We start from the raw sequence: 461,373 nt of genomic DNA, 5'->3' as shown, positions 1-461,373 counted from the left end.
GGTAAATCAAAATTTTTCAATGCCTTCTTATGGCTTTTTTATGATACTGTACTTAATTCAGATGATAAGCGAACATATCCTGTAAAAGACTTTGCTGTTAAGATTATATCTGATAGGGCTAAAAATGAAACCTTGATAGGTGATTCTGTGGAAACAGGTATTAAAATAGAATACTCTACAGGTAGATATAAGTTTCAAATAGTCAAGTCTTTTGTAGCTACCAGGATTGGTGAAAAATTATCTGACTTTGACAGTTGGCAAATAACCCTAAATGACGTTGAAGTTGATAAAACAGACCACGTATTACCAAAGTATAAGCCTATCTATGATGCTGAAGAAAAACATAGAGTAATAAATCAACTAATATTACCCACTTTGAGACAGTATTCCTTCTTTCAGGGTGAAGAGGTTGATAAGATGATAGACTTTACAAAAAAGTCTAGTATTGAAGATGCTGTAAGAACACTTACCAACATTAGTAAGTATGAAGATATTGCAAAAATTGTACAGGATATTTCAAATAAAGCCTACAATGACCTAAATAAGCAAACCAAATCTACTAGTGACCATAATGAAAGATTAGAGAGAGCAATAGAATTGAAAAAAACTCTTGAAACACAGTTAGCACAAGAAAAAGAAAAGCTGAATATTCAGAAGGAACTTTATGAAACAGCAGAACAAGAGAAAAATGACCTAGAACAAAATTTTGCTAATGCTGAAAAGAGAAAAGAACTAGATGATAAAATCTCTCAAAAAAGTAGAGTCTTACGTGGTGTAAAAGAAGATTATGATAATTTCTTAGAAGGCATTAATAGTAGATTTTTTGATGGTGGTTTCTCTTGGATTTCATTAGGTTTTGAGCAAGCTGTGGTTGATTTTAAAGATAAAATAAAAGATTTCAGGCAAAAAAGATATGAGAAAAGAGCATTATTAAATGCTACTGAAAATCCAAATGATTACTTTACTATTCTTCCATCAGATTCACCAGATGCAGTGACACTGCAACAAATGATAGAAAGTGAACATTGCCATGTGTGCAATAGACCTGCTGAAAAAGGTTCTGATGCTCATAATTATCTTTTAAAATTAAAGAATAGACCTAATGAAGCTGAATCAAATAAGGATTTTGTTAAGAATGATTTAGAAGACTTTTTTGGAAACCTACAAATTAATGCATCACCATTTCTAAATAAGTTTGAAGCTATACCTCAAAGTGTTTTAAGAACACGAGAAAAAGAACTAGAATTAAAAAAGAGATTAGATAAACTCAATTCAGAATTAAAAGCTTTAAAGGCTAGAAGAAAGGATATTCTAATTGCAGGAACAGAATCTGAAGGTGCTGATAATGCTTCAGATATTATCAACCAATACAAAGGTTCAATAAGAAGAATAGAACAAGCTTCAGGCAGGATTGAAAGATTACAAAGTAACATCAGTGAGCTTAAAACAAAAATCACCAATACAGATAAAGAGATTACTAGTTTAAGACCAAAAGATATTCCTGAAGGTTATACCATAAGCTATGAAATTAGCCAAGATTTAGTTGAAGCAACTAATAAAGCTCAAGATAGAGTATTTGACAAAATGGTAAGTCTATTAGAAAGTCATGCTAATGAACACTTTGAAAGTCTTATCAAGTATAATGATATTAAAGGTGGTGTTTTAAGCTTTGAAAAGACACCTTCTGGTGGTATTTCATTAGATTATATAGATGAGTTAGGAAATGATGTTTCTGGAGCTTCTGAAGGCTTCCAGAGAATGAAAAAGTTTGCAGTAGTTATGGCTATTATTTCTGCCAATACTTCTCAATATAATTATCCTCTATTAGCTGATGCACCATTATCTGCATTTGGAAAAGCCTTCAATAAAGGATTTTTTGAGGCTATACCAGATGTATTCCCACAGAGTATAATTCTTGTAAAAGATTTATATGACAAAGACCTAGATGGGAAACTAACAGATTTAGGGCAAAAACTACTAGAAAGTAGTACCATTAAAACCTTATATCTGAATGAAGTAGATGAGGAATTGCCACAAATAGAAAGAACCACTAAAATTGAAAGAAGAAAATAATGAATAGTCAAGAATTTAGAAATAATTTACTTCTTAAAAGACCTAGATACGCAGTAAGTAGAATCCCTGTTTTAGATGCCTTTTCTGAAAAAGGAAGCAAAAGTGCAGATTATAGCAGATTTGGACCTTACTATGAAATTTACATATATGCTATGATGCTAGGTATAAAGAAAAAACAAAGATTACCATTACCTCCTAGAGACCTCACTAAAGACTTTATTGAAATGGGTAAATGGAAAAGAGACTCTTCTCTTATAGACTTTCTTCTAATGGTAATTTTCACTCAAACTGATGACTTACAAATTGACTGGAATGAGCTTGAAGATATGGAGCAAGAAGACTTAAGCAAGGTAATCTCAAGTGTAGTAAATTTAATAGAAGAATATGCTAATGGAGGTTTGGCATACCTTGAGGAATTATGGGAGAATGGAAAACTTGATAATTCTCATTATATGTTTATAGACTTATATAATATCTAATTATGGAAAATAAAAAAATAAAACTTTCAAAAATATATTTTGACCCTGACAACTTGAGGTATGATTTTGATTTCAACTTTACAAAAGTTGATAATAATAGGATTAAAAACAAATCCCATCAACTACAAGCTCAAAAAAAACTATCTAAAGACATAAAAGGTCTAATAAAAAGTATTGTTCACAATGATTTTCTTTACAACGAAAGGATAATAACAAAAAAAATAGATGAAGATGCTTATGTAGTAATTGAAGGAAATAGAAGAATTGCTTCATTAAAGTATATAGAAGATAATTATGATGTTGCTGATTTACTACCAACAACAGCTTCAATAATAACTAAGGGTATTGATGTTTTAGTTGTAAATGAAGATGGTTTTGATGAAGATATTCTTATGGGGATGAGACATGTTACTGGTATAAAACCATGGGGAGGATTTTCTAAAGCAAAGCTCATAGTAAAGCTAAAAGATAAAAAAGCTATGGATTTTGAAGAAATATCCAATAGATTAGGAGAGAGTACTGTGCCTGATGTTAAAAAAAGATATAATGCGTATAAGCTTCTAGAAAATATGTTAGATGAAGGTTACGTAGGTGAAGACGTGACAAATTACTTTACTTTATTTTTTGAAGCTATTGGAAAACCAGCTTATAGACAGTTTCTGGGTTATAATAGTGATACTATTTCCTTCGAAAATACAGAAAACTTAGATAGATTTTACAATTGGATAATTCCACAAGAAGGAGAAGATGGTTTAATTAAGCCAGCAATAATAACTAATCCACATGATTTGCGTCAAGTAGCATTGATTTTAAAAGATGATGACGCTTTAACTATATTAGAGGACTCAGGAGATGTATTATCAGCTATAAGGAGTTCTGAATTGGTTAAGAATAAAGAAATTAAAAAGCATATTCGAAAAATAAAAAGAGCTGTAGAGGAAATAACTATTGGAGATTTAGGATATATTGATGATGAGGATTTAGAAAATCTTGAAAGTTCCAATAAACTATTAGAAAAACTACTCAAATACAAGTCTTCATAATAATTATGAAATCTTCTGAATTTGCAATTCTTTTAAGAAATGCTCAGCATAAATTACTTGAAAATGGTAAAAAGGTTTATTTTGATGATGGTAATTATTCTGAAGAACAATTCATTAATTTTTTAGAAGAAGACCTCAAGTATAGAGGTGACTATAAGTTAGAATCTATATATTCTTTTGATGAAAAAGAATTTTCGATATCATTAAATTCGAAAGTAAATGCTGACTATTTTGTTAAAAATAAAATTGAAAAAACTATTAAAAACTCTAATTATGCCTTATTTGAGGAACTTAGTATTTTATTTATGTATAAAATGTTAAGTTCTTTAATTGTTCCTGAATTTAAGGCTTCTAGAGATGAGGGTATTGATTTTTATGGTAAGTTTTTATCAAAAGATGACTCTGATTCAGGACTTTTTGATATTTCTTCTTGGTATATAGGGCAAACAAAGCATTATAAATTTGGAAGTAATATTAAAACTAATGCTATTCGTGAATTAATAGGAACACTTGAGTTAGCAAGAATGGGTAAGTGGTCAATTGAAGGAAACTATAGAAATATAAAAATTGACTACTCAGATAATGTAATCCCTGTATTTCTTACTTCATCAGCTTATTCAAAAGACTCTAAAAGATTAGCTGAGCATTATGGAGTTAAATTATTAGATTCGATAGATATGAGTTTTTGGTTAACTGTAGTTTTTAAAGGGAACAATAAAAAGATGTTAAAAGAGTTGAAAGATTTAAAAGCTAATAGCAAGCAAAAACTTTCTTCTATAGTGACAAATAACTAAATCAAACTAATAAAATACTGTTCTCTATCTTTTCTACTAAAAAATCAAACCCATCTATATTACTGTTGGAATTAATCTCTTCATTCAAAAGCTGTAAACCATCATCAATATGGAGCTTTACATATTTTCCTAAATCTTTATCAGAAATATGGATGTCATAATGTAAAGCTACCATACCTAGATAGTAGTCTAAATAATCCCCAAATAGCACTGACCTACTATATTCCTTACCACTTGAGTTTTGAATATCTTTTATCTTCAATTTTTTATCTTGTGATAAAGAATAGGTTAATGCTATTCTGGAAATTATATTTTCTGTACCCAAATTAAGCTTACGTGTTAGTTGAGCAACTACATCTCTATTCTCTTTACTTGTTCTAATATGTGTGAACATCTTTTTCTTTTTTAAACTCTTTAAACAAACTATTTACAGGTAAAGCTTTTAATGTAGAAACTCCTAACTTATTCTGAATTAAAAAAGTCTTGCTCAAGTTTGGCTTAAGCAGTTCATATTCTATTTCAGACAGCTCTTTTTCTAATAATGGGAAAAGCACCACTTGTTCAGAAATAGATGGGTAAAACTCTTGTATGATATTTTTAGAGTGAAACTTATCAAACTTCTGCAATGGACTATCAATAAATACTGGAAACCTAATACCTGATTCATCAACCAATGCTTTAAGTAGCGCAGTAGCATAAAGCTGTTGCTCTCCTTTAGACAGGGAATCCTTATCAATGACATTATTATCCTTGTCCAGTAAATCTATATCCATTACATCATCTACAATATTTACTCTTACATTAGTAATAAAGTCCTTTTTATGCATCAATTTGCTTAACCCGAGTGATACAGATTTTTGAAGTGAGTATTTCTTTTCCTCTTTAATCTTAACTATAAGATTATTTATTTTGTCTAGTAAAACTTTAGTGACCTCATACTTCTTTTTATCTGTTTCAACCAGATTGAAGTTTTTCTCATATTCAACTCTTACTTTTTTATGAGATGAGAGCTTCAGTTTTAAAGCACCTAGCTCTTCATTCAGCTTATCTCTCTCTGCAAGAAACTTGTTTATTGAAGTATCTGTTTCAATCTTTTCATCTCTAAACTGTCTAGCAAGATGGTTGTCTTTACGAGCTTCAGCCTGCTTTATTTTGTTAATGGTTCTGCTCAATAAAGCTCTATTGGTGCGCTCCTCTTTAACTATGGCATTAAATTGACTTAAGAAAGTACTTTTGATGTTATTCAAAATAGCCTCAAACTCTCTGTATCTTTCTTCTGAAAATTCTAATAACACCTTACCTGATACATCACTCTTACTAAAATTCAACTTCTCTTCAAGAGAGTTTTTAATAGTCTTTTTTACTTTAGAATCAATAGATTTTTCTAAATCTAAAGCTTGTAAACTTTTTAATATACCATTGGAAAATGCTTCTAACTCTTTTGATAAAAGCTTATCATTTAAAGCACCATATAAAACATTGCTCTCTGAGTCCAACTGCTCTTTAAGTTTGTTCAAGTGTTTACCAGCAATAACTAAAGGTGTTAAATCTAAAAGTTTCTTCAAGCTATTTTTAATTTGAATAGACTCTTGTTTTAAATCATCTCTACGAGATTTTAACTCCTTTAATTCATCTAAAGTAATTGAGTTTCCTTCTCTAATTAATTTTTCTTGAAGGCTATCACTTTTTGATTTAAGTATGGTAACTTGTTTATCAATATCAAGCTGTTTGTCTTGATTATGGCTTATAGTCTTTTCTAATTCACTTTCTTCATCTAGTAGTTGAGTTAGCTTCTCTTGCTGTAACTCTGACACTCCTCTTCTCTTAAGCTTAACAAGTAAGGACTCTAGGTTTTTCTTTAATTCTTCATACTTCTTAATCCCTAGCACTTCTGAATAAGCTTTACTCAAACTACGTAACTCACTTTTAGATTTAGCCTCTGCAAGTGATACTATTTTTTCTGCATCAAAGAAGAAAAATTTAGCTATTTCTCTAGGTAAAATAAAGTCATTTATGAATACCTCGTAACCTACAGACTTTGTAAGCTCATTTTCATCTCTATCAATTAGAATAATTACTGTTTCTTTTAAACTAGAAAAATCATATGTGCGTTTTATAGTAACTGTTTTACAGGGTATGGATGGTATAAGTAAATCTTCAAGTTCAATTTCAACAGACATCTTTTTGTTGTCCACTCCATCTCCTAAAACATCTCTATTCAAAAGTGAATTAACATATGCTTCATAACCACCAGAATTTCGAATATCTTGTTTATACTTGTCTTCTACTTGAGACATCAACTTTCCATAGAAACACCATATTAAAGAAGTTAAAAATGTAGTTTTTCCAAAACCATTTTTACCAGCAATAAGACTAATATTTTTTTCTTTCTTAGGACTTAAATCTATTTCATTGAGTCCTTTATATATTCTAAAGTTTTCTAATCTTATTTTATCAATTCTCATTGTTCAATTTCTTTCACAAAGCTTTCTATTCTATTTTCTACATCATTGTGTAAACCATATTTAGATAGCATTAGTGTTTTGGTTTCTTGTAATGCAATTAAATTATCTATTAGATGATAATAAGACATATCCTCAATACATATTTCTTTCAATATTCTTTTCTCTGTATCATCAAGAGACTTAATATTATTTGTGCTAATTTCTTTATTATAAACATCTCTGTAGGCATTCCCTACATTAAAGTCAAATATCATATCCCTATTCCAAACCACTTGAATAGCTATAAGCTCTTGGTTGGTAATAAGCACAACGTGAGGTCTTTCTTTCTGTATATTTTTTTGAATTTGAAGGAGCTCTTTTAGTAGCCTATATCTATATTCTGGAGTATAATTACCTTGATTGTGTCCATCTTCTGTTACAGCTTTTTGTCCATTTCTTCTAGTTGTCATTCTGTTTTCACTAACATTTCTTCCTGCAACCATACCATCTCTAAAACCTAGTAAAGGCTTCATCCAATGTTGTCCATTGTCTATTAACGCAGACATTGACTTATCTTTCTTTACAACAGTACAAGTCCAACAACCAAATCTACTTTGCCCACAAGAAGAATGTTCTTTATTAGTTACTACAGTAGGACATTCGTAATCATCTGCACTTGCATCTGCATAAATTTGAAAAAGTATAGAGTTATCAAATCCCCAAGGAGAAGGAATAGCATTAATTATATACCATATCTCTTCAAGCATTAACTCCTTGATAGGAGCATAAACATATGTATTAACAGTAGTATTATGTTTTGATAATCTATTACCTTTTATTTCATGCTTACGCATAGACCTTTCTCTTGTAGCACTTTCTTCATATCTAGTGCCTAATAGTACAATTGCCTCTCCTTTTTCATCTATTTGCTCTAAAAGAAAATTAGAGGTTGGTCTAATTTTTAATCTATCTGTACACCATCTGAATGTATTATTTGGAACTGGGTAACCTTTTCCTAATACATTAATCCAGAATGACTCTTCTAATTTTGGAACTGTTTTCTTGACAATAATTGGTAATCCTTGGTCTCTAGCAGCAGTTTCAATTTTTGATAAAACATCTTCTACATAACTACTAATTATAGGATTTTCAACCATTGTGTCATTACAGACTACATACACAGGTCTTCTTAACTGGTATGGATAAGGCATTTCTTCCTTTATCCTGGTTAAAGCCTCCCAAACTAACGTTAGTAGTACTGTTGAATCTTTTCCACCACTAAATCCAATTATCCATGGTCTTTCTGATTTATCAGCATAAGCATACTGGTCAATAAGCTCATCGATAATTAATTTGACTTTTCTACTTTTCATAGATATGATGATGATTATTTTAATTAATAAAACCAATAACTTATAGTTTTATTAAATTGAAAACGAGATAAGTTTTAAGTTTAAATAGATGAATTTCAGATATATCCTCAAATCCGTTTGACTGGATAAAAATAACCTTAAAAATAGAAAAACGGTACCTTGTTTAATTAATTCCATTAACAACCCTAAAATCTCTACATCATTAGGTGGTATAAAAAAATCCCGACCATTACTGATCGGGATTTAGGCTCCTCTTCTTGGGCTCGAACCAAGGACCCTCTGATTAACAGTCAGATGCTCTAACCAACTGAGCTAAAGAGGAATGTGATATACACAAACTTAAGTTTTCTTAAGCGATGGCAAATATAAAACCTTTTTTAATTGTTGCCAAAATAATTTCTAAAAAATCAAGTAAATTTTAAGCTCTATTTAATGCAATAACATGAAATTATATGAATATCAAATGATTGCATCACTAAAAAATTTACTACCATTTTAAGTCTAGGTATTATCCCGTTATCGCACGCACCACATCGTTACCATTAGCATATAATAACAAACCTAGCAGTAACAATATCCCGATAATTTGAGCGCGTTCTAGGAATTTATCTCCAGGCTTTCTTCCTGTTACAATTTCATAAAGTAAAAAGGCAACGTGACCACCATCTAATGCAGGAATAGGAAGTATATTCATGATTGCTAATATAAATGATATCAATGCCGTTGTTCCCCAAAATTGAGTCCAATTAAAGGTGTCTGGATACATCTTTGCAATTGTACCAAATCCACCCAGTTGACTTGCTCCTTTACTAGTGAATATGTATTTGAATTGAGAAACATAATCTCTCATTGTCCACCAGCCCTTGCTTATTCCTTCACTAACTGCCTCGCCAAATGAAAGTTCCTGAACTCTTGAATCAAAAATATCAGTATCTGGAAATCCTTTACGAATTCCAAGAACTTTAGGTGCTGGCACCTCAGACTCTACACCCCAAAAATTAGTTTCGGTTACTGTACCAAAACTAGTTGTACCCGATTTGGTTTCACCATCAATCTCCCAAACCACCTCGAACTCTTCATTCACCTTTGTTTTATTCAAAAGCGCATATTCATAATCTGAATCGTAATTAATTGGGTATCCCGCTATGCTTTTTATCACAGCACCTGATTTCATACCCATTTTTGCAGCAGGAGTATTATCAGCAACGGTATCTACTACAAAAGTTCTTCTAGGTAGTAAGATGGGTCTTACACCAGCTTGAAACATCTTGCTTCCCGTATCCTCTGGAATTGAAATCACCTGTTCCTTACCATCACGCAAAACTGTAACGGTTTCAACATCCCTAAACATAATATTGTGATACAAGCTAGGCGCTCTTTCTAATTCTTGATTGTCTACTAGTATAGGTAAATCACCTTGTTGAAATCCAACTTCTTCTAAGACCTTAGGATACCCAAAACCATAAGTAGCACCAGACGCAGGTTCTAATATTTTACCATTAGCGTACATCAAGCATATATAAATCACAAACCCAACGATCACATTTACAATCACACCACCTAGCATTATTATTAATCGTTGCCAGGCTGGTTTTGATCTAAATTCCCATGGTTGTGGCGGTTTTGCCATTTGTTCTTTATCCATGCTCTCATCAATCATACCAGCGATTTTTACATAACCACCTAATGGCAACCAGCCTATCCCATAAACTGTTTCTCCTATTTTTTTCTTGAATAATGAAAATTTTATATCAAAAAAAAGGTAAAACTTTTCGACACGAGTTTTGAATAATCTTGCTGGAATAAAGTGCCCTAATTCATGTAAAACGATGAGAATAGATAAACTCATCAAAAAATTGATCACAGTAACTAAAATCGGATGCATATTTTGAATTTGTTAAGGCGCAAAAATAGGACATATCAACCACAGTAGCTGTCATACAATGTGATAATTAGGATGATTTTAGAATTGAGATTTAGCACGCTTTCGCGAAAGCGTAATTACCAACCACAAATAGCACTTAAATAGTAATGTATTAGTATTCCTATGGACTAAATGTGAGGATTGGTAAGTAACTTTGCAAAAACAACTATTATGAAAGATTTTCTCGTTAAAAACAAATGGCGCATTGTCTTTTTATTTGTGTTGTGCTCACTAATTCTTGCTGCTTTTCAATATGCTCTCACTCCAGTAAAAACTCTACCGGTACTACAACCCGACGATTTTGACCCAACACTGGTGGATGACAGCAAGCTTTTCGTTAAAAAATATCATACTATCGCACCTTTTGAGCTAGTTAATCAAAACGGTGATACTATTACAGAAAAGGATTACGAAGGAAAAATCTATGTAGCAGACTTCTTTTTTACCACTTGCCCTACCATTTGTCCAGTGATGACCAAAAACATGAAGTTGGTACAAGATGAATTTAAAAACAATAAAGATGTGATGATCTTATCCCATTCTGTAACACCAGAACGAGATAGCATTCCTGTATTAAAAGAATATGCTCTCAAAAAAGGAGTGATTGATGAAAAATGGAATTTAGTTACAGGAGATCGCAAACAGATTTATGACCTAGCAAGAAAATCCTATATGGCAGTTAAACAACCTAAATATGGTGATGAATATGCCATGGTGCACACAGAGAACTTTTTACTTATTGACAAACAAGGTAGATTGCGAGGTCGCTCTTATGACGGAACAAGTATTGAGGATGTAAAACTGCTGATCGAAGACATTCATATACTTTTAAACGAATATGAACGAAAAAATGAAGTAGACTAAGTATTTTTTTCTCTCACTAGCAGATAAATGTACCTTTGCCGCATAAAAATTAAGTTTAATGAAGAAAATTTTACTTTTACTTGCGGTTCTAGGAACCTCATTTACAGCAATCGCACAAGATGACGACGCACCTAAAGAAGGATGGTCTAAAGGTGGTAACTTCCAAGCTTTATTCAACCAGAGTGCCTTTAATGCAGAATGGACTGGTGGTGGTACCTCAAACATTTCTTTAAACCTAGGTGTAAATTATGACCTTAATTATTTGAAAGGACGTACAACCTGGGATAATAAAATTATTGCAGAATACGGTATAACAAAACTGGATAATCAGGAATTTACAAGAAAAACCAACGACCGTATTGAATTAAACTCTGTTTACGGTTATAAAATTAAAGAGGAAAGCAACTGGTCTTATTCTGCTTTTTTAAACTTTTTATCTCAATGGACAACTGGATACCGATTTGGTGAGGACGTTGATGGAAATGAAACTCGTACTGAATTTACTAAATTTCTATCACCAGGTTATTTATCATTTGGTCCTGGTATCTTATACAGAAAAAGCGATGACTTACAAGTAAACATCGCTCCTGCTACAGCTAGATTTATTTTTGTTGACGATGCATTTACAAGTGTTCCTGGTTATGTAGATGGTGATTATTTTGGTGTAGATGCTGGCGATTCCTCTAGATTTGAGTTTGGCGCTTCTCTTAATGGTATCTATAACTTTACTATAGCAGAAAACATAACTATGTCTAACGTTCTTGCCCTATATTCTAATTACCTAGAAAATCCTGGTAATATTGATATCAATTACAGTGCAAACGTTAACATGAAGGTAAACGAGTGGTTAAGTGCAAACTTAATTTTCCAAGCGATCTACGATGATAATGCAGTAGGAGCTTTTCAAGTACGTGAAGTATTTGGTTTAGGATTAAACTACAAGCTATAATAATAACAACTACTATTAAAAACCTCCTTTTAGAAAGATGTTCTAAAAGGAGGTTTTTTTATTTAGCCTTGGTAGTATCAACTGGCTTTTTCTTATTACGACCAAATAGATCTTTAATTAAATTACCTGCAGTCTCTTTAACCTTGTCTTTAGTATTTTGTTTTAAGGAATCGGTAGTTGTAGAAACAGGACTTGTAGTCTGTGTGCTGTCTTTAACTTGACCTTTATCTCCTTTGATAACATCCTTAATGTTATCCAGTGGATTATTGCCTTGTAAGATATCGTTGATTGCATTATTGGCAGCTTCCTCGCCTTTATCCTTCAACTTTTGCTTTTGAATCTCAATAATTTGGTTTGTTAAATTTTTGACCGCTAGATCAAGATTTAAATCTACTGAAGGCGAGCTTATACTACCACCTAATTTTACTGGAACAGGCACGGTGATTTTATCTATTTCTTTACTTTCTAACTTTGATAATAAACTAGCTCCTTCTTTACCAAAATATTTTGCAGGAACCTCCAAGTTCAAGGTATAATCCATTGAATTGGACAAGCTGTGCTTACCACTAGCAACTACTTTAATATCTTTAATATTAAAATCAAAAGGTGCTATTTCTACCGCACCGTTATTTAGTTTAAGTTTAGTAGTTATGTCTTTTAGGTTTAAATCGTTTACATCAATAAAACCTAATTTATTATCCAGTAGATTAAGTAATTTATTTTGACTAGTATCAACGTCATCAGTTAAAAGTTGTGCAAATGCATCACCAGCTATTGTAGTCAAAACAGGAGTAAGATCATTAGACAAATCTCCTTGTATTTCAAGATCGGTGTTTAGTTTCCCCTTAAATGCATTAATTAACGGTACCAATTTTTGAAACATTTCAAATCCCTGAAACGATTGTGCGATATCGAGTTCATTCATATTTAAGGCCATCTTAAATTTAGGAGTAGTGCCTTTTGTGGAAACGGTTCCGTCTAGACCTATGGTACCATTAAAAACTTTTGTTTTTAGATCGTTTAAAAACAAAGTTTCATCTCTTACCATAGCGATTCCAGACACATCATTCAACCTTATATTATCATAAATCACGCGATTAGCATTAAAATCCAACTGAGCGTCTAGAAAATCTGGTATTTTGATTGCCTCATTATTGGTAGTAGCGACACTTTTATTTTCTGTTGTAATAGTTTCTTCTTTGGAACTAGTGGTAGCACTCATGAAATCAGAAGTATCAAATTGATCAGACGATACTTTGAAGTTTCCTTTAAGCTTTTGATCTTCAAATAAAAACCCAATTAAATTATTAATTGTTCCCGATGCGTTAAGATCTGTATTACCTGTTCTAGCATTAAAACTTTCTAATTTTACACGACTATTATTCATATTAATTACAGCAGTGCTTACATCAAAGGATTGATTAAACGCATCACCTTGATAGGTGAAATCTCTAAGTTTTGCCAGTCCTTTGGTTTGGATATTCGCATAGCGTTCATTCTCTACACTTTCCATATCAAACACCGTTGCAATGTCTAAATCTAAAATTCCATTCAATGAGGTGTTCTCAGGAAATGGTATGGCTTGTTGTAATTTTAGAAGGTCAATAATACCACGAGCCTCTAGGTCCACTTTCATATTTTCCGTAAGTCTTGTAACCAGTGCTTTGGCACTTACTGTTTCACCAGCAAGATTAAAAGTTGCGCTAGGCACACTTAAATAAGTATCCTCAACCTTACCAGTAGTATTAAGTAAGGCTGCGTTAAAATTAATATTACGAACTGTTTGTGGTAAATCTGGATATTTGAATGATGCATTTTGCGACGATACTTTTATATCCATTTTAGGAATTAATTCGTCGGTAACCTCACCGTTTATAGTCCCGTTGACAATAAAGTCTCCTGTTGTTGTTATGCCTTCTAAATTGCTACGGTACTCTTGTGGAATAAGAGCAAAAAAGTTTTTAAAATCAGAACTTGGAGTTTTAAATCTAAGATCAACGAGCGTGCTATTATCTTCTAAATCAACAAAACCATCTAATTCCAGTGGTAAGTCATTCACCTTTGCTTCATTTTCTTTAAAAGTATAACGTTGATCATCTAGGTTCATGAGAACATCGGCTACTAGTGAGACATCTTGATCATTAACATACTTTATACCATCCAACTCGTAAGTAACCTTGGCATTTGTGATGGTTTGTAAGGTAGATTCATTTAAACTAAAATCACCCGTACCTTCATGATTTAAGTCATTAAGGAGCAACACATTCTTACTCTCCTCATCGATATAAGAAAAACTTGAATTATTAATTTCATAATGGTTCAGGTCAAATACAAATCCTGTATTTTCTTGAGGTGTTTGTGTCGTTTCCGCTTTCGCGAAAGCGGAATCCCTAACAGCAATGTCCCAGTTTGCGGCACCTGTTGCATTAACCTTCAATCTAGCTATAGCATCTTCAATTGTTAATTCATGTACTTCAATAGGCTCACCTGCTTCATTGAATAAATCCATAACAGGTAACGACAATTTAATAGCGTCACTGTAAAACAATGTATCGCCTACAAAAGGTTCTTTATTGATTACCTGAAGTTTTTTTAAGTTAAGTGAGGCATCCGGAAATGCACTGAATAAGCTTAAATCAACCTCTGCAAAGTCCACCTGAGCATTAAGGCTGTTGTTGAGTTTATCCTTGATCACTTGTGCAATTTGATCTTTCAATAGAAATGGAGCTGCTATTAACAACACCACAACCGCGAGCACAAATACTCCTACTATTTTCAATATTTTTTTCATCAATCGACTTTAATTTCTTCTCCCATTTTAAGTTTGAACATACGCTGAAAAATGCCTACGCCTAAATACAACAACGGTGTGTCAAATAAGGCTACTAACATTTTAAATAATACTCCTGAGATTAAAAAGGGTATAAAATTGTCCCAGGAAATTATCTCTGTTGAACATAGCAATAATAAAACTGCCAGTGTGTCAACAAATTGTGAAAAAACCGTACTTAAATTGTTACGCAGCCATAACATGCGCCCTTTAGTAAGCCGTTTCCAAAAATGATATAATTGAATATCTACAAATTGAGCACACAAATAAGCAGTCATACTAGCAATAACTGCGATTGTAGTAGCTCCAAAAACTTTTGTAAAGACAACATCTTGAATAGGGCTGTCTTTTACGGCAGGAGCAGCATCGGCAAAGAAGATGATAATAAGACTAAAAATACTTGCAAAAATTCCTGCTAGCACCAATTCGTTAGCCTTGCGTTTACCATAAATTTCACTTACTAAATCAGTAACCAAAAAAGTAACAGGATACGGCAATAACCCAACAGATAGCTCAAAATTGAACCATCCAAATGGATTCCAATAAAAAAACTTCTGAAAAATTAAATTTGAAACGACTAGGGAGCAAATAAATAAAGCTGCTAGAACCAGATAGATACGATTTGCTCGACGTAAATCCCTACCAGTAAGTGTTTTCATATAGGTGTAAAAGTAGTTTATGGTCGAGTAAATATTCCTTAATTTGGCGATAAAATTATAGGCATCTCAAAAATAGGCAATCATAAGGTAATCATAGCGTTAGGCACAAACCTAGGTGATAAAAAAAACCAAATAGAACGCGCTACACGACTTATTGAAACCAAAATTGGTTTAATCATTAAGGCTGGAAAAGTGTATGCAAGCCAAAGTTTTGGATTTGATGGACCTGATTTTTATAACACGGTTCTTCTAATTCACACTATTTACACACCGCAAGATGTACTTGATAAGCTTAAAAATATTGAAAGTGAAATGGGTCGATCGGTTAAGTTCACGGATCATTATGAGAGTCGCCCTATCGATCTGGATATCATTTTTTATGATAACATCCAATTCCAGTCAGAAAGGCTTGATATTCCCCATAAACATTGGCAAGAACGGAATTTTGTTGTATTACCCTTATTGGATTTCTGCAAAGAATGGGAAATAGAAAACGAAACCATTCACATAGGTAATATTGCATCTAAAATGGAGCCATTAGAACCTGTGGATGATGTTGAAATTACGCTTTCGCGAAAGCGATATCCCATTCAACGCCATAATTTCATTGCCATTGAAGGAAATATTGGGTCAGGAAAAACAAGTTTAACACATAAAATAGGTGAAGATTTTACGGGAAAGGAAGTTCTTGAACGATTTGCCGATAATCCTTTTTTGCCCTTGTTTTATAAAGAGCAAGAACGTTATGCTTTTTCACTAGAAATGTCATTCCTAGCCGATCGTTATCAGCAATTACATGATGAAATAGGTCAGCAGGATCTTTTTAAAGAATTCACGGTAGCCGATTACTACGTGGTAAAGTCACTTATCTTTAGTAAAATAACATTATCAGAAGAGGAATACACTTTATACAAACGACTGTTTTACATGATGTATAAGGAGCTCGTCAAACCAGAATTGTACATCTATTTGTACCAAACTGAGGAGCGTTTACTGGATAACATTAAGAAAAGAGGTCGGGAATATGAACAAGATATTCAAACTGATTATCTAATGGAAATCCAGAAAGGATATGCAGATTTTATCAAAACGCAAGACAGTTTAAAAATCAAAGTTATTGATGTAACTGAACTTGATTTTGTCAATAAGCATGAGGATTACATCACAATACTGGATCAAATCAACTCCTAAGTGAACTTACTTTATTGAAAAGGTCATAAATCACAATTCCTGCACAAACTGAAATGTTTAGACTGTGTTTTGTCCCGAATTGCTGTAACTCAATAATCGTATCGCAATAGTCTACAACTTGCTGCTGTACTCCTTTAACCTCGTTCCCAAATACAACGGCTAGTTTTTGTCCTTTCTCAGGTTTAAAATGATACAAGCTGGTACTGTTTTCGGCTTGTTCTATAGCACACAAGTGGTATTGATTATTTTTTAGATTTTCTAGGGATTTTAAGGTATCCTCTACATATTGCCATTCAATAGATTCTGTTGCGCCTAGAGCGGTCTTTCTAATATCCCTATGCGGTGGTTGGGCTGTTATACCACATAATATTATTCTCTCGACACGATAACAATCGGCTGTTCTAAAAACGCTTCCTATATTATTAAGACTACGTATGTTATCTAAAACAATCGTAATGGGTGTTTTGTCGCTGTTTTTATAGGCATCAACATCTAACCTATCTAGCTCTTCATTAAGTAATTTTCTCATCTTGATTTAATTAAAAAAGGCAGCTTTGCAGCTGCCTTAATAATAAAATAAAGTTGGTTTATAGGTTTACAGCAGGACAGTTACAACTCCATCTGTCTTTACGACATAAGAAATCAATTCCTAAAGTAATTTGGTGAAAACCACCACTATCAAATCTAATATCCCCAAATTGGTAGCTGTAGGTATAAGCAATAGTGAAGTTATCTATTTTTGCCCCTAATATTGGAGAAAGTAAACTCAAGTTTTGTTCTTGTACACTATTACCGTCTAAATATTCTGCACCATCAAAACTTTGACGGTAAGATAAACCTAGATATAAGACACTAGTATCATTTAAATCATAATATGCCTTTGCGTTGAAATCCATGAACTGCTCAGCTGTTCTATCAGTTCTTTGATATAATACAGATGGTTCCCATTGCCACTTACTATTTCTAGGTGCAAATAAATAACCCAATGTAGCTATGTAACGTCTTTGATTTGTACTTTCAAATTCACGACTAAAAAGATCACGATTTTGGAAAAGAGCATTCTTTACTGTAAAGTGAGCATAAAATTCTTTGAAAAAATAGGAAGCTCCTATATCGATATTCCAGTAACTGTCACTGCGCAAAACGCCTGTTATAATAGGATCAAAATCAGTTAAATCAAATTCAGATTCATCTAGACGACTTTGAACCATACCAGCGTTTATACCAAAAGATAATCTATTTAAATCTTCATATCCACCACCTACTTGTAAGTGGTATGCATAAGATAAGTAAGCTCCAGTTTGTGAATGGTAACCATTACGGTCATTAAATAAAATCGCTCCTACACCACTGTTTTCTCCTACTCCAGTGTTAAATGAAAGGGTTTGTAAGTTAGGTGCGTCTGATTGATCAAACCATTGCTGTCTAACGGTACCACGTACCTTTCCACAAGCCGCTGCACCAGCCATTGATGGGTGTAATAAATAATAATTATCGGTTAAATAATCTAAGTAAACAGGTACACCTTCTTGAGCTGTCACACATTGTATTCCTAGAACAACTGCTAGTGTTAAAAGTATCTTTTTCATGCGGTAGATAATAGTCTATTTTCCTAAACGTTTGAAAATTAGATTTGTTTTAAAACAAAACTTGTTGGTTTTTTTCAAACAGGCGTAAATATATAATAAATTCTCTAGAGATAGGTTTTATTCAACAGCTAGTTCGAGTATTTCATCGAGTATCAAATTCCTATAGTCTTCTATAAAATGTTCTGATTGTTTGAACTGCTTTAAACTAAGAAACCAACTATCTTTGTTCAAAAATTTCACAATGCATAAAATTGAAATCGTACCTACTGCAAATGAGGCTATTGTAAAGTTTGAAAGCAGTCAGTTTTTAGTAAAAAACAACAGCTACGAATTTAAAAATATAGACGAGGCAAAACCATCGCCACTTGCACAACAATTGTTCTACTTACCTTTTGTAAAAACAGTATATATAGCACAAAATTTCATAGCCATTGAACGATATGATATAGTACAATGGACTGATGTACAGCAAGAGGTTGCTACTCAAATTGAAACCTACCTCAATAGCGACAAACCTTTACTAACTGAGGAATCAAAAACAAAGAAGATTCCAGTAACAGTGTACGCAGAATCAACACCTAATCCTAATGCCATGAAATTTGTGGCAAATAAAAAGCTTGTAGTAAAACCTATTGAATTTAAATCAATAGGCGATACTCAAACCGGAAGCCTAGCTAGAAAATTATTCGAGTTTTCCTTTGTAAAGGAATTATATGTTTCTGAAAATTACATTTCCATTCTTAAACACGATATTATAGATTGGAATGAAGTAAGTAATGAGTTGCGTTCCATGATAAAAGAATCCATGGAAAATGGTCTAGAAATAGGTACTAGCAATCATGAATCAAAAGCCATTGAGAAAAGTAAAGAGCCCGAAGAAAATCAAAAAGTTTTTGAAAATTTAGATGACATCTCTCAAAAAATTGTGGAGATACTAGACGAGTACATTAAACCTGCTGTTGCTGGTGATGGTGGTAATATTGCTTTTGAAAATTATAATGAAAACACCAAAGAGGTAAGTGTTATTTTACAAGGTGCTTGTAGTGGTTGTCCGTCATCTACTATTACCTTAAAAAATGGAATTGAAACGATGCTTAAAGAGATGATTCCTGGTAAAATTGATCGTGTAGTTGCTCTTAATGGATAATTTTATTATAACTTTATAGAAATCAATTCAATAAAGTTATGGCAATTTTAAAAGTTATAGAAGTTTTAGCAAACAGCGATAAGAGCTGGGAAGACGCAACTAATAATGCAGTGGAACAAGCTGCAAAAAGCGTCAACAACATTAGATCGGTTTACATCAACGAGCAAAGTGCTCAAGTTAAAGATGGAAAAGTAACCGAGTATAGAGTTAATGTAAAAATTACATTTGAAGTAATTTAACCACCTATCTTAAATTCTTTGAGATAATTTGGCTCAAAATAAGCGACATCAACGGTGTCGCTTTTTTTATACCCATCAATGGCGAGACCACACAGTGCTGCTGCTGTTGGATTTACTTCGGTGATATATTGCTGTTCGATATTTAGAAGTTCTCTCGTTTTTTCTATACCAGTTCCTATGTAGGATATTGTTCCGCTTTCGCGAAAGCGAATAAAAGAATCATCTTCAACAACTACTGGTTGTGATTCAAGTACTCGTTTACCTGATCGGTCAAATATTGAAGCATATACTTCCATGCGACGTGCATCAAGAAAAGCGGCTGTAAATTCGGAATCAATTTTATTAATTGTAGATAATGCTTGTAGTGTATCAATAGCAATTAAAGGTACGTCTAGGGCAAAACTCAAACCTTTAGCTGCACTCACACCAATTCTTAACCCAGTATATGATCCTGGTCCAGAGCTTACAGCAATAGCATCATAATCACCCATTACATATCCATTCCTAGTGGTGATTTCACCTATGAAAACATGAAGCTTTTCACCATGATTGTATGAATCACTATTGTCTTCAAGTATATCCAGCACCATAGCAGCACCATATGTATTACTAGCAGTAGCGCTGTCGCTAGCTATTGCAACTGAACAATTAGTACTACTTGTTTCAATACAAAGAATCAAAGGCATAGCTAAAATTTAATCTTCTTCAGATTCCGATTCTGAAGCATCATTAGAGCGATCCTTTTTAACACGAACTAGTTTTCCCGTTTTTAATTTATCAGTAACTGCTCGATAAGGACCGGTAATGATTGTTTCTCCTATATCCAGACCATCTGTGACAACGATATTACTGTTGTCTTGGATTCCTGTCTCTACTACTCTAAGCTTGGCTTTGTTACCATTTAATACATAGACACACTCAAACTTTTTGGCATCCAAAGAAATTTCTGACCTTTTCTTTTTTTCTGTAGTATCAGTTTTAACTACTATCGAACTTATTGGCACTGCAACAATATCTTTACTTTCTCTTGTAATAATATCTACTGTTGCGGTCATACCTGGTTTAAACGGACTGTAATTTTCACTTTTACCTTCTAACAAGTCAGTGTAACTTTCTGGTAAAATCCTAACCTTAACTTTAAAATTTGTTACTTGATCTGCAGTTAATTGACCGCTTGCCGTATTTGCGATTTCAGTAACAACACCTTCAAATTCCTTCTTTAAATAAGCGTCAACCTCGACGATTGCTTTATCTCCTACTTCAATCTTAACGATATCATTTTCATTTACATCTACTTCTACCTCCATGGAAGACAAGTCGGCTACTCTTAATAATTCTGTTCCTGCCATTTGTTGTGTACCAACTACACGTTCACCTAATTCAACTGCAAGAAGTGAAATTGTACCAGACATAGGAGCATAAATGCTAGTACGCTGTAAGTTGTCAGATGCTTCATTAAGAGTAGCACCTGCACTTTGAACATTGTAAAACGCACTACGTTCTGATGCTTTGGCTCTTTCATAGGCAGCTGTACTAGTATCAAAATCTGCCTGAGAAATTACGCCTTTATTAAAAAGTTGCTTACTTCTGTTATAATTTGCAGTTGCCTCGGCAAGGGTTGCTTTTGCTTGTTCATATCCGGCTCTTGCATTTGCCACACCAGCTCTTGTACGACTAACACTTGATTCTAATAAATCTGGATTAATGCGCACAAGTAAGTCGCCTTTTTTAACAGCCTGACCTTCTTTAATAGGTAACTCAATGATTTCACCAGGAACTTCTGGAGAGATACTAACTTCAACCTCTGGTCTGATTTTTCCAGTAGCACTTACAGTTTCTGTGACATTCATTTTTGTCACTTCTTTGGTCTCTACCAGTAAACCTTTATCACCGCCGCCTATGGCTCCAGTCGATTTAAGACCGATTAAACCTAAAACCGCTACAACGATAATAATACCTATGATGATTAAAGTTTTTTTCATTTATCTTATAATTTTAATTCTAGAGGTTCTATCCCAAAAAACAATTCAAGCACCTTAAGTCTAAAGATATAGTCGTATTTAGCTTGATTTAATGTAATGATAGCATTGTCGTATCTCAACTTACTTTGACCAAAATCAAATGCATTTGTAAGTCCCACATCATATCTTTCTTTTGCATACTCATAAGCTAATTCTTGAGATTCTAATGCGGTTTTTGCAGCGTCAAAAGCCTGACGTGATCCTTGTACATCAACGTAAGCTTGGTACACACTACTTTCTAGATCCAACTTTGCTTGTTCTAATTGGTATTTAGAACGTTCAATATTAATTTGACTGCGCTCTACATTACTACGAACACTAAAACCATTGAAAATTGGAACATTAAGTTGGAAACCATAAGCTATACCATCGTTTTGATACAATTGATCTATAAAAGGCTCTGCTCCTACTAGTACGGTTTCTAATACTGGCACTTCAGTTACCACATTTTGTCCTGTACCTTCAACAGTTCCTATGATTTGTGTTTCGGTAGGATTATTAGGGTCGGCTATACGTTGGTCAAACGAGGCATTGTTAGTATATCTAGTATCATAGCTAAAAAACGCACTTACTGTAGGTAGGTAAGCCCCTTTGGCTATTTGTAAATCTTTTTTGGCTAATTCTAAATTCTGTTCTGCGATTCGAACCTCTGAACGATTTTCTTCAGCAGAACTGATGATTTCTGTAACTGGTTTTTCAGAAACATCTTCATCAATTACCTCAAAATCCTCATCGGCAATATCAAAGTTCTCATAGTCCTCAATTAACAGCAATTGAGCAAGACTTACTCTACTTATAATTACAGCATTTTGTGCGTTGATAATTTGTTGTTGCTCTGTAGCATCTTGAGCTTTGATTTCTAATAAATCACCTCGTGGTAGTTGACCAGCATCTACCAATTCTTGAGTTTGCTTAATTTGATCCTTTGTAATCTCGTTTTGAGCTTTGAAGGTTTTCAAATTTGCTTTATTTGTAAGTATTTGAAGATAGTTATTTGCAACTGCAAGTGCTATGTCATCTTTCATTTTATCTAGACGATATTCACTAGCAATTTTTGAAATTTTTGCTCTTTGTAATTGTCTAAAGTTTCTAAACCCATCAAATACGTTATAACCTACATTAACTCTTCCCGTTGCAGAAAGGAATGTTGTTGTTTGTGCGTTATTGGTAACTGGGTTAAAACTTAATCCGGTATTTTCTGAAACTCCTGCACCTGCATTTAACGACGGTAAAAGATTACCTAGTGCGCTCAATTTATCGGCATCTGCTGCTTTTAAATCTAACTCACTTTGTTTGATTGAAATGTTGTTATCCAGCGCGTATTGTACACACTCTTGTAAAGTCCATTTCTTATCGGTGGATGTTGTTGATTGTGCTTGAATCGCTTTCGCGAAAGCGAAACACATAATAATTAAGAGTACTTTTTTCATAATTGGATATCTATATGTAGATCTCGAAGATGATTTGTTACAAGAATTTTATCCATTATATCCTCCACGGCCTTGTGGAGCTTTTAATGGATTCCAAACTTTTATTGCATCGTCCTTGCTGATACCTGATTTGATTTCAACAAAAATCCCATCACTAAGTCCTAGTTCAACTTCCTTGCGCTGGAATTGTTGATCTCCTGTTTGGATTTCAACAAAAGGTTTTTTTGTCTCGTTATCGTATTGTACAAGGGCTTCCTTGATTGCAAGTACATCGGTACGTTGATCAAGGATAATACTTGCGTTTGCACTGAGTCCTGCTCGTATAAATGAATTTGTTTTGTTTTCCTCTGGAGCTTTAAGAGTTCCTTTAATCGCAAATTGAATAGCACCATTTTCTTCTACACCTTTAGGAGCTATATAGTCTAGTACTGCATTGTATTTTTGGTTATCATAGGCACCTACAGTAATCTTAAGTGGTAATCCTTCCTTGATTTTACCCACTTCACTTTCATCTACCTTACCTTCAAATATCATCTTATTAATATCTGCAATAACCGCAATGCTAGTTCCCTCGTTAAAATTATTCGCCTCAATTACTTGATTTCCTTCTTTAACTGGAACGTCAAGTACCATTCCATCAACGGTAGATCGTATTGCTGTTTGTGCATATTTACCCAAAGATCCTGAGGTCGTTCCTGTGCGCAGGATGTCATAATTTTGTTGTGCTCCTCTTAAATTGACTTGTTCTTGTTTATAACGTTGTAACGCATTGTTGTATGCGTTTTGTGCTAGATCAAAGTCATTTGCGGCTACAACTCCTTTATCAAAAAGCTGTTTTTGCCTTTTATAAATCGATTCCTGATTATCTAGTGCAAGTTTTGCGGTTTGTACCGCGTTACGAGCTTGATCAATACTATTCTTTGCATTTGTAAGTGAGCTCACGTTGGGAACCACTTTGATTTCTGCAATAAGATCACCTGCTTTAACAAACTCACCTGCTTCAACATGAATTTTATCAATAACACCTGAAATATTAGGCTTAATATTAACTTCTTCTTTAGGTACAATGCTACCTGTTGCGACAGTTTCTTTAACGATCGTTTTTGTTTCTGGTTGTTCTGCGGCATACTCAATCGGATCTTCTTGATCCTTTTGCCATATCCAATAAATTCCGATTAATGAGGAAATTACGATTACTAATAAAACAATTATAGTCCCTGTTCTTTTCATCTAGGTTAGTGTTTATTCTGTTCTTAAAGCGTCTACTGGTTTCATAGTGGTTGCACGACTAGCCGGAATTAGTCCTGCAAAAAGTCCTGCAACTGTAAGAAATATCAAAGCGATTATTATTACTGTTATGTTTACTGTTGGATTTTTAAAATTATCTACCGGTCCATTCATATCCAGTGCATAATTCATTAACCACATAACTAATGCAGAAAATGCAATACCTGCTAATCCAGAAATTAAGGTAAGGACAAGTGATTCTTGAAGAATTTGTTTTTTAATCATCCAAGGAGTAGCTCCCAATGCACGGCGTACTCCTATTTCATTAGTTCGTTCTTTTACTACAATGAGCATGATATTACTGATACCGATTCCTCCTGAGAAAAGGACAAGTATTCCTACGAAATAACCAACAATTTTTAGAATATTAAAAAGGCCTGAGAATTGTGCAAACCTTTCTGCTAAATCAAAATTACCGACAGCTCGCATATCATCTGGATGGACTTTGTGCTGGGACCTCATTAATGCAAGTATATCTGGCTTTAATTCGGTAATACTGATATCATCATGAGCTGTTAATGTAAACCACCCAACATTGTCTGCTGTGTTGAAAGCCTTGGCAAAGGATGTAAAAGGAATAAAAATGGTATTTGCCTGTTCCTCACTATCTCCTTTTGTGTTTGGGTTATTAAACACTCCTATCACTTTAAAATTAACACCATTAATTTTTATGTACGAGCCGATAGGCTCTTCTCCCAAGTCAAATAAAGTTTTTTCTACATCTACACCGATTACCGCACTTTTCATTTTATTATCAATATCTGAGTAACTGATCCAGCGACCCTTGATAATATCCATGTATTGTTGATTAATAAATTCTGGGTAATCTCCATTTACCTGAAAGGCTCCTGTTTTTTCTTTACGAGTAACATTATTTGCTCCACGATAACCACCTAGTTGTAATCTAGGTGAGACATACTTTAATCCAGGAATGTTATTTTTTAAAGCGTCGATATCATCTGTTTTGAACTGAACACGACGACCTTTATTCATTCCTTTGTAGGCCATTGACGTACTTTGACCCCACATGAACATGGTGTTTGTAGCTTGATTTGCAAAATCAACGGCTACACCTGTACGCAAACCGTTAGTTAAAGCTAATAACAACACTAGTATTGTTATTCCCCAAAAAACCCCAAATGCGGTTAGAAAGGTTCTAAATCTATTTGCGTTAAGCGCTTCTAATATTTCGTTCCAACGATCTCTATTAAACATACTATTCGTCTCTTAATGCCTCAATTGGTTTAATATTAGCTGCTCTTCTAGCAGGTATAAAGCCGGCTAGTGCTCCTGCCACAACAAGAATGAAAACCGTAGTCATAACAGTAGTAAAGTCTACCGTTGGATTGTGTATGAAATCCATTTCTACATAAGGAGCAAAAATTTGTAGTAATCCTACACCTGCAAACAAACCTAATAGTCCTGCAATTAATGTTATAAAAATAGCCTCTTGGAGTACCATAAATATAATTTCTGAAGGTAGAGCTCCTAAAGCTTTACGTATTCCTATTTCTTTGGTACGTTCACGCACGATAATGATCATAATATTCCCTACACCTACTACACCTGCTATTATTGTACCTATACCAATAAACCAGAAAACAAATCTTATTGTATCGATCAATCCGAATATTTTCTTTGCTTCTTCTAATGTGTCGTCAACTCTAACCGCTATACGATCATCTGGAGCTACAATAAATTTAGTTCTTAAATCATTGTCTATTGCTTGAGCTAGCATTGCACTGCGTTCCACAGTTTCATCAAAAGTTGCAGCTGGCTCAACCGTTATTGCAATTCGATTTACATTATCTCCTGCGTTAAATACTTGTTGTGCACTAGATATAGGAATAAATGCTCTAGATTCTTCACGAGTTCCTCCAGGATCCGTATAAACTCCTATAACTTTATAGTTAATGTTGTTATTAAGGAGGATTGTTTTACCAATAGGATCTTCCTGCTTAAATAGATCTTCTTTAATTTGATAACCGATAACAGCTACCTTTCGGTTTTCATCAACATCTTGCTGACTGATGAATCGACCTGAAACTAATGTTTGATTTTCTATGTATTGTTGGTCTGCCTCGGCTCCTTCAATACGGTAATTACCTTGCTGCTGCTTGTAGTTTATTTGTCCGCCCCAATTTGAGTATAAAGGCGTTTTATACTCAATATAATCTTCATATTTTTCAGTAAGGTTATTGTAATCACCATTGCGCAGTTGTAATCGCCTTCCAGGATTTAATCCTTTATATCCTTTTGAAGTTATCCTTGTGGAAACCTGAATCCGATTAGTAGCGTCTTGTTCAAATTGTTTGCGAACTCCATTTTGTATTCCAGAGGAAAATCCAAGAAGAATTACCAATATGAAGATTCCTGATGCGACCGACATACTGGTTAAAATAGTACGTAATTTATTTTTGCTTATTGCTTCAAATATTTCCTGCCATCTTTCTACATTAAACATGTTGGATAGCTTTTACTTGTTCTACTTTACGATCGTCAATGATTAAACCATCTTTTAAATTCACCACACGCTTTGTCATTTCGGCAATGTCGGGTTCGTGTGTTACAATAAGAATGGTACGACCTTCATCATTAATTCCTTGAATAAGATCCATCACTTCGTATGAAGTCTTGGTGTCTAGAGCTCCTGTTGGCTCATCGGCAAGTAGTACCTTTGGGTCACTGGCTAGCGCTCTAGCGATTGCGACACGCTGCTTTTGACCTCCAGAAAGCTGATTAGGTAAGTGTGTTGCCCAATTTGCCAGACCTACTTTATCTAGGTAATGAAGTGCTTTTTCTTCACGTTCTTTTCTATTTACTCCTTGGTAATAAAGTGGCAAGGCTACGTTATCAATTGCTGTTTTGTAATTGATCAGGTTAAAAGACTGAAAAATGAACCCCAAAAACTTATTTCGATACTGGGCAGCAATTTTTTCATTGAGATTTTTAATAGGAACACCATCAAGAACGTAGCTACCTTCATCTGCCTCGTCTAACATTCCTAGAATGTTAAGCAATGTACTTTTACCAGAACCTGAGGAACCCATGATTGAAACTAGTTCTCCTTCTTTAACACTGAAGTCTATACCCTTAAGTACATGAAGAGAATTGTTACCTGTACGGTAACTTTTGTGTAGGCCTTTAATTTCAATCATTATAATGGTTGTTACTCTGTTTCTTTAAAGAAACATATTAACTAGACCTCAAATTTCCGCAGATGTTACAGTGACAGAACCTAAAAAAACGTTAAATCAAGTTTTTTTGGTAGTGCTGCGATAGATCATATATATAATACCGCCAATTAAAATGTATGGAAATGCCATTAAGTAGGTAATTCCATCGTTTAAACCTTCTGCCTCTGCTTTGTTGCCAGAACTTTCAATTACGGCACGGCACATTGCACATTGCGCTTTCGCGAAAGCGGAATAAAGAAAAACAGTGAGTAATACTAAAAACCTTTTCATTCTAGTCGATTAGTAGTAAGGAGCCATGAAAACATACACCAAAACACCTGTTATTGCAACGTATAACCAAATAGGGAAAGTCCATCTTGCTATACGACGGTGTTTCTCGTATTTTTTATTCCAAGCAAAATACATAGTGTATAGTACTAACGGCAGTATAATACCAGATAAAACTATGTGCGATATCAAAATGAATAAATAAATAGCTCTAAAAGGAGCATCCTCGGGATATGGAGTTGGATCGTTGCTAATTTTTGATATTACATAGCTCACAAGAAAAATGGCGCTCAATACAAAAGCGGTAGTCATAACCTTGCGGTGCTTTTGTCGATCACCATTTTTTATTAAGAGTAAACCCGTTACTAACAATAAAGCAGTCATACCATTTATACATGCATGAAGTAAAGGAAACATGCCTGCTTCAACTCCTAAAAAGTTGAAACGCTCTGGTAAGAACATAAGAACTACCACTACCAATGGAACTAATATTGAAATGGCTATAATAATGGCTGGACCTCTTTTTTCTAACATAATTAATCGTTTAAAAGTGTAACTGCATCCTCAACTATTTCATCTATTTGTGGCGGCGCATCAAATTCCTCAACACCGCGATATACCATAATCCAATTACCGTATTCATCCTTGCGAGACCTTAAGAAACCTTCTTTATCTACTAAAGCAAAGTTTCCACTGTGTTCAAATCGAATTGCTGGATCATCACTTTTTTTAATGTATGAACTAAAACCTTTTTCGGCTAGTTCAAAAACATCGTCAATCTCTCCATGTAAGAACCACCAGTTACGCGTATCATCGGTATACCTTGCGGCATACTCCTTCATCACTTCTGGAGTATCTGTAATTGGGTCAATGGTTATAGAGATTGCTTTGAAATTTTTGTATTCCTTTAATTCATCATGAACGGTTGCCATATTCTTACTCATGGGTGGACAAATAAGACCACAACTTGTAAAGAAAAAATCAACGATATATACCTGACCCAATAAGGTTTCATTAGTTATCGTATCACCACGTTGATTGACAAATTTAAAGTCTGGAATCTTTCCATGCTTATACAGAAATTTATCGGCCACGGGAGCGCGATCTTCTGTACGATTGCTATCTACGACTTTATCCTTATTGATATAATGCACGACATTCTTAACCGCAAAATAGCCGAAAATGACAATTATTATTGCCAAGCCAATGTAATAGGGCGTGTCCTTTTTCTTACTCATCTTTCTTTATCTTTTCTGAGCGATTCTTCTTAAAAGCCATACGATATTCGGCCATAAATACACGAATATCATCAACCATTGTTTTATTTATGGCTGCAAGTGAGCTAGTATCATAACCAATAACTTCATCCTCTTCATCATTGCCAGGTCTGCCACGTAAGCGTGCCTTTTTATCAACCATAAAAGCGTAGTCAGACGATAGATCAGAGTTTAATTCCAAATCTGTTCCTAAAGAATTAAAAAAATCTTTGATGCTTTGGTCATTACCAGTTAAAAAATGCCAATCGGTTAAATCGGTATTCGTTTTTAATTGATAGTAAACATCTTTCATATCACCTGTTCCACTAGTATCAATGATACTTATCATTTGAAAATTTTCAAATTCATGAAATTTGCGGTACACCTTTTCATTGATGTTTGAAATATAACCAATACGTTGATAAGGATTTTTACCAAGAAATGTAATTATTGTAAGACTATCCTTTAATTGTAATGTGGCATTGTCCTCCAATCTTTTGAAATTTTCAATAGATCCGATAGATTCCTTAACCACTGGCAAAGTTTTAAACTTGTGCTCTCCATTCAAAAAAAACAAATATGCAATTAAAGGCAATGCAAAAAGTACTATGAGTACAAAATTACTTTTTGCCTTATTTGTTTGATTAATTCCTTTTGCCGGTGGTAACTTTTCCATAATCAGGTATAAAAAAGGACGGTAAATACCGTCCTAGTTCGTTTGTTATTAGTAAGCATTAGAAGTCAAAACTTACGGCTGCATTCTTATAAACCTCATATATGTAATCACCTTCTACAAGAAGTATAGCTATTAAGTAGATTATTAAGAAAACTCCTGTCCAAACTACTGCTCTTCTCAAACCACTTACCTCGTCACGCATGTGCATGAAATCCCAAGTAATATAATAAGCTTTTACAAGAGTAAGTATGATAAATATCCAGTTAAGCCATTTAAGGGCAAGGAATTTACCGTTTAAAATATCTGGCTTTATATAACCTAGAGCAACTTCAATAATAGTTACGATAGATAAGAAGATAAGTACACCCCAAATCTTTTGAGTGTTTGATTTAAACTTAACTAAACCTCTAAATATCTCTAATTTATGTGCGTGTTCTGCCATTTTAAAAATCTTTATCTATTATTAAACTAAGTAGAAGAATGTAAATACGAAAACCCAAACAAGGTCTACAAAGTGCCAGTAAAGACCAACTTTTTCAACCATTTCATAACTTTTTCTTCTTTCATATGTTCCTAAAAGAACATTGAAGAAAATCACTAGATTGATCATCACACCACTAAATACGTGAAAACCGTGGAATCCAGTGATAAAGAAAAAGAAGTCTGCAAATAGAGGAGCTCCGTACTCGTTTACCGTAAGGTTTGCACCTTCAACTACAGCTTTACCATCCTTTTCTAGTTTAATTAATGCTTCTTCTCTAGAAAGAACTAACTTCTCTGAAGCACCAGTTTCTGGGTTTTCAATAAGTTGTTGTGTTCTTATTGTAATATCTGGATTAGCTTTAAAAGCATTTTTCACTTCTTCAATAGTATAAGTCCCTTGATATCCAGATGACTCATACCATATTCCTTCACTATTACCTAAAAACTCTGCATCTCTAGGTCCAACAGTAACAAATTCATCAAGACCTACACGTTTTTTATGATCATCAACCTTAACAAATTGTAAAATTTTACCACCGTTTGTTTGAACAGCTCCGTACTCTCCATTGATGAAGTTTGCCCATTCCCAAGCTTGTGAACCAACGAAAATGAAACCTCCAATTATAGTAAGCAACATGTAAAGAGAAACCTTCTTTTTGTCCATGTGGTGACCAGCATCAACGGCTAGTACCATTGTAACAGAAGAACCAATAAGGATAAAGGTCATCAACGCCACATAAAACATAGGTGCATCAACACCATGTAAAAATGGGAAGTGGTTAAACACTTCATCGGCGATAGGCCATTCTTCAATAAATTTAAATCTTGAAAAACCGTATGCGGCAAGAAATCCTGAGAAGGTTAATGCATCGGACAAGATGAAAAACCACATCATCATCTTACCATAGCTAGCGTTTAACGGTTTTGCATCACCGCCGCCCCATTTTTGTCCTTCAGTTCCAGTAGTAGCTACTGCTGTTTCCATAGTTAGTTATTAGATATTCAATAAGTCGCAAAAATAAGTCTAAAAATTCTTTTATGCTAGTAAGAAAAACACAAGTAATAACACCCACAAAATATCTACAAAGTGCCAGAATATAGCACCTAGCTCAAATCCTAAATAATTTTGAGAGTTATACTTACCTTTAATTGCATTAAATGTTATCACCATTAAGCTTATTAATCCCGCGACAATATGGACCAAGTGCGCAAAAACAATGATATAAATAAAGCTAGCTGATACACTACTACCACGACCGGTAAAGTAATGTTTTAGGTTATATAAAGTTTCAAAACCTGCGAATTGCATGTAGACAAAAACAGATCCCAAGACAAAAGTAGTAACCGTTAAAATAACAGCACCCTTATTATTTCCAGCTTTAATACTGCGCTTTGCAAGCCACAATGCTATCGAACTTAAAATTATAATTCCTGTACTGTAGTAAAATTCTTGTGGCAATTCTATTTCAACCCAATCTTTTCTGGGCCTACTTACTAGATAACCTGAGGTAAGACCTGCAAACATCATCACCATACTGGCAATCGCAAAATACATCATTTGCTTTTTGCTTCTTGCTAACTTCACCTCGTGAGGTACTTCTGTATAATCAGTCATTAACGTAAAAATTTATCGGCAACATAAATTATCTGGATAAGGGTAATGTAACTCACACTAACCAACATTAATTTACGTGCTACTGTTTTACTTTGTTCTTTAAATAATTTGATGGCATAATATAAAAACCACAATCCTAATATTCCTACCAATATTGCACTGTACCAAGTGATGTACAATTCTCCCGTGATGTTAAACACTGGAATAATAGAAATCAAAACTGTCCATATGGTGTATAATACAACTTGTAATGCCGTTCCTTTATCGGCAGCACCTGTAGGTAACATTTTAAAACCACCAGCTTTATAGTCGTCTTCTAACATCCAACCTATCGCCCAAAAATGAGGAAATTGCCAGAAAAACTGCAGCATAAAAAGAGTACCTGGCTCTATACCAAAATCACCACTAGCAGCTACCCAACCCAGCATATAAGGAATAGCTCCTGGAAATGCTCCTACAAAAACACACAAGGGTGTAATGGTTTTTAAAGGAGTATAAATAGCCGCGTATAATACGATACTTAGAGCACCAAAAAATGCCGTCGGTATATTAATAAGATAAAGTAAAAACACACCTGTAAGGGCGATGGCTATTCCATAAGTCCAGGCAACAGGCACGCTTATTCTACCCGTAGGAAGCGGTCTGTTTTGAGTACGCTTCATGAGAGCATCACGATCGCGCTCAATAATCTGATTAAAAACATTTGAACTACCTACAAGAAAATATCCGCCTGCACATAAATAAAATAGCTCTAGAAAATCTGCGTTTTCAACAGCAAGAAAATAACCTGCAATAGAAGAAAAAACAACAACCACAGATAGCCTAGGCTTTGTTATTTCAACAAAGTTTTGAATAGCGCTTGGAGATTTTATAACCGTTTCTGTTTGACTCAAATCCTCAATTTAAAAGGTTTGCAAAGATACTTATGAAGTCGTCCTTGAGCAAAGGAATTAACAGATTGTCGCACAATATTTTCCAAGAATAATGCGATAAAAATATTCTTCTAAAGTGAGTGTGAATACGCTTTCGCGAAAGCGTACTTAATTATCAACTTTTACTGCTGCCTAGGTGGTGCGCTGGGATAAAAGAGCGGCTCTTTGACAGGAACATTGTTTACAATAATCCATAGATCACCAATTAGAACAGCCATATCACCGTCATCTACTTTACGCACGGCGTTTTCAGGGAAAGGTATTTCATTTACAACCTCTTTTGAAGAATCTGAATGCATTACCACGTCTCCTTTTTGATTATTGAGTCTCACCCTATACCAGTTAGGTTTATCTGGATGGATGGATACCTTATCGGTCCAAGAACCCTTGAAATATACTTTACTAGGTTTTGCATCAAAGAATGCTTTTTCAAAATCAATTAAATATCCTGATCCAGAACCTGGCGCGCCACCGCTCCATTGCTGTACAGATATTGTATTTTCATTGTTTTTTGCATTCATAGTTTCTACTCCTTCTTTTGATTTACAATTAACAAGTGTTAATGCAATCATTAAAACCATCCATTTCATTTTTAATCTTTTTACAAACGACTACATAAATCTAGCCAAATTTTACTAAAGTGCTTTTAAGATATTTGCTGCTTGAATAAGCTCATCATCCTTTTTAGCAAAACAAAATCTAAGTTTCTTCGTATTATCATTACTCATAAATACCGAAATAGGAATTGAGGCAATTTTATTTTCAATCGTTAATCTTTTTGCAAAACTAACGTCATACTCATTAGTTAATGATGAATAATCCAATAACTGAAAATACGATCCTTGAGCAGGCGTGAATTTAAATACACTATCTTTAAGTAAACTTAAAAATAAATCTCTTTTACGTTGATAAAAAGCCCCTAACTCTAAATAATGGTTTGGTGTTTTCAAATACTCAGCAAGGGCAACTTGAATGGGATGATTTACACAAAACACTAGGTATTGATGAACCTTTAAAAATTCTTTCATTAGAACTTTACTCGCGACACAATAACCGGTTTTCCAACCTGTTATGTGATAGGTTTTTCCAAAACTACCAATTATAAAACTACGCTCTTTTAGACCTTTAAAACTTGCGGCACTCATATGTTTATTATCGTCAAAAACTATATGCTCGTAAACCTCATCACTTATACAAATTAATCCATGGTCTACCACCAGTTTTTGCAAGCAAAGCATATCTTCCCTATTCATAACGGTTCCACTAGGATTATGTGGTGTATTTATTATAATAGCCACCGTTTTATTCGAGATTTTTTGCTTCACAAGATCCCAATCTATCGTAAAGTTTTGCACATCCATGCTTATAGGTACAGGTATACCACCAGCTAATTGAATGGCTGGTTCATAGCAATCATAGGCTGGTGTAAAGAAGATAACTTCATCTCCAGGATGAACTATCGCTTGTATCGCTGTAAATATAGCTTGGGTAGCTCCTGCAGTAATACAAATTTCATCATCTGGTCGATAGATAGCTCCATAGCAATTGTGAATCAAATTACTTAAGGAAACTCTAATTGACAACAAACCCTGCATGGGTGCATATTGATTGTGGTCATTAGTAATCGCATTTTTGATTAATGATTTTAAGTGATCATCTGTTGAAAAGCTAGGAAAACCTTGTGATAGATTAATTGCGCCATGCTCTCGTGCCAGATCACTCATCACGGTAAATATGGTCGTAGAAACATGTGGTAATTTGGAATTGATCATAAATAAGTAAATAAAAAAACCTCTCTTGTTAAAAATAAGCAAGAGAGGTTTAAGTTCTATTTAAATTGTGTGTTATCCTATAGTTTCAGCCTTAAGATACTCACGATTCATACGTGCGATATTTTCTAATTTAATACCCTTTGGACATTCTACCATACATGCACCTGTATTGGTACAGTTACCAAATCCTTCAAGATCCATTTGACGTACCATATTTTCAACACGGGTAGTAGCTTCTACCTGACCTTGTGGTAATAATGCATATTGAGAAATCTTAGCACTTGTAAATAACATCGCACTTGCATTTTTACAAGCTGCTACACAAGCTCCACAACCTATACAAGTTGCACTATAGAACGCCTCATCGGCATTTTCTTTCTCAACTGGAATAGCGTTTGCATCTTGCGTGTTACCAGATGTGTTAACCGATATGTATCCACCAGCTTGCTGTATTCTATCAAAAGCTGAACGATCTACCATTAAATCCTTAATTACCGGAAAGGCTGCTGCTCTCCAAGGCTCAATAGTAATGGTATCACCATCATTGAACTTTCTCATGTGTAATTGACACGTTGTTGTCAATTTTTGAGGACCGTGCGGTTGACCGTTTATCACCATTGAACATGCACCACAAATACCTTCGCGGCAGTCATGATCAAATTCTACTGGCTCTTCACCTTTGTTATTAAGATCCTCGTTAAGGATATCCATCATTTCGAGAAACGACATATCACCATCTACACCATCTAACTGGTAGGTAACCATTTTACCCTTGGCATTTGCGTTTTCTTGTCTCCAGATTTTTAAAGTAAGTTTCATACTTTCTATATTTTATAGATTACGCTTTCGCGAAAGCGCAACATTTAAAATTCAATTATTTATAAGATCTCGTTTTCAATTCTACATTTTCAAAAACAAGATTCTCCTTGTGAAGTTTTGCCTCACGTGGGTTTTCATTGTATTCCCAAGCACTTACATAAGTGTAGTTTTCATCGTCACGCAATGCCTCACCTTCTTCTGTTTGATACTCCTCACGGAAGTGACCACCACAACTTTCATTACGGTCTAGAGCATCTTTGGCAAACAGCTCTCCTAACTCTAGGAAATCAGCTACACGACCAGCTTTTTCAAGCTCCTGGTTTTTAGTGTCGGCACTACCAGGAACACGTACGTTTTGCCAGAAATCCGCTCTTAACTCAGCGATTTCATCCATCGCTTCCTTAAGCTCTTTCTCATTTCTAGACATACCACATTTATTCCACATAATAAGACCTAGCTTCTTGTGGTAATAATCTACTGAATGTTTACCGGAACCATTCATAAGTTTAGAAATACGATTGCGCACATCCTTTTCTGCCTCGTCAAATTCTGGCGTATCCGTAGAAATTTCACCTGTACGAATTTCATTTGACAGGTAATCTCCTATTGTGTATGGTAACACAAAGTAACCATCGGCCAGTCCTTGCATCAAGGCACTTGCTCCTAATCTATTTGCACCATGGTCAGAGAAATTTGCCTCACCTGCTGCAAAACAACCTGGCACTGTTGTTTGTAAATTATAATCTACCCATAATCCACCCATTGTATAGTGTACAGCTGGGAATATTTTCATAGGAACCTCATAAGGATTGTCATCGGTAATATTACGATACATGTCAAATAAGTTACCGTACTTTTTCTCGATTACTTTTTTACCTAAAGCAATCATTTCCTCTTCGGTTGCGTTTTTCTTACCACTAGTTAAGGCTTCTATCTTACCATATCGTAAGAATGAAGCTGCAAAATCTAGATAAACAGCATTACCTGTTTTATTTACACCATATCCTGCATCGCATCGCTCTTTTGCAGCACGAGACGCAACATCACGCGGTACAAGGTTACCGAATGCTGGATATCTTCTTTCTAGGTAGTAATCTCTTTTCTCCTCTGGTAAATCAACACCTCTTAACCTACCTTCTCTAATAGCTTTTGCATCTTCTAGATCCTTAGGAACCCAAATACGCCCATCATTACGCAGCGATTCGGACATTAGAGTTAATTTAGACTGGTGTTCACCACTCACTGGTATACAAGTAGGGTGAATTTGTGTAAAACATGGATTTGCAAAGAAAGCTCCACGACGGTGCGTTCTCCAAGCAGCCATAACATTACTACCCATCGCATTTGTAGAAAGGAAGAATACATTACCATATCCTCCAGAAGCAATTACCACTGCATGAGCTCCATGTCTTTCAATCTCACCTGTAACTAAGTTACGAGCAATAATTCCTCTTGCTTTTCCATCTACTACCACAAGATCTAACATCTCGTGACGGTTGAATGGTTGTACTTTACCTCTATTGATTTGTCTGTTAAGAGCAGAGTAAGCTCCTAACAGCAATTGTTGTCCTGTTTGTCCTGCAGCATAGAATGTTCTAGAAACTAAAACACCACCAAAAGATCTATTGTCCAACAATCCTCCATATTCACGAGCAAAAGGAACACCTTGAGCAACGCACTGGTCAATAATATTTCCAGAAACTTCTGCTAATCGGTGAACATTTGCCTCACGAGATCTGTAATCTCCACCTTTAATGGTATCGTAGAATAGTCGGAAATTTGAATCTCCATCTCCTTGATAGTTCTTGGCAGCATTGATACCACCTTGTGCAGCAATAGAGTGCGCACGACGTGGCGAGTCGTTATAACAAAATGTCTTTACATTATAACCTAGCTCTGCAAGAGTAGCCGCTGCGCTACCACCTGCTAGACCTGTCCCTACAACAATTACGTCAATTAAACGCTTGTTTGCTGGGTTTACTAGATTGATAGTATTCTTGTGTTTCGTCCACTTATCTGCAAGTGGTCCTGATGGTACTTTTGAATCTAATACAGACATAATTAGTTTGTATGATTTAGATGGTGAAACAATGCTATAAAGATAAATCCTGCTGGTATTAGAATACTCCAAACCTTAGTAAATTTCTTTAAGCCTTCTCCTTTATTTACACTCTTTGCTCCCATAGATTGGAAAGAGCTATTGAAACCGTGCCATAAATGCATTGCTAGGAGTACAAAAGCAATAACATATAGAACTACTCTCCAGATAGGAGCAAATTTTTCTACAGTTTCTTCATAATATCTTGTTGGGTCTTCAGGATTCACCTCAACATATTTATAAGCCATTTCATGAACCCAAAAGTCATACATATGTAATCCCATAAATGCTAGAACAACAAGTCCTGTGATGATCATATTACGAGAAACCCAGCTTGCATTAGCATTTCCTGGGCTGCTTTTATATTTTATTGGTCTTGCCTTATTATTTTGAATTTCTAACACAATACCCATAACAAAGTGAATGATAATACCAGCAATTAAAACTGGCTGCAAAACATATTGCACTAATGGATTATAACCCATAAAATGTGACCATTCGTTAAAAGTATCTGGTGCAATTACCGACGTGATATTAATAACAAAATGCTGCGTTAAAAACACTACTAAAAATAGCCCTGATAATGCCATCACCCATTTTCTTGCTAGTGATGATTTTACTAATGCGCTCATGTATAAATTTTTAATTTCACGCAAAGATAACCTCTCAATTGATAGAATTCAATCGTTATAATTGCAAGCCGAGTTAAAAACTCTTATTTGGATTGAATCTTAATTAAGTAAATTAGACTTTACGTTGCATTAAGTAGAAATACTGGCCTTTTCCTTGCAAAAAGTTCGTTAAGATTTTGTTTTTGAAATGGATATAGATAAACGAGAAAAACAATTAGATACCTAAACAATTTATCCTGTTAAATAAAAAATTAATAAGGTTACTGTATTAGTCTATTACCCCAGTTTCTAGCATATAATTCACAATTGCTTCCTTCATAAGTAGAGATTGCTCACCAGCCTTTAATGGTGGCAATTTTTCTTTAAGAAGATAATGCGGCCATTTATCCTCATCAAAATGAGAGAATTCATAATACCCATATGGTTCAAGCAATCTACATATAGCTATATGCATGAGCTGTAATTTTTCATCTTTTTTAAATTTTCTATGTAATTGACCTAACTCTTGAACGCCGATAACAAATAGAATAGCATCTAGATCTAGCTCTTCTCCATCACCGAAACGCTCCTGAAAAAAACTCTCAGTCGTTTTCCATCTCTTTATTAGTAGCTCATCTTTTGTCATGATGCAAAGATAGAAGAAGCTCATCGTATTTATTAGTATGAGAAGTATATAACTATCTTTGAATTTCTTAAGTAACACATTATGAAATTGTATCTTGTACCTACACCTATAGGGAACCTAGAAGACATCACATTTAGAGCTATTAATGTGCTAAATGAAGTTGACTTGATTCTAGCAGAGGATACTCGTACTAGCGGAAAATTACTACAGCACTACAGCATAAATACTCCTATGCAGTCTTATCACATGCATAATGAACATAAAATAAGTGATTCTATAATAGAACGAATTGCTGCAGGGACTAGTATGGCCTTAATAACCGATGCTGGTTCTCCAGGAATAAGCGACCCAGGATACCTGCTTACTCGCAAGGCTATTGAATCAAATATAGAAGTTCAAGCATTACCAGGAGCAACAGCTTTTGTGCCAGCCCTAACCGTATCTGGATTACCTAGTGACAAATTTGTATTTGAAGGTTTTCTTCCCGTTAAAAAAGGGCGACAAAAAAGGTTGTTGTTTTTAAAAGAAGAAACGCGCAGCATTATATTCTATGAATCACCACACAAGCTAGGGAAAACATTAAATGACTTTATGGAACACATGGGAGCTGATCGTAAAATAAGTGTTTCAAGAGAAATTTCTAAAATGTTTGAGGAGCATTTTAGAGGAACAGTACAGGAAGCAATTTCACACTTTCAATCTAAAAAAAACAAAGGAGAGTTCGTTTTAATTTTGGAAGGAATGATATAGGCTAACTTAAACTTTCCAAAAAGCTTGCAATTTTTCTATCATTAGACAATCGCGGTAATTTGTTTTGCCCACCTAATTTACCAATAGTTTTCATGTAGGATTTAAATCCATCCTTAGGAACGGTTGTTATTTTTAACGGTTGTAAAACCTTACCTACTATGAGATCGTCGTAATAACTATTTTGATTACGTAGCGCTTGATCTAAATCTGCACTAAATTTTTTCTTGTCAAAAGACATGTTTTGATCGAATTCTATGAACCATTCGTGGTATGGTAATTCACCATCATTTGGGTTTAACTGAGGTGCAACAGTAAATTCGTTGATTATAACCTCTTGAACATCACAAGCTTCTTTCATTGCCTGTTCAACCTCTTTTCCTATTACGTGCTCACCGCTGGCACTTATATAATGTTTTATTCTACCTGTAACAACTACTCTGTAAGGTTGAACTGAAGTAAACGCAATTGTATCACCAATGTTATAAGCCCATAATCCAGCAGTAGTAGAAATAATCATCACATAATTCACACCTACTTCCACATCTGCAATGGTAAGTCTAGGAGGATTTTTATCATAAAACTGATCTGCAGGAATAAACTCATAAAAGATACCAGCATCTAGCAGCAATAGCATACCTTTTTCATTTCTAGTATCTTGATATGCAAAAAAGCCTTCACTTGCAGGAAAAAGCTCAATACTATCCACCTGCCTGCCTATAAGTTGTTCAAATCTAGCCTTATAAGGTTCAAAATTTACACCACCGTAAATAAACAAATTGAAGTTAGGAAATACTTCACCTACAGGCTTTCCCGTGCGCTGTACGATTCGTTCAAAATACATTTGTACCCAACTGGGAATTCCTGAAATCACACTCATGTCTTCAGGTAAAGTTTCATCGATAATAGCCTCGACTTTGGTTTCCCAATCCTCGATACAATTCGTTTCCCAAGAAGGCATTCTATTGCGCTGAAGATATCCAGGTACATAATGCGCTACAATACCGCTCAATCGACCAAGTTGAACACCATTTTTATCCTCCATTTCTGGACTTCCTTGTAGGAATATCATTTTTCCATCCACAAAATGACTATTACCAGTCTCATTTATGTAGCTCAAAATAGCATTGCGTGCTGCTTTTATATGTTCAGGCATGCTCTCTTTGGTAATAGGAATATATTTGGCTCCGCTCGTTGTTCCAGATGTTTTGGCATAATAAAGAGGTTTACCTGGCCATAAAACATCGCTTTCTCCATCAACCACTCTATCCACATAAGGCCTTAAATCCTCGTAATCACGTACAGGCACTTGTTTTGTAAATTCTTGATGTGTTTTTATGGATTTGAAATTATGATCGTTTCCAAAATCAGTCGAAGAAGCAGTTTCCAATAGATGCTTGAAAACTTTGTTTTGAGTTTCAATTGGATTTTCACTCCACTTGCGAGTTTTACGATCGATAAACTTAGCAAATATGCATGCTGCAAAGGACTTTAACGACATTATTTAAAGCTAATAAAGTTACTTGGATCTAATGGGTAACCATCGCTCCATATTTCAAAGTGTAAATGAGGTCCAGTAGTAAGTTCACCAGTGTTACCTATGCTAGCGATAACTTCACCTGATTCTACTCGATCATTTTGTTGTTTGAGAAGTTCACCAGCATGTTTATATACCGTTATTAAACCAAATGCGTGTTCTATAATCACCGTATAACCAGTTTCCACTGTCCACCCAGAAAAAATTACAGTTCCATCTGCTGCAGCTTTTATAGGAGTTCCTACAGACGCTGCGATATCGACAGCATAGTGATCTTCTTCTGGATTGAATGATCCTGTTAATGATCCTGATACAGGTGTAAACAGAACAAATTCAGTACGCACACTCGCATCGTTTAATATATTGTATCGGTCAACTTTTGCAACCTCATCGCGCAATTCATTTTCTTGCTCACTAGGTGACAAATCTGGTACGGCTTGTATTGTTGTGGTAGAATCTTCTGCAGTGGTACTTTCATATTCTTCAAAAGTTAAGTCACCTAGAAGAATTTTTTTTATTCGGTTATACTGCTCGTCTTTCGTCGCCAGCACTTGTCTTAATGAATCGGTTTCCTTTGTCAATTGAACTGCCGTACTTTTAGTTTTGGCATTAGAATAACCTGGAATATACTCTCTTAAAGGCGTAAAAGCGATGAGTAAAGTGGTCAAAACAATAAGCAATAATGCACTTATGGCAGTGATAAAGAAAACGTTTAACCTATTCAGCTTTAAAGAAAAACGTTCTTCAAAGGTGTCATCATTGAGCACTACCATACGATAGTGACTGGTCCATCTACTCTTTTTTCTAGAGAATTCGTTCCCTTTTTTCTTTTTTCTTTTTGCCATTTTGTTCTTCTAGTACAAATATAGGATAATCAAAAAAGCTCCCTATACTAGCACCTCATTAAATAACGTTTAATAACTATATTTACCCAAAGCTATTGCCTCATGAACTTAAAAAACTTCTTACTCTTATTCCTCTTTTTTATTGGTTTAACTTCCTGCTCCACTGACTTTAAACGTGTAGAAGTTAAAACTCCAAGTTTAGAAGGATATATTGAAGGAGGAAATGGACTAGGTTTATATGGTAAAGCCTCTTTAAAACTGACCGGCGATTCGTTAGTGATGAAGGACTGGCCTATGTCTAGATTAGTAGATAACCTTAATGTTATTATAGACAGCTCCCTTACTGATCAAACAAGCTTTAACGAGGTATATACGATTAAAATTGCTAACAAATCACAGCTCGAACAACGCGAGTTTATTGATTCCATGCTTGTTCAATTGAATCGACTTCAATTAGTGAAGTAATTCAAAGTAAAAACCTATGTTCAGGACCCTTTTATTCCTTTGCGAAATACATAAGATTATAAATACCATTCCTGAAATAGACTTCCAGTCTAAACCCAAATACTTTATCTTTAGTATTTTAGAAACGCATTCACGTAATTAATTCACAATCAATCTTTGCGTTACACTGCCGTGTTCACTGTTAACTTGAATCATGTACATTCCTGATGCTAGAGAACTCACATCGATCTGATCTTGGTAATCAGATTGATACATTGTATATGAGCTAATTAACACACCACGTAAATCATAAATGCTGTAGGAATCAAATTGCACGTTACTAGTCATGGTAACCGAGTCATGAGCAGGATTAGGATACAAACTCATTGTCATTGTGGTAACGTCGCTATTGCTCAATGGCATTGCGACTGTAGTGGTTTCTAGGTTGGTAATAATCGGAAAATTGAAGTCAAAATAAATACCAGCTTGGTTTGAAAAGGTATCTCCCAAAACTAAGCTGCTCACAGTTTTAATCTTAAACAATACATAACCCTGACTGGCTGGTGCTGTATTAGGCAAGTTGATGTTATCAAAAATAAACTCCACCTTGTTACCTTCGGTGATTTGGGCCACATAATCGTGACTACCACTTAAAGGCGTAAACGTACTAATATCAAATACAGAAGTATCAATATAATCTACGATACGCACGTTAATAGCACTTGCCGTACCTTCATTTTCAAAACGTATACGATAATGCACGTACTCACCTACCATACCAGGTTCAATAGTATCACCTTGTAAGCAAGTTTTGTCATTGGGATCGTATGAGTTGACTACTGTTTGATCTAAATCAAAGACATTATCCATAGGCGTGGCATCATTTACACTAGGCGTTATGGATGCGGTGAAGTTTAAAATGTCATTACTGTTCAATGGAAAGCTGGGATCCGTTGGCGTATTCATATTGATTGTAAAATCAATCTCTCTAGTTTCAAATGGATCAAGATTTGAAAAACTCCAGTTGAGATTACCAACACTACTTGTAGCTACCGCAGGATTTGCATTGACAAAATCCATAAAATCATCATCATAAGTAAATGCGATATTACCTGATAATTGGGTGTTTCCCTTGTTTTTATACACCAACTTATAATTCGTATCAAAACCAGGACGTCCTTCTTCTAGCGGTAGGATAGTAATTTCTAAATCATTTGTAGGTGTGGTTGCAGTGAGACAAAAATCTTGTGTGGTTGTGTTTTGATTAGCTGCTGTGAATGTTGCGTTTGCTGGTGTTGCGGTGTATAGATTTGTATCGATTATTGGAGTTACAGTGTAGGTGTCATCTGGTAATGTAATTGAATAATTACCAGTAGCATCAGTATATAAATAGAGAATAGCATTTCCATTAGAAATACTTAAACCTGTATTTGATGCAATTAGATCATTTGGATCACAGCCATTGTTGTCAAAATCGAAAGTAATTTTTCCAAATAAAACATTATCCGCGCAATTACTAGATAAGGTATCATTTGTGATGGTAAAACCTCGTTGCAAAAGTATGTTTCGGGAAAAACTATCACAATATTCAAGTCCTTGTGCACCTAAATTTGTGTTCATTAAATTTAAGTTCACGAGTCTACTAAGAAGGCGATCATAATTTTCAACACTTAAACCAGAATTATTGAAAGCTGCGCCTAAGTAAAAGAAGCCCGAACCAGTAAAATTCCAAAAAGATAAATCTTGATTAAAACTAGATGCTCCAGAAAACATTGCTAACATTTCATTAACATTGGAAATATCCCAACTGCCTAGTGGTTGATTAAAACTAATCGCATTTAAAAACATACTATTCATATCAGTGACATTAGAAACATCCCAATTGTTTAAAGGTTGATTAAAGCTGCTTGCGTTTTCAAACATACTATTCATATCTGTCACATTGGAAACATTCCATGATGAAATATCGGAATTGAATCTAATAGAATCTGAAAACATTGCGTTCATATCGATAACGTTTGAAACATCCCAACCAGATAAATCTTGATTAAAAAAATCAGTATCGAAGAACATCCCTGACATATCTACCACATTTGAAACATTCCAATTCGAAATATTTGAATTAAAATTTGATGCCTGAGAAAACATTGCAACCATATTTGTTACATTAGAGACATTCCAATTGGAAAGATCAGCATTAAAAATACTTGCCCTGCTAAACATAGATGACATATCATTTACGCTTGAAACATCCCAATTTGATATATCAGAATTAAACAATTCTGCACCTTGAAACATCCCAGACATGTCTACCACATTAGAAACATTCCAATTGGAAAGGTCGGCATTAAAAATACTTGCCCTGCTAAACATAGATGACATATCATTTACGCTTGAAACATCCCAATTAGAGAGGCTAGAATTAAAAGATACAGCACTTCTGAACATATTGGACATGTTGGTAACATTCGATACGTTCCAATTTGATATGTCTGAATTGAAATTTGATATGGGATTTACAGACGCACCCGCGTTGAACATTTCAGACATATCTGTAACATTTGACACATCCCAATTTGATATGTCAGAGTTAAATAACCCTGCCATATTAAACATATTTGACATGGTAGTAACATTTCCTACATTCCACATAGATATATTAGAATTGAAACTAGATGCTCCATCGAACATAAAGGACATATCTGTAACATTAGAAACATTCCAATTAGATAAATCAGAATTAAAGTTAAAGGCATTCATAAACATAGAATTCATGTTAGTAACATTTGAAACATCCCAACCAGAAATGTCAGAATTAAAATTACTTGTACCAGAAAACATATTTGTCATGTCATTCACTTGCGATAAATTAGGTAAGTCTGTAGCTGATATAATCAAATTTTCGCAATCTTGGAATGCACTGTTCATAGTTTGCCATTGTGAAGTTCCCCATTGAGTTATTTCTAAGGGGATATCATTATTGAATTTGAAAGATTCTATAGAGTTGCTTACAATAATCGTGTAAATCGTTGAGGAGGAATAAACATGAGCTATGTTCAAATTCGAAGGGTCAGTATAGGTGTCACTAGTACCATCTCCCCAATCAACATTTACAGAACCAGTTCCAGTAATATTTAAGGAATATAAAAAATTAGAGTTCATATCAACAGTAAACACAAAATCATCAGGAGTCTGGGCAGTTGATAAGAATCCTATAAAAAGACAAGAGAAGAGTAGAATAAGTTTTTTCATGGTTGGTGGTTAATGACACGAAAATAAGGCTTTTACTCATCTTATTTGTATGGTAGTAGTTAATATTTGAGGTTAGGATAATTTGTGGATTCATCACATTTAATTCCCCTAAAAGGTTGTTATAGTTTATGCTTTCGCGAAAGCGTAAATTTTACTAACTTCACTACGCTATAATAAAAAGCTACCACCATGAGTATTTTTGATAAAATAAAAGAGAAATTAAGCCACGAATTTATTGACATTGTTGAGTGGCTAGATTATACCGACGATACTATTGCACACCGTTTTGAACGCTATCAAAACGAAATAAAAAACGGCGCCAAACTAATCGTACGTGAAGGACAAGCTGCGGTTTTTGTAAATGAAGGACAGCTTGCAGATGTATTTACACCAGGAACGTACGACCTGACTACTCAAAACCTACCTATCCTTTCAACTTTAAAAGGATGGAAATACGGTTTTAATTCGCCCTTTAAAGCAGAGGTTTACTTTGTAAACACGCACTTATTCACTGATGAAAAATGGGGAACTAAAAACCCAATTACCTTAAGCGACGATAGATTTGGATTAGTTGAAATAAGAGCCTTTGGTACTTATGCATTTAAAATTAATGATCCAGGTAAGTTTATCATTGACATTGTAGGGACTGATAACAACTTTACCAACTTTGAGATTAATGAACACTTAAAAAGTCTGATCGCCACACGTTTTACTGACACTGTAGGAGAAGCTAATTTACCTATTGAACTATACGCTGCAAATACATCAGAACTTTCTGAAACCTGCAAGGAAGTAATGCAGCCTGAATTTTTGGGCGTAGGTATTTCACTAGAGCGTTTTTACATTGAAAATGTATCGATGCCAGAAGATCTTAAAAAAGAGATTTTTGAGTACAGTCGTATTGATAAGTTAGACCTAGACAAGCTTACAAAATTCAAAACGGCCAAGGCAATCGAAGCGGCAGCAGCAAATGAAGGAGGAACTGCTGGTGCCGGAATGGGAATGGGAATGGGATTTGTTCTAGCCCAACAAATGGGCGGCATGATGAATCCAACAGCTGGAACAGCAGCCGCACCTCAAACTCAATCAGCGCCTATGGCGCCACCACCATTACCGCAGGCTGTTCAATATTTTTATGCACTCAACGGCGCACAAGCTGGACCTGTGCCTTTTGAACAATTAAGAGCTTTATTTGCAGGAAGAACCGTAAACAAAGAAACCTTAATATGGCGTGCTGGATTAGACGGTTGGAAAGCTCTTAAGGACATTGATGAATTAAAAGTCTTTTTAGGAGGAACTACACCACCGCCATTACCTAATTCTTAATAAATAGCTCGTGAGCGAGTCGATAAAAAGCGTTTCAAAACGTAAAAAGTCCTGTGTCAATTGTGGCGCAGAACTTACTTATGAACCAGGTACAGACCTAATAACTTGTGATTATTGTGGTCATAAAGAACAAATTGAACATAAGGAGCAACCTTTTCAAGAAATAGAATTACTTCCTTATCTAGAACAGTTAGGATCACAATCGCATTCCACAGAATTGAGTTTATTGGATTGTAAAAGTTGTGGTGCTACCCAGCATGTTGAAGAATCCTACAAAACTTTGCAATGTGTTTACTGTGCATCGCCGTTGCAAATTGATGAGCTATATCGTGAGGAATGGATACAACCAGGCGCTCTTATTCCGTTTCAAATTAATCAAGGTAAAGCTCATTTAATATTTAAAAATTGGGTTAATAAACTTTGGTGGGCTCCTAATAACTTAAAAAAGGCTTCATTAAGTCCTGAAAACACCAAAGGTCTTTACTTACCTTATTGGACATTTGATGCGCAATTACAAGCAGGTTATACTGGAATGCGAGGTGATTACTATTATGTAACAAAAACAGTAGGTAGTGGTGAAAACAAAAGACAGGTTAGAGAAAGAAGAACAGACTGGAGTCCTGCTGCTGGTAACGTCTCTGGATTTATCGATGACACTTTAGTTAAGGCTACTAAAAAACAGCAGTCTCAAATTCCCGAGCAAGTTGCTAGGTGGGATTTAAAACAGCTTACTAATTTTGACTCGCGCTTTCTAGCTGGTTACGTGACAGAGAAATACACCATTTCATTAAAGGAAGGACATATTGTATCTAACAAGCGTGCTGAGGAGATTTGTAGAAATTGGATACGTCGTGATATAGGTGGAGATACTCAAAAAATAAGTAGTGTTAACATGTCTTTAGATGATGAAACCTTTAAGCACATATTACTACCTGTATACATAAGTAGTTATTATTACAACAGTAAACAATATCACTTCTATGTAAATGGGCAAACTGGTAAAATACACGGCTCCAGACCCTACTCTTTTTGGAAAATATTTTTTGCGGTAGTTTGTGCACTTATCGTTCTTACAGTAATTATTGTTGTGTCGAGCCAGGTTCAATAACCTTATTTATTTAAAATCTTAACCTGTTTTTCAGGTTCCTCGAGTAAAAGTGCATTGTAATCTAAGGTCCAACCGATAGTTTGTGCAAGGGTTTCCATCATTTGAATCGCTTGTAAGGCTTCTTGTTGAGCTTGCTCTAAAAGGCCACTTTCTGGTATTTTGTCAATGATATGTTGCTTTGCGTTTCTTGAAATTTCAGTAAGATCAGAACTAGAAAAATAGTTTGCCCAACCTTCTTTTTTGTCGTAGTAATTAAGATCTGTTTCGATACTCATTACTTGTGGCTGTGGAAAATTAGTAAGAGTAATCGTTTTACGTTTAGGATCACTATGCATTTTGATTTTAGTTAAATCATAGCCTATATGTGCTTTGGCATTTACAAGTACAATAGCCTTCTTTTTACCTAGTAATAGGGTCATGAGTTTTTCCTTTACATTTTCGTAGTGATATATCTCGGCAAAATCTCCTTCAACAGTAATAAATTTACATACCGTACGTATTTTTTCCATGAGCACCACGCTTTGTTCCTTAGTATTATTTTTTGAATGGTTGCCCTTAACTAAGAATTTGAAAATAAAAAAAGATATTACTGCTCCTGCTGCCAGCCCTATAAATAAGTACTCCATACCACAAACTTAAGATTTTATCTTATACAAAATAGGTCTAGAAGGAGCTGCGTCATTCTCTATAGGTGCTATTTGCAAATCCAATAAATAATTTCCATCACTCACCTCATCGGGTACATAAATAAATTCTGTAATCGTAGCATCCATTCGGTAGTCGCCTTGATAATTAAAGAAAGCCTTGTGGGCTAGTAATGCTCCTTCGTCCTTTTCTTTATCTACGCTAGGCAAATCAATAAGCAGGTGTTTTATTCCGCTTTCGCGAAAGCGTACTGCTACTTCTTCCAGTAAATAAGGTGGATTAGTATGAGAATAGTTCCTAGTCTTTTTATCACCTGAATTAGGAAGAGTTCTTATCACAATTGCCTCTACATCGTCAGCAATATGGGTAAACTTTTCTAAGGAAATTACCAAATCATCCTCAAACTCTTCTGGTTGAACACTAATAACCTGTGCTTTAAAAAAGGTTCTATTTAATGCTTGATTCACGCTGTAAACTTGCTTTGTAATATGTCCTACACATTCAGTATGAGTTACATGAGAGTGAGGATTAAACGAAACATCATTAAAATTTGTACTGCCGCCCAATTCTACTTTTCCTACGTAACCATCAACCTCAACATGCTTAATAGTAGGTTGATCGATATACCAGGCACCTACACCAGATTGATGTTGTACAGGAATACTTATATCAATGGGTTTTTCTAGGTCTATCTTATAATTTTTGGATTCTATATGAATGGTAGCGGTCATAGTTGTATTGTTTTGATTGCATGCAATCAATGATAAAATTAAAAGTAATAACAGAGCTATTCTCATTTTTGAGGCACATTGAATTCTATTTCAAAGAAATTAAGATATTCCTTTAAAGGCATTAAATTCATGACTGCACGGCGTTGGTCCACAGTTTCAGGGTCTCTTAAATCGTAAAGCACGTATTCACCACTTTCATCAACGGTAACTTGGGATCCATAAAGTTGTGGTTTGCCAGCATCCATAAGCATGCGGTCCTGCATAAGAGCGATGTCTTGCCTATCTAAATCACCTTTTTTTGAAGCTTCTAACAACATGGGAAAGTATTTTTTGCGCTTATCGGCGCTGGCGTGTTGTATTACTAACCAAACAGCGCTAGGCCCCATTTCTCCCGAATTTTCTATGGTAGGCATACCGCATTTATCTATCACCGCTTCTATGGCTACAAGATTGAGCGAATCAACTTTTGGTAAAATCGCTTGCGAACTTCTATTTTCTTGATCTCGTCGATAAATACGTTCTAAAAACATATCCAATTTGTTACAATCAATCTGAGAATTATCTTTAATAACTGGTCGGTCACTCAACCACTTAAGAGCATTTTCTCTGGATTGTAACTGTACCATGACCAGCTCATTTTGTTCATTGACTAGCCATTTTGCATACATTAAATCTTCATTGCGACTTTCCTTTTCTTCATTAGAAAGTACATTGTTATTTTCATCTATGTAAACAACATCATCCCTAACGATAAGAGTATTACTACTTGCTTGTTGTAACATTTCTTCATATGAAATTTCATCGAGTGTAGAGATATCTGCAATTGATGGTGACTTTTTACAACTTACGATCAATAAGATTACTATTAACAATCTGACCTTCATAGTTATTCTTTATAATCTCCTAAATTAAGCATAAACAATTCGCTAGCAATTCCATCGCTTAAAAACTTTCCTTTGCGAGTTACCAGCAAGGTATCACCATCTAAATAGAGTAAATGGTCCTTGAGGTATTCTTGAGCTTGTTTAAGAAGGTATGTCTTAAACTCGATACCATATTCAGTTTCGATTTTCTCTAAAGACACACCATAAATGGTTCGCAAACCTGTCATTATGTACTCATTGTATCTGTCTACTTTGGTAAGCTTTTCAATTTCCATTGGTGAATTACCGTTTTCAATAGCCTTCATAAATTTTAGGTTATTGTTGATATTCCATCCACGTTTTTCTCCATCAAAACTATGAGCACTAGGACCTATTCCCAGATAAGGTTTACCTGTCCAATAAGCAGTATTATTTCTTGAAAAAAAGCCTGGCTTTCCAAAATTAGAAAACTCGTAATTTTTATAACCATGTAGCTGCATGGCATCAATCAGGATATTAAAATGCTCATGGGCCTTTTCATCATCGACTTGCGGGATTAAGCCTTTCTCGATAAATGATTTTAGGGCTGTATTGTCCTCTACCGTTAGTGCATAACTGGAAACATGAGGTATTTTGAGTTCGATCGCTTTATAGATATTATCGCGCCATTCTTCATTAGTTAAACCTGGAATACCATATATTAAATCGATGGATAAATTTTCAAAATTTTGCTGCGCTTTTAAAATACACTCTTCTGCCTGTTGTGCATTGTGTGCCCGATTCATGAGCTTGAGATCTTTTTCATGAAAACTTTGAACACCTATACTTAACCTATTTACAAGTGATTTCTCTAATTGTTTAATGGTCAAATCATCAAGATCATCAGGATTTGCCTCGAGTGTGATTTCAGGATTAGAACTCACATTAAAATTTTGATAGACGGTATCAATAATTTTGTTTATTTCTTCAGTTTGTAAAACACTAGGTGTGCCACCTCCAAAATAAATAGTTTCTACAACGGCATCATCATCAAGATAAACTGAGGAATTATTAATATCAGTATTTAAAATATTAGATTCGATATTAGGCCGCTTAACGCGAAAACGTAATTCATCACATAATGCCTGAATCATTCTAGTCTTGTATTTAGTACTAGTTACAAAATGAAAATCACAGTAGTGACAGGCTTGTTTACAAAACGGTATGTGTATATATATCCCACTCACAGAGGTAAAGGTAAGTCCAAAAGGTAAAGGGAATTCCTCAAAAAGCTGTAAAATTGCACCCTAATCTTGTGTTTTATGTTAAAGTCTAAATTTTAACATGTTAAACACAATAAAACCAGTAGTTTAGGCATTGTTATTGTTCCCTATATTAACATGAATATTTATATGATAAAACCACTTTTCTTTTTACTGTTTTTACTAGGCTCACTTACCGCACATGCAAAGCCACCATTAGTAAATGTAGAAGATATTCACCAAGATGTTGAATTCTACCAAAACGCAGAATTACAGTTAAAGTTACAAGAACAATTAAACGCTAATCCCAATTGGAAAAACTTAATTGATAAAAAATTGCTCACCATAAGTCTTGTTGATTTAAGCGACGATGAAATAAGATACGCTGGAATTAATGACGACCACATGATGTATGCTGCGAGCATGCCTAAAATTGCCGTACTGTATGCGGCAATGGATGCTATCGAGAATGGTGAATTAGCTTATACAGAACTTGTAAAGCAAGACATGTGGCTTATGATTTCTAAATCCAACAATGCTGCTTCTACTAGAATGATTGATCGTGTTGGTTTTCAAAAAATCGAAGATGTAATGTGTAACCCTGAAAATCCATTTTATGACAAATTTCATGATGGTGGTTTGTGGGTAGGTAAGCGATACGCTGCTCAAGGTAAACGTAATCCAGATCCAATTAAGGGTTTAAGTCATGCTGCCACCACTTCTTCAGTGGCCAAAATGTATTTCCAATTAGCTACTGGGCAATTGATAAATACAGATCGTAGTAATCAAATGCTTGGATTTTTAAAAGATCCTAGCTTACATCACAAATTTGTAAATACACTTGATCAGATTGCTCCAACTGCCGATGTTTATCGTAAAAGCGGATCATGGCGCAACTGGCACTGCGACAGCGCATTAGTTTGGGACGAAACCAGAGGTAAATATTATATTATGGTAGCCATGGTTCAATCTCCTAATGGAGAAAAGATTATAAGAAATTTAGTACAACCTTTAGAGAATGCTCTAGAAAAATCACCTAATTTGCCTATAAACCCAAGCAAAGGTGCTACCATTGAGCCAGCTCTTAACCAGAGCATTTGATATTAAAAAAAACGAGTTATCCATAGCGATATGGATGCAGCTCTATTTGTTTTTACTTATATGTGCATTACTAGTAGTTAAACCTACTGTTAATGCACTTTTTTTATCCGTTGCAGGTAGAGATAATTTGTCAATAGCCTTTGTTATTACAGCGCTTGTAGCAGTAATTGTTTCTTACACGTACAATAGACTTCTTGTCACGTTACCCTTACATGAAATCACTAAGAATTCTTTATGGTTCTTTGGGGCTGTTTTTGTCTTAATTGGCGGAGTAGTAGTTTTTGACTTTGAAAACATCTTTTTATCCTATATTTTCTACATATTTATAGGCATTTATGCTATTCTAGCTACTTCTCAATTTTGGGTAACCGCCAATATTGTGTTCAATGTTTCCCAAGCAAAACGTCTATTCGGTTTTGTAGGAGCTGGTGGAATTGCAGGTGGAATTGCAGGTGGTTATCTTACTTCAATTACCGCACCCTATATTAACAATGGTTTTTTAATTGCTACAGCTGGATTAATGATACTAGCCTGTGTCTTCATTTATAAAAAAGTTAGATCGCTGCGCATTGTAAACTTGAAAAACATAAAGCTTCAAAAACAAGAACGAGTTTCAAAAAAGAAATCGCTTTCGTTAATCATAAAAAACTCTCATCTAAGTTATTTGGCTGGAGTAATTGGACTAGGAGTTGTGGTAGCAAAATTAGTAGACTATCAATTTAGTTACTTATCTAGTGTTAGTATACCAAAGCCTGATGATCTTGCTTCATTTTTTGGATTTTGGTTCAGTACATTCAATATAATTTCATTGCTTATACAACTTTTCTTAACCAAAAAATTTCTTGAAAACCTCAATATAAGTTCCAATCTATTGGTACTACCTACCATGATTGTCATTTGTACCAGTTTACTTTTCATTTTCCCAGAATTATGGGTAGTAGTTTTGCTCAAAGGATTTGATGGCAGCCTGAAGCAATCGTTATACAAGAGTAGTGTTGAGTTGCTTGCACTTCCCGTACCCAGTGAAATTAAAAACAAAACGAAAACATTTATCGATGTTGTTGTAGATAGTACCGCAACAGGTATAGCTGGATTATTAATTATTCTGATAATTAAAGGACTTGAACTACCTACTTATACCATTAATTTTATAATTGTTATCGCTACCCTATTCTGGATGTATATGATACTTAAGGTTCGCAGTACCTATCTAAGCACATTCAAATCAAGCATTTCGATTAAAACCGGACTATTCGATAAACGAAGTAATCTAAAGGTGATTCGAGAAAACATTAAGGTAATTATCGACAACGGAAATAAGTTGGATATTATTGAGATATTAAAAAAAGTGCCTCAAGTTGCACATCATTCTCTTAAAGATCCTTTATTAAAACTACTAGATCACGAAAACGATCAAGTGAAAATAGCTGCCATTTCACAGCTTAATCATGTTTTTAAAGAGCCTGTTTACCGTGTTCATAATTTTATTTACTCTAAAAATAGCGAACTCGTCTTTGCCGCTTTACAATACTTAATTACACAAGATCATATAGCTCCTCAATTTTTTGAAAATTATCTGGATGATGATGATGATCACATAGCAAGTACAGCACTACTAGCACTTGCCCAATACGCAAGTCGAGATTCACACCTTGGTGAAAAATACAATTTGCATTTGAGGATTAAATTGTTTCTTGATGAAATAGACGAAAACATTAAAGAAGTTGACCTAAAAGAAAAAAGCAGATTGATTGAAGCCATAGGATATGCAAAATATACTAACTATCAAACCATTATCAAGACCAACTTGAACAACAGAAACGAAGTGATAAAAACGTCCTGTATAAAGTCTGCAGGTCATACTAAGGATAGGTACTTTTTACAAGATTTGTTTTCTTTACTGGAACAACCTAGATACCGAAAAGTTGCTTCGGAAGCATTAGTTGAATACGGGAATTCATTACTTCATTTTCTAAAAGTAAAACACAGCCGAGGTACATTGACCAAATCTTTACTTAAAGAATTACCCATGTTATTAGGAGCTATTAATACCAAGAAATCATACAAGTTTTTAATTCAAATAGCATCAGACTATACTATTTCATCTAATTATAAGTGTTATGATAAGCTTTTTAATTTAAGACAAAATAAAAAGTTCCCGGGTTTAACAGGAAGAACAGCTCAAAACTTAATAAAGAAGGAGAGTAAACGCTATTATAAATTAATACGTATGTTTTATTCTTTAAAAGTAATGTCAAACTCTGATAATGATATTACTCATCTACCCGTAGTAAATCAAATTAAAGAATTGACGATTGAAATCGAACAACTAATTGATCTGCAATTAAAAGTATTATTTAATATACTCGCACTACGATATTCTCCCGACAATATTTGGATAGCTTACAACGGACTATTAAGCAAACAAACCAATTCACAAATAGAGGCTAAAGAATATTTAAATGAGGTTTTACATAGAAAGTTGAGCACACAAGTATTTAATGCCACAAACTCTTATTTAAAATTACAAGAGAAGCATTTTGACTATACTAATGAAATACAACTCTATCCTGAAAAAACGCTAATTAAAAAATCAATATTGCTAGATGAGGAACTACTTGAAAACAAACTAGTTAAATTACTCCACGTAATGCCTTTATCTCAACGAAAGAGAATCGTACTTTACTTAGAAAACAGCGAAAAAGAAGGAGTAATAACTTTTTTAAATAGATTAAATATGGATCCTAAGGAAAAGACAGCTTAACCTTCTCCTACATCAGGATTTTCTTCTTGTATGGTGGTCGCGTTATTTTGAGTATTCCTTTTATGTATAGCTTGATCAATTTTACTTGCCAAATACATATGTGCACCTGCACTATTCTTACTAAGTACATTACTCATTAAACAGACAATATAATTGGTACCATCAGGATGTTCAACAATTATTACACTATTCATGTAATTGTACCTATTCCCTCTATATTTACCACAAGGTGTGTCCTTAGATTTATCGCAGCTGTATAAACTTCCTGATTTAAAATAGACCGCAGCATTATTTAAGCGTGGACTGTAAGCATATCGTATTCTTCTATCTGTCATATATAACAACCGTTTGATTTCTAAACTAGACTCTTCGTCTATCACACAACCTTGTTCCAATTGCAACAAATACTTCATCAAACCTTTAGGTGTTCCTATGCTTCCTCCTTTACTACTTACGTATCTGTCTGGACCATTAGTAAAAAAACTACCCAATCTCCATTCGTCATGACCGATACCTAAATCTCTTAAAGGTTGATTTACTAATTGAATGGCTCTATCTGTTAACGATCTACGATCTGCCGTCTCAAAATATTCATCTGCCTGCTCTTGGGTTAAATTGAAATACTCGTCGCCAAAAATGTTCATAAGCAAGGCCTCTCGCCAAACAATGCTAGCTGCACCGTTATTACTAACACTTAACATATGGTCTAGCCATTCATATAAGGAAAATTCATCCTCATATACTACTGTTCTTTTAACATATTTATCCTTTTCTAGATCAACGACTGGAATAGTGTGATGATCATACAAACCCCAATTACCAGACTTTACTATTTTATTTCTTAATAATCGTTGTCTTACATGCCAATCTTCAGGACACAATTGTCTTAATTCATTGAAAAAAGCAGTTGCTACAGCTATTTTACCAACACTTCCAGGTTGAAAACCTCGATTTTCATTCATCTCTGCATATCGAGTTTTTTCTGGATTAGTAATATCCATTACTGTAATCCCGTAACCTTGTTTACTAGGGAACAAACTCATCATTTCTTTTTGAAACTCCTTATCAACAACCATCAAACTATCGGTTGATACTGTTTCCTCACAGAGCCACAAATTGACCTCATCATGCTTTTTAAAACTACCTTTCTTTAAATAATACTCAGTAATGGTACTATCTAAAGTTTTTTCTAATCGTTTAAGTCTTTTGATTCCAGTAATATTATACCCATCAATTGGATAAAAAGCAATACAAAATAGAGCTATTAATAGTATTGAAAGTGTTTTGATAATTTTCATTACGCATGAATCTCTTTAGAAGTTAACAACTCGATTTCCGTATTAATCATTTCATCCATTTTCTGTAGATATGGATGAGAAAGCGCATTTTGATTTTCAACAAATGGTCTTATTTGAAATAAGAACAGTTTACCTTCTTTGAAGCCAAGCTCTATATCCCAAGCTCCTTTATAAGTGCCATTTTTAGATTCTGGCATGGTAGCATGTGCATCTTGTACAAATTGTAGGATTTTCTTTAAATCCATTTCATTCAATATGGAATTATCAAAATCAACATGTTCCATATAAGATCCTCCGGTAACAGGCAATCGACGGCGCTTATTTTCTCTTGCTGGCGCAATCAATTCGGTAGTTCCGTTTTGATGGATCAAATAGGTTTCTGCACTTTGTCCATCTACTGCGCCGCCTGCTCCACGACTCATTGCTACCGTAACCTTTTCGGCATGATTGTTTAAAAAGTCTTTGGTAATTAGTACACCACTATAATCCACATCTACAGTAGGAATAATTAATATGGACGGATACACACTTTCTGGATTGGATAAATAGGTTTGTCTCCATTTAAACGAACGCTCTGTATACGGACTTGCCCAAACATCTCGTATTCCTTGTAGAATCTTTTCTCTTTCCACTACATTAAATACTGTAAGATTTAAGCCAGCTCCTGTAAACTCCTCGAGATCTTCCATGTTAGTATCACTGCGTAAAAACACGGGAACATTTCCTAATTTACTTCCTAAAGTACTTTTAAACTGCTTTTCTAGCTCCTCAATTAAACTTGGTTTTAAAGGCATTGTTTTAATGGATGACCGCAGGATCTCTAGTTGCTCCAGTTGGTACTGTTCCACCTCGGTAGGTGTTGAACCATTTTGTTTTAGTTGTTTCGCTTTCGCGAAAGCGTTATTTAAAAAATCCCAATAAGTACCCTCATAATCTGGCATGGACTGTAGCATGTGATCTTTAAAAACACCAAAAGGAAGAACTATTCCATTAACCACTTTTTCTGGAAACAATTGTTTGAGTTGACCAAGGTTTGCCGCTTTGGGTCCGCACAATATACCACTATCCTTACTAGTTACTGTAGCCATATCAACTGGTGAAGTAATTTCTAGTTTCAAACGATTTTCATCAATTCGAATTTCTTTTTTATCCTTGGATTTTGAGGCTGTAAATAAATCATTCTCATCATTACTTAATTGATCTTTGTCAAACAAATGAACTATTCCGTTAGGACTTACAGCATAGAAAACCGATTTACCATCTAGTTTTTTTAAGTCACTTAGATTTTCAGTGCTTATGACAGCATTAGGAATACCCAAATTACGGGCAAGCAATTGTACATGTGATACTAGATTACCTTCTGATACGGTGGCTATTCCTGCTACCGGTTTTAAATCACTAGGCGGTGTTTCAAAAACATATATATCTGATGGGTTTACGGATAATCCATGTGCATCACCACTTACCACATGCAAAGTTCCCATGGCATAACCTGGGTTCAATCCTTTTATGGTACTTGTATTATCAACAACTGGAACATTGTTTTCCATTCCTATTTGTCTAGACACTAATCCTGAGAAATCTCCAATTGCATCTCCCAAGGGCAAGAGTAAGCTGCTCCTTATCTTATCATCGTAAAATCCAAGGGCTAACGGTTCAAAACTCGCATATTGCTCTACGGTATCACCGTAAATACTTTTAACCATTCCACTACCCCATGCTAGTTGTTGTCTAGCTTTTTGAATAAATTGAAGTAGAATTTTTGCTTTAACAGTGGCATCAGTATGAATGTGCAAATCATTTTCTACTAAGTCCCATTCCCATTGTTCAATGTAACCTGCTGATGCTAGTGCCTCACTTAATGCATAAATTTTATCAATGTGCTCTCTTATTGTGTTAGGATTCCATTGTGAGGCTTGTTGAAATATTAATTCTTCTAACCTTAAACTTAATTCCAATGCACTAGTTCTACGAGTACCGCGTCTATCTTCTTTAAGATTTACACGAATATCACACATTAATCCTGAGGCGGCTGGTATTATAATAGACGGATCGGTCTCGTTTTTATACGTACTACTAAACCATGACACCTGGTTATATATAAAAGAGTTTTTATCCCAATCCGAAACCATTTTTTCTAGTTCACTAATGCTTACCGGCTTAAAGAATTCATGCATCTTATCAATTAATAACTCAAATTTTTCAAGGTCTTCTTTCTTGATTTTTTTTTCGTGCTCCTTTAACCAATTTTCTACTGCTTGGGTATCTTCTTTTTCTGGATTACCGTGGATTTTTATTCGTAATTCCATGAACGCAGGATTACCATCGGCAAGTATCTTGCTTAAACTACGTATTTCTTGTGACAAATTGGTGTCACCATCATGAGGTAAGTCTCTTAAACTTTCTCTGACTAGAAAAAAGTCTCGATCTACAATTTCATTGCTTGACAGGACTGTATAATAGAATTTTCTTCCCCATTCTTCCTCATCCTCAATTTGTTTTGCACCACGGTAAAATTGTGATTTCTCTTGTATCCAACCATTATCTGAATTTTCCAGAAACTTTTGAAGTTGATACTGTTTTAATCTACTGTGGTTATTGTTGCCATCCCAAAATTTCCAGATCTCATTAGATGCCAGAATTTCTCCAAAATAGATATGATTACGTTGTGCTAGCTCAATTACCTGTGGTTTGTAGCTAGCGTGTTGAATTCCCTCTAGATCTCCAGGACAAGGATCTTTGGAGTCTCTAATGGTGCCATCTTCACAAAACCAATTTATTGATTTATAAGGACCTCGATCAAGGCCTTTATAAGTTTCAATCATTTCTTTTATTTGAGAATCGGTGAATTTTTGGGCGGTTCCAAAAATAGGAACGAGAAGTGTTATAAAGAGTAGCTTTCTAAGCATAAGTTGGTATTTACTACGAAAATAGCCAGCTTAAGAGTTAAAAAAATTTAAAGTTAGAAAGGTTTAACAAGACACCTGTAATTCTACTTTAACTATAAACAATAACGAATTCATAAAGGATATCCTCAATTTATTAAATCCAAAAACCTCAAAGATTAATCTCTTTGAGGTTTTTGTGATGAGTTAATTTGGTAATGATAAATCAAAAATACATGTAACTCATTTCTATTTAATTGACTTAAACCAAAAATGGTTATATATCAAATCTCATTCTAAAGTATACGTATCTAGGTAAAACGAAAGTTGCGTTGGTACTTGTTGCAATTTGACCAAATGAATTACGAATATTAGCATCGGTATCTAATAAGTTCGTTGCGATCAACTCGTACCTCCATCTGGAGTCTGGTTTTTGATAACGGATACTAGCATCAAAAAATTCAAAGTTATTTTCTACATCACCAGTTGCAGTGAAAATGTTGTAATCATATCCTGCCTTGAACAACCAGCTCTTACCTAGTTGATAATCTAAATCTAAGTTTATACTGTTTGTTGTTGCATCATTTTCAAAGTTACCATTCTCACTATTGTTAAGATTAAGGGCGTATTGTAAACTGAAATTAATTCCCTTTTGGAAATTTGATCGAGCTCTGAAACTATAGTTTTGATTGAAGTTTGTAGCTGTTTGAGTAATATTATTGATAATATTGTTATTCTCTGACCAACTTACATTTGCTGTCACAGTAGCTTGAATCTTCTTTATTTCTCGACCAAAAGAACCAGTTGCACTTAAAGATTCATTAGGCAATAATGCATTTATAGGACGAGAAACTTGATTGATACCATCTAAAGCCACTTCATTTTGAATAGCATCAGTTAATCGGGTGTAGGTAACATTACCAAATATGGTAGTGTAATTAAACATGTTGAAGTTACGGTAGCTTAATCTTACTCGATCATTCAAAGCTCCTTCTATCTGATTGTTACCGCTTTGTAGGGAACTATAACCTCTAAATAAAATACCATTGGCATAACTATTTACATCATTAAAAGTTACATTTTGATCGTAGTTAAGTGTCAAAGTTTCTGAACTTCTAAAATCGTAACGTACTTCTACGTCCGGTACAACACGTTCTGTTTCGATAGTATTAGTAACTCCATTCTGTCTGTCCTTTGTTTGAAATGAATGCGCGGTTAATCCTGGTGTTATAGTGAACTTACCTAAAATAGCTTTATAATGAACAGCTCCATAAACGTCTAAGAAATCAAAGTTCACATCATCATTGCGTAAATCTGAATCTTGTAATTCGTTACGAGTTCCATCTGCTTGAATCTCAAATATATCTGAATCAAAGTTTTGAGACACATAACTTGTTCCTGCGGTAAAGTTTAAATTACTTTTTTTGTTTAATACGTAGTAATAATCCAGCTTTGCATCCAACTTATTTGTGTTAACAAATTGTTCTTGATTGATATTATAAATATCCTGCTCACCTATACCTAGTCTACCGTTAAAAGGTTCCGTATTTGTGGTTGGGTCAAAAGGATCTATATCTAAAACTGCATTGTAAAAAGGATCCTCGTACTGATTCAAAAACTGACTTTCAAACGCAAAAATGTTTTTCTCGTTTGCGGTATAGTACATATTTAAAGACTGGTTAAACGTAATAGGCTGTTGTTCATCACGAGTATCTATACTACGATCTGCTTCACGATCAATAGAACTTAAATCACTTACACCTTGCTGGTCTGCATAATTGAATCTTCCATCATAACTTAGAGTAAACGCATCAGTAGGGTTATACTCTGCTCCCAATTTAAATAAAGCGGCAACTGTTTCATCTACACCTCTATTATCCGTTTCCTCAGTATTAGAATTATCCACAAAGGTTCTTCTGCTCGTACTGCGAGTATCGATTGTGTTTTTAGAAACTATGGCAAATGAACTTATATCCAACTTATTATTAACCGACCATGATGTGTTAAGTGCACCAAACTGGCTCTCTATATTAAGGGCTCGATTACCCTGAAATACGTTTAAAGGGTTTTGAGCTTGAACGTTTATACTAGAATTGTTCTGTCTTGTATCGCGACGACTAAAACCTATGAATCTAAAGTAATCTCGACCAGTGAAAGCAGGTGTTCCTAGATCATTAAAGTCAGTTAAAATATTCATTGAGAAATCTTCACTGTAATAAAAGGCTTTAGGCTGGATGATATACCTAGCTTTGTCACCACCATAACCAGCTCCTACAGTAGCTTCTCCAAACCAAAATTTCTTTTTCCCTTCTTTCAACTTCAAATTAATCACTACTCTATCTTGATCGTTCCCTAGACCCTTTAATTGGCTGCGATTATTATAATTTCTAAGAACCTGTACTTTATCAATTGCATCTGCTGGGATGTTTTTTGTAGCTAAACGACTATCACCTTCAAAGAAATCTTTACCTTCTACCATGACTTTCTCAACTTGTTTACCTTCTACAAGAATGTCTCCATCCTCATTTACTTCAACACCTGGTAATTTGTTAAGGGTATCTTCTAGTTTATCCTCAGTTCCATTGGTAAAACTATCGGCATTGTAAACGATGGTATCACCTTTTATGGAAACCGGCATCTCATAGACAATGTTAATTGCGTCAAGTTCATCGGCGCCATTTAACATAATATAATTTTTAACTAGATCTGTCTGAATATTTTTGACAGTATCCTCAATAGTTTTCAATCCTAAAAAAGACACTTTGAGTATGTATGTACTGTCTTTTTTAAGATTCAAAAGTTGGTATTTACCTTGATCATTTGTGATACCAAAGGCACCTAAATTTTTATCTTGTTGATAGGCGATTACGTTTGCCATACCTAACGTATTTCCTAAACTATCTGCCACCACTCCTGTGATTTTAACAGATTGCGCTTTCGCGAAAGCGAAAACAAATAAGCACAAAATGGCTATAAGAATATTCTTTTTCATAAGTAAAGTTGTAAAAAATTACCCGAACAGGTAGGTTAAAATGTTCGGGTTTTTAAGATGTTATCCACGACGACCACGTCCTCTAAAACGCTGGCGCATCTCTTGCATTTTTTTTGTAAACAATTCGTTGTAGTCTTCCTCGTTAATGACCTCACCTTTTTTAGGTTTTTTAATTTCCTCAGGCTCTGCCGGATTCATAACGACTTTACTACATAATAACGTAGTTTCTCCTGCATTTAATTCAAGAATCAAACCAGGTAATCCACCATATTCTGCAGGACCGTGTTGTACTGGAATAGCTGGTGTAAACCAAGCAACGACTTTAATTTCATCGGCTTGCTCGTATACGTCTTCAAAACGACCTTCTTTCATGGCAATGCTATCCTTTTTCTTTTCTTCGGCATTTCTAGGTTGACGACGTCGGAAACTACTCCAATCCAAACTATTGTTCTTTTTAGTTCCTATAGCTTTGATGGCTGGGTATTGGCCTATTTGACGCTGTTCTCCCGTGATCTCCCATTCAATAGTGTGCAGGCTATCAGTTACTAAAAATTGTTTTCCGAACATGTCTCGTTCTTCTAACCATACTTTTTCTTCTAAGTTTTTGTATTTATCGCCTGACATACTGGTACCCATCCAATTTCCCCAGCCGCGACCACCACGACCTGGAGTTTGCAGCTCTTTTTCTTCCTTGTACATGGACTCGTTACGATTAAAAGTGAGTGTAAAAGTTTTTTCACTCATCTTTTTCATGTTTTGTTCAATACGCTTGCGTTGTTCTGGAGTAAGATTACGGTTCTCATCCATCCAGCTGGTGTCCATTTTTGTTTTAGAAAGGTAGGTAGCCTCTCCAGAAATCTCTTGTGCAGTCGCAACCGTTGCCGCCAGTGCAATAAGAGCAAAAAATATCTTTTTCATAATCGGGTTTTAGATTAATATGGTTTTACCACAATGGGTTGGACTACATAAGCCCATTAAAGTTTCAAGCGTTAAGAAACTTTTAACCTTTATCCACCAATCATGATTACTTGAGTGTCACCAGAACGTCTTCCTTTAAAACGTTCCATCATTTCTTTTTGTTTTTTCTCACGTAATTCCTCAAAATCACTTAATGATATTTTTTTACCATTTTTTGGTTTTTTAAGCTTGAATTTCTCTGGATTAAGTTCCACTTTGGTGCATAGTAAAATGGTAGACCCGTCACTTACTTCCAAAATTAAACCTGGTAAACCGTGATAGGAACCTGGACCATTTTGAACTGGCAATTCAGGTGTAAACCAGGCAGTAACTACCGTATCTTCTTGTGGAATGCTGTCTAATATACTTACTCCTTCTTTTTGCTCTTTTTCTTCTTTTTCTTTCTTTTCCTCTTCAGTGAGTTCTGGCTTTGGAATTACATAAGTAGCTTTTATAGCAGTGTAATTCCCGATTTTCTTTTGTTCCCCAGTAATTTTCCAATCCCATTTTTCAAGATCATCACTGATTAAAAATTCTTTTCCTTGGATCTTATCTTCCCTTAAATAAGTTCCCTTCTCTAGGTCTTTATAGGTAGTTCCATAAGCGCTACCATCTCCACTAATCGTTATAGATAACCCTTCCATTTTAGGTTGAGGTTTTTCCAGTTGCTTTACCTCTTCATATAGGGATTCAGTACGAGTGAATTGTAAAGTGAATTCAGCTTCTCCTGCAGTTTGGAGAGCGTTTTGAATGGCTTTGGCCATTTCTGCGCCCATTTCCTTAACAGCTGTACTGTCCATTTCTGTATCCATTATCATTTTACTTTGATAAGTTGCGATACCTTTAAATTCTTGAGCTTGTAATAGACTTGTTTTTGCAAAAATCAAGGCCAATACCAGTAATACATAGCGAGTAATAGTAATCATAGTTTAGGTTTTTGATATACAAATATGGGTAAATCAAAGAAATACAATTCTTAAGCAAGGTTAATATGTGTTAATCGTATTGGTTTATAAGTTTGGTTTGATGCACCTTTACCACATGAAAGATAGAAAGTACCGTTTCCTTCTCATATTTATTTCTGTTGTAATTCTATTTACCCTAGCCATACAAGTCTATTGGAATTTCAAGAATTACAAAGAAGCTGAACGTAAACTTATTGCAGATGTACAGACCAGCCTGGATCAAAGTATAGACGATTATTACACCGATCTAGCACAACGCAATAACTTTGGAGTACTCATGAAAGGTAGTGTTGGGGAAATTGGTCTTGATAAATTCTTTAAAAGGGTCGACAGTATACGTAATATAACTACCGCTCTGGAATTTAGTGTTGATGATGTAAAAATTGATGATCTTAAAGGAATAACCGTAGTATCTGGAGACAATCTAGATTCTCTTGAAATCTTTGAAGAACGATTGCGTAAAAATAGATTTTCTTTTGATCCTAATACGATTACTAGGGAATCTCAATCTGTTACATTTAGTTCTGGTGAAACTGGTGATGATGGTTTTGAAGAGCAAGTAACCGCTCTTACCAGCAAGATCATATTGAGTTTTAAGGAAGATGAACTTAATGTACCTCAACTAGCACAAAATTTTCAGGAAAACTTACGAAAGCGCAAGATTAATCTAGATTTCAACTTGATGAATACTAGTGACCCTAGTACCGTTGTAAAACCTGATTTTCAATACAGCACACAACCAGAAACAGAACTTATGCCAGCTAGTCACAATGTTACTTTGTACTATGGAAATTATCGTGGTGAACTGCTTAAACAAAATCTTACAGGAATTCTACTGAGTGCCCTTTTAATTGTAGGCGTCATATCATGTTTGTTCTATCTAGTCGTGGTAATACGCAACCAAAAAGCGCTTCACGAAATGAAGAATGATCTTATCTCAAATATTACACATGAATTTAAAACACCTATAGCGACTGCTGGTGTAGCACTAGAAGCAATTCAGAATTTTGCAGGATCTGGTGATCCACAAAAAACAGACAAATACTTGTCTATGGGACGTGACCAATTAGCAAAACTTAATGTTATGGTTGAGAAAATTCTTGAAACAGCTACTTTAGACAGTAAAGAATTAGTGCTCGAGAAAAATGCTACCAATCTAGCAGAGGTTATAGAAAATGTAATTAACAAGTATCAAAATCGAAATGATAAGTCCTTATCGATCAACATTACAAATGACGAAATTTACAGCCGTGTAGATGCTTTTCATATAGAGAATGCAATCAATAACCTTGTAGACAATGCCTTTAAATATGGTGGCGATGAAGTCCAAGTAACCTTGAGTGAAACTGTTGATAACGCTGTAATTGAAGTGAGCGATAGTGGAACTGGTCTAAGCTATAAAGACTCTAAAAACATATTCGATAAATTTTACAGGGTAAGTCAAGGGAATAGACACGATGTAAAAGGCTTTGGTATCGGATTATTTTACACAAAAACAATTATTGAAAAGCACGGTGGCACCATTTCTGTTGCCATAAAACCAAATACTAAGTTTAAAATAGAAATACCTCATGGAACAAATAACTACTAAAGTTTTATTAGCTGAAGACGAACCAGCACTAGGAATGATTGTAAGTGAAAGTTTAGATTCCAGAGGATTTGACGTGGATCACTTTGAAAATGGTAAACTAGCACTAGAAGCATTTGAAAAAAACGATTATGACATTTTAGTATTGGACGTTATGATGCCCGAAATGGATGGGTTTACAGTAGCAAAAAATGTACGCCAACTTAATGACGAAGTACCTATTATTTTTCTTACTGCAAAATCACAAACCGATGATGTTCTAGAAGGATTTCATGTAGGCGGTAACGATTATTTAAAAAAACCGTTTTCCATGGAAGAGCTCATCGTGCGAATAAAGAACCTACTTACCAGACAAAATATTCAAAAAACAGCAAGCCATTATAAGATTGGTAATTACGATTTTAATTTCCCAAAACAAGAGCTTAAAATCGATGATGAAATAATTAAACTCACACATAGAGAATCTCACCTACTCTATCATCTTGTTCTTAAAATGAACAAAGTACTAGACCGTACTTACATCCTTAAAAAACTTTGGGGTGATGATGATTTCTTTTCTGGGCGCAGTATGGATGTGTTCATTACGAAATTGCGTAAAAAACTAGCCAAAGATGAAAAGATCGAAATTGTTAATGTTAGAGGTTTTGGATATAAACTAATAGTTGGAGAATAAGGTAAAGAGTACTGCGTTTAAAAGAAGTACCTTTATACTGTGAAATACTTACTTCTTCTTTTTTGTTTGTACGGTATGTGCCAGGAAATTAAAACACCTGTGGACATGCAGGAGTTTTATGGCATTGATGACTTTGGTGCTTTGTATTATGGAAAAGATCAAGCTCTAGTCAAAAAAACCACTACACAATCTACAAACTACTTTGACATACAATTAGGGCCTATTACCAGTGTAGATTTACTTAATCCACTTAAAATCGTCGTTTTTTATGAGGATACTCAAACCGTTGTAATTCTTGACAACAGACTCAATGAAATACAGCGAGTAACCTTAAGTACACTTAATCCACTAAGATTCATTAGTAAAGTCCAGCTTGCAGGTGATAGACGTTTATGGATGCTCAATGCCGATACTAATCAAATAGAATTATACGATTATATCAATAATAGAATCATCTCTTCAACACCAGTTATTAAAGGCAACATACGACATTTATATACCGATTATAACTTCTGCCATGTTCACGTAGACGACTCTTTAATTTCATTCAATACTTATGGTAGTAAGGCATCAACTTTGAGTTTGAATGGCGCAATGCTAGCCTATCATCTAGAACAATTGGTAATAATTCAAGGCAATGATGTTACATCCTATAATTTTGGTAAAGATTTTCGCTTTCGCGAAAGCGAAACAACCAAAATCCCAAAGGAAATTTTGATTACTGAAAACAACAAAAGCTTTCATCTAAAGACGGGAAACCTTTATATTTGGAGCTCAGGCAAGATTCACAGCCTAGAGTTGAATTTCAAGAAATAGATCATGCATATAGCTGTTGCGGGAAATATAGGCGCTGGTAAAACAACCCTTACTAAATTACTAGCAAAACATTACAAATGGACTCCACAATTTGAAGATGTCCTTGAAAATCCATATTTGGAAGATTTCTATACCGATATGGAACGATGGTCCTTTAACCTGCAAGTTTACTTTTTAAACAGCCGTTTCCGTCAAGTGCTGGAAATTAGAGAAAGTGGTAAAAAAATTATTCAGGATAGAACCATTTATGAAGATGCCAATATTTTTGCCCCTAACTTGCATGCGATGGGCTTGTTATCTCAACGTGATTTTGATAACTATGCATCGCTATTTGATTTAATGGAAAAGCTAGTTGCTGCACCAGATCTTTTAATTTATCTGCGCAGTAGCATCCCTAATCTTGTTGGGCAAATTCAAAAGCGTGGGCGCGATTATGAAAACTCAATATCTATTGATTATTTAAGTCGACTTAACGAGCGCTATGAAGCATGGATCCACGGCTACAACAAGGGAAATCTCCTAATCATAGACGTGGATCACATAGATTTTGTAAATAACCCTGAAGATCTAGGTGATATCATCAATAAAATTGATGCAGAACTTACAGGTCTGTTTGCTTAATATCCTACTTTTTTACGCACGCGTTTTAAAGTCTCATTTGCAATAGCACCAGCCTTTAGCGCGCCTTGTTCAAGAGCAGCATCTATCTCGTGCTTGTTTTCCATGAAATAGTTATAGCGTTCACGCGCTGTTGCAAATCGTTCACAAATAAGTTCGTACAACGCTTGTTTAGCGTGACCGTAACCGTAATTACCGGCTAGGTACTTAGCTTTGAGAGCAGCAACCTCATCTTCACTACCTATAATCTTATATAAAGCAAATACATTACAGGTATCAGGATTTTTAGGATCTTCTAGAGGCGTACTATCAGTTTCAATTGACATGATTTGCTTGCGCAATTTTTTATCAGTTTGAAAAATATTTATGTAATTTCCTCTAGACTTACTCATTTTCTCCCCATCAGTACCTGGAACGTACATGGTAGACTCTTGAAGCTTTGCTTGTGGTTCAATCAAGGTTTCACCCATTGCATTGTTAAATCTTCCCGCTACATCTCTGGTCATTTCTATATGTTGTAACTGATCCTTACCAACTGGTACGACTTGCGCGTCGTACAATAGTATATCTGCAGCCATAAGCATTGGGTAAGTGAAAAGACCTGCGTTAACATCTCCTAGACGATCTGCTTTGTCTTTAAAACTATGAGCTAGTGTAAGTCTTTGGTATGGATAAAAACAATTTAAGTACCAATTAAGTTCTGTTACTTGAGGCACATCGCTCTGGCGATAAAATGTAGTTTTAGAAGTATCTAAACCACAAGCAAGCCAGGCAGCGGCAGTTGAATACGTATTAGCCCTAAGCTGTTCACCATCTTTAATTTGAGTAAGCGAATGTAAATCGGCGATGAAAAGAAAAGATTCATTTTCAGACTGTTCACTCATCTCAATTGCTGGTAAAATAGCTCCTAATAGGTTACCTAAATGAGGTGTTCCAGTAGACTGGACACCTGTAAGAACTCTTGCCATAATTTTTGTTTTTAAAGATTGCAAAGGTAACTTCTAGTAAGGACTTTATTAGGTCCGAATTGCAATAGATTATTAGTTTGTTCCTTTGTATAAAGCGATCTTACTCCTACTTTTGAAATAAATTATATCCTATGAAAATTATCTCCTACAATGTAAACGGAATACGAGCAGCCATGAAAAAAGATTTTATCACGTGGTTAAAAGCTGCAAATCCAGATGTACTTTGTTTACAGGAGATAAAGGCTACCGAAGATCAAGTTGATAAGGATGCTTTTTCAGAAGCTGGATACGAATACCAGTACTATTTTTCAGCTCAAAAAAAAGGATATAGCGGTGTTGCTATTTTATGTAAAACGCAGCCAGACCATGTAGAATATGGTACTGGAATTGAGTACATGGACAATGAAGGTCGTAACTTAAGAGTAGATTATGGAGATCTCTCTATTATGAGTATGTACCTGCCTAGTGGAACTAATGATGCTAGACTGAGCTTCAAATTCCAATACATGGATGACTTTCTAGCCTACACAGAAGAACTGCGACGTGAAAGACCGCAGCTATTAATTTGTGGTGATTATAATATTTGTCACAAAGCTATTGACATCCATGATCCCGTAAGACTTAAAAACACAAGTGGTTTTTTACCAGAAGAAAGAGCTTGGATGGATCAATTTGTTGAAAGTGGATTTATAGACACTTTTAGAATGTTTAATGATCAACCCGATGAATATTCTTGGTGGAGCTACCGCGGTGGTAGTCGAGCAAGAAATAAAGGATGGAGATTGGACTATCACATGGTTACAACACCGCTAGAATCAAGTGTAAAAAGGTCTGTAATTTTACAAGAAGCTGTGCACAGTGACCACTGTCCAGTACTTGTAGAGCTAGAATAAAAAAAGCCGAATACTAAAGAAGTATTCGGCTTTTTACTTTAAGTATTACAGGATTACTCTAGATCTTTTTTAACCACTCACTCATAGCAACTTTAGGCTCTAAATATGATTTAAGATCTGCAATCGCAACTCTTTCTTGAGTCATAGTATCTCTATTACGAACTGTGACAGCTTTATCTTCCTTGGTGTCGTGATCGATAGTTATACAGAATGGTGTTCCATTAGCATCAGCACGTCTATAACGACGACCTATAGCATCTTTCTCATCATATTGAACGTTCATAGTCCATTTAAGATCATCTATAATTTCTTGTGCGATTTCTGGTAAACCATCCTTTTTAAGCAGTGGTAAAACAGCTGCTTTTACAGGTGCAAGTACTGCTGGTATTTTAAGGACTGTACGCTCACTACCATCTTCCAAAACTTCATCTTGTAAAGCATTAGAAAAAACAGCCAAAAACATTCTATCTAAACCTATTGAGGTCTCGATTACATAAGGTACATAACTTTTATTTTCTTCATGATCAAAAAATTGAAGCTTCTTACCACTGTGTTCCTCATGAGCCTTAAGGTCAAAATCTGTTCTTGAGTGTATCCCTTCTAACTCTTTAAAACCAAACGGGAAATCAAATTCGATATCGGTTGCGGCATTTGCATAGTGTGCTAGTTTTTCATGATCATGAAATCTATAATTAGACTGATCAATTCCTAGAGATTGATGCCACGCCATGCGTCTTTCTTTCCAAATTTCAAACCACTCGAGTTCAGTTCCAGGTTTAACGAAGTATTGCATCTCCATTTGTTCAAACTCACGCTGGCGGAATATAAATTGTCTAGCAACAATCTCATTCCTAAATGCCTTACCTGTTTGAGCAATTCCAAATGGAATTTTCATACGACCGGTTTTTTGCACGTTTAGAAAGTTTACAAAAATTCCTTGAGCGGTCTCGGGTCTTAAATATAAATCTGTTGCTGTATCTGCACTGGCTCCTAATTTAGTCCCAAACATCAAATTGAACTGTCTTACATCGGTCCAATTCATTGATCCAGAAACAGGACATTTAATTTCCAATTCCTCGATAAGTGCTTTTACTCCTGCTAGATCCTCATTTTCCAGTAAAGATGCTAATCTTGAGGTTGGCTCGGTCGCTTTTTCTAGGTATCCTAGAACACGTGGATTTGTCTTGCGATACATATCCTCGTCAAAACTTTCTCCAAAACGTTTACGAGCTTTTTCAACCTCTTTGTTTGCTTTTTGCAAGTATTTCTCGCAATAGTCCTCAATAAGCACATCAGCGCGATAGCGCTTTTTTGAATCTTTATTGTCTATCAATGGGTCATTGAAAGCATCAACGTGACCACTGGCTTTCCATGTAGTCGGGTGCATGAAAATGGCAGCGTCTATACCCACAATTTCTTGATGCAATTGGGTCATTGCTTGCCACCAATATTCCCTTATATTCTTTTTAAGCTCTGCTCCATTTTGTCCATAATCATAAACGGCTTGTAAGCCATCATAAATTTCACTGGATTGGAAGACATAACCGTACTCTTTAGCATGTGAGAGTACTTTTTTAAACTGATCCTGATCGTTGTTTTTTGCCATAGCTGCAAAGGTAAAAAAAGTGTTGTCTTGTGCGACGTGTTTGTCTTTTTTTCGCTTTCGCGAAAGCGTAAAAAAAGAAAAACCGCTCTATTTCTAGAACGGTTATCAATTTTACGACTCAATTTTTTATCTAAGTGTAATCTCGCTACTACTTATTCTCACTGGACCGTTGTATAAATTAATACGATAACGACCTGAAGTTATCTCATCCTCGCCAGCATTAATCAACTCGCAAATATCTAGTTCCTTATTCTGATAATTGAACTTAACTAGTTTAGAGTAAGTAAGTGACTGGCCGTCAAACTGCTGCTGCGCCTTACTACCAATTACATTATTTTCTGGATTTATTACTTGAAGGTAAAATTCAGTAACGCCATCTTGCGCCAGCGGATTTTGTGGCAAGGTAAAGCATACTTTTAAGTCATCAACTCGTCTTGCTTTGTCATTTTCAATTTGTTTACCGCTACGACGTATGATAACGCCTTGAGTAGTGAAGTTTGTAGGAACAAGAGTTGCTGCTCTAGACATATTCTCATTTAATTTTGATAACATGTCGCTTTGCTCCTGACTTTTAATCATTTCTTCATTGAGCGCAGCAAGTGTACTATCATTAACTCTTGACAAGTCTTTATTTAAGGTTTCTAGTACTGTTATACGTTCTTTTAAAGCTGTGCGCTCTTGTTTAATTTTTGCTAGTTCTTTTCTTAATCTAGAAATTACTTTTACATCGGCTTCTAGCCTACTTACACTATCAACGAGTCTAGTAATTCGATCATTTGCACTAGTTAATTCTGCATTTAGGACGTTCCCTTTATCAATTTCGGCAGTATACTCTGCACTTATGTTTTCTAGTTCTTTTTGAATTTGAACTTGCTCGTCTCTTAAATCGGCTTTAATAGATTCGTTCTCGTTGTAATTTTTATAGGCCCAAACGCTTACTACTATCAATCCTAACAGCAATAATCCTAGGAGCACCTTATAAATACGATTGTCTTTTTCCTTAGTCATTTTTACAGGTTGTTTATCTTTATAACGCAGCAAGCTAGAAAATAATTTGTGAAAAACTTGTTTTTAGATTTATTTAACCTCTTTTATCCACCATCATGCATGGCTTGTACTACCGTGCTTACTCCTGGAGAAGAGAAGCTATGTACTACATGCATTGCACACCTACCACTAGCGCTACATCATAAAAATAAGGATACACAAATTAAAGATTTATTTTTTGCGAGAGTACCTGTAGAAAATGCTACAAGTTTATTTTACTATGAAAAAATAGGTACTGTTCAACAGCTCATTCACCAGCTCAAGTATAAAAAACAAGAAGGAATAAGTGAGTATTTAGGCAAATGGATGGCTAGAGAAATAAAAAATAAAAAAGAGTTTGAGCAGATAGACGTGGTTTTACCAGTACCTATTCATCCTAAACGAAAAAAGGTGAGAGGCTATAACCAGGTGACGGGTTTTGGGAAAGAAATTGCACAAGCTATTCAGGCAGACTATCGTGAGGATATTCTTATTAAGACTAAAAATACACGGAAGCAAGCTCAATTAAATCAAGTAGAGCGCCATGCTATCAAACAAGCTGTTTTTGAACTTAATGATGTTACCTTACAAGGCAAGCATTTATTAATAGTTGATGATGTGATAACTACAGGAGCTACATTAAGTAGTTGTGCGCATGAACTTCTAAAAATTCCTGATATAAAAATCTCAATAGCCACTATGGCGGTAGCCGTTTAAGTTTATCTAAAACTACTGTTTTTACCCTTTTAAAAGCCAGTAGGCAGGATTGAGCGTGTTTGTATCTTCCATTAAGATAAATCGCAGTTCAGAGACTCCTGCTCGATTGGTAAAAACCTCTCCAATTGTATCGTATACCTTGACTTTATCACCTTTAGACACAGCAACAGATTTCAAATTATTATAAACAGAAGTGTAGTTTCCATGACGAATATACACTATTAAAATACCATTTGGTTTCTTAACAATAGCATCTACTTCACCAGAGAAAACAGCCCGTGCACTTGCCCCTTTAGGAGTTTGAAAACGCCAGCCATTTGAATAAATACGGACATTTCTATCTATTGGAGACGGCATTTCTCCGTATTTACGTGAAACAAAGCCTTCATTAACAGGCCATGGTAGTTTACCTCTGTTTGATTTAAAGTCTGCTGCTAGTGCTTTGGCTTCTGGAGTAAGAAAAAATTTGTTTTTATCTACTTTTTTACCTGATCCTTTATAGGATTCTTTAATTCTAGCTGCAATTAGTTTTTTGATTTCACGGTCTAGACGATCTCGTTCTTTTGCGGCTTCTTTGAATTGCGAACTGTACTTCTTTTTATTGGCGTTTACCACAGCCAGCATATTCTCCTGCTCCGTTTTGTCCTTATTCAATTCTTTTTTTTGTTTTCGATTTTGAGCGACTACAATTTCTTTTTGCTTTTTATCGATCTCTAACTTCTCAGTCTTCTGCTTGAGCTGGGCACTTTTGTCACTAATTTCATTTGCTTGTTTCTTGCGGTAGTCGGCAATGGACTTCAAGTACTGTACTCTTTTGTACGCTTGCAAAAAATCTTCTGAAGACAGTAGAAACATCAATCTACTTTGATCATTCTTGCTTTTGTATGCTTTTACAATCATACTAGCATATTCCTTTTTAAGAGACTCTACTTCTTCATCTAGTTTCTTAATCTCGGTTCTATTGTTCTTAATAGCCCGAGTAAGAGCATTTGCTTCACGATTTGTGATGGTAATAATTTCCTGAGTACTTGCTATTTTTTTATCGAGAGTCTCTAGAAGTAATGTCATTGTATTTTCCTCTTGACGTACTTCTTTTAACAATCTATCATATTGATTGATTTTATCTTGGATAGCGGCTTTCTTGCGTTCCAGTTCTTTTTGAGTTTGTGCCGTTCCATGTACACCACAAAAAACTACTAATAAAACAACCACTAACTTTTTAATCATAACTCGATTTTGCGATAATTATCTGGTAATTCAAACGGAAAGGATAGCTTTTTATTGAATTCTACCCTTTTAAAGGTAAGTTCTACTTGAGAAAAACGTTTACCTCGTTTTGCATCGATTTTTACCGTACGAGGCAATAAACGATTATCTACCTCTTGATATTCAGGGTAATTTATAGTTAGGTAATTATTTTCAGCTTTAAGAACAGATTGCTCTACCAATTTAAAATCAGATGGTCGTAAACGAAACAGCTTGGTGATAACATCTTCAGTTTTGAATTGATACTCGTTATTTTGAATGGTAAACTCATGATTACTCAAATTTTCAACCGCTTGACCTAGCAAAACATCTTCTAGTTGTTCAAAAGTCAAATCCTCACCTAGAAAATCACTTATTAATCTAAAATCACCGTCAAAACTGCGTTTATTATTTTTTTCATAAAACTGTACACGATCAGGTGTGATATAAACTTTGGCTAGAGTAAGTCCTAGAATACTCGCACTCATCCATATTTTCTCACCTTTTTCCATGCGCAGGTTCATAGTAATATTTAGAGATTGCTTGTCATCTTCATAATCCACACCTAGTCTAGCCTTGAGTGTATTAAACTCAAGTTCTGAATTATCATGACTGCGCACCACCTTAGCCTTCTTTGCAGTAGCTAGAGCAGTTGTTGATGATTTTTGAGTACCACATGCAACTATGATTAATAGAGCTGGTACTAGTAAGTATCTCAATTTCATTATAATTTTTTAGATAATTCTTGAGCTTTAGAACGCATTTTTACTGCTTGTGTTGCATTACCTTTTTTATCATAGCTTATTGCAAGCTGTTGATAGATATCTCGTTCCAATTGAATCTCGTCTAATAAGTAGGTCATTCCAGATTCCAAGCGTTCAATAGCATCATCAGGTTTGTCAAGATAATTTAAGGCAACACCATCTAACAAATAGAACAAAGGTTGGGCAGGAAAGTAGGATAATGCTTTTTCTAATATATCATGAGCCTTGCTGTAATCCTTAACGTCTATAGATAATAAAGCTGCCTTTTTTATAAGATCAAAGTCTTGATCATTAATTTCCAATCCTTTTTCATAAAAAGCAAGTGCCGCACTGGGATCATTCTTTTTTTCCAAATAATAGGATCCTAGAGCCGTAAAGGCTTCTGGGTTTTCTACATAATCTGAAAAAACATCGATGGCATCCTTTACATCATCCATGAGTTCATCATCATGCGTACTAGTGGTAATAAAATCATTGAGTACGCGCACTTTGGTTTCATCATCAAACTGCGTTGATTTAAAAACCTTTTTCATGCTACGTATTCCTTTTCTTAACCTACCTGCATCCAGATAAATTTTATACAAAGCAAGATGGGCTTTATCACTATCAGGGACATTTTTATCTAATAATTCAGCATACTTTAGAGTATTCTCTTGATCTTTCTTTTTACTGTAATAATAAATAAGCTCAATATATGCCTGTTCATCTTTATCATCATTTTGGATTCTAGCTAAAGCTCCCGTAATGTCCTCGTTTAAATCCTCAACGATTCCTAGCTGCTTTTTTGCTTGTGATTGTAAAAAGGTACGTCGCTTGTCAGTGCCCAATCGCTTATCCAACTTATCGATTATATCAACACATTTTTGATATTGCTGCGTTCTATAGTATTGATAGGGCAACAACTCTTCATAAATCGGATTAATTTGCGTGAGTTCTTCTAGAATTTCAAGTCCTTCATCAAACTTTTGTTGCTTATCATAAACATCATATAACTTGTCTAGAACCCATTCTCTTTTCCCATCTATTTCAATGGCTCTTAGTAAGGATTGTTCCGCTTTCGCGAAAGCGGAAATTGCCTCATAATTTTTTGCCAGTTCAAATTGAATTATCGCAGCATTAGGCTCTAGTTCTTCACACTCTAATAGAATATTTATGGCTTTGTTGTGGTTTTCCTTTGCTTTTTCAGTAAGTGCGTTAAAAAACTTCTCTTTAAATTCACTTGAAACATCCTGTAGCAAATCCACATTAACCTCATCTTGCTCACCTTGTTCTTGAGCACCAACATGAACTTGTAACCCTAAGGTTAAAAGTGAAAAAAATATGATTTTTCTAGTCATGCTGTTCATGAGTCAACAATTATTCCATTATCGTGTAATCTCCTATACTGATTTTTGTAAAATCACCGTCATACTTCACGTGATTACCTATCATTGCTTCATCTAAGGTAGCGTTTTTAATACTGCTGCTTTTCTGAATTAATGAATTTTTAATAGTGCAGTTTTCAATAATAGTATGAGCTCCTATGGACACGTTAGGTCCAATCGTACTATCCTTGATCACAACGCTAGGATCAATAACACATGGCTCTACAATTGTTGCATTACTCAATTTAGGTTCTTGCTTAATTTCATCACTACCGTCGGTAATCATGAATTGCATGATCTTGTTATTGGTGTCTATAGCAACATTTTTATTACCGCAATCCATCCACTCGTCTACCGTTCCTGTCTTAAAAACATTTCCTGCGGCCATTAAACGCTTGATTCCATCATTGATTTGGTACTCGCCACCGTTTATAATTTCATTATCAATCACAAATTGAAGCTCTTTCTTAAGATCGCCAATTTCTTTGAAATAATAAATACCGATAACGGCCTGATCACTTACAAATTCCTGTGGTTTTTCTACCAACTCAACAATTTCATCTTTTTCATTAAGTTTCACAACACCATAGGCTTCTGGTCGTTCAACTTGTTTTGTCCAGATAACAGCATCGGCTGCTGGATCTAGGTCAAAATCGGCTCTAATAAGTGTATCGGCATAGGCAACTACAGCTGGACCAGACAAACTAGGTTCAGCACACATAATGGCGTGACCAGTTCCCAACGGATTTAACTGACGGTAGATACTTGCCTTGGCACCTAAACTTTCTGCAAGTTCTTCAAGGTTGTTCACCACGTCATCACCAAAGAATGCTGGATCACCTAGAATAAAAGCAATTTCCTCGATGGGTTCTTTTAAAATTCTAGCAATATCAGTAACCAATCGGTTGACTATAGGTTTGTTTGCAATTGGTATTAATGGTTTAGGCGTAGTTAGTGAATGAGGACGTAGTCTTGAACCACGACCTGCCATAGGTACTATTATTTTCATATGTAAAGCCCTGATGGGCGCATTTTTAGATTAATGTGCTAAGGTAAAAATTATTAAGTAGAATAAACAGAGTTGGGTTGAGGTATCGCTTTCGCGAAAGCATACAGCAACAATCCTTACTTTACACCAGTGCTACCAAAACCGCCAGCACCACGATCAGTATCAGAAAGTACTTCTACCTCGTTCCAGGTAACGCGCTCGTGCTTTGCAATTACTAATTGTGCCACTCGTTCACCGTTCTCAATTACAAATTCTTCATTGGACAAATTAACTAGAATAACACCAATTTCTCCACGATAATCAGCGTCAACTGTTCCAGGCGAGTTTAAGACAGTGATTCCTTTTTTGGCAGCTAGACCACTACGTGGACGTACTTGAGCTTCATACCCAACCGGCAATTCTATAAACAATCCTGTTTTAACAATGGTACGCTGTAGTGGCTTTAAAGAGATTGACTCTGTAAGATTTGCTCTTAAATCCATTCCTGCACTTCCTAATGTCTCGTAGTGAGGCAGGTCATGATTTGATTTATTGATGATTTTAACTGTCATTTTTCTTAAGTAATTGAAGTATAAAATTCTTTTCTCTAACTAATATAAAAGCGCTCACTAGCAAACTAATGCTTAAACCGTACACGTATTGTTGCCAGCTACCAGCGCCGTATGAATCTCTTATAAAATAGAAGATTACAACCGTAGCTCCTATTGATAGCAGCAAGTACAATAAAATACTCTTGATATCATAAGGAATAGGAAAATGTTTGCGACTCCATAGATAGGAAACAATCATCATTACTCCATAGGCTACACAGGTTGTAATTGCACTAGCTAGATAACCAATTTTAGGAATTAGTAAGACATTGGCCGCTATTGTGATAATAGCTCCAAACACCGATATTATTGCACCGTATTTTGTTTTGTCGGTTACCTTATACCATACAGACAAGGATTGATAAATCCCAAAAAAGAAATACGCAACCAACACATAAGGAACAATAAAAATAGCCTCGTAATAATCACTATCGATTACTGCTAGTTTAACAACATCGATCAATGTGATATAAAACACCAATGCGATTGCTCCTAGAATCACAAACATCTTGGTAATAGAAGCATATAACTGCGGAGCATTTTTATCCTTTGATTCACTAAAAAAGAAAGGCTCTACACCTAGCTTAAAAGCAGTGGCAAATAAGGTCATTCCCACCGCTAGTCTGTAACAGGCAGTGTACAACCCAGCTTGGGCAGTACTATTACCTGGACTTAACCATTCAATTAGTTGCTTATCAAAAGTTTCATTAATTGCAAATGCTAGTCCAGCCACCAGAATAGGAGTACCGTACTTCATCATTTGTTTCCAAATGGTAACATCAAAACCTTCTATATGGAAATAAGGTTTGATGAGTAGTAGCAACAAAAATATTTTGGGAGTAAACAAGGCAATGAAAAATAACTCCACTTTATCAGTTGGAAACCACTGTTGTATTACTGGAAAATCTGATAAAAAAACTAAGAAAAAAGTGGTTAGAACAAATGAAATAACCACGTCAATCATTTTAATGATAGCGTACTTTCTAGCCATACCTTGTGCTCTTAAATACGCAAATGGTATGACCATCAAAGTATCTAAGGCTAGTACGCCAATCACCCAACGCCAGTATTCACTGTTTTTACCCGACCACAACTCAATATTGTCAAGGTTGAGAAAGGCAATAACTGTAAACAATGTTGTAGTAGCTAATAACCCAAGTAGCGAAGTGCTAAGCACCTTTTTTTTACTCTTTGAATGAGAATAAAACCTAAAAAATGAGGTTTCCATTCCATAGGTAAGTATAACATTAAAAATGATGATCCATGAAAAGATGATGGACAGATTACCAAAATCTTGTTTAGTATCTATAAAGGTTGTCAACAGTAAATTAAGTAATACCGTAAGCACTCTAGGCAATACGGTAGCAACTCCATACACGGCAGTTTGCTGAAATAATTTACGTGTTGTGCTCAAAAAGGTTGTTTTATGAGTTATAAAAGTACATTTAAAATTCTCAGCAGCCCAGCTGATGTACTTTTAACCCTATTTACGGTTCATGTATGTAATTATCCTATTACAAAGTTGACGATCTTGCCAGGTACAACAATCGTTTTACGAATTGTCTTCCCTTCTAACTGCTGCTTAACCTTGTCATTTTCCAGCACTAGTTTTTCTAGCTCATCTTTACTGGCATCAACCGGTAATTCTAAAGTAAATTTCATTTTACCATTGAACGAGATAGGATACTTCTTGCTGCTCTCTACTAAGTATTTTTCTTCAAAAACAGGGAAATCAGCATAGGCTATACTTTCCTCATGACCTAGTAGTGACCATAACTCTTCTGCGATGTGAGGCGCATAAGGTGAAACCAATATCGCAAGCGGTTCTAAAACTTCGCGACTGTTGCATTTTTGAGCAGTTAACTCATTAACGGCAATCATAAAGCTACTTACACTCGTATTAAACGAGAAGTTCTCGATATCCTCGCGAACTTTCTTAATGGTTTTATGCAAGGTCTTCATACTATCTGGTGATGCCTTCTCATCACTCACATGGAATCCATTCTCGTTATGATAGAGTTTCCATAGCTTTTTGATGAAACCATATACTCCGGTAATTCCAGCCGTATTCCATGGCTTAGCTTGCTCTAGTGGCCCGAGGAACATTTCATACAAACGTAGCGTGTCTGCACCGTACTGCTCACAAATGTCATCTGGATTCCAAACATTCAGCTTAGATTTGGACATTTTTTCAACTGGCCTAGTAGCTACTAGATCATCCTCAATTATTTTTGAATTATGATAATCTTTAAACTGATTATCAGACTTAACTTTCTTGACGTCTACGATGTGATTGACATCTACGTGTTTTACATGTAATCTTATAGGTCTAAATGAATAAACTATAGTATCTGGTAAGTCTTTAGAGTTTTGTGGTAAAATATTTTTCTCTAAATTCAAGTCATGTTTCAAATAATTCCAAAGAATATTCCTTTTTAAAGGATCATGAACATCCGATCTAACATTAAAGACATCACCTTTTAAAGGTTCATTTATACTATCAAACAATAAATTTTTACTTAATAGAATATCTACATCATAGACTTTTGCAGGAGCGGATATTGTATAAGAAACTTTGTCTTTATCGACTTCATAAACCCCTGTAGTTTTATATAAGGCAACTCTATTAATATGAAAAACAACAGCACTCTCACCCAGTATCATACCTTGATTAATCAACTTTTTAAAAGGTTCGTTGACTGTTACTTTTCCAAGATCATGAAGTACTTTTACCCAAAACCTGCTGTATAATAAATGACCGGTAGCGTGCTCGCTACCACCTATATACAAGTCAACGTTTTCCCAGTATTCCTGTGCTTCCTTTGAGAACATTTCATTCTCATTGCTCGCATCCATGTATCTAAACATGTACCAAGAGCTACCAGCCCAACCAGGCATGGTGTTCAATTCTAGTGGGTAAGCTCCATCTAATTCATGAACTTCATCACGATCTCCTAAAACGTTAGTTTCTTCTTCATCGACTAAAACAAATGGTCGTTCTACCACCATACCAGCAGTTTCATCCCAAAACCATTTTTTAGCGCGTCCTAATGGCGGCGCACCATCTTCAGTAGGTAAGTATTCATCAACCTCTGGTAATTCTAGTGGTAAATGCTTACGGTCTATCATTTGTGGCAAACCGTTCTTATAATACACTGGGAATGGTTCACCCCAATAACGCTGTCTAGAGAAAACCGCATCGCGCAAGCGATAATTTGTTTTTCCTTTTCCAGCACCTATTTCTTCTAATTTTTCAATGGCTGCAGCCATCGCTTGCTTGTAGCTCATTCCGTTTAGGAAATCGCTATTACAGATAGGTGTATTGTCTTTGGCCGTATAGGCTTCTTCACTTATGTCTACACCTTCAAAGATATTTTTGATGGCTGGCATACCTTCTTGACCGGCAAAATAATTAGCAAAAGCATGATCACGCTCATCACCACATGGTACAGCCATAACAGCACCAGTACCATAGCCAGCAAGTACATAATCACCTATCCACACAGGTATTTTCTCACCGCTTAATGGATGCGTAGCATAAGCACCAGTAAATACACCACTTATGGTTTTCACATCTGCCATGCGTTCACGTTCTGATCGTGCTGCGGTCGCTTTTTTATAAGCTTCAACGGCATCTCGTTGCGCATCGGTTGTAATGCTATCCACTAGCTCATGTTCTGGCGCCAGCGTCATAAAGGTTACACCATAGATAGTATCAGGTCGCGTTGTGAAAACATCAATTTTATGGTCGTCCAGTTTAAAACTAACCATCGCACCAACGGATTTACCAATCCAGTTGCGTTGTATTTCTTTAATGCTGTCGCTCCAGTCTAATCCATCTAGGTCGTTTAATAAACGCTCTGCATAGGCACTAATACGCATCATCCACTGGCGCATTTTCTTGCGCACTACTGGATGTCCACCACGTTCGCTTACTCCGTTTACTATCTCATCATTTGCCAGTACAGTTCCTAGCGCCGGACACCAGTTCACCTCAGTATCTGCCAGGTAAGTAAGGCGATAATCTAGCAAGACTTTCTCTTGTTCTTCTTTGGTATAGCTGTTCCACTCATCTGCTGTGAATTCTGGTAAATCTTCATCGGTAGCAGCGTTGATAGTGGTTGTTCCGCTTTCGCGAAAGCGAGATTCTAATTCACTTATAGGTCTTGCCTTATCTGCATCTTTATCATACCAGCTATCAAAAAGTAAAATGAATATCTCTTGTGTCCATTTGTAATAATCAGGATCACTAGTTTTTACCTCACGACCCCAATCAAAGCTAAACCCGATACGGTCCATTTGCTCACGGTATCTAGCAATATTATCACGAGTCGTGATTGCTGGATGCTGCCCAGTCTGTATCGCATACTGCTCGGCAGGAAGACCAAAGCTATCGTAACCCATAGGATGTAGTACATTGAAACCCGTATGACGTTTGTATCGTGAAACGATATCACTAGCGATGTAACCTAATGGGTGACCTACGTGCAGCCCAGCACCACTAGGATACGGAAACATATCTAGTGCATAGAATTTAGGTTTTTCACTGTGATTTACGGCTTTAAACGTTTTGTTTTGAGCCCAGTATTCTTGCCACTTTTTCTCAATCTCAATGTGCTTGTAATGTACCATGCTATGGAGTGAATTTTATGCCGCAAAAATAGGGATTATACCACACTGGCTAGGAATAGATTAGTATTTATTGCATAAAAAAACCGCCCGTAAGCAAGGATTGCTAAACAGGCGGCTTCCAACCAACCAATAATCTTTATAATGACTTCTTCTTTTTTACATCTAGTAATCTAGATTTTCCAGAAGAATTTTTAATCTGAATGTATCCTTTTCCTGTAAAACGGTATGTCGTTCCTGAGGAAATATGATAGAGCTGTATCGTTCTATCATTGATAACGTAAAGATCGAACATTTCATTGCCTATATTTTCATAATGGAGCGTTAAATATTTATTAATCAGATCATTATTCTGATTTTCAACTAGGTACGATCCTTCATAATCCCATAATAAATTTTGTATAGATGTACCACGAGCGTCTTTTGAACTTAAAAAAGTATCGCCATCGTAACTAGGAAAAAAACTCAAGAAATTTTCTCTATCAAATTCATTTATAACACCTGCATTGCTAGTAAATATTTTTTCCCACGCTCTATACTCTTGTAAGAAATAATGAATATTGTCATAAAACAGAGCGTCATAATCAAAATTTCCTATTTGATACCCTTGTAATCGTATAAGGGAACCACTAGCTGGATCGATAAGATGAATTCTGTCAAAATCTTTTACTCTAACATCAAATTCATAAGTACCATCTATATCATGATGTATAATCAAGGTGTTTTCAAATGTTTCATAATATCCTACAGAAATCCCCATACCTGCGCCAGCACTTCCCACTCCAACTAGGTTATTATTGGCCATAAGGGTTCCATAATCAAAACTTAGGGTAAAAGCCTGTGTAATAAATGGTATATCAATATCATCGTATACATAATTTAAATCGACGTACCACAGTTGTTTACCTTCTACAACTTGTTCTAGAGTAGGTGCTACTACTCCATCTCCTAATTGAATGTCTGCATCACAACTAGTTGTTAAAACAAATAACAACATAGCTCCTAAAAAAGTAGTAATTGTTCTCATAATCGTTGTATTAAAGTTATTACTACAACGTTTTCGAAAACTGTGCCAAAAATGCAATCTGTTGTTATTAAGTGTTTTAGATTATCGGGACAATGAATCTTGATCGACAGGTCTAGGAGACTCTATTCTATCGCCTCGTAAATTGCGATCTACACGGTCTGCTTCTTCTAGAATCTTAGGAAGTAAATAAGGTGCCATAGGTTCAATAGGTTCATAGACTATCGATTCTTCTTTTACCTCGTTACTAATAATGTCAAACTCACCACTGGCAGAATTGATAAACATTAATACAACGCTTATCAAAAAGGCCATTTTGAGTAATCCAAATGCGGCCCCAGCGAGTTTATTTATGAAGGAGAGTTGTGCTGTTTTCACAATTTTGGTAAACAATTTACCTATATAGGTAATCACAAAAATGATGACCACAAAAGTGATGATAAAACTGGCTATGGTAATGTATGCCTCGTCCCAGTTTACTTGTTCTCTCAACCAGTCACCGGCAAAATTTGAGAAATAAATTGCACCATAAATTGCAGCTATAAGAGCTACTAGGCTGGCTACTTCAATAAAAAGTCCGTTCATGTAGCCTTTCCACAGACCGACTAATAATACAATACAAATGAAAATGTCTAACCAATTCATGGGCTAAAGGTAGAAAATGTTATGCTGCAAAAGCAGTATCTTAGTCTCAAAACTTTAATATATGAGAATTATTGCTCTTTTCATTTGTGTAATCTGCCTATTTTCTTCCTGTAAACCAAAGGAAGAAAACTCACCTAATCAAGATCTTACAATTAGCACAGATAATAACAATCAACAAGTAAGCGAATACGCTATAGTTATTCACGGTGGTGCAGGAACAATCAAAAAAGAAAACATGACTCCTGAACTCGAAAAGGCTTACAACGACAAGCTTACCGAGTCTATCAAAGCTGGACACGACGTTTTAGCCAAAGGTGGTAGCGCTATGGATGCTGTTGAAGCTAGTATAAGAATCATGGAAGATTCTCCTTTATTTAACGCAGGAAAAGGAGCTGTTTTTACTCATGAAGGAGTTAACTCTTTAGACGCTAGCTTCATGGATGGTAAAACCTTAAATGCTGGAGCTATTGCTGGAGTGAGTACAGTGAAAAACCCGATCTCACTAGCCCGATTGGTCATGACCGATAGTGAACATGTATTATTGAGTGGCAGCGGTAGTGACGCTTTCGCGAAAGCGCAACAAAATCCAAACATAGAGATTGTAGACAATAAATATTTTTACACAGAAAGACGTTATCAATCCCTACAACGTATACTTGAAAAAGAGGCAAAAGAAGGAGATAATGGAACTGCTATGAATTTTCAAGATCCTTTTATACAAGATTCTAAATATGGAACGGTAGGTTGTGTTGCATTAGATAAAAATGGAAATATCGCAGCCGGAACAAGCACAGGTGGTATGACTAATAAGAAGTACGGTCGTATAGGTGATTCTCCTATTATAGGTAGTGGTACGTATGCAAATAATAACACTTGTGGTGTTTCTAGCACTGGTCACGGTGAATACTTTATACGTGGTCAAGTTGCTTATGACATAAGTGCACTTATGGAGTACAAAGGACTTACACTAGAAGAAGCTACGGAAGAGGTTATACAGAAAAAGCTTACTGCATTAGGTGGCACTGGTGGAATCGTATCTCTTGATAAATATGGTAATGTTTCTATGGAGTTTAATACAGCTGGTATGTATCGTGCTAGTATGAACGATAAAGGAGATCTAGTTATTGGAATGTATAAGGAATAATGCTTTAAAAATTGCATAAAAAAATCCCGCTACTCAACTGAATAGCGGGATTATATTTATAAGACTTTTCCATCTTTGTCTTTAAACTTATACTCTAAATAAGTATAAGCATCTCTAGGTAAAATTTTTACCCATTTTTTGTGTTTTACGAACCACTTTGAACGTATTGACGGCACTCCTTTAGTTAAAAAGGCAGCAATAAATGGATGAGCATTTAAGGTGATATTTTTATTCCCTTCTTTAAACAAGCGCTCTAGTTTTTCAGTAATTTGTTGTACAATTACTATAGGAGCTTGAATCTCATTACCATTTCCGTTAGGATTCTCTTCACGAGTTTTAATCTTAACTTCTTGTCTTACACGCTGTCTTGTGATTTGAATAAGACCAAATTTACTAGGTGGTAATATCTTATGTTTTGCTCTGTCATCCGACATTTCTTCACGCAGGTGCTCATACAGCTTTTTCCTGTTTTCTGAAGCGCGCATATCAATAAAATCAACTACTATGATACCACCCATATCGCGCAATCTTAATTGTCTAGCGATTTCTGTAGCGGCTATTAGGTTTGTTTCAAGCGCGGTGTCTTCCTGACTATCAGCTTTATTAGATCTATTACCAGAATTAACGTCTATAACGTGCATGGCTTCAGTGTGCTCTATGACTAAATAGGCACCTTTACTCATGGAAACCGTTTTTCCAAACGACGTTTTAATTTGTCTCTCGATACCGTATTTTTCAAAAATCGGTAGTCGTGGATTGTGATATTTTACAATAGACTGTTTGTGTGGAGCTATTGTACTTAAATATTCTTTGATCTCTTCACACACTTCTTTATCATCAACAATGATTGAAGTATAGGTATCATTAAACACATCTCTCATTAGAGAGTGAGTACGACTTTGTTCAGTCAATACTTTAGTAGGAAAGGAAGCCTTGTGCAATTTACTACACATGCGGTCCCATTTTTCCATTAAATTTTGTAGATCCTGATCCAGGTCTGCTACTAATTTTCCTGTGGCTACTGTGCGTACTATAACGCCAAAACCTTCAGGTTTAATGCTTTTAACAAGTCTTTTAAGACGGCTTTTTTCTTCTCTATCTTCTATTTTTTGGGAAATAGATATACGATCAGAGAATGGAACGAGTACAACATACCTACCTGGCAGTGAGATTTCTGCACTCAATCGCGGGCCCTTTGTAGAGATAGGTTCTTTAACTACCTGTACAAGTATAGGCTGGCCAGATTCAACAACATCGTCAATAGAACCACTTTTATCTAGTTCCTTTTCTAACTTGATGTCCTTGAGTTTAAAATTTTTTCTTCGTCCGCTTAAAATTTGCTTAGTAAACTTTAACTGTGTACGGTATTTAGGTCCTAGATCATGATAGTGTAAAAACCCATCTTTTTCATAACCTACATTAACAAATGAGGCATTAAGACCAGACAGTACTTTACGTGCTTTTGCTATAAAAACATCGCTTACTGCAAACTTGTTTTCATCTTCATCTTTGTGGAGTTCAATAAGCCTACCATTTTTGGTCAAGGCATAATCCACTTTTGTAGCACCGGAACGGATAATAATTTCTTTATCCATGTTTCCTGTTATTTAATAGTTGTAAAACCATAGATATGTTTTACAACAGGATGATATGAAAGAATACATTACAAGAACTTTTCTTGTAAAGTCAAACGAGTTGTCAACTGCAACCCTATTTCAATGAACGTAAAAAAGAAAAAGTAGTGCTACACTACTTTTTCTTCTTGTGACGGTTAGCGCGACGACGCTTTTTACGTTTGTGCGTAGCTACCTTATGTCTTTTTCTTTTCTTACCGCTTGGCATATCTCTTATATTATTGGTTTATTTTACTTTAACTTTTGTTTTTACACCTTCTACAAATACTTTAGCTGGTTTAAAAGCTGGTATATTGTGAGCTGGTATTTTTATAGTAGTATTTTTAGAAATATTACGACCAGTTTTTTCAGCTCTCGTTTTTACGATAAAGCTACCAAAACCGCGTAAATATACGTTTTCTCCAGTTTCCAGAGATCCTTTCACCTCTTCCATAAAAGACTCAACAGTTGCCTGAACATCAGTCTTCTCCATTCCCAACTTATCTGAAATCTTAGATACGATATCTGCTTTAGTCATTTTTAAGTTCTATTTTAATTATTTAGGGTTACATTAAACAGGGCGCAAATATACTCTAATTAAACTAATTAAAATCTCTAATTAATTAAATTTTAAATAGATATATCTTTCCACTCAATAATTATAAAGAAAATATGAACTTTTCGAGCCAACTCATTGATTGGTATTTAGTTAACAAAAGAGATCTACCTTGGCGTCATACTACTAATCCTTATTACATATGGTTAAGTGAGGTGATTCTCCAACAAACTCGTGTAGCACAAGGCCTTCCTTACTACAACAAGTTTGTTGAAACCTACCCCAAAGTTGAAATGCTTGCTGCTGCACCGCTGGACGACGTTCTTAAATTATGGCAAGGATTAGGATATTATTCTAGAGCACGTAATTTACATAAAGCCGCACAGCAAGTAGTAGAACTAGGTAAATTCCCTACCCAATACAAAGATTTACTTAAACTTAAAGGTGTAGGCACTTATACGGCTGCTGCCATAGCTAGCTTTTCTAACAAGGAAGCTGTTCCCGTGGTAGATGGTAATGTGTATCGAGTGCTTTCAAGAATTTTTCATATCAATACGCCTATAAATACGCCAGCAGCCGTAAAAGAGTTTACTCATCTTGCTGCACAACTTATGGATAAAGAGCAGCCGGACATCTTTAATCAAGCTATGATGGAGTTTGGAGCCCTACAATGCATTCCAAAAAATCCAAATTGCGCTTTGTGTGTATTTAAAAATGATTGCGTTGCCCACGAAAAGGGTTTAATTGATGAGTTACCGGTTAAGCCTAGAAAAACCAAGGTCAAAAATTTGTTCCATAATTACCTTGTAATTATTTCTCCAGACCAAAAAACTTTGTTGCAACAACGTGATGAATCAGGAATTTGGAAAGGTCTTTATGAATTTCCTCTTGTTGAGACTCCAGGAGCGGCGATGGTGTCTGAAATTAAAGATTCTATAGAGTTTAAAGATCTCATAGGCGAGTTACGCTTTCGCGAAAGCGTATACAATCAACAACCTATTATTCACAAATTATCACATCGTAAAATACATGCGACTTTTTGGATTATAGAACTAGAAGATTATATGGAAGGACTGTCACCTATTAAAGACGCTTTTAAAAAGCCAGTTCATGTATTAATGGAACGTTTCATGAATGAATATTGGCGAGATTACAAACATTAAGAATTACCTTTGTATTCTATTTATTATAAAGGATTTTATATCTTTAAAAGATAATTCAAACACAAACTATGGCAGGTACGGTAAACAAAGTAATACTTATAGGTCACACAGGTGATGATGTGAAAATGAAGCATTTTGAAGGTGGTGGCTGTATAGGAAGGTTTCCTCTAGCAACAAATGAAGAATATGTAAATCGCACCACTGGTGAGCGTGTTTCTAATACTGAATGGCACAATTGTGTGGTTCGTAATAAAGCAGCTGAGGTTTGTGAAAAATACTTGCGTAAAGGCGATAAAGTATACATTGAAGGACGCATTAAAAATAGACAATGGACTGGTGAAGACGGTCAACAGCGGTACACGACCGAAATCCAGGTACAAGAGTTTACATTTTTAACTCCTAAAAATGAGAATTCAAATACGGGACCACAACAGCAAGCAACCCAACAACAGTCTAATACACAGCGTTATCAAGCTCCAGTAGTACCACCAGAAGGTAGTGATGAAGAGGTTGATGACCTACCATTCTAACTAAATCTATTGATTAGTGGATCCTGATCCTGAACATTTACCCTTATTATTAGTAACGCAAGGTGAGCAAGCGCTTTACCTAGTAATCTATTTATTACTTTTAATTTGTAGTGCTTTAATTAGTGGTGCCGAGGTAGCTTTTTTCTCCCTTACTTCTAGCGAACTAGAAGAACCAAATGAAGCATTTACCAAACAAAATGTCGTAAGTAAGCTACTTGAAAGACCAAAAAAGTTACTAGCAACCATACTTATTGCTAATAATGCAATCAATATTACATCGGTTTTAATTTTTAGCTTATTAGGAGAGCAGTGGTTTGCAGATATAGAAACCGGCTGGATAAGGTTTGCCCTAGAGGTATTGTTTGCTACCTTTTTAATATTGCTCTTTGGCGAAATATTTCCAAAAGTATATGCAAATCGTAACCCAATAGGGTTTTCAAATTTTATGGCGGTTCCATTAAAAGTTCTGGATGTATTATTCAGTTTTTTGAGCTTACCCATGAGATTCATAACCTTGAAAATACAAGACAACTTAGGTAGTAAAAAAAGTAATTTAACTGTATCACAGTTATCTCAGGCTTTAGAACTCACCGATGAAAACGACACTACCGATGAGGAACAACAATTACTACAAGGAATTGTAAACTTTGGTAATACCGACACGAAAAACGTAATGCGTAATCGCACAGATGTTTTTGCTCTAGATGAGTCACTACCGTTTAGAGAAGTTATTACTCTTGTCGTAGATAACGGCTATTCAAGAATCCCTGTTTACAAAGAAAGCATTGATCAAATCACAGGCGTATTGTATGTAAAAGATCTATTACCTTATGTAGATCGCAAAAACTACGATTGGACAAAGTTATTGAGAGAAGCCTATTTTGTTCCTGAAAACAAAAAACTTGATGACTTACTTCAAGAATTTCAGGTTCAAAAAAAGCATCTAGCTATAGTGGTGGATGAATATGGTGGTACTAGTGGCCTAATCTCACTTGAGGATATAATAGAAGAGATTGTAGGTGATATAAGTGATGAATTTGACGAAGAAGATCTGGTCTATTCACAACTAGATGAGAAAAACTATGTATTTGAAGGTAAAACTTCTCTGAAAGACTTTTACCGAGTACTAGACCTTGATGAAGAAGTAATAGAACAATATGAAAGCGCACGTGGAGAATCGGAGACTTTAGCAGGTTTTTTATTGGAACAAACAGGTAATTTCCCTCGTAAATTAGATAAAATAAAGTTCAAAGGATTCACGTTTTTAGTAGAAGCGATGGACAATAAACGAATCAAACAAATCAAATGCACACTACCATAAAACTGATTTTAATTTCTTGCTTCTTGATTTTAACCAGCTGTGGTGATGAAGATGTATTACCCAAACCTAGCGCAAGTCTAGCGCTACAGTATCCCGATGCGACATACGGTACCACTACCACTGATTACTGTCCTTTTGTTTTTGAACTCAACGAGTATGCTAGAGTATTGAGCAAGAACGATTGCTCAATGAAAATCGAATATCCCTACATGGACGCCACTGTTTACCTAACCTACAATAAGGTAGATGATAATTTAACTCAACTGCTAATTGACGGCCAAAAACTATCTTATAAGCATAATATAAAAGCCGATGTAATAAAGGATTATCCATTTATGAATGAGAAATCTAAAGTCTATGGAATGATGTATGAAGTAGAAGGTAACGCTGCTAGTAATGCACAATTTTACGTCACTGATAGTACCAACCATTTCTTGACCGCTAGTCTGTATTTTGACACAAGACCCAACTACGATAGTATTCTTCCTGCAGTTGATTATGTCAAAAAAGATATGATCAATCTACTGGAAACCTTGCAATGGAAGTAGTCTAACAATTCGTAATATGTTTATCTTTAAACAGTTAGTTTAATCAAAACCTTCTTCAAATCATTGGTTTTAAATTATTAGTTCAATCAAATTAATAGAACCACCTTTGCATTTTATAAAATCGCATAGATGGAAAAGAGCCAATTAAAGTACGTTTATCTTGTCATTCTAAGTCTTATTTGGGGCTCTTCATTTATTCTTATAAAAAAAGCTTTGGGTCAAGAGAATGGTAACCTCACCCTTACACCTTTACAGCTAGGAGCCTTGCGTGTAATTTTATCAGGTGTGATATTAACTGTGATTGGACTATCTAGCTTTAAAAAAGCAAGCAAGAGTGATTATTTATGGTTGTTTATTTCTGGTTTACTGGGAACTTTTTTTCCAGTATTTCTTTTTGCTTATGCCCAAACAGAAATCGATAGCGCAGTAAGCGGTATATTAAACTCTACAGTGCCTTTAATCACGCTTATTCTAGGAGCGATAGTTTTTGGTATATCATTCAGTCGAGTACAGCTTTTAGGCGTAATAATTGGATTAGGTGGTGCCATAGGTTTAATATTTGCCGGGATGGAAGGCAATCCAGATCAAAATTATCTTTTTGCCGGGTTTGTACTTATTGCATGCTGTTGTTACGCCAGCAATGTCAATATTATTAAAAGGTATTTACAAAACGTAAAACCACTAGCTATCGCGGCAGGTAACTTCATATTTATTACTCCACTTGCGGTAATCGTACTATTTCTTTCTGATGGTCACAGTCTGGATTACACCAACCCACAAATTCAAAAAAGCTTAGGCTATATTGTCGTTTTATGCATCTTTGGTACCGTAGCAGCAAAGATCATGTTTAATAAACTTGTTCAAATTACATCTCCTGTATTTGCAAGTAGTGTCACATACTTAATGCCTGTAGTTGGACTTACTTGGGGAATTTTGGATGGTGAATCATTTAATTTATGGCAAGGCATCTCTACCGCGGTAATAATTTTTGCAGTGGTATTGGTAACAAGAGCAAAAAAAGAAAAACCGGCCACTGACTAGTAACCGGTTTTACGTTTCATTATTTCGCTTTCGCGAAAGCGAGATCTTACTAGAAATCAGAGTCTTTTAAACCTGTATTTACTTTAAGATCTTTAGTCTCAAATTTAAGTTCCTGTCCCATCATAGGCTGAACCATTACGGTAGGAAATTTCACTCCATTATACTCTTCGTAATCACTATACTTAAGGATAGTAGTGATTTCACCTTGAGGACCCATAGACACCACTTCTTCTCCAACTAAAAGACCGCTTTCAGTATCATAGAATGATTTTTTTGTATCACTCCATTTAATAATGTATACGTTATTATCTCCTAAACGTTGTGCTCCTGCAAGAGTAGCTTTATCTGCATGATACAATTCAGGGAAAAATAAAGCTTGATCTTTTACCAATTCTAACATTTTACCAGATAATTCCTGTGATTGTCCCATGGCACCTACAGTGGCTTTCCCGTCCAAGTAAACTTGTTTATTTACTTCACGTCCACCCATTTTAATAGATTGTGACCATTTATCACCTTGTGCTCTCTTTACTCCTAGTATAAGTTCTCCCATAGGAGATGTATAGGCAGAGAATGTATTCACATCTTTAATTTCTTGAACAGCTTCCTTACCACCGATAGCTGCTATATAGTTGTCAAGAACGTTTTGCGCAGTTAATCCTTCTGGAACTTCTACTGTTGATGGACGCTCTGTAGGGTTTGCCTCTTTATCAAAGAATTTGATATCTACTGGCAATCCATCAATTTTCATTTTTTCTAGGTTCTCTAATACATCACTTGCTTTTCCTACAAGAACTATACGAGCCTGTTCAGGCTTTAAGTATTTATTTGCAACGCGCTTAACATCTGCAACTGTAACTGCGTTGATGTTTTTGATAAAGTTTTTGTAGAAATCTTCTGGAAGATTGTTTGTTCTTATTGTTACTGCTCTATCTGCAACAACTTCTTTATCTTCTGATTGCATGATAAAACTTCCTAAGAATTTTGCTTTGGCATTTTCTAGAACTACAGGATCTACATCCTCAGTCTTAAGACGGTTGATTTCTTTGAATATTTCAACAACAGCACTATCTGTAACTTCATTACGCACTTTTGTCGTAGCTCTGAATGTAGATTTGTAATTTCTTCCGCTACCTAGAGATGTACGTGCACCATAAGTCCATCCATGTTCTTCTCTAAGGTTCATATTAACGTATGAATTAAATCCACCACCTAAAATGTAATTAGCAAGTACAGCTGCATGATAATCAGGATCATTCATTTTAAGATCAGATACATGCATAACTGCAAGCTCTGTTTGTACTGCATTAGGAACGTCAACAAAGTTAATTTGTCTTTCTGCAAGGTCTTGCACTGCTGGCAATTGTGCTTTAGGAGCAAGGCCTTCTTCCCACTGCTTATCAAAGTATTTTTTAGCAAGCTTTTTAGCTTCCTTTTTGGTAATATCACCAGAAATTACCAGAAACCCACGAGATGGCTTGAAGTAAGTGTTGTAGAAGTTTTTAACATCATCTAGCGTAACACTTTCTACCGATTCTACTGTTGCAAATTCTCCTGCTGCATGATCTTTACCATACACTAACGCACCACGAACTTTTCCAGCAATTGAAGCAGCACTATTTTCACCGGATTTAAGTCCTTGGATTAAATTATCACGTTCTAGTTTTAATTCTTCTTCGGTAAAATTCGGATATAAAGCCGCCTCAGTAAACATTGAGAAAATATCTTCTTTGTATTTAGATAAACCAGAGGCAAAACCACCGTTTGCATTTACAAATACTCTAAGACCTAAGTAATCAACTTTTTCGTTAAAGTCATTCTTAGGTGTTTTTGAAGTTCCTTTACCCATTATAGAAGAGGTCAAGGATTGTACACCAGCTTTATCGCCTTCAATAATTGGTGGATTATCAAGACTTAAACTCATGTTGATTACAGGAAGTTTAGAATCTTCAACTACCAAAACCTGAAGCCCATTTTTAAGCTCAAATGTATATGGTTTACCCATGTTTATTTCTGGTGTTGGACCAGATTCAGGCATCTTTGATCGATCAATCTGTGCAGTAGCGGTTAACCCGATAAAAAGTACTGCCAGAGTATATAAAAGTTGCTTTTTCATTTTAATTCTTTATTTTTTTATGATCGTAAATTCAGTTCTTCTATTCTGCTCGTGCTGTTCCTCTGTACATTCTTGAGAAGAACAATCTACTACTGGATTACTTTCTCCTTTACCTACTGCTTTAATGCGATTTTCTGCAATTCCCTTTATTACTAGATAACTTTTAACAGCTTCGGCGCGTTTTTGAGATAATTCCTGATTATAATCATCACCGCCTTTACTATCAGTATAAGTTTCGGCTAGTATTTCCAATTTAGGGTATTTGAACATCATATCGATAATTTTGTCCAATTCAGTGATGGCACTTTTTGTCAACTTAGAACTATCACTTTCAAAATAAATCTTGTTAACTTGAAGTTTATTTTCTACAACTTTAATATCGCCTTCTCCTTCTCCAACTTCAGGAGCATCTGGTGCTTCACCAGCAAAGTAATCTAGTTCTAATCGTTGATTAGGGTTTAAATAAGTATTTGCAACTCGTTTGATATCTTCTCTAGTAATACTTTTATAAATATCTAGTTCTTTATTGATTTTATCAGCACCACCTTTTAACATATAATAAGTAGCAAGAGATGAAGCAATACCTTCAACTCTTGAATTAGATTGAACATAACGAGCTTCAAATTGGTTTTTAAGCTTTTCTAATTCCTTTTCTGAAATAAGTTCAGTTTGAAGTTTTTTAATTTCTTCATCCATCACTTTTGCTAGTTGATCTAGTGTTACATCACCTTTAGGAAGAGCTCCCATAGTATAAGTTCCGTAGTCTTGATTTGCTTGATTGAAAGCAAGAACTTGAAAAGCGATTTGCTCCTCTTCAACCATTCTTTTCTGCATTCTAGAACTTGCACCACCTGTAAGAATACTAGATATATAATCCAATACATAAGCATCTTTTTCTACCGATTTTGGCGTGATGTAAGAGAAGATTTTTACAGGAATACTAATGTTCGGATCGTATTCTGTTGCAAAACGAGTTTCCGTAATTGGGTCTTCAACTATTTCCTTTCTCACGTTCGTTGGAGCATTATTAGGAATAGGTCCAAAATAATCCTCAATCATCTTTTTAGTTTCGTCGATTTGGATATCTCCTGCAACTACTAGCACTGCATTATTTGGATTGTAGTACTTATCATTGAAACCAATAAACTCATCCAATTTTGCAGCGTCAAGATCTTCCATAGATCCAATAACTGACTGCCCGTATGGGTGTTTTTTAAACAAGTGCTTATCGATACCTGTTCTGTAAAGAATAGCTCCATAAGGTGCATTATCGATACGCTGCCTTTTCTCTTCTTTTACTACTTCATTTTGTGTGTCTACACCTATTTGTTCAATTTTAGGATGTAACATACGCTCACTTTCCATCCAAAGACCTAATTCTAGCTTGTTAGAAGGAAACGTCTCATAATAGTAAGTCCTATCCTGAGTGGTATTTGCGTTGTTACTACCACCATTAGCTCCTACTATTTCAAACCACTTTCCTCTTTCAATATTCTCTGTTCCTTCAAACAACAAGTGTTCAAAAAAGTGAGCAAACCCAGTTCTTCCAGGCTCTTCATCCTTTGCACCTACTTGGTACATCACTCCTACTGTGATAACAGGAGCAGCATTTTCTTGGTGAAGAATAACGTGCAGTCCATTAGGTAAATCATATTCTATAAAATCCACCTCTTGGGAAAATCCAGTTAATGCTGTAAAACCAGCTACCAGACTCAAAACAATTTTTTTCATGTTTTTTGATACTTTAGTTCAACTGTTTGTGTTAGTGTAAGATTTGATCGAAATGTTACAAACAATACAAATCTTTGTAAAAATACTGGTAATTCTTTCGTTTTCAAGTTAAACTTATTTGAAATCAACCATGACTACGATACAAAAGTTCGATATTTAAAAGAAAACTGAACTAAAAATATTACATCATGAATTTTTCAAAAACTACTAAATACGGATTATTAATAGCTCTAGCATTAATTATCTATTTCGTTATAATTGACTTTATCGGATTCGGGAACGAGTCCTGGTTAAGTTTTTTCAATGCCGCTATTGTCGGTTTTGGGCTATGGCAACTGATTAAAAAAGTTTACGAGGAGAAAAGAGGACAATTTAAATATATGGAAGGGTTTACGGCTTCTCTAACAGCAGGATTTATTGCCACCACCATATTTACAGTCTTTATGGCAATTTATTTATTTGAAATTCATCCCGAATTAGCCAATGAACTCAAACAACAAATTACAATAGCAGGTGAAGGATTAGAAGTAGCCTTGTTGCTTTTTGTATTTTTATCTGGAGTAGCAACTACGATTGTAGCATCATTAGTAATTTTACCTATTTACAAACAATCCTGGAACACCAAAGAAATTAGGTCCAAACAAAAACCTCTTAATCAGCAAGCATAAAATTCTTGAAGAAATGTTGATAACTATTGCTAATTTGTAGAATAGCAGTATATTTGCAGCCCTAAATTAACAACATTAATTCGTAATTATGTACGCAATCGTAGAGATAGCAGGGCAACAATTCAAGATCGAGAAGGATCAGAAGTTGTTTGTACATCGCTTACAAGAAGATGAAGGTGCTACTATTAACATCGACAAAGTTCTTCTAGTAGGTGACGGTGACAACATCACACTCGGCGCCCCAGTTATAGAAGGTGCATTTGCTGAAGCAAAAGTACTTTCCCACCTTAAAGGTGACAAGGTAATCGTTTTCAAGAAAAAACGTAGAAAAGGTTACAAAAAGAAAAACGGACACAGACAATACTTATCTGAAATCCAAATCTCAAGTATTTCAACTACTGGCGGTAAAAAAACTGCTGCTAAGAAAGAAGAGAAAAAAGCTGAACCTAAAAAAGCTGCACCAAAAGCAAGCTCAAAAGGTGATGATTTAAAGAAAATCGAAGGTATTGGTCCAAAGATTGCTACAACTCTTAATGAATCAGGAATTGTTACTTTCTCAGATCTTGCAAACGCAAAACCAGAGGACATTTCTGAAATGATTAAGGATGTTCGTGGAAATCACGTAACGACTACTTGGCCACAACAAGCTCAACTTGCAGCTGATGGTAAGTGGGATGAATTAAAAGAACTTCAAGACCGTCTAGACGGAGGAGTTGAAAAATAAGTTTAACCTATTTCGCTTTCGCGAAAGCTTAAAATAAAACATCATGGCTCATAAAAAAGGAGTTGGTAGTTCTAAGAACGGTAGAGAATCAGAATCGAAACGATTAGGTGTTAAAATTTTTGGTGGACAAGCAGCAGTAGCTGGTAACATTATTGTTCGTCAAAGAGGTATGGAGCACCACCCAGGTGAAAACGTATATGCAGGTAAAGATTTTACTTTACATGCTAAAGTTGATGGAACAGTAAAGTTCGTTAAGAAAGGTAATAATAGATCATTTGTTTCTATTGTTCCTGAAGCACAAGCTTAATTCCATTAGATAATAGAATTAAAAACCCAAATCAATATGATTTGGGTTTTTTGTTTTCGATAAAATTAAATCTTTTGTGTTTTAATACAACCTTCTGTATTTCAGTAAACAGACTTGTTCAAGGATGAAATCAAGTTTAAGTAGAGGTTAAATATTTACCTGCTTTTTAAAAAGTTAGCAACCAATTGTTATATTTGTTACTCTTGATGTAATTCAAGTATTAAAATTCAATTTTTTTGACAATGAAAAATTCACAGAAGTTAGTATTATTCGCTTTTATTTTAATTGGAAGTATTGCAAGTGCTCAACCAGGTTTTGATGACACGGTTGAAGATGTTGCTCCTATTCCAGGATTACTAATTGCCGCAGCCGCAGCTATTGGAATCGGTGTTAGATCTGTTTATAAAAAGTCAAAGTAATAAAGTTATAACGCATACTTAAAGCCTCCTGTAAAATGGAGGCTTTTTTTATTTTCTACAACCGCAATTCTAATTTCACATTGATTAACATAAAATATTTTTAAACCTAGAGTAGTCCTTATTCTGTTTGTTATTTTAGCGTACAAAGACAACTTACAATAGTTAAACCATTTTTTAATTAGCTATTCGAATTAATCATCCAGACATGGAACAAAATAATAGTACGATAGACATAGCAAGCATAAATGAAAAAGTGCAACAAGAAAGTCAGTTCATTGATCTTCTTGTAAGCGAGATGAATAAAGTGATAGTCGGTCAACAATATATGATTGATCGTTTGCTCATAGGTTTATTAGGACGCGGTCACATTTTACTAGAAGGTGTACCTGGTCTAGCCAAAACTCTAGCCATTAACACCTTGTCAAAAGCCGTAAGTGCTAGCTTTTCTCGAATACAGTTTACTCCAGATTTATTACCAGCCGATGTTGTAGGAACTTTAATCTATAACATGAAAGACGCTGATTTTAGCATTAAAAAAGGTCCTGTATTTGCAAATTTTGTCCTTGCAGATGAGATCAATCGTGCTCCTGCCAAGGTTCAAAGTGCTCTATTAGAAGCCATGCAAGAGAAACAAGTAACCATTGGAGAAACTACCTTCAGTCTAGAAAAACCTTTCTTAGTTATGGCTACTCAAAATCCAGTTGATCAAGAAGGTACTTATCCACTACCTGAAGCTCAAATGGACCGTTTCATGTTAAAAACAGTTATTGATTATCCCACGTTAAATGATGAACAACACATCATGCGTGCAAATCTTAAAAAGGATTTTCCAGTTCCTAATGCAGTCATCACAACCGAGCAAATCTTAAAAGCGCAAGATGCTGTAGAATTGGTATACATGGACGAAAAAATAGAAAAGTATATCCTGGATATCATTTTTGCTACTAGATATCCAGAGAAATATAAACTAGAGGAGTTAAAATCTCTTATTAGTTTTGGTGCTTCGCCTCGAGGATCTATCAATCTAGCCAAAGCGGCAAAATGTTACGCGTTTATAAAACGTCGTGGTTACGTAATTCCTGAAGACGTGAGAGCGGTTGTTCTTGATGTTTTAAGACATAGAATTGGTATCACTTATGAAGCAGAGGCAGAAAACTTTTCAAGTGTTGATATCATAAATAAAATTGTAAATACCATAGAGGTACCGTAGCATCTAAATAATCCTTTTAATAAATCTATAATTAGTAACAAATCCCTGTGTTCCACAGGCAACGTAACTTCATGAATACTCAGGAGCTTTTAAAAAAAGTACGAAAAATTGAAATCAAAACACGTCGATTGAGCGACGCTGTATTTGGTGGTGAGTATCATAGTGCTTTTAAAGGAAGAGGAATGACTTTTAGCGAGGTGCGTCAATATCAATTTGGTGATGATGTTCGTAATATAGATTGGAACGTTACCGCTAGATATAACGAGCCTTATATTAAGGTTTTCGAAGAAGAACGTGAACTCACGTTAATGCTAGTGGTAGATGTAAGTTCTTCAACTTTGTTTGGAACTCAAAATCAAATTAAAAAGGAGATTATAACAGAACTGTGTGCAACATTAGCCTTCAGTGCTTTACAAAACAATGACAAAGTAGGGTTATTACTTTTTTCGGATCAAGTAGAATTATTTGTACCACCAAAAAAAGGAAAGTCACACATTCTTAGGATTATAAGAGAATTATTGGAATTTAAACCAGAACACAAAAAGACTGATGTTTCTGGGGCTTTAAAATATATGGCTGGTGTTCTTAAAAAGAAAGCCATTGTTTTTGTTTTGTCTGATTTTATGAGTGATGATTATATGAAAACCTTACAAATAATTGGACGCAAGCATGATGTTACCGGAGTAAGAATTTACGATAAGCATGAACAAGAGCTGCCTAAAATAGGTCTGGTCCAATTTAAAGATCTAGAAACAGGAAAAAATTTGTTCATTAATACAAACTCTAGCAAAACTCGCCGTGAGTATGCCGCTCATCATATAGAAAAAGCTGCTTATTTTAAAAATGCTTTCACTAGGTCTGATGCCGGAGCTATTGATCTAGAAACTAGAGAAGATTATTCAAAAAAATTATTAGGTTACTTTAAAGCAAGATAATGAAATACGTACTGTACCTCTTTTTTATTGTTTCTGCTTGGGCGACAGCTCAACAACCAGAAGTATCTACAAAAGTAGATCGTGACCTTATTAAAATTGGAGAAGAAGTAGTTCTAGAAATTGGCATTACGGCTCAAAAAAGTGATTTAGTAATCTTTCCAGAGCAACCTGCCTATGGAGCTTTAGAGGTTTTAGAATCATATCCAGTAGATAGTGTTATTGCTGATGATAAATTTCAGCTTTTTAAGAAGTACGGAGTAACACAATGGGACAGCGGTGACTACTGGATACCACAATTAAAAGTCCTTATAAACGATGATAAGCAAGTCCTAACTGATTCACTTCTTGTAAGTGTAAGAGAAGTTGAAGTAGATACTACTAAACAAAAAATGTTCCCTATTAAGGACACACTTAATATTGAAACTGTTACAAGAACAGATTGGTCCTGGTTGTGGTGGCTATTTCTTTTATTACCTATTGGAGCTATTATTTATTTGCTTTCGCGAAAGCGTGAAAAGAAAAGCTATGAGGATACACTAGCTCCATATGAATGGGCGATATACCGTCTTAAACAACTAGAAAACAATAATTGGCTAGAAAACAGAGATTGGAAAAGCTACTATTCTGAAATCACATATATCATAAGAAGATATATAGATTCGAAGGTTTATGGGCGTACGATGGAAAGCACCACACAACAACTGCTTACCGAGCTCAAGGTTGTGATGAATGAAAAGGGCATGCACATCACCCAGAATTCGGAAAATCGACTAGAATCATTGCTTCAAAAAGCTGATTTAATCAAGTTTGCTGGCGCCTCAAGTGACTCTATAAGTGCCAAAGAAGATCGTGGTTATGCACACGATATCATATACAACATTCATCAAGTGTTGCCACCACCTAGTGAAGAAGAGCTCATGCTAAGCGCAGAATATCAAAGAAAACAAGCTAGAAAAAAAGCCCTTAAAAAAGGATTGCTAGTTTCTGCAATTAGTCTACTAGTCATTTGTAGCGGTATTGGGATATGGACTTACCTTTCAGGTTGGGACAATGTAAAGGATAGTGTCTTTGGAAATAAACTGCGCAGTTATAATGAGCAAGAATGGTATACGGCAGAGTATGGTTTACCAAGCATTCAACTTGATACACCAGAAATACTAGTTAGACAATCAACCTTAAACAGTGAGGAAGAAAGTACTGCTACAGAAATCAATGAGCAAGTCTTTGAATGGAAAGACGATAAAGATCTTGCAGGAGTTTATGTAAAAACATACCAAATACCAGCAAGTGCTACGCAAGATAAACAAGAAATTAATCCACAAGAGTTTATAGATATTTTCCTTAAACAATTAGAAGAAACAGGAGCATCAAACATCCTAAACTTTGACAGTGAAATCACTACCAACACCATAAAAGGTATAAGTATCACAGGAAGTTTTGAACGTGAGGGAAATAAATACGATTACGAAACCAGATTTTATGCTACAGGACCTGGTGTAGTTGAGTGTATGGTTTATAATATCATGGACGATGAAGAATTAGAAGAAAGACAATATGGACAACAGCTTAAAGAAAGGGTTATAGAAAGTTTGACCATACCTTCATCCATTCAACAATCTAATAATAAAGACAAGTAAAAGATGTGGAACTTTGAAAACATAAAGTTTTTAAATCCAGAGTTTTTCTGGTTGTTATTGTTATTAGTTCCGCTAGCGGTATTCTATTTTTTTACACATAGAAAACAACAAGCAGAGGTTTATATTTCTAGTACAGCTGGTTTTAAGTTTAAAGAATCTCTTTTAGGTAAATTAAAGCCTATACTTTATTTACTTAGATTATTAGCTATCGCTTTATTAATTATAGCCCTAGCAAGACCTCAAACAACCGATGTTACAACTAGAACAAAAAAAACCAGTGGTATAGATATAGTTCTTGCCATTGATGTGAGTGCTAGTATGCTGGCAAGAGATTTTAAACCAGATCGGTTACAAGCAACTAAGGAGGTTGCTACAAACTTTATACAAGGCAGGCCAAATGACCGTATAGGTATTGTAGTATACGCAGGAGAAAGTTATACTAAAACACCTATTACTACCGATCAAAAGGTCTCGCTCAATGCGGTAAAAGGTATCGAATTTGACGAAGTTCTAGAAAACGGTACTGCAATCGGAATGGGATTAGGAACAGCAGTTAATAGACTTAAAGAAAGTGAGGCAGAAAGTAAAGTAATCATACTCATGACTGATGGTGTGAATAACAGCGGAGTAATTGATCCCAAAATAGCTGGAGAACTTGCCGTCGAATTTGGAATTAAGGTATACACCATTGGAATAGGTACAAATGGAAATGCTCTTTCACCATACAGCAGGTATCCTAATGGGGAATTTCAATTTAGAATGTTACCTGTAGAAATCGATGAAGAGCTTTTAAAAAATATAGCCGCGTCCACCGGTGGACGCTATTTTAGAGCAACTGATGATGAAAAGTTAAAAGAAATTTATAATGAAATCGATCAACTTGAAAAAACTGAAATAGAGCAATTTGAATTTTATAGTGTGCAAGAAAAATTTAGAGCATTTGCATTAATCGCCTTTTGTTTGCTTGCGATAGAACAATTATTAAAACACACGCTATTTAAATCTGTAGCCTAGTAAATATGTACGTACTTGAAGAGAAAATTTATTTTTGGTTATTAGTAGCAATTCCATTGTTATTGGTGTTTTATATGGCCGTAAGCTTGTGGCGATTGAGAGCACAAAAAAAGTACGCCCAAAAACATCAATTACCACACCTTATGCCCAACAAGTCGTGGTTTAAACCGCTACTCAAGGCAATAACCATAAGTTTTGGGCTTGGCTTTATAGCCTTTTCCTTAGTTAATTTAAAAGCAGGAACAAGACTAGAAACTGTTAACCGAGAAGGAGTAGATATCGTATTTGCGGTAGATATTTCAAAATCCATGCTAGCAGAAGATATTGCGCCTAATCGATTGGAAAAATCTCAACAACTTGTCACACAAATTATTAATAATCTTGCAAGTGACCGTATAGGATTGATTGCCTATGCAGGTAGTGCCGTGCCTCAGTTACCCATAACTACTGACTATGGTAGTGCCAAACTATTTTTACAAGGATTAAGTACTGATCTAGTATCCAGTCAAGGAACAGCAATTAATGAAGCAATAGAGCTGGCACTAGGATACTATGGGGACGATAGTGAAGCTGCAAAAGTATTAGTTATCATAAGTGATGGTGAGGATCATGAAGGTGATTCTGTCGACCTAGCAGAGGCCGCTTCAGAAAAAGGCTTACACATAATAACAATAGGTGTAGGAACTCAAAAAGGTAGTAACATTCCTATACGAGAAAATGGTATTGTAAAATCCTTTAAAAAAGATCAAAACGGTAAAACTGTTATCACCAAATTAAATGCGACAACGCTTCAAGAAATAGCAGAGGCTGGTAATGGTGTTTATATCGATGGCACCTTGACTAATGAAGTGATTGAAAAACTAAAGGCAGAGTTAGACACCTTGGACAAAGTAGCTTTTGAATCACAACAATATGCCGATTTTGAATCACAATTCCAATGGTTTCTAGCCTTTGGCCTATTCTTTGTCGTACTGGATGTATTCTATTTAGAAAGAAAAACAGAATGGATTAAAAAACTTAATTTATTTAATGAATAATAATAGTATACATATCACCTATGTTTTGATATTCATGCTAATATCATTCTACACTGCGGCTCAAAACGAACAAGAACCAGCCATAAATTACGCAGAACAGCAAGCCGTAAAAGATGCTCAAGACGCTGCTAGTGATGGTGATTTCGCTTTCGCGGAAGCGGAATACAAAAAAGCCCTATCATTAAACCCAGATAATGCGCAAGCAGCTTATAATTTGGGTAATCTGTATTACAACAACGAGAAAAAAATTGAAGCAAACTCCTATTTTAGAAAGGCTGCAGATGCTGCTACTTCTAAAGAAATGAAGCATAAAATTTTTCACAATATAGGTAACACTTTATTAGAGAACAAAGATTACGATAAAGCTATTGAAGCCTATAAGAACGCATTACGTAACGACCCTACCGACGATGAAACTCGTTATAACCTAGCTCTTGCAAAGCAAGAAAAAGAGAAACAAGGTGGCGGCGGTGGCGGCGGTAATGACGAGAATGATCAAAACCAACAGCAAGAAAAGGAGCAAGAACAAGATAAGAATAAGGAAGGTGATCAAGACGAAAAGTCTGATGGTGATAATAAAGGAGATCAAAACGAAAAAGAAGGAGATCAAGATAAAAATGATGGTGATCAAAAGAATGATGACCAAGGAAAAAATAGCGAAGGTGAAAACGGTAATGATTCACCAGAAGAACAAAAAGGACAAGCACCTCAACGCCAGCAAGGAAAAATGACAAGGCAACAAATTAAACAGTTGCTCGAGGCGATGAATAATGAGGAAAAGAAAATTCAAAAGAAAGTAAACGGTAAAAAGGCCAAAGGAACCGTTAAGAAATCAGAAAAAGACTGGTAAGTAATGAAAAGCACGTGGTTTTACATATTAGTTTTTATAGCAGCATGGGCACACGCACAAGTAGAGTTTACTACGAGCGTAAGTCGTGAACGTATCGCACTCAATGAGCGCATGCGTGTTGAATTTAAAATGAATGTAAATGGTAATGATTTTACACCGCCAAACTTTGTAGGATTTCAAGTAGTAGGTGGACCTAGTCAATCTTTTTCACAACAATGGATTAATGGAAAAGGATCCATGACAAAATCGTTTACCTATATATTAAAACCTAATAAAACAGGAAAACAGTATATTAAACCAGCTACCATGAATTACGAGGGTAAAACATACTCTACTCAAACAGTAGAGATAAATGTAACTGGTGCTGTAAATAAACCTAAAAACATTAATGACACCTCGCCACGAGCAGATGAGACCGTACATCTAGTTGCCGAGATTTCAAACGCAAACCCTTATCTTAATGAAGCTATTAGGGTCGTATACAAACTTTATGTTTCAAACACATCCGGAGTAAATGACTGGCGCGAGGTTAATTCACCTAAATACGCAGACTTTTGGAGTGATAATATCGACAATCGTAATAGTCTAGTTAAAGAAGGAACTTATAAAGGAAAGCCTTATCGATACAAAGTATTAAGAGAAGCCATCCTCTATCCTCAAAAAACAGGTAAATTAATTATAGAACCACTTACTTTAGAAGTAGATGTGGTAGTTCCTACCGGACAACGTAGTTTTACAGGTAGACCATATATGACCACCGAACAAATCACAGTCAGTGCTGGTAAACGTACTATTGATGTTAAAGATCTTCCACTAGATGGTAGACCAGCAAACTTCAATGGAGCGGTAGGTCAATTTGAATTTCAAGTAGAAACTGATCAAGTACAAATTGAAGCAGGTGAAAGCATGACTGCTAGTGTTCAAGTAGGTGGAGTAGGAAATCTTAAATTAATGGATTTACCAGAACTTAAAGCACCTAAGAGTCTTGAAGTTTACGAACCAGAACGCATTAATAACGTACGTACCTCAATTACCGGAATGCGAGGAAATATTAAGGACAAATACACCATAGTTCCTCAATACAGCGGTAAATATGTTATTCCACCTGTTGAATTTAGTTATTTTGATCCCAAAAAGGAGTCCTACGTAAGTTTAAATAGTGGTGAAATTTTATTACAAGTAGAAGGTGATGTTGCTGCTCCTATAGCTACCACAGAAAACAAAAATGTCATTACTCAAAACAACCAGTTTGTTTTCATTAAAACGGATACCGAATTAACATCACAAAACGAGGAACAGTTTTTTGGCTCAACAAAATACTGGATAACCTTAGGTGGTATTTTCCTTCTTTTACCTTTATTCTTAATAGTGAAAAAACGTAAAGAATCTAGAGCTGCCGATGTAGTAGGTAATCGATTGAGAAACGCCAATAAATTGAGTAAAAAATACTTGAGCACTGCTCGTAAAAATTTAGGCAATCACGAAGAATTCTATGTCGCTCTAGAAAAATCCCTACACAATTATCTCAAATCTAAACTTAGTATTTCAACAAGTGAAATGACTAAAAACAATGTAGGACAACTCTTATTAGACCGCGGTGCTACCGTTCAAACAAAACAAGAGTTTATTAAACTACTAGAAAGCTGTGAATTTGCACGATACACGCCGTCAACTCCTGCTAGCATGAGAGAAGATTATGAAAAAGCTAGTCAGGTCCTTAATTTGATAGACAAACAATTAAAAAGCTAGTTTTATGAGAACAACCTTAATTTTTCTAGCTACAGTCCTATTAACTTGGCCTATTTTCAGTCAAGAAGAGGCTGCTTATTCCGCTTTCGCGAAAGCGAATCAAGCATATACTAACGAAAATTATGAAATAGCAATTGCAGGTTATGAGCAAGTATTAAGTACAGGTCTACACAGTGCCGATGTTTATTTTAATCTAGCTAATGCTCATTACAAATTAAATCAGGTAGGTCCGGCTATTTATAATTACGAGAAAGCCCTAGAACTAGACCCTGAAAACGAAGATATTAAGAGCAATCTAGCATTTGCCAATCGTATGAAAATAGACGCTATAGAATCCTTACCACAAGACAATTTATCTGGAAGTTTACAGGATACTATAAAATCGTTATCTGTCGATGAATGGGCCTATTTTAGTGTCATTGCTGCCTTATTTACCATACTATTCATAGTACTTTATATTTACGCAGGAACTACAAGTAAAAAAAGATTGTTTTTTATTCTTTTCATTCTTACTGGTATTTTGTTTTTATCTACTGCTGCTGCTGCCTTTTACAGTAGTGAATATTTAGATAAAAAGCAATTTGCTATTGTTTACATAGAAGAATTCACTACTCGCAGTGAACCTAAAAATAGCGCTGGCACCAGCTTTGTTATTCATGAAGGAACTAAGGTTGAGGTCCTTGAAGAATTCAATGATTGGGCGCACATACAACTCGCAAATGGTAGTAAGGCCTGGATGCCATTAGAGGATTTGAAAAAGCTTTAAGAAATCTTTCTTCAATCTGATCTAGAACATAAAGTTTTATCATGCATGCATAACAACTAAAATACTTGTGTAAGTATGTCTGTTGTTGAGTTGCTTATATTTGCATATACCCCAAAAAAGTAGAATGACATTATCAAAAAATATTGCAGTAATAGGTGGTGGAAGTTGGGCAACGGCTATTGTGAAAATGCTGTCGGAGAACCTAGAAACTATCCATTGGTACATGCGCAGTGAATATGCCATTGAACATATTAAACGTAATGACCACAATCCTAATTACTTAAGCTCAGTTGAGTTTAAAAACAATCAATTGCACTTGTCTAGCGATATAAATGAAATCGTGAGCGCTGCAGATATTTGCATATTTGCGATTCCTAGTGCTTTTGTGTACAGCGAGTTGGAATCTCTAGAGGTTTCATTAGAAAACAAAATAATTTTTAGTGCTATTAAAGGAATAGTACCTGAAACAGGGCTTATTGTTGGAGAACATTTTCATGATCATTACAACATTCCTTTTGAAAACATTGGTGTTATTACCGGACCTTGCCATGCCGAAGAAGTTGCCCTAGAACGGTTGTCCTACCTTACAATCGCGTGTGCAGATGAAGAAAAAGCGCAACATCTAGCTACTTGCCTTAATAGTGATTACATCAACTGTAAAATAAGTGATGATATCATAGGGACTGAATATGCCGCCATGCTTAAAAATATTTATGCTATTGCTGCTGGAATAGCTCATGGTCTGGGATATGGTGATAATTTTCAAAGTGTACTTATGAGTAATGCTATACGTGAAATGAAACGATTCATTAAAAAAGTACACAAAATGAAACGTAACATCAACGATAGCGCTTACTTAGGAGACTTACTAGTAACAGGTTATTCAGTTTTTTCACGAAATCGATTGTTTGGTAACATGCTAGGAAAAGGATATACAGTGCGCAGCGCGCAATTAGAAATGAGCATGATTGCCGAAGGTTACTACGCAACGAAAAGCGCGTACAAAATAAACGAAGATAAAGGAGCCCGTACTCCTATTTTAAATGCTGTTTACAGCATTTTATACGACAATAAAAACCCAAAGAAAGTATTTAAAAAACTAGCTGATAAGCTAGACTAAAATCAAAAAACATGTCTGAAATAGCCAAAGAATTTGGTATCAACACCGCTCTAGAAGCTCTAGGTCTCAATAAGAAAAATGAAGGGACTTCTACAGGTTCAAAATCAATCAAAGGTAGTGAGTATATCACATCCTATTCACCAGTTGATGGTGCCGTTATAGGTGAGGTTTCTGTCACTACAAAAGATGCTTATGAAGAAGTAATGAGTGCTGCCCAAATAGCGTATAAAGAGTGGAGAGTAATCCCTGCACCACAAAGAGGTGAAATAGTACGTCAATTCGGTGAAGAACTTAGACGTCTTAAAGAACCTTTAGGTAAACTGGTTTCCTATGAAATGGGAAAATCTTACCAAGAAGGATTGGGTGAAGTTCAGGAAATGATTGATATCTGTGATTTTGCCGTTGGTCTTTCTAGACAATTACATGGATTAACCATGCACAGTGAACGTCCAGGACACCGCATGTATGAGCAATACCATCCTTTAGGAATTGTAGGAATTATAAGTGCCTTCAATTTCCCTGTTGCCGTATGGGCATGGAATACAGCCCTTGCATGGATCTGTGGTGATGTATGTGTGTGGAAACCTAGTGAGAAAACTCCTTTATGTGGGGTAGCTTGTCAAAATATCATTGCCAAAGTTTTAAAAGACAACAACCTACCTGAAGGAATCTCATGTTTAATTAACGGTGATTACAAAGTAGGTGAGTTTATGACAACAGATAAACGAGTGCCATTAATAAGTGCCACTGGTTCTACTCGTATGGGAAGAATAGTAGCTGCAACGGTAGGTGAACGTTTAGGTAAATCATTATTAGAATTAGGTGGTAACAATGCCATAATCGTTACACCAGATGCAGACGTTAAAATGACTGTGATAGGCGCTGTTTTTGGTGCTGTAGGAACCGCTGGTCAACGTTGTACTTCTACAAGAAGATTAATCGTTCATGAGTCTATGTATGACACTGTTAAAAACGCCATAGTAGATGCGTATCAACAACTTAAAATAGGTAACCCATTGGATGAGAATAACCATGTAGGCCCATTAATTGATACGGATGCTGTTGCTAATTATAACAAGGCCCTTGAAGATGTAGTTGCACAAGGTGGAAATATTCTGGTAGAAGGTGGAGTACTTTCAGGTGCTGGATATGAAAGCGGCTGTTATGTGAAACCTGCGATTGCAGAGGCATCTAATAACATGGAAATTGTACAACATGAGACTTTTGCCCCAGTACTTTACTTACTTAAATATTCTGGTGAAGTAGAAAACGCGATTGAGCTACAAAATGATGTTGCACAAGGTCTTTCTAGTGCCATCATGACTAATAATTTAAGAGAGGCAGAACGCTTCCTTTCGCACGCAGGATCTGATTGTGGTATAGCAAATGTAAACATCGGTACAAGCGGTGCAGAAATAGGCGGTGCTTTCGGTGGTGAAAAAGACACCGGTGGCGGACGTGAATCTGGATCAGATGCATGGAAAGTCTACATGCGTCGTCAAACTAATACTATCAATTATACTACTGAGTTGCCTCTTGCGCAAGGGATAAAATTTGATCTATAAGTAAAAGTATTAGATACTTAAAAGCAGCTCTTTTAAAGGAGCTGCTTTTGTATTTTTAGACAAATTTAAATCATGAACGTAGAACAACTTAGAGATTATTGCTTGTCGAAAAAGGGTACCACAGAAGAATTTCCATTTGATCAGGTAACCTTAGTCTTTAAGGTTATGGGAAAAATGTATTGTCTAACAGGATTAGAACATTGGGAAAACGGTAAGCCAGCTGTTAATCTCAAATGCGATCCTGAAAAAGCTATACAATTACGTGAAAAGTACGAGGGAACTGTCATCGGTGGCTATCATAGTAACAAGAAACATTGGAATACAGTCTATTTAAATGAAGACATGGGCGATGACGAACTGTTAACGTGGATCGATCATAGTTATGAGCTTGTAGTAAATAAGCTCACTAAAAAACAAAAGCAAGAATTACAGCTACTCTAAACATGACATTAGACCTATTAAACACCTATAAAGAAAGGATAGAAATCAACCGAGGCAAGGTAGAAGCTATAAAGAAAAAACTATCATTGAGCAGTGCTTTAAGATTAGTTTTATTCCTATCCTTAGCTGTAAGCGTATATTATTTCTGGAGTAAAATAGATGTCCTAACATTAATCTTAGGTACTGGTGGCGCCCTATTTCTATGGTTAGTAAAGAACCACCAAAATTTAAAAAATCAAAAAGATTTTCATCAATTATTAATCAAAATTAATGAAAAGGAGATCTTAGCCGTCCAAGGTGAATTTGATTCCTTTGTTGATGGTGATGCTTATAAAAATCCCACTCATGACTACTCACACGATATAGATTTATTTGGTAAGGGTTCATTATTTCAACAAATAAATAGGTGTGCTACAAAAGGTGGTGAAGTTACGCTTTCGCGAAAGCTAACTCACAATCAACCTAGTGGTGTAATTGAAAAGCAAATAGCGATTAAAGAGCTATCTGGCAAACTTAATTTTAGGCAAAACTACATGGCTACTGCACGATTGATTTCCATAGATCGTGCTACAAACTTTGCTCATTGGTTTACCAATTACAAACCATTTGTACCTAAATATTATTCATGGGTATGGTCTATAATTCTCACTGTTAACATAGTGCTTATTGCTTTGTATAGTTTTACTAGTTTTAACGGTTATTTAGCCTCAATAGGTGTTGTTATTGCTCTATTAGTGACAAGACGCTATCTTAAAAAAGTGAATCAAGTAGCTCAAGTAATTACACCGCTTGAAGATTTTTTTGCTCAATATGGAAAACTAATTGCGCTTATTGAGAAACAAGAGTTTCAATCATCTTTACTGTTAGAAATCCAAAACAATCTTAAAACACAGGATAAAAAAGCATCTAGCGTTATGCATGATTTTTCACAAGCGCTAGGTAGGTTAGATCAAAGGCATAACATGTTGTTTGGATTTATTGCAAATGCATTAGGTTTATGGGATCTTAAGCAAATGAGTTACATTGAACGTTGGATAAGTGAGTATAAAGAAAAAGTAGGAACGTGGATAAGTATGATTGAAGAGGTAGATGCCATTAACAGTATGGCTAATTATGCCTATAATAACCAAACCTTTACCTATCCTAGTATCAAATCTGGTCCGTTTACCTTACAAGCTAGCAAAGCCTCACATCCTTTATTAAATCCAGAAAAAGCGATTGGAAATCCAATATTTATAAGTCAAGGCGAGTTTTTCATCATTACCGGAGCCAACATGGCTGGAAAAAGCACCTTTCTTAGAACCGTGTCATCACTAATCGTTATGGCAAATTGCGGACTTCCAGTTTGTGCTCATGATGTTGTATATTCTCCTATTAGACTAATCACCAGTATGCGTACTACAGACTCAATACAAGATGACACCTCATACTTCTTCGGTGAATTAAAGAGATTACAATACATTATGAATAGCATTGAAGAGTTTCCTTATTTCATTGTTTTAGATGAAATTTTAAAAGGAACAAACAGTGAGGACAAAGCTATTGGATCACAAAAATTAGTACAAAAACTTAATTCACTGGGCGCAACAGGAATTATTGCCACACATGATTTAAGCCTAACACAGGTAGCAAACGATTATCCTGGCATTAAAAATTACTATTTTGATGCAGAAGTTGTAAATAATGAATTACATTTTGATTATAAATGTAAAACTGGAGTAGCTCATAATATGAACGCCAGCTTCCTGCTGCGTAAAATGGGAATTGTTGAATAAGCCTTACTTATTCTTCAAATAAGGCTTTAAGTTCAGTCGCATCAGCAGCTTTCATTTTACCAGCAAGAACTAGACTTAATTGCTTGCGCCTTAAAGCCGCATCATAACGCATTTTTTCCTCTTCAGTTTCTGGTGTAATGGCTGGAATTTGAACCGGTCTACCTGTATCGTCAACTGCTACAAACGAATAAATCGCCTCGTTTGCTTTAGTTCTCTCACCGCTCTCACGATCTTCTACCCAAACATCCATAAAAACCTCCATAGATGTTTTAAAAGCTCTAGTTACTTGTGCTTCAATAGTTACAACACTACCTAAAGGAACCATTCTATTAAATGCTACATTATTTACCGATGCTGTTACCACAATACGTCTAGAATGACGTCTTGCCGCAATACTTGCCGCACGATCCATACGAGCCAGCAATTCACCACCAAATAAATTATTAAGTGGATTAGTTTCACTAGGTAATACCATATCAGTTACCGTTGTAAAAGATTGCGATGGCGTTTTAGCTTGCATAATTTGAAATTTTTTGCAAAAGTAGCGTATAAGCTTAACTACCTACCAGCTTTTAGATGAATTTAAGGTTAAAATGTGGAGATCATTATCTCGTTCAACATTATAATTCTTATTATTTTTGAAAAAGTTTGAAAATAGTACGTTACATATTAATGCCGGTCTATCGAGTGTGGTTCTACGTACTAGTAGGGCTTCCTATTGTAGTATTAATGCCATTGTTAATTCTTACTACTATTTCTGAAAAAACTTACAATTGGTTCTTTAAACTTGCAAGATTGTGGGCTGCCATCGTTTTATACGGTATGGGATTCTTCCCAAAGATTAAAAGATTAGCCAAAATGGATCCTCATCAAAGCTATATGCTAGTGGCAAACCACACTAGCATGACTGATATTATGATGATGTTGTTGATATCAAAAAATCCATTTGTTTTTGTAGGTAAAAAAGAGCTCGCAAAGATCCCTTTATTTGGTTTTTTCTATAAACGTACTTGTATTCTTGTAGATAGGAGCAACCCAAAAAGCCGCAAAGCTGTATTTGATCGAGCCAGACAACGTATGGAAGACGGCGTAGGAATTTGTATTTTTCCTGAAGGTGGAGTTCCCGACGACACAAGTATTCTGTTGGATACTTTTAAGGATGGCGCTTTTAGACTTGCCATAGAACATCAAATACCTGTTTTACCCGTCACTTTATTTGATAATAAAAAGCGTTTTCCATTTGAATTTTTTAAAGGAAGTCCTGGAAAAATGAGAGCAATAGTACATCCTAGTATACCTAGTACTGGTATGACATTGCAGGATGATAAAGTACGCTTTCGCGAAAGCGTAAGACAAATAATTCTTCAATCACTAGAACGAGCATCTTAAAAAAGAAAAACCGTCTCCATGGCACAGGAAACGGTCATTCATCATCATTGCATAATTAATCGAGTTTCAACTTAACTAAAGCTCAATTATACTTTTAAAATCTATATCTAACTCCCGAATAAATTCCAACCGCAAACGGCCTAAAATTTTCAGAATTGGTACGTAACGTATTAAGTTGATATTTCAACATTGGTTCTAGACTCACACCTATTTTATTATTAAAATTATAGTCAAGACCCAATCCAAAATTGGCACTTTGATTAAAGGTGTTAAAATTAGAATCCTCACCTAAGGTTGTTATTCCTTTTTCATTTTCAATGACCACAACATTATCGGTTAGGAATAATGCACTGAAACCAGCCAATACATTAAACTTAAACTGACTATCTATCAAGGTATATTGAACCTCGAGCGGCACTTCAACATAACCCAAATCTTGTCTAAGCTCACCTTCAATACCATTAAATGTCGTCGTTGCACCAAACTCTTGATTAAAGCTAGAGGCTAGTAAATCAACATTATTAGGAGCTTGATTTGAAGTGGACACAGCATTAGGGTCATAGCCTGTTGAACTAGTAGATCCTCTTGCAAGAAAATCAAATCCTGTGTTATACACCACATCCTGTGTTCCATAATTTAATCTCATGCGGTGCACACCTGTTCTCACGCTCCACCGTGGCGCAAAATTATAAGCAACATTGAATCCTACACTTAAGTTTACACTACCATTAGTTTCATTTTCAGTTACCTGATCGTTTATGGCTGTTCCCGATAAAACATCTGAATAAACTGGTGCTATCAAACTAGATCCTTGCCATGATGGTGAGAATACGGTAGCGGTTGAATCGTTTTTCTCTTCCATTAATTTTTGAGCAGCTAGCATGGCATCCAACTCTTGAGATCGTTTTTTATTCAAACTATCAGTAAATTTCTTATTGTGAGCCATCAACGACTGGTCATTTCCTAGATTGCTTTTAGTTGCCTTAATGCCGTTATTTTCAACTTCACTTTGATTAGATAGTGTTTCTTGAGAATTATTGGCCATTGATTGACCTAATGGATTATTAGTTTTATCTCCAATTCCATTTTTAATTTTGTCATTATTATTGAGATTATTTTGAGCAAAGTTTTGATTTGCTACATCAGTTGAGAGTAAATCTCTTTTTTGTGCAACTTTTGAATTCTTTTTAATTCTAGACTTGGATGAGTTATTAACCAATACACCTGCCCGATCACCCTTCTTTAAAACTGAATTATTTTTAGATTGTTGATTACTAATTATGGATTGATTGTTATCGTTATCGATCCTTATAGATGTATTGTCACTCTGACTACTAGTATTTGAATCTGTAGCTTCGGTATTATCCTGAGTGGACGAAACAGAAGAGCTATTATCTTCATAAGAAATTGCTCTATCCTCTGTTTCATCTACGTCAGGATCTAGGTCTGGAGTGGTTACTATCTCATTATGAACCCCAACATTATCAGTAAACTGATTTGAGAAGTAAACGGTTGTTACAATTATCGCAATAGCTGCTGCTATTCCAGACCAATATATCCAGATGGGCGTACCTTTCTTTTCTGGTTTTTGAGACGGTATTTTTTGTTCTATATTCTCCCAAAGTCCAGGTGGTGGCGTTACTTCAAAATCCTTGAAACGCTCCTGAAAAATTCTATCTATGTTCTTTTTATCTGCCATTTTCTAGCTGGCGTTATGATTATTATTCTCACGCCATTTTTCTATCATATCCTTAAGATGAAATCTAGCCCTAGCTAGGTTAGATTTTGATGTTCCTACCGTTATCTCCATCATTTGGGCTATATCCTTGTGGCTGTAACCATCTAGAGAATATAATGTAAACACCATACGATAACGATCTGGTAGTTTTTGGATCATTCCTAGAAGTTCATCCATTGTCAAGCTTTCATCATCTTCAACTTCTAATTCTACATCTTTAATTTGTTCTTCGTCTTCTAGTTTATAAATTTTTGTTCCTCTGTATCTTTTAAGAGCTTCATTAATTGCTATTCTCTTACACCAGCCTTCAAAAGATCCCTTATGACTAAACTGACCTATTTTTTTAAATATTGTTATAAAAGAGTCTTGCAAGATATCTTGCGCATCTTCCTGATTTGGGGCGTATTTGAGTGTACTAGCGTATAACTTACTAGCTAGACGTTCATACACTTCTCTTTGCGCCTTGCGATCTCCTTGTGCACATGATATGATAAGCTCTTTTTGAACCACATTATAAATTTATTCCCTTACAGGAACGGTCATTTCAATATAAGTAGGCAACCCATCGGCATCCAATCCGTTAAAAAATTTAAACACATAGCTACCGTTACTGGCAGCTATAAAGTTTAGATTAACCTCTTCCTCAATAACGTTGTTAGGGTTATTTTCTGCAAAACAATCATTTGCGTTATAAACCAATACAGGTGTTACCGTTCTTTCATTTAAAGTAGGTATCACCTCAAATCCTGAAAAAACAAAGCATTCTGCAGGTTTTTCTATTTTTAAAGTAACTATATGCGTCGTTCCAAAATCAAGGGTATCTGGCATATTAACTTCAACCACTTTTGCCGCAGAATAAGCTATCTGTGGACCGTCATCTTCAATAGAACACGATACTATTGATAACACAACAAAAAGGGATAACAGTAAAGATTTCAACTTCATATTCAAATTACATTTCTATACTATAGATGCATATCTATATAAAAGGTTGCGTGAAAAAATAAAAAAATAAAAAACCAGCTGTAATCTACAGCTGGTCACAAAGTTACTATTATTTAAATGTTGTTATGAAAGACTATCTTTAATAGCATTCATGATTTTCTCTTCAAGCTCGTCGACTAGATCTGGGTTGTCTTTTAAAATAGTTTTAACCGCATCACGACCTTGACCTAATTTTGTATCTTCATAGGAGAACCAAGAACCTGCTTTTTTCACGATTTCATATTGAACACCTAGATCAATAATTTCTCCTAATTTCGAAACACCTTCACCGTACATGATATCAAACTCGGCAGTTTGGAAAGGTGGTGCCACCTTATTCTTAACAACTTTTACCCTAGTTTTATTACCTAATACAGAACCTGAACTGTCCTTGATTTGAGTAGATCTTCTTATATCTAATCGCACTGATGCATAAAACTTCAATGCGTTACCACCGGTTGTTGTTTCAGGATTTCCAAACATCACACCGATTTTTTCACGTAATTGATTAATGAAAATTACTGTACAGTTAGTTTTTGAGATAGTACCTGTCAATTTTCTTAAAGCTTGTGACATTAAACGAGCATGTAATCCCATTTTACTGTCTCCCATCTCACCTTCTATTTCGCTTTTTGGAGTAAGCGCCGCAACCGAGTCAACTACAATGATATCGATAGCACCTGATCTTATCAGGTTGTCGGCAATTTCCAAAGCCTGCTCTCCGTGGTCAGGTTGAGAAATAATTAGATTATCAAGATCTACACCTAGTTTTTCTGCATAAAATCTATCAAAAGCATGCTCTGCATCAATGAATGCTGCAATTCCACCTGCTTTTTGCGCCTCGGCAATAGCATGTAGGGTAAGTGTTGTTTTACCAGAAGATTCTGGCCCATAAATCTCAATTACCCTACCACGAGGATAACCACCTACACCCAAGGCAGAATTAAGAGCTAGTGAACCAGTAGGTATAGCATCTACTTCTTCAACCACTACATCTCCCATTTTCATCACCGCACCTTTACCATATGCTTTATCTAGCTTATCAAGAGTAAGCTTCAGCGCCTTTAATTTTGCTGCTTTTTCTTTATCGTCTGCCATTTGAAATATTTTACGTAAAAATAAAGGGAGATTCAAGCATTTGCAACTGGAATTCAATAAGATTATTAACTACTATAATTGAGTGCTTAAATGAAATAAATTATGTTATTACGCTTTCGCGAAAGCGTAATGGAAACAGAGAAAGTGAACGATTAAAAAACTATTTTTTATCTAAGAACTTCATTACAAAAATGAGTTTTGTTTCACTCAAAGAATAACAATACCTTTGCAAGCTCAACACTATTAACTGTTTATAGCATGCAACTGTACAACAAATTAAGTGCTGAAGAAAGAAGAACTATGATACGTGAGGCTGGTAAAGAGCGCCTTACGATTTCTTTCTATCAGTATGCCCGGTTAGGAAATCCAGAATTATTTAGAAATCATCTTTTTGTCGCATTTGACAATTTAGAAGTATTAGGCCGTATTTATGTAGCCCATGAAGGTATAAATGCGCAGCTCTCTATTCCTGCTGATCGTTTTATAGAATTCAAGAACTTTCTAGACGATATCTACTTCCTAAAAGATATCAGACTAAATATCGCTCGTGAACAAGATAACGAAAGCTTTTTAAAGCTAAAGGTCAAAGTGCGTAACAAAATTGTTGCCGATGGCTTAAACGACGAGACTTTTGATGTGACCAATAAAGGTCAACATGTCAATGCCGAGCAGTTTAATGCCCTTATTGAAGATCCAAATACGATTCTTGTGGATATGAGAAATCATTATGAAACTGAAATCGGCCATTTTAAAAATGCTTGGACTCCAGATGTAGATACTTTTAGAGAAAGCTTGCCAATTATAGAAAACGAGATCAAGCAACATAAAGAAGATAAAAAACTGGTAATGTATTGTACTGGTGGAATAAGATGTGAAAAAGCCAGTGCTTATTACAAGCACAAAGGATTTAAGGATGTATACCAATTAGAAGGTGGTATTATCGAGTACCACAGACAGGTAACAGAAAAGGGATTAGAAAATAAATTTAGAGGAAAAAACTTCGTTTTTGACCAAAGGTTGTCTGAAAAGATTGGTAATGAGGTTATTGCTAACTGCCACCAATGTGGCGAACCATGTGACACTCATACAAACTGTGCTAATGATGCTTGTCACTTGTTATTTATTCAATGTGATTCCTGTAAAGAAAAGTATGAAAACTGTTGTAGCCAGGAGTGTAATGACATTATCCAACTTCCTTTGGAAGAGCAAAAAAAACTACGTGCTGGACACTATAATAGCAACAATATTTTTAAGAAAGGTAAAAGCGAAAAGCTTAAGTTTAAAAAACATGTTTAATTAGTAAAAAAAGGGCTTTCAAAATTGAAAGCCCTTTTTTAATGATTTAATTATACATTTATTTTTTCTTCATAATTTTTCTTATTCCTATTCCTAATGCTGCAGCAATAGCCAGTGCTATTCCAGGAATAAAAGCGACGTCTTCAACCGTGTCATCAAAACCTGGTTGAGCCATTACAATTGAGTTGCTTACTATTAGTAGTATAAGCGTGATATATAACTTTGCTTTCATGTTTTGATTTTATTTTATGACGATTTTTCTTGTTGTTGAATCTGTTCCGTTACTCACTGTTACGAAGTAAACTCCTGCTGTTAAATTGCTCAAATCACTTATTGTAATTCCATTAGTCGTTACATGAGTATTAATAGATCTGATTTTTTGTCCTAAACTATTAAATAGTAAGGCTGATAATTCATTACTACCTGAATTACTTACCTCGATATGCAATTGATTTCCATTTACAGGATTAGGATACAACCTTAGATCTTGAGCAAATGTTGATTCTTCAGTAGATAAAGTAACCGTTTGAAAAACTAGTTCAAATCTGTTAGGATTGATAGTATTTACATCATTGAAGTCTACACTAAAGAATACATTTGTTGTAGCGTTATTAGATACAGGTGTTAATTGTCCCGTAAACGTATCTTTAACAAAGACATCCACATTTGAAAGCTCGTTAATTGAAACTTGCATAGCATAATCATTAACCTGATAATTAGATATGTTTAAAGCTACAGTTTCAGAAGCTGTAGGAAGTGAGCGTCGTTCAACTGCAAGTTTATTGATGCCTTTTTGTACGGCGATATTTGCGTTTAATCCATCTAATTTAACGGCATCATTATAGTCTACATTATCACTGTGCTGGCTATCAAAATGAATGTACATCCCATCACTTTCCGAAAGATTATTATTTAATCTTGAAGTTTGAAATAATTTGATTCCTACAAAACCGTTTAATGGATTTGATCTAAAAACATTCTGATTTGACGTACCGGTCACCTTGTCCGACTCACTTACTGTTAAACTAGTAGCTCCAGTCGCTGCTGCAAAAAACACAGCTTGACCTGGGTCTAAAATGTTACTAGCTGTACCTGCAGTACCAGTACCAGTACTTATATTAATCGCAGTGTAATTACCTTTAACTCCTAATGTAGGATCCCAATAATACATATCAACTCCGGTATTAGCCGGTGAAACTGAAGCCATATCAATTTTGGCCTGGTAAGGGTTTGCCATGGCAAAGAATTCTCCATCTGCTATAGTAGGTGTCATGTTCATATCTCCAGTATACAGCGTTCCTGTAGCTCTCAATGTTGTGGCTGTTTGAGCTGCGTTATTATTACTTAAATCAGTCGTTCTATCACCTCTTACATATAATCTATAGTAGGTTCCAGTATTCAATATTTCTGAATTAGTATTTGTAACGGCATCCCATGACTGAGTACCATCATTCCACTTAAACATACTTGGATTACCTGTTGGTGTTTCATCATGACCAGAGGTAGCGTTTACACTACCTATTGTACCTGTCGTTCCGGTCACATGAACCCCAAAACCGGTACTATTGTTACCAGATTCTTGCCAGCTATCAAAAACTGTTTCCCCAGAAACGGATGAACCAACAAAACGGAAGGCTCTATTTGAAGCAGGTATATAACGCTCTACATTTACGTTACCACTTATTGAAGCTCCTGCCCCTAGTGGAGCCAAAACTGCTGTGCCCGAGGCATCACTTTTAAAGGTTAAACCTCCATTTGTTGTAAAATTACCATTTGCGACAGTAAGTGTTCCTAATAGATCTTGAGTACCACTTAAATTAACGTTGTTTGTATTATCAATTGTGAGATTATCGATGATACCTGTACCAGAAATATCTTGTGCACTAGAACCATTTAAGACTATTGCATTTGTACCTAGTAAACTACCATCATTAACTAGGCTACCATTTATTATTAAATCGCCTGCACTCGCATCTAACGATGCTCCAGACTCAACAGTCACATTACCAGCTGTTATTCCTGATGATAAAGCAGCAGTAGATCCAGACTGAATTATTAAGTTATCATTACCTGTAATATTTCCTTCTGGGTTATTACCGCCCATCCATGATGAGCCATTCCATGTATAATCTGTACTAGCTACCTGTACTCCAAAATCATCAACGAATAAATCAAAGTCTGACGAACTAGCGCTACTTGCCTTCGCTATTATACCGAACCTAACTAAACCTGAATAGGAAGATAAATCAATGGTAATAGAATCACCGTTGTTTGAAGGTTCAGTTCCTTGTGACCAATTTTGCAACACATTAGAAGATGACCAGGTCACACCGTTATCTGTTGAGATCAAAAGACTAACTGAGTCAGTGGCTTCGAAGCTTGCTGAACCTGTACCATTCCATACAGTCGCACCGATATCAAAAATTAATTCATAATTATTACCGGTGCCTAAATCGTACGAAGGGCTTATTAACCATTGTCCAGTTGTATTTGTATACATATTATATTTGGCCGAATTTGATGAAGTCCCATTCAAGTAATCATCATCTGTCCATGCAGAAGATCCAAATGACAATGAAGTGTCTATCTCACCAGTAGCTTCTTCCCAACAATTCGGTAAGTAAACTGAGAAATCTTCTATGGTATTTGGTGTTAATGGCGCACATGTGGTTGCAAAGCTTACTACACTAGACCAATCACTAGTTTCTGTAGGAGAGCAAACTGCACGTATATAAATATCGTAATCAGTTTCAGGAGTTAAGCCAGAAAGAGTATAAGGATTTGAATTTGCACTTACTACAGCACCTGTTCCTTGAGTAAATCCGCTAGCTCCGTATTCTAATTCCCATTCAGTTTCACCATTTATTGCACTCCATGTGATTTGTGCAGAACTTGAAAAAGGAGCTACAGATAAATCCGCTGGCATGATACAATTAGGTGCCATCGTAAATGAAATATCATCTAGATAATAACTATCGTAAGAACCTGTTTGTCCATGTTTTATTGCCATATAAGAATCTGTTCCTGCTGGAATTACCACGGTTACATTTTCAAATGATGATGATGTTAGCGTTACTACCTCAACAGAAGTAAAGGTAGCAGGGTCATTAGCATCTGTAATTGTTCCTATTTCTAATTCTTGACCCGTTGATCCTTTTACACCAAATGATACTTGAATTCCATCAGTTGTTAGTTCAGCGATTTGTGGAGAAATCAACATATAGGTCCCTGTAGTATTAAAACCATTATAAAGACGGAATGATTTATTACCTGATTGGACATTGACTGTAGAATTGTCATAAACATAAGCAGCACCAGAGCCTGAATCTATCATATTCCAGCAGTCTGGCGCATTTGATGAAGATGTGCTTCCCGTTGCTGTTGACTCAAACCCTTCGGTAAAAGGTATATTGAAAATCAAACATGATGTTGTAAAACTATAAACTCCTGACCACGAACTCGTATCCGTTAATGAACATTTAGCCCTTACATAAACGTCGTAATTCGTGTTTGCTGTTAAACCTGATAGAGTATAAGGATTGGTGTTAGCTACTACAACAGTACCAGTGCCTTGCGTAAAGCCACTAGCTCCATATTCTAATTCCCATTCAGTTTCACCGCTTCCACCGCTTGTCCATGATAAATCTATACTATTGGAATCTATATTACTTCCATCTAAAGAATAAGGTTCTGAACATGCAGGTGTTTCTCTTACTCTAAGCTGGCTAAAATGGAAGTAAACATCCTCTGTGTCATCAACACTACCGTCGGTTCCATAAAATGCAAATTGAACTGGTCCTGATAGAGATGAAATGTCATAAGAAAGGTATTCTCCCGTATCAGATGGTTCATTCCCTTGAGTCCAAGACTGTAACGTAACCCACGTATTACCACCATCAACCGAATACACAAAAGCTACTAAATCATCTGATCCTAAACTTGCTCCAGAACCACTGTTACCATTTTCGGTCAATGCTACTGTAATATTAACTTCAGTTGCATTGGATGTCGTTACATCAATTAATGGAGATAATACCCAATCTGACCTATTGTCTGTATATAAATTAATAGCATTACTAGGAGTACCACCGTAGTTAGATGAATACCATAATCCTGATCCTAAATTACTTGGGCCAGTTGCTAATGTTCCATCGCCTGCTTCGTTCCAACAATTGTCTGAGAGATTTGCAGGTATTGCTGCGTCAAATTCTAAACTAAAAGCGCTACAAAGAGTTGTGAAACTTTCACTTGAAGACCATTCACTTGAATCAGTTGGTGAACACACTGCCCTTACATAAACATCATAATCAGTATTTGCCGTAAGTCCTGATAAAGTGTATGGGTTGCTATTAGTTGACACTATGGTACCTGTTCCTTGAGTAAATCCACTAGCTCCGTATTCTAATTCCCATTCAGTTTCACCGCTGCCTCCAGAAGTCCAATCTAAGTCTACAGAGGTTGGTGTTATAGCGCTTGCACTTAATAAGCTAGGGCTTAAACAAGAAGGTGGCACAGGAACAATGATTTGAAATGAAGCTTCCAATTCTAATTCTGGTGACCCTGGTTCCCAATTAGAACTTAAATCATTCGTTGATGTATCGCTGGGCGAATTTCCACCGTTATCACCTATTACCGATCCGTATGCAGTCACAGAAATAGTCGTTCCATCCCAACCGTCAGAGTATTGATCATAACAATTTACATAATAAGTTCCTGGAGCAATAGAAATGTCTTGATTTATTAATCCTGCGCCATTACTATACGATCCATCACCTTGACCCCAAACTTGAGTTCCACCACCATCCACAGCTGTGGTTATACTAACCCATTTCTCGTTAGGAAAACTTCCTCCAGAGGTTGTTATATTAATAGTCGATTGCGACAACGCGTAAAAAGAAATAAAAGAAAATAATACAAGTAGTTGTGCTTTCATATTCAATAGTTTTTGAAAGAGAACTTTAAAGAAACAACTATTACCATTAATTGTTAATTTTATATTAATAAAATAGATGAAAACACCTTTTAGTAAGATTAAAAACACAATACTTCAAACCATTTATATACTTTCTTGTTTATATTTAACTAATACATTAATTAATTTCCACAAAACCGCCGTTTTTATTAGAGAAAACTATTTCACTACTTACGTAGTCAAAAGCTATAAGAATTGTTAATAATTACCTAAAACCAGAAAGCAATGGTAAACGAGATGAAAAAAAGTGAATTTCGTTTTATCTTGAACCACATTAAATAAAACACTATGCGCTGCACATTAACAGTCCTCATTTTTTTCCTTTCTTCCACTTTGCTTTTTGCGCAAAATCTTACCAACCTAGAATTTAAAAACATTGGTCCTACTGTTATGTCTGGACGTGTAGTGGATATTGATGTGAATCCACAAGACCCAACCGAGTTTCTTGTAGCCTATGCAAGCGGTGGTTTATGGCATACTACAAATAATGGTACTAGTTTCTCTCCTATAATGGACAATGCCATTACCATAAACTTAGGCGATATCGCTGTCGACTGGAAAAATAAAACCATATGGGCCGGCACCGGAGAAAACAACGCTAGTAGAAGCAGCTATGCTGGTGTAGGAATTATTAAATCATCCGATTGGGGAAAAACATGGAGTACACCCATGCTCAAAAATAGTCAACACATAGGTCGCATTATAATTAACCCTGATAATCCAAGCAATGTTGTGGTTGCTGTTACAGGTCCATTATATTCATTAAGTGAAGAAAGAGGAATGTACAGTTCCATGGATGGCGGTAAAACCTGGAATAAAACGCTATACATTGATGATAAGACTGGTTTTATTGATCTAGCTCATGATCCAAATAACTTTAATACCCAATACGCTACTAGTTGGGAAAAGGATCGTAAAGCATGGAATTTTGATGGCGCTGGTAATGGAAGCGCAATTTACAAAAGTGAGGACGCTGGCCTTACCTGGACTAAAATATCGACAATAAACAGTGGATTCCCTACTGGAATAGGTGTAGGACGTATAGGCCTTTCTGTATTTGATGATAACACATTATACGCTATTCACGATTCACAATTTAGAAGAGATAAGAAAGATGGAGATAACGCTTCAGCGAAAGCGAACTCAAAAAAAATCAATAAAGAGGACTTTAAGTCAATGTCAACCGATGATTTCTTAAAACTTGATAATAAAGTACTCAATGCTTTTTTGAAGGAGAATGGATTTCAAGAGAAGTATAGAGCAGAAAGCGTTAAAAACCTGATACAAAAAGGTGAAGCAACGCCGGCTGACGTTGCACTATATCTAGAAGATGCAAATAGCCAACTTTTTGACACACCTGTTAAAGGTGCCGAGCTGTATCGTAGCGATGATGCAGGAAAAACATGGTACAAAACACATGAAGGACAAATTGATGATGTTTTCTATAGCTACGGTTATTACTTTGCCCAAGTAAGAGTAAATCCTAGAGACATCAATGAAGTTTATATAATGGGTGTTCCCATAATTACCTCAAACGATGGTGGGAAAACCTTTAAAAACATATCACGTGAAAATGTTCATGCAGATCACCATGCTCTATGGGTAAACCCTAACAAGCAAGGCCACCTTATAAATGGTAATGATGGTGGTGTAAACATTTCTTACGACAACGGTGAAACCTGGATCAAAAACAATACACCTAGTGTAGGTCAATTTTATGCTATTAATTATGACCTAGAAGAGCCTTATCATGTTTACGGTGGTTTACAGGATAACGGTGTATGGGTAGGATCACACACTGCTCGTGAAAATAGAGCTTGGCATCAATCAGGTCAGTATCCTTGGGAAAGTATAATGGGCGGTGATGGTATGCAAATTCAAATTGACAATAGAAATAGTAATATCGTATACACAGGTTTCCAATTTGGGAATTACTTTAGACTTAATAGAGAAAACGGTGATCGCACTTACATCCAGCCTAAACATAAGTTAGGAGAAAGTCCTTATAGATTTAATTGGCAAACTCCTATTCTTTTATCCTCTCATAATCAAGATATTTTATATTTAGGAGGCAACAAATTAATGCGCAGTCTAGATCAAGGAGACACGTGGACAGCTATTTCGCCAGATCTTACTAAAGGTGGTAAGCCAGGTAATGTAGCATACGGCACAATAACAACTATAAGTGAATCAAAGTTTGAATTTGGACTTATTTACGCAGGTACAGATGATGGACTTGTACAACTTACGAAAAATGGAGGTAGCAATTGGGAGCAATTAGACGGTCCATGGCCTAATGACCTATGGGTAAGTCGTGTAACAGCAAGTTCACATAAAAAATCAAGAGTATACGTTACTCTTAATGGATATCGTTGGGACGATTTTCAATCTTATGTATATAAAAGTGAGGATTATGGTAAAACATGGGAACGATTAGCCACTTCGATACCTGGGTCGCCAGTTAATGTTATAACAGAGCATCCTATGAAGGAAAACTACTTGTTCATAGGAACTGATAATGCAACTTATGCAAGTTTAGACCAAGGTAATACTTGGACATTGTTATCAGGTGGTATGCCACCAGTTGCAGTTCATGATATAAAAATACAACCACAAACAAATGATTTACTTATAGGAACTCATGGTAGATCTATTTACTTAGCAAACTTAAATGCTCTAGACCTTGTAGGTACAGAGTTTAAAATGGCATCTATTGAGGATCTAAGATTCTCTAGAAGGTACGGCAGTCGTGGATTCTTGTGGAGCAATGGCCCAACTCCAAAAATCCAAATTTCATACTTCAACCCTACTGCTGGAAAAGTTAATCTAGAAATAAAAAACGAAGCTGGTAAAACTATCTATGAGACCGCTTTTACTAGTGATCAAGGATTGAATTTTTATACCTACGACGGTAGTATAAGTAAAGCTGGGCTTAAGGCATTTAAAAAAGAAGATCGCCCTGATCCTGCTCAAAATGGTGTGACCTACTTACCTAAAGGCACTTACACAGTTCACCTGTCAGGTAATAGTGGTAGTAGTAAAGAAACTCTTGTCGTTAAGTAATCTATAACTATACCGCTGCTATAAAGGAATTTACTAATTTTGCATTATGCAAGAAACGAACAGACAGAAGAAGATAGCTGGTATTCTACAAGAGGACCTTACACAGGTCATACAGAATATCATGAGAAAGAATGCGGTTAAGAACCTCATCGTTTCAGTAACAAAAGTACAAGTAACTCCCGATTTAGGATATGCTAAAGTGTTTTTATCTGTGTTCCCAGCAGACAAGGCAGAAACTGTGGTAAAAGAAATAAAAGAATTAGGAAGTAGCATAAGGCATGAAGTTGCATCAAAGGTTAGACATCAAATGCGACGTATGCCCGAACTACAATTTTTTAATGATGATTCCCTAGAGTACATGGAGCAATTAGAGAGAGAACTCAAAGGCGAGAACAATCCTATTGAACAACCTGACACTCTTCCTAGACGTAAAAAACTATAGTGTCTCTATCCTCCTTTATTGCAAGACGGTATTTGATATCAAAAAATGGTAAAAACGCCATTAATATTATCAATATTCTTAGTTTTATAATTACTGTAGTTGGATCTGCATCACTATTTATTGTATTGTCAGGGTTTTCAGGTTTAAAGGATTTTAGCACCCAGTTTTCAAGTTATTTTGATCCGGACTTGTCTATTTTCCCCAGTCATGGTAAGGTTGTTGAAATTCCGCTTTCGCGAAAGCGAGCTCTAGAAAATCATCCCTCGATCCAATTAGTTTGTCCCGTAATAGAGGAAAAGGCTTTTTTAAATTATCAAGATAAAAACGATATCGCCTATATCAAAGGTGTTCCCGATGAATACATTGATATGGTGAAAATAGATTCTATTCTATATTACGGCTCTTGGTTAGGAAAAAGTAACGCTCAAATTGTGGCCGGACAAGCTATAGCATCAGACCTATCCTTAAGTGTCAATGACTACAGTGAATTTTTACAAATCATGGTGCCTAAACCTGGTAAAGGAGCCATTACCGCTTTAAATATTCAGAGTTCATTCAACACACTAGATGCTATTGCTACAGGTACCTTTAGCATCAATGAAAATCTAGATAATAAATACGTGTTTATGCGATATGAAGCGGCACAGAAGTTATTAAACATGCCCGATTCTATGGCTAGTGCCGTTGAAATTAAACTAAGTTCTTACGAAAGTGAAAATGAAGCTCGTGAATTGATTAAGTATATGTACGGAGACAGCGTAGTAGTAAAGAATAAGTTCCAGTTGAATGATGCTTTGTACAAGATGTTGAATTCTGAAAATCTTGCGGTCTACCTTATTTTTACTTTAGTACTAATTATCGCCTTGTTCAATGTGATAGGTGCTATTATCATGATGATATTGGACAAAAAGCAAAACCTAAAAACTTTACTCGATTTAGGTGCGACCGTGCACGAATTACGAAGGATATTCTTTATTCAAGGTAGCTTGATGACAATTACTGGTGGTGTCTTAGGATTATTAATTGGTGTTGCTGTTGTTTATTCGCAGCTGGAATACAAATTAATTTACATAGCTCCACAGTTACCTTATCCAGTAGCTATGCGATGGGAAAATATTGTAGTAGCATTTGGAACTATAGCCGTTTTAGGGATAATTGCCAGCTACGTAGGGTCCAGACGTATTAATGATCGCCTACTTTCTCAAGCAAAACTGTAATCACCAAATTTATCTAACACCTCGTCTAGCGCATCATATACTCCTTGAGCATCGTCGCTGGTTACCATCTTCATGCGATATTCTTTGAAGTTAGGAATACCTTTAAAGTAATTGGTATAGTGCCTTCTAGTTTCAAAAACTCCCAAGTGCTCACCTTTCCAGGCAATGGACATTTCTAGGTGACGTCTAGCAACTTTAACACGTTCTTCCATGGTAGGTTTTGCCATGTGAGTTCCATGTTCAAAATAGTGCTTTACTTCTCTAAAAAACCAAGGATAGCCTATACTTGCTCGACCAATCATCGCTCCGTCAAGACCATATTGATCACGCATTTCCATAGCGCGTTCTGGAGTATTTACATCACCGTTTCCAAAGACCGGAATATGCATTCTAGGATTATTTTTAACTTGAGCGATAGGTTCCCAGTCTGCATTACCCTTATACATTTGCGCTCTGGTACGTCCATGAATGGAGATTGCCTTAATACCTACATCTTGTAAACGCTCAGCAACTTCAACAATTTTAATGGAATCATGATCCCAACCTAATCTTGTTTTTACCGTTATAGGAAGCTTGGTGTGTTTTACCATAGCCTCGGTTAGTGATACCATTAAATCGATATCTTTTAATATACCAGCACCAGCTCCTTTAGAAACTACTTTTTTAACAGGACAGCCGAAGTTGATATCGATAATATCCGGTTTAGTTTGTTCAACTATTTCAACACTCTTGAGCATTGAATCTAGATTAGCTCCAAAGATTTGAATTCCCACAGGACGTTCAGCCTCGTAAATATCAAGTTTCATTGTACTTTTTGCGGCATCTCGTATCAATCCTTCACTAGAAATAAATTCTGTGTAAACGACATCGGCGCCATTTTCTTTGCACAAGGCTCTAAAAGGCGGATCACTCACGTCTTCCATAGGGGCAAGAAGAAGAGGAAAATCTGGTAATTGTATATCTCCAATTTTAGGCATACTGCAAAGGTACTATGTATTTTAAAACTACCATTAATTAGGTTTAAGTATCAGTAATACTTGTATTTTTTTATCTGTTATAAATTTGTGATATGTTTTATAGTTATTCTAACATATAGCTTCAACAGATGAGATTAATTTTCGCTCATGAAACAAATTTTATCAATCGTGGCCATTCTTCTTGTAGCTATAAGCTGTAAAAACGAAGCGCCCAAAGTGGAAACTCAGGAAAAAGTTTCTACAGTAGAAAATCAAATGCCCAAAGTAGACTATTCTGCCTATCCAGAAGAACTCATTAAGGTTTTTAAAGCACATGGTGGATTAGAAACTTGGAAAAGCATGCGTAGCATGACGTATCAATTAAATGAGCAGTCTACTGTAACAGACCTACAAAGTCGAAACATACTACTGGAAACAGACAACTATATGATAGGCGGTAATGATGGTAAAGTATGGATCGCACAAGATAGTACTTATTTTGATCCAGGTAGGGCTAGATTCTATCATAACCTTATGTTTTATTTCTATGCCATGCCATTTGTATTATCTGACGATGGTATTAATTATTCGCCAGCAGATTCTCTAACTTATAAGAATGAAACGTTCCCAGGTATCAAAATAAGTTATAATGAAGGAATAGGTGATGCACCTGACGACAATTATATTCTCTATTACGATCCTTCTAGCTATGAAATGAAGTGGTTAGCTTATACTGTGACCTATGGTAAAAATGAAGAGTCCAACAATTATAGCTTTATTAAATATGAAGACTGGAATGAAGTAAACGGGTTACTACTACCTGTAAAATTACAATGGTACACCGTAAAAGATGGGAAACCAGATACTCCTAGAGGTGATGCCCGTGTTTTTGAAAAAATTGACGTAGACAATGCTCCAATGGATAATGGTATGTTCAAAAAACCAGAAAATGGCATTTATGTTGACTAAAAAAAATGACGTACCTTTCATAGAGTAAACTAACTCAATACATTATGGAAGGAATTAGATATTTTATTTTAGGAATATGTATTCTTATTATCGTTCTTTTAGTAGTTACATACATGAAGAATAAAAAGAAAAGAAGACTTAGAAAATAAAGAAAGCTGGCTAGTAGCCAGCTTTCTTTTTCTTTAGACTAATGATATCTTTGCTTGACTTGCTTATGCAGTAAAAAATCAAACTGGACTATGAAATACAACCCAATTAATCCACAATTATTCATTAAAAACCGCAAAAACTTTATGGGGATGATGAAACCATCAAGCCTAGCTGTTTTTAATTCAAACGATATTTTCAAAACAGGTGCAGACAGCACCATGCCTTTCAAACAACATAGAGACATCTTTTACCTTTCTGGGGCTGATCAAGAAGACACTATTTTGGTACTTTTTCCTGATTGTCCAGACCCTAATTTAAGGGAAGTACTTTTTGTGACCGAGACCAATGAGCACATAGCTATTTGGGAAGGAGAAAAATTAACTAAAGAAAAAGCTACTGAAATAACCGGTATTACAAGTGTTTTTTGGCTTAAAGACTTTGATAAAAAGTTTTTTGAAATGATGACTATGTGTGATACGGTTTATTTTAATACAAACGAACACTATCGTCAAGCAGTGGAAATGGAAACACGTGAAGATAGATTTATCAAAAAATGTAAATCTCAATTCCCTGCTCACAATTATGCTAAAAGTAATCCTATTTTACAGAGATTGAGAGCTATAAAAGATCCTATTGAAATTGATCTATTAAAACACGCTTGCGACATTACAAATGCTGGTTTCCGTCGTGTATTAGATTTTGTAAAACCAGGAGTTTGGGAATATGAAATAGAGGCAGAATACCTTCATGAGTTTATAAAATCACGCAGTGACGGATTTGCCTACACACCTATTATCGCTAGTGGCAATAATGCAAATGTTCTTCATTATATTGAAAATAATAATCAATGTAAGGATGGTGAGTTAATACTTATGGATGTAGGAGCTAGTTATGCAAATTACTCTAGTGACATGTCTAGAACCATTCCTGTAAATGGAACGTTTACTAAACGTCAAAAACAAGTATATAATGCTGTTTTAAAGGTTAAAAATGAAGCGACAAAAATGCTCTTACCTGGAACAATGTGGAAAGAATATCACGTTGAGGTGGGAAAATTGATGACCAGTGAATTAATTGATCTAGGATTATTAGATAAGGCCGATGTACAGAACGAAAACCCTGAATGGCCTGCCTACAAAAAGTATTTCATGCATGGTACATCGCACCACATAGGGTTAGATACTCATGATTACGGTATACTATGGGAACCTATGCAAGCAGGAAATGTATTTACCGTAGAACCTGGAATATATTTACCAGAAGAAGGATTTGGAATAAGATTAGAAGACGACGTCGTTATCCAAGAAAACGGAGAACCGATTAATTTAATGGAAAACATACCTATTGAAGTTGAAGAAATTGAAGAACTAATGAATTAATATAATTAAAAAACCGAAAGTCTAATATTTAAACTTTCGGTTTTGTTTTTTTTCACTGTTCAATTTCTTTGCTCTCAGTCTTTTTAACTTAGCAATTTTAGGAATAGCTGTCTTCTTACGCTTCTTTTTTCTTTGACTTGCGCCAGCGAGCAAATTGATTAATTTTTTAAGGACAAGCTCTTTATTTTTAGCTTGACTTCTAGATTCTTGACAGCTTATTTTGATGCTGCCTTGTTGAGTAAGCTGACTTTTTAGGTTTTCTAAGATAGTTTGTTTTTCCGCTTCCGCGAAAGCGTAACTATTAATAACATCAAACTCTAATTGAACCTTTGTTGCCACCTTATTAGCGTGTTGACCACCAGGGCCACTACTTGCAACAGCTTTAAATGTTACCTCGTTTTTAATTTGTTCAACATTCATTACCTAAGGTGCGCTGGTTTGAGTAAATCATTAACAGTTTTAACTGGATTAAAAGTAGAAACAGGAACCTCTACAAAAATGGTATTCCAATAAGCCATTGAGCCATTCCATAATCCAGGAAGCTCTTGTGCTTTAAGCTTAAAACCAAACCTAGATTTTAGGGTAATAAAACCCATTTCTGGGTCACAATATTTTTGTAGATCAAATTTATCTCCTTTATAATCACGTACACAGCAAACTATATCAACTGGATTAAAATGAGTACATTCTTTAGCAATGTTTTTTTGTTTCTCATTTTCTTTATTCACCTGTGCACTTTCCACAATTTGTAAATTAATTCCGTAACTAGATTTTACCCAAAACGGACCACCACCTGGTTCTCCTTCATTTTTAACCATACCGCACACTCTTAATGGTCTGTTTAAACAATCTATCAGGGTTTCTATCTGATTTTGGAAGGAATACTTTGAAAAATCCTTAGGTAAAGCCGTTCCTATTGAGCTTTCTAGAAAATCTACAATATGTGAAATATCAGTAATAGTTCCATTTAATAATTGATTTAAATAGGAATCTATTTGTTTCTTGTATGTGACTGCTATACCTGCAAGGTATTTTTTAAAATATGCAGATTCTTGATGCATTGCTGTTGTAGTGACATTATCAATGTTTTTAATAAAAATAAGATCGGCATCAATTGCATTCAGATTTTTTAATAATGCTCCATGCCCAGCTGGTCTAAAGAACAAACCACCTTTATCATCAAGTAAGGGCTGGTTATTTAAATTTACCGCAACTGTATCGGTAGCTGTATCTTGAAACGAAAAATCTACTACAAGCTTCTTTTGAACTCTTCTTTCAATGTGGTCCTTAATAGCTTCTAATTCATCTAAAAAGTCCTTGTGGTGATTAGGTGATACCGTAAAATGGAGTTTAACCTGATCATTAACACTTGCGTAACCAGCTGTCTCGCTTAAGTGTTCTTCAAAAGCTGTACGTACATAGCTACCATAATCATGAAATGGGATTAATCCTTTGGGTTTACTTGCATAATTTGCACCATTCTCAGACAAAAGAAATTTTATGAATTCCAATTGTTGTTGATACTTTTTCAACCCTTCATAAATTGGGTTTTGAGCCTTTAGTTGCTGTTCAATATCTCGGTAAAAAGGGAATTTTTCAATGGCAACAAGAAAGGTGAATAATTGGTCGCTCTTAGTTGTATTAATATAAGCATTTAAGCTAATTTCATCAGGATTGTAAGAGTGTAAAAATTCATGGAGAAATTTAAACATTCTAGTTGCAGCACCACTGGCAGGAATAAAATTTACCTTTTCAAGGTTCTCGCCTAGCTGTTCATATTTATATATATACTCTGCTTGCTCCTGATCATTATGTTTATTAATCCCATCATTTAAAGTGGCAGGCCTATCTAAATCTAAATTAGGAAATCCTTTTTTAAATCGATCAATTTGTTCATTAACCTGATCTATGGAAATGCCTTTTTCCTTTAGCTGTTGTATTTGGTAGTCAGTATAATTCATTATTAAATAGATAAAGAATCTATGGCAGCGATAGCATTTTTTAATCTTTCAGATCCCTTTCCCGAAACAAGCTTATAGGGCTTATTAAATGTTTGTAAAGCGGCTTCAAATTTATGAAACATTTCTTCTCGCTCTTCTGGTTTGTCCCTTAAATCATCCTTAACCCAACTAATATCCACATCCATCAATAAATATAAATCATAATGAGATTCATGAATAGCCTTTTCAATCGACAATGGAACTTGATTAAAATAAGCTAAACTATAAACATAGGTTTCTAAGATGTCTGTATCACAAAAAACATAATCAGATCCCTTTAATGTTGCCTGATTCTCAAGATTTCTTTGACCTACTGCAATAGGTTTAAGATCCTGTAATGTGCAAACGTGTTTTGACTCATCCCACTTTCTTTGCAAATATTCTCTTGCAAATTCTGGGATGGAAATTGAATTGTAATGAAGCGCTAGTTCTTGTGCGATAGTACTTTTTCCTGTACTCTCTGGACCATAAAGTACTATACGCTTGCCTTGATAATTGAGTTGTTTAGGTATTTCTTCCATGCATAAAATCCAGCCACAGCCATTATCAATAAAAATAGGTATAAAAATGCACTAAAAGTGTAACCCTTATAAAAATATAAAGGTATTGAGATAAAATTACCTATGCCTAGAACTAACCAATGCTCTAACTTCCTTTTTGCCATCAACCACATTCCTGCAAAAAACAATCCTGTCGTTACCATGTCAATGTAGGATACTACATTTTCCATACGATTTGTAGATACATATAGAATATAGATACACAATGCCGCGAATATTGAGATTGTAATAGCTCTAATCCATTGCTGTTTTGATGTCAAAGAGATTTGAAGTTCTTTGTTATTCTTCCCTCCTTTAATCCAAAGATACCAACCGTATATACTCATAATTAAATAGTACAAGTTTATAACCGCATCTCCCAATAAATTCCAGTTTACTAACAAGTAGGTAAATATGGCAGTGCTTACAATCCCAAAAGGAAACACTAAAAAGCTGTTACGATAAGAATAAAGCACACTTACAACGCTAGCCACAACAGCTATCAACTCAAGTACTATGTGAGTGCTTGAATACTCAGAATACTGGGAAAATAAGAAATCAATAACTTCCATTAAAAGAAAGGTTGGTAGTCACTACGATCAGATTTTACCAGTTTCATGTAAACAAGAACCGCTTCTTGATTATCAAAACTAGTCTCTATAGCATCAGTCAAAAATTCCATTAATGGTCTATAATCCCCATAAATTTGAGTAGAAAGTGGGTTTTCTAGAACCTTAAAGGATGAATTACGCAAGGTTTTGATAAACTCGATTATGAGTGGCTCATATCCATCTTGTAAAGGGGACATGGTTAATTCTATAGAAACTTTCATAGTTGATTTTATTGCAAACTTAGTCCATCCATTCCACATTTTCCTCAATCGCAGTTCCTACTACGCACAAACTAGCACCGGCAGTAAACGCTCGTTCAATTTGACTTACATCACGCAATCCTCCACCTACTATTATAGGCAGTGAACAACTACTCTTTACTTTTTCAATAATACCAGCTGCAACAGGTATGACAGCACCGCTACCAGCTTCTAGATAAACTAGTTTGTGCCCCAAAAGTTCTCCAGCAACCGTTGTCGCTGTGATTAATTCTATATCTGTTTGCTTGTAGGGTTGTGAGTTGGTAACACGTTGTACAGCTGTAGACTTTCCTCCATCAATCAGTAAATAAGATGTAGGGATGGTAACTATCTTATGTTGTTTTATGAAAAGTGCACTTTTAATTTGTTCTTCAATGAGGTACTGCGCATTGCGACTGCTCATGAATTGTAAATACAGCAAGGCGTCACAATGAATAGAGACTTGCTCGTAAGATCCAGGAAAAATAATTACAGGTAGCGTAACTAGACCTTTAAATTTCTTTAACCATTCATCTAGATCAACTTCCATAGTGCTACCTCCTATAAAGAAAAACACCTCATTTAGGTTCAATTTCTTTTTTAAAGAAAGTGCTTTTTTAGATATCGCTTTCGCGAAAGCGAAATCAACAGCAGTCTTTTCTGGATCAATTAAAATGGCTAACGATCTACCTGACTTAATGCGAGATACCCAATCCATAAATTAAACAGGAATAACGTAAACCATCATAAAGTTCTCAAAACCCAAATAAAACAAGTCGTAATAACTTGATTCACCATTAAAATGAATGCTACAGCGTGACTTAGGATGAGAAAAATCGATAGGTTCTACCTGACAATGAGCTTTAAATCCCAATCCCTTTGACCCATACAATTTGTACATCGACTCCTTTGCACCCCAAATGATGGTCAGTAATTTGACTTGTTGTGAACTATTATAAACACAGGTGTTTTCGTATTTGATAAACTTTTTAGCAATGCGTTTAATTTTCTCTCTTTTTTTCTCAATATCGATCCCTACAGGAGCATCGCTCACTATTATTGCCGTAAACTCATAACTGTGCGTTATTGAGATGAATTTTCCATCATTAAGATGCGGTTTACCTTTATCATCATAGAACAAATCAAGGTCTGTATAACCAGCTACATGTAATAAATGACGTATACTCAAGAAACCTCTTCTATGTAACTCTGAGCTCATGGTCAACAACCGTTGTTTACTGTTTTCACTTAGGGTAATTCCCGAGCGTAACTGGGCTTCAGTTTCTGTGATTTTCCAAATATGAACAACCGTGTTGTGTCTGTTGTTAAGGGTTTTGTAAAGAGGCATTAATATGGCAGTTTTTTAGTAGCTTTGCTGCCGCAATTTAATAAATAATAAAGGCTTGTAAATTACTGATTATAAACAGTGTTTTTATCAAACAAGCTTAAATATTTTACAATTATGAGTGATACAAAAGTACCTTATGTTCCTTACAAAGTAAAGGACATGTCACTAGCCGAATACGGTCGTCTAGAAATTGAACTAGCTGAGGCAGAAATGCCTGGTTTAATGGCGTTAAGGGAAGAATATAAAGATGAGCAACCTTTGAAAGGAGCTCGCATCGCAGGATGTCTACACATGACAATTCAAACTGCAGTTCTTATAGAAACTTTAGTTGCCTTAGGAGCTGATGTAACTTGGTCTTCTTGTAACATTTTCTCTACACAGGATCATGCTGCTGCTGCAATCGCTGCTGCTGGAATTCCTGTATACGCATGGAAAGGTATGACTGAAGAAGAGTTTAACTGGTGTATAGAACAAACTTTATTCTTTGGTGAAGATCGTGAACCGCTTAACATGATATTAGATGATGGTGGTGATTTAACTAACATGGTTTTTGATGAGTATCCAGAGTTAGCCAAAGGAATCAAAGGTCTTTCAGAAGAAACTACAACTGGAGTACATCGTTTATACGAACGTATGAAAAACGGAACTCTTGTAATGCCTGCTATTAACGTAAATGACTCTGTTACCAAATCAAAATTTGATAACAAATACGGATGTAGAGAAAGTGCTGTTGACGCCGTACGTAGAGCTACTGACACGATGCTAGCTGGAAAGCGTGTTGTGGTTTGTGGATATGGTGATGTAGGTAAGGGTACTGCTGCTTCATTCCGCGGTGCTGGTTCAATAGTTACAGTGACCGAAATAGATCCTATTTGTGCTTTACAAGCGGCGATGGATGGTTTTGAGGTGAAAAAGTTAGAGTCGGTTGTTGGTAATGCTGATGTTGTAATAACTACTACTGGAAACAAAGACATCGTAAGAGGTGAGCATTTTAAAGCAATGCGTGATAAAGTGATCGTTTGTAATATTGGACACTTTGACAACGAGATTGATGTTGCCTTTTTGAATGACAATTACGGAGATACTAAGGTAGAAATCAAACCACAGGTAGACAAGTATACTATCGATGGTAAGGATATTATTTTACTTGCAGAAGGTCGTTTAGTAAACCTAGGTTGTGCTACTGGTCACCCTAGTTTTGTAATGAGTAATTCCTTCACTAACCAAACTTTAGCTCAAATCGAGTTATGGAACAACAGTGAAAATTATAAAAATGAGGTTTACATGTTACCGAAACATCTCGATGAAAAGGTAGCTGAATTACACTTGCAAAGAATAGGTGCAGAATTAACTGAACTACGTCAAGACCAAGCAAAATATATAGGTGTAGAAGTTAAGGGTCCATTCAAACCTGAATATTACAGATATTAAATTATCTTAATTAAGAAAATTTTAGCTGAAAAATTAAAATTAAATACGTTACATTGCGATATTATGTATAAATTAATGTGTTTAAGTTTTGATTTTCAATTCACTAAATGCACTAAAAAGATTGAAGCAGTATGACAATAATTGAAGAAGCTCGTGAATGGTTAGACAGCTCGATGAGCAACATGTCAACAAGTGACCGCGTACACGCATCGAGAGAAGCTAAAAGGCTTGTACTAGGAGTTAATGATTTATTTAAGGAATCTAAGGATCCTGAATTAATGGAATTAATGAAAGAACTTACAGCTAAAAAGCAGAAGATCGAGAAGCGACTTAATCCTAAAATACAAGTGTAATCTAAGAATATTAAAGCCCAGTTTAAAAAACTGGGCTTTTTATTTATTCGTTTTTAAATTATTTACCATCCCACATATCTTGGTGGTTTTATTCCCTTCATATTAATATAAACAATCAATTGTCCTCTATGATGAGTAACGTGATCTTGAAGCAGATTCAAGATTTGTAATTTAGATTTTTTACCCGCAAAGAAATCTACCTCGACCGATAATTCAGACTCTGAAGTCGATTCAATTCTTTGGTAAACCTCATCAAAAGTTGCTTCTAACAACTCTAGGACCTGCTGCTTACTTAAGTTAGGATCATAGGTTTCCCTTTCAAATTTTTCATTTGAAAAGTAACTTGTACTCAACCATTTCATATTACCAATTACATGAAGTAATTGTCCTTTAAAAGTCATCTCTCGTTCGGTAGGTCTATAATTGTATAACTCCTCTGGCATTGATTGAGCTATTTCTACTAAATATTCTTTTGAATTATTCCATTTTTCAAGAAAAGCACCTTTTACTGTAGATTGTTGTGCCATAATTAGGTTAGTAGTTACTATTAGTAGTACTGTAAGGAAAAGTCTCATAATTATATAAAGTGAGCGATTATAGCAATAAGCCCTACTGCAAAGCAGTAATATGAGAAGTAATGAAGTTTTGCTTTTTTAACTAACTTAATCATCCATTTACATGCTATCCATCCTGTTACAAACGCAGCTATAAAACCAGCAATTAAAGATAAATTTTGATCTGCTTGAAATTCTATTTTACCACCTAAGAGATCTTTGGCAATTTTCCCAAATATTAAAGGAACAACCATTAGAAATGAAAATCTTGCAGCTTTAGTCCTGTCGTTTCCTAATAGGACACTAGTACTAATAGTAGCACCGCTACGGGAAATACCAGGTAACATTGCAACTGCCTGAGAAACTCCAATTATCACAGCATCTTTCCAAGAAACATTTTTATTTGTATCCCTTGCTTTACCGGCCAGGAACAGCAGTAAACCTGTAATAATAAGCATAAAGCCTACTAATAATACATTACCTGAAAAAAGGGACTCTAGTTGCTCTTCAAAAAATAAACCTACTATCACCGCAGGAATCATTGACAATACAATTTTAAGAGCAAATTGAAACTCTTCATTCCATTTAAATTGAAATATGCCTTTAAATAATTCAAAAATGTCTTTTCTAAAAACAATAATAGTGCTCAATGCTGTTGCAAAATGTACAAGAACTGTAAATAGTAAATTTTCATCTGGATCTTGTACTTGCGTGTCTAAAATTGCTTTTCCCAACTCTATATGGCCACTGGAAGACACTGGGAGAAACTCAGTAAGACCTTGTATTACTCCTAGAATAATCGCATCAACTAATTCCATTACTTATCTGGGTTTAATAAAATAGCATAAACCTCAATACCAAAGCCTAGAATAACAATTGCCGGAGCTAACCTGATTCTTCTCCATGAGAATATTTCTTCATTAAAAACATTAGGATCATTAGAAGCGCCTCCAGACATTAAGATGAAACCTGTAGCAATTACTACTAGACCTATAATCATCCATAAGTAGTTTTTCTTTTTAAACAGGAACTCTACTTTAGGCTTCAAGTTTTGCTCGTCGCTTTTTATATCTTTCTGATCGTTATTCATATGTGAAATAGTTGATTAATAATAGAGTTGATCTGTTCTTAAATTTAAATATCTGGTCGTGGCAAAAAAGGTGCTTATCAAACTGATCAATAGTCCAAAACCAATAACACCAGCAATCAATAATCCAAGCATCTCATAATTTTCAAGAATACTTAATTCAGGCACTAATCGGTCTGCATAATAAACTACAACCGACAAGGCAGAAAGAGCTAAAACAGCACCGATTAAACCCAGCTTTAAGCTAGTCCAAATAAATGGCCTTCTAATAAAACCTTTTGTTGCGCCAACCATTTGCATAGTTTTGATGGTAAAACGTTTAGCGTATACAGATAATCTAATCGATGAATTAATCAATAAGAACGCGATTAAAACAAAAACACCACTCAAGATAAGCATGTAAAATGAAATCTTTTTTACATTCTGATTAAGTAAAGACACCAGTGGTTTGTCATATCTAATCTCTTGAATATAAGGTTTTGAAGACAATTCTTCTACAATAGTATCTATATCAGTCTGTGTAACATATTGAGCATTTAATCGTATATCAATACTATTCGGTATCGGATTAAAACCACCTAATTGTTCCACAAAATTTTCCCCTAAACTCTCTTGAGTTTTCTTTGCACCTTCTTCACTACTTACAAAAACAGCACTTTTTGTATAATCAGCCATTTGTAACGTAGTTTCTAGTTGTTTCATTTCCAAATCCTTTGCAGTATCTTTAAAATAAATACTCATTGGAATTTGTTCCCTAAAATAGTTAGCTAGTTGCTGACTGTTTAAAAGTAAAAAGCCTTGTAATCCTAATAAAAACAGTACCAAAAACAAACTTACCACCACCCAAAAATAGGAACTAAATAATCTGCGTTTTTGATAACTTGACGGGTGTGACATATTGATTAAAAATCTTATTAAAACAAAAATAACAAAGTAATATTTCCCTATACTTATTTTATTTAGTTAATGCTAAAGATTTTAACGTCAACCATTGAGTCAATATTGAGTTATTTTCTATAAAAATGCATCTCATCAACGTAATTAAATACATCATGATGCATGTAGTATCTTAAATCTTTTCCTTCTTTAATTCCATTTCTTATCATGGTAGAAGAGATTTCCATAATTGGAGCGTCAATCCTGGTAATTTTTTGGTGGTTTTTAAAACGATCAGGAATCTGTCCATCACCTATTCTAGGATACACTATAATGGAATAATCTTCTAATATTACCTCGTAATTTTTCCATTTGTGTAAACTTTTCAAGTTATCCTCACCCATAATGAGTACAAACTCTTTATCAGGATACTTTTCAGTAAGATGTGCAAGTGTATGAACGGTATAATTAGGTTGTGGTAGACCAAATTCAACATTGCTTGCTGTAATTTTTTCATATTCCTCAGTTGCTAGATGAACCATATGTAATCTTTGATAATCATCTAACAAGTTTTGTTTCTTTTTATGAGGATTATGTGGTGTAACTATCATCCATACTTGGTCAATATCACCAAATTCTACCAGATAATTTGCAATAGCAAGATGTCCTATGTGAACAGGATTGAACGTACCAAAATAAAGTCCTATTCTATTCTTCTTCATCTTTAATGGACTGTGAAATAAACTCTTTGACTAAATTGTAACTTTTGAGCTTTGCTTTTTCAAGGTCATTATTTTCAACGACCACGTCAAATTGAGGCGCTGTTGCCATTTCAGTACTGGCTTTAGCCACTCGCATAGCTATTTTCTCAGGGCTTTCTGTTTTACGACCTTTTAACCTCTTTTGCAACTCGTTGATTGACGGCGGCTTTACAAAAACAGCCAGACAACGTTCTGGATACTTACTTTTCAATCGCAATCCACCAACCACGTCAATATCAAAAATTACATTTTTACCTAAGGCCCATAAACGTTCTACCTCTTTCTTTAAAGTTCCATAAAACTGATCCTTATAAACCTCTTCAAATTCAAGAAATTCTTTGTTTCTAATACGGTTTTTAAACTCTTCAATGCCTAGAAAGTAATAATCTTTACCATGTTGCTCTTCACCTCTTGCTTCTCTAGATGCAGCACTAATTGAAAAGGCCAAATTAAGCTCAGGTTGTTGTAATAAGTACTTCACAAGTGTTGTTTTTCCAGCTCCAGAAGGCGCGCTAAACACTATTAATTTGGGTTGTGTAGTCATTATAATACGTTGAGAAGTTGTTCTTTAATCTTTTCTAGCTCGTCTTTCATTTGTACTACTAGCTTTTGCATAGGTGCATGATTTGCCTTGCTACCAATAGTGTTAATCTCACGACCTATTTCTTGAGAAATAAAACCTAACTTTTTACCTTGAGAAACTGGTTGTTTCATTGTTTCTACAAAATAATTAAGATGATTCTTAAGCCTTACTTTCTCCTCGGTGATATCGTATTTTTCTAAATAATAAATTAGTTCCTGCTCAAACCTATTGAAGTCGACCTCTTCTTTAACTTCTTTTACAGCCTTTTCTAATCTTACTCTTACATCTTTCAATCGCTCTTCATCGATTGTAATGACCTCGTTAAGTAAGTTTGTAAGTGTAGATATACGCGAGTTAAAATCAAATTCTAACTGGTTTCCTTCGGATTTTCTAAACTCCATTACGGCCTCGATTGCTTCTTGAGCAGTTGAGAAAATAGTTTCTTTAACCTCGTCAGAAAGATCATCGTCTTGAGGTTTGAAAATATCAGGAAATTGAGAGATTACTTTAAGTAAGTCAATTTTATGATTTGTAGAAGTTGCTTTAACTAGTTCAATTTGCTCTAATTGCTTTAAGTAAGTATCTATAACTTCAATATTCAAAGCAGGAATTGAAGCAGCACCAGAATCTTCGACATGTAAAGAAAAATCTACCTTACCTCGTTTTAGAATTTTGGCAGCATTTTTACGTAAATCTAGCTCGGTTTCACGATAAGCATTGCTCATCCGTAGGTTTAAGTCAAGATTTTTGCTGTTAAGAGTCCTTATCTCTACTGTGATTTTTTTATCAGAAAGCTGTGTAACAGCTTTTCCATAACCGGTCATGGAAATAATCATAGAACAATTTTGGACAAAGATACTAAACAGAATGCTGCTCAGTCATCTTATCTTGCTCTAGCTTATTGCGTAATCTACTTAATGATTGCTGGCGAATTCCTAAAAATGATGCGATTTCCTTCAATGGTAGTCTGTGAACTATAGGTTCATATCGTTCTACAAACTTCAAATATCTAGTAGTGGCATCATGACTAATCATTCTAGATTTTTCATCTAGCATGGATTGATAACGCTTAAGCATTATTTTGTGAAAGGCAGGCTCTAGACCGGGATACAGTTTACTCATGTACTCAAAGTCTTCATATTGAAAACATAAAACCTCACCGCTTTCTACACATTCAATTTGTAGATCGCTGGGTTTTTGATCAATAAAACTATACATCGCGGTCATCACATCACCATCGGCAACAAATCTTACAGTATGAAGGTCACCTTTTTCGTCAATAATGCTACTTTTAAGTACGCCTTTTTTAACTACATAAATATGACTGGACACTTCACCTAAATGCAGTAAAATGTCTCTTTTCTTAACTTTTTTTACCTCTAATAATCCGAAGATTTCATTTGCGTACTCTAATGACGGTCTTCCTTCATCACCTGTCAAATCATGTAAAAAAGAGGGCAATTCCATATGATAATAATTAGGAGTTTATTAACTTTTTATTAGGCATACATTTGCAATATACCTATTTTGAAAGACAAAAAAATGTCTTATATACTCATCTAGAAAACATATGTTAAACCTTTTTTATATAGTAGACAAAAGAGTATAGATTATCGACGAAATACACAATAAAGAAATAATTTTTTCAGACAAGAGCACCTCAACATTGCAAAATTTGTCGATTTCAAGTGGTCTAAGCCTACATTTGACTTATTTTGCATACAATGAAATCAAGAATTCTATCTCTAAAAAGCCTTTCTAATGAACACAAAAATCAGCTCCTTGATATATTTGACAACGTCGTTGATTTAGATCCTTTAAAAAAGGTACTGCTTTCACCTAGAGTTTCTTTAAGAAATAATCATATTATCATTACCTCACAAAATGCCATTCCTTTTCTTAAAAAGAATTATGATTCACAGTTAGTTTCTTGTTACTGTGTAGGAATAAACACGTCATCCTTACTTCAAGAAAATGGTTATAATGTTATTGTCACTCATCATAATGCAAAAGAGCTTGCTCACCACATTTGCGCACACTACCACAATACTAAGTTTGATTATTTAACATCACCTCATCGACGGAATGAGCTTCCCGATACCTTAACCGACAATAAAATATCGTATAACGAGATTTATGTCTACGATACAATTATGGTGAAAAAAAGCTTCAGTTGTACTTTTGACGTCGTTTTGTGTTACAGTCCTCGTGGTGTTTACGCTTTCGCGAAAGCGAACTCAACAAATACCTCTACTGCAATTTGTATAGGAGAAACGACAGCAACAGCTGCTAGAAATTTCTTTAAAACGGTAATAGTAGCTGAAGAACCTAGTGTAGCACACGTAATTAAAACAGTATTAAAGACATACAAAAATGATTAAAAACGATTTATTTCTTAAGGCTCTTAAAGGTGAAACCGTAGAACGTCCGCCAGTATGGATGATGAGACAAGCAGGAAGATACCTGCCAGACTTTATGAAGCTTAAAGAAAAATATGATTTTTTCACACGATGTCAAACTCCGGAATTGGCTACCGAAATTACTGTTATGCCTATTGATCAAATAGGTACCGATGCCGCTATACTGTTTTCTGATATCCTGGTTATACCACAAGCGATGAATATCGATGTAGAAATGAGAGCTGGTGTAGGACCATGGCTGCCAGACCCTATAAGAACTGTTAAGGATCTAGACAGAGTAGTTGTGCCAGATGTGAGTGATGCACTTGGTTATGTGATGGAAGCCATCGACATGACTAAAAAAGTTCTGGATGACAGAGTGCCATTAATTGGATTTGCTGGATCACCTTGGACGATTTTATGCTATTGTGTTCAAGGACAAGGAAGTAAAAACTTTGACAAGGCCAAAGAGTTTTGTTTTACACAACCAGAAGCTGCCCATGATTTACTGCAACGTATAACTGATACTACCATTGCTTACCTTAAAGAAAAAGTAAAACATGGTGTCAATGCTGTTCAAGTTTTTGATTCATGGGGTGGAATGCTTTCGCCGGTTGATTATCAAGAATTTTCGTTTCAATATATCCAACAAATAATTGATGCATTAAAACCACTTACCGAGGTGATCGTTTTTGGTAAAGGATGCTGGTTTGCCTTACAAGAAATGTCGCGTAGTGGTGCTAGTGCACTAGGAGTAGATTGGACCTGTAGTGCAAGAAATGCTAGGTACTTGACAGGTGGCGATATAACATTACAAGGAAACTTTGATCCATCGAGACTATTATCTCCACCAGCAACTATTAAAAAAATGGTGAAGGAGATGATTGATGAATTTGGTAAAGACAAATATGTAGTAAATTTAGGTCATGGAATTTTACCTAATATACCCGTTGAAAATGCACAAGCATTTGTAGACGCGGTTAAAGAATACGCATAGTAATGTTTAAAAATGTTTGGAAGGGTATTAAGGCCTATTCTGATGGGTTTGCTTTGATTAGTAAGCTTAATCTTTGGCAATTCTTTTTGGTACCCATGCTTATAAGCTTTTTCTTCTTTGTAGGAATTGGATTTGCTGCCTATGGATTGAGCGATAACCTAGCCAACATTATGGATAAATTATGGATATGGGAAACGGGCTCACAAACCTTTCACACCATTGCCGAATGGATAAGCGGAGCTATCATAATTATTATTGGTTTCATCCTTTACAAGCATGTGGTTATGATATTAAGCGCTCCTTTTATGTCTCCGGTTTCAGAACGTATTGAAAAGCACCTTTACCCTAATTACACTCATACGTATCCTCATAGAAATACTAATAATCTAGAACAGCTTTGGCGTGGTTTACGCATTAATGTGCGTAACCTAGGTTATGAATTGTTACTAACAATACCCTTGTTATTACTGAGTTTTATTCCTGTAGTTGGTATTGTATTTACCATCATTGCGTTTATCGTTCAAGCCTATTATGCTGGGTTTGGAAATATGGACTATACGCTAGAACGTCATTTTAAATATGCCGATTCTGTCAAATTTGTAAAACAACGTAGAGGCCTTGCTATAGGTAATGGTTTAGTATTTATGGGAATGGTATTAATACCAATAATAGGTGTTATTCTAGTATTACCTTTTTCAGTAACTGCAGCTTCAAGATTAACTCTTAACGAAATGAAAGATCGAGAGTTGTTCATTCCCATCGAGCCTACAAGTGAATCTATTAATGAAATAACTTCATGAAAGAAAAATTCTATTCATTTATTTTAGAATTACAAGATACGATATCTGGAACCCTTGAAAAACTTGATGGAGTAGCCTCTTTTAAGCAGGATTTATGGGAACGAGAAGAAGGTGGTGGCGGTAGATCACGTGTCATTGAAAACGGCGCTGTCTTTGAAAAAGGTGGTGTCAATATAAGTGCTGTTCACGGCCCGTTGCCAGTGTCCATGCAAAATTATTTTAAAGTCAATGATGTTGATTTTTATGCTACAGGTTTAAGTTTGGTTTTACATCCTAAAAATCCTTTTGTCCCTACTGTGCATTGTAATTTTAGATATTTTGAAATGTATGATGAAACAGGTAGGATAGTCGACAGTTGGTTTGGTGGTGGATTAGATCTTACACCCTATTACTTATTTGAAGAGGATGCAACGCATTTCCACAAAATATGTAAAATGGTGTGTGATAGACATGAAGTTGCAGACTACACCCTTTTTAAGAAAAAATGCGACGAATATTTTCACAATAGTCATCGTAACGAGGCGCGAGGAATAGGAGGATTGTTCTATGATTACTGTAAAGTAAATGAAGGTTTTACAATGGAAGATTGGTATGCTTTTCAAATAGATATGGCCAGTCACTTCTTAGAAGCCTATGTGCCAATAGTGGAGAAACGTAAAGATTTGGAATATGATCAAAATCATAGAGACTGGCAAGAAATAAGGCGAGGTCGCTATGTAGAATTCAATTTAGTTCATGATAAAGGAACCTTGTTTGGACTTAAAACTAATGGAAGAATAGAAAGTATTTTAATGAGTTTGCCACCGCATGTTCAATGGAAATACGACCACCATCCTGAACCAGAAAGCCCTGAACATGAATTACTAAAGGTTCTCCAAAACCCTAAAAACTGGGTATAGATATATAACTTATACTTTTGTACTACCTAAAGCGTTTCCTTATCATGAAATCATTGTTAGCCAGATTATGCGGTGTCCTTTTAGTCATTACTGTATTGTCATGTGCCAAACGTGGTCGTCCTACTGGCGGACCAGTAGATGAAGAAGCTCCTGTTATTTTAAGGGCCTATCCTGATAACTATTCTACTAGATTTAATAATCAGGTGATAGAAATAGAATTTGATGAGTTCATCAAATTAAAAGATTTACAAAAGCAACTAGTGGTATCTCCACCATTAGAATACCAACCTGTGATAACTCCTCAAGGTGGAGTTTCAAAAAAGTTAACCATTGAAATTAAAGATACGCTTCAGGACAATACCACTTATGTGTTGGATTTTGGACAAAGTATTGTGGATAACAATGAAGGTAATCCATTTCCTTTTTTCAGGTATGTATTTAGTACCGGAGATGTAATTGATTCATTAACCGTAAAAGGAAAAATCACTGACGCCCTAAAATTCAAACCTGAAAAATTTGTGAACGTTTTACTATATGAAGTAAATGGAGAATTTATAGATACGGTAGTCACAAAGGGTAAACCTAATTACGTTCTTAACACACTGGATAGTCTGTCAACATTTACCATGCAAAATATCAAAGCTGGTACTTATAAAATGGTTGCTTTAAAGGAGGATAATCGTAATTTAAAATTTGATCCCAGCAGTGATAAAATTGGTTTTGTATCAGACTTAATAACTGTTCCTAGCGATCAAACGTACGAACTTAAACTATTCAAGCAGGCGCAGGAACCTAGTATTACAAAGCCCATATTTAAAAATCCTCAACGATGGGATTTAGGTTATACAGGTTCGTTAGACAGTCTTAACCTGAAATCTCTACCAAAGTATCCTATAAGTGATTTACGCATTACAAAACTTACAAAAAAGGATACTCTTGAAATATGGCAAAAACCTGCTGTAATAAAGGATTCTGTTTTATTTAATGCTTATTATAAACAATTTACAGATACGGTAAAGGTATTCTACAAAGAAGAGAAAAAAGACAGTCTGGTAGTAAGCAAGTCTGGAAAGTTTGGAATAGGTAAAAACATTTTAATTACAGCTACTACTCCTATTGAAGACTACAACACAAACCTTTTTAAATTAATTGATAAGGATAGTGCCGTGGTTCAAACTAACTTTAAGTTAGACCGGTTTAAAAATCAATTGGAATTAGCTATCGACTCACAAGAAAACCAGAAGTATAAATTACAAATGTTTCCCGAGGCAATCACTGATTATTTTGGAGCAAAAAATATCGACACGCTTAATTTTACATACAATACAAACAAATCCTCTTCACTAGGTAACATCTGGGTGACATTGACCGGTGGAAAAGAGTTTCCTATACTAGTGGAAATTGTTGATGAAAAATTAGAGGTTGTAGAACAGCAAACTGCAAGAGAAAATACAACCCTTGAGTTTAATTATTTAAATCCAGGTAACTACTACATTAGATTAATCTATGATTCCAATGATAATGGTAGGTATGATTCTGGAGATTTTTTCAAAAACAAACAGCCAGAAAAGGTCGAGTATTTTCCAGAATTACAAAAACTTCAGGCAAACTGGGACTTACGTCAAACAGTTATAATAAATTAAACCTATCTCTATCTTGTAGAAACTTCAGTTTATCTCTGTAATGTGAGATATGATTTTTATCTAAAAGAACCGTTTTTATTCCGTTTTGCTCCCAAGGATGTTCATCAATTAACTCCTTACCTAAGACATCATACACCTGTGAATGTCCGTTATAATCCATTCCTGTACCATCTTTTCCTGTGCGATTAACACCTATTGTATAACACATATTTTCAATCGCTCTAGCCTTTAAAAGTGCATCCCAAGCGTTTACCCTAGGCACAGGCCAGTTAGCCACATAAATACATATGTCATAGTCGCTGGTATTTCTAGAATAAACAGGAAAACGCAAATCATAACATATTTGAAGATTGATTTTCCAATTTTTAAATAAAACAACCACAGGCTCTTCTCCTTTATCATAAACATTGTGTTCACCTGCAAGAGTAAACGTGTGGCGTTTATCATAAAATGTATGCTCGCCATCGGGATTCATAAAAATTCCTCTATTTACATATCCAGTATCAGTAGCGTACATTACACTGCCATAAATAGCAAAGTTCCCTTTAGAGGCGTGCACTTTTAAATAGTTTAAAATTTCGTAATTACTTGCAATACCTTGTGGATTCATAGAGAAACCAGTAGTAAACATCTCGGGTAACACTACCAGATCCGTTTGTTGATAGAGTTCAATCAGTTTGGTGTCAAAAGCCTTTTTATTCTCAACAGGATTTTCCCAGACTAGTTCGCTTTGGATTAATGATACTTTCATGCGTTAAAAATAAGTGCCTATAAAATTGATGTCATTAAAATTACGTTATTGTTTTGTACGATACCTTGCCATTCATGGCTATTAAAAACTAGCATGACAGAAAACTTTTCAATTGAAAAACAAAGCCTTATCTATTTCTTAATACTTTATGATTTTTAAAAAGAATATCTTTGTCGAGAAAATAGTTTATGGCATCATTCCAAATTCAACCACGTACTAAGGCTCAAGAAAGTACTAATGCGATTGAACGCATGTACATCACAATGAGACATTTATTCAATCGTGGATTTTACAAACCTATGGGTGTGAGTGGTGAATCGTTAAGAGAATCACTCCTTACACTAAAACCTGAAATCTATGGATCCATCGCCGATGAAAAGGTAGAACTAGATGGACTACTGTACGTTATGGATCGTTTACCTGTAGGGATTGAAGAGTGTACTTACATCAATCTCACCAGTAATGAAGGTTATGAGCAAAGTCATTTTAAACCTATAATTCCTCTTAAACGTAGACGTAATTGCTATCGTATCGACGATCATCAAATGAATATTGAGGTTACTCGTGGTAGATCAGAGATTTATGACATACTTACTCACCTTACTTTTCTCATGATAGAATCTCATAAAATCATGAAGCAAGTAATGGTAGGTGAGAACAAACAAACTACAAGAGACTGGCAATGTCTAGAAAATGCAGTTACAAAGAAGAAACTTTCTCAAGAGGAGAAAGATATTGCAATGACGCACGTCGCTACCATTCTAGGTAGAACCTTTAAAGAGGTGAAAAGTACCTACCCTAAATTTGCAACAGTTGATAATCCTAATCGCTTCCTCAGTATAATTTATCACATGGGAGCACTTGCCAGAAAAGAAATTCTGGATGAACAAAAACGATTAATTACCTTTTCTCCTGTTCTTAGAGAACGATTGGGTCATCACATCCATGGAGATATTTGGGCATCTCGTATCAAGCAATTTTTAGTCGATAACAATTTATTCGATAGACCTATTCATATAATAAGTGCCAACTTGCACAGTGTCATGAATTCCTTGTACGGTCCAAAAGCCCTACAAAAACAGCTTAAAGACACTGACCGCATGTCTCTTTTTGCAAAACTCAGTGACGAGGCAAATAAAAACCTGCGTGACCGTATAAAAAAACATGCCGTTACAAATGGAATGTATGAACTTAAAGATACCAGTGGTACTAATATCGATGTACAGATATTTGATACCAGTGAATGTGCTTATATGGACGTTGATTTTTGTTCAGTACGCTTTCGCGAAAGCGATAACAGCACAAAACCAGTACTTGTCGTAATGGACTATGCCTTTGGTGAGCAAGCATTTGAGACGATGGATGAATTGCTTAAACCGTATACCGATGAAAACGGAACTAAGCACAAGATGAATGTCAAATCTGTTAATGTAATGGGTAAAGCAGGTATTCTTACCGGTGATAAAGGCGACATCATGATACCTGATGCTCATGTTTTTGAAGGAACAGCAGATAATTATCCTTTTGAAAATCAACTTAAAGAAGAAGATTTACAAGAAGATGGCATTAATATAGTAAGTGGTAGTATGGTTACCGTTCTAGGAACTTCACTACAAAACAAAGATTTACTTGAGTTTTTTCACACTAGTAGTTGGAGAGTGATAGGTCTAGAAATGGAAGGTGCTCATTACCAAAAAGCAGTACAGTCTGCATCACAGGTACGTAGAAGTATAGATCGTGATGTAAAAGTAAGATATGCCTACTATGCAAGTGATAATCCTTTAAAAACAGGTCATACTCTTGCAAGTGGTGGATTAGGTTTACTAGGAGTAAAACCGGTATATGTGATTACCGAAAAAATCCTAGAACAAATCATGGAGGAAAGTCTGTAATTAATTCTTCGATTATACTTAGTACTGCCAGGTTGCGTTCTAAATTGTGAACAAAACTTATATTTGACACAATAAAAACTTACATATGAGCGACCAGCCCAATAATCAGGAGGAAAAAGAGGTAGATCTAGTACCTGTTTTTACATGGATAGGTAATGGTTTTAAAAATCTCTTTAAAGCCATAGGAGATGTGTTTAAAGGAATAGGTAACTTCCTAGTTCTTACCTTACTATTCATGAAAAAACACCTAGTTTTACTAGCTGTTCTGTTTTTAATAGGAGCTGGATTAGGTTATTACCTGGATTTACAAAACAAAAAATCCTTTAATGCCATACTTAGAGTACAACCCAATTTCAATAGTGCTGCTCAACTTATTTCAAATATTAACTTGTACCAGTCGCTTATTGAACAAGAGGATTTTGCAAGTCTAGCCAATAAGTTAGAGATTAACGAGGAACAGGCACAAACCTTAGGGTCTTTTGAGATCGAGGCTAGCTATACAGATAATGAGTTACTAGCAGAATACGATGCACTGGCGAGAAAAAGCGATACCATGGCACTCATGAATTTTACCTTTGAAGGGTTTAAAGCAGCAAAACGAGATATCGATTATGAATTCTATAAGGTAGTTATTGCTGGAACCGATCGCGAGGTGGTTAATAAAGTAAGTGAACCGGCAGTAACGGTTCAAGATAATTCAGGGATTAAAGCTTTACGTCAATCGGCAAAGGAGAACAATGCATTTGATTTAAAAGTGCTCGAATATCAATTACAAGAAACCGATTCACTTATCGCTAGTTACCAAAAAGCGATTGCAGGAAATTCAACAAGCGGCGCATCGTCTGGAACAAACCTATATTTAGGAGATCAAAAGCCGTCTGATGCTCTTAAAGATCTCTTTGGTCAGAAATCAACGCTACTGTATAAAATTTCAGAGGCTAGAGAAGATAAGTACAAGTTTGCCAAAACCGTAAATGTATTATCACAATACGTTACTAAAGGATCTGTAGAGAAGAAACATTACAAGATCAAATTGGCCTTTATCTTTCTAGGTTGCGGTATGCTACTAGCCTTAATTCCTTTATTGTGGAGCTATCTTAACAGGTTAGAGTCGCAACGAAAATGATAGTAAAAAAAACAACATTAAAGGATTGTAAAGTTATCGAGCCAGCTGTGTATGGTGACCAGCGTGGTAAATTTGTTGTTGCTTTTGATAGTCTCGCTTTCGCGAAAGCGTTACCTCAATCCAACCCGTTTATTGTAATTAATGAGAGTACCTCAACCTATGGCGTTATTCGAGGTTTACACTTACAAAAAGGAGATGCTGCACAGGCAAAACTAGTACGTTGTGTGCAAGGTGAGATATTAGACGTTGCTGTAGATTTTAGGGTAGATTCTCCAACCTATTTGAAACATTTTGCAATCAAATTGAGTGCAGAAAACAACAAGCAATTATATGTCCCTAGAGGCTTTTTACATGGTTTCTCGGTACTTTCATCAACTGCGATTGTGAACTATCAAATTGACAATACTTATCAACCCGAAACCGAACTTGCAGTAAGATACGATGATCCACAGCTTGCTATTGATTGGCAAATACCAGAAAAGGATGTCGTCCTTTCTGAAAAAGATAGTGCTGCTCCATATCTATCTCAATTATGATAAAAGTTCTAATCACTGGTGCAAATGGGATGCTGGGAACAGCCATAAGTAAGCGGTTGACCAGTGTTGAATTGTTCACTTTCACAAGTAAAGAACTAGATATAACTTGTGCACTTAAAGTACAAGAAAAGGTTGCATCCCTAAGACCTGACTATATTATTAACTGTGCTGCCTACACAGCTGTAGATCTAGCTGAAGAACAACGGGAAAAAGCCTTCAAAATAAACACAACTGCAGTAGAAAAATTAGCCCAAATCGCAGCCCAGTATGATGCTACATTAATTCATTTTTCTACTGATTATGTTTTTGATGGGACCTCTAATATTCCTTATCAACCAAATGATATCACAAACCCGATCAATGAATATGGTGCTAGTAAGCTCGCTGGTGAAAAAGCCATTGAAATGCAAGCTTCTAAGTATTATATATTTAGAATTTCATGGTTGTATGCTCCTTTTGGTAAAAACTTTTTTACATGGCTTACGACTACCGATCAACAACAATTAAATATCGTAACTAGTCAAGTAGGATCTCCTACAAGTGCCTTGAGTGTTGCCAATTTTATACATCATGTTATCAAACAAGATCCTTTACAGTATGGCTTGTATCATTATGTGGATCATGGAAAGGTGAGTTGGTATGAGTTTGCTTTAAAAATAAATGAACTGGCAGAACTTAAAAAAGGTATTCATTCCGTAGACCACTACCCTACTGCTGCGCGACGACCTGCGTATAGCGTGATGGACACCTCAAAGACAGAAGAGGTATTCAAATACCTACTATCTCCTTATCAAATCGAATTAGAAAAGGTGATTGAACGCCTATAACGCAGTTATAGCAGTTAGATACTTATTGCCTATTCGTTCTAATGAAAAGTCCTGTGCTCTTTTAATAATTAAGTCTGAATCATAATTCTGTGGCGAGTTTACGACCTTAATTATTGAATCGGCCATTGATCGTGGATTTTTTATACCACAAAGTTCTCCAAGAGAATCGTTATTTATAATAAATTCTGGGCCAGCACACCTAGTGCTGATTACAGGCTTCCCATAGGACATTGCTTCTATAATTACATTCCCAAAAGCTTCATTATGCGAACTCAAAACTAACGCAATACAATTTGCGTAGTAATTATCTAGATCCTCAAGAAAACCTAAAAATTCGACGCTATCGCTAATTTTTAATTCATTTGTTAATTGAATAAGTTCATCCTTTAACATGCCATCGCCTGCAATTTTAAGCTTCACATTCAAATCGTCTTTAATAAGCGCAAATGACTTGAGTAAAGTGGGATAATCTTTTTGAGACTCTAGTCGTCCTACGGCTAGTAAGTAACGTTCACCTGCAGAATTGTTAGTTTTTACTGTTTTTGACTCATAAATCGGGTTTCCAATGACTTCAATTTTTGAACTTATAGTTTTATGAAAATTAATCATTGAAGTTTTAGTGCCGTCTGAGTTTGCAATGAGCAAGTGACTTCTATTAAAAGCCCATTTGAGCAGAATACTTAATTTTCCAGGATGCGTCTCATTAGCAAGTTCTCCTGCTTGACATATAGCTATTTTACTTTTTGAACAACTCACAAAATGAGCAAAATTGCCAAAAATAATAGCTTCCAAAACACTAGTCATAAAAAACTTAGGTTTAAATTTTATCAATTGAAGCCCAACAAAGAAGGGCACTAAAAACAATCTTAGAATGAGGTTCACTAGTTTAATTTTTGATGGTTTTTTATTAAAAACTCTTATAATAGTTAAACCTTTATGTTGTATGTTTTGGTATGCATTGCCATAAGCTGTTACTAGACGAACTTCATTGTTTGAGTCGATTAGATAGGATGCTAATTTTATAAAGACTTTTTCGGCACCGCCGCCTTCTAGTGTAGGTATATAAAGCAAAAATTTATTCTTCATTTAATTTTGAAAGGTTAAGGAGAATTCAAATATAACTTCATAGAACATAGATTAAGGACTGAAGTACTGCTATTTTTGTTTACAGAAATTCTACAGAAAATGAAACAAGTTATAACTCGGTTTTTTGTATCTAAACCAATTACTTTAATTGCTTTGAGATTAGCAGGTGTAAGCCTTTTGTTTCTAGCAACATTGACAATGACTAACTATTATCCCATAGATTTAGTCGGTGAATTTGAATTGACTAGAACTATATTGCTGTTATTGGGAGCAATTGTTGTTGCGGGAACAGATCGATCTATAATCCAGTTTGCTGGTAGGTTGGAAAGTGATGGTAGGTTTGATACTTTTCTGGGTGTTTATTTAAATAGCCTTAAATTAATAGGTCTACTCTGTTTTATTATTTTACTTGTTTATGTCTTAATTCCAGTTGAATTCTATCAAAATTTCTTTTCAGATTCTATCATCTTTAAAATTATCATAAGCCTGTTTTTCTATGCTGGAGCCACCTTAAATACTGAAGTGTTTAGAGTTTTTGAGTTAAACATGTGGGCAGAATTGTATCGTGGTATCTTTAAATACATACTATTATTTTGTGCCGCTATATACTTGATGAATAGTTCAAATCAAGCATTTATTATAGATGTCTTTTTGTTTTCGTTTGTGATTTTATTTGTTGTTTCTACCTTTCAAATCGTTCCTAAAATTAAAAATCAAAATTGGAAATCATCTTTTAAAACTTTTGCTATATACAAGGTTTCAATGCCCATGGCGCTTACAGGATTAGGCTTTTTTCTTCTGCTATCGATTGATGTTATACTTTTAAAGTATATTGAAGGTAATGAAGCTGTTGCTGTTTATGCACAACCTGTTAAGATTATTAGCCTGATAGCTATGGTCCAAACCACTTTGCAAGCTTCTATTTCAAAACAACTAGCCACATGTTTTTTTAAAAAAGACTATAGAGCTTTAGGCCAATTAATTAAAAAAACAACTAGAACTATTGCTATTATAAGTTTGCCATTAGTGGTAATTCTACTATTTATGCCTAAGTTTCTTCTCTCTTTATTCGGGTCAAATTACGTTGAAGGCTCTATGGTTTTAAAAGTTTTATTAATCGGTTGTGTCGTAAATGCAATATGTGGTTGTACCAGTATTTATATGGATATGACTAATAAACAGGCTCAATTTAGAAATATTATATTTATTACCATTTTTATTAATATTATCCTTAATCTCATACTTATACCAATTTATGGTATTATTGGTGCCGCAATTGCAAGCTCTTTCTGTTTGGTTTTTTGGAATTTAGCTATTGTATTTCATGTTTACAAAAAAGACAATTTAAATCTTGTAGTTCATTAATCAACTGATTTGAAAAAAAGTAAGCTTTTTTATTTAACAATTGCTTTCGTTACTATCGTTATTGGTATGTTAGCTAGCTTTATCCTACCTGATAGGTTCATGTTTGATGCCTATACCATAAGCTTGGACAGGTATAATGAAAAAGGATGGTTGGGTAGTTATCCTTTTTCTATGATGATTTATCATATATCAGGTATAGGTAAACTACCATTTCCCGCGGTTGCTTTGATTCAATTACCTATCATTTTTTCAATGTTTAAACATTTAAAAATACCTAGAGGCTTTCATCAATTCAATTTAAAAAACGCGATTATTTGGCTGGGTTTACTCATGTTCGGTATATATGTAGGTTTCCCTTCTAAAGAATTTATTACTGCTATCTACATCTATTTATTGAGTCTCGTTCTTATCTCAAAACTCAACCTGTTTTTAAAAATTGCTTTAACGTTTTTACTTCTTGCTTTTTTTGGTTGGTTTTACAGACAATACTTTTTACTCATACCGTTTCTAGCATTAGTCATTTTCGGCCTGAGCTATATAAAAATTAAAAATCGAGTTCTTACCGTACTTGTAGTAGGTATTTTAACTACCTGTTTTATGTCCTTAAGTTATGGACTCGTTAAGGGTGAGTTCATGTCACAAGGCTCTAGAGAAGCTCTTAATAAACGTAGAGTTGCGACAGGAGATTCAAATGCAGATACAATAATTGTTTCACCTGTAGAAACAGATACCTTTCATGGTGAAGCATTTGGAATAGTCTATGGTTTTTTCACAGTAAACCTTCCTGTCACTGGGCTTAGATTCATTTTAAAACCTCATGTAATTGCATTTGTAATATGGCAATTAGGCTTATTTATTTACTTATTATATCTGTACAGTATTGTCTTAAAAAACAAGGAGAAATACCTTCACGAGCAATGGGTATTTCACTTGCTATTCGCTTATTTTGTTATACAAGGTGTATTTGAACCAGATTTAGGAAGTGCTGTAAAACATAAACTTGGCGTTTTTCCATGGATATGGCTAGCGTTTTATTATAACAAAGGACTTATAAAACGACCTACAAAAATTAAACGATATGTTTTCAAATTGGCTAAAAACAACTAGGTCTTGGTATCTTAATAATTATGAGTTATTAATAGGAATTCTAGCTAGTATACTAGTGTTTAGGAAACCTGGGACTATTGCTATCATTCTTTTTATAGTAAGTCACCTGTTAATCGCAAGATCTTTTAAATTTTCTAAAAATTCATTTTGGAAAATTGGTTTGATCGCCTTACCATTTCTACTGGATGTACTATTCCTGTGGAACAATGTTGAACTATCAGAAGGATTTAAACACATGGAAAAACGAATGAGTATGTTGTTATTTCCTGTTGTTCTTATAGGGTCACCTATTAAAATCAATTTTAAAAAAGTACTTACCTACTACTCCATATTATTCACATGTTTATTAGTCGTTCTATTAATAAGATTCCTAGTTATTGAGCCCGAACTCGTTTTAAAATATTTGAACGGTATTCACCTGTGGGAAATGGGTTATTCTTTTGCCAATAGCACCGGTGTTCATGCGCCAGCTCTCAACATGCATGTGGCTTTTCTAGTAGTTGTAAACACCTATCTCGTTATAAGATACTTGATCGAATCTAGCTGGAAAATCCTTAATTATAGGACTCTATTATTTTTAATTTCTGTATTTCTGCTTCTTATTATCAATACTAGGCTTGCCGTCGCAAATGCATTTATCGGTATATTTTTAGTTTTGTTTTTAGAATTGTTTAAAAAGGTATCTCGCAAGAAACTGGTAACTGTCACGGCCAGTACACTGGCAGTATTGATTTTAATGGTGTTCGCTTTCGCGAAAGCGTTTCCTTACATCACAAAAAAGTATACCACTGTCACCTTTGCTCACATGGATAAAGTAGGTAAGCTTGATGATTTTGAAAATCCAGAAGGTGAGGTATTCAATAGTTTTGTGACTCGTGTAAGTATTTGGAAAACAGCGTGGGAAAGAGCTCAACAAGATATTTGGATAGGTGTAGGCGCTGCAGATGGCAAGGACGAGCTCAATCAGGCCTACCTGGATACTGACCAGCAGTTTCTAGCCAAGTATAAATTTCCTACTCACAACCAGTACTTAGATTTCTTACTCAAATTTGGTTTATTAGGATTGCTTGCGGTGCTTCTTTATGTACTTAATATTTTGTGGCTAGGCTGGAGATTACAGCACAGCGTTGTTCTGTTTTTCTTTGTATTGTTCTTTACCTCAAATCTTACCGATGATTTTTTAATCCGTTATGATGGTATCACCTTCAGCGCCTTGTGGATAAGTATTTTTAGTGCGCTATTTATTAAGAACGACTGTAGTACAAGTCAATTAATTGAGAAAAGTTCTTAGTTGAATTGAAAACCTCATCAACGCGTTTACTACCATTTTTCCCCATTTGCAACCTCAAATCTTTGTCAAATAGCTGTGTAATAGCTTGGACGGCTTGTGTAGCGTCATCGATTAAAAACCCTGTTTGAGATGGTAGTACTATGTCTCTATTTCCTATCACATTGGTAGCTACCACGGGCTTTTCAAAAACCATAGCCTCAAGTACGGCAATAGGTAATCCTTCCCAAAGTGAGGTTTGTAAATAAACATCCAATCTATTAAGATGCTCTAGACCTTCTTTCCTATTCATGAACCAACCTGTTACTGTGATATTGGGAGCTGTAATTTGATCCTTGAGAATACCATCTCCTATCCAGACGAATTGTACATCGGGTAATTGAAGAGCAATTTCATTAAACAACTTAGGATTGCGAGCATGTGTAATCCTACCTAAAATACCTACAGTAAACTTTGAAGTTGGTTGGGTATTCAAAAAGGTTTTTATCTTGTTGTACGGGACACCATTTCTAATAACCTCTACCCTATCATGCAGTTTTTTTGCCTCATCAAATTCTGTATCACCACAAGCTATGGTTGTAAAGCCATAAAAGGAAGCCATTCTTTTTTCAATTGCCTTAAAAACCGCTGCTTTACTGCTTGAAATGTCCTTGCGTAAAAAACTATAACCATGTGGCGTGTAAAAAAGTTGAGCTTGAGAACTCGCGATTTTTGCTGCAACCTTACCTAAAACACCAGCTTTTGAGCTATGAAGATGAATAACATCTGGTTGTTCCTTTTTAAAAATTCTAGAAAGCGCCTTTATACTTTTATAGTCGTTAAATGGCGAGATATTTTCATTCATGGGAACTTTAAGTAGCCTGACATTGGAATGAAAATCTTTTTGGACATTTTCAGGGATTATTTCTGCACGTTGATCATTATAAATAATAGTAGTTTGTACTCGATCACTAGGACCAAAAACCTGAGTCAAATCACAGAAATAGCTATAAACTCCACCACCTAAGGCTTCAATCACGTGAAAAACTTTAAGTTTCCTATTGTTCATAGGTTACAAAGGTAAGAGGTAATCTTGCTTGTAGTATCTTTTTTGTTCATATTCGCAGTAAAGTAAACACATTGAAAACCTATCCCAATAAAAGAATTTTACACCGTATACATTTACTTTTTACCTATACTTTATTTGCTCTTCCTATTTTACCAAAAATCGTGAGTAATATAACCATAGGGATATTTGTAGGTTTATCATTATTAATAAGCTTAACTAACAAGCAAAAGGTTTTTCGAGTTAATTACTTTATAGCAACTGCTGCTATATATTTTGTTTTGTTGGCTAGTCTATTTTATAGCTCAAACAGCGAGTATGCCCTTAAAAAATTAGGGACACTTGCGCCTTTATTATTACTTCCTTTAAGCTTTGCTGTTGTCCCTTCTGTGGTGATTGAATACTTACGCAATCACCTGAAAGACTTTTTGAAAGTTTATGTAGCTTCCATAATCGTACTAGTTCTTATAAGCTTGTTCATGATGCTCTCCAATTATGATCTTGATATAATTTTACAGGGAAAAAGATCCTTTCTACATCAACTAGGGTTGTGGAATAATATTGATAGTTTGTACTTATCCTATCACCTATCCATAGCAACGCTTGTCACAGGTTATTTGTTTTTTATATCTAAAAAAAGCTGGAAAGCACTAGGTGGTTCACTGGTATTTATATTCTTATTCAGCGTTTTGCTTTACTTTTCCTTTAAAGCTAGTATCATGGCGTTTTTACTAGGTATTGCCATGTTAACGATTCTTATAAATCAACGCAAGTTGTGGATTCTTTTTAGCGGATTATTCGTCTGTATTTTAGGACTCATCGTTTTTGTACCTTCTATAAATAGCAGATTCTCTGAACTGCTCATAGTAAAAAACCCTGAACATAAAACCCTAGAATCTGTTACTATTAGAAATACGATTAATGAATGTAGTTTTGAAATAATGCCGCATGCTAGTTTATTTGGTTATGGAATTGGTGATAGCAAGCAGGAATTATTGGATTGTTTTGCCAGTAAGGAAAGTGCCTTGTTTGATCTCTCTTATAACACACATAATCAATATTTAAGCTTAATATTGGCAGTAGGTTTCATAGGTCTATTGGTCTTCTTTTTATCCTATGGCTATTTAGGGATTCAATCGTTGAATAAAAAGAATTATCTAGCTGTTGCTCTACTATTCTTATTTGCCGTGTGGATGCTGGCAGAAAATATTCTAGAACGACAAGAAGGAGTTTTTTACTTTTCTTTATTCCTTAATTTTTTATTTGTCTTAAATTTCAATGCGTCAACATCGGCAGGCTCCTTAGTATTGTCACATGAAAAAGTGATTGATACTTTTGAGAAGGATAATAGATAAGTTCGCTTTCGCGAAAGCGTAATCACTAACAAACCATGCAAGAACAAGAATTACTAGCCTTACTAGCCCTTAAAAAAGCTCCACTTGTAGGAGATATAATGGCTAAAAAACTGTTGAGGGAATTTGGTAGTGCTCAGGATATATTTGCACAAAAAGTTAAGGATATTGCTGCCATTGATGGTCTAGGAGATAAAAAGGCCAGTTTTATAAAACATAAAGAGACTTTATTTGATAAAGCAAAAAAGGAATTAGAATTTATCCATGCCAATCAAATCAAATGCAAGGTTTATAATCAGGATGATTATCCAGAACGTTTGAAATACTGTATTGATAGCCCGATTGTTTTTTTTGAAAAAGGTGCTATTGATTATTCAAATCCCTATTTTCTAAGCATTGTAGGTACTAGACAAATTACTACAACAGGTGCTGCTTTTTTGGAAAAATTCATGAATGAAATTGCGCCACTCGATCCTGTAATAGTAAGTGGTTATGCCTATGGAGTTGACATTCTAGCACATAAAATGGCTATAGAATTAGGTTTACAAACCATCGCAGTTATGGCTCATGGTCTCAATCAAACCTACCCTAGAAATCACAGTGCGCACAATGAGGACCTCATGAAAAATGGCGGATTTATTACCGATTTTTGGCATACTGATACTTTTGATCGTAAAAACTTTTTAGGACGTAATAGAATTATCGCCGGTATGAGCGAGGCCACAGTTGTTATTGAAAGTGCCTCAAAAGGTGGTTCACTAGTAACAGCAGATCTTGCAAATGGTTACAACCGCGAGGTTTTTGCAGTACCTGGTAGAGTCAACGACAAATACAGTATAGGTTGCAATGAACTTATCAAACAAGCTAAAGCACACATGCTTACTAAAACTGCCGACATTCCTTACATTTTAGGATGGAAGGAACGTGACATAGCGGTACAAAAGCAATTGTTTGTAGAGCTTAACGAGATTGAAAAAAGAGTCTTTCAATTTCTTAAAAAACGAGATAAGGAATTACTAGATATCATTGCGCTAGAAATGGAACTACCCGTTCACCAATTAGCCTCAGTTCTTATGTCTATGGAACTTAAAGGTGTGGTGCAACCATTACCTGGTAAACTGTTTACCCTAGCCTAAGGAAAAATATACCTATCTAGGTGATAAAAGTCACATAGTTCAAGGTGCGTACTAGATTACTTTTGTAATATGAATTTAGCAGAAATTATTAAGCAAGCCGCGTCTAACGCCATTTCCTACTTAGAGTATCGCAAACTGGTCGAAGACCACGTAATTAATCAAACTAATACAGGAGATCAAATAACTGAAGCTCTTGCGGAGTATACCAAATTGAATCATCAAAGAATGCGACGACTGGATAAAACTTTGAAACTGTTACCAGAAAGTCAAGAATTTCTTGAAAATTTTGATAAAGACGTGTACTTCCTTGTTATTACAGAAAGCTGGTGTGGTGATGCTGCTCATGCCATGCCCATGATAAATAAAGTTGCAGTAGCTGCACAAATCAATTACAAGGTTGTTTTAAGAGATAAAAATCCAAAATTGATGGATGAGTTCCTTACTAATGGGAATCGAGCAATTGCCAAGCTTATTTTAATTGACACTAAAACAAATTTGCCAGTAGCAACTTGGGGTCCACGACCTACAAAAGCCACAGCACTGGTTGCTGCAGAAAAAGCTGCAAAAGGTTCATTATCACCAGAATTTAAGCAAGAACTACAAACCTGGTACAACAAAGACAAAGGAAAAGATATCGAGAATGATCTCGTGGAGATGTTGCGAATGGATTGAATTACTTATTCAAACCATTCCTCAGTACCTCTTTAATTCCTTCTAAGTTATCGGTGAATTCCATCATTTGAGATAGGATTTGAGCCATGGATTGGTCATTACCTAATCCCTTAAGTTTGTTGTTCTTTAAAAAGGTTTCCTTAATGCTATTCCATCGATCCTGCTCCTCACTAGAAAGGGTACTTGTAAGTTCTTTATACTTCAACAAATTGGCCTCGGCGGCAGTAGTGAGTGTTTGGGATTCACTTTCATAATGTGACAGCAACAATGTGGTAAGTTCTTTATCATCCATGATAGGAACAATTTTGGCCACTAGTTTATTCATGTCTCTATAAGAACCTTGTAGTTTAAAACTAGGTTCTATGCGGTAAGCATCGTCCATAGCAGCACTAGAAATATAGGTTTCATTTACCTTGAGAACCGTATCTCTTATACGAACCACCTTTTCCAAAACAGCTTCATAATCGGCTAATTCTTGACTGCTGTGATTGCCTTTAAGTTCATTATCTGCCGCACCATTCTCTACTCTATCTAATAAAGCATAAACGTCATCAAAATGTTTGTTGCTTAATTGCTGTAGGACTGGATTACTAGTAAGCGCATTCTCAATCAATGATAATTCAAACAAATGAGCCGTATCGCCTATGATATCACCTAGGTTATAGATATCTGCACGATTTGCGAGCATGTCTGGTATTTGGAATTTGTCACCACTCTCCGTATATGGGTTACCAGCCATAATCACACAAAACTTTTTACTACTTAAGTCATAGGTTTTGGGTTTACCGTTAAACACACCTTCTATTTTTCTTGTACCGTCAGCCAGGCTTATGAATTTTTGCAGGAATTCTGGATTACAATGCTGGATATCATCTAGGTATAACATCACATTATCGCCCATTTCAAAAGCTAGGTTAAGCTTTTTAAGTTCTTCTCTGGTTGCCGCATTGGTTGCCGCTTCTGGATCCACATTTGTTACTTCATGACCTATGGCTGGTCCATTAATTTTCATGAAAATTAATCCCAATCGGTTTGCCACATATTCCATAAGTGTAGTTTTACCGTATCCTGGCGGCGATATAAGTAGCAGCATTCCCATGCGATCAGTACGTTTTGAATCACCTACTGTCCCTAATTGTTTGGATAAATTGTCTCCTATTAATGGAAAATAAACCTGATTGATCAATTTATTACGCACAAAACTGCTAAGTACTCTTGGTTTAAATTCTTCTAGTCTTAGTTGGCTTTTTAGGTCCTCGGTTACTTGATGCTTTGTTTTTTTAAACATCTCATAAGCTGGTACTTTATACTTTACATAATCATCTAATAACGCTACAAATCTGTGGTAATTAAACTCAAATTCTCCATCGGTAATAGTACTATGCGTGCCTTTGAGATCAGTTATGATTTGGGTAGCATTTATGCTGTTTACCACCTCAGCGCTTGACCCATAGAGCATGTGTGCCACACATTCTTCAATGTGGTATTGTAAGGATTGTGGTTGTTCCGCTTTCGCGAAAGCGGAAACCCAATGACGCACCGTGTCAACTTTATCCTTTTGAGTATCACACTCATCTAGCGCTCTATTGAATTGCGTGTAGGCATTTTGAGATTGCAGTGCTTTTTCAAATGAATTTTGTAGATCTATAGCATTTTGACTCACCACAAAATGATCATTGTCCTTGAGTTCATAAAATAAATAGGTAGCCATTTGCTTTATGTGCTCGTTAAAATCACTTTGCTTCTCGATAATTTTTATAGCCGTTTGATTGCTATTTGTAATTTCAATTATGAGTTGATCTATAACAAAAATGTGGTTGTCACTATTAGGAAATACTTGCAATACGTGACCAGCACGTTTAATAATCTGGTTGTATTTATTTTTAATTTCCTGATCTAGCTGCTGCCAGAAAAGTTGAGCATGAGCTCTTACATTGGGCGTAAATCTTAACAACTCAAGATCATGATGCTTTTGAACCAAGACATTTAAAATGGCTGCGGCATCATGGTCGTGTACTCCTTTTACATAACCACCTGCATAATTTTGACTCGCAATTTGTTGAACTTGTTGTAACAAATCGGCTTCACTAGACTGCGCAAGTTGCTCTGTATCTTGTGATTGAAATATGGTATAAGCTAGGTAGCTGGATCTATAAACATCGTGGTTTTCTGAAACTAGTTTTTGATCCCATAGTGAACGAGATTGCTCTAGAATTTCATTATTTAATTTTTGGTAAAAATCTGTTCCTGTAAGGTGGTAATACAGTGAATCATTTTTATAAACTATGGTAAGGTCTAACTGTTGTTTGTTTACGCCAAATTTATGTTGACCTAGTTTAATGATGTTCTCACCATCTTCATAAAGCTCCTGCTTGTCCTTGAGTTTTCTCAAGGCATCTTCTCTTGACGATTTTAATGCAGTTTCTAGTGATTCTGCTTTACCAGCATCATCTAGTTCTTGTAACTGTTTAATGATGTCACGAACTTTATTGATCATTAAATCACTAGCAAAGTATCCATTAATTTCAACCGTACTGGCTAGTGATTGTGCTCGTTTTTGAGCTCCTTTAATGATTCGATTTGCGGCATTTTGTAATGAAATTGCTTTTTTATTACGAGCTTCAACCAGACTGTTTTTACGTGAGTCAAAAGCCGCATAAACTTCTTCACGTTTTTCAATGATAGTGGTGATGTACTCATCAAAGTCGGCAAATTTCCCTTCTAATTCCTCAAGAGTGATCGAAATTTTGGTTAGAAATTCATCACATTTCTCTGGAGTATCGGCAATATCAAGGTAGTTGATAATACTTTGATCTACTAACTTAAGTTGAGCAGCAAAGTCTGCCTGAGCTTCCTTCTTACCTACTGCTTTTATTTTGTTTTTAAGAGCAGCCTTAAGTTGGTTTATAGTAGCGAATATCAATGAAATATTTTCAATGATTTTAGTAGAATGTGAAGTGTCTTCTATTTTTAAATTAGAAACAATGTCAATGAGCAGTTCTAGATCTTCGGCAATTTGATTTACCTCTTTTTCCAGCTGTTTAATATCAATAACCTTGTCTACTTTTTCTAGCTGCTCCTGTTTTTCTTCAACCGCTTGGTGGTAGGGTGACAATGCTGTATCCTGCAGTAAAAAAGTAACCGCTCTACGTGAGATTAGTTCATTTTGTTCTACAATTTGCTGTTCCTTTTCTTCTATAAAAGCATCGTCGGTATACCTTATTTCATTGAGGCTTATGACTTCACCTCGTAAGGTTCTAAGTTGTGTAAGCAGCTGTACAAAGTCCTGAATACTTTTAAAAGAAGTACTTTTAATTTTATTAAAAAGCTCTTCAGATTTTTTACTGATTGAATGGGTTTCCTTGGCAGCTTGCTTGCGCAATTGTTTAACCTTTTCAAATTCGTCAACAGCAGCATTGGCTGCTTTGTTAATTTCTTTAAGGGGTATTGAAAGCTGCTGGGTTTCCTCCTCATTTAACCAATAATAGGCGTCAATAACATCTTTTGATGCCCGTGCGATATCGTCATAAAGACCTTCATAGCTATCCTCTTTATTGAGAAGAGTGATGAGCTCATTCGACTCGGCCATGGCCTTTACAATGTCTTTGTTGCCTATTTTAAAGAGTAAGGTGTCTTGATGTTCAGATGGCAGCACGTCACCTTTTAAAAAGGGTGTTTGCCATATTTGCATCATGTGATGTTTTGTTTGCTCATCCTCGGTTCTAAAATAAGCAAGCTCACCACCTTCTAACAGTGTAAACCCATTACAAATAATAGGAGTTTGTACTTGTTGCTCTATGACATTATAGGCCATTAAAACATATATACCTTTCTCTTGATTATAGAAAATATATAAGTGGTCTTCACCATTAGGTGACGCCACTCGTTGCTGAAATTTAAGGCTTCCTACATCGCCTGGGAATACATTATACTCACCTGTTTGTAAGTAATAACCACTAGGGAAAATAATCCCTTGATCATCGGGTAGTAACACCGCAGCTTGTGAAATACTATCAATTTTCTCTACTGATTGTATTTTATGATTGTAAACAAAATATCTAGGCTGTTCTTGAAAGGGTTTTATTTCAAGAATAATGAGGTTTCCTAGGTCGGCAAATCTGTATTGTCCATCATCTAGTGTTTGATCACGATGTTCTACGGGCTCATTATAAATCCCTAAACCATCGCTAGTGTTATCTTCTACTTTAATGGTTAAATCACCACCTATAGTTTCAACAAAAACCTTGTCTTTTATAGATACATGAGCATGCTCGCCATAACGTTGATCATCGCGACCTGCTTGTACCCATTGAAAACCGTATTGTGATGGAAATTTGTATTCATGCTCGCTACGGTTATCCACATATTCTAAATGTTCACCATTAATGAGCCATTTAAAGGTTTTAATATCTGTTACCGAATCACTAAGCTGAAAAACCATGTGCAAGTAGTTCCCCATAATGGCAAACTTTGTAAACACGGTATTTCTATAATACTTGTATAGATTTTCAAAATCAGTCTTAAAAACAGCATCATCTAAAAGCTGCAGACCTTTCTCGCTTGCGCGAAAACTCACCTCTCCATCTACCTTTTCAAAAGTGTAAATACTAAATACATCACTCAACTGAATTTGAGTACGCAACCCAAAATGTACATTATATCCAAAAATACAAGTGTTACCTAATGCAATGATGTCCTGCGCAATACAGTTGTTTTCTGTATTAATGCGGTCGTTTGCTATAAGTCTGGTTTCTAGTGATCCAAAAACTTTTTTACGAGCTTCATTAAGTCGAGACAAACGTTGCTGCAAATCGGTTTTTTGTTTTTGCAGCCTACTTTGAATAATCTCGTAGGTTCCTGAGTCTAGTTGTGTGGTATCTTTTGGTGTAGTCGCCATGAATGTTAAGTCTGTAGAATGGTAAAAATGAATATAGAGTGAAAAACTGCGCTAAGGATAGTAACGACATCCTTTTGACAACTCATAGTTATTATAACCTATGAGTTTTTCAAAAGATATAGTGGATAGCCTGCCGCTGCTCTTGCGAGCAGCGGAGCGCCCTATCACAACTTTTAAATATTCCCTAACTTCTTATTAGACAATCCCATCCCTTTTGCCAGGTTCATAAGGTTACCTAGCATGGTTTTTTCGTCGCCATCGTTTGACTTGCCTTGTAAGTTGCTCAACAAGTTTGCGATGGTGAGGTTCTTAATATCCTCTGAACTGATGTTGTATTTATCTGTAAACTCTTTAACCTTATCTAGTAGATTTCCTTTTACATCATCACTACCTAGGATTGCATCCTTAACTTCAGTTACTGTTTCGGAATGACTTACTAAACGGTCGTAACCTTTAGCCTTTGTAATCTGTCCAATGATTTGGTCAAAGAACATGGTTTCACCACCTACTATATCAATATTTGCAGCCTTGAGGGCATCACCTATTACTTTAGCTTGAGCATCGGCAATATCTTTTTGAATATTGATTTGCGCTAGGTCTACTTGAAGTTCTTTATCTAGTCGTAGTTTGAACTCTTCGTGTTCTTTACCTACACCATCTAATTTCTTCATAGCTTCTGCTTTTTCTTCTATTCCAGCAGCATCAGCAAGGGCTTTTTCTTTAATCACTTCAGCTTCGGCAAGACCGTCTTTACGTTTTGCTTCAGCCTTGGCCTGGATTCCAGCGGCTTCAGCAAGAGCTTTTTTCTCGATTACCACTGCATCAACAATACCTTGTCGCTCACTGGCATCAGCTTTGGCATGCATTACTTGTGCTTCAGAAAGACCTACTGTTGCTTCTTCTTTAGCTTGTGCTTCGGCAAGTATTTTACGTGCTTGTGCTTCTTTCTCACTAGCTTCTTTATGAGCTTGTGCCTCGATATTGATTTCTTCGGCTTTTTGCTTAGCTGCTTCTTTTTGAGCTTCGGCAGCTTTTATGGTTTTAATGAGATCTTCTTGAGCGGCAGCCTCGGCATTAGTGATAGTTACTTGTTTGATACGATCTGCAGTTTTGAAAGCTTCAATGTCTTTCATGTTTTCCTGCTCTTCAACCACTCCTTTTTCAAGCATAACGCGGTCGCGTATTACATCCTGAATGTTCTTTTTCTCTACCTCAACTACTTTTTCTTTTTCGATTTGGGCTAGCGTCACAACTCTTTCACGCTCTGTAGCCTCAAGTAAGCGATCTTTTTCTACACGTTCTGCCTCTACAGCATCGGTACGTTGCTTGTTCTTCTCTGCAACGATGATCTGGCGTTGCATGTTTTCTTCGGCAACTTTTACTTTCTCTTCTGTAGCAATGCGAGCTGTTTCTGATTTCAGACGTTCTTCTTCTGCTACTTTTAATGTTTCTGCTTCTTCACGAGATTTGATATTTGCTATCTCACGTTTTTGTTGCTCTTCTTTTTCAGCTAATTGCTTATCCAACTCAAGAATTGCTTCACGAGCTTCTACATCTTGCTTACGGATGGTTTTTTCTTCATCACGTTTGATGAGGTTAGCCTTGATGTTTTGCGCAGCCGTTAAGTCGGTAATTTTCTTAATCCCTTCTGCGTCTAAAATATTGTCTGGCTTTAAATGGCTAACAGCGGTTTGTTCTAGGTAATCAATAGCACAATCTTCTAGTGTATACCCATTTAAATCTGTACCGATTATGTCTACAATTTCATCGCGAAATTCTCTACGAGCTTCATATAGCTGGATAAAATCAAACTTTTTACCTACTGTTTTAAGCGCTTCAGAAAATTTTGCTTCAAAAAGATCTTCTAAGGTTTCAATGCGTGATGCACGTTGAACACCTATGGTTTGAGCTACTTTTTTAATGTAGTCCACTTCATTGTTTACACGTACAAAGAAAGCTACCTTAATATCAGCACGTAGGTTGTCTTTACAGATAAGTCCTTCTACATTCATACGCTCGATCTGGATTTTCTTTACCGAAATATCCATGACCTCTACACGGTGAAATACTGGGACAACAAAAAGACCTTTGTCTGTTGCTACTTTGGTACCACCGAAACCGGTGCGCACTAGCGCCTCACCTTGATGTACCTTTTTGTAAAAAAGGGCTATGATTAAAAAATAAATTACAATAATGGCTACTATACCTACCACTACTGCAATTGCTATGGCTCCTGTATTCATGCGTTTTTAAATTTTTAGTTAGTTAAATTAATTGTTATTGAAGGTTTATTAAAGAGTACCTAAGTGTAACTGTCACTTTTGATACGTTTGTTATTCTTTACTCACGTAATAGTAATTTTTATCCTGGGATTGCTTGATTATGAGTACGCTTTCGCGAAAGCTTAATAGCGAACCATCTAAAGATTTCACATAGATACTCATTGGGTTTCCATCTACGACCACCTCTGCATTACCTAATTTTTCACCTGAAATACTGCTAAGTAAAGTTGCAGTACGTCCCAAAAAATCTACTGGTACGTCACCATTTTTATTAAGTTTTGCAAAGAAACTTTTAAATGGTGTAGTAAATAGTTTATTAAGGAACAAGCTAGGAATAAGTAAGGCTAGCATAAACAAGAAACCTATCGTATTATTTTCAGTACCTGTAATATCTGTTGCTAGTAGGGTACATATCCACCATACAAATATCCATGAGGTGAAAGTGAACATAAATGGCAATCCTACAAAATTGAAATAAATCAAAACAATTTGCCACCATTTAAGACGTCTGGTTCCTTTGTTAACGACGTGTTCCTTTTGCACCTCGGAACTTGCAACATCACCAAACTCGATATTTCCTGGATCTACAGTATCAATATCCAGATCCATATCAGCATCCACATCTATGTCAATATCTACGTCTAAATCAAAGTCTACACCGCTTATTGCAGTAAGAATCCAATAGATAGCCAGTAGTATAATTAAAACCGTAAGGATGCTGTTTACATCGGAAAATATGAGATCTAGGAAATTATTCAAGTTATTGGTTTTTGTTGGTTACAATTTTTAATTAGTTAGAAAATCAAAGATGTTACTTAATGCTCCTGTACTGGCTTTATAAAACTCAGTATACTTGCAGCGTTTACACGCTACATAACTGAATTTTTTATTTTGAACGTCAAAGATTTTGGACAAGGTACCACCTGTAGCGCGCATTTCACCTGTTTCATATTGATGATGACCGCACTTTGCACAGCTATAATTCAAATTTTTCATAATGGAATTCTGATTGAAGTGACTAAGGATATAGCCACTCATTCATTTTAAGAATTAAGTTGCTTTTTAAGACGCTCTAATTCATCATCTATTTGCGCATCGGTAGAGCTAGCTGCCTCATCAAGTTCTTGATCGATACTTTTACCTTGATCTGCCATTTCACCATAAGCTTCAGCTAGTGCCTCTTCTTGAGCGACTTTTTCTTTCATGCGTTCTAGCATACTTACTGTACCAGCGCTATCAAGCTCGGCCATTTGCTTGTTCACATTTTTTGTGGCGTCACTTACTTTTACTCTTGCTTTAAGAGTTTTGAGTTCATTTTCCCATTTTGTAATGTTACCTTTAATCGTGTCGATAGAAGATTTAAGCTTTTCAACATTTTTCTCGTACTTTTCAGTTTCCTCTTGAGTTTGATTGATTTTTGCTTGAGTCTCTTCCTTTTTAAGTAGGGCTTCTTTGGCCAATCGATCCGCTTCATCTGTAGAGATGTCTCCTTTTTGAGCTTTTTTAAGGATTAAAACCGCTTTTTGCTCATAGTCTTTAGCCTTTTCTTGATAAGCATTTAAATCATTTTTTGATCTTATTGCCAATGCCTTAGCTTGTGCCATAGCTTCGACACTTTTATTAAGATCTTCTTTCATATCCCTGATACCTTGTTCGGTCATGGTAATAGGATCCTCAAGATTATCAACAGCTTTATTTGCGTGTGCTTCTCCTATTTTAAATAGTCTTCTAAAAATATTCATAACAATGTTTTTTAATACTTTGAAAAAGTAATTATCTGGTCGCTGTATTCACTTAACAGTAAGCTGAGTGAGTTAAGCGATCCTTCTAACTCATTCAGGTCTAAATTTTCAATTTGTAAGGTGTCTCTAAAAATCACCTTGGTACCAGTCTCGTCTAGCACAAAAGCACCATGAATAATATCGCGATTTTTTTGTAGTAAACTTTTAAAAACCTCATCTCTATGGTTATTTATTTTAAAAATGTATTGCTCCATTATAAGAATAGGTGGCGCAATACCCATGATAAGATTTTTGATACCTACATCTTCTTTTTCAATTACAAGAATTCCAGAAGATGGATTCTCTCGAGTAATATCAAAATCTAGTTGTTGAAGGTATTCTTTGATTTTTTGGTAATGGTCGTTCATTTTTCTTTTGGTCTATTTTAATTTAAAGTAATTCTTCTTTCAATTACCGCATAAAAAAACACTGTTTTGAATTACGATAATATTACAAAAAAAGACCTTGTCATGCTAGAAAAATTCTAGCGGCCAGTTCGATTACAAATACTACTAAGTTAATCATGGTTATAGTTTTTGGTTAAACAATTTTTTAAAGAAAGGAATTGGGCTGGTTAGACCCTTAATAATTCCTTTCATAGCAATTTTTACTCAAAATATTAGCTTAATTGGTTGGTAATTGCTAATTTTGATAGCGTAAAGATACAATAAAAATTTAATCTTGCAAATAAAATTAGCAATTTATGTCATTTTTCGGTAAAAACATCAAAAAAATTAGAGGTGTCAAGAGCTTAAGTCAACAGGCATTTGCAGACCTATTTGACTTAAAAAGAGGTACTTTAGGTGCCTATGAAGAAGGTAGAAGCGAACCGAAAATTGAAACAATAATAAAGGTTGCTAATTATTTTAGCATTTCTATAGATGATTTACTTACCTCAGAATTAACAGTGAATCAATTATTAAGATTCAATGACAATATTACTCTAGACCCAGAAGATCTAGAAAAGGAACAATTTGCCACAGTACCTTGTATTACCGCAAAAAACTATCAAGATTACATAGCTCATTTTGATAATGAGTTTTTTGTAAAAGATATGCCTAGTTTATCTCTTCCAATAAATACTGAAAAAACATTTAGAGGCTTTACTGTAAACAATCTAGAAATGACCAGTCATGATAAAGGGTTTTATCCAAAGGATATTGTAGTTGGTGAATTAGTGCCCAACAAGGTGATCCAGAAACTAAATAACGGTACTGTTGCTTTTGCCTTGATCAATGATCACATTATCTTACGTAGGCTATACACAACTGAAAACGGAATAGTTTTAAGAGCAGATCATAAAAATATTGATGATATTAAAGTCACCTTGAAAGAAATTAAACAATTGTGGCGAGTGCGTTATGTGTTTTTTAGACGTGTGCCTGAATTAACCGATAGTTTTGAGGATAAACTTGCCTTAATTGAAGCTCAATTAAAAGCCATTAAAAATCATGATTCTCTTTAAATGAGAAGGGTTTAACACTTAATCTTTAAACTATAACAGTATAAAAGTGTCTATAACCACGTAGAATTGTATCTTTGTATTTTAAAATTAAAAGCAATGTTAGCTAGTATTTTCTTAGGAATGTTTGGACCATGGCAGTTCGTTTTAATTGCGCTGGTTGTTTTATTAATTTTTGGTGGTAAAAAAATACCTGAATTAATGAGAGGTCTAGGTGGTGGAATTAAGGAGTTTAAAGACGCTACAAAAGATGATGAAAAAAAAGAAGATAACAATAACAGCCTTAACAGCTAGTTCTATCCTTCTTATAAAATAAAAAAACCGCTTAGAAAGTTTCTAAGCGGTTTTTTTATTCTTTACCATTAGTGCCTATTCGCTAGGGAGCGGCTACAAAACTAGCACTCCTTAAAATAGCTTCTATCTCAAAAAGGTAATTGCGCTTATCTGCATTTGGTGCGCTCACATAACCTTCTAAAATAAGCCAGTTGTCACGTTCTTTATTATACACTGCGTAGTTTATGAACGGTCCTGCCATAAACATATTTTTCACTTCCCAAGTACCTCTAGTTTCAAAGGCAAAAGCACCAGCCACCTCACTTTCAAATAACGACGGAGTGAATATAGGTTCCGTTTGAAAAACACCACCTTCATCCACTGGAATTTTTAAACCGCCTATACTGTCACGAACCTTTATAATTTGTGACACAGTATTTGAATCGCGAGTGATTAATGATCGGTCAACCTCGTAAATCATAAGGTCCATTGTGCCTTCGGGAATATTACGACGCAACCATACAAAATCAGGGTCATTTACCGCTGCATATCTATAAGCTCTAGGCACAGTAAGATCAATACCAAAACGCTTTTTAATTCGGTCTACATTAAGCGCCACCTTATCCATTAAACCTTTTTTGTAGCTAACCTCACTTTTAGTAAATAGTTTAATGATATCATTTTGATTGTCGTAAACAGCTTGTGCCACAGCATCAGGATTTGGACCACTTACAATAATTCCCAATTGAGGATTTGCATACGGGTTTTCCTTAACACTCACTTTTACACTATCGGATTTCTTGATCTGTAAAAAATTACGAGATTTTTGAATAGCGCCTTTAAAACTCCTAGGTTTTACGTGATTCAAAGTAAATAGAGGTTCATCTCTTACAATACCTACGACAGATTGTGCCAGCACATTGCGTATTGTATCACCTACTTGTCCATCCCAATCTTCATTTTCAATAACAACCATTATTTTATTGAGTTGGCCCATACTATCTTGAACAGTAACAGGTTGATCGTCACAAGACAGTAGTAATAATGCGGTACATATAGTGAATATAAATTTTTTCATCGGGAGTAGGTTTTTGATTATTTCAACTTAAGGACCATACCTGGTTTTAAGTTCTCGGTTTTATCTGGATTAAGCTTCTTCAAATTGCGTACCGAAGTACCATATTTTCTAGCAATTGTCCACAAACTATCTCCACTTTTCACTTTATGAGTAGTCGAGGTATTGTTCTGAGAGACCGGTATAGTAGCAACTGGTCGTCTAGGATGGATATATAATTTTTGTCCTATCCGTAATTTAGAAGATCTTAAATTATTCCATCTTTTCAATTTACTCACACTCACACCATACTTATTGGCAATTTTACCTAGGTAATCGCCACTTTTGACTCGATAAACCACACGACTTTCTGCCTTTAGTAATTCAGGTAATGGTTTTTCTCTTTTATCAAATTCCGCTTTCGCGAAAGCGTAAACACTATCCTCATTACTCACAAATTTAGACATCGCTTTAAGTGGTAATCTTAAATAATACTTACGTCCTTCAACCACGGGAATGAGATCCAATTTATAGCTAGGATTGTGAAATTGAACTACTTCAATATCTTGATCTGTGAACTGTGCCACGTGTTCTAGAGCAATCATCTTTTTAACCTGAACAGAATCTGTAACTATAGATCTGTGTTCATTTTGTAATGGTTTAAAACCGTGCTCGCTGGCATAGGTAAACAGATATAACATCGCTTGAAATGCTGGAACATATCCAGCTGTTTCACGTGGAAGATAGGGACGTAAATTCCAGTAATTTCTATATCCGCCGCTACGTCTTATTGCCTTGTTAACATTACCTGGTCCAGAATTATAGGCAGCCAAAGCTAAGTCCCAGTCACCATAGATATTATACAAGCTACGTAAAAATTTACAAGCTGCAACGGTAGCTTTTTCTGGATCCATGCGCTCATCAACGTAACTATTTACCTCGAGTCCATAATTGCGCCCTGTAGCAAACATAAATTGCCACATTCCAGTAGCTCCTACTCTACTTTTTGCCTTGGCATCTAGTGCACTTTCTACCACTGCAAGGTACTTCATCTCCAATGGTATGTCATATTGATCCAGCTGCTCCTCAAACATAGGAAAGTAATAGTCGCTTAAAGTCATTAATCGCTCCAGATAAACTCGTCTATAACTAAGCTTTTTATTGATAAGCTTTTCCAGTATAGGATTATATTCTATGTTAAAAGGTGTTGTAGCATTAATGCGTTTTAATCTTGCTTTTAGAGTGTCGGTAGGTACTACTTGTTTAACGATAGCTGCATCATCCAGATTTACAAAATCATCATACATATAATCGTACAAATCGTTGTTGTACAATTCTTCTAATAATTTCTCATCAAACTCATCTACCTCAGGATATTCCTTTAATCCAGATCCATCTTCTACCTCAAGAATAGGAATAACAGTATTGGTTACTGTGGTTGTTTCTGCTTTAAGAGAGTCTGTTTTAAGGGAATCTTTTACGCTTTGTTTTTGTTTGTATTCTTCATAGGTAAACACCTTGCTTTTCACAGCAACCGAATCTGGTTGCTGTGCATGTAAAATAACCATCCCTATGATGGATAAACAAGTTCCTAATATTCTAGATCGCATATAGATTTTGATTCAAGATTCTTGCCATAGTCACTAGTCTACTATAGCAGCGATACCAGGTAAGGTTTTACCTTCTAGTAATTCTAACATAGCGCCACCACCTGTTGATACATAACTCACCTTATCGGCATAGCCAAATTGTTTAACTGCAGCAACAGAATCACCACCACCAACAAGAGAAAATGCACCGTTTTTAGTAGCTACTGCAATAGCATCACCTAGTGCTTTGGTTCCTTGAGCAAAGACTTGCATTTCAAATACTCCAGCAGGACCGTTCCACAATATAGTTTGTGCTTGCTGTATTAAATCATGGAATTGCTGTTGTGTTTTTTCACCTATGTCTAATCCCATCCAACCATCGGGTATTCGATCAATGGCAGCCTCTTTTCTATTAGCTGTTTCACTAAAATCGTCGGCCATTAAAACATCTACTGGTAAATGAATTTGTGTATTGTGTTCTTGTGCTTTTTTAAGAATTTCAAGAGCTAGTTCTTGCTTATCGTCCTCAACCAATGAATTTCCAATTTTTCCTCCTTGGGCTTTTATAAAGGTATAAGCCATTCCACCAGCGATTATCAAATCATCTACTTTTTGTAAAATATTTTCTATCACTGTAATTTTTGAAGAGACCTTGGCACCGCCTAATATTGCTAGCAATGGTCTTTCTGGGGTTTCTAATACTTTATTTAGGTTTTCAATTTCACGATTCATTAAAAAACCAAAGCATTTCTCCTCAAAAAACTGTGCAATTATAGCGGTACTGGCATGTGCTCTATGAGCTGTTCCAAATGCATCGTTAATGTACACATCGCCTAATTGAGATAGCGCTTTCGCAAAAGCGGAATCACCAGCTTTCTCCTCGTCATGATATCTCAAATTTTCTAATAAAAGAACCTCGCCACTTTGAAGGTCTTGAGCAGCTTGGATAGCACTTTGTCCTACACAATCCTCGGCAAATTTGACCTGGACTCCCAAAATGTCGCTAGCCTTTTCTACAACATGTTTTAAGGAAAATTCATTCTCTTTATTTTTAGGACGTCCTAGGTGTGACATTAAAATCACAGCACCATCATTTTCTAGCACATGAATGATAGTGTCTTTTGCTGCCTCAATACGAGTGGTATCGGTTACATTAAGATTGTCGTCTAACGGAACATTGAAATCTACTCTAACTAGAGCCTTTTTGTCTTTGAAATTGATATCGTTAATTGTCATATTCGATGGTAAGTATGTTGTAAAAAAACAAATATAAAGGGATAATCTGAGAGATAAATTTATAGATGCCGTTAAACTTTATATTTGCATTATGAGGAAGGAATCTATCCTAGGACTAGAGCACATTAAAAAGCATTTATTAAGTACTGTTGAAAACGGGCGTATTGCTCATGCACAGTTATTTGTAGGGCCATCAGGAAGTGGTACCCTACCACTAGCTATCTTTTATGCTAGAGCCATATTATGTCAAAAAAATCCTGATAGTTGCCATATTCAAATGGATCAACTAGCTCATCCAGATTTACATTTTTCATTTCCTAGCGCAAGTACCAAAGAAACTGGTAGTAAGGCAACTAGTGATGATTATTTAAAATCATTTAGATCATTTGTAAAAGAACATCCTTATGGCAATATAAGTGCATGGGCAAAATACGTTGATCTTGAGAAGAAAAATATTGAGATTAAGGTAGGTGAAGGCGAACTTATAATGAAAAAGTTAAGTCTTAAATCCTATGAAGGTGGTTATAAGGTGTTAATCATGTGGCAAGCAGACAGAATGAATTCTGAAGCTGCAAATAAATTATTGAAGCTAATAGAGGAACCTCCTAAAAATACAGTAATCCTGCTGGTTGCAGAAAATACTGATCGCATGCTTAATACTATTATAAGCAGGTGTCAGGTAATTGAAGTTCCAAAATTGCCAGTATCTGTAATCACTGCTGGCTTACAACTACAGAATTCTTTAAACGAAAATGAATCTACAGCTATTGCTAGACAAGCAAATGGTGATTTCTTTAAAGCACTTGAATTAGCATCTAATATTTCAGAGGACAATGAATTTGAAGAGCTTTTGATTAAATGGGTAAGAACCGCTTACCAAGCAAAGACCAAACCTAGCGCTATCACAGAACTGATAAATTGGGCTACTGCAATTTCCTCCTTAAATAGAGAAAAGCAACAACGCTTTTTAAATTATGCTATTGAATTTTTTAGACAAGCGATGCTTTTAAATTACAAGGCAGATCGTATCGTGTATTTGAATCCAAAAACTGGATTTGACCTTAAGAAATTTGCTCCTTTTATTACTGGAAACAGAATGATTGCGGTCCAAGAACAAATTGAAACTTCACTTTATCATATTCAAAGAAATGGAAATGGAAAGGTTATTCTTACGGATCTTGCTATAGGTATGACGCGTATTTTACACGGCCCTTCTTAATATTTTGTTAAGGACATAGTTTAAGTCTTTTGTTTTCAAAAGATTAAAATTACTTATACTTGCAAATAGAATATTATTTGATTGGACAACACAGGAATAGTTTTACTACTGATTTTTATACTCGTAACTTTTTGTATTTCTGCATATGAAAAAGTCTACAGATGGGAAGAAACTTTGCTTGACTTTCTCAATTTGTACTCTAAATATTTTGGAGAACTATTAGTTAAGATAATTACTATCTTTATACTACTGGCCGAGGTCTTAATTGCTACTTTAGCCCTATTTGCTCTTTATAAAATTTACTCTTCTGGTACTCTAGATTTCGCAAGATATACTTTCATAGGATCATCATTAGTACTTATTATCCTACTGATAGGATTAAGAATCATTAGGGATTACGAAGGTGCTTCTAGGATAGCCATTTACTTTGGGGTAACGAGTTTAGGCCTATTATGGGTTTCATTAACATAAACTATTCTAAAATTAAAAATCATAACTAGACTTTATTGAAAGTGGCTTTAAATTAAGCGGTTTAAGAAACTTTACTTCCTCTCCATACCTTGGGTAAGGCAACTTAAAAAAGGCTCTGTAAAATGTGCTTATTTAAGTTTTTTAAGTATGAATTGATGTGAAGAGGCTTGCTTTGTAATTAAAAAGGACAAATTAGAGATAAATCCTACCAGTGTACCTGAAATAAAAGGTATAGGCCATTTTTTATATCTAGCAGATAATATTGAAACGTAAAAACTATCCCACCACATAGGAGTTGTATTTACTAATCGGAATTTACTTTTAAATAATATTTCTACAGAATGTTTGGAAAAATGGAAAGTGTGACGAGGAACATCGTAAGCTGCCCAATGTTCCTTAAAAACCCTAGCATCTAAACATTGATAATTAGGTAAAGCCAAAATTAAAATTCCATCCGGTTTTAATAATCTTACTAATTCTAATATCTGTTGTGACAAATTGGGAACATGTTCTAGAACATGATACATGGTAATTACATCAAAATAATTTTCTTCATAAATTGAAGTATCAGGTTGAAATGCCAAACTTAAATTTTGTTTCGCAAAATCTCTAGCCTTTTTAGAAGGTTCAACTCCACAAGCAGAGATGTTATTATCAATTAATGATTGAACCAATTCACCAGAACCTGCACCTACATCACAAACTTTAACGTTTGTAAAAGAGCCAAAATGTTCATTAATAACGTTGGTTATTAATCGAGTTTTTGTTTGAATATTTCTTCTCTTAACGACATTATAAATCTTGGAAAAAGAGGATTCTATATTATTACCATGAGAATAATAATCTTCAGATTCATAATATTTCGACAACTCTTTAGGTTGAGGTACCGTTTTTAAAATACCAGTGGTATCATCTTTAAAAAGTTCAAATTTTTCTTTAGAAAAGAAATAATCCTTAGTTCTTAAAACTGATTTATTGAAGTTAAAATCTATCATGTTTCACGTGAAACTATCTTCCCATATGTACTAACAGCACAGAAATATCACTAGGTGATACACCCGAAATACGAGAAGCCTGGGATACAGTAACAGGTTTAATTTTAGTCAATTTCTCTTTAGCCTCGTAACTCAAAGATTTAATTTGAGAGTAGTCATAGTTTTCAGGAATTCTAATATTTTCCAATCTATGAAGCTTATCTGCATTGTTTTTTTCCTTCTCTATGTAACCAGCATATTTAACGTGAACTTCCACTTGTTCAAGAACATCCTTATTAATATCGTTTTTTTCAATAAAGCTGGCAACCTCATTAACACGCAACATATCACTTAAATCAATTTGAGGTCTAGAAAAAACTTTATACAACTTTCCATTTTGTTTCACTGGCGCAGAACCTTTCTCCACCAGAATTTCGTTCATTTCTTTAAAATTATAACTAGTGTTTTCAAGAAAATCAATCATTTGTTTAGACTTCTCTTGCTTCTCTTCTACCCTACGCATTGCATCCTCCTTAACTATTCCAAGTTTATAAGCACGAGGAGTTAAACGTAAATCTGCGTTATCCTGGCGTAAAAGTGTTCTATATTCAGCTCTTGAAGTAAACATCCTATAAGGCTCTTCAGTACCTTTTGTGATCAGATCATCTACTAAAACACCTATATACGCCTCGTCACGATTAAGCACAAACGCCTCTTCCTCACGAATCTTTAAAACCGCATTAATACCAGCCATTAATCCTTGGCTTGCAGCTTCTTCATAACCGGTGGTTCCATTAATTTGACCAGCAAAGTATAGATTATTTACGATTTTGGTTTCCAAGGTATGTTTTAATTGAGTAGGTGGAAAGTAATCATACTCGATTGCATATCCTGGTCTAAAGAACTTAACATTTTCAAAACCTGCAACCGAACGCAGCGCTTTAAACTGAACATCTTCAGGTAAACTAGTACTGAAACCATTTACATAGACCTCAACCGTATCCCAACCTTCCGGCTCAACAAAAATTTGATGTCTGTCCTTATCGGCAAAACGATCAATTTTATCTTCAATAGATGGACAATAACGAGGACCTATACTTTGAATTCTACCATTGAACATAGGACTACGATCAAAACCTTCACGTAACAAATTATGAACCTCTGGACTTGTATAAGTCATATAACAATCCCTTTGTTTAGTCAAAGGTGTAGTCTTATCAGAATAACTAAAAGTACCTGTAATGTCATCACCTGGATGAACTATCATTTTTGAGTAATCCAAACTACGCCCATCAACACGAGGTGGAGTTCCAGTTTTCATCCTACCTGCTTCAAAACCTAGATCAACCAAATCCTGTGTTATTCCAGTAGCAGCTCGTTCACCTGCACGACCACCTCCAAATTGTTTTTCACCTATATGAATTAAACCATTTAAAAAGGTTCCATTAGTTAATACCACACTTTTTGATCGCAACTCGAGACCTAAAGAGGTTCTAACACCGACCACTTTATCTCCTTCTATAATAAGACCCGATACCATTTCTTGGTAAAAGTCTAGATTAGGAATAGCTTCCAATTGTAATCTCCATTCTTCTGCAAAACGCATTCTATCGTTCTGAGTTCTCGGCGACCACATTGCAGGTCCTTTAGATTGATTAAGCATTTTAAACTGTATAGCACTTTTATCGCTAACGATACCACTTAAACCACCTAAAGCATCAATTTCTCTAACAATTTGACCTTTTGCAATACCACCCATAGCAGGGTTACAAGACATCTGCCCGATTGTTTGAAGATTCATAGTTACAAGTAAAGTACTTGCTCCCATATTTGCGGCGGCAGCTGCGGCCTCGCTTCCAGCGTGTCCAGCACCTACAACTATTACATCATATTCTTGTCCTAACATAGCATTAATGTTTCACGTGAAACATATTCATTTTTTCTTCTTCTTTTGAACGCATTAAATCAATTTCCTGAAGTGACTTATCCTTGTAACCACATAAATGCAGAATTCCATGAACCAAAACGCGGTGCAATTCTTGCTCAAAGTTCACATTAAAAACTTGAGCATTATCAGCAACTCGATCAGTGCTTATGTATATTTCACCTGATAATCTATTTTCCTCACAATAATCGAAAGTTATTATATCGGTAAAAGTATCATGATCCAGGTATTGCTTGTTCATTTCATGCAGGTAATCATCGCTACAAAAAACAAAATCAATTTTATCTAACGCTTTGTTTTCAGAAGCGATAACGGCTGAGAGCCATTTATTATACACTACGTTATTCAAAGGTTCAAAATCATTCTGATAGTGAAAACTAATCATTCTTAAAATACTCTTTAACTCGGTTCTTAAAAAGCGGCTGCAAAGGTAATACTTGTCTGTTTAATATCTCCTTATTATTGAAATAGTTGCTGGCATCTGGAAGCTTATTATTAGTCTCATTATTAAAACTATTACGATTTGTAGTACTCTTACGTTCTTCTTGTTTTCCTTGTAATAATCCAGCATCCTTTAATTTTAATAAGTCGTGCTGAATTCGTAGCATAAGATCCTCGACCTCTCTATCAAAACCCTGATCCAACAGCTTACGCTCGACCGCTTTCATATTATCGGTAATAGATTCTACCTTGGATTTAATACCACTATTTTCAATCATGTTATCTAATTGATCCCTAAGCTCCTTTTGCTTTTTATATATGTCATAAATGCGTTCTGCTTCAGACTCAGACTCCCGATAACCAGATTCGCCCGTATTTGAATCTTTACCTGATTGACCGGAAGCACCACCAGATCCATTACCTGACGAACCACCTGTTACGCCAGATTCACCACTTTGTCCGTCCTCACCACCTTTACCAGACTGACCGTTTTCACCTTGCTCACCACCACTACCAGATTGACCGCTTTGACCGCTTTGACCATTTTCACCAGCATTGCCCGATTGACCTTGCTGACCTTGCTGACCTTGTTGTCCTTGTTGACCTTGATTTCCTGATTTATCTCCTTTACCTTTTTTACTTAAGCTTTCTTGTTGCTGTATAATGTCCTGAAGTTGAAAACCAGCACCGCCTTCACCAGGACTTGGTTGTCCAGGACCACTTGATCCAGAAGCATTCATATTATCAATGGCATCACTTAACATAGCGCTTAATTTATTGGCACCTGAAAACGCCTCTTGTTGCGCAATTAAACTGCGCTCTATTTTGAACTCTGCCAATTGCTCCATACTTGTATCTATACCATAATGAATATCGGTGATAACAGAATTTATTTCTTCACCAACCTTCGGATTACGGCTACTTAAAGCAAACAAAGAATCATCTACATGCTCAAAGGTGTATTCCAACTTTTTTTGCATTATTAGTTTTTTTCCAAAGCTTGGGCTATTTCTATTTATCAAAGAAACTTGGTCCATTAAAGCTTCCTGCTCCAGACTATAACCTATCAAATTATCTAGAATTTGTCTTAAGGTTTCCGCATCCTCCATCATTTGATCCTTTTCCATGCTGCGCATTTGATTGCCCATTTGTTGAGATAATCGTTTCATCTTATCTGCAGCACTACGTTGTTTGGATGATGCCTTTTGAGATTCTTTAGATTCAATATTTTCTTTAGCATCGTTTTGATCCTGCTCGATATCATCAGCTTGTGGTGGATCAAACTCTAACTTATGTGGACGTTTAAGATTAGTATTTTCCTTCTCAAGTTCCTCTAGTTCCTTTCTCCATTCTTGGAATTCTTTATTTAAACTATCTTGTTGTTGTTCTGAAGATTCAACATCTGCAGCCTTCTTCTGCTTTAAGGCTATTTGAGATAAATCTTTGGCTAATTGCTTGAATTTCTCCTTGACATAAAATCGTTTGGTTAACTCTAGTAATTGTTCAAGACTACGTTGCTGTTGTTTTGAGTTGCGTTGTGCTTTATCTAATTGTTCCTTTAGCTCAGCAGGCGGCATCTTGTCCTTGTACTCTTGGATCTTTTTTAAGAGTTCTTCATTCTTCTTGATTTGATCGGCACTTTGTTCCATTCGTTCTTTTAGTGCCTCCTTTTCTTCTGATTCTTCTCTTATGGATTTTTCCAAATTGTTTTTTAATCGATCCAACTGTCTATTCATTAACTGTTCCTGCTTCTGCTGCTTATCTAAGACCTGTTCTAGTTTTTTGCGGTCATTGAAATCTAGATCTTTCTTTTCAACCGCTTCACGACTTAATTCCTTGAGTTTTTCCTGCTGTTTTTCCTGATTCATTAAGGATTTCTCTATACTTTCTAACGATTCCTTTTGCTCTTGTAATTCACGTTGTTCCTGTTCATTATTGGTTATTTTTCGATAACCATAGACCTGAGACTTAACGCTTTTAAAGTTATTTACCACGTCATTATCAAAAGCTTCAAAATAATATTCATAACGTTTACCTTCTAATAGTTCAAGACCTTGAGGAAAGGTATATAAAAACGTTTCATAGGATCCTCTATCTTTACTTATCACTAATTTCTTAACGGTTGCAGGATCATCTTGAATATAGTAGTTCAATACTATCTTTTTAATGCCGTAGTCGTCCACAACCTGACCTTTATAATATCTTATTTGGTCGTTTAAAGAATCGACCTTTTCTTCCACCTTCAATTCAGGATATTCATCCTTTACAACATCGATTTTAAAATTGAGTGTCTCGTAATTTTTGGTATTAGAATTAGAGGTGGAAATAGCATATGAAGTAGGTTGTGATATCGCTTTCGCGAAAGCGAACTGATTATCCTGCTTTTTAAAACTATAAATATCATCACCGTTAATGAAATCTACTACCTGAGTATTGCTGGTATTCAAGATCCATTGCACGCGAGTACCTTCTGGTAAAAGAGCGTTACCTGTACCTTTAATAGTTTCAGAGGTACGACCTATATGTGAGGGAAATCTACACACCATATTGAATTGATCTATAGATGGTACAGCACCTACCTTGAGTTGATAACTTGGGCTTGCAACCTCATTTGCATTAAAGAAAAAGTCGATGTCACTACTAGGTCTTTTAAAAACGTAACTGTAATTACCGTTTTTATCTTGATTCATAAAATAATTTTGACCCTTATAGCTTATAGAAACAGATTCAGGTAATTTCTTACCTACAACTTGAACATTAATTTTATAATCTTGATTTTGTAATGTACTTAAATCATCATTAAGTAATTTAAATGAATAAGGAGCAGGTGGAATATATTCGTTATTAAAATCGGCTACACGTGATGCGCTTTTTGTAATCACCTCATCATTACCAGTAAAGAAAAGTCCTACAATTATAACAAGCGGAATAGCTAAATATTTTAAATACTTGGAGTTCTTTTTATAATCAATGGCAAGTGAAAAAGGTATAGGTTTAAGTTCTTCACTTTTTTGATTAATACTTGCCCACGTCAATTCATCGTCACCTCCATTTTTATGTAATTGTAAAACATTTACAAGTTTATCAGATACCTCAGGGAAATGAGTTCCTATAATGGTACTTGCATCCCTAAAATCAATTCCTTTAAAAAGCTTGAATAAACGAGCTAAAGGAATACCTACAAACTTGAACAATAAAAAAGATTGTACAATTACAAATAGAATAAACAATATGGTGCGTCCTACAGTACTAAGCCATAAAAAATGCTCGATTACCACAGTAAATAGAAAATACAACAAACTAAGAGCAGCAAAAAGAATGACTCCTCTTATCAATTCATTACGATAGTACTTACTAATAAATTGAGTTAATTTCTTTTGTATTATTTGAAAGTTAGTCATAGCACCTTTTCATCATCTAGACTTGTAAAGATAGGAATAAGCCTTAAATTGTTCATATTCATTTAATAAGTGGACTTACTAGCGTATTTCATACATAAATAGTGCCCAAATATTGACCTATTGTAAAAATTAAAGTTTGTTATAACTTTAGGCAAACTCAACCCTACTAGAATGAAAGACTTAAAATACCTAGCTGCCTATCTAATTCCTGTTTTCTGTGTGCTAGGAATATTTCTAAAAGGATATTGGTTATTTATAACACCGATTGTTGTTTTTGGAATAGTGCCTTTGCTGGAATTATGGATGCCATCATTAAAAAAGAATTTATCAAACAGTGAAAAAGAATCTAAAACTGCTAATAAGTTTTTTGATTTGTTATTATGGCTTAATGTTCCTATCGTATTTGGTACGCTAGTGTATGCTTTTTATACCTTCAATAATTCTTTTTTAACTACTTATGAGGTAGTTGGATTAATTTTATCTTGTGGTATTGTAGCAGGAAGTAACGGGATTAATGTTGCTCATGAATTAGGTCATAGACAAGAAAGTTGGGAACGCTTTCTAGGTAAGATATTGCTGTTACCTAGTCTTTATATGCATTTTTATATAGAGCACAATCATCACCATCATTTGCAAGCTGCTACACCCGAAGATCCTGCAACAGCTAGATATAATGAAAATTTATACAAATTTTGGTTGAGATCGGTAACTCAACAATATATAAGTGCATGGCGCATACAACGTAAACTAAGGCAGGTAAATAATTACTCCATTTTTTCAGTAAAAAATGATATGCTATGGTATACCTTAATTCAAATGAGTTATTTGGTAACTGTAGGTATTGTATTTTCCTGGTCCACTACCCTACTTGCAATTGCAATTGCAATAGTAGGTTTTTCATTATTGGAAATAATAAATTATCTAGAACATTATGGATTAAGAAGAGTAAGAAAAAAATCAGGAAGGTATGAGGTTGTTAGAGAGATACATAGTTGGAATAGCAATCACGCATTAGGTAGAATATTACTATACGAATTAACAAGACATAGTGATCATCATTATAGAGCGAGTAAAAAGTATCAAGTATTAGATTATCACGATATAAGTCCACAATTACCTTATGGATATCCTACTATGATGGTAATAGCAACAATTCCACCGTTATGGTTTTCTATAGTTAATAAACATGTTCCACATGAAATGGTTAAACTGGCCACACAGTAATTTACCTAAAACCTAACTATTTACTCTCTTTAGACTAACTATCTTTGCAGCCTATAAAACTGCATACAAAATGAGTCAAGAAGTTAGAGTAAGATTTGCCCCTAGCCCGACTGGACCACTTCACATAGGTGGAGTGAGAACCGCATTATTCAATTACTTATTTGCAAAAAAACATAAAGGAGCATTTATCCTAAGGATTGAGGATACCGATCAAAACAGATATGTTCCAGGAGCAGAACAGTACATCATAGATGCTTTAAACTGGTGTGGAATTCCATTTGATGAAGGAATAGGAAAAGAAGGTAACTTTGGTCCATATAGACAAAGTGAAAGAAAAGAATCCTATAAGCAATACGCTCTAGAACTTATTGAAAAAGGAGCTGCTTATTATGCATTTGACACAGCGCAAGAATTGAATGAAGCACGCGCTACCGCAGAGTCTCAAAAGAAGAACTTCATCTACAATCACACAACTCGAGATCAATTTACCAACTCACTTACACTTACACCAGAAGAAGTACAACAACGACTAGATAACGGTGAGGACTATGTAATAAGGTTTAAACCACAAATAAAAAACCTTGGTTTATTTGATGAGATACGTAAAGGAATCCAAATAGATACCAGTCTATTAGACGATAAAATTTTATTTAAAAGTGATGGTATGCCTACTTATCACCTAGCCAATGTTGTGGATGATCACAACATGCAAATCACACATGTGATACGCGGTGAAGAATGGTTACCTAGTATGGCATTACACGTATTGCTGTATGAAAGCTTTGGATGGCAAATTCCATCTTTTGCTCATTTACCTCTCATACTTAAACCAACTGGTAAAGGGAAGTTAAGTAAACGAGATGGAGCAAAATTCGGTTTTCCTGTATTTCCATTAGAATGGCATGATGATAAGGAAAATGAAACTTTCAATGGATACCGAGAAGATGGTTACCTGCCTAGCGCGGTTATAAATATGCTAGCCTTTTTGGGTTGGAATCCTGGAACCGAACAAGAATTATTTAAACTAGATGAACTTATAGAACAATTTGATCTTTCTCAAGTAAATAGTTCAGGCGCCAAGTTTGATCCAGATAAGGCAAAATGGTTCCAGCAACAATATTTTGTTGAACAAGATGATGCTGTTATAGGTGCCGCTTTCGCGAAAGCGTTACAATCAAAAAATATTAACTATGGATCACAGGATTACGTTAATCTAGTAGTTGGTCTAGTGAAAGAAAGAGCAGTGTTTTTAGATGATCTATTTGAACTTGCAGGGTTCTTTTTTGAAGCGCCGAAAGAATTTGATGAGAAAAATGCTAAAAAAGCTTGGAAAGAATCTACTAGCGATTTAATGAATCAGTTAATTGAGGTCATTGAAGAAACTGATGATGATACCGCATCTGGATTGAGTGATTCAATTAAAGAATGGATGAAAAGCAACGAACTAGGATTTGGTAAAATAATGATGCCTATGCGACTTTCTTTAGTAGGTAGTCTAATGGGTCCAGATGTTTTTGAAATAGCCTCTATGATAGGTAAAAATGAGACGATTTCTAGGTTAAAAACTGCTATATCTATATTAGGATAAAAAAAGATAAATAATACTTATTATTGATTGAAACGATACTTATTTGAATAAGTATCGTTTTTTCTTATAAATAACTTTAAAAGTAAAATCGCAGTCCAAAAGTGTAAAAACGGGCCTTACCTTCTAAATCATTACCAAGATTATCTTGTCCTGATAAATTGTTGAGAAAACCATAATGATAATGTGCCATTAATCTAAAATGGGTAACTCCAGTAGAAAATCCAATTACTCCATTAACGTTAAATGGATTATTTTTTTGAAATTCAGACACGGTGATGGTATTAGATAAAGATCCTATCTGGGAATTTTCAAAAGCAGATTCATCTTTCAATTTATAATCGCCATTAAATAGTAACGATGGACCTAATTCAATAGAAAAATGATTACTCTGTGCTATTTTCCAAGCAAAAAGAAAATTAAGCTCTGCTCCTAATTGAGAAAATTCAATTTCTTGATTTGTCAAAAGTTCTCTAGTTGAAAAGTTATGATTGTAAACACCTAATGAATAAATAAAATCAAAATCATCTCTTATTTGACCACGTGTTTCAAGAACAAATTTATATCCTAAATTACTATCTACCGATAGATCATCAATATCTAAACGGTAAGAAGTAGCCTCTACTCCTATCCCTAGATAATTTATAGGTGTGTATCGTTGTGCTTGAATGTAATATCCAGATATAAAAACCAAAAAAAGGAGAATGTATTTCATAATTGTAACAAAGGACATAAACATACTACCTATAATATAGATATGTTACTATTTGAGTAATTTTTATAAGGCAATTGCCCTTTAAAATTCTCAAGATAAGCACTTACCTTTACATAACCATTTACTTTATACAATATGATTACACTACCATTAATTCCCATTGTTCCTATCGTTATAGGAGTTATCGCTCTTATTATTTTATTGAGCGCTTTTTTTACAGTTAAACAACAAACAGCAGCCGTAATTGAACGTTTTGGTAAATTTACTAGCATGCGTCATTCTGGATTACAATTAAAAATTCCAGTGATCGATCGTGTAGCTGGAAGGATTAATTTACGTATTCAACAACTAGATGTAGTTGTCGAAACCAAAACCAAAGATGATGTTTTTGTTAGACTAAAAGTATCAGTTCAATTTCAAGTAATTAGAGATAAGGTTTATGATGCGTTTTATAGACTTCAAAATCCTCATGATCAAATTACATCATACGTTTTTGACGTGGTACGTGCCGAAGTTCCAAAAATGAAATTAGACTACGTTTTTGAAAAGAAAGATGATATAGCAATTGCGGTAAAAAGAGAACTTAATGAGGCTATGCTGGATTATGGATACGACATTATTAAAACACTTGTAACTGATATCGATCCAGATATTCAAGTTAAAGCCGCTATGAACCGTATTAATGCCTCGGAACGTGAAAAGGTAGCTGCCGAATACGAAGCGGAAGCAGAGCGTATTAAAATCGTTGCTAAAGCACGTGCGGAAGCTGAATCAAAAAGACTACAAGGTCAAGGTATCGCAGATCAACGAAGAGAAATCGCTAGAGGACTTGAAGAATCTGTTGATGTATTGAATAACGTAGGAATTAATTCACAAGAAGCCAGTGCGTTAATAGTCGTAACTCAACATTATGATACGTTACAATCTATAGGTGAAGAGACAAATTCTAATCTTATTTTGTTACCTAATTCACCACAGGCAGGAAGCGACATGCTTAACAACATGATTGCTAGCTTTACTGCAAGTGCCCAAATTGGTGAGCAAATGAAAAAACAAAGCTCTAATAAAAATAAAGGCTCTAAAGAAACAGACTCTTTAGAATAGAGTTATTGGATTGAAAAATAAAAGCGAGACTACTTAGTCTCGCTTTTTTCTTTTCTTGTTATTTCTCTTATCCATAAAAAAAGACAAAAGAAAAATAGTATGACATTAAAAATTCCACTTACTAGATATATATTTTCTGATTCATGATGTCTCACGTAGATCAGATAAAAATAGTAAGAGGAACTTATAAGTGTTATTAGTGTAAGAATGAAGTAAATGATACTTCCTATTTTCATTTAACGACTTAAAAATTTATTTACAATTTTTAAAACTACCGCTTTTTTTGCAATTGACGATATCATATTAGTAACAATTGAAACTGCACTCAATTCTTCCTTAACTTCATTTATTTTTAACTTCATAGTTTCTTCATGAATTTGTTTTCGTAACGATAGAACGTTAAGCTCCTTATTTATCTCGTCAAAATTATTGTAAACCTTCATGAATATTTAATTAAAAAATTTCTTACTTGTACGTTGTATAACATTAGTTTCAATTTTCTTCTTAGTTAACAATAGAACTAATAAAAAGATGATGAAGTAGAAGATTCCTACAGCAAAAAAGCCCATTGCGTAACTTTCCCATATTTCACCTAGTAAAAAGGCTACTGCTGTGCTTAAAAAGATCGCTGATAATGTTATAAATAGAATACTTAAAAGCTTGTGAACACTGCTACTTAAAAACAACGTAAGACCTTTGAATAATCGTAAACGATGAAATTCAATTGTAGTTTCAATATAGCTTTTACTGGCCTCTTGAAATTCCTGTATTTGGTCTGTAATAGAACTCAAAATCTAGTTTTTATACAGTCGCTTTAGCTTTTTTTACCGCTCCGCTTACCGATTTAGGTTTTTGTAATTTGGCGTTTTGTGTACGTAGTTGTTCTAGTTTTTCTTCTAGTGCGACAATAGCATCATCTGCTTTATAACTAGCTGTAGATAGTGCTTCTTCTATCCTTTCACCTACTGTTCCACGAACTTCTGAAGTTTTTGCTGCTACTTGTTCATAGGTTCTTTGAGCACTTTCTGTAAAGGTATCTTTTGCCTTAATAGCTTCTTTTTTTAATTTTTTACGTGTTTTTTTACCGCTTTCTGGTGCGTATAAAATTCCTGCGATTGCTCCTAGAGCAGCTCCTGCTGCAAGTGCTATAATCGTATTTCCTGTCTTTGCCATAGTAATATTTTTTTTGATTTGTTTGTTATTACAAATGTACCTTACTCCTACAGCTTACAGCGTTAATAGATATATAAGCATTTTGATTAATTCAATGAAAAAGCATAAAATCTATATAATATTTATCAATTTTTGTTAAAATCATACAATTTATAACCAAAAAAGCCATCCATTACTGAATGACTTTTTAGCGATTATGCTTTTATGAGGTATGTTTTCGCGACTGCAGACATGAATCATGAAGTTCATGTCAAAGGAAGCAAATTATAAGAAAAACTATTGATCAATTTTTGCCCATGTATCTCTTAGAGTTACTGTTCTATTGAAAATTCGATTCGCTGAAGTACTATCCCTATCAACTGAGAAATAACCCATACGCTGGAATTGTACCGTTTTCCCTACTTCTAAGTCTTTTAAAGCTGGTTCACCAAACGCTGTGATAGTTTTTAATGATTCTTTATTTACGAATTGCATGAAATCCACATCCTTATCTGCGTCTGGCTGTGGAACATTAAATAACCTATCGTATAATCTTACCTCAACTGGTACAGCATGGGCTGCACTTACCCAGTGTAAGGTTCCTTTAACGCGACGCATACTAGCCTCAGTGCCACTACCACTTTTTGATTCTGGATCGTAGGTTGCATGTATTTCAGTGATGACACCATTTTCATCTTTTACACAACCTTCACCCTTAATAATATAGGCATTTTTAAGTCTTACTTCTTTTCCATTCTTTAATCTAAAGAATTTCTTATTTGCTTCTTCCCTATAATCTTCACGTTCTATATAAAGTACTTTTGAGAAAGGTACTTCTCTATATCCTCTAGATGCATCTTCCTGACTATTTTCGGCTTGTAAGATTTCTTCTTTACCTTCAGGATAATTAGTAATTACTAATTTAACTGGATCCAGAACTGCCATCACTCGGTCAGCTTCTTTATTTAGATAATCTCTTACGAAATACTCTAAATGGTTCATGTCAACTAGATTATCACGTTTTGCAATACCTATAGAATCTGCAAAATTGCGGATTGCTTGAGCTGGATAACCTCTTCTTCTCATTCCAGAAATAGTGGTCATTCTAGGATCATCCCAACCTGAAACAATTCCATCATCAACGAGTTTTTGAAGTTTGCGTTTTGAAGTTACTGTATGAGAGACGTTACGACGGGCAAATTCACGTTGTTTAGGGCGTATCTTATCCTTATCTACTATTTGGTCAAGAAACCAATTATAAAGCTCTCTATGAGGTAAAAATTCAAGAGTACAGAATGAGTGAGTTATTTGTTCTAAATAATCACTTTCTCCATGCGTCCAATCATACATGGGATAAATTTTCCAATCATTACCTGTTCTATGATGTGGTTTGTTCACAACGCGATACATGATAGGATCTCTCATAAGCATGTTTGAAGATGCCATATCAATCTTAGCTCTTAGTACATGCTCAGACTCGCCAAATTCACCATTTTTCATAGATTCAAATAATTTTAAATTATCATCTATACTACGGTTTCTATAAGGACTATTAGTTCCAGGTTGTGTAGGTGTACCTTTTTGTTCAGCAATTTGTTCACTTGATTGAGAATCAACATAAGCTTTACCTTCCTTAATAAGCTGTATAGCCCAATCATATAGTTGTTGGAAGTAGTCAGATGCGTAACATAGGTTATCCCATTTATAACCTAACCATTCAATATCCTTTTGAATAGCTTCAACAAACTTAGATTCTTCTTTAGCAGGATTTGTATCATCAAATCTTAAGTTTACTGGTTTGTTATACTTCTCTCCTAACCCAAAATTTAAGCAAATTGCACTAGCATGTCCTATGTGCAAGAATCCATTAGGCTCTGGTGGAAATCTAAATCTTAAATGATCTGGATTTAATCCGTTTTCAAGATCTGCTTCAATTATCTCTTCTATAAAGTTAGCTGGCTTTTTATCGCTCATCCCTATGTTATTTTATAAGCAAAGTTAAGATTTATAGATAAGTAATGGTATGTATCTTTGCCCTATGCATAAAATTAAATTGAATAACGTTAGAGTTTTTACTAACCATGGCTGTCTAGACGAGGAAGAACGTATAGGTAGCGATTATAGAGTGGATCTAGAAATAAGTGCCGATTTAACTAAAAGTGCGCAAACCGATCACCTTAAAGATACAGTAGATTATGTTTCCCTTAATAGAATTATTAAGGAGGAAATGGCAATAAGATCTAAATTACTGGAGCAAGTTGCAAAACGTATACTAGATAGAATTTTTAAAGAAGAACCACTAGTTCAACAAGCTACTGTACAAGTAGCTAAAATAAATCCTCCTATAGGTGGAGACGTTGAAAGTGTAATCATTGAAATGTCAGAAAGTAGATAAAGAATAACAGCTTTTTAGATTTTATCGATTGATATCCTAAAAACTGTTCTTTTTTACTATTTTTGCCGTCCACAAGGTGCCATGGCCGAGTGGCTAGGCTTGGGTCTGCAAAACCTACTACAGCGGTTCGAATCCGCTTGGCACCTCAAAAATCCTCAGTAATTACTGGGGATTTTTTTATTGAATACGTTTTGCGATAAAGTGACCTAATGCCAGCCCGATTACTATCGTTAATACAATATTTAAAACATTTGGAGTTGGATGAACACCTTCATAACAATATTTAATTAAAAAGGGTCTTTCGTCCGATTGTGTGTGGTACGCACAAGAGTCAGGAACAAAAATTATAAATAAAATAAATTGTAAAAAACCAATTGCAAGAACTCCTAATACGTAAGCAATCCATCTCATTTTAATGTGGTAATTCTGGTAATTGATTTTCTATTATAACTGTGGTTTGAGGAAATACACCTTTAATAATCAATACTGCTCCACATATTAACATGACAATAGCGATTAGTCTTTTTAACCAAAATATTCTAAGTGGAGTTAAGTATCTATTTAAACTTTTTGCTAATACTATCTTACATAAATCTACAATGAAATAAGTAAGTAAAACAGTACTGAAAAATACCAGTATACGATTTTCATCATTCTCTAGTTGAGGACTAAATACTACAATCAATCCCAACCAGAAACCTAAAACGCCAATATTGATAAAATTGAGTAAAAATCCTTTGATAAACAGGGAATAATAATTGTTCTTCTGTACGATTAAAACTCCTTTATCTACTTCTTTAAGGTATGTTTTCTTGGTTTTTATAAAGGAAATTACTCCATAAATGCATAAAATACTACCACCAAAAATGTATAATGCAGGATCATCCTTTAATTTTTCTAAAATACTAGAGGTCATAAAATAAGCAACTAGAAGAAAAATGATATCAGCTAGTATGACTCCTATATCAAGAGCTAGAGCAGCTCTAAAACCCTTTATGGCGCTTGTTTCTAATAAGGCAAAAAACACTGGCCCTATTAAAAAAGCCATACCAAAACCTAATGGGATAGCACTATATATATCTTCTAGCATATAACAAATCAGTTATAGCTCAAAAATAATAGATAACCCAAGGCTTATCAAATGATAGTTAAGAAAACTAAAGTTTAATGAACGATATAACGTCGTTATTCCACAATTTCAATACGACCTCCAAATACAGTTTTCTTATTAATATTATTTGGATTACCGTATACCATTACATCGCCACCGGCATTAATTCTAATTTTCACGTAATTACTCGCATACACTTCAACCTCTCCACCAGCTTGTATTTTAACTCGAGAATCATCAGTTTTTAAACCTGCGTTTTCAACTATTCCACCTGTGTTAACAACAATATTTTGGTTTTTTGCTGCTCCTGTTAAAGAAACAATACCACCAGTTACTGCCCTTATATCCAAATGCTCAATCGCAACACCAGCTTCTACCCTAGCTCCTTCTTGCACTTTGATTTCAAGATTGTTTTGAGTCATTAATTCATTAACTACGATGACTGATCCTTCATTACCATCAATAGTTTGTAAATCTTTATAATATACGTGTATAAAGGTATTTTGACCATCAAAAATTCGTTCTGTTTTCATTCTGATTTTAAGAGTTTTATTTTTTAAAACAAACTCTACGTCCTGAGCATCCTCACCTGTTATGACTAGTTTATTAACATCAGATTTCACTAAATTGACTTTGACTAAGTCAAATGTTTTTATTGTATTAAAATTTCCCATGTCTTCCTCAATAGGATTTTGGGCTACTATTATTACCGAGAAGAATACTATTACACTGCTTACTATAAATTTCATGATTGTTATTTTATGTACAGACAATCAAAAAATAAATATGTTACAGTTTGTATAAATAGAAACAGCAGCCTAAAAGACTGCTGTTTCATTAACCAACCAAAAAACTTATGAAAATTACTCTTAATAACCTTCAACTAAATCTTTCCAAAACCCGTGCCAAACTATTATGCATGCATAACTAATTTTAAAAGAAAATCCCGCATCCTAAAGAGGATAACGGGATTTTACTAACCAACCAAAAAACTTTCTTAATTGAAAATATTCTATTTCATAAAACCATGAAAATGTTGTAACTAAGTAACCACTCTCAATTACAATACAAATATCTACCAGTTCTAGATTACTTTTAAAATTGAATTATACTGACTAGTAATATTAGATTAAATACAATTAATATCGATTAACTACATAATTAAATGCATTTTTATTAATGACGGTTGCCTTTCCAGGTGCCTCCATAACGGTAATTAATATCAGATTGATGATGTTGTGTACAAGATTTACAACAAAAAACCCATTGTTTACTTCCTGAAAATTGAATACGATACATCACATTGTCATCTTTTTGACAAGTATGACAAATTTTCGTTTTCATTAGGATTCTACCTGTTCTTTACTGCCAACCATCCAAAAATCTAATTGTTTCTTGACTAAATCGGCGTTTTTAACTTTGACATAAACCTCGTCACCTAGTGTATAGGTATTTTTAGTACGTCTACCTACAACAGCAAAATCTTCCTCAACAAATTCATAACTATCGTCGTCTAGATCACCTAACCTAATCATACCTTCACACTTGTTTTCAATAATCTCCACATATATACCCCAATCGGTCACACCAGAAATAACTCCTAAAAACTCTTCATCTTCATGGTTTTTCATGTATTTGACCTGCATGTATTTGATACTATCTCTTTCTGCTTTTGAAGCAAGCATTTCCATGTTAGAAGAATGATCACATTTTACTTCATACACTTCTTCATCGGCACTTTTTCCACCATCTAGATAATGTTGTAAAAGTCTGTGAACCATCACATCTGGATAACGTCTTATAGGACTCGTAAAATGAGAATAATAATCAAAGGCTAGTCCATAGTGACCAATATTATCAGTAGAGTAAACAGCTTTTGACATAGACCGTATAGCTAGGGTATCAACCATGTTTTGCTCCTTAGCACCTTTAACATCATGTAATAGTTTATTAAGTGATGAGGTTACTCTATTACGATCTCTTAAGTCTAATTGATGACCAAATTTCTTTACTACGCCTGCAAGGGCATTAAGCTTTTCATCATTGGGTTCATCATGTATTCTATAAACAAAGGTCTTTTTATCGCCGTTTTTTGCGGTACGCTTTCCTACAAATTCTGCTACCTTTTTATTGGCTAATAACATAAATTCTTCAATTAATTTATTAGCGTCTTTAGAGGTTTTAAAAAACACACCTACTGGCTCATCGTTTTCATTGAGATCAAATTTAACCTCAGTCTTATCAAAACTCAATGCTCCAGATTGCATGCGCTTTGCTCGCATGATTTTAGCAAGTTCATCAAGTTTAAGAGTGGCTTGAACAATAAGAGTAGGTATTTTTGTACGCTTTCGCGAAAGCGAGATATCTTCAGGTATTTCATCCTGTTGCGTTTCAATGATATGTTGCGCTTCTTCATAAGCAAATCGCTGATCGCTGTGAATAACTGTTCTACCGAACCATTGATTGTGGATAACTGCTTTATCGTCTAATTCAAATACTGCAGAAAAACATAGTTTGTCCTCATGAGGATTTAAGGAACACACACCATTTGATAATACTTCAGGTAACATGGGTACTACTCTATCTACTAGATATACTGATGTGGCACGTTCATAGGCTTCATCATCGAGAACAGTTCCTGGTTTAACGTAGTGAGAAACATCGGCAATATGGATTCCTATTTCATAATTACCGTTTTCTAAGACTTTAAATGATAAGGCATCGTCAAAATCCTTTGCATCTTTAGGGTCTATCGTAAAGGTGAGATCCTCGCGCATGTCACGACGCTTGTTAATTTCTTGCTTACTTATGGTTTTATCCAACTGTTCAGTGAACTTTTCAACCTCGATAGGAAACTCATAAGGAAGACCGTATTGCGCTAGAATGGCATGAATCTCAGTATCATGCTCACCTGGATCACCTAGAATATCCTTTACTTTACCATTAGGTGAATCTTGTTTATCGTTCCATTCTAAGAACTCGACTAGTACAACTTGACCATCCTTGGCACCATTAATATTGCTTTTAGAAATAAAGAAGTCTGTAGTTATTTTTGGGTTTGCAATATTTACAAATGCAAATTTTTCATGAACTTCAATAGTTCCCACAAATTCTGTTTTATTGCGCTGTAGTACCTTAGTAACCTCACCTTCTGGTTGTTGTCCTCGTCTACGGTGATAGACATAGACTTCAACTTGATCACCATCAAGTGCCTGACCGATGGATCTTTTAGGAATCATTATGTCTTCTTGTAATTCTTCGGTTATAACATAACCGGTGCCGCGAGAGCTTACATCGAGAATTCCCGTGTAATAATCAATTGCTTTAATGATCTTGAATTTACCACGATCAACTTCTTCAATCTTGTCTTTAGCTTTTAATTGATGTAGTTTTTTAATTACCTGATTGCGGCCACTAGAATCTTTTATTCCTAGTTTGGCGCATATCTGTTTGTAATTAAATAGTTTATTGGGTTCGTTTTTTAAAATATTGAGAACACTCTGACTTAAGTTTTGAAACTTGGTCTTTGATTTTCGTGATTTCTTTTTCTTCATATATAAACAAAGTTACTCTTTATACAACTCAATCATAATTGCTTTACAAATAATTAATATTGAACAAATTATAAATAAATCTTAAAAATTCCTTAATAAAAGTGTAACTTTAAATGAATTTAGACGTTATATAAACATAGTTTAAACCAAACAATGTCTCTCAAACATAAGAAGTTTACGATCTATTTTTTTCTAGGAATATTACTAGTAGCTGCTATAGTATGTGCTATTCTCATTTTTATTGCTCTTGATGCTAGTAATGCCACTACGGCATTTTAAGAGATACCTTTCTTTTTTTCTGCTTTCTTAAATTTTTAAAGTTTTACTTCTTCTAGTTGTTATTAACATATATTATATCATAGATTTTTCTTTTTAAAATTTTTAAATAAAAAATAGTGATTAATATAGCTTGTGAATAGCGGTAAAATTTAGGTAATCGTTTTTTGTTATTTCAAAAAAGAAGAAACTTTCAGCAGTTATAAACAAGTTATAAGAGAATTAAATTTCTATTTTTAAACCAATTAAACTGTTTTACTCACAGTTGTTCACAACCATTATTCACAATGAATTGTATATTATTTACATTAAATTAATCTGTTAATAACGTCAATTTTACATTTAACAACTAAATTGAAAAAACTAATAAGAAAATGATGTTGTTTCAGTATCCTGTATATATGCACAAGCATTTGACAAATCCTAAATAATTTCATTAAAAACTATTAACAGGTTATTATTGATTTATAAAAGTCAAAAATTACTAGGTGTTAATAACCTCATTTAACTTACTGCTTTTTTACCTTTGTTACTTAATATTTAGTCACATGAACATCTCTATAGGAAACGATCACGCAGGACCTGCATATAAAAATGCCATAGTAGGTTACTTAAAAGAAAATGGTTATGAAATCACTAATCATGGTACTGATAGTTTTGATAGTGTTGATTATCCAGATTTTGCCCATAAAGTAGCGCAAGATATCGTATCTGGTAAAGCCTCAAAAGGAATAGTTATTTGTGGTAGTGCACAAGGTGTATCAATGACTGTTAATAAGTATAAAGAAGTACGTGGCGCTGTGTGCTGGAGTAAAGAAATTGCTCAATTATCACGAGAGCACAACGATGCAAATATCATCTGTATTCCAGCTCGTTTCACTTCAATACCACAAGCAATAGCCTTAGTAAAGACGTTTCTTGAAACTGATTTTGAAGGTGGACGTCACAAACGTAGGGTTGATAAAATAGCTTGTTCATAACCTATTTTATCATCGGCTATATTTAAATTATCTACTACGAGAAGGAAGGTTGATTGGTATGAGTAGAACAAATAGTAAACTTTATTTTGAATTAGGTGAACAGTTACCTAAACAATATCCAGAACTTAATTTTGATAACCATTGTTACTGGCGTATTGCATTAGACAATGTTTTACAAGGAAAATGGCGTGATAAAATACCAGCACCTGCTTATAAACATCTTACTGACGATCAATTGGATTACGTAATTCATTTATTGAAAAGTTATAGTAGGGATCAACGACTACTTTTACAACATAACGAAAACTCGTTACGTTACAGAGGTAAAATCAAATAATGATTAAGAATTAAATTTCTCTTGTATACAATACTAGGGATACTATGGAAATATGAAAAAAGAAGCTAGTATTATAATTCACCAACTGCGCACGGCAGTACATCCAGAGAAAAAACTCATGGAAATATGGAGAGAGCTAGACAGTTATGAAGATAAGGAGAAAGAACAAGTATTAAATGATCTGGATAGTCATCGACAAGAAATAATGGCAAATGGTGATGAATCATTTGGTGAAATGCTAGAGAAAATAATTACCGATATCAGGATAGGTGTAAAACCACCTAAACCTAAAATTGTACCTAAACAATTTTAAAAAACATGCAAGTACGTATAAAAACCTTTGATGAATTAAATACGATAGAACTGTACCATATTTTACGGTTACGTTCTCAGGTTTTTGTTGTAGAACAGGATTGTGTTTATCAAGATATCGACAATAAGGATCAACTTGCAATTCACGTTATAGGTTATCATGATGAATCAATTGTAGCTTATACTAGAATTTTTAAACCAGGTGATTATTTTAAACAATCAAGCATTGGTAGAGTAGTTGTTAATCCAGAATTTAGAGGTAAATCTTATGGGAAATTAATAATGAAAGCAAGTATGGATTATATTTATAAAAAATCCTGGTCTACCATTATAATAAGCGCTCAATGCTATCTAGATAAATTTTATAAAGAATTAGGTTTTGAATCCACCGGTGAAGAATATTTAGAGGATGGAATTCCACATCAAAAAATGAAAATAATCTTGTAGAAGTAAATAAAAAAAGCCCTTTTTAAAAAAGGGCTTTTTATGTTAGTGATCATCATGATCATCGTGGTGTTCCATAGTTCCAAAAGGTTTTAAAATAACACCTATACTAAAAATAAAACCATCAGTAGGAGCATAGATTTCATTAAAGCTAGGGATACCGTTTGAATTCACATTTAAAGTAGGAGTAAAACGAGATTGTCTACGATCCGTAAAGTTTTCAAAATTGGTAAATAAATGACCCCATTTGAAGTTTTTCATAACCAGAAGTCCCATTGTAACATAATCAGTAGTTTCAAACCCATTAGAAAGTAATTGATTTCCTGTGTAATAAGCTTCATAACCTACACGCCATTCTTCATTTTCATACATTAAAACTGTACCAGCATTATGTCTTGCAGTAAGTGGTTTTTGAGGATTGCCATCAAGAAAATTAAGCTGTGTATCTATGAATGCATAATTTAAAAACCATTTAAAATCTTTATAAGTAAACTTCATATTTGTTTCTGCTCCACGACTTAACGTTATATCATCTGCATTTTGATAAGAATAAGTATCCATACCTGTTGAGGTTAATAACAATCCGTTGTCAATAGCAGTAGCATAAAACAATTGATTTATAGAAAAATTAATCTGTTCAGTAATAGGAGTGGTATAATTAAAATCCAGATTAATTCCGTAAGATGTTTCTGCATCTAATTCATCTTTGTTAATACCTGAGATACCGCTAAAATTAAGCATCTCACCTTCTTCTGTAAATAAATCTGGAATTTTATAACCCAATCCACCACCTAAACGACTGGTAAAAGTTCCTGGGCCTTTATATAGAAGGGAAACTCTAGGTAAAGCAAATAAACCCCAATCCATTGCATAGTCTGTTCTTAATCCTGTTTCTAATATCCATCTATCACTTAAGTCTGTTACATTGTTGATAAATGCACCTACTGTAGTATCCTTTTGATCTCTATCATTTATACTGGTTTCATCAAAATTGGTGGTATATAAATTTGCTCCTAGAACCCAATCTGACTTTAAGCCTGAACGCTTGTAATTAACTTCTGTAAATGAGTTTACTTGTTCACCGGTAAATAGAATATTAGGAGTTTGAAGTTCCCTATTAAAATATGAAATGCTGTTTTTAAATTGTAAGCTACTATTTTCATTTAATTGCTGATCATAGCTTATTTGAGAACTTATCCTGCTCGATGTATTTACTTGGGTGTACCTATTACTTTTTTTATCGATAGCGTCCAGAAATCCACCTGTACGATAGTCAAACGTGGTATTGATTCCTACCCATAAGGTACTGCTCTCACTTGGATAGTAAAAAAGTCTAGGGTTTAAGGTTATGGACTTAGTTTCTGGTAGGTTTGAGAATTCATCTCCATCTGGATCATATGCTTCTTGCAAATTAGCCGAGGCATACAAGGTAGTTCCCCATTTTTCATTACGATCACTATAAAAAACATTGGCAGTTGCACCAAGAGCTTGGGTACCTTGAATCATGATGTCCATATCCTTTTCCTCACCTGGAGTTTTTGATTGAATATTGACTAGACCTGCAATAGCTCCTGCACCGTATAAAGTAGACGAACTACCTTTAATAATCTCAAATTGTTTGATATCAACTGGCGGTATTTGCATAATACTTAAACCACCAGCAAATCCATTGTATAGGGGAAAACCATCCTTTAAAAGCTGCGTGTACCTACCATCTAGACCTTGAATTCTTATAGATTGATTTGCACTACTTTGAGAGGTTTGTTGCATTTGGATACCTGTACTTTCTCTTAATACCATTGAAATATTAGTACTGTTCATTGCATTTTTTTCTACTAATTCCTCACCACCTATAAATTCGATTCTAGTAGGAGTACGTTTAAAGGTTCGGGTACTACGTGTAGACTGAATAACAACCTCGTTTAATTGAGCTTTACTTTCTTCTAGAACTACACGATATTCTAATTGAGATGGTAAATTAATTGTGATAATTTGCGTTTTATGCCCTACGTAACTTATGCTTAATTCATAGGTTCCATCTTCTAAATTTTCCAGGGTTGCAACACCATTTATATCTGTCATAGAACCTTCCTTAAGACTTTTGATTAAAACATTGGCACCTAATAAAGGTTCTTGATCCAATTGGGATACAACGGTTACGGTAATTGTGTTTTGAGAATTTTGTGTTTGCGCTTTCGCGAAAGCGTAAACACCTAATAGCAGTATAATACTGCACAAATATTTATTCATGTTTATGAGTGTATTTAAGTTAAAATAAAGGCGATTTATAGCCTGAAGTTGGATTTAACTTAATACTCTAGGAGGATCAATTTCTGAATCTGGATAAATTATAGAATAAGGTGATTTGTAGTGATTATCACCTAAAATAGTTTTATCTGAAAATAGAAACTGGGTTATATAAGGTAATTCAAATACTAATTGAACAGAACAACAATTACAAATACAAAAAGGGGAACACAAATCTTCATGGTTATCCTCGCAGCCATCATCGTCAATAGCAATTTCAATGTGGTCCTCATGTTCTACACCATCACCACAAGGCATTATATTTAATCCTAGGAAGTACATGGAAAATAGAATAAAAAACCACTTCATTTGTCAAAGGTAAGCATTACTTTGTTGCTCTAGTCAATCTATCGTTTAGAGATTTCCCTATTCCTGAATCAGGGAATTTTTGGGCAACAATGATATCTAGATTTAATGCATCTAATTCATGAAGGCTGGCATACAATAAACTAGCAGCTTCTTTAATATCGCTGGTTGAGGTAAGGTATTTAACGGTATGGGCAAGTTGCTCATCATCGATTTTCTCGTGTAATAAAATACCTATTTTTAAATTCCTATTTGCTTGAAGGTAGTCTGATACATTTTCTACTAGCACTGTTTTGGTTCTAGGAGCGTAATGTTTTTCTACCATACCGGGAGCAATAGGTGCATTTTTTTCCTGATTATTAATGTTCACCTTGCCTATAACCTCTTCTATTTCTTCTTGAGAAATAGAACCTAATCTATAGATGACTGGTTCCTCATTTTCAAAACCTACTATAGTCGATTCTATACCATTTTTACAAGGTCCACCATCTAGTACTAGCTCTAATTTATCATTAAAATAATCCTTCACATGTTGTGCAGTGGTAGGACTTATTCTACTAAAAGGATTTGCACTAGGCGCTGCAAGTGGAAATTCTAATTGTGCTAGCAATTCTAGAGTCACTGAATGATCTGGCATCCTAATTCCTACACTGTTTTTATTTGCGGTTATTAGATTAGGGACTTTCTCATTTTTTGGTAAAATGAGAGTAAGTGATCCAGGCCAGAATTTTTGAGCAAGTTTTTGAGCTTTTTCTGGAAAATCAGTAGTAAGTTCTCTTACTTGTCTAACATCGTAAATATGCACAATTAAGGGATTGAATAAAGGTCGTTGCTTCATTTCAAAAATTCCCTTTATGGCTTTTTCACTATATATATTACCTGCCAGACCATAAACAGTTTCAGTTGGTATGGCGACTAGTTTATCTTGATTAAGTAGGTCTACTGCCCTTGATATATTTGAAGACACTTCGGTCATTGGATTCTTTTACAAGTTTCAGGCAAATATCGGAGTAAAAACCTCAAGTAAAAATTAATATTTAAGCCTAACAGCATTCCGTATCTAACGTACTAGAATTCAAGAAAGGTTCAATATATTCCGTGATTTCTAGCCACTTTGTTTTGTCAATACAATAACAAACGCTTGTCCCAGTAACGGTTCCCTGGATAATCCCTACATTTTTTAACAATACAAGATGTTGTGAGATAGTAGCTTGGGCCAGACCTATTTCATCAACTATATCACCGCACACACAAGATTCTACTTTAAATAAATATTCTAAAATACTTACTCTAGCAGGATGTCCCAGTGCTTTAAACACCTCAGCAAGATTAACTTGTTTATCTGTATATAATTCAGTTTTGGTAATACCCATGTTTACTTGTTAATTTTTGTAATATAGAGCTCGACACGACGATCGTTTTTATCGGGTCCACCTAGAGGTTTGGTTCTACCGAATCCTTTAAATTTCATCCTTCTAGGATCAATTCCTCGTTCTCTTAATTTTTTAAAAATGGTCTTTGCTCTATCAACAGATAAATTGGTTTTTTTAGTATCTCTATTGTAAGCATCTTTATACGCGGGATTTATACAACATACGTGACCGTGAATTTCAAACTCGATATCTTCTCTGGCGAGTAATATCTCGGCGATACGTTCTAGAATAGGCTGTGATTCTTCTATAAGTTTTGAACGCCCTTTATAAAACAGTACGTTTTCTAATCTAATTATTTCGCCTTTTTTAATATTCTTACGTAGTAAACTTTTGAAAGGCTCTTTAGTATTATCAATAGGTGGATCAAGTTTTGTAGGAATATCTAGATATTCATCTTGCTCTTCTGGTGTATTTGCAGCAGTGGTTGCTGCTTTAGTATTCTTATTAACCTTTACTGCTGTTATTTCATCTTCCTTGTCTATAGAATTGTTAAGAGGCAATACGGGAATAGATTCTTTACTATCTGGTTCATTAATAATTTTATCGACTACTTTTTCTTCATATTCATCGATGAATTCTTTTTGTTTTTGAGTGAGTTTGCTGCGTTCTAACTGCTTAATTTCAATACGATCAACATATTCCTTGCGCAAGGTAAAGGTGAGGTCTACACGCCTATTTTGTGCCCGTTCATTTTCCAGTGATTCTTGTGAATTCTTTTCTAGTGCAACTTCACCACGGCCTTCTATAATTTTAGAAATATGATCCGTTTGAATATCATGATTTTTCAGCCAGTTTGCTACAGTTTCTACCCTTCTATTGGATAAATCCATATTGTACTCATAACTACCACGATCGTCACAGTAACCAAGAATTTTTACATCTAGAATAGGTTTGTACAGTAAATTGTCAAAAAAAGCATTGAGTTGTCTTCCTTCACTAAAACTGAATTCATCTTTATCTACATCAAAATAAACGCTGTGTTGTTCTTGAATTTGTGAAAAAGAAAACAGACTTGTCAATAGGAATAATAGGGTGCAATAACGGTTTATCATTTTAATATATTGTTGTAGCGATTCTCGTCTTCAAGCACTTCTATAGCAGTTTTTATTTCTGGGCTGTATTTTATTTGATACTGGTATAATCCTTCTTTGTAAAAATATCTCTTTACAATTTCATCAGTTAGCAAACTCATGATTTCAGGTTTTTTATCTAATATATCTTTCTTTTTTGCTTGTTTGATAGCTTGTTTCATTGCTTTGTAAGTGGTTGCAATGTCGTCGTCCAGTTCTTCTTTGACTGCTGTTTTATATGCTTTCGCGAAAGCGGATTCAGTATCAGTATCAAAATCAAATCCTCTTTTTTCTAACCAAGCAACAAAATCATTAAAATCCTTATCAGTTAGTTTGATCTCATTCATATCAGAGAACTGATGTTGGTAATAGTAGTCCGTGGCATAATCAAAAATCGCATTTTCTTTAAGAAGGGTAGTGGTAACGGGTGAATAGGCCGAGCTAGCAAGCTTTATATCTGGATCAACGCCACCACCATCATACACTGTACGACCACTGTTTACAGTCTTAAAGGCATTGTAATCTTCTTTTTTGGTACGTACGGCGTTTCCATCTTCATCTCGATTCCAATAATCTAGTGCTTGTATACATCTACCACTAGGTGTATAATATCTAGAAATGGTAATTTTAATTTGTGTTCCATAACTCAGCTTTTTTGGGCGTTGCACAAGACCTTTACCAAAACTACGTGCACCTACTATTACTCCACGATCATAATCTTGTATACTACCACTTACAATTTCACTTGCACTCGCGCTGCGACCATTAATAAGCACAGCAATTGGCATACCTTCAAATGTCTCATTACGTTTGGTCAGGTACGTTTTGTTGTATTCTGGAACAACAGATTTAGTACTGGTAATTAATTTATCTTTTGGAATGAAAAGGTTGGACACATTTACAGCCTCACTTAATAAACCACCTGGATTACCTCGTAGGTCTAGGATTATTTTTTGAGCACCTTTTTCTTGAAGTTCTTTAATAGCAGCTTTTGTCTCTCTGCTAGCTTTTTCATTGAATTTAGAGAGTACAACGTAACCTATTTCAGGAGTAGCCATATCATAAAAAGGGACAGCATGTATATCTACCGCAGCTCTTTTAAGTGTCGCATTCAGTAAATTGCCTTGTCTTCTGTAAACTACTTTTAGCTCACTTCCAGGAGATCCTTTTAATAAATCACCGGCGTTGTCCTTATAATCAGAAATTTGAACCGCATCTATACTTATAATTTCATCTCCTGCTTTTAGACCAGCCTTGTCTGCTGGATAATCTTTCCACGGTTCTACTATTATGATTTTATCATCTTTAGTTAATACACTAGCACCTATACCGGTATAAGCTCCACGTCTATTAATTTTTGATTTTTCAACTTCTTGTTCTGTCCAGTACTTTGTATAGGGATCTAGCTCATCCATCATGCCTTCAATAGCATTATCCATAAGATCGCCTGGATTAGTCTCGTCAACATAGTTCATGTTGATCTGTTTATACATTTCGTTGAAAATTTCTATTTGCTTAGCAATTTCAAAAAAGTCATTTTGAAAACTAACTAGTGAGAAAACTCCTATAACAGCAATTATAGGAATGATTATTTTACGTTTTAATAATTTCATTACTTGTTAATTCTTATCCTTACTCAATAGGGTAACGCATAAAGATAGGTTAATTACAATTAACCACGATAAATCAAATAGCATTCCACAGTTTGTAATTAGAAGTCCTTCTTATTTTTATTTAGAATTTGTATTTAAAAGATGGTACTTCTTGATTAGTTTTTTCATTTGATTTTCTAAAAAGGTGTATTCTGGCATACGATTAGAATGGTAGATGAACATACCTGCGATAGGCTGTTTATCAAATGGAAAATCATGTTGTGATAGTCTATACGCCTCACGCAATAATCGTTTTAATCTATTGCGGTCAACAGCCCTTTTAAAGTATCTTTTTGAGACACTTACACCTATTTGAGTTTCTTTCTCTACGGGAAGATAAACCAGACGTAATGGACCTGATTTAATTGATTTACCATCTTTAAAAAGTTGCTCAATAAGTTTGCGACTTTTTAATTTTTGATTTTTTGAAAAGGTAAATCTAATCATCAGATAATTATTCTTGGGAGCAAATTTAGCTATATCTAGGTTCTATAAATAAAAAAACGCCATTTCATGAAACTATGAAATGGCGTTTTTATAAATAATTTAAGCTCGATTACATCTCTAGACTCCAGCTATTGTTTTCTTTATCGATATCAGCCATTTGGTTTAATGGATCTATAGTTACAGATTTTACATCGTTCATATTGATCCCATCCAATATTAGATTATAAGTAGGATTTGCCCACGACCAATCAGCCAGTTTTGTCCAATTAGAAGGAATTTCCTTTTCACCTCTCATTTCTTGTAATGGTATGTAAAACATTTTCTTCGTTCCATCTGTCATTGTCACTTCTATATCCAACGGCATGCCCATTTGACCCTTACGTTCTAGCTCGATTACATTAACACCATCTAAGCTATTCATATCGTTAACTGCATAGTCAATTGTCTTAGTCGTCATGGTCCAATCGCGCAAGTACCATTCAAGATCAAAACCGCTTACACGCTCTGCTACTCTTTTAAAGTCATTAGGGTCTGGGTGTTTGAATTTCCAAGTGTTGTAATATTCTTTAATGATTTGATCACGTACATCGTTACCTACTATGTATCCTAATTGAGCTAGGAAAGTAGCTCCTTTATTATAAGCGCTTACACCATAGGCTAGGTTAGTATGATAATGATCGGCATGAGTAGTTTGTGGTTCTTCCTTACCAGACGTTGCCAGGTAAATATAACCGCGGTAAGAGCTTTGATTTGCTTTTGACATGTCACCACCGCTCACATACGCTTCTGCTAGATTTGATATGTAGGTAGTAAATCCTTCATCCATCCATTCGTGTTTAGATTCGTCTGTAGCTAGTATGTGATTAAACCATGAGTGTGCAAACTCATGAGCAGTAACTCCTGCAAGACTGTTGAATTTTCTCTCACCTGTAATTAGGGTACACATTGCGTACTCCATTCCTCCGTCACCACCTTGGATTACAGAGTATTGCTTGTATGGATATTCACCGATATTTTTATTGAAAAATTTCAAAAATTCATTTGTTACTGGTTGTAACTTCTTCCAATTATCCTTGATAGATGCTTTATTCTTATAGAAGAAATGAAGATCTACACCATTTGCTCCTTTGTAAATATCATGAACAAAATCAGGATCTGCACCCCATGCAAAATCATGAACCTGTGGAGCCACAAAATGCCACGTTAATTTGCCGTCCTTTCCTTTTCCGGGTCCAGAATTTGCTTTGTCATATCCATGGCCTATCTCCTTAGGGTTTTGTAAATAACCTGTTCCACCAACTGTATAAGTACGATCCATTGTTAATTTAACGTCAAAATCTCCCCATACACCATGAAATTCACGACCTATGTATGGACTAGTGTTCCAACCGGTTTTGTCAAATTCGGCCATTTTAGGATACCACTGTGTCATTGAAAGCGCCACACCTTCAGCATTATTGCGACCACTACGACGTATTTGAACAGGAACTTGCCCATCAAAATCTAATTTAAGAGTTGTAGAAGCTCCTGGAGCAAGAGGTTTGGCTAGTGGTACTACCAGTATTGTTCCTTCACGTTGTGGATTTAACGCAGTCCCATCCTGCGTCATATTATCCACGTACAGATAACCTATCTCATTTTGATCCAGTCCAGCAATACGAGATCCAACTCTTCTATCAGGATCTTCGATACTGCGTGACCTTACATCCATATCACTACCTGGTTGAAAAGCATTAAAAAATAAATGATAATAAACACGGTCTAGCGTTTCTGGCGAATTGTTGGTGTACACCAAAGTTTGTTTTCCTGTATACTGATATCGGTCCACGTCCATATCAACATCCATGGTATAATCAACATGTTGTTGCCAGTAAGTAGTTTCATCACTTGATGATGCCACCGAACTAGTTGATGAGGTTGATCCACAGCTCACTATAAATGCTGCGAGTAATAATAATGCAATTTTTTTCATGTGTAATTATGGTTAATTCCTAGTGATTACAAGTTCAAATCAATCGATTTTTTCTTATAACCTCTGTTTTTATGATGCTAAGATAAGAATTATGACCTACTGCGACTATTTGAATGCAATTGGTAATTAAGCAAGCGACAGTTCTTATTTTTACATTTTTAAAATTACAAGATGGTTTTTCATAAACTCACTATAAAACAAGTAACTAGAGTAACTCCACAAGCTGTGGAGATTGTATTTCAGATTCCAGATAATTTAAAATCGGAATTTGAATATGAATCTGGACAATATCTTACGTTAAAATCTAAGATAAACGATCAGGATGTACGTAGAGCTTACTCCTTATCTAGCGCTCCATTTGAGGACTCAATAAGTGTTGTGGTTAAAGCTGTTCCTAATGGTTTGTTTTCTAACTATGCATTAAGCTTAAAAGCAGGTGATACTCTTGAAGTAGCTGCGCCACAAGGTCTTTTTGTTCATAACATTGACAACGGTAACACCTACCTTGCCATTGCTGCCGGTAGTGGAATTACACCTATAATTTCAATGATTAAAACCGTTCTTTCACAAGAATTAGATAGCAAGTTTGCCTTGTTATACGGTAATCAATCTCTATCTCAAACTATTTACTTTGAGCAACTTAATGATTTGAAAGATCAATACGGCGATAGATTCATTTTGAAGTATTCTTTCTCACGTGAAGAACGAGATGAAGCTCTATTTGGTCGTATTTCAAAAGGAAATTTGAATTACTTTTTGAAAAATGATTGTAAAGATCTCGCTTTCGCGAAAGCGTACTTATGCGGACCAGAGGATATGATTAAAATGGCCAGCGACAATCTAAATGAAAAAGGGTATTTAGACAAAGAAAACATTTTGTTTGAACTGTTTACAACTCAAGAGAACGATATTGAAATAACTGAAGATTCACATTTAACAGAAGTAAAAGTTATTCTAGATGATGAAGAGCATTCCTTTACCATGACTAGAGATCAAAAATTACTAGATGTAATTCTCAAAAACGATATAGATGCACCATATTCTTGCCAAGGTGGAATATGCAGTTCTTGTATTTGTTTAATTGAAGAAGGAACTGCCCAAATGGCTAAGAATGCTATACTTACTGATCAAGAAGTAAGCGATGGATTATACTTATCCTGTCAAGCTTATCCAACTAGTTCAAAAGTAGTTGTAAATTTTGATGAGGTATAGCCCTACCAGCTTTCATTGTCTTATAATTATTGTATTTTCATACCGATAATAAAAACACATTATGATCAATAGAACAGTTGCTAATGTAGAGAAAGCTCTCGAAGGAGTTAAAAGTGGTATGACGCTGATGGTAGGTGGTTTTGGCCTGTCTGGAATTCCAGAAAACAGTATCGCTCAATTAGTAAAGCTAGAAGTAAAGGACCTTACTTGTATCTCTAATAACGCTGGTGTAGATGATTTTGGTTTAGGATTACTTTTACAAGGTAAGCAGGTAAAAAAAATGATCTCTTCCTATGTAGGTGAAAATGACGAGTTTGAAAGACAAATGTTAAGTGGCGAATTAGAGGTTGATTTAATTCCTCAAGGAACACTTGCTGAGCGTTGTAGGGCTGCACAAGCAGGAATTCCAGCGTTTTATACTCCAGCTGGATATGGTACTGAAGTTGCAGAAGGAAAGGAAGTAAGAGAATTTAATGGGAAACCACATATCCTAGAGCATGCCTTTAAGGCAGACTTTGCATTTGTAAAAGCTTGGAAAGGAGATGAAGCTGGTAATCTAATTTTTAAAGGAACTGCTCGTAATTTTAATCCTTGTATGTGTGGTGCTGCAACTATTACTGTTGCTGAGGTGGAAGAACTTGTGCCTGCAGGACAATTGGATCCCAATGAAATTCATATACCAGGCATTTTTGTTAAACGTATTTTCCAAGGAGAGAAATATGAGAAACGTATAGAGCAGCGTACTACTAGACCTAGAGAGTAAAAACTTGATAGTATAAAGAATATAAAGAAGGAGCATTTTACAAAGTGCTCCTTCTTTATTTATTGACTATTAATTGAATGACTTTTTTGATAGGGATGGTGTTGATAGCATTTTCATAACCGTTAGGCCATTTATTACCATAAACGGAAGTAGGAATCAAAGGAAAACGATCTCTATTAACCGTCACTTGGTTTTTTATAGGTTGTCCAAATGGTGCAAACCCTGCGTAGGGATGCGTGCATCCCCAAACAGTGATCGTATCAACACCATACATTGCTGCAAGGTGTCCATTACCACTGTCCATGGCTATCATGTGATCCAATTTTGAAATGATCGCTAGTTCTTCCTTAAAAGAGAATTTACCGGCAAGATTGATGACGTTGTTATAGGAGTCTGCTAGCTTATCTAAAACTATTACTTCCTTTTTACCACCACCAAATAAAAAAACATTAACATTTTCCAGACCACTTAACTCTTTTAAATATTCGTCCATTCTTTCTACACTTAACCCTTTAGAAGGATGTGCTGCAAATGGGGCAAATCCTATCCATTTATAAGTGTTAGTAGGTAAAAAATCTTGTAGGCGTGTTGATAGAGGTAAGGATGTAAGAAATTCATCACCATGCAAGTTAATTTCAAAACCTAAATTTCTTAAAACTTGCGTGTAGCGCTCGTGAGTAGTGATTAATGGCTTAAAAAAGTTAGGGTCATTAATTAAACGTTTTTTCTCTAGTCTACCCTTGTCTATCACAGCTTTTTTTCCTGTGAGAAATAATCTTAATGCTTTAGTACGTAATACGTTATGAAAGTCGGCAATAGCATCAAACGAATAGTGTTGCAATTCTTGTGACAACTTATAAATTCCTAGAGCGCCACTATGTTTCTCTTGAACTTGTGCCTCAATAAATTGAACGTCTGGGACTTGTTCTATAATATCCTTGAATCGCTTGCGCGATAATACGGTTACCTTTACTTCTGGATATTTCTTTTTAAATCCAATAAGTACTGGAACCATCATAGCAACATCGCCCATCGCACTTAGGCGCGTTACTAAGATGTTTTTAGGAGAATTAGGCATTTTTATTTATTTGCCGCGCGCAATACAGGATTAAGCTCGTCGTCATTGTACATCTTCATTTGCTTGTACACTTTCATATACTTATCACCAGAAGCAATATCAGACAAAAGTTGATCAAGAGCAGTTGACAAATCAATACGTTGTTCAAGAAGAACATCTAATTTTTTTTGGCAAGCATTACGATGATCTTGTGAAGCTTCTTCTCTAGTAGCCTCTTCATGCATATGAAATATTTTAAGAGCCAAAATAGAAAGTCTATCTATAGCCCATGCAGGACTTTCTGTGTTAATAGTCGCATTATTGTGTGGTACAACCTCCTTGTATTTTTCAAGGAAATAACTGTCAATATATTCAACCATATCGGTACGATCCTGGTTACTGGCATCAATTTGTCTTTTAAGAGTTAGAGCAGCAACTGGTTCAATATTAGGGTCGCGTATGATATCTTCATAATGCCATTGGACAGTATCTATCCAGCATTTGCGATATAGTAAATGTTCAATAAGGTGTGAATTACGATCATATGGGTTTTCAAAAGATTGATCCACAGTATTTATCACGTGATACTTCTCTATAACTTCTTGAAATAACTTATTTGCCTTATCTGAAAACATGTACTTAATTTTAATGCAAATATAATTCATAACAAGCTGCTTTTATAAGCTACAAGAGTAATGAGTAGCCATCAATATCCAGATTACCGGGATTAGACCATATCTTTATACTGTAACAATTTTTTATCAAGGTCTACATATACATCAACCACAATATATAATCTTATGCTTAAGTACTTTTTGAGTTTAGAATGGAAGAGTTTTCTAAGAAGCGCCGCCTTTAAACAAAATCTAGCAATCAAGATAATATTAGGATTCTTTGCCTTTATCATTTTACTTGAATTTATAGGTTTAGGAGCTGGTAGTTACTTTATCCTAGAAGAATTCATTGTGGATGGTAAAATCAATGCCGGAAGTCCTTTTGAAGTAATAAACAAGTTTTTGATTTTTTGGTTCGTAGTAGATTTAGTTTTTAGATATGCTATGCAAAAGATGCCAGTGGCTAATATTAAACCTTTACTTTATTTACCATTTACAAAGGGAAAGATTGTAAAATATGCCTTAGGTAAAACTGTTTTTTCGTTCTTTACTTTACTACCGGCCATGTTTTTTATTCCATTTAGTATCGTATTACTTGTTAAGGGTTATGACGTAGCTGGAGTAATTAGTTGGCATTTAGCGATGTTAGGAATAACACTTTCGCTCAATTTCTTAAACATTTTCATCAATAATAAAGACGTTGTTTTTTATCCAGTTGCAGCCATAATGGGAGTTTTTGCCATTACTCAATACTACGGCATATTTGACATCACTATCTATACTCAACCTGTTTTTGAGTTCTTTTACAACAATGCCTGGTCATTTGTATTACCAATAGGAGCAGCAGTATTTTTTGGCTGGTACGCCTATAAATATTTTAAAGGACAACTTTATTTAGATGCTGGACTAAAATCAAAGGTTAAAGAAGCCAAGACAGAAGATCTAAGCTTTCTCGATAGATTCGGTAAAATATCAACCTATTTAAAAAACGACATTAAACTTATAAAACGTAACAAGCGTGCAAGAACAACCTTTATCATGGGCTTTCTGTTTGTGTTCTATGGATTCTTCTTTATGAATGATATCTATGAGCAAATAAACGGTATGAAAATTTTTGCAGGATTATTTTGTACCGGTGGATTCCTATTCAGCTTTGGTGGATTAGTACCTTCATGGGATAGTAGCTATTATAAATTAATGATGTCTCAAAATATTCCATACAGAGAGTTTCTATTAAGCAAATGGTGGCTTATGGTAATATGTACCGCTGTAAGTTTCTTAATATGTACGTTCTATTTATACTTTGGACTGGACTGGTGGTTAGCCATGGTTTGTGGAGCTATCTATAATATTGGTTTTAATTCTTCTGTAGTTTTATGGGGTGGTGCCTATGTTAAAACACCTATTGATTTAACCTCAAACAAAAAAGCATTTGGAGATAGCAAGGCTTTTAATGCAAAGACTTTACTCATGCTTATCCCAAAACTTATTCTACCTATAGTAATTTATTATGCATTTGGACTTACGATAAGTGAATCTGCTGGATTTATCGCTATTGCAGTGACAGGTATACTAGGATTGCTATTTAGAAATAAAATTTTTGAGATAATTGAAGGTCTATATAAGGAAGAAAAGTACGACACTATTGCTGCCTATGCGCAAAAAAACTAGCCTCAATAATAATACAATTAAAAAAAGAGTAGGAGTGAGATTTAAATAGTCCGCTTTCGCGAAAGCGAAACCCTAAAAAACCAATAATATTTACACATCATGATAAGTATTCAAAATCTTTCAAAACAATATAATGGAGTTTCAGTTCTGGATATAGAACACTTAGAAATTCCACAAGGTCAAGCAATAGGACTAGTTGGAAACAATGGCGCAGGAAAAACGACATTATTTTCATTATTACTAGACTTGATCCAGGCAAATAGCGGACACATTGAATCAAATGGCGTACGCGTGGATAAGAGTGAAGAGTGGAAACCTTTTACAAGCGCTTTTGTTGATGAGAGTTTTCTTATAGGATATCTTACTCCCGAAGAGTATTTTTATTTTATAGGTGAGCTACGAGGATTAAATAAAGCCGATGTAGATACTGTGATGGCCAAATACATGGACTTTTTTAATGGCGAAGCTATCGGCCAGAAAAAATATTTAAGAGATCTTTCTAAAGGAAACCAGAAAAAAGTAGGGATTGTTGCATCTCTTATAGGCAACCCTAAAGTTATCATTCTAGATGAACCGTTTGCAAATCTTGATCCAAGTACTCAAATACGTTTAAAGAACATCATCAAGGATCTAGCCAACGATCCTGAGGTCACTGTGCTAGTGTCTAGTCATGATTTAATACACGTTACTGAGGTAGCACAACGTGTCGTTTTACTTGAAAAAGGTAAGGTGGTAAAGGACATTGTAAAAACGGCTGGTACATTCCACGAATTAGAGTCATATTTTAAAGGAATATCTGAAAATTATCAAGAAGAAGAATAATTATGAGCCCTAAGATTAAAACGTATTTAGTGTATTCAATTAGTTTTCTTGTTTTATTTATGGGAACTTTTTTTATAACCAAGGCAATTACTAATAAGACATCTGTTTTTACTACGATGTTACCCATAATTGTAGCAGTAGTGGTGGCACCAAAACCACACGTAGCGCAATACCAAAGTGGAAAGCGCTACGGTTTAAAATGGATTTTTAAAAAAGATGTGTGGTGGTTTTAATACCTACCACCTATTCTAGGTACACGACCACGTGTAAGGTGCTTTAATTTTTTAGTAACCTTTTTAATAATATCCTCTTCATCTCGAGTAGGTGTTATAGAAATACCATTACTTGAGGATTCATCATAGGTTTCTGTTTTATACTCACGATCATTTTCAGGCAAGTAGGCTGCATACATGACATACTCCTTGTCTTTGTAGGTGTTCTCTTTTATCAACTTGAAAAAGTATACACTTACTTCCTCATCAAGATCAGTTTTAATAATTTCCTTTTTAAGGAAGAACATGGAATCCTTTTTCTTTTCAATGTTAATTCGACCTAATAAAGTAGCTCTTGCTATTTCTTGATCATTTAGGTTGTTATAAGGTTTTACTCCATATCGTGCTCCTTTTCTTATGATTACTGCTTCAAAGTCGGCATCGGTATTTTTGTATTCATCCAGTTCAGCTGGTATTGATTCATTGTTTTTGAGCAGCTCTAGGTAATAATAAGACAAAACCTTATCGTTTTTACTTTTTATTAATTTTTCAAAGAAAATCTTAGCATTGCGCTCCTCTCTAAATGGAAATATAAGTTTTGCATAGGGAAGAAGATTACTGGTAGAACCATAGGAACTACTAGCACTTAAATTACGTTTAATATCAATCTTCCCGTCGGTGATTATTTGATCTCTATATCGCTTATATTGCTTTACTTTCATAAGGCCGCTATCTTTCAGTTTAGCTAGCAATTCATAAACAGGCTCCTTATATTCTGAGATAGATGCGTATTTAAACAGTTCAGGGAATAGTTCTTTTCTTAGAACAAGGTTGCGATCATTTCTTCTTAAAAAGTTGTCCTGATAACTGGTACTCAATGGTAGATCTTTTTCTAAAAGGCCCAATAATATTTTTTGACCTTTGCGAGTATCAGTTCGCATGAGTTCGTTCAGGATAAGGCTTTGTACATCAGGTTGGTCGTAAGAAAGTTCATACAAATATTCAATAAATGGTAACACTCTATCATCTTCTTCTTGTAACGCCATTAATTGTTTTATAGCATCATTACGTTCACTTTTGAAATTCTTCTCATCGGCTTTTACGGTTGGTATCCATTCAATGAGTTGGTCAATATGTTTCTTATTAAATCGTAGTAATTCGTTTGAAACAAAAGCTAGTGTATCTCTATTTTTAACTGCATTAAAGAAAATATCAACCTTATCCACAAACACATCTTTGCCTAGTAAAGTATCTTTTGGAGTGAAAGTTTCAAAGAAATTTGATATGAATTCAGAAGGTTCTTGGATAGTATCATACACTGTCTTTATTTCATAAATACGCCCTTTGTAATATATATTCTTGTACTTTAAAATCTTGGCACTTGAACTATCTGTATAAGTCCTAGAATAGGTGTATAAGTCATTATTTTGTGAAGTTATACTATCTTTAAGAGTAGCACCTAACTCCTCAAAACTATAATTATCAGCTAGGTCATTGTTATAATCTTCCCACATTTCTTGTGCATCCTTATACATTTGAAGATCATGAAATTTTTCCATTTTTACTCTGATAAACTCGTTTGCAGGAGTGTAGTAAGTGGTAGATTTTTCTAGACTTTCATGTGCTTTTGGTCTGTCATAAGAATTGCTTTTTCTATAAGGTGCGTCCACTGGACTTTTTACAGTGAAATACAATGCTGTGTCAACAACGGTTTCAAACTTTTCATACTTAGGAGTATTGAATTCAAGCGAATTAAAATACGCATCAGCAGTTTTTTTATCAGTTGTAGTTGCTCCTAGAAGATAGTACTTATTATTACGCATAACACTATGCAAGTACATAGCGGTGTTATTAATTGTGTCTTGTGCTAGGGCAGTGTATGATTGGTAAGGGTTTTTTGATAAATAACCGTCTTTTAATTGAAGTTTCTGATTTTGTGCAAATTCCTCGACAATGAACTGAGCTTCAAATTTATCGTCTTCAATATAGTTAGTACTATTAACAACAGTTTCCTGTAGAAAATAAGTAATACCATCACTCTTACCTTGCAGTAATTTTTTACCAGCTAAGGAAACGTTTGTAGCAGTACGGTACTTAGGAAACATTACTTTAAATCCTTTATTAGGAGAATTAAACTCTTCCATTCCAGTAGTTACCTGTTTAATTTCTAACGTATTAAAAATCGAATCGCCATATTGTTTAACATAGCCTTGTTTACCACCTAATTTTATAATCAGTAGTTCCAATGGTGTTTCATAAATACGGTATCGTTGATAATCACCTTTTTTGGTTTTATTCAAGATATCAAAACCAGGATAGGGACGGGTTATTTTTTCCTTACTTACAATTTCACCTGGAATATCCTCGTACAGAAAATTCTCTATATACTCCAGATTAATTTCTTCTGTTTCCTCTGGAGTAATTGGTAAATAGGGAAAAGTGTTTATACGATACATCATTAAATAAGCACCATTTGTCATTTCTGGTACCATTATAAAAGTTTGATTACTAGCAGAAAAACCTCTTAATTCATCAAAACTTTCAATGGAAATAAAGTCGTCATCGGTACGCTTTCGCGAAAGCGTAGGAGCCACAAACGTATCGTCCAGTAATTCTTTTTGTGCACTTGCGTATTCAGTTTGTTCACTCGTATAGGGTACGACCGTATAACCTTCCTTTTCAAGTAAGTGAATCATACCTTTTTCCCCAGGTAGATGTGCTGCTCCTACACCTGCAAAAATGCTTTTATCACCCATGGATTTTATAAGCTCATCAACCATATTTTGATTACGCTTGTAAAGCATATATTCTCTATAGTATTCGGTATCGGTTGCTTGCCCTATGCTGTCTAGTAATGAGATGTTTCTATCGCGATAAACATCTTCCATTAAGGTATATCGATTTTTATTTTCTAAACGTTCTTGTAACCATTTATCGACCTCTTTCTTTGGCTCGCTATTTCCTGCTACGGTAGTTAAATATTGAGATTCTTTAAAATCCTCAAGACTTATAATGGGCTTATTATTCTTTTTACCAGCTTGATAAATAAATAAATCGAGGTAGGTTTCCTCTTCAAAATTATCGCCGCCATTTGATTTCCTATAAAGAAAACCGTTTAAAGCCTCGTCACCTAATCTTAAACTGTATCTTACTAGTTGAGGTTCAGGATGACCTAGTTTAAACATGCCTTCATAAAAATCATCATCATATCCACCACGAGTAAGATTCTTAGGATCATTTTTTTCTTCTTCATAATACTCACCCATCCAGAAGGTTGGATCTGATTCTAAAGCAATAGCATCACTTTCATTTAGGGCTTTATAAAAAACATCGTCCAGTCTAAAAGCCACCTTTTTACTCACGTGCATGGTTCCATATAAGTAGGATGGTTTTTCTAGACCATTACCGGTAATTTTCCATAACAAGCTGTTCTCTTCTTGTTGAGCAGTCATTAGTAGGCACCACAAACAAGCACCTATCCATAAATAGTTTTTCATGCAATCATTTAATTATCGTTTAAAAATAGGTACAAAAGGATGAAATAAAAAAGGTATTTAGTTAATGACCAATATGATTGAGTGAGTTGGACAAACTAGGACTTATAGTATTATAACCGTAAAGAATACTTACAGGTTGATTCTTTAGATTAGGATAGACGTCTACAGTTTTCTTATTTTTACCGACTTATTACAATAACTATAAGGCTTTGTAGTTATGTAAGGTAGACTTAAAAAGAGCTCTTTTGAATAAATATTTATCACAGTTTTTATTAATACTTGTAGTCGTTTCAGGACTTGTAGGATGTAGTCGTAAGAAAAACTCCTTTATAAGTCGCAACCTACATGCCGTAGGAACAGAATACAATGTATTGTATAACGGCGATCTTGCTTTACAAGCAGGACTGGATCAACTAGAGCAAAATTATAAAGACAACTACTGGGAAGTTCTACCAGTTGAAAGAATGTCCGTTAAGGACGAGGTTTTTTTACCAGGACAGCGAGCGCTAGATCCCAATTTTGAACGAGCTGAAGAAAAAGCGGTTAAAGCTGTACAAAAACACAGCATGCTTATCAATGAGGTAGAATATAATCCTCAAATCGATGAGGCATACATGCTTTTAGGAAAAGCTCGCTATTACGACCAGCGATTTGTTCCTGCCCTTGAAGCATTTAATTACATTTTACAGTTCATGCCAGAAAGTGATGAGCTCAATAGAGCAAAAATCTGGCGAGAAAAAACAAATATGCGATTAGATAATAATGAAATCGCAATTAAGAACTTGAGAAAATTACTTTCTCAGGACGAGGAAAAATTTGAACAAGAGGATCTAGCACTAGCAAATGCCATTTTTGCACAAGCTTTTTTAAACTTAGAAGAAGTTGATAGCGCGTTAGTCTACATGAATAAAGCAGCTCAACAAACTAAAAATAGAGAGACACAAGCAAGGTATAACTTTATAGCAGGGCAATTATTTGCAAAATCGGGTCAACGCGACAGTGCTTTTGCACATTACGATCAACTTATTGAATGGCATCGTAAAATACCTAGACGTTATTATATAAATGCTTTTATAGAAAAAATAAAACTGTACGATCCGGCCGTTGATAGTGATGCCGAGCTTTTTGAAACCATCACCGATCTTGAGGAAAACAGAGAAAATAGACTGTGGTTAGATGCTATTTATTCTCGTAAGGCAATTTACTATCATGACAAGGACAGCTTAAATCTTGCCAAAGAATACTTTAATAAATCGCTAAGAGCCAAAGGTGGTACTGATAAATATTTAAGAGGTAATAATTACAGCGCACTTGCAAAAATTAGTTTTGATCAGGCAGAATATGTCAATGCTGGGAAATACTATGATAGCGCAGTAGCGCAATATAAGGAACGCACGCCAGAACATAGATTGGTACGTAAAAAGCGAGACAATTTAGAAGGTGTTATAGTATATGAAGGATGGCGTAGTAGTGCCGATAGTATTTTTAAAGTACTAGCAATGTCTCCACAAGAACAAGAACAATATTATCAAGTATATATTGATAGTTTAAAAGCTCAAGAAGAAAGAGAAGCTCGAGCTGCCGAAGTTGCCGCAGCAAAAGAAGCACAGCAGCAAACGGCCTTTGCCAAAATTCAAAATAACAAAACCTCTAGAAGAGGTAATATAGGACCAACCTTTGGTGGAGCAACACCACCAGGACCTACAGGACCTTCTTTAGGTAACTCATCTTTCTATTTCTACAACACGCAAACTGTTGCTCGTGGTAAACAAGATTTTAGATCAAAATGGGGTAAACGCAAATTAGAGGATAACTGGCGACGTAAAAACAAAAAGTCTACCCTGGATGGTGAGATAGAAGATGAAATTGTAAATGAAGAAGAAGAACTACGACCAGAGTTTACAACCTCCTTTTATATTGAACAACTACCAAAAGGCAGGTTTGTGTTGGACAGCATTGCCGACTCTAGAGACTTTGCCTACTATCAGTTAGGTGTAATCTATAAAGAGAAATTTAAAAGAAACGATCTGGCTATTGATCGATTCACTAGACTTCTGGATTTTGAACCAGTAGAAAAACTAGAATTACCTGCCCTTTACAACCTATACCTTATTTATAAGGAAGACAGTAAAACACCAAATGCACAAAAGGCCAATCTCTATAAAAACAAAATAATCTCTGAGTATCCAGATTCTAGATATGCCGAGTTATTGCGTAATCCAGAATCAAAATTAGATAATAGTGAAACACCGCTTGCGGTTTATAATAGACTGTATAAAATGTATGAGGCTGAGCAGTACGATCAAGTAATAGCTCTTGTTCCAGAATATGTCAAAATATTTAATGGAGATGAAATTGTTCCTAGATTAGAACTACTTAAAGCATTTGCATCAGGTAGATTATACGGTTTTCAAGCTTATAAGCGAGGAATAGATTATGTAGCACTTAATTATCCAAATAGTGAGGTAGGTAAAAGCGCACAGGATTTAGTAAAAAAAGCAGAATCTCTCAAAATACCAGAAGTTTACCTACCAGAAGATGGGCTTACAGATTTTAAACTGGTTTATAGGTTTAATAAAAGTGAGCAATCTGCAATCGATAACCTGACTGCTGCTCTTGATGACGCTTTCGCGAAAGCGGAATACTCATTCACCTATTCAACCGACGTGTACAATGAAAACGAAAAACTGTTAGTAATTCACGGTTTCAACACTAAATTAGGAGCCAAAGGATTGGGTGAATTACTACAGAAGCCAGAAAATGGTTATAATATTTCAAGACCTTATATTGCAATAGCAACAGAAAACTATAAAATCATTCAAGTGTATAAATCATTGGATAAGTACACCGCCGAAATGAAGTAAATAACCCCTTAAAGAAAATGTTTAGCGATAAAAAATCAGGTAAAGGAACTATGGAGTCAGGAAAATCTCAAAACCGTATAGGACAAGGAACTGTTATTGAAGGAGATATTAAAAGCACAGGTGGCTTTAGAATAGATGGTACAATTATAGGTTCATTGGAAACTACAGCCAAAGTAGTAATAGGGAAAGAAGGTAAAATAGACGGCTCCATGCATTGTCAAAATGCCGACGTTGAGGGAACCATTAAAGGAAAATTAGTAGTGGATAATCTTTTAACGCTCAAAGCAACTGCTCGTATCGATGGTGAAGTGACAACAGGTAAACTAGCTGTAGAACCAGGTGCAGAGTTCAACGCTACTTGTAGTATGCAATCTGGTGTTAAAAACATTAATGACTCAAGTAAAAAAGGTAAAACTGCCTAATGAATTTTTATGTAAAGTCCCTAGCAGCAATAACCGTAATAACCCTTTTACTGTATGCTGCGCACTTTTTTCTTATCCTGGCAGGAGAGATCAGTTTAGTAAAGATCTATTTGTTTTTAGGTATAGCAGGATATTTTACGGTTGCTGCCTTAAACTACGTGCACACGATTGCTAGTGAAAAACTAGGATTCGTATTCATTGCTATATTAATGGTAAAGATAGGAGCAGCACTTTTAATATTCCCAGAATTGCTAGCAGAAGAAGAGTCATTATCTCGTGTTGATAAGTTACACTTACTTGTTCCTTACTTCATTTATCTCATGATTGAATCTGCCATTGTAATTAAGTGGCTTAATGATAAATAATTACCGTTTATAACCGGTTTAAAAAATTAATAAAATAATAGCCTAGTTTTTAAGGTTATTTCAAATGTTTTTTGTCGTACATTTGCACCCGAATTTGAGAACCTAACTATTTAAGGTGTAATACATGTACAGAGCTTATATTAAAACAGCTTTTTTTGCTTTACTTTTTACTGTCTTTTCAGGAACAGTTAATGCTCAAGAAGATCATGGTCACGACAACCATACTACTGAGGCCGATGGCGGTAGAGTAAATTCTAAAGAAGAAATTAACGCTTACATTAAGCATCACTTGAAGGATGCTCACGATTTTCACCTGTTTTCGTATACAAACGATGCTGGTGAACGCAAGCATGTAGGATTTCCACTTCCCGTAATTGTTTGGACTAGTGAAGGTTTAAAAACTTTCATGTCTTCTGAATTTGAACATGATGATGATGGTAAAAAACTCGTTCAAAAAGGTGGAGTTACCTTAACTAAACTTCATAGTAAAATCTATGAGTTAGATAATGGAGCTACTACTGTAGCTTTTGATGAAGAGCATCACCCGACTAATGCGCACAAGGTACTTGACTTTTCAATCACAAAATCTGTATTCGGAATTTTAGTTACTGGTTTGATATTACTTTTATTGTTTGGTGGACTAGCTAAGCAGTATAAAAAGAAAAACATCCCAACTGGATTTGGTAGAGTGCTAGAGCCTCTAGTAATCTATGTGCGTGATGAAATCGCTCGTCCTAACATAGGAGAGAAAAAGTATAGAAGATTTATGCCTTATTTATTAACGGTATTTTTCTTCATCTGGATTTTGAATTTATTAGGACTTACTCCTATAGGATTTAATGTAACAGGTCAAATTGCAGTTACAGCATGTCTTGCAATATTCACTGCAATTATTTACCTATTTAGTGGTACAAAAGAATTTTGGGGTCACACTTTATGGATGCCAGGTGTTCCAGTTTTACTTAGACCAATTCTTGCCGTTATAGAATTAGTAGGATACGTGCTTATTAAGCCGTTCTCACTTTTAGTGCGTTTGTTTGCAAATATTACAGCTGGTCACTTTGTGGTGATGAGTCTTATAGCCCTTATGATAACCTTGAAGGAAAGTTTTGGACCAGTAGGTTCAACAGGACTTTCATTAGTTCTAGCGTTATTCATTATGGTAATAGAATTATTAGTGGCTTTCTTACAGGCCTTCATTTTTACAATGTTAAGTTCGTTATTCATCGGTATGGCCGTTGAAGAACACGATCATCATCATGATGAAGAACATGAGGATGAGATCTTAACTCAAGGTGAGGTTGAGGAAACTAGAGAACGTTTTGTTTAATTTTTAAATCAATTGTTATGTACAATTTAATTGGAGCTGGTCTTATCGTTATCGGTGGTGGTATCGGTCTTGGTCAAATCGGTGGAAAAGCGATGGAAGCTATCGCTCGTCAACCTGAAGCAGCTGGAAAAATCCAAACTGCGATGATCATCATCGGTGCACTTCTTGAAGGACTTGCATTTGGTGCACTTATCTTAGGTAAGTAATCATTAAAAAATAGAACACATTCCTGTAACGGTTGGTTACAGGATGTGTTTTAAAATTAGAATTAAACTCAAATTTTAGAATAACTATAAATGGAAACTCTTTTAAACGACTTTTCTCCAGGCTTGTTTATCATGCAAGCGATAATCCTTATCATATTAGTAGTATTATTAGGGAAATTTGCATGGAAACCAATCATCAATTCATTAGATGATCGTGAGCAAGGAATCAGTGAGGCACTTGCTGCTGCAGAAAACGCAAAGCTTGAAATGAAAAAGCTTGAGGCTTCAAATGAAGCTGCTGCTGCCGAGGCTCGTGCTCAAAGAGATACTATGCTTAAAGAAGCTCGTGAGATCAAAGAAAAAATGATTGCCGAGGCAAGCACTGAAGCTCAAGAAAAGGCTGATAAAATTATCGCACAAGCTCAAGAAACTATTGAAGCTGAAAAGAAAGCTGCACTTGCTGATATTAAAACACAAGTAGCTGAACTTTCTGTTGATATCGCTGAAAAGGTAACTCGTAAAGAATTATCTGAGAAAGATGCGCAACTAGCTTTAATTGATAAAATGCTTACTGAAGCTAATATCTAGGAATTATGAAATTATCAAGAGCTGCATCACGATACGCAAAAGCTATTCTTAATCTTGCGGTTGAGAAGAACGAGGCGGCTGCTGTGAATGATGACATGAAAACCATACTAGCCACGCTAGCAAATAATAAGGAGCTCAGCCAGTTTCTATCTAGTCCTTTAATTAAGACGGAGCAAAAACGTAATGCATTACGTCAAGTTTTTAAGGATTCGGGAGCGATAACTATGGGGTCATTTGATCTATTAGTGGACAATAAAAGAGCTGATATCCTTGCTGATGTTGCTACACGTTACATCTTCTTATTTGAAGAGATGAACAAGCGCGAGATTGCTACAGTCACAACTGCCGTAGAAATTACAGCAGACTTAGAAGCAAAAATACTTGCTAAGGCAACCGAACTTGCTGGTAAAGAGGTAACTTTAGAGAAAAAAATAGATTCATCTATACTAGGTGGTTTCATTTTAAGAGTAGGTGATAAGGAAATTAACGCTAGTGTTACAAACAAATTCAGTGCGTTAAAAAGAGAGTTTGCTCAATAAATAATAATATCTGTGGTTAGTCTGCTTTCGCAAAAGCGTACTTACTACAACTTAATAGAAAAGTAAAAACCGCAAGGTTTAAACATAGAATAAAAACAATAACATGGCAGAAGTAAATCCAGCAGAAGTATCTGCAATACTTAAGCAACAATTATCAGGATTTGATGCAACTGCATCTCTTGATGAAGTGGGAACTGTTCTTACTGTAGGTGACGGTATCGCACGTGTTTATGGTCTTTCAAACGCTCAATATGGAGAACTTGTTTCTTTTGAAACAGGAATGGAAGGAATCGTATTAAACCTTGAAGAGGATAACGTAGGTGTGGTACTTTTAGGCCCATCACAGGAAATCAAAGAAGGTGATACGGTAAAAAGAACACAACGTATTGCATCTATCAAAGTAGGTGAAGGTATTGTAGGTCGTGTGGTAAACACACTAGGTGAGCCTATAGATGGTAAAGGAGCTATTGAAGGAGACCTTTATGAAATGCCACTTGAGCGTAAAGCTCCTGGGGTTATCTATCGTCAACCTGTAAACGAACCAATGCAAACAGGTATTAAGTCAATTGACGCCATGATTCCTGTAGGTCGTGGACAGCGTGAGCTTGTAATTGGTGACCGTCAGACTGGTAAATCAACAGTATGTATTGATACAATCCTTAACCAAAAGGAGTTTTACGATGCTGGTGAGCCAGTATATTGTATTTATGTAGCTGTTGGTCAAAAGGCTTCTACAGTAGCTAACATTGCTAAGGTACTAGAAGATGCTGGTGCCCTAGCTTATACTACCATCGTTGCTGCAAATGCTTCTGATCCTGCTCCAATGCAGGTATATGCTCCATTTGCTGGTGCAGCAATAGGTGAGTACTTCCGTGATACAGGTCGTCCTGCTCTTATTGTATATGATGATTTATCTAAACAAGCTGTTGCATATCGTGAGGTATCTCTTTTATTACGTCGTCCACCAGGACGTGAGGCGTATCCAGGAGACGTTTTCTACCTACACTCTAGATTATTAGAGCGTGCTGCAAAAGTTATTGCAGATGATGATATCGCAAAAAATATGAATGACTTGCCAGAAAGTCTTAAGCCTATCGTAAAAGGTGGTGGTTCTCTTACTGCACTTCCTATTATTGAAACTCAGGCTGGTGACGTTTCTGCTTATATTCCTACAAACGTAATTTCGATTACTGACGGTCAGATTTTCTTAGAATCAGATTTATTTAACTCTGGTGTGCGTCCAGCAATTAACGTAGGTATTTCGGTATCTCGTGTAGGTGGTAGTGCACAAATTAAGTCTATGAAAAAAGTGTCGGGTACTCTTAAGCTTGACCAAGCACAGTTCCGTGAACTTGAAGCATTTGCTAAGTTTGGTTCTGATCTTGATGCTGCTACACTTAACGTAATTGAAAAGGGTAGACGTAACGTAGAGATCTTAAAGCAAGCTCAAAACTCACCTTACACGGTAGAAGATCAGGTTGCAATTATCTATGCTGGTTCAAAGAACTTGTTAAGAAATGTACCTGTAGAGAAAGTAAAAGAATTTGAAAGAGATTATTTAGAATTACTTAATGCAAAGCATAGAGATACTCTAGATACTCTTAAGGCTGGAAAATTAACTGATGAAGCTATTGACGTATTAACAGCAGTAGCAAAAGATCTTTCAGCACGTTACTAATAGAATAAAGAAAAAGAAACAAGAGAACCTCTCTTGTTTCTTTTCTCCTTATCTCTTTTCTTAATAAACTATGGCAAACCTAAAAGAAATAAGAAACAGAATATCCTCGGTATCTTCAACCATGCAAATTACTAGTGCAATGAAGATGGTGAGTGCAGCAAAGCTTAAAAAGGCCCAAGATGCCATTACAGCAATGCGTCCTTATTCTGATAAACTTACTGAAATGCTACAAAATTTAAGCGCTACGCTAGAAGGTGATTCTGCGAGTGCTTATTCTATTCAACGACCAGTTGAAAAGGCTTTAGTAGTAGCTATTACTTCTAATCGTGGTCTGGCTGGTGCTTTTAATTCAAACATCATAAAAGAGTTAGTTCGTTTGAATCAAGAAGAGCTTAATGGTGTGGCAGTTTCATACATGACGATAGGGAAGAAAGCAAACGACTTTGTAAGTAAGAACGACACAGTTCAATCTAACAAAAGTGATTTGTTTGACAACATTTCTTTTGAAAATGTCGCTGCAATTGCAGAAGAATTGATGGAGTTGTTCAAGAACGGAGACTTTGATAAAATCATCCTAGTTTATAACAGCTTTAAAAATGCGGCAACACAAATAGTAAGAACTGAAGATTTCTTACCACTTGCACCAGTAGCCAAAGACGAAGAAGCTATCGCTGCTCAAAAAGAGATGGATTACATCTTTGAGCCTTCTAAAGAAGAAATCATTGAGGAACTTATACCTAAATCACTAAAAACACAGCTTTATAAAGCAGTACGTGATTCATGGGCAAGTGAGCATGGTGCACGTATGACTGCAATGCACAAAGCTACAGATAACGCTACTGAACTTAGAGATCAGTTGAAATTAACCTACAACAAAGCTAGACAAGCTGCTATTACTAATGAGATTCTTGAAATCGTTGGTGGTGCAGAGGCATTGAATAACTAGTAAGTTTTTCTTTCATAATACAACTTAAGACCGCTCCCAATTTGGGAGCGGTTTCATTTTTATTAAGGCTTAAATAGTCCAAATACGTGCATGAGTTTAAGAAACCTTATCTTTATGCCTATGGGATTTAAAAGATTGTTGCTTACGTTCAGCCTATGTTTGTTTTTCACCTTTAAACTTAGTTTTGCACAAATACAAGTAGGTGAGGATATCGTTGGACTGAGTTATAGTGAATCTTGTGGAAATGCTGTTAGTTTATCTTCTAATGGAAAGATTATTGCTGTTGGATCTCCTGGAAATAGTGATAATGGAGATGTCTCTGGAATGGTAAGAATTTTTGAAAACAAATCTGGAAATTGGGTTCAAATGGGGCAGACTATTTACGGTGAGTTTCCAAACGAATTAAGCGGTACTAATCTTTCTCTTTCTTCAGATGGTACTACCTTAGCAATAAGTAGCCATGGCCTCCGTCAGTTTATTTTTAATGCTGGAGCCGTAAGGGTTTTTAAATATATTCAAAATAGTTGGGTTCAGTATGGAAATACTATTTACGGTGAAAATAGAGGGTTTTTAAGTGGTTGGTCACTAGAACTTAATGATGACGGAACTATCGTTGCGATTGGAGCCCCATATAGTAATTATAATGGCACTAGTTCTGGGCATGTGACTGTTTATAAAATTGAATCTAATGTTTGGAGGAATATGGGTGAAAGAATTCTTGGAGCACAAGCATTTGATCAGTCAGGTGTAAGTCTAAGTTTATCCTCAGATGGAAATATCATCGCTATAGGCAGCGAATTAAATGATGCGGCTGGAAGCGCATCTGGACACGTCAGGGTTTTTCACTATATAAACAATAATTGGGTTCCTTATGGCGAAGAAATTAAAGGGAACTATCCAGGAGACTACTTTGGAACAAGTGTTTCATTGTCTTCAGACGGTAATATATTGGCAGTAGGAGCACGAACCGCTACTGTTAATGGAGAAAGCACGGGTCAAACTAGGGTTTTCAGGAAAACTATGAATGAATGGATTCAAATGGGTCAAAGTATTAATGGAAGCCATTCTGAATCTGGAAACGGTGGTAGTGTAAACCTATCTGATAATGGAAATTTTTTGGTTATTGATGAAAGTTTCAATCAAGATGTTGCTTTTCGTGCAGGACTAGTAAAACTATATCGTTTTGAGAATGATAATTGGGTTCAAGTGGGTAATAATATTTACGGTAAATTCTCTAATGATTTTAACGGGTGGAGTACAAGCTTATCTTCAGATGGCTTGACTGTAGCGATTGGATCGCCATCTCGCAATTCAAGTTCAAATTCAAGCGAAAATGGCTATGCTAGAGTTTTCAAATTTAAAAGTTCAGCCGAAAACACTACGAGCTTTGATGTGATAGTAGATAATGATGGAGATGAATTATATCTTACATTTGACAATGATACTACGTTTAAAGAGTTACGATTGTTTGAAATGTCAGGAAAACTTGTTTACGAATCATTTGATCCTAGAATTACAACTACAAATTTGTCAACCGGAGTTTACATTCTACAAGCCGTTTTGAATACGGGAACTAAATCTAAAAAAATTATAATAGAATAAGTTCTTAAAAAATAGAATGATATTAATTAACTGCGATAAATGTTGTTCAAAGAACTCTTTTTACTATTATTTACTGGTTCTCCTATAAATAGGAAAAGTAGTTTTGATCTATCAGATAAAACGATAAGCGACCACATTAATTCCTTGTGTTCACAAAATGAAAGTTTTAAGAAGATGTTTACCACTCATCAACCCTTTACGGGTTTTATTCACGGCTATTATGGTAGGGAATTTACGTTGAGGCCAAAATCATCTGTTTTTAAAAAGAATTCCATAGGAGATTATGTGTTTGCATTGGGTAGAATTGAACCTGTCCATGACTATAAGTCAATTGTACAAGTGTCTTACCACAGAACTCGAAAAATTAGAGTTTCTTTTTATGCCATTTCTACATTCTTTTTGCTGCTCCTAGTTTATTGCGCTGTAAATTTAGAAATTGATGACACATTTGTTTATTTGGTATTGGCATTAATTGGATTATATGTGTTTTTCTTGCTGTTACTATTTGTTGGAATTTATAAACAAGTGACGTATATAAAAAAGCACTTAATTAATGGTTTGGATAGAATTAACTAGCAAGTAATAATGAAGATATTCAGCTGTATTTTGTGGATCTCATTTTCGGTTTTTTATAACACCAGTGCTCAAAGCCATATAGGGATTATCAAAGATGTAGATGGTTATACTCTTGTCCGAGAATCAGCTGGATTACAAACGAAAGTAAAAGACACTCTTTATAATGAAGACTTCTTTGAGTTCTATGCGACTGACACAACAAATTGGTTTTATGTACAAACCTGGAAAAACAAAAACATATCAGGATTTGTTCATAAAAGCCGCATACAACCGGTTGAAGAACTTAGTGAACAATATCAAAAGGACCTTATCGAAAAGACTCTTAAAAACTATAAAGACCTTCGAGAAAAAGCAAACAAATCTTTAGCAACAAAAAACCAAATTCTCATTAAGGAATCATTTCAAAAAGCCGCTTTTTACAGCGACTCTAGATATAATTATGTTTTAGAATTTATACCTGAATACTTTAAGAACACTAAAGACATAGAGCTTCTTCATTTATTTATACAAACCATGATTGCAGACTCAAGTTCCGCTAACGAGTTAACTAGTGATGCCATCGTAATGTGTTTTATACACAATCCAAACATGGTGTATAAATCGGTTATGCGTATACAAGCAGTTGAGCATAGAAAGCAGATCGTAGATCATATACTTTTCGGCTTATCTAATTATTCAGCTTTAACTGTAACAAATTCTATTTCCAAAAAGGAGTTAGTTAAGTATAAAAATCTTTTGAATAGGTTATAGAGTTTTCGGATTTGTATACAGGCTTAATAACAAAATGATTATTCATTTGCTTTTATTTTAGTACGCTTTCGCGAAAGCGGAGTATCTAAAACATAAATTTTTAAAATAGTCATGTAACATTTTAAAGAAGTTACATCATAAGGGTGAATAACAATTAAAAACATCATTATGAAACGCATTATTCTTTTCGCTATAGCATTATTTATTTTTTCTCACAGCGATGCCCAAAACGCTATCAAAACCACCGTAAAAGGCTCTGGAAAACCTGTTCTACTTTTACCTGGGTTTGCAAGTGACCACACAGTTTGGGATTCTGTAATAACTGAATTCAAAGACCATAACGAATTACATTTAATAGATTATGCTGGTTTTGGTCAGGTTCAACCGATTGACTCGTTGTGGTTACCTAGGGTTTTAAAGGAAATTAAATCCTATATAGCTCAAAACAACAGTGAAGAATGGACTGTTGTAGGTCATAGCATGGGTGGTACCATTGCCACATGGTTAGCTGCTCAAGAAAACTTGAACGTCAAACAAGTAGTGGTTATTGATGGATTACCTGGTACGGCAGCGCTTATGTTTCCTGGAGTGGATCCTAGTACACTTACCTATGACAGCCCTTACAACAAACAAATGCTAACTATGACTGATGAACAATTCAGTCAGATGGCAGTGATGATGGCACAAGGAATGACAAGCTCACCAGAACATCAAAACCTGGTTGCTAAGTCCATCAAAAAATGCGATCGCAAATCCTATGTCCATGGATATACGGATTATTTAAAACTAGATGTACGACCACTACTTAAGCAAATAACTATTCCTGTAACCATTCTAGCCGCAGGACAACCCTATGGTGTAGAAGGAGCAACTCAAACTTATAAAAATCAGTACAGTAACTTGAATAATTATGACTTTCATATCAAGGCAGACTCTAAGCATTTTATTATGTACGATGCTCCAGATTGGTTAAATGAGAAATTACAAGCTATTTTAGACTGATGATAACCGACCAGCAAAAAGCATTTGAACAACTTTACCACGATAATGTCGATAAAGTCCACCGACTCTGTTTAGGGTATGTAAAAGGAAATCAACCACTAGCTACAGACTTACAACAAGAGGTTTTTATGAAAGTCTGGCAACACTGGAATTCCTTTAAAGGAACCGCAAAACGTTCTACTTGGTTGTACCGTATTGCTGTAAATACCTGCTTGCAGTTTTTACGAGACAATAAAAATAAACTAACAGAGAGTTTAGATAATGAGATAGAACAAGCTGTAGAAACTGCAGTAGATAAGGAACTTCAATATGCAACACTTTACGCATGCATGAATAAGCTTAATAAGGTGAATAAGTCCATTCTCCTACTTGAACTAGAAGAGGTGCCAAAGCAAGAAATCGCAGCTATTGTAGGATTAAAACACAATGCTGTGCGCACTAGAATTAATAGAATTAAACAACAACTTACTAAATGTGTCAATCATGAAAACATTTGAAGAAATAACTAAAACCTGGCCGGATCAAAAATCCCAGCCTGATTCAAATATTACCACAAAAGCAACAAACACCCTAGCACAAATTAAAAGAGGACAACACATCACAATAGCTGTACTACTTGTAACTGCTCTAATTTTAGTAGCTTATTTTATTTACACAGCCACATCAAACGAGCCTTTATTTACTGCAGGACTGTTACTTATGATAGGTGTTATTGCGGTGCGTATCGCTTTAGAAATCAAGTCTTCTAAGCAATTTAAACCTATAGACCCATCTTTGAACGCAAAGCAGTACACACAGTTAAATGAAGACCGACATCAATTGAGATTACAAATTCACCAGGTATGGACACCGGTACTACTTACACTGTACTGGGTAGGATTTGTTATGCTTATTCCTACTTTTAAAAAGTATTTAAGTGATTTTTGGTTTCAATATACCTGGATTTCAAGCATACCTATTGCAATTGCAATGATTGTATTTATTGCTTACCAGATTAAGAAAGAGAAACAAATGTTGAAAACGCTTCAAAGAGATTTAAAAGAGTTCTAATATTAATTCTTTATAAATGTTTTTAGTTTACAAACTAATAAAACAAGTTTTTAATATTAACTGTGGTTCAATAGAATTACGCGGCAATTACTTGTGGAGTATTTACTGGCATTTCTATTAAGGTTGCTGTATTAACATTGAAGCCTGAATTTACAGCGAATTGTGCCTGAGCAAACGAATTCACAACATTATACTGGTAGAATATTTGAGTAAGTTGAAGAGGTATGTTTAAAGCATCCTTTAATCCTAACTTTGAATCGTCAACGTGAACCCATCTATCTAATGCTTGTTCGTGCATTTTATTCATGACATGATTTCCATAATATTTCTTAAGTCTCAAAAAGATCTCGACATCAAATAACCATCTTGTCAAGAATGCTTGTTGATAGGCTAATGGAATTATATCTCTTTTAAACACTTTGGCTCCGCATTGTGTGTCTTCTATAGATAAACCTAAAATAAAGAAGATGAACATTTTCACGATTTTAGAAAACAGTAATCTCAACGGATTACGCTCGATAGTACCATTTCCTTTACCTCTGGAACCGTAAACCATTGTAAGCTCATCATTATTATGCAACGTATCTACCAACTTTTTAAAGTCTTTAAAGTCGGTAGATAAATCTGCATCAATGAAACCTATATAGTCATTATCCTCTCTGTTGTATAAGTATCTAGCACCTGAACGAACTGCAGCTGCTTTTCCAGCGTTCTTTTTAATATCAACAACACTTACTCGTTGAGGGCTGTTTTTACGAATACTTTTCAAAACTTCTAGAGTGTTATCTTCTAAAAGTAAAATTTTAAGGGAACGACCTTTCATAACGGTAAAATTGTGCAGCAAATTAGCATGTATGCTCAAAATCTCAGCTCTATTATCGATGACTACACTTTTAAGTGTCGACGGATGGCAGTTAAGTGTCGACGAATGGTTTTTCTCTTTGTGTAATGCATTAAGTCACCTTTTGTCTTTTACTAAATAGTACAGACGTAACGAGTTATAAACTAATTACATAAAGTATTGTAAAGCAAAAAAGCCACTCAGTAAACTGAATGGCTTTTCAAGTTGTGGGCCCACCTGGGCTCGAACCAGGGACTTTCTGATTATGAGTCAGATACTCTAACCAACTGAGTTATAGGCCCGAAAGAAGTTGTTTTATTTCTTTCTTCCTTTAAAAGGACTGCAAATTTAATCTATTTGTCGGTTGTAGCAAATTATTCTGTTATTTCTTGACATAATTCTACTAGAACACCATTACTGTCTTTTGGATGCACAAACGCAATAAGCTTATTATCAGCACCTTTCTTAGGTTCTGCATTTAAAATAGTGAACCCTTCTTTTTTAAGCCTTTCTAGTTCTTCATAGATGTTTTCAACAGCAAAAGCCACATGATGTATTCCTTCTCCTCGTTTTGCGATGTATTTTGAAATAGCGCTGTCTTCATGCGTAGCGGCCAAAAGTTCAATTTTATTCTCACCGCTCATGAAAAAGCTAGTCATAACGTGCTCACTAGCTACTTCTTCTTGTTTATAAGGTTTTCTTCCTAATAACTTGGTATAGGTTTCGTTTGCTTTATCGAGATCCTTCACGGCTATACCTAAATGTTCAATTTTACCTAGCATAAAAGTTTTTTTCAAAAATACTACATAAGTATTATTGACAATTTTTAAGCTGTTCAATAGTCCCTTCTTTTCCCCATCTAGGTGCATAACCATCTGGAGTTTCTTTTTCAAATAACTCAAGTGCGGTATCAAGTTGACTGCAGTAAGGTGTTATGTCTTTACCAAAAAACTTGGCACTACCTATTAACCATTGTGCCCTGCTAGTCACTACTCGTGGATTATTAGGTGTTAACTTCATTGCTTTCTCATAGATCGCTGTTACTTTAGGTGATAACTTCATACCATAAGCGCTACTATCCATGGTTATATAAGCAGTATAAAGTAGTGCTTGTAAAACCATAACCTCTGTATTATCCGGAGAAATTAGCAAGGCATTATCAATTTGTTCTTGCGCTTTTTTCAAGTACAGTGCAGTTTGATCTTTTGGGTTTTGTCCCCAAGAACTATTTAAATAGCAAAATGCAGCATAATATGTTGGTAACCAATTTTCTTTTTCTACTCTCGCGATTTGTTCAAATTGTGGTGCGGCTTCAATCAAGTCTGTTTTCATCGAGGTGAATGCTTTGTTCATGGCTTTTTCATAAGGTGATTGAGCAATGACTTGTTGACTGATAAATATTACTAGTAGTAAATAAAGAGTTTTCATAATGTTTTGTTTTAAATATGATACAAGTTTATGTGTGAGTTCGCTTTCGCGAAAGCGTAATTAACCCAACTGTTATTTAATAGTACTGAGTTGTTGGTCTTATAAATTATCCAATTGATTATCGTTACCACCTATCGTCCAGAAAAATCCAAGGAAAATAAACCTATCCGCAGCTTGCCCTATAGTTCTACGGTCAAATTGCGCATTTGAGTTTTGTGTATTACTATATTGATAACCAAATACATTATCACGACCTAAAACGTTGCTTACAGATAGATACAAGATTTTTTGATCATCGATGAGGTAAGCCCAGCTCATATCTAAAGATTGGAATGATTTTGCCTTGCTGTTTTGAAATCCGCTACTGTTGGGATCGGTATAAGGTCTACCACTTGCTAAATTGTAAGTAAGACCTAATTGAGACTTCCAATCTTCTACCCAATACTTAGTTACGATACTCAAATTATGATCGGTAGCAAAATTGGGAGTTGCCTGTTCAGGAAAGTTTCTAAATTGTCTTTCAGTGTCTAAATAACTATAACTTACCCAGTACTCAAGATTTTTCAAGCTTTTGTCATCTCTCCAAAATACGTCTAACCCTTGCGCATATCCATCACCAGTTGTATTAAATGAACTATTGATCTCTGGCATGCTCGTATCGTATCGTAATAACTGGTTATAGTTTTTACGATAAGCTTCAATACGTAGCATGCGGCCATTTTTCTTATATAAATAATTAGCTATAAAATGGGTTGCTCTTTGATTATCTAGCCTAGACTCATATTGCAAAGCTTGATCTGTTTGCGGTTGGTAAAAATCACCATAAGCGAGAGAGACCTGACTGTGATCAGTTAAACTGAGTGCTGCGCTCAATCTAGGTGAGACATTAACTTTTTGTAGGTGGTCATAATAATCGGCACGTACGCCTATCTTAAAGGCCAGGCTTTTATTGGCAAATATTTCAGATTCAGCATAGGCAGCAGTATTGGAAAAAGTGATCCCTGATTTAAAGCTTTCATTAGTTAATGCAACGTCTTGATTGGTGTTAATAGAGAGCTGTTCTACTCCATAACTCATATTAAAATAATTGCTATACCGTTTGTTTGTTTTTACTTTTAAATGGGTAGCATTTTGCTGTGTTCTAATTCTAGTTTCTGATATCTTTAATTGGGTGCGGTCATGGGATAAACTTGCTCCTGATTCTAATGACCACTCGTTACCTAATTCGACTTCGTAATTTAAATTACCATAAAGATTGTTATTATTAAGTCCAAAGAAAATTCCATCTGGTAAATTAATGTCTTCTTGAATGAGACTAAAATCTGAGTAGGAATAGGCTCCATAGGCTTTGAACAGGCCTTTGTTAGTTTTTTTACGATATACAGCTTCACCTGCGAGAGATTGATATGGGTCTTCAAACTGATTGTTTTGAGGGATGAGCTCGTTGTAAGGGCCTAGGTTAAAGTAGGATGCGTTTACAGTAATACTTTCGTTATCCCAAATTTCTGTTCTACTAGCTGATGCTCCTACGGTCATGACAGATAAATCTGTACGTTCCTCGAGCGGTAGATCGGTTGAGTTTAGAAGTAAAACTCCGCTCAGTGCATTACCAAATTCCGCACTGTAACCACCAGTGGAAAAAGAAATGCCATCAAATAAGAAAGGAGAAAACCTACCACGAGTAGGAATGTTTCCTGTAACGGGTAAGAAAGGTTGAAAAACTCTACTACCATCGATGAAAATTTGTGTTTCATCTGCCTGGCCACCTCTTATGAATAAGCGTCCGTCATCTGGATTTGCGCTGGTTCCAGGAAGTGTTTGAAAAGCGCCTATAACATCTCCTAGCGCACCTGCAGTAGTAACAATGTCTAAGGGTTTTAAAGCGTTGGTTTTTGAATTATCTCCAGCACTAAAGCTACCTGCACTAATCACAACGGTGTTAAGTGAATTCATGCTTTCGCGTAAGCGTACTTTGATTTCTTGCATTTGGCCTACGCTTGCATTATGCCTAAACTCATCATATCCTATAAATGTAATTACCAGGGTATGAGCACCTGTCTGCGTAGTGGTAAAATTAAATGCTCCATCTATGTTTGTAGTCGTTCCATCATAGGTGCCTTCTAAATAAACATTGGCACCTAGAACTGGTGTACCATCTGGTTCTACAACTGTTCCTGTAATGCTGGTTTGGGCTATTGATGATATACTTATAAAGAAAATAAGGTAATTAAGGATTTTCATGGTTTCAGTTTTTATTCTGATACAAAAGTGTGATTACCTTATGTGTACAAAGAATTGAGTTACCTGAAATGTGAAATCACATACCTCAACTGTCATTTTCTATTTTAACTAGATGAAAGGGAAGATCTTTTCTAAACCTTTTTATCGGGAATGGCAAAACTTTATCTTTACCATATCCTTATTTAGTAGGATAATAGCTTTAATTATCCATTATAACGAATTTGAAAAAGGAAGTTTAAAACAAATTAAATGAAGACAGCTTTAATTACCGGTGCCACTAGTGGAATAGGATTAGCAACCGCCATTACGCTAGCAGAAAATGGTTTTTCACTTGTTCTATGTGGACGTAACACCCAAAAGTTAAATGAACTAGAGAAGGAATTAGGAGATCTCGTTCCAGTTACAACATTAAGTTTTGACGTACGAGATCAGGTGGCTGTCAACAAGGCAATAGCTAGTTTGACAAACGAGCCATTTGATTTTATTGATATTTTAATCAATAACGCTGGTAACGCTCATGGTCTTGATGCGATTGATCAAGGTTCAACTGAAGATTGGGACGCCATGCTGGATATTAACGTAAAGGGATTGCTCTATGTAAGCAAGGCTATTATACCACAAATGAGAGACGCAGGCCGTGGTCATATAATAAACATAGGATCAACCGCTGGTAAAGAGGTTTATCCAAAAGGGAATGTTTACTGTGGTAGTAAACATGCGGTTGATGCAATTACAACAGGAATGAGATTGGATTTAAATCCCTACGGTATTAGAGTAGGAGCTGTGAACCCAGGATTAGTAGAAACAAATTTTAGCAAGGTGAGGTTTAAAGGAGATACTAATCGAGCCGATCAGGTCTATAAAGGTTACATGCCTTTACAACCAGAAGACGTGGCAGATGCTATTTTGTTTGCAATCACAAGACCACCACATGTAAATATTGCCGATCTTACCATGATGTGCACAGCGCAGGCCAGCAGTACCATAGTGAAAAAAGAAATATAGTTTTATGAACCCTACACACGGTTCTTTTACTGTTGAGGAGGCAAAACGCACCCTAGAACGATACTGTGCTTATCAGGAACGTTGTCACAAGGAAGTAGTTGAAAAGTTAAGAAAAATGAACATGATTCAACTCGCAATCGATGAGGTGGTTGGTCATTTGATAGAACACGACTTTTTGAATGAAACTAGGTTTGCAGGTGCTTTTGCCAGAGGCAAGTTCAGAATTAAAAGTTGGGGAAAACAACGAATTATCAGAGAGCTCAAAATGCGAGGTCTTAATGATAGAACCATAAAGGTTGGACTCCAAGAGATTGAACCAGAGGATTATTACCATGTATTTGATACGCTTTCGCGAAAGCGTAATAACCAACTTAAAGAGAAGGATAAGTATAAAAGACGTAAAAAACTTGCTGATTACCTACTTTACCGAGGATGGGAAAGTAATTTGGTATATGAGAAAATTCAAGAACTTATACCTTGATCCCTAATTTTTTATGAGTACGTACGATAGCTTGCTCGTTTTTATAATCTATCCATTCTTGACCTTTACGCCTGCGCATGAGGTTGTCATAGTGTCTCATGATAAGTAGATTATAAAGAGCTTTTCCTAGATTTTTAATTTTTCTAGGGTAACTGCGCAAGCTTATTGAAAACCCTGGTGTTAAATAGTGCATGTAATGCCAGTAACCTTCTGGCATATATAACATCTCACCATGATTGAGCTCACATACATACCCTTGTGCTTGCTTAAGCGCTGGCCACTTATCAAAATCAGGATTTGTAAAATCGATATCTTCTCTAGAAATTAAAGAATGAGGAACTCTATATAAATACTTTGATTGATCAGGTGGTAGAATTATACAACGTTTTTTACCGTGAAAATGAAAGTGTAAAATGTTTGTAAAGTCTATATCAAAATGCATAAACACTTTTGAATCGGTCCCACCAAAGAACATCATGGGTAAACCTTTAATCAACTTTAAGCCAATGTCTGGAAATTTAAAGTCTTTTTGTAAGGCAGGTACTTCTTTAAGAATGTTATAAAGAAATATTCTGAAATTGGTAGGTTTTTCAAGTAACAGATCTATATAATCTGTCATTTTCATTTCTGCATGAGCTTGATTAAAACCTTCATCATGTCGTACAGGTCTGTCATCGTAAAGTGGCACAGTCTGATCGCCAGCCATTTTACGTATGTATTCTAGATTCCACTTTTCATATGCAGGCCAGTCCTCTGTAAGTTGTTCAATTACAACTGGTTTTTGAGGTTTTAAATAATACTTTATAAAATCTGCTTTACTAAGTGTTTTTACTCTCGGTATTTGTTCTAGATTAAGTCCCATAGCAACGGACAAAAGTAAGAAATAACATTGAATAAAAAGGACAGGCTAAATACTGTGAACGTTGCTTATAAATTGTTTTAATTTTCCTCGTGTACTACGATCTAGATATTCTTTTTTTGTGAAAATTACAGATAAACCAGGTTCTAAATATTCATCCATAGAGCGCTGAATGTTACTTTTCAATGAATCAGACAATTCGTTTTTACTCACATATTGGATCTCAAATTCACTAGGAGTTGTTTGAATTACAATAAATTCTAGAATATCAGAATCTGTATTAATAATACTTTTTGTAACGTAGTAAAAGGTAAGGCCTGGCACAACCTTGCCGCTTGGTAACCTAGCTACATCGCTTGTTCTACCTTGTAATTGTTTTAAAATTAACTTGCCACTAGAATGGGTTTCAATACTACCTATATCGCCTATTTCATAGCGTATCATAGGATGTGCCTTGTTATATAAATCGGTGATTAATATACGTCCAGTTTGACCTGGTAGAACTGATTTGTTGTTATCGTCAACTACTTCAATAAATAGATTGTTATTATTAAGTACAAACAGGTTGTTTGAATTCTCCATAGCAATCAATCCAACTTCACTAGCGCCATACTCATTAATAATAGGAATACCTAAACCCTTTTCTAGCGTTATTCGATCATCAGGAAACAACATTTCACTAGTAACAATACACGCTTTTAGAGTAGGGCATATATTTTTTAATACCTGATTGTTATTGATACAATATTGTGCAAGTAATAAAATGCTACTCGTATAACCATTGATGTATTGAAAGGGAGATTTTTTGAATCTATCTATAAAATACTCAAGGACCTCTTCATTAAGATTGAAAATAGGAAATCGCTTGCGCTGGCTTACATAGTCTTTTAATAGTTCAATATACCTAGACTTGCCACTTAAAGGTATCCCATAAAACCTAGCTTGATAATCTTTATCTAGGTTTATATCATGTTCATTATAAGCATTAAAAAAAGCTGCCCAAGTGATGGCATGGGCATATTTGTCCTTGGCAAAATAAAAAGGATGACCACTGCTACCGCTAGTTTTTCCTTTAAATAGTTTTTTGTATCCTGGTGTTATTCTTTTTTCAAGCGGTTGTTGTAGATCTCTTTTAGTGAGAATAGGTAATGAATCCCATTCATTACTTTGAGTTATAGAAGAATAAAATGGATTATGTGTAATATGGTGCGCTACTATTGCTGCTTTTCTATCCTCAATTTCTTGAACTGTACTTTGTGATAATAGAGCATACTCTAGCTTAGCTTGTTCTATATCATATCCTTGTAAGCTTAAGGTTTTAGAGAATAAGGGTAACGGCAAAATATGATTTTTTAGAAACTGCGTTCTACTATTTCAAGAAAACGCTGTTCATACGGTTCCTTACCTGACCAATTGTTATAATCTGGTTTAACCATAGTATTAATAAATTGTAAGGCTTGATCATAACTAGGAATCGTATTCAATTGAGAGACCACTCGATTAAAATCTTGATCACTACCACCAAATAAGTGTTTAACAAATCCTAACCTATCGTTCATCCCAATTTTCATTCCAGCATTTAATCGCTCATTTAATGACTTGGGTTTATCTTCATTAGTGTCGTTGACCTTACGCTCAAATACCGGCATTTCTTTAAAGTCTGCAGTGATTTCTTCAAAATCATTCTTCATGTATTTTTGAGTGTCTGGCAGCTCTATTTCTACTTCAGGAACTTCATCGGGCATTTCTTCTACCATTTTATGGATAGTTTTAATACCAGGTAAATCCATCTCTTCACGGGTGTCTTCATCAACAGGAACAAATAAATCACTCAAATCATTACTGGCAAATACATGATCTTCATTCTCATCGGCATAGTTATCAATAACAGTATCATCTTCAACTTCATTTTGTAGGTTAGATGTAGAATCCTGATCATTAATAACAGCGGCTGTATTTTCTTCAACAATATTTTCACTATTACTAGATAGGTTTACAGTCTCTTCATCTGTAGTAACACTATCTGTAGGTGAGGCAGCTTTGATTTTTTCAGAAGAATCATTGCCAGATAAAGAACCAGCATCTAAATTCTCTTGTACAAATGCTAGTACACTTAATTTTTCATACAATTCTCTCGCTTCACTTTTAAGCTGGAGCACATCTTCTTTATTCTTCATTTGTAAAATGCGGTGCGCAATACTTGTAAGTTGTGCTACTATTTTCTTTTCCATGCTATCTTCTGCCTGTAGTTTATTTGTATTTTTGGGCATGAGCAAGTATCTTGACAAGCTCACTTTTTTAACGCCTGTAAATTACAAAATGTTTCTAGAAAATACGGTAAATCATAAAGAACAGTTTGGCTGGATTGAAGTCATTTGTGGCTCAATGTTTTCTGGAAAAACAGAAGAGCTTATTAGAAGACTTAAAAGGGCTCAATTTGCTAAACAGAAAGTAGAAATCTTTAAACCGGCAGTTGATGTACGCTATGATGAAGAAATGGTCGTTTCACATGATGCCAATGAAATTCAAAGCACACCGGTTCCTGCTGCCGCAAATATTCCTTTACTAGCTATGAATTGCGATGTTGTAGGGATCGATGAAGCGCAATTCTTTGATAACGAGATTGTAAAAGTATGCAATGATCTAGCTAATAGTGGAATAAGAGTTATTGTTGCAGGATTAGACATGGATTTCAAAGGCAATCCATTTGGTCCCATGCCAGCTCTTATGGCAACCGCCGAATACGTGACTAAAGTACACGCAGTTTGTACTCGCACGGGTAATCTTGCTCAATACAGCTATCGTAAAACTGCCGATGATGACGTAGTCCTTTTAGGGGAACATCAAGAATATGAGCCTTTAAGTCGCGCGGCTTATTACAAAGCAATGCTCGAGGATAAAGTAAAACGCATACCAGTCAAAGATCCAGAATCAATCTCTTCAAAATCAACCAATGATTCATAGAGGAACAAGACTTGTTGTAAACCTTGCTGCACTTGAGCACAACTACAAGTACTTACGTAGTAAAACAAGTGACAGCACCTTGTTTATGGCTGTAGTGAAAGCACAGGCCTATGGTCACGGTCTAGTCCCAGTGGCTCAAAAATTACAAGAATGTGGTGTGAACTATTTTGCTGTTGCCTATGTTGACGAGGCAGTTGAATTGCGCAACAACGGAATCACAACACCTATTTTAGTATTACATGCGCAGCAACACAACCTACCAGATTGTATAGATAGGTGCATAGAACCTGTGATTTACAGCAAGGAAATGTTGGAGGATTTTTACGCTTTCGCGAAAGCGAAACACCAGACCAACTATCCTGTTCACCTTGAATTTAATACGGGTCTAAATCGTATAGGAATTGATGCTGAGGAACTTGATGCTATTCTAGGAATGCTTAATAAGCAGGATCACTTAAAGGTTAAAGGATTGATGTCTCATCTAGCAGCTAGTGAAGATTTAGAGGAAATTACCTTCACTCAAAAGCAAATAGATACATTTACTGAATTAGCTAAAAAGGCTGAATCAGTATTGGGATATGATTGTATAAAACATCAATGTAATACTAGTGGCATATTAAATTTTCCAAACGCCCATTTTGATATGGTGCGATCTGGAATAGGTTTGTATGGTTACGGTAACGATAAGAAGTATCAAGACAATTTTAAACCTGTAGGAACGCTTAAATCTGTGGTCTCACAGGTGCGGTCTATTAAAAAAGGCGAGAGTATAAGTTATAATAGATCCCACCATGCTTCAAAAGACATGACATACGCGGTAATACCTCTAGGTCACGGTGATGGTATGAAAAGAGTTTACGGCTATGGTGGCGCTTTTGTCTACATAAATGGAAAGCCAGCACGCACTCTAGGTATAATTTGTATGGACATGTTCATGGTAGATGTAACGGATATTCCTTGTAAACGAGGTGATGAGGTTATTATCTATGATAACGAACATAATGCCCAAGAAATGGCCGAAGAAGTAGGTATTATTTCTTACGAATTAATAACAGGTATTCAGGCACGTGTTCCAAGAGTCTACATTGAGGAAGGTGTTTAAGCGATATATATTGTATTTTATCGATAAAATGTAACATCGGTTACTTTTTTTTCTTAAAAAAACCTTAATTCTAAGACTAATGCTAATTTTGCGGTAGTTAACCTTAAAAATATAAAACAATGCTTAAAGAGTTTAGAGATTTTATTATGACAGGTAATGTCATAGATCTTGCAGTAGCGGTAATTTTAGCTGGTGCAATGGGACTAGTAATCAATGGTTTCGTAAGTGATATTATGATGCCAGTTGTAGGTCACTTTGCTGGTGGTCAAGATTTTTCAGAGTTCAAAGTAGTTCTTGCAGATGCTGTCGTAGCAGCCGATGGAACTGTTGAAAAACCAGAAAACGCTATCCTTTATGGAAAGTGGATCAACGCTATCATTAATTTGATCACTGTAGGTTTTGTTCTTTTCCTAATCGTAAAAGCTTATAACAAAACTAAAAAGCCGAAAGAAGAGGCTCCAGCTGCTCCAGCAGGTCCTACGCAAGAAGAATTACTTGCTGAGATACGTGATGTATTAAAGTCAAAGAACTAGATTCTTTAATCGTAAAATAGGAAAGCCGCTATCTAAACAGATAGCGGCTTTTTTTATTTGGTTTTACTCTAAATATTAGGATAATAAACGCACTACATCTTTTGCAAAGTAACTTGCGATTAAATCTGCACCTGCTCTTTTGATTGCGGTAACTTGTTCCATCATAACAGCATCATGATCTAACCAGCCTTGTGCGGCAGCAGCTTTGAGCATTGAATATTCACCACTTACTTGATAGACACTTATAGGTACTTCGATTTCATTTTTTAGGTCACGCACGATATCTAAATAGCACAAACCTGGTTTAACCATAACGATATCTGCTCCTTCATCAATATCCATTAGAGTTTCTCTAATCGCTTCGGTTCTGTTAGCTGGATCCATTTGATAGGTTTTTTTATCACCAAAACCAGGAGCACTATCAAGAGCATCTCTAAAAGGGCCATAAAACGCACTAGCATATTTTGCAGAATAACTCATTATACCTGTGTTTTTATAACCTTCTTCTTCCAGTGCTTCACGCAAATAGAGAATACGACCATCCATCATGTCGCTAGGAGCAACCATATCGGCACCAGCTGCGGCATGTGAAACAGCCATTTGAGCAAGAACATCGCAGGTCTCATCATTTATCACGTACTGATCCTTTACAATACCATCATGCCCGTAACTAGAATAAGGATCAAGAGCTACATCTGTCATTACGTACATATCAGGAACAGCGTTTTTAACGGTTTTGATAGCTCGCTGCATTAATCCATCCTTATTTATGGCCTCAGTACCTTTATTGTCTTTGAGATTGTCGGGTACTTTTACAAAAAGAAGTACCGATTTTAATCCCATTTCCCATAAAGATTTTACTTCATGTTCTAGTAAATCAAGACTATAACGGTAATAATCTGGCATTGATGCAATTTCCTCTTTAATACCACTACCTTCTACAACGAAAAGAGGCACAATAAAATCGTTAGGTGAAATTTGCGTTTCACGCACCAGTGAGCGCACAGCATGGCTGGCACGCAATCTTCTATTTCTTCTTAATGGATACATACAAAACGTTTAAAGTCATTGCAAAGATAGGCTAGATAATTACAGCTATAAAGTCATTTAGAATTCATTAAAAGATTGAATGGTCTGTGTATTCTGCAAGGTGAAATCTTCTAATTAAACGTTTACAAACGTAAATAAACGAAAGCAATCATTTAAAATACTTATAGCTTTTGGTTATCATCTCATATTTGCATCGTCAACAGTTCACAAGGTTACTGCAATGACAACAAGTTTTTTTTAAACCATACAAACTAATTTATTATGAGTAATTTATCAAACAAAGTACAACTTATCGGAAACCTAGGTCAAGATCCAGAAATCATTAACTTAGAAAGTGGTTCGCAAATCGCAAAATTCTCTTTGGCAACTACAGATCGCTACACTAACAAAATAGGCGAGAAAGTAACTGATACACAATGGCATCGCATTGTAGCTTATAACGGGACTGCCAAAATTATTAATGAATACGTAAAAAAAGGAAACCGAATAGGAATAGAAGGTAAGCTGACTACTCGTGCTTGGGAAGACAAAGACGGTATTAAACGATATACAACTGAAGTTGTTTGTAACGAGGTATTGCTTTTAGGAGGGAAGAACTAGTTATAAAAAATAGCACCGTCAGGGAATGAGGTGTTTTCAAAAGGTCTTACTTTTTCAGTAAGGCCTTTTATTTATTTACGTAATTAAAAACCCCATGCTATTGAAAGTAATAGCATGGGGTTTTAAAATTATATCTATATTTTACTTGGCCACCTTGGCAGCTGCTTTTGCTTGTTCATTTCGGTCGATTTTGTGACCAGGACGAGACCATTTAGGCTTTTCACCTAGATCTTTATATTGTGAATATTGAGCCTCAACTGTTTCAGGTTGTGCTTTTTTCACAAAAGGCTTCATAGGTTGTAATCCTAGCATTTCAAACATCTTCATGTCTTCATTCACATCTGGATTAGGCGTGGTTAACAGTTTATCACCAGCAAAAATTGAATTAGCACCAGCAAAGAAACACATAGCTTGTCCTTCACGGCTCATACTTGTTCTACCAGCACTCAATCTTACTTGTGTTTGTGGCATAACTATACGAGTAGTGGCAACCATTCGAATCATTTCCCAAATAGAAACAGGTTCCTGCTCTTCAAGAGGTGTTCCTTCAACAGCTACAAGGGCATTAATAGGTACACTTTCTGGTTGCGGACTTAACGTTGCAAGTGCTACAAGCATTCCTGCTCGATCTTCTATGGATTCACCCATTCCTATAATTCCACCACTACAAACAGTTACGTTAGTTTTACGCACGTTATCAATAGTGTCCAGTCGATCTTGGTAGCCTCTTGTACTTATTACCTCTTCATAATATTCTTCACTACTATCAAGATTGTGGTTATAGGCATACAATCCAGCTTCAGCTAGACGTTTGGCCTGATTTTCCGTAATCATTCCTAGAGTACAACATACTTCCATATCTAGTTTATTAATGGTGCGCACCATCTCTAGAACTTGATCAAATTCTGGTCCATCCTTAACATTACGCCATGCAGCTCCCATACAAACTCGAGAACTTCCTCCAGATTTTGCACGTAGGGCTTGTGCCTTCACTTGCTGTACACTCATAAGGTCGTTTCCTTCAATGTCAGTGTGGTATCTTGCTGCTTGTGGACAATATCCACAATCTTCAGGGCAACCACCTGTTTTGATGGATAGTAATGTAGATACTTGTACTTGATTAGGGTTGTGATGTTGCCTATGAACACTTGCTGCTTCATAAAGCAACTCCATCATAGGTTTGTTATATATTTCTAGAATCTCTTCCTTAGTCCAATTATGTTTCATGGTCTTCATTTATCAAGGGTAAAAATACACTTTATCAGTTGAACAGCCTTGACAGGCTTGTTTACTTTAGTTTTTCAATTAATAAACTTACTGCATTACCACCAAAACCAGTTGCATTTACCAGAATTTTTTGTGCAGTATTAATCTTATGATTGTTCAAGTATGGTGGTGATACAATACATTGCTTTTCTAGCATTTCAATTGCCATACACACGCTTAATGCACCACTTGCTCCTAGCGAATGTCCAACTTGCCATTTATTGTTACACAGTATCGGAGTCTTGCTGCCAAAGAGTTTTTTAATAGCATTAAGTTCTGCACGGTCACCTTTTATCGTACCAGGAGCATGTGTGATCACTGCGTCGATATCACTTAATGGAGTTTTTCCTATAGCCTGCTTCATTGATTCTTGCAAACATGTGCCTGTGTCTGATACGGATGTAGCACTGGTTAAGGGCTCTATAGCAGTACCATATCCAGTGATTGCAATGTTAGTATTCTCTTGCTTTTTTGAAAGTAGTAATAGGGCAGCAGCTTCACCTAAAATCATACTATTTTCTTTTTTATCAACGTCCAGTGCTTTACATGGATATTCATCATTAATAGCTTCACTATAGATGCGCAACGCTTTCATTTGTGCTATGGTGAACTCCGTTAATGGAGCCTCGCTACCACCAGCAATAACTTGTTGTGCCATTCCGCTTTCTAACCACGCGATACCATTGACAATAGCATGCGATGCGGTAGCGCAGGTAATACTGTGTGACATTGCCATTCCCTTCAGATCTAAATCCTGTGCCACCCAACTAGAAATATTACCTAATGTAGTAAGTGGTGAGGTAGGAGTAGGAACAGTTCCGCTTTCGCGAAAGCGAGAATAAAAATTTTCCCATAGTCCTGTAGCGCCACGACTACTGCCTATATTCACAGCAGTTTGTGTATTATTAACTTCTAAATCTTGCGCGCAGAGTAATGCTAATTGAACACTACGATCTAAATTCTTGTAAGAAGAATGAGTTTCTAGAAAGCTTTGTAACCGCTCCTCGTCTTTAGGATTAATACGGCTTACCAATGCGTTATTCTCTACAGTAAATTGAGCTTGTTGCGGTTGTATAGTAAAACTATCAACTGCAGCAATAAATGCAGATTTCTGTATGAAAATGGGTGATTTCAACAATGTAAATTTGTTTAAGGGCAAAAATCGGTAATAAACCCGACATTGCTGTTGGATTCTAGAATTCGTTTAGGAATTGCAGCATAGTTTCATGTAAGGATTTTAACTGCTCGGGTGATGTAGTAAAAGGCGGAACAATATAAATAGTATTGCCTAGTGGTCTCAAAAACACACCACGATCCCAAAACCATTTAAACATTTTATCCCTTTGATTTCCGTAACGCTCCATTTTAATTGCAAGGTCCATTGCTAGTATTACTCCTTTACTGCGCGCATTACTCACTCGTGGATGGCTGGATAAAACATGTTTGAACTCTAGGTTTTTCTTTGTAATATAATCTATATTCTGTTGAATGGAATTACTGGTCAATTGATCGATTGCTGCCGCAGCAACTGCACAGCCTAATGGATTACCACTGTAAGTGTGGCCGTGAAAAAGGCCACGAGCCATTTCATCATCATAAAAAGCGTCAAACACTTGCTGCGTGCATGTTGTAATTGCCATAGGCATGATTCCACCAGTTAAAGCTTTTGATAGACACATGATATCAGGCTTTTGATCTATTTGATCGCTTGCAAAATAAGTTCCTGTTTTACCAAAACCTGTCATTACTTCATCGGCTATGGTAATGATTCCTTGTTGCTTGCACAATTCTATTACCTGAGACATAGCAGCTGCATCGTTAAGTTGCATTGCAGCCGCACCTTGGACAAGAGGTTCATAAATGAAGCTTGAAATGCGGTTATTCTCTATAAGGCTTTCTAATGAATTGAGAATTTGTTCAACATTGTTTTTCGTGGGAGCAGGAATGCGAATTACCTCAATAAAGAAATCTTCAAATGGTCCGTTGTACACCGATAAACCCGAAGCGCTCATAGCACCAAAGGTGTCTCCATGAAAACCATTCTCTAGCGCGATGACTACATTGCGTTTTTCTCCTTGATTGAAGTGAAATTGAAAAGCCATTTTTAGAGCTATTTCAACGCTGGTCGATCCGTTTTCTGAGAAAAAAAGTTTCTCTTGATTATCAGGTAAGATATTTATTAAGCTTTTGCTTAATCTAGCAACCGGTTCATGTGTCATACCTGCAAAGACCACATGGTGTAGTTTATCAACTTGGTCTTTTAATGCCGTTGTTAATGCTGGATTCACATGTCCATAACTACAGGTATACCAACTTGAAATAGCATCAAAATAAGCCTTGTTCTCAAAATCATACAAATAATTTCCTTGCGCCCGTTCAATAGGAAGTGGATTACCTGCTGTCTTATGCTGTGTAAGTGGATGCCAAATGTGTGCCTGATCGAGGGCTTTTATTTGTTCTTCTCTCATAAAGAGTGTAACGTCTCTTTAAATTCTTGTGCGTACTGATTAATAATTTGCTTATTAATCTCATTTTCTTTTTTCAAATGGCCCAAAGTAGGCACACCAGTCATTTTTTCAATAACCTCGATTGTACCATCCAAATCCACGTGGTTATATATGATTCCAGAACATGTTAACCCTCGTGATTTTAAACTTTCAACAGTAAGCAAGGTGTGATTGATACTTCCTAAATATCCTGAGCTCACTACTATGATTTTGTCATCTGGCAAAATTAAGTCGGCGATGGTTTGATCTTGATTAAGAGGAACTAGTAACCCACCAGCACCTTCAATGACTAAATGATTGTTAGTGTGTGGTCGTTTGATTTGTTGTAAATCTATAAGTACACTATCAATTTCGGCAGATTTATGAGGACTCATAGGTGTATTTAAACGGTATGATTCTTCATGAAAATAACTTTGGTCGTTGTCTACAAGCGAGGCAACGGTTCCTTTATCTGTTGTGTCTAGACCGCTTTGTACTGGTTTCCAATAATCGGCTTTTAAGGCTTGTGTAACTATAGCTGCAACTACTGTCTTTCCTACATCTGTTCCTATTCCGGTAATAAAATAGCTACCCATTTATATCAAATTTATGATTGCAATTTCTGCAAACATAGTGCTCGCTGCTCGTAAAGGGAAAAATGCTCAGGTATATTGCTGTTATTGTTTCCTTAAAATTAGTTGCGGTGTGCACATCATGCTGTTCCCTAACTTGTCTTTTTTTACAGTTTGGGCACTTTATTAGTTGCGTTACAGTAGATAAAATTTCAGGATTTACTGTTTCAATTATATTAATGGCTTTAAGATATTCCTCGCGGTAAACATCCATTTTAATTCCTCCTATAGCATTTGTAGCAAATGGATCGGTGGCGATGGTAAATTCATCTCTTAGAATTACAGTAACGCCTTCACTCTCAAGCTTGCTTTTAATTACAGCGGCATCGGCTGGATATGAGAAGATAGCAACTGTTTTAAATTTACTCATCTACTCAAATGTTTTTGGCAAGTAGTTGTAACAAATCTTCCATTTCGTTTTTAGTGTTAAAGGAGTGCAGGCAAATACGCAACCTCTCTTCTCCTTTAGGAACTGTAGGTGATAGTATGGCTCTTACATCAAAACCTTTTGCTTGCAATACACTAGAGAGTTGTTTTACTTTATGGTTATCTGGTATAATACATATTTGTATAGGTGTTACGCTTTCGCGAAAGCGTAATCTCAATCCCATTCTAATTATACATTTATTGAAAAACGCAATGTTTTCTTGCAGTTGTTTAACGATTTCAGGTTGGTCTTGTAATTTTTTATAGGCCGATTGTATACAAGCAATTGCGTGCGGTGGAATAGCCGTAGTGTAAATGAAAGGTCGAGAATAGTTTATCAAATATTCTTTGAGATCCTCACTACCTAGAACTGCTGCGCCATGTGCGCCCAAAGCTTTTCCATAGGTGATGATACGTGCAAAAATCGCTTTATGCAAGTTTAAAGACTGCGCAAGTCCTTCTCCTTGATTTCCATGAACTCCTAGACTATGAGCCTCATCTAGGATGAGGTGAGCATTTTTAAAAGAGGAAGTAATTTCTATTAACCTAGCAAGATCGGGTGAATTACCATCCATAGAAAACACGGATTCGGTAAGGATGTAAACCTCTCTATCTAGTCCATCATGAAACTTCTCAAGTAAAATTTTAAGATGATCTAGATCGTTATGTTTGAATTTAAGTGCCTTGGCTTTAGAAAGCTGTATTCCATCTCTTATACTAGCATGAACTTTTTCATCGTAAAGAATAAGATCCATACGATCTGTAAGTGATGAAATTACTCCTAGATTTGCATCATAACCTGAGTTGAAAAGCAATGCTGCCTCAACATCGTGAAAGGCTGCAATTTGTTGTTCTACTTGTGTGTGGAATTGACTGTGACCCGTTATCAACCTAGAGCCTGTCGATCCTGATGGAAAATGTTTATGTTCTATTTTAAGAGAGTTGGAAAAGCCGAGATAGTCATTTGAGGCAAAATCAATTTTCTCATTAACCTCGCTTAATTTCCTTAGACTTCCTGAAAAATGCCTGAGTCCAATTTTACGATAAAGTTTATCTGGTAACACGTTATAAATGTAAGGATTAAACGTGATATTTTTTTACTATTGATCGGCAGCGTGCCACTCTGCATAACTGGTTTCAGTTTCTCTTAATCTAAGAGAATGTAGCTGTATTTCCTGTGGTAATCGTGCCTTAATTTTATCAGCAAAATCTAGGATCATCATCTCGCTAGTAGGCTGGTAATCTACAAGTATAACCTCGTGACCACGATCTGATAGTTCTTTTGCCAGTTCTACGTGTGGTGTGTTTTTGTTAAATACAGTTGCATGATCAAATGGGTCTACAATTTCCTCTTTAACAATTTTCTTTAAGTCTCCAAAGTCGATTACCATACCATGCTTTACATGTCCTAGCTCATCTTTTGGTGTGCCAATTACGGTTACCGCAAGTTTATAACTGTGTCCATGTACGTTACGACATTTACCGTCATAACCGTATAATGCATGACCAGTTTCAAATGTAAATTCTTTAGTAATACGTACCTTTTTCATCGACGTTTTCTTTTCCATTTATTATATAACACCACTACAATAAGAACGATTCCTAAAATTAGGAAAAGTCCATTACCACCTAGAAAGCCTAAAGCATCTGACCACGTCATGATTCGTATAATTTTGTCGCAAAGATAAGTTTTTACTTGGGTTGTCTACCTATCCTTTGTGTTTATAGAAGTTCTTTTATTTTTTGTTTAAACTTCAAATGAAGTAAAATCGATCGTCCTAGCATCCATGCAAAAAAAGCGAGCCAGATAGCAAATAACTCAAGATTAAAGTAGTCTAAAATTAGCAATACGGGTATGAAAACAAACCCTGTAAGAATCCATAATAAATTACGCAGGTAACTAGCCTCGCCCCAACCTTTAAAAATGCCGTCATAGACAAAAGCTACCGCGTTGATGGGTTGCATAACAAGCACAAGCCAAAATGTAATGGATAAAAGCTTTAAAACCTCGCTATTATCTGTAAACAAATGTCCTAGAAAGGGATAGGCTACACCGCAGAGTATAGCCAAAATTAACGCAATCGCAATTCCATAACCGTTTGTCTTTTTTGATAGGTACAGTAACGAATCTGGATCTTTGGAGCCCAGAAGTTTTCCACCTAGTGCGTTTCCAGCATTAGCAAATCCATCAATTAAAAAGGAGAAAAACAGCCAGATATTCATGAGAATGGCGTGTGTGGCCGCTTGTTCTATCCCGTAATTGTTTGCATATCGATAGGATAAGTAAATTGCCACATTGATGGCAAGAGTGCGTAAAAAGAAATTTGTAGTAAGTTGAACGTGCTTTTTAAGTAAGTATAGATTTTTAAAATCTGGTAGGGTGATCCTATAACTAGTTTTTTTATAAAGAAAAAACAGAGCTACCAGGAGCAACGTGGCTTGTGCAATTACACTAGCAATTGCAGCTCCTTCTATCCCATAGGATTCGGAAAAAGGACTTCCTAGTACTAAAATATAAGTAAGAATAATGTTTACCGCTGCACCTGTTAAGCTAGCTATCATAGCCCAACTTGTATTTTGAATTCCTCTAAAGATTCCAAAAATCGCAAATGCACATAGAGTAAATGGAAACCCAAAAGCTCTTATTTTATAATATGAAACAGCAATGTCTAAAACTGGTTTCTCATTGGTATAAAAGTGAAAAATAGTTGGCGCAAGGAAATAAGTAATCACATAAATAAGTAATCCCAAACTTATATTCAACCATATAGCTTGGGGTATTAAAACGGATGCTTTAGTTAATTCACCAGCACCTAGCGCTCTTGATACAATACTAGAGATACTTGTTTTTGTTTGTGCGATTGTCCAGATGATGGCACTTAAAAAGGATCCTACAGTTCCCACAGCAGCTAGCGCAGTAGCAGAGTTTTCTGGTATTTGTCCAATGATTGCGAGATCAGTTAAGCTAATAAGCGGCTCTGCTATTCCTGCAAAAATTGCAGGAATAGCGAGTGACAAAATTTGAGAGGTTGTAATGTTTGGTTTATTTTGCACGATGCAAACTTAGTCATAAGTGAGGACAAAGATGGGGAATTAGCTCAGTTGGCTAGAGCGTTTGACTGGCAGTCAAAAGGTCACCGGTTCGAGCCCGGTATTCTCCACTTTACTTATTTAAGAAGTTTAAACTACATTGTACCACACGTTGTAGATCATTAGGTAAATTACTTCTATTCCAGGGATGCATGGCACCAAAAACATGATTTGCGCCATTTATAAAAGCCATCTCTGCGAGAGAATTAGCTTGTTTTAATCTATATGCTTCGTTGATAGAAACTGTTGGGTCTAATGTTCCATGAATAATAAGATGCGGACAATTTAACCGTGTGGCTTGGTCTAAAATTGTAAGCTCGTTTTCATGAGCGATAAAGTCTTGATAGAATTGATAATAAAGTGGCATTTCCTGTTGGGTGCGGCCATTTTTAATGTGCATAACGCCCTTATTCTCCCAATCTTTTAATTCTGTTCCACTAGGAAACCTTGATTTATAGTCTGCGACACCAGCAAGTGTGATTAGCTTTTTTACTCTTTTATCTTTAGCAGCAGTTATTGTAGTGATTCCACCAGCCCTAGAGTGTCCCATAATTGTTATGTGATCATTATCAATAGGTAAGTTACTAGAGGTTATTAAATCTAGCATTCTGTTTGTATCACGTAGTTCAATACTGTAATTATTATTGCCAAAGGCCTCTAAATCTGGAAAATCTATAGGTTGTTTTAAGGTACCGCCATTGTGGGAGTAGTTAAACTTGATTGTGAGATATCCCGCTTTCGCGAAAGCGGAACACATCAAATCCCACGCACCCCAATCTTTAAAACCTTTAAATCCATGACAAAATAAGATGACTGGATGTTTATCAGATACTTCTGGATCAAAAACGTCATATACTAGAGGACGGTCATTTTCCCCTAAAACGGAAAGATTTCTTGTGACTTTCATATTAAACTGCTTTTTCAATTATAGGTTGGTTAGGATCCATGATGTCACTTAACATTAGGAAAAGTTGTTTTTCAAATTGGTCTAAAATTTCTACGGTGATTTGATGTTTGTCATCCACTTGCTCATCAGAAAATTTAATGAACTTCTCTTTAAAATTTTTAAAGCTAATGATACCAGCTTGATCTGGAAGCGCGCCGTATTCTTTTTCATATAAATATGCATACATGAGTACTTGAAAGGCCTTACTATACTCATAATCTAGTATGATATCTTGATAATTAGCATCCTTAATTTTGAGTTGATTGGACTTAACTTGTCCTGTTTTATAATCAATAATGCGTATTTGATTGTTATACAAATCAATACGATCTACATTTCCACGTAAGTGTATAATTCCTAATTCAGGATGGTCAATATGTGCTCTTATATCCTTTTCTAAAGATTTAATGATGAGCTCACTACCTGCTTCAATAGATTCTAAATCTAGTTGCAATAGTTTATTAATATATTTACGGCACACCTCAAAAATTATTTTGTTTTTGCCTGTAGGAATTTGGTTGGTATTATAGGTTTTATAATAGGCTATTTGTAGTTGTTCATCGACCTGCTTAAATAATAATTTAAAGTGTTCTTTTTTGAGTACTTGATTGATATAGGGTTTGTATAATTCTTCTAGAGCAGAATGGATAATGGTACCCATCGTATTTGCTTCAATATTCTCTTCTACTTCTTCTAATTGATCTACACGCAAAACTTTTTGACGGTAAAAGTCTAAAGGATTGCGCACAAAACTAGTTAATGCACTAGGGCTAAAGCCGCTTTGAGCAATCTCTTTTAATCGGTTGATCAAATGATCATTTTTATCAATAGAAATAAGTTCCCTAGAGTGAATTTCATTAGGCACCTCATAGCTTTCAGTTACAAGTTGATGCTCATTTTCTTGATCGTTTATCAGTTGAACTAGAAATCTACTTTGTTCTTTTTGACCTATACTAGACTTAGTGTCTGAATTAAATATAAAACTTGCTTTTTGTACTCTATGTAATAGTCTATAAAAGTGGTATGCGTATACACTGTCTTTATCAGAATAGGTAGGTAGTTCAAATTCTTTTTTTACATCAAAGGGAATGTAGGAGTTAGTTGATTTTCCTGCTGGTAACGTACCTTCATTAACCGATAACATAATTACATTCTTATAATCCAAACCTCTAGTTTCTAAAAGCCCCATAATCTGTAGACCTTGTACTGGTTCGCCTATAAAATCGAGCGTCTTTGAACTTATTAGTTTATCATAAAGAAATTCAACTGTACGATAGTCACTTATTTCTGGGTAGTCGCTTAAAAGATTCTGTATTTGTGTGATTACTTCATAAATACCAACCAATTGTTCAAGCTCAAAACGTTTGTTTTTTTGTTCAATCAAAACGTTTTTTGCATGAGTAATAAACTCTAAGGCATACTTTACTAAATCAGTAGGTTTATTTAAAGGTTCAAATAATATTGACCATGGCTCGTCTATGACGTCAGCAATGATTTGTTTATTTAGAATGACTAAATTTTCTTGATGGATTTTATTTTGTAGGGTATTTGAAGATTTTGAAAGGACTGTTTTAAATAACAGCGTATTGCACAAGGCTTGAACATCTTTGTAATAAAATCCATTGTTTGTCATGCTGGTATACAAGGTCACAAGCTGTTTAAAAAAAGAACTGTATCCTACCGTTTCTAGAGGTAAGCCCATGGTAATATTATAGTGTTCTATTTCACTAGGGAGAGCATTAATTAAGGGTATAAGCAATTTTTCATCGGCTAAAATAATGGCAGTCTCACTGAGTTCATTGTTTGGTAGCTCAAGTAATTTTTTTATAGCTATTTGAACTTGAGTAAGATTTCCAGTAGCGCCGGTAATATGGATTTGTTTGTTTTTTGAGTAGTTGTCACCAATAAACTGTGGACTGTTCCTTTCAAAATACTTCCAAGTATTAAAATGTTTATTTAAAAAGGTACCAGCTTCATGGTACGGTCTAGACAAAAAATATTGGTCTGTATCCCAATAAATTTTTGCCTTCCCAGTATCTAATAATTCCTTTATAATATTTTCTTCTGCTGTGTTAAGAGCATTGAGACCTAGAAATACATAATTGTCTTTTAGATTTGAAGCATTGTTCATTATAAGCTCGTGAGCTTGACGATAAGCTAATCCCTGATAGGATACACCAACTTTTTTACACTCATCTACTAGGGCTTGATAATATAAATGTAAGCGCTTCCAAAATTTTAAATAATCGGAGACCATTTTAGTAGGATTTGCCTCTAAGCTCCAGTGTGGATCGCTCAACTCTTTAATGTTGCCTAAGTAGGTAAAGAATCTGTCAGTTGGTAGGATATAGCGATCTATTTCATTGAAGTCCTGTAATACCGTCATCGCCCAAGATAAAAAGCTTTCAAAACTTTCTGCCTGAACTCCTTCAACAGATTTATATGCTTTATAAAAATGAGGAATGATTTCAAGATCAGGCTTTATTTCAAGCCCTGATTTTCTAGAAACGAATTCCTCAATACTTAAAATTTCAGGTTGAATAATAGGTTGATCATAACGGCTAGCTATATACCTTGTAAGGAAAACTCCAACTCTTCTTGATGGTACTATATAAGTAAGTTCTAGGAGGTTTTCACCTTTTCTTGTAAGGTCGTCAATTATGTGTTCAAGGAAAGTTTGCATAAGTGAAAAGTACTAAGAAGTGTAATGTTTATCAATTAAAAAACCCACTCTTTTTCAAGAATGGGCTTTTCGTTTTTTGATTGTTAAAAGTTTATCTCTTCGTGATCGTGAATTCTGATCTACGAGATAATTCGTATTCATCTTTGGTACATTTTTTAGCTGTACAATCAACGATAGGGTTTTCTTCACCACGACCCTTAGCTTCTAATCTTGATGAGTCAATACCTTGTGATACCACATAATCAACAATAGATTGAGCGCGTCGTTGTGTAAGAGCTAGGTTGTATGAGTCAGAACCTCTGATATCTGCATAAGTTTCAGCTAGTACTTCTAGAGTTGGATATTTCTTCATTAAGTTAACTAAGCGATCAAGTTCAAGCGCAGCATCTGGTCTAATATTAGACTTATCTAAATCAAAGTATATTTTATTAAGAATAATCTTTTCTTCAACTATTTCTGGTTCTGGCATCATAGTAACTTCAACCATTGCGGTTTCCTCTTCTGCAATAGTTAATGATGCTTCACCACTTTCATACTTGTCTTTTGCGCCACGAGCAGTAAGCTCTTTATTACATTCAACCATAAACACGGCTTCTCCATTACTATCAGTAGTTTGGCCTGGCATAGTCATACCATCAGCATCTTGTAAGGAAACGATAGCACCAGGAATAGGTTGATTCGTTTGTTCATCAATTGCTTTAACAGTTACAGCAACTTCGCAAATTTCAATTCGTGTAGCACTATAAATATCATCACCACCTTTACCGCCTTTGCGGTTAGATGAGTAGAATCCTTTTCCAGTATTTTCAGAATATGAAAAAGCAAAATCGTCTAATGATGAGTTGATAGGAGCACCCATGTTAGAAACTTCTCCATCTTTATATTTGAAGATATCAAGAGCACCTAGTCCTAGATGTCCATTACTTGAAAAATATAATGTACCATCCTCGGCAATGTACGGGAACGAATCGTCACCAGCTGTATTAACCTTAGAACCTAGGTTTACTGGGTTAGAGATTTTACCATTATTAAGATCGGCTTTGTAAATATCAGATCCACCTTGTCCACCTGGAGCTTCACTTGCAAAATAAATAGTTTTACCATCTGCAGTGATGCTAGGATGACCTACACCATAAGCTCTTGCTTCTAAAGAAGTAGTTTGAACATCTTTCCACTCACCGCCTACATTTGTAGCTCGATAAATGTTAAGTTTACTTTCACCATCTTCAGCTTTTTCATAATCACCATTGTAGTAATCTACTCTTGTAAAGAACATGTACTTTCCATCAGGAGTAACCGCTAGTGTACCTTCGTGATATTTAGTGTTAACGTCTCCTTTTACAAGATTTGCTTCACCTACCACACCAGCTTCATCAACAGTTGCTTCGTATATATCAAGGTAAGGTTCTTTATTCCAAGAGTAATTACCTCTTTTTTCATTACGTGAACTTGAGAAATAAACTTTATTACCTACCTGAACGGCCGCAAAGTCACTAGACTCACCGTTAGCTTTAAAAGCTTCACTGGTAAATCCAGGCTCCATTGCCATGATATCATTAAGGTAATTAGGATTTGCTTTAAACATTTTTGCTCTATCGTCGTTTGGAGCAGCACTAGCAAATTGTTTCATTATAGTGTTAGACATATCAGTCTTACCATTTGCTTTTAAGGTTTGTGCGTATCGATAAAGAGTTTCTGCGTCTCCTCCTTTTTTAACCGCACGCGCATAATTGCGCTCCGCATTAGTAAAGTCAGAGTTAAAGTAGTACGCATTAGCTAATTGAGTGTATACATACTCAGAACGCTCACCATTTTTAAGGACTTTTTCATAAGCCTTGGCAGCATCCACATAACGTAATTGGTCATATAGTTTGTCTGCTTTTTTAGTAGCATCGCTTTGCGCGAAAGCATAAACTCCAGCAAACAATACAATAAATATGAAGGTAAATTTTTTCATGATTCTTTGGTGATTATTTTAGAAGAAACGAGGTGATTGCATTACTCTACGTGGGAATGATAGGTCGAAAGTCACAAAAACTTCATGAGAACTATCAGAAGCAACAGAGATGTCAGAGACAACTCGGTCATAAGCATAACCCACTTTTAAAGTGTCTGTAAGATTAACACCAAAAAGACCTGTAAAAGAATCCTCATAACGGTAACCTACACCTAATTCAAAGCGATTATTAAATAAGAAATTAGTATTCACATCAAAACTTATAGGAGCATCAAAGGCACCTTTAATTAAAGTATGAGGTTTAAACTTTACTGTGTCGCTTAGATCAAATACATAACCTGCAGTTAAGAAAAAGTGTTGTGTTTCACTTCCAAATTCAAGGCCATTTTCATCAAGGTGAGTAGCACTTAACATATTAGGTACTGAGAAACCAGTATACCAATTTTCCCCATATAGAAAAGCTCCAGCTCCAATGTTTGGATAAAGCTCATTTAATCTTTCACTAAATAAAGGGTCGCCTGGTTGTGTAGTGCCTACCGTTGCTAGGTCTACGTTATGAAAGGTAACACCAGCTTTAAGACCTAGTGCCAAAGTAGTTTTTTGTCCTACTTGTAATTTATAACTAAAATCAGCATAAATGTTTTTTTCATTTACTGGACCAATAACATCATTAATAAAGGATAATCCTAGTCCTACACGATCACCTATTGGTGCGCTACCTGAAAAGGTGATGGTTTCTGGGGCTCCTACTACACCGGACCATTGCTGTCTGTAAAGTGAAGTAACTGATAAGCCTTCTTTAGTACCAGCATATGCTGGATTAATAATGTTTTGGTTGTACATGTACTGGGTGTACTGAGGATCTTGTTGCGCTTGCACTACGCTGGTACAGGCTAGTGTTAAGAGTATCCCCATTGCAAGTAATTTTCTCATTCTTACAAGTTGGTTTAATTATGTAAATTAAGTTTTCCGTTTGTTTAATTATCAAATGTAGTATAATTGTTTTAATACAACACTCCATAATGTTCGAATATATGAAAATTGATTTTCTGGAAGCCTATAAGATTTCCTTAATAGATTAAGAGCATCGTTTTGAGGACTAATGGATGTTAGTTTCGTCTAAAAACACTATAAACGGGAAAATGATCACTATATCCACCTTTGTATCTTCTTCCTACAAAAGTTCTTGAAGGTTGACCTCTATATTTACCTTTCCATTGTCTTAACATGATGTCGTCAAAAATATTGGCTTTTGAAAAGTATAATGACTTAGGGATATCATTTTCAAGACTTTGACTTATAATGATTTGATCAAATAAATTCCACTTAAATTGATGATTTAGGGTACCTCTATAAAAAGTTTTAAGTGGAGCTGTTACATTTTTAAAGCCTTGTGGTATAATCACATTTTTAATACTATCATTCTCAGGATCGTCATTAAAATCACCTAGAATAATTACGTTATGACTGTCATGTGTATCGTGAGTGTTGCTATATCTCTTTTTTTCAGGGTCATTGTTGTTGATATGAGCTATTAATTTTTTAGCAACTTCGACTCTTTTATGATTGGTCTCTTCGGCGCCATCTCTTCTCGACGGCCAGTGATTTACATAAATATCTAAAGGCATGCCAGCTAGCTTTCCTTTGACATATAAAATATCTCTGGTATAATCCTTAGTTCCGTTCTCTTCTATAAGTTCTATGCTTATAGGAGCACTATGATGTACGGTAAATAGATCCTCGTTGTAAATAAGGGCAACATCGATTCCTCGTTCATCGGGACTGTTGTAATGAATAAAGTTATAGTTTTGATGAGACAGTTTGGGTTGACTAAGTAACTCTTTAATAACTTTTTTATTCTCAATTTCAGCTATACCTATTATTACTGGCAATTTTCCTGTTTCTTCAAAACCAATTTTACTTATGCAATCACTTATTCTATTCAGTTTTTTTTGATACCTATGTGGAGTCCATTCATTTCTTCCAAACTCAGTAAAATCATCATCTAAAATATTAGGGTCGTTTATTACATCAAAAAAGTTCTCGAGGTTATAAAACGCGATGGTGTATTGTTCAAAAGCATGACTAGGTATCGCTGCTGACATAGTGTTGTTGATTTAATTTTTAAAAGTAAGATCCTTGTTTTTACAAAGTAGTGGTTTAAAATACCAAACAGTATCCAGCAAAATTTAATTTATATGGAAATGGATAGATTGTATTTTTTTAAAAAGTCAATACAATTGGTAATTGCCACCGTATCTCTCTCTAATTTACTCGTCATTACGGCGCCTTCCAATGTTGCGATATAAACGTTTATTAACTGCTCCGTATTTATATCAGCTTTAATTTGTTTATGTTTTATTCCTTGTTCAATAATTCGTTTTATGGAGCTTTTTAAGTTTACAAGCATTCCAAAAGATTGCTGTCTGAGAACAAGATTTGCGTCATCACTTTCAATGGCGCTATTAAGCAACGGGCATCCTCCTTCAAATGGTGGATCTACTAGATAATTCTCAAAAAAATCAAATACTACATTCATTCTAGATATAAAATCTGTGGCTTGTTTGATGTTTGTAGTTAAAGTGGAGAACATTCTTTTATTTAAGCTGCGTAACGCCTGTTGTTCTAGGTCTTCTTTATTCTTAAAATGTTTGTAAATGGCTCCTTTAGTAAAGCCTGTAGCGTTAGTAATATCACTTAGTGAAGTGGCTTTATATCCATGCTTATTGAATAAATTTGCACTTGTATTGAGAATATGTGATTTTGTTTTTTCTGGATTGCGCATACTCAAAAATACCAAATGGTATCATAACATACAAGTATGAAATTAAGTTACGAATTAGTGCCAGGTAATAAAGAAAGCATCGTTTTGTTACACGGTTTTTTAGGATACAAACAACAATGGAATGGATTATTGCCCTTTCTAAAGGGGTTTAATCTAATTTTTATAGAATTACCTGGTCATGGAAACAGTGCTAGTCAAGATGAGCCCTATTCAATTGAAGATCTGGCAAATGAAATAAACACGCTTATTGAATCAATTGGGGTATCTAAATTTCATGCGGTAGGTCATAGTATGGGTGGATATGTGTGGTCCGCTTTCGCGAAAGCGCAATCTAACAAACTATTGTCGCTTACATTAATTAACAGTTTGGCTACTCGTGATACCGATCAGCGTAAAGAAGTACGTAATCATTCATTAAACTTTATTGATAAATACCAAGAGACCTATATGAAAATGGCTATTGGAAATTTATTCACTGTCCAAGAGAAGTCGGTTCATAAGGGAATTATCCGTGATATGATCAATAAAGCAAAAGAAATGGATATTACTAGCGTACGTCATGCTATAGTAGCAATGCGTGATAGACCTTCTTATTCAAATGAGCTAAGTAAGGTGAAAAATTTAATCTATATAGCAGGTGAAGAGGATGAAGTTGTTCCTTTAAATAGGATTAAAGAAGAGATTAAATTAACTCGAGGAGGTCTTTTTGTAATAGCGTGTGGACATATGAGCCTGGTAACTCATCCTGAAGAAATTGCAAGAAACATGCATTTCATCGAATAAAAATATCATTTAATAGGTTTTTTCCTTAAATAAAGCATAAATTCATCCTCGTAATTAATCATTTGTCAATTATGAGTAAGAAGTTTTCCTCTAAATCCTTGCTTTGTTCCATCACTGGACATAAATACCGAGTGAGTAAAGAAATAACCGAGCACGTTAAGGAGTATACGTGTTGTAAGTGCAACAAGAAAATGACATCGACCATTTATGGTCAACTACTACCTCTTAATGATCAGTACTCTAGATTGAATAGAGCGCTTAGCTCACTACAACAAGCCAAAGTATTAAAAGAAAGCTATTCTTGAAAGCTGTTCCAGCCCATTGCCTTAATCTCAATTTGTTCTCCACCTCTTGTGACTAGATGATTGCCAAAGCTTTTATCCACTACATGTCCAATCACCGTTAGATTAGGGTTTGCCTTGATCTTTGGATAATCTTCTTGACTAATAGTGAATAACAATTCATAGTCTTCGCCGCCACTTAAGGCGATAGTAGTGCTGTCTAGGTTGAACTCTTCACAAACATTAATTACTGTTGGATCTAACGGTATTTTTTCTTCATAAAGTTTAATACCAACATCGCTATTTTTACTAAGGTGTAAAATTTCTGAACTTAAACCATCACTCAAATCAATCATTGAGGTAGGAACTACGTGTAACTGTTCTAATAGTAGCGGAATATCTTTTCGGGCTTCAGGTTTTAATTGTCTTTCCAGAAGATAACTGTAAGGCTCCATATCGGGTTGATTATTTGGATTTGCCTTAAAAACAGCTTTTTCTCTTTCAAGAATTTGTAATCCCATATAAGCCGCACCTATATCTCCAGTGATTACGAGTAAATCACCATCATGTGCGCCGCTGCGTTTTACAATTTTACTTTCCTCTTGATGACCTATCGCGGTTACAGAAATTATTAGACCGCTGGTGGATGATGTGGTGTCACCACCTATTAAATCAACACCGTAAGTTTTACAAGCAAGGTGAATTCCTTGATAGAGTTCTTCAAGGGCCTCAAGGGGAAAACGGTTAGATACAGCTATAGAAACAGTTACTTGAGAAGCCTGGGCATTCATAGCATAAACATCAGATAAATTAACCATAATAGCCTTATACCCTAGATGTTTTAATGGAACATAAGAAAGGTCAAAGTGTATACCTTCTACCAGCATATCAGTAGTTATGACATTAGGTTGTTTAGTGTGAATAATTGCAGCATCATCACCTATTCCCAGTAATGTACTGTCATTATTAATTTCCACTTGTTTAGTAAGAGTCTCTATAAGACCAAATTCACCTAAATTCTCTATACCTGTTCGGCTTTGATTTTTATTCTCTAGCATGATGCAAAATTACAATTTACTTACGGTTTTACCCGTGTACAATCTCTATCTTGTTATAGGTAGTATTTATAAGTGTATTAACCCTTTGTATGCCCTTGCTGTCGTATATTTGCACACATTTTGATTAATCAAATAATATTATGATAAACGTTTCAGAAACAGCTAAGGTTAAGCTAGCTCAACTTATGAGCGAGGATGGATTTACCATAGATAAGGACTATGTGCGTGTAGGAGTAAAAAGTGGTGGTTGTAGTGGTTTGTCATACGAGTTAAATTTTGACGACTCAACAACTGATACAGATAAAATTTTTGAAGCAAACGACGTGCGTATAGTGGTCGATAAAAAAAGCTTTCTTTACCTAGTAGGAACCACTCTAGAATATAGTGGTGGACTTAATGGAAAAGGGTTTGTGTTCAATAACCCAAATGCACAACGCACATGCGGTTGTGGTGAGAGCTTTTCGCTTTAATTTTTAAACACATTTAAGATGTCTAAGTACACAGAAGAAGAATTAAAAAAGGAACTCGAGACTAAAGAGTACGAGTACGGCTTTTATACCGATATTGAATCTGATACGATTCCCGTAGGTCTTAATGAGGATGTGATAAAACTAATTTCTCAAAAAAAGAACGAGCCACAATGGATGACAGATTGGCGATTAGAAGCGTACAAGGCTTTTAAAGATATGGTCGAGCCAGAATGGGCAAACGTACATTACAAAAAACCAGATTTACAAGCTATATCATACTACAGTGCTCCTAATAAAAAGCCTAAGTACGAATCTCTAGATGAAGTGGATCCAGAATTGTTGGAGACCTTTAATAAATTAGGAATTTCCCTTGATGAGCAAAAGAAATTAGCAGGAGTAGCTGTGGATATTGTAATGGATTCAGTTTCTGTGGCAACGACCTTTAAAGAAACCCTAGCCGAAAAAGGAATCATATTCTGTTCAATTTCAGAGGCTATTCAAGAACATCCAGAGTTAGTTAAAAAATATTTAGGAACTGTTGTACCACAAAAGGATAACTACTATGCAGCGTTAAATAGTGCTGTGTTCTCAGATGGATCTTTCTGTTACATCCCAAAAGGTGTGAGATGTCCTATGGAGTTGTCTACTTATTTTAGAATAAATCAAGCAGGAACTGGTCAATTTGAACGCACCCTTGTAGTTGCCGATGAAGGTAGTTATGTCTCTTACCTTGAAGGGTGTACAGCTCCTAGTCGTGATGAAAACCAATTACATGCAGCAGTGGTAGAGCTCATTGCACTTGATGATGCAGAGATTAAATACAGTACCGTTCAAAACTGGTTTCCAGGTGACAAAGAAGGTAAAGGTGGAGTATTCAATTTTGTAACAAAAAGAGGTTTGTGTGAGAAAAATGCAAAAATCTCATGGACACAAGTTGAAACCGGTAGTGCTGTTACATGGAAATACCCTAGCTGTGTATTAAAAGGTGACAATTCAATAGGTGAGTTTTACTCCATTGCAGTTACTAACAACTTTCAGCAGGCAGATACAGGGACCAAAATGGTTCACCTAGGAAAGAATACTAAGTCCACGATTATTTCAAAAGGAATAAGTGCTGGAAAATCTCAAAATTCATATAGAGGATTAGTTCACGTAAGTCCACGTGCTGCAAATGCTCGTAATTTCTCTCAATGTGATAGTTTACTTATGGGGAATGAATGTGGAGCGCACACTTTCCCATACATAGAGAACAAGAACAGTAGCTCTCGCATTGAGCACGAGGCCACAACTAGTAAAATAGGTGAAGATCAAATATTCTATTGTAATCAACGAGGAATAGATACTGAGAAGGCAATCGCCCTTATTGTAAATGGTTTTTCAAAAGAAGTACTTAATAAGCTTCCTATGGAATTTGCTGTAGAGGCTCAAAAACTTCTTGAAATAAGTTTAGAAGGATCTGTAGGATAAATTAATAATAAAACGTAGTTGTTTAGGATATCGCTTTCGCGAAAGCGTACTTAAAAAAAACCAATCATCATTTTATTCACTATGAGAAAAATACTAGCGATTACACTTTTAACAATCATCTCAATAGCTTGTAAGCAACAATCCAAGGATGACGAAAACACGGACGCTTCTGTGGTTGAAATGGACAATACAAGTAGTATTCCTGAAGGTCAAGTTGAATTGCGAGGAGAATTTATTGTATACGAGGATATTATCGTTCTCAATACAACTAGTAAAATTCATGAAGTAGAAAGAAATGATGTGGCGTTACAACTAATTGATAGAACAAATCCACTTAAAAAGAATGAGTACGATGCGCCTATAGTTACTCTTCAAGGTAAACTTAAACCAAACCCAAAACTAGAACGAGGTGAAGAAGGATGGCCAGAAGTTTTTACCATTCATAAAATAATAGAAATTAACCCAGCTCTTGAGAGCAACGTGATCACAACAGGATCCAAAGTAGAATTAAAAGACATCAAGTAGATCGATATGTTAAAGATAAAAAACCTTAAAGCCTCAATTGAGGACAAAGAAATCTTAAAAGGAATAAATCTAGAAATTAAGCCTGGAGAAGTGCATGCTATAATGGGACCTAATGGTTCTGGTAAATCTACATTTGCCAATGTTATTGCAGGTCGCGAGGAATATGAAATGACAGATGGTTCTATCGAATTAGATGGTGAGGAAATTTCTGAACTTGATCCAGAGGAAAGAGCACACCGCGGCGTTTTTCTTTCGTTTCAGTACCCAGTAGAAATTCCAGGTGTATCAGTAACAAATTTCATGAAAACTGCGATCAACGAGACTCGCAAGGCACAAGGTAAAGATGAAATGCCTGCAAAGGACATGCTTAAATTGATTCGTGAAAAATCAGAGCTACTTGAAATAGATCGTAAATTTTTGTCTCGATCGCTAAATGAAGGTTTTTCTGGTGGTGAGAAAAAGCGTAATGAAATTTTTCAAATGGCGATGCTAGAGCCTAAACTATCTATTCTTGATGAAACAGATTCAGGATTAGATATTGATGCATTGCGCATTGTTGCAAATGGTGTGAATAAGCTTAAAAGCAAGGATAATGCAACCGTAGTGATTACTCACTATCAAAGGTTACTTGATTATATAGTTCCAGATTATGTACATGTACTATATAAAGGTAGAATTGTAAAGTCTGGTGGTAAGGAACTAGCTCATGAATTAGAAGAAAGAGGTTACGACTGGATTAAAGAAGAGGTTGACGCCTAGTAGTCTAATAATGATTTTTGCAGTTGATCAAACATTTACGATAATACTGTAAAAACATAATAAAAAGAATTATGAGTTTTAAAGACAATATTATTTCCTCCTTTATAGCGTTAGAATCTCAGGTAGATACAGATTCTTATGTACATGGATTGCGCAGCGATGCTTTAAAGCAATTTGAAACAGTAGGAATACCACAACGCAAGGATGAAGCTTATAAATACACGAGTTTAAAATCTCTTTTTAATAAAGACTATTCTTTATTCCCAAAAACAGATTCTCATATTGAATATCGTGACATCAAAAAGTATTTGATGCACGAGATTGATACTTACAAGGTGATTTTTGTAGATGGTGTTTACAATTCCCAATTATCACAAACTACACACGACAAGTATGATATTTGTTTGATGTCAAGTGCGTTAAGCAAGGATAAATATGCTCCTGTAATTGAGAACCACTACAATAAAATTGCTGGTAATGATAGCTTAACTTCTCTCAATACAGCATTTGCTCGTGAAGGTGCTTACATACATGTTGGTAAAAATGTAGCAGTACGCAAACCTATTGAGATAGTTTATTTCTCAACAGGAAATGAAAATGCTGCAATGATGCAACCTAGAAACCTAGTTGTAGTAGGTGAGAATTCTCAAGTTCAAATTATAGAACGCCATCAAAGCCTGAGTTCAAACTCTGTGTTGACAAATGTTGTTACAGAGATTTATGCAGATCAACGCGCTATGGTGGATTATTACAAAATACAGAACGACAATGTTGAAGCTTCTTTAATAGATCACACAAGCGTTGAGCAACAGTCAAATAGTGAGGTAAGATTGCATACTTTTTCATTTGGCGGTTCTATAACACGTAACAATTTATATTTCTATCAAAAAGGAGAGCACTGTAATTCTTTACTTAATGGTGTGACTATATTAGAAGGTAAACAACATGTAGATCATAGTACACTTGTTCATCACACACAACCTAATTGTGAAAGCTATCAGGAATACAAGCAAATCTTTGATGATAGATCTGTAGGTGTATTTAATGGTAAAGTTTATGTAGATAAAATTGCCCAAAAAATTAACGCCTTCCAGCAAAACAATAATATTTTAATTAGTGATAAAGCAACTATAAATGCAAAACCACAATTAGAAATTTTTGCTGACGATGTAAGATGTTCACATGGTTGTACTATTGGCCAATTAGATGAGGATGCTATGTTTTACATGCAGTCTCGTGGTATTGGTAAAAAGGAAGCTAGAGCTTTACTCATGTTTGCCTTTGCAAACAGTGTATTAGAAAGTGTTAAAATACCAGAAGTAAAGTCTAGAATAACCAAGATCATAGCTCTTAAATTAGGAGTAGAAATAGGATTGGAATTATAAAGATTATTAGAAGTAATACTTTAAAAACCAGTCCTTGAGACTGGTTTTTGTTTTAAAAAATTAAACTTAAGGAAAACACTATTCTTATCGTAGTGTTCACTTACAGAACGTACCTTTGTAATATGTTTGATGTACAAAAAATAAGACAACAGTTTCCAATACTTCAAAGAGAAGTCGATGGAAAGCCTTTAATATATTTTGACAATGCTGCAACCTCACAAAAGCCCCAAGCAGTAATTGATGCCATTGTAAAATATTACAGTCATTACAATGCAAATATTCATCGTGGTGTTCATGCTTTAAGTCAGGAGGCGACAGATTTATTTGAGCAAGCCCGTGAAAAGACAAGAGCATTTTTTAATATACCACAGGCTAAACAAGTAATCTTCACATCGGGTAATACACATTCGATAAATGCAGTTGCCAGTGGAGCACATGTTTTTGTCTCAAAAGGTGATGAGGTGATTGTAAGTGCAGTTGAACACCATTCAAACATAGTTCCTTGGCAAATGCTTTGTGAAAAAGTAGGAGCTGTACTTAAAGTGATTCCAGTTTTAGACGACGGTACATTAGACATGAAAACCTATTCTAATCTACTAAGTAATAAGACTGCATTTGTAGTTGTAAACCATATTTCAAATGCACTAGGTGTTACTAATCCTGTTAAGGAAATAATTAAACAAGCGCATGAGTTTAATGCTTTAGTTTTAGTTGATGGTGCTCAATCTTGTGGACACATGACTGTCGACGTGCAGGCTCTTGATGCAGATTTTTACACAATGGCCGGTCATAAAATGTGCGGTCCTACTGGTATAGGAGTTTTATACGGTAAAGAAAACTTGTTAAACCAATTACCACCTTATCAAGGTGGTGGCGAGATGATTGATCAAGTAACTTTTGAGCACACTACCTACGCAGGTTTACCTCATAAATTTGAAGCAGGAACTCCAAATATTGCTGGTGGTATTGCCTTAGGAGCGGCTATCGATTACCTAAATGAAATAGGTATGGACAATATTGCAACATACGAGAATGAGTTATTAGAATACGGTACAGCACAGCTCAAAACAATTCCAGGTGTTACAATTTTAGGCGAAGTAACTGACAAAGCGGCGGTAATTAGTTTTGTTGTAGATAAGCTGCATCCATACGATATAGGAACCATTGTAGACAAATTAGGCGTTGCAGTACGCACGGGTCATCACTGTGCACAGCCAGTTATGGATAGATTTCAAATTCCAGGAACTATAAGAGCAAGCTTTGCTTTTTATAATACTAAAGAAGAAATAGACATAATGGTACAAGCTTTGCAACGAGCTGTTAATATGTTAGCTTAGTGTAAGCTTAAATAAGTGAAGTTATGATGAAAAAAGCAGCAATTTTTGTAATGATCATTTTTACAACCTTAAGTTGTAAAACGATAGAAGACATGAATGGTAATTATAAAGTAACTACTGTAGGTGGTAATAATTATGGTGAGTATGATATCACTTTAAATATTGAAACCGATGGAACAGTAAATAGAATCTCTGGAAAATCTGCTTGTAACCAGTATTCGGGTGAATTTAAATACCAGGGAACGTCTATTGAGATTGGACCACTTATGGGCACAAAAATGTATTGTAGGGAATTGGACAAAATCGAAAGAGATTATACCGCACACTTGGCAAAATCAGTGCAAGTAAAACCTACTGAAGATGGTCTAGAATTATTTGATGAATCAGGTACACTTACTATAAAAGCAATCAAGATTAAATAATGGCTACTATACAAGATATACAAGAGGAGATAGTTGATGAGTTTGCAATGTTTGATGACTGGATGCAGAGGTACGAGTACATGATTGATCTAGGTAAGAACTTACCATTGATTGACGAAACTCAAAAAACCGAGGACAAACTTATTAAAGGTTGTCAATCCAAAGTTTGGGTTGACGCGCAATTAGATAACGAAAAAGTACATTTTACGGCAGATAGCGATGCTATTATTACCAAAGGAATTATAGCTATACTTATAAGAGCTTGGTCAGGTCAAAAACCACAAGATATTATTGCCGCAAATACAGATTTTATAGATCAAATAGGTCTCAAGGAGCATTTATCTCCTACCAGAGCAAATGGTCTTGTATCAATGATTAAACAGCTTAAAATGTATGCTGTAGCATACCAATCACAATTAAATTAAACCATGGAAGAAATAAACGGTCAGGAAATAGGAGAAAAAGTAGTACGAGTTCTTAAAACTATCTACGATCCAGAAATCCCAGTAGATATATACGAGCTAGGACTTATATATGATGTGATGGTAAGCACTGATGCCGATGTGAAAATCCTCATGACCTTAACATCACCTAATTGTCCGGTGGCAGAAACTCTACCAGTTGAGGTAGAAGAGAAAGTAAAAACTCTCAAAGAGGTTAACGATGCCGAGGTAGAAATCACCTTTGATCCACCATGGAGTAAAGATCTCATGAGTGAAGAGGCAAAACTAGAATTAGGCATGTTGTAGTATGGAGGAAATCGTGAATCGAGTAGCGCAAAGCAAGCTGCGCACCATTGACCTTGAAGATTTTTATTTGCCAGGAACACGCAGTGTTATTGATATATCACAATGGTTACTTGAAGGTCTGGTAGTGGTAGAATCTCGCTTTCGCGAAAGCGTAAAAAACACTGATTTCTCTATTTATAAAGACCACTATGTAGCCATTCATTGCAGTACCGATGCAATCGTGCCACAGTGGATATGGATGTTGTTACAAAGTCACCTTACTGGAATAGCAAAAAAGGTGGTTTATGGAGATCTTCAACACCTTGAAAGCGTGTTGTATACAGAAGTTCTTAATAACCTTGATTTATCAGAATATCAAGACCTACCAGTAATCATTAAAGGATGTTCAAACAAACCAGTACCGGTAAACGCCTACTTAATGCTTACTGAAAAATTACAACCTATCGCCCGATCTATAATGTACGGTGAGGCATGTAGCGCCGTTCCTATTTTTAAAAAGCCTAAAAAATAACAATGTCTTTTATAGGGTATATTGCTGTTTTCTTAATCTTAAGATGGTTATATGTGAGCTTTATGGGTGGTTATACCCAACAAAGCTCTACCCAACCTAGATATCGCAGCCATTCTAATAATACAGTAAGTCCACAAGATTTTGAACTCAATTTACTTTCGCTTACTAGTATAGTCATTAAGGCAGATGGTAGTGTAAGTCAACGAGAACTGGATTATGTGAGAAATTACTTTGTAAGTTCTTATGGTAAGGAAAGAGCCAATGCTGTTTTTAGGGTATTTAACGATGTGGTAAAAAAGCGACAAGTAAACGCACAACGCATTTGTCAAATGCTTAATACTCGTACCACCTACGAGACACGATTGCAAATTCTTCATTTTCTATTTGGTATAGCACAAGCCGATGGTCACGTTAGTGACTCAGAATTGCGAGTCCTGCAAAACATAGCTAGTTACTGTAGATTAAGCAGTAGAGATTTTATATCTATTAAGGCCATGTTTGTAAAGGATCGTGATAATGCTTATAAAATCCTTGAGATAGAAAAATCGGCAACAGATAATGAGGTGAAAAAGGCCTACAGATCAATGGCCAAAAAGTATCACCCAGATAAACTTGTCCACATGGACGAGGCGTACCGTAAAGGCGCCGAAGAAAAGTTCCGTAAGGTACAAGAGGCTTATGAGAGTATCAGGAAAGAACGCGGCATGAATTAAATCTCTTTCCTTTAAGATACTTATCCTGGTGAATTTTCCTTTGAGATAAATTACTTTTGCAGGCAAATCACTTTTCACATGAACGTACTTATTTTAGGTAGCGGTGGTCGTGAGCACGCATTTGCCCACGCTATTGAAAAAAGCGAATTACTAACCCAATTATATGTTGCACCTGGTAACGCAGGTACGGCAGCAATAGCAACAAATGTTGATCTAGGTGTCACTGATTTTGATGCTATCAAAGAGTTCTCGTTAAAAAACGATATTAATATGATTGTTGTAGGTCCAGAGGCACCACTAGTTGCCGGGATTTATGATTATTTCCAACAAGAAGAAACATCACATATTAATGTTATAGGTCCTTCAAAGAAAGGTGCTGTTTTGGAAGGTTCTAAAGAGTTTGCCAAGGAATTCATGCAGCGCAACGGTGTTCCAACGGCTGCCTATTCTAGTTTTACGGCCCAAACTGTAGAGGATGGAAAGAGATTTTTAGAAACTCTAAAAGCTCCTTATGTGCTTAAAGCCGATGGTCTAGCAGGAGGAAAAGGTGTACTTATAATTAAGGATCTTAAAGAAGCTCAAGATAACCTAGAAGAAATGCTTGTAGGAGGAAAATTTGGTGAAGCGTCCAATAAAGTCGTGATTGAAGAATTCCTTGACGGTATTGAAATGAGTGTATTTGTAATGACCGATGGAGAGAATTATAAAATATTACCTAATGCTAAGGACTATAAACGAATAGGTGAAGGCGATACTGGTTTAAACACGGGTGGAATGGGCGCCGTGTCTCCAGTACCATTTGCAGATCATATCTTGATGGAAAAGGTTGAGCAACGTATTATACAGCCTACCATTTCTGGATTTAAAAAGGAATCGATTACTTATAAAGGTTTTGTATTTATTGGCCTAATGATAGTAAATCAAGAACCCTATGTAATAGAATACAACGTGCGCATGGGTGATCCTGAAACAGAGGTTGTTCTACCTAGAATTAAGTCCGATTTATTAAGACATTTGTCCGCTTTCGCGAAAGCGGAATTAAACAAGGAGCAACTTGAAATAGACAGTCGTAGTGCTACTACAGTAATGTGTGTGTCTGGTGGATATCCAGAAGCCTATGAAAAAGGGAAAGTGATTACAGGGATTAATGAAGTTGAAGACAGCATTGTGTTTCACGCAGGTACAACTGTTAAAGATGGTGCTGTTGTCACTAATGGAGGTAGAGTTATTGCTGTAACCAGTTATGGTGAAGATTTCAAACAGGCACTAAAAAAATCTTATCAAAATGTAAAACAGTTACAATTTGATAAGATGTATTATAGAAGTGATATAGGATTTGACCTATAAAACTTATGATTCAAACGTCTTACTTCAAAAACGAGTGAGACGTTTGTGTTTTATCTTCTTCACCATTTTGGTCAAAGATGCGCAATTGCTTCATCCAGTAACCTAATGCTACGATAAGTATAATGATGGCGATCCAAGTAATAGAGTTTGCAGCCCACCAATTTTCATTTTCTAGCTCTCTTAAAAAATCTAAAGGAGCAAATAAAAGATCTACAAATAAGTATTCGATTCCTTCTAATAATTCTTTCATTGCAGTAAATTGCTTGTTATCCTGCAAAAGTAATATAAAAAGCTGATGCTACATAGATTTTTTGAAACTACTCAACCTATTCATTACGCACTTTATAGTGGGCTCGTAATTGTTGCTGGATTTACATCTGTATTTTGGTTTGAGCAACTCTCGTTCCAGACGGTTATAACCGTTTTGGGATTAGTCTTTTTATTGCTGTTGACTCAGTTCATTCTAATAAAAAATGAACTTACTCAAAACTCTAGTTATGCTTTTATGAGCATGTCTGTGTTATTGTGTTTGTTGTTTCCTGATGTTTTTTTGGATTGGTTGTGGTTAGCTAATCTTTTAATATTTATGTCTTTAAGGCGATTGCTTAGTATGCGTACTAGGCATTCCATATTGGCCAAAATTTTTGATGCTAGTTTCTGGATAACTATAGCTTCCTTAATTGAACCAAAATTTTGCCTTTTTTTTCTTCCAGTTTTTGTTGGAGTCTTTTTGTGGGCTCGCAATAATTATAGATTCTGGGTTATTCCATTTTTAGGGATTACAACCGTGTTAATAATTAGCTGGGTAATTCAATTATATTTTAATATTGACTTATTACCTAGATTAATTTTGAGTTCTTCCTATGAGTTTGCGGAATCACATGTTTTACAACTTAACTGGGTTTCTATCCTATTGCTATCACTTATTGTAGCAGGAATAATTTTATATGTAGGATCAATAATAAGTGTCATTCATAAGACTAGAGCAAAGTATTCAGTGTTATTCTTTTATAGTCTAGTTTCTGCAATAATTTTTTTATGGTTAGATAAAAATCAGACAGCCAGTCAACTATTACTGTTTTTACCAACTGTTCTTTTTCTAAGCTACATTTTTACTTCTTCATCAAATAGAGTTTTAAAAATCATTCTGGTATTAATCCCTATTACGATTTTAGTAGTGAGAACGATATTCATTTTGTAAAACACTCTTTACAGGCATGGTAAAATAAAATAATTGTAAAATAATTGCCGTTCTACTATAAATCAGTGATAACTGTATTAACTTTAAGACATTATCCGATTACTAACCATACCATTATGAAAAAACTTCTTTTATTGTCGTCTTGTTTATTATTACTTTTTTCATGTTCTGAGAAAAACCCTAAAGAACTTCAAGAAGAACAAGCTGCCGAGTTTTTTAAATTCCGAACTATAATAGATCAAGTAACCGATAATGTTGTAAGTGCTCATGAAAATATAACTGTAAGATTTACAAATCCACAAACTAATTGGAATTCTGGACAAATAGTACCAGAAGATGTGTTTAAAATATCTCCAGAGGTTAAGGGAAAATCTATTTTTATTGATAATCAAACAATTTCATTTGTTCCGGACGAACCTTTAGAAAACAATACTAATTATCAGGTCAAACTTCTGGTTGGTAAATTATTACAGGTAGAAGACGATTTAAAAGAGTTTAATTTTTCTTTCAAGACGATTAAGCAAGATTTTATAGTAAACATTGAGCCTGTTATAAGCGTTGACAAAAACACGCAACGTGTTATAGGCTTTATACGGGCAAGCGATATTCTCACACTTGAAGATGCAAGAAAAATCGTCACAGCCAGGATTAACAGTAAAGAACAAGATATTAGCTTTCAATCTGATATTGAAAAAGCCAGTTCTTTTAGCTTTATGATTGACAATATTAAACGCACCGTCGACGATCAGGAGCTTAAAGTTTTTTGGAATGGTGCTGCAATTGGAGTAAACGATAAAGATGAAGTATCCATTACCTTACCAGGAAAGGATAATTTTTTAGTCACTGATATTCAACTTGTCAATTCAGAATCCTCTTATGTTGCTGTGCATTTTTCTGATCCTTTGAAAAAAACACAAAATTTAGATGGCTTAATTTCTATAGAAGGACAAAAAGATCTCAAACTAGAAATTGAATCTAATACTGTTAAAGTCTACACACTAAATGCTATCACAGGTTCCAAAATGGTCGAGGTTTTCAATGGTGTTGAAAGTACTGATGGGTACAAATTGAAAAAACCATTTTCTAGCTATATCGCTTTTGAGCAAGTAGAGCCAGAAGTCAAATTGATTAAGTCTGGTGCTATTTTACCTAGTTCACAAAATACTAGCGTTCGTTTCAAAGCGGTAAACTTAAACGCTGTTGATGTAATGGTTTATCGTATATATGAAAATAATGTTTTGCAATTTCTTCAATCTAACAATATAGCATCTACTGGGAATATGAGAAGGGTTGGCAGGCCTATTGCACGTAAGGTACTTGATTTGAAATCTTCCGTTAAAAATATAAGTACATGGAATGTATTTTCAGTTGATTTAAATGAACTTATTACACCAGAACCTGGCGCAATATATCGAGTAGAATTGGATTACAAACTAGCTTACAGCGCCTATTCTTGCAACTATACTGCCGAAAACCAACCTGAAATCGAAGAAATAGATTATAACGATTCCTTTGAAACAACAAATTGGGATAGTTACCAAAACTATTATTACGATGAATACGATTATTCCTATAACTGGCGAGATAGGGAAGATCCTTGTACACATAGTTTTTATAGGAATAAAACAGTAAGCACAAACATATTAGCTAGTGATATAGGAGTCACAGTTAAAAAAGGACAGGATAATAGCTTTTTAGTAGCTGTGACTAATTTACTTTCAACAAGTCCTCTTGCTGGATCATTAGTGACCTTTTATAACTACCAGCAACAAGAAATTGCAACTACTAGAACGAGTGCTAGTGGACTCTCGCAAATTAAACTTGATCAAGTCGCTTATTTTGTTAAAGTTAAATACAAGGATCAATATGCTTATGTAAGATTAGATAACGGGCAAGTATTACCGGTAAGTAAGTTCGACACGTCTGGAGAACATTTGCAAAAGGGAATTAAAGGATATATCTACACAGAACGTGGAGTATGGAGACCAGGAGATCATATTTATTTATCATTTGTTTTAAATGATAGTGATAATAAACTGCCTGCTAATCACCCTATCAAATTAGAGTTAAGAGATCCTAATGGTAAAATGATACATCAAGAGGTTCAAAAAAATGGCTTGAATAAAGTGTATCAATTTGATTTACAAACAGACGAAACAGCACCTACTGGAAATTGGAATGTACAAGTTCAAGTAGGAGGAATAAGCTTTTATAAAACTTTAAAGATTGAAACAATAAAACCCAATAGGCTTAAAGTGCAGTTAGATTTTGAAGATGATCTAATCACAAGCGGTAAAAAGGTTGATATTGATTTATCTGCTATGTGGTTACATGGTGCCAAGGCTAAAAACCTAAAAGCAAATACTACTGTAAAATACTATAGTACATCGACAAAATTTCCTAAATATGACAACTATAATTTTGATGATCCATCTCGATATTTTGAAATGATAGAAAACGAGGTTTTTGATGGCAAATTAAATAATGATGGAAAGGCAAGTTTTTCCATTAATCCTGAGCTAAATAGTCAAGCACCTGGAATTCTAAAAGCTAATTTTCTCACTAAGGTTTATGAAAACGGAGGTGATTTCAGCACCAATGTCACTTCATCACCCTACTCACCATATACGCATTATGTCGGGTTAAAAGTACCACCAGGAGATAAAAGACGTGGGATGTTAGTAACCGATAAAGACCACACCTTTGACGTGGTCACAGTTAATGAGAAAGGAGAGGCAGCTGCTAGACAAAACCTTGAAGTGAATGTATACAAAGTATCGTGGAGATGGTGGTGGCAAAGCACTTCAAACTCCTTATCGAGATATGAGTCAATGGAATCCAGGCAATTAGTAAATTCTCAAAAAATATCCACAAACGGCTCTGGAAAAGGTAGTTTTAAAATGCAAATCAAGTACCCAGAATGGGGTAGGTATTTTGTTAAAGTTTATGATCCAGAAAGTGGTCACAGCACAGGTAAAATAGTTTACGTGGATTGGCCAGGTTGGGCAGGAAAATCACGAAAAGCTGATCCAGAAACCGCAAGTATGCTGGTCTTTAATGCAGATAAAGAATCCTATAATGTAAATGAACAAGCGCAAATAACATTTCCTAGCAGTTCCGGTGGTAGAGCTTTGATTACCATTGAAAATGGAACAGAGATTTTAGACGCAAAATGGGTTCAAACCAACAAGGATAAAACGACCACCACATTAACAATAGATAGCAGGTATGTTCCTAATGTTTATGTACATATAACATACTTACAGCCTCATGCATCAACAGCAAACGATTTACCATTAAGAATGTATGGAGTAATACCTTTAATGGTAGAAAATAAAAACACGCATTTACAACCAGTTATTAAAATGCCTGAAACGTTACAACCAGAAAGTAAGGTTTCTATAACCGTAAGTGAAAAGAATAACAAGCCTATGACCTATACACTGGCTGTTGTGGATGAAGGGCTACTAGACTTAACAAATTTTAAAACACCAAATCCTTGGGATAAGTTCTTTGCAAGAGAAGCCCTAGGTGTAAAAACCTGGGATATTTATGATGATGTAATTGGAGCTTATGGTGGTAGAATAGATGCGGCATTTGCAATAGGTGGTGATGGTACAGCACAAGCGGCCAAAGCAAAAAAGGCCAATCGATTTGAACCTATGGTGCGTCATATTGGTCCTTTTGAGGTAGCAGCTGGTAAAAGTCGTACACACACTATTGATATTCCCAATTATGTGGGATCAGTGCGTACTATGGTTGTTGCCTCAAATGTTAAAGATGAGTCTTATGGAAACGCTCAAAAAACAACACCAGTAAAAAAACCATTGATGATGCTGGCTTCGCTTCCGCGAAAGCTTACTCCAGGAGAAACTGTCAAATTACCAGTAACAGTGTTTGCCATGGAAGACAACATTAAAAATGTAACAGTAAGCTTTAAACCATCAAATCATTTTGAAATAGTAGGATCTAAGCAACAACAGTTAAAATTTGAAGAAATAGGAGATCAATTAGCTTATTTTGATGTTAAAGTAAAAGATCAGGTAGGAATTGCTCAATTAGAATTTTCTGCGAGTTCATCTGGTGAAAAGGCAAGTTATAAAACTGAAATTGATATTGTCAATCCCAACCCTTTTACCACAAGTATTCAGCAGGTATTACTCAAGGCAGGAGAAAGTAAAACACTTCCTATAGAGCCTTTTGGAAGTAAAGGAACAAATTCGGGAAAAATTACAGCCTCAACCTTGCCAGAAATGAATATTGGTAAGCGATTGAATTATTTAATAAGGTATCCACATGGTTGTGTGGAACAAACCACTAGTGCAGCGTTTCCACAATTAGGATTGTCTACTGTTGCAAACTTGAATTCTCAAGAGCAATCGACACTCTCAAATAATGTAAAGATGGCTATCAATAGGTTGACGAGTTTTCAGCGCCCTGATGGTGGATTGTCATACTGGCCAGGTGCAGGAAGTCCAAATGATTGGGGAACAAGTTATGCAGGTCATTTTATGTTAGAGGCAGAACGTGCTGGATACGCTATCCCAGTTACTTTCAAATCAAATTGGATAGCTTATCAAAAACAAGCTGCTAGTAGATGGCGTTACAATGATCACAATGACTTTAATCAAGCGTATCGATTGTACACACTAGCGCTGGCTGGTGTTGCAGATTTAAGTGCTATGAATCGCTTTCGCGAAAGCGGTAATTTATCAAACAATTCTAAGTTACGACTAGCAGCAGCCTATGCTATGGTGGGACAGCAAAAGGTAGCAAATGAACTTTTAAGCAATTCAAATATAGATTTTAAACCCTATCAATGGGATTACAGGTCATATGGGTCGCCAGAAAGAAATCGTGCTATGGCATTGGAAACTTATGTCATCATGGGTAAAAAAGAAAAAGCAAGAGAATTACTTGAGAATATTGCCAAACAACTAGCTGATAATCGATATATGAATACGCAGGCAATAAGTTACAGTCTGGTATCAATTAATAAATATGTAGAGAGTTTAGGCGGTACAGGATTTAGTATCGAGTTGCTTGATAAGGGTAATAAGGAAGTTATTGAGTCCAAGAAAAGTATAGTGATGCGAGATTTACAAGTGGCTTATAATCCAACAACTATTCAAGTGACCAATACAGGGAATGTAGACGTGTTTCTAAATACAGCTTTAACTGGGAAATTACCCGTAGGTAAAGATAAAGTAATCCAAAGTAAATTGTCAATGGTTGTTGCTTATACAGACAAAAATGGAAATCCAATAGACGTTAGTAATCTTTCTCAAGGAACCGAGGTTACCGCAATAGCTACCATAACAAATACAACAGGTGTCACTATTAGAGATGTTGCTTTTTCACAAATTGTGCCGTCTGGTTGGGAAATGGTAAACACTCGATTTACTGAATACGGTGACGAAGAAAACAATCAGGTAGAATATAAGGATATAAGAGATGATAGAGTGCATTACTATTTTGATTTACAGCCTAAAAAATCCATTAGTTTAAAAACGGTTATTAACGCAAGTTATTTGGGAGACTACTACTTGCCAGGTTCACAAGCTGAGGCTATGTACGATGGTGATTATGTTGTGCGCAGTCAGGGAAAATGGATTACAGTAAAGCGGTGATAAATGATAACAACTCCTTATTATGCAGTAATCTTCACTTCAATTCTTAAAAAAGATGATCCTGAATATCATTCAATGGCCAGTTTAATGGAGCAGGCTGTTACTAACAATGACGGATTTATACAACTTGAAAGTGCCCGTGATGATTTAGGAATTACTATATCATACTGGAAGGATTTGAGCTCCATTAAAAAGTGGAAACGTAATTTGCAGCATTTGAAAGCGCAAAAATTGGGTAAAACCCTATGGTATTCCTATTATAAGGTTCGCATTTGTAAGGTAGAACACGAATATGAATTTAAAATTTAAGTATATTAAAATTAGTTTATTTTCTTTCCTTTGCAAGCTATGACACAAGCTGACAATCCTTTTTTACAAGGTAAAGTGATATTAATTGATAAGCCGCTAGAATGGACTTCATTTCAAGTAGTGAATAAAGTGCGCTGGCTGATTAAAAGAAAGTTTAAGCTTAAAAAGATCAAAGTAGGTCATGCAGGTACTCTAGATCCACTAGCAAGCGGATTACTTATATTGTGTACTGGTAAAGAGACTAAAAATATTACTACCTATCAAGCGCAACGTAAAGAATATACCGGGACCATTACTTTAGGAGCTACTACACCTAGCTACGACTTAGAAACGGAGATTGATAAAAGGTTTGATTACGATCATTTAACTGAAGACGACATTAGAAAAGCGGCAAACAGTTTTGTGGGCACCATTGCTCAAAAGCCGCCGATATTTTCGGCCATTAAAAAAGATGGAAAACGCTTGTATGAGCTAGCAAGAGCTGGTGAAACTACTGAAATAAAAAGTCGAGAGGTGACCATTCATGATTTTGCAATCACTAGAATTGATTTGCCAGAAGTTGATTTTAAGGTAAGTTGTAGTAAAGGAACCTATATAAGATCACTGGCTAATGATTTAGGCGTCGCACTAAATAATGGAGCTCATTTAAGTGCCTTGCGTAGAACTGCAATAGGTGATTATCGAGTAGAAAATGCTATGACTATTAAAGAGTTTGAAGAACAATTAGATTAGCTTAAAAATTAAAAAATTATTGTTTTTCGATAATAATGCGTATGTTTGTTATCGTAAAACAATAATTATGAAAGCTATTCGGATTCTAAGAGCGATTTTAAGATTGCTCTATTTTTTCTCAATTTTAAATGGGTTATTTCTTCCAATAACTTTTATTATTGCTTCAAATGCTGATGTGATTTTTCAAATTTCAGGATACTTATTAAGTAATCACCATTGGTCATTTTATCTAGTTATGATATTGTTTTTTGTGGGATATTTGTTCTTTGTAATGATGTTGTATCATTTGAAAAATGCTGCATTTAAAATCACGCCTAAACAATTGTTTAATGACCAGATCGCTAATTCGCTTAAAAAAGCCGGCTGGTTTTGTATAATAGGCGTTGTATTAATGAATGTTCCTGCTTGGATTTACCATCTTTTTTCGTTGATGCAAAACATTGATCTTGGGAACTCTGCTGTGAGAATAGAATCCGGATTTGGGGCTACTTTAGTAATTGTGTCTTTCGGCTTGTTTTTAGTAATCTTGAGCAAATTAGCATCAGAAGGAGTGAAATTGAAACAAGAAAATGACTTAACTATTTAGCCTATGCCTATTGTAATCGAATTAGATAAAATTCTCGCAGAGAGAGGTATGAGAAGTAATGAACTTGCTCAGGCAATAGGAATTACCACGGCAAACCTTTCTATTCTAAAAACGGGTAAAGCCAAGGCAGTTAGATTTTCTACTTTAGAGGCTATCTGCAAAGTATTAGATTGTATGCCGGGTGATATTATTAAATTTCATTCATAATGTAAAGGTTGATTAGGTAGTATAAAACGATTTTGTTTAATTATTTTAAAGATATTCTTAAGATATCAGTATATTTATCTTTTAAATTAAAGAAAGAATGAAAAAAGCACTTTTGTTAATAGCATTTATTGCAGGAACTTCGGGAGTTTTTGCACAAGATTTATCTAAGGAAATGACTATAGCTCTCAAAAATGATGATGTTAGAGCTATTTCTTCATTAGTTAATGATTCTAACAAGGATGCATGTCTAGTATCTGGAAGTCAGGAATACAACCTTCTTCAATACAGTGCTATGATGAAAAGTAATGATATAGCTGTTTATTTAATACAACAGGCTAAAGCAGATGTTAATGGCACTTGTAACAACATGACTCCATTAATGATGGCCGCTAAAGCAGGGAATAGCTCTTTAATATCTACATTGTTAGAAGCTGGTGCAGATGCATCAATAAAGATAGATGGTAAAACAGCACTAGATTATGCTGAAGAAACTAAAAATATTGCAACTATAGCTGCACTAAGAAAGTAATATATACTCTTAACTATAACCAACGGAAACCCTGACAGTTTTGTCAGGGTTTTTTTTTTGAATGACTCTTAAAAACTGAACTCAATTATTGTTTAAATTTTATCAAATAAAACTAAACAAGTATCTTTACTAAGTTAAAATATTAACGATGTTAAAATCCTACCCTAAAAAAATTGAAATTTCAACATGTGAAGACGAGCCTATTCGTTTTATACATAGAACTCAATCACATGGTGTACTATTAGTCATAGATAAAGGTTTTAACATCCTACAATATTCTAAGAATGCAACCGATTTTTTGAATGTTCAGATTGATCTTTTAAACAGTAACTTATCTACGTTACTGCAGGAAGAGGTAATTTATAAATTGAAAATACAGCTTATAAATAACGATTTCAAGACAGTAGTAGACGGTGAATTTTCTTATAAACTTTCTTTGAGTAATGAGGGATTGTTGTTGGATATTGAAAAGTATGATTCAACATTAAATCTTCTAGAAGAGCAACAACTAATTATAAGCGCTCTCAATAAAATGTCTTCGTGTAATAGTGTTCAGGAGGTTTTAAATACTGCAGTAAATGAAATAAAACATTTCCTTAATTATGATAGGGTTATGGTTTACAAGTTTGATGCAGATTGGAACGGAGAAGTAATAGCAGAAGCGGCTAATAATGATTTGCACTCCTGGTTAGGTCTACATTATCCTGCCGGTGATATACCAAAAAACGCACGTGACCTTTTTAAGGAACAAGGTGTAAGAATTATATCAAATCTAAAAGAACCAGATTACCCTTTATTTCCTATGGTAAATCCACAGTCAGGTTTTTTAACTAATTTAAGTAACTCTATTCTTAGAGGTTCTAGTGATATTCATAAAGAATATTTAGGGAATATGGGAGTTTGTGCAACTTTAAGTTGTGCAATAGTGATCGAGGATAAATTATGGGGATTAATTGCTTGTCATCATTATAGTCCAAAGTTTATCGACTTTCAAGAACGTCAAACCTGTTTTTTACTTTCTGACATAATAAGCAATCAAATTACGATAAAAACGTCAAATGACTTTATATCACGTTTGAATCAAAACAGTCATGTACGTTCTAAACTTGTTCACTATATGAGTGAAAAATGGGATCTCGTGCACGGACTTACAAACAATGAGGTTACCGCACTAGATTTGGTTAAATCAGATGCTTTTATCATTAAGTATGACACTCAATTAAGCTCAATAGGTCTGTCATTGGAAGTCACAGATATTAAAAATATAATCAAGAAATTTGAAGTTCTATGTGATGAAAACGGTTTTTATAGTTCTAATTCCTTTAGCAAAGAAACTTCCATTCCTAGTTTAGAAAAGTTACAATTCGCTGGTGTGGTCTTATATAAAATAAGCAAGAAGAAAGGTGACTGTATAGTATGGCTAAGAAAAGAACAGATTGCTGAAATTAATTGGGGTGGTAATCCAGACAAAAAACAAATCCAAGGAAATCTAACTCCTCGTAAATCATTTGAAAAATTCACAGAACAAGTAAGAGAGCATTCCATACCATGGCAAACACACGAAATAGCAGCTATTAAAGCCTTTGTTGAGGATGTTAAAAATATAATCGTAACTAAATTTTCTGAAGTATCTAAACTAAATAGACAGCTTTTGTCTTTAAATCAAGAATTAGAAAGTTTTAGTTACAGTGTATCGCATGATTTGAGAGGTCCATTGCGTGGTATAGATGGTTTTGCTCAAATACTTATGGAGGATTACATGGATCAATTAGATGAGGATGGTAAGCAGAGTCTTCAAATAATCATTAATAGTGCCGCTAGAATGAACGATTTAATGGACTCTATTTTGAGTTATAGTGGTCTTAGTAAGCTCAGGAAAATTGATGATGATATCGATGTTGAGAAACTTTGTAATGATATCTTAAAAGATAGTAATATGAAAAGGCGCTATCCAAAGACTCAATTTAATATTCAAAAAGGATTACCTTCAATATATGGAGATAGAGCAATGTTGTACCAGTTGTTTTTTAATTTACTATCAAACGCTTTTAAATACAGTTCCAAAAAGGAAGCTCCACAAGTAACCGTATCGCAATACAACGACGGTGAAAAGGATGTTTATGTTGTAACTGATAACGGTGTAGGATTTGATCCTAAATATGGTAAAAAGATTTTTGGTGTATTTACACGTCTTGTTAAAGAAGAGTACGAAGGTACAGGTGTAGGACTGGCTATTGCGCAAAGGGTGGTGTTTAGACACGGTGGCGATATCTGGGCAGAAAGTGAACTAAACAAAGGAACGACGATAAAATTTTATTTTAAATCAATTAGGTAGAATGGATTCAATTCAAAGAAAAAATATTGTCTATATAGAAGATAGGTTAGAAGATATACAATTGTTTAAAAGAATCATTAAGAAAGAATTTTCTGACTCAAATTTTATATCTTTCGATGATTCAGAAAAAGTACGGCATTTAATTGAGAACAATGAATTTGAAAAAATTAGACCAGATTTAATTTTTATTGATTTGAAAATGCCAAAAGTTTCTGGATTGGAGCTTTTGGGAGATTTAAATAAACAAGAATTCCGTAGAATTCCAAAAATAATGTTTAGTTCAAGTACTATAAATAGTGATATCGAACACGCTTATAATCTAGGTGCTAACTCTTATGTGGAAAAACCTAAATCTTTTCAGTCGTTGAAATATACCGTTGTAAACGCTGTAAAGTATTGGGTTGAAATTAATCTAAGTTAAAATGATCAACCAAAATCTACGAATCCTTATCGTTGAAGACCTAGTAAGCGATACCATTCTACTGCAACGACAGTTTGAAAAGTTTGTTTCAGAACCTGAAATTAGAATTTCTGATAAGCTCAGTAATGTGCGTTATGCTCTTAAAGATTTTATACCTGATTTGGTTTGTACAGACTATGATTTGGTTGGGTTTACAGCAATTGATGTAATTAATGCCGTAAAAGAGATCGAGCCTAGTACTCCTATAATTGTAATAACAGGTACATTGAATAATGAAGAATTAGCAGCTAATGTTATTTTGAGTGGAGCATCTGGTTATTTATTAAAGAACGATATCAGTAATCTTCATAAACGGTTAGAACCATTAGTCCAGGATATCATTGTAAAAAAGCAAAAAACACTGGATAAATTAAACGAACTAAAATTAAGGAGAGAGGAGTTACGACGTATTCATGAAATTTTAAAATCTGCTGCAAGAACAGATGAAAAAGATCTTAAATTGAAAGAGTATTATGATAAAGTAATACAGGATCTTGATGAGAATATTTCTTCTTTTTTTAGGGTATGACACTAATTAATAACCTAAGATCGAGAACCAAGGAGTTACATGAGAAATTGGATAAGGCTCCTCATTCTATTGCCATTTTTAATCAGAATATTTCAAGAGAATATTTTTTAGAAATATTAATGCTTAATTATAAAGCTTATCTACCAATTGAAAAATCATTAAGTATGGAAAGGCAACCCATATCTAGGTGGATTGAGCATGATTATTTTGAACTTACACAACGAGATATTCACTTGCCAAATATAGAATCCATTTCTTTCACACCTTTAGAAATGATAGGTGCGTTTTACGTAGTAGAAGGATCTTTATTGGGCGGTGCAGTAATAGGTAAAAAGCTATCAGAGAATAAAAACTTAGATTATAATATCAATTCCATGCAGTTTTATACTTCTTCTAATGAAGAAAGGCGGGCTAGATGGAAAGCTACTTTAAAATTACTTAAAGAGGATTATTCAACGTCTGAAATGGATGAAATCGTGATGGGAGCGATAAAAACATTTAATCACTTTATAAATATTATGACATAAAAAAACCAGCTCATTGAGCTGGTTTTTTTTATAAGTAAGTAAGTTGTATTAGTCTGCCAGTACAACTGCTTTGTTATCTTTCATTTCAATCACACCACCAGAAATTTTATAATTAGTTGTGCCATCATTAGAAACAAACAACTTTTGTTGATCTTCATTTAAAGTAACTGATCCATAAATACGAACATCACCTTCTACTAGAAGAGAAACTACAGGCGCGTGATTGTCAAGCATCTGGAATTCACCATTGACACCAGGTACAGCTACAGATTCCACTTCACCACTAAAAACAGTTAATTCTGGAGTTACAATTTCTAATTTCATAATAGTGTTTTTCAGAATTAAGCTTCAGCAAGCATTTTTTCTCCTGCTTCAATAGCTTCCTCAATAGTACCCTTAAGGTTAAAAGCACTTTCTGGTAAGTGATCTAGTTCACCATCCATAATCATGTTAAATCCTTTGATAGTATCTTTAATATCAACTAATACACCTGGTATTCCAGTAAACTGTTCTGCTACATGGAAAGGCTGTGATAAGAAACGTTGAACTCTACGTGCACGAGATACCGCAAGTTTATCTTCTTCAGATAATTCTTCCATACCTAGGATGGCGATAATATCTTGTAGCTCTTTATAACGTTGTAACAACTCTTTTACACGTTGTGCACAGTCATAGTGCTCGTTACCTAAAATATCAGCAGTAAGAATACGAGAAGTAGAATCTAATGGATCTACCGCTGGATAAATACCAAGCTCAGCAATCTTACGAGAAAGTACCGTTGTCGCATCTAAGTGAGCAAACGTTGTTGCCGGTGCTGGGTCAGTAAGGTCATCCGCAGGTACGTATACAGCTTGTACAGATGTAATCGAACCTTTCTTAGTTGAGGTAATACGTTCCTGCATAGCACCCATCTCAGTAGCAAGTGTAGGTTGATATCCTACCGCCGATGGCATACGACCTAATAGTGCCGATACCTCAGAACCTGCTTGAGTAAAACGGAAAATATTATCAACGAAGAAAAGTACGTCTTTACCTTGACCATCGCCTGCTCCATCACGGAAGTATTCAGCTATTGTAAGACCAGATAAAGCAACACGAGCACGTGCTCCTGGTGGTTCATTCATTTGTCCAAATACAAAGGTAGCTTTAGATTCTTTCATTGCTTCCTTATCAACCTTTTGAAGATCCCATCCACCTTCTTCCATAGAGTGTAAGAAGTCATCACCATACTTGATAATTCCCGATTCAAGCATCTCACGTAAAAGGTCATTACCTTCACGAGTACGCTCTCCTACACCAGCAAATACAGAAAGTCCACCGTGACCTTTTGCAATGTTGTTAATTAATTCTTGTATAAGTACCGTTTTACCTACTCCAGCACCACCGAAAAGACCAATTTTACCTCCTTTTGCATAAGGTTCGATAAGATCGATTACTTTAATACCAGTGAATAAAACTTCTGTAGAAGTCGATAAATCTTCAAAGGCTGGCGCTGCACGGTGAATAGGTAAACCATTATCACCTTCTTTAGGTAATTCACCTAATCCGTCAATTGCACTACCTATTACATTAAAAAGACGACCGTATACATCGTCACCTATAGGCATTTGAATTGGGTTACCCGTAGCTACAACTTCTGCACCTCTACTTAATCCATCAGTAGAGTCCATAGATATAGTACGCACAGTATCTTCACCTATGTGAGATTGAACCTCTAATACAAGTTTTGTACCGTCAGCTTGCGCTATTTCTAGTGAGTCATAAATTCTAGGAAGGGCACCTTGTGCCGCGTCAAATGTTACGTCAACCACCGGTCCGATGATCTGTGAAACGCTACCTTTTACTTGAGACATTTATATAATGTTTTAGTACTTAAATAATTGCAGCTCATTAGAGCTGTTTTTTCGTCGTGCAAAGATACTGCTTAAAATGTTTAAATTGTATCTATTGATTTGGATTTTTTTAGCCTATTCTGATGTGTGGTCTAAATAGCTTGTATTAAGACTGTTGTGTTTTTGTATTTTGCTTTCGCGAAAGCGTAAACCATCTTACAAAACGGTAATAGCAATCTTGAGTTTCTCATTATTAATTATTTCTTAAAGGCCTTACCGTCACTGTTTATGATATATTTTTGTAGGCTTAAATTTTTATTTCATGAATATAGCAGTAGTAGGTGTTACCGGAATGGTAGGCCAAGTGATGTTACAAGTGCTGGAAGAGCGAAACATCCCAATTTCAAACTTGATACCTGTTGCCTCAGAAAAATCAGTAGGTAGCGAGATTACTTTTAAGGGTAAACAGTATAAGGTAGTAGGTATGAAACAGGCTATTGAAATGAAACCTGCAATTGCCTTATTTTCTGCCGGCGGGAACGTTAGTTTAAAATATGCTCCTGAATTTGCTGCAGTAGGAACCACAGTTATTGACAACTCTAGTGCTTTTAGAATGGATGCAGATAAGCGATTAATAGTTCCTGAAATTAACGCGCATACCTTAACTAAAGACGATAAAATTATTGCAAATCCCAATTGTTCAACTATTCAAATGGTGCTTGCTTTGTCTCCTTTACATAAGGAGTATCGTATAAAAAGGCTTGTAGTTTCTACCTATCAATCTATAACTGGGACTGGTGTAAAAGCTGTTCAACAGTTAGAGAATGAATATGTAGGTAAAAAGGGAGAGATGGCATATCCATATCAAATTCACCGTAATGCCTTACCGCATTGTGATGTTTTTGAGGATAATTTGTATACCAAAGAGGAGATGAAGTTAGTAAGGGAAACTCAAAAAATTCTTGATGATAATACAGTTGCTGTTACAGCCACAGCTGTTCGTATACCGGTTGTAGGTGGCCACTCAGAATCTGTAAATGTTGAATTCAGGTCTGATTTTGATGTAAAAGACGTGCGTCGATTACTCTCACAAACTGATGGTGTTACAGTGCAAGATAATGTTGATGTAAATAATTATCCTATGCCACTTATGGCACATGGTAAGGATGATGTTTTTGTGGGTCGTATACGTAGAGATCACTCGCAAGAGAATTCACTTAATATGTGGATTGTGGCAGATAATCTGAGAAAAGGAGCTGCGACAAACGCTGTTCAAATCGCTCAGTATTTAATTGAAAACAAGTTAGTATAGTGGTTGTGATTAGTTTTATCAGGTAGTATCTTTACTACTTAATGTAAAGATTTTACTAAGTATGAAACTAGTACTTGCACTAATAGCAGTAGTATTTACAACATCAACGGTTCAAGCTCAATTTTGGCGTGTAGAAGCTTCGGGATTTTCTAATACCTCTAGAGGTGTCAATAAAATCCACATAGGAACTGCTACAACTGCATGGGGTGTTGCTTATGATGGAATAACTCCTAGTAACAATATTCAGGAATTTGTTAGAACAAATGATGCTGGCCAATCATGGATACCAGGAAGTTTTGATTTAGGAAATGTCAATCTTGGTATATCAAATGTTTGTGATGCAGGAGGAACTACCGCTTATGTAGCAGCTCATCCATTAAATGCAGGAGATCAAGGTGGTGTGTGGAAAACTACCGATGCTGGATTAACTTGGACACGACAGTCAGGAGCGCTATATCAAGATTCAAGTAGTTTTCCCAATTTTGTGCATTTTTTTGACAACGCAGGTGTGACGGCAGGTGACCCTGTAAATGGGTTTTGGGAAATATATGTTTCTAGCAATGGAGGTTCTACTTATACAAGAGTTCCTAGTGCAAATATACCAGCTGTTTTACCAGGTGAATTCGGATATTTTGGACAGTATACTTACTATGGTAATAATATCTGGTTTACTACTAGTAAAGGACGAATCATTCACAGCTCAGATCGTGGTGTGAATTGGACAGCATATCAGTCACCGTTATCAGATTTTGGTGGGACAACTGTTTTTGGAGATATTTCATTTGCTGATTCAAACAAAGGGATTATTCAGGATAACAATGGTAACTTATATAGAACCAATGATTCGGGAGCTACCTGGCAAGGAATTAATATTTCAGGAACCGGTTTTCCATATGGTGATTTTATAGCATATGTGCCCGATTCCAATAGAATTGTGAGTTGTGGGCAACGAACTACTTATTCAGGAAGTTCATACAGTCTAGATGATGGAGTAACCTGGATTAATATTGATACAAACCAGCATTTAGATGTGGCATTTTTTAATGAAGATACTGGATATAGCGGCGGTTTTAATATATCCTCAACTGTTGACGGTATGTTTGTTTATGACAGCAACGTTCTTAACTTGGCAGAAGAAGAGCAAGCATCACTCACAATGTTTCCTAATCCAGCTACCGATATCGTTAGGTTCACAACAGCAACTTCATTTGACGCGATTATGATATACGATCTAAATGGACGAGTAGTTAAGCAGGAATTTAATGTAGAAGAAATATCAATTAGTAACCTTAAGACAGGAACTTATCTATTAACGATAGAAAGTAAGGAAGCTTTAAATGGTGGAAAAACGGTCAATTCAACTAGTTATAAGACCTTTAAGCTAGTTAAAATATAAAAAACCAAAACTGAAATACTATGAAAAAAATTCTTTTAGGAATGGCCGCAGTAGCTGTGTTCATTTCTTGTGAAAATGAAAACAAAAAGAATGATGACGCAACAATGGCGATGACTTATCCAGAAACTAAAAAAGTAGACACAGTAGATGTTTATCACGGAAAAGAAGTAAAAGATCCCTACAGATGGCTAGAAGATGATAAGAGCGATGAAACTGCACAATGGGTAGCTCAACAAAACAAAACAACCTTCTCATTTCTTGACCAAATAAGCTATAGAGATAAGATAAAAAATCGATTAACTGAGCTTTTTAATTATGAGAGAGTGAGCGCTCCATCTAAGGAAGGTGATTGGGAATATTTTTCTAAAAATGATGGTTTACAGAATCAGAGTGTTCTTTACAGATATAAAATAGGTGATAAACCAGAAAATGCCGAATTATTCCTTGACCCAAATACGTTTAGCAAAGATGGAACAACTTCTCTAGCAGGCAGTAGTTTTACTCAGGATGGTTCTCTTTTTGCCTATGCAATATCTGAAGGTGGTAGTGATTGGCGTAAAATTATAGTACTGGATACTCAGACTAAAGAAATGGTTGGCGATACCCTTAAAGACGTAAAATTCTCTGGTATATCTTGGAGAGGTAATGATGGTTTTTTCTACTCTAGTTACGACAAACCAGATGGTAGTGAGCTCAGTGCCAAAACGGACCAGCATAAACTGTATTATCACGTTTTAGGCACTTCACAAGATAAAGACAAAGTAGTTTTTGGAGGTGTTCCACAAGAGAAATATCGTTATGTAGGAGGAAATGTTACCAAGGATGAGCGATACCTTATTATAACAGCAAGCACTTCTACAAATGGGAATAAGCTATTTGTAAAAGATTTGGTGAAAAATACTCCACCGGTCGCAATTATTGACAATTTTGATACTAATACCTATCCAATTCACAATGAAGGTGACATGTTTTGGTTAGTGACTGACTACAACGCACCGAATCAAAGAATTGTGAAAACAAAGTTGGGCAACCTAGACCCAAATAAATGGATCGATATAATTCCAGAGGCCGAACAAGTAATGAGTCCTTCAAAAGCTGGTGGCTATTTCTTTGTTGAATACACGGTAGATGCAGTTTCAAAAGTTGTACAGTATAATTATGATGGTACTGAAGTTAGAGAGATAGAACTTCCAGGGATTGGTAATGCAAGCGGTTTTGGTGCAGAGGAAGATGAGAAAACATTGTATTATTCATTTACAAACTATGTTATACCATCAAGTATTTACGAATTGAATATTGAAGATGGTACCTCAACCATGTACCGTAAGTCCAAGGTGAATTTTAATAGTGATGACTATACAAGTACCCAGGTATTTTACACCTCAAAAGATGGTACAAAAGTGCCCATGATCATTTCCCATAAAAAGGGTCTTAAACTGGACGGTAAAAACCCAACTATACTTTATGGATATGGTGGATTCAATATAAGCTTAAATCCATCATTTTCAACTTCTAGAGCAGCATGGATGGAAATGGGCGGAGTTTACGCAGTAGCAAATTTAAGAGGTGGTGGAGAATACGGTAAAAAATGGCACGATGCAGGTACTAAAATGCAAAAGCAAAACGTATTTGATGATTTCATAGCAGCAGGTGAGTGGCTCAAAGCAAATAACTACACTTCTACAGAGTACCTCGCTATTCAAGGAGGATCAAATGGAGGTTTATTAGTAGGAGCTACTATGACTCAACGTCCAGACCTTGCAGCAGTTGCCTTTCCTGCTGTAGGAGTTTTAGATATGTTGCGTTATAATAAATTTACAGCTGGCGCAGGTTGGGCATATGATTATGGAACAGCAGAGGACAGCCCAGAGATGTTTGAATATCTAAAAGGCTATTCTCCTTTACACAACGTTAAGGAAGGTGTAGAATATCCAGCAACAATGGTTACCACTGCAGATCATGACGACCGTGTAGTACCAGCGCATTCATTTAAATTTGCAGCTGAGCTTCAATCTAAACAAGCAGGTGACGCGCCTACATTGATTCGTATCGATGTTGACGCTGGTCATGGCGCAGGTAAATCCACAGAACAAACCATTAATGAGCAAACAGATATATACAGTTTTGCTTTATACAATATGGGATTCACTGAATTACCTAATGATCAGCAACAAGTAAAAATGTAATCAATTACACACATTAAATTAGAAATAACCCTAGTCAAATGGCTAGGGTTTTCTGTCTCTTATCTTTGTGTTTATGTTACGATTAGTAGATATAAATTTCGCTTTCGCGAAAGCGGATAATCAAAACCAAGAATCATCGTACAATCTAAAAAATATCAACCTGGAAATCAAAACAGGTGAGATTGCGGCAATTATTGGTGAAAGTGGATGTGGGAAAAGTACGTTGTTGAATTTGACATATGGATTATTACAACAACAAAGCGGTAAAGTTTATTGGTATGATGAAGAATTACTAGGTCCTGATTATCATTTGGTCCCCGGGCATTCAATGATGAAATACGTGCCACAAGAGTTTGATTTGATGCCATTTACCACAGTTGCCGAAAATATAGGTGAGCATTTATCAATTCAAAATGATAATAGAGCAAACCGTATTGATGAACTTTTAGATACAGTTGATCTTACGTCATTTAAGAATACAGTGGTTAAAAACCTTTCTGGTGGACAAAAACAAAGAGTAGCCCTAGCTAAGGCACTTGCGCAAGAGCCACAGCTTTTATTGCTAGATGAGCCATTTTCACACATTGATAATTTTAGGAAAAATGAATTAAGGCGTAGGTTATTTGCCTATTTAAAAAACAATCGGATAGCGTGCATGATTGCTACTCATGATAAGAATGATGTTCTATCGTTTACAAACCGTACTGTTGTGATGAAAGATGGTCATATAGAAATTCAAGGCGATACTCATAATATTTATAATTATCCCAAAACCTTCTACACAGCATCTTTATTTGAAGAGGTAAATGTGATACCACCAGGATATCTTAATAATAATAAAGAGTTGCTAGTCTATCCTCATGGCATTGAGATTGTTGGTAATGAAGGAGTCAAAGTACAAGTTGTGCAAACCTTTTTTGAGGGAAGTACCTATCTAGTAAAAGCTTTATTAAAAGATATTTACGTGTACTTTTATCATGACAGTGATATTAGTATTGATATTTTTGTTTCTATAAGAATAATAAAATAATGAAAAAGATTTTTATACTTTTTGTCGTTGCATTGGTTTCCTTTTCTTGTTCCAATCCATATGAGGATGTAGTGTTCTTGCGAATCGAGCAAGCAGAGTTATTAAATATTACACGAGATTCTGTTGAGCTACAAGCAGTTTGTGTTATGTATAACCCTAATGATATTGGTCTACAATTAAAACAAGCTGATTTTGATGTGTACATCAATAATTATAAGTCTGCTAATATTCATCAAACTTCAGATGCAATAATGCCAGGAAATTCAGAATTTGAATTTCCCATTAAGGCTCAGTTATCGCCTAAAGATTTAATCGGAAAAAGAGGTAATCAAATGATTGATATCGCCCTTCAGGTATTGGGCAATAAAAAGGTAGCTGTGAAGTATGATGGCTCAGTAGATATAGAAAAAGGTGTTTTTTCTATTACAGTTCCGGTTGTTGACAGCTTAGAAGTCCCTGTGAAATTCAAGTTTTAAGGTAGTAACCTCTTTTTAAGTACAAAGGCCACTATTATAATAATAGTGGCCTTTTGTATTGTAAGTGAATTAACCTTAAGATTATTCTACAGTCACTGACTTAGCAAGATTACGAGGTTGATCTACGTTTTTATCTAATAAAACAGCGATGTGATACGATAGAAGCTGTAGAGGTATCGTAGTTAATAATGGAGTCATAAACTCGATGGTTTCAGGAACTTCAATTACATGATCGGCCATGTTTTTTACATCCTTATCACCTTCGGTCACTATACCAATAATTTTACCGCTACGGGATTTAATCTCCTGAATATTACTTACTACTTTCTCATAATGTCCTTTTTTTGTAGCAATAACTACCACGGGCATTTGCTCATCGATTAAAGCAATGGGACCATGTTTCATCTCTGCCGCAGGATATCCTTCAGCATGAATGTAACTAATCTCTTTAAGCTTTAAGGCTCCTTCTAGAGCTACAGGGAAGTTAAAACCTCTTCCTAAATACAAACAGTTTTGAGCGTTCTTGTAGATATTTGCTATTTGTAAGATATGATCGTTTGATTGCAATGCTTTTTCTACTTTAGCAGGTATCGTCTCTAATTCGGCTAAATAAGTATGGAAATCACTCGTAGAAATTTTACCTTTCTTTTTAGCTAGTTGCAATGCTATAAGAGTAAGGACAGTTATTTGAGTTGTAAATGCCTTTGTACTAGCAACACCTATTTCAGGTCCTGCATGGGTATAGGCACCGGCATCAGAAAGTCTAGAAATAGAACTTCCAACCACATTACAAACTCCAAATACAAATGCACCATTTTCCTTAGCCAGCTTAATAGCTGCCATAGTATCAGCGGTTTCTCCTGATTGTGATATCGCAATTAGAATGTCGTCCTCATAAATAACAGGATTTCTATATCTAAATTCCGAAGCGTACTCCACCTCAACAGGTACTCTTGCTAATTCTTCAAAAATATATTCAGCAACCAATCCTGCATGCCAGCTCGTTCCACAGGCAACGATTAAAATTCTTCTTGCGTTTAAGAATTTATCTATATGATCATCAATTCCGGCCATTTTGATTAGACCTTGATCTACTAGCATCCTACCTCTAAAAGTGTCTTTAATGGCGTCAGGCTGTTCATATATTTCCTTAAGCATAAAGTGATCATAGCCTCCTTTTTCTATTTGCTCAAGATTCATTTGAAGTTCTTGAACGTAAGGTTGTACAAGACTATCATCTTTAATCTTACGAACCTTCATAGGCTTATGCGTTCTTACCACAGCCATTTCTCCATCCTCAAGATAAATAGCATTTTTTGTGAACTCTAAAAAAGGACTTGCATCACTTGCTATAAAAAATTCATCTTCTCCTACGCCAATCGCCAGTGGAGAACCCAATCTTGCAACCACAATTTCATTAGGTTTGTTTTTATCAAACACAGCTATTGCATAGGCGCCAATGGTTTGATTTAAAGCTATTTGAACGGCTTTCCCTAGTTTAACCTTCTCTTTAGTTTTAACATCTTCAATAAGGTTTACCAACACTTCGGTATCGGTATCTGATTTGAAGGTGTAACCTCTATTAGTAAGTTCCTGTCTTAATGGTTCATAATTCTCAATAATTCCATTATGGATTATAACTAGGTCGCCACTGTTTGACAAATGTGGGTGAGAATTTACATCATTAGGAACACCATGTGTTGCCCATCTAGTATGACCGATTGCTATAGTACCTTCGGTGCTTATCTCTGATTCTAATTTTGTAGCTAGGTCTGCTACTTTACCTTTAGTTTTTGAGTAGCTTAATTCAGAACCGTCATAAATTGCGATTCCGGCACTGTCATATCCTCTATATTCAAGTCGTTTTAAACCGTTTAAAACGATTGGATAAGCCTTTCTATGGCCTATGTATCCTACAATTCCACACATAATAGGTTAGTTTGTTTCTGTATAAAAAACTTTAAGTTGTAATCGCTTATCAGGATCTGTAGAAAGATTACCATGAAGTACAGTACCTTCAGGAGCGATTACAGTTGACAAAGGTACATTTTCTAATTCAATAGAATCTGTAGCATCTTTAATTCTTTGTCCTGTGATTACATTTACATTTTGAGAAACTACCACGGCTATTGGATCATTAATCGGATTGGTTGAGTTTAGTAATGAATTAAGATGATTTGTCAACCTAATTCGATATTTAACGCCTTTACTCGATAAATCATCTTCTGTTTCTCTTTCTAGTCTCCCTAAATGAACTGTGTTGGAATTTAGAGCACTTACATTACTTGAAGTGAAGTTGTAATCTGCTAGAATTTCTCCATTTCTTGCATTATATACAAGAATACGCTCAGGCTCTATTTCTCCATTTATACCAGTAAAACGCGACTGGTCTACATAAAAATCAAGATAAGCATCATTAATGAGCCAATTATTTTCTAAAAAAGCATCAAATTCAGAATCGGATGGAAACAGTTTTATTATAGCAGCGCTTCCTGGACCTCCTTTTAGAAAAAGTCGTTCCGCGCCATTATTATTAGAATTTGAAGTTATTTCATTTTCAATATTTACCGGAATTTCTTGATCAATAAACTGTACAGATCGAGGAGAGAAGTCAAATCTAAATGCACTGCTTATCGTGTTTATTTCATTAACGTCACCGTCACCGTCTAAATCTGAAGTGTCCCTATTTGAAACTAAAACTTGCAGATTCACATGTGCATCTGCTAAGTTGACATAGATAGCATTACCTCCAGCCCCAGAAGGTGTAACCTTAAAATATAATCCTCTGAAATAATTTTGAAAATTTGAATCACTAGCAAGTACCGAAGATCCTTCTTGATTCAGAATTGTATCTTGAAAATATTGAATTAATTCGGTATATGGAGAGTTTAACACATATTGATCCTGTACGTTAGGATCCTCACAACCGGCAATGCAAGAGATATCAGACTGCTCAGATATAATAAATCTTGGGGTTTTCCTTTGCTCAACTTCAAAATCTCGATCTAGCACTTCCACCTCAAGATTATCAGGTTTGAAGGAAGAATTTGAGTATATAGGAGTTGGATCTAGAGAATTTTCCACCAAGGATTTTTCATCATTAAAATAAACTTGGTCTTCATCTAGGTTGTTTGGATTCAGTGAATTAATAAAGTAGTTGTTTCTAAAAATTTCGACTTTATAGGTTACGTCACCATTAAATAGTGAGTCTAATTCAAATTCTCTTGACTCTCCATCGATACCTGTAATCGTTGAATAGTATGGTATTTCAATACTTACTCTTTCAATTAAAGGTGCAGGAACAGGATTTGTCATATCAGTATCGGTATCATGTGATCCGAAATCAAGACCTGCAAAAGGCAACGATAATTGACTTACAAAACTGTATTCAGTTCGACCATAAATAGGATCGTCATAAATACCTAAGACATGAGGTCTATCTGCTGTGCTCACAATTTGACGACCCGTTTGAACAGCGTCTAGTCGTTGTGAATAAGCAGTTACTTCAAATTCTGTTTCTTTTATAATGTCATTAGGATCCACCCCAATAAGATCCTGACCAATTGTTGTAGGATCTTGGTCACAAGATAGGACGCATAACATCCCGACAAGAAGGGTTGTTAATCGTAAAGCAATTTTTTTCATGTGCAATTAAGCTTCTTCTTTTTCTTCAGTTAGAACATCATTAAGATAGAAGTTCTCATAGGCGTCAGCAAATGAATCAGGCGCATGATATTCCAATACTGGTCTATCTAATGAACTCACAAAAGATTCTATTTCTGGACTTAGTTCTTCACTACCTTTAATTATGGCATCACTGTACTTTAATGATGTTTTCATGATATTATCATAAGTAGGTTCTTCAAGAAACTCTAGTGCTTCTTCATCCAATGCATCAAACCTTAACTTATCTATCATTTCATTATCTAACGAACCATCAAATGATTGATTGTATACCGAGGTAACAATTTTACTATCTTCAAATAATGGGTCGTTCCCGTAGTAGTTCTTTAGGTATAAGGGTAACATTCCAGCCATCCAACCATGAACGTGTATAATGTCTGGTGCCCAGTTCAATTTCTTCACAGTTTCTATAACTCCTTTAGCAAAGAAAATGGCTCTTTCATCGTTATCAGGAAACAGATTTCCGTCTTCATCCGTAAGAGTTGCTTTACGTTTAAAGTATTCTTCATTATCGATAAAATAAACTTGCATACGTTCCTTTGGGATAGAAGCAACCTTTATAATCAATGGCATGTCTAGATCATTAATGATAAGATTCATTCCACTTAAACGTATTACTTCATGCAGTTGGTGTCTACGCTCATTGATATTACCGAATCTTGGCATGAATATGCGTATTTGTCCACCTCGATCATTAACCATCTTAGGTGAAAAATAAGACATTGAAGATGCTTCGGTTTCTGGTAAGTAGGGAATTACTTCTGAAGATACGTACAGTACTCTTTTTTCCTTCATATATTGTATTATTGTAGCCTTACATTTAGCAAGATGCAAAAATAAGCATTTTTAACCACTTTTGCGTCAAAACCCTTGTATAACAACTGCTAATGATTGTTAAGCACTATGATTGTTAAAACTCACAACAGCCTTAAAAAGCAACTCAAATCAATACAGCTAGAGAATAAAACCATTGGTTTTGTCCCAACAATGGGAGCATTGCACAAGGGACACTTATCTCTTATGCAACAGGCAGTTAATGAAAATGTTGTCCTAGTGGTTTCCATATTTGTAAACCCTACTCAATTTAATAATCAAGATGATTTAGAGAAATACCCTAGGACGATTGAAAAAGATTACGCATTAATTAAGAAAGAGTTTAATGATGCTACTATTTTAGTTTACACACCTAGTGTGCAGGATGTGTATGGGGAAAATGTACATTCAAAATCTTACCAATACGATGGATTAGAGAAAGTAATGGAAGGCGCAAATAGGCCAGGTCATTTTGATGGTGTTGGAACTATACTAGAATTTTTATTTAAAGTGGTGTCACCAGACAAAGCTTATTTTGGTGAAAAAGATTTCCAGCAGCTCCAAATTGTGAAAAAATTGGTGCAAAAATTGAAACTCAATGTAAAGGTTGTTGGCTGTCCTATTAAACGAGAGCCAAATGGTCTTGCAATGAGTAGTCGTAATGAAAGGTTAAGCTCACATGCTAGACATGAATCACAAGTGATTTTTCAAACTTTGCAACGTGCAAATGATTATTTAAAAAATAACAGTATTTCATCCACCATCAACATGGTGAGTAATATTTTTGAGAATCTAGAGAATTTTGAATTAGAGTATTTTACTATAAATCGAGAAAGCGATTTAAAACCTGCAATTCGTAAATCAAAAAACACTGCTTTAAGGGCGTTTATAGTAGTGCACGTTGAAGGTGTAAGACTTATAGATAACCTGGCATTAGATTTGTAAATCATTTTTTAAAAGTCTGTTAGACTATATGTTAATCTAATTATTACATAATCGTATCTTTGCACCATGTTAATTACAGTTGTCAAATCAAAAATTCACCGTGTTAAGGTCACAGGAGCAGATCTTAATTACATAGGCAGTATCACCATTGATGAAGATTTAATGGACGGTGCAAATATTGTAGAAGGTGAAAAAGTCCAAATAGTAAATAACAACAACGGGCATAGGCTAGAAACATATGCAATACCTGGTCCTAGAGGAAGTGGAGAAATCACACTTAATGGTGCTGCTGCTAGATTAGTCTCTCCAGGTGATGTTCTTATCTTAATTACCTACGCACAAATGACCATGGAAGAAGCTCGCAGTTTTAAACCATCTCTTTTATTTCCTAATGAGGAGAACAACTTGCTCACCTAATCTTTGAAAAACAATCTGATTAAATTTTTGAAAATAGGCTTGCCTTTATTTATAGGTGTATGGCTCATTTATTATTCATATAATCAGTTCACAAACGAGCAGTTAGAACAAATATATGCACAAATTAAAGGTGCAAATTATTACTATGTTATTGTAGGTTTAATTCTAGCTTTACTCAGTCATTTGTCTAGAGCTTGGAGATGGAATTACATGCTATCCCAGTTTGGAAAACCACCTACATTTTTGACAAATATTACTGCAATTGGAATAGGGTATGCTATGAATATTTTTATTCCTCGTAGTGGTGAATTATCTAGAGCGATAGTTGTAAATCGTAACCACGGTATACCTGTTAATAAAGCAATAGGTACTATAGTTGCAGAACGTGTGCTGGATTTTGGTATCTTACTATTAATAACCGCCATCGCTTTATTACTATCACAAGACGTCTTTTTAGAATACTTTATTGGTGGTTTTAAGTCCGCTTTCGCGAAAGCGAACTCATCACAACTATTGCTATACTTAGCCATCGTAATCTCAGTAATACTACTGGGAATATTTTTAATCAAAAAGTTAGGATTGTACCGAAAAGTACTTGACTTTTTAAAAGGTATGAAAGAAGGCTTTTCAACCATTTGGACAATGAAAAAAAAGTGGCTGTATTTAATACATACCTTTTTTATCTGGTCCATGTACCTAGCCATGTTTTACGTAAGTGTATTTGCAATTTCATATGAGGGAACATTTGATGTTGCTGCTGTATTAGCAGCCTTTGTAGCAGGTAGTTTTGCAGTAGCGTTTACAAATGGAGGATTTGGGGCTTATCCTTTTTTGATTGCTCAGGTGTTATTATTGTTTCAAGTACCAGAAACGGTAGGAACTTCATTGGGCTGGATATTGTGGCTATCACAAACAGCACTGGTTCTAGTGTACGGATTAATTTCCTTCATATTATTGAGTTTAAAAAAATAATCTCTTCATTTTTCTTAAATTCAGCATCTCAAAAAACGGAGATGAAAAATATTGTTATTGCGTTTGCTTTTCTGTCCTGTTTAACCACGTATGCACAAGCATTGTACAGGTCATTTCCTAGCGATGTTTTAGGAGAAGAACGCAACGTAAAAATTCTTAAACCACGTAACTACAATAGTAACCAAGAAAAAACTTATCCATTAATCCTAGTCTTAGATGGTGATTATCTATTTGAACCCGTTTCAGGAGTTGTGGATTATTTGTCTTATTGGGATCAAATGCCCGAATCCTTTGTAGTAGGAATAAATCAACGTAAAAGCAGGTACGATGATACAGCTATCAACGTCGAATCAGGCTTTCCCGAGGAGCAAGCTCAACGTTACATGGATTTTATCATGGAACTTGTGACGACCATGCAAAAAGAATATCGAGTTGCACCATTTACCGTTCTAGTGGCAAAGGATATAAATGCAAATCTTGCGAGCTTCTTTCTCATGCGTAAAAAAGTGGCTATAGATGCTTTTTTACAAATAGAACCGGATTACACTACACTTATTCAAGAGAATCTAGTTAACAAAATATCTAGTCTGGATGAGTACAATTATTTTTATGTAGCTACCAGCGCACAAAAAAATGTCGCCAGCGAGCTGTTCTCTGAACAAACAGATTCTCTGTTTTCTACTAAAGAGAATGTGAAGTTGAAGCATGAAAGTATTGAAGAAACTAATTTTTATAACGTTGCAGCGCAAGCTATACCACGTGGATTGGATTTCATATTTAATGAATACCAATTGGTAGAAGGTGAGCAACTATTGAATTCCAATCTTGCCCAGGATACCTCTAAAGAAAGTGCAAATCGTACTGCTGATATGAAAACAGCCGTACAAACTTTGCTGGACAAATATGAATATGTAAAAAAAGTGTATGGCATAGACATGAAATTGAGATTAAAGGACCTCGTAACTATGTCAGAATATATTATTAGAGAAAAAGACTGGGAACAATTACTTGACATGGCAACCATTGTTGATAAGGAATATCCAGATATCATGTACGGTAAGTTTATAGAAGGAATGGGATACGAAGGTATAGGTAGATATGGTCGTGCGATCAAATCTTTTGAACAGGCCTATATATTAGAAGAGGCAGTAGGTTTAACAAAGGATGATTGTTTAGATAAGGTAGAGGCCTTACAAGCTAAAGAATAATGGCAAAAGTAAAGACAACGTGGTACTGTCAAAATTGTGGTGCCCAGTACGCAAAATGGCAAGGACAATGCACCACCTGTAAAAAGTGGGATTCTTTGGTAGAAGAAGTAGTTCAAAAAGAGCAAACTCCTAGTTGGCAAACAGGTGATGCGCCAGGTACGCTTTCGCGAAAGCGTAATTCAAAACCTCAACGTATTTCCGAAATAAATGCACAAGAAAGTCCACGATTGGATACTACTAATCTAGAATTCAATAGAGTGCTAGGTGGTGGATTGGTTCCTGGATCGGTTACCTTGCTAGGTGGTGAACCAGGTATAGGTAAATCAACACTATTGTTGCAAGTGTGTTTGAATCTGCCTTTTAAAACTTTGTATGTAAGTGGTGAGGAAAGTGCGCAACAAATAAAAATGCGAGCAGATCGTATTAACAAAAACGCCGAAAATTGCTACATACTCACTGAGACGAAGACTCAAAACATTTTTAAACAAGTAAGTGATATTGAGCCTGATGTTTTAATAATCGATTCGATTCAAACTTTACAAACACAACACATAGAAAGTACTGCAGGTAGTGTTTCACAAATAAGAGAATGTACAGGTGAATTAATAAAATTTGCCAAACAAACAGCTACTCCTGTTATTGTAATAGGCCATATTACAAAAGATGGTCACATTGCTGGGCCCAAGATTCTTGAGCACATGGTAGACACCGTACTACAATTTGAAGGAGATCGCAACCATACGTATAGAATTTTGCGAGCTCTTAAAAATCGTTTTGGTAGCACGCATGAGATAGGCATTTATGAAATGTTAGGCCATGGATTGCGTGAAGTAACTAATCCTAGTGAAATATTGATTGCAAACAAAGATCTTGAAATTAGTGGAACCGCAATTGCAGCTACAATGGAAGGTATGCGACCACTTATGATCGAGGTTCAAGCACTAGTAAGTACCGCTGTTTATGGAACACCACAACGCAGTGCAACGGGTTATAATTTAAAACGTCTTAATATGATACTAGCAGTCCTAGAAAAAAGAGCAGGATTCAAATTAGGACAAAAGGATGTTTTTTTAAACATTACTGGCGGTATTAATGTTGATGATCCAGCAATCGACCTTGCAGTGGTCGCAGCTATATTGTCATCAAATTTTGATATAGCACTCAATCCCAAACACTGTTTCAGTGCTGAGGTTGGTCTGGGCGGAGAAATAAGAACAGCTAGTAGAATGGAGCAACGTATTAATGAAGCTGGTAAATTAGGCTTTGAAAGAATTTGTATTGCACCAGCCAAACAAAATTTTAAAAACTCTACTGCTCAGGTTGTTGCCTTTTCAAAAATTGAAGACTTAGTTAGATACCTTTTTGCGTAAAACTTAAATAATGAAATATTTATCTATTATAATTTGTTTGTTATTGATCATTACCTCTTGTAATGAGAGTAAAACCATAGAAAAGACAGAGAAACCCAGAAAGGTAAGTGAAGTGGACATGAGCAGTAATGATGTAGTTCATTTGTCAACAGTTGATGGGACTTACGATAATTGGGAAAATTTTCTAGAGAAAAACCGTGGCAAAGTAGTTTATCTAGATATTTGGGCAAGCTGGTGTGGACCTTGTAAAGCTCAATTTCCTCACGCCAAAAAACTTAAAGAAAAGTTCGCGGGTAAGGAAGTTGTATTTGCTTACATATCCATCGATCAAGCAGAGGAAAGATGGAAACAAGGAATTCAACAATATGATATTAATGAATACTCCTTTCATGCAAAAAATTATCCAAAAGCCTCCTTGTTCCAAAAAAATGATGTGAGTCGCATACCTAGATATATGCTTTTTGATAAAAATGGTAGACTGGTAGATAACAATGCTGCAAGACCTAGTCAACCTTCTTTAGAAACAACCATAAATAGTTTTTTAGCTCTTTAAAAACTATTTATCTTTGGTAGTATATCACGTAAACAAAACACACCATGAGTCTAGATAAAACAGGAATTGCCAAAAGAATCGCTCAAGAACTACAAGACGGTTACTACGTCAATCTAGGGATTGGAATTCCTACCCTAGTTGCAAATTATATTCCTGAAGGTGTTCAGGTTGAATTTCAATCTGAAAATGGTGTTTTAGGAATGGGACCATTTCCTTTTGAAGGAGATGAAGATGCTGATGTAATTAATGCAGGTAAACAAACCATTACAACTTTACCTGGAGCCAGTTTTTTTGATAGCGCAACAAGTTTTGGGATGATACGTGGACAGCACGTTGATTTAACGATACTAGGAGCTATGGAAGTAGCCGAGAACGGTGATATAGCAAATTGGAAAATTCCAGGTAAGATGGTAAAAGGAATGGGTGGAGCCATGGATCTAGTTGCTAGTGCCGAAAATATTATCGTAGCTATGATGCATACAAACCGTGCTGGTGATAGTAAACTTCTTAAAAAATGTTCATTACCTCTTACCGGTGTAAACTGTATTAATAAAGTGGTTACCAATCTTGCTGTGCTCGAGGTTACTGATGATGGCTTTAAATTACTAGAAAGAGCTCCAGGCGTCTCTGTAGACGATATAAAAGCAGCAACCGAAGGAACTCTTATCGTTGAAGGTGATATTCCTGAAATGTCCTTATAAGAAAAGCTCCTATGAAAAGACATTTGCTTGATCCACAATTGTCACAAAAAGGTTATTTCCCTCTTGACCTTTCAATCAATAATCCTTTTTGGAAGCGTAATGATGTGGCCGACATATCGGTGTGTCATGAGTATATCGAGCAACAGCGTAAATCTCACGGCGCTTTTTTGGCCATAGGTGGCTACTTAGAACAGCGAGCTCTTTATCAAAAAAATGAAAGATTCAATAAAGGAATCGTACGTGACATTCATCTAGGAGTAGACATATGGGCGCCAGCAGGAACCACTGTTCATGCACTGTATGATGGTGTAGTTCATAGTTATGCGCACAATAGTGATCCTGGAAATTATGGTCCTACGTTGATCTTGCAACACAATATTGATGGACAAACGATATATACACTGTACGGTCATTTGAGTTTGGATGATGTAAACAAGTGGGAAGTTGGATATCGCTTTCGCGAAAGCGAAATAATAGCTCATTTAGGAACACCTCAAGAAAATGGTGGTTACAGTCCGCATTTACATTTTCAAGTAATGACAGATATGAAAGGATATCAAGGAGATTTCCCAGGAGTAGCCGCCAAAGAGGAGCTTGAACAGTATAAGGATATAGTATTAGATCCTATGTCATTTCTCGAGTAAGTAGGGTATTTACTTATATTTGCTTCTACAACCTCATCTATGAAAAAGCGCGTACTTATAACAGGAGCAGCGGGATTTTTAGGGTCTCATCTATGTGATAGATTTATAAAAGAAGGCTTTCATGTTATTGGAATGGATAACCTGATTACAGGAGATCTTAAAAATATAGAGCATTTATTTCCACTAGAACAATTTGAATTTTTTCACCATGATGTTTCAAAGTACGTTCATGTTGCAGGAGATTTAGATTATATTCTACATTTTGCGAGCCCGGCTAGTCCTATTGATTATCTTAAAATCCCTATACAAACTTTAAAGGTAGGATCGCTAGGAACTCACAACCTACTTGGTCTAGCCAAAAATAAAAAAGCAAGGTTGCTTATCGCTAGTACTAGTGAGGTTTACGGTGATCCTCTTGTTCATCCACAAGCAGAAGATTATTACGGTAACGTAAACACAATAGGTCCTCGTGGTGTATATGATGAAGCAAAAAGGTTTCAAGAGTCTATAACGATGGCTTACCACAGGTTCCATGGTTTAGAAACTAGAATTGTACGCATTTTTAATACCTACGGACCTCGTATGAGACTTAATGATGGTAGAGTAATTCCTGCTTTTATGGGGCAAGCGCTACGTGGCGAGGATCTCACTGTTTTTGGAGATGGATCACAAACCAGGTCTTTTTGTTATGTAGATGATCAGGTAGAAGGTATTTTTAGGTTATTAATGAGCGACTATCCCATGCCAGTAAACATTGGTAATCCCAATGAAATATCGATAAGTGATTTTGCACAAGAAATAATTAAATTAACAGGTACTGATCAAAAGGTGATTTATAAGGACTTACCACAAGATGATCCTATGAAGCGTAAACCTGATATTTCACTTGCCAAAGAAATTTTAAACTGGGAACCACAAGTTTCAAGAGAAGAAGGGATGCGACGTACTTTTGAGTATTTTAAAACGTTATCTCCAGAAGAATTAGATAAACGTGAGCACAAAGACTTTACACAACATAACCGAAGATAAAATCACTTATAGAGATCAACGGTATTCTGGGTTTATAAGGCCATTATCGTATCTCATTGATTTAAGTTTGATCGTCATATTTGCTTCACATTTTTTTGCGAGCTCCTTTGACGTGCTTACCTATGGAATTTTTATTGGTATTTGCTGGGTGCTAGTATCCATGCAGTTTGATTTTTATAAAACTCAACGCAATACTGATATAATAACCCTTTTAGGAAGACTGGTTAAACAAGCCGTAGTTTTTGCATTTATGGTATTTGCCTTCTTTGGCTTTTATTATGAGATAAATAATAATACTATGATTGTTTCCAAATACCTACTGTGGACCATGGGAACAATCTCGATAATAAAAATAAGTTTGTTCTATATTTTAAAACATTATAGGTCGGTTTTAGGCGGTAATTTTAGAAATGTAGTACTACTAGGAGTCAACAAGGATACTAAGCAGTTGTCAAGTTTTTTTAATAAGCACAAGGATTACGGTTATCGCACTCAAAATATTATTGACACTAGTTCTAGCGAGTTTTCCATGCAGGAATTTCAAGAATATGTTTTAGACAATCAAATAGACGAAATCTTTTGTTCGGTTAGAGAACTTAAAAATGAAGATCTCATTGATCTTACTGAATTTGTTGACAATAATTTAAGGACACTTAAATTCATACCCGATACTGATATGCCTCTTTCTAGGCAATTACATTATGAGTACTACGGTCGTACACCAATAATATCCCTACGTCAAATACCTTTAGATGATTTTGGTAATCAATTTATAAAACGAGCCTTTGATATTCTTTTTTCTTTATTTGTTATTGTTTTTTTAATGTCATGGTTAACACCTTTAATAGCCTTGATTATCAAACTAGAATCCAAGGGACCTGTCTTTTTTACGCAAAAGCGTAACGGTTTGGACTATAAAGAATTCACTTGTTTTAAGTTTAGATCCATGGTTCCTAACAACAAGGCACACCTGGAACAAGTAACACGTGGCGATCAACGAATAACCAAAATTGGTAGGTTTTTAAGGAAAACCAGCATTGACGAATTACCTCAATTTTTTAATGTGTTACTAGGCTCCATGAGTGTGGTAGGTCCTAGACCTCATATGGTTAGTCACACACACATGTATGCCGAACGTATCGATAAATTCATGGTGCGTCATTTTGTGAAACCAGGAATAACAGGACTAGCACAGGTAAGTGGATATCGCGGCGAGGTAGAAACAGAAGACGATATTAAAGGTCGCGTGCGCAATGATATTTACTACATTGAGAACTGGAATATTAATTTGGACATCAAGATTATAATTAAAACAATCACCAACGTGTTTAAGGGTGAGGAAAAGGCATATTAATGGATTTAGTAAGTGTTATAATACCAACTTACAACAACCAGGATACATTAGGAGAAACCCTAGATAGCGTTTTAAATCAAGACTACCGGCCTATTGAATTAATAATTGTTGACGACTGGAGTGTTGATGATAGTCACGCTTTCGCGAAAGCGTATTCTACAAAAAATTCTTCTCAAGGAATAAGTTTTATAATTCAAGAAAATAAAGAAAACAAAGGAGCTGGTTTTACTCGTAATCGGGCAGTCGAGCTAGCAAAGGGTAGATATATTGCCTTTTTAGACGCCGATGATCTTTGGAAACCCTATAAACTCTCCTTGCAAATCGAACAAATGAGACTGTCACAAACGGCGATGTCCTATGGTGCTTATGAGATATTCACAGAAAATGCAAACGAGCCTAAATACCTTCAAAAGGTTTTCAATTCACTAACTTATAAAAAATTACTACGAGCAAACTATGTAGGGAATTTGACAGGAATTTACGACACCCATAAAATAGGAAAGGTTGCCGTGTGTTCATTACGTAAAAGACAAGATTGGGCCATGTGGTTGGATGTAATTAAACTGTCGGGTACAGCTATCGGTATAGAAAAACCCATTGCGAGTTATAGAGCAGGCAATGGGTTGAGTTCACGAAAAAGTAGTCTGATTAAATATAACTATGCTGTATATCGCAACCACCTTAATTACTCTTTTTTAAAAAGCTGTTGGTCCATGGTGCTTTTTATTTACGAGCAATGGTTTATCAAGAAAGCCTTGATTAAAAAACTGGATTAAAGTCCTAGAGATTGTTGTTGTGTACGTTCTTTCTCTTCAGGTTCTTCTACTTCATTGTTTCTTAGACCATAATTTCCAAAATTGTAAGTGAATGCGACACTAAAGGTGTTAGTCTCTGGTAAATAAGTAACGCCTACATCTTGATTACGATAAATAGACTCCATTAATCTGTTTTGACCTCTAAAAACATCATTATATGCAATCCTAAGATTTGCTCTACGATTCCATAACGATTTGTTTATGGCAAAGTTACTCACGATCATATTTTGCATTCTAAACGAACCAAATAAGATATCACTTACATAATTTAGCTCGGCATCCAAAGACCAGGTACGATCTTCTGAAAGACTAAATCTACTAAAGCTAGAGAGATAAACTCCTGTCACGTCCTGCTTTTGGTCTACACCGCCGGACTGTACTGCAACAAATTCGTTTTCTAAATAAAAGAAACTAGCAGAAAGTGCAAGCAACCAAGAATCAGTTGGGTATTGAAAGGTTTCAATATCTAGACTATATTGTAGCTCGTAGTTCAAATTAGCATTTTGAAAATTTAAACTGTTTGCATTATTATCTTGAAAAGGTAGAATAGAAAGTAAGTCCTTTGAATACAAATAATAAGCGTCAAAAAACCAGGTGTCGTTATGATTCCATGCAACACTATATTTATTGTTGAATGATGGCATTAAATTAGGATTACCAGAATTAAAATTGGTTTCATTTACAAAAATTCTATAGGGATTTAGACTCTCATAACGTGGTCTTTCAATGCTTCTTTTGTAACTTAAAGTAAGAGTGTTGCTTTCATCAAGCGAATGTCCTAATGATGCCGTAGGAAACCATGAAAGATAGTTTTGAGTATTCACTATTCCTAGACTTCTTGAATCACCTGTAATATCAGTTTGCTCAGCTCTTAGTCCAGCGGTCAGAAACCATTTTTCCCAATTGCGTTCCATTTGTCCGTAGAAAGCAATGATTTTTTCATCATAGGCATAGTTATCCGAGTTAGCAGGAACGATAATCGGTGAAGTTCCATTTGAATCAAAGAAATCCTGTACGGTTTGTGAATCAATTTGATTATACTTTGCTCCAGTACTTAATTGGTATTCGCCTAATGCGAATTGATAGTCTATCCCAGCTGTGTAAATAGCCACATCAAGATCTATGTCCGACAAAAAACTATTACTTCCAGTGGTATTATTTTGAGTGTCAAAAAATCTTGTAAAAACATCCTGATAGTTGTCTTTATTGGTAAATACATGATTTCCATAAAGCCTAAGGACGTTCCCGTTATCTGCAAGATAGTTGTAGTCGGCATTCACAAAACCAGTTGTTGCGTCTCGTTCATTGAGACCGTTAGTTTCTAAGCCTGAAAAATCGGTATCACCATCTTGAAGAATTAATGTGCGTGTAAAAGCATCACCATCTTGATTGTTGTTAACATTAATATTTCCAGAAACACTTAGGTAGCTTTTACTGCTTATGCTAAAATCTATAACAGTATTCAGGCTGTGAGCATCACTTTCATTCACATTATTATAATCAGTGAACCAGCGTTGCGATCTAGTACCATCAGGATTAAAAAAGCCGATTTCGTTTTCTTCTATATAAAGATCTTCTCTTGGGTTGTAACTGTAGTTGGCATATATATTTACCCAATTATTTTTATAAAAATGTGAAGTACCTATTTTGTATTTGGCAAGCTCGTCGATAGTATAACTACCCATCACATTACCCTTGTAACCTAATGAGATTCCTTTACTAGTGTTAATATTGATGACTGTTCCACCTTCGGCGTCGTAACTTGCCGGTGGATTGGTAATGACCTCTACATTTTTGACATTATCACCACTATAGCCAGCTAGTAATTGATTGAGCTCATCATCGGTTAGGTATACTCTTTTATTATTAATATAAATTTGAGCGGCCTGTCCTTTAACTATATAAGTGTTGTTTTGTTTAAAAACACCAGGCGAACTGCGTAATATGGTCAATGCATCAGTATTACTCAGACTGGTATTCTCTACATTAAAAATGAGCCTATCCGCTTTCTTAGTTACAGTAGGTCTTTTGGCCGTGACAGTGACCGCATCCATGGATTCAATTTGCTCTTGGACTATAAGGTCACCTAGATTTTGATTGCTGTTAATGGTAAGCTTTCGCGAAAGCGTAACATAACCTACACCAGTAACTACCATCGTATATTCACCATCTTCTATATTCTTAAAAAGGACTTTGCCCAGATCGTCACTGCTTGTACCTTGATAAAACGTACTGTCTGGCATTTTGTAAAGAATACTATTTAGATAGGGTAGGGATTCGTTCTTTTCATCGATGAGTCTTGCTGTAAGCTCGTGCTGTGCAAACGAACTAAAGGAAACAAGGAAGAATAGGTAAGGGAAAAATCTATTCATGAGGCTTTTGAGTTGGAATTTAGACCACTAAAATAAAAAAGGGATAGGAAAATACCGACTTTAAATTCGACTATATTTGCATCTCGATTGAAACGACTATGAAGAACATACGTAATTTTTGCATTATTGCGCATATTGACCACGGTAAAAGTACACTGGCAGACAGGCTGTTAGATGCTACTCAAACTGTTACAAAGCGTGAGGCTCAAGCACAGCTATTAGACAATATGGATCTAGAGCGTGAGCGTGGTATTACCATTAAATCTCACGCGATACAGATGAATTATACAGCTCCAGATGGCGAGCAATATATTCTTAATCTGATAGATACTCCTGGTCACGTAGATTTTTCCTATGAAGTTTCTAGATCTATTGCTGCTTGTGAAGGTGCTTTGTTGGTAGTTGATGCCGCACAAAGTATTCAGGCACAAACGATCTCTAACCTTTATCTAGCATTAGAAAACGATCTCGAAATCATACCTGTGCTTAATAAAGTTGATTTACCTAGTGCAAATCCAGAAGAAGTAACCGACGATATTGTAGACCTGTTAGGTTGTGCCCCAGAAGAGGTAATACCAGCAAGTGCCAAAACAGGAATAGGAATCCAAGAGATTCTAGACGCTATCGTTGAGCGTGTACCAGCTCCTGTAGGTAATCCCGATGAGCCGTTGCAGGCATTGATTTTTGATTCTCAATATAATCAATTTAGAGGTGTGGAAACCATCTTTAGAGTTATAAATGGTAGTATTAAAAAAGGTCAACATATTAAGTTTGTTGCAACCGGTGAAAGCTACTATGCCGATGAGATTGGAACTCTTAAGCTGAAACAAGAACCTAAGAAAGAAATAAGCTGTGGTGATGTAGGTTACTTGATTACAGGTATTAAAGAGGCAAAGGAAGTTAAAGTAGGTGATACTATAACTGATCACGATAATCCGACTAAGAATGCAATTGAAGGTTTTGAAGATGTTAAGCCTATGGTTTTTGCAGGTATATATCCTGTAGACACTGAAGATTACGAGGATTTGAGAGCTAGTATGGAAAAATTACAGCTTAATGATGCCTCGCTTGTATTTCAAGCTGAAAGTAGTGCTGCATTAGGATTTGGTTTTAGATGTGGGTTCTTGGGAATGTTACATTTAGAGATTATACAAGAAAGATTAGAACGTGAGTTTGATATGACGGTGATCACTACGGTACCTAACGTATCCTATCACGCTTACACTAACAAAAATCCTAACGACATTGTAATCGTTAATAATCCTAGTGATTTACCTGAACCATCAACACTTAATCGAGTAGAAGAGCCATTTATTAAAGCTACGATTATTACAAAATCTGACTTTGTGGGTAATGTAATGTCATTGTGTATTGAAAAACGTGGTCAAGTAAAAAATCAAACCTACCTTACTCAAGAGCGTGTGGAACTAGTTTTTGACATGCCGTTGGCAGAAATTGTTTTTGATTTCTACGATAGATTAAAAACAGTAAGTAAAGGTTATGCTAGTTTTGATTATGCGCCTATTGGTATGAAAGAGTCAAAACTTGTGCGAGTAGATATTCTGTTAAATGCTCAAACTGTAGATGCTCTTAGTGCGCTTGTGCATTTTGATAATGCTTATACTATTGGTAAAAAGATGGTTGAAAAGTTAAGAGAGTTAATCCCTAGACAGCAATTTGACATACCGGTACAAGCAGCCATAGGAGCCAAAATTATTGCTCGTGAAACTATCAAAGCGTTGCGTAAAGATGTGACGGCAAAATGTTACGGTGGTGATATTTCTCGTAAGCGTAAGTTACTAGAAAAACAAAAGAAAGGTAAAAAGCGTATGCGCCAGGTAGGTAATGTAGAAATTCCACAACAGGCGTTTATGGCGGTATTGAAGTTGAATGATTAATTCAATATGCTTTATAAATTAAAACAGCGACCAATTGGTCGCTGTTTTTTTATTAATTTTCTTCAAGTAGTACTTCACCGGTGGTAGTTTCTACTATTTCTTTACCTAGATATACCAGCAAGGATCCTTCATCTATTTCAAGATCTTGATTAAGTGATGGTATAACATCTATTGCCTTTCCTTTGCGTATAAATAATGGAATGATATTAGAGTCGGTTTTTGTTATTTCTAGAAGAGCATTAAAATGTTCTTGAGATTTTAATTCAATTTCTCTTATGTGACCGTGATATCTAGCTACTTCATTAATATTGATAAAATCGTCGGTAGGAGAGAATAAACCTTCCTCAGGATTTTGATTAGGATTGTTTATTTCATTGGCATGTACCAATCTAAAGGTGCCGTTCTCTCCAAATTGATTGCCGAACCTTTCAACCGCATATTCATTAATTTGAGAGTTCCCAGTGAGAGCTAGCAAAAATCCAATGTTATTAAATTCAACATCATCTGTAAGAGCGTCACTATATACATCAGCGATGACAGCGTCAAGACCCTTTTCCTTAGCCAGTCTTACATTATTAGCATTGCTGTCAACTAGCACAACCGCACGTTCGTGTTTTTTTAAGTAGTCAGCCACAAGTCTTGAGAACTTGCTGGCTCCTATTATCATAATTCCATTAGATTTCTTAAGAAAAACTCCTACAATTTTTGCAAAAGCACGTGCCGTGGTAGCATTAAGAAGTACAGTTCCTAATACGATCATAAAAACGAGAGGTGTAATATACTCTGCCCCTTCAATACCTTGAGAAACTAATTTTGATCCAAATAAAGATGCAATACCAGCTGCCACGATACCACGAGGACCTACCCATGATATGAAGAGTTTTTCATTTATTTTAAGTCCGCTGTTGACAGAACTCGCAAACACACCCAATGGTCTTATTAAAAGTACAACTATGGCAAAAAGCACTGCAGTTTTCCATGTATAGATTAAGTATAGATCTTCCATGTTAATATTTGCTGCTAGCAAAATGAATAAGATGGAGATTAATAAAACACTTAGGGATTCTTTGAAGTAAAGGAGTTCCTTAATATTAGGTAAATTAATGTTACCCATCACCATTCCCATAACTACCACGGCAAGTAAACCAGATTCTTTGGCAAAGGTGTCGCTCAAAACAAAGACGCCCAATACAGCAGCTAGAGTCACTACATTAAGCAAGTAATGTGGAATAAATTTTTTCTTGATAGCAAAGGCAAGCGCATGAGCAAAAGAAAAACCAAAAGCAAATCCGAACAACACAATCTTACCAAACTCTTCAAGTGCCACTATGGTAAATTTCCCGCCAGATCCGGTGCTTATAAATTCAAATACCAATACGGCAAATAGAGCTCCTATAGGATCAATGAGTATTCCTTCCCATTTAAGAATAGAACTTATATCTTTTTTCAATGGAATGTTTCGTAAAATAGGAGAGATAACGGTAGGACCAGTAACAATAATCAACGCACTGAATAAAAGTGAAATTTCCCAGCTCAAGTCAAAGATATAGTGAGCAGCAACACCAGCACCTATAAACGTAATTATTACAGCCACAGATATAAGTTTTCCAATAACAGGACCAGTATTTAGAATTTCGGCTCGTTTCAGGGTTAAACCACCTTCAAATAGAATTATACTAATTGCTAATGAGACAAAATAGAATAAACTTTCTCCAGGAAACAGTCCGTTATCACCATTCCAAATGGGGTGAATGAGTTTCGTGTGATCTTCCGTATAAATGGTTGCGATGGGACCTACTAACAGTCCAATGATGATAAGGGGTAAAATTGCGGGTATTTTAAAACGCCATGCGACCCATTGCGCTAGTATACCTAAAATTATAATTCCTGCTAGTTCTAGCATATTTGGATAGATTTTAGGGCCAATTTACGACCTTTTTTAAATAGATGTTGAGGTTCCGCTTTCGCGAAAGCGTAATTACCACATTCTTAACGTGCAATTATGATATACCGCTATTGATTTTAACATAGATTCATGATGCATAATTAGCTATTAAAAAACTGATAAATGACCACTGATTACCAATGCCTATTTTGTATTTTGCAGCAATGAAAATACATAAGGTAGAATCTGGGAATTTTAAATTAGATGGCGGTGCTATGTTTGGTGTAGTGCCTAAATCTTTATGGCAACGCACAAATCCAGCCGATTCAAACAACATGATCGACATGGCGGCGAGATGTTTGTTAATTGAAAATGGTGATCGGTTGACTTTAATTGATACCGGAATGGGTACTAAGCAATCGGAAAAATTCTTTGGATACTATTACATGGACCATAGATTTGACTTAGATTCCAGTCTTAAAAATCTAGGTTTTAATAGAGATGATATTACCGATGTTTTTTTGACACACCTACATTTTGATCATTGTGGTGGCGTTATAAAAAAAGCTGGTAATCACGATGGATATGAACCTGCTTTTAAAAATGCCCGTGTTTATACCAACGAATCACACTGGCAATGGGCAATTGAACCTAACGCTAGAGAAAAGGCCTCATTTTTAAAAGAAAATATTATCCCGATTCAAGAAAGCGGTCAATTAGAGTTTGTAAAACAAAATCAAACTTTTGAGAAAGCAAATGAAATGGATTTTGACATTTTGTTTGTTGATGGTCATACAGAAAAAATGATGATACCGCATATTGAGTATGATAGTAAAACATTTGTTTTCATGGCCGACTTATTGCCTACCGCAGGACATTTGCCCCTGCCATACGTTATGGGATACGACACAAGGCCTTTACTGACTCTTGATGAAAAAGAGAGGTTTTTACAAAAGGCAGCCACTGAGAAGTACTACCTCATTTTAGAACACGATCCTTTTAATGAGATTATTACGGTTAAACACACCGATAAAGGTGTGCGATTGGACCAAGTTTATACATTTAATGACTTTTTTAATAATTAGAATATGAAGTTTACATTTAAAAATACCCTTGTGGTAACAGCCGTTGCTGGTATGCTAGCTAGCTGTGGTAGTGGATTTGATATAGTATCACCACCTATTGAAAATATTGATACTACTCCTATTAAGACAACTGCCCTTACTGAAGAGCAAGAGAAAAATTGGAAGGACTACGATCTTCAACAGGATACTATTCCTGGAATGAGTGTTAATAGAGCTTATAATGAAATCCTAAAAGGAAAAAAAGGTGAAACTGTTGTAGTCGCAGTTATTGATAGTGGTATTGATGTTGAACACGAGGATCTAGATGATGTTATTTGGGTAAATGATGATGAAATCCCAAATAATGGAATTGATGACGATAACAATGGTTATATCGACGATGTTCATGGATGGAACTTTTTAGGAGATATTGTTGATGAAAATTTAGAATATGAACGTATTGTTCGTGATAAGGATAAGCTACCTGCAGATCTAGTGGCTAAAGCTCAAAAAGAGTACGACGAAAAACTAGAGCAAGCTCAAGTTGCAAAGGGTCGTTATGAACAAATCCTTCAGCAAATAAATCAAGTTGATCCGTTGTTGAAAAAAGCGACTGGAAAAGACGTATACAAATCAGAGGATTTAAAAACCGTTGAATCTGAAGATCAAGCTGTACAACAAGGCAAGCAATTGATGATGTTCTTGTTCTCTCAAGGTTTAGAGTCTAACAAAGATGCTATAGACACTATTACCGAGCTTATTAACGATCAAGCAGATTTGTTAAACGGATCTAAGTTAAAGACAAATTATAGAAAAGATATCCTAGGTGATGACCCTTATGTATGGGACACTCCTGTCTATGGAAATAATGAGTATAGTGGTCCAGATCCAAAGAAAGAAGATGCTTTTCATGGAACACACGTTGCTGGGATAATTGCTGCAGAGCGTAATAATGGATTAGGTGTTAATGGAGTGGCTGAAAATGTAGAGATAATGGTTCTAAGAGCTGTATCTACCGCTGACGAATACGATAAAGATATTGCTAAGGCGATACGATATGCTGCGGATAATGGTGCTAAAGTGATTAATACAAGTTTTGGTAAATATCATTCTCCTAATCCAGAATGGGTATGGGAAGCAATTAAATATGCTGCTAGTAAGGATGTTCTTATTGTAAATGCTGCTGGAAATGAAGGTATTGACACAGATTTTACTCAAGTATATCCTCAAGACCAACAAGGAGTAGGAGAAGAAATATCTGATAACTTTTTAACTGTAGGAGCTATGGGTCCGGAATATGGAGCTAATATGATTGCTGGTTTTTCTAATTACGGTAAATCTAGTGTAGATGTTTTTGGTCCTGGAGTGAAAATCTATTCAACTGCTCCAAATAGTGAGTATAGATTTGCGCAAGGTACGTCTATGGCTTCTCCTGCAGTAGCAGGAGTTGCTGCCGTAGTGAGAAGTTATTTTCCTAAATTGAGTGCAGGTCAAGTGAAGCAAGTTATTATGGAAAGTGGATTGACTACAAATGCAAACATGACTTTAAGTAGAAGTAGAGAGACAACAAAGCCGTTTAAAGAGATTACTAAATCGGGTAGAATGGCAAACCTTTATAATGCTTTAATACTTGCTTCAAAAATGTAAGAAGCTGTTTTTATATTACTAATAAAAGTGCCTCATTAATATAGTGAGGCATTTTTTTTTGATATAGATTGTAGTGTAAATTTAAAACTTAATCATAGCGAATATTATAGATAATAAACATTAAAAAATCGATAAACGGTAAATTTGTTTAAATTGACATTAAGTTTACAGCTCTTTTTTTGGAGAAGATTGATAAATAAATATATTCGCAACTTAAAGAAAATGCCCCTATGCAATTCTTGTTATTATTAATACTTGGTACAGGTACTGGTGGACCTACGCCACCGCCACCGCCTCCTCCTATGGGGCCACCGCCACCTGTTGGTGATGTAGTTCCAGTTGATAGTGGTATTCTAATACTTATTGCTGTTGCACTTGCTATAGGAATTTACTCCGTTTTACAAAGAAGAAGAATTACAAAAGCTTAAAAAGCTTTTAATTATTTTGTAATTCCATTAAACGTTTTACATATTTTCCTATAACGTCAAACTCTAGATTTACGATATCACCTGATTTCATCTCCTTAAAACCAGTGTGTTCATAGGTATAAGGTATTATAGCGACGGAAAACTCATTGATTTTTGAGTTTACTACAGTGAGACTTACGCCATTAATACAAATACTTCCCTTTTCAATAGTCACATTATTCAAAGCAGAGTCGTATCTGAAAGTGAATATCCATGATCCATCTTGTTCCTCTACATTTATACAGGTTCCAGTCTGGTCCACGTGTCCTTGAACAATATGTCCGTCTAAACGGGCATTCATAAGCATGGCACGTTCAATATTTACGGTGTTGCCAACTTTAAGTTCGCCTAAATTGGTTTTTTTAAGTGTTTCGTCGATTGCAGTAACTGTATATAAGTCTTCATTCAGATCAACAATAGTGAGACACACTCCATTATGTGCTATGCTTTGATCAATTTTAAATTCATTTGTAATATCCGAATGTAATGTAAAATGAATATTAGACCCTTCTTTTTTTATTTCAACTACACGTGCAGTTTGTTCAATAATTCCTGTAAACATAACTTGTGAAAAAACCTTAATTTTACTTTTTCAAAAATACGGCTTAAATAGCGCAATACATGGTAAAAACTGACAATATCAAAGTAGGTATATCAATAGGAGATCCTAACGGAATCGGTGGTGAAATTATTCTTAAAGCTTTTGAAGATAATAGAATGCTAGAAATGTACACGCCTATAATTTTTGGTAGTACAAAATTGTTTTCCTACTACGCAAAAGTTTTTAAAATCAACACAAAGTTTCAAGGGATAAAGTCTTTGGAAGATGTCGTGCCGGGTAAAATTAATGTTATGCGTCTTTTTAAGGAGCCTTTTCATGTTGATTGGGGAAAAGTAGATAAAAAAGCAGGAGAAATCGCGGTTAAAAGTCTTCAAGAAGCAACCAAGGCGCTTAAGTCAGGGAATGTTGACGTACTTGTAACAGCGCCTATTAATAAGGAATCCATTCAAAGTGAAGAGTTTAAATTTCCTGGACATACGGACTATTTGAATCAGGAACTATCAGGAGAAAGCTTAATGTTTATGGTTTCGGATAAATTAAAGGTAGGTTTGCTTACCGACCATGTTCCAGTAAAAGATGTTCCTTCAAACATCACGGCTAAAAGTATTAAAACCAAAATAGGAACAATAAAAGAGTCATTAAAACGAGACTTTAAAATTTCCAAACCTAAAATTGCAGTTCTAGGAATTAATCCACACGTAGGAGATAATGGTGTTATAGGAGATGATGATCAAAAACAGCTAATACCTGTTTTAGAGGAATTACGCAATGATGGTACTTTGATATTTGGCCCTTACGCAGCCGACTCTTTTTTTGGTCAGAAACGTCACGAACAATTTGACGCTATTTTGGCAAGCTATCATGACCAAGGTTTAGTTCCATTTAAAACATTAAGCTTTGGTGAAGGTGTTAATTACACAGCAGGATTAAGTCATGTGCGCACCAGTCCAGATCATGGAACTGGTTTTGACATAGCAGGAAAAAATGAAGCAAGTGCTAGTAGTTTTACTGCTGCTGTACATATGGCTGCAGATATTTTTAATGCTAGAAAGGAATATGATGAACTGACTTCAAACGTATTAAAAATACAATCTAAAAAACGAAGATGATATTAACAGTTGATTTTTAATAACTTTTATTATCTTTGCACGCTCTTTATAAGAGCTATATTATGGAACTCAAAGCTTTTAATATTGCGTTTGCTGGTCTTAAAGTAGGGCAGCATCAATTTGAGTACGAGGTCGATAATACGTTTTTTGAAAATTTCGGATTTGAAGAGTTTAATAGCTCATCCCTTGCTGTAACTGCGGTACTAGATAAAAGAACCACAATTATGGATCTTAAATTAACTGCTCATGGAGTGGTTAACGTTAATTGTGATGTGACTAATGAACCCTTTGATTTACCTGTTGAGGTAGATATGGATTTGGTAATCAAATTCGGTGAGGAGTTTAACGATGAAAATATAGAGTTGTTAATTTTACCTCATGGTGAATACCAATTCAATATAAGCCAGTACGTATATGAGATGATTGTTTTATCAATTCCTCAAAAAAGAGTACATCCAGGTGTTGAAGACGGCACACTAGACTCAGAAGTGTTAGATAAACTTGATGAGTTAAGTGTAGCAGCTCCAGAAGAGAAAGAGACAGAACAAGTAGATCCCAGATGGGACGCATTAAAAAAATTAAAAACGGATAATAATTAATAGCCATGGCGCATCCAAAGAGAAAAATCAGTAAAACAAGAAGAGATAAAAGGAGAACTCATTATAAAGCGAGTGTTCCTCAAATCGCAGTAGATTCAACAACAGGAGAATCTCACTTATACCACAGAGCTCACTGGCACGAAGGTAAATTATACTACCGTGGTAATGTTTTAATTGACAAAACAGAAGAAGTAGAGGCTTAGTCTCTATCGTTTAACACAGGTTATTCGATATAATAACTTATTTTTAAAATTATTAAAATGACACATTTTCAATTAAAAATGTGTCATTTTTTGTGGTTTTAGACTGTTTTTTAGTAGCTTTCGCAGCTCTAATCGTCTAATTAGAACGATACTTATGGGTAAAATAACAGCAGCAATAACAGGTGTAGGTGCCTATTTGCCAGAATATCGCCTTACAAATGCCATTCTTGAAACAATGGTAGATACTAATGATGAGTGGATCACCACGCGTACAGGTATTAAAGAGCGTCGTATTCTAAAGGAACCTGGTAAAGGAACCTCATATATGGCCATTAAAGCTGCACAAGACCTTATAGAAAAAAAAGGTATCGACCCTAAAACAATAGATTTAGTATTACTAGCTTCTGCTACACCCGATATGCCGGTTGCGTCAACAGGAGCCTATGTAGCAACACAAATTGGAGCTACAAATGCTTTCTCATATGATTTAATGGCGGCATGTTCAAGTTTTCTTTTTGGAATGAGTACAGCTAGCAGTTACATCGAATCAGGTCGATATAAACGAGTATTACTTATTGGGGCAGATAAAATGTCCTCAATCATAGATTACGAAGACCGCGCTACTTGCATTATCTTTGGAGATGCAGCTGGCGCGGTTCTTTTTGAACCTAATGAAGAAGGCTATGGTGTTCAAGATGAAATTTTAAGAACCGACGGTATAGGTCGTGAATTCTTAAAAATTGAAGCAGGTGGATCAATTCTTCCAGCCTCTCATGAAACTGTAGAAAATAAGCAACATTATGTTTTTCAGGATGGGAAAAGTGTATTTAAGTACGCGGTTTCCAGCATGGCCGATGTTGCAGAACAAGTAGTTCAAAGAAACGGTTTAAGTAACGATGATATAGATTGGTTAGTTCCTCATCAAGCAAATAAACGTATTATAGACGCCACAGCTAGGAGAGTAGAATTACCACAAGAAAAAGTAATGATGAACATACACAAATATGGTAATACAACCAGTGCTACCTTACCTTTGTGTTTATATGAATATGAATCCCAATTAAAGAAAGGAGATCATCTCGTGTTTGCAGCCTTTGGTGGTGGCTTTACATGGGGATCAGTTCTACTTACTTGGGCCTATGATAGTTAATCCTTTAATTAACCACCCTTAAATTATGGAATTAAAAGAAATACAAAACCTAATCAAATTTGTCGCAAAGTCTGGCGCAAGTGAGGTGAAATTAGAAATGGATGATGTAAAAATCACCATTAAAACACAATCAGACGAACCTGTTACTTATGTTCAACAAGCACCGGTAATGGCAGCTCCACAACCAGCAGCTCCTGCACCTGTTGCACCAGCAGCGCCAGCAGCACCGGCTTCAAGTGATGCTCCTGCACCAGCAGCTGTTAGCGATGACAGTAAGTACATTACAGTAAAATCACCAATTATTGGAACTTTTTATAGAAAGCCAGCTCCAGACAAACCACTGTTTGTTGAAGTAGGAGACTCTATAAAAGAAGGTGATACCTTATGTATCATTGAAGCAATGAAACTATTTAACGAAATCGAAAGTGAAGTTTCTGGTACTATCGTAAAAGTATTAGTAGACGATTCTTCTCCAGTAGAGTTTGATCAACCATTATTTTTAGTAGATCCTTCTTAATTTAAGAGGGATTTATTGTTTGTGTTAGTGTCCATGGAAAATTACGCTTTCGCGAAAGCGTAATCCAAAACAACACTATCGCGGTAACTAAAAAACTGATTATCATGTTTAAAAAAGTATTGATAGCAAACCGTGGTGAAATTGCTCTAAGGGTTATAAGAACCTGTAAGGAGATGGGTATCAAGACAGTAGCTGTATATTCTACTGCTGATGCTGAAAGTTTACACGTGAAGTTTGCTGATGAGGCTGTGTGTATAGGTCCTGCGCCTAGTAGCGAGTCTTATCTAAAGATGTCAAATATTATAAGCGCTGCAGAAATTACAAATGCAGATGCTATTCATCCAGGATATGGATTTTTATCTGAGAATGCTGATTTTTCACGTATTTGTCAAGAGCACGATATAAAATTCATCGGTGCTAGCCCAGAAATGATAAGCAAAATGGGTGATAAGGCAACTGCCAAAGCTACTATGAAAGAGGCTGGTGTTCCTTGTGTTCCTGGATCTGAAGGTGTAATTCCTGATTTTGAAACTTGTATAAAAGTAGCCAAAGAAACTGGTTACCCAGTAATGCTTAAAGCAAGTGCTGGTGGTGGTGGAAAAGGTATGCGTGCGGTATGGAAGGAAGAGGACCTTGAAGACGCATGGAATAGTGCAAAAACGGAATCAAAAGCGGCATTTGGTAACGACGATATGTACATGGAGAAACTCATTGAGGAACCTCGTCATATCGAAATTCAAATCGTTGGAGATCAAGATGGAAAAGCGTGTCACCTATCAGAACGTGATTGTTCTATTCAACGTCGTCACCAAAAATTAACTGAAGAAGTTCCTTCTCCTTTCATGACTAAAAAGTTACGTAAGGATATGGGTGAAGCAGCGGTAAAAGCAGCAGAGTTTATTAAATACGAAGGTGCCGGAACTGTAGAATTTCTAGTAGATAAACACCGTAATTTCTATTTTATGGAAATGAATACTAGGATTCAGGTTGAGCACCCAATTACTGAACAGGTAATTGATTTTGACCTTATTAGAGAGCAAATATTAGTCGCTGCAGGTGTTAAGATATCTGGTAAGAATTATGAGCCTACCTTACACTCGATAGAATGTAGAATTAATGCTGAAGATCCTTACTATGATTTTAGACCTTCGCCAGGAAAAATAACAGTGTTACATGCTCCAGGAGGACATGGAGTGCGTTTAGATACTCACGTATATGCTGGTTATATAATACCGCCTAACTATGACTCTATGATAGCTAAGTTAATTACAACAGCTAGAACTAGACAAGAGGCTATTGATAAAATGAAAAGAGCTCTTGATGAGTTCCATATAGAAGGAATTAAAACTACGATACCTTTTCACAGACAATTAATGGATCATCCAGATTATGTAGCTGGTAATTATACCACTGCTTTTATGAATGATTTTGAAATGAAAAAGTAGTCCTTTTTAAACTTAGTTTATAAATCCCAAGTCATTTCGGCTTGGGATTTTTTATTTCTCTGGTTATTGATAAAATATTTTATAATTGTGGTAGTTTGCTGTTAGTATGAGGTTGGTCTTGTTTCTTTTCTTCTTTTTGGCATTGGGAAATTGCTATTCTCAAAGTTTTGAAAATGTAAAGGTGAAGACTTTTAAACCATCAGATAGTTTATTAATAGATAGTCTTCCTATTCAAAAATCCAATTTCAAATTAACCAATATTAAGGGCGTTGCGATTGATACTAGTTTATATACAGTTGACTATGCAACAGGCCGTATTTATTTAAACCCCATTATAGCAGCCTCTAACGACTCATTGCGAGTACAATACCTACCTTTTCCCAAGGAATTATTCAAGGGAGTTCGATTATATGATCCTTCTATCATCCTAAGTGATGAAAGTCCACAAGAACAGTTAGTACAATTAATCCAGCCCAAAAAGCAAGAGATTCAAGTACCCTTCAATGGTTTACAAACTAGCGGAAGTATTTCCAGAGGTTTAAGAATAGGAAATAATCAAAATAGTGTAGTAGATGCCGAGTTGGATCTTAGGATAACGGGTAAGCTTAATGATAAAGTATCCTTAAGAGCATCCATTCAAGATGCAAATGTTCCTCAAACACAGAATGGTTATTCTCAAAGATTGGACGAATTTGATCAAATTTTTATTGAGCTATACAGTGACTCATGGAAAATAAGAGCTGGTGATGTAGATCTAGAGCAACAACAATTTGCCTTTAATAAATTTACCAAAAGAGTTCAAGGTATTTCTGGATCGGTGCGGTTTGATGGAGACTCATCAAACAGTTATATAAACGCAGCTGGTGCTCTGGTAAGAGGAACATTCAATACTTCTAGATTTGTGGGTCAAGAAGGTAATCAAGGACCCTACAAATTAACTGGGCAAAATGGAGAACTGTTTATTCTAATTGTCTCTGGTAGTGAGCGAGTATATGTAAATGGAATATTACTACAACGTGGTGAAAACAATGATTATGTAATCGACTATAATGCTGGTGAGGTTAGGTTTACACCAACTTTTCCGATAACAAGTGAAATGAGAATTTCTATAGAGTATCAATATAGCGAGCGTAATTTTACCCGTTTTGTGGGTTATGGAACGGCAGGATATCAGTCAGAAAAACTTAATATAGAGGCATATGCCTATACAGAGTCTGATGCAAAAAATCAACCTTTACAACAAAACCTCTCTGAACAACAAGTGCAAGCTCTTGCAGCTGCAGGAGATAATCCAGATTTACAAGTAGCACCTAGTGCGATTCCTGATGATTTTTCAGAAAATAAGATTCTTTATAGACGGGACATTATTAATGGTGTTGAACGTTTTGTGTTTTCACAGGATCCCAATGATGATTTGTTTACAGTTCGATTCACTTTAGTTGGAGACAATCAAGGCGATTATGTATTGATCAATGACCAAGCCATCGCAAATATTTATGAATATGTAGCACCTGTGAATGGTGTTTCACAAGGTAATTATGCACCTATAGTAAGACTTTTTGCTCCTCAAAATTTAACCATTACGGGTGTTAAGGCTGACTATGCTCCGTCCGAAAAAACACAGATAGCAACCGAGTTTGCCGCTAGCCGCAATGATCTTAATAAATTTTCTAATCTAGATGATGATGATAATGATGGTGTTGCAGGTAGGTTTGCTATCAAACAGGTATTGATTAAAAAACCTAAAAAGTATGATGTAGCCTCATCACTATCTCTGGATTATATAAATGAGAATTTTAGGAACGTTGAACGTATTTATAACATCGAGTTTGCTAGGGATTGGAATTTAGTTACTCCACAAGGAAATCAACTGTTTACTACACTGTCTACTGATTTTAAAATAGATTCAACACTCACAACTACTTATTCTTTTCAGCATTTAGAATTTAGTGATACCTATAATGGGAATAGACACGTTTTAAGTGGCGCTTATAACGATAGTTTGTGGCAGTCACGCTTTCGCGGAAGCGTACTAAAAACAAGTGGTACTGAATTTTCTTCAAAATTTAATAGATACGATATTGCCGTTAAAAGAAAGATTGGAAAAAACTATATAGGAACTAATTTGAACGGTGAGGGAAATGAGCAGAAAAATGTAAATACCGATCGGTTTACAAACTTATCACAGCGATTTAATCAATATGAGATCTTTGCAGGTCGCGGCGATACTACTAAAGTTTTTGTTGAATTGGGTTATAGACATAGAGTAAATGATAGTTTAAGGGACAATCAACTGGTACAGGTTAATAAATCAAACAATTATTACATAAGAGCACAACCCATTAAAGACGAGAAACAGAAACTACTGTTGTACGCAAATTATAGAAAACTTAAAGCCACTGTCGATAATATTGAAGATGAAGTTTCATTTAATTCAAGAGTTCAATACCAACGATCCTTTTATGATAAGAAAGTAAATTTCACCTCTGCCTATGAGACTAACAGTGCATCAATCGCACGTCAAGATTTTACCTACGTCGAGGTTAATCCTGGCCAAGGAACCTTTACTTGGATTGATTATAACAATGATGGAATACAAGATTTAACTGAATTTGAAGTAGCCCAATTTCAAGATCAAGCAAATTATGTAAGAGTCTTACTTCCTAATCAACTATTTGTTCCTACTCATCAAAATAAACTTGCTCTTACTCTTAACCTAAATCCTAGTTCGTGGAATGATAAAACAGGATACAAAAGGATACTGTCTCATTTTTTTAATCAAACTAGCTATCAAATAGATCGCATGATTGCAAGAGAAGGTACAAGTTTTAGCCTAAATCCTTTTAATGATGAAGATGAGCAATTAGGATTGAACAAATCCTTTAGAAACAGTCTTTTCTTTAATCGAGGAAAGCAGGATTTTACTACTAATTACACCTATATCTCTACAGAATCGCAAAACTTGCAAAGTATAGGTTTGTTTTTAAGTAAAGTAAATAGTCACCAGTTAGGAATGGTCCATCGATTCAAGAAAAGTTGGCTTATTGATATAAGCTTACAATCAGGATCTACATCCAGTTTGAGTGAAAATTTTGAAAATCGAAATTTTAAAATAGATCAAAGCTTATTTAAACCTAAATTGAGTTACTTATTTAGTGCCAGCAATCAATTTGATTTATTTTATCAATATCAAAAAAAGGAGAATAAATTCAATGATCAGGCTAATTTAGAACAGCACAATTTTGGGGTTAATTTTTCATTTAATAAGCAGCAGGCATATGCTGTTAATGGTACTCTTACATATATCAAAAATGATTTTGAGGGACAGGCTTTTTCACCAGCAGGTTTTCAAATATTGGAAGGACTACAAGACGGTGATAACTTGACCTGGCAATTACTGTTTCAACGTAATATCACAAGCTTTTTAGACCTTAACTTATCTTATAACGGTAGAGCAACTGAAAGTGCGCCTACAGTGCACACGGGCAGTGTGCAGTTAAAAGCCTATTTTTAATTGCGACCCTTTTCATTGGGATAAAAGGTGTGAACGGGATCGCTTTGCCAGACTGTTTTATCTTCAATGCATATTGCTGTTAAAGGTCCTTTGTAGGCTGCGCCTGTGTCTATATTCCATACATTGGCTGCGTTAATAGGAGAAAAACTGTCTAGTCTTGTTGTTGGAGTATGTCCAATAAAAATCTCATGGTACAATTTTAATCTATCAGGATACCGTTCGTTTTCTATACTAAGTTCAGGATTCAAGCATAAGGCGAGTTCCCATAATGATCGATCCCAATATGTGATATTTGAGTAATATTCATATTTGGGACCTTTCAAATTATGAAACCCTGCATGAAAAAATCCATTGTTATCTTTCTCAAAATAGGGTAACAAATGTTTTTCCAAAAACTCTACATGTTTATTTATAATTGCAGATTCTTTAGCTTCATATTTATCTACAGTTATCTGTCCGCCGTGTTGTAACCAAGAATTGTTTTTCTGGTTGGTTTTAAAATAATTCAATAATAACTCATCATGATTACCCATGAGATAAACCGGTTCTAAATGACCGTTTTCTTTTCTTTCTTTTTTAAAATTGATTAAAAAGTCAATGACTTCGACACTTTGTGACCATCCATCTACATAGTCGCCTAAAAATATTAAATGATCATCACCTTTAATATTTATGCGGTCTAACAATTGTAGTAAGGCTTTGTAGCCACCGTGTATATCTCCTATTGCTATAGTTCTCATGAATTGTATTGTACTTTTCTTAAAATGCGTAAAGCTTCTTTAAATGCCTTATATGTTGTTACATATTTTTTGAGATGTTGCTTGTGAACTCGCATTTTTTCAACCGGTTCACCTACATTGTTAAACTTACAAATAAGCATGGTTTCCGGCAACTGCCTAAGATCCATTAGTTCCCTATCGGTAAGCGGTGCATCAGTTGCTATTTTTTGCAATAAAGCCAGGTTTGCATTGTAAATGTGGTGTAGCGTTCTTCTATCGTAGTAAGGAGGATTAAAGAGAATTTTATTCTCTAAAGTATAGGTTCCATTAGGTAGAAATCTAAACGTTTGCTTTTCAAGTGGATGATACCGCTGTTGTGCTCCAATACCTAAATGCACAAATTCAAGTATACTAAAACTGGAATCATCATGTGTTATTTGAACTTCATCTAGGGCGCTGTAAAAAAGTTGTACTTGCTCATTGACCATTTCAATGTCAACTCGTGAATAGTAAGTTTGGCCTTTTTTATGTTTTACTTTGCCAGACCAACATATGACAAACTGTTCTTTAAAAACTTTATATTCTGCATGTAGACCGTTGTGACGTCTTTCCATAAACGTAACTACACTATCAAGTGTGTGTTCAATATGGTTGCTAGATTGTTTTTCAATTTGTCGAACGATTTCAGAATTAACATCATTGATTTCGCTATAGAAATCCTTGGGCATTGAAACGCTTCCATCCCTAAAAAAGGCTGCTCCGCCATAATATTTCCAAATGTTTTTGCGTAGGACAGTAAGACCATTTTGTGCTCGTATAGTAACTAATCCGACCACTTTTCCTGTAGGTAAGTGTGGAAATGCAATATTCTCATATTGAATTATAGGAGCGTTTTGTAAATAAGCATTGACAAGGTTTTGTAGTTTAGAATCATCAAAAAAATCTACGCCTACAATGGAGTTACTCGCATCATCGATCCCTATAACAATGTAACTGTTGTTCTTAGGATTAGAATTTGAAAGCGCACAAATATGTTTTAAAAACTTAGCCTTTCCTTCTTTACTGCCTAAATCAATTCGCAACTTCTTGTCATAAAAACTATTCTCATCATTATGAGCTAATAGATTTTTTACGAGAAGTCGTTTATTAATCATGTGGTCTAAAGATAAACCACAATTAATAGTAAGCCATTAAGAAACAGTTATTTTACGTTTGCTATTTGAATGAGTTCATCGCTTTCAATCCGTGATTTTTCATACCCATGTAATGCTATGCGAATCATAGCAGTGGCAATTGTTTTTGGTGCAATACTGCGGTATTTTTTAAGAGGTCCTACAAGTAGTGGATCAATCAATTTCTGTACTTTTTTCCACATGCTTTCAAAGGGGCGTTTTTCATCTCTGGGTCCACTTATCAATGCTGGTTGAACAAAATAGGCGGCTTTGAAATTTAGATCCTTTATGTCGCGCTCCATTTCTCCTTTGCCTCGGTTATATAGAAATCTGCTTTCAGGATTTGCTCCTAGTGCACTTATGGCTATGACAGTGGATATTTCATTGTCCTTAGCCTGTTGAGCTACTAAAAGTGGTAGATCATGCTCAATTTTGTAGTATTCTGCTTTATCTGGTGTCTTTGATTGGGTAGTACCGGTACAAATAAATAAATGATCTCCATATAAGTGGTTCACATAAGTAGATGGATCAAATAGGTCAACAATATAATTTTTATGTTTAGGGTTTTGGTGGTTGATACGCTTTCGCGAAAGCGTAATCACACTATCATACTGCTCATTTTGCAGTAATTTTTCCAATAAAACACTACCACATAGTCCAGTGGCTCCAATTATTATAGCACTATAACCCATAAAGATTGATTTGAGGATAGTACTAAGATAAGTGTTATCGTATTTGTACAATAGTAAATTGGCAATCTTCAATACCTTCTGATAGGTTTACAGTAGCTCCAAGGTCTGAAAAAAGTTCAAATGTGATAGTGTCACCTGTATTTAATTGTTCTAGTGACTCAACTTTTCTTACTGGTGGAGTTACAGGAAGCTCAAGAAGATCTGTTTCGGGAATAGTTATTATCCCTACTGTAAGTTCTGGAAAAACAACATCTACAGTAATATTGGCAAAATTCTCACGAGCAACAACAACACCGTTCTTCCTTATACAAACGCCATAGTTAATAGATGCATTAATTGAATTTGAGGCATTTATTCTAACTTTTATGGTATAAATACCATCTTGTTTTGCGGTGAACGTGTGTGTGGCAGGATCATACTCATCGTTAAGATCAAACTCTTCACTGTCAAAAGGAATTTGTGTATAGGTAGATGAAAGAACAAGTGTTGCAGAGGTCGCATTTGTAAATCCTCCTTTTACCGCGGTTTTAAGGGTGGCGTTTAATACATCGCTAGATGAAACTCTCATCACCTCGTTATTAGATCTCACAAGTATACTATCTTGTGCAGCGAGATTTCTATCAGTAGGATTTGTAACTGGATCTACATTACGTATCATAACATTTCCATTTATGTCTAAGGTGGCTTGTGGCGTGGTGGTGTTTACTCCAACTTGACAGTAAATGAAAGTTATATTATAGAATATAAAAATTAAGGTTAGTAGTGATTTCATAGGCTGTATTAGATTGATTATCATAAATATAAATATCTATATAGCGTATTGACCTGTTAAAAGTGTATTTTAACTAAAATCACTATTATTTTTATTCATTATATAGACAAAATACAAATAAAATAGATAAAATGATTATAAATGCATTAATGCTATATTATAGTTAACAATGAACATATAAATTAAGATAAATGCAAATAGGTTAAATTAGTTGTTGCTCCATTTTTTTGATTTGCTTATTACGATATTTGTAGTTGAAAATGTCAAACGAATCACATCAAGTATCTAGAAAAATTATTCATGTTGATATGGATGCTTTTTATGCAAGTGTCGAACAGCATGATAACCCATCATTACGAGGTAAACCTATAGCTGTAGGTGGTAGTAGTAAGCGTGGAGTAGTAGCTGCAGCAAGTTACGAGGCTAGAAAATATGGTGTGCGTAGCGCTATGCCCAGTGTGACAGCTGCACGATTGTGTCCTCATTTAATTTTTGTAAAACATAGGTTTGATCGCTATAAAGAAGTGAGTAATCAAATAAGAGAAATATTCCATGATTATACTGATCTAGTCGAACCTTTATCACTGGACGAGGCTTATCTAGATGTTACGGCAAATAAATTTAATTTTCCCAGTGCTACTATAATAGCTTATGAAATTCGTAGGCGTATTTATGAAACTACTGGTCTTACCGCCAGTGCTGGCATCTCCATAAATAAATTTATTGCTAAGGTTGCCAGTGATATAAATAAACCTAATGGTCAAAAAACAATAACTCCTGATCAAGTGGTTTCTTTTTTAGAAAAATTAGAAATCAGAAAGTTTTATGGTATAGGAAAGGTAACCGCAGACAAAATGTATCAACATGGAATCTTTACTGGCGCCGATTTAAAAAGTAAGTCCTTAGAATATCTTGCAGAGCATTTCGGTAAAAGCGGTAGGCATTATTTTAATATTGTACGAGGTATTCATAATAGTCCCGTACAACCTCATAGGATACGTAAATCTCTAGGAGCAGAGCGTACTTTTGCCGAGAATATTTCTAGCGAATTATTTATGAAAGAGCGCTTGCAGCAAATAGCAGGCGAAATAGAAAAACGCATTGAAAAATCTGATGTTGCTGGTAAAACGGTAACGCTCAAAATCAAGTACAGTGATTTCAAAACTCAAACCCGTAGCATCACCTTACCCTACTACATTAGAGATAAGGAGACTATACTGAGAACTGCAATTGAGTTGTTAGAACAAGATCGCTTTCGCGAAAGCGTAAGGCTATTAGGTATAACCCTTAGTAATCTTAATAATGATCAATCTGAACAAGATGAACATGAAATTGAAGAGGTACAATTAGATTTTAAGTTCTAGTACAGTAACTTAATTTTATCTAGTACATTTTCATACTTAACTATCTTGCACTACATTTAAGTATGACTTTCAAAAACACACAATTTACAATCATACATCATGATTTGAAAACAACACCACTAATTCCTTGGAAGGTTGTAGGTAAATTAATGTGGGATCTTACACCTAGAATATTGAATAAAATGGACGAGATAGCCAGGAAATATGATTGGCATTTTAATTATTTTGTTGATGGATACAGCCATTCTACGGACTATTCGGTTATCATTACTGGATCGGATTTAAAAATCGTATTTGCGTCTAAGAATATTGAAGATTTGACAGGTTATGACCCTTATGAAATGGTGGGACAAACTCCAAAAATATTGCAAGGTGTTAATACTGATCTAGATGCTGTTGAGCGTACTCGTGAGGCTTTGATATCCGGTATAGCTTTTAAAGCTAGGTTGCTTAATTATAAAAAAGACGGTGTAGAATACGGTTGTGAGTTGGATGCTTTTCCTATATATAATGGAAATGGAGTTCTCACTCATCATATAGCATTTGAAAAAGAATATAAGTTGATATAAAAAAAGCCGCATCAAACGATGCGGCTTTATTTTAGTTAAGTTATTCCACTTCGGTAACTCTTAAGGTATTTACCATTCCTTTATCAGTTACAGGCATTGCGGCTAGATTAATCAAGAAATCTCCCTTGGCAACAAATCCTTTTTCTTTAGCAAACTTGTTTACATCTTCAATAGTCTCATCAGTACTCACAAACTTTTCATACATAAAAGCTTTTACGCCCCATAGCAAGCTAAGTTGAGTTAAAATTCGTTCATTTGAGGTGAACGTGAGTATGTGTGCATCTGGTCGCCAGGCGCTTATTTGAAAAGCAGTGTAACCAGAATTGGTCATGGTAGTTATGGCTTTGGCATCTATTTCATTTGCCATTTTGGCTGCGTGATAACACACTGACTTAGTGATGTATCGTTTTGTTCTTATGTGTGGTGGTTCATAAGGAACTTTTATTAAGTCACTGTCTTCTACTGATTTACAAATACTTGCCATCTTTTCAATAACTTGTACAGGATACTTACCTACCGATGTTTCACCAGAAAGCATTACGGCATCAGCTCCATCCATAACAGAATTTGCTACATCATTTACCTCTGCTCTAGTAGGAGTAAGACTAGTAATCATAGTTTCCATCATTTGAGTGGCTATAATTACGGGTATACGTGCTTTTTTAGCTTTTAATACAAGTTGTTTTTGAATAAGAGGAACTTCGTGTGCAGGTATTTCTACTCCTAGGTCACCACGTGCTACCATAAGACCATCGCAATATGCTACTATTTTATCAATGTTTTCTACTGCTTCAGGTTTCTCAATCTTGGCAACAATAGGAATTTTATTTTCACTATTTTCCTTAATCAAGTCTTGCAGTTCCATCAGATCTTTGCTGTGACGCACAAATGACAATGCCATCCAATCTACCTGAAGTTCACAAGCAAATTTTGCGTCTACAATATCTTTTTCAGTAAGAGCTGGTAGTGAAATATTCGTTTGTGGTAAGTTCACTCCTTTTTTTGAACGTAAAGGACCACCTTGAATAACTTTGGCAACTACTTCATCTTGTTTATTAGTAGATTTTACTTCAAATATTAGTTTACCATCATCTAGAAGTATGCGTTCACCTTTTTGAACATCTCTCGGAAACTGTTCATAATTCATATAAACACGTTCCTTATTTCCTTGAAAAGGCTCTCCAGTTACAAACGTGATTTCATCACCAGGTTGTACTACTACTTCTTCTGCCATAACACCTACTCTTAATTTTGGGCCTTGTAGGTCTCCCAAAATTCCTGTAGTATAACCGTGTTCTTTATTTAAGTCACGAATCATTTGAACGCGCTCTCTTACATCATCGTGATCGGCGTGTGAGAAATTAATTCTAAATACATTTACACCAGCTTTCATCATATTAAGGAGTGTTTCCTTGCTTGATGTTGCTGGTCCTAGTGTGGCTACTATTTTAGTTTTTTTAGATGTCGGCATTTATTCAAAGATTAAATAGTCTTTATTTTTCAATTTAAAATAATCTAATAAATAACAGCTTGTGAAAGTCTGGGCTTTATTTAGATCATTTATTAATTTTTGCACAGGATAGCTCATGTTATTCTGTTCTATTTTAAGGATAAAATCAACCTTATGATATTCCTTAAGTAATGTCACGGTAATTTCCTCTTCATCTATAGTTTCAAAAAGCCCTGTGCCAGATACTCCTTTTAAAACGCCCTTAAACCTATTGGCAACTAGATAAAGTTGAGTTTGCAGTTTCTCGTCATAATCCTTGTACACAGGAAACGTTGCTATTATCCTATCAGTAAACAGTTCATGATCTGTTTGTTTTCTTTCAAAACAATGATCACTGTGCTTATTGATATAATACGCAACACGATAGGCAGGTAGGCTTGAGTGAATTCCTATAAGAGAAACATCCTCTTCTTCTTCCCAATCACTTAATTTAAAAGTTGCCATAAGCGAGATGCATAACCACACAAATATATTTAACTACTTGATAAATTAAGAGTGTAAGATGTTGTATTACCGTTAATTCTTTACGAAAACGATATAGGGATTTTTTATATTCTTGATAGCCAAGGAAAGGTCTTCCTTTCCCTACAGGAACTTATAAAAATAGAAGATTATAGGGTAAGCTATGTTATCGCTTTCTATTGTTCATTTTATCTTGTAAAGCAAAGTAGGCTCTTTTACTTGCTTTCTCTTCAGCTTTTTTCTTACTTGTGGCTCTAGCTTTGGCAATAACCTTGTTATCTAGGTATAACTTAACAGCGTAGTGTCTAAGTTCACTTGCCCCAGTATCTTCATAGGTATGATAGCGAAATTGCTTTTTATGCTTTTGACACCACTCAATTAATAAGCTTTTATAGGAGATAATTTTGCCTTCTAATTTTTGAATGTCCACGTAAGGTTCGATAACCTTGTTTTCAATAAATCGTTTGCAAAACTTGTATCCACGGTCTAAATAAACGGCACCTACTAAGGCTTCAAATAGGTTTCCATGGATGTTTCTTCCAAAGTTTTCTACGGGAACCTGAGCTTTAATAAAGTGGATAAGTTCAAAGTCTTCTCCTAATTCATTAAGATGTTCACGGCTTACGATTTTAGATCTCATTTTTGTGAGATATCCTTCGTCACCACTAGGAACTTCATTATAAATATATTCGGCGATTACAGCGCCCAAAATTGCGTCGCCCAGAAACTCTAGACGTTCATAACTTATGGCAATGCCATCTTCAGTCTTTTCACCTGTGGATTTGTGAGTAAAGGCTGTATGATAAAGAGATACATCTTGAACTTTAAGACCTGTAATATTTTGAACTGAAACCGCTAATGGATCTACGGAAGATTTTGAACGATTTGAAAATATTTTACGGAATCTATTCATTCAAAACAATAGCCATTAAATCTTTCTGAAAGCGATACAGCAATTGTGACCACCAAAACCAAAGGTGTTACTCAATGCTACTTTAACTTCTCGTTTTTCAGGTTGATTTAATACTAATTTTAAAGAAGGATCGATATTCTCATCAACAGTGGTGTGGTTAATCGTAGGAGGAACGATGCCTTCTTGAATGGCCATTACACTTGCGATGCTCTCTACGGCGCCTGCTGCTCCTAATAAGTGACCAGTCATAGATTTGGTAGAGTTGATGCTTATGTTAGGAGCGTGATCACCAAATACAGCTTTTATAGCTTTAAGTTCGGCAACATCGCCCAGAGGTGTTGATGTTCCGTGCGTATTTATGTGATCTACATCTTCAGGATTAATACCGGCATTTTGTAATGTGTTTTTCATTACAGCAATTACTCCGGTTCCTTCTGGATGTGGTGCAGTCATGTGGTAGGCATCACTTGAGAATCCACCACCAATAACTTCGGCATAGATTTTTGCTCCACGAGCTTTGGCATACTCATATTCTTCTAGAACAAGAGCTCCAGCTCCTTCACCTAGGACAAAACCATCACGTGTACCATCAAAAGGTCTACTTGCGGTTTCTGGACTTTCATTGCGAGTTGATAAGGCGTGCATAGCATTAAAACCACCCATTCCTGCTTGTGTAACGGCAGCTTCTGATCCACCTGTTACAATTACGTCACAATGTCCTAGTCTAATATAGTTGAGTGCGTCTAGCATCGCATTGGCACTAGATGCACATGCAGAAACCGTCGTGTAGTTAGGTCCCATAAATCCATATTTTATGGAAATATGAGCTGGTGCGATATCTGCAATCATTTTTGGTATAAAGAAAGGATTAAATCTAGGAGTACCATTACCATTGGCAAACGATTTAACCTCTTCTTGAAAAGTTTCCAGACCGCCGATTCCTGCACCCCAGATAACTCCGACTCTGTATTTGTCTACAGAGTCGGTGTCTAATCCAGAGTCAGCTATAGCCTCATCGCCAGCAACCAGTGCATACTGTGCAAAACGATCCATGCGTCTAGCTTCCTTACGGTCTATGAAGTCTTGAACATTAAAATTCTTAACCTCACAAGCGAATTTAGTCTTGAAATGTTCTGTATCAAAATAGGTGATAGGAGCAGCACCGCTCTTACCAGCAATTAAACCTTCCCAATATTCCTGTAAATTGTTACCTATAGGAGTAAGGGCTCCCATTCCAGTAATGACTACTCGCTTTAATTCCATGTAATTAAAATTACGCTTTTGCTTCTTCTATGTATGAAACTGCTTGACCTACAGTAGCTATGTTTTCTGCTTGATCGTCTGGAATTTGGATATCAAATTCCTTTTCAAATTCCATAATTAGTTCAACAGTGTCTAGAGAGTCTGCTCCTAGATCGTTTGTGAAGCTTGCTTCTGCAACAACTTCATTTTCATCTACGCCTAATTTGTCAACGATAATCGCTTTTACTCTTGATGCAATGTCTGACATAATATTCTTTTTTTAATTTTAAATGAATGGCAAAAATAACAAACTTTGTGACAAAACCGTCTTTTACTTATTTAGAGTTAACTTGCCATTGAATTTATTAATCTATTTTATTCTTAACTCTACCAGTCGGGTAACAACAAGCTTGCCATAAATTTATGAAGAAAATTGTAATATTTGCTAGTGGTAATGGGTCTAATGCTCAGGCAATTATAAATCATTTTGAAAATAATGATCAAGTACAGGTAACTCATATTTTGAGTAATAAACCTAACGCATTTGTTTTAAAAAGGGCTACACAAGCTGGTATTGAAGGGATAAGTTTTAACAAGTTCGCTTTCGCGAAAGCGGGATCCATTCATTCTATTTTAAAACAAATTAATCCCGATTTAATCGTGCTAGCAGGTTTTTTATGGAAGATACCAGAGTTTATGGTTGAAGAGTTTCCCAATCGTATAGTTAATATTCATCCTGCTCTATTACCAAAATATGGTGGAAAAGGAATGTATGGAAATCATGTACATGGTGCTGTCCTATCTAACAAGGAGAAAGAAAGTGGGATCACCATACATTACGTAAATGAGCATTATGATGAAGGAGGAATAATTCATCAAGCTACTTGTCCTGTTTTAATGAATGATACAATAGAATCACTTGCAAATCGTATCCATCAATTAGAGCACGAGCATTTTCCAGTAACTATTGAAAAATTACTGTCTTAATGGATGTGGTACACATTTATACTGATGGTTCATCGAGAGGTAATCCTGGTCCTGGCGGCTATGGTATTGTTATGATGGATGTCAATAAAAAAATAAAGAAGGAATTTTCTCAAGGTTACAGAAAAACGACAAACAATAGAATGGAGCTGCTTGCAGTTATCGTAGCTCTAGAAAAGATCAAAAAACAACCCGTTGATATTACTGTTTTTTCAGATAGTAAATATGTGTGTGATGCAGTAAATAAAAAATGGATCGATGGATGGATAAGACGTCAATGGAAAAACGTTAAAAATCCCGATTTATGGAGACGTTTTATAAGAGCTTACAATCGTGCACCTGCAAAATTTCAATGGGTTAAAGGTCATAATAACAATCCTATGAACGAGCGCTGTGATCAACTGGCAGTAGACGCCGCTCTCAATAAATCCACTCACCTAATTGATGAAGGTTTTGAACAGGTGGATAAGGGATTATTTTAATCTTAACAAAGCATTAATTTCTTCAAACTCAATTTCTACCTTATTTTTGCTTATTCAAATTAAGTCTAAATAACAGTTGAGCATAACAATAGCCCATTTAAAAAGAGGTGAAAGCGCCATCATACTACATTTTAATGAAATTGATGTTCCATTAAAATTATTGGAAATGGGATGTTTGCCAGGTAATGAAGTAACCGTAATGCAAAGTGCTCCATTTCAAGATCCTATTTACCTAAATATAAATGGTACTCACCTAGCTATACGTAGAGAAACGGCCCAAAAAATTTCTGTAGAACGTTATGGCTAGATCGATTAAAGTTTCTCTTATAGGTAATCCAAATACTGGTAAAACCTCATTGTTCAATAGATTGACTGGACTCAATCAAAAAGTAGGTAATTATCCTGGAATTACGGTTGAAAAAAAGGAAGGTATATGCAAATTAGATCGAGGAATTAAAGCTCATATCCTTGATTTACCAGGCACCTATTCTTTAAATACAACCTCACTAGATGAAAGTGTTGTTATAGAAACTTTACTTGATCGTACCTCTAAAGATTTCCCTGATGTTGCTGTCGTGGTAAGCGATGTAGAAAACCTAAAACGCAACCTTTTACTTTTTACTCAAATAAAAGATTTAGAGATTCCTACAATTCTTGTCATTAATATGGCCGACAGGATGAAAAGGAAGGCAATTTCTCTAGACATTAAGCAATTAGAGGAAGACTTAAAAACGAAAGTTGTTCTAGTAAGTTCTCGCAAGAATATGGGAGTAGAGGAGCTTAAAAAAGCTATCACTGATTTTAAAAGTTTAGATATTGAGCCTTGTGTTAACGCCTCGGTCATCGATCCTGTATATTTTGAGCGACTTAGAAAGGCCTATCCTAATCAGTTGCTGTACAAGTTGTGGTTAGTAATTACACAGGATGTCAATTTTGGTAAGATTGATAGAAATCGCGATTTAACTGATCTTAAAACCACGTCTTTTGAAATTAAATCTGAAGCAGATTTAAAGAGATTACAGCACAAAGAAACTGTTGTGCGTTACCAATTTATAAATGGTCTACTTAAAAAGGCGCTGTCTATAGATACCGCAACAGCCAAAGATTTAAGATCAAGACTGGACCGTATACTGTTGCACAAAATTTGGGGTTACCTAATATTTTTTACTGTGTTGCTAGTTATTTTTCAAGCTATCTACGATTGGTCTGGTTATCCTATGGATTTCATTGACGAGTCTTTTGCTAGTTTGAGCAGCTGGTTGTCAAACAAGTTACCTGCTGGACCCATAGCCGACTTGCTGTCCGAAGGTATAATACCTGGATTAGGCGGTATTGTCATTTTTATACCACAAATAGCTTTTCTGTTTTTATTCATATCAATTTTGGAAGAAAGCGGTTATATGAGTAGGGTAGTTTTCTTGATGGATCACTTGATGAAAAAATTCGGATTAAGTGGTAAAAGTGTTGTTCCTTTAGTTTCTGGAACAGCCTGTGCAATTCCAGCAGTTATGGCTACTCGTAACATTGAAGATTGGAAGGAGCGTTTAATCACCATTTTAGTGGTGCCATTTACGACCTGTTCTGCTAGGTTGCCTGTTTATCTTATTATTGTAGGATTGGTTATTCCTGAAGGTAGCATTTTAGGTGGTTTATTAAGTTACCAAGCGCTTACTTTAATGTTGCTGTACCTATTAGGATTTGCTACAGCGATTCTAGGAGCTTGGGTGCTTAATAAGATCTTACCAATTAATAGGAAGTCGTTTTTTGTTATGGAAATGCCTGCCTATAAGCTACCCATACTTAAAAACGTCCTTTATACAGTACTTGAAAAAACAAAAAGTTTTGTCTTTGGTGCAGGGAAAATTATAATGGCAATCTCCGTTATTCTATGGGTATTAGCAAGTTATGGTCTAGGCGAGCAATATACTAATGCAGAACAAATTGTTACAGAAAAGTACGAGTCAGAAAATTTAAGTGAGAAAGACTTAAATCAAAAGATCGCATCCCATAAATTGGAATACAGTTTTATAGGATATATAGGTAAAGGAATAGAGCCGGTAGTAGCCCCATTAGGATATGACTGGAAGATAGGTATTGCCATTGTAAGCTCATTTGCAGCAAGAGAAGTGTTTGTAGGTACTCTAGCTACAATTTATAGTGTAGAAAGTGATGGAGAAGATGAACTTACTATTAAAAACAGGATGAAAGAAGAGGTTAATCCCATTTTGGGAGGACCATTGTTCAATTTTGCTAGTGGTATCTCTTTGTTGCTTTTTTATGCATTTGCCATGCAATGTATGAGTACTCTAGCCATTGTAAAACGAGAAACCAATAGCTGGAAATGGCCAGCCATCCAATTTGTAGCGATGACGGTTATAGCCTATGCTAGTGCCTTGGCTGCATTTCAAATTTTAAAATAATGTATACTGCTCAAATCATTGTAGTCGTAATTCTATTTGTTATAGCCCTGTTGTGGTTGTTACGCAAGTATATAGGGCAATCTAAAGACTCAAACAATTGTGGTAATGGTGACTGTGGATGTAAGTAAGATAGTGGATTTTCTCGGTTAAATAAGAGTTTTAACGAGTTTAAGATTCTGTCTTATATTCGTGAAAAATTTTAACCAACCAATATGAAAACAAAGTTATCGTTGCTATTGTTCCTATCAATAGCTTGTTTTACTTACGCTCAATTAAGCTCTGTAGGAAATGTCTCACTACAATTTGGTAGTCATGTTACAGCGCCAAAAGGTGATGTGATTAAAGTGGCAGGTGAAGTAGATGGGGTAAGATATGCTCTAGCAAAACACAAGAAAAAATTCTTTATTCAAACCTTTGATGCCTCTTCAAACGATTACCTTAAGTGTAGTAAGGAGTTGAAGATAGAAAAAATAGGAAAAGCTCGTGTTAATATCGAGGACATGGAAATCATCGATGGTAAACCATACATCTTTGGAAACTATTACGATAAAAAAGCAAAACAAGACATCCTTGCAGCATTTCCAATTAAGTCTAATCTTACTCTCGGCAAGCCTATAAAAGCTGTAGCTATTGATGTAGAGAAAAAAAGTAAAAGAGGTTATTTTTTCTATAAACCATCATATGACGAGCGCAATTATATAGTAACTTATGTAACTGTTCGTAGCTGGGAAGAATCACTTACATATGATGTAACACTGCTAAACGGCGATATGAAGACCGTGTTTACAAAGCATAATGAGCAAGTGTTTAAGGACAGGAAAGATCTTGACTTTAGCTTTGACGATTTTATCGCAAATGAATACGGTGATGTATTTGTTGTTATTAGTGATTCCTATAGAGATAAAAAGAAAAGAACTACAGTAACAAGATTGATGATACATGCTTATTATGCAAATAATAATTATGAAATGACTGAGATTCCTGTAGATCTTAAAGGTAAAAAAGTGGTTAATTGTAATATGTTAAACACCTTACAAGGTCGTTTACAATTAGTAGGTTTCTACTCAAACCTTACAAAACGAGGTCGATCAGAATATAGAATTGAAGGTATTTTCAACGTAAGCGTTGATACGGAGACTAATTCAGTCGTAAAAAACAATTTCAATACATTTACTTATGATGTAAAGAAAAAATTAATCGGTGAACGTAGAGCCAAAAAAGGTAAAAACTTACTTCCTTTTTATCGCAATACTCATATCATTGAAAGAGATAATGGTGGTATAATCGTGATGTCAGAGTTTTATCAAACATTTGTTGGACAAAGCTCGGGTATAGGACCACTAGCCTTCACTCCCATTACTTACATTACTAATGAAGTTATCGTGTCAGCCATGGATGCTGAAGGTAACTTAGAATGGAGTAATGTATTGCCTAAAGAACAAAAAGTAACCGTGACTCAACTATCTATTGGATTTTTTGCTGTTGGTGGTGGGAACGGAGTAAACATTGCTGCAGGATTTATGTTTCCGCTAGGAGTGCTTAATGAGGGACCAGAGTATTTAAGCTCGATTGCTATGTATGAAAAAGGGAAACTATCTGTACTTGTAAACGATGACCCTAAAAATATTGGAATCACTGAAATGGATGACATGCGCAAGGTGCGTAATGTAAAAAAAATGATTCCGGTGTTGTTTGAATTTGATGATGCCACAGGAAAAATGACTCGTACCGATCCTGATGAATACAAGAAAAAGCAACTTGTTTTACGTCCTGCTATTACCTATAGAAAGGCCCCAGGTGAATACGTTATTTTTGCCAGCAATAAGGATAAAAAGAACTTAGGAACTCTTTACCTCAATTAAACATTGGGAAGTTTATTAAAATAGAAGCCTTAACTTAAGTTGGGGCTTTTTTTTACGCTTTCGCGAAAGCGAACTATAACTACTTCCATTATACTTTCTTATTTTTACAATAATGAGTAAACAGCCTTTAGGTTTTTTTGATTCTGGAGTAGGTGGAACCAGCGTGTGGAAAGAAGTAATCAAATTATTACCACACGAAGACACGATTTATCTAGCTGATTCTAAAAATGCACCTTACGGTAGACGTAGTAAGCAAGAAATCATTGAGCTGTGTGTCAAAAACACGGAATATTTATTGGATCGTGGATGTAAATTAATAGGGATTCCTTGTAATACAGCCACTACAAATGCTATCTCCTATTTACGTGATAACTACGATGTGCCTTTCATTGGAATTGAGCCCGCAATAAAGCCAGCGGCACTTAATTCGACTACAAAAAAAGTAGGTGTGCTTGCTACAAAAGGGACGTTATCCAGTGAACTTTTTAATAAAACACATGCAGAGTTTACTACGCATGTTAATACAATTGAAATCGTAGGCACAGGAATTGTTGAACTAATTGAAGCCGGAAAAAAGGATACTGTACAAATGCGAGAACTACTTATAGGAATTATTGAACCTTTCATGATTTCTGGTATAGACTATTTAGTTTTAGGTTGTAGTCATTATCCTTACATCAAAGATCATCTTGCTGAATTGCTACCAGCGAGAGTGAAAATAATTGATAGTGGTGAAGCTGTTGCTAGACAAACCTTACATGTACTTAAAAACGCTAATCTATTAAACTTAAAGAAAGAATTAGGGCATCATTACTTGTATTCAAATCTTAAAACTGACGTACTTTCAGAATTAACCACCGAGGTAAGTAATAAATCAATTAGACTATTAGATTTTTAAACCCTTATTTGAAGTAACTAAACAGCGATGATTTTTTACTAGGGCTTACTGATAATTCAGTATTTGCTACTATCACACTACCACCTTTTCCTTTTTTATAGGCAGTTACATGGCTGGTGTTTATAAGGTAAGATTTATGTATACGGCAAAACCCTTTATCGTCTAGTAACTCTTCAAAATGCTTAAGTGTTTTTGAAACAAGTTTGGTGTCATTAGTCAAATGAACGTGGGTATAGTTATCGTCTGCCTGACAGTATGTTATTTCATTGATAGCAAGAACTTCAAAACCTTCTTGAGTAGGAATAGTTATTTTGTCTTCTAGAACAGGACTACTAGCATGTAATTTTAAGTCTACTTGTAATTCTTCTTCTCGTGCTCTTATATTCTTGACAGTGTCAACAGCTTTAATAAGTTCGTCAATTTCAATTGGTTTAGTTAAATAGTAGGCTGCCTGCATGTTGAGAGCGTCTTTGGCATATTGATCATAGGCTGTGACAAAAATAGTCTCAAAGTCTTTTTGACCTACTTTTTCTAGTATGTCAAAGGCTGTCCCATAGGGCAATTCAACATCTAGAAAAACTAAATCCATATCTGTTTTTCGTAGTACTTGTAAGGCTTCATCCACATCGGTTGCTTGTGCAATTACCTCTACTTCGGGACAGTATTTTGATAAATAGTTTATGAGAATTTCTCTAGAAATTTGCTCGTCTTCTACGATTACAGCTTTCATGGTTTTGATAGATTAGTTTATTATAACAATCACTGTTGTCCCTATATCGGGCTTAAGATTAGCATCTTCTACAGTAAGAGTGATGTTTTTATTATGAAGTTCATTAAGTAAGTCGATACGATTTTTAATATTGCCTAGACCTTTTGAATCTCTTTTCTTTTGATGTTTCGTTTTAAGCTCTTTGGATTTTTCTCTACCTATCCCATTATCCTGTATTACTACTTTAATCCCAGATTGATTATGCGGTTCAAAACTTACTTTAAGCAGGCCCTTTTCCTTTTTGTATCGTAGGCCATGCCATACAGCGTTTTCAATTATTGGTTGCAGTAGCATAGGTGGAACAGGAATATTAGACTCCTTTATAGATGGGTCTACACTTAATTCAAATTCAAATTTGTCCTTAAATCTCTCATGTTCTAGATGTAGGTAAAGATTGAGCAACTCAATTTCCTTACTAGCAGGAATAAAGTCTAATTCACTGTTTTCTAGCACGCTTCGCATTAGTTTGGAAAAATCTGCTAGATATTTATTGGCTTTACGTTCATCATTAGTAGCGATAAAGTTATTGACTGAATTAAGCGCGTTGAAAATGAAATGAGGATTCATTTGACTGCGCAGGGATTTAAGCGCTAGTAAATGATTATTAATTTTTTGCTGTTTATTGTTACGGTACATGAAATAGGCTAACGTAAGAAGCAGGATTACAGCGGCACCTAGTGAGTAGATAATCCAGCGCTGTCTGCGATTTGCTTCAATGGACAATGCCTGTTCTGCACTTGCTAGGGCTAGTTTATTGTCAGTCAGTTTACGGTCTTTTTCTAGAGTGAGAATACGTGTTTGTTTTGCGACTAATTCTTTGGCATTGCGAGTAGCTTCTTCTAATTGATTTTCTTTCTCAAGGTACAATTGGTCGACGGCTTCAATGTACTTTTCACTGTAGGATAATGCCTTGCTAGAGTTTCCTTTAATTCGATATAATTTTGAAAGCTCTTTAGATGCATCTTTTAATACATCTAGATCCTCGTTTTTCTCGGCTTCATTCAGACTTTTTAAATAGTAATCAATAGCATCATCAATTTTGTTTTGCTCTTTAAGAGCGGTAGCAATTTTAAGTTGCTCTTTTTGAAGAGTAAGCTTTGGTGCCTCAGGAGTAATAACAGCTGTTTTATTTGACAAATTGCTAGGATCTGAAAAAGTCTCACGATCAGGTGTTATCGAGTCCTTTTCTTTGGCTTCTTCTTCAAACAGCTGTATGTTTTTTTTACGCAGGGCAATCTCCTTGTCATATTGCTGGTTAGCATTATAAAAATCGGCAGTTTGAGATTGGGTTACTATGGTATTTGAACGACCTTCAACGGTAGAATTTGAAATGGCTTTATTAAAATATCCTTCAGCTTTTTCAGTTTGTCCAGCGCGATCAAGATTGTTTCCTATTTTAGTATTTAGGGTGGTTACCTCATTTAAGTTACCTACTTCTTCAGAAAGTAGTAATGCCTTTTGATACACAGCAATGGCTTGTTGTTGATCGTTAGTTGCAGCATAAGCATCTGCTAGACCTTTTAAGCGTTTAATTTCATCATCCTTGTTTTTAAAAGGACCTAGTTCAATAAAAGCCTTTATGGATTCTTGATAATTACCATTTTCTCTTAAAGCTGAGGCTCTTTTTAGGGAGACACTTTTATTTGCAATAAAGTTTATTGACGCTTTAAAATTGTCAATTGCAAGATCATATTGTTTATTATTAAAGTATAAGTCACCTAATTTTTCATAGGCTACGGCCTGTTGTCGTTTTGATAATGATTTTGGATTGTTTGATAAGGCGGCGATTAGGAAATCTGCCGTTTTTTTTGGATCCTTATTAAAATATACTTGGGCACTATCTATGGCTTGTGAGTAAGTAAGATTATTTAAGGAATCATCCTCATCAGTTACCCTAATCTCTAAATCGTCGTTGCTGTATACAGTATGATAAACAGTTTCAAAATCAATACCTCGTATAACTAATCTATCTCCATAATTGGCAGGAATTTGAAAATTCCCGCGACTATCTGTACTGGCGTATCTGCCATTTGGACCTTCAATATTAACTCCTACAATAGGCTTTCCATCTTCCGTGAGTACTCTACCCGAAATGGATAGGCTTGTCTGCTCTGTTTTGGTTTTAGAAAACTTGGACTGCGCATTTAAGGACGTGCAGCTTATAAGTAATATTATTATGACAAGAATCTTTTTCATCATGTGGTAAAACTAGTCATTATTAATTTGATAGTTACTCGTCAAGTTCCTAGAATGGGCCGATTTAAGGGTTTTTATTATGCTTTCGCGAAAGCGTACTCAACACCTACAATACTTCACTCATTCAAACCTATCGTTTACTCATTATAACTGTGATACACGTAGTTCAAGCCGGTACATTTGATAAAAATAATTGACATGAAAACTATTCTATGTATCTGTTTTCTAGCTGTATGCAGCGCTATACCAGCCCAACACCTAGGAAATTTTAATAATCAAGCGGTTCAAATGGATATCTCACGTGCAAATATTGCTACTTCCATGGGTAACGGATATATCAATCAACAAAAGCGCCACCATTCTCAACCCTTGCAACCTAGTAATGTACTTACCTTAAATTTAAAATCCTTATACAATATTGAAGCTACAGATTATACCGCGGTTTTCAATATCAACCAAGTAGGTGCAAGTGCTCAGGAGGCAACAGATTTAATGAATCAAAAAGTAGATGCTATAAAAGCAGCTCTCAAACAAGATGGATTCACAGGACAGTTTTCCATGGATATGATCTCGTTTGTACCGCAGTATGAGATAGAGGTTACTAAAAAATTATTTTCCAAAACTTACACCGAGGTTCCTGTAGGATTTGAGCTGCAACAAAATCTATTGATTAGTTACAAAAACGACGATGACTTTCAAAAAATTCTCACTGCATGTGCAAATAATGAGGTTTATAACCTAGTCAAGGTAGATTACTATGTGAATAACCTAGACGAGATCTATAAAAAACTGCAAGAAAAGCTGTTAGAAGAAGTTAGTGCAAAAAAGAATTATTATGAAGCATTAGGTTTTGATATGAGTACCTACGATGTTTTCATGGCCGATAAAAAGTACTATCACGTGCCTAAGGATTATTACCGCAGTTACCAAGCTGCCGAAAATGTAAGTGTAGAAGCTGCTCAAAAAAAGAAAGTAACCAGAGTAAAAAAACCGACTTCCTATTACTACGACCCAATCTCTTACGATGGATATGATGTTGTGGTTAATGCAGGTATATCAAAACCTGTAATACAACTGGGCATGGATTTGAGCTTAAGATATCAACCAAAACCAGAAAAACCTAAGGAGCCTAAACCGGCGCCACCTGCACCTGCACCACCTAAACCTAAAGTATATGTGATCTCGCCAGATGGACCAGTTCACATTAAACAAATGCCGGATTCTTAAAAATATAGAAAGATGAAAAAACATGTGTGTATTATGCTATTCCTGCTAGCAACTGTTTTAAGTCATGCACAGGAGCGAGAGGCGATTGTGGTAAATGATAGCTTACCTAAACAGTTCATTGTTTACGGTTTGGTGCCGCCTTCCAGAGACGATGTCAAGGAATTCGAAGATAAATTTGGAGTTAGCTCTATATCAATGGGATGTGTTATTGATCCACTATCGTTAGTAAAAGCTACTAAAAACAATTGCGCAATAGCTGCCTATTTGGATCAAAAGTATGGCAGTGTATGGCGCGAGGAGATTAAATATCATCCCTATGGACTGGTCTTAATAAATAAAAATAAATAACTATGAAAAAGAAAATATTGATGCTAGGACTAGCTTTAATAAGTATAGCATGCAACGCCGAGAAAAAAGAAACCGAGGTGCGACTTTCGATTAATCAACAAGCACCTATTGATCAACCGGTTGATAGATCCCAAAAAGCAACCATTCAAATCGCTTTATTATTAGATACGAGCAATAGTATGGATGGACTTATCAATCAGGCAAAATCTCAGCTGTGGGATGTGGTCAATAAAATGACTTCGGCTCATTGTAACGATCAACAGGCAGGATTAGAGATTGCATTATATGAGTACGGGAATTCTGGCCTTTCTGAAAAAGACGATTACATCAGACAGGTGTTACCTTTTTCTACAGATCTAGATATGTTGAGTAAAGAGTTATTTGCCTTGCGCACTAATGGCGGTGACGAGTATTGTGGAGCAGTAATTGACAACTCTATAAAGAAACTGGAATGGCGTGATGGAAAACAAGATCTTAAAATGATTTTTATCGCAGGAAACGAAGTTTTTACACAGGGAACAATTTCGTTTAAGGAGAGTATCATTGATGCGCAAAAAAAAGATATTACAGTAAACACCATTTTTTGTGGTGAATATCAAACGGGTATAAACCTCAAGTGGAAAGAAGGTGCTTCACTAGGTAATGGAGAGTACACTAATATTGATGCTAATAAAAGAACGGTGTATGTCGCGACACCTTATGATGATAAAATTTTGGAACTTAATAATCAACTCAACTCTACCTATATCGCTTATGGTGATTATGGTAATCAAAAACAAAAATTGCAAATTGAGATGGATGTTGAGGCAATGGTTGTGTCTGAAGAGGTTCAGGTAAAAAGATCGGTAGCAAAATCGTCTTCGAATTACCAAAATGCGAGCTGGGATCTTGTCGATAATGCAGGTGATGACAAGCTTTTGAAAAAGATTATAAAAGAAAATAAATCTACTTTACCAGATTCACTTAAGAATAAAAGTGTGGATGAGGTGGTCGCTTTCGCGAAAGCGGAATTAAAAACTAGAAAACAACTACAAAATCAAATAGCTGGGTTAAACATAAAACGTGAAAAGTACATTAGTGAGCAAAATATGGCCGAAGGTAATGGCTTAGAAACAGCCATTTTTAAGGCGATCCAAAAGCAAGCAGAAAAAAAGAGCTACACGTGGAAATAAAGGGTTGAATTTTGAGTTTTAATAGAAACGTGCTGTTTGTAGCTTTCTACTGTGTTTAATTGAAGTAGAAAACAGCACGTTTTGCTTTTTACAAAATGTGGAAAAAAGAACCTGCGTTGAATAGCGCATCACGACACGTAATTGTACCTTTGATTTTCATCAGAAATAAAAAAGGTTTTGGCTTCAAAAGCAAAAAAGGTTACCCCATTAATGCAACAATACAACAGGATAAAAAGTAAGTATCCCGATGCTTTATTGTTGTTTAGGGTAGGAGATTTTTATGAAACCTTTGGTGAGGACGCAGTAAGAGCAGCGCGCATATTAAATATAGTCCTTACTAATAGAAACAATGGTGGTGAAAAGACTGAACTTGCAGGGTTTCCACACCATTCTTTAAACACCTACTTACCCAAGTTAGTAAGGGCAGGTGAGCGTGTTGCAATTTGTGATCAATTAGAAGACCCAAAATCAGTAAAAGGTATTGTTAAGCGTGGAGTAACGGAATTAATTACACCTGGAGTAGCGCTTAACGATGAAGTGCTGTCTTCAAAATCGAACAACTTTTTAGCAGCAATTACCTTTTCAAAAAACATTTACGGTGTTGCTTTTCTAGACATTAGTACTGGTGAATTTTTAGTGTCTCAAGGTAATAAAGAGGAAGTTGATAAATTATTACAGAACTTCAACCCTAGTGAACTGCTCGTGCCACGTAGCTTGAAGAAAGAGCTTGCACAAAAGTTTCCTTATGACTTGCCTTTTTTCCATCTTGAAGACTGGGTTTTTCAAATAGATTATTCACGAGAATCACTTTTAAATCATTTTAAGGTAAATTCTTTAAAAGGATTTGGTGTAGAAAACCTAGAAACTGCGCTTATTTCGTCTGGAGCGATTCTACATTACCTTGCCGAAACTCAACACAACAAAATAGACCATATAGCTAGCATTTCCCGTATTGAGGATGATAACTACGTATGGATGGATAGGTTTACTGTGCGTAACCTGGAGCTTTATCAAGCGCTTAGTTCAGGCGCTGTCACACTAATTGATGTGATTGATAAAACCACTACCGCGATGGGTGGTAGGATGTTGAAAAGATGGATGGCTTTTCCTCTAAAAAGTATTCAGGAGATCAAACGTAGACATGATGTAGTAGAGTTTTTTACAAAACAAATAGAACAACGTGAGAGTGTTAAGGATCTTCTTAAGCAAATGAGTGATTTAGAGCGATTAGTGTCTAAAGTCGCTACAGGCAAAATTTGTCCACGAGAGGTTGTTCAGCTTAAAAATAGTCTCGAGGCTGTAGCGCCTATTAAAGAGCTTGCTCAAACGGCAGGAAACAAAGCACTTAATATAATTGGCGAACAATTAAATCCATGTTTACATTTGATAGACACTATAAAAAGTGCTATACATGAAGAAGCTCCTGTAAATATTTTAAAAGGGACCACAATTGCATATGGATATCATAAGGAATTAGATGATATAAGGGAATTAGCAACTTCTGGTAAGGAATATCTTGATAAAATGCTAGAAAGGTGTTCTCAAGAAACCGGTATTTCAAGTCTAAAAATAAGCAGTAATAACGTATTTGGATACTATATTGAGGTGAGAAATGCTCATAAGGATAAGGTTCCAGATACCTGGATTAGAAAGCAAACCCTAGTAAATGCAGAGCGTTATATTACTGATGAATTAAAAGAGTATGAAAGTAAAATTTTAGGTGCAGAAGAGCGCATTAATGTTTTACAACAAGAATTGTATGAAGAGGTGGTAAGAGAAATAATGCCTTTTATTAAAGCAATTCAACTAAACGCACAGTTATTAGGAAAGATAGATTGCTTAATCTCATTTGCAGATCATGCCATGATTTCCAATTATGTTAGACCAGAATTACTGGAGGAAGACGTTTTGGAAATAAAAAGTGGTCGTCATCCGGTAATTGAAAAAATGCTACCAGCAGATACTCCTTATATTCCTAACGATGTTAGGTTGGATAGGGAATCCCAGCAAATAATTATGATTACTGGACCCAATATGAGTGGTAAATCTGCTATTCTTAGGCAAACTGCACTTATAGTGTTATTAGCCCAAATAGGAAGCTTTGTTCCTGCGGAGAATGTTCAAATGGGAATTGTAGATAAAATATTCACCCGTGTGGGCGCTAGTGATAATATTTCTCAAGGAGAGTCAACATTTATGACAGAAATGAATGAGAGCGCTAGTATTCTTAATAACATCTCTGAAAATAGTTTGGTGCTTTTAGATGAAATCGGTCGTGGGACTAGTACTTATGATGGTATTTCTATTGCTTGGGCTATAACTGAATATTTGCACGAGCATCCTTTTAAACCTAAAACCTTATTTGCAACTCACTACCATGAGCTTAATGAGATGACGGACAAATTTGAACGTATCAAAAATTATAATGTTGAGGTTAAAGAACTTACTGATAAGGTTCTTTTTATGCGTAAGCTAGTTCCAGGCGGTAGTCACCATAGTTTTGGAATTCACGTAGCAAAGATGGCAGGAATGCCACAGCAAGTCATTCTTAAAGCAAATAAAATTCTAAAGACGTTAGAGCACTCTCACAAGCAGCAAGATGATCAAAATGCAATAAGTGCTTTACAGGATGAGGAAATGCAACTTAGTTTTTTTCAACTAGACGATCCGTTGTTAGAGGATATTAAAAATGAAATATTACAGGTTGATATTGATACACTTACCCCAGTAGAAGCTTTGATGAAACTTAATGAAATAAAGAGGATGTTGATTGGTAAAAACAAAGTAGATTAATAATTTTTCATTTTTTTCTTTGACTTGTGATTAAAGTTGTTAAATTTGCAATCCGATTTGAAAAAGTCGATTGTTCATCAACAAAATGAATTGCGAAAGTAGCTCAGGGGTAGAGCATCACCTTGCCAAGGTGAGGGTCGCGGGTTCAAATCCCGTCTTTCGCTCTAAGTTCGATTAATACGAATTAAACAGTGCCGCGGGCACTTCCATGCTGAAGTGGTGGAATTGGTAGACACGTTGGACTTAAAATCCAATGGGCAGTAATGCCCGTACGGGTTCAAGTCCCGTCTTCAGTACTTATAAAAGCTCCTGTAATTTCAGGAGCTTTTTTATTATATTAAAATAAAAATGTTTCCAATAAAAAAATCCGCTGGAACCCCAGCGGATTTTTTTATGAATTAAAGTTTGAGAATTTACTTACCAGTAACTTTTTTGGCAGCATCTTTCATTCCTTCTTTAGCATCTCCAGCGGCTTTTTTCATATCATCACCTGCCTGCTCTAGTGCCTCTCCAGCATCTTTAATACCTTCTTTTGCTTTTTGAACTCCTTCTTTAGCAGCACCTTCAAGGTTTTCTGCTGCATTATCCATCGCCTCTCCAGCCTCATTTAATCCTTCCTTAGCGTCTTCCATTGCTTCATCAGCAGTTTCCATTGCCTTATCAGCAGCATTTTCTAATCCTTCACCAGCCTCTTCTAGTCCTTCTTTTGCGCTATCAGTAGCATTTTCAACACCATCTTTCGCATCCTCCATTCCTTCTTTAACTTCTTTACAGCTTACTGCAAAGATCATTGCTAGTGCAGCAGCACCCATTAATAATTTTTTCATTTTTTGTTTATTTTGATAATTGATTTAACAAATGTATGTTTTTTAAGAAAACTACAGTAAAATTTGTTATAAAATCAAATTTGCTCCATGATTTACACCTTTCATCGATTAAAAACAGGGTGAAAGTTATACTTTTTCACTCAAGTATTTCCAGTACCTTTTTGGAACGTGCTGTATATGAAGTTTTAAATTTTTTCTAGATTCTATGTTGGTACTCTTAAAATATTGATTCCAAAGATTCGTGTAATTATTTTCTTTAAGTTGTTTAGTGGTGAGTAAATTTTTATCTCCTTGTCCAGTCTGAATAGTGTTATAAATTCCTTTTTTATTTTGAGTGGTTAGATCAATTGTTATTTCCTTAACTGTTTTTAGGTCATAGAATATGCCATAAGATCTTTTTAGATCATAAATAATCCATTTTTGATCCGCGTACCTGGATTTAAAATGTTTTGAAATTAGCGGAAGAACATTAAAATCGGGCTCAATGTTAGCATAATAAATATCTCCTTCAATCAAATGAAATCTTACAAAGGCTTCCATACGATGTTTTTCTCGATGAACTTTTTTTACAAGTTTATCAAAGCTTAGAACAATGTCATTAGCCGCATCATTTAAATTAGATTTGTTATTAGAGATACTTGTTTTAATTATATAGAATAGTAAATTTTCTACATCCTGACTCTCACTAAGAAAAGCTTTAAAAATTTTGTTTAAACCAGAGGTGCCAAAAAGTTGCAACAATTTTTTTTGAAGTCTTTTTACTTTTATCTCGTCTGTAATTACTTCTTGGGTTTCGTTAAATATTTCAGGCTGATAGACGCGGACGGATCGAATTTCTATCGAATCAAGCTTATAAAGATAGCTGTCGAATATTGCACTAAGTAAACCGTCAAAAGTATCATCATATACTAAAATCATGAAAACAAGGTTAACTGATTATTTAGATGGGTTGAGTATTTACTGCTACTCTCTTGCAGTATCTTATTTTTTAATTGTAATGGAGTAAGGTCTTTTTTCTCAAAATACGTTGAATCACATGTAATAAAATACCTACTTCTGTTTAAAGCGATTCCAATTTTTTTGAGATGTTCCCAATTCAACTTTCGATATCTACGTGCATTAATTATTTTTCTTACCGATTTCATTCCGACACCGGGAATACGCGATAGCATTTCCTTGGAACATCTATTAATATCTAAAGGAAATAAATGTAAGTTTCGTAGTGCCCAGCTTAATTTAGGATCAATATCCATATCTAAATTTGGTTGATCTTCATTTAACAACTCTTTGATATTAAAACCGTAGAACCTAAGTAGCCAATCTGTTTGATAAAGTCTATTCTCTCGTATCACGGGTACTGCAGTACCTATTGAAGGCAGTCTTTTATCATCTGCTACGGGAATATACCCAGAGTAGTAAACTCTTTTCATTTTAAATTTCTCGTAAAAAAAATGAGCACTATACATAATATCCTTGTCTGACTCGCCTGTTGCTCCGACAATCATTTGTGTGCTTTGTCCAGCAGGAGCGTATATAGGTGTGTTTTTTATTAATCTTTTCTCCGATTGATATATCTCAATGTTAGATTTAACCGCCTTCATGGGTTGTATAAAATCTTTATGATCCTTGTCTGGGGCTAATAGTTTAAGACCTTCTTTTGTAGGAATCTCTATGTTCACGGATAAACGATCAGCGTATAGACCAGCTTCTTTCATAAGCTCATCGCTAGCACCTGGAATAGATTTTAAATGTATGTAACCGTTAAAATTCTCTTCTTCTCTCAGTTTTTTGGCTACTCTTATAAGCCTCTCCATAGTGGTATCTGGATTTTTAAATATTCCAGAACTCAAAAACAGCCCTTCTATATAATTACGCCTATAGAAATTTATCGTTAGATCTACTACTTCTTGTACCGTAAAAGCAGCTCGTTTTATATCATTAGACTTTCTAGTAACACAGTATGCACAATCAAATATGCAATGGTTGGTAAGCAATATTTTAAGCAACGAAACACACCTACCGTCTTCCGTATAGCTATGACAAATCCCGGTGCCGTTGGAATTACCCAATCCGCCATTTTTATTTGCCCTTTTACTTCCGCTACTACTACAACTCACATCGTATTTTGCTGCATCAGCTAGGATTTCTAATTTTTCTTTGATTCTTTCGTAATTCATTTTAATTCATGTTTACTTCATCACTGCGTTTTCCGGTTGAATTACCTAGTCTGCGATCTCTCAAACTGGTTTGTTTATCTAGCCTGTGAATGGTTTGTGGGTTGTCTTCAGCGTATCTAGGATCTTGGATATAATCCATTTTGTCCATATGTGTGACCTCAATAGAGTAAAAGTCAAATTCTTCTACTACCTTGCCGGTGACTTTATATATTCCGCTTCCGCGAAAGCGTAATTTTGAAGCCACTTGAGGAAACATCACGGTATCAAAAAAACCACCATCACGGTCTAAAAAAGTACCAAACTGCATACGTTTTCTATTTGAAGTATGAGTAGTTTTAATGTTAATTACATACCCGTATATTGTTATTGTTTTACCTTTTTTTGATGGTAAATCTTTGTGAGTTAAATAGTTGTCGGGCTGTTGAGCCAAAAGTTCAAAATGGGAACATAACGGAAAACCTAGTAGTTCCATTTGCTCAAAAGCATGTTCTAGTTTTGAAGTTTTTAGTTGCGGTAAATTGACCTTTTTATTTTGTGGAGCAAACAATTTACTTTGTACATCAACTGCGGTTTTTTTGTTGAGTTTAAAGTATGCCTGCCACAGTAAAATACATCTGTCTAAACCCGTAAATCTAAAAGCATTTATCCTTATTAGAATAGCCGCTTGGTCTGCGCTTATAGGAACTCGATTTATAAAATCGTCAAATGAATTAAAAGGCCCATCAAAATTTCTACTCTCAAGAAGGCGCTGTATAGTACGTTTTTCTAGTTCTTTTAAGTAACCTAAGGCTAGGTAAATGGTTGTTCCTTTTATAGTATTCTGAAAATCACTGTTATTTATACAAGGTGCCTCTATGGTTGCTCCACACATTTTAGCCTCATGAACATATAACTCTGGTCTGTAAAAGCCACCGCCGTTATTAAGTGTGGCTGTCATGTACTCTAATGGGAAATAGCGTTTTAAATACAGACTTTGATAACTCTCAACAGCATATGATGCCGAGTGTCCTTTGGCAAAGGCATATCCTGCAAAGCTTTTAATTTGTTCCCAAATTTCTTTTGCTTGCTTATCGTCACGACCATGTTTTTTACAATTGTCAAAATATTGTTTTTCTACGGCTTTAAATTCCTCTCTAGATCTATACTTGCCGCTCATTCCCCTACGTAAAACATCTGCAGCACCTAAATCTAATTTTGCATAATAATGAGCGACCTTGATAACGTCTTCTTGGTACACCATTATTCCATACGTGTCTGGCATAATACTAGACATGATTGGGTGTGCTTGCTTGCGACGCTCGGGATATCTAGTACGCAGTATGTACTCTCTCATCATACCGCTTTGCGCTACTCCTGGTCTTATCACAGAACTGGCTGCTACTAAACCTAAATAATCATGGGTGCGCAATTTGCTCAACAACATGCGCATGGCTGGCGATTCAATATAAAAACAGCCTATACACTTTGCTTGCGATATCATGGCATTAATCTCAGGATCTTCTTTAAACTCTTTTACACAAGCTCTCAAATCCTTAATATTGGCATTTGGCTGGTTGTATTTAACGATACTCACGGTATCTCGTATTTTTCCTAAACCTCGTTGTGCCAGAATATCAAATTTGTGAATTCCGGCATCCTCTGCAATGTGCATGTCAAATTGAACAGTAGCAAATCCTTTAGGAGGCAAGTCGGTAGCGCTGTAATAATGAATATTTTTTTGTGTAATTAAAATACCACCAGCATGAATACTTATATAATTGGGCATGCCTTGTATAAGGTTACCGTACTTAAAAACCAGTCGGTGCATATCGTCCATTTCATGAGCAGGTAGTTGCCCGCTGGTAAGTTTGTCAATATCGCTTTTAGGTAGTCCAAATACTTTACCCAATTCTCTTATTACGGCTCTAAATTGAAAAGTGTTGTAGGTTCCTAATAGAGCTGTGTTTTTGAATCTTTTAAAGATAAACTGTGTAATATCTTCACGGTCGTCCCATGAGAAATCTAGATCAAAATCTGGTGGGCTGGTCCGGTAGTCATTAATGAATCTTTCAAAGTATAAGTCTAGATCTATAGGGTCAACCTCTGTTATTTGTAGTAAATACGCAAGTATACTGTTTGCGCCGCTACCACGACCTACATAGAAATAATTACGTTCACGGGCATACCGGCAAATTTCCCAATTAATCAAAAAGTAAGCGACAAAACCTTTGCGCTTTACAGTAGTAAGTTCTTTTTCAATGCGCTCGTAAATAGCAGTTTTGTCAACCACGTCCTGATATCGCAAGTTAATCCCGTCATGTGCTAGTTGACTAAGTAACTTGAAATCATCTTCTTTATTTTCTGTAAAAATTTGCTGATTTTCATTGAGTTGGGCATTATCAAAATTAAAATCTATAGAGCATTGTTGCAGTAGCTTTTCTGTATTCTCGATTAACTCAGGAAATGATTTAAAATGCTCCTGTAGTTCTTCTACGGGAATCATTTTATCGTTAGGATGTCCTTGTTGATCTTCGGGTAATTGACTTAATAAAAGATTACGATCAATAGCACGTAGCAATCTGTGTGCGTTATAATCCCTTTTGTTTCTAAAACTTGTAGTTTGTAAAATAACAAGGTGGTCCTTGTAGCTCGCATACTTGGTAAAAATCAATTTGCGTATCGATGCTGTTGAGATTCCTATTTTTTCGCTTTCGCGTAAGCGTACTATTCCCATTTCCATCACTCGTTCTAGAGGATAGACTACATAAGCGTGTTTAAATACAGGAGCTCTATCGGGTAGAGTTTTTTTACTGTGTAAATGATCGGATAGAAAGGAGTTGAGTTCTTGAAATCCTAAATTATTACGAGCTATACCTACATACAACTGCTTATTGTCATTGCGAAAATCGATTCCTACAATACTTTTTAGGTTTTGCAGGGTGCACAATCTTACAAAATTTAGACAAGCACTAGTGTTGTTGATATCAGTAATCACAAAATGTTTTACACCACATTGTAAGCTTAAATCAATCAATGATTGCTCATCATAGGTACCGTATCTTAAAGAGTAATAGGTGTGATTGTTTAAATACATGTTGTCTGAAGCTTAATCCCTAATATGATTGTGTTTTTTCTTATTTATTGCTTGCGATGAGCTAGTACTACGGGTGGTAAGCCATTGAATGGATTCATCATACGTCCTATAGTTTTGGCACCCATTCCAGAGGCGCGTATTACTTTGCGGTCACCATATTTTTCTCTTATGTGGTCTAGGGCGTGGTATAAATTGAGTGCTTGTTCTGTATCATCAAATAGGTTTATTTGATAGTTGCCAGTGACTAGGTGTGAAAATCTCACACCTATTAATCGCACTCTTAACCTACGATTGTACAGTTGTTTAAATAATTCTAGCACCTTGGGAATCAAAATATGATCTGCACTGCAATAGGGTATTTTGACCTGTTTACTATAGGTGTTAAAATCAGAGTAACGTATTTTAATACTCACACAAGCGGTTAATTTCTCACCACGTCTTAATTGAAAAGCTAGGTTTTCTGTCATAGCGGTAAGTATGCTGTGTAATCGTTTTACGTCTATAGTGTCTTTGTCAAATGTGCGCTCGGTTGATATAGACTTACGTTCGTTAAATGCAATAACAGGCGTGTTGTCTATACCATGTGCTCTACGCCATATGAGTAAACCATTTTTACCTAATACATTTTGCATAACATCACTAGGCATTTCTTGTATGGTTTTTATTTTTTTGATTCCTAGGTTACGTAGAGTTTGATATGTTTTATCTCCGACTTGAGGAATCTTTTTTATGGACAATGGCGCTAGAAAAGGTTTTTCTAAACCATAATCAATCATGAGTTGATTGTTAGGTTTTGCCTCGCCGGTAGCCACTTTAGAAACAACTTTATTGATGGACAAACCAAATGAAATAGGTAATCCAGTCTCCCTTATAATCCTACGCCTCATCTCAGTAGCAAACTTGTAACAGCCGTAGAATTTGTCCATTCCTGTTAAATCGGCATAAAATTCATCTATGCTAGATTTCTCAAAAAGAGGAACCTCTTCTTTTATTATTTCTGTTATTTCGTCTGAATGCTTTGAATACACACCAGCATTACCCCTGATAACGATAGCTTCTGGACACAGTTGCCGGGCCAGCTTCATGGACATACCACTGTGTACCCCATAACCACGAGTTTCATAACTGCATGCCGCTACTACACCACGATCACTTGTGCCACCTACTAGTATAGGTTTTGTTTTTAACCTAGAATCCATTTTGCGTTCAACAGAAACGTAAAAGGTATCTAGATCTAAATGCATGATGTGTTTTTTTTGAACTGACATTTATGTCTTTACTTTAAAATTAGAGGTTAAAAAACCTCACTAGGAAATCCTGTGAGGTGCAATTCGTGTTATAAAGGAAGCTTTATTTTTAATCGTCCATGTTTTTTATGACAATGTCATGTACTGTAGGTTCCAAATAACTAATTATTCCCTCGCGTTCTAGGTCATTATTCCATTTGATTTGATGCTGTAACAATACTTCGTTGATGACCTCGTAAGCTTTATTAACTAGTTCATTAGTCTCTGCAACTTTTTCTGGCCAGCTTTTTACATTTTGTTTTAAAAGTTGAGCTACTAGTAATGATTTTTTCCTGTGCTGCATGAGTTGTTCAATCCTTGATGCAACCTCACATTTAATTTTTTCTATTGACATTTCATTCACGGTATTGGTGATTAAAACAATACAAATTGATCCCCTTCAACCAGGCGTTCTTCTCTTATACTATAAGAATGCTCTTCCTTGTATTTCAACTTTTCATAAGGACTGCGATTAAAGTCCATAAATAATTTATCTCCTATTGGTTTTAATAAGTCTAAACCGTTAGATTTTGGATTTTTAATTTTTTGAGAAATAGGATATGCGTTAAAACCTTTAGGGTCAAAAGGCTTCATAATTGATGATAATTGTTTTACATCTAGATCTGTGTCTAGCCAGAGCTCTTCTTGTTTTTTTGTAAGGACTAAAGGAGCGCGGTGATGCTCGATACGTTTTGTGATACGGTTTGCAGCTGTGGTTACTATCGCTACTGTGTGATGTAATTGACCTGTAAGAGGATGTTGCCATATGTCGTAAATACCAGCTAGTGCAAATGGACCTTGATTTTGATTTGGATAAATAAAATAAGGTCTATTTAGTTTCTGGTGTTTAGGTCCTTCAATAAAACCATCGACTAGCACTAAACAACGCTGGCTTTTTATCGCTTTACGAAACATAGGTTTCTGGAATATACCTAGTGCTCCATCATATTGACTGTTGTTTTCTTTATTGTTACTTCCTTCTGCACGAGCATTAAGCATATAAGTTTGCTTGTGTGCCCAGTGTGGAGTAAATCCTAATGTAAACATTTGTATGTGATGTGGGTTACTAGATGTAACTACAGGTATGAGGTCACCGGCGCTTATGTTTACATTTTCTACTAATGGTATTTTACTAGCAAATCTTGCATTAAATCGTTTTTCTAATGTTGCTTGTGACGATAGTAAAGTTGCTCTTCCACACATAATAAATCTTATTTTGGAATAATTCCAATAAAAATTCCGTTTAACAGGTCAAATATATGGAATAATTCCATTAAGTAGGAAATATTCCAGTGTTAAAATTGGAAATATTCCATTAATATGTATATTTGTTTTATGGCACAAGACATTCCAATAGAGGCTAAACGCTTTAAAATAATTAGAGAAGAGTTGGGTAAAACCCAGTCTGAATTTGCTCAATTGCTAGGAGCTGGATCATCAACCGCAGATATTGAACGCGGCAAAAAGAAGATTACAGGAAGCGTAGTAGTTGAACTATTAAAGCAATTTCAAATAAACCCTATGTGGCTGTATGGTACAAGTTATAATAAGAAGCTGGATACAAGCGCTAGTACTGCACCAAAAGTGGTAACTCTAGATTCAAATGAGCGCGAGAATATGATTATGGTGCCTATTAAAGCTAGTGCCGGTTATGCCAGTAATGTGCAAGATACAGATTGGTATAATGAATTGCCTGCTTTTAATATACCATTACCTCAATATAAGGAAGGTAGTTATAGAGCTTTTCAAGTAAAAGGAGATAGTATGTTACCCGTACTACAACCTAAAGAATGGGTAATGGGTAAAGCGGTAGAAAGTATGGCTGCTGCAAATAACAATCGTATTCATGTTGTAGTAACACCTGATAGTGTTCTAGTTAAAAAACTACGTAAAACCGAATCTAGTCGCGAGGTATACTTGATTTCATTAAATAGAGAATATCCAGTTATTGAACAACCCGTAGAAGAAATTACAGAACTATGGGAAGTGAATTCAAAACTAAGTTTTGACCTAGAGGTACGAGAAGGTCAAGAAGCTATGATTAGCTTACAAGAAGGTTTAGAAAGTTTAAGAGAAGAAATTAAAAAAATAAAGAGCTATAATTAATTTTTAATATTAACAATAGTATCAATATTTTGTTAATAAGTTAAACAATGCAATTTTATTTAACTTTATGGAAATTAATGAATTATGAAAACATTTTATCTTATTGGATTATTAATGACTTTTTCAAATTTTTCAACATCTGATTACAATTATTGTGGATGTGGGGATTTTGAAGGAGGTATTACACATTACCAAATTTTGAATAATGGTAGAGGTTGCTGTACTGGGACTGTGGTCGGTGAATACGCTTATTACGATACTTATGTAAATGAGGGTGAAGCATGGCATTGGATTGGTAGGGAATTTATTTCACCGGCAGCCGCACAAGAATCTTGTTGTTCAGGTCAAAACGTTTAAATTTTTATATTATGAAAAAAAATAAATTATTCTATTTTGTTTTACTAGCTATAATACTTATGGCGTGTACTAACAATTCTGAACAGATTAAAGATGATTCAGAAAAAGGGACCATTCCATCAGAAGTAGAAAAATATGCAGTTCCAAAATCTTCTGTCAGCTGGAATTCGGATAAATTTAATAAGTTGTCAATTGATGATTTGTTTGATGTTTACAAAGCTGAAAAAAATGAACATCGATCGGAATTGTATTATAACAATTTATTAGCTATGTGGCACACTAATTTTTATAGTAGGACTTCTCAATTAAATGAAGAGCAAGTCAATGTTTTAATAAATGACATGTCAAGGATGAATTCTAATATCCCCTCAATGGCTACTTTTTATTCATTGGTAAACAAAAATTATAAATTATCAGACCCAAAAAGGAAAAAATTATTGGATGATTTTTATAATAAAAACAAAATGTATTTAGAGAATGCTTCTTGGAATAATCAAGAACTTCAAAAACAGAAATTAGGACAGCTTAATAAACTGCAATTCTTAAATTAATTTGTTATGAAGCTAAAAATCTATGTATTAATTATATCTATGTTTTTTCTAAACTTTTCTTTTGGAAAAAACTGTGATTGTGGGAATTTTGAGACAGGTTTGATAAAGTATAGTGTAGAAGATGAAACAGGCTGTTGTAGTGGTTCTTTCATTGGTGAAAATGGCATGATCGGTTTTTATGAACAAAGCGAAGGTGCTTGGATGTTAGTAGACGTAGAACCAATATCATTTTCCAGTATTACTGAGCAGTGTTGTTCATGATTAATATAGGTTAAATGTTTTTACTATTCTTACAACATCAATCTAAATTGAAATGAAAAGTGCATTAAATAAGTTTAATTATAATAAGCCTATCGAACAGATAAATAAACAAATGTGTTGAACTTATGGGTTGAATTTAGCAAGACTTTAAATCCAAAGCATAAAAAAAGGCACTTAAAAGTGCCTTTTTTATAAGATTAATCTTGATTTTAATCCTTATCTGCTGGTGTAGGATTAGTATCAAAACTTTCTTGAGCATCGCTGTCGTTAGCGTCTTCACCTAGTCCTTGTACTTCAACTTTGTCCATCCCAGGTCGTTCGTCACGACAACTGGTTAAGCTTAAGGTGAATAAGAATAATAGACCTAATAATATCTTTTTCATAGCAATTTTTTAATTATCGTCGCCTATTTTTTCTATTTGCTCATCAATCTCTTCATTAACTTCCTTATCTACTTTTTTAGCAGCACGTTCAAGAGCTCCTTCAGTTTCTTCAGCTTCCTTTTCAACTTCTTTGATTACTGTTTTAGTTTCAGTTTCTCTACAAGAAACGACTAATGTGGTACAAGCAATCGCAAGTAATAAAACTATTTTTTTCATGTCGGTGTTTGTTTTGTTCAAAGATATGTAGCTCACCTAGCAGTTAGTCTTATAATTATATTAAGTACTTATAAAAACTGTTAAATTGTTTACGCTTTCGCGAAAGCGAAACTATTTTAACACAAATTGTTTAAAATATGAATTTTAGAAAGATGTTTGATTTTTTGCGTGATTTGCAAAAAAACAATAATAAAGAATGGATGGATCAAAATCGGAAACGCTACCATGAGGTACGGGACGATTATATAACCTGGTTGAATGAGCTGGATCAAAAACTAATGCAAGTTGATGATAATTATATTTCAACTGATGGACGTAAGGCGCTTAATCGAATTAATAACAACTTGTTATATCATCCTAACAAGCCAATATATAAAGATCATTTTGGGGCAGGATTAGATTTAAACGCTAGCGGTAAGCAGGGTGATTTTTATATCCATATAGGTGTAAATGAGTCTTTTCTGGCTGGTGGTTATTGGAAACCTAAAAAGGAATTGCTAGACTCTATAAGGGATGCTATTGATTATAACGGCGATGAATTCAAGAAGGTGCTTAATAAGAAGTCTTTTAAAGACACCTTTGACCTTATCGATGACGGCGAAAGCTTGAAAACCGCGCCTAAAGGATTCTCACAAGATCATGAACATATTGATTTATTGCGTAAAAAAACACATGCTGTATCGCATTCTCTTACCCAAAAGGAAATTATGCAAGCCGATTTTATGGATCATTGTGTGCATGTTTATAAAGAGATGATGCCCTTTAGAGACTATTTGAATAAGGCGGTAACTGTTTAGTCTAGATTTTTTCTTTGGATTAGTCTTTGTAGAACACTTTAAACTCGGCGCCCATGCCGTAATTTTCATGACCACTGCGCAGTAATTTGCTTTTTGGATTATAGGAAAAATCAAAAAGTGTCCATTGTTTGTTGTTTAAAAATATACGACGTACATACGTTTTCTTCCCTTCTATCTCGTCAGTAAACGGTAATAGAGGTCTATAAGTTGTGGCTATTTTTTGGGTACCGTACTTAGATTTGAATTCACGATATTTTTTTGCTTTTATTAATTCGCCCTTGGGCGTGGTATAGCCTAAAACTTGTATGGAAGCAAAAATGCCTTCCTGAGGAATATTAATATTGAGATCTTCAATATCCAGCTCGTACACGTCGCCAGCTTCTTGGGTAATTATAAAAGTTTTTGAAGGCCACAGAGATTCTCTTACTGGTTTGCCATCTGGTGATACGTCGTAAAACACAACTCTAAACATGGTAGAGAATCTTCTGGTCTGTTTACGATTTTTGCTGCGCTGCGTGTCTTCTAGTAATATAGGTAGTTTTAATATTTTGATTTGAGTAGGTGCGTTTTCATAGCGATCAAATCTTACAGCAATTTCACTTTCTACAGTAGGTAGCCAGCAATCATGATAATTATCATGAACGAGCTCCTTCTTTTTCTTTCGTTTATGTTTTCCTGTAAGTTGTGCGTTTATAATAACTGTTTCCAGATTGTTTTGTTTGGCTTTGAGGAATAAAGTGTCTGTGATTTTACTCGACGATAAAGCTAATTCTTGATAGCCTATCGAGCTAATGAATAAAGAATCAACATCCTTATAAAGGATCTTTGAGAATTTGAATACACCATCACCATCGGCAAAGGTTCCATTACCGTTACCAAAACTTACCGTGGCAAATGCAATGCCGTCCTTTGTTTCATTGTCCACTACAACAATGTTATCTTGAGCATTATTAATTAAACTTATAAAAAGGCTAATTATGGACAACCATGTCTTCATTGTATTTTTTTAAATAATTAAGTATTAATCGAGTGGCACCCGTATTGCTGTTAATCCAATGTCCAGAAATCATACCAGTTTTGTCTCTTAAATAATCATCTTCAAAAAGTTTATTGATTATCTCATTGAATTCTTGTTTGTTTTCTATTGAAAACAGTCCACCTAAATCTTCTAGTTTTCCTGCCTCAGGAAATTTTTCATAGTTTTTTCCAATCACTACCGGTATTCCAAAGGTTGCGGCCTCAAGAATATTATGCAATCCTTTTGTACCCATAGCTCCACCTACATAAGCAATACTAGCGTAGCTATAGGCTAGAGTAAGCTTTCCTATACTGTCAATGATAAGGGTAGTTGTTTCTTCGACCACTTTATTTTTTTCAATCTCACTGTATAATTGTACAGGATGATCAAGTTGATCTATTAATTGCTTTATCGCATTACTATGAACTTCGTGTGGTGCTATAATTACCTTGTAATCTTCATTTTGACTATTGGAGTTTAACCAGTTCTTCATAACCGAAATATCCTCTGGCCAGCTACTACCTACCACGAGGCACTTTTTGTTAGCGAGAAATTCATCTAAGAAATCTAGATGGTTACTACGCTCAATGAGCTGGCTGGCACGATCAAACCTAGTATCGCCGCTCACGGTTGCATTTGTATATCCCAGATTTTTAAGATGGAATAATGAATGTTCATCTTGTAAAAAGAAATGAGAAAAGGCTTCTAAAGAAGGTGTCATCCACTTGCCGTACCAGGAATTAAAAGACATTTTTTCTCTAAAAACTCCACTTACTAGTATGGTGTGAATCTTTTTAAGTTTAAGTTTATTAAGGTATTGTGGCCAAAACTCATATTTTACCATAATTGCGAGACTGGGGTCAACCACCTTTATGAATTTTTGAGCATTAGTTCTTGTGTCAAGAGGTAGGTAACAAACAACATCAGCCAGCGAAGTATGCTTTTTATTTTCATAACCACTAGGTGAGAAAAAGCTTAAAACAACTTGATATTTTTCTCGATTAATTTTTTCTAGCACTGGGACTACTTGTTCAAACTCTCCTAGGCTGGCTGCGTGAACCCAGATTTTTGGAGTAGTTTTCTTTACCTTTTGATCAAGGATATCCCACGTAGCACCACGACCTTTTGCCCCTAGGTTAATCTTTTTATTAAATAATCCGATTAGGGGCAAGCCAGCCTTTGCAGCAGCGATTATAATACGATATAAAACTTTCAAAAAACAATTGATTTTACTCAAAAATAGTACAAAAAATACGCTTGGGTCATGCTCCTAATATTGCGTATTTTTACAAGTAGAGTCAAAACATTGACTTTTTCCAAAAATTAAATTACAAATGCGTAAGATTCAAATGGTTGACCTCAAAGGTCAATATGAAAAAATAAAAGAAGAGGTAGATGCAGGTATCATGAATGTGATAGAATCTACCGCATATATAAATGGTCCCGAAGTTCACGCTTTTCAAAAAGAGCTAGAAGAATACCTAGATGTAAAACATGTGATACCATGTGCCAATGGTACTGATGCTCTTCAAATAGCTATGATGGGATTGGGTCTAGAGCCAGGTGATGAAGTGATTACTGCCGATTTTACGTTTGCAGCGACAGTTGAGGTAATTGCGCTACTTAGGCTTACACCAGTTCTAGTGGATGTTAATCCTTTCAATTTTAACATTGATCCAGAGGCTATAAGAAAAGCCATTACTCCTAAAACTAAGGCCATCGTACCTGTTCATTTATTTGGGCAAGTAGCAAACATGAGTGAAATCATGGAAATTGCCAGAGAGCATGATTTGTATGTGATTGAGGATAATGCACAAGCTATTGGAGCTAACTACTTAAATGAGGATGGTACTAAGTCTAAGACTGGAACAATAGGTAATGTAGGTACCACTTCCTTTTTTCCTTCCAAAAATTTAGGTTGTTATGGTGATGGTGGCGCTATTTTTACTAATGATGATGATCTTGCTCATACCATAAGAGGAATCGTGAATCATGGAATGTATGTTAGATATCACCACGATGTTGTAGGAGTCAATTCACGATTGGATTCTGTTCAGGCAACTGTTCTTAGATCAAAATTACGTCGTCTAGATCAATACAATGAGGCTCGTAGAGCCGCTGCTAGAAAATACACGGCAGCACTTGCTGGTAACGAGAAGATTATCACGCCGCTCATTTGTGATAACTGTGATTGTCATGTGTTTCATCAATATACCTTACTTGTAAAAGATACCGATCGCGATGCGCTCGTAGCCTATTTGAACCAACATGATATTCCTTGCGGTGTTTACTATCCTATACCATTACACCTTCAAAAAGCCTATGCCGATGATCGCTATCAAGAAAAGGACTTTGGAGTAACAAATAGATTAGTAAAGGAATGTATATCATTACCTATGCACACAGAATTGGATGACGAGCAAATCAAATTTATAACAGACAAAGTATTAGAGTTTGTAAATTCTTAATTATGAAAAATATCGCAGCACTGATGTTGTTGGTATGTCTCGCTTTCGCGAAAGCGTACTCACAACAACCTTCAACCACAACGTTCATACACGCAGGTCACTTACTAGATGCCAAAAAAGGTGAGTGGCAAACCGAAATGACTTTAATCATTGAAGGGAATAAAATACAATCAGTGCAGAAGGGATACAAAACACCTACAGGACAAATAAACCTTATAGATTTAAAAGATCAATGGGTGATGCCAGGATTTACAGATATGCATGTGCATATGGAGACAGAATATAATCCACATGCATATGTCCAAAAATATGTAGATGATCCAGCAGATGTTGCTTATGACTCAGTAAAGTATGCTGAAATCACACTTCTTTCAGGTTTTACAACAGTAAGAGATTTAGGTGGTAGTGGTATAAATATTTCCTTGCGAGATGCTATTAATAAAGGGAAAGTGCCGGGACCGCGTATTTTTACGGCTGGAAAATCTATTGCTAGTACTGGCGGTCATGCAGACCCTACAAATGGTAGTAATCAAAAATTAATGGGTGATCCAGGTCCCAGACAAGGAGTAATTAATTCTCCCGAAGAAGGTAGGGAAGCTGTTAGACATAGGTATAAAAATGGCGCAGACTGTATAAAGATTACAGCAACTGGTGGTGTTTTAAGTGTTGCAAAAAACGGCAGTAACCCACAATTTACTATTGAAGAAATACGCTCGATTACACAAACCGCTGCTGATTATGGATTTCATGTAGCTGCTCATGCTCACGGTGACGAGGGCATGCGTAGGGCTGTTGAAGGTGGTGTTAAAACCATTGAGCATGGTACCTATATGAGTGAAGAAACAATGGATCTTATGATTGAGAAAAATTGCTATCTAGTTCCTACCATAACGGCAGGGAAAGAAGTTGCACTCAAAGCAGAGGAAGAAGGTTTTTATCCAGAAGTGGTTGTACCCAAGGCGAGAGAAGTTGGTCCACAAATACAAGGTACCTTTGCAAGAGCCTACAAACGAGGTGTGCCTATTGTTTTTGGTACTGATGCTGGTGTGTTTGCCCATGGTAAAAATGCCAAGGAATTTGGCTACATGGTAGAAGCTGGAATGAAACCTATGGAAGCCTTGCAAAGCGCCACTATTACACCAGCTATAATCCTTAATATGGAAAATGAAATCGGACAGTTGCAACCTGGTTTCTATGCAGATATGGTAGCGGTAACAGAAAATCCAGAAAAAAATATCGCCATCCTAGAGCAAATAGATTTTGTTATGAAGGATGGAGTGGTTTATAAAAACTAAGTATCGATTCTATAAACTGCCTAAAACTATAATTTATAATAGCGCGCCTCACATTATGAGAGCGCGCTATGATTTTTAAGACCTTTTTCTTCTAGATACTTTATATAATCGTGAGTGTTTACAGTTGCTTTTAAATCGTGTAATAGATTATATAGTCCAAAGAAAGTACGATTGATATATAGGAAATGCTTACTACCTCTATTACCGTTCATTTTACGCAATTCCTTATCGTTGCTATACTTCTCACTTAAAGAGGATATTTCATCCCAAAAAGATTCATCAGAAAAGTCGAAAGTTTTTTCTTGAAAAGGTTTAGTAAACAAACTAAGCATCTCATGGAATAAAGCAGAGAAATATTCAATTTCTTGATCAGTATCGTCTGGACGTAGGATTTCTAGCTGTTTCAATTTTTCCTTGAATGTATCAGGGTTGTTGATATGTTCTGGTACTGCAAGCTCAAAGTAAGGCTGGTAAAATTCTTCAGGTACTTGTTTGATACACCCAAAATCTATTGCAATTAATTCATTATCCTCTGAAATTAGAAAATTACCAGGATGAGGATCTGCATGTACGGCTTTAAGACCGTGCATTTGAAACATGTAAAAATCCCAGAGCGTTTGACCTAATCTATTCCCGGTTTTAGAGTTAAAATCTGTTTTTGCAAATTCACTTAAGTGTGTTCCTTGCATCCAATCCATGGTTATAATGCGCTTGCTAGAAAGCTCTGGATAGTAAGATGGAAATTTTAATCCAGGTATATGGCTACAAGCCTCAGTAACTTCTATACTTTGCTTTACCTCTAATTCATAGTCGGTTTCTTCTAAAAGTTTTTCTTCTACTTCGGCAAAATAACGCTTGCTGTCTTCGCCTTTCAAATTGAACATTTTGATGGCGATAGGCTTTACAAGGGCAAGGTCACTACTTATAGAATCTGCCACTCCTGGATATTGAATTTTTACAGCGAGCTGTTTACCATCCTTAGTCGCTTTGTGCACTTGACCGATACTAGCTGCATTTACAGAATCTTTTGAAAACGAATCATATATATCTTCAGGATATGCGTTTTGATACTTTCTAAATGTTTTACGAACTAAGGGTGCTGATAATGGTGGAACGCTAAATTGAGCTAAACTAAATTTTTCTACATAAGCACCAGGTAACAAGCTCTTATCCATAGAAAGCATTTGAGCTACTTTAAGAGCGCTACCTTTTAAACTTTTTAATCCATCATAAATATCGGCAGCATTGTCCTCGTCCAAAGTACTGCGGTCAAGAGTTGGATTAACAGCTTTTTTTGAATAATACTTTAGGTAGTTGGCACCTATTTTGGCACCAGTCTTTACTAGCTCTGTAGTGCGGCCTATTTTACTAGTAGGTATTTTGTCAATTGTTTTCATAACAAGAAAATGTAAAACCTGATTTACATGCAAAAGGCTTATAGCTGTAACCGATTGCAAAACGATTTAGTTGCTTTTACACCTTAAAATTCTTTACATCATTTAGATTTTAAGCCATGCGCTCCTTCCATAGGAATTTGCCAAAGTCTAAAACTGCATCTAAGGGTGTATTATCAAAAACATCAAAAATGGTATTAACGGATTTTTCAATAGCCATGTCTGTTTTTTCAAATCCTGGACTATCGTCATCCATCCAAAATTTTAAAAGGAAAAGCATTTGAATCCATGCGCCCTCGCTGTAGATACTTTCTGAACGCTCTAGTAAAATATTGGTCTTACTTTCATTACGTTCTTGAATTAATGTTCGGGCAAAATCCTTTACATGTTTTCTTAAACCTTTAAGTTCATCCATTTTGTTCATCATGCTTTGTTTACCATGTAGAGTAAATAAAACATAACTACGATTCATAGTTAGTAATTCAAAAAAGGTGTAGAAAAAAGTGAGCATTTTTTCACGATTAGAAAAATGTGCATAATCCTCATTCTTATGAGCAACGTCCATTGTCATAGTAAAAAAGGTATTCCAAATTTCCTTGCGTAAACCTTCTATGCTTCCAAAATGTGCATAGAATTCTTGCTCTTCCATTTTATTTTCCTTGGCAAACTTGTATACACTTTTAGGTTCTTTTTCATGCTCTAAAACGTATTCCATGTAAGCCGTTATAATATCCTGGCGATTAGGAGTTTTCTTTTTAGTTGTCTTTTTTGCGGTAGATTTTTTTACTGTGGCCATAACAATTAATCCTTTTGGTAAAAATACAATTTTGTTTAACAAATACGTTAATTAAGTTAAACAAAGATTTGTTAAAGATTAGTCGTTAATAGATCTCAGAACTTAAAACTAGAAACAAAAAAACCTCGCCATTTGGCGAGGTTTTTATTGTATAAATTTTTAAAATTAAGGTTTATTAATGGCTACTGCCTCCTTATTTGTCCAGTTGTTTACAGCAACAATTGCATTATTAGAATAATCAACCTCTACTAGTGTTTCACCTTTCCAAAAAAACCACTTACCACTTCTTTCATTTTGTGAATATTCTGCCTGTGCTATCTTATTACCATTTTGATCATAAGAAATCCATTCACCATGGCGTTTTTTGTTTAAAAATGTTCCTTCCTCTGCAATTGAACCGTTGTCATGGAAATAAGTCGCCTTAACCATACCATTTTCTAATTGTTCAAATTGGGGCTTGTTTTCTTCTTGAGCGCTTACTATAAAACCTACAAGCAATGCTGCTACCATCAATACGTTTTTCATGACCTATACTTTTTAAGTTCTACCCAAAGTTAACTTTAAAATTACATATACGCAACAATTAGGTAACGTTAAATTTACATTAAAGGTGTATCATTCTGAATAACAGAATATTATTAATTTTTAAAATCACATGTTTTATCGTGTTTTGTCATTGCTATGATTTAAAATGTTAAGTATTTAATGTTTAATATCCGTTGGAATCGGTTTATTTTTGCTGCTCCTTATAGAACATATTATGTATAGAACACACGACTGCGGAAGTTTAAGAGTGAGCGATGTAAATAAAGAGGTAACCCTGTCTGGTTGGGTTCAAAAATCTCGTGACAAAGGATTTATGATTTGGGTTGATTTGAGAGATCGTTACGGTATTACACAGCTTATTTTTGATGAGGACCGTACAGATGAGACAGTTATGAAAACCGCTCAAACGTTAGGTCGCGAGTATGTAATACAAGTAAAAGGTACTGTAATCGAGCGTGAATCAAAAAATGCTAAAATACCTACAGGTGATGTTGAAATACTTGTAAAGGAATTAAAAATTCTAAGTGCTTCAAAAACGCCACCGTTTACTATTGAAGATGAAACAGATGGTGGTGAAGAACTTAGAATGAAATACCGCTACCTAGATATACGTCGTAATCCCGTGCGTGAAAATCTTATTTTCCGATCTAAGGTAGCTATGCAGGTACGTAATTTTCTTGCATCTAAGGATTTTGTAGAGGTAGAAACACCTGTTTTGATCAAATCAACTCCTGAAGGCGCTCGTGACTTTGTAGTCCCTAGTCGAATGAATGAAGGTCAGTTTTATGCACTACCACAATCTCCTCAAACCTTTAAGCAGTTGCTTATGGTAGGTGGACTGGATAAATATTTTCAGATAGTTAAATGTTTCCGTGATGAGGACTTAAGAGCAGACAGGCAGCCGGAATTCACACAAATAGACTGTGAAATGTCATTTGTTGAGCAGGAAGATGTACTTAACATTTTTGAGGAAATGACGAGGCATTTACTAAAAGAAGTTAAGAATGTCCAGGTTGATAAGTTTCCTCGTATGACTTATCAGGAAGCGATGGAAAAATACGGTAATGACAAACCAGATATTCGCTTTGGGATGGAGTTTGGTGATCTTTCCGCTTTCGCGAAAGCGAGAGATTTTAAAATCTTTAATGAAGCAGAAATTGTAGTTGGAATTGCTGTTCCAGGTGCAGCTAGCATGACTCGTAAGGAAATTGATAAGTTAATTGATTGGGTAAAACGTCCTCAAGTAGGCGCTCTAGGAATGGTCTATGTAAAGTGCAATGAGGATGGTAGTTTTAAATCTAGTGTAGATAAATTTTATTCACAAGAAGATCTAGCTCAATGGGCAGAAGCTACAGGAGCACAGGCCGGTGACTTGATTTGTGTATTGTCTGGACCTACAAATAAAACGCGCACGCAATTAAGCGCTCTACGTATGGAAATGGCAGAAAGACTAGGACTGCGCAATCCAGAAGAATTTGCTCCTTTGTGGGTAATTGATTTTCCATTATTAGAATGGGATGAGGATACAGAGCGCTATCACGCGATGCATCACCCATTCACATCACCAAAACCTGAAGATATTGAGAAACTTTCTACAGATCCTGGTAATGTAAGAGCCAATGCATATGATCTTGTCCTTAATGGAAATGAAATAGGTGGTGGATCGGTAAGAATATTTGATAAGGAATTACAGGCGCTTATGTTTAACCATTTAGGTTTTACGCCTGAAGAGGCTAGAGCTCAATTTGGCTTTTTAATGGATGCTTTTGAATATGGGGCACCACCTCACGCAGGACTTGCTTTTGGATTTGATAGATTGGTTTCTATTCTAGGTGGTCAGGAAACTATTCGTGATTTCATCGCATTTCCTAAGAATAATAGTGGTCGCGACGTTATGATTGATGCACCTGCAGCAATTGATCAGGAGCAATTACAAGAATTAAATTTAAAGGTAACAGTAGAATAATTAGTCAAATATCCTTTAGTTAAATGAAACCATTGAAAATCCTTGCAGTCTTATTGATACTAGCTGTTATCGTTATAGGTGCAGGGTTTTATCTAGTGCATTTAGGTAATGCCGTTGCTATGGGGCATAAACTTATAGGTTTATCTACCTTGTTTATTTTTTTCATCATAATGCCTGCCTTTATTTGGGTTAGATATAGTAAAAAGGACTTATCAGGTTTCAACCTGAATAAAGACAAGGAGAAGGAAGATATTGATGAAAATGGAGTAAATTGGGATTAAAATTTCCAAATATTACTATAAGTAATAGTAATTGACTAAAAATAATAACGACCACACAAAAGTTAATTTTGTAGTTCTAAATTTGTTCAATGAAAAAAGGAGTTCTTCTTGTTAATCTGGGTTCGCCAGATAGTACCGATCCTAAAGATGTAAAGAAATATCTAGATGAGTTTTTAATGGACGAACGGGTAGTTGATTTACCTTACATATTAAGAGCTCTTTTAGTAAAAGGAATTATACTTAATACGAGACCAAAGAAAAGTGCAGAAGCTTATAGTAAGATTTGGTGGGAAGAAGGAAGTCCGTTGATCGTCCTTTCAGAGCGTCTTCAGGAAAAAATAGATGCATACACCAGTGTGCCTATTTCTCTTGCTATGAGATACGGCTCTATGACTATTGAGAATGGTCTTAAAGAGCTGCACGACCAAGGAGTTGAAGAGGTTCTACTTATTCCGTTATATCCTCAATACGCAATGGCAACTACTGAAACCATACTTGTGTTAGCCGAGGAAATAAGAAAGGAACAATTTCCACAAATGGAATTTACTGTAATGCCTCCTTTTTATAATCACCCTGATTATATCAGAGTATTGTCTGAATCGATTAAAGAATCGTTAGAAGGTAAGGATTATGAACATCTTTTATTCTCATATCACGGAGTCCCTAAACGTCATATAAGAAAAAGCGATATAACAAATGGTCATTGTAAAATGAATGGTACTTGTTGTGCTACACCATCACCAGCACATGAGTTTTGTTATAGTCATCAATGCCATGAGGTTACAAGATTAGTAGGTGAGTACTTAAATTTAGAAGATGGTACCTACAGCACTACATTTCAATCTAGATTAGGCTTTGATCCATGGTTAACTCCTTATACCGATCGAACTATTGAAAAAATGGGTCTAGGTGGAGTTAAAAAGCTCGCTATCGCAACACCAGCTTTTGTAAGTGATTGTCTAGAAACCTTGGAAGAAATTGCTATGGAAGGTGAAGAAATCTTTCACGAAGTGGGTGGGAAACAGTTTCACGTTATTCCATGCTTAAATACAAGAGAAGATTGGGTGAAAGTAATGTCTAGATGGATTGATGAATGGGCATTACAAGGAGCTGAAGCCACCGTATAAATAACATTCTTATAAGACAAGAGTGCTACTCGTGCTGTAACTTTGTGCGCCATGTCCCAAACCTCTGTAGCACATAATAAATCACAGTCTTTAGGTATTTTACCAATTAAAGGATTATTGATAAAACAAGCAATTCCTGCAAGTATTGGAATTCTTGTAATGTCCTTAAATATTTTAGTAGATACCATTTTTGTAGGTAATTGGATTGGAGATGTCGCCATTGCAGCGATAAACGTCGTTTTGCCAGTATCTTTTTTTATTGCCGCTTTGGGAATGGCGATCGGTATAGGAGGCTCAAGTATTATATCCCGAGCAATGGGTGATAATAATTATTCAAAGGCCAAAACGACCTTTGGTAATATGATAAGCATCACCTTAATAATAACCGTAGTCTTGGTTGTTGTTGGGTTGTTATTTATTGAGAATTTAGTACCTGCATTTGGTGGAAAAGGAGCCATCTACGAACCTGCTGCTATTTACTATCGCATTGTACTTTATGGAGTGCCTATTCTTGCTATGTGTATGATGGGGAATAATGTCATAAGAGCTGAAGGAGCTCCTATTCATGCAATGATAGCCATGCTTATTCCTTCTATAGGTAACCTGCTGCTGGATTACGTCTTTATTAAGTATTTAGGCTGGGGAATGATGGGTGCCGCATGGGCTACCACGGCGAGTTATGGATTATGCTTTCTTTATGTAGCCGGTTTTTTTATTTCTGGTAAAAGTGAATTGCTGTGCTCAATTAAAGATTTTGTGCCTAACTTTTCAATAATAAGAGAAATAGGAGCTTTGGGTTTTGTTTCCTTATCCAGACAAGCAACTACCAGTGTGCTTTACTTAATTTTAAATAACATATTGTTTGAGTTGGGTGGCGAAGAAAGTGTTGCTGTATTTGGAATTATAGGTAGAATGATGATGTTTGCATTGTTCCCTGTACTTGGAATTACTCAAGGTTTTTTACCTATTGCTGGATTTAATTATGGAGCAAAGAAGTATGACCGTGTAAGAGAGGTGATTTTCACAAGTATTATTTGGGCTTGTATTTTAGGAACTATCATTTTCCTATTATTAATTTTAAATACGGATTTTATAGGAGATGTTTTTACAGACACCCCACAAGTGATTGATCGTACTTCATTTGCCTTGGGTCTTGTTTTTCTTTCCTTGCCTATCATAAGTATACAATTAATTGGAGCGGCTTACTATCAAGCAATAGGTAAAGCAATACCTGCTTTATTGCTCACCCTACTACGAACTGCGATTATCTTAATTCCTTTACTTTTGATTTTACCCAATTTTTTTGGAGAAACAGGAGTTTGGATAAGTTTTCCTATTGCAGATATAAGTGCCACTTTAATAACGGCTTATTTCCTATGGAAAGCCATGAAGAAATTAAAAGATAATTCGGCTGTGAAGTCGCCGGATTTTAATCATTTAAACTAATAAAAAATGTACAAAAAAGAATTTGATGTAAGATGGAGTGATATAGATGCCAATAGGCATCTAGCAAATAGTGCCTATCAAAACTTTATGAGTCATACCCGTATGGGTTATCTCATTGAAATGGGATTTGGACAACGAGAAATGCATGAGCACAATATAGGTCCTGTCATCTTTAATGAGAATATTTTTTATTTTAAAGAAGTTCATCAAGGGAAACCAATAACAGTTACTTGTGAGCTTATTGGTCTAAGTGAAGACGGTAGTTTATTCAGTTTTAGACACAATTTTTACGATTATAAAGGTCGTAACCTTACTAGAGGAACAATGATGGGTGCATGGATGGATCTATCGTCACGTCGAATGACGGCTTTACCCGATGAATTGTTGCAGAAGATTAATAATGTGGAACGAGCAGATGATTTTAAATGGTTAACACGAGAAGATACTCGTTCACATGGTCAAGCTCCTAATGATCTTATCAGTTGATTAGATAAAAGTGGTGATTTGTTCGATGATATTATTTGCTTAAAATAGGCAATTCTATTAAATTGCAGATATGCAGTCAGTTGAACAATCACCATTTTATCCTTCGGTGCTAAAGGAACTTCATTTTCCTTTTGGTAAGTTCTACTTGTTTGAAAAATTTGTCATTGCCGAAGTTGATGAAGGCGTTACCTTTTCTTGGACTCATGCAAAATTAGTTATTGAAGAGGTAACTGATTTTTACGATCAAACCGATGGTAGCAATTTAATATACATAACAAATAGGATTAATAAGTATGACGTAAAGCCAGTAGATTGGCTTAAATTTTTCATGCATACTTTCTCTCTAAAAGGTTATGCCGTTGTTACCGATTCAAGTGTTGGTACACAGAATGCAAAGCTTGAATCTTTGTTCATGAAATCTAAATTCAAAACCTTCCAAAGTTTACTTGATGCAGTTCAATGGGCAGCTGCATTGCATGATGAGCTAGTTAAGTCGTCCTGATTTTTTGCTTTTGCTTTAAGCTGCTTAAAAACACTCCAGAAAAAATCATTATCCCAGCAGCTATTTTTTGCCAGGTAATAGTATCCTTATCTAAACTTACAGCGATAATAGTCGCCAGTAAAGGTTGTAAATAGACAAACACGGCTACTACACTAGGTTTTAGGTTTTTGATCGCTATAATATTAAGACCATAAGTTCCTAATGTAGCAAACACAATCACGTAACCTATAAACATTAAAGTTTCCCAGCTGGCGCTACTTATATCAAATGCAACAATCTCATTATAGCCAAATGGTAAAATAAATAATACTCCAAAGAAATACAGCCACCTAAGTAAGATTAGAACATGGTATTTCTGTGTGAGCTTTTTTGCTAGAATAATGTAAAACGCATAACTAAGAGCATTTACAAAAATCAAAAAATTCCCCAGTGTTGGGTTTGAAGCATCTGCTCCTATACCAGTTGATTGTAAAATAAGAAAAGTAGCACCAGAAAAACCTATTAAAATCCCAAGTATACGAATCCCAAATAATTTTTCTTTAAGAAATATTGCGCTTAATACAAGAACCAAAATAGGAGTAGTAACCATTAAAACTGCTGCGCTTATAGGTGATGTAAGCGACAAACCTTTCATAAAGGTAAGCATGTTAAATCCCACACCGCAAAAAGCTGCCAATGCAATATGAGCAAGCTCCTTTAAGGTCATTTTTGTTCTAGGAGCAAAAACAAAACTTAAACCCCAGAATATTAGTCCGGTAATTAAAACACGGTACAAAGTAAGCCCGTAAGGACCTATAAGTGCAGGAGTAACCTCTTTGGCTGCAGTAAAATTAAACGCGTAAAAAAGTGCGACTAGAAAAGCACATACAATAGCAATTGCTCTTTTACTCATTTCCAAGTGCTTGTGCAGCTGCTGCTACAGTTTTCTTACTATTTCCTATAAAAGCAACTCCATCAAGTATTAGAATAGGGCGTTTAATAAAGGAGTAATGATCCAGCAATAGTGATCTATAGTCTTTTTCAGATAACTTTTGTTCATGTAAACCACGACCTCTGTACTGTTGGGATCTTCTATTAAATAAGGCTTCATAAGATCCTGCTTGATCTTTTAAAAAATTCACTTGTTCTTCAGTCACAGGTTCTTCTTTGGTATTTTGAAGAATAACAGATTCAGGTAGATGCAACTCTTTCTGAATACGTTTACATGTATTTAAATAAATGAATCTATTTTCCATGTTGCAAAGGTACGCTAGCTTAATGTGAATTATGATATAATTTTATGTATTGAAATAGAAAGGTATACGCTTTCGCGAAAGCGTAATAATCATCAATTGCCACGCTATAATAGCAATTTGTTATCTTCAACCACAAGTTAGAAAAAGAGAAAATGAAATTCAATACCAAAGCTATACATGGTGGCCAAAAAAATATCGATCCAGCTTATAATGCTGTAATGCCACCCATATATCAAACAACATCCTACAAACAATCGAGTCCAGGTAAAAATAAAGGTTATGCTTATTCACGTAGTGCAAATCCTACTAGAACAGCGCTAGAAAATGCCATTGCTAGTATAGAGAATGCTCAGTACGGAATAACCTTTGGATCAGGTATGGCGGCCATAGACGCGGTTCTTAAATTATTAAAACCAGGAGATGAAGTCATTTCCACTAGTGACCTTTATGGTGGATCTTATCGATTATTCACCCAAATTTTTGAACAATTAGGTGTTAAATTCAAGTTTGTAGATATGAAAGATGCTCATTTAATTGAGGAGCATATCACAAGCGCTACCAAAATGATATGGGTAGAAACACCTACAAATCCTACTATGAGTATAATTGATATACGTGCTATAGCTACACTGACAGAGAGTAGAGATATACTCGTAGTGGTTGATAATACATTTGCAACGCCCTATCTTCAAAACCCTATCGAGCTAGGTGCTCATATAGTAATGCATAGCGCAACTAAATATTTAGGTGGTCATAGTGATGTGGTTTTGGGCGCTCTTGTGGTTGATGACGAAATACTTGCTAAAAAACTGTACTTTATTCAAAATGCAAGCGGAGCCATTCCAGGTCCGCAAGATTGTTTTCTAGTGTTGCGTGGTATTAAAACGCTGCATGTGCGTATGCAACGGCACTGTGAAAATGCTGCTCAAATTGCTAACTTCCTACAATCTCATTCTAAAGTTGATAAGGTATACTGGCCTGGTCTTAAAAGTCATCCTAATCATGAAATTGCCAGCAGTCAAATGAGAGACTTCGGCGGTATGATATCCTTCAGTACTAAAAATGACACCAAAGAAAGTGCACTTTCCATTCTAGAAAATCTACATCTCTTTACCCTAGCCGAATCCCTAGGAGGCATTGAATCCTTGGCTGGTCATCCTGTTACAATGACCCATGGAAGTATTCCTAAGGAAGAAAGAGAAAAGACTGGTGTAGTGGATTCCCTTATTCGTTTAAGTATAGGTATAGAAGATGTTGAGGATTTAATAAAGGACCTAGAACAAGCATTAGAAAAGTAGTGCCGCTAGGACTACTTTTCTAATATCTCAATTCTTTTGCGGTAATGCTATAGTCAAATACTTTTTTACCTTTTTGGTCATATATAGTGAGAACTAATTTGCGTTCTTTACGTGGTCCACTCACTTCTACAATCCCAAAGTTTTTTTCATAAAAAGTCTTGTCTTTCACCTGAAGTGTGTTTCCTTCGTCTCTCGCAGCATGTGTTCCAGAGGTCAATGGTGAACAAGTAATGTCGATAAGAGGATAGGCGTTTTCTCGTTCTAGTCTAGATATTTCTGTGTGATGCCTATCACCACTCATAAATAAAACACCACTTATTCTTTCTTCATGTAAACGCTTGAATAAATAATCTCTTTCCTCAGGATAGGTAGCATAGTTTTCAAACTTTGCAGCATCGCTCACAACCTGACCACCACTCACGATAATCTTAAAAGGAGCACGACTATTTTGAAGAGCGTCGATTAACCAATTAACTTGCTCCATTCCAAAATAAGCTTTGTTTTTTTCTCTACTATCATTAGGAGCTCTATGATACCTGTTGTCTAGCATGAATACTTCAACATCGGCCCAGGAAAAGTGTTGGGCTACACCACCATTACCAGCAGCATTTGTATTAAGATTACCCCAGTAATCGTTAAAGGCTTTTTCTGCAATATGTTTATTTACATAACTCCTGTCTGCATTATTAGGGCCATAATCATGATCGTCCCATGTAGCATAGTGATGTACACTACCTAAAAGAGGTTGTAGTTCTGGAGTACTGCGAGTATGTCTATGACGATGGCGTATTCCTGTTTCAGTCATAAAATCAGGTGTGCGTAAATAAGTATTATCACCAGTCCATAGCATAAAATCAGGCTGTTTAGCGAGTATACTATTAAATATTTCATAACCACCTCCATAAGGACTAGGCCTGTCGTCTTTCTTTTCATTTATAAAAGCACATGAGCCTATAGCAAATGAAAAGTTAGGCGGTTCCGTACGATATTGCCATAATGCCTGCGTTTTGAATGACAACTTGTAATCTCTAGGTACATGTACATTATTGATGTATAATTTATAGGTATATTGAGTACCAAATTCTACCTGTCTAGGATATAGTTTTGCAATAAAATCATCCTCAATACTTGTTGTTACTGTCGGAGTAAAAACCTCTTGTTCACCTTCTTTATAATAACCTATTTTGACCTGAGCTGGCTGTGTAGTTTGAACCCAAATTAAGGCTTCTCGATAAGCAGAATATCCTACCATAGGACCAGACTGCAATAAGTCTTGTTGAGCGTTTAAAGTAGTGGCTACTAACAAAAGGAAAATCCAAAATTTATTCATGATAATTTTTTTTCAAATTTCTGCTCAAAATTTTTAGTGTGCGTTAATGGAATGTTATCATTATAAATATATGAGAAGAATTGTCTTTTTTTGCCGCGAATTTTCGTAATATGTGATGGAGTATGTTGATTTCGCTTTCGCGAAAGCGAAACAGAATCCAATTTTTAAATCATTTTAAATACTTGACAAAAAAAATAACCATAGGTCGCACAGATCGTGCTCATTTTCCTGAACTTGGATTTCTAGATATTGATATAAAAATCGATACAGGAGCTTATACATCGTCCATTTATTGTACTGATATTGGAGAGGAAGACGGTGCGCTTACTGCAAATTTTCTTGATCCAGAACATCCCAAGTACAACGGTCGTAAAATGTATTTTGAGGAGTATGAAATTACCCAAGTACGCAGTAGTAACGGTCAGTCACAATTAAGGTATGAGGTAAAAACTATTATTACCTTATTCAAAAAACATTATGTAATATCCCTTACGCTATCTGATCGCAAGGAAATGAGGTACCCTGTTTTAATAGGGCGTAAATTTTTATCTAAGAAATTTGTAGTGGATACCGAATTACAAGACCTTTCTTTTATACTTTCACAAAATGAAAATTGATATTCTATCACGCAGTACCACATTATACAGTACAAAGCGATTACTAGAAGAGGCAAAAAATGCAGGACATAAAGCCAGGGCTATAAATGTATTGCATTGCGATATAAAATTAGAAAAACATAAGCCCAGTGTTTATTATCACGGTGAGAGATTACCCGTGCCAGATGCTGTAATACCTAGAATAGGAGCTAGTATCACTTTTTATGGAACCGCTATTGTACGACAATTTGAGATGATGAATTGTTTTACGACTGTGAGCAGTCAGGCGCTAGTTACCTCAAGAGATAAATTACAAAGTTTGCAAAAACTAGCTCGTAGCGGTGTGGGAATGCCCAAAACGGTTTTCACTAATTTTGGTGAGCATACAGATGAAATTTGTGAGCAAGTAGGTGGACCACCAGTAGTCATCAAAGTACTAGAAGGGACACAAGGAATAGGTGTAAATCTAGCAGAATCTCTAGAGGCTGCAGACGCCATTATAGATGCTCATAATGATCTAAGAACAAGGGTTATAATTCAGGAATTCATAAAAGAAGCTGGTGGTGCCGATTTAAGAGCCTTTGTGGTTGGGAATAAAGTGGTAGGAGCGATGAAAAGACAAGCCAAAAAAGGCGAGTTTAGATCCAATTTACATCGTGGTGGAACAGCATCAAAAATCAAATTAACTCCTGAAGAAGAACGCACGGCTCTTGCCGCGGCCAAAGCGCTAGGATTAGGGGTTTGTGGTGTTGATTTATTACAAAGTTCACGAGGACCTTTAGTCCTCGAGGTGAACAGTTCTCCTGGATTAGAAGGAATTGAAGGAGCGACTGGGTATAATATCGCTCGTGAAATTATCAAGTTCATAGAAAAAAACATGTAAGCATTGAGAATATTAGGAACCGAAATTAAAGCAGGTAATAGTTATACACTCAATCTCAATAAAGTAAAACTTTATTCAACTTCTGAAGTTGAAGTGCCAGTCATTATTGAGCGTGGTGAACTAGATGGACCTGTTGTGTTACTTACAGGTGGTATTCATGGCGATGAGATTAACGGGATTGAGGTTGTGCGTCAAATTATAGCGCACGGCTGGAACAAACCCAAACGCGGGACCATAATATGTATTCCGGTAGTTAATATTTTTGGTTTCTTGCAGTTAAAAAGAGAGTTTCCTGATGGTAGAGACTTGAATAGAGTTTTTCCGGGAACAAAAAAGGGATCTTTAGCTAGCCGTTTTGCTTATCAACTTTCTAATGAAGTGTTGCCAATAGTTGATATTGTTATGGATTTTCATACAGGTGGAGCTCAACGTTATAATGCACCTCACCTAAGAGTTGATGCTGCAGAGAGTAAATCTATTGAATTGGCAAAAGTATTCAACGCACCTTGCTTGTACTTTTCAAGTAATATTTCAAAAACTTTTAGAGCGACATGTTCAAAAAAAGGTATTCCTTATTTGTTATATGAAGGTGGTAAATCAGGCGATAGCGACAAAACTATTGCTGTCGAGGCTGTAAAAGGAGTTTTAAGAGTTTTAGAGCATTTAGATATGGTAACAGAAGGTCTGCCGGATATTTCTGTTAATCATACTACTGTAGAGATTACTAAATCTTCATGGCTAAGAGCGAAAAAATCCGGCTTTATTCATCCTAAAGCTCAGGCAGGCAATAAAGTAAAAAAAGATGAAATTATCGCTAGTATTACGGATCCGTATGGAAAATTGCGACATGAAATAAAAGCACCGCATGATACCTTCTTGCTCAATGTTAATTATGGACCAGTAGTTTATCAGGGCGATGCTATTTTTCATATCTCTAAAGATGAATAAGGCTCAGTTACGTAAACTTTATAAAAAAAAGCGCCTATCCTTATCTACAGATGAGGTGCAGCACAAGAGCGTTCAAATTGCTAATAACTTACTTCAATTAGATATTTGGCATTATGATTATTACCATTTGTTCCTACCTATAAAGAAGTGGAATGAAGTCGATACCCAACCTATTATGAATATCCTTATGTCCAAGGATAAAAATATTGTTATTAGTCATAGTGATTTTGATTCTATTCAAATGATCAATATTTTGTTAGAAGAGCAAACTGTAATAAAAGAAAACAAATATGGAATCCCAGAGCCTATTAATGGAGAAAGAATTAGGGATCATCTTATGGATGTAGTTTTTGTTCCTTTATTAATAACAGATGAAAAAGGTTACAGGGTAGGTTACGGGAAAGGTTTTTATGATAGGTTTTTAGCCAATTGCCGACCAAACGTATTGAAAATAGGTATTTCTTTTTTTGAACCAATAAATGAAATTGAGGATGTTCACGACATGGATGTTACATTAGATATGGTTGTTACGCCAGAAAAAATATACCGTATAACAAAGAATGATTAAAAATATTACCTAAGTTAAATTTTGACTTTTGTTAATTAACATTTAATTCATAGTTTTAGATTCTAAAGGAATTGTTCCTAATAAATAAGATTCACGTTTTTCCCTAAGAACGATGATAGAAAAATCCAATCAACCTCTTAAAAAATTATTAGAGGATAAAGAATATTTTTTAAGTGAAACTGCAGAGCTTACCGTTACTGGAGCTTACAGTGGTAACTTAAAGACAGGAGAAGGTTATATCGATGATATTGGAAGAAATATTTTGGATATACCTAAAAACTATAATCTAGACATTCACTCTGCACTCAGTTTTTTTGCTGATCGTAAGAAAGCAGTAGAACTGTTTTACTCTTGTATCAATGGCGGTAGCTTTGTTCTCGATATTGAAATGAAAGATTATCATGGTAATGTCTTCTGGGCAAAGGCCAGTGGTAAACCTTTACATGATAGCGAGCATAACATTGTTGGGGTTAGAGGTGTGTTCACCAGTATTGATAGGTTTGTAAGAAGAGGCAATGAGCTTGAAAATAGAGCAAAACTTATTCAAGAACAAAATGATAGATTGGTCCATTTTGCACATATAGTTTCGCACAACCTTAGATCTCACGCTAGCAATTTACAGCTTACTTTAGATGCATTTAATGATATAAGAGATAAAAGTCAACAAACAGATATTTTCTTTAATTATCTAACCGAGATAAGCAATAACCTTTCTTCTACATTGGAGCATCTCAACCAGGTCGTTACTATTAATATAGAAGAAAAAAAGGTTCAACAGGTTAACTTAGAAACAATTTTCAAAGAGTGTTTACTTGAGTTTAAAGAAGAGCTTCTTGCTATTGATGCAAAAGTTAGAGGTGATTTCACAGATCTATCCGTGATAAATTATGTGCCTTCGTTTTTAAAAAATATTTTCATTCAACTTATATCTAATAGTATTAAATTTAGAAGTAGAAAAGAACCTCTTAGAATCAAGGTAAGAACTAAGGTTAAAAATAAGAGGAAACTATTGGTTTTTAAAGATAACGGTGTCGGTATAGATATGAACAAACAGGCAGATTATATCTTTAAAATGTTTGAATCAACTGATGCTAGTGGTGAGTCACAAGGTATAGGTTTATTTGTTCTTAAAAATCAAGTAGAAAGCTTAGGTGGTGATGTCATGGTAAAAAGCAAATTAAATAAAGGAACGTCGTTTACTATTAAATTTTAAAAATGAGCGTTTTAAAAAAAGCTTGTATTATTGATGATGATCGGCTCTATGTGAGCTTGATGAGTATGATTGTAGATAAATATGATCTCGTTGATGAACTTGTACTTTTTGAAAATGGTGATCAGGCATTAAAGTTTTTTGAGCTCGTTTTAAAAGATAAAATCGAGGCGCCGCAGGTTGTCTTATTAGATCTGAATATGCCTATCATGAATGGATGGGAATTACTAGATGTCTTAGAAGATCACACCGCTGCCTTACAAGAAAAAGGAATACATTTATTAGTGGTAAGTTCTAGTATTAATCAAAATGAAATTGCTAAAGCAAAGAAACACGCTCTTGTAAGTGATTTCATTACAAAACCACTATCTAAAACACATTTACTCGAAATTTTCAATAAGATTTCTTCCTAGAATTAATTTTTAGGAAAAGCTTTTTTACTGAAAAGTAGCAGCAGAATTACACCAATCGTAATCGCACTATCTGCAATATTAAAAACAGCATTGAAAAATGTAAATTTATTTCCTCCTATACCTGGAACCCAATTAGGAAAAGTTCCATCAAATAAAGGGAAGTAAAGCATGTCTACTACCTTTCCATAGAAAATAGGAGCGTATCCACCTTCCTCTGGTAAAAATTCTGCTACACCATGGTAGCTGTCAGAAAATAAAACACCATAAAACACACTATCGATTATATTTCCTATCGCACCAGCGAGAATTAAGGATATGCATATGATTAGTATTTTATGACTGTGTTTTTTAATACTGCTCCATAGCCAATAACCTATTCCCATTACAGCAAAAATTCTGAAAACTACTAAGATTATCTTACCATAATCTCCTGGGATTTCGGTTCCCCATGCTGCGCCAGCATTTTCATAAAAAACTAATTTGAATTTACCCCAATCTAGTATGGCATCATTTGAATTACTTGCTAGTTGATAATTAAGTTTAATATATATCTTACTTATTTGATCCAGTAGGAGAACTGAAAAAACAATAAGTAATGCTTTTGATAATTTCATGTACGGCTTTTGTGAACTGCTAAAATACTACTTATCCTCTGTATTTAAAATGCTAATATTACCAGAAGATGTTTGAATGATACCACCATTTTTATTGGGACGTTTTTTTCTTCTTTTATCATTAAATGTCGCTTTTTTTCCTAGACGAATTTCTGGTGAAATAGAATCGCAATAAATAGTCGTAGAACCTAGAATGTTGGTGATGTCCAGGTCGCAATTAGGGTCTTCAATAGTGATAGCGCCAGATGTACAATTAATCTGAATATAAGAAAATAAACCTCGTGTATGAATTGAAGCACTTTGCGCAACAATATTTAGATTCATGTCGTGTGGTATTACCATTTTTACTACTGCGTCTGTCACTTTGTGAGCAGCTAGTTTATCATCAGGTTTTTGATAGATATTTGAGATTGGATCTTTAAAAAATACCGTGTCATTTTTAATATAATGAGTGAGTTCAACGGCTTCTTTATATTCACCACGTTGTGTTGTCGTTATGGATATATTAGTTGTTTGAGTAGCTTGTAAATGGATTTCGGCATACTCATTAAGTTCAATCATTAAGGTACGCAGGTTACCTGCGGTAAATGTTGTAGCTCTAGTATTTGAAGAGTTGTCTTGAGAGTACGCTTTCGCGAAAGCGAACAACACTAAAACACTGGTATAAAAAAACCTTTTACAAGTTATCTGATTTGTAATACCATGCAGATAGCTCATAAAAGGCCTGTATTTAGGGAGAAGTAATTTGTTATTGCATGTTTTTAGCCTCTATACTTAGAGTGGCATGTGGAACAAGCTCTAGGCGTTCTTTCTTGATCTTTTTGCCTAGTTTACGGCAAATACCGTACGTTTTGTTCTCAATTCTTATAAGAGCATTTTTAAGATCTCTTATAAATTTCTCTTGACGAATCGCAAGTTGCGCGTTTGCTTCCTTGCTCATGACCTCACTACCTTCATCAAATGCTTTGAATTGTGGTGCGGTATCATCAGTACCATTATTAGCATCGTTTGCATAGGAGCTTTTAATAAGCTCATACTGCTCTTGTGCATCTTTAATTTTAGCTTCAATTAACTCTTTAAAGTATGCTAGATCTTCATCGCTATAACGTTCCTTTTTTACTTCTACATCGCTCATAATTTATTGTTTTGTTATCTGTATTGCGGTCGCAATGTCGTCAAACTCAATTATCGTACCGTTATCTACAGATTGTGTTATTGTTAAATCATTGGCTAATGTTTCATCTTTAATATACTGGGCATTTTTCTCTACCGCAGCATCCATTTCTGGGTGCGATTGCATTGTGATCGTTATGCGGTCTGTTACCTCGAGTCCGGAGTCCTTTCTTATGTTTTGAATACGATTCACTAATTCACGTGAAATCCCTTCCTGTTTGAGCTCTGGAGAAATAGTTACATCGAGCGCAACTGTAATGCCTGATTGATTAGCAACTAGCCATCCTTCTATATCCGAAGATGTTATCTCAACGTCTTCGAGGCTCAATATAGTATCAGTACCATTAATGTTTATGTTAATTTCTCCATTTTTTTCTAACAAAGCAATGTCTTCTTGTTGAAAACTTTTGATTTTCCCAGCGATCTTGCCCATTTCCTTACCAAAACGAGGTCCCAGAACTTTAAAGTTTGGCTTTATTTCTTTAACAAGTATCCCACTTGCGTCATCGATTAACTCCACCTCTTTAACATTTACCTCGCTCTTTACTAGATCTGCAATAGCTTCTATTTGAGCCTTGTCCTTAGTGTCTAAAACAGGAATCATAACACGTTGCAAGGGTTGTCTTACTTTAATGCTTTCTTTTTTACGTAATGAAAGTGTGAGACTTGAAATCACTTGTGCTTTGTGCATTTTTTCCTCTAACTCACTATTGATAAGATCGTTGTTTGCGATAGGGAATTGGGATAGGTGTACACTTTCACTGCTGTTGCTCTCGCAAACACTTGTCAAGTCACGGTATAATTGATCCATGAAAAAAGGAGCGATAGGAGCGCCTAATTGAGCTACTGTTTTCAAACAAGTATATAGGGTTTGATAAGCAGCGATTTTATCTTGCTCGTAACTACCTTTCCAAAAACGTCTTCTACATAATCTTACGTACCAGTTACTTAAATTCTCTGTCACAAAGGTGGTGATTGCTCTTGCAGCTCTAGTAGGTTCGTATTCCTCGTAGAAAGCTGTTGTGTCTTTGATAAGAGTATTAAGTTCAGACAGGATCCATCGATCAATTTCTGGACGTTCATTTAATGGAATATCCTTTTCATCGTATTTAAAGCCATCAACATTTGCATACAGGGCAAAAAAGCTATAGGTATTATACAAGGTTCCAAAAAATTTACGCTGCACTTCTTGTATACCATCAGTATCAAATCTTAGGTTGTCCCAAGGATTTGCATTACTCACCATGTACCATCTTGTGGCATCGGCGCCATATTTGCCTAAAGTCTCAAATGGGTCCACTGCATTCCCTAATCGCTTAGACATTTTTTGACCATTCTTATCCAGAACCAGTCCGTTTGATACTACATTTTTGTAAGCAACATCGTCACTAATCATAGTAGCAATAGCATGTAGTGTGTAAAACCATCCACGAGTTTGATCCACACCTTCGGCTATAAAATCTGCCTTGCGTAAACCGTTCTCTACGGCCTCTTTATTTTCAAAAGGATAGTGCCATTGAGAATACGGCATTGAACCACTATCAAACCATACGTCTATCAAGTCTGCCTCGCGGTGCAAGTGCTCTCCATTGTCAGCAACAAGTGTTATTTGATCTACAACATTTTTGTGTAAATCAATCAAATCATAATTTTGATCACTCATGTCACCAGCTGTAAATCCTTCAAACGGATTTTTTGACATAACACCAGCTGCGATAGATTTTTCTATCTCGTTTACCAGTTCTTCTACAGAGCCTATTATGATTTCTTTAGTCCCTGTCTCATTGCGCCATATAGGTAGTGGGATACCCCAAAAACGTGATCTAGAAAGATTCCAATCATTGGCATTAGCCAACCAGTTACCAAATCTTCCTTCTCCAGTTGATTTTGGTTTCCAATTAATGGTCTTATTTAACTCGTGCATACGGTCTTTGAAATCCGTAGCTTTGATAAACCAGCTATCTAGTGGATAATAAAGTACAGGCTTGTCAGTTCTCCAACAATGTGGATAACTGTGTACATATTTTTCTACTTTAAAAGCACGATTTTGTTCTTTTAGGGCGATGGCTATTTCTACATCGACACTGCGTTCTGGAGCATTGTCTTTATAGTATTCGTTTTTCACATACTTGCCACCTATAAAAGGTAAGTCTCCTCTAAATTTACCTTGTAAATCTACAAGCGGTACTGGATTATTGTTTTCATCCAATACTAGCATTGGTGGAATTTCTGGAGTTGCTTGTTTTGCTACAAGTGCATCATCTGCTCCAAAGGTTGGTGCAGTGTGTACAATACCAGTTCCATCTTCTGTAGTTACAAAATCGCCCGCTATTACTCTAAAAGCATTTTCTGCATTTTCATAAGGTAATGCGTATTCTAGTAGTTGGTCGTATTTGATATTTACCAAATCTACTCCTTTACAAGTTCCTAATAGCGTATATGGTATTTTTTTGTCGCCCAGTTTGTATTCTTGTTTCGCTTTCGCGAAAGCGTCATTGTCAAAATGTTCATATTTCTTACCAAACTGATAGTTTACAAGGGCTTCTGCTAGTATGACTTGCATTGATTCACCCGTATATTGGTTGAAAGTTTCTACAAGTACGTAGTCAATCTTTGGCCCAACAGTAAGCGCTGTGTTAGATGGTAAAGTCCATGGAGTAGTAGTCCATGCTAGGAAGAAAACTTCACCTTGAGTGGTAAACGGTAACTGTGCAGGATCAGTTACTTTAAACTGCGCAGTCACAGTAGTATCTGTAACATCACGGTAGCAACCTGGTTGGTTTAATTCGTGCGAACTCAAACCTGTTCCGGCAGCTGGTGAATAAGGTTGGATGGTGTAACCTTTATAAAGTAAATCATTGTTATAAATTTTCTTAAGTAACCACCATACACTTTCCATGTATTTAGGCTTGTAGGTTATGTATGGATCTTCCATGTCTACCCAATAACCCATATCCTCAGTTAAGTTACTCCATATATCGGTGTATTTTAATACAGCGTCTTTACAGGCTTGGTTGTATTCTTCAATAGATATTTTAGTACCTATATCTTCTTTGGTAATGCCTAAAGCTTTTTCCACACCTAGTTCCACTGGTAAACCGTGCGTGTCCCATCCGGCTTTACGATTAACTTGGTAGCCTTGCTGTGTCTTAAAACGACAGAACAAATCCTTGATAGTACGACCCATAACATGGTGAATACCAGGTAATCCATTTGCCGATGGTGGTCCTTCAAAGAAAATAAAAGGTTCGTTACCTTCTCTTGTAGTTACCGACTTGTTGAAGATGTCCTGATCTTTCCAGAATTGTTTGATTTTCTTATCAACTTCAGGAAGATTTAAACCTTTGTATTCATTGAATTTAGTACTCATGTCACCAGTGTTTTAAGGTGTGCAAAAGTAGGGAAAAGGTACGAGTTTTAATAGCTTTTTAAATCTTGTAAGCATTACTTTTCTCAAGGCGTTTAGACTTGATTTATCACAATACTTATTTACTGGAACATAATACAATTATTCCCATTTCAATTGCATTCGTTTAATGCGGTCAGCTAGTTTTTCACTCGATAATTTAGCTCTCAATCTATCGGTAATTATGGGGAATGAAAAGGGTGTAGGTTTATCACACTGATTCCAGATGATATCTTGCGACTTGATACGTTCTAGGCTTTCGCGCAAGCGGTATTCTTCTATTTGTTGCTCGTAAGTTTCTGTATAAGCTTGTCGCAAGAGAAGATTATCCGGTTCATTGTCTTTGAATACTTCAAATAATAATTGACTGCTGTTTTGTAAATGTTTTGTTTTAATGATTTTGTTGGGATAACCAGTAAAGACCAATCCTGTAATTACTGCGATATCTCTAAACTGTCTTTTAGCTAATTCTGTGGCATTAACACTAGCTATCATGTCTTGGGATAGCATATCGGGTGTAAGTAGATTGTTATCCAATAGGTCTTGCATATTAAAAGGCTGATCACTTAGTAATTCAAAACCGTAATCGTTAAAGGCAAGTGAAAAAGAAATGGGCTGAAGCAAACTTACTCTATAAGCGATCAAACCTGCCATGGCTTCATGAACAAATCTTCCTTCAAACGGATAAAATACCGAATGGTATCCTTCTCTAGTTTTAAAGGTTTCTATTAAAAATTGATCAGGTAGTGGTATGATGCTTTCTTGTTGTTGACGTTTAATAATATCTTTAAGAGCTTGCACCTCTGGTGATTTCTTTTTCCCTGTTTGAAAATTTATCATCTCTTCCCTTAGCAATTCACCTAATTGAGAGCTCAGCGGTAAACGACTACCTTGCCAATTGCTCACTTGTCCTTTCTTTTTATTTGAAATGCGTACTTGTGCTACCATTCCCTTTAGTCGTACAAATTCTAAAGTGCGTCCAGCAAATACAAACACATCACCACGATTAAGTTTACTTATAAAATACTCTTCAATAGTTCCTACATATCCGCCTGTCACGTATTTCACAGTCACATCTTGTCCTGTAACGATGGTTCCTATTTGTAATCGATGTCTCATCGCTATTGCTCTAGAATCGATAAAATACCGACCGGTATCATCTATTTCTACTTTTTTATATTCATCGTAGTTACTTAAACTATTGCTTCCATGAACAATAAAATTGAGACACCATTGCCATTCTTCCTGGCTAATGGATTGAAAGCAAAATGTTTGTTTAATTTCCTTATAAATTTGATCGGGATAAAAACCACCACCTACCGCTAGTGTACATAGATATTGAATGAGCACATCGTAACATAATAGGTAGGGCAGCCTGTCTTCAACGGCTTGATTTGTTACCGCTTTTTGCAGCGCACTTGCTTCAATAAGTTCAAGTGCGTGTGTAGGTAAAAAGTAGATTACACTGGTCTCTCCAGGTCTATGTCCACTACGACCAGCCCTTTGTAAAAATCGCGCAACCCCTTTTGGACCACCTACTTGGATGATTGTTTCTACCGGTGCAAAATCTACTCCTAAATCTAATGATGAGGTACAAACACAAGCCTTTAACGACTCATTGCGTATCGCGTTTTCTACCCATATGCGAGTTTCTTTATTAATAGATCCATGATGCATAGCTACCTCACCAGCAAATTCTGGATGGCTGCTCATCAATGCTTGAAACCATATTTCACATTGCGCTCTTGTGTTTGTAAATATTAAAGTGCTTTTACTGGAGTTTATTATGTGTACAACGTCTTCCAATAAGTGCAAACCTAAGTGGCCTCTCCATGGCATTTTATCCATCTTTTTGGGGATGATGGATTGTACCTTAATGTCCTTTTTAATATTTGCCTTTATTAAAACACAATCTTTAGGGATTACATTGTCATTCAATTGCGTATTATGTTCGTGGGTAGGAACGCCTAATAAGACATCTTGAGCCTGATTTAAATTTCCAATGGTAGCACTAATTCCCCAAATCCTTATTCCTGAACTTATTGTTCTCAAACGGGAAATGGCTAGTTCCATTTGTACACCTCGTTTAGTGCCCAGCAGCTCATGCCATTCATCAATGACTAGAGCTTCACACGTTTTAAAAGTATTATTACAATCTTTACTTGCTAGTAATAAATGTAAACTTTCAGGAGTTGTAATTAATAAATCGGGCATGCTCTTTTTTTGAGCGCTTCTTTCCTTGCTCGATGTATCACCTGTTCTTATTCCCACTTTAAAGGGTAATTCAATAGCATCTACAAAGGATTGTGTGGTTTGTGCAATTTCATTCGACAGAGATCGTAAAGGTGTTATCCAGACAGCTTTTAATCCTTTACTGGGCTTTTTCTTATAATCGGGATTTTGTTTGATGTAATTTAACACAATCGCGATCCAAAGAGCATACGTTTTACCACTACCCGTTGGTGCATTGAGCAAGCCGTGTTTTCCTTTTAAAAAGGCATGCCATGCGTTTTTTTGAAAAGGAAACGGTGTCCATCCTTTGTCTTCAAAAAAAGTTTCGGCAATTTTAAATAGATCTTTATTGGTCATGTATTGAGTATGCTATCCAATTTTACTCTTTTTGTCTGTAAAAAGTTGTTACTATTACCTTAATTTGTTGTTTGAGTGAATTATTAAATGATTCGCTTTCGCGAAAGCGTGAAACAAACCATTTACAAAAAAGTATAAAATGTCTCATCAATTAGAGCTTATTAAAGATAAGCTGCAACGACATCACGTGTTTTCACTTTATCGCAATCAAATCAATAAAGATTTGGAGCGCAGTGGTTATCCAGTTGTGCAGTCTGACACGCCGGACGAATTTCTGGAATCCGTTATCCAATTATTATCAGACGCAATAGAAGATAGCGATCCCAAGTTACAGCAATTGTATTACCTGGCAGATGTGCAGGAACGACACTTGGAACATGGTATAGTAATAGGGTTCTTGTATCGAGAATGGGTGAAAATTCAATTTAGATTGAGGCAATAATTAGAAGAGTAATCTTACAAATGGTTGTAAACCATTGTTGTAGATGCTTTTATCATCATTGTAAAGAATGTCATACCTAAATCCAATAACAAAATTCCCTTGTCGATAACCAGCACCTAGAAATAGTGCAGGTACCCAGTACTCTCTATCCAAAGCACTGTTTTCAAAATTTTGATTCACGTAGAAATATTCAAAATCCGCGCTTACCTGTAAATAATCAATAGGATTTGCAATACCAATTATACTAGCTCCATAAATATTTGACGAGAAATCTTGAAAACTAGCATTATTAACATCTCTTTCAGAATAGCTGTAATTTAAGCCTAAACCAACCCCAAAATTGGGTTTAAGTTGATAAATAGCTTGTGGAGCAATAATGATTGAGGTGAAATTGTTATTGAATCCAGCTCCAATATTTCCTCCAAATCTTACTTTATTCCAAAAATCTGACTCTGTGGTAGTAGACTGACTGAAAGATTTACAAATTACCAAGGTAAAAATTATGAAAAATGCAATAATGTTAGAATGTCTGTTTTTCATTATTCTGAGTTTTAGGAATTTCAATCGTTATAAATATACAAAAGTCGATGTCAAGCGAGCACTTTTCTTTACTTTTGCTATCATATTTGAAAAAAAGGAAATTTCCTTACAATTTTATGGATAAGTATTCATTTCTGAACGCAGCACACACTGCTTACTTTGCTCAGCTTTACGACGAATATTTGATCAATCCAGATCGCATTGAACCTTCATGGAGAGCTTTCTTCCAAGGCTTTGATTTCGGTATGGAAAGTGCTCATGAAGGTGACTTAGTAGTAGAACATCAGGGAAGCAGCGTTACAGTTCCCGATAATGTTAAAAAAGAATTTCAAGTTGTTAAACTTATAGATGCCTATCGTTCTAGAGGACATTTGTTTACAAGAACAAATCCGGTAAGAGAGCGACGTAACTATGAGCCTAAATTAGATATCCAGAACTTTGGATTGTCTAATGAAGATTTGGGCAAAGAGTTTGATTCTGGAGAACTTATAGGTATAGGTAAAGCTACACTTCAAAATATCATAGATCATCTTAAGATGGTTTACTGTGAAAGTATAGGTGTGGAGTACATGTATATAAGAAAACCAGATGAGGTAAAGTGGATACAAAACTGGTTACACCAAAATAATAATCACGCAAAATTTAATGAAAATCAGAAAAAACAAATTCTGAAAAAATTAAACGAAGCAGTATCTTTTGAATCTTTCTTACATACAAAATATGTAGGTCAAAAAAGATTCTCATTAGAAGGTAACGAGTCCTTAATTCCTGGTCTTGATGCATTAATTGAAAACGCTGCCGATAAAGGCGTTAATCAATTTGTACTAGGAATGGCACACCGTGGACGTCTTAATGTTCTTACCAATATATTCGGTAAGCCAGTAACTGATATCTTTTCAGAATTTGATGGAAAGGATTATGAACAAGACATCTTTGATGGTGATGTTAAATACCACTTAGGTTACACAAGCAAGCGCAAGACTGATAATGGAAATGATATTAACATCAATATTGTTCCTAATCCATCACACCTTGAAACTGTAGGAGCGGTCGTAGAAGGTATAGCAAGAGCTAAACAGGACATGCACACACCTAATGATATGAGTAAGACCTTACCTATCGTATTACATGGTGATGCTGCTGTCGCTGGACAAGGTATTGTTTATGAAGTGGTGCAAATGGCGCAGCTAGAAGCTTATAAAACAGGAGGAACCATTCATGTAGTAGTTAATAATCAGGTAGGTTTTACAACTAATTACCTAGATGCTAGATCAAGTACATATTGTACTGATATAGCAAAAGTTACTTTATCACCAGTTCTTCATGTAAATGCCGATGATGCCGAAGCTGTAGTCCATGCGATGAATTTTGCGCTAGATTACAGAATGGAGTTTGGGCGTGATGTTTTTATTGACCTATTAGGTTATAGAAAATACGGTCACAATGAAGGTGATGAACCTATGTTCACTCAACCCCAATTATATAAAGCAATTAAAAAGCATAAGAATTCTAGAGATATTTATGCTGATAAATTGCTTAAAGAAGGACTGATCAATAAGGATCACGTAAAGAATCTTGAGAAATCCTACAAAGAAGGATTAGAAGAAGAACTAGAGAGTTCGCGAAAAAAAGAAAATACCATCATCACACCTTTTATGCAAGATGAGTGGGAAGGATACCACACAGCAACTGAAGATAAAATGATGGAAAAAGTGACTACTGGAGTAAAAAGAGAGGTACTTGAAAAAATCACCAACACAATCTCCCAACTTCCAGAGGATCGTAATTTCATACGTAAAATCAAGAAAATTGTTGAGGTTAGACAAACCATGTTTGATAAGGATGAGCTAGACTGGGCAATGGGAGAGCACCTAGCCTATGGTAGCTTAATGCTTGAAGGATATAACATACGTATGAGTGGTCAGGATGTAGAACGCGGTACATTCTCACACCGTCATGCAGTTGTAAAGTCAGAAAATCAAGAGCAAGAATTTATCCTTCATAACAATCTAGACGCAACTGGTAAATTTGAGATTTACAATTCACATCTTTCAGAATATGGTGTTGTAGGATTTGAGTATGGATATGCACTAGCAAGACCAAAAACATTGACTATTTGGGAAGCCCAGTTTGGAGATTTCTCAAATGGTGCACAGATTATGATTGACCAGTATATCAGTGCTGGAGAAGATAAGTGGAAAAACCAAAACGGGCTGGTAATGCTTTTACCACATGGTTATGAAGGTCAAGGAGCTGAACACTCTAGTGCTCGTCCAGAACGTTACCTGCAACTATGTGCTAGAGATAATATGTTTGTTGCAAATTGTACAACTCCGGCAAACATGTTCCACCTATTGCGTCGTCAAATGGTTGTGGATTATCGTAAACCACTTATCGTGTTCACTCCAAAATCATTGCTTAGATTACCGGCAGCGGTAAGTAAAGTAGAAGAGTTTGAGAATGGACATTTCCAAGAAATTATCGATAGTGATGCTGGTGATTCCGCTTTCGCGAAAGCAAAAACACTAGTGTTTACATCAGGTAAATTCTACTACGATTTATTAGAGTATAGAAAAGAGAATAATCGTAACGATGTTGCAATCGTACGTATTGAACAACTATTCCCTTTACCAGTAAATCAAATTCAAGAAATTATAAAAAATTACGGTAGCGAGGACATCGTTTGGGCTCAAGAAGAGCCTCGTAACATGGGAGCATATGCTCACTTACTACTGCACATGCCAGAAACAAGAAACTGGCGAGTATGTTCAAGAAATATGTATGCCGCACCAGCAACGGGTAGTGCAACTCGTTCAAAATTGCGTCATAGTAAAGTAATAGAAGACGTTTTTAATAACAATAAGTAAATTATGGCTCTAGAAATGAAAGTGCCTTCACCAGGCGAGTCGATTACAGAAGTAGAAATCGCAGAATGGCTCGTTGCCGATGGCGACTGGGTAGAAAAAGACCAGGCAATTGCCGAGGTAGATAGCGATAAAGCAACCTTAGAATTACCAGCAGAAGCTAGTGGTATTATAACCCTAAAAGCAGAAGAAGGTGATGCTGTTGCAGTAGGTGAAGTAGTCTGTTTAATTGATACTGAAGCTCCAAATCCAAATGGAGGTTCTCAAGATGTAAATAACGAGAGCTCAACCTATGAAGGTGGTGATGAAGGTGGTGGACAAGCAGCTGAAAAAGAGCAGGCAAAAAGTGCACCCGATTCAAAATCTACTAGTCATGATAAAGCACCACAACCTACACAGGCTAAAGAGTCTTATGCTACAGGTACAGCTAGTCCAGCAGCTAAGAAAATTTTAGATGAAAAAGGTATTGATGCTGGTAGCGTTAAAGGTACTGGTCGCGATGGTCGTATAACAAAAGAAGATGCGGTAAGCGCAACACCTTCTATGGGAACACCTGGAGCTGGTTCTAGAGGAGTTTCTCGATCTAAATTATCCATGCTGCGTCGTAAAGTAGCAGAACGTTTAGTAAGTGCAAAAAATGAAACAGCGATGTTGACCACCTTTAACGAGGCAAACATGCAACCTATTTTTGACTTACGTAAAGAATATAAAGAAGACTTTAAAGCAAAACACGGAGTTTCTCTAGGCTTTATGTCCTTCTTTACCAAGGCAGTAGTACGTGCCCTAGATTTATATCCTGCTGTGAACAGTATGATTGATGGTAAAGAAATGATTACTTATGATTATAAAGATATTTCTATTGCTGTATCAGGTCCTAAAGGGTTAATGGTGCCAGTAATACGAAATGCAGAGAATCTAAGTTTTAGAGGAGTAGAGGCAGAAGTAAAACGTCTAGCATTGCGTGCTCGTGATGGACAAATCACAGTTGATGAGATGACAGGTGGAACCTTTACTATTTCAAATGGTGGAGTTTTCGGTAGTATGATGAGTACTCCTATTATTAATCCACCTCAAAGTGGTATTTTGGGAATGCACAATATTATTGAGCGACCAATTGCAGAAAACGGGCAAGTTGTAATACGTCCTATGATGTACCTTGCTTTATCTTACGATCATAGAATTATCGATGGTAAGGAATCTGTAGGCTTCTTAGTAGCTATTAAAGAAGCACTAGAAGATCCTATCAATTTATTGATGGATGGCGATGTGAAGAAAGCGCTTGAAATGTAAGACATTTTAAAAGGAATAAATAAACCCTATTCTTAATTGAATAGGGTTTTTTGTTTTTATTCTAGTATGAATTATTCTATAGTTGCACTGCTTGTGGTAACTTCTCTATCGATCTTTTTAATCATTCCCTGTAGCGCGCGACCAGGCCCTACTTCAATAAACTCATTAGCACCATCCTTGATCATTTCTTGAATGGATTGAGTCCATTTTACAGGTGCCGTAAGCTGATAAATAAGGTTTGTTTTTATGTCGTCGGTATTGTTTAGAGCAAACGTGGTTACGTTCTGGTAAATAGGACAAATTGGTTTTGAGAATTCTGTAGCTTCAATAGCTGCGGCTAGTTCTTCTCTTGCAGGTTCCATTAACGGAGAGTGAAAAGCACCACCTACTGGAAGTATTAAAGCACGTTTTGCTCCTGCCGCCTTTAATCTTTCACAAGCTTCCTCAACAGCAGGTACTGCTCCAGAAATTACTAATTGTCCGGGACAATTATAGTTGGCAGCAACAACGGTTCCTTTTACTTCTTTACAAACCTGTTCTACAACATCATCTGTCAAGCCTAAAATTGCGGCCATAGTACTAGACTGTATTTCACATGCGGCTTGCATCGCTAGTGCACGTTTAGAAACTAGATTAAGTCCGTCCTCAAATTTTAAACAATTTGTAGCAGTAAGTGCACTTAATTCTCCTAAAGAATGTCCAGCTACCATATCCGGTTTAAAGGCATCGCCCATCGTTTTTGCTAGAATTACAGAATGTAAAAAAACGGCAGGTTGTGTAACCTTAGTTTGCTTAAGTTCTTCTGCTGTTCCTTCAAACATGATTTTGGCAATGTCAAATCCTAGTTGCTCGTTTGCTTGTTCAAATAAAGCCCTTGCAGAGGCGTGATTATCATATAAGTCTTTTCCCATTCCTGTGAACTGGGCTCCTTGTCCAGGAAAAACGTATGCTTTCATATTAGTAATTTTTCAGGTTGTAAAAGTAGGCTTTTGTAGGTTTACTTGCTATAACTAGTTTGCAGGTGTCCTTTATCTTGATTGTTGTTATTTACGCTTCCAAGTTTCAAAATCAAAAGCATAGTCATGCTTATCATCCTTAGGATGATGTACTTTATTTATAAGACTCCACTCGTTGGTATCAATTTCTGGAAAAAAAGCATCAGCAGTGAAAGAGCCATGAACTCTAGTAAGTTCAATGTGAGTGGCGTAAGGTAGAGCTAATTGATAAATTTCTCCACCACCTATTATAAACGGTTTTTCATCTTCACTTGCTGCTGCAAGGGCAGTTTCCATGTCGTGGACTACGATGGCTTGTGCGGTTTTGTAATTTTTATCACGTGTGAGTACGATATGAGTGCGATTAGGTAAAGGTTTAGGGAAGGACTCAAAAGTTTTTCTTCCCATAATAATATGATGACCAGTTGTAATAGCTTTGAAACGTTTAAAGTCGTCTGGCAAATGCCATACTAAATCACCATCTTTCCCCAATTCATTATTGCTGCCTGCAGCTGCAATCATGGTCAAAGTTTTATTGTTTGAAGATTGAGATATGATTTTTGTTTTAGGTAAAGGCTTTTCACTATTAATTTTAGATTCAAGCTGTGCGATGCGTTCTTGTTGTTTTTGAACCAATCGGTTGTACTGTTTTTTCTCCCATTCTGGACCCAGCAGTCTATTTGTGATGAATACTTTAAATGCGTGATAAATCAATAATAACAACCAAACAAACAGTACCCATATCCACCATTCCACACCTAGAAATTTTTTAGGTTCACTTTGCATAAGAACTTGTGAGATGATTATTAAACCAATAGCTCCTACAAGGAAAACAACAAAATGAGTGAATAGACCACGTTTTTCCTTAATGCGTCGTTGGGCATTTTCTATAAGTTCCTTTTGTAGAGGATCGATTTCTGGTACGTGTTTCTTTTTAAAACCGAACATGATTAGTTGTATTTTTATACTCAAATGTACAGTATAAAGACTTTATGGACTCATCCCTTATCAAGAATTTAAGAGCAGCTTACCCCATTCTTAATAGGTACACTTATTTAAATGTGGCTAATCACGGGTTGCTTTCTCAAGCGGTCATTAATGAACGCATTCACATACTAAATCAATTAAGAGATGAAGGATCAAAGTTTACTAACCTTTCCAGTAATTTGATTGATACCTGCAGGAAACGTCTATCGCAATTTCTTGATTCACATATTGATTACACAGCTTTTGTCCCTAATTTTTCACAAGCTTTTATTCACGTTTTGCATACTCTGGATAAGGAATCTAAATTTTTATTAATTGAAAATGATTACCCATCACTTAACGACGCTGTAAGGCAACGAGGTTTTATTACTCAATATGTTACTATAGACAATGAAATTGAGCAGAAAATCCTAGAAGCTTTTAGAAAGGAAGCTCCTGATTTTTTCTGCTTTAGTATGGTTCAATATATTTCTGGCATTCAATTAAACAATGAATTCATAAAACAACTTAAACTCGAATTTCCCGATACGGTTTTTATTGCAGATTTAACTCAATACGTGGGATGTGAGGAGTTCCGCTTTCGCGAAAGCGGAATAGATATAATCATCGCAAGTTGTTACAAATGGCTACACGCAGGTGATGGAATAGGATTTATTTCAATTCAACCAGATTCATATTCAAAGGTATCTAGTCATTTAAATCAACTTATAAATACTCGTCAGGATAATCGCAGTTTAATGATACAGCAGTTTGAGCCAGGACATGTTGATTTGCTAGCTATATCTTCATTGAATCTAGCTTTAAAAGAAGTAGAAAAAATAGGAATTCAAAATATTGATTTAAGGCATAAAACATTGTCCAAGAATGTATTTCAAGAATTTAAGCAGCGTAAGTTGTTAGATCCATCTGTCATGCACAGAGAATCCCATTCAGGTATATTTAACATTAATGGTGATGAACACTTGTATCAAAAGTTGCTTGATTCAAATATTATTACCTCGTTACGAGGTCCCGGTATAAGAGTGAGTTTTTGTTATTTGAATACTCTCGAGGAATTGCATCATTTATTACACGTACTGGTTAAATAATTAAACCTATTTTTACTAAATGAAGCGTTTTAAATTTTTACAGTTTTTTATTTGTTTAGTGATTGGTTTTTCCTCGGTTGCTCAAAATCCCAATGATTGTACCAATGCCATTTTACTTTGTGGTAATACAGATTTAGGATTAACACCATCAGGAGCTGGGACCAATGATTTTGCAAGCCCCAACAATCAAGTGCCTTTTTGTTATGATTTTCCGGTAGATCAGGCCTGGTTTAGGGTGGAAATTGAAAATACGGGAAGCTTTAGATTTGATTTGGTGCCCGATGTTGCATATGCTGATTATGATTTCGCTGTCTTTGGACCTGTGACAGATTGTAATAATTTGGGAGCTGCAATTAGATGTAGCAGTACAAACCCACAACGTGCTGGTGTTTCAAGTAACACAGGATTAAATGATACAGAGACTGATGTAACAGAAGGTCCTGGTGCAAATGGGAATGGATATTTAAGAGAGATTGATGCTACAGCTGGTGAAGTATATTATATTATTGTAGGACTTGCAGTAGGTACAGGAGGATTTCAACTTAATCCTGGAGGAACGGCAACCTTGCCGCCAGGTCCTATAGCACATCCTGTACAAGATCAAGAGTATTGTGATAACCTAGGGCCACAAGACGGAATTAGAGAGTTTGATTTTACCCAGTTTGACGCTACTATTATAAATGGTCAATCCAACGTAATAGTAACTTACCACGAAAGCTTGAATGATGCTAATATAGGTACTGGTGCATTATCATTTCCTTATACAAATTCAACAAGTACTTTTTCAGTATTTGCTAGAATTGAACGTACTGACTCAAATTGTACTGACTTTACAGAGTTTGAAATTGTGGTTGATGAAAATGGCATACCTAATGATCTTGATGAAGTAGTTGTATGCTCAGTTAATAATACAGAGTCTTATGATCTTGCGGCAAATGTAGATTTATTTGTAGCAAATGCGAGTTCGTACAACATTACCTATCATGATACTGAACAAGATGCTTTTAACGACACCAATCCTATAAATCCAAATGTTACAGCTACTACCACACAAACTTTTTATTTTTTAAAGGTTACCGATCCAGCAGGTATTATTTGTGATTCTGTGGTTCGAGTTCCTTTGAGACTGTATAATCCTCCAGTTGTGCAAAATCCTAATAATTATCTTGTTTGTGATATAGAAAATGATGGGTTAGAGCAAATTATTTTAAGTGATTTAACGTCTGAGATACTTGGTGCTTTAGACCCAAATTTATTTGAAGTAAGGCATTATCTAACTAATAATGATCGCTCAGTACCTACCAATAACTTATCGGGTACACCGCAAATTTCACAACCTGTTACTAGTATTTTTTCTCGTGTTACTGATGTAAATTCAGGATGCTTTACTGATTTAGATTTTAATGTTGTATTGAATAGAACGCCTGACTTAAGGATGCAGGACCCAATAATTATATGCGAAGAGAATACACAGCCTATTACTATAGGTGTGGAATTTGGATTTGAATTCTATGAATGGAGTACAGGTGAAAGTGGACAAGACACCAACACAATTGATGTACTCTCACCGGGATCTTATACGGTAACTGTTACAAACAATGAGGGATGTACCTCTCAGCTGACTATCGAGGCTCTACCATCTTCAAAAGCTACTATTGATGAAATCATCACTCAGGATTTTAGAAATGGCGATAATACAGCTACAATACTGGTAAGCGGTTCTGGAGACTACGAATTTTCAGTAGATGACGGTGCCTATCAAAGTTCTAATTTCTTTGATGGGTTGTACAAAGGCTATCATGATCTAAGGGTGAGAGATAGAAACGGATGTGGTGTAATTTTTGCCACTTTTGTAACATTGGATTATCAACGTTTTTTTACTCCAAATCAAGATGGCTTTAATGATTACTGGACATTTGACGGACTTAAAGAATATCCAGGAGCTCAACTTTTTATTTATGATCGTCATGGTAAGTTACTTAAGCAGCTATCGCCAGATACAGTAGGTTGGGATGGTACGTATAATGGTAACCCTTTACCTTCATCCACTTATTGGTTTACACTAGAGATTGAAAATAGACCAAAGGTTTCAGGAAATTTTGCTCTGGTTAGATAAAAATCGATGAATCGCATTTATTTTAATTGAATTCACCGATTAAAACGGTGTTAAATTCGATTAAAAACAATGGTTAACAATTGATAATTATTTTTTTTGTCCTTTCGTCTATAGAAACTTTATTTGCGTTGATTTTAAAAGAAAACGTATTATGAAGTCCCTAAAAATTCTATTTTTTCTAGTTCCTTTTGTTGTTTTTTCTCAAGTTGGTCTTAATACTAGTTCACCAGAAGGAGTGCTCGATATAGTTTCTTCCAATACGGGTGTTTTATTACCTAGAATAGCGCTTTCATCCAATACGGATAACACTACTATAATAAATCCTAATGGAGGTCCTATCGCCGATGGTACTATTGTTTACAACACCGGAACAGGCGGTTTAACACCTGCAGGAATCTTCATTTTTGAAAGCGGTAGTTGGGCGCTTATGACTACAGATAGAGAAAAACAAATTCACTTTGGAACAATAACTATAACAAGCAGTGGATCAGTATCTGTTACAGGTGTAGGGTTTGAGCCATCTAGTGTTGAATTTGTTGCGATAAATAGGGTGCAAACAGCTAACGAAGGAGCGTCTCGATCTAGCCAAAATAATAGCAATGATATTAGAATGGCTGGTGGAATGACAACTGGTTTTGCCCAAAATAATGGTGGTACCATAGATCAATATGCAATGGCAACTGGTTTGAGTGGCTCCAGTATAAATAACATTGGAACTTATTCTTCTACTAACCATTGTTTTGCCGCATTATTTGTAAATAATAATGGAGAGCCTATTCACGATAATGGATCAGCTACTGGCGGTACAGATGCTCAAGAAGGCTTGATAAGAGCCTCAATGACTTCTTTTGATACCGATGGATTTACGATTAATGTAGATAGATTCCTTGCGGGATCTAGCACTAATAGTAGAGAGAATCAGATCGTGGTAATGTATAAAGCTTATAGATAGACTTATATAAATCTATGATTTGAGTTGAAGCATGTTTATTTGAAGAAAAAAAGTAAGGAAAAGTAAATAGTAGCACCTCTGTATAGTTTTTGTAGAGGTGGTAAATAGGTGTCGTGTATGCTGGTTCAGTTACATTTGATACATGAAAATTTATAGTCTTTTCTTCTTTATTATAGGATTTTGTTGGTCCAATAGCCAGCAATTACCGTTAGATTTTGAAAACAATTCTTTTCCTTTTTCTTCGTTTTCGGGATCAGGATTTTCCTTTAGAGGTGATCCTTCACAAGCAGGTAACCAAGTGGGTGAATTTTTCAATAATGGTGCTGCTGCTTATCAAGGGTTTTTTATTGATTTAGGAACTCCTGTAGATTTAGATAACGATTCAAATCTATCTCTTAGGTTTTTTGCCTTTGATCCAAATAGTCACAATATTATAGTAAAACTTGAGAATGGTATAAATACTGATATTGAAGTCAGTACAACTGTAGTTAATTCTCAAAATTCTTGGACAACACTCAATTTTGACTTTTCAAATGCTACAGAAACTGCTACAGGAAATACAGTTACTGGAACGGGTACTTACAGTCGGATAACCTTATTTATCGATGGTGGTTCCTTAACACCTGGAACCTACCTCATAGACGATATCGATAACAATGCTGTCGTATCTCCACCACCTAATCCTATTGATGTAGTCTATACAGATCTTGTATGGTCAGATGAATTTAATACACCTGGTTTCAACAATCCTGTTGATCCAACAAAGTGGTTTCATCAAACACAAATGATTACTCCAACAGGATGGGCAAACGGCGAGATTCAGCACTATACAAATCGATTAGATAATTCTTATGTAGAAAATGGAATGCTGCATATAGTTGCAAAAAGAGAAAATTTTACTGATCAAGGTGAGACGAAACAATATACTAGTGCTAGATTGAATTCTAAGTTTGCGTTTACTCATGGTAGAGTAGACGTAAGGGCTAAACTACCAATGGGTGATGGTACGTGGCCAGCTATTTGGATGTTAGGTAAAAATATAAATGAAGATGGTGGTTATTGGGACAGCCAGTTCGGTACAACCAATTGGCCTTTGTGTGGGGAAATCGATATTATGGAACATGGATTAGGGCCCGTAAATCAGGTTTCTGCGGCCTTACATACAAATTGTTCAGGATGTTTTGGAGCAACCATGAATTATCAGCCGTTTATGTTATCAGATGTTGCAAATACGTTTCATATATATTCGGTAAACTGGTCGCCACAACAAATAACGTTTCTGATAGATGATGTACCTTTTTATACCTACAGCCCTACTATACGTAATGTCGATACTTGGCCATTTGATGCAGATCAATATTTATTATTGAATGTAGCCATGGGTGGTATTGCTGGAACGGTAGATCCTAATTTTGTGCAGAGTGATATGCAAATCGACTATGTACGTATTTATCAAAATGTGCTATCACTAGATGATGAATCTAGTTATACCTTAAAATTATATCCAAACCCTGCAAAAGAAAGGATTATCATAACATCTTCAAAAACCATAGATGAGTTATATATTTTTGATATGATGGGAAAACAGGTTTATTTCAATCAAAATAATATAGGAACTATTGATGTCTCTCAATTTAGTAATGGAACTTATTTATTTAAGGCTAAAATAGATGATATTGTTATAACTGATAAAGTTATAATCCATCACTAATAAACAGGTGTGTCAAAAAAATCACGTTCTCTTTAATTAGGTAACTATTGAAAAAGAAATTCTAAAGGGATAATAACTCTATCTCTCCAGGCATTTTCGCTGTGATTCTCTCCAGGGAAGTATCCCGTTCTCCAATTTTTAGCGGTGTAACCTTTCTCTTTAATAATGAAATCAACCTCTTTTTGAATCTCTGGATATAGGGCATCCAAAGTTTCATCACCACAGTCAAAATATAATTTGTGTGTAGCTGGATCTGGAAGATTGTTCTTTAAGTATTGTTTGAAGGCGTTTGGAATAGGATTGTTTTCCAAAGTAAACGTTCCAGGCCAGTGAGTTGAAAGACATGCAGCACCTCCAAAAACTTGTGGATATTCACATAGAGCATATATAGAAATCAAGCCACCCATACTGCTGCCTGCAATATAAGTGTTGTCTTTATCTGTATAGGTGTTGAACATCTCATCAATGTGAGGTTTTAACTCACGCACTATGAATTTCAAATAATTATCCGAAGTTGGAGTAAAGCTAGATTCAAGAGGAACATGCGACTGTTTTAATTGTTCGCTTACAATATTTCTTTCATCTTTCGTGAGCATTTCAAAAGGTTTTTGTGGGAAATAATCACTATGTCTAGTTTCACCACCATTCCAAATACCTACAATAATAAATTCCTTTGAACATGCATCTCTCTTATAGAGTTGATGTGCAGCCTCATCCATTTCCCATGACTGTTTATTCCACGAATCTTTAGCATCGTATAGCATTTGACCATCGTGCATGTATAAAACTGAATACCTTTTATTTTTAGAATAATCATCTGGTAACCATATATCAATATTCCTAGCTGTAACGTAATTTGATTTAAAATCAGGAATTCGTTGAATACTACCTTGGGATACCTCTGGCAAATCCTCTTGAGAATGAGTACACGATAAACTCATTAAAGTAATTATTAAGATAAAAGCTGTTTTCATCGAGATCTTTTTTTGACTTAATGCGCCTCTAACCAATCATTTCCTAAACCAACTTCAACATCTAGCGGTACACTCATTTTATAGGCATTTTCCATCTCTGTTTTAATGAGTATTTTCATGTCTTCTAATTCATCATCATGAATATCAAAAACCAATTCATCATGCACCTGAAGTAGCATTTTTGATTTGCAATTTAATGCTTCAAACTTGTTGTGAATATTGATCATTGCTAACTTAATGATGTCAGCAGCACTACCTTGAATAGGTGCGTTCACCGCATTTCGTTCAGCAGCGCCTCGAACAACAGCATTAGAACTGTTTATATCCTTCAAGTAGCGTCTACGACCTAACACAGTTTCTACATATCCATTCTCTCTAGCAAAGTCGACTTGTTCTTGCATGTATGCTTTTAACTTAGGATAAGTTGCGTAATAGGTATCAATAAGCTCTTTAGCTTCACTACGAGATAAATCAGTCTGATTGCTTAAACCAAATGCACTTACCCCATAAATAATCCCAAAGTTCACAGTCTTTGCATTACTACGTTGCTCACGGGTAACATCTTGAATGGGAACATTAAATACCCTTGCTGCTGTACTGGCATGAATATCTTCATTGTTTTGAAAAGCTGCGATCATGTTTTCCTCTTCACTTAATGCTGCAATAATGCGCAATTCAATTTGGGAGTAATCAGCCGCGACAAGCCTGTAATTTTCATTGCGTGGTACAAAAGCCTTACGCACTTGTCGGCCACGTTCAGTACGTATAGGTATGTTTTGTAAATTAGGATCTGTAGAGCTTAATCTTCCCGTTGCAGCTACAGTTTGCATGTAGTTAGTGTGTATGCGTTTCGTTTGTTGATTGACCTGATTAGGCAATGCGTCTACATAGGTTGATTTAAGTTTAGTGAGTCCTCGGTATTCTAAAACATTGGCAACAATTTGATGATCTTTAGCTAGATAACTTAGTACATCTTCTGCAGTAGAATATTGTCCTGTTTTAGTTTTCTTCGGCTTATCGACAAGTTTCATTTTGCCAAATAGTATTTCTCCTAATTGTTTAGGAGATCCTATGTTAAATTCTTCACCTGCAATTTCATATATGTTGGATTCTAACTGGGCTATGTCTTCTGTTAGCTTTCGCGAAAGCGTATCTAAATAATCGCAATCAAGATTTATACCTTCAATCTCCATAGCAGCAAGCACCTTCAAAAGTGGCATTTCTATTTCATGAAATAACTTATCAGTACCAGCGGCAGCTAGTTCTTTGATAAAAAATTCCTTAAGCTGGAACGTGATGTCTGCATCCTCTACGGCGTATTCTTTTACTTTATCCAAATCCACGTCGCGCATGGATTTTTGATTTTTACCTTTCTTTCCAATTAATTCGGTAATACTTTGTGGCGTATAGTTCAAGTAGGTCTCTGCTAGGACATCCATATTGTGACGCATGTCAGGATTAATTAAATAGTGCGCTAGCATAGTGTCAAACATAGGGCCCTTTACTTTAACCTCATATTTGTCTAGTACTTTAATGTCGTACTTCAAATTTTGTCCAACTTTTTCAATCTGTTCAGATTCAAAAAATGGTTTTAACTGCTGTAATAGTTCTATGGCTTGTTCTTGATCCTCTGGAAAAGGCAGGTAATAACCCTTGCCTTTTTCCCATGAAAATGCAATTCCTACTAGTTGAGCTATTAAAGGATCAAGTCCTGTGGTTTCAGTATCAAAACAAACGCTGTTTTGATTCATTAAGGTCTGAATAAATAATTTTGTCCCCATTCCAGGCTGCACGATCTGGTACAAATGATCGGTGGTTGAAAGTGTATTACGACCAGTGGCATCAGCCTCTGCAGCGGTACCTGATCCTGGTGTAGAAAACAAATCAAATTGACCACTTGAAGAACTGGTGCTGTTATCAGACGGTGTTTTTTTATTGTCTTCTTTGTAGTTAACACCAGGGACATTATCTGGAGCAAATATTTTGGCTAGTGTTTCTTTGGCACGACGAAATTCCAATTCATCAAAAATCTCATGAACTTTCTCAACATCTGGATCATCTAGTGTGTATTTACTTGCGTTAAATTGAACAGGACAATCCAATTTAATGGTTGCAAGCTGTTTTGAAAGAAAACCTAATTCTCTATTAGCTTCTACTTTTTCTTTCATTTTACCTTTAAGTTGATCAAGGTTTTCATAAAGTCCTTCCATGGATCCATAGGCCTTAATAAACTTTTTTGCAGTTTTATCTCCTACTCCAGGTAACCCTGGAATGTTATCACTGGCATCACCCATCATTCCTAAATAGTCGATTACTTGTTCAGGTCGATCTACTTCAAACTTTTTTTGAACTTCAGGAATGCCCCATATTTCTATCCCATTACCCATGCGAGCAGGACGATACATGTAGATATTGTCAGAAACTAATTGTGCATAATCCTTATCAGGTGTTACCATATAAACGGTAAATCCTTCTTTTTCGGCTTGTTTTGATAAAGTACCTATTAAATCATCGGCCTCGATACCAGCTTCCTCAATAATAGGAATATGCATTGCCTTTAATATTTGTTGAATGTAGGGTACGGCTATTTTAATTGCTTCTGGTGTTTCGTCACGATTAGCTTTATAATCTGCATATAGTTCGGTACGCTCTGCACTTCCTTCCTTGTCAAAGGCAACAGCTAGATATTCTGGTTTTTCACGTCTTATAACATCAAAAAGGCTGTTAGTAAATCCCATTATTGCACTGGTATCCATGCCTTGTGAATTGATTCTAGGATTTTTAATAAGAGCATAATATCCTCTAAAAATTAAAGCATAAGCATCTAGTAAAAACAGTCTTTTATCGTCGGTTCCGTCGTTCGTCATGATGAAAATTTGAGAAGGTTAAAGATAAAACTATATGCTAGGGTGAGCAAGATCGCCGGCTTTAACTTTATCTTAATCCATAACCTGTTGTATTGAGTTAATTTAGCGCCATGAGATTTATATATATCATAGGTTTTTTCATTATTGTTGAAATTTATGCTTTTCAACTTATTCGAGTACTAGCCAAGGGTCATTGGTGGAAATGGGTATATCTAGCGGTATCAGTACTTATTTTCCTAAACGTTGTTTTACAATTCTATTTATCTCCAGATCGCACTCAAGTAGTTCCAGTAAGAGATTTTGCAGTAACCTTATTTTTGGCTTTTCTAGCAGCCAAAACGGTCTTCTTACTCATCATGTTCTTCGAGGATATTGTGAGGATTGTAGAAGGTGTTGTCTCGCTTTCGCGAAAGCATAATTCTACCGACCTAGAAGGAATGTCTGACGCTAGCTCATCTTTCCTGCCTAGCCGTCGTTCATTTATAGCCAAAACGGGACTAGCACTTGCTGCATTGCCTTTTGGTGCTATTTTATATGGAGCCTGGAAAGGGAAATACAATTATCAAGTACGTGAATATGAATTAAGTTTTGATGATTTACCCGAAGAATTTAATGGTTATAAAATTTCTCAAATAAGTGATATTCACGTAGGTAGTTTTGATGATAAGGATGAGGTAGCCTATGCCATTGACCTTGTAAATAAACAACAAAGTGATGTCATATTGTTCACAGGTGATCTGGTTAATAATGTGGCACGAGAACTTTATGGCTGGGAAGAAATCTTGGGAAGATTAAAGGCCAAGGATGGTGTGTTTTCTGTATTAGGGAATCATGATTATGGTGATTATGTGAATTGGGTTAGTCAAAGTGAAAAGCGTAAAAATCTTGAAGAGTTGTTCGAAATTCAAAAGAATATGGGATGGCGATTAATGATGGATGAAGCACATGAAATTAAGAGAGGTGCGGATAGTTTACATATTGTAGGAGTTCAAAATTATGGTGGTGGACGTTTTCCTAAATATGGTAATCTAGACAAAGCTAGCGCCTCGTTGTCGGATTCTAGTTTTAAAGTTTTAATGAGTCATGATCCTAGTCACTGGGAATTACAAGTTAAAGATCATCCTAAAAAGTTTCATCTCACTCTAAGTGGTCATACTCATGGAATGCAATTTGGTGTTGAGATACCTGGTTTTTTTAAATGGAGTCCAGTGAGTTTTGTTTACAAACGATGGGCTGGTATCTATAAGGAATTAGATCAATTTTTAAATGTTAATCGTGGATTTGGTTTCATAGGTTATTCTGGACGTGCAGGAATTTGGCCAGAGATAACAGTGATAACCTTAAAACGTGCTTAATAGGGTAAAGTTTCTTATTTTTGATAAGATAAGGTGTACTTGATATGTCAAAATTTGGCGAGCTTATAAATACTGAAAAACCTGTTCTACTTAGTTTTTTTACTGAGTGGAATGAGGAATCACAAAGTATGCAGGATATTTTAAAAAATGTTGCTGCTACCCTTGGTGATCAGGCAAAAGTGATAAAAATCAATGTCGATAAGAATGTCGAGTTGTCCAATGCCCTACGTATTAAAACCTTGCCTACTTTTATTCTTTATAAGTCTGGTGAGATGATGTGGCGTCAAAGTGGAATACAAGATGGAAATGCTCTTGTTACCCTATTACAACAATACTCTTAAATTAAAGAGTCGCTGTTTCCCAGCCGTTGTCCTTCACGTATTGTAAATATTCGGGAAGCACTTGTTTCAACATTTCTAGAAATTTGTCACTGTCATGAAATACAATAATACTTCCGTTTTTAGTATGCTTTTTTAACTGTTTTAATACAACCGTCGGGTTTTGATTAACATCAAAATCTCCTGAAAGTACGTCCCACATTGTAATTTGATACCCTAGTTTTTTTAATGAGTTATAAGTAGATAACCCCAATTTACCATACGGTGGTCTAAACAACATTGATTTAATAGAAAACTCTGCAAGCTTTACATTTTTAATGTATTGTTTGTCATTGGTTTTCCAACTATTTAAATGGTGTTGAGTATGATTACCTGTTTGATGACCACCATTTAATATACTGTCATAAAGATCAGGATGTTTAATTACATTATCTCCTACACAAAAAAAGGTAGCTTTCATTCCATAGGAATCTAAAAGCTCTAGAACATAAGCTGTTGCATCTGGTTGAGGTCCATCATCAAAGGTTAAATAAACTTTTTTTTCTGAACGGCTTTTGTGCCAGGTACAACCTGGGAAAAGGGAAGTGACCCAATCAGGATTATGAAAGGGATACCATCTCATTTTTAATCCAGGCTATCTGACTTTGGAGTTTGTAAAGATTCAAGATCAGTATTTTCCTCGTTTATTCTTAGTAATTCTAGCATTGCACTATCGATTAACGCAGGATCTAAATCGTCGCTATTTGACGATATAGTATTTACAATACTTAATTTTTCTCTAGGATCATACTGTTTAGGGAATCGCATCATATATTCATTAAAAATATCAATTTGCTCAGTAGCAAATTTCATATCTTTTGCTAGAATAGCAGACTGTACAAGGTTTCTATACCTCTCAACAGCAGTAATAATTGCAATGCTTACATCTTCACCTTGATCGTCAATATTAAAGTTTTCATAGAACTCTAATTCATCTTGATATTTGGCAATTACTCTCAATAGTAAATCTCGTGCTTTTTCTCTTTTACCGATATTATAATAACCAGTCACAAAAGGTTCTATCATGGAATAATGGCCAAATAATTCTAAAGGCATTTTTTCCATTCCAAGGTCTAGGATTTCCTCAGCTTTATCTAGTTTGCCTTCTTCGGTAAGTGCGGTAGCTACTCGGGTAATGTTACTTCTAAACCCTACACTATTGCGTCTAGTTTCTACATCGTGTAAAACATCTGGATTACCGCTGTTGCCCCATTTCCAACTTTTTAATACCTCATATCCATGATCAGCATCAACGCGACCCATTGAAAATGGATCTCTAGGGTCGTATTCTGATTTTATAGGTATTAGACGATAAGCGCAGCCATCTAATTGAAGATAATCTTTCATCCAGATATAGTCTTCGTCACCAAAGGCACCACCAGAAAAATAAATAGGTCGTTCCCAGTTATTAGCTGCAAGAATATCCAGCATGAACATTCTGTTTTTATATACATAATCACTGTCTAGTTCAATGATTATTTCGTCAACTATTTTATCAGCATCTTTTTCAGGTACCACACCATTAGCTAGTACAGCCTGCTTATTGACAGGAACTCGTATGAATTTACTAGGATAAGTATGCTCTTCATAAGGCCCGAATCGATCTTCCATGGTATAACGCTTGTTGCTGCGTACCCATGCCATCCAGTCTGTGATGTCCAGCGTATCTTTAAGGAATGCCTTAGGAGCACCCATTTCAACAGCTTTTTCTTTATCTAATGGTAATAAAACATCTCTAGTGCCATAGGTGTAATCGCTGTGTGATAAAGTGCTAGGAACTGGAGCGCTGTCCCATGCTTGCTTTTTCATATCATCCATATACCAGGCTGTGCTTAATAGGGAAGTACATACAACCCTAACATCAGTGCGATAATTCTCAACCTCTTGTAAATACCATAAAGGGAACGTGTCATTGTCACCTATTGTAAATATCATGGCGTTAGGTAGGCAGCTATCCAAGTATTTACGCGCATTTTCTAAGGCAGAGTATTTTCCTGATCTATCATGGTCGTCCCAGTTTTGAACACCCATGAGTAAAGGTGCTGCTGCAAAACAAGCTACGAGTGAAACTAATTGTGCTGGCTTTGATTTTATAAGATCTCTTAATCCTTCATAGATAGAATAAACTCCCATTCCTATCCACATAGAAAATACTAAAAAGGAACCTACATAGGCATAATCACGTTCTCTTACTTGAAAAATGGCTTGATTAAGATAAATAATTATGGCAATCCCGGTGAAAACAAAAAGTACTAGGGTAACATAAAAAGACTTTTTATCTTTTGTAAAATGAAATATAGCACCTAATAAACCTAGGATTAATGGTAAAAAGAAATAAGTGTTGCGTGCAGGATTATTTAACATGTCCTCACTTAACTCATCTTGATTACCTAGTCTGAATTCATCAATAAACTTAATTCCGCTTATCCAGTTACCATTAAATGGATCCCATTCTCCTTGAACATCATTCTGTCTTCCGGTAAAATTCCACATGAAGTATCTTAAGTACATGTATGAAATTTGATAATTCAACATGTAATCTACGTTTTGAAAGAACCCTGGTTTTGAAACAGTAATATAATCTCGTAAACCTACAATGGCATTGATATACTCGTTAGTTTCAATTTTTCCTGATTTGTAATCTAGTTCTAACTGGCCTAAAACCTCTAGTAGTTGTGGATTGTTTTCATACCCTTTTTTGATTTCATAAGGCAGCTCACCCATGTATTCAACATAATTAGTAGCCCTACTACCGTCGGTCATTCTAGGAAAAAATCCTTTGTGATCGCTATGGGTGTTTTGAGCAGCATCCTCATAATTATTTACGATCACGTACTTTCCTAACTCATCATTGCGCTCATATTTAGGTTTCTCATCCACGTAAGGCTCATCAGGATCTAGACCTACATACCTGTCGGTAAATGAAGGTCCGTAGAAAATAGTTTGTTTAGGATACTGTTCACGATTATAGTAAGCCAGTAATGATCGTGCGTCCTCGGGACGGTTTTCATTTATAGGAACTCCAGCATTTGATCTTATGGGTAACATTACCCATGAGGAAAAACCTATGAGGATAAATGCGATACTTAGTGTTATGGTATTTAGTAGTGGTAGATTACGCTTTCGCGAAAGCGTAATTAAATAAATGAATAAGGCTACAATTAAAACAAAAACTATAATAGTACCATAATTGAATGGCAACCCAATGTCATTGACAAAGAAAATTTCCAGTTGGCCAAAAATAGCCAAGGTATTAGGTCCTAAGAATAGGAAAACAAATAGAAGGACTGCGACAACAGCGACATTTGCGAGTATGAAATTAAGAGGAGTGATTTTTTTATAATGCTTGAAGTACCATAAAAGTCCAATAGCTGGTATGGTAAGTAATCCTAGAAAGTGCACTCCAAAGGAAAGACCTATAATAAATGAGATTAAAATAAGCCAGCGATTACCTCTAGGTTTAAGCATGTCGCGTTCCCACAAAAGGCCTAGGTAAAACATTAAACTCATGAGCATGGTTGTCATGGCGTATACTTCTGCCTCTACAGCATTAAACCAAAAGCTATCAGTTACAGCAAAGGCTAATGAGCCTATCATTGCGCTACCTAGAACCATAGTATCGCTTGCCTTATCTTTAAGTATGTGGTTTTTAAGTAATAAAGTGAGTGACCAAAACATAAAAAGCACAGCAAAGGCACTTGAGAACACCGACATCAAATTCACCATGTAGGCGATTTGAGTAGCATCGGTAGTGAAAATTGAGAAGAATGCGCCTAGCATTTGATACAACGGTGCTCCAGGTGGATGTCCTACCTCGAGCATTGCCGATGTTGCGATGTACTCACCAGCGTCCCAAAAACTAATTGTAGGTTCTACTGTAAGCCAGAATATGGTTAAAGCGATGGTAAAGGTGATCCATCCAATGATTTTATTTAGTTGATCGTAATTCCAATTCATAATTGTGGTAAAATCTATGGGCGAAAATAAGCATTCTTATTCATGCTTTTGTAAAGCATAACGGCAAAACCTAGTAGTTCTTGTACGGCAAAAGGCTAGATTATGGGTGGGAACAATTTTTTTAATTTTTTTTCGATTTTTTTTGCACAGTTATAGGTTTGTATTAAATTTGCATCCGCTTAGATGGCCTATGGTGTAATGGTAACACTGCGGTTTTTGGTACCGTCATTCTAGGTTCGAGTCCTAGTAGGCCAACAAGTAACGAGAAATCCCGAAGTTTTTGCTTCGGGATTTTTTTATTGTTCTTGTTTTTAAATTTAGTTTTTAGACTACTTAATTCTAAAAGTGATAACTGGAAGACTGCTGTGGTTAACTACATCTTCACTTACACTACCATTGAAGAAGTGAGATAAACCACGACGTCCGTGTGTTGCCATTCCTATAACATCGGCCTTGATATCCTTGGAGAAATTAAAAACACCTTCTTCTACCGATTGATCATTGTATATAGTGTAGTCTTTGGGTTCTACATTTACATTTTTTAAATATTCCTGCATTTTGGCGCTGGCGTCTCTAGTGGATAAAAAGTTTCCTGGTGTATTTACGTATAGTAAGTGTAACTGGCAATTTGTTTGTCTGGCAAAATTATCAGCCTCTTTAAGAGCGCTTGTTGAATTAGGATCTAGATCCGTTGCAAAAACGAATTCGTTTACATCCAATCTTTCTTTACGGTCTTTTACGATAAGTACCGGAATTTCAGAATTGCGCACTACTTTTTCTGCATTAGAACCTATAAATAGATTTTTAACACCATCGGCACCATGTGAACCCATTACAATAATATCGGCATTATGTCTTTTTACGGTGTCCATAATTCCGCTAAATGCTGCGCCAGTAGCAACGTCACCATGAACGGTTACTCCGTCTAAGAAATCTGCTTTCATCAAGTTGTCAAATTTTTCTTTGGCTAATTTCATAAAGAATACAGCTTCGGGTAAATTAGAGCTGCCATTATTTGCTAGGTGTAAAGGAAGATCTAGTTGATGAAGAAGGTATACTTCGCCATCGTTTTCACGTGCCATGTCGGCCGCTATTCTCAATGCGTTTTCTGCTTGAATGGAGAAATCAGTAGGGACGATTATTTTTTTCATCTTGGTGGATTTTAGTGAGTATTAAAGATAGTGAATTTATCGATAATCATAAATAGCTGTGTTACTTGCAGTAATCATTAAATCGTGTTATATTTGCAGCGTATTTGAAAGGATTCGAGGGGACGATTGTCCCCTCTTTTTATAGCTATGTTGAAAGAAAAAGCACTTGAATTACTAAATGAAGCGTTTGAAGAGCGTCCTGATTTATATCTAATCGATTTTAAAATGGGAGCTAGTAATGACATGAAAGTAATCATCGATGGTGATAATGGCGTGACTCTTGCAGATTGCGTATTTGTTTCTAGAGCAGTAGAGCACAACCTGGATAGAGATGAAGTTGATTTCTCAATAGAGGTTACGAGTGCAGGAGCTACAACTCCTTTAGAACTGCCTAGACAATACAAGAAAAATATAGGACGCACACTAGAGATTACCGATCGAGAAAAACGTTCAGAAACTGGTGAGCTTATTTCGGTTCAAGAAAATGGTGTAACCATTAAGTGGAAAGCACGTGTTCCTAAAACGGTGGGAAAAGGAAAAATGACTGTTGAAAAAGAATGGTCTCCTTCATTTGAAGAGATCAAAAAAGCAAAAGTGGTAATAAAATTTAATTAATATCAAGATATGGAAAATCTCGCGTTGATCGAGTCTTTTTCTGAGTTTAAGGATGAAAAAATGATAGATCGCGTCACGTTGATGGCGATACTTGAAGATGTTCTTAGGACTGCATTGAAAAGAAAGTATGGAGAGGATGATAACTTTGATATTATCATTAATCCTGATAAAGGAGATTTAGAAATATGGCGTAATCGCGTCGTAGTGGCAGATGATGAGGTTGAGGATGATAATTCAGAGATTTCATTAACCGAGGCTCGTAAAATAGAGCCAGATTATGAAGTTGGAGAAGATGTTGCAGAAGAGGTTAAATTAGTACAATTAGGTCGCCGAGCTATATTGGCACTTAGACAAAATTTAATTTCAAAAATTCATGAGCACGATAACACAAACATCTTTAAACAATTTAAAGATCTTGAAGGTGAGTTGTACAGTGCCGAAGTTCACCACATCAGACATAGAGCGATTATATTGCTAGATGATGAAGGAAATGAAATTATTCTACCTAAAGATCGACAAATACCATCTGACTTTTTTAGAAAAGGGGAGAATGTTAGAGGAGTAATAGAGAGTGTTGAAATGAGAGGTACAAAACCTAACATCGTTCTTTCTCGTACATCTCCTAAATTCTTAGAAAAGCTTTTTGAGCAAGAAATTCCAGAAGTTTTTGATGGGGTTATTCAGGTTAAAGCAGTGGTTCGAGAACCAGGTGAAAAAGCAAAAGTAGCAGTCGATAGTTACGATGATAGAATTGATCCTGTAGGAGCCTGTGTTGGTGTTAAAGGTTCTCGTATTCACGGTATTGTACGTGAACTAGGAAATGAAAATATTGATGTAATTAACTTTACTAACAATACACAGTTGTATATTGCACGCGCATTGAGTCCAGCTAAGATTATTTCAATGAATCTAGATGAGGAAAATAAACGTGCTGAAGTAACTTTACATCCTGATGAAGTATCAAAAGCGATAGGTAGACGCGGACATAACATACGTCTTGCAGGAAAGCTTACAGGGTACGAAATAGATGTTATTCGTGAAGGTGCTGAAGAAGATGTAGAGCTTACCGAATTCTCTGATGAAATCGAAATGTGGATTATTGAAGAATTCAAGAAAATAGGTTTGGATACTGCCAAAAGTGTTCTAGAGCAAGACGTTGCTGACTTAATAAAACGTACTGATCTTGAGGATGAAACTATTTATGAGGTAGTAAACATTCTTAAGTCTGAATTTGAAGATTAAATAGTAGTCACAACCCGTAACCATATTTATGGCTGAAATTAAAAATATGAGACTTAATAAAGTGCTTCGAGAATTTAATATTTCTCTTGATCGCGCTGTAGAATATCTTAACGCTCAAGGTATCGAGATTGAAGCTCGACCTACGACTAAGATTGATGCTACCGTGTATCAGGCACTTGCTGATGAGTTTCAGACAGACAAAAGCAAGAAGGTAGCTTCTAAAGAAGTAAGCGCCGAAAAACGCAAGGAACAAGAAGAATTGCGTTTACAGCGTGAGAAGGAGCAAGAGGAAAAGCAGCGCATTAAGGAAGAAAAAATCATTAAAGCCAAAGCTAAACTGGACGGACCTAAACAGGTAGGTAAAGTAGATTTAGATGCTAAACCTGAAGAAACTGTTGAGGAACCAACTCCTGAGAAAAAGGAAGAACCTGTTGCTAAAGTTGAAAAACAAACCCAGGACAAAACTCCTGAAAAGGTAGAAGAGAAAACTCCTGAAAAGGAGACTCAAGGACCAGCAGTAGTTTCAAACAGAAAAGCTGTTAAAGGAGCAACTATTAAGGGTAAAATTGATCTTGAACCTAAGAAGAAAAAGGAAGCGCCTAAAAAAGCTGCTCCTAAAAAAGAGGAAGCTAGACAAGATCAAAAACCGATTCCAAAAAAGGAAACTCCTAAAAAGGAAGTAAAGACAGAGAAGCCTGCTCCTGAGAAAGCTGCAGCTCCTGAAAACTCTGAACCAGAGAAGATTCAAACGGAATATAAGAAATTAGATGGGTTAAAGGTTACGGGACAAAAAATAGACCTTTCTAAATTCCAAAAACCGAAAAAGAAGACAGATTCTTCAAGAGGTAAACGTAAACGTATCTCTAAACCTGATAACCGTCGTGGCGGTAAACCAGGAGGAAACAAACCAAGTAATAAACGAGGTAGAAAGAATGTTGTTAAGGAGGAACCTACTGATGAGGAAATCCAAAAACAAGTTCGCGAGACATTAGAAAAACTGCAAGGTAAATCTAACAAGTCCAAAGCTGCTCGTTACCGTCGTGATAAACGTGATCAACATAGAGAGCGCGTTGAACAAGAACAAGCTAGTGCAGAAGAAAAGATCCTTAAAGTAACAGAGTTTGTTACTGTTAACGATCTAGCTACTATGATGGATGTTCAGGTTAACCAGATTATTGGAGCTTGTATGTCCCTAGGTATGATGGTGACAATGAATCAAAGGTTGGATGCAGAAACAATGACTATAGTAGCTGAGGAATTTGGCTATGAAGTAGAGTTTGTTACTGCCGATATTGAAGATTCAATTACAGAAGTTGCGGACAACGAAGAAGATCTAGAAACAAGAGCTCCTATTGTTACAGTAATGGGACACGTAGATCACGGTAAAACATCATTACTGGATTACATACGTGAGGAAAATGTAATCGCTGGCGAAAGTGGAGGAATTACACAGCACATTGGTGCTTATGGTGTGACTCTTGATAATGGTCAACGTATTGCTTTTCTTGATACACCAGGTCACGAGGCCTTTACAGCCATGCGTGCTCGTGGTGCACAAGTTACTGACATCGCAATAATTGTAATTGCAGCAGATGATGATGTAATGCCACAAACCAAAGAGGCAATTAGTCACGCCCAAGCCGCAGGAGTTCCTATCGTATTTGCAATAAATAAGGTAGATAAACCAACTGCAAATCCTGATAAGGTAAAAGAGTCGCTAGCAAATATGAATTTACTAGTCGAAGATTGGGGTGGAAAAATTCAATCACACGATATATCAGCCAAAACCGGTTTAGGTGTTCAAGAATTACTTGAAAAAGTAATCTTAGAAGCCGAGCTGCTTGATCTAAAAGCAAATCCTAATAAGCCTGCTGTAGGTACAGTTGTAGAAGCTTACTTGGATAAAGGACGTGGATATGTTTCTACCATTCTTGTTGAAGCTGGTACTCTTAAAATCGGAGACTACGTTCTTGCAGGACGTACACACGGTAAAGTAAAAGCAATGCATGATGAGCGTGGTAAAGTTATTGAAATAGCTGGACCATCAACTCCGGTTTCTATTTTAGGATTGGATGGAGCGCCACAAGCAGGTGATAAGTTCCATGTGTTTGAAGATGAACGCGAGGCCAAAGATATTGCCGCTAAACGTACACAGTTACAACGTGAACAATCTGTACGTACTCAGAAAACGCTGTCACTTGATGAAATCGGTAGACGTATTGCTTTAGGAGACTTTAAAGAACTTAACTTAATCCTGAAAGGAGATGTTGATGGATCTGTAGAGGCACTTACTGACTCGTTCCAGAAACTTTCAACTGAAGAAATACAAGTTAATATCATCCATAAAGGTGTAGGTGCAATTACAGAAAGTGATGTGCTTCTTGCAACAGCTTCAGATGCGATTATCATCGGGTTTAACGTAAGACCTCAAGGTAATGCTCGTACAGTAGCAGAGAAGGAAGAGGTGGATATCCGTACTTATAGCATAATCTATGATGCGATTAACGATCTTAAGGATGCTATGGAAGGAATGCTTTCTCCTGAGCTTAAGGAGGAAATTACCGGAGATGCAGAGGTTCGTCAGACATTCAAGATATCTAAAGTAGGTACCATTGCAGGTTGTATGGTTCTTAATGGTAAGATATATCGTAATGGTGGCGTGCGCCTAATTCGAGATGGTGTTGTTAAGTATACTGGTGAACTTGCAGCTCTTAAACGTTTCAAAGATGACGTTAAGGAAGTAGCAAAAGGTTACGAATGTGGTATGCAAATCAAGAATTACAATGATCTACAAGAAGGAGATATTATTGAATGTTTCCGTGAGGTAGAAGTAAAGAAAACTTTGAAATAATAAGTGATTCTTATAGAATATAGAAACCGTTACTTATTCAAGTAACGGTTTTTTTATGTAAAAAGATTTGAGTGTTACCTCGCTTTCGCGAAAGCGATATTCCTACTATATTTATGAAAAATAACCCATGTCAAATACTGATTTAATTATTGAGGAGCGCAGTCGCGATATAGGTGACTTTCTAGTAGGTAGGTTGATTCCTTTTAGGAAAAAGCGCATGGTAGGCCCATTTATATTTATCGATCACATGGGACCAACAAAACTAGGTCCAGATAAGTATATGGATGTTGATCAACATCCTCACATAGGGTTATCCACTCTTACCTATTTAATGGAAGGTTCGATAATGCATGAAGACTCTCTAGGAACCAGACAGCTCATTGAACCAGGTTCTGTTAATTGGATGGTATCAGGAAGTGGTTGCTCTCACACAGAACGTACACCAGATCAATTAAGGCAAGATAGAGTTGAGTTTACCATGCATGGTTATCAAATATGGGTGGCCTTGCCCAAGGAACTTGAAAATACGCTACCAGAATTTCATCACATCGATGCTAATGAGTTACCTAATTGGGAAGATGGCGCTGCAAAATTCACACTTGTAGCTGGAACTGGTTATGGTAAAACATCACCTGTTCCCGTACATTCTCCTTTATTCATGATTGATATTAAAACCACAGCCGATTATGATTTGTGTATTGCTGATAATTTAAAAGGAGAGGTAGGTGTTACCATAGTTGAAGGTGGTGTGATCGGTTGTGATAAAGCCGTAAGTGCAGGAAACATGCTGGTAAGTAAAACAGAAAACGTGTGCAACCTTACCATCAAAGCCAACAGCCATATATTACTTTTTGGTGGAGAACCATTTCCAGAACAACGTTTTATACACTGGAATTTTGTGAGTAGTTCAAAGGATAAGATTGAAGAAGCAAAGCAAGCGTGGCGTAACAAAACATTTCCTATGATGGATAATGACGATAGTTATGTACCATTGCCTAGATCATAGAAAATTCTTGATTCCAGCGAACTAAAATAAAACCTTAGGTTCATTAAATAAAAAAGCAGCTGTACAGCTGCTTTTTTATTTATAAGAAGGATTACTTAGTATGTTTATGCTATGGTAGCGCCATTTACAACAGCGTCATCTGGATTAACAAAAACCAGTTTACCATCAGGATCTTCGGCTAGTAAAATCATCCCTTGAGATTCTACACCACGTAATTTTCTAGGCGCAAGATTGGCAAGCACGGTAACTTTACGTCCTATTAATTCTTCTGCTGTAAAGTGTTGTGCTATCCCAGACACTATAGTACGTTTATCAATACCAGTGTCTACGGTCATTACCATTAATTTGTCCGTTTTAGGCATCTTTTCGGCAGTTAGAATTTCTCCTACTCGCAGATCCATTTTCATGAAGTCATCGTAATTTGTCTCTTCTTTTTGTGGCATTAGTTTAGGATTTGATTGTGCGTTTTCTTTTTTAGTTGCTTCAAGCTTATCTAACTGTTGTTGAACTTGTTCATCCTCAATACGTGAGAATAACAATTGAGTTTTATTAATTTGATGATTAGAAGGAAGTAAAATGTCCTTAGTCGCTATGTCGTTCCATGATAAATCCTCTGCTTTTAAATTAAGCATGTTATCTAATTTAACTGCCGTGTGAGGTAAAAAGGGTTTACTTAATACTGATAAAGCTGTGGCGATTTGTAACCCAACAAACATGATTGTTTGCACTCGATCAGGATCTGTTTTTATAAGTTTCCATGGTTCTTCATCAGCGAGGTATTTATTTCCTAATCTGGCTAGATTTAGTAATTCTGTTGCGCTTTCGCGATAGCGGAATTTTTCAATACTCTCCTCTATAATAGAAGGGAATTTCTTTAATTCTTCCAGGGTTTGTAGGTCGTAACTAGTATAATCATTGGGCTGCGGTACTATTCCATCGTAGTACTTATGCGTGAGCACGAGTGCGCGATTAATAAAGTTACCGAGGACAGCTACTAGTTCGTTATTATTACGTGCTTGAAAATCTTTCCAAGTAAAATTATTGTCTTTTGTTTCTGGGGCATTTGCAGTAAGTACATATCTTAATACATCTTGTTGCCCTGGGAAATCCTCTAGATATTCATGTAGCCATACAGCCCAGTTGCGCGAGGTTGAAATTTTATCGTCTTCTAGATTCAAAAATTCATTTGCAGGGACATTTTCTGGTAGGATGAATTCGCCGTGTGCCTTCAACATGGCAGGGAATATAATACAGTGAAATACGATATTATCCTTACCGATAAAGTGATACAGTTTGGTGTTTTTGTCCTTCCAGTAATTCTCCCAATTTTTACCTGTACGATCTGCCCATTCTTTTGTAGCACTTATATAACCTATAGGAGCGTCAAACCAAACGTAAAGTACTTTACCATCACCACCTTCTACAGGTACAGGAATACCCCAGTCTAGGTCACGAGTTACAGCGCGTGGTTTAAGACCGTCATTTATCCAGCTTTTCACCTGTCCTAGAACATTGGTTTTCCAGTCTTCAGCGTGGTCTTTAACAATCCATTGTTCTAAAAAATCACTGTATTGATCAAGTGGTAAAAACCAGTGTTTTGTTTCTTTAAGTTGTGGTTTATTCCCAGTAATTGCACTACGTGGATCGATTAAGTCTGTTGCATTGTGACTTGTCCCACATTTTTCACATTGATCACCATACGATTCTGGATTACCACATTTTGGGCAAGTACCTACAACAAATCGATCTGCCAGAAATTCATCAGCCTCTTCATCGTATAGTTGTTCAGTAACCTGTTCAATGAATTTACCTTCTTTATACAATTTCTCAAAAAAGTCGCTTGCTGTTTTATGATGGATAGGTGCGCTGGTTCTACTGTAATTGTCAAATGAAATACCAAAATCATTAAAACTATCACCTATAATCTTGTGATATCGATCTACTATTTCTTGTGGTGTAACACCTTCCTTTTTAGCACGTATTGTAATAGGTACTCCATGTTCATCACTACCGCAAATAAATGCTACATCTTCACCTTTTAAACGTTTATAACGGGCATAGATATCTGCTGGCACATACACTCCAGCTAGGTGTCCTATGTGAACCGGTCCGTTTGTGTAAGGTAATGCTGCCGTTATTGTTACTCTATTACTCATGCATGTAAAATTAAGAGTACAAAGTTACAGGTTACTACTAGTGTTTTAAAGCATTTATAAAATATTTTATAGGCCTGTAATAGTTGTAATTTTTAGTTCGCTTTTGCGAAAGCGATCACTGCACAAGCAATCTTAAGCACTTTCTTGAGCTCAGGATAACTTAATTCAAATAACCCGTTTACTTCATAAGGAACTGACTAGATAATTGATCCTGACCGGCTTGAATTTTATAAATATAAATACCTTCTTGAAGCCTTGTGTTTAGGGTGTTTTTAATGTTAAATTCGTGTGTACCAGGCATTAAATATCCCGAAGAAATTTGACCTATCTCCTTACCTAGCATATCGTAGATACGAATGTCACATTTACGACCTGATTGTAAGGTTAGGTGTAAAATATTTTCAGTGCCAGAGTGGTAGACTAAATGTTTGATGTCTTGGATTGAACTATCATCAAAACTTAAAGTTGTGCAATTAAAACCAAGATTTAAGGTATTATAATTCCCATTGAGCATGGCTTGATCGATGGTTGATTGAGGTATACATAACCAATCTTGCAGTACGGTTTTATAAACATCTCTAAAATCTATATTATGGATCATATTACCTGCAGCGTCTAATTGCGTAAGGCTAGGGTGGTTTCCTACAAACCCATTACCGTTTAATCCTGGTCCAAAAAGCATCATGGGTGCAGCAGCTCCATGATCCGTACCATTAGAGCCATTTTCTTCTACTCTACGACCAAATTCTGAAATAGTCATCGCGAGTACTTCGTCCTGATTTCCATAAGCTGCTAGATCGGTGTAAAAAGCATCTATGGCATCACTTAATTTTTGCATACGATCTGCATGTGTTGCCGCTTGACTAGCATGCGTGTCGTATCCATCGAGAGTTACCATGTAAACCTTAGTACCTAAATTTCCTTTTATTAATCGAGCAACAATGGCTAGTTGATCGGCTATAGTGTTGTTGTTATACGATGCTTGTGTAGTACTTGCTTGGTAAGCACTGTGAATGACACCAGCATATTGAAAAGTGGTGTTTGTAGTCGTTCTTAAAAAACTCAGTTGGTCTCCATAAGTACATGGTGGGACATTAAGTACATCATGCTGCCATCCATTTTGTGCGAGATTATACAATTGTTGAGGATCGGCAACTGAAAAGGCGTAGTTGGTTTGTTGTCCGTCAAATATTAAGTTACCTAAACTACCTATTTGAATGGCAGGTGGCACTGCTGGCGGATTGAGTATAAAGTTAGGATACTCATTTTCAAATAATCTCCCTAGCCAGCCGGTTTCTTCATTGGTAGTTTCTACTGCGCTTGCCCAAATATCTGAAGATCTAAAATGAGATAAGTCTTGATTATTATAACCTACACCTTGAACAACTTTCATTTCTCCATTTCCCCATCTAGATTGCAGGCTGCTCATGAATGATGGTAACCCGAGATTGGAATTAAGATTGTACAGCGTATTTTGAGGTAATGAAATACTAGGTCTACGACTAGCATAGGTTCCATAGTCGTATATAGGGACGATAGTGTTTAGGCCATCGTTTCCACCTTTAAGTCTAATGAGTACTAAAATTCGGTCATTGGTACTTGTAGTAAGTGCTGCTGTTATGGGTGAGGCCATGGCACTACTTATCTGGCTGCCGCCTAAAGTAAATGCTCCTGCACCTGCTAGTCCTAAAGCTTGTATAAAAGTTCTACGATTCCATGCTTCATGTTCGTCATGATGAGCTTGTGATTTAGGATCTTGATAGTTGTTATTATTTTGACACATGACGCTTCTTATTTAAGTTGGAATTCTGGCATTCTAAATATGTGTTGAATGAGCAAAAGAGTTTGCCATGGAGCGCTGCCCCATTGTAAATTCCATTGTCCTGATGTGAAGTAATTCTCTGGAACATCTCCTTTAAACACTTGTGTTGCAAGGGTGTAATCTGTATTTGTATGCAATGATTGAGGAACAAACCTATCCACAATATCACGTGCGATAATTGCAGGGTCGGTATTTGAGGTGGCGATATCTAGGGCTAGATTGCGATAATGTTCTGGATCGTCATTCCATACTTGCCACATAATATACTCTAATCCTTGCCAGCGACCTGTTAAGCTAGTGCTATTGATCCATTCTTGATCTCCTTGCCATCCAGCAACATCGACAGGATTAAAAAGCTCTTGGCTTAATGCGGCACTTACGTAATGTACGATTGATAATTGTTGATCTGTTATCGTAAAATTCGCTTCTTTGATAAAGGTTAAAAAGCAATCTATAGGAGATTTAATAACGACACCTATAGCATCTTGAGCAAAAAAATGTTCACTTTTAAATAATTGTCTGAGAACGGGAAGTATTTCCCAGTTATTTGATCTAAAGGTAAGTGCGAGAGTATCAATAATAGATTGTGCAGGTAGTTCTGGGCTTACGAAATAACGATATAATTTTTTAATGATGAAATCTGAAATTTCATTTGCCCTTACAGCAAATAAATGATCAATTAGAGTATCGTGATTAAAATTACTCGATACTCCAAAGATTGTTTTGGACTGATTATCAAATCCTGCTGGTAAAAAGTTAATGGGAGCACCTAGCTCTGTATAACTATTATATCCAGTGAGCGCTCTTGCAGCTTCAACAATATCTTGCTGGGTGTAGTTATTGTTTTCTCCTAAAGTAAACAGTTCAAAAAGTTCTCTGGCATAATTCTCATTAGGATTACCTTGATAATTTAGAACTCCATTGAGGAATACAAGCATGGATTCATTTTTTCCTATGGCTTTGGTAAGTGATTTAAAATTCCCTAAACAATGAGTTTGTAGCAAATTGTAATATTGAAATAACCAACTGGGCGCATTATAATCCTCTACACGGGTAACAAAATGATTATGCCAGAACATGGTCATTCGTGCCTTCAATCCAAGATTCAGATTGTCATTCATAGTTTGAGTCCACCATTGTTGTATTTGGGTTACTCTTTCATTATTGTAATCCGTATAATCACTTTGACTCCAATAACCCCAATTAGGAGCTGGAGTGTTATTGTAGGCCAGCGCATCGGTGATAAGACCTTCAATAAATACGTCTGGTAAAACAGACAATGCATTGTTTTCTTGAATGTGATCTATTCCATAACCTAACCTCCGTACAGCGTGCCTAACCCTATTAATATTCCATGGTTTTGAACCGCTAGGTACATAAGTATTAAGAGTATCTGTATTACAAGAAGTAAGTGTGGCCGTCATGTCAACGTGGTTTAAAAGGGTAAGTTAAAAATTTATAACTTAGTTCTATGACTTTTATTACTCATAAAAGTTTAAAAATCGATTAAAAACCAATTGTATTGAGTTGTAAACCAGTAAATTACTTAGAGAAAGGAGATCTTGTTTATATACTATGCACAGCAAGAAGTGCACAAAAAGATTCTTTGCAACCTGCTATCAAAGCACTGGAACAGCAAGGATTGTCTGTTATATGTGGCGATACCATTGGAAAAATAGAGCATCAACAAGGAGGATCCATCCAACAACGAGTAGATGATTTCAATAATGCATTAAGCAATCCAGATGTAAAAGCAATTTGGATTGCACGCGGTGGCTATGGTACTATTCAAATTCTTGATTTGATAGATTTTGATGTCCTTTTAAAGTATCCTAAATGGATAATCGGTTATTCGGACATCACATTAATTCATTCAAAAATTATTAATCTAGGTCTTGAAAGTATTCATGCTTTAATGCCTATGGAGTGGACCAATAAATCACCAGCTAATCAGTCTAGTTTCATAGAGGTTCTTTTTAACCCAGTTGTTAAGATGATGGTACCAAATGATAAAGGTATCAAACCACAGGAAATTCAGGGAACTCTCATAGGTGGTAATTTGTCTATCTTATACAGTTTACTAGGAAGTGATGATTTCCCAAAAACACATAATTCCATCTTGTTTATAGAAGAAATAGATGAGTATTTGTATCATTTTGAGCGTATGTTGTATTCATTGCACAGAGCTGGTGTGTTATCGCAATTAAAGGCGATAGTAGTTGGTGGATTAACCAGTATGAATGATCACGACATTCCCTTTGGTAAAACAGCTATACAAATTATTGAAGAACGTACTGCACAATATTCATATCCTGTCATTTACAACATTCCAGCTGGACATGTCGAGAATAATCAAAGCTTGATAATGGGAAGAATTATAAATATCTCGATTGAAGAATCTCATATTACATTAACTCAATAGGATGGCGCAACACAATGAATTAGGGAAACAAGGAGAGAACATGGCGGTAGCTCATCTTGAAAAATTGGGTTATGAAATTCTGGCTACCAACTTTGTCTATCAAAAAAATGAGATTGACATTATAGCTCGATTAAACGATGTTATATCCATTGTAGAGGTTAAAACCAGAAGTACACCAGACTTTGGTGATCCTAAGGATTTTTTAAAACCTAGTCAAATTAAAAGGATAGTAGCAGCAGCTCATCATTTTGTAGAAGAAATCCTAGAGCCACAAGAAGATGTAGAAGTGCGTTTTGATATTATGAGTATAATAAAAAATAAAGCAGGAACTCGTATGGAATTCATAACAGATGCTTTCTATCACTTTTAATGAAAACAAAAAAATCCGTAAGTAGAGCCTACGGATTTTTAAAATATTAGATTAGTAAAAACTATCCTTTTTGACTTGCTGTTTTAGCTTCAATTTCTTTTACTAAATAAATGTAAACAGGAAAGTGGTCACTGTAACCACCGGTAAAATCACCATCAGAAAAACTTCTTTTAGGGTAACCTTTATAACGTCCAGTCTTATTGGTCATAAAACTAGGATTAAAAATATTAGCTTGATAATACATGTATCCATCTTGTTTTGCCTCACTTAATAAAGGATATGTAAACATTATTTGGTCAAAAACGTTACCTGCGTCTCTATAAGCTAATGTATTATAACCATCTTTTAACATTTGAATATACGGGTTGTAAATCATTTGTGGTTTAACATCTTCACGATCCTTTTGAGCGTTTAATGTAACCTTTACACTTTCATTTGTAGGGTCATCATTTAAGTCACCCATGGTAATGATTTTTGCCATTGAATTAATACTATGAATTGAATCCATGATTTTTTTATTCAATGCAGCAGCAGCAACACGGTTGGGTCTACTTTTTTGTTCACCACCACGACGTGATGGCCAGTGGTTTACAATAAATGTAATCTCATCTCCATCTAGTTTTCCTGTCACAACAGTTTGGTCACGAGTGTATATTCTTCTTCCGCTTGATTTATCAAAAATCAAAAGCTCTTTTGATTCTGCATTGGTTACTGTAAAATCAGCTTTTTTATACAACATTGCAGTGTCAATCCCACGACGATCTGGTGAATCAAAATGTACAATGCCATAGTCAAATTCCTTGAGTAAAGGATGGTTGACAAGATCTTCAAGAACTCGGCGATTTTCAATTTCACAAACTCCTAGAATGGTTGGAGCTGTTTGAGCTTTATCGGCACCTATTTTTCTAATAACTCGCGCCATACTAGTAAGCTTTTTCTTATAAACTTCTGCGCGTCTACCTTCAGCCATTTCCATTATTGGACTAGCCTCATCATTAATAGTAGTGTCGTCTTCGGCGTCAAATAGGTTTTCTAAATTGTAAAAAGCAACAGTTTTAACTTTGTACTGTTTTGCTTGTGTAGTCTGGGCTTGTAGTGAGTTCGCTTTCGCGAAAGCAAAAATACATAAAGCACCTAGAAATAATTTTTTGAACATTTTTTCTTTCAAATATTATGTTATTGTAAAATATCTAGTCAAAATCGGTGCCAAAGGTACATAACTGATAATAAAGACGTAGTTTTGCGCCGATTTAATAACGAAATGTTAATATTAACCTTATGATTACTAGCTTAAGAAAAGCACTTTTCGGGTTTTTAATTTTGTTTACTTCTTTAATCCAAGCGCAAGAACTAATTAAAGGACGCGTGATTGATGAAGTTACAGAAGAGCCCATTCCTAGTGCTATTATTACCGTTAAAGGTCTGGACTTCAAGGCCACTTCTAATGCAGATGGATACTTTGTTATAGAAGGAGCAATCCCAGTAGGAGACCAAACGGTTCAAGTAGTTCGCACAGGATACTACGCCCTTTCACTACCTGTAGTGATTTCTTTACAAAATCCTGTTGATTTAGATCCTTTGTACATGACACCAGATAATTCACTAGAGGTGCAGTCACAAGGTATTATTTCTTTAACTGAGAATGATCTTGCCGATGATGAAAATGCGGCAAACAACGTATCTGGTCTATTGATGAGTGCTAGAGATCAATTCTTGAGAGCTGCAGCATTTGATTTTAGTGCAACTTTCTTCAGACCGCGTGGTTTAAATAGTGAGGACGGTAAAGTTCTTATTAATGGTATTGAAATGAATAAGCAATTCTCTGGTCGTCCACAATGGAGTAACTGGGGTGGACTTAATGATATCATGAGAAACCAGGTGTTTACTATGGGGCTAAGTGCTGCTGATGAGACCTTTGGTGGTTATGGTGGTGTTCAAAGTATAAATATGAGAGCGTCGCAACAGCGTCCAGGATCTCAAATATCTTATGCATCAAGTAATCGTAGTTACCAACATCGTTTAATGGCTAGTTATAGATCTGGCTTAATGAATAACGGTTGGGCTTATGCAATTAATGCTTCAAGACGTGCTGGTGAAGAAGGTTTTACTGATGGAACACCTTACGATGCAAATTCTTTAGGTATTTCTGTTGAAAAGAAGTTTAATGATAAACACAGCTTAAACTTCACAGGTATGTATACTCCAAATAGAAGAGGTAGACGTACTGCTATTACTCAAGAAATTCGTGATTTAAAAGGAATTACTTACAATCCATTTTGGGGTGAATTAAACAATGATGAGCGCAACTCTAGAATTCGTGAGATAGAAGAGCCAATACTAATGCTTAACCACTATTGGGATGTAAACCCTAAACTTAGAGTTAATACCAATGTGGCATATCAATTTGGTAAAATAGGTAACACTAGAATTGATAATGGAGGAACTACGCAAGAAACAATTGGTGGTCAAAATGTATATGTAGGTGGTGCAAGAAATCCTAATCCGGATTATTATCAAAACTTACCTTCTTACTTTTTAAGAAATGGGTCTGATCCGATTGATTTTCAATATGCTTATCTAGCAGAACAAGCCTTTATCAATGACGGTCAGTTAGACTGGAACAGTCTTTATGAAGCTAATAGAGTTCTTGCTGATCAAGGCAGAAACGCACTTTATGTTTTACAAGAAGATAGAATTGACGACAAATTATTCTCTGCAAACACTATAATTACTGCCGATATCACAGATAATATCCTATTTAACGGAGGAATTCGTTACCGAACTTTAAATAGTGACAACTATGCTAGAATTGACGATTTATTAGGAGGAACTGGTTATCTAGATGTAGACTTTTTTGCGGAAGAGTCGGTAGATGTAAACCTTGATGTTCTTGCTCAATCAGATGTAAGAAACCCGAATAGAATCGTTGGGCTAGGTGATCGTTATAAGTACAGTTATGAAATTGATAGTGATGTGATATCATCATTTGCACAAGCACAATTTAAAACGGCAAAGGTTGATTTCTTCCTTTCTGGATCTGTGTCACAAACCTCATACCAACGTAATGGTAAATTTGAAAACGGAAACTTCCAAGGTGATCGTTCATTTGGTAAAAGTGATAAAGTTGACTTTACCGATTTTGGTGTAAAAGGTGGTGCTACTTATAAGATCAATGGACAAAACTTCTTAGATTTTCACGCAGCTTATATGACGCAAGCTCCTTACATAAGAACAGTTTTTTCAAATGCAAGACAAAACAACGACATTGTTGATGGTATAGAATCGCAGCGTTCTTACAGCGCAGATTTGAGCTATGTATTGAGTACTCCAAATGTAAAAGCACGTTTAACTGCCTACTATACCAAGTTTATGGATGGTAGCGATGTAGGTTTTTACTTTACAGAGGATCTTACTGGTTTACCGCTAGATGATGGTAGTGCTTTTGTTCAAGAAGTAATGACTAATATAGACCGTAGAAATATGGGTCTTGAAATGGGTCTTGAAGTTCAAGCAACTCCAACGATTAAATTAAAAGCTGCTGCAGCACTAGGACAAAATGTATTTACTAATAATCCAGACTTATATTTAACTAGTGATGATTTTGACGGTCAACTTAGATTTGGTGATGGTACTGCAAAGCTAGACGGATATCATGTAGCTGGTGGACCAGAAACTGCTTTACAAATAGGTTTTGAATATCGTGATCCTGATTACTGGAACATTGGTCTAACTACGAATTACTTTGCAAATGGTTATATCGATGTTAACGCATTACGCAGAAGTGATAATTTTATCTTAGATTATGACGGTCAGGTATTTAATGATTATGATCAAGATCTGGCTAATGAATTACTTGCTCAAGAACAATTTGAAGATTATGTGCTTGTAAATGTAATTGGTGGTAAATCATGGAAGATTGGAGACAAGTTTGTTGGATTCTTTGCTACTATTAATAATGTATTTGATAGAGAATACAAAACAGGTGGTTTTGAACAAGCACGTAACTCTAACTTTAGATCGGTAAGGGATGACCAAAACAATCCTCAAGAAGTTTTTGCTCCTAGATATTTCTTTGGAAATGGAACAACTTATTACTTAAACGTATATTTAAGATTCTAATAAAGCAATGATGAAATTTTTAAATAAAGCAACAATGAAACACATTAATAAAATTTTTGCACTAGCAGCTATCATGGCTGTTGCATTCTCGTGTGTAGAAGACGATGAATATGAAGTGCCAGATACAAGATTAGTAGATATTGAAGATCCTAGTAATATTGTTACAATAGGTAACATAGTATCACAAATTGACCAGTCACAAAACGGTACAGTAACATTTGATACTCCAGGTGAATTCATGGAAGGTTATGTAATTTCAAGTGACGAAGCAGGAAACTTTTTTGAAGAGATAGTTATCCAGGATGCTCCTGAAAACCCAACAGTTGGTATAAAAGTTCTTATAGATAACAGTCCTTTATTTACAACCTATGAATTTGGTCGTAGAATTTTTGTAAAATTAGATGGATTGACTGCTGGTATTTCTAATGGTGTTCCTGTTATTGGAATAGCTGGTAGTGGTACTAACATCGAGAAGATCGCACCTTCACAACAAGAAGATTTCATTTTGAGAGATGACATCGTTGCAGAAATTGTTCCTACAGTTGTAACTCCTAGCGACTTTGCTACTGATAAACTTAATACGTACATCGTTTTAGATGGTGCACAGTTCTCTGACGAGGATGTGGCTAATAATCGTTCATTTGCTGCCGAGGCAACTGATCAGTTTGATGGACTAAGATTTCTTCAATCTTGTACCGACTTTTTTGCACCTGCAGTACGCCTAGAAACTAGTACTTTTTCAGATTTTAAAGCTGCAAGTGTACCAGGTGGAAGCGGTAGTGTAACTGCTATTCTTTCTAGAGATTTTGAAGATGACAATTTTGTAATCGTGGTAAACGGTCCTGCAGACTTTGATTTTGATCCTAATGTACGTTGTGATTTTGACGTAGTATCATGTGGATTAGTAGGTGCCGCTGGTGCAACAACAATTCTTTCAGAGAATTTTGAGACACAATCAACAGGTCAAATAGCACAGCCAGCTGGGTGGACTAACTTCATTGAAGCTGGTACTGAAACTTGGGAAGTTTATAGCGCAGGAGGAACTAATGCTTCATTAGGTAATAGTGTAAGAGTAGGTTCTTTCCGTTCAAACGATACAAGTACTATCTCGTGGTTAATTACTCCACAAATTGATTTTGATGCTCAAACTGGTGAAGTTTTTGATTTTGAAACGTCTAATAGCTTCGCTGATGGTTCAGAAATGCAAGTACTTTACAGTGCAGACTGGGATGGAACAACTGCTGGAATAACTACAGCAACTTGGGAAGCTCTTGCTGATCCTACAATTGTGGAAGACAGTGAATTCTTCGGTAACTGGGTTCCTTCAGGATTTGCTAGCCTAGACTGTTTAACGGGTAATGGTTATATCGCATTTAAGTACGAGGGATCAGGTGATGCTGGTTTTGATGGAACTTACGAATTAGATAACATTAGAATTACAAGCAACTAATAATTGCCTAAATCATAGTATAAAAGTCCTTTAAGCTTCTTGCTTAAAGGACTTTTTTGTATTTATAAATTCAAGTAAGTTCTTATTATTTGTAGGAAAATAAGGCCTAATAATTACTCTCTTTTTTTAGTTGGTATTTAGTTTGTACATATTACTTTTGCGCCGTCTCAAGGGGTGCTGGTATTACTGGCTGAGATTATACCCGAGGAACCTGGGCAGGTAATGCTGCCAAGGGATATTCTTTAAAGTTGGTGATTGTTATGCTTTCGCGAAAGCGTAATTATCCACTTAATTAAAGGAAAAGACATTCCTCTTAAATTTTTAATTAACAAGACCGAATAGATGCCCCTTTTATTTGAACGAAAAAGTTCAAAATGAAGTATTTATCAGTCGCTGTATTGACCTTACTAGGATTAGGCGTCACAGCACAAAACACACAAGTATCCGATACTACCAATGCCGAAAAGTTGGATGAGGTTCTTGTAAAAGCCGTTCGTGTAAACGCAAACTCACCAATCACACACAGCAACGTGTCCAAAGAGGAACTTGCAAAGCGTAATTTAGGACAAGATATCCCTACATTACTTAATTTTTTACCATCTGTTGTTACCACTAGTGACGCTGGTGCTGGTATAGGTTATACCAGTTTAAGAGTGCGTGGTGTAAGTTCACAATCTACCAATGTTACTATTAATGGTATTCCCTATACCGATGCAGAATCTCTAGGTACGTTTTGGGTAAATTTAGGGGACTTTTCATCTTCTGTTGAAAGTTTACAATTACAAAGAGGTGTAGGAACATCTACTAACGGTAGTGGAGCATTTGGTGCAAGTATTAATTTGTTGACTGATGCGGTTAATAAAAACGCTACTGGCCAAATTGCAAATAGTTATGGTAGCTTTAATAGTAGAAAGCATACTTTAAAGTTCTCTACAGGATTACTTAATGAACATTTTGAAATATCAGGAAGGTTATCTAACATAGCATCAGATGGGTATATCGATAGAGCGTCAACCGATTTAAAATCGTATTACCTACAAGGCTCCTATGTTGATGATAATACACTGATCAAGGCCATAACTTTTGCCAACGAAGAGGTTACTTACCAATCTTGGTTCGGTATCGATGGAGATCAATTAAGAGAAGACCGCAGGTTCAATCCTGCTGGTCAATATGAAGATGAAAACGGTGTTACACAATTTTATGATCGTGAAGTTGATGATTATAAACAAGATCATTATCAGTTACATTGGAATGAACGTTTCAATAACAATTGGTCATCAAATGTAGGTTTGAACTATACCTATGGCAGAGGTTTCTTTGAGCAGTATAGAGAGGATGATGATTTCAGTACCTACGGTTTTGATGAATTAACGGTTGATGGTCAGGTGGTTAATACTACTGATCTCATACGCAGAAGATGGTTAGATAATGACTATTATGTGGTTAATGCAAACGTTAATTACAAGGACAATAAGATGGATATTTTGTTAGGAACATCTTTTAGTCACTATGATGGAGATCACTTCGGTGAGGTTATATGGGCGCGATTTGCTAGTCAAAGTGAAATTAGAGACCGTTATTATGAAGGAAATGGTAAGAAAAATGATTTTTCAACCTTTGCCAAAGGAACCTTTAAACTCGATGATAGATTTCAATTATATCTAGATGCGCAAGTAAGAAATGTTAACTACGAGACATCGGGTATAAATTCAAATCTTACTATGTTTAATGTAGATGAGAACTATTTATTCTTCAATCCAAAAGCAGGATTGACTTATTCAATTGATTCAAATGATGATTTATACTTCTCTTATGCAAGAGCTAGTAGAGAACCTAATAGAGATGATTTTGAGAATAATCCTGATATAGAGCCAGAACGTTTAAATGATTTTGAACTGGGATGGCGTCATAAAAAAAATAAGATTGCCTTTAATGCAAATGCCTACTTCATGTATTACGAGGAGCAACTTGTTCTTACTGGTGAAATCAATGACGTAGGTGCTGCATTAAGAGATAATAGTGGCGAGAGTTATAGACTAGGTTTAGAATTAGAAACTGCCATTCAATTATCTGATGAGTTCACATTACAAACCAATGTTACTTTAAGCTCAAATAAGAACCTGGATACTGTAGTTTCTAGAGATGGAGAGCTAGTTGACTTAGGATCTACAGATATCGCTTTTTCACCTAATATAGTAGGAGCAAATCAGCTTACTTACCAACCTAGTGAAGCCTTTCAAGTAAGTTTATTGACCAAGTTTGTAGGAGAACAATTTATGAGTAATACAGAAGCTGATTTATCAAGGTTAGATAGTTATTCAACCACTGACATCAACTTTATATACACTCTTAAAACTAAATCCATTTTTGATTCAATAGTTTTTACTGGATTGATTAATAATATCTTTAATGAGAAGTACGTCTCAAATGGTTATTATTTCACATTTGATGACACGTGGTCTAATCCAAATACAATTACTACAATTGAAGGTGTAGGTTATTATCCACAAGCTGGAATCAACTTTTTAGCAGGAGTAACGCTTAATTTCTAACGAGGAAATTTCTTTTAAATAAAAAACCGTTTTCTAACAAAATAGAAAACGGTTTTTAGTTTATTTATGTTTTACTGTAATTAATTTGTTACTTTCTAAACTATCTATAAAACTTTCAATCTGAAAATTTAAAGAATGAAAATCTGCTTTAAATTTATAATATGTATAAGGATTGCGTTCCGTGTATTCGTAATTTTTTAGCACTGGATAGAAAACTTTTAAATCTTCTAGCACTCTAGTTATTCTGCAATTTTCGCACTGTATACCGTCCTTGCTAACTTCTGATACACTTGTTTTAATCGACTTAGGAACTTGTTGTATCTCGAATTTAAAATCTTTAGACGCTACTGTACGTAAAGACGTTTTCATAAAAAATGTATTGTATATCATCGGGAGCAAAAAGCATAAATTCCAGAACGAGTGGAACAATATAGAAACAGCCAGATTAAATTTTTTTAAGAGAACTATGGAAAATAGACCAAGGGAAAACCTCAATAAAAAAGAGCCTACATATTGAAAATCAAAAAATACAAACTCATCAAAATGAAATGTAGCAAATAAAAATGCGGAAAAATAATACAATATGATGGAACCTTTCTTTCTGTATATAAAATATAGCACAAGAAAAATACTCAATATCAACAGTTTTATAAGACTCACTTGAAGTATGAATAAGTGAATTAGTATCAACAAACCTATTGAGAAATATTGCAGAATCTTTTTTCTTAAGAATGAACCTCTAAATAAAAATTCTTCGTAGAACGGTACAACCACTATAGAAACAATAAGAAATAACTCTATAGATAAATTGTTGAAAATACCGTTAATCAAATTTGATGGAGTGTTATACGAAAGGGATGACAGTACTAGAATTAAACCTATTATGAAGGTCAAAACACTAATAGACGTAATTTGTTTCCACTGAAATTTATCCATGATCAAAAAGTTAGGTGTGCTGCAATGAACAATATACCATTATTTTTTACCTACATTCAAATTCACATGCTATGGTTTCTCCAAACCAATTATCTACAACTTCAGATGTAACTGATTGAACATTTCCAGCTCCGCATGCATCTTCCGCAGTCTCACCACAATTAATAGATTCAGCAGGTGTAAATACTTCCATAATTTCCGAAATAAGTCCAGCACCCGAAACCCAACATGGGACACAAGGACCACTTTCAACTACAACGTTGAAATTTGATTGAGCATCACTTACGGTTACAATATCTTGCCCATTAAAAGCAACTATATCAAAAATTTTACCATCATTTGAAATATTGACTAATTTAATGTAATCATTATGTGATTCTGAAAATATTACTACTTCATTACTCTGTTCATCGTAAACATATGTTCCACTAGGCATTGTTTTAGTATAATTATACTGAAATATATCATTTATATAATAATCTATACTTGAATCAACATTGAAAACAAATTTTTCGCAACCAACTTGTAATTCCTGAACACTTTTAAGAGCCGCAAATAAAATTAGATTAATTCCTACTCTATTAGGTGCTTTTCAGAGTTCCGCGCACTATTAATTGTCATGACAGAAGTAATTTAAGTTTTAAATCCGGTATTCCAAATCATTTTGAAATGTATTGAACACCAAAGTAGGAAAACCCTAGATTAGTCCATATCCTTTCTAATCATAAGGTTTGTAGCTATACTTGATCTAATCAATTTGAAACGGTAATAATATTTCCATTGCGCACTACACGATATGCCTTCATGCCATATTCTCCATTGCCTTCTAAAGGTTGACCGTTGATTAGGCTATATTTATTATTATCTGTAGGGCATGGGCAACTAGCTTCAATACCATTTATTTCCATTCTAGAACATTCATTAGGTGTATGGTTAGGATCGCTTAAATCAAAGGCAAAATAATCTCTATTGTTTGAATTATAGACCACAATACCACGATTCCCAAAACCCGAAACCTCAACCGTGTTACCGGGAAAGTTTAAACCACTATATTGAGGTAAGGATGTGTTCAACTCGACTGCAAACCCTAGATCCAGTAAGTTAGGATTACGATTGCGCAACTCGTCGTCCTCACAGGATATAAAACCCAAAACAATTAAAATTAATTTCCAATTTTTCATAGCTTTTTTTAAAATGAGTGTAAATGTATAACGCAAACTTAGTTATTTCGTATATTTGATTTAGAATCCCGCAGCAATGATGGGATTTTCTTATTTATGGAACAACCTGTGTGATGTTTGAACATGATGGCGTAGTTATTCCGCTTTCGCGAAAGCGAAATACGACACAAGCATCCACATAAAAATATCATTATGAGTAATGTATCATACTATACGGAAGAAGGTCTAAAGAAATTAAAAGACGAATTAAAGCAACTAAAAGACGTTGAACGTCCAAAGGCATCACAAGCTATCGCCGAGGCAAGAGATAAAGGTGATTTGAGTGAAAATGCCGAATATGACGCAGCCAAAGAGGCTCAAGGCTTGCTCGAGATGAGAATTTCAAAACTAGAACAAGTCGTAGCTAACGCTAGGATTATTGATGAGAACAGCCTGGATTTATCCAAAGCACTTATTCATAGCACTGTTAAGATTAAAAATTTGAACAACAACATGGTGATGAATTACAAACTTGTTGCTCAAAGCGAGGCAGATCTAGCTAAGGGATACATCTCAGTCGATTCTCCTATAGGTAAAGGACTTTTGGGTAAGGAAGTTGGTCAAGTGGCCGAAGTTCAAGTTCCTGTAGGAACCATTAAATTAGAAATACTGGAAATAAGTAGGTAATGAGTATTTTTTCTAAAATTATCACTGGTGAAATTCCTTGTCATAAGGTGGCAGAAAATGAGAATTTTCTAGCTTTTCTAGATATTAATCCAAATGCTCCTGGACATACTCTATGTATACCAAAAAAGGAAGTGAACAAACTATTTGATCTAGAAAAGCAAGAGTATGACGATCTAATGAGTTTCTCAAGAGAGGTCGCTTTAATATTAAGACAAGAGGTTACTTGTGAACGTATAGGAATGTCGGTTATTGGATTAGAAGTACCACACGTTCATGTACATTTAATTCCCATACGTACGATGGATGATATGCGTTTCTCGTCAAAAGTAAGTATGTCACAAGATGAGATGAGTGAGCTGGCTACTAGATTAAGTAAGAGATATTTTAACGGGAACTAGGCTTATATGCCTGTAATTAAAATAGAAACACGTATTAAAGGCGATGTGAAAGTTGTTTTTGATCTAGCCAGAAGCATAGATTTTCATCTTATTTCAACATCTGGTAGCAAGGAACGCGCGATCGCTGGAAAAACTAGTGGATTAATAGAGGAAGGTGAGTTAGTTACTTGGCGAGCCAAGCATTTGGGTGTTTATCAAAATTTGACTTCAAAGGTTACTCTTCTACAAAGACCAAATTATTTTGCTAATTAAGCGCTCTTTTTCTTCTGAAGAACTCCGTCATCAAGGCAGCACATTCATTTTCTAATATACCACTTACAACTTCAGTTTTAGGGTGAAGTTGAGTTCCCATATTCCTGTATCCTCGTGAGCTGTCGCTAGCGCCAAAAACTATCTTGCTTATTTGTGACCAGTACAATGCGCCGGCACACATTTGACAAGGTTCTAGTGTGATATACATAGTACAATCTTTAAGATATTTGCCACCTAGAAAACTAGCGCCAGCTGTAATAGCTTGCATTTCGGCATGAGCGGTAACATCGTTTAATGTTTCGGTTAAATTGTGTCCTCGTGCTATGATTCTATTTTGTGTAACGATGATAGCACCTACCGGTATTTCATTGCGGTCAAGAGCTTCTTGAGCTTCTTGAATCGCTTTTTTCATAAAGTAAATATCGTCGTAAGGTTCAATCATGCTGTAAAAGTAGTAGAACTATTACTATCTAAATGTAAGTTACGTGATAACTTTGTACAAAATATAGGTGCAATAGGACTATACAGCCTTAATTAAAGAGGTAGTAGTAAATTCCCAACGATAAGAATTACCTTTGACTCATGCAGGAAACATTGCTTTCTAGGATAGAAGATCCATGTGATTTAAGACGCTTTCGCGAAAGCGAACTCACCCAAATTGCTCAAGAGCTAAGAGATTATATCATAGAAATAATTTCTCAGAAGGAAGGACATTTAGGAGCTAGTTTAGGAGTAATAGAGCTTACTATAGCGTTGCATTATGTCTTTGATACACCTAATGATTTATTAGTTTGGGATGTAGGTCATCAAGCTTATGGCCATAAGATTTTGACGGGCCGCAGAGAAGCGTTTAAAACTAACCGTGATTATGGTGGATTATCCGGTTTTCCAAAAATTGATGAGAGCATCTACGATACATTTGGTGTAGGACACAGCTCTACAGCTATAAGTGCAGCATTAGGAATGGCGATAGCCAGTAATTTATCAAACTCGTCAAAAAAACATATAGCCGTTGTAGGAGATGCTAGTATAGCTAGTGGTATGGCATTTGAAGCGCTCAACCACGCCGGAGTAAGTAACGTAGATTTATTAGTTATACTAAACGACAATGCCATAGGTATTGATCCTAGTGTAGGAGCTCTTAAAGAGTACTTAACCACTACCAAATCTGGAAAAGAAACAGGACAAGATAATATTTTTGAAGCGCTCAAATTTGATTATTCGGGACCTATTGATGGCCATGATATGAATGGTTTATTACGTGAGCTGAAGAGGCAAAAAACTCTTAATGGCCCACGTTTATTGCATATAAGAACTGTTAAAGGAAAAGGTCTAAAGCAGGCTGAAATTGATCAAGTAAGATATCACGCTCCTGGTAAATTTGATAAGATAACGGGTGATCTTACACCTAGTGATACGAGTATGTTACCGCCAAAATTCCAAGATGTTTTTGGTCATACGCTTGTTGAACTTGCAGAAGCTAATGATAAGATAATAGGCATAACGCCTGCAATGCCTACTGGTAGCTCTATGAAAATCATGATGCAAGCATTTCCTGATCGAGCATTTGATGTAGGAATAGCAGAGCAGCATGCTGTGACATTGGCAGCTGGGATGGCCACACAAGGATTAATTCCTTTTTGTAATGTGTACTCAACATTTTTACAAAGGGCTTATGATCAGGTGATTCACGACGTGGCGTTGCAAAAATTACCCGTGATCTTTTGTTTGGATAGGGCAGGACTTGTAGGAAAAGATGGGCCTACACATCATGGGGTTTTTGACCTTGCCTATCTTAATTGTATACCCGATTTAATTATAGCTGCGCCTATGGATGCGATGGAGTTAAGAAGTATGATGTTCACTGCTTCTTTAGGGTTGGATTTACCTATTGCTATACGTTATCCTAGAGGTCGATGTCATTCAATAAATTGGCGATCTACCTTGGGAAAAATTTCAATTGGTACATCTAGAACTTTGTCTAGAGGTAAAAAGGTTGCTGTATTAACCTTGGGACCTATTGGGGTTACCGTGCAAAAACTTATTCTAGAAAATCAATTATCCGTAACTCACATTGACGTTCGCTTTTTAAAACCACTTGACAAGAATATGTTACAATCGGTTTTTGAATCTCATGAGCATATTGTAACTATTGAAGATGGTAGTTTGATAGGAGGATTGGGATCCACTATAAAAAATTATGCTTTTTCAAATCCATCAATCGGTGATGAATCCAAAAAAGCATATTCTGTCAAAATCCATTCTTTAGGAATTCCAGACACATTTATAAGTCATGGCCCTACAGAACAATTGTATAAAGAGGTAAGTATAGATGAGGAATCTATACTAAATCTACTTAGCAAGTTACTTAATCAGTAGTTTGGTACTTATTGCAATGTTGTCTTTATAAGCACTTAAAATATAGTAACCTGATTTTAAGTTTAATTGTACTTGAGAACCTTGTTTGCTAAGCGTCATATTCTCTTTTGACCAAACTCTGCGACCGTTTAAATCATGTAGCTTTACATCATATGTATTTTCCAATTCACTGTGAATTGAAAAAGTTCCATTTGACACAGTTGGTGTAACAAAAATTTCATTGGAAATTTCGTTACTGTCAGTTATGCTTGCTGTATCTAAAGTACCAGTAAATAGTCCTCTACCATGAGTAGCTGCTAATACTGTGTTGTCGCTGGCTCGATAGTCTAGATCAACTACTTTAACGTTAGTCATACCATTAATTGCTGGAATCCAGTTAGGTGAAGTGCTATTAAAATTTGATGAGGTGTAAACTCCTAATTCGGTTCCTATAAGAACTTCTCCTGGTAATAATGGATTTGGAAGAATTGTTTTTACGGGAATATCTGGTAAATCACCATCCTTGAGATCCCAGGTCGTACCACCGTCGTTCGTGTAATAAATATTATTCACACCATAATTATGCATGGTTAGATAAATTTCTTGTTCTGTAGCTCCAAATTCAATATCAGAAACGCTACCCAGCAATCCAGCAGGACGAATATTGTTCCATACAGGTGTAGTTGTAATATTACTTACTCGGTATAAATTCGATCTTTCAGTTCCTACATATAAAACTGGATTACCGTTAGCAAAAGGTGAAGCTTTCATTGCCGTTGGTCTATCGCTGGTTATTTGAGTATTTGTAATCGTATTACAATTTGAAGATGAATTAAATAATTCACATACTTCAATACCATTACTACCATTGAATGTTCTACTATTTGCAAATAAGTAATTATTGACCTTGTCTAGTTCTGCAACATTAATGAAATCTCCAGTACCACCTGCATTATCGCCGCAATTTGGAGAGGTTATGCAATATCTAAAACTATAACCTGGATAGGTGTAATACCTATGATTATTATATTGGGTAGAAACTACTACGTATCCGTCTGCACCATCAATGTCTGCATGTGCCCCATCACCACCAACAGCTTCTATAAATGAGTTTGCTCCAGGTTGAGCGTTATTTACTCTAAGAGTACCATTGTCTTGAGTACCGCCTACAAAGTCGTCTCCTCCTGCAGCTCCATTTTCATCTATTGCAGCATAATAAAATTGAGTAATATTTAAATTATTATTTCTATTTTGGATGACATTTACATTGGTAGGAGCGCTACTATAACTACTTACATAAGAGCATCCTCCATCTGATCCTATTAAGCCTTCATTAGAATTTCCAGGTCGAAAACTGATTGCATGAATATCCGCGTGAACAAATGGTGCAGGTATTGAACTTAGACCATTACCATTTGTCCATTTCGATATTTGTCTCCAACTATTTCCTCCATCAGTACTTCGGAAAGAATCAATTCCTCCAGCATATATTATTTGATCATTATTGGGGTCTACTTCAATAACCAAATCATAAAATGCTTGTCCTCTGGTGAAGTCTGTTGCAGGGATGGTCACATCGGCATCATTTGGTTCGTTCATTGGATTTAAAGTAGCAAAATCATCAGTAGTAATATATAGATCACCTTGGTTGCTTCCTGTTTGAACAGCAACATAAAACAAATTAGAGTTGGTTTTTGATGCAGCTAGTTCTACACGATCCGCTCCAGGAATGACATCTGCAAGTAGCCATGTAGTACCGTTAGTACTTCTATATACTCTACCAGCTCCTTGATTGTTTATTGGTGATCCTATGGTTCCAAAGTAAAGTTCGTTATCTGCCGCAATTGCAAAATCATTTGGAATAACGTAATAGGTGTCACCGTTAGCAGTGTATCTTAATAACGGTCCATCTACACGAGTCCAGTTACTACCGGCATCAGTACTTCTATACAAACCAGCATTTTGTGCTCCTAGTGTATTGTTTGGATTACTTATATTAAAGTTAGGTGATACATAATCTTCACCACCTATTCCCACGTATACTTCAGATGTTCCATTTACATTTCTAACGATTACATCTGTCACATAGAAAATTCCAGATTTAAATAAATTCCCTGAAACTGTTACATCCGTACCACTGGCAGCTGGAATAGGAACTTCATTCCACGTTAAACCACCATCGGTTGTTTTGTAAAGACCGTTACCAACAGCCGCTCCAGAAGTATAAATTTCTCCTGTCCCTATATACATGGTTAATGGATCGTTGGGATCTATTGCATAACAACTTACATTAAGATTAGATGCTACACCAGGGATTGTAGTCCATGAAGAGTTTGCATCGGTAACATCCTCGTTAACCCACAATCCGCCTCCTACACCACCTGCGAAAGCACGGTTGTAATCTATTCCATCACCATTATTAGGTCCAACATCGTTCGGGTCAAAGAAAACTACATGAGTGCGACCACCGATATTATTTGGTCCACGATCTTCCCAACTTCTAGAGTTTCCTGGAACACTTTTAGCAATTTCAAGATCCTTATTTATTAGCTTAACTTTCTCTGGAGTAGGTCTACCCAGACTAGGGTTCATGGTTAACAGGTATTCTCTTTCATAATACGCGTTTGGTGGAAGACCTTGTTTTTTTCTATCTTCTCTGGATAATTGTATAGTTTGGTTAAAAGGATGAATATCTAGAAAAGCTTCGTGTTGCTCTCTATCTTCTTTGATTTGGGTAGTATCGTTATTGCCACAAGAATAAAGAAAGGCAAACGACATGATAATAAGTAACTTACTAAGGGTTTTCATAGCCTGAATTTTGTATAAAAGTAATTAAGTTATTTTAGTTTGCCCGTTGATTATATGAAAAAGATTCATTGCTTTACTATCAGTAAGTGAAGCTACAAAGCCACAAGCGTTAAGCATGCATTCATATTCTGTTGTTCCCGATCTTAATTCTGTTCCACAGGCTTTATAAATCAATTGGTCGTAATGCGTCTCATTACCTTTATATTTATTGAGTTGAGCGATAATGGTAGCATGTAAAATATCTTGTATCATTTTATATCCTGCTAATTCCTTTTCGATGACTTCTGGGTGCTGGTAAACTCGTTCAATGGTGATTTTTAATATGTCGTCGATCTGTGGTTTGTAAGCAGATTTATCCATCAATGAACAAGTAAAATTACCATCCAAAATAGTTGATTCATTTTCCATGAATATCTTTACTGCATCATTGATCAGGCTATTAATTGCTAGTGATCTCAAATAGGTTAACCGTTCTTGTGTACCTGTAAGTTGAGTGTAGGTTTCAATCTTTATTGAATCCTTGACTAGTTTAATTAGTTGTTCCAAAGCATGATCTTCACTTATATAGCCTAGATTAATTCCATCTTCAAAATCAATAATAGTATAGCATATATCATCGGCGGCTTCAACAAGATATGTAAGTGGATGACGATGAAAAGGTTCCTGCTTATTTTCAGTTTTTAAACCTAATTCATTAACCACGTCATTAAAATGATCCACATCAGCTTGAAAAACGCCATATTTTTTCTGGGATATGTGTTTAGTAGGACGATGTGGTAATGATTCTTTAGGGTATTTAATGAATGCACCTAATGTTGCATAGGACAGACGTAGGCCACCAGGAGTTCCTGGGCTGTTTTGATTAAGTAGATGATATCCATTTGCATTTCCTTCATATAAGAGTAGGTCTTGTTTCTGCTTTCGCGAAAGCGTGTCCCATACCATCTTATCCACACGAGTATTAAAATAACTTCCTATTGCTTTTTCACCGCTGTGTCCAAATGGAGGATTTCCTATATCATGAGCCAGTGCGGCTGCAGCTACAATTGCCCCAAAATCTTGTTGTTTATAACCAAGTTCAACCAGATGTGGGTGTTTTTCTAATATTGCTTTCCCTGCCATTCGACCCAACGATCTGCCAACCACACTTACTTCTAGACTGTGAGTGAGTCTAGTATGTACAAATCCAGATTGACTAAGTGGTATTACTTGAGTTTTATCTTGAAGGGTTCTAAAAGGTTTAGAAAAAATAACCCTGTCATAATCCACCTCAAAACCTAATCGTAGTTCATCTTGCTGGTTTCTAGGCCTAGGCTTTTTGTCTCCAAATCTTTTAAGTGACAGTAATTGCTCCCAGTTCATACGGTACATTTTTTTGCAAGATAACGTTTTGAATGATTTGGTGATTACAATTTGAAATTTACTATTTCTTAACGTAAGAATCTATTAAAGTTAATGTTGAGGTAACCTTTGTACACGTATATCCTTAGTTCTTTTGCAAGATGAAATTTAATGTAATGAAAAAGTATTTTTTATTTAGCTTTTTACTTGTAAGCGCCTTATTGTCAGCTCAATCTGGTAAGGTAGCAGGATTAGTAACCGACGCTGATTTTGAGAACGAACCACTTGCCTTTGCTTCTGTAGCGTTGAAGGGGACTTCTTTAGGTGCACAAACTGATATGGATGGAAATTACAGTATTACAGCACCGGTAGGGACTTACACTGTAATTTTTACGTATGTAGGTATGCAAACTGTCGAAATCGAAAATATTGAAGTTAAGGCTGGATTTACAACAACGGTAAATACTCCTATGACAGCTAAAGCGGACCAGCTTACTGAAATCCAAATTACTGTAGCAAAAACAAGAGAGAGTGAAGAGGCTCTTATCCAAGAAAAGAAAAACTCAGTAACTATTGTACAGTCGATAGGTGCAGAGGAGCTATCTAAAAAAGGGGTAAGTGATGCAGAAGGCGCAGTTACTAAAGTAAGTGGTGTGAGTAAGCAATCTGGTGTGAAAAATGTTTTTGTACGTGGATTAGGTGATCGCTATAACTCAACTACTCTTAATGGTTTGCCATTACCATCTGATGATCCAGAATATAAAAATATTTCATTGGATTTCTTTGGTTCAGATTTGTTAGAAACAGTTGATATTAATAAAGTATATACGTCAAACATCACTGGTGACAACGCAGGTGCTAATATTAATATAGATTTAAAAGGTTTGTCCGGTCGCAAAGCGTTTGGATTTGGTCTTTCTACTGGTGTGAACTCTCAAACTGTTGGAGAGGATTTTAAGAGTATTGATGGCGAGGGATATTTTGGGTTCAGTGATTCTAATATTCCCGTAAATAATCTTGCCGTATATGGATTTGAAAATAATCTTGCTCCTAACACGAACAGTTTTGCTCCTAATGTAGGCTTCTCTGTAATGGGAGGAAGAAGAATTGATATAGGTGATAATTATTTAAATGTATATGGATTATTAACCTTTGATAATGGTTATAGATTTTTAGAAAGAGAAGTGAAAAACACTACTAGTAATGGTTCTTTATTTTTTGATGTAGAAGGTCAAAATTATAATTATGATACCCAACAGATAGGAATGGTAAACTTGGATTATCGAATGGGTAAAAATAATATTGAATTCATTTCTCTTTACATCCATAAAAACACACAAAGTTTTCAGGAGTACGAAGGTATAAACAACCCAGAACAAGATGGTGATAGAGTTTATATCAATAGACAGCAAACTAATGATAACAATCTTTTCGTAAATCAATTGTTGGGAAGATTTGACCTGTCTGAAAAGCTTGAATTAAAAGTTAAGGGAAGTTTTAATGCCATAAGAGGAAGTGAGCCTGATCGTCGTGATTTTCAATATCTTTTCCGAGATGGATTCTATAGTCCAGACGTTGATTCTGGTGGAAATAATCAACGTTATTTCAGTGAACTTCAAGAGAATGATTATAATGCTACAGTGAAGTTAAAATACAATTTGAACAAGGATATAGATAATGATCTATTAAACTATATCGAATTGGGTGGAGACTACCGCAATACACATCACGTGTTTAAAGCAACTGTTTTCAATCATACTTTTAACACACGTGTTGCCGTTGATATCAACAATCCAGATTCAATATACAATCAACCATCATTGACTGCTGGTGTTTTTAGACTAGAGACTGGGCGTGGTAGTGCTATCAATCCAGAAGCATTTACTCCTTTCTTCTACATAGGAGATAAGTCTACAATTGCAGGAAATTTGAATTATGTTAAAGCGTTCAATGAAAAGTTCTTAATTAACGTAGGTGGTAGATTTGAAAATATTAATCAAGAAGTTGAATACAATACCAACATTGCACGTAGCTCTATAAATGGTCCTTCTGAAATAAATGAAAGCTTCTTCTTACCGAGTTTGGGTGTTAAATACACCATTGATGAAGAAAATATCGTTAGACTAGGAGCTAGTCAAACTTACATGTTGCCTAGGTTTAAGGAGATTGCTCCTTTTAGATATGATGGAGTTCAGTTTGCTATTCAAGGTAATCCAGATCTAGAAATATCTAACATTATCAACCTAGATGTAGCATATGAATTTTACCCTTCAAAAGGTGAATTAATCTCATTAACTGGTTTTTATAAGAATATCTCAGATCCAGTTTCACGAGTTGAGATTCCATCTGCAGGAAATACTTTAACGTATTTAAATGTAGGTGAAAAAGCAACAGTTTTAGGTATTGAGCTTGAAGCTAAAAAAGATTTTGTGACTAAGGAGATGACTACCCTTAATGATGTAGTAAGAGAATCTAAACTATCTGGAGGAATTACTGCTTCTTATATCAATAGTAAGCAAGATCTAGATAATCCACTAGCACAATTTTCTGAGGATTCGACAGAATTACAAGGAGCTGCACCATTTTTGATTAATGCAGATATTAATTATAACACATTCATAGGAACTAGCAACCTAAATACAGCTTTAGTTTTCAGTTACTTCAGTGATAGAGTATACTCTGTGGGAACAAGAGGATTTGAAAACATTACAGAAAAAGGAGTTCCAACATTGGATTTTGTAAGTAGTTTAAAATTAGGTGATAATAGTAAAATATCCCTTAAAGCAAGAAACCTGCTTAATCCAAAGATTCAATTAGAACGTGATGGTGAATTAGGTAACGTTGTGTTAAGCAATTATAAACGTGGAGTTGACATTAGCCTAGGTTATAGCTACCAATTTTAAAAGTTTGATAAAGTTTAGATAACATTAATCGTATAATAACGATTCATATTTGCACAACTAAATTTTTTAAAAATTAACTAACACGATTACAATGAAAAAAGCAATCTTATCTTTATTAACTGTTGCAGCACTTACTTTCACATCTTGTGAAACTGATGATGATGTAAATGGTGGTGGAAACGGTAACAACAACGACCTAAATCTTTCTGGAAACTTAACTGAAGACAGAACATTAACTGCAGGTAACGCATACGTATTAAACGGCCCATTGTTTGTGAAAAATGGTGCTACATTAACAATCGAAGAAGGAACTACTATTACAGCTCAGGCTGGTGGTACTGATGTTTACTTACTAGTAGAAAGAGGTGGAAGAATCGTTGCAGATGGTAGTCCATCAGCTCCTATACGCTTTACAGCTAGCTCACAAACTCCTGCTGCTTGGGGTGGAGTTATCATAAATGGTAACGCATGGATTTCTGGACAAAACCCAGCTGGACAAAACGAAGCTGGTACCGAGGTTAACACTGGTGTATTATTTGGTGGAAATAATGATACTGAAGATTCAGGTATCCTTGATCACGTGATCATTGAATATACAGGAGCACGTATTGATGGTAGTGCAGAACATAATGGGCTTACATTAAATGGTGTAGGATCTGGAACAACTTTGTCTAACATCTGGATTAAAGATGGTGATGATGATGCAATTGAATTCTTTGGAGGTTCTGTAAACGCTTCAAACATTTTTGTACTTAATGCAAAAGATGACATGTTCGATTTCACACAAGGTTATAGAGGTACTTGTACAAACTTATATGGTGTACGTGAGCCTGGTTATACAGCTGTTACTTCAGACCCACGTGGTATCGAGGCAGATGGTAACCTAGACGGTAACTCACCGACTGACAATGTACAATCAGACTTTACTGTTCAAGATATTACAATAATCAACAGCGGTAACAACGTAGAATTCTCAGATCTTATTAAAGTAAGAAGAGGAGCAACTGCAACTATCAACAACGCATTGGCATCTATTACGGGTACTGCTACAGCTTCTGACTTTATTGATTTAGAAGATAGTAGAGGTGATTCTACTAGCGCTACTGTGGTTAACGCTACTGCTGGTGGTAATGCTGATGGTACAGACGTTAAGAATGCTCCTGGAGCTACGGTAAATGTTTCAGCTTCAAATACAGGTGCTGATGCTTCAGTATTTGCTTGGACTGGTTATTCTTTCTAATAAGAAACAACACTATAGATAAATGAAAGAACCGCACAAGTGCGGTTCTTTTTTATTTAAATGATTTTAGTTTGGTTCGCTTTCGCGAAAGCGTAATGAATCTATCCTCAATATAAATAACGATTAGATAACATTGTAAAGGATTTTTTTAACGACTTTTGCGGGTCGAAAATTTGTACATAGATGCCAGATATTTATCTAATAATGCTCATCATTCTAGCAGGTCTAGCGATAACCGATCTAGTGGTAGGTGTGAGTAATGACGCTGTAAACTTCTTAAACAGTGCTATAGGTTCCAAGGCGATCAACTTTAAAACCATCATGATTATTGCGAGTGTGGGAATTGCTTTTGGAGCTCTTTCTTCCAGTGGAATGATGGAAGTTGCTCGTAAAGGAATATTCATTCCATCTCAATTTGATTTTAGTGAGGTGATGATCATTTTCATGGCGGTAATGATAACCGATGTGCTGTTGTTAGATTTTTTCAATACGATGGGATTGCCTACTTCTACAACAGTTTCTATTGTCTTTGAACTTTTAGGTGCGGCGGTTTGCATGTCTTTGATCAAAATTTCTCAAGTTGGAGAAGAATCCTTTCTAGACCTAGGTAAGTACATTGAATCAGACAAGGCTCTTCAAATAATCATGGGGATCTTGTTATCGGTCGTCATCGCCTTTACTATTGGAGCACTGGTGCAGTTTATTTCGCGCTTAATGCTCACCTTTGACTACCGTAAAAGGCCAGCTTTTTTTGCTGGAATTTTTGGTGGTTTATCACTTACTAGCTTGTTTTACTTCATCATAGTAAAAGGTCTTAAAGGAGCTGATCTAGGTAAGGTAGGCGAGATAATAGTAACAACTAGCGTTTCCAAGATTATTACGATTTCGGCTATTTTCTGGACCTTGTTCAGTTTTGTTTATGTCATTCTACTTAAAAAGGATATCTATAAACTAATAATAATCACGGGAACCTTTGGTCTTGCCATGGCTTTTGCAGGTAATGATTTAGTGAACTTTATTGGTGTGCCTATTGGTGCTTATCAAGCTTATGAATATGCTATCACACAGCCTGGAGATGTTTCTGGTGTTGCAATGGATTTTCTAGGGAACAAATTACCTTCTAATAAGTGGTTGTTAGTAGTGGCTGGTGTGATAATGGTAGCAACTCTATGGTTCTCATCAAAAGCCCAAGCGGTTGTTAAAACCTCAGTTGATCTTGCTAGACAAGATACAGGTACTGAACGATTCAAAGCTAATGCATTGTCAAGATTTTTAGTACGTTATTCATTAAGAGCTGCAGAAGGAATTCAGGCAATTTTACCAGAAAAAACATCAAATTATATATCATCGAGGTTTGAAAAAGTGGCGGAACTTGATGTAGTGCCTAAACACGAGGATAAGCCTGCATTTGATTATGTGCGTGCTAGTGTGAATTTAATGGTGGCAGCTATTTTAATCTCGGTTGCTACTTCTTACAAATTGCCTTTATCTACTACCTATGTAACTTTTATGGTTGCGATGGGTACTTCTCTTGCTGATCGTGCATGGGGTACTGAAAGTGCTGTTTATAGAATAGCAGGTGTTATTAATGTGATAGGCGGTTGGTTCTTTACAGCTTTTAGTGCTTTTACAGCTGCTGCGATAATGGCCTACTTAATTTATATAACTAATAACTATGCCATATTTCCATTAATTATATTGGCCGTGTTATTGCTATACCGTAGTTATTTAGCTCATAAAAAATCTGTTACTAAAATTAAAGAGACTGATGAGCTTAAAAAGGCAGAAAGTAAAACCATTCAAGGTATTATTCACGAGAGTTCTGATAATGTTTCAATGGTGTTTAAGCGATCAAAACGTATTTATAATAATACTCTAGAGGGTTTGATGTCTCAAGATTTAAGTGTTCTTAAATCTTCTAAAAAGGAAAGTAATAAGCTAGGTGAAGAAATAGACGATCTTAGGAATAATATTTTCTACTTTATAAAGAATCTTGATGAACAGAATCTAGGAGCGAGTAAATTTTACATTGAAGTTTTAGGACATCTTCAAGATATGACTCAGTCTTTGGACTTAATTACAAAGAATAGTACTAGACATATTAGTAATAATCACAAGAGTTTGAAGTTCAATCAAATGAAAGACCTGAAAGAGGTTATTACTGAAGTGAGTCAAATACTTAGAAAAGCAGAACAGACTTTTAAGAATAAAGAGTTTTCATCACTTGATGAAATTATAAGATCAAAACGTGAATTGCTTGCATTAGTCGATGCAAAAATCGATAGACAGGTTAAACGTACTAAGGATGATGAGCAATCTCCTAAGAATACTACCTTATATTTTAGCCTTTTGTTAGAAACTAGGGACTTGATTGAAACTACTATGCAAGTAGTAGAAGAGTATTATATACAGTACGATAAAAAAGTTGACTTAGAATAAAAGGATGACATCCTTTAATATAAAAAGCTCTGTATGTTCTACAGAGCTTTTTTTATAGTTGTTAGTTGATCATAGCAGATCTATTTATTTCTTCAGAACAACATTAATTTATCATCCAAATTAAAATTTACAGCTTATTGATAAAGCTCCAAACGAAGGTTATTGTTTGAAAAGCTTTAGTATAGGTCAAACGAATTACTATTGGATATATATCATTAATATAGAGCGTAAAGGTAATTCCTACTTAAATAAAAAGAGCCCGATTAGGGAATCGGGCTCGTAGTAACGACAAATGAAATAGGGGAAATCTAAGTCGCTACTTGTACTTCAGATGACTTTTTATTATTGCGCCAGTTGTAAATTCTGATCTTGATTCTATGTACCATGTACAATAGGATAGGAACTATAACTAGGGTTAAAAAGGTTGCAAAAATTAGACCGTAAATAACAGTCCAAGCTAATGGTCCCCAGAATATTACGTTGTCACCACCAATGAAAATTTGTGGGTCAAATTCAGTAAATAACGTAAAGAAATTAATATTTAATCCAATAGCAAGAGGAATAAGTCCTAGAACTGTTGTGATGGCAGTCAATATAACTGGTCTAAGCCTAGCCTTTCCTCCTTTAACTATAGCTTCAAACATTTCTTTTTTAGGAAGAATTTCATCGTCACCAAGTTCTAATTTCTCACTACGTCTTAACTTAAGTAAGTCTATATAATCAATAAGTACCACACCGTTATTTACCACGATACCTGCAAGTGAAATTATTCCCATCATTGTCATTAAAATAACAAAAGGATCTCCCGTTATAATCAACCCTAAGAAAACACCAATAAAACTTAAAAAGATGGCGATCATGATAATAGTAGGTTTAGATATAGATCCAAATTGAAATACTAATATCAAGAAGATCAAGAATAAACCACCGAATAGAGCACTCATTAAAAATGCCATCTCTTTTTCTTGCTCTTCAATTTGTCCTGTATAATCAACTTTAATACCATTTGGAATCGTAAAGTCAACCATCTCTAATTTTATTGATTCTACTACGGCTCCAGCATCGGTGAAACCTGGTTTAAGAGCAGAGTATACTGTAACCACACGTTTTGCATCTTTATGCTTAATAGCACTAAAGCTAGAAGTATTACGTTGTTTGGCAATAGCACTTACTGGTATTTCTTTTACCTGTCCTGTTACCATATCTCTAAAGGTTATTCTTTGATTAAAGATCGCACTACGATCATAGCGTTGATCTTCGTTAAACCTTACATTGATGTCGTAATCTTCACCGTCTTTTTTATAGATACCCGCTTTTTCACCAAACACTGCTCTTCTAAGCTGCATTCCTACCTGGCTATTGCTTATTCCTAATTCACCAGCTTTTTCACGATCAACTTCAACAATCATCGAAGGTTTACTTTTATTTACATCAACCTTTAATTGATCAACTCCGGCTACATTTCTAGTGTTGAGAAATTTTACCATTTGTTCTGCTGTTGATATAAGCTCGCCGTAATCAGGACCTTCTAATTCTATATTCACAGGATATCCTTGTGGTGGTCCATTTGCATCTTTTTCTACTGAAATAGCAACTCCAGGGAATCTACCTTCGAGAGTTTCTTGAACTTTTTTACGTAAAACTTCACTATCTCTTAATTCTCCATCTTTTCCTTCACGAAATTTATATTCACGCATACTCGCGGTGATTTTACCCTTATGAGGCATCTCTGCGGAGCTACCACCGTCTGTTTGAGGATTACCAGCTCCCATTCCTACTTGAGAAACAGCGCTTTCTACAAGCACGTTTCTTCCGTCTTTCATATAGAAATCATCGTTGATCACTTCATAGACTACTTCTTCAATTTCTTTGGTAATACTGTTTGTTTTTTCAATTGAAGTTCCTTGAGGATATTCTATGTAAACAATAATTTGATTAGGCTTATTATCTGGAAAAAATTCAATTTTAGTTCTTCCAGATGCAACAGACCACCCAAAATATGCCATTAAAATTCCCACAAACATTACCGCCATACCAATCATAAAGATGTATGGTTTTATACCGCTTAATGCAAATCTTAAAAATCGCTCATATAGATTATCTAACCATACTAAAAACGTGCGTTGGAATCCTCTTGTAAGAGGTTTGATAGCAAACTTATATAGCCAAAATAAAACCGCTACAAGTATCATCAAAGAACCTAAACCAGATACAGGTCCACCTACTAATAAGATAAATATTCCTAGAGGAACCATGATAGCGGTTAGGTATATTAGGGATTTTATAGATAGGTTGCGGTCATCAATTTCCATGAATTTTGAAACTAGCATGGAGTTAAAGAATATTGCGACAAATAAGGAACTTCCTAAAACTATAGAAAGAGTAATTGGGAAGTAAATCATAAACTGTCCCATTAAACCAGGCCATAAACCTAATGGAACGAATGCCGCAACTGTAGTTAGAGTAGAAATAATAATTGGAATGGCGATTTCACCTACTCCTTTTTTTGCAGCTTCGATACGTGACATACCTTCTTCATCCATCAACCTATAAACATTCTCAACAACCACAATACCATTGTCTACAAGCATTCCCAGCCCCATAATCATAGCAAATAATATCATTGTGTTTAAGGTGTAACCTAATAGGCTGATAATGGCAAAGGACATGAACATAGACATAGGTATCGCAAAACCAACGAATAAGGCATTTCTAAACCCTAAAAAGAACATCAATACACCTACTACCAGTAGAATACCAAAAATGATATTATTAACTAGGTCATCTACTTGATTAAGTGTCTTGCTAGATAAATCATTTGTCACTGTAATTTCTAGGTCAGAAGGCAATGCTCCGGAATCCTGAGACTCCTTAATTACCTCACGTATATTATCTGCCGCAATAATCATGTTTTTACCAGAACGTTTCTTTACGTCTAGCATTACTACCTGATCACCTGATTCCCTTGCAAATGTATTTTTATCTTCTTCTTCAAATTTGATGGTAGCTACATCCCTTAGGTAAATAGGTCCATTTTCATTTTTGACTACAAAATTTTCTAATTCTTTAGGGTTGTCGATTTCTCCTATAATTCTAATAGTACGTCGTTGACCACTAGATTTTAAATTACCAGCACTTACGGTTGCATTTCCTCCTCTTACCGTATTTAAGATATTATCAAAACTTACCTTAGCTGCTGTCATTTTATATATATCAACAGCAATCTCTACTTCAAGATCTTGTGCACCGCGTATGTCTACTTGTTTAATTTGCTCTATATCTTCAATTTCATCTTCTAGATATTCGGCAAAGGTTTTAAGTTTACGCACAGTGTAATCACCTTTGATGTTGATGTTCATTATAGGCATTTCCTCACTAAGGGTAAGGTCAAAAACATTAGGAGTAACCGGCTTATCGTTAAATGTAGGCCAGTCTTCACCAGCAGATTCTTGATCTACTTCGTCTTTCACACGTTGTTTAGCAGCCTCTACAGCTATATCATCATCAAATTCAACAATGATTATTGAATAGTCCTCTTGAGATGTAGATTCAGTTTCTGTTACGCCACTAATATTTTTAAGCTTGTCTTCTAAGGGATCGGTAATCAATCGTTCAACGTCCTCAGCCGTATTTCCAGGCCAAACACTTGAGATGTAAATTTTTGTTTCTTTAATTTCTGGAAAATCTTCCCTAGGCATGCTGTTGTAAGCATTTAATCCTAGAAAGAAGATGATTACCATCATGACATAAACAACAACACTGTTGTCAATTGCCCATGATGAGAGTTTAAACTCTTTGTCACTGTTTTTCTTATTTGACATACTTATGAGTTTATAATATTAATTTCTTGATCTGGTTTTACACTACGAGCACCTTCAGTGATGATTTCATCACCAGGTTCAAGACCGCTTAGGATCTCGATATAATCACCAGAAGCTTTTCCTGTTGTTACCTCACGTCTTTTTGCAATTAATCCGTTTTCGCCTTGAGCGGTAACCATCACATATTGATCACCATCTTGATTCTCGTTTATTACATTAAGAGGAACTAAAATCGCATTTTTAGAGGTGTAATCATTTATACGCAATTTTGCTGTAAGATTAGGTTTGATGTTACCAGACTTATTATCAACAGGAACCTCTATAGAAAATGAGCGATTTGACGGGTTAATATAGTTACTTGTTTGTCTAATTTTACTCTTAACGGTCTCACCCAAAACTGGAAATTCAACTATAACATCAGTATTTTTATTAATTGCGGTTAAGTAAGTTTCTGGAACGTCTACTTTAAGATACATGTCCTTAAG

The 461,373-nt window shown here is 35.4% G+C and carries 417 protein-coding genes, 7 tRNA genes and 1 pseudogene (2 of these 425 running past the window's edge); 219 read left to right on the top strand and 206 right to left on the bottom strand.

Features of this window, described 5'->3' with window-relative positions; genetic code table 11:
• The 4 genes in view from I5168_RS04720 to I5168_RS04705 are tightly spaced (at most 5 nt apart) and all read left to right on the top strand, a layout consistent with a single transcriptional unit that may run on beyond the window.
• On the top strand, positions 1-2,073 hold the 3' portion of the coding sequence (locus tag I5168_RS04720; RefSeq protein WP_431472565.1) for an AAA family ATPase. 120 nt of this gene lie to the left of the window's left edge; the window shows 2,073 of its 2,193 coding nt (coding positions 121-2,193); its start codon lies beyond the left edge, outside the window; the stop codon is at positions 2,071-2,073.
• Positions 2,073-2,552 carry a hypothetical protein gene (locus I5168_RS04715; RefSeq protein WP_431472564.1) on the top strand — a complete coding sequence of 160 codons (480 nt, stop codon included), beginning with the start codon at positions 2,073-2,075 and terminating at the stop codon, positions 2,550-2,552. Before I5168_RS04720 ends, I5168_RS04715 begins: the two co-directional genes overlap by 1 nt.
• Before the next feature lie 2 nt (positions 2,553-2,554).
• Entirely contained in the window at positions 2,555-3,595 is a 1,041-nt protein-coding gene (locus tag I5168_RS04710; protein WP_431472563.1) for a ParB N-terminal domain-containing protein, read from the top strand.
• A gap of 5 nt (positions 3,596-3,600) precedes the next feature.
• Entirely contained in the window at positions 3,601-4,389 is a 789-nt protein-coding gene (locus I5168_RS04705; protein WP_431472562.1) for a hypothetical protein, read from the top strand.
• A 1-nt stretch (position 4,390) separates the two neighbouring features.
• On the opposite strand, the gene I5168_RS04700 is transcribed toward I5168_RS04705, so the two are convergent.
• The 5 genes from I5168_RS04700 to rseP all read right to left on the bottom strand — a co-directional run bounded on the left by I5168_RS04700 (position 4,391) and on the right by rseP (position 10,091).
• Positions 4,391-4,783 carry a DndE family protein gene (locus I5168_RS04700; RefSeq protein ID WP_431472561.1) on the bottom strand — a complete coding sequence of 131 codons (393 nt, stop codon included), beginning with the start codon at positions 4,781-4,783 and terminating at the stop codon, positions 4,391-4,393.
• On the bottom strand, positions 4,767-6,854 hold the full coding sequence (gene dndD, locus I5168_RS04695; protein ID WP_431472560.1) for a DNA sulfur modification protein DndD: 2,088 nt from the start codon (positions 6,852-6,854) through the stop codon (positions 4,767-4,769). Before dndD ends, I5168_RS04700 begins: the two co-directional genes overlap by 17 nt.
• Positions 6,851-8,206 (bottom strand): DNA phosphorothioation system sulfurtransferase DndC, encoded by a 1,356-nt coding sequence (dndC, locus tag I5168_RS04690; protein WP_431472559.1) that lies wholly within the window; start codon positions 8,204-8,206, stop codon positions 6,851-6,853. The genes dndD and dndC overlap by 4 nt, the downstream gene beginning before the upstream one ends.
• Positions 8,207-8,454: 248 nt before the next feature.
• A tRNA-Asn gene (locus tag I5168_RS04685) sits at positions 8,455-8,528 on the bottom strand.
• A gap of 186 nt (positions 8,529-8,714) precedes the next feature.
• Entirely contained in the window at positions 8,715-10,091 is a 1,377-nt protein-coding gene (gene rseP, locus I5168_RS04680) for an RIP metalloprotease RseP (protein WP_042277069.1), read from the bottom strand.
• A 210-nt stretch (positions 10,092-10,301) separates the two neighbouring features.
• Here rseP and I5168_RS04675 point away from each other — a divergent pair, with 210 nt between their 5' ends.
• Together I5168_RS04675 and I5168_RS04670 are read left to right on the top strand one after the other, a co-directional pair.
• Positions 10,302-10,994 carry an SCO family protein gene (locus I5168_RS04675; protein WP_105017950.1) on the top strand — a complete coding sequence of 231 codons (693 nt, stop codon included), beginning with the start codon at positions 10,302-10,304 and terminating at the stop codon, positions 10,992-10,994.
• Positions 10,995-11,052: 58 nt separating this feature from the next.
• Positions 11,053-11,943 carry a DUF3078 domain-containing protein gene (locus tag I5168_RS04670; RefSeq protein ID WP_105017949.1) on the top strand — a complete coding sequence of 297 codons (891 nt, stop codon included), beginning with the start codon at positions 11,053-11,055 and terminating at the stop codon, positions 11,941-11,943.
• Between the two features lie 58 nt (positions 11,944-12,001).
• Here the strand turns inward: I5168_RS04670 and I5168_RS04665 are convergent, their stop codons facing one another.
• Entirely contained in the window at positions 12,002-14,734 is a 2,733-nt protein-coding gene (locus I5168_RS04665) for an AsmA-like C-terminal region-containing protein (RefSeq protein WP_431472558.1), read from the bottom strand.
• Positions 14,734-15,432, bottom strand: coding sequence for a queuosine precursor transporter (locus I5168_RS04660; protein WP_431472557.1), 699 nt, complete (start codon positions 15,430-15,432; stop codon positions 14,734-14,736). The genes I5168_RS04665 and I5168_RS04660 overlap by 1 nt, the downstream gene beginning before the upstream one ends.
• 54 nt (positions 15,433-15,486) lie before the next feature.
• On the opposite strand from I5168_RS04660, the gene folK reads away from it, so the two are divergent.
• Complete coding sequence (gene folK, locus I5168_RS04655; protein ID WP_431472752.1) at positions 15,487-16,623, top strand: 2-amino-4-hydroxy-6-hydroxymethyldihydropteridine diphosphokinase; 1,137 nt, start codon at positions 15,487-15,489, stop codon at positions 16,621-16,623.
• Here the strand turns inward: folK and I5168_RS04650 are convergent.
• Positions 16,613-17,152, bottom strand: a complete 540-nt coding sequence (locus tag I5168_RS04650) for an RNA methyltransferase (protein ID WP_431472556.1) — start codon at positions 17,150-17,152, stop codon at positions 16,613-16,615. The genes folK and I5168_RS04650 overlap by 11 nt on opposite strands.
• Positions 17,153-17,210: 58 nt before the next feature.
• A complete protein-coding gene (locus I5168_RS04645; protein WP_042277053.1) occupies positions 17,211-18,212 on the bottom strand; it encodes a PorP/SprF family type IX secretion system membrane protein in 1,002 nt (333 codons plus the stop codon).
• Between the two features lie 241 nt (positions 18,213-18,453).
• Between I5168_RS04645 and I5168_RS04640 the strand changes: the two genes are divergently transcribed.
• Together I5168_RS04640 and I5168_RS04635 are read left to right on the top strand one after the other, a co-directional pair.
• Positions 18,454-19,359 carry a NifU family protein gene (locus I5168_RS04640; protein ID WP_105017944.1) on the top strand — a complete coding sequence of 302 codons (906 nt, stop codon included), beginning with the start codon at positions 18,454-18,456 and terminating at the stop codon, positions 19,357-19,359.
• A gap of 38 nt (positions 19,360-19,397) precedes the next feature.
• The gene (locus I5168_RS04635; protein ID WP_042277049.1) at positions 19,398-19,598 is read left to right on the top strand and encodes a dodecin family protein; all 201 of its coding nucleotides are present in this window, start codon (positions 19,398-19,400) and stop codon (positions 19,596-19,598) included.
• On the opposite strand, the gene tsaB is transcribed toward I5168_RS04635, so the two are convergent.
• The 21 genes from tsaB to I5168_RS04530 all read right to left on the bottom strand — a co-directional run bounded on the left by tsaB (position 19,595) and on the right by I5168_RS04530 (position 38,708).
• Entirely contained in the window at positions 19,595-20,284 is a 690-nt protein-coding gene (gene tsaB, locus I5168_RS04630) for a tRNA (adenosine(37)-N6)-threonylcarbamoyltransferase complex dimerization subunit type 1 TsaB (protein WP_431472555.1), read from the bottom strand. The two genes, I5168_RS04635 and tsaB, sit on opposite strands and share 4 nt — an antisense overlap.
• Positions 20,285-20,293: 9 nt before the next feature.
• Positions 20,294-21,580 carry an efflux RND transporter periplasmic adaptor subunit gene (locus I5168_RS04625; protein ID WP_431472554.1) on the bottom strand — a complete coding sequence of 429 codons (1,287 nt, stop codon included), beginning with the start codon at positions 21,578-21,580 and terminating at the stop codon, positions 20,294-20,296.
• Positions 21,581-21,585: 5 nt separating this feature from the next.
• The gene (locus I5168_RS04620) at positions 21,586-23,049 is read right to left on the bottom strand and encodes a TolC family protein (protein WP_105017941.1); all 1,464 of its coding nucleotides are present in this window, start codon (positions 23,047-23,049) and stop codon (positions 21,586-21,588) included.
• Between the two features lie 48 nt (positions 23,050-23,097).
• Positions 23,098-24,279, bottom strand: coding sequence for an efflux RND transporter periplasmic adaptor subunit (locus I5168_RS04615; RefSeq protein WP_431472553.1), 1,182 nt, complete (start codon positions 24,277-24,279; stop codon positions 23,098-23,100).
• A gap of 12 nt (positions 24,280-24,291) precedes the next feature.
• Entirely contained in the window at positions 24,292-25,551 is a 1,260-nt protein-coding gene (locus I5168_RS04610; protein ID WP_060523595.1) for an ABC transporter permease, read from the bottom strand.
• A gap of 1 nt (position 25,552) precedes the next feature.
• On the bottom strand, positions 25,553-26,800 hold the full coding sequence (locus I5168_RS04605) for an ABC transporter permease (protein WP_431472552.1): 1,248 nt from the start codon (positions 26,798-26,800) through the stop codon (positions 25,553-25,555).
• On the bottom strand, positions 26,793-27,494 hold the full coding sequence (locus tag I5168_RS04600) for an ABC transporter ATP-binding protein (protein WP_042277036.1): 702 nt from the start codon (positions 27,492-27,494) through the stop codon (positions 26,793-26,795). The genes I5168_RS04605 and I5168_RS04600 overlap by 8 nt, the downstream gene beginning before the upstream one ends.
• A 96-nt stretch (positions 27,495-27,590) precedes the next feature.
• Positions 27,591-27,803 carry a hypothetical protein gene (locus I5168_RS04595; RefSeq protein WP_042277035.1) on the bottom strand — a complete coding sequence of 71 codons (213 nt, stop codon included), beginning with the start codon at positions 27,801-27,803 and terminating at the stop codon, positions 27,591-27,593.
• Positions 27,804-27,812: 9 nt separating this feature from the next.
• A complete protein-coding gene (locus I5168_RS04590) occupies positions 27,813-28,334 on the bottom strand; it encodes a DUF420 domain-containing protein (RefSeq protein ID WP_042277033.1) in 522 nt (173 codons plus the stop codon).
• 2 nt (positions 28,335-28,336) lie between these two features.
• Positions 28,337-29,038: an SCO family protein gene (locus I5168_RS04585; protein WP_105017940.1), complete on the bottom strand. Its 702-nt coding sequence runs from the start codon at positions 29,036-29,038 to the stop codon at positions 28,337-28,339.
• Positions 29,031-29,732, bottom strand: a complete 702-nt coding sequence (locus tag I5168_RS04580; RefSeq protein WP_431472551.1) for a membrane or secreted protein — start codon at positions 29,730-29,732, stop codon at positions 29,031-29,033. The genes I5168_RS04585 and I5168_RS04580 overlap by 8 nt, the downstream gene beginning before the upstream one ends.
• A 58-nt stretch (positions 29,733-29,790) precedes the next feature.
• Positions 29,791-30,174, bottom strand: coding sequence for a cytochrome C oxidase subunit IV family protein (locus I5168_RS04575; protein WP_042277024.1), 384 nt, complete (start codon positions 30,172-30,174; stop codon positions 29,791-29,793).
• 21 nt (positions 30,175-30,195) lie between these two features.
• A complete protein-coding gene (locus I5168_RS04570) occupies positions 30,196-31,200 on the bottom strand; it encodes a cytochrome c oxidase subunit 3 (RefSeq protein WP_085775372.1) in 1,005 nt (334 codons plus the stop codon).
• A 51-nt stretch (positions 31,201-31,251) separates the two neighbouring features.
• On the bottom strand, positions 31,252-31,830 hold the full coding sequence (locus I5168_RS04565) for a cytochrome c oxidase subunit 3 (protein ID WP_244895615.1): 579 nt from the start codon (positions 31,828-31,830) through the stop codon (positions 31,252-31,254).
• Positions 31,830-32,723 (bottom strand): heme o synthase, encoded by an 894-nt coding sequence (gene cyoE, locus I5168_RS04560; protein ID WP_431472550.1) that lies wholly within the window; start codon positions 32,721-32,723, stop codon positions 31,830-31,832. The genes I5168_RS04565 and cyoE overlap by 1 nt, the downstream gene beginning before the upstream one ends.
• Before the next feature lie 161 nt (positions 32,724-32,884).
• Positions 32,885-33,352, bottom strand: a complete 468-nt coding sequence (locus I5168_RS04555) for a hypothetical protein (RefSeq protein WP_431472549.1) — start codon at positions 33,350-33,352, stop codon at positions 32,885-32,887.
• A 45-nt stretch (positions 33,353-33,397) separates the two neighbouring features.
• Entirely contained in the window at positions 33,398-34,534 is a 1,137-nt protein-coding gene (locus I5168_RS04550) for a methionine aminotransferase (protein ID WP_431472548.1), read from the bottom strand.
• A 72-nt stretch (positions 34,535-34,606) separates the two neighbouring features.
• A complete protein-coding gene (locus I5168_RS04545) occupies positions 34,607-35,353 on the bottom strand; it encodes a succinate dehydrogenase/fumarate reductase iron-sulfur subunit (RefSeq protein WP_431472547.1) in 747 nt (248 codons plus the stop codon).
• 55 nt (positions 35,354-35,408) lie between these two features.
• A complete protein-coding gene (locus I5168_RS04540) occupies positions 35,409-37,412 on the bottom strand; it encodes a fumarate reductase/succinate dehydrogenase flavoprotein subunit (RefSeq protein ID WP_060523588.1) in 2,004 nt (667 codons plus the stop codon).
• Between the two features lie 2 nt (positions 37,413-37,414).
• Positions 37,415-38,083, bottom strand: a complete 669-nt coding sequence (locus I5168_RS04535; RefSeq protein ID WP_060523587.1) for a succinate dehydrogenase cytochrome b subunit — start codon at positions 38,081-38,083, stop codon at positions 37,415-37,417.
• 268 nt (positions 38,084-38,351) lie between these two features.
• On the bottom strand, positions 38,352-38,708 hold the full coding sequence (locus tag I5168_RS04530) for a hypothetical protein (RefSeq protein WP_060523586.1): 357 nt from the start codon (positions 38,706-38,708) through the stop codon (positions 38,352-38,354).
• Between the two features lie 81 nt (positions 38,709-38,789).
• On the opposite strand from I5168_RS04530, the gene rsmI reads away from it, so the two are divergent.
• Positions 38,790-39,458 (top strand): 16S rRNA (cytidine(1402)-2'-O)-methyltransferase, encoded by a 669-nt coding sequence (gene rsmI / locus I5168_RS04525; protein ID WP_085775376.1) that lies wholly within the window; start codon positions 38,790-38,792, stop codon positions 39,456-39,458.
• A 1-nt stretch (position 39,459) separates the two neighbouring features.
• On the opposite strand, the gene I5168_RS04520 is transcribed toward rsmI, so the two are convergent.
• The gene (locus tag I5168_RS04520; protein WP_431472546.1) at positions 39,460-40,956 is read right to left on the bottom strand and encodes a GH3 auxin-responsive promoter family protein; all 1,497 of its coding nucleotides are present in this window, start codon (positions 40,954-40,956) and stop codon (positions 39,460-39,462) included.
• Positions 40,956-41,837, bottom strand: coding sequence for a M23 family metallopeptidase (locus tag I5168_RS04515; RefSeq protein ID WP_167342693.1), 882 nt, complete (start codon positions 41,835-41,837; stop codon positions 40,956-40,958). Before I5168_RS04515 ends, I5168_RS04520 begins: the two co-directional genes overlap by 1 nt.
• Positions 41,838-41,939: 102 nt before the next feature.
• Between I5168_RS04515 and I5168_RS04510 the strand changes: the two genes are divergently transcribed.
• On the top strand, positions 41,940-42,302 hold the full coding sequence (locus tag I5168_RS04510) for a hypothetical protein (protein ID WP_431472545.1): 363 nt from the start codon (positions 41,940-41,942) through the stop codon (positions 42,300-42,302).
• A 138-nt stretch (positions 42,303-42,440) separates the two neighbouring features.
• On the opposite strand, the gene I5168_RS04505 is transcribed toward I5168_RS04510, so the two are convergent.
• Positions 42,441-45,533 carry a BspA family leucine-rich repeat surface protein gene (locus tag I5168_RS04505; protein ID WP_431472544.1) on the bottom strand — a complete coding sequence of 1,031 codons (3,093 nt, stop codon included), beginning with the start codon at positions 45,531-45,533 and terminating at the stop codon, positions 42,441-42,443.
• A gap of 189 nt (positions 45,534-45,722) precedes the next feature.
• Here I5168_RS04505 and I5168_RS04500 point away from each other — a divergent pair, with 189 nt between their 5' ends.
• Positions 45,723-46,859 (top strand): SPFH domain-containing protein, encoded by a 1,137-nt coding sequence (locus I5168_RS04500; RefSeq protein ID WP_431472543.1) that lies wholly within the window; start codon positions 45,723-45,725, stop codon positions 46,857-46,859.
• Positions 46,860-46,869: 10 nt separating this feature from the next.
• Positions 46,870-47,967 (top strand): DNA helicase PriA, encoded by a 1,098-nt coding sequence (locus I5168_RS04495; RefSeq protein ID WP_431472542.1) that lies wholly within the window; start codon positions 46,870-46,872, stop codon positions 47,965-47,967.
• Positions 47,968-47,969: 2 nt separating this feature from the next.
• Here I5168_RS04495 and I5168_RS04490 read toward each other — a convergent pair whose 3' ends face one another.
• Genes I5168_RS04490 through hemW form a run of 4 tightly spaced genes read right to left on the bottom strand, consistent with a single transcriptional unit; the run spans position 47,970 to position 51,432 of the window.
• A complete protein-coding gene (locus I5168_RS04490) occupies positions 47,970-48,593 on the bottom strand; it encodes a DUF4230 domain-containing protein (protein ID WP_060523578.1) in 624 nt (207 codons plus the stop codon).
• Positions 48,594-48,602: 9 nt separating this feature from the next.
• Positions 48,603-49,409, bottom strand: coding sequence for a cyclase family protein (locus I5168_RS04485; protein ID WP_431472541.1), 807 nt, complete (start codon positions 49,407-49,409; stop codon positions 48,603-48,605).
• Complete coding sequence (locus I5168_RS04480) at positions 49,406-50,227, bottom strand: DUF6624 domain-containing protein (protein ID WP_431472540.1); 822 nt, start codon at positions 50,225-50,227, stop codon at positions 49,406-49,408. Before I5168_RS04480 ends, I5168_RS04485 begins: the two co-directional genes overlap by 4 nt.
• 2 nt (positions 50,228-50,229) lie before the next feature.
• Complete coding sequence (hemW, locus tag I5168_RS04475) at positions 50,230-51,432, bottom strand: radical SAM family heme chaperone HemW (protein ID WP_431472539.1); 1,203 nt, start codon at positions 51,430-51,432, stop codon at positions 50,230-50,232.
• A 165-nt stretch (positions 51,433-51,597) separates the two neighbouring features.
• Here hemW and I5168_RS04470 point away from each other — a divergent pair, with 165 nt between their 5' ends.
• Both I5168_RS04470 and I5168_RS04465 read left to right on the top strand, forming a co-directional pair.
• Positions 51,598-52,548, top strand: a complete 951-nt coding sequence (locus I5168_RS04470; RefSeq protein ID WP_431472538.1) for a serine hydrolase — start codon at positions 51,598-51,600, stop codon at positions 52,546-52,548.
• Positions 52,511-55,312 carry an NTP/NDP exchange transporter gene (locus I5168_RS04465; RefSeq protein ID WP_431472537.1) on the top strand — a complete coding sequence of 934 codons (2,802 nt, stop codon included), beginning with the start codon at positions 52,511-52,513 and terminating at the stop codon, positions 55,310-55,312. Before I5168_RS04470 ends, I5168_RS04465 begins: the two co-directional genes overlap by 38 nt.
• Here the strand turns inward: I5168_RS04465 and I5168_RS04460 are convergent.
• The 5 genes from I5168_RS04460 to I5168_RS04440 form a co-directional block, all read right to left on the bottom strand.
• Positions 55,309-56,610: a serine hydrolase gene (locus I5168_RS04460; RefSeq protein WP_105017926.1), complete on the bottom strand. Its 1,302-nt coding sequence runs from the start codon at positions 56,608-56,610 to the stop codon at positions 55,309-55,311. The two genes, I5168_RS04465 and I5168_RS04460, sit on opposite strands and share 4 nt — an antisense overlap.
• Positions 56,610-59,519 carry a PEP/pyruvate-binding domain-containing protein gene (locus tag I5168_RS04455; RefSeq protein ID WP_431472536.1) on the bottom strand — a complete coding sequence of 970 codons (2,910 nt, stop codon included), beginning with the start codon at positions 59,517-59,519 and terminating at the stop codon, positions 56,610-56,612. The genes I5168_RS04460 and I5168_RS04455 overlap by 1 nt, the downstream gene beginning before the upstream one ends.
• A gap of 253 nt (positions 59,520-59,772) precedes the next feature.
• Positions 59,773-62,487, bottom strand: coding sequence for a hypothetical protein (locus tag I5168_RS04450; protein WP_431472535.1), 2,715 nt, complete (start codon positions 62,485-62,487; stop codon positions 59,773-59,775).
• 60 nt (positions 62,488-62,547) lie between these two features.
• Positions 62,548-63,405 (bottom strand): GLPGLI family protein, encoded by an 858-nt coding sequence (locus I5168_RS04445; RefSeq protein ID WP_431472534.1) that lies wholly within the window; start codon positions 63,403-63,405, stop codon positions 62,548-62,550.
• Positions 63,406-63,494: 89 nt separating this feature from the next.
• Positions 63,495-64,370: a GLPGLI family protein gene (locus I5168_RS04440; protein ID WP_042276965.1), complete on the bottom strand. Its 876-nt coding sequence runs from the start codon at positions 64,368-64,370 to the stop codon at positions 63,495-63,497.
• A gap of 115 nt (positions 64,371-64,485) precedes the next feature.
• On the opposite strand from I5168_RS04440, the gene I5168_RS04435 reads away from it, so the two are divergent.
• From I5168_RS04435 to I5168_RS04420, 4 genes are read left to right on the top strand one after another with little or no spacing between them, the layout of a single operon-like run.
• On the top strand, positions 64,486-66,000 hold the full coding sequence (locus tag I5168_RS04435; protein ID WP_042276963.1) for a sensor histidine kinase: 1,515 nt from the start codon (positions 64,486-64,488) through the stop codon (positions 65,998-66,000).
• Complete coding sequence (locus I5168_RS04430) at positions 65,981-66,670, top strand: response regulator transcription factor (RefSeq protein ID WP_431472533.1); 690 nt, start codon at positions 65,981-65,983, stop codon at positions 66,668-66,670. The genes I5168_RS04435 and I5168_RS04430 overlap by 20 nt, the downstream gene beginning before the upstream one ends.
• Before the next feature lie 39 nt (positions 66,671-66,709).
• Complete coding sequence (locus I5168_RS04425; protein ID WP_431472532.1) at positions 66,710-67,486, top strand: hypothetical protein; 777 nt, start codon at positions 66,710-66,712, stop codon at positions 67,484-67,486.
• A 3-nt stretch (positions 67,487-67,489) separates the two neighbouring features.
• Positions 67,490-68,107, top strand: a complete 618-nt coding sequence (locus I5168_RS04420; protein WP_042276956.1) for a deoxynucleoside kinase — start codon at positions 67,490-67,492, stop codon at positions 68,105-68,107.
• Here I5168_RS04420 and trpS read toward each other — a convergent pair.
• Positions 68,104-69,072 carry a tryptophan--tRNA ligase gene (trpS, locus tag I5168_RS04415; protein ID WP_431472531.1) on the bottom strand — a complete coding sequence of 323 codons (969 nt, stop codon included), beginning with the start codon at positions 69,070-69,072 and terminating at the stop codon, positions 68,104-68,106. The two genes, I5168_RS04420 and trpS, sit on opposite strands and share 4 nt — an antisense overlap.
• Positions 69,073-69,203: 131 nt before the next feature.
• Here trpS and I5168_RS04410 point away from each other — a divergent pair, with 131 nt between their 5' ends.
• Positions 69,204-69,965: an exodeoxyribonuclease III gene (locus I5168_RS04410; protein ID WP_105017919.1), complete on the top strand. Its 762-nt coding sequence runs from the start codon at positions 69,204-69,206 to the stop codon at positions 69,963-69,965.
• Between the two features lie 58 nt (positions 69,966-70,023).
• On the opposite strand, the gene I5168_RS04405 is transcribed toward I5168_RS04410, so the two are convergent.
• Positions 70,024-71,571, bottom strand: a complete 1,548-nt coding sequence (locus I5168_RS04405) for a glycine--tRNA ligase (RefSeq protein WP_431472530.1) — start codon at positions 71,569-71,571, stop codon at positions 70,024-70,026.
• Between the two features lie 126 nt (positions 71,572-71,697).
• Entirely contained in the window at positions 71,698-72,579 is an 882-nt protein-coding gene (locus I5168_RS04400; protein WP_431472529.1) for a hypothetical protein, read from the bottom strand.
• A 99-nt stretch (positions 72,580-72,678) separates the two neighbouring features.
• Here I5168_RS04400 and I5168_RS04395 point away from each other — a divergent pair, with 99 nt between their 5' ends.
• Positions 72,679-73,314, top strand: a complete 636-nt coding sequence (locus tag I5168_RS04395) for a ComF family protein (protein ID WP_431472528.1) — start codon at positions 72,679-72,681, stop codon at positions 73,312-73,314.
• Between the two features lie 21 nt (positions 73,315-73,335).
• Here the strand turns inward: I5168_RS04395 and I5168_RS04390 are convergent, their stop codons facing one another.
• From I5168_RS04390 to I5168_RS04350, 9 genes are all read right to left on the bottom strand, one after another.
• Positions 73,336-74,541: a murein hydrolase activator EnvC family protein gene (locus tag I5168_RS04390; RefSeq protein WP_431472527.1), complete on the bottom strand. Its 1,206-nt coding sequence runs from the start codon at positions 74,539-74,541 to the stop codon at positions 73,336-73,338.
• On the bottom strand, positions 74,538-75,284 hold the full coding sequence (locus I5168_RS04385) for a DUF4292 domain-containing protein (RefSeq protein ID WP_431472526.1): 747 nt from the start codon (positions 75,282-75,284) through the stop codon (positions 74,538-74,540). The genes I5168_RS04390 and I5168_RS04385 overlap by 4 nt, the downstream gene beginning before the upstream one ends.
• The gene (locus tag I5168_RS04380) at positions 75,284-76,669 is read right to left on the bottom strand and encodes a tetratricopeptide repeat protein (RefSeq protein ID WP_431472525.1); all 1,386 of its coding nucleotides are present in this window, start codon (positions 76,667-76,669) and stop codon (positions 75,284-75,286) included. Before I5168_RS04380 ends, I5168_RS04385 begins: the two co-directional genes overlap by 1 nt.
• A 10-nt stretch (positions 76,670-76,679) precedes the next feature.
• Positions 76,680-77,696: a sugar phosphate nucleotidyltransferase gene (locus I5168_RS04375; protein ID WP_431472524.1), complete on the bottom strand. Its 1,017-nt coding sequence runs from the start codon at positions 77,694-77,696 to the stop codon at positions 76,680-76,682.
• Positions 77,697-77,812: 116 nt separating this feature from the next.
• Positions 77,813-78,247 (bottom strand): dUTP diphosphatase, encoded by a 435-nt coding sequence (gene dut, locus I5168_RS04370; protein WP_431472523.1) that lies wholly within the window; start codon positions 78,245-78,247, stop codon positions 77,813-77,815.
• Positions 78,237-79,700 carry a lipopolysaccharide biosynthesis protein gene (locus I5168_RS04365; protein WP_431472522.1) on the bottom strand — a complete coding sequence of 488 codons (1,464 nt, stop codon included), beginning with the start codon at positions 79,698-79,700 and terminating at the stop codon, positions 78,237-78,239. The genes dut and I5168_RS04365 overlap by 11 nt, the downstream gene beginning before the upstream one ends.
• 92 nt (positions 79,701-79,792) lie before the next feature.
• A complete protein-coding gene (locus tag I5168_RS04360; protein WP_431472521.1) occupies positions 79,793-82,918 on the bottom strand; it encodes a leucine--tRNA ligase in 3,126 nt (1,041 codons plus the stop codon).
• 136 nt (positions 82,919-83,054) lie between these two features.
• Positions 83,055-83,942: a nicotinic acid mononucleotide adenyltransferase gene (locus I5168_RS04355; RefSeq protein ID WP_431472520.1), complete on the bottom strand. Its 888-nt coding sequence runs from the start codon at positions 83,940-83,942 to the stop codon at positions 83,055-83,057.
• An 81-nt stretch (positions 83,943-84,023) separates the two neighbouring features.
• A complete protein-coding gene (locus I5168_RS04350; protein WP_105017912.1) occupies positions 84,024-84,584 on the bottom strand; it encodes a CvpA family protein in 561 nt (186 codons plus the stop codon).
• A 61-nt stretch (positions 84,585-84,645) separates the two neighbouring features.
• Between I5168_RS04350 and I5168_RS04345 the strand changes: the two genes are divergently transcribed.
• A complete protein-coding gene (locus tag I5168_RS04345; protein WP_167342715.1) occupies positions 84,646-85,728 on the top strand; it encodes an isoaspartyl peptidase/L-asparaginase family protein in 1,083 nt (360 codons plus the stop codon).
• 56 nt (positions 85,729-85,784) lie between these two features.
• Here I5168_RS04345 and I5168_RS04340 read toward each other — a convergent pair whose 3' ends face one another.
• Positions 85,785-87,323 (bottom strand): Rne/Rng family ribonuclease, encoded by a 1,539-nt coding sequence (locus tag I5168_RS04340; protein ID WP_167342716.1) that lies wholly within the window; start codon positions 87,321-87,323, stop codon positions 85,785-85,787.
• 265 nt (positions 87,324-87,588) lie between these two features.
• On the bottom strand, positions 87,589-87,879 hold the full coding sequence (locus I5168_RS04335; protein WP_042276927.1) for an HU family DNA-binding protein: 291 nt from the start codon (positions 87,877-87,879) through the stop codon (positions 87,589-87,591).
• Positions 87,880-88,013: 134 nt separating this feature from the next.
• Between I5168_RS04335 and mutY the strand changes: the two genes are divergently transcribed.
• From mutY to I5168_RS04310, 5 genes are all read left to right on the top strand, one after another.
• On the top strand, positions 88,014-89,060 hold the full coding sequence (mutY, locus tag I5168_RS04330; RefSeq protein ID WP_431472519.1) for an A/G-specific adenine glycosylase: 1,047 nt from the start codon (positions 88,014-88,016) through the stop codon (positions 89,058-89,060).
• 68 nt (positions 89,061-89,128) lie between these two features.
• Positions 89,129-89,590, top strand: coding sequence for a single-stranded DNA-binding protein (locus I5168_RS04325; RefSeq protein WP_042276922.1), 462 nt, complete (start codon positions 89,129-89,131; stop codon positions 89,588-89,590).
• Positions 89,591-89,606: 16 nt separating this feature from the next.
• Entirely contained in the window at positions 89,607-90,911 is a 1,305-nt protein-coding gene (locus tag I5168_RS04320; protein WP_431472518.1) for a gliding motility-associated protein GldE, read from the top strand.
• A complete protein-coding gene (gene gldD / locus I5168_RS04315) occupies positions 90,896-91,459 on the top strand; it encodes a gliding motility lipoprotein GldD (RefSeq protein ID WP_060523554.1) in 564 nt (187 codons plus the stop codon). The genes I5168_RS04320 and gldD overlap by 16 nt, the downstream gene beginning before the upstream one ends.
• 129 nt (positions 91,460-91,588) lie before the next feature.
• Positions 91,589-92,500: a DMT family transporter gene (locus I5168_RS04310; RefSeq protein WP_042276916.1), complete on the top strand. Its 912-nt coding sequence runs from the start codon at positions 91,589-91,591 to the stop codon at positions 92,498-92,500.
• A 49-nt stretch (positions 92,501-92,549) separates the two neighbouring features.
• On the opposite strand, the gene I5168_RS04305 is transcribed toward I5168_RS04310, so the two are convergent.
• Both I5168_RS04305 and I5168_RS04300 read right to left on the bottom strand, forming a co-directional pair.
• Positions 92,550-94,616, bottom strand: a complete 2,067-nt coding sequence (locus I5168_RS04305) for an insulinase family protein (protein WP_085775396.1) — start codon at positions 94,614-94,616, stop codon at positions 92,550-92,552.
• Positions 94,617-94,625: 9 nt separating this feature from the next.
• Positions 94,626-96,347: an insulinase family protein gene (locus tag I5168_RS04300; protein ID WP_060523552.1), complete on the bottom strand. Its 1,722-nt coding sequence runs from the start codon at positions 96,345-96,347 to the stop codon at positions 94,626-94,628.
• Positions 96,348-96,535: 188 nt separating this feature from the next.
• On the opposite strand from I5168_RS04300, the gene I5168_RS04295 reads away from it, so the two are divergent.
• From I5168_RS04295 to I5168_RS04220, 16 genes are all read left to right on the top strand, one after another.
• Positions 96,536-97,015, top strand: a complete 480-nt coding sequence (locus I5168_RS04295) for a DUF4199 domain-containing protein (protein WP_167342719.1) — start codon at positions 96,536-96,538, stop codon at positions 97,013-97,015.
• 88 nt (positions 97,016-97,103) lie between these two features.
• Positions 97,104-97,739, top strand: coding sequence for a 50S ribosomal protein L21 (rplU, locus tag I5168_RS04290; protein WP_105017905.1), 636 nt, complete (start codon positions 97,104-97,106; stop codon positions 97,737-97,739).
• A 43-nt stretch (positions 97,740-97,782) separates the two neighbouring features.
• Positions 97,783-98,046 (top strand): 50S ribosomal protein L27, encoded by a 264-nt coding sequence (rpmA, locus tag I5168_RS04285; RefSeq protein ID WP_042276905.1) that lies wholly within the window; start codon positions 97,783-97,785, stop codon positions 98,044-98,046.
• Positions 98,047-98,288: 242 nt separating this feature from the next.
• On the top strand, positions 98,289-98,465 hold the full coding sequence (locus I5168_RS04280) for a hypothetical protein (protein WP_167342721.1): 177 nt from the start codon (positions 98,289-98,291) through the stop codon (positions 98,463-98,465).
• A 205-nt stretch (positions 98,466-98,670) separates the two neighbouring features.
• Positions 98,671-99,675, top strand: a complete 1,005-nt coding sequence (locus tag I5168_RS04275; RefSeq protein WP_431472517.1) for an AAA family ATPase — start codon at positions 98,671-98,673, stop codon at positions 99,673-99,675.
• Positions 99,676-99,746: 71 nt separating this feature from the next.
• On the top strand, positions 99,747-100,610 hold the full coding sequence (locus I5168_RS04270) for a DUF58 domain-containing protein (protein WP_085775398.1): 864 nt from the start codon (positions 99,747-99,749) through the stop codon (positions 100,608-100,610).
• The gene (locus I5168_RS04265; protein ID WP_431472516.1) at positions 100,610-102,247 is read left to right on the top strand and encodes a hypothetical protein; all 1,638 of its coding nucleotides are present in this window, start codon (positions 100,610-100,612) and stop codon (positions 102,245-102,247) included. The genes I5168_RS04270 and I5168_RS04265 overlap by 1 nt, the downstream gene beginning before the upstream one ends.
• 3 nt (positions 102,248-102,250) lie before the next feature.
• On the top strand, positions 102,251-103,261 hold the full coding sequence (locus I5168_RS04260) for a vWA domain-containing protein (RefSeq protein WP_042276897.1): 1,011 nt from the start codon (positions 102,251-102,253) through the stop codon (positions 103,259-103,261).
• Between the two features lie 5 nt (positions 103,262-103,266).
• A complete protein-coding gene (locus I5168_RS04255) occupies positions 103,267-104,298 on the top strand; it encodes a VWA domain-containing protein (protein WP_431472515.1) in 1,032 nt (343 codons plus the stop codon).
• The gene (locus I5168_RS04250; protein WP_431472514.1) at positions 104,291-105,148 is read left to right on the top strand and encodes a tetratricopeptide repeat protein; all 858 of its coding nucleotides are present in this window, start codon (positions 104,291-104,293) and stop codon (positions 105,146-105,148) included. The genes I5168_RS04255 and I5168_RS04250 overlap by 8 nt, the downstream gene beginning before the upstream one ends.
• Positions 105,149-105,151: 3 nt before the next feature.
• Positions 105,152-106,897, top strand: coding sequence for a BatD family protein (locus tag I5168_RS04245; RefSeq protein WP_431472513.1), 1,746 nt, complete (start codon positions 105,152-105,154; stop codon positions 106,895-106,897).
• A gap of 4 nt (positions 106,898-106,901) precedes the next feature.
• Positions 106,902-107,663, top strand: a complete 762-nt coding sequence (locus I5168_RS04240) for a tetratricopeptide repeat protein (protein WP_167342726.1) — start codon at positions 106,902-106,904, stop codon at positions 107,661-107,663.
• Positions 107,664-107,787: 124 nt separating this feature from the next.
• Positions 107,788-108,783, top strand: coding sequence for an NAD(P)H-dependent glycerol-3-phosphate dehydrogenase (locus tag I5168_RS04235; protein ID WP_042276887.1), 996 nt, complete (start codon positions 107,788-107,790; stop codon positions 108,781-108,783).
• 11 nt (positions 108,784-108,794) lie between these two features.
• Positions 108,795-110,348 carry an L-piperidine-6-carboxylate dehydrogenase gene (gene amaB, locus I5168_RS04230; protein ID WP_105017898.1) on the top strand — a complete coding sequence of 518 codons (1,554 nt, stop codon included), beginning with the start codon at positions 108,795-108,797 and terminating at the stop codon, positions 110,346-110,348.
• A gap of 72 nt (positions 110,349-110,420) precedes the next feature.
• A complete protein-coding gene (locus I5168_RS04225) occupies positions 110,421-110,789 on the top strand; it encodes an MmcQ/YjbR family DNA-binding protein (protein ID WP_060523542.1) in 369 nt (122 codons plus the stop codon).
• A 2-nt stretch (positions 110,790-110,791) separates the two neighbouring features.
• The gene (locus I5168_RS04220; protein ID WP_431472512.1) at positions 110,792-112,564 is read left to right on the top strand and encodes a MutS-related protein; all 1,773 of its coding nucleotides are present in this window, start codon (positions 110,792-110,794) and stop codon (positions 112,562-112,564) included.
• A 7-nt stretch (positions 112,565-112,571) separates the two neighbouring features.
• Here I5168_RS04220 and I5168_RS04215 read toward each other — a convergent pair whose 3' ends face one another.
• On the bottom strand, positions 112,572-113,084 hold the full coding sequence (locus I5168_RS04215; RefSeq protein WP_042276879.1) for an acyl-CoA thioesterase: 513 nt from the start codon (positions 113,082-113,084) through the stop codon (positions 112,572-112,574).
• A gap of 128 nt (positions 113,085-113,212) precedes the next feature.
• Here I5168_RS04215 and I5168_RS04210 point away from each other — a divergent pair, with 128 nt between their 5' ends.
• Complete coding sequence (locus I5168_RS04210) at positions 113,213-113,953, top strand: lysophospholipid acyltransferase family protein (RefSeq protein ID WP_244895628.1); 741 nt, start codon at positions 113,213-113,215, stop codon at positions 113,951-113,953.
• Between the two features lie 94 nt (positions 113,954-114,047).
• On the opposite strand, the gene I5168_RS04205 is transcribed toward I5168_RS04210, so the two are convergent.
• The 4 genes from I5168_RS04205 to recA form a co-directional block, all read right to left on the bottom strand.
• Complete coding sequence (locus tag I5168_RS04205) at positions 114,048-115,652, bottom strand: outer membrane beta-barrel protein (protein ID WP_431472511.1); 1,605 nt, start codon at positions 115,650-115,652, stop codon at positions 114,048-114,050.
• A gap of 3 nt (positions 115,653-115,655) precedes the next feature.
• The gene (locus I5168_RS04200; RefSeq protein WP_042276870.1) at positions 115,656-116,201 is read right to left on the bottom strand and encodes an RNA polymerase sigma factor; all 546 of its coding nucleotides are present in this window, start codon (positions 116,199-116,201) and stop codon (positions 115,656-115,658) included.
• A 9-nt stretch (positions 116,202-116,210) separates the two neighbouring features.
• Positions 116,211-116,636: a hypothetical protein gene (locus I5168_RS04195; protein ID WP_042276867.1), complete on the bottom strand. Its 426-nt coding sequence runs from the start codon at positions 116,634-116,636 to the stop codon at positions 116,211-116,213.
• A gap of 123 nt (positions 116,637-116,759) precedes the next feature.
• Complete coding sequence (recA, locus tag I5168_RS04190; RefSeq protein WP_042276864.1) at positions 116,760-117,773, bottom strand: recombinase RecA; 1,014 nt, start codon at positions 117,771-117,773, stop codon at positions 116,760-116,762.
• Positions 117,774-118,031: 258 nt separating this feature from the next.
• On the opposite strand from recA, the gene I5168_RS04185 reads away from it, so the two are divergent.
• Positions 118,032-119,069 carry a rhodanese-related sulfurtransferase gene (locus I5168_RS04185; RefSeq protein ID WP_431472510.1) on the top strand — a complete coding sequence of 346 codons (1,038 nt, stop codon included), beginning with the start codon at positions 118,032-118,034 and terminating at the stop codon, positions 119,067-119,069.
• A 58-nt stretch (positions 119,070-119,127) separates the two neighbouring features.
• Here the strand turns inward: I5168_RS04185 and I5168_RS04180 are convergent, their stop codons facing one another.
• The gene (locus tag I5168_RS04180; RefSeq protein WP_431472509.1) at positions 119,128-119,301 is read right to left on the bottom strand and encodes a hypothetical protein; all 174 of its coding nucleotides are present in this window, start codon (positions 119,299-119,301) and stop codon (positions 119,128-119,130) included.
• Positions 119,302-119,310: 9 nt separating this feature from the next.
• Positions 119,311-124,002, bottom strand: a complete 4,692-nt coding sequence (locus tag I5168_RS04175; RefSeq protein ID WP_431472508.1) for a fibronectin type III domain-containing protein — start codon at positions 124,000-124,002, stop codon at positions 119,311-119,313.
• Positions 124,003-124,329: 327 nt separating this feature from the next.
• Between I5168_RS04175 and I5168_RS04170 the strand changes: the two genes are divergently transcribed.
• Genes I5168_RS04170 through I5168_RS04160 form a run of 3 tightly spaced genes read left to right on the top strand, consistent with a single transcriptional unit; the run spans position 124,330 to position 128,763 of the window.
• A complete protein-coding gene (locus I5168_RS04170) occupies positions 124,330-127,104 on the top strand; it encodes a WD40/YVTN/BNR-like repeat-containing protein (protein ID WP_431472507.1) in 2,775 nt (924 codons plus the stop codon).
• A 46-nt stretch (positions 127,105-127,150) separates the two neighbouring features.
• Positions 127,151-127,546, top strand: coding sequence for a 30S ribosome-binding factor RbfA (gene rbfA, locus I5168_RS04165; RefSeq protein WP_042276856.1), 396 nt, complete (start codon positions 127,151-127,153; stop codon positions 127,544-127,546).
• Positions 127,546-128,763: an ABC transporter permease gene (locus tag I5168_RS04160; RefSeq protein ID WP_431472506.1), complete on the top strand. Its 1,218-nt coding sequence runs from the start codon at positions 127,546-127,548 to the stop codon at positions 128,761-128,763. Before rbfA ends, I5168_RS04160 begins: the two co-directional genes overlap by 1 nt.
• On the opposite strand, the gene dusB is transcribed toward I5168_RS04160, so the two are convergent.
• Positions 128,748-129,740: a tRNA dihydrouridine synthase DusB gene (dusB, locus tag I5168_RS04155; protein WP_042276852.1), complete on the bottom strand. Its 993-nt coding sequence runs from the start codon at positions 129,738-129,740 to the stop codon at positions 128,748-128,750. The genes I5168_RS04160 and dusB overlap by 16 nt on opposite strands.
• A gap of 147 nt (positions 129,741-129,887) precedes the next feature.
• Between dusB and I5168_RS04150 the strand changes: the two genes are divergently transcribed.
• Both I5168_RS04150 and I5168_RS04145 read left to right on the top strand, forming a co-directional pair.
• Complete coding sequence (locus I5168_RS04150; protein WP_431472505.1) at positions 129,888-130,688, top strand: DUF6503 family protein; 801 nt, start codon at positions 129,888-129,890, stop codon at positions 130,686-130,688.
• A gap of 239 nt (positions 130,689-130,927) precedes the next feature.
• Positions 130,928-132,217, top strand: coding sequence for an aminopeptidase P family protein (locus I5168_RS04145; RefSeq protein WP_431472504.1), 1,290 nt, complete (start codon positions 130,928-130,930; stop codon positions 132,215-132,217).
• A gap of 21 nt (positions 132,218-132,238) precedes the next feature.
• Here the strand turns inward: I5168_RS04145 and arfB are convergent, their stop codons facing one another.
• The 7 genes from arfB to I5168_RS04110 are packed head-to-tail and all read right to left on the bottom strand — an operon-like array spanning position 132,239 to position 136,954.
• Positions 132,239-132,637, bottom strand: a complete 399-nt coding sequence (arfB, locus tag I5168_RS04140; protein ID WP_060523530.1) for an alternative ribosome rescue aminoacyl-tRNA hydrolase ArfB — start codon at positions 132,635-132,637, stop codon at positions 132,239-132,241.
• Positions 132,637-134,178 (bottom strand): DUF4301 family protein, encoded by a 1,542-nt coding sequence (locus I5168_RS04135; RefSeq protein WP_431472503.1) that lies wholly within the window; start codon positions 134,176-134,178, stop codon positions 132,637-132,639. The genes arfB and I5168_RS04135 overlap by 1 nt, the downstream gene beginning before the upstream one ends.
• Before the next feature lie 2 nt (positions 134,179-134,180).
• Positions 134,181-134,738, bottom strand: a complete 558-nt coding sequence (locus I5168_RS04130) for an AAA family ATPase (protein ID WP_431472502.1) — start codon at positions 134,736-134,738, stop codon at positions 134,181-134,183.
• Entirely contained in the window at positions 134,693-135,328 is a 636-nt protein-coding gene (gene pnuC, locus I5168_RS04125; RefSeq protein WP_167342740.1) for a nicotinamide riboside transporter PnuC, read from the bottom strand. Before pnuC ends, I5168_RS04130 begins: the two co-directional genes overlap by 46 nt.
• The gene (locus I5168_RS04120) at positions 135,328-135,588 is read right to left on the bottom strand and encodes a hypothetical protein (protein ID WP_060525043.1); all 261 of its coding nucleotides are present in this window, start codon (positions 135,586-135,588) and stop codon (positions 135,328-135,330) included. Before I5168_RS04120 ends, pnuC begins: the two co-directional genes overlap by 1 nt.
• Before the next feature lie 19 nt (positions 135,589-135,607).
• Positions 135,608-136,324, bottom strand: a complete 717-nt coding sequence (locus I5168_RS04115; RefSeq protein WP_431472501.1) for a geranylgeranylglyceryl/heptaprenylglyceryl phosphate synthase — start codon at positions 136,322-136,324, stop codon at positions 135,608-135,610.
• A 3-nt stretch (positions 136,325-136,327) separates the two neighbouring features.
• A complete protein-coding gene (locus I5168_RS04110; RefSeq protein WP_431472500.1) occupies positions 136,328-136,954 on the bottom strand; it encodes a 4'-phosphopantetheinyl transferase family protein in 627 nt (208 codons plus the stop codon).
• Between the two features lie 114 nt (positions 136,955-137,068).
• Here I5168_RS04110 and ahcY point away from each other — a divergent pair, with 114 nt between their 5' ends.
• Complete coding sequence (ahcY, locus tag I5168_RS04105) at positions 137,069-138,385, top strand: adenosylhomocysteinase (RefSeq protein ID WP_060523524.1); 1,317 nt, start codon at positions 137,069-137,071, stop codon at positions 138,383-138,385.
• Positions 138,386-138,516: 131 nt separating this feature from the next.
• Positions 138,517-138,738 (top strand): hypothetical protein, encoded by a 222-nt coding sequence (locus tag I5168_RS04100; protein WP_042276832.1) that lies wholly within the window; start codon positions 138,517-138,519, stop codon positions 138,736-138,738.
• Between the two features lie 62 nt (positions 138,739-138,800).
• Here the strand turns inward: I5168_RS04100 and I5168_RS04095 are convergent, their stop codons facing one another.
• The 8 genes from I5168_RS04095 to I5168_RS04060 all read right to left on the bottom strand — a co-directional run bounded on the left by I5168_RS04095 (position 138,801) and on the right by I5168_RS04060 (position 144,066).
• Positions 138,801-139,313, bottom strand: coding sequence for a DinB family protein (locus I5168_RS04095; protein ID WP_167342744.1), 513 nt, complete (start codon positions 139,311-139,313; stop codon positions 138,801-138,803).
• 2 nt (positions 139,314-139,315) lie between these two features.
• Positions 139,316-140,110, bottom strand: a complete 795-nt coding sequence (gene uppP, locus I5168_RS04090) for an undecaprenyl-diphosphatase UppP (RefSeq protein WP_431472499.1) — start codon at positions 140,108-140,110, stop codon at positions 139,316-139,318.
• The gene (locus I5168_RS04085; RefSeq protein ID WP_338350981.1) at positions 140,110-140,382 is read right to left on the bottom strand and encodes a DUF3098 domain-containing protein; all 273 of its coding nucleotides are present in this window, start codon (positions 140,380-140,382) and stop codon (positions 140,110-140,112) included. The genes uppP and I5168_RS04085 overlap by 1 nt, the downstream gene beginning before the upstream one ends.
• A 15-nt stretch (positions 140,383-140,397) precedes the next feature.
• A complete protein-coding gene (locus I5168_RS04080) occupies positions 140,398-141,276 on the bottom strand; it encodes a cell division protein FtsX (protein ID WP_431472498.1) in 879 nt (292 codons plus the stop codon).
• A 110-nt stretch (positions 141,277-141,386) separates the two neighbouring features.
• Positions 141,387-141,977, bottom strand: coding sequence for a nicotinate (nicotinamide) nucleotide adenylyltransferase (nadD, locus tag I5168_RS04075; RefSeq protein WP_431472497.1), 591 nt, complete (start codon positions 141,975-141,977; stop codon positions 141,387-141,389).
• Positions 141,964-142,560, bottom strand: coding sequence for a guanylate kinase (gene gmk / locus I5168_RS04070; protein ID WP_431472496.1), 597 nt, complete (start codon positions 142,558-142,560; stop codon positions 141,964-141,966). The genes nadD and gmk overlap by 14 nt, the downstream gene beginning before the upstream one ends.
• Positions 142,560-143,435: a YicC/YloC family endoribonuclease gene (locus I5168_RS04065; RefSeq protein WP_042276819.1), complete on the bottom strand. Its 876-nt coding sequence runs from the start codon at positions 143,433-143,435 to the stop codon at positions 142,560-142,562. Before I5168_RS04065 ends, gmk begins: the two co-directional genes overlap by 1 nt.
• A gap of 22 nt (positions 143,436-143,457) precedes the next feature.
• The gene (locus tag I5168_RS04060; RefSeq protein ID WP_431472495.1) at positions 143,458-144,066 is read right to left on the bottom strand and encodes a Crp/Fnr family transcriptional regulator; all 609 of its coding nucleotides are present in this window, start codon (positions 144,064-144,066) and stop codon (positions 143,458-143,460) included.
• 257 nt (positions 144,067-144,323) lie between these two features.
• Here I5168_RS04060 and I5168_RS04055 point away from each other — a divergent pair, with 257 nt between their 5' ends.
• Genes I5168_RS04055 through I5168_RS04035 form a run of 5 tightly spaced genes read left to right on the top strand, consistent with a single transcriptional unit; the run spans position 144,324 to position 149,337 of the window.
• The gene (locus I5168_RS04055; RefSeq protein ID WP_431472494.1) at positions 144,324-144,980 is read left to right on the top strand and encodes a uroporphyrinogen-III synthase; all 657 of its coding nucleotides are present in this window, start codon (positions 144,324-144,326) and stop codon (positions 144,978-144,980) included.
• Entirely contained in the window at positions 144,973-145,995 is a 1,023-nt protein-coding gene (gene hemE / locus I5168_RS04050; RefSeq protein WP_431472493.1) for a uroporphyrinogen decarboxylase, read from the top strand. Before I5168_RS04055 ends, hemE begins: the two co-directional genes overlap by 8 nt.
• Before the next feature lie 2 nt (positions 145,996-145,997).
• The gene (locus tag I5168_RS04045; RefSeq protein ID WP_085775423.1) at positions 145,998-146,795 is read left to right on the top strand and encodes an EI24 domain-containing protein; all 798 of its coding nucleotides are present in this window, start codon (positions 145,998-146,000) and stop codon (positions 146,793-146,795) included.
• Complete coding sequence (gene hemF, locus I5168_RS04040; protein ID WP_431472492.1) at positions 146,792-147,694, top strand: oxygen-dependent coproporphyrinogen oxidase; 903 nt, start codon at positions 146,792-146,794, stop codon at positions 147,692-147,694. Before I5168_RS04045 ends, hemF begins: the two co-directional genes overlap by 4 nt.
• A 44-nt stretch (positions 147,695-147,738) precedes the next feature.
• Complete coding sequence (locus I5168_RS04035; RefSeq protein WP_431472491.1) at positions 147,739-149,337, top strand: Ig-like domain-containing protein; 1,599 nt, start codon at positions 147,739-147,741, stop codon at positions 149,335-149,337.
• Here I5168_RS04035 and I5168_RS04030 read toward each other — a convergent pair.
• Positions 149,324-150,088 (bottom strand): nitrilase family protein, encoded by a 765-nt coding sequence (locus I5168_RS04030; protein WP_431472490.1) that lies wholly within the window; start codon positions 150,086-150,088, stop codon positions 149,324-149,326. The genes I5168_RS04035 and I5168_RS04030 overlap by 14 nt on opposite strands.
• 188 nt (positions 150,089-150,276) lie before the next feature.
• Between I5168_RS04030 and I5168_RS04025 the strand changes: the two genes are divergently transcribed.
• From I5168_RS04025 to rfbD, 4 genes are all read left to right on the top strand, one after another.
• Positions 150,277-151,980 (top strand): DUF6909 family protein, encoded by a 1,704-nt coding sequence (locus I5168_RS04025; protein WP_042276797.1) that lies wholly within the window; start codon positions 150,277-150,279, stop codon positions 151,978-151,980.
• Positions 151,981-152,065: 85 nt separating this feature from the next.
• Positions 152,066-153,106: a hypothetical protein gene (locus I5168_RS04020; protein ID WP_042276796.1), complete on the top strand. Its 1,041-nt coding sequence runs from the start codon at positions 152,066-152,068 to the stop codon at positions 153,104-153,106.
• On the top strand, positions 153,103-153,642 hold the full coding sequence (gene rfbC / locus I5168_RS04015; RefSeq protein ID WP_431472489.1) for a dTDP-4-dehydrorhamnose 3,5-epimerase: 540 nt from the start codon (positions 153,103-153,105) through the stop codon (positions 153,640-153,642). Before I5168_RS04020 ends, rfbC begins: the two co-directional genes overlap by 4 nt.
• A complete protein-coding gene (gene rfbD / locus I5168_RS04010; RefSeq protein WP_431472488.1) occupies positions 153,639-154,469 on the top strand; it encodes a dTDP-4-dehydrorhamnose reductase in 831 nt (276 codons plus the stop codon). Before rfbC ends, rfbD begins: the two co-directional genes overlap by 4 nt.
• Here rfbD and I5168_RS04005 read toward each other — a convergent pair.
• Complete coding sequence (locus I5168_RS04005; protein WP_431472487.1) at positions 154,464-155,555, bottom strand: glycosyltransferase; 1,092 nt, start codon at positions 155,553-155,555, stop codon at positions 154,464-154,466. The genes rfbD and I5168_RS04005 overlap by 6 nt on opposite strands.
• A 99-nt stretch (positions 155,556-155,654) precedes the next feature.
• Here I5168_RS04005 and I5168_RS04000 point away from each other — a divergent pair, with 99 nt between their 5' ends.
• The 3 genes from I5168_RS04000 to I5168_RS03990 are packed head-to-tail and all read left to right on the top strand — an operon-like array spanning position 155,655 to position 159,318.
• Positions 155,655-156,920 carry a polysaccharide biosynthesis C-terminal domain-containing protein gene (locus I5168_RS04000; RefSeq protein WP_431472486.1) on the top strand — a complete coding sequence of 422 codons (1,266 nt, stop codon included), beginning with the start codon at positions 155,655-155,657 and terminating at the stop codon, positions 156,918-156,920.
• A 9-nt stretch (positions 156,921-156,929) separates the two neighbouring features.
• Positions 156,930-158,027 carry a hypothetical protein gene (locus I5168_RS03995; RefSeq protein WP_431472485.1) on the top strand — a complete coding sequence of 366 codons (1,098 nt, stop codon included), beginning with the start codon at positions 156,930-156,932 and terminating at the stop codon, positions 158,025-158,027.
• Positions 157,999-159,318 (top strand): O-antigen ligase family protein, encoded by a 1,320-nt coding sequence (locus I5168_RS03990; RefSeq protein WP_431472484.1) that lies wholly within the window; start codon positions 157,999-158,001, stop codon positions 159,316-159,318. Before I5168_RS03995 ends, I5168_RS03990 begins: the two co-directional genes overlap by 29 nt.
• Here I5168_RS03990 and I5168_RS03985 read toward each other — a convergent pair.
• Positions 159,272-160,363, bottom strand: a complete 1,092-nt coding sequence (locus I5168_RS03985; protein ID WP_431472483.1) for a glycosyltransferase — start codon at positions 160,361-160,363, stop codon at positions 159,272-159,274. The two genes, I5168_RS03990 and I5168_RS03985, sit on opposite strands and share 47 nt — an antisense overlap.
• 161 nt (positions 160,364-160,524) lie before the next feature.
• Between I5168_RS03985 and I5168_RS03980 the strand changes: the two genes are divergently transcribed.
• From I5168_RS03980 to I5168_RS03970, 3 genes are all read left to right on the top strand, one after another.
• Positions 160,525-161,715, top strand: coding sequence for an O-antigen ligase family protein (locus I5168_RS03980; protein ID WP_431472482.1), 1,191 nt, complete (start codon positions 160,525-160,527; stop codon positions 161,713-161,715).
• A 35-nt stretch (positions 161,716-161,750) separates the two neighbouring features.
• Positions 161,751-162,848 (top strand): DNA-processing protein DprA, encoded by a 1,098-nt coding sequence (gene dprA, locus I5168_RS03975; RefSeq protein WP_431472481.1) that lies wholly within the window; start codon positions 161,751-161,753, stop codon positions 162,846-162,848.
• A gap of 69 nt (positions 162,849-162,917) precedes the next feature.
• Entirely contained in the window at positions 162,918-163,520 is a 603-nt protein-coding gene (locus I5168_RS03970) for a thioredoxin family protein (RefSeq protein ID WP_431472480.1), read from the top strand.
• 1 nt (position 163,521) lies between these two features.
• Here the strand turns inward: I5168_RS03970 and I5168_RS03965 are convergent, their stop codons facing one another.
• The 6 genes from I5168_RS03965 to I5168_RS03940 form a co-directional block, all read right to left on the bottom strand.
• The gene (locus tag I5168_RS03965; RefSeq protein WP_431472479.1) at positions 163,522-168,417 is read right to left on the bottom strand and encodes a DNA repair ATPase; all 4,896 of its coding nucleotides are present in this window, start codon (positions 168,415-168,417) and stop codon (positions 163,522-163,524) included.
• Positions 168,418-168,590: 173 nt separating this feature from the next.
• Positions 168,591-170,660 (bottom strand): flotillin family protein, encoded by a 2,070-nt coding sequence (locus I5168_RS03960; RefSeq protein ID WP_042276768.1) that lies wholly within the window; start codon positions 170,658-170,660, stop codon positions 168,591-168,593.
• 90 nt (positions 170,661-170,750) lie between these two features.
• Positions 170,751-171,458: a hypothetical protein gene (locus I5168_RS03955; RefSeq protein ID WP_105017862.1), complete on the bottom strand. Its 708-nt coding sequence runs from the start codon at positions 171,456-171,458 to the stop codon at positions 170,751-170,753.
• Positions 171,459-171,485: 27 nt separating this feature from the next.
• Positions 171,486-171,695 carry a zinc ribbon domain-containing protein gene (locus I5168_RS03950; RefSeq protein WP_085775437.1) on the bottom strand — a complete coding sequence of 70 codons (210 nt, stop codon included), beginning with the start codon at positions 171,693-171,695 and terminating at the stop codon, positions 171,486-171,488.
• Positions 171,696-171,742: 47 nt separating this feature from the next.
• Positions 171,743-172,441: a PspA/IM30 family protein gene (locus I5168_RS03945; RefSeq protein ID WP_431472478.1), complete on the bottom strand. Its 699-nt coding sequence runs from the start codon at positions 172,439-172,441 to the stop codon at positions 171,743-171,745.
• An 11-nt stretch (positions 172,442-172,452) separates the two neighbouring features.
• Positions 172,453-172,848 carry a YbjN domain-containing protein gene (locus I5168_RS03940; RefSeq protein WP_060523498.1) on the bottom strand — a complete coding sequence of 132 codons (396 nt, stop codon included), beginning with the start codon at positions 172,846-172,848 and terminating at the stop codon, positions 172,453-172,455.
• 335 nt (positions 172,849-173,183) lie between these two features.
• Between I5168_RS03940 and I5168_RS03935 the strand changes: the two genes are divergently transcribed.
• Together I5168_RS03935 and I5168_RS03930 are read left to right on the top strand one after the other, a co-directional pair.
• Complete coding sequence (locus I5168_RS03935) at positions 173,184-173,945, top strand: helix-turn-helix domain-containing protein (protein ID WP_431472477.1); 762 nt, start codon at positions 173,184-173,186, stop codon at positions 173,943-173,945.
• Between the two features lie 96 nt (positions 173,946-174,041).
• Entirely contained in the window at positions 174,042-174,236 is a 195-nt protein-coding gene (locus I5168_RS03930; RefSeq protein WP_042276756.1) for a Sec-independent protein translocase subunit TatA/TatB, read from the top strand.
• An 82-nt stretch (positions 174,237-174,318) separates the two neighbouring features.
• Here I5168_RS03930 and I5168_RS03925 read toward each other — a convergent pair whose 3' ends face one another.
• Genes I5168_RS03925 through I5168_RS03915 form a run of 3 tightly spaced genes read right to left on the bottom strand, consistent with a single transcriptional unit; the run spans position 174,319 to position 178,094 of the window.
• Entirely contained in the window at positions 174,319-175,293 is a 975-nt protein-coding gene (locus I5168_RS03925; protein WP_431472476.1) for a DUF4837 family protein, read from the bottom strand.
• A gap of 17 nt (positions 175,294-175,310) precedes the next feature.
• Positions 175,311-176,879 carry a LysM peptidoglycan-binding domain-containing protein gene (locus I5168_RS03920; protein ID WP_431472475.1) on the bottom strand — a complete coding sequence of 523 codons (1,569 nt, stop codon included), beginning with the start codon at positions 176,877-176,879 and terminating at the stop codon, positions 175,311-175,313.
• Between the two features lie 33 nt (positions 176,880-176,912).
• Entirely contained in the window at positions 176,913-178,094 is a 1,182-nt protein-coding gene (locus I5168_RS03915) for a phosphoglycerate kinase (protein WP_431472474.1), read from the bottom strand.
• 91 nt (positions 178,095-178,185) lie between these two features.
• Between I5168_RS03915 and I5168_RS03910 the strand changes: the two genes are divergently transcribed.
• The gene (locus I5168_RS03910) at positions 178,186-179,313 is read left to right on the top strand and encodes an ATP-binding protein (protein ID WP_431472473.1); all 1,128 of its coding nucleotides are present in this window, start codon (positions 178,186-178,188) and stop codon (positions 179,311-179,313) included.
• A gap of 599 nt (positions 179,314-179,912) precedes the next feature.
• Here the strand turns inward: I5168_RS03910 and I5168_RS03905 are convergent.
• The 4 genes from I5168_RS03905 to I5168_RS03890 are packed head-to-tail and all read right to left on the bottom strand — an operon-like array spanning position 179,913 to position 186,545.
• Positions 179,913-180,779, bottom strand: a complete 867-nt coding sequence (locus tag I5168_RS03905; RefSeq protein WP_431472472.1) for a class I SAM-dependent methyltransferase — start codon at positions 180,777-180,779, stop codon at positions 179,913-179,915.
• 13 nt (positions 180,780-180,792) lie between these two features.
• The gene (mnmG, locus tag I5168_RS03900; RefSeq protein ID WP_431472471.1) at positions 180,793-182,664 is read right to left on the bottom strand and encodes a tRNA uridine-5-carboxymethylaminomethyl(34) synthesis enzyme MnmG; all 1,872 of its coding nucleotides are present in this window, start codon (positions 182,662-182,664) and stop codon (positions 180,793-180,795) included.
• 4 nt (positions 182,665-182,668) lie between these two features.
• Positions 182,669-183,088, bottom strand: a complete 420-nt coding sequence (gene ybeY / locus I5168_RS03895) for an rRNA maturation RNase YbeY (protein ID WP_167342775.1) — start codon at positions 183,086-183,088, stop codon at positions 182,669-182,671.
• Positions 183,081-186,545 (bottom strand): hypothetical protein, encoded by a 3,465-nt coding sequence (locus I5168_RS03890; RefSeq protein WP_431472470.1) that lies wholly within the window; start codon positions 186,543-186,545, stop codon positions 183,081-183,083. The genes ybeY and I5168_RS03890 overlap by 8 nt, the downstream gene beginning before the upstream one ends.
• Before the next feature lie 171 nt (positions 186,546-186,716).
• Between I5168_RS03890 and I5168_RS03885 the strand changes: the two genes are divergently transcribed.
• Both I5168_RS03885 and gltX read left to right on the top strand, forming a co-directional pair.
• The gene (locus tag I5168_RS03885; protein WP_431472469.1) at positions 186,717-187,769 is read left to right on the top strand and encodes an alkane 1-monooxygenase; all 1,053 of its coding nucleotides are present in this window, start codon (positions 186,717-186,719) and stop codon (positions 187,767-187,769) included.
• Between the two features lie 70 nt (positions 187,770-187,839).
• Positions 187,840-189,357, top strand: coding sequence for a glutamate--tRNA ligase (gltX, locus tag I5168_RS03880; RefSeq protein ID WP_431472468.1), 1,518 nt, complete (start codon positions 187,840-187,842; stop codon positions 189,355-189,357).
• 76 nt (positions 189,358-189,433) lie between these two features.
• On the opposite strand, the gene I5168_RS03875 is transcribed toward gltX, so the two are convergent.
• On the bottom strand, positions 189,434-190,069 hold the full coding sequence (locus tag I5168_RS03875) for a hypothetical protein (RefSeq protein ID WP_431472467.1): 636 nt from the start codon (positions 190,067-190,069) through the stop codon (positions 189,434-189,436).
• Positions 190,070-190,204: 135 nt separating this feature from the next.
• Here I5168_RS03875 and I5168_RS03870 point away from each other — a divergent pair, with 135 nt between their 5' ends.
• Complete coding sequence (locus I5168_RS03870; RefSeq protein WP_431472466.1) at positions 190,205-191,173, top strand: SPFH domain-containing protein; 969 nt, start codon at positions 190,205-190,207, stop codon at positions 191,171-191,173.
• Between the two features lie 236 nt (positions 191,174-191,409).
• On the opposite strand, the gene I5168_RS03865 is transcribed toward I5168_RS03870, so the two are convergent.
• The 4 genes from I5168_RS03865 to I5168_RS03850 form a co-directional block, all read right to left on the bottom strand.
• Complete coding sequence (locus I5168_RS03865; protein WP_431472465.1) at positions 191,410-191,616, bottom strand: DUF6327 family protein; 207 nt, start codon at positions 191,614-191,616, stop codon at positions 191,410-191,412.
• A gap of 6 nt (positions 191,617-191,622) precedes the next feature.
• On the bottom strand, positions 191,623-191,964 hold the full coding sequence (locus tag I5168_RS03860) for a hypothetical protein (protein WP_105017848.1): 342 nt from the start codon (positions 191,962-191,964) through the stop codon (positions 191,623-191,625).
• A 10-nt stretch (positions 191,965-191,974) separates the two neighbouring features.
• Positions 191,975-192,346: a YtxH domain-containing protein gene (locus tag I5168_RS03855; RefSeq protein WP_338350015.1), complete on the bottom strand. Its 372-nt coding sequence runs from the start codon at positions 192,344-192,346 to the stop codon at positions 191,975-191,977.
• Positions 192,347-192,622: 276 nt separating this feature from the next.
• Positions 192,623-194,299 (bottom strand): glutamine--tRNA ligase/YqeY domain fusion protein, encoded by a 1,677-nt coding sequence (locus I5168_RS03850; protein WP_431472464.1) that lies wholly within the window; start codon positions 194,297-194,299, stop codon positions 192,623-192,625.
• A 64-nt stretch (positions 194,300-194,363) separates the two neighbouring features.
• Between I5168_RS03850 and folB the strand changes: the two genes are divergently transcribed.
• Entirely contained in the window at positions 194,364-194,720 is a 357-nt protein-coding gene (folB, locus tag I5168_RS03845) for a dihydroneopterin aldolase (RefSeq protein ID WP_042276724.1), read from the top strand.
• 75 nt (positions 194,721-194,795) lie between these two features.
• Positions 194,796-194,866, top strand: a tRNA-Cys gene (locus I5168_RS03840).
• A gap of 31 nt (positions 194,867-194,897) precedes the next feature.
• Here I5168_RS03840 and I5168_RS03835 read toward each other — a convergent pair.
• From I5168_RS03835 to rnr, 5 genes are all read right to left on the bottom strand, one after another.
• Positions 194,898-195,131 carry a hypothetical protein gene (locus I5168_RS03835; protein WP_167342781.1) on the bottom strand — a complete coding sequence of 78 codons (234 nt, stop codon included), beginning with the start codon at positions 195,129-195,131 and terminating at the stop codon, positions 194,898-194,900.
• Between the two features lies 1 nt (position 195,132).
• On the bottom strand, positions 195,133-195,810 hold the full coding sequence (locus I5168_RS03830; protein WP_105017845.1) for a LysE family translocator: 678 nt from the start codon (positions 195,808-195,810) through the stop codon (positions 195,133-195,135).
• A 95-nt stretch (positions 195,811-195,905) separates the two neighbouring features.
• Positions 195,906-196,580, bottom strand: a complete 675-nt coding sequence (locus I5168_RS03825) for a head GIN domain-containing protein (RefSeq protein WP_431472463.1) — start codon at positions 196,578-196,580, stop codon at positions 195,906-195,908.
• A gap of 427 nt (positions 196,581-197,007) precedes the next feature.
• Positions 197,008-197,175 carry a hypothetical protein gene (locus I5168_RS03820; protein WP_179944142.1) on the bottom strand — a complete coding sequence of 56 codons (168 nt, stop codon included), beginning with the start codon at positions 197,173-197,175 and terminating at the stop codon, positions 197,008-197,010.
• The gene (gene rnr / locus I5168_RS03815) at positions 197,175-199,385 is read right to left on the bottom strand and encodes a ribonuclease R (RefSeq protein ID WP_105017843.1); all 2,211 of its coding nucleotides are present in this window, start codon (positions 199,383-199,385) and stop codon (positions 197,175-197,177) included. The genes I5168_RS03820 and rnr overlap by 1 nt, the downstream gene beginning before the upstream one ends.
• A gap of 153 nt (positions 199,386-199,538) precedes the next feature.
• Between rnr and I5168_RS03810 the strand changes: the two genes are divergently transcribed.
• From I5168_RS03810 to I5168_RS03790, 5 genes are all read left to right on the top strand, one after another.
• Complete coding sequence (locus tag I5168_RS03810) at positions 199,539-199,664, top strand: hypothetical protein (RefSeq protein ID WP_258150461.1); 126 nt, start codon at positions 199,539-199,541, stop codon at positions 199,662-199,664.
• A 545-nt stretch (positions 199,665-200,209) separates the two neighbouring features.
• Positions 200,210-200,641 (top strand): ribose 5-phosphate isomerase B, encoded by a 432-nt coding sequence (rpiB, locus tag I5168_RS03805; RefSeq protein ID WP_042276713.1) that lies wholly within the window; start codon positions 200,210-200,212, stop codon positions 200,639-200,641.
• A gap of 58 nt (positions 200,642-200,699) precedes the next feature.
• Positions 200,700-200,978, top strand: a complete 279-nt coding sequence (locus I5168_RS03800) for a hypothetical protein (protein ID WP_042276710.1) — start codon at positions 200,700-200,702, stop codon at positions 200,976-200,978.
• A gap of 52 nt (positions 200,979-201,030) precedes the next feature.
• A complete protein-coding gene (locus I5168_RS03795) occupies positions 201,031-201,291 on the top strand; it encodes a hypothetical protein (RefSeq protein WP_042276708.1) in 261 nt (86 codons plus the stop codon).
• A 5-nt stretch (positions 201,292-201,296) separates the two neighbouring features.
• Positions 201,297-201,737 carry a GNAT family N-acetyltransferase gene (locus tag I5168_RS03790; protein ID WP_431472462.1) on the top strand — a complete coding sequence of 147 codons (441 nt, stop codon included), beginning with the start codon at positions 201,297-201,299 and terminating at the stop codon, positions 201,735-201,737.
• Positions 201,738-201,779: 42 nt separating this feature from the next.
• On the opposite strand, the gene I5168_RS03785 is transcribed toward I5168_RS03790, so the two are convergent.
• From I5168_RS03785 to I5168_RS03750, 8 genes are all read right to left on the bottom strand, one after another.
• Entirely contained in the window at positions 201,780-203,984 is a 2,205-nt protein-coding gene (locus I5168_RS03785; protein WP_431472461.1) for a TonB-dependent receptor, read from the bottom strand.
• A 54-nt stretch (positions 203,985-204,038) separates the two neighbouring features.
• Positions 204,039-204,350, bottom strand: coding sequence for a DUF6660 family protein (locus I5168_RS03780; protein ID WP_431472460.1), 312 nt, complete (start codon positions 204,348-204,350; stop codon positions 204,039-204,041).
• A gap of 16 nt (positions 204,351-204,366) precedes the next feature.
• Positions 204,367-205,323 (bottom strand): L-threonylcarbamoyladenylate synthase, encoded by a 957-nt coding sequence (locus tag I5168_RS03775; protein WP_338350011.1) that lies wholly within the window; start codon positions 205,321-205,323, stop codon positions 204,367-204,369.
• Between the two features lie 67 nt (positions 205,324-205,390).
• Entirely contained in the window at positions 205,391-205,720 is a 330-nt protein-coding gene (locus I5168_RS03770; RefSeq protein ID WP_431472459.1) for an ArsR/SmtB family transcription factor, read from the bottom strand.
• A gap of 2 nt (positions 205,721-205,722) precedes the next feature.
• The gene (locus I5168_RS03765) at positions 205,723-206,832 is read right to left on the bottom strand and encodes an OmpA family protein (protein WP_105017835.1); all 1,110 of its coding nucleotides are present in this window, start codon (positions 206,830-206,832) and stop codon (positions 205,723-205,725) included.
• Positions 206,829-208,463 (bottom strand): S41 family peptidase, encoded by a 1,635-nt coding sequence (locus tag I5168_RS03760; RefSeq protein WP_105017834.1) that lies wholly within the window; start codon positions 208,461-208,463, stop codon positions 206,829-206,831. Before I5168_RS03760 ends, I5168_RS03765 begins: the two co-directional genes overlap by 4 nt.
• A 117-nt stretch (positions 208,464-208,580) precedes the next feature.
• Complete coding sequence (rnpA, locus tag I5168_RS03755) at positions 208,581-208,949, bottom strand: ribonuclease P protein component (RefSeq protein WP_258150460.1); 369 nt, start codon at positions 208,947-208,949, stop codon at positions 208,581-208,583.
• Positions 208,950-209,058: 109 nt separating this feature from the next.
• Entirely contained in the window at positions 209,059-210,921 is a 1,863-nt protein-coding gene (locus I5168_RS03750; RefSeq protein ID WP_431472458.1) for a M1 family metallopeptidase, read from the bottom strand.
• Between the two features lie 171 nt (positions 210,922-211,092).
• On the opposite strand from I5168_RS03750, the gene I5168_RS03745 reads away from it, so the two are divergent.
• Together I5168_RS03745 and I5168_RS03740 are read left to right on the top strand one after the other, a co-directional pair.
• Positions 211,093-212,133: a 2Fe-2S iron-sulfur cluster-binding protein gene (locus tag I5168_RS03745; protein WP_431472457.1), complete on the top strand. Its 1,041-nt coding sequence runs from the start codon at positions 211,093-211,095 to the stop codon at positions 212,131-212,133.
• 61 nt (positions 212,134-212,194) lie between these two features.
• A complete protein-coding gene (locus tag I5168_RS03740) occupies positions 212,195-212,896 on the top strand; it encodes a CoA transferase subunit A (protein ID WP_060523467.1) in 702 nt (233 codons plus the stop codon).
• A 55-nt stretch (positions 212,897-212,951) separates the two neighbouring features.
• Here I5168_RS03740 and I5168_RS03735 read toward each other — a convergent pair whose 3' ends face one another.
• Both I5168_RS03735 and I5168_RS03730 read right to left on the bottom strand, forming a co-directional pair.
• A complete protein-coding gene (locus I5168_RS03735; RefSeq protein WP_431472456.1) occupies positions 212,952-213,974 on the bottom strand; it encodes a glycosyltransferase family 9 protein in 1,023 nt (340 codons plus the stop codon).
• A gap of 2 nt (positions 213,975-213,976) precedes the next feature.
• Positions 213,977-214,588 (bottom strand): DUF4254 domain-containing protein, encoded by a 612-nt coding sequence (locus I5168_RS03730; RefSeq protein ID WP_042276684.1) that lies wholly within the window; start codon positions 214,586-214,588, stop codon positions 213,977-213,979.
• Between the two features lie 165 nt (positions 214,589-214,753).
• On the opposite strand from I5168_RS03730, the gene I5168_RS03725 reads away from it, so the two are divergent.
• From I5168_RS03725 to I5168_RS03715, 3 genes are all read left to right on the top strand, one after another.
• Positions 214,754-216,238 carry a DUF5687 family protein gene (locus I5168_RS03725; RefSeq protein ID WP_431472455.1) on the top strand — a complete coding sequence of 495 codons (1,485 nt, stop codon included), beginning with the start codon at positions 214,754-214,756 and terminating at the stop codon, positions 216,236-216,238.
• Between the two features lie 99 nt (positions 216,239-216,337).
• Positions 216,338-217,060: an ABC transporter ATP-binding protein gene (locus I5168_RS03720; RefSeq protein ID WP_431472454.1), complete on the top strand. Its 723-nt coding sequence runs from the start codon at positions 216,338-216,340 to the stop codon at positions 217,058-217,060.
• Positions 217,061-217,119: 59 nt separating this feature from the next.
• On the top strand, positions 217,120-217,293 hold the full coding sequence (locus tag I5168_RS03715; protein WP_169709781.1) for a hypothetical protein: 174 nt from the start codon (positions 217,120-217,122) through the stop codon (positions 217,291-217,293).
• On the opposite strand, the gene I5168_RS03710 is transcribed toward I5168_RS03715, so the two are convergent.
• Positions 217,290-220,769, bottom strand: a complete 3,480-nt coding sequence (locus I5168_RS03710; protein WP_431472453.1) for a TraB/GumN family protein — start codon at positions 220,767-220,769, stop codon at positions 217,290-217,292. The two genes, I5168_RS03715 and I5168_RS03710, sit on opposite strands and share 4 nt — an antisense overlap.
• A gap of 245 nt (positions 220,770-221,014) precedes the next feature.
• Here I5168_RS03710 and I5168_RS03705 point away from each other — a divergent pair, with 245 nt between their 5' ends.
• From I5168_RS03705 to I5168_RS03650, 12 genes are all read left to right on the top strand, one after another.
• Entirely contained in the window at positions 221,015-223,633 is a 2,619-nt protein-coding gene (locus tag I5168_RS03705; RefSeq protein WP_431472452.1) for a hypothetical protein, read from the top strand.
• Between the two features lie 17 nt (positions 223,634-223,650).
• Positions 223,651-224,055, top strand: a complete 405-nt coding sequence (locus I5168_RS03700; protein WP_042276675.1) for a bactofilin family protein — start codon at positions 223,651-223,653, stop codon at positions 224,053-224,055.
• Positions 224,055-224,420: a DUF6168 family protein gene (locus tag I5168_RS03695; RefSeq protein WP_431472451.1), complete on the top strand. Its 366-nt coding sequence runs from the start codon at positions 224,055-224,057 to the stop codon at positions 224,418-224,420. Before I5168_RS03700 ends, I5168_RS03695 begins: the two co-directional genes overlap by 1 nt.
• Before the next feature lie 124 nt (positions 224,421-224,544).
• Positions 224,545-225,750, top strand: a complete 1,206-nt coding sequence (atpB, locus tag I5168_RS03690; protein WP_431472450.1) for a F0F1 ATP synthase subunit A — start codon at positions 224,545-224,547, stop codon at positions 225,748-225,750.
• 17 nt (positions 225,751-225,767) lie between these two features.
• Positions 225,768-225,956, top strand: a complete 189-nt coding sequence (gene atpE / locus I5168_RS03685) for an ATP synthase F0 subunit C (RefSeq protein ID WP_041495483.1) — start codon at positions 225,768-225,770, stop codon at positions 225,954-225,956.
• A gap of 90 nt (positions 225,957-226,046) precedes the next feature.
• Entirely contained in the window at positions 226,047-226,544 is a 498-nt protein-coding gene (locus I5168_RS03680) for a F0F1 ATP synthase subunit B (protein ID WP_042276668.1), read from the top strand.
• A 5-nt stretch (positions 226,545-226,549) separates the two neighbouring features.
• Positions 226,550-227,083: an ATP synthase F1 subunit delta gene (gene atpH / locus I5168_RS03675; protein WP_042276666.1), complete on the top strand. Its 534-nt coding sequence runs from the start codon at positions 226,550-226,552 to the stop codon at positions 227,081-227,083.
• A gap of 103 nt (positions 227,084-227,186) precedes the next feature.
• The gene (gene atpA, locus I5168_RS03670) at positions 227,187-228,761 is read left to right on the top strand and encodes a F0F1 ATP synthase subunit alpha (RefSeq protein WP_042276664.1); all 1,575 of its coding nucleotides are present in this window, start codon (positions 227,187-227,189) and stop codon (positions 228,759-228,761) included.
• A 70-nt stretch (positions 228,762-228,831) separates the two neighbouring features.
• Positions 228,832-229,707, top strand: coding sequence for an ATP synthase F1 subunit gamma (gene atpG, locus I5168_RS03665; protein ID WP_167342797.1), 876 nt, complete (start codon positions 228,832-228,834; stop codon positions 229,705-229,707).
• Positions 229,708-229,797: 90 nt separating this feature from the next.
• Entirely contained in the window at positions 229,798-231,309 is a 1,512-nt protein-coding gene (locus I5168_RS03660; protein WP_431472449.1) for a T9SS type A sorting domain-containing protein, read from the top strand.
• 39 nt (positions 231,310-231,348) lie between these two features.
• Entirely contained in the window at positions 231,349-231,885 is a 537-nt protein-coding gene (locus I5168_RS03655; RefSeq protein WP_431472448.1) for a hypothetical protein, read from the top strand.
• A gap of 9 nt (positions 231,886-231,894) precedes the next feature.
• Complete coding sequence (locus I5168_RS03650) at positions 231,895-232,635, top strand: SH3 domain-containing protein (RefSeq protein WP_431472447.1); 741 nt, start codon at positions 231,895-231,897, stop codon at positions 232,633-232,635.
• A 38-nt stretch (positions 232,636-232,673) separates the two neighbouring features.
• Here I5168_RS03650 and I5168_RS03645 read toward each other — a convergent pair whose 3' ends face one another.
• A complete protein-coding gene (locus tag I5168_RS03645) occupies positions 232,674-232,802 on the bottom strand; it encodes a hypothetical protein (protein WP_431472446.1) in 129 nt (42 codons plus the stop codon).
• Position 232,803: 1 nt separating this feature from the next.
• Here I5168_RS03645 and I5168_RS03640 point away from each other — a divergent pair, with 1 nt between their 5' ends.
• Genes I5168_RS03640 through I5168_RS03630 form a run of 3 tightly spaced genes read left to right on the top strand, consistent with a single transcriptional unit; the run spans position 232,804 to position 234,687 of the window.
• On the top strand, positions 232,804-233,637 hold the full coding sequence (locus tag I5168_RS03640) for an alpha/beta fold hydrolase (RefSeq protein ID WP_431472445.1): 834 nt from the start codon (positions 232,804-232,806) through the stop codon (positions 233,635-233,637).
• Positions 233,637-234,134: an RNA polymerase sigma factor gene (locus I5168_RS03635; protein ID WP_431472444.1), complete on the top strand. Its 498-nt coding sequence runs from the start codon at positions 233,637-233,639 to the stop codon at positions 234,132-234,134. Before I5168_RS03640 ends, I5168_RS03635 begins: the two co-directional genes overlap by 1 nt.
• Positions 234,121-234,687, top strand: coding sequence for a hypothetical protein (locus I5168_RS03630; RefSeq protein WP_431472443.1), 567 nt, complete (start codon positions 234,121-234,123; stop codon positions 234,685-234,687). Before I5168_RS03635 ends, I5168_RS03630 begins: the two co-directional genes overlap by 14 nt.
• 76 nt (positions 234,688-234,763) lie before the next feature.
• Here the strand turns inward: I5168_RS03630 and I5168_RS03625 are convergent, their stop codons facing one another.
• The 5 genes from I5168_RS03625 to I5168_RS03605 form a co-directional block, all read right to left on the bottom strand.
• Entirely contained in the window at positions 234,764-235,510 is a 747-nt protein-coding gene (locus I5168_RS03625; RefSeq protein WP_431472442.1) for a glycosyltransferase, read from the bottom strand.
• Between the two features lie 246 nt (positions 235,511-235,756).
• Positions 235,757-235,830, bottom strand: a tRNA-Ile gene (locus I5168_RS03620).
• Positions 235,831-235,902: 72 nt separating this feature from the next.
• A complete protein-coding gene (gene mce, locus I5168_RS03615; protein WP_042276616.1) occupies positions 235,903-236,310 on the bottom strand; it encodes a methylmalonyl-CoA epimerase in 408 nt (135 codons plus the stop codon).
• 31 nt (positions 236,311-236,341) lie between these two features.
• Complete coding sequence (locus I5168_RS03610) at positions 236,342-236,956, bottom strand: tetratricopeptide repeat protein (RefSeq protein WP_431472441.1); 615 nt, start codon at positions 236,954-236,956, stop codon at positions 236,342-236,344.
• 99 nt (positions 236,957-237,055) lie between these two features.
• The gene (locus I5168_RS03605; protein ID WP_431472440.1) at positions 237,056-239,197 is read right to left on the bottom strand and encodes a TonB-dependent receptor; all 2,142 of its coding nucleotides are present in this window, start codon (positions 239,195-239,197) and stop codon (positions 237,056-237,058) included.
• Between the two features lie 249 nt (positions 239,198-239,446).
• Between I5168_RS03605 and I5168_RS03600 the strand changes: the two genes are divergently transcribed.
• Complete coding sequence (locus I5168_RS03600; protein WP_042276612.1) at positions 239,447-240,202, top strand: SDR family NAD(P)-dependent oxidoreductase; 756 nt, start codon at positions 239,447-239,449, stop codon at positions 240,200-240,202.
• A gap of 4 nt (positions 240,203-240,206) precedes the next feature.
• Positions 240,207-240,683 carry a regulatory protein RecX gene (locus I5168_RS03595; protein WP_085775486.1) on the top strand — a complete coding sequence of 159 codons (477 nt, stop codon included), beginning with the start codon at positions 240,207-240,209 and terminating at the stop codon, positions 240,681-240,683.
• On the opposite strand, the gene I5168_RS03590 is transcribed toward I5168_RS03595, so the two are convergent.
• The 3 genes from I5168_RS03590 to I5168_RS03580 are packed head-to-tail and all read right to left on the bottom strand — an operon-like array spanning position 240,673 to position 243,812.
• The gene (locus I5168_RS03590) at positions 240,673-241,545 is read right to left on the bottom strand and encodes a cupin-like domain-containing protein (protein WP_431472439.1); all 873 of its coding nucleotides are present in this window, start codon (positions 241,543-241,545) and stop codon (positions 240,673-240,675) included. The two genes, I5168_RS03595 and I5168_RS03590, sit on opposite strands and share 11 nt — an antisense overlap.
• A 45-nt stretch (positions 241,546-241,590) precedes the next feature.
• A complete protein-coding gene (locus I5168_RS03585) occupies positions 241,591-242,883 on the bottom strand; it encodes a phenylacetate--CoA ligase family protein (RefSeq protein ID WP_431472438.1) in 1,293 nt (430 codons plus the stop codon).
• 11 nt (positions 242,884-242,894) lie between these two features.
• Positions 242,895-243,812: a hypothetical protein gene (locus tag I5168_RS03580; protein WP_431472437.1), complete on the bottom strand. Its 918-nt coding sequence runs from the start codon at positions 243,810-243,812 to the stop codon at positions 242,895-242,897.
• Between the two features lie 49 nt (positions 243,813-243,861).
• Here I5168_RS03580 and I5168_RS03575 point away from each other — a divergent pair, with 49 nt between their 5' ends.
• The 3 genes from I5168_RS03575 to mscL all read left to right on the top strand — a co-directional run bounded on the left by I5168_RS03575 (position 243,862) and on the right by mscL (position 246,141).
• Positions 243,862-244,506, top strand: a complete 645-nt coding sequence (locus I5168_RS03575; protein WP_060525037.1) for a thymidine kinase — start codon at positions 243,862-243,864, stop codon at positions 244,504-244,506.
• Entirely contained in the window at positions 244,496-245,608 is a 1,113-nt protein-coding gene (alr, locus tag I5168_RS03570; RefSeq protein ID WP_431472436.1) for an alanine racemase, read from the top strand. The genes I5168_RS03575 and alr overlap by 11 nt, the downstream gene beginning before the upstream one ends.
• 119 nt (positions 245,609-245,727) lie before the next feature.
• Complete coding sequence (gene mscL / locus I5168_RS03565) at positions 245,728-246,141, top strand: large conductance mechanosensitive channel protein MscL (protein ID WP_042276603.1); 414 nt, start codon at positions 245,728-245,730, stop codon at positions 246,139-246,141.
• A 75-nt stretch (positions 246,142-246,216) separates the two neighbouring features.
• Here the strand turns inward: mscL and hemB are convergent, their stop codons facing one another.
• Positions 246,217-247,191: a porphobilinogen synthase gene (gene hemB / locus I5168_RS03560; protein WP_060523438.1), complete on the bottom strand. Its 975-nt coding sequence runs from the start codon at positions 247,189-247,191 to the stop codon at positions 246,217-246,219.
• Positions 247,192-247,452: 261 nt separating this feature from the next.
• On the opposite strand from hemB, the gene I5168_RS03555 reads away from it, so the two are divergent.
• A complete protein-coding gene (locus tag I5168_RS03555; RefSeq protein WP_431472435.1) occupies positions 247,453-247,791 on the top strand; it encodes a single-stranded DNA-binding protein in 339 nt (112 codons plus the stop codon).
• A 141-nt stretch (positions 247,792-247,932) separates the two neighbouring features.
• On the opposite strand, the gene bioB is transcribed toward I5168_RS03555, so the two are convergent.
• From bioB to I5168_RS03515, 8 genes are all read right to left on the bottom strand, one after another.
• Positions 247,933-249,027, bottom strand: a complete 1,095-nt coding sequence (gene bioB, locus I5168_RS03550) for a biotin synthase BioB (protein ID WP_060523437.1) — start codon at positions 249,025-249,027, stop codon at positions 247,933-247,935.
• Between the two features lie 52 nt (positions 249,028-249,079).
• A complete protein-coding gene (locus tag I5168_RS03545; RefSeq protein WP_431472434.1) occupies positions 249,080-250,192 on the bottom strand; it encodes a beta-ketoacyl synthase N-terminal-like domain-containing protein in 1,113 nt (370 codons plus the stop codon).
• 58 nt (positions 250,193-250,250) lie between these two features.
• Positions 250,251-251,525: an adenosylmethionine--8-amino-7-oxononanoate transaminase gene (gene bioA / locus I5168_RS03540; protein ID WP_431472433.1), complete on the bottom strand. Its 1,275-nt coding sequence runs from the start codon at positions 251,523-251,525 to the stop codon at positions 250,251-250,253.
• Positions 251,522-252,139 carry a dethiobiotin synthase gene (gene bioD / locus I5168_RS03535; protein WP_105017794.1) on the bottom strand — a complete coding sequence of 206 codons (618 nt, stop codon included), beginning with the start codon at positions 252,137-252,139 and terminating at the stop codon, positions 251,522-251,524. Before bioD ends, bioA begins: the two co-directional genes overlap by 4 nt.
• Positions 252,132-252,545, bottom strand: coding sequence for a hypothetical protein (locus I5168_RS03530; protein ID WP_042276588.1), 414 nt, complete (start codon positions 252,543-252,545; stop codon positions 252,132-252,134). Before I5168_RS03530 ends, bioD begins: the two co-directional genes overlap by 8 nt.
• A 4-nt stretch (positions 252,546-252,549) precedes the next feature.
• Complete coding sequence (locus I5168_RS03525) at positions 252,550-253,665, bottom strand: aminotransferase class I/II-fold pyridoxal phosphate-dependent enzyme (protein WP_431472432.1); 1,116 nt, start codon at positions 253,663-253,665, stop codon at positions 252,550-252,552.
• Positions 253,666-253,701: 36 nt separating this feature from the next.
• Complete coding sequence (locus I5168_RS03520) at positions 253,702-254,151, bottom strand: 6-pyruvoyl trahydropterin synthase family protein (protein WP_042276583.1); 450 nt, start codon at positions 254,149-254,151, stop codon at positions 253,702-253,704.
• Positions 254,152-254,323: 172 nt separating this feature from the next.
• The gene (locus tag I5168_RS03515) at positions 254,324-255,655 is read right to left on the bottom strand and encodes an MATE family efflux transporter (RefSeq protein ID WP_431472431.1); all 1,332 of its coding nucleotides are present in this window, start codon (positions 255,653-255,655) and stop codon (positions 254,324-254,326) included.
• Between the two features lie 33 nt (positions 255,656-255,688).
• Between I5168_RS03515 and I5168_RS03510 the strand changes: the two genes are divergently transcribed.
• Positions 255,689-255,762, top strand: a tRNA-Ala gene (locus I5168_RS03510).
• A 2-nt stretch (positions 255,763-255,764) separates the two neighbouring features.
• Here I5168_RS03510 and I5168_RS03505 read toward each other — a convergent pair.
• The 6 genes from I5168_RS03505 to I5168_RS03480 form a co-directional block, all read right to left on the bottom strand.
• On the bottom strand, positions 255,765-256,598 hold the full coding sequence (locus tag I5168_RS03505; RefSeq protein WP_431472430.1) for an alpha/beta hydrolase family protein: 834 nt from the start codon (positions 256,596-256,598) through the stop codon (positions 255,765-255,767).
• A 1-nt stretch (position 256,599) separates the two neighbouring features.
• Positions 256,600-259,320, bottom strand: a complete 2,721-nt coding sequence (locus I5168_RS03500; protein ID WP_431472429.1) for a PD-(D/E)XK nuclease family protein — start codon at positions 259,318-259,320, stop codon at positions 256,600-256,602.
• Positions 259,321-259,411: 91 nt separating this feature from the next.
• Positions 259,412-261,277 carry an OmpA family protein gene (locus I5168_RS03495; RefSeq protein ID WP_431472428.1) on the bottom strand — a complete coding sequence of 622 codons (1,866 nt, stop codon included), beginning with the start codon at positions 261,275-261,277 and terminating at the stop codon, positions 259,412-259,414.
• Between the two features lie 18 nt (positions 261,278-261,295).
• Positions 261,296-262,210, bottom strand: coding sequence for a PorP/SprF family type IX secretion system membrane protein (locus I5168_RS03490; RefSeq protein WP_167342827.1), 915 nt, complete (start codon positions 262,208-262,210; stop codon positions 261,296-261,298).
• Between the two features lie 176 nt (positions 262,211-262,386).
• On the bottom strand, positions 262,387-263,382 hold the full coding sequence (locus I5168_RS03485; RefSeq protein WP_431472427.1) for an endonuclease/exonuclease/phosphatase: 996 nt from the start codon (positions 263,380-263,382) through the stop codon (positions 262,387-262,389).
• Between the two features lie 89 nt (positions 263,383-263,471).
• Positions 263,472-264,062 carry a TetR/AcrR family transcriptional regulator gene (locus I5168_RS03480; RefSeq protein ID WP_431472426.1) on the bottom strand — a complete coding sequence of 197 codons (591 nt, stop codon included), beginning with the start codon at positions 264,060-264,062 and terminating at the stop codon, positions 263,472-263,474.
• Positions 264,063-264,098: 36 nt separating this feature from the next.
• On the opposite strand from I5168_RS03480, the gene I5168_RS03475 reads away from it, so the two are divergent.
• Complete coding sequence (locus I5168_RS03475; RefSeq protein ID WP_431472425.1) at positions 264,099-264,845, top strand: alpha/beta fold hydrolase; 747 nt, start codon at positions 264,099-264,101, stop codon at positions 264,843-264,845.
• Positions 264,846-264,916: 71 nt separating this feature from the next.
• Positions 264,917-265,150, top strand: a complete 234-nt coding sequence (locus tag I5168_RS03470) for a hypothetical protein (protein ID WP_146104961.1) — start codon at positions 264,917-264,919, stop codon at positions 265,148-265,150.
• Here the strand turns inward: I5168_RS03470 and thiL are convergent.
• Positions 265,141-266,184 (bottom strand): thiamine-phosphate kinase, encoded by a 1,044-nt coding sequence (gene thiL, locus I5168_RS03465; RefSeq protein WP_431472424.1) that lies wholly within the window; start codon positions 266,182-266,184, stop codon positions 265,141-265,143. The genes I5168_RS03470 and thiL overlap by 10 nt on opposite strands.
• 140 nt (positions 266,185-266,324) lie before the next feature.
• Here thiL and I5168_RS03460 point away from each other — a divergent pair, with 140 nt between their 5' ends.
• From I5168_RS03460 to purD, 12 genes are all read left to right on the top strand, one after another.
• The gene (locus tag I5168_RS03460) at positions 266,325-266,654 is read left to right on the top strand and encodes a HesB/IscA family protein (protein WP_042276565.1); all 330 of its coding nucleotides are present in this window, start codon (positions 266,325-266,327) and stop codon (positions 266,652-266,654) included.
• Between the two features lie 18 nt (positions 266,655-266,672).
• A complete protein-coding gene (gene sufB, locus I5168_RS03455) occupies positions 266,673-268,121 on the top strand; it encodes a Fe-S cluster assembly protein SufB (protein WP_431472423.1) in 1,449 nt (482 codons plus the stop codon).
• 81 nt (positions 268,122-268,202) lie between these two features.
• Positions 268,203-268,646 (top strand): hypothetical protein, encoded by a 444-nt coding sequence (locus tag I5168_RS03450; RefSeq protein ID WP_431472422.1) that lies wholly within the window; start codon positions 268,203-268,205, stop codon positions 268,644-268,646.
• 6 nt (positions 268,647-268,652) lie between these two features.
• On the top strand, positions 268,653-269,405 hold the full coding sequence (sufC, locus tag I5168_RS03445; protein WP_042276558.1) for a Fe-S cluster assembly ATPase SufC: 753 nt from the start codon (positions 268,653-268,655) through the stop codon (positions 269,403-269,405).
• Between the two features lie 71 nt (positions 269,406-269,476).
• Positions 269,477-270,790 (top strand): Fe-S cluster assembly protein SufD, encoded by a 1,314-nt coding sequence (gene sufD, locus I5168_RS03440; protein ID WP_105017784.1) that lies wholly within the window; start codon positions 269,477-269,479, stop codon positions 270,788-270,790.
• Between the two features lie 122 nt (positions 270,791-270,912).
• Positions 270,913-272,127, top strand: a complete 1,215-nt coding sequence (locus I5168_RS03435; protein ID WP_431472421.1) for an aminotransferase class V-fold PLP-dependent enzyme — start codon at positions 270,913-270,915, stop codon at positions 272,125-272,127.
• Between the two features lie 23 nt (positions 272,128-272,150).
• Positions 272,151-272,549, top strand: a complete 399-nt coding sequence (locus tag I5168_RS03430) for an META domain-containing protein (protein ID WP_258150454.1) — start codon at positions 272,151-272,153, stop codon at positions 272,547-272,549.
• A complete protein-coding gene (locus I5168_RS03425; RefSeq protein ID WP_042276548.1) occupies positions 272,549-272,974 on the top strand; it encodes a SufE family protein in 426 nt (141 codons plus the stop codon). The genes I5168_RS03430 and I5168_RS03425 overlap by 1 nt, the downstream gene beginning before the upstream one ends.
• Before the next feature lie 3 nt (positions 272,975-272,977).
• Positions 272,978-273,298, top strand: coding sequence for an iron-sulfur cluster assembly protein (locus I5168_RS03420; protein ID WP_042276546.1), 321 nt, complete (start codon positions 272,978-272,980; stop codon positions 273,296-273,298).
• A 1-nt stretch (position 273,299) separates the two neighbouring features.
• Positions 273,300-273,809, top strand: a complete 510-nt coding sequence (locus tag I5168_RS03415; protein WP_105017782.1) for a DUF2480 family protein — start codon at positions 273,300-273,302, stop codon at positions 273,807-273,809.
• A gap of 2 nt (positions 273,810-273,811) precedes the next feature.
• Positions 273,812-274,522 (top strand): TerB family tellurite resistance protein, encoded by a 711-nt coding sequence (locus tag I5168_RS03410; protein WP_105017781.1) that lies wholly within the window; start codon positions 273,812-273,814, stop codon positions 274,520-274,522.
• A gap of 78 nt (positions 274,523-274,600) precedes the next feature.
• Positions 274,601-275,869: a phosphoribosylamine--glycine ligase gene (gene purD / locus I5168_RS03405; protein WP_105017780.1), complete on the top strand. Its 1,269-nt coding sequence runs from the start codon at positions 274,601-274,603 to the stop codon at positions 275,867-275,869.
• Positions 275,870-275,888: 19 nt separating this feature from the next.
• Here the strand turns inward: purD and I5168_RS03400 are convergent, their stop codons facing one another.
• Positions 275,889-276,119 (bottom strand): DUF6341 family protein, encoded by a 231-nt coding sequence (locus I5168_RS03400; RefSeq protein ID WP_060523411.1) that lies wholly within the window; start codon positions 276,117-276,119, stop codon positions 275,889-275,891.
• Between the two features lie 45 nt (positions 276,120-276,164).
• Between I5168_RS03400 and I5168_RS03395 the strand changes: the two genes are divergently transcribed.
• The 11 genes from I5168_RS03395 (at position 276,165) to I5168_RS03345 (ending at position 288,914) form a co-directional block, all read left to right on the top strand.
• Positions 276,165-277,070 (top strand): hypothetical protein, encoded by a 906-nt coding sequence (locus tag I5168_RS03395; RefSeq protein ID WP_105017779.1) that lies wholly within the window; start codon positions 276,165-276,167, stop codon positions 277,068-277,070.
• A gap of 116 nt (positions 277,071-277,186) precedes the next feature.
• Positions 277,187-282,700, top strand: coding sequence for an alpha-2-macroglobulin family protein (locus I5168_RS03390; RefSeq protein WP_431472420.1), 5,514 nt, complete (start codon positions 277,187-277,189; stop codon positions 282,698-282,700).
• A 3-nt stretch (positions 282,701-282,703) separates the two neighbouring features.
• Positions 282,704-283,009 carry an antibiotic biosynthesis monooxygenase family protein gene (locus I5168_RS03385; RefSeq protein WP_085775510.1) on the top strand — a complete coding sequence of 102 codons (306 nt, stop codon included), beginning with the start codon at positions 282,704-282,706 and terminating at the stop codon, positions 283,007-283,009.
• A gap of 39 nt (positions 283,010-283,048) precedes the next feature.
• The gene (gene truB / locus I5168_RS03380; RefSeq protein ID WP_431472419.1) at positions 283,049-283,741 is read left to right on the top strand and encodes a tRNA pseudouridine(55) synthase TruB; all 693 of its coding nucleotides are present in this window, start codon (positions 283,049-283,051) and stop codon (positions 283,739-283,741) included.
• A 67-nt stretch (positions 283,742-283,808) separates the two neighbouring features.
• Complete coding sequence (locus I5168_RS03375; RefSeq protein ID WP_431472418.1) at positions 283,809-284,327, top strand: DUF2975 domain-containing protein; 519 nt, start codon at positions 283,809-283,811, stop codon at positions 284,325-284,327.
• Positions 284,328-284,330: 3 nt separating this feature from the next.
• Complete coding sequence (locus I5168_RS03370) at positions 284,331-284,534, top strand: helix-turn-helix domain-containing protein (RefSeq protein WP_431472417.1); 204 nt, start codon at positions 284,331-284,333, stop codon at positions 284,532-284,534.
• A 97-nt stretch (positions 284,535-284,631) separates the two neighbouring features.
• Positions 284,632-285,063, top strand: coding sequence for an ankyrin repeat domain-containing protein (locus I5168_RS03365; RefSeq protein ID WP_052510257.1), 432 nt, complete (start codon positions 284,632-284,634; stop codon positions 285,061-285,063).
• A 148-nt stretch (positions 285,064-285,211) separates the two neighbouring features.
• Positions 285,212-287,398 carry an ATP-binding protein gene (locus I5168_RS03360; protein ID WP_431472416.1) on the top strand — a complete coding sequence of 729 codons (2,187 nt, stop codon included), beginning with the start codon at positions 285,212-285,214 and terminating at the stop codon, positions 287,396-287,398.
• A gap of 1 nt (position 287,399) precedes the next feature.
• Positions 287,400-287,819, top strand: coding sequence for a response regulator (locus tag I5168_RS03355; RefSeq protein ID WP_105017773.1), 420 nt, complete (start codon positions 287,400-287,402; stop codon positions 287,817-287,819).
• A gap of 1 nt (position 287,820) precedes the next feature.
• Positions 287,821-288,387 carry a response regulator gene (locus tag I5168_RS03350; protein WP_105017772.1) on the top strand — a complete coding sequence of 189 codons (567 nt, stop codon included), beginning with the start codon at positions 287,821-287,823 and terminating at the stop codon, positions 288,385-288,387.
• A complete protein-coding gene (locus I5168_RS03345; RefSeq protein ID WP_431472415.1) occupies positions 288,384-288,914 on the top strand; it encodes a biliverdin-producing heme oxygenase in 531 nt (176 codons plus the stop codon). Before I5168_RS03350 ends, I5168_RS03345 begins: the two co-directional genes overlap by 4 nt.
• Before the next feature lie 48 nt (positions 288,915-288,962).
• Here the strand turns inward: I5168_RS03345 and I5168_RS03340 are convergent, their stop codons facing one another.
• Together I5168_RS03340 and atpD are read right to left on the bottom strand one after the other, a co-directional pair.
• The gene (locus I5168_RS03340; RefSeq protein WP_042276521.1) at positions 288,963-289,238 is read right to left on the bottom strand and encodes a F0F1 ATP synthase subunit epsilon; all 276 of its coding nucleotides are present in this window, start codon (positions 289,236-289,238) and stop codon (positions 288,963-288,965) included.
• 17 nt (positions 289,239-289,255) lie between these two features.
• Positions 289,256-290,767, bottom strand: coding sequence for a F0F1 ATP synthase subunit beta (gene atpD, locus I5168_RS03335; RefSeq protein ID WP_105017770.1), 1,512 nt, complete (start codon positions 290,765-290,767; stop codon positions 289,256-289,258).
• 301 nt (positions 290,768-291,068) lie between these two features.
• Between atpD and I5168_RS03330 the strand changes: the two genes are divergently transcribed.
• From I5168_RS03330 to I5168_RS03310, 5 genes are all read left to right on the top strand, one after another.
• Positions 291,069-292,058 (top strand): aspartate-semialdehyde dehydrogenase, encoded by a 990-nt coding sequence (locus I5168_RS03330; RefSeq protein WP_431472414.1) that lies wholly within the window; start codon positions 291,069-291,071, stop codon positions 292,056-292,058.
• Between the two features lie 61 nt (positions 292,059-292,119).
• Positions 292,120-293,454, top strand: coding sequence for a T9SS type A sorting domain-containing protein (locus tag I5168_RS03325; RefSeq protein WP_431472413.1), 1,335 nt, complete (start codon positions 292,120-292,122; stop codon positions 293,452-293,454).
• Positions 293,455-293,474: 20 nt separating this feature from the next.
• The gene (locus I5168_RS03320; RefSeq protein ID WP_431472412.1) at positions 293,475-295,640 is read left to right on the top strand and encodes a prolyl oligopeptidase family serine peptidase; all 2,166 of its coding nucleotides are present in this window, start codon (positions 293,475-293,477) and stop codon (positions 295,638-295,640) included.
• Positions 295,641-295,713: 73 nt separating this feature from the next.
• Positions 295,714-296,670: an ABC transporter ATP-binding protein gene (locus tag I5168_RS03315; protein WP_431472411.1), complete on the top strand. Its 957-nt coding sequence runs from the start codon at positions 295,714-295,716 to the stop codon at positions 296,668-296,670.
• Positions 296,670-297,146 (top strand): LEA type 2 family protein, encoded by a 477-nt coding sequence (locus I5168_RS03310; protein ID WP_431472410.1) that lies wholly within the window; start codon positions 296,670-296,672, stop codon positions 297,144-297,146. Before I5168_RS03315 ends, I5168_RS03310 begins: the two co-directional genes overlap by 1 nt.
• A gap of 81 nt (positions 297,147-297,227) precedes the next feature.
• Here the strand turns inward: I5168_RS03310 and glmS are convergent, their stop codons facing one another.
• From glmS to I5168_RS03295, 3 genes are read right to left on the bottom strand one after another with little or no spacing between them, the layout of a single operon-like run.
• Positions 297,228-299,075, bottom strand: coding sequence for a glutamine--fructose-6-phosphate transaminase (isomerizing) (gene glmS, locus I5168_RS03305; protein WP_105017764.1), 1,848 nt, complete (start codon positions 299,073-299,075; stop codon positions 297,228-297,230).
• Positions 299,076-299,081: 6 nt separating this feature from the next.
• The gene (locus I5168_RS03300) at positions 299,082-300,791 is read right to left on the bottom strand and encodes a DUF4270 domain-containing protein (protein ID WP_431472409.1); all 1,710 of its coding nucleotides are present in this window, start codon (positions 300,789-300,791) and stop codon (positions 299,082-299,084) included.
• A gap of 6 nt (positions 300,792-300,797) precedes the next feature.
• Entirely contained in the window at positions 300,798-301,625 is an 828-nt protein-coding gene (locus I5168_RS03295; RefSeq protein WP_431472408.1) for a glycogen/starch synthase, read from the bottom strand.
• A 108-nt stretch (positions 301,626-301,733) separates the two neighbouring features.
• Between I5168_RS03295 and panC the strand changes: the two genes are divergently transcribed.
• The 11 genes from panC (at position 301,734) to I5168_RS03240 (ending at position 311,612) form a co-directional block, all read left to right on the top strand.
• Positions 301,734-302,588, top strand: a complete 855-nt coding sequence (gene panC / locus I5168_RS03290) for a pantoate--beta-alanine ligase (protein ID WP_431472407.1) — start codon at positions 301,734-301,736, stop codon at positions 302,586-302,588.
• A 66-nt stretch (positions 302,589-302,654) separates the two neighbouring features.
• Positions 302,655-303,005: an aspartate 1-decarboxylase gene (panD, locus tag I5168_RS03285; protein ID WP_042276495.1), complete on the top strand. Its 351-nt coding sequence runs from the start codon at positions 302,655-302,657 to the stop codon at positions 303,003-303,005.
• A gap of 27 nt (positions 303,006-303,032) precedes the next feature.
• Positions 303,033-303,977: a lysylphosphatidylglycerol synthase transmembrane domain-containing protein gene (locus tag I5168_RS03280; protein ID WP_431472406.1), complete on the top strand. Its 945-nt coding sequence runs from the start codon at positions 303,033-303,035 to the stop codon at positions 303,975-303,977.
• 41 nt (positions 303,978-304,018) lie between these two features.
• Complete coding sequence (locus I5168_RS03275; RefSeq protein WP_431472405.1) at positions 304,019-305,185, top strand: alpha/beta hydrolase; 1,167 nt, start codon at positions 304,019-304,021, stop codon at positions 305,183-305,185.
• Positions 305,185-306,555 (top strand): DNA repair protein RadA, encoded by a 1,371-nt coding sequence (radA, locus tag I5168_RS03270; RefSeq protein WP_167342847.1) that lies wholly within the window; start codon positions 305,185-305,187, stop codon positions 306,553-306,555. The genes I5168_RS03275 and radA overlap by 1 nt, the downstream gene beginning before the upstream one ends.
• A gap of 10 nt (positions 306,556-306,565) precedes the next feature.
• Positions 306,566-307,108: a TlpA family protein disulfide reductase gene (locus tag I5168_RS03265; RefSeq protein ID WP_431472404.1), complete on the top strand. Its 543-nt coding sequence runs from the start codon at positions 306,566-306,568 to the stop codon at positions 307,106-307,108.
• Between the two features lie 44 nt (positions 307,109-307,152).
• Positions 307,153-307,809 carry a CoA transferase subunit B gene (locus tag I5168_RS03260; RefSeq protein ID WP_042276486.1) on the top strand — a complete coding sequence of 219 codons (657 nt, stop codon included), beginning with the start codon at positions 307,153-307,155 and terminating at the stop codon, positions 307,807-307,809.
• 11 nt (positions 307,810-307,820) lie between these two features.
• The gene (locus I5168_RS03255) at positions 307,821-308,453 is read left to right on the top strand and encodes a peptidoglycan DD-metalloendopeptidase family protein (protein ID WP_431472403.1); all 633 of its coding nucleotides are present in this window, start codon (positions 307,821-307,823) and stop codon (positions 308,451-308,453) included.
• Positions 308,454-308,492: 39 nt separating this feature from the next.
• On the top strand, positions 308,493-309,482 hold the full coding sequence (locus I5168_RS03250) for a UDP-glucuronic acid decarboxylase family protein (RefSeq protein WP_060523391.1): 990 nt from the start codon (positions 308,493-308,495) through the stop codon (positions 309,480-309,482).
• Positions 309,445-310,836 carry an undecaprenyl-phosphate glucose phosphotransferase gene (locus I5168_RS03245; protein WP_431472402.1) on the top strand — a complete coding sequence of 464 codons (1,392 nt, stop codon included), beginning with the start codon at positions 309,445-309,447 and terminating at the stop codon, positions 310,834-310,836. Before I5168_RS03250 ends, I5168_RS03245 begins: the two co-directional genes overlap by 38 nt.
• Positions 310,836-311,612, top strand: a complete 777-nt coding sequence (locus I5168_RS03240) for a glycosyltransferase family 2 protein (protein WP_431472401.1) — start codon at positions 310,836-310,838, stop codon at positions 311,610-311,612. The genes I5168_RS03245 and I5168_RS03240 overlap by 1 nt, the downstream gene beginning before the upstream one ends.
• On the opposite strand, the gene I5168_RS03235 is transcribed toward I5168_RS03240, so the two are convergent.
• Positions 311,609-314,023 carry an outer membrane beta-barrel family protein gene (locus I5168_RS03235; RefSeq protein WP_431472400.1) on the bottom strand — a complete coding sequence of 805 codons (2,415 nt, stop codon included), beginning with the start codon at positions 314,021-314,023 and terminating at the stop codon, positions 311,609-311,611. The genes I5168_RS03240 and I5168_RS03235 overlap by 4 nt on opposite strands.
• A gap of 98 nt (positions 314,024-314,121) precedes the next feature.
• On the opposite strand from I5168_RS03235, the gene lepA reads away from it, so the two are divergent.
• Positions 314,122-315,921, top strand: a complete 1,800-nt coding sequence (gene lepA / locus I5168_RS03230) for a translation elongation factor 4 (protein WP_105017755.1) — start codon at positions 314,122-314,124, stop codon at positions 315,919-315,921.
• A 52-nt stretch (positions 315,922-315,973) separates the two neighbouring features.
• Here the strand turns inward: lepA and I5168_RS03225 are convergent, their stop codons facing one another.
• A complete protein-coding gene (locus I5168_RS03225) occupies positions 315,974-317,824 on the bottom strand; it encodes a cation:proton antiporter (RefSeq protein ID WP_105017754.1) in 1,851 nt (616 codons plus the stop codon).
• Positions 317,825-318,030: 206 nt separating this feature from the next.
• Between I5168_RS03225 and I5168_RS03220 the strand changes: the two genes are divergently transcribed.
• From I5168_RS03220 to I5168_RS03210, 3 genes are all read left to right on the top strand, one after another.
• Complete coding sequence (locus I5168_RS03220; RefSeq protein ID WP_105017753.1) at positions 318,031-318,891, top strand: MBL fold metallo-hydrolase; 861 nt, start codon at positions 318,031-318,033, stop codon at positions 318,889-318,891.
• Between the two features lie 3 nt (positions 318,892-318,894).
• Positions 318,895-320,517 carry a S8 family peptidase gene (locus tag I5168_RS03215; protein ID WP_085775529.1) on the top strand — a complete coding sequence of 541 codons (1,623 nt, stop codon included), beginning with the start codon at positions 318,895-318,897 and terminating at the stop codon, positions 320,515-320,517.
• A 230-nt stretch (positions 320,518-320,747) separates the two neighbouring features.
• Entirely contained in the window at positions 320,748-320,945 is a 198-nt protein-coding gene (locus I5168_RS03210; RefSeq protein ID WP_431472399.1) for a PID-CTERM protein-sorting domain-containing protein, read from the top strand.
• A 7-nt stretch (positions 320,946-320,952) separates the two neighbouring features.
• Here the strand turns inward: I5168_RS03210 and I5168_RS03205 are convergent, their stop codons facing one another.
• Positions 320,953-321,546 (bottom strand): riboflavin synthase, encoded by a 594-nt coding sequence (locus I5168_RS03205; protein WP_431472398.1) that lies wholly within the window; start codon positions 321,544-321,546, stop codon positions 320,953-320,955.
• 59 nt (positions 321,547-321,605) lie between these two features.
• On the opposite strand from I5168_RS03205, the gene pdxA reads away from it, so the two are divergent.
• The 7 genes from pdxA to I5168_RS03170 all read left to right on the top strand — a co-directional run bounded on the left by pdxA (position 321,606) and on the right by I5168_RS03170 (position 330,083).
• On the top strand, positions 321,606-322,655 hold the full coding sequence (pdxA, locus tag I5168_RS03200) for a 4-hydroxythreonine-4-phosphate dehydrogenase PdxA (protein WP_431472397.1): 1,050 nt from the start codon (positions 321,606-321,608) through the stop codon (positions 322,653-322,655).
• A gap of 62 nt (positions 322,656-322,717) precedes the next feature.
• Entirely contained in the window at positions 322,718-323,254 is a 537-nt protein-coding gene (locus I5168_RS03195; RefSeq protein WP_042276456.1) for a YceD family protein, read from the top strand.
• A gap of 5 nt (positions 323,255-323,259) precedes the next feature.
• Positions 323,260-323,457 (top strand): 50S ribosomal protein L32, encoded by a 198-nt coding sequence (gene rpmF, locus I5168_RS03190; RefSeq protein WP_042276454.1) that lies wholly within the window; start codon positions 323,260-323,262, stop codon positions 323,455-323,457.
• Between the two features lie 154 nt (positions 323,458-323,611).
• A complete protein-coding gene (locus I5168_RS03185) occupies positions 323,612-324,607 on the top strand; it encodes a beta-ketoacyl-ACP synthase III (RefSeq protein ID WP_060523382.1) in 996 nt (331 codons plus the stop codon).
• 25 nt (positions 324,608-324,632) lie between these two features.
• A complete protein-coding gene (gene accB / locus I5168_RS03180) occupies positions 324,633-325,124 on the top strand; it encodes an acetyl-CoA carboxylase biotin carboxyl carrier protein (protein ID WP_105017748.1) in 492 nt (163 codons plus the stop codon).
• 104 nt (positions 325,125-325,228) lie between these two features.
• Positions 325,229-326,569, top strand: coding sequence for an acetyl-CoA carboxylase biotin carboxylase subunit (gene accC, locus I5168_RS03175; protein ID WP_431472396.1), 1,341 nt, complete (start codon positions 325,229-325,231; stop codon positions 326,567-326,569).
• A gap of 181 nt (positions 326,570-326,750) precedes the next feature.
• On the top strand, positions 326,751-330,083 hold the full coding sequence (locus I5168_RS03170; protein ID WP_431472395.1) for a hypothetical protein: 3,333 nt from the start codon (positions 326,751-326,753) through the stop codon (positions 330,081-330,083).
• Here the strand turns inward: I5168_RS03170 and I5168_RS03165 are convergent.
• Genes I5168_RS03165 through I5168_RS03150 form a run of 4 tightly spaced genes read right to left on the bottom strand, consistent with a single transcriptional unit; the run spans position 330,080 to position 333,438 of the window.
• Complete coding sequence (locus I5168_RS03165; protein ID WP_085775535.1) at positions 330,080-330,823, bottom strand: metallophosphoesterase; 744 nt, start codon at positions 330,821-330,823, stop codon at positions 330,080-330,082. The two genes, I5168_RS03170 and I5168_RS03165, sit on opposite strands and share 4 nt — an antisense overlap.
• On the bottom strand, positions 330,820-331,956 hold the full coding sequence (locus I5168_RS03160) for an ATP-binding protein (protein WP_431472394.1): 1,137 nt from the start codon (positions 331,954-331,956) through the stop codon (positions 330,820-330,822). The genes I5168_RS03165 and I5168_RS03160 overlap by 4 nt, the downstream gene beginning before the upstream one ends.
• 47 nt (positions 331,957-332,003) lie before the next feature.
• The gene (locus I5168_RS03155) at positions 332,004-332,666 is read right to left on the bottom strand and encodes an NAD-dependent epimerase/dehydratase family protein (protein WP_431472393.1); all 663 of its coding nucleotides are present in this window, start codon (positions 332,664-332,666) and stop codon (positions 332,004-332,006) included.
• Between the two features lie 34 nt (positions 332,667-332,700).
• Positions 332,701-333,438, bottom strand: a complete 738-nt coding sequence (locus tag I5168_RS03150) for a hypothetical protein (RefSeq protein ID WP_431472392.1) — start codon at positions 333,436-333,438, stop codon at positions 332,701-332,703.
• A 260-nt stretch (positions 333,439-333,698) separates the two neighbouring features.
• Here I5168_RS03150 and dinB (I5168_RS03145) point away from each other — a divergent pair, with 260 nt between their 5' ends.
• Positions 333,699-334,802, top strand: a complete 1,104-nt coding sequence (gene dinB, locus I5168_RS03145; RefSeq protein ID WP_105017743.1) for a DNA polymerase IV — start codon at positions 333,699-333,701, stop codon at positions 334,800-334,802.
• Between the two features lie 62 nt (positions 334,803-334,864).
• Entirely contained in the window at positions 334,865-335,371 is a 507-nt protein-coding gene (locus I5168_RS03140; protein ID WP_052510254.1) for a PAS domain-containing protein, read from the top strand.
• A 40-nt stretch (positions 335,372-335,411) separates the two neighbouring features.
• On the opposite strand, the gene pyk is transcribed toward I5168_RS03140, so the two are convergent.
• The 5 genes from pyk to I5168_RS03115 form a co-directional block, all read right to left on the bottom strand.
• Entirely contained in the window at positions 335,412-336,842 is a 1,431-nt protein-coding gene (gene pyk / locus I5168_RS03135) for a pyruvate kinase (RefSeq protein WP_042276437.1), read from the bottom strand.
• Positions 336,843-337,325, bottom strand: a complete 483-nt coding sequence (locus I5168_RS03130; protein WP_431472391.1) for an IPExxxVDY family protein — start codon at positions 337,323-337,325, stop codon at positions 336,843-336,845.
• A 184-nt stretch (positions 337,326-337,509) separates the two neighbouring features.
• Positions 337,510-338,256 (bottom strand): ribonuclease III, encoded by a 747-nt coding sequence (rnc, locus tag I5168_RS03125; protein WP_042276433.1) that lies wholly within the window; start codon positions 338,254-338,256, stop codon positions 337,510-337,512.
• Positions 338,257-338,271: 15 nt separating this feature from the next.
• Positions 338,272-339,519, bottom strand: coding sequence for a beta-ketoacyl-ACP synthase II (gene fabF, locus I5168_RS03120; RefSeq protein WP_042276431.1), 1,248 nt, complete (start codon positions 339,517-339,519; stop codon positions 338,272-338,274).
• Between the two features lie 10 nt (positions 339,520-339,529).
• Entirely contained in the window at positions 339,530-339,766 is a 237-nt protein-coding gene (locus I5168_RS03115; protein ID WP_042276429.1) for an acyl carrier protein, read from the bottom strand.
• 155 nt (positions 339,767-339,921) lie between these two features.
• Between I5168_RS03115 and purN the strand changes: the two genes are divergently transcribed.
• From purN to murI, 6 genes are all read left to right on the top strand, one after another.
• A complete protein-coding gene (gene purN / locus I5168_RS03110) occupies positions 339,922-340,485 on the top strand; it encodes a phosphoribosylglycinamide formyltransferase (RefSeq protein WP_060523374.1) in 564 nt (187 codons plus the stop codon).
• Positions 340,485-340,964, top strand: a complete 480-nt coding sequence (rnhA, locus tag I5168_RS03105) for a ribonuclease HI (protein ID WP_431472390.1) — start codon at positions 340,485-340,487, stop codon at positions 340,962-340,964. The genes purN and rnhA overlap by 1 nt, the downstream gene beginning before the upstream one ends.
• A 76-nt stretch (positions 340,965-341,040) precedes the next feature.
• Complete coding sequence (locus I5168_RS03100; RefSeq protein ID WP_042276422.1) at positions 341,041-341,271, top strand: FeoA family protein; 231 nt, start codon at positions 341,041-341,043, stop codon at positions 341,269-341,271.
• Positions 341,264-343,384 carry a ferrous iron transport protein B gene (feoB, locus tag I5168_RS03095; RefSeq protein ID WP_105017738.1) on the top strand — a complete coding sequence of 707 codons (2,121 nt, stop codon included), beginning with the start codon at positions 341,264-341,266 and terminating at the stop codon, positions 343,382-343,384. The genes I5168_RS03100 and feoB overlap by 8 nt, the downstream gene beginning before the upstream one ends.
• 212 nt (positions 343,385-343,596) lie before the next feature.
• Positions 343,597-345,246, top strand: coding sequence for a hypothetical protein (locus tag I5168_RS03090; RefSeq protein ID WP_431472389.1), 1,650 nt, complete (start codon positions 343,597-343,599; stop codon positions 345,244-345,246).
• A gap of 112 nt (positions 345,247-345,358) precedes the next feature.
• Positions 345,359-346,144, top strand: a complete 786-nt coding sequence (murI, locus tag I5168_RS03085; protein ID WP_431472388.1) for a glutamate racemase — start codon at positions 345,359-345,361, stop codon at positions 346,142-346,144.
• A gap of 4 nt (positions 346,145-346,148) precedes the next feature.
• On the opposite strand, the gene I5168_RS03080 is transcribed toward murI, so the two are convergent.
• Both I5168_RS03080 and I5168_RS03075 read right to left on the bottom strand, forming a co-directional pair.
• Positions 346,149-346,874: a LytR/AlgR family response regulator transcription factor gene (locus I5168_RS03080; RefSeq protein ID WP_060523371.1), complete on the bottom strand. Its 726-nt coding sequence runs from the start codon at positions 346,872-346,874 to the stop codon at positions 346,149-346,151.
• 12 nt (positions 346,875-346,886) lie between these two features.
• A complete protein-coding gene (locus tag I5168_RS03075; RefSeq protein WP_431472387.1) occupies positions 346,887-349,112 on the bottom strand; it encodes a histidine kinase in 2,226 nt (741 codons plus the stop codon).
• Between the two features lie 195 nt (positions 349,113-349,307).
• On the opposite strand from I5168_RS03075, the gene I5168_RS03070 reads away from it, so the two are divergent.
• The 6 genes from I5168_RS03070 (at position 349,308) to I5168_RS03045 (ending at position 354,945) form a co-directional block, all read left to right on the top strand.
• Complete coding sequence (locus tag I5168_RS03070) at positions 349,308-350,336, top strand: SIMPL domain-containing protein (RefSeq protein WP_338349853.1); 1,029 nt, start codon at positions 349,308-349,310, stop codon at positions 350,334-350,336.
• Between the two features lie 12 nt (positions 350,337-350,348).
• The gene (locus tag I5168_RS03065) at positions 350,349-350,684 is read left to right on the top strand and encodes a hypothetical protein (protein ID WP_431472386.1); all 336 of its coding nucleotides are present in this window, start codon (positions 350,349-350,351) and stop codon (positions 350,682-350,684) included.
• A gap of 2 nt (positions 350,685-350,686) precedes the next feature.
• The gene (locus tag I5168_RS03060; RefSeq protein ID WP_431472385.1) at positions 350,687-351,856 is read left to right on the top strand and encodes a vWA domain-containing protein; all 1,170 of its coding nucleotides are present in this window, start codon (positions 350,687-350,689) and stop codon (positions 351,854-351,856) included.
• A gap of 177 nt (positions 351,857-352,033) precedes the next feature.
• Positions 352,034-354,649, top strand: a complete 2,616-nt coding sequence (gene mutS / locus I5168_RS03055; RefSeq protein WP_431472384.1) for a DNA mismatch repair protein MutS — start codon at positions 352,034-352,036, stop codon at positions 354,647-354,649.
• A gap of 92 nt (positions 354,650-354,741) precedes the next feature.
• Positions 354,742-354,813, top strand: a tRNA-Gly gene (locus I5168_RS03050).
• 46 nt (positions 354,814-354,859) lie between these two features.
• A tRNA-Leu gene (locus tag I5168_RS03045) sits at positions 354,860-354,945 on the top strand.
• Between the two features lie 117 nt (positions 354,946-355,062).
• Here the strand turns inward: I5168_RS03045 and I5168_RS03040 are convergent.
• The 7 genes from I5168_RS03040 to I5168_RS03010 form a co-directional block, all read right to left on the bottom strand.
• The gene (locus I5168_RS03040; protein WP_105017729.1) at positions 355,063-355,476 is read right to left on the bottom strand and encodes a hypothetical protein; all 414 of its coding nucleotides are present in this window, start codon (positions 355,474-355,476) and stop codon (positions 355,063-355,065) included.
• A gap of 126 nt (positions 355,477-355,602) precedes the next feature.
• Positions 355,603-356,394 carry a TIGR03915 family putative DNA repair protein gene (locus tag I5168_RS03035; RefSeq protein ID WP_431472383.1) on the bottom strand — a complete coding sequence of 264 codons (792 nt, stop codon included), beginning with the start codon at positions 356,392-356,394 and terminating at the stop codon, positions 355,603-355,605.
• On the bottom strand, positions 356,391-357,653 hold the full coding sequence (locus tag I5168_RS03030) for a putative DNA modification/repair radical SAM protein (protein WP_167342873.1): 1,263 nt from the start codon (positions 357,651-357,653) through the stop codon (positions 356,391-356,393). The genes I5168_RS03035 and I5168_RS03030 overlap by 4 nt, the downstream gene beginning before the upstream one ends.
• Before the next feature lies 1 nt (position 357,654).
• Positions 357,655-360,726, bottom strand: coding sequence for a DNA polymerase III subunit alpha (locus tag I5168_RS03025; RefSeq protein WP_431472382.1), 3,072 nt, complete (start codon positions 360,724-360,726; stop codon positions 357,655-357,657).
• Between the two features lie 44 nt (positions 360,727-360,770).
• Positions 360,771-361,994, bottom strand: coding sequence for a DNA polymerase IV (gene dinB / locus I5168_RS03020; RefSeq protein WP_105017725.1), 1,224 nt, complete (start codon positions 361,992-361,994; stop codon positions 360,771-360,773).
• An 88-nt stretch (positions 361,995-362,082) separates the two neighbouring features.
• Positions 362,083-362,367, bottom strand: coding sequence for a hypothetical protein (locus tag I5168_RS03015; RefSeq protein ID WP_042276396.1), 285 nt, complete (start codon positions 362,365-362,367; stop codon positions 362,083-362,085).
• 20 nt (positions 362,368-362,387) lie between these two features.
• Entirely contained in the window at positions 362,388-363,215 is an 828-nt protein-coding gene (locus I5168_RS03010; RefSeq protein WP_431472381.1) for an SOS response-associated peptidase, read from the bottom strand.
• A 132-nt stretch (positions 363,216-363,347) separates the two neighbouring features.
• Between I5168_RS03010 and I5168_RS03005 the strand changes: the two genes are divergently transcribed.
• The 4 genes from I5168_RS03005 (at position 363,348) to I5168_RS02990 (ending at position 365,287) form a co-directional block, all read left to right on the top strand.
• On the top strand, positions 363,348-364,118 hold the full coding sequence (locus tag I5168_RS03005; RefSeq protein WP_431472380.1) for a S24 family peptidase: 771 nt from the start codon (positions 363,348-363,350) through the stop codon (positions 364,116-364,118).
• Between the two features lie 84 nt (positions 364,119-364,202).
• Positions 364,203-364,475: a hypothetical protein gene (locus I5168_RS03000; RefSeq protein WP_042276391.1), complete on the top strand. Its 273-nt coding sequence runs from the start codon at positions 364,203-364,205 to the stop codon at positions 364,473-364,475.
• Between the two features lie 11 nt (positions 364,476-364,486).
• Complete coding sequence (locus I5168_RS02995; RefSeq protein WP_042276389.1) at positions 364,487-365,026, top strand: hypothetical protein; 540 nt, start codon at positions 364,487-364,489, stop codon at positions 365,024-365,026.
• Positions 365,027-365,065: 39 nt separating this feature from the next.
• On the top strand, positions 365,066-365,287 hold the full coding sequence (locus tag I5168_RS02990; protein ID WP_060523360.1) for a hypothetical protein: 222 nt from the start codon (positions 365,066-365,068) through the stop codon (positions 365,285-365,287).
• Between the two features lie 209 nt (positions 365,288-365,496).
• Here I5168_RS02990 and I5168_RS02985 read toward each other — a convergent pair whose 3' ends face one another.
• A complete protein-coding gene (locus I5168_RS02985; RefSeq protein ID WP_157546975.1) occupies positions 365,497-365,670 on the bottom strand; it encodes a hypothetical protein in 174 nt (57 codons plus the stop codon).
• A 9-nt stretch (positions 365,671-365,679) separates the two neighbouring features.
• A complete protein-coding gene (locus tag I5168_RS02980) occupies positions 365,680-365,886 on the bottom strand; it encodes a hypothetical protein (RefSeq protein ID WP_042276388.1) in 207 nt (68 codons plus the stop codon).
• A 137-nt stretch (positions 365,887-366,023) separates the two neighbouring features.
• Here I5168_RS02980 and I5168_RS02975 point away from each other — a divergent pair, with 137 nt between their 5' ends.
• Positions 366,024-366,683, top strand: a complete 660-nt coding sequence (locus I5168_RS02975) for a DUF2461 domain-containing protein (protein ID WP_060523359.1) — start codon at positions 366,024-366,026, stop codon at positions 366,681-366,683.
• 19 nt (positions 366,684-366,702) lie between these two features.
• Here I5168_RS02975 and I5168_RS02970 read toward each other — a convergent pair whose 3' ends face one another.
• Positions 366,703-367,680: a carboxypeptidase-like regulatory domain-containing protein gene (locus I5168_RS02970; RefSeq protein WP_431472379.1), complete on the bottom strand. Its 978-nt coding sequence runs from the start codon at positions 367,678-367,680 to the stop codon at positions 366,703-366,705.
• A complete protein-coding gene (locus I5168_RS02965) occupies positions 367,655-368,917 on the bottom strand; it encodes a 3-deoxy-D-manno-octulosonic acid transferase (protein WP_431472378.1) in 1,263 nt (420 codons plus the stop codon). Before I5168_RS02965 ends, I5168_RS02970 begins: the two co-directional genes overlap by 26 nt.
• A 118-nt stretch (positions 368,918-369,035) precedes the next feature.
• Here I5168_RS02965 and I5168_RS02960 point away from each other — a divergent pair, with 118 nt between their 5' ends.
• Together I5168_RS02960 and I5168_RS02955 are read left to right on the top strand one after the other, a co-directional pair.
• Positions 369,036-370,169: a DegT/DnrJ/EryC1/StrS family aminotransferase gene (locus I5168_RS02960; protein WP_431472377.1), complete on the top strand. Its 1,134-nt coding sequence runs from the start codon at positions 369,036-369,038 to the stop codon at positions 370,167-370,169.
• A gap of 2 nt (positions 370,170-370,171) precedes the next feature.
• Positions 370,172-371,464, top strand: a complete 1,293-nt coding sequence (locus I5168_RS02955) for an amidohydrolase family protein (protein ID WP_431472376.1) — start codon at positions 370,172-370,174, stop codon at positions 371,462-371,464.
• A gap of 53 nt (positions 371,465-371,517) precedes the next feature.
• Here I5168_RS02955 and I5168_RS02950 read toward each other — a convergent pair whose 3' ends face one another.
• The 3 genes from I5168_RS02950 to I5168_RS02940 form a co-directional block, all read right to left on the bottom strand.
• Positions 371,518-372,861 (bottom strand): ABC1 kinase family protein, encoded by a 1,344-nt coding sequence (locus I5168_RS02950; RefSeq protein WP_338349864.1) that lies wholly within the window; start codon positions 372,859-372,861, stop codon positions 371,518-371,520.
• Positions 372,862-372,970: 109 nt separating this feature from the next.
• The gene (locus tag I5168_RS02945; RefSeq protein ID WP_085775734.1) at positions 372,971-373,654 is read right to left on the bottom strand and encodes a TetR family transcriptional regulator C-terminal domain-containing protein; all 684 of its coding nucleotides are present in this window, start codon (positions 373,652-373,654) and stop codon (positions 372,971-372,973) included.
• Positions 373,655-373,819: 165 nt separating this feature from the next.
• Positions 373,820-374,179 carry a toxin-antitoxin system YwqK family antitoxin gene (locus I5168_RS02940; RefSeq protein ID WP_042276378.1) on the bottom strand — a complete coding sequence of 120 codons (360 nt, stop codon included), beginning with the start codon at positions 374,177-374,179 and terminating at the stop codon, positions 373,820-373,822.
• 235 nt (positions 374,180-374,414) lie between these two features.
• Here I5168_RS02940 and aspS point away from each other — a divergent pair, with 235 nt between their 5' ends.
• From aspS to I5168_RS02910, 6 genes are all read left to right on the top strand, one after another.
• Positions 374,415-376,166 (top strand): aspartate--tRNA ligase, encoded by a 1,752-nt coding sequence (gene aspS / locus I5168_RS02935; RefSeq protein WP_105017715.1) that lies wholly within the window; start codon positions 374,415-374,417, stop codon positions 376,164-376,166.
• Positions 376,167-376,189: 23 nt separating this feature from the next.
• Positions 376,190-376,447: a hypothetical protein gene (locus I5168_RS02930; protein ID WP_060523351.1), complete on the top strand. Its 258-nt coding sequence runs from the start codon at positions 376,190-376,192 to the stop codon at positions 376,445-376,447.
• An 89-nt stretch (positions 376,448-376,536) separates the two neighbouring features.
• On the top strand, positions 376,537-377,574 hold the full coding sequence (gene hemH / locus I5168_RS02925) for a ferrochelatase (protein WP_431472375.1): 1,038 nt from the start codon (positions 376,537-376,539) through the stop codon (positions 377,572-377,574).
• A 51-nt stretch (positions 377,575-377,625) separates the two neighbouring features.
• On the top strand, positions 377,626-379,020 hold the full coding sequence (locus tag I5168_RS02920) for an MATE family efflux transporter (protein WP_042276369.1): 1,395 nt from the start codon (positions 377,626-377,628) through the stop codon (positions 379,018-379,020).
• 6 nt (positions 379,021-379,026) lie between these two features.
• A complete protein-coding gene (locus I5168_RS02915) occupies positions 379,027-379,506 on the top strand; it encodes an acyl-CoA thioesterase (RefSeq protein WP_105017713.1) in 480 nt (159 codons plus the stop codon).
• A 70-nt stretch (positions 379,507-379,576) separates the two neighbouring features.
• Positions 379,577-380,008 carry a hypothetical protein gene (locus I5168_RS02910; RefSeq protein WP_105017712.1) on the top strand — a complete coding sequence of 144 codons (432 nt, stop codon included), beginning with the start codon at positions 379,577-379,579 and terminating at the stop codon, positions 380,006-380,008.
• Here the strand turns inward: I5168_RS02910 and I5168_RS02905 are convergent.
• Both I5168_RS02905 and I5168_RS02900 read right to left on the bottom strand, forming a co-directional pair.
• On the bottom strand, positions 379,995-380,900 hold the full coding sequence (locus I5168_RS02905) for a DMT family transporter (protein WP_105017711.1): 906 nt from the start codon (positions 380,898-380,900) through the stop codon (positions 379,995-379,997). The two genes, I5168_RS02910 and I5168_RS02905, sit on opposite strands and share 14 nt — an antisense overlap.
• Complete coding sequence (locus tag I5168_RS02900; protein ID WP_431472374.1) at positions 380,893-381,243, bottom strand: arsenate reductase family protein; 351 nt, start codon at positions 381,241-381,243, stop codon at positions 380,893-380,895. Before I5168_RS02900 ends, I5168_RS02905 begins: the two co-directional genes overlap by 8 nt.
• Before the next feature lie 122 nt (positions 381,244-381,365).
• Between I5168_RS02900 and I5168_RS02895 the strand changes: the two genes are divergently transcribed.
• Positions 381,366-382,541: a cystathionine gamma-synthase gene (locus I5168_RS02895; protein WP_258150472.1), complete on the top strand. Its 1,176-nt coding sequence runs from the start codon at positions 381,366-381,368 to the stop codon at positions 382,539-382,541.
• A gap of 19 nt (positions 382,542-382,560) precedes the next feature.
• Here the strand turns inward: I5168_RS02895 and I5168_RS02890 are convergent, their stop codons facing one another.
• Positions 382,561-383,871 (bottom strand): alkaline phosphatase D family protein, encoded by a 1,311-nt coding sequence (locus I5168_RS02890; protein WP_042276354.1) that lies wholly within the window; start codon positions 383,869-383,871, stop codon positions 382,561-382,563.
• 182 nt (positions 383,872-384,053) lie between these two features.
• Here I5168_RS02890 and I5168_RS02885 point away from each other — a divergent pair, with 182 nt between their 5' ends.
• The 6 genes from I5168_RS02885 (at position 384,054) to I5168_RS02860 (ending at position 388,489) form a co-directional block, all read left to right on the top strand.
• Positions 384,054-384,488: an ATP-dependent zinc protease family protein gene (locus I5168_RS02885; protein ID WP_042277260.1), complete on the top strand. Its 435-nt coding sequence runs from the start codon at positions 384,054-384,056 to the stop codon at positions 384,486-384,488.
• A complete protein-coding gene (rimK, locus tag I5168_RS02880; protein ID WP_060523344.1) occupies positions 384,478-385,350 on the top strand; it encodes a 30S ribosomal protein S6--L-glutamate ligase in 873 nt (290 codons plus the stop codon). The genes I5168_RS02885 and rimK overlap by 11 nt, the downstream gene beginning before the upstream one ends.
• A 3-nt stretch (positions 385,351-385,353) precedes the next feature.
• Positions 385,354-386,298 carry a succinylglutamate desuccinylase/aspartoacylase family protein gene (locus I5168_RS02875; RefSeq protein ID WP_431472373.1) on the top strand — a complete coding sequence of 315 codons (945 nt, stop codon included), beginning with the start codon at positions 385,354-385,356 and terminating at the stop codon, positions 386,296-386,298.
• A complete protein-coding gene (locus I5168_RS02870) occupies positions 386,291-386,866 on the top strand; it encodes a 5-formyltetrahydrofolate cyclo-ligase (protein ID WP_105017707.1) in 576 nt (191 codons plus the stop codon). The genes I5168_RS02875 and I5168_RS02870 overlap by 8 nt, the downstream gene beginning before the upstream one ends.
• A 112-nt stretch (positions 386,867-386,978) precedes the next feature.
• The gene (locus I5168_RS02865; protein ID WP_431472372.1) at positions 386,979-388,079 is read left to right on the top strand and encodes a sensor histidine kinase; all 1,101 of its coding nucleotides are present in this window, start codon (positions 386,979-386,981) and stop codon (positions 388,077-388,079) included.
• A 2-nt stretch (positions 388,080-388,081) separates the two neighbouring features.
• On the top strand, positions 388,082-388,489 hold the full coding sequence (locus I5168_RS02860) for a response regulator (protein ID WP_085775569.1): 408 nt from the start codon (positions 388,082-388,084) through the stop codon (positions 388,487-388,489).
• Positions 388,490-388,491: 2 nt separating this feature from the next.
• Here the strand turns inward: I5168_RS02860 and I5168_RS02855 are convergent, their stop codons facing one another.
• The 5 genes from I5168_RS02855 to I5168_RS02835 all read right to left on the bottom strand — a co-directional run bounded on the left by I5168_RS02855 (position 388,492) and on the right by I5168_RS02835 (position 396,271).
• Positions 388,492-389,103 carry a lipoprotein signal peptidase gene (locus tag I5168_RS02855; protein ID WP_105017705.1) on the bottom strand — a complete coding sequence of 204 codons (612 nt, stop codon included), beginning with the start codon at positions 389,101-389,103 and terminating at the stop codon, positions 388,492-388,494.
• Between the two features lie 27 nt (positions 389,104-389,130).
• Positions 389,131-389,820 (bottom strand): hypothetical protein, encoded by a 690-nt coding sequence (locus tag I5168_RS02850; RefSeq protein WP_105017704.1) that lies wholly within the window; start codon positions 389,818-389,820, stop codon positions 389,131-389,133.
• A 31-nt stretch (positions 389,821-389,851) separates the two neighbouring features.
• Positions 389,852-390,238 carry a TraR/DksA family transcriptional regulator gene (locus I5168_RS02845; RefSeq protein WP_042276339.1) on the bottom strand — a complete coding sequence of 129 codons (387 nt, stop codon included), beginning with the start codon at positions 390,236-390,238 and terminating at the stop codon, positions 389,852-389,854.
• 3 nt (positions 390,239-390,241) lie between these two features.
• A complete protein-coding gene (gene ileS, locus I5168_RS02840; protein WP_431472371.1) occupies positions 390,242-393,646 on the bottom strand; it encodes an isoleucine--tRNA ligase in 3,405 nt (1,134 codons plus the stop codon).
• 138 nt (positions 393,647-393,784) lie between these two features.
• On the bottom strand, positions 393,785-396,271 hold the full coding sequence (locus I5168_RS02835; RefSeq protein ID WP_431472370.1) for a ligase-associated DNA damage response DEXH box helicase: 2,487 nt from the start codon (positions 396,269-396,271) through the stop codon (positions 393,785-393,787).
• A gap of 139 nt (positions 396,272-396,410) precedes the next feature.
• Here I5168_RS02835 and I5168_RS02830 point away from each other — a divergent pair, with 139 nt between their 5' ends.
• On the top strand, positions 396,411-396,713 hold the full coding sequence (locus tag I5168_RS02830; protein ID WP_042276335.1) for a hypothetical protein: 303 nt from the start codon (positions 396,411-396,413) through the stop codon (positions 396,711-396,713).
• On the opposite strand, the gene I5168_RS02825 is transcribed toward I5168_RS02830, so the two are convergent.
• Positions 396,714-397,253, bottom strand: coding sequence for an alpha-ketoglutarate decarboxylase (locus tag I5168_RS02825; protein WP_105017701.1), 540 nt, complete (start codon positions 397,251-397,253; stop codon positions 396,714-396,716).
• Positions 397,254-397,369: 116 nt separating this feature from the next.
• Here I5168_RS02825 and I5168_RS02820 point away from each other — a divergent pair, with 116 nt between their 5' ends.
• On the top strand, positions 397,370-400,120 hold the full coding sequence (locus I5168_RS02820) for a 2-oxoglutarate dehydrogenase E1 component (protein ID WP_431472369.1): 2,751 nt from the start codon (positions 397,370-397,372) through the stop codon (positions 400,118-400,120).
• Positions 400,121-400,123: 3 nt separating this feature from the next.
• Complete coding sequence (gene odhB / locus I5168_RS02815; RefSeq protein ID WP_060523334.1) at positions 400,124-401,407, top strand: 2-oxoglutarate dehydrogenase complex dihydrolipoyllysine-residue succinyltransferase; 1,284 nt, start codon at positions 400,124-400,126, stop codon at positions 401,405-401,407.
• 71 nt (positions 401,408-401,478) lie between these two features.
• Here odhB and fabD read toward each other — a convergent pair whose 3' ends face one another.
• Together fabD and I5168_RS02805 are read right to left on the bottom strand one after the other, a co-directional pair.
• Entirely contained in the window at positions 401,479-402,363 is an 885-nt protein-coding gene (gene fabD, locus I5168_RS02810; RefSeq protein WP_042276329.1) for an ACP S-malonyltransferase, read from the bottom strand.
• 87 nt (positions 402,364-402,450) lie between these two features.
• The gene (locus tag I5168_RS02805) at positions 402,451-403,374 is read right to left on the bottom strand and encodes a dihydrofolate reductase (RefSeq protein ID WP_431472368.1); all 924 of its coding nucleotides are present in this window, start codon (positions 403,372-403,374) and stop codon (positions 402,451-402,453) included.
• Between the two features lie 20 nt (positions 403,375-403,394).
• On the opposite strand from I5168_RS02805, the gene I5168_RS02800 reads away from it, so the two are divergent.
• From I5168_RS02800 to I5168_RS02785, 4 genes are all read left to right on the top strand, one after another.
• Positions 403,395-404,477, top strand: a complete 1,083-nt coding sequence (locus I5168_RS02800) for an aminotransferase class V-fold PLP-dependent enzyme (RefSeq protein ID WP_431472367.1) — start codon at positions 403,395-403,397, stop codon at positions 404,475-404,477.
• Between the two features lie 19 nt (positions 404,478-404,496).
• Positions 404,497-406,593 (top strand): T9SS type B sorting domain-containing protein, encoded by a 2,097-nt coding sequence (locus I5168_RS02795; protein ID WP_431472366.1) that lies wholly within the window; start codon positions 404,497-404,499, stop codon positions 406,591-406,593.
• Positions 406,594-406,744: 151 nt separating this feature from the next.
• On the top strand, positions 406,745-407,545 hold the full coding sequence (locus I5168_RS02790) for a hypothetical protein (RefSeq protein WP_105017695.1): 801 nt from the start codon (positions 406,745-406,747) through the stop codon (positions 407,543-407,545).
• A gap of 142 nt (positions 407,546-407,687) precedes the next feature.
• Complete coding sequence (locus I5168_RS02785; protein ID WP_431472365.1) at positions 407,688-409,256, top strand: family 16 glycosylhydrolase; 1,569 nt, start codon at positions 407,688-407,690, stop codon at positions 409,254-409,256.
• Positions 409,257-409,300: 44 nt separating this feature from the next.
• Here I5168_RS02785 and I5168_RS02780 read toward each other — a convergent pair whose 3' ends face one another.
• Both I5168_RS02780 and polA read right to left on the bottom strand, forming a co-directional pair.
• The gene (locus tag I5168_RS02780; protein ID WP_431472364.1) at positions 409,301-410,230 is read right to left on the bottom strand and encodes an alpha/beta hydrolase; all 930 of its coding nucleotides are present in this window, start codon (positions 410,228-410,230) and stop codon (positions 409,301-409,303) included.
• Positions 410,231-410,247: 17 nt separating this feature from the next.
• Positions 410,248-413,097 (bottom strand): DNA polymerase I, encoded by a 2,850-nt coding sequence (polA, locus tag I5168_RS02775; RefSeq protein ID WP_431472363.1) that lies wholly within the window; start codon positions 413,095-413,097, stop codon positions 410,248-410,250.
• A gap of 110 nt (positions 413,098-413,207) precedes the next feature.
• Between polA and I5168_RS02770 the strand changes: the two genes are divergently transcribed.
• A complete protein-coding gene (locus tag I5168_RS02770) occupies positions 413,208-414,452 on the top strand; it encodes a metallophosphoesterase (protein WP_431472362.1) in 1,245 nt (414 codons plus the stop codon).
• Between the two features lie 44 nt (positions 414,453-414,496).
• Positions 414,497-414,793, top strand: coding sequence for a thioredoxin family protein (locus I5168_RS02765; protein WP_042276304.1), 297 nt, complete (start codon positions 414,497-414,499; stop codon positions 414,791-414,793).
• 1 nt (position 414,794) lies between these two features.
• Here the strand turns inward: I5168_RS02765 and I5168_RS02760 are convergent, their stop codons facing one another.
• Together I5168_RS02760 and I5168_RS02755 are read right to left on the bottom strand one after the other, a co-directional pair.
• Complete coding sequence (locus tag I5168_RS02760; RefSeq protein ID WP_167342909.1) at positions 414,795-415,412, bottom strand: polysaccharide deacetylase family protein; 618 nt, start codon at positions 415,410-415,412, stop codon at positions 414,795-414,797.
• Between the two features lie 2 nt (positions 415,413-415,414).
• Complete coding sequence (locus I5168_RS02755; protein ID WP_431472361.1) at positions 415,415-418,786, bottom strand: glycosyltransferase family 117 protein; 3,372 nt, start codon at positions 418,784-418,786, stop codon at positions 415,415-415,417.
• 184 nt (positions 418,787-418,970) lie between these two features.
• On the opposite strand from I5168_RS02755, the gene I5168_RS02750 reads away from it, so the two are divergent.
• Positions 418,971-419,041, top strand: a tRNA-Gln gene (locus I5168_RS02750).
• A gap of 74 nt (positions 419,042-419,115) precedes the next feature.
• Here I5168_RS02750 and I5168_RS02745 read toward each other — a convergent pair.
• On the bottom strand, positions 419,116-419,937 hold the full coding sequence (locus tag I5168_RS02745; protein ID WP_431472360.1) for a universal stress protein: 822 nt from the start codon (positions 419,935-419,937) through the stop codon (positions 419,116-419,118).
• Between the two features lie 147 nt (positions 419,938-420,084).
• On the opposite strand from I5168_RS02745, the gene rimP reads away from it, so the two are divergent.
• From rimP to I5168_RS02725, 4 genes are all read left to right on the top strand, one after another.
• Positions 420,085-420,552, top strand: a complete 468-nt coding sequence (gene rimP, locus I5168_RS02740) for a ribosome assembly cofactor RimP (protein ID WP_042276295.1) — start codon at positions 420,085-420,087, stop codon at positions 420,550-420,552.
• A gap of 9 nt (positions 420,553-420,561) precedes the next feature.
• Positions 420,562-421,794 (top strand): transcription termination factor NusA, encoded by a 1,233-nt coding sequence (gene nusA, locus I5168_RS02735; RefSeq protein ID WP_060523323.1) that lies wholly within the window; start codon positions 420,562-420,564, stop codon positions 421,792-421,794.
• Positions 421,795-421,822: 28 nt separating this feature from the next.
• Positions 421,823-424,645 carry a translation initiation factor IF-2 gene (infB, locus tag I5168_RS02730; protein WP_105018152.1) on the top strand — a complete coding sequence of 941 codons (2,823 nt, stop codon included), beginning with the start codon at positions 421,823-421,825 and terminating at the stop codon, positions 424,643-424,645.
• A 127-nt stretch (positions 424,646-424,772) separates the two neighbouring features.
• The gene (locus I5168_RS02725) at positions 424,773-425,651 is read left to right on the top strand and encodes a pirin family protein (RefSeq protein ID WP_105018153.1); all 879 of its coding nucleotides are present in this window, start codon (positions 424,773-424,775) and stop codon (positions 425,649-425,651) included.
• A gap of 104 nt (positions 425,652-425,755) precedes the next feature.
• Here the strand turns inward: I5168_RS02725 and metG are convergent, their stop codons facing one another.
• The 3 genes from metG to I5168_RS02710 all read right to left on the bottom strand — a co-directional run bounded on the left by metG (position 425,756) and on the right by I5168_RS02710 (position 431,053).
• On the bottom strand, positions 425,756-427,807 hold the full coding sequence (gene metG / locus I5168_RS02720) for a methionine--tRNA ligase (protein ID WP_431472359.1): 2,052 nt from the start codon (positions 427,805-427,807) through the stop codon (positions 425,756-425,758).
• 178 nt (positions 427,808-427,985) lie between these two features.
• Positions 427,986-429,590 (bottom strand): DUF1501 domain-containing protein, encoded by a 1,605-nt coding sequence (locus I5168_RS02715; protein WP_338349881.1) that lies wholly within the window; start codon positions 429,588-429,590, stop codon positions 427,986-427,988.
• Positions 429,591-429,598: 8 nt separating this feature from the next.
• A complete protein-coding gene (locus I5168_RS02710; protein ID WP_431472358.1) occupies positions 429,599-431,053 on the bottom strand; it encodes a DUF1800 domain-containing protein in 1,455 nt (484 codons plus the stop codon).
• A gap of 98 nt (positions 431,054-431,151) precedes the next feature.
• Between I5168_RS02710 and I5168_RS02705 the strand changes: the two genes are divergently transcribed.
• Positions 431,152-432,051 carry a S66 peptidase family protein gene (locus tag I5168_RS02705; RefSeq protein WP_431472357.1) on the top strand — a complete coding sequence of 300 codons (900 nt, stop codon included), beginning with the start codon at positions 431,152-431,154 and terminating at the stop codon, positions 432,049-432,051.
• 1 nt (position 432,052) lies between these two features.
• Positions 432,053-432,421 (top strand): YraN family protein, encoded by a 369-nt coding sequence (locus I5168_RS02700; RefSeq protein ID WP_431472356.1) that lies wholly within the window; start codon positions 432,053-432,055, stop codon positions 432,419-432,421.
• Between the two features lie 61 nt (positions 432,422-432,482).
• Here the strand turns inward: I5168_RS02700 and I5168_RS02695 are convergent, their stop codons facing one another.
• Entirely contained in the window at positions 432,483-433,577 is a 1,095-nt protein-coding gene (locus I5168_RS02695; protein WP_042276278.1) for an endonuclease, read from the bottom strand.
• Positions 433,578-433,699: 122 nt separating this feature from the next.
• Between I5168_RS02695 and I5168_RS02690 the strand changes: the two genes are divergently transcribed.
• The 3 genes from I5168_RS02690 (at position 433,700) to I5168_RS02680 (ending at position 440,545) form a co-directional block, all read left to right on the top strand.
• On the top strand, positions 433,700-436,540 hold the full coding sequence (locus I5168_RS02690; RefSeq protein WP_105018159.1) for a carboxypeptidase regulatory-like domain-containing protein: 2,841 nt from the start codon (positions 433,700-433,702) through the stop codon (positions 436,538-436,540).
• Between the two features lie 34 nt (positions 436,541-436,574).
• Positions 436,575-437,990, top strand: coding sequence for a DUF5689 domain-containing protein (locus I5168_RS02685; RefSeq protein ID WP_431472355.1), 1,416 nt, complete (start codon positions 436,575-436,577; stop codon positions 437,988-437,990).
• A 374-nt stretch (positions 437,991-438,364) separates the two neighbouring features.
• Positions 438,365-440,545, top strand: coding sequence for a TonB-dependent receptor (locus I5168_RS02680; protein WP_338349884.1), 2,181 nt, complete (start codon positions 438,365-438,367; stop codon positions 440,543-440,545).
• A 60-nt stretch (positions 440,546-440,605) separates the two neighbouring features.
• Here the strand turns inward: I5168_RS02680 and I5168_RS02675 are convergent, their stop codons facing one another.
• The 4 genes and pseudogenes from I5168_RS02675 to I5168_RS02660 form a co-directional block, all read right to left on the bottom strand.
• On the bottom strand, positions 440,606-440,914 hold the full coding sequence (locus I5168_RS02675) for a hypothetical protein (RefSeq protein WP_431472774.1): 309 nt from the start codon (positions 440,912-440,914) through the stop codon (positions 440,606-440,608).
• Between the two features lie 48 nt (positions 440,915-440,962).
• Positions 440,963-441,481 (bottom strand): annotated as a pseudogene (locus I5168_RS02670) (hypothetical protein); the annotation flags it as partial.
• Between the two features lie 46 nt (positions 441,482-441,527).
• Entirely contained in the window at positions 441,528-441,917 is a 390-nt protein-coding gene (locus tag I5168_RS02665; protein ID WP_431472354.1) for a hypothetical protein, read from the bottom strand.
• A gap of 316 nt (positions 441,918-442,233) precedes the next feature.
• Complete coding sequence (locus I5168_RS02660; protein WP_042276271.1) at positions 442,234-442,662, bottom strand: Rieske (2Fe-2S) protein; 429 nt, start codon at positions 442,660-442,662, stop codon at positions 442,234-442,236.
• Between the two features lie 192 nt (positions 442,663-442,854).
• On the opposite strand from I5168_RS02660, the gene greA reads away from it, so the two are divergent.
• Genes greA through I5168_RS02645 form a run of 3 tightly spaced genes read left to right on the top strand, consistent with a single transcriptional unit; the run spans position 442,855 to position 443,978 of the window.
• A complete protein-coding gene (greA, locus tag I5168_RS02655; RefSeq protein WP_085775595.1) occupies positions 442,855-443,328 on the top strand; it encodes a transcription elongation factor GreA in 474 nt (157 codons plus the stop codon).
• Positions 443,328-443,726 carry an HIT family protein gene (locus I5168_RS02650; protein ID WP_431472353.1) on the top strand — a complete coding sequence of 133 codons (399 nt, stop codon included), beginning with the start codon at positions 443,328-443,330 and terminating at the stop codon, positions 443,724-443,726. Before greA ends, I5168_RS02650 begins: the two co-directional genes overlap by 1 nt.
• Positions 443,727-443,732: 6 nt before the next feature.
• Positions 443,733-443,978, top strand: coding sequence for an SRPBCC family protein (locus I5168_RS02645; protein ID WP_431472352.1), 246 nt, complete (start codon positions 443,733-443,735; stop codon positions 443,976-443,978).
• Here the strand turns inward: I5168_RS02645 and I5168_RS02640 are convergent.
• Positions 443,971-444,420, bottom strand: a complete 450-nt coding sequence (locus I5168_RS02640) for a nucleoside deaminase (RefSeq protein ID WP_042276262.1) — start codon at positions 444,418-444,420, stop codon at positions 443,971-443,973. The genes I5168_RS02645 and I5168_RS02640 overlap by 8 nt on opposite strands.
• A gap of 140 nt (positions 444,421-444,560) precedes the next feature.
• Between I5168_RS02640 and I5168_RS02635 the strand changes: the two genes are divergently transcribed.
• Positions 444,561-446,357: a 1-deoxy-D-xylulose-5-phosphate synthase gene (locus I5168_RS02635; protein WP_431472351.1), complete on the top strand. Its 1,797-nt coding sequence runs from the start codon at positions 444,561-444,563 to the stop codon at positions 446,355-446,357.
• Here the strand turns inward: I5168_RS02635 and I5168_RS02630 are convergent.
• Both I5168_RS02630 and dgt read right to left on the bottom strand, forming a co-directional pair.
• Positions 446,343-449,144, bottom strand: coding sequence for a T9SS type A sorting domain-containing protein (locus I5168_RS02630; protein WP_105018165.1), 2,802 nt, complete (start codon positions 449,142-449,144; stop codon positions 446,343-446,345). The genes I5168_RS02635 and I5168_RS02630 overlap by 15 nt on opposite strands.
• Before the next feature lie 24 nt (positions 449,145-449,168).
• A complete protein-coding gene (gene dgt / locus I5168_RS02625) occupies positions 449,169-450,506 on the bottom strand; it encodes a dGTP triphosphohydrolase (protein WP_105018166.1) in 1,338 nt (445 codons plus the stop codon).
• Between the two features lie 155 nt (positions 450,507-450,661).
• Between dgt and I5168_RS02620 the strand changes: the two genes are divergently transcribed.
• The 3 genes from I5168_RS02620 to I5168_RS02610 all read left to right on the top strand — a co-directional run bounded on the left by I5168_RS02620 (position 450,662) and on the right by I5168_RS02610 (position 457,067).
• Positions 450,662-453,388 carry a TonB-dependent receptor gene (locus I5168_RS02620; RefSeq protein WP_181072540.1) on the top strand — a complete coding sequence of 909 codons (2,727 nt, stop codon included), beginning with the start codon at positions 450,662-450,664 and terminating at the stop codon, positions 453,386-453,388.
• Positions 453,389-453,479: 91 nt separating this feature from the next.
• Positions 453,480-454,628 carry a hypothetical protein gene (locus I5168_RS02615; protein WP_105018168.1) on the top strand — a complete coding sequence of 383 codons (1,149 nt, stop codon included), beginning with the start codon at positions 453,480-453,482 and terminating at the stop codon, positions 454,626-454,628.
• 183 nt (positions 454,629-454,811) lie between these two features.
• Positions 454,812-457,067 (top strand): inorganic phosphate transporter, encoded by a 2,256-nt coding sequence (locus I5168_RS02610; protein WP_105018169.1) that lies wholly within the window; start codon positions 454,812-454,814, stop codon positions 457,065-457,067.
• A 308-nt stretch (positions 457,068-457,375) separates the two neighbouring features.
• Here the strand turns inward: I5168_RS02610 and I5168_RS02605 are convergent, their stop codons facing one another.
• Both I5168_RS02605 and I5168_RS02600 read right to left on the bottom strand, forming a co-directional pair.
• The gene (locus I5168_RS02605) at positions 457,376-460,888 is read right to left on the bottom strand and encodes an efflux RND transporter permease subunit (RefSeq protein WP_105018170.1); all 3,513 of its coding nucleotides are present in this window, start codon (positions 460,886-460,888) and stop codon (positions 457,376-457,378) included.
• Between the two features lie 2 nt (positions 460,889-460,890).
• Positions 460,891-461,373, bottom strand: partial view of an efflux RND transporter periplasmic adaptor subunit gene (locus I5168_RS02600; protein WP_105018561.1) — the 3' portion only. 669 nt of this gene lie beyond the right edge of the window; 483 of the gene's 1,152 nt are visible here — the last part of the coding sequence; its start codon lies beyond the right edge, outside the window; it ends in the stop codon at positions 460,891-460,893.

Origin of the sequence: Nonlabens sp. SCSIO 43208 (assembly GCF_050703575.1) — a bacterium.
In the GTDB taxonomy this organism is placed as follows: domain Bacteria; phylum Bacteroidota; class Bacteroidia; order Flavobacteriales; family Flavobacteriaceae; genus Nonlabens; species Nonlabens tegetincola.
This window is presented reverse-complemented; position numbering and strand designations above follow the sequence as displayed.

Coding starts and splice junctions, on each gene's coding strand:
- I5168_RS04715 (WP_431472564.1), top strand. CDS start 2,073: ATGAATAGTCAAGAATTTAGAAATAATTTACTTCTTAAAAGACCTAGA.
- I5168_RS04710 (WP_431472563.1), top strand. CDS start 2,555: ATGGAAAATAAAAAAATAAAACTTTCAAAAATATATTTTGACCCTGAC.
- I5168_RS04705 (WP_431472562.1), top strand. CDS start 3,601: ATGAAATCTTCTGAATTTGCAATTCTTTTAAGAAATGCTCAGCATAAA.
- I5168_RS04700 (WP_431472561.1), bottom strand. CDS start 4,783: ATGTTCACACATATTAGAACAAGTAAAGAGAATAGAGATGTAGTTGCT.
- dndD (WP_431472560.1), bottom strand. CDS start 6,854: ATGAGAATTGATAAAATAAGATTAGAAAACTTTAGAATATATAAAGGA.
- dndC (WP_431472559.1), bottom strand. CDS start 8,206: ATGAAAAGTAGAAAAGTCAAATTAATTATCGATGAGCTTATTGACCAG.
- rseP (WP_042277069.1), bottom strand. CDS start 10,091: ATGCATCCGATTTTAGTTACTGTGATCAATTTTTTGATGAGTTTATCT.
- I5168_RS04675 (WP_105017950.1), top strand. CDS start 10,302: ATGAAAGATTTTCTCGTTAAAAACAAATGGCGCATTGTCTTTTTATTT.
- I5168_RS04670 (WP_105017949.1), top strand. CDS start 11,053: ATGAAGAAAATTTTACTTTTACTTGCGGTTCTAGGAACCTCATTTACA.
- I5168_RS04665 (WP_431472558.1), bottom strand. CDS start 14,734: ATGAAAAAAATATTGAAAATAGTAGGAGTATTTGTGCTCGCGGTTGTG.
- I5168_RS04660 (WP_431472557.1), bottom strand. CDS start 15,432: ATGAAAACACTTACTGGTAGGGATTTACGTCGAGCAAATCGTATCTAT.
- I5168_RS04650 (WP_431472556.1), bottom strand. CDS start 17,152: ATGAGAAAATTACTTAATGAAGAGCTAGATAGGTTAGATGTTGATGCC.
- I5168_RS04645 (WP_042277053.1), bottom strand. CDS start 18,212: ATGAAAAAGATACTTTTAACACTAGCAGTTGTTCTAGGAATACAATGT.
- I5168_RS04640 (WP_105017944.1), top strand. CDS start 18,454: ATGCATAAAATTGAAATCGTACCTACTGCAAATGAGGCTATTGTAAAG.
- I5168_RS04635 (WP_042277049.1), top strand. CDS start 19,398: ATGGCAATTTTAAAAGTTATAGAAGTTTTAGCAAACAGCGATAAGAGC.
- tsaB (WP_431472555.1), bottom strand. CDS start 20,284: ATGCCTTTGATTCTTTGTATTGAAACAAGTAGTACTAATTGTTCAGTT.
- I5168_RS04625 (WP_431472554.1), bottom strand. CDS start 21,580: ATGAAAAAAACTTTAATCATCATAGGTATTATTATCGTTGTAGCGGTT.
- I5168_RS04620 (WP_105017941.1), bottom strand. CDS start 23,049: ATGAAAAAAGTACTCTTAATTATTATGTGTTTCGCTTTCGCGAAAGCG.
- I5168_RS04615 (WP_431472553.1), bottom strand. CDS start 24,279: ATGAAAAGAACAGGGACTATAATTGTTTTATTAGTAATCGTAATTTCC.
- I5168_RS04610 (WP_060523595.1), bottom strand. CDS start 25,551: ATGTTTAATAGAGATCGTTGGAACGAAATATTAGAAGCGCTTAACGCA.
- I5168_RS04605 (WP_431472552.1), bottom strand. CDS start 26,800: ATGTTTAATGTAGAAAGATGGCAGGAAATATTTGAAGCAATAAGCAAA.
- I5168_RS04600 (WP_042277036.1), bottom strand. CDS start 27,494: ATGATTGAAATTAAAGGCCTACACAAAAGTTACCGTACAGGTAACAAT.
- I5168_RS04595 (WP_042277035.1), bottom strand. CDS start 27,803: ATGAAAAGGTTTTTAGTATTACTCACTGTTTTTCTTTATTCCGCTTTC.
- I5168_RS04590 (WP_042277033.1), bottom strand. CDS start 28,334: ATGTTAGAAAAAAGAGGTCCAGCCATTATTATAGCCATTTCAATATTA.
- I5168_RS04585 (WP_105017940.1), bottom strand. CDS start 29,038: ATGAGTAAGAAAAAGGACACGCCCTATTACATTGGCTTGGCAATAATA.
- I5168_RS04580 (WP_431472551.1), bottom strand. CDS start 29,732: ATGGAAAAGTTACCACCGGCAAAAGGAATTAATCAAACAAATAAGGCA.
- I5168_RS04575 (WP_042277024.1), bottom strand. CDS start 30,174: ATGGCAGAACACGCACATAAATTAGAGATATTTAGAGGTTTAGTTAAG.
- I5168_RS04570 (WP_085775372.1), bottom strand. CDS start 31,200: ATGGAAACAGCAGTAGCTACTACTGGAACTGAAGGACAAAAATGGGGC.
- I5168_RS04565 (WP_244895615.1), bottom strand. CDS start 31,830: ATGACTGATTATACAGAAGTACCTCACGAGGTGAAGTTAGCAAGAAGC.
- I5168_RS04555 (WP_431472549.1), bottom strand. CDS start 33,352: ATGAAATGGATGGTTTTAATGATTGCATTAACACTTGTTAATTGTAAA.
- I5168_RS04550 (WP_431472548.1), bottom strand. CDS start 34,534: ATGATCAATTCCAAATTACCACATGTTTCTACGACCATATTTACCGTG.
- I5168_RS04545 (WP_431472547.1), bottom strand. CDS start 35,353: ATGAAACTTACTTTAAAAATCTGGAGACAAGAAAACGCAAATGCCAAG.
- I5168_RS04540 (WP_060523588.1), bottom strand. CDS start 37,412: ATGTCTGTATTAGATTCAAAAGTACCATCAGGACCACTTGCAGATAAG.
- I5168_RS04535 (WP_060523587.1), bottom strand. CDS start 38,083: ATGAGCGCATTAGTAAAATCATCACTAGCAAGAAAATGGGTGATGGCA.
- I5168_RS04530 (WP_060523586.1), bottom strand. CDS start 38,708: ATGACAAAAGATGAGCTACTAATAAAGAGATGGAAAACGACTGAGAGT.
- rsmI (WP_085775376.1), top strand. CDS start 38,790: ATGAAATTGTATCTTGTACCTACACCTATAGGGAACCTAGAAGACATC.
- I5168_RS04520 (WP_431472546.1), bottom strand. CDS start 40,956: ATGTCGTTAAAGTCCTTTGCAGCATGCATATTTGCTAAGTTTATCGAT.
- I5168_RS04515 (WP_167342693.1), bottom strand. CDS start 41,837: ATGGCAAAAAGAAAAAAGAAAAAAGGGAACGAATTCTCTAGAAAAAAG.
- I5168_RS04510 (WP_431472545.1), top strand. CDS start 41,940: ATGAACTTAAAAAACTTCTTACTCTTATTCCTCTTTTTTATTGGTTTA.
- I5168_RS04505 (WP_431472544.1), bottom strand. CDS start 45,533: ATGAAAAAACTTATTCTACTCTTCTCTTGTCTTTTTATAGGATTCTTA.
- I5168_RS04500 (WP_431472543.1), top strand. CDS start 45,723: ATGAGTATTTTTGATAAAATAAAAGAGAAATTAAGCCACGAATTTATT.
- I5168_RS04490 (WP_060523578.1), bottom strand. CDS start 48,593: ATGGAGTACTTATTTATAGGGCTGGCAGCAGGAGCAGTAATATCTTTT.
- I5168_RS04485 (WP_431472541.1), bottom strand. CDS start 49,409: ATGAGAATAGCTCTGTTATTACTTTTAATTTTATCATTGATTGCATGC.
- I5168_RS04480 (WP_431472540.1), bottom strand. CDS start 50,227: ATGAAGGTCAGATTGTTAATAGTAATCTTATTGATCGTAAGTTGTAAA.
- I5168_RS04470 (WP_431472538.1), top strand. CDS start 51,598: ATGATAAAACCACTTTTCTTTTTACTGTTTTTACTAGGCTCACTTACC.
- I5168_RS04460 (WP_105017926.1), bottom strand. CDS start 56,610: ATGAAAATTATCAAAACACTTTCAATACTATTAATAGCTCTATTTTGT.
- I5168_RS04455 (WP_431472536.1), bottom strand. CDS start 59,519: ATGCTTAGAAAGCTACTCTTTATAACACTTCTCGTTCCTATTTTTGGA.
- I5168_RS04450 (WP_431472535.1), bottom strand. CDS start 62,487: ATGAAAAAGAATATTCTTATAGCCATTTTGTGCTTATTTGTTTTCGCT.
- I5168_RS04445 (WP_431472534.1), bottom strand. CDS start 63,405: ATGAAAAAGATATTTTTTGCTCTTATTGCACTGGCGGCAACGGTTGCG.
- I5168_RS04440 (WP_042276965.1), bottom strand. CDS start 64,370: ATGATTACTATTACTCGCTATGTATTACTGGTATTGGCCTTGATTTTT.
- I5168_RS04435 (WP_042276963.1), top strand. CDS start 64,486: ATGAAAGATAGAAAGTACCGTTTCCTTCTCATATTTATTTCTGTTGTA.
- I5168_RS04430 (WP_431472533.1), top strand. CDS start 65,981: ATGGAACAAATAACTACTAAAGTTTTATTAGCTGAAGACGAACCAGCA.
- I5168_RS04420 (WP_042276956.1), top strand. CDS start 67,490: ATGCATATAGCTGTTGCGGGAAATATAGGCGCTGGTAAAACAACCCTT.
- trpS (WP_431472531.1), bottom strand. CDS start 69,072: ATGGCAAGAGTTCTTACAGGTGTCCAGTCTACTGGAACACCTCATTTA.
- I5168_RS04410 (WP_105017919.1), top strand. CDS start 69,204: ATGAAAATTATCTCCTACAATGTAAACGGAATACGAGCAGCCATGAAA.
- I5168_RS04405 (WP_431472530.1), bottom strand. CDS start 71,571: ATGGCAAAAAACAACGATCAGGATCAGTTTAAAAAAGTACTCTCACAT.
- I5168_RS04400 (WP_431472529.1), bottom strand. CDS start 72,579: ATGACTAAGGAAAAAGACAATCGTATTTATAAGGTGCTCCTAGGATTA.
- I5168_RS04395 (WP_431472528.1), top strand. CDS start 72,679: ATGGCTTGTACTACCGTGCTTACTCCTGGAGAAGAGAAGCTATGTACT.
- I5168_RS04390 (WP_431472527.1), bottom strand. CDS start 74,541: ATGATTAAAAAGTTAGTGGTTGTTTTATTAGTAGTTTTTTGTGGTGTA.
- I5168_RS04385 (WP_431472526.1), bottom strand. CDS start 75,284: ATGAAATTGAGATACTTACTAGTACCAGCTCTATTAATCATAGTTGCA.
- I5168_RS04380 (WP_431472525.1), bottom strand. CDS start 76,669: ATGAACAGCATGACTAGAAAAATCATATTTTTTTCACTTTTAACCTTA.
- I5168_RS04375 (WP_431472524.1), bottom strand. CDS start 77,696: ATGAAAATAATAGTACCTATGGCAGGTCGTGGTTCAAGACTACGTCCT.
- dut (WP_431472523.1), bottom strand. CDS start 78,247: ATGACAGTTAAAATCATCAATAAATCAAATCATGACCTGCCTCACTAC.
- I5168_RS04360 (WP_431472521.1), bottom strand. CDS start 82,918: ATGGTACATTACAAGCACATTGAGATTGAGAAAAAGTGGCAAGAATAC.
- I5168_RS04355 (WP_431472520.1), bottom strand. CDS start 83,942: ATGAGAACAATTACTACTTTTTTAGGAGCTATGTTGTTATTTGTTTTA.
- I5168_RS04350 (WP_105017912.1), bottom strand. CDS start 84,584: ATGAATTGGTTAGACATTTTCATTTGTATTGTATTATTAGTCGGTCTG.
- I5168_RS04345 (WP_167342715.1), top strand. CDS start 84,646: ATGAGAATTATTGCTCTTTTCATTTGTGTAATCTGCCTATTTTCTTCC.
- I5168_RS04340 (WP_167342716.1), bottom strand. CDS start 87,323: ATGGATAAAGAAATTATTATCCGTTCCGGTGCTACAAAAGTGGATTAT.
- I5168_RS04335 (WP_042276927.1), bottom strand. CDS start 87,879: ATGACTAAAGCAGATATCGTATCTAAGATTTCAGATAAGTTGGGAATG.
- mutY (WP_431472519.1), top strand. CDS start 88,014: ATGAACTTTTCGAGCCAACTCATTGATTGGTATTTAGTTAACAAAAGA.
- I5168_RS04325 (WP_042276922.1), top strand. CDS start 89,129: ATGGCAGGTACGGTAAACAAAGTAATACTTATAGGTCACACAGGTGAT.
- gldD (WP_060523554.1), top strand. CDS start 90,896: ATGCACACTACCATAAAACTGATTTTAATTTCTTGCTTCTTGATTTTA.
- I5168_RS04310 (WP_042276916.1), top strand. CDS start 91,589: ATGGAAAAGAGCCAATTAAAGTACGTTTATCTTGTCATTCTAAGTCTT.
- I5168_RS04305 (WP_085775396.1), bottom strand. CDS start 94,616: ATGAAAAAGCAACTTTTATATACTCTGGCAGTACTTTTTATCGGGTTA.
- I5168_RS04300 (WP_060523552.1), bottom strand. CDS start 96,347: ATGAAAAAAATTGTTTTGAGTCTGGTAGCTGGTTTTACAGCATTAACT.
- I5168_RS04295 (WP_167342719.1), top strand. CDS start 96,536: ATGAATTTTTCAAAAACTACTAAATACGGATTATTAATAGCTCTAGCA.
- rplU (WP_105017905.1), top strand. CDS start 97,104: ATGTACGCAATCGTAGAGATAGCAGGGCAACAATTCAAGATCGAGAAG.
- rpmA (WP_042276905.1), top strand. CDS start 97,783: ATGGCTCATAAAAAAGGAGTTGGTAGTTCTAAGAACGGTAGAGAATCA.
- I5168_RS04280 (WP_167342721.1), top strand. CDS start 98,289: ATGAAAAATTCACAGAAGTTAGTATTATTCGCTTTTATTTTAATTGGA.
- I5168_RS04275 (WP_431472517.1), top strand. CDS start 98,671: ATGGAACAAAATAATAGTACGATAGACATAGCAAGCATAAATGAAAAA.
- I5168_RS04270 (WP_085775398.1), top strand. CDS start 99,747: ATGAATACTCAGGAGCTTTTAAAAAAAGTACGAAAAATTGAAATCAAA.
- I5168_RS04265 (WP_431472516.1), top strand. CDS start 100,610: ATGAAATACGTACTGTACCTCTTTTTTATTGTTTCTGCTTGGGCGACA.
- I5168_RS04260 (WP_042276897.1), top strand. CDS start 102,251: ATGTGGAACTTTGAAAACATAAAGTTTTTAAATCCAGAGTTTTTCTGG.
- I5168_RS04255 (WP_431472515.1), top strand. CDS start 103,267: ATGTACGTACTTGAAGAGAAAATTTATTTTTGGTTATTAGTAGCAATT.
- I5168_RS04250 (WP_431472514.1), top strand. CDS start 104,291: ATGAATAATAATAGTATACATATCACCTATGTTTTGATATTCATGCTA.
- I5168_RS04245 (WP_431472513.1), top strand. CDS start 105,152: ATGAAAAGCACGTGGTTTTACATATTAGTTTTTATAGCAGCATGGGCA.
- I5168_RS04240 (WP_167342726.1), top strand. CDS start 106,902: ATGAGAACAACCTTAATTTTTCTAGCTACAGTCCTATTAACTTGGCCT.
- I5168_RS04235 (WP_042276887.1), top strand. CDS start 107,788: ATGACATTATCAAAAAATATTGCAGTAATAGGTGGTGGAAGTTGGGCA.
- amaB (WP_105017898.1), top strand. CDS start 108,795: ATGTCTGAAATAGCCAAAGAATTTGGTATCAACACCGCTCTAGAAGCT.
- I5168_RS04225 (WP_060523542.1), top strand. CDS start 110,421: ATGAACGTAGAACAACTTAGAGATTATTGCTTGTCGAAAAAGGGTACC.
- I5168_RS04220 (WP_431472512.1), top strand. CDS start 110,792: ATGACATTAGACCTATTAAACACCTATAAAGAAAGGATAGAAATCAAC.
- I5168_RS04215 (WP_042276879.1), bottom strand. CDS start 113,084: ATGCAAGCTAAAACGCCATCGCAATCTTTTACAACGGTAACTGATATG.
- I5168_RS04205 (WP_431472511.1), bottom strand. CDS start 115,652: ATGGCAGATAAAAAGAACATAGATAGAATTTTTCAGGAGCGTTTCAAG.
- I5168_RS04195 (WP_042276867.1), bottom strand. CDS start 116,636: ATGAAGTTGAAATCTTTACTGTTATCCCTTTTTGTTGTGTTATCAATA.
- recA (WP_042276864.1), bottom strand. CDS start 117,773: ATGGCAGACGATAAAGAAAAAGCAGCAAAATTAAAGGCGCTGAAGCTT.
- I5168_RS04185 (WP_431472510.1), top strand. CDS start 118,032: ATGCAACTGTACAACAAATTAAGTGCTGAAGAAAGAAGAACTATGATA.
- I5168_RS04180 (WP_431472509.1), bottom strand. CDS start 119,301: ATGAAAGCAAAGTTATATATCACGCTTATACTACTAATAGTAAGCAAC.
- I5168_RS04175 (WP_431472508.1), bottom strand. CDS start 124,002: ATGAAAGCACAACTACTTGTATTATTTTCTTTTATTTCTTTTTACGCG.
- I5168_RS04170 (WP_431472507.1), top strand. CDS start 124,330: ATGCGCTGCACATTAACAGTCCTCATTTTTTTCCTTTCTTCCACTTTG.
- rbfA (WP_042276856.1), top strand. CDS start 127,151: ATGCAAGAAACGAACAGACAGAAGAAGATAGCTGGTATTCTACAAGAG.
- dusB (WP_042276852.1), bottom strand. CDS start 129,740: ATGCCTAAAATTGGAGATATACAATTACCAGATTTTCCTCTTCTTCTT.
- I5168_RS04150 (WP_431472505.1), top strand. CDS start 129,888: ATGAAACAAATTTTATCAATCGTGGCCATTCTTCTTGTAGCTATAAGC.
- I5168_RS04145 (WP_431472504.1), top strand. CDS start 130,928: ATGAAATACAACCCAATTAATCCACAATTATTCATTAAAAACCGCAAA.
- arfB (WP_060523530.1), bottom strand. CDS start 132,637: ATGAATGTTGAACAAATTAAAAACGAGGTAACATTTAAAGCTGTTGCA.
- I5168_RS04135 (WP_431472503.1), bottom strand. CDS start 134,178: ATGAATTATACTGACTACCAAATACAACAGCTAAAGGAAAAAGGCATT.
- I5168_RS04130 (WP_431472502.1), bottom strand. CDS start 134,738: ATGGAAGAAATACCTAAACAACTCAATTATCAAGGCAAGCGTATAGTA.
- pnuC (WP_167342740.1), bottom strand. CDS start 135,328: ATGGAAGTTATTGATTTCTTATTTTCCCAGTATTCTGAGTATTCAAGC.
- I5168_RS04120 (WP_060525043.1), bottom strand. CDS start 135,588: ATGAAAGTTTCTATAGAATTAACCATGTCCCCTTTACAAGATGGATAT.
- I5168_RS04115 (WP_431472501.1), bottom strand. CDS start 136,324: ATGGATTGGGTATCTCGCATTAAGTCAGGTAGATCGTTAGCCATTTTA.
- I5168_RS04110 (WP_431472500.1), bottom strand. CDS start 136,954: ATGCCTCTTTACAAAACCCTTAACAACAGACACAACACGGTTGTTCAT.
- ahcY (WP_060523524.1), top strand. CDS start 137,069: ATGAGTGATACAAAAGTACCTTATGTTCCTTACAAAGTAAAGGACATG.
- I5168_RS04100 (WP_042276832.1), top strand. CDS start 138,517: ATGACAATAATTGAAGAAGCTCGTGAATGGTTAGACAGCTCGATGAGC.
- I5168_RS04095 (WP_167342744.1), bottom strand. CDS start 139,313: ATGAGACTTTTCCTTACAGTACTACTAATAGTAACTACTAACCTAATT.
- uppP (WP_431472499.1), bottom strand. CDS start 140,110: ATGGAATTAGTTGATGCGATTATTCTAGGAGTAATACAAGGTCTTACT.
- I5168_RS04085 (WP_338350981.1), bottom strand. CDS start 140,382: ATGAATAACGATCAGAAAGATATAAAAAGCGACGAGCAAAACTTGAAG.
- I5168_RS04080 (WP_431472498.1), bottom strand. CDS start 141,276: ATGTCACACCCGTCAAGTTATCAAAAACGCAGATTATTTAGTTCCTAT.
- nadD (WP_431472497.1), bottom strand. CDS start 141,977: ATGAAGAAGAATAGAATAGGACTTTATTTTGGTACGTTCAATCCTGTT.
- gmk (WP_431472496.1), bottom strand. CDS start 142,560: ATGACTACACAACCCAAATTAATAGTGTTTAGCGCGCCTTCTGGAGCT.
- I5168_RS04065 (WP_042276819.1), bottom strand. CDS start 143,435: ATGATTATTTCCATGACCGGTTATGGAAAAGCTGTTACACAGCTTTCT.
- I5168_RS04060 (WP_431472495.1), bottom strand. CDS start 144,066: ATGGAATTGCCCTCTTTTTTACATGATTTGACAGGTGATGAAGGAAGA.
- I5168_RS04055 (WP_431472494.1), top strand. CDS start 144,324: ATGAAATCAAGAATTCTATCTCTAAAAAGCCTTTCTAATGAACACAAA.
- hemE (WP_431472493.1), top strand. CDS start 144,973: ATGATTAAAAACGATTTATTTCTTAAGGCTCTTAAAGGTGAAACCGTA.
- I5168_RS04045 (WP_085775423.1), top strand. CDS start 145,998: ATGTTTAAAAATGTTTGGAAGGGTATTAAGGCCTATTCTGATGGGTTT.
- hemF (WP_431472492.1), top strand. CDS start 146,792: ATGAAAGAAAAATTCTATTCATTTATTTTAGAATTACAAGATACGATA.
- I5168_RS04035 (WP_431472491.1), top strand. CDS start 147,739: ATGAAATCATTGTTAGCCAGATTATGCGGTGTCCTTTTAGTCATTACT.
- I5168_RS04030 (WP_431472490.1), bottom strand. CDS start 150,088: ATGAAAGTATCATTAATCCAAAGCGAACTAGTCTGGGAAAATCCTGTT.
- I5168_RS04025 (WP_042276797.1), top strand. CDS start 150,277: ATGGCATCATTCCAAATTCAACCACGTACTAAGGCTCAAGAAAGTACT.
- I5168_RS04020 (WP_042276796.1), top strand. CDS start 152,066: ATGAGCGACCAGCCCAATAATCAGGAGGAAAAAGAGGTAGATCTAGTA.
- rfbC (WP_431472489.1), top strand. CDS start 153,103: ATGATAGTAAAAAAAACAACATTAAAGGATTGTAAAGTTATCGAGCCA.
- rfbD (WP_431472488.1), top strand. CDS start 153,639: ATGATAAAAGTTCTAATCACTGGTGCAAATGGGATGCTGGGAACAGCC.
- I5168_RS04005 (WP_431472487.1), bottom strand. CDS start 155,555: ATGAAGAATAAATTTTTGCTTTATATACCTACACTAGAAGGCGGCGGT.
- I5168_RS04000 (WP_431472486.1), top strand. CDS start 155,655: ATGAAACAAGTTATAACTCGGTTTTTTGTATCTAAACCAATTACTTTA.
- I5168_RS03990 (WP_431472484.1), top strand. CDS start 157,999: ATGTTTTCAAATTGGCTAAAAACAACTAGGTCTTGGTATCTTAATAAT.
- I5168_RS03985 (WP_431472483.1), bottom strand. CDS start 160,363: ATGAACAATAGGAAACTTAAAGTTTTTCACGTGATTGAAGCCTTAGGT.
- dprA (WP_431472481.1), top strand. CDS start 161,751: ATGCAAGAACAAGAATTACTAGCCTTACTAGCCCTTAAAAAAGCTCCA.
- I5168_RS03970 (WP_431472480.1), top strand. CDS start 162,918: ATGAATTTAGCAGAAATTATTAAGCAAGCCGCGTCTAACGCCATTTCC.
- I5168_RS03965 (WP_431472479.1), bottom strand. CDS start 168,417: ATGGCGACTACACCAAAAGATACCACACAACTAGACTCAGGAACCTAC.
- I5168_RS03960 (WP_042276768.1), bottom strand. CDS start 170,660: ATGAATACAGGAGCCATAGCAATTGCAGTAGTGGTAGGTATAGTAGCC.
- I5168_RS03950 (WP_085775437.1), bottom strand. CDS start 171,695: ATGAAAAATTTGAATTATAGCTGTGCAAAGTGCGGTCATCATCAATAT.
- I5168_RS03945 (WP_431472478.1), bottom strand. CDS start 172,441: ATGAATATTTTTAGAAGACTATTTAAAATAGGAGAAGCACACGCAAAT.
- I5168_RS03940 (WP_060523498.1), bottom strand. CDS start 172,848: ATGAACGACCATTACCAAAAAATCAAAGAATACCTTCAACAACTAGAT.
- I5168_RS03935 (WP_431472477.1), top strand. CDS start 173,184: ATGTCATTTTTCGGTAAAAACATCAAAAAAATTAGAGGTGTCAAGAGC.
- I5168_RS03930 (WP_042276756.1), top strand. CDS start 174,042: ATGTTAGCTAGTATTTTCTTAGGAATGTTTGGACCATGGCAGTTCGTT.
- I5168_RS03925 (WP_431472476.1), bottom strand. CDS start 175,293: ATGAAAAAATTTATATTCACTATATGTACCGCATTATTACTACTGTCT.
- I5168_RS03920 (WP_431472475.1), bottom strand. CDS start 176,879: ATGCGATCTAGAATATTAGGAACTTGTTTATCCATCATAGGGATGGTT.
- I5168_RS03915 (WP_431472474.1), bottom strand. CDS start 178,094: ATGACAATTAACGATATCAATTTCAAAGACAAAAAGGCTCTAGTTAGA.
- I5168_RS03910 (WP_431472473.1), top strand. CDS start 178,186: ATGAGGAAGGAATCTATCCTAGGACTAGAGCACATTAAAAAGCATTTA.
- I5168_RS03905 (WP_431472472.1), bottom strand. CDS start 180,779: ATGATAGATTTTAACTTCAATAAATCAGTTTTAAGAACTAAGGATTAT.
- mnmG (WP_431472471.1), bottom strand. CDS start 182,664: ATGTTAGGACAAGAATATGATGTAATAGTTGTAGGTGCTGGACACGCT.
- ybeY (WP_167342775.1), bottom strand. CDS start 183,088: ATGATTAGTTTTCACTATCAGAATGATTTTGAACCTTTGAATAACGTA.
- I5168_RS03890 (WP_431472470.1), bottom strand. CDS start 186,545: ATGACTAACTTTCAAATAATACAAAAGAAATTAACTCAATTTATTAGT.
- I5168_RS03885 (WP_431472469.1), top strand. CDS start 186,717: ATGAAAGACTTAAAATACCTAGCTGCCTATCTAATTCCTGTTTTCTGT.
- gltX (WP_431472468.1), top strand. CDS start 187,840: ATGAGTCAAGAAGTTAGAGTAAGATTTGCCCCTAGCCCGACTGGACCA.
- I5168_RS03875 (WP_431472467.1), bottom strand. CDS start 190,069: ATGAAATACATTCTCCTTTTTTTGGTTTTTATATCTGGATATTACATT.
- I5168_RS03870 (WP_431472466.1), top strand. CDS start 190,205: ATGATTACACTACCATTAATTCCCATTGTTCCTATCGTTATAGGAGTT.
- I5168_RS03865 (WP_431472465.1), bottom strand. CDS start 191,616: ATGAAGGTTTACAATAATTTTGACGAGATAAATAAGGAGCTTAACGTT.
- I5168_RS03855 (WP_338350015.1), bottom strand. CDS start 192,346: ATGGCAAAGACAGGAAATACGATTATAGCACTTGCAGCAGGAGCTGCT.
- I5168_RS03850 (WP_431472464.1), bottom strand. CDS start 194,299: ATGAGCGATAAAAAGCCAGCTAACTTTATAGAAGAGATAATTGAAGCA.
- folB (WP_042276724.1), top strand. CDS start 194,364: ATGCATAAAATTAAATTGAATAACGTTAGAGTTTTTACTAACCATGGC.
- I5168_RS03835 (WP_167342781.1), bottom strand. CDS start 195,131: ATGAGATGGATTGCTTACGTATTAGGAGTTCTTGCAATTGGTTTTTTA.
- I5168_RS03830 (WP_105017845.1), bottom strand. CDS start 195,810: ATGCTAGAAGATATATATAGTGCTATCCCATTAGGTTTTGGTATGGCT.
- I5168_RS03825 (WP_431472463.1), bottom strand. CDS start 196,580: ATGAAATTTATAGTAAGCAGTGTAATAGTATTCTTCTCGGTAATAATA.
- I5168_RS03820 (WP_179944142.1), bottom strand. CDS start 197,175: ATGAAAACGAAAATTTGTCATACTTGTCAAAAAGATGACAATGTGATG.
- rnr (WP_105017843.1), bottom strand. CDS start 199,385: ATGAAGAAAAAGAAATCACGAAAATCAAAGACCAAGTTTCAAAACTTA.
- I5168_RS03810 (WP_258150461.1), top strand. CDS start 199,539: ATGTCTCTCAAACATAAGAAGTTTACGATCTATTTTTTTCTAGGAATA.
- rpiB (WP_042276713.1), top strand. CDS start 200,210: ATGAACATCTCTATAGGAAACGATCACGCAGGACCTGCATATAAAAAT.
- I5168_RS03800 (WP_042276710.1), top strand. CDS start 200,700: ATGAGTAGAACAAATAGTAAACTTTATTTTGAATTAGGTGAACAGTTA.
- I5168_RS03795 (WP_042276708.1), top strand. CDS start 201,031: ATGAAAAAAGAAGCTAGTATTATAATTCACCAACTGCGCACGGCAGTA.
- I5168_RS03790 (WP_431472462.1), top strand. CDS start 201,297: ATGCAAGTACGTATAAAAACCTTTGATGAATTAAATACGATAGAACTG.
- I5168_RS03785 (WP_431472461.1), bottom strand. CDS start 203,984: ATGAATAAATATTTGTGCAGTATTATACTGCTATTAGGTGTTTACGCT.
- I5168_RS03780 (WP_431472460.1), bottom strand. CDS start 204,350: ATGAAGTGGTTTTTTATTCTATTTTCCATGTACTTCCTAGGATTAAAT.
- I5168_RS03775 (WP_338350011.1), bottom strand. CDS start 205,323: ATGACCGAAGTGTCTTCAAATATATCAAGGGCAGTAGACCTACTTAAT.
- I5168_RS03770 (WP_431472459.1), bottom strand. CDS start 205,720: ATGGGTATTACCAAAACTGAATTATATACAGATAAACAAGTTAATCTT.
- I5168_RS03765 (WP_105017835.1), bottom strand. CDS start 206,832: ATGATAAACCGTTATTGCACCCTATTATTCCTATTGACAAGTCTGTTT.
- I5168_RS03760 (WP_105017834.1), bottom strand. CDS start 208,463: ATGAAATTATTAAAACGTAAAATAATCATTCCTATAATTGCTGTTATA.
- rnpA (WP_258150460.1), bottom strand. CDS start 208,949: ATGATTAGATTTACCTTTTCAAAAAATCAAAAATTAAAAAGTCGCAAA.
- I5168_RS03750 (WP_431472458.1), bottom strand. CDS start 210,921: ATGAAAAAAATTGCATTATTATTACTCGCAGCATTTATAGTGAGCTGT.
- I5168_RS03745 (WP_431472457.1), top strand. CDS start 211,093: ATGGTTTTTCATAAACTCACTATAAAACAAGTAACTAGAGTAACTCCA.
- I5168_RS03740 (WP_060523467.1), top strand. CDS start 212,195: ATGATCAATAGAACAGTTGCTAATGTAGAGAAAGCTCTCGAAGGAGTT.
- I5168_RS03735 (WP_431472456.1), bottom strand. CDS start 213,974: ATGCCTAATTCTCCTAAAAACATCTTAGTAACGCGCCTAAGTGCGATG.
- I5168_RS03730 (WP_042276684.1), bottom strand. CDS start 214,588: ATGTTTTCAGATAAGGCAAATAAGTTATTTCAAGAAGTTATAGAGAAG.
- I5168_RS03725 (WP_431472455.1), top strand. CDS start 214,754: ATGCTTAAGTACTTTTTGAGTTTAGAATGGAAGAGTTTTCTAAGAAGC.
- I5168_RS03720 (WP_431472454.1), top strand. CDS start 216,338: ATGATAAGTATTCAAAATCTTTCAAAACAATATAATGGAGTTTCAGTT.
- I5168_RS03715 (WP_169709781.1), top strand. CDS start 217,120: ATGGGAACTTTTTTTATAACCAAGGCAATTACTAATAAGACATCTGTT.
- I5168_RS03710 (WP_431472453.1), bottom strand. CDS start 220,769: ATGAAAAACTATTTATGGATAGGTGCTTGTTTGTGGTGCCTACTAATG.
- I5168_RS03700 (WP_042276675.1), top strand. CDS start 223,651: ATGTTTAGCGATAAAAAATCAGGTAAAGGAACTATGGAGTCAGGAAAA.
- I5168_RS03695 (WP_431472451.1), top strand. CDS start 224,055: ATGAATTTTTATGTAAAGTCCCTAGCAGCAATAACCGTAATAACCCTT.
- atpB (WP_431472450.1), top strand. CDS start 224,545: ATGTACAGAGCTTATATTAAAACAGCTTTTTTTGCTTTACTTTTTACT.
- atpE (WP_041495483.1), top strand. CDS start 225,768: ATGTACAATTTAATTGGAGCTGGTCTTATCGTTATCGGTGGTGGTATC.
- I5168_RS03680 (WP_042276668.1), top strand. CDS start 226,047: ATGGAAACTCTTTTAAACGACTTTTCTCCAGGCTTGTTTATCATGCAA.
- atpH (WP_042276666.1), top strand. CDS start 226,550: ATGAAATTATCAAGAGCTGCATCACGATACGCAAAAGCTATTCTTAAT.
- atpA (WP_042276664.1), top strand. CDS start 227,187: ATGGCAGAAGTAAATCCAGCAGAAGTATCTGCAATACTTAAGCAACAA.
- atpG (WP_167342797.1), top strand. CDS start 228,832: ATGGCAAACCTAAAAGAAATAAGAAACAGAATATCCTCGGTATCTTCA.
- I5168_RS03660 (WP_431472449.1), top strand. CDS start 229,798: ATGAGTTTAAGAAACCTTATCTTTATGCCTATGGGATTTAAAAGATTG.
- I5168_RS03655 (WP_431472448.1), top strand. CDS start 231,349: ATGTTGTTCAAAGAACTCTTTTTACTATTATTTACTGGTTCTCCTATA.
- I5168_RS03650 (WP_431472447.1), top strand. CDS start 231,895: ATGAAGATATTCAGCTGTATTTTGTGGATCTCATTTTCGGTTTTTTAT.
- I5168_RS03645 (WP_431472446.1), bottom strand. CDS start 232,802: ATGATGTTTTTAATTGTTATTCACCCTTATGATGTAACTTCTTTAAAA.
- I5168_RS03640 (WP_431472445.1), top strand. CDS start 232,804: ATGAAACGCATTATTCTTTTCGCTATAGCATTATTTATTTTTTCTCAC.
- I5168_RS03635 (WP_431472444.1), top strand. CDS start 233,637: ATGATAACCGACCAGCAAAAAGCATTTGAACAACTTTACCACGATAAT.
- I5168_RS03630 (WP_431472443.1), top strand. CDS start 234,121: ATGAAAACATTTGAAGAAATAACTAAAACCTGGCCGGATCAAAAATCC.
- I5168_RS03625 (WP_431472442.1), bottom strand. CDS start 235,510: ATGAAAGGTCGTTCCCTTAAAATTTTACTTTTAGAAGATAACACTCTA.
- mce (WP_042276616.1), bottom strand. CDS start 236,310: ATGCTAGGTAAAATTGAACATTTAGGTATAGCCGTGAAGGATCTCGAT.
- I5168_RS03610 (WP_431472441.1), bottom strand. CDS start 236,956: ATGAAAACTCTTTATTTACTACTAGTAATATTTATCAGTCAACAAGTC.
- I5168_RS03605 (WP_431472440.1), bottom strand. CDS start 239,197: ATGAAAATCCTTAATTACCTTATTTTCTTTATAAGTATATCATCAATA.
- I5168_RS03600 (WP_042276612.1), top strand. CDS start 239,447: ATGAAGACAGCTTTAATTACCGGTGCCACTAGTGGAATAGGATTAGCA.
- I5168_RS03595 (WP_085775486.1), top strand. CDS start 240,207: ATGAACCCTACACACGGTTCTTTTACTGTTGAGGAGGCAAAACGCACC.
- I5168_RS03590 (WP_431472439.1), bottom strand. CDS start 241,545: ATGGGACTTAATCTAGAACAAATACCGAGAGTAAAAACACTTAGTAAA.
- I5168_RS03580 (WP_431472437.1), bottom strand. CDS start 243,812: ATGCCCAAAAATACAAATAAACTACAGGCAGAAGATAGCATGGAAAAG.
- I5168_RS03575 (WP_060525037.1), top strand. CDS start 243,862: ATGTTTCTAGAAAATACGGTAAATCATAAAGAACAGTTTGGCTGGATT.
- alr (WP_431472436.1), top strand. CDS start 244,496: ATGATTCATAGAGGAACAAGACTTGTTGTAAACCTTGCTGCACTTGAG.
- mscL (WP_042276603.1), top strand. CDS start 245,728: ATGCTTAAAGAGTTTAGAGATTTTATTATGACAGGTAATGTCATAGAT.
- hemB (WP_060523438.1), bottom strand. CDS start 247,191: ATGTATCCATTAAGAAGAAATAGAAGATTGCGTGCCAGCCATGCTGTG.
- I5168_RS03555 (WP_431472435.1), top strand. CDS start 247,453: ATGAGTAATTTATCAAACAAAGTACAACTTATCGGAAACCTAGGTCAA.
- bioB (WP_060523437.1), bottom strand. CDS start 249,027: ATGAAGACCATGAAACATAATTGGACTAAGGAAGAGATTCTAGAAATA.
- bioA (WP_431472433.1), bottom strand. CDS start 251,525: ATGAGAGAAGAACAAATAAAAGCCCTCGATCAGGCACACATTTGGCAT.
- bioD (WP_105017794.1), bottom strand. CDS start 252,139: ATGGGTAGCTATTTTATTACCGGAATAGGAACAGATGTAGGAAAGACA.
- I5168_RS03530 (WP_042276588.1), bottom strand. CDS start 252,545: ATGAGTAAATTTAAAACAGTTGCTATCTTCTCATATCCAGCCGATGCC.
- I5168_RS03520 (WP_042276583.1), bottom strand. CDS start 254,151: ATGAAAAAGGTACGTATTACTAAAGAATTTACATTTGAAACTGGTCAT.
- I5168_RS03505 (WP_431472430.1), bottom strand. CDS start 256,598: ATGAAAGTCACAAGAAATCTTTCCGTTTTAGGGGAAAATGACCGTCCT.
- I5168_RS03500 (WP_431472429.1), bottom strand. CDS start 259,320: ATGCAAACTTTCCTTGAACACATAATTGACGACCTTACAAGAAAAGGT.
- I5168_RS03495 (WP_431472428.1), bottom strand. CDS start 261,277: ATGAAAAAATTTACCTTCATATTTATTGTATTGTTTGCTGGAGTTTAT.
- I5168_RS03490 (WP_167342827.1), bottom strand. CDS start 262,210: ATGAGAAAATTACTTGCAATGGGGATACTCTTAACACTAGCCTGTACC.
- I5168_RS03485 (WP_431472427.1), bottom strand. CDS start 263,382: ATGTCAGCAGCGATACCTAGTCATGCTTTTGAACAATACACCATCGCG.
- I5168_RS03480 (WP_431472426.1), bottom strand. CDS start 264,062: ATGCGCAATCCAGAAAAAACAAAATCACATATTCTCAATACAAGTGCA.
- I5168_RS03475 (WP_431472425.1), top strand. CDS start 264,099: ATGAAATTAAGTTACGAATTAGTGCCAGGTAATAAAGAAAGCATCGTT.
- I5168_RS03470 (WP_146104961.1), top strand. CDS start 264,917: ATGAGTAAGAAGTTTTCCTCTAAATCCTTGCTTTGTTCCATCACTGGA.
- thiL (WP_431472424.1), bottom strand. CDS start 266,184: ATGCTAGAGAATAAAAATCAAAGCCGAACAGGTATAGAGAATTTAGGT.
- I5168_RS03460 (WP_042276565.1), top strand. CDS start 266,325: ATGATAAACGTTTCAGAAACAGCTAAGGTTAAGCTAGCTCAACTTATG.
- sufB (WP_431472423.1), top strand. CDS start 266,673: ATGTCTAAGTACACAGAAGAAGAATTAAAAAAGGAACTCGAGACTAAA.
- I5168_RS03450 (WP_431472422.1), top strand. CDS start 268,203: ATGAGAAAAATACTAGCGATTACACTTTTAACAATCATCTCAATAGCT.
- sufC (WP_042276558.1), top strand. CDS start 268,653: ATGTTAAAGATAAAAAACCTTAAAGCCTCAATTGAGGACAAAGAAATC.
- sufD (WP_105017784.1), top strand. CDS start 269,477: ATGAGTTTTAAAGACAATATTATTTCCTCCTTTATAGCGTTAGAATCT.
- I5168_RS03435 (WP_431472421.1), top strand. CDS start 270,913: ATGTTTGATGTACAAAAAATAAGACAACAGTTTCCAATACTTCAAAGA.
- I5168_RS03430 (WP_258150454.1), top strand. CDS start 272,151: ATGATGAAAAAAGCAGCAATTTTTGTAATGATCATTTTTACAACCTTA.
- I5168_RS03425 (WP_042276548.1), top strand. CDS start 272,549: ATGGCTACTATACAAGATATACAAGAGGAGATAGTTGATGAGTTTGCA.
- I5168_RS03420 (WP_042276546.1), top strand. CDS start 272,978: ATGGAAGAAATAAACGGTCAGGAAATAGGAGAAAAAGTAGTACGAGTT.
- I5168_RS03415 (WP_105017782.1), top strand. CDS start 273,300: ATGGAGGAAATCGTGAATCGAGTAGCGCAAAGCAAGCTGCGCACCATT.
- I5168_RS03410 (WP_105017781.1), top strand. CDS start 273,812: ATGTCTTTTATAGGGTATATTGCTGTTTTCTTAATCTTAAGATGGTTA.
- purD (WP_105017780.1), top strand. CDS start 274,601: ATGAACGTACTTATTTTAGGTAGCGGTGGTCGTGAGCACGCATTTGCC.
- I5168_RS03400 (WP_060523411.1), bottom strand. CDS start 276,119: ATGAAAGAATTATTAGAAGGAATCGAATACTTATTTGTAGATCTTTTA.
- I5168_RS03395 (WP_105017779.1), top strand. CDS start 276,165: ATGCTACATAGATTTTTTGAAACTACTCAACCTATTCATTACGCACTT.
- I5168_RS03390 (WP_431472420.1), top strand. CDS start 277,187: ATGAAAAAACTTCTTTTATTGTCGTCTTGTTTATTATTACTTTTTTCA.
- I5168_RS03385 (WP_085775510.1), top strand. CDS start 282,704: ATGATAACAACTCCTTATTATGCAGTAATCTTCACTTCAATTCTTAAA.
- truB (WP_431472419.1), top strand. CDS start 283,049: ATGACACAAGCTGACAATCCTTTTTTACAAGGTAAAGTGATATTAATT.
- I5168_RS03375 (WP_431472418.1), top strand. CDS start 283,809: ATGAAAGCTATTCGGATTCTAAGAGCGATTTTAAGATTGCTCTATTTT.
- I5168_RS03370 (WP_431472417.1), top strand. CDS start 284,331: ATGCCTATTGTAATCGAATTAGATAAAATTCTCGCAGAGAGAGGTATG.
- I5168_RS03365 (WP_052510257.1), top strand. CDS start 284,632: ATGAAAAAAGCACTTTTGTTAATAGCATTTATTGCAGGAACTTCGGGA.
- I5168_RS03360 (WP_431472416.1), top strand. CDS start 285,212: ATGTTAAAATCCTACCCTAAAAAAATTGAAATTTCAACATGTGAAGAC.
- I5168_RS03355 (WP_105017773.1), top strand. CDS start 287,400: ATGGATTCAATTCAAAGAAAAAATATTGTCTATATAGAAGATAGGTTA.
- I5168_RS03350 (WP_105017772.1), top strand. CDS start 287,821: ATGATCAACCAAAATCTACGAATCCTTATCGTTGAAGACCTAGTAAGC.
- I5168_RS03345 (WP_431472415.1), top strand. CDS start 288,384: ATGACACTAATTAATAACCTAAGATCGAGAACCAAGGAGTTACATGAG.
- I5168_RS03340 (WP_042276521.1), bottom strand. CDS start 289,238: ATGAAATTAGAAATTGTAACTCCAGAATTAACTGTTTTTAGTGGTGAA.
- atpD (WP_105017770.1), bottom strand. CDS start 290,767: ATGTCTCAAGTAAAAGGTAGCGTTTCACAGATCATCGGACCGGTGGTT.
- I5168_RS03330 (WP_431472414.1), top strand. CDS start 291,069: ATGAATATAGCAGTAGTAGGTGTTACCGGAATGGTAGGCCAAGTGATG.
- I5168_RS03325 (WP_431472413.1), top strand. CDS start 292,120: ATGAAACTAGTACTTGCACTAATAGCAGTAGTATTTACAACATCAACG.
- I5168_RS03320 (WP_431472412.1), top strand. CDS start 293,475: ATGAAAAAAATTCTTTTAGGAATGGCCGCAGTAGCTGTGTTCATTTCT.
- I5168_RS03315 (WP_431472411.1), top strand. CDS start 295,714: ATGTTACGATTAGTAGATATAAATTTCGCTTTCGCGAAAGCGGATAAT.
- I5168_RS03310 (WP_431472410.1), top strand. CDS start 296,670: ATGAAAAAGATTTTTATACTTTTTGTCGTTGCATTGGTTTCCTTTTCT.
- glmS (WP_105017764.1), bottom strand. CDS start 299,075: ATGTGTGGAATTGTAGGATACATAGGCCATAGAAAGGCTTATCCAATC.
- I5168_RS03300 (WP_431472409.1), bottom strand. CDS start 300,791: ATGAAAAAAATTGCTTTACGATTAACAACCCTTCTTGTCGGGATGTTA.
- I5168_RS03295 (WP_431472408.1), bottom strand. CDS start 301,625: ATGAAGGAAAAAAGAGTACTGTACGTATCTTCAGAAGTAATTCCCTAC.
- panC (WP_431472407.1), top strand. CDS start 301,734: ATGATTGTTAAAACTCACAACAGCCTTAAAAAGCAACTCAAATCAATA.
- panD (WP_042276495.1), top strand. CDS start 302,655: ATGTTAATTACAGTTGTCAAATCAAAAATTCACCGTGTTAAGGTCACA.
- I5168_RS03275 (WP_431472405.1), top strand. CDS start 304,019: ATGAAAAATATTGTTATTGCGTTTGCTTTTCTGTCCTGTTTAACCACG.
- radA (WP_167342847.1), top strand. CDS start 305,185: ATGGCAAAAGTAAAGACAACGTGGTACTGTCAAAATTGTGGTGCCCAG.
- I5168_RS03265 (WP_431472404.1), top strand. CDS start 306,566: ATGAAATATTTATCTATTATAATTTGTTTGTTATTGATCATTACCTCT.
- I5168_RS03260 (WP_042276486.1), top strand. CDS start 307,153: ATGAGTCTAGATAAAACAGGAATTGCCAAAAGAATCGCTCAAGAACTA.
- I5168_RS03255 (WP_431472403.1), top strand. CDS start 307,821: ATGAAAAGACATTTGCTTGATCCACAATTGTCACAAAAAGGTTATTTC.
- I5168_RS03250 (WP_060523391.1), top strand. CDS start 308,493: ATGAAAAAGCGCGTACTTATAACAGGAGCAGCGGGATTTTTAGGGTCT.
- I5168_RS03240 (WP_431472401.1), top strand. CDS start 310,836: ATGGATTTAGTAAGTGTTATAATACCAACTTACAACAACCAGGATACA.
- I5168_RS03235 (WP_431472400.1), bottom strand. CDS start 314,023: ATGAATAGATTTTTCCCTTACCTATTCTTCCTTGTTTCCTTTAGTTCG.
- lepA (WP_105017755.1), top strand. CDS start 314,122: ATGAAGAACATACGTAATTTTTGCATTATTGCGCATATTGACCACGGT.
- I5168_RS03225 (WP_105017754.1), bottom strand. CDS start 317,824: ATGCTAGAACTAGCAGGAATTATAATTTTAGGTATACTAGCGCAATGG.
- I5168_RS03220 (WP_105017753.1), top strand. CDS start 318,031: ATGAAAATACATAAGGTAGAATCTGGGAATTTTAAATTAGATGGCGGT.
- I5168_RS03215 (WP_085775529.1), top strand. CDS start 318,895: ATGAAGTTTACATTTAAAAATACCCTTGTGGTAACAGCCGTTGCTGGT.
- I5168_RS03210 (WP_431472399.1), top strand. CDS start 320,748: ATGCAATTCTTGTTATTATTAATACTTGGTACAGGTACTGGTGGACCT.
- I5168_RS03205 (WP_431472398.1), bottom strand. CDS start 321,546: ATGTTTACAGGAATTATTGAACAAACTGCACGTGTAGTTGAAATAAAA.
- pdxA (WP_431472397.1), top strand. CDS start 321,606: ATGGTAAAAACTGACAATATCAAAGTAGGTATATCAATAGGAGATCCT.
- I5168_RS03195 (WP_042276456.1), top strand. CDS start 322,718: ATGGAACTCAAAGCTTTTAATATTGCGTTTGCTGGTCTTAAAGTAGGG.
- rpmF (WP_042276454.1), top strand. CDS start 323,260: ATGGCGCATCCAAAGAGAAAAATCAGTAAAACAAGAAGAGATAAAAGG.
- I5168_RS03185 (WP_060523382.1), top strand. CDS start 323,612: ATGGGTAAAATAACAGCAGCAATAACAGGTGTAGGTGCCTATTTGCCA.
- accB (WP_105017748.1), top strand. CDS start 324,633: ATGGAATTAAAAGAAATACAAAACCTAATCAAATTTGTCGCAAAGTCT.
- accC (WP_431472396.1), top strand. CDS start 325,229: ATGTTTAAAAAAGTATTGATAGCAAACCGTGGTGAAATTGCTCTAAGG.
- I5168_RS03165 (WP_085775535.1), bottom strand. CDS start 330,823: ATGAGAACTATAGCAATAGGAGATATACACGGTGGCTACAAAGCCTTA.
- I5168_RS03160 (WP_431472394.1), bottom strand. CDS start 331,956: ATGATTAATAAACGACTTCTCGTAAAAAATCTATTAGCTCATAATGAT.
- I5168_RS03155 (WP_431472393.1), bottom strand. CDS start 332,666: ATGGGTTATAGTGCTATAATAATTGGAGCCACTGGACTATGTGGTAGT.
- I5168_RS03150 (WP_431472392.1), bottom strand. CDS start 333,438: ATGAAATCACTACTAACCTTAATTTTTATATTCTATAATATAACTTTC.
- dinB (WP_105017743.1), top strand. CDS start 333,699: ATGTCAAACGAATCACATCAAGTATCTAGAAAAATTATTCATGTTGAT.
- I5168_RS03140 (WP_052510254.1), top strand. CDS start 334,865: ATGACTTTCAAAAACACACAATTTACAATCATACATCATGATTTGAAA.
- pyk (WP_042276437.1), bottom strand. CDS start 336,842: ATGCCGACATCTAAAAAAACTAAAATAGTAGCCACACTAGGACCAGCA.
- I5168_RS03130 (WP_431472391.1), bottom strand. CDS start 337,325: ATGGCAACTTTTAAATTAAGTGATTGGGAAGAAGAAGAGGATGTTTCT.
- rnc (WP_042276433.1), bottom strand. CDS start 338,256: ATGAATAGATTCCGTAAAATATTTTCAAATCGTTCAAAATCTTCCGTA.
- fabF (WP_042276431.1), bottom strand. CDS start 339,519: ATGGAATTAAAGCGAGTAGTCATTACTGGAATGGGAGCCCTTACTCCT.
- I5168_RS03115 (WP_042276429.1), bottom strand. CDS start 339,766: ATGTCAGACATTGCATCAAGAGTAAAAGCGATTATCGTTGACAAATTA.
- purN (WP_060523374.1), top strand. CDS start 339,922: ATGAAGAAAATTGTAATATTTGCTAGTGGTAATGGGTCTAATGCTCAG.
- rnhA (WP_431472390.1), top strand. CDS start 340,485: ATGGATGTGGTACACATTTATACTGATGGTTCATCGAGAGGTAATCCT.
- feoB (WP_105017738.1), top strand. CDS start 341,264: ATGGCTAGATCGATTAAAGTTTCTCTTATAGGTAATCCAAATACTGGT.
- I5168_RS03090 (WP_431472389.1), top strand. CDS start 343,597: ATGAAAACAAAGTTATCGTTGCTATTGTTCCTATCAATAGCTTGTTTT.
- murI (WP_431472388.1), top strand. CDS start 345,359: ATGAGTAAACAGCCTTTAGGTTTTTTTGATTCTGGAGTAGGTGGAACC.
- I5168_RS03080 (WP_060523371.1), bottom strand. CDS start 346,874: ATGAAAGCTGTAATCGTAGAAGACGAGCAAATTTCTAGAGAAATTCTC.
- I5168_RS03075 (WP_431472387.1), bottom strand. CDS start 349,112: ATGATGAAAAAGATTCTTGTCATAATAATATTACTTATAAGCTGCACG.
- I5168_RS03070 (WP_338349853.1), top strand. CDS start 349,308: ATGAAAACTATTCTATGTATCTGTTTTCTAGCTGTATGCAGCGCTATA.
- I5168_RS03065 (WP_431472386.1), top strand. CDS start 350,349: ATGAAAAAACATGTGTGTATTATGCTATTCCTGCTAGCAACTGTTTTA.
- I5168_RS03060 (WP_431472385.1), top strand. CDS start 350,687: ATGAAAAAGAAAATATTGATGCTAGGACTAGCTTTAATAAGTATAGCA.
- I5168_RS03040 (WP_105017729.1), bottom strand. CDS start 355,476: ATGAAAAAATTATTAATGGGTGCTGCTGCACTAGCAATGATCTTTGCA.
- I5168_RS03035 (WP_431472383.1), bottom strand. CDS start 356,394: ATGATTTTAGTATATGATGATACTTTTGACGGTTTACTTAGTGCAATA.
- I5168_RS03030 (WP_167342873.1), bottom strand. CDS start 357,653: ATGAATTACGAAAGAATCAAAGAAAAATTAGAAATCCTAGCTGATGCA.
- I5168_RS03025 (WP_431472382.1), bottom strand. CDS start 360,726: ATGTATTTAAACAATCACACCTATTACTCTTTAAGATACGGTACCTAT.
- dinB (WP_105017725.1), bottom strand. CDS start 361,994: ATGTCAGTTCAAAAAAAACACATCATGCATTTAGATCTAGATACCTTT.
- I5168_RS03015 (WP_042276396.1), bottom strand. CDS start 362,367: ATGTCAATAGAAAAAATTAAATGTGAGGTTGCATCAAGGATTGAACAA.
- I5168_RS03010 (WP_431472381.1), bottom strand. CDS start 363,215: ATGTGTGGAAGAGCAACTTTACTATCGTCACAAGCAACATTAGAAAAA.
- I5168_RS03005 (WP_431472380.1), top strand. CDS start 363,348: ATGGCACAAGACATTCCAATAGAGGCTAAACGCTTTAAAATAATTAGA.
- I5168_RS03000 (WP_042276391.1), top strand. CDS start 364,203: ATGAAAACATTTTATCTTATTGGATTATTAATGACTTTTTCAAATTTT.
- I5168_RS02995 (WP_042276389.1), top strand. CDS start 364,487: ATGAAAAAAAATAAATTATTCTATTTTGTTTTACTAGCTATAATACTT.
- I5168_RS02990 (WP_060523360.1), top strand. CDS start 365,066: ATGTTTTTTCTAAACTTTTCTTTTGGAAAAAACTGTGATTGTGGGAAT.
- I5168_RS02985 (WP_157546975.1), bottom strand. CDS start 365,670: ATGAAAAAGATATTATTAGGTCTATTATTCTTATTCACCTTAAGCTTA.
- I5168_RS02980 (WP_042276388.1), bottom strand. CDS start 365,886: ATGAAAAAAATAGTTTTATTACTTGCGATTGCTTGTACCACATTAGTC.
- I5168_RS02975 (WP_060523359.1), top strand. CDS start 366,024: ATGAATTTTAGAAAGATGTTTGATTTTTTGCGTGATTTGCAAAAAAAC.
- I5168_RS02970 (WP_431472379.1), bottom strand. CDS start 367,680: ATGAAGACATGGTTGTCCATAATTAGCCTTTTTATAAGTTTAATTAAT.
- I5168_RS02960 (WP_431472377.1), top strand. CDS start 369,036: ATGCGTAAGATTCAAATGGTTGACCTCAAAGGTCAATATGAAAAAATA.
- I5168_RS02955 (WP_431472376.1), top strand. CDS start 370,172: ATGAAAAATATCGCAGCACTGATGTTGTTGGTATGTCTCGCTTTCGCG.
- I5168_RS02950 (WP_338349864.1), bottom strand. CDS start 372,861: ATGAAAACAATTGACAAAATACCTACTAGTAAAATAGGCCGCACTACA.
- I5168_RS02945 (WP_085775734.1), bottom strand. CDS start 373,654: ATGGCCACAGTAAAAAAATCTACCGCAAAAAAGACAACTAAAAAGAAA.
- I5168_RS02940 (WP_042276378.1), bottom strand. CDS start 374,179: ATGAAAAACGTATTGATGGTAGCAGCATTGCTTGTAGGTTTTATAGTA.
- aspS (WP_105017715.1), top strand. CDS start 374,415: ATGTATAGAACACACGACTGCGGAAGTTTAAGAGTGAGCGATGTAAAT.
- I5168_RS02930 (WP_060523351.1), top strand. CDS start 376,190: ATGAAACCATTGAAAATCCTTGCAGTCTTATTGATACTAGCTGTTATC.
- hemH (WP_431472375.1), top strand. CDS start 376,537: ATGAAAAAAGGAGTTCTTCTTGTTAATCTGGGTTCGCCAGATAGTACC.
- I5168_RS02920 (WP_042276369.1), top strand. CDS start 377,626: ATGTCCCAAACCTCTGTAGCACATAATAAATCACAGTCTTTAGGTATT.
- I5168_RS02915 (WP_105017713.1), top strand. CDS start 379,027: ATGTACAAAAAAGAATTTGATGTAAGATGGAGTGATATAGATGCCAAT.
- I5168_RS02910 (WP_105017712.1), top strand. CDS start 379,577: ATGCAGTCAGTTGAACAATCACCATTTTATCCTTCGGTGCTAAAGGAA.
- I5168_RS02905 (WP_105017711.1), bottom strand. CDS start 380,900: ATGAGTAAAAGAGCAATTGCTATTGTATGTGCTTTTCTAGTCGCACTT.
- I5168_RS02900 (WP_431472374.1), bottom strand. CDS start 381,243: ATGGAAAATAGATTCATTTATTTAAATACATGTAAACGTATTCAGAAA.
- I5168_RS02890 (WP_042276354.1), bottom strand. CDS start 383,871: ATGAATAAATTTTGGATTTTCCTTTTGTTAGTAGCCACTACTTTAAAC.
- rimK (WP_060523344.1), top strand. CDS start 384,478: ATGAAAATTGATATTCTATCACGCAGTACCACATTATACAGTACAAAG.
- I5168_RS02870 (WP_105017707.1), top strand. CDS start 386,291: ATGAATAAGGCTCAGTTACGTAAACTTTATAAAAAAAAGCGCCTATCC.
- I5168_RS02865 (WP_431472372.1), top strand. CDS start 386,979: ATGATAGAAAAATCCAATCAACCTCTTAAAAAATTATTAGAGGATAAA.
- I5168_RS02860 (WP_085775569.1), top strand. CDS start 388,082: ATGAGCGTTTTAAAAAAAGCTTGTATTATTGATGATGATCGGCTCTAT.
- I5168_RS02855 (WP_105017705.1), bottom strand. CDS start 389,103: ATGAAATTATCAAAAGCATTACTTATTGTTTTTTCAGTTCTCCTACTG.
- I5168_RS02850 (WP_105017704.1), bottom strand. CDS start 389,820: ATGAGCTATCTGCATGGTATTACAAATCAGATAACTTGTAAAAGGTTT.
- I5168_RS02845 (WP_042276339.1), bottom strand. CDS start 390,238: ATGAGCGATGTAGAAGTAAAAAAGGAACGTTATAGCGATGAAGATCTA.
- ileS (WP_431472371.1), bottom strand. CDS start 393,646: ATGAGTACTAAATTCAATGAATACAAAGGTTTAAATCTTCCTGAAGTT.
- I5168_RS02835 (WP_431472370.1), bottom strand. CDS start 396,271: ATGACCAATAAAGATCTATTTAAAATTGCCGAAACTTTTTTTGAAGAC.
- I5168_RS02830 (WP_042276335.1), top strand. CDS start 396,411: ATGTCTCATCAATTAGAGCTTATTAAAGATAAGCTGCAACGACATCAC.
- I5168_RS02825 (WP_105017701.1), bottom strand. CDS start 397,253: ATGAAAAACAGACATTCTAACATTATTGCATTTTTCATAATTTTTACC.
- I5168_RS02820 (WP_431472369.1), top strand. CDS start 397,370: ATGGATAAGTATTCATTTCTGAACGCAGCACACACTGCTTACTTTGCT.
- odhB (WP_060523334.1), top strand. CDS start 400,124: ATGGCTCTAGAAATGAAAGTGCCTTCACCAGGCGAGTCGATTACAGAA.
- fabD (WP_042276329.1), bottom strand. CDS start 402,363: ATGAAAGCATACGTTTTTCCTGGACAAGGAGCCCAGTTCACAGGAATG.
- I5168_RS02800 (WP_431472367.1), top strand. CDS start 403,395: ATGGACTCATCCCTTATCAAGAATTTAAGAGCAGCTTACCCCATTCTT.
- I5168_RS02795 (WP_431472366.1), top strand. CDS start 404,497: ATGAAGCGTTTTAAATTTTTACAGTTTTTTATTTGTTTAGTGATTGGT.
- I5168_RS02790 (WP_105017695.1), top strand. CDS start 406,745: ATGAAGTCCCTAAAAATTCTATTTTTTCTAGTTCCTTTTGTTGTTTTT.
- I5168_RS02785 (WP_431472365.1), top strand. CDS start 407,688: ATGAAAATTTATAGTCTTTTCTTCTTTATTATAGGATTTTGTTGGTCC.
- I5168_RS02780 (WP_431472364.1), bottom strand. CDS start 410,230: ATGAAAACAGCTTTTATCTTAATAATTACTTTAATGAGTTTATCGTGT.
- polA (WP_431472363.1), bottom strand. CDS start 413,097: ATGACGAACGACGGAACCGACGATAAAAGACTGTTTTTACTAGATGCT.
- I5168_RS02770 (WP_431472362.1), top strand. CDS start 413,208: ATGAGATTTATATATATCATAGGTTTTTTCATTATTGTTGAAATTTAT.
- I5168_RS02765 (WP_042276304.1), top strand. CDS start 414,497: ATGTCAAAATTTGGCGAGCTTATAAATACTGAAAAACCTGTTCTACTT.
- I5168_RS02760 (WP_167342909.1), bottom strand. CDS start 415,412: ATGAGATGGTATCCCTTTCATAATCCTGATTGGGTCACTTCCCTTTTC.
- I5168_RS02755 (WP_431472361.1), bottom strand. CDS start 418,786: ATGAATTGGAATTACGATCAACTAAATAAAATCATTGGATGGATCACC.
- I5168_RS02745 (WP_431472360.1), bottom strand. CDS start 419,937: ATGAAAAAAATAATCGTCCCTACTGATTTCTCCATTCAAGCAGAAAAC.
- rimP (WP_042276295.1), top strand. CDS start 420,085: ATGTTGAAAGAAAAAGCACTTGAATTACTAAATGAAGCGTTTGAAGAG.
- nusA (WP_060523323.1), top strand. CDS start 420,562: ATGGAAAATCTCGCGTTGATCGAGTCTTTTTCTGAGTTTAAGGATGAA.
- infB (WP_105018152.1), top strand. CDS start 421,823: ATGGCTGAAATTAAAAATATGAGACTTAATAAAGTGCTTCGAGAATTT.
- I5168_RS02725 (WP_105018153.1), top strand. CDS start 424,773: ATGTCAAATACTGATTTAATTATTGAGGAGCGCAGTCGCGATATAGGT.
- metG (WP_431472359.1), bottom strand. CDS start 427,807: ATGAGTAATAGAGTAACAATAACGGCAGCATTACCTTACACAAACGGA.
- I5168_RS02715 (WP_338349881.1), bottom strand. CDS start 429,590: ATGTGTCAAAATAATAACAACTATCAAGATCCTAAATCACAAGCTCAT.
- I5168_RS02710 (WP_431472358.1), bottom strand. CDS start 431,053: ATGACGGCCACACTTACTTCTTGTAATACAGATACTCTTAATACTTAT.
- I5168_RS02700 (WP_431472356.1), top strand. CDS start 432,053: ATGGCGCAACACAATGAATTAGGGAAACAAGGAGAGAACATGGCGGTA.
- I5168_RS02695 (WP_042276278.1), bottom strand. CDS start 433,577: ATGTTCAAAAAATTATTTCTAGGTGCTTTATGTATTTTTGCTTTCGCG.
- I5168_RS02690 (WP_105018159.1), top strand. CDS start 433,700: ATGATTACTAGCTTAAGAAAAGCACTTTTCGGGTTTTTAATTTTGTTT.
- I5168_RS02685 (WP_431472355.1), top strand. CDS start 436,575: ATGAAACACATTAATAAAATTTTTGCACTAGCAGCTATCATGGCTGTT.
- I5168_RS02680 (WP_338349884.1), top strand. CDS start 438,365: ATGAAGTATTTATCAGTCGCTGTATTGACCTTACTAGGATTAGGCGTC.
- I5168_RS02675 (WP_431472774.1), bottom strand. CDS start 440,914: ATGAAAACGTCTTTACGTACAGTAGCGTCTAAAGATTTTAAATTCGAG.
- I5168_RS02665 (WP_431472354.1), bottom strand. CDS start 441,917: ATGCCTAGTGGAACATATGTTTACGATGAACAGAGTAATGAAGTAGTA.
- I5168_RS02660 (WP_042276271.1), bottom strand. CDS start 442,662: ATGAAAAATTGGAAATTAATTTTAATTGTTTTGGGTTTTATATCCTGT.
- greA (WP_085775595.1), top strand. CDS start 442,855: ATGAGTAATGTATCATACTATACGGAAGAAGGTCTAAAGAAATTAAAA.
- I5168_RS02650 (WP_431472353.1), top strand. CDS start 443,328: ATGAGTATTTTTTCTAAAATTATCACTGGTGAAATTCCTTGTCATAAG.
- I5168_RS02645 (WP_431472352.1), top strand. CDS start 443,733: ATGCCTGTAATTAAAATAGAAACACGTATTAAAGGCGATGTGAAAGTT.
- I5168_RS02640 (WP_042276262.1), bottom strand. CDS start 444,420: ATGATTGAACCTTACGACGATATTTACTTTATGAAAAAAGCGATTCAA.
- I5168_RS02635 (WP_431472351.1), top strand. CDS start 444,561: ATGCAGGAAACATTGCTTTCTAGGATAGAAGATCCATGTGATTTAAGA.
- I5168_RS02630 (WP_105018165.1), bottom strand. CDS start 449,144: ATGAAAACCCTTAGTAAGTTACTTATTATCATGTCGTTTGCCTTTCTT.
- dgt (WP_105018166.1), bottom strand. CDS start 450,506: ATGAACTGGGAGCAATTACTGTCACTTAAAAGATTTGGAGACAAAAAG.
- I5168_RS02620 (WP_181072540.1), top strand. CDS start 450,662: ATGAAAAAGTATTTTTTATTTAGCTTTTTACTTGTAAGCGCCTTATTG.
- I5168_RS02615 (WP_105018168.1), top strand. CDS start 453,480: ATGAAAAAAGCAATCTTATCTTTATTAACTGTTGCAGCACTTACTTTC.
- I5168_RS02610 (WP_105018169.1), top strand. CDS start 454,812: ATGCCAGATATTTATCTAATAATGCTCATCATTCTAGCAGGTCTAGCG.
- I5168_RS02605 (WP_105018170.1), bottom strand. CDS start 460,888: ATGTCAAATAAGAAAAACAGTGACAAAGAGTTTAAACTCTCATCATGG.